Consider the following 461373-nt stretch of genomic DNA (forward strand, 5'->3'; position numbering starts at 1 on the left):
GCTGTTCTTCGCCTGCTACGGGCAGTTCGAGTCGGGGCTGGCGGCCTACGCGACCGAGGTCACCCGTATACCGCCGGCCGGCCTGGGCATCGCGCTCGCGGCCAATACGGCGGCGATCGTGGCGGCGCAGTTCGTGGTGCTCAAGCTGGTCGAGCGGCGGCGGCGCAGCCGGGTGATGGCGCTGGTCGGGGTGGTCTGGACGGTGGCGTGGATAGCCGCCGGGCTGTCCGGGCTGGTGCACGGCGCGCAGGTGGTGGCGACGACGCTGCTGATCTCGACGTATGCGCTGTTCGGTATCGGTGAGTCGATGCTGTCGCCGACGGTGGCTCCGCTGGTGGCCGATCTGGCGCCGGCTTCCCTGATCGGGCAGTACAACTCGGCGTTCGCGCTGGTCAAGCAGCTGGCGTTGGCGCTCGGTCCGGCCGTGGGCGCGCTGATGGTGGGGCACGGGATGTACGGGGCGTACATCGGGATGCTCGTGGTGTGTGCGCTGGGGATCACGGTGTTGTCGCTGTGGCTGGGGCGGATGCTGCGTCCGGCGCAGGACAATCCGCACCGGGCGGTGGCCTCTGTGCCCGCGGCGCGGGTGCCGGCCGAGGCGGAAGCCGTGGTCTGCGGCGCCTGAGCCCGGGCGTCCGTGCCGTAGGAGCGCCGCTGTTGTCTGCCGAAGGCCCCGGTCCGATCGGACCGGGGCCTTCGGCGTACGGCTATCCCCGTGGCAGCGCGAATTCGCACCAGACGGCCTTGCCGCCGCCCGGGGTGCGGCGGGAGCCCCAGGACGAGGCGATGGTGGCGACGATGGAGATGCCCCGGCCGGCCTCGTCGGCCGGTTCGGCGCGACGGCGGCGCGGGAGGTGGTCGTCGCCGTCGGTGACCTCGACGATCAGCCGGCGGTCCGTGCGGCGCAGGCGCAGGCGCATGGGCGGGGTGCCGTGCTGGAGGGAGTTGGCGACCAGTTCGCTGGCGGCCAGTACACCGAGGTCGTGCAGCTCGGGCGGGAAGCGCCAGGAGGCGAGGACCCCGGAGGCGAAGGCGCGGGCGCGCGGGGCCGCTTCGGTGCCGCCGAGGAGTTCGAGCGCGGCGTTGTGGAAGAGCTCGGCGTCGTGGCCGGTCCGTTCGGGGTGCTGCAGGACCAGGATGGCGACGTCGTCGTCGTGGCTGGCGGTGATTCCCAGGGAGCGCAGCAGGCGGTCGCAGACGATGTCCGGGTCGCCGGTGGCACCGGCGAAGGCGCGTTCCAGGGCTTCGACGCCGTGGTCGATGTCCTTGTCGCGGCGCTCGACCAGGCCGTCGGTGTAGAGGACGGCGCTGCTGCCGGGGCCCAGCGGGACGGATCCGGAGGTGTGCAGCCAGCCGCCGGTGCCCAGGGGCGGTCCGGTCGGTTCGGCGGCGCGGCGGACCGTGCCGTCCGGGTCGCGTACGAGGATGGGCAGATGGCCGGCGGAGGCGTAGACCAGCCGGCCCTCGTTCGGGTCGTGGACGGCGTAGACGCAGGTGGCGATCTGGCTGGCGTCGATCTCGGCGGCCAGGCCGTCCAGGAGCTGCAGGACCTCGTGGGGCGGGAGGTCGAGGCGGGCGTAGGCGCGGACGGCGGTGCGCAGCTGGCCCATGACCGCGGCGGCGCGCACCCCGCGGCCCATGACATCGCCGATGACCAGGGCCGTACGGCCGGCGCCGAGGGTGATGACGTCGTACCAGTCGCCGCCGACCGCGGCGTCGGTGCCGCCGGGCTGGTAGGTGGCGGCGACGCGGAGGTCGTCGGGCTGCTCCAGTTCCTGGGGCAGCAGGGAGCGCTGGAGGGTGACCGCGGCCTCGCGCTGGCGGGCCTCGCTGGCGCGCAGCCGCTCGGCGGACTCGATCTGGTCGGTGACCTCGGCGCCGAAGACCAGGACGCCCTTGTGCGGGGCGACGCAGGCGACCTCGGGGTCGGGTGCCGGGCCGCTGGCCGCGACCTCGATCGGGGTGCAGGTGAAGGTGTAGTAGCCGTCGCGGGTGCGGTCGCCGCCCGCGCCGCCGGGGACCTTGCGGGACTTGACCGTCCGCGGTTTGCCGCTGCGCAGCACCTGGTCCATCAGGGGGAGCAGGCCGAGTGTGCCGAGCTCGGGGAGGGCTTCGCGGGCGGTGTGGCCGGCCGGACGGGGGCCGAAGACGCCGGCGTAGGCGCCGTTGACGTAGGCGAGGCGGTGCTCGGGGCCGTAGACGACGGCGACGAGGGCGGGGATGGTGCCGAGGATGTCGTGGACGGACAGTGCGTCGACCGTGGGCGGCAGGGCCCCCTGGGTGGGTTCCCGGGTGGCCGTGGCTTCCGTGTGCTCGGCGCGGGCCGCGGGGACGGAGCCGGTGGTCGCGGCCGTCGGTGCGGCGGGCGTGCCGCCGTCCGTGGCGGGCACGGTGGACGGCGCCGGGGACGCCGTGGGCGGTGCGGCCGGCGTGCCGGACGCGGGGCGGGGCGCGGCGCGGTCGGACCGCGCGGCGGCACGCCGTTGAGTGCCGGGGAGTTTGGCGCTCCAGCGCGTGAAGATCACGGAGGGGTACCTCTTACTTCGCGTCGTCGCGCGGGATCGGGCCGTCGGCATGGCGGGACCTCCCGGCCGGCGGCCGGGGAAAGGTCGGCTGGGGACACTCTCGGCGCCCTTTTGCGGAATGCAGCAAACGTCCAGAATCCTCGTGATTGTCACTCTTTGCAGATACGAGCCCACCCATGGTCACACGTCCAGTGTGGCCGACCGGACGGACATCCGTCAGACGCCCGGGTGCCGGGAGGGAGTTCCGCGCTCCGGAACATCCCGCCGCCCCGGGGCTGCCGGCACATCACCTCTTCGGGGTACGGCGCGTCAACTGGCCTCGTTGTGGCGTCCGGTGCCCGCGGCGAGTTCGAACTCGGCGCGCGGGTTCTCCAGCGAGCCGAGCGAGACGATCTCGCGTTTGAACAGGCCGGCCAGCGTCCATTCGGCGAGCACCCGCGCCTTGCGGTTGAAGGTCGGCACCCGGCTGAGGTGGTAGGCGCGGTGCATGAACCACGCCGGGTAGCCCTTGAGCTTGCGCCCGTAGAGGTGCGCCACGCCCTTGTGCAGGCCGAGCGAGGCCACCGAGCCGACGTACTTGTGCGCGTAGTCGCGGACCGGGCCGCCGCGTACCGCCGCCGCGATGTTCTCGGCGAGCACCTTGGACTGGCGCACGGCGTGCTGCGCGTTGGGGGCGCACAGGGCGCGGGGCTCGTCGGGCTTGGCGGGCGGTGCGGCCGTCAGGTCGGGGACCGCGGCCGCGTCGCCGGCGGACCAGGCGTGCTCGACGCCGTCCACCTGGAGCGCGGGGGTGCACCTGAGGCGGCCGTGGGCGTTCAGCGGCAGCCCGGTCGCGGCCAGGATGGGGTGCGGTTTGACGCCCGCGGTCCACACCAGGGTCCGGGTCGGGAAGCGGGAGCCGTCGCTGAGCTGGGCGACCCGCTTCTCACAGGAGTCCAGCCGGGTCTCCATCCGGACGTCGATATTGCGGGCGCGCAGCTCGCGAACGGCGTAACGGCCCATGTCGGGGCCCACTTCGGGCAGGATCCGGTCGGTCGCCTCGACCAGGATCCACTTCATGTCCTCGGGCTGGATGTTGTGGTAGTAGCGGACGGCGTAGCGGGCCATGTCCTCCAGTTCGGCCAGCGCCTCCACGCCCGCGTAGCCGCCGCCGACGAAGACGAAGGTGAGGGCGGCGTCGCGGACCGCGGGGTCGCGGGTGGAGGAGGCGATGTCGAGCTGGGCGAGGACGTGGTTGCGCAGTCCGATGGCCTCTTCGACCGTCTTGAAGCCGATGCCGACATCGGCCAGCCCCGGGACGGGCAGGGCGCGCGAGACCGAGCCGGGCGCCAGGACCAGCTCGTCGTACTCCACCTCGATGGCGCCGTTGCCGGTCTCCTCCGCGGCCAGGGTGGTGATGGTGGCCCGGCGGTCGCCGTGGTCGAGGGCGGTGACCTCGCCGATGACGACCTTGCACCGCGGCAGCACCCGGCGCAGCGGTACGACGACATGGCGCGGGGAGATCGAACCGGCCGCGGCCTCGGGCAGGAAGGGCTGGTACGTCATATACGGCTCGGGGTCGACCACGATGATCTCGACGGTGCCCTGGTGCAGCTCCTGCTTCAGTTTCCGCTGCAGCCGCAGGGCGGTGTACATCCCCACATAGCCACCACCGACAACGAGAATGCGCGTCACGTCATTCGAGGACACAGTCTTCACAGAGGTTCTCCTCGCGGTGTCGGCCAGGCCCGGGCGGCACCGATCCGGCGGGCGGCCGGCGGCGCGGCCACCCTCGGGAGCTGCACCCCCGGGTCAAGCACAGCACTGTTCCATGACGCACTGCCGGAGCGGCTTTGTCCACAGGCCCGTCGAAATGTATGACCGGTCGCTGCCCTGGGGACGGAACGGCATATTCCGCGTGTGCGGGCAGAGGTTCCCTGGTCAGGGGGTGGGTGGCGGCGGAAGAACGGGGTCATGATCCGGGCGGATCGGCCCCCTTGGTCCGATCGGGGGGCGCATTGCGCGGAACGCCCCCTTCATTCTTGACGCGGGCTCAACTATGTTCGTATCTGTTGGGGTGGACCCTGTCATCGGTACGCCCTGACTGTCAGGGCGGGGAGTCTCCGGGGGGAGACGTCATTACCGGGGGATCACTATGCACATTCAGGGCTCTCATTGGCAGACCAACGTCGCTGTGGCGCATGCCGCCGACGACGCCGGGAGCGTGAAGGACAACAACGGCACCCACGGCACGGGCAACGGCGCCGGCGTGAGGAACGGTGCCCGTACGGGGACGGGGGGTCGGAGCACGCCGCTGCGGGTGGATGCCCAGCGCAATCTGGAACATGTGCTGCGTGCCGCGCGCGAGGTGTTCGGCGAGCTGGGGTACGGCGCGCCCATGGAGGACGTGGCACGGCGGGCCCGGGTCGGTGTCGGCACGGTCTACCGCCGTTTTCCGAGCAAGGACGTGCTGGTCCGCCGGATAGCCGAGGAGGAGACCTCCCGGCTGACGGACCAGGCGCGTACGGCGCTGGGCCAGGAGGACGACGCGTGGTCCGCGCTGTCCTGCTTCTTGCGGACCTCGGTCGCCTCGGGTGCCGGACGGCTGCTGCCGCCGGGCATTCTGCGGGTGAGCGCGGACGCCGACCGGGCCGCGGAGCCGGCGGCGGACAGCATGAGCGGCGCCGACGGCACGGACGGGCCACGGGTGCCGGACGGGCTGACGAACGGGCTGAGCGAAGCGCGGGTGCCGGAGGGCCTGAGCGAGGCGCGGGTGCCGCAGCAGCGGATGGCGCCCGGCACGGACGGGGTCCCGGTCGATCTCCGGCTGGTCGCCCCGCACGGCGCCGCGGAGGGCGAGCCGGCCACGGCGGGCGGGGCCACGTCGGCCACTGCCGGTGCCCATGCCGATGAGGGTGTCGATGCCGATGAGGGTGTCGATGCCGCTGCCGCCGCCGAGGAGATGGCGGGCGCCGGGGCGCTGCTGGAGGTCGTCGGGCGGCTCGTGGAGCGCGCCAGGACGGCGGGTGAGCTGCGCGCCGATGTGACGGTCGCCGACATTCTGTTAGTGATCGCCACGGGCGCGCCCACGCTGCCCGAACCCAGCCACCAACAGGCCGCCTCCACACGGCTGCTGGAGATTCTGCTGGAGGGGCTGCGTTCGCGCCCTGCTGAGTGAGGTCCGGCGGCCGGCGCCGTCCGGTGGGCCCGACCGCCGGGTCCACCCGGTGGGGCCGGCCGGCTGGACGGTGTCGGCCCGCGGTCGGTGTCCGCTCGCGGGCCGGTGCCGTATGCGATTGCGGAGCCCGTATGCGCCCTTGGGGGCGGGTACGGGCTCCGCGCGTGTGCGGGGCCCGGCCCGTAGGGGGCTGTACGGGAGCTGCCCGGGGGTTTCCAGGGGGTTTCCAGGGACGCGATGCCCCGTAAGGGTCCGCGGAGGGTACGGCCCGTATGCGCGGCATGGCTCGTACGGGTGAACGTCCGTGCGGTCGTCCGCGTGCGCACCCCGGATGAGTGGATGGCGGTCAGGACCGCCAACCGCGGGGGTCCGGTGTGGCACGCTGGCGCGGTATTCCGGTGTGACGGCAGCTTCGGGGGCCTCGAAGATGGACATTGGCGGGCGGCGCGACGGCGAGGCCGGGGTGGACGAGACCAAGGGCACGCCGTCCGGACAGATCCCAGGCCAGGCCAGGACGTCGGGGGCGGGCACCCCGGCCGGCGGGCCGGCGGAGCGGCACGACCGCGCCCTTCATCCGGCGGGCGAGGGGCCCAGTGTGCCGCCGCAGCGCGGGCGTTCCCACCGGGCGGGCCCGGAAGCCGCCCCCGAGGGGGGCGAAATCCCGCCGTCCGACGCCCAGTTGCTCGCCAATCTGCGGGCCGGGGACGACAGCGCGTACGAGGAGCTGTACCGCAGGCACGCCGAGGCGGTCCGGCGCTACGCCCGGAGCTGCTGCCGGGACGTGCACACCGCCGAGGATCTGACCGGTGAGGTCTTCGCGCGCACGCTGCAGGCGGTGCGCGGCGGCGCGGGGCCCGAATCCGCGGTGCGCGCCTATCTGCTGACCACCGTCCGCCGGGTCGCCGCCTCCTGGGCGAAGACGGCGCGGCGGGAACAACTGGTGGAGGACTTCGCGGTGTTCGCGGTGTCCTCGGCCGGGGTGCCGGGGGACAAGGAGACCCTGGACCCTGGCGCGGACGTGCGCGCTCTGCACGAGGCCGAGCAGTCGATGGCCGTACAGGCGTTCCGCAGCCTGCCCGAGCGCTACCAGACGGTGCTGTGGCACACCACGGTCGAGGAGGAGTCGCCCAGCGAGGTCGCCCCGCTGCTCGGGCTGACTGCGAACGCCACCGCCGTACTGGCGCACCGCGCCCGCGAGGGCCTTCGGCAGGCCTATCTGCAGGCGCATGTCAGCCAGTCGCTGACCGCGGGCGGCGACTGCGCGCGGTATGCCGACCGGCTCGGCGCCTTCGCCCGCGGTGGGCTGCGGATGCGGGCCGAGCGGGGGCTGCGCAAGCATCTGGAGGCGTGTGCCCGGTGCCGGCTGGCCGCGCTGGAGGTCGAGGACGTCAACCAGCGGATCGGGGCGCTGCTGCCGGTCGCGGTCATCGGCTGGTTCGCCGCGGGGTACGCCGTCAAGGCGGCGGCCGCGGCGGTGGGTGCCGCGGGAGCGGGCGCGGCGGCGGGAGCGGGCGCGGCAGCCGGTGCCGGTGCCGGTGCGGCGGCTGCGGGCGGTGGTGGTTCCGCGGCCACGGGGGGCGGTGGTACCGGTGCGGTGGGAAGCGCGGGTGGTTCCGGTGGTTCCGGTGGTGCGGCCGTGGGCAAGGGGCTGGGCGCGGCGGTGAAGGTCGGTCTCGGCGTGGGGGCGACGGTGGTGGCGGGCGCGGCGCTGGCGCTGGCGCTGACCGGCTTGCCGGGGCCGGCGCCGAAACCGCGGGCCGGATCCGCGCAGGCGGCCCCGGCCGCGCCGCAGCGGCCGTCGTCCGAGCCGTCGGGGTCGGCGCTGCCGCCGGCGTCCGGTGCCGCACCGGTCCCGAAGGACGGCGCGAAGCCGCGCCCGAAGGCGCCGCCGACGCATACGTCGCGCCCCGAGCCGGCGCCCGCCCCGCCGCGGACTCCGCAGCAGCCCACGCCCCGCCCGGCCCCGCCGTCGGCGCCGGCCCCCGGTCCCACGCCGCCGAAGGCCACGCCTCCGGAGCCCACACCACAGCCTCCGCTGCCCGCCCCGACCGCGTACCCGCTCCGTGCGCTCGACCACGACTTCACGGGCGACGGCAGCAAGCCGGAGATCCGCACCTTCGGCAGCAGCTGGCTGTGGCAGCGGGAGGCACCGACGATCGCCGGCACGACGTATGCGCAGGGTGCGAGCGTGCACGCGCGCTCCTCGGTGACCATCGACCTCAACCGCCGCTGCACCGCGTACGACGCCGTGGCGGGCATCGACGATCTCGGTCCGGTGCTGGGGGCGCTGCGCTTCTCCGTTTATGCGGACGGGGTACGGCTGTGGGGGTCGGCGGCGGTGCACGGCGGGCAGCGGGCGGTACCGGTGCATGTCCCGCTGACGGGCCGTAAGACGCTGCGGCTGGTGACCGAGCCGGCCTCGCACGACGCTGTGGTGGCGCTGGGGGATTGGGCGCAGGCGACGATCAGTTGTCGTTGAGGGACCACCGGCTCACCAGGAGCGTCGGGCCACCCGGCGCCCGCAACGCCCCCGGCCCCGGCAACGCCCCCGGCTCATGCCAGTCGCGCACGGGGAACGACCCCGCCCGCGACCGCCTTCTGGCGCGGCGCCCCCGCCCCCGTCCAACACGTCCCCCGCCGCGCCACCAACCGCCGCAGCCACAACTCCGTGGAGACCAGTTCGGCCAGCCCGTCCAAGGGCAGCGCCGCCCCCTCCGCCGCCGACCGCAGCGCCTTGCGGACCACCCGCGCCTCCACCAGCCCCGCATCGGCCAGCAGCGGCGTGTCGAAGAGCTGCACCAGGTCGCCTATGGCGCCGCGCAGCCCGGTGCGTACGGCGGCCGCCTGGGTCAGTTGTGAGGTCGCGCCCCAGCCGGGCGGCAGATCCCGTACGCCGGCCCCGGCCAGTACGGAGCGCAGTACGGCGGCCCGTGCCCCCGGCTGTACCCGCAGGGTGTCCGGCAGGGCGCGGCAGGCGAGCACCACCTGGTTGTCGAGGAAGGGGGCGTGCAGCCGCTGGTTGCGGATCTCGGCGGCTTGCTCGAAGACGCGGTGGTCCGCGGCCTGACGGGCCAGCGCGGCGCGGGCCCGCCGCTCCCCGGGGTGGCCGGCGGCGGGCGAACGGTGTGCCGCGTCGCTGAGACGAACCGATACTTCGGCCAGCGCCTCCCCCGTGAGCCAGCGCGCCGCGGGCCCGGGCCCGCACCAGGCGAGCGCGGCCAACGAGGCGTCCACGGCCCCGCCGGCCACCGGGTCGTCGGCGAACTGCCGCTCCAGGAGGCGCCGCGCCGTATCGGCGAGGCCGGACGGGTACGGCGTACGGGCGAGCCTGCGGGCGGCCCGGTAGACGGTGAAGGGGACGAGGACGGAGTGTGCGGAGGGGCCGTCGGCCTTGGCCAGCGCCGTGACCGGGCGCAGCAGATGGCGCCGGCGGCGGTCCATGAGCAGGTCGGCGAGGCGGGCCGGGTGCGCGTCGAGGACCTGACGGGCGCCGTGTCCGACGAAATGGTCCGCGCTGCCGGCCAGCAGGCGACGGCGGTGGCGGCTCGCGGTGGTGAGGGAGGGGCCCGGCTCGTCCGTGAGCGGGCCCGCGCCGAGGTCCGCATACGGAAGGGCCTCTTCGCCGGCCGCGACGACGACATGGTGCAGCCGCGGGTTGTCGGCGAGAGTGCGGGCGCGCTCCAACTCGGCCTCGTGGTGCGCCCCTTCGCCCGTGGTGGCGCGGTCGTTGAAGGTGACGGCCAGGAGGCGTTCACCGTGACCGCCCAGCCGTCCTGGACGGCCCGGGAGACCGGCGGCCAGGAGGGCGAGGGTTCCGGAAGCACTGCCTCCGGAGAGGTCGGCGCCGATGCCGGGGGCCGGTGCCCCACGCGCCGCGCGCCGCTCGGCGGGCCCCATGCCGGGCACCGGTCCGGGGTCGAGTCCGTCGGGCCCGTCCGGATCGGGGGCGTACCGGAGCCCGGCCAGCCGTACGCGGACGGCCTCGACCAGGGCGTCGCGGACCCCGTCCACGGCCTGTTCCGGGGCGAGTTGGGGAGCGGCGACGGCGAGCGAGGCGGTCGGCTCGAAGGAGGTGATGTCGCGGGCGCCGCCGCGCAGCACCAGGGCGTGGCCGGGCGGGGTCCGGCGGACGCCTTCGTACGGCGTGCCGGCGCCCAGCGCCTCGGGGATGTCCGGGCAGGCCAGCAGCGCGGCCAGGTGGCCGATGTCGAGGCCGGCCTCGACGAGGTCGGCGAGCGGGAGGGCGGCGGTGGCGTAGGCGGTGCCGCCGGCCCAGGGGGTGTGGAAGACGGGCCGGGCGCCGGCCAGGTCGCCGGTGACGGTGATCCGCCGCCCTACCTGGACGACGGCGGTGTAGCTGCCGGGCCAGGTGGTGAGGTGGCGCTGTGCGCCCCCGCGCGCCGCGAACAGGCCCACCCGCAGCTGGTCCTCGGTGGCTCCGCAGATGCCGAAGACCGCGAGCCGGGTCTCGGCGTCGGCCTGTACGACGCGGACCTCGTCCGGCCGCCAGTCGCCGACCGCCCAGAGGGGATCGGGGCCGCCCCACAGGAGTTGCGCGCCCACGGGGAGGACCGCGCGGCTCTCCTCGTCCGCCGTCGGCCCCGTGCCGGCCGGCCCCGTGGCGGCACTGCTCCACCCCACCAACCAGCGCATGGCCGCCTCCACCCGATTCCCCGTGCGCCGGGGCCAACGGCCGCCCCGTACAGCGGATTGCCCGGCTGTCGCCGAGCTGTTGTGGCGACCATGCTGCCATGACAGGGGCGCACAGGAGGCGCCGGAGCAGGCCTGTATACGGGCGGTTCGCGCCGCGTGCGCCGGTCGAGGGGCCGTCGGTGGGGTTCCGGGGGCGTCACGGGCTCGCGCGGACGGGCCCGCAGGAGCCTTGCGGGGACCCCGCAGGCGGGCCCCGGACGGCGGAGCGGACGGGCGCGGGGGCGGCGAGGCGGGGCGTGCGAGATGGCGCATGCGAGATGGGGCGCGCGAGCCGCGCGTACGAGCCGACCGTGCGAGCCGCCCCGCGGGTACGCCCCGCACCGGGCGCGAGCCCTCCGCCGCCTTGGCCCCCACGCCGGACGCGCGCACTCCAGCGCCTCGGCCCCGGGAGGCCCCCCGTGTGGCCCCCAGGGCGACCCCCGAGCGGACGGCGGCGTGAAATCATCACCCGTCGATTTTCGGCCAAAGTCCGTACCACACAGCCCAGTTGACGTATGCGGGCATGGCGTCAACCGGTGACACGGCCGGCCGCGACCGGCCGCCGACCGGTCTTCGCGACGGTCCGGGAGGCGGGCTGCGCCCCCCGGACCGGACCGCCACCCGCGGGGAATTGAGGTGACGGTATCCCCCAGCCCACTGGATCCAGTACAGCGGGCCGACCCACGCAGAAGACATGGAAGCGCTCCCGGAAACGGGCGGCCAGCGCGCACGAACGGGCGCACGGGCACACGTACCCGGAGCACATGCCAATTCCCGCACCCCTGTTTGAACACGAATCTCGCCATCCGGGACACCGGCACTTAACGGTCGGGATCCGGCGAACTACTCTGGGTGGACGCATGCCCCGGGGTACCGGGGCGGCCGTCGCTGTGTCGAGGGGTGCGCATGTCCAGGGATATACGCGGGCCGAACGAAAAGCTCGGCACTGTTCTCGCCCTCGCGGGTATCAGCAATGCCGGACTGGCACGCCGGGTCAACGACCTCGGTGCGCAGCGCGGACTGACGCTTCGCTATGACAAGACGTCGGTGGCGCGGTGGGTCTCCAAGGGCATGGTGCCGCAGGGCGCCGCGCCCCATCTGATCGCGTCCGCGATCGGCAGCAAGCTCGGCCGGCCGGTTCCGCTGCACGAGATCGGGCTGGCCGACGCGGACCCGGCGCCGGAGGTAGGCCTGGCATTTCCCCGCGATGTGGGCGCCGCGGTGCGCTCCGCGACCGAGCTGTACCGTCTCGATCTGGCCGGACGGCGGGCGGGCGGCGGCGGCATCTGGCAGAGCCTGGCCGGATCCTTCGCCGTCACCGCGTACGCCACCCCCGCCTCCCGTTGGCTGATATCCCCGGCCGACAGCTCGGTGGCGCGGGAGGCGGCCGAGGCGCGGGACAAGGACGCCGCGGCTGCCGGCGACGGCGGGATTCCGCAGCACGTCGGCCACAGCGACGTCAGCAAGCTGCGCGAGGCGGCGGAGGACGCGCGCCGCTGGGACTCCAAATACGGCGGTGGGGACTGGCGTTCCTCGATGGTCCCGGAATGCCTCCGGGTGGACGCGGCGCCATTACTTCTCGCCTCGTACAGCGACGAAGTGGGCCGGGCGCTCTTCGGGGCGACCTCCGAACTCACCCGGCTCGCGGGGTGGATGGCCTTCGACACGGGCCAGCAGGAGGCCGCGCAGCGGTACTACATCCAGGCGCTGCGGCTCGCCCGCGCGGCCGCCGACGTCCCTCTCGGCGGCTACGTCCTCGCCTCGATGTCGCTCCAGGCGACCTACCGGGGCTTCGCCGACGAGGGCGTCGACCTCGCCCAGGCCGCCCTGGAACGCAACCGCGGCCTGGCCACGGCCCGCACCATGAGCTTCTTCCGCCTGGTCGAGGCGCGGGCGCAGGCCAAGGCCGGTGAGGCGCGCGCCTGCGAGGTGGCGCTGAAGGCCTCCGAGGGCTGGCTGGAGCGCTCCCGCGGTGGCGACCCCGACCCCTCGTGGCTGGACTTCTACTCGTACGAACGCTTCGCCGCCGACGCCGCCGAGTGCTACCGCGATCTGCGGCTGCCCCGCCAGGTGCGCCGTTTCACCGAGCAGGCGCTGTCCCGTCCCACCGAGGAATTCGTCCGCTCGCACGGTCTGCGCCTGGTCGTCTCCGCTGTGGCCGAACTGGAGTCCGGCAATCTGGACGCGGCCTGCGCGGCGGGCACCCGAGCGGTCGAGGTGGCCGGACGGATCTCCTCCGCCCGCACCACCGAGTACGTCCGCGATCTGCTGCACCGCCTGGAGCCGTACGGCGATGAGCCCCGGGTGGTCGAGCTGCGGGAGCGGGCGAGACCACTGCTGGCGGCACCGGCTTAGGCGAGGGCGGTGGGGGGGCGGGCCGGGCGGAGGGCCGTATCGCGGGGTCGTACCGGCAGGCCGTACCGGGGGCTCGGCACGCCCGCTCCGCCCGAACCCCCGGCCCCTCCGGCCCTGCCCTGTCCGGACCCCGACCCGTCCGATCGGCATTGTCAGTGCCGGACGTCATGATGGGATACGTCGTCGGGCAATGATGCGGATGAGGCGCAGGTCCGCGGCGACGGGTGAGCCCGGTTCATGCGGTTGGGGAGGTGCAGTGGCGGCGTACGACTGCGATGTACTGGTGATCGGTGCCGGCATCGTCGGACTCTCTACGGCCTACGCGATCACGCGTGCCGCACCTGGCACACGCGTCGTGGTCCTGGAGAAGGAGCCGGGCCCGGCCCGTCACCAGACCGGGCGCAACAGCGGCGTGATCCACAGCGGCATCTACTACCCGCCCGGCTCCCTCAAGGCCCGCTTCGCCCTGCAGGGCTCGGCGGAGATGGTGAAGTTCTGTACCGAGAACGACATCCCGCACGAGGTCACCGGCAAGCTGATCGTCGCCACGGACCGCAGCGAGCTGCCGCGGCTGCACGGCCTGATCCAGCGCGGCCGCGAACACGGCCTGCCGGTGCGCGAACTGGGCCCCGCCCAGATAGCCGAGTACGAACCCGAGGTGGAAGGCCTGGCCGCCATCCATGTCGGCACGACCGGCGTCTGCGACTTCGCCGCGGTCGCCCGCAGGTTCGCCCGGCTCGCCGAGGACGCCGGCACCCGGATCGTCTACAGCACCGAGGTGACGACCATCGGCCGCCGCCCCGGCCGGGTGGCGGTCCGCGGCGCCGACGGCACGGTCCACCGTGCCCGTGCCCTGGTCAACTGCGCCGGCCTGCACTGCGACCGGATCGCCCGGCTGGCCGGCGATGCCCCGGGTATGCGGATCGTCCCGTTCCGCGGCGAGTACTTCACCCTCGCTCCGGAACGCGCCTCGCTCGTCCGCGGCCTGGTCTACCCGGTCCCCGACCCGGCCTTCCCGTTCCTCGGCGTCCATCTGACCCGCGGCATCGACGGCGCCGTCCACATCGGCCCGAACGCCGTCCCCGCCCTGGCCCGCGAGGGCTACGACTGGCGCACGGTCCGCCCCGCCGAGCTGGCGGGCACCCTCGCCTACCCCGGCTCCTGGCGGATAGCCCGCCGCCACTGGCGCTACGGCGCCGGCGAACTGCACCGCTCCCTGTCCCGATCCGCCTTCGCCGACGCGGTCCGCCGCCTGCTCCCGGCCGCCCGCGAGGAGGACCTGGTGCCGTCGCCGGCCGGCGTCCGCGCGCAGGCCGTCCTCCCCGACGGCACCCTCGTCGATGACTTCCTCTTCGCCGAATCCCCCGGCATGATCCACGTCCTCAACGCCCCGTCCCCGGCCGCCACGGCCTCGCTCCCCATCGGACGCGAGGTGGCACGCCGGGTGCTGGGGCTGCTGGGGCGGAGCCGCGCATGACAAGCACGCCGCCCGGACCTCCGCTCGCAAAGCACGCCGCCCGGGCCTCCGCTCGCGAACAATGCCGCCCGGGCCTCCGCTCGCGAACAATGCCGATCGGGCCTCCGCTCGCCAAGAACGCCGTTCGGGCCCGCCCTCGTAAAAACGCCTCTCGGCCCCTCCTCCCATGAGAGGCGGGGCCGAGAGGCGGCGGATCCGTGGCGGCGACGGCGTGGCTGCGTCCTGGAGACGTCAGGCGAACGGCACCTCGAAGGCCTGCACGCTCGGCCGGTTGTCGGTGAGCCGCTCGCTCTGGATGAAGAGCATGTTGTCCCGGTCCAAGCCCAGCGACATATCGCTGGGGGCCGGCAGGTTGTGCTCCTTTTCGTAGAGCGTGCCCTTCACCTTCTCCTTGCCGTCACGCAAGCCGACCGCGACCACCAGCTCCTTCACTGCGGAGGCGCCGCTGTCGGGTGAATCGGTCACCATCATCAGGCCTTGGTTGTTCACTCCGGCGATGGCCGCCGAGCCGCGCTTCTTCCACAGCAGCTTGCCCGTCTTCATGTCCATCGCCGCAAGCCCGTTGGTGGCGCCGTAACCGGTCACCAGGATCTGCTCGTCCTCGTCGACGTAGGTGTTGCGCGGCTCGAACTTCAGGTCCTTCAGCTCGCCCGAGAGCTGGAAGGTGTGGTCCGGCTTGGGCTTCTCCGTATAGGTCTGGATGTAGTGCACGGGATCGGCCGTGCTGCCGCTCTCCGTCAGCAGCGTCAGGGGCCGGTCCGAGAGGGTCTGCACGATCGCGTGGTCCTCACCCGTGACCGTCGAATGGATGCTGTCGTACTCCAGGTCCTGGAGCGACAGCTGCCTCTTCGGCTTGGCATCGGGGCAGTCGCTGGAGACCGCCAGGTACTGGGGGCTCAGCCCGACCGAGTTGGTGCACGCATGACCGCGTGCGGTCAGCTCCCAGACCTTCGCTCCACGGCCGACGGAGAAGCCGGCATAGGTCTGGCCGATCGTGACGGCGACGACCTTGCTGTTCACCACGACCCGCGGCTCGTGCTCCGCACCGTGACCGTCCTGAAGGTTCTTGGACCACAGCGTCCGGCCGGTGTCGGTGTCGACGACGGAGAGATAGGAGCAGTCGTCGCCACCCGCGTCGAAGACCACGGCGCCCACACCGTCGTCACTGGGCTCCGCGGACATCGCGCAGACCTCGCCCGCGCCCTTGGGCGTCTTGACGGTCCACTTCTTCTTGCCGGTCTTGCGGTTGTAGGCCCGTACACCCTCGCCGTCGCCGTAGATGATGTCGTCGTTGTTGAACCACATCGAGCGCAGCCCGTTGTCGTTCTGGCCCTCGCGCTCGGACACGGGCGACGCCGCCTCCCACTTCCGCGACAGGGCGTTCGCGGGCCGGGTGGCACCCGAGTCGGCGGAGTCCCCGGAGAAGAGGAAGTACCCGCCGACCCCGGCGGCCACCAGCAGGACCATCACGATCGTCAGGATGAGCGGCACGGGCACACCGCTGCGCCTGGGCCCACCCGGCCCGCCCTGGAACTGCGGCGGCATGGGTCCACCGGCGTACGGCACCTGTCCGGGCCCGTGCCCCGGCACCTGGCCTGGCATCGGCCCCTGATTCTGGGCGTACGGCGGGGGTGGCTGCTGGCCGCCCTGCGGTGCGGGGTACCCCTGCGGGGGCGGCCCCTGGGGCTGGCCCATGGGCGGCGGATACTGCGCGCCTCCCGGCCCGGGCTGAGCGGGCGGGGGGCCGTACGGGCCGGGAGGCACCTGCCCCGGAGCCGCCGACGGCTGTTCCGGAGGTCCGTACGCTCCCGCAGGCGGCGGGCCGGCCTGCCCCGGTGCCGGCGGGCCGGCGGGCGGCGCTCCCGGAGCTCCCTGGCCGGGCGGCTGCGGCCCCTGCGGATTCCCGGCGTACCCCTGGCCGCCCTGCGACACGATGAACCAACCCCCTGATTTGTTTTGCTCACGTCAGCGCCGCATCGTATGCATGCCGCTACACACCGCGCCAACCTCCCTTTTCATGAAGGTTCCGGCCCTCGCCTCAGCAGGCACCAAGCCCCTCGAAGGCTCCGGACGGGCTCCGAGCGGCACCCGGGCGAGCCCTGGGCTCCCCTCCCCCCGAACCCGCGCCCCGTAGAATCGACACACTGTGTCCGAGAACCTCACCACCCCCGCCGCCCCCGCCACTACTGCCGTGGGAGCAGCCGCTCCGGCAGCCGGCGCCCAGGCCTCCCCCACCCGGGAAGCCGCCCCGCAGCAGCCCGACGTGCAGCAATCCGGCGCCCGGGAGACCGGCGCGCAGAAGGCCGACGTGCAGAAGGCCGACGTGCAGAAGGCCGACGTGCAGAAGGCCGACGTGCAGGAAGCCGGCGTACAGCGAACCGGCCGGGAGAAGACCGGCCCGCAGAAGGCCGAGGCACCCGGCACCGCCGACGCGCACGAGGCCGACGCGCACCGGGCCAACACAGCACACGAGGCCAACGCAGCACATGAGGCCGACGGCCACGCACCCGACGCCCAGGAAGCCCGCGGCCTCGGCTCCACCGCCGTCTCCGCCGCCACCCCGCGCCGCGGTGCACCCATGTTCCCCGACGGAACCGGCCCCGCTGCCGACCCCGCGGGCTCACATCACGAGCGCCGGATCCGCTCCTTCCAGCCGCGCCGCAGCCGTGTCTCGCCCACCCAGGCGGATGCGCTGCGCCGCCTGTGGCCCACCTGGGGGCTGGACATCGACGGCCTCTCCCGTATCGATCTCGACGCCTTCTTCGACGGACTACCGGTCGTGCTGGAGATCGGCTTCGGCATGGGCGAGGCCACGGCACAGATGGCCGCCGCCGACCCGGACACCGGCATCCTCGGCTGCGACGTCCACACCCCGGGGCAGGGCAATCTGCTCGGTCTCGCGGAGCGGAACGGCCTGTCCAACATCCGGGTGGCCAACGGCGACGCCATCATCCTGCTGCGCGAGATGCTGGCCCCCGCCTCCCTCGCCGGCCTGCGCGTCTACTTCCCCGACCCCTGGCCGAAGAAGCGCCACCACAAGCGCCGCCTCGTCCAGCCGGAGTTCATCGCGCTGGCGGCCACCCGGCTCGCGCCCGGTGCCCTCGTGCACTGCGCGACCGACTGGGAGCCGTATGCCGAGCAGATGCTCGAAGTCCTCTCCGCCGAGCCGGCGCTCGAAAACCTCTACCCCGGCTATGCGCCGCGCCCGGACTTCCGCCCGCTCACCAAGTTCGAGGGCCAGGGCCTGGACAAGGGGCATGTCGTCCACGACCTCCTCTTCCGCCGCCGCGACGCGTAGGACGAACGCCGCTCGTTAGGGTCGACGGGTGTACCCGTCCCAGCCGCCCCCGCACCCGCCGACCGCGCCCGCCCCTCCCCCGTACACACCCCAGCCGCACGAGGACGCGGCCGCGCACCGCCGCCGGACGGCCCCCTGGAACAGCACCACCCTCCGCGCCGTCGCCCTGGTCTCGCTGCTCGCGCTCTCCGGCGTGATCATCATCGGCATGGTCCGCCAGGAGACCGGCACGGAAGGTTTCCTGGTCGGGCTCGGCCTGGCCGTCTTCCCCGTGCCGCTCCTCCTCGCGGCGTTCTGCTGGCTCGACCGCGTCGAGCCCGAGCCCTGGCGCAACCTCGCCTTCGCCTTCGCCTGGGGCGCCTGCGCCGCCGCCCTGGTGGCGCTGCTCGCCAATGGCTTCGCCACCGACTGGCTGGCCGCCAATATCGCCTCGGCCTCACCCTCCGAGGCCGAGGCCTGGGGCGCCACGGTCATCGCCCCGGTCGTCGAGGAGGTGGTCAAGGCCGCCGCGGTCCTCTTCCTCTACCGCTTCCGCCGCAACGACTTCGACGGCATCACGGACGGCATCGTCATCGCCGGGATCACCGCCACCGGTTTCGCCTTCACCGAGAACGTCCTCTACCTGGGCAACGCCTTCGGCGAGGACCAGTCGATGGGCCACACCGGTCTGGACTCCCTCACCGCCGGCGCCTTCTTCTTCCGCATCATCGTCTCCCCCTTCGCCCACCCGCTCTTCACGATCCTCACCGGCCTCGCGTTCGGCATCGCCGCCACCCGCTACCCCCGCCGCCGCGCCGCCCGCATCACGCTCGCCCTCCTCGGCCTGCTCACCGCCGTCCTCCTGCACGCCATCTGGAACGGCGCCTCCTCCCTCGGCGACCCCGGTTTCCTCATCGTCTACGGCCTCTTCATGGTCCCCGTCCTCCTCGCCCTCACCTGGCTGGCGATCTGGGCCCGCAACCAAGAACTCCTCTCCCTGCGCGACTACCTCGCCCCCTACATCACCGCCGGCTGGCTCACCCCCACCGAACCCGCCGCCCTCTCCTCCCTCAAAACCCGCGCCCTGGCCCGCGACATCGCCCGCACCACCCAGGGCCCCGCCGCCGCCCGCGCCGTCACCGAGTACGCCACCGTCGCCACCACCCTTTCGTTCCACCGACGGCGGGCTCATCTCTTGGGACCTGCACCCGACTTCTTCAGCCGGGAACAGCACTTGCTGCTGCATCTTCGGCACTACCAGCAGTGGGGGCGGGCGGCGTTGGTGGATGCGTGGGTGACCAGGGAGCAGTCATGCGGCTCCGGCGACTCGCCTTGCCGCAGCAGATGACGTCTGCTCTAGCCAGGCCCGACCACAACCGCTCCCCCAGGCCGATGCTCCGCTGTCCGCAACGACCCCTATCTCCCTCGACAGTGGTGTACGAACCATCTGTACTGGGCAACTAGCCCTGGTTTATGCATGGTCCACCCACACCTGAGATCGAGGGAAACACCAAGTTGTCCGAGCCCCAGCAGGAACGTGCTACTCGCTTCATGGAGGCGCTTGCCTCCCTGCCTCTCCATCGCCCGTCAGGTGAACCATCGAGGGATCAGCCCATCGCGCTCCTCTGGGCGATCAGCCGTGCGGCCGAAGGTGCAGACCGCCTCACCTCATGGAACAAGGCAAAGACAGACCTTCGGGCCATGCTTACCGAATACGACACCATAGATTCACACCCGACACCCGAGAGCACTTTTCTAGAGTTGCACCAATTCCCCTTCTGGGAGATTCTCGGCACGAATGACGAGGCACCAGACTCCAGGGATCCTGACGCAGTTACATGGCTTGCCGAGCAAACACCCGAGGCCGGGCTGGAGACCTCGCTGCACGAACAGCTCGCCTCAGATAAGGATCTGTGTCGGGATGCAGTAAAGCTGCTTCACGAACAATACTTCCAGGACCATCGCCTTGATCTGCTGCTTCTGGAAGCAGGGCTCCCGGCGAAGGAATTTGACGGATTCGGCGCCCCTCCCCACGTACGCGTCGGGGATACCTTCAAGAGGCGGCGGACACTGGCACGAGCAAGGGTCCACCGTCCCACCATGGCCGGAATCTGCGGAACGCGAGCGAGCGGCGCCGAGTCCATCGTCGTATCCGGAGGTTACGAAGACGATGAAGACTATGGCGACGAAATAATCTACACGGGGCAAGGGGGGCGAGACGAGAAAACGAAGAAGCAATGCAAAGATCAGGAACTGACCCTAGGAAATGCAGCGTTGGTCACCAGCTACTCCACTGGGGCACCTGTGCGCGTGATTCGCGGCTCGGGCGGTGACCGTCGACACTCGCCAGCTGCTGGACTCCGGTACGACGGCCTCTACCGAGTAGAGGAGTGCTGGTCCCAACGCGGCGAATCGAACTTCCTCGTATGGCGCTATCGACTCCGCGCCATCGGCTCCGTCGACAAACAGGCCGCCACGAACATCACGCGCTCCTTCCCGGCTGGCAATGCCACCCCCGGCCGCAAGGAAACCTCCACCCAGCGCATCATCCGAAGCACCAAGGTAGCCGACTACGTAAAGAAGATCCACGCATACGCTTGCCAAGTATGCGGACTGCGCATTGAAACCCCTACGGGCGCCTACGCTGAAGCTGCACACATTAAGCCACTCGGTCACCCGCACGACGGCCCCGATGAGATCGATAACGTTCTATGCCTGTGCCCAAACCACCACACGGCCTTCGACTTCGGAATGCTGATCATTAACGATGACCGTTCCGTTACGCAACGAGGCTCCGAACCTCGAACCTACCAACTACGCGAGATCCCCGGACATGTCATAAACGCCAAATACCTCGCGTATCACCGAGACCACCACGAAAACATAAACGTCCCGACCGAATAGCTTTCCATACCCCCTCCCTGGCATCCATTTGCGAGAGAGGGGGTACGCCCCCATCAGCGCCGCCCCGTCATCACCCCTAACCCGCGACGCCGCACTCACCCTCGAAGAACATTTGCGCATAGTCGAGAACCGTATCGGGATCACGCCCCTGCGCCTGTAGCCAACGAAGGACTTCAGCAATGAGACCGACAGCCGCCGCCTCCTGGGTAACGAAGTGCAGCGGCCGTCCTTGGGTTGCCCGACCCGGCATGCCCTGACTGGAGGACGGGGGTACTTCTGCTCCCGGAGATTGCGGGCCGTCCGCGCCTCGGACCTGAGCCGTGCACGATGCACTGATCTCACACCAGGTGGTTTTGCCGTGCGCGGCAGCCGTCACTCCCCAACGGTCCGCCATGGCCGCCACCAGGCCCAGCCCTCGCCCAGTTTCCGAGGTAGGCGCGACACCCAGGAGCCTTGGGAACCGACCACTCTCCGCATCCCGAACGGAAATGCGCAGATGCGCATCCCTCACCATGACCGACAGGACAGCGGCAGCCCCTTCACCTACATGGTTGATGACGTTGGTGGCCAGCTCGCTGACGCAGAGCTGCGCCGCATCAACCACTCCCGAAAGTCCCCACCGTTCGAGGTAGAGGCTCGTCAGACGGCGTAACTCGGCCACCCCTGCCGGCCTCGCGGTGAAGGGGTGGACCCACTCCGTACTCGACATGCGGTGGGTGGCATTCATCTGGCCCAGCTCCTTTGCTTGCCCACGACCCCGACGTCACGTCTGGCCATCAGGTGATGACTCTCAGTTCCTCTGGGTGCGATAGTGGCAGCGCGTATCCCTTCATGCAATGTGCACAGCGGGATTCGCTCTATCGAGTGATTGGCCCGTACCTGCTCTCGCAGCAAGAATGAACGCCCGCCAAAACAAGGAGAGTTGCCGTGGCCGGTTCGCCCACCGCTCGTCGTCGCCGACTTGCGATCGAGCTGAAGAAGCTCCGTGAGGACCACGGACTCACCTGCAACCAGGTGGGCGAGTCGCTGGACTGGAGCGGATCCAAGGTCAACCGCATGGAGACCGGCCAAGGGCGCGTCCAGCCGTCAGACATTGAGGCGCTGTGCCGCTTCTACAACACCACTGACGAGCTACGCGAACTCCTCAAGGACCTTGCCAAGCACTCCAAGATGCGGGGTTGGTGGCACGCGTACGGCAGCGCCGTACCCACCTGGTTCTCCGTATACGTCGGCCTTGAACAGGCAGCCTGCAGCTTGCGGACCTACGAGGCCGAGTTCGTGCCTGGGCTACTACAGACCGCGGATTACGCCAGGGAGCTCCACCACGCTACGGCCCAGCCAAGTCCAGACGACGTCGAGCAGATGATCGCCGTGCGCATGGAGCGACAGGCACTCCTCACCGCTCCTCAGGCACCAGATTTGTGGGCGATCCTGCACGAGAGCGTCTTGCGGCATGCGATCGGGAGCCGGGAGGTGATGCAGGCCCAGTTCGAACGCTTGCTGAAGATGGCGCAGTCGAAGAACGTCACGGTCCAGGTACTGCCGTTCAACTCGGGTAGCTACCCGGCAACAGGGGCGTACACGATGTTGGGGTTCCCTGAGCAAGAGGACCCGGACATCGTCTATCGCGATGGCCTGACAGATGCTGTCTATCTGGAGCAACCCAGCGACATCGCGCAGTATGCAAAGGCATTCGACAACTTGCGGGCACTGTCCTTGAGTCCGCAACAGTCCAGTGCCCTCATTACCGAAGCGATGCAAGGACTCACCTGATGACTCACACAGCGCCTCTCGTCTGGCACAAGAGCAGCTACAGCAACGGCTCTGGCGGCAACTGCATAGCGACGGCGACACCCGACGGATCCACCGTCCTGGTCCGAGACACGAAGGTTCCCGGCGGCCAGATACTCAACTTCACCTGCGGGGCATGGCAGGACTTCGTCGCCTGCGTGCAGCACCCGGACTGGAACGTCCGCGCCTAGCGCGGTGCATCACACAGAGCAACGTCCGAGTCCCATGGACTCTCCACGTAGGGTCGTCACAGTTGTCCCCTGATGTGGAGGTTTCCGTGATGGCCGGCGTACCGACGAGTGTGATCGCAGCAACCGGCCTGGTAGGCGGCTACGCCACCGCCCGCTGGACCAAGAAGCGGCCGCTTGGCGGGGTGGCGCTGGCTGTGGCCGGGGCGGTGGCGGCCAAGGGATGGCAGGAGAAGGCGGGGAACGCGACGGCGGCGGCGCTGAGTGGGGCGTACGTGGCGGCGTTTGCCGGGTCGCATCCGTTGGCCAAGAAGATCGGGGCCTGGCCTTCGGTGTTTGCGGTGGCGGGTGGGGTGGCGCTGGCGTCGTGGGTGGCGGTCGACCGCCGGAAGTAGAGCGGGAGCAGGGCGTGGGGAGGGGGCGGGCCCAGGGAGTGGCCCGCCTCCCCGGCCCGCCACTCCCTGGGCCCGCCCCCTCCCCGCCTCTCAGGTGGTTCAGGCAGAAGCCTCGTTCAGAAGCCTCAGTTCCGCCTCCGTGAGCGTCAGGTCGCCCACCGCCAGCAGCGCCGGCAGCTGCTCCACCGTCCGGGCGCTGGCGATGGGGGCCGCGACGGTGGGCTGGGCGGCGAGCCAGGCGAGGGCGACGGTGGCCGGCTCGGCCTCGTGGGCGGCGGAGACGGTGTCGAGGGCCTGGAGGACGCGCCGGCCCCGGTCGGTGCCGGCGTACTTGGCCGCGCCGCCGGAGCGAGCGCTGTCGACGGTGGTTCCCGGGCGGTACTTGCCGGTCAGAAAGCCGGAGGCGAGGGCGTAGTACGGGACCGCGGCGAGGCCGTGGCGGGCGGCTGCGTCGGCGAGTTCGCCCTCGTAGGTGTCGCGGGAGACCAGGTTGTAGTGCGGCTGGAGGGCGACGTAGCGGGCCAGGCCCTCGCGGGCGGAGAAGGCCAGGGACTCCTCCAGGCGCTTCGCCGAGATGTTGGACGCGGCGATCTCGCGGACCTTGCCGGCCCGGACGAGGTCGTCGAGGGCGGTAAGGAACTCCCCGACCTCGACCGATTCGTCGTCGTAGTGGGTGTAGTAGAGGTCGATGTAGTCGGTGCGCAGACGGGAGAGGGAGAGATCGACCGCGGACTTGATGGTGGCGGCGGACAGGCCCTTGAAGTCCGGGTGGGCACCGACCTTGGTGGCGATGACGACCTCGTCGCGGTTGCCGCGGGCGGCCAGCCAGTTGCCGAGGACGGTCTCGGATTCGCCGCCCTTGTTGCCGGGGACCCAGGCCGAGTAGACGTCGGCGGTGTCGATGAAGTTGCCGCCACCCGCGACGTAGGCATCGAGCACGGCGAAGGATTCGCTCTCGTCGGCCGTCCAGCCGAAGACGTTGCCGCCGAGCGACAGCGGGGAGACCGAGAGCGAGCCGAGGGACTGACGATTTCGGGGGGTGTGTGTCGCGGTCATGTGTGGTGGCAACGTCCGGGGGAGCGGAGTTATTCCTTCCGCTCCCCCGGACGCCTCCGGCGCCCCGCGACGCCCCCGGACGCCAACTTCCGTCCGGCATACGCCCGTTGGGGCCATGTGTCACACACCGGTGCCGTACCGCACACGCCGGTGGCGCGTCACACGCCGATGCCGTACCGCACACGCCGATGCCGTACCGCGCACGCCGGTGGCGCGTCACACGCCGATGCCCCGCGTCACACGCCGAAGACCATGCGTCACACGTCGATGCCGTGATCGCGCAGCCACGGCATGGGGTCTATCGGATCGCCGGCGTCGGGGCGCACCTCCAGGTGGAGGTGCGGGCCGGTGACATTGCCGGTGGCGCCGACGCGGCCGATGACATCGCCGGTGCTGACCTTGCCGGAGGTCTTCACCATCGAGGACAGATGGCAGAACCAGAGTTCGGTGCCGTCGTCGAGGGTGAGGACGATGCGGTAGCCGTACGAGCCGGCCCAGCCGGCCTGGGTGATGGTGCCGGAGTGCACGGCCTTGACGGGAGTGCCGGTCGGCGCGGCGAAGTCCTGCCCGGTGTGGTCCGCGGCCCAGCGGTCGCCGGCCTGGCCGAAGCTCGCGGTGAGCGTGAACGAGGAGACGGGAGCGATGAAGTTCTTCGCGAGCTTGGCGAGGCGGGCGGCCTCCGCCTTCTGACGGGCCGCTTCTTCGGCCTCGCGCTTGGCCTCCAACTCGGCCGCCTTCTTGGCTGCTGCGGCCTTTTCGGCCGACTTCTGGTGGGCGTCGGCTGCCTTCTCGGCTGTCTGGAAAGCGGCGTGCTCGGCGGCCTCACGGGCCTCCTGCTCGGCGGCGCCCTGCTGCGCGTCGGCCTGCTGGAGGATGCGGCTGCGCAGCGCCTCGCCGACGTCCGCGCCCGAGCCCGTCCGGGTGACCTGGGTGAAGGGCCCGGTGGCGGCCGGAGTGGCCGCCTCGTCCGTTCCGGCTCCCGGGGCCGCGTTGCCGGCCGCGGCGGAGTCCGGGCCCGAGGCCGCATCCGCGTCCGAGTCCGTGCCCGCGTCCGATATGAGGTCACCGACGCCGGGGAGCGACTTGGCGTCCGGCAGCTTGTCGGCGAGGTCGTCGGCCATTCCGCCGACGTCGGGCATCGAGATCGGAACCGGAGGGCGGCCCTCGGCCGTGGCCATTCCGCCGGCACCGACCGCCGCGATGACGCCGACGCCCAGGACCGTGCCACCGCGGGCGAGCCCGCCGCCACGCTGCTTGGCCACCCGGTGCTTGCCGCGGACCGAGCGGACGGAATCCTCGGTGGGATTCCATTCCTCCCACGGTCCGTCGTTGATGTTGTCCGCATCACCGGGGCCCGGGAAGGCGCCTCGGTCATCGAGGTCGTAGGCGGACGGACCCTCGGGGGCAGGCTTGTTGGACGCCACGGGGGCGCTCTCCTTTCCTTCCTTCTCGCCTACCGGGTTAGCTGACGGGTTCGGAGCAGGAAGGTCTCCTACGGGCGCCCGCTGGCGGAGAGCGTCCGATTCACCCCAAGGAAGTGGTTCCCCGGTTCCCTTGGTGCAGTTCGAGGTGCTGGAGGTGCGTGAAAAGCGCGTGCGGGATTCGGCGTCTGCGCACGGTGCCGCCTCTTGCGACGGCTGGGACGACCGCGCTGCGTTATCGGACAGTAATAGAGAACGCAGGCGAATTCCAAGCCTTCCCGGGATTTCGTAGCGGCTTCGCGGGAGCTCTGGTGGGGACTTTTTCGGCCAGCACGGCCACAAACCGGGCGAGTTGACCGCCCACCCCTAAACGATCTCGCGGCGATTGTGCACCAGTTGTTATGCGGAGGGGTGCCCCTCGGTTACGGAACGTGAGAGCAGTAACGTCGGATCATGGCCGTCAACGTCGGGAACACCGGAAACACCCGTCACGTCGCGCGCGCCGTTGCCGGCACCTGGGGGCTGGCGGAGCGGTACCGGGAGTTCTCCTGGCGTCAGGCGCGGGGGCGGTCCGCGGCGCACGAGGAGCTGAGCGCGCGGATCAGCCAGGATCCGGAGCTCTGCGATCTGCTGTCGGGGTCGCTGCCGGCCGGCGGCGCACAGCAGCCGGAGCTCGTGCTCGCCGCCGTCCGCTATCTCGACGGCCCGCACGCCGAACTGGGGCCGCGCGGCGAAACGGCGTACGGCCGCTGGCGCGAGTGGACGGTACGGCACTGGAACGAGGTGCGTGCGGTGATCATGCAGCGCTCGTCCCGGACCGATGAACCGGCCCACTGCGCGACGCTGCTGCCGCTGCTCGCCCGCCTGCCGCAGCCGCTGGCGCTGCTGGAGGTCGGCACGTCGGCGGGGCTGTGTCTGCATCCCGACCGCTATCGCTACCGCTACCTGTGCCGGTACGAGGACGACGGGGGACGCGGCACCCGTCTCCCCGAGGCAGCGCCGGAGGCAGCGCCAGAGGCAGCGCCAGAGGCAGAGGCAGTGGCAGAGGCGGGCGCGCCGGAGAGTCCGCTGGTGCTGGAGTGCCGCACGGGGTGGACGGCCGACGAGCTGCCCGGCCGGGACCGGATGCCTCGGATCGTCTGGCGGGCCGGTATCGGTCTCGACCCGCTCGACCCGGCCGCCGAACCGGACGATCTGCGCTGGCTGCAGGCGCTCGTATGGCCGGGCGACGGGGAGCGCGCCGCACGGCTGTCCGCGGCCGTCGAGGCGGTGCGGCCGGCGCCGCGGCCACGGATGGTGCGCGGCGATCTGCTCCACGAGCTGCCCGCGCTCGCCGCCGAGGCGCCGCCCGAGGCCACGCTGGTCATCTTCCACAGCGCCGCGCTGGCCGGCCTCGCGCCCGCTCGCCGCGAGGAGTTCGCGTATCTCGTACGGTCGCTGCTGCGCGGACGGCCCGGCGGCGGGCACTGGGTCTCCCACGAGCACCCCTCCGTCCTGCCCTGGATCCCCGCGCCGGCGCGCCGTTCGCCGCACCCGGACGACGCGCGGCTGCTGACCCTCGCCCTGGACGAGCGCCCGGTCGCGCTCACCGGCCCGCACGGTGAGAGCCTGCACCGGCTCCCGGGGACGGAGGGCGTGGCGTAGGGCCTGCCGTAGCAGCGGCCGTAGCAACGGCCGTACTAGCCGGCCGGTAGCAGCTGCTCCACGGCCTGCCGCAGGGCATGGCGAGCCGTGCCGGGGCTACGCCGCCTCATGTCCTCATCGGCCGCTGCACCGCCAACAGGGCCATATCGTCGGCCGGTGCGCCGCCCGTATGCCGTGCGACATCCTCGACGAGCGTGTCCAGGAGGGCGTCCGGGCCCGGGAAACGACGGCCGCGCAGCCTGCTCGCCGGCTGGTAGAAGCGGCCCAGCAGGTCCCTGGCCTCGGTCACCCCGTCGGTGAAGAAGAGCAGCAGGGCGCCGGCGGGGAAGAACGTTTCGTCCGACCGGTCCGGCCAGCTCGCCACCTCGCTCATGCCGAGCGGCAGCGCCGGCACCGCGGGCACCAGCTCACGCAGCCCGCCGTCCACGGTGAGCAGCAGCGGGGACGGATGGCCGCGGTTGAGCACGCGCAGCACGGACTGCCCGTTGGCGGGGATCTCGGCGAGGACGGCAGTGGTGAACCCCTCGAACTGGTCGAGCCCCGCGCGCCGTCCGCCCTCGCGTTGCAGCGCCCGCTCCAGCCGGCCCGCCACCGCCTCCAGCGTCGTCTCCTGCTCCGCCGCCTCGCGGAAGGCACCGATGACGATCACCGCGGCCTCCACCGCCTCCAGCCCCTTGCCCCGTACGTCGCCGACGATCAGCCGTACGCCGTGCGGGGTGTCCTGCACCGCATAGAGGTCGCCGCCGATCCGGGCATCCGCCAGCGCACCCACGTAGCGGGCGGCGACGCCGAGGCCGGCGAGCCGTTCGGGTGGCGTGGGCAGTACGGCGCGCTGGGCGGCCTCCGAGATGTCCCGTACGGAGGCCAGGTGGGCATCGCTCCTTCGGACGAACCGGTTGAGGCCGAGGGCCAGCAGGGCGACCACGAAGACCATGGCGCTCTCCGCCACGGACTCCTGGTAGTCCTCGATGGCGCCGCGATAGGTGACGGCCCAGATCTCGCCGAGCACCGCGGCCAGGGCCGTGAGGGCGGTACCGCGCAGGGACGAGAGCGACCCGGCGATCAGCGGGGCGGCGCAGAAGAAGGGGGCGGCCGTGTAGCCGGCCGGCGTGACGACACCGACGGCGAGGCCCCCGGCGATCAGGAGGGCGGGAAGCAGACGCACCAGGCGACGGCCGGACAGCTCCGGCCGCCGGCCGCGGCGCACCTGTCGCCCTCCGTCGTCCCTGGGGCGCGCTTCGTCCTGGAGCATCCGCACCGGCCTCTTCCCACTCCCGCCCGTCCGTACGAGCACCGTGGTGGCGGCCGCGTCGACGTCCCCAGCGTTTCCGCTACGGCGCCGGTCGGCGAATCGTCCGGGGCCGGACGGGTCACGGCGGGGCCCAGGTCGGCCCCGCAGCCCACCCCTGCGGTTGAACATGACGGGCGCGGTCACCGGATCCGAAGAGACCGTGTCGAGAGCTCGGGGCCTGACCTCAGGGGCTGTGGCCCCTCAGCGAACCTCCGGCCTTCTCACTCCGGCCAACGCCACACCTGTTCGGGGAACTCGCCGATGACGGCCGCGACGGTTTCGGCGAGGGACAGAAGGTCCTCGTAGGTTTTGCGTCCGTACGTCCACCCGATCATGCGGCTCCCCTCGATGCGCCAACCGAACCGGGCGTCGTGCATGACCCGCTCCAGGGCAGACGTGTGGATAAGAGCTGCGAAGCCGGAATCCTCCGAGCAGCACTCGACGAGGTGGGCGCCGATCTCTTTGAGGTCCCTGTGCCAGCCTGGTGTGCGCGGGAGTGCGGGCCGCTTCTGCCGCCCGGTCGGCACCAGTCGGTTGCTGGTGAAGGCGGTGGCCGGGAGAGCGCGGGGCAAGGAGAGCACGGCCACGGAGTACGTCACGGTGACGATCGCCCGGTTGCTGCCGCCTGTGCGATGTGATGCCAGGAGATGGAACAGGCTCACCTCCCGGCCGTGGAAGCTGCCCTGCAGCAGGTTGCGAGCGGACACGCCTTGCGGGCCGAGGCTGAACGGGTAACCGTCACCGTGGAACGTGGCCAGGTAGTCCCGTGCTCTCTTGCGGTAGGTCCACGCCGGGTCGTCCCGGAAACGCTTGATGCTCTTGCGGACTTCGAACACGGTCAGTCATCCGTTGTTTCCGTGTTGACGGCGTTACCGGCGCCGTAGATGACGCCGTCAACGGGAACTTGCTGCCAGCCGGGAAACCCTTCCCGGTCGGTAGCACGGTGCCTGCCGCCGCCGTTGTGGATCTCGTCCCCCACGTGGTTCGCACCACCGGCAGCGGCGCCGGCCGCACCGCTGAAGCCCACGTCCCGCCAGAAGTCCTTGTCCTGCCCTTCCCACATGTCCACCCCGTCTGCGGCGGCCTGTCCGCCCGCGCTGCTCGCCCCTCCCATGGCGATCTTGCCGGTCAGATTCCCGCTGTCGAGCGCCGTGCCGATGGCCGCTCCCGGGGCCCACACCTCTTCGGCAGCGCGCTTGCCGGAATTGCGTGACCAGTTGAGTACCTTCCCTCCGAGGCTGCCCGCACCTTCCGTGATGCCCGTGCCCACCAGCCCGGCCACGGCGGCATCCTGGAGGTCCTGACCGGTGGTCCTCCAGGTGACCTCCTGGCCGGTGACGAGCTTCCCGCCGACGTTGCCGATGAAGTTGGCGCCGGTGTTCTTGCCGAACTCGATGGCGAACTTGAGCAGCTTGCTGTCCGCCATCGCCTCCTTCACCGTCTCCATCGTCTTGGCAACCCTGATCAGGAGCTGTCCGAGCCGGGTGACCTCCGCCGTCGCCTCGGCGATCTCCGCTTCGGCCGCGCCCGCCGCGATGGCGTCGGAGAAGCCCGCGGTCAGTACCGACAGGCCGATGCCGATCGCCACCGTCGCAAGGACCTCCTCGACCACGCGGTGGACCTCGTCGTTGGCCTTCTGGATCGCATCAGCGGTGGTGTCCAGCTGATGGGCCACGGTTTCGAACTGCGGCAGCGCCTTCTCCACCTGGCTCCTGGTGTGTTTCCAGTGGGCGTGGAAGGCGTCGGCCGCGGCGCCGGTCCAGTTGTCGCCAAGCCGGGTGACCTCGTGATCCTGGGTCTCGACCGTGCTCTTCAGATCATGGGCCATGTGCCGCCACGCCTCGGCGCAGGCTCGCAGGACGGACGGATCCCCGCCAGGGTTGAACAGGTTGAAGCTCTTCTCGATCTTCGGCTGCTGCTCATGCTGCCGGTCGCCCATGTCACTTCCCCCCGAACCGCTGCGCCTGCGCGGAATCGGCTCCCTGATAGGAGGCAACGGTGTGCTCAAGACCCGCGGCGTAGTGCCGCAGCCCGGTACTCAGCTGCCGCAGGGACGTCACCGTGTCGCGGGTCATCTCCACGTACTGGGAAAGGACCTCGGTGGACTCGGCCATCACGCCGAAGGCGTCGTCCACGTTCTCCGCACGGGTGGCGAAGGTGCTGATGCGGCCGTCCAAGTGACCGGAAGAGGACGTGAAGTCCTTGGCCAAGGCCGTAACCGGCTCGGGATGTATCGAAAAATGCTCGTGTGCCATCGCAGTCCCCCATGGTGAAGCCGTACATGACCAGTGCGCCCGGCCAACGTAGGCAGCCCACGGCCACGGATGGCGTGCACCAGGCATCGATTTGACGGCCCATTGACGCGATCCAGGGATCCAGCGGACGAGTTCGTGGTGCAGATCAGTTGGTTCGAGTCCGGTCAGCGACGAGGGCCGGCAGGACGGCCGTCAGCTCCGCCCCTCCAAGTGATCGCCTCGCATGACCGCCTGCTTCTCGGGCCGGCAGCGGGCCGGCGCGATCCGCTTCAAGGCCCCGGGACAGACAGCGGCCCCGCCGCCTGGACACTCCGTTCCAGGTGGCGGGGCCTTCGTCTTTGTGGGCCATCAGGGGCTCGAACCCTGAACCAATGGATTAAAAGTCCACTGCTCTGCCAATTGAGCTAATGGCCCGCACCGAGCAGCATAGCCCGAGGATGTGCCGCAGCCCGAAGGCATGAGGGATCGGGCTGCCCGGCGGGGTGCCGCGGGGCCCGTCGGCGCACCGGACGGGGTGCCCCGCTCACCCCTCAACACGCAGGGCCCGTACGGCACTTGAGTGCGTACGGGCCCTGCGGATCAGCGGATGTGATCAGCCGTTGCGCTTCCAGCGCGGCTTGTCGTCGCGGCGGCCGCCGGAGCCGGTCGTGGCGCCACGGTGGTCGTCACGGCGGCCGTACGGACGGTCGCCGCCGGAGCGGTGGCCACCGGAGGCCGGACGGCCACCGGAACGGTCGTCACGGTTGAACGGACGGTCGCCGCCACCGGAGCGGTAGCCACCGGAGGCCGGACGGCCACCGGAGCGGTCGTCACGGTTGAACGGGCGGCTCGGACGGTCGCCGCGGTCGCGGTTGAAGCCACCACCGGAACGGTCGTCACGGCGGTCGAAGGACCGGCCGCCGGAACGGTCGTCACGGCGGTCGCGGTTGAAACCGCCACCCGAGCGGTCGTCACGACGGTCACGGTCGAAAGAACGGCCACCGGAACGGTCATCGCGGCGGTCGCGGTTGAAGCCACCACCCGAACGGTCATCGCGACGGTCACGGTCGCGGTTGAAACCGCCACCCGAGCGGTCGTCACGACGGTCACGGTCGAAAGAACGGCCACCGGAACGGTCGTCACGGCGGTCGCGGTTGAAGCCACCACCCGAACGGTCATCGCGACGGTCACGGTCGCGGTTGAAACCGCCACCCGAACGGTCGTCACGACGGTCGCGGCGGTCGAAGTTGCCCCGGTCGTCGCGGCGCTCGTCCGACGCTCCGGCCTGGGCCGGTACGGCGGCCTCGGCGGCGGCCTCGGCCTCGGCGGTGACGGCCGCGGCGGCAAGCGCCTCGGCCGGGTCCTCGCCCCGCTCACGGGCGGCGCGGGCGGTCAGCCGGTCGGCCTCCTCGCGCAGCTCGGTGGCGCGGCGCTGCAGACGCTCCAGCTCGCGGGTGACCTCGGCCACCTCGCGCTCGGCCTGCTTGGCGGAGTTGTTCGCACCGTCGGCCTGGACCTCGGTGAGCGAGCGCGCGCCGGTGATGCGGGCGACGTCCTCGTCGAAGGCACCGGAGCCGCCGACGATGTGGCGCGAGGCGTCCACGCCCGCGTCCTCCATCAGGCGGAAGATCTGCCGGCGCTGGTGCGGCAGCGACAGCGAGACGACGGTGCCGGACTGGCCGGCGCGGGCGGTACGGCCCGAGCGGTGCAGGTAGTCCTTGTGGTCACCGGCGGGGTCGACGTTCAGGACCAGGTCGATGCCGTCGACGTGGATACCGCGGGCGGCGACGTCGGTGGCGACCAGCGCGTTGACGTAGCCGTCCTTGAAGTCCGCGAGCACCCGGGTACGCGCGCCCTGCGTCATACCGCCGTGCAGCGCGTCGGCCTTCACACCGGACTCGACGAGCTGCTCGGCGATGCGGTCGGCGCCCAGCTGGGTGCGGACGAAGATGATGGTGCGGCCCTTGCGGGCGGCGATGGCGGCGGTGACCGGCGCCTTGTCCTTCGGCTTCACGACGAGGACGTGGTGGGTCATGGTCGTGACGTTGCCCTGGGCGCTGTCGACCTCGTGGGTGACCGGGTTGGTCAGGTAGCGCTTGACCAGGGTGCCGATCTCGTTCTCCATGGTGGCGGAGAAGAGCATCCGCTGGCCGCCGCCGGGGATCTGGTCGAGCAGCTCGGTGACCTCGGGCAGGAAGCCCAGGTCGGACATCTGGTCGGCCTCGTCGAGGACCGCGACCTGGACGTTCTCCAGGGAGCAGGCGCCACGGTTGATGATGTCGCGCAGCCGGCCCGGGGTGGCGACGAGGACGTCGACGCCGCGCTCCAGGGCGTAGATCTGGTTGCCCATGGACGTACCGCCGCAGACGACCTTCATCTTCAGGCCGAGCACGTCGCCGTACGGCTGGAGCGCGTCCGCGACCTGCATCGCGAGCTCACGGGTCGGGGTGAGGATGATCGCGCGGGGCTTCTTCTTCTCGGTGCTGCCGCCGGTGAGCTGGGCCAGGGTCGGCAGACCGAAGGAGAGCGTCTTGCCGGAGCCGGTGCGGCCGCGGCCGAGGATGTCCTTGCCGGCCAGCGCGTCCGGGATGGTCGCGGCCTGGATCGGGAAGGGGGTGGTGACGCCGTTCTGCGCGAGCTTGCGGACGACGCCCTCGGGCAGTCCGAGGTCGGCGAAGGTGACGGTGTCGGTGGCGGCTTCGGCCGCGTCGGTCTCGGGCGCCTCGTCGGCCGCCGTCACCTCGGAAACCGCCTGCTCGTCGAGTGCGGGCATGACGGACTGCTCAGTGGAAATGGACATGCGAAATGCGAAACCTTCCGGAGTCTCGGCACGCGCCCAAACTCCGTGTGTTTCACACGACCGCCTCTATGCGGTCAGCCACGGCAAGGGAGAGAACGCGCCACGCGGCGCGCTTCTGTTCTGGCGCCGGGCAAATGGGATCAAACGATCTACCACCATACGCACTCCGCCCCCCGGATGGCAAATGACCTTCCGGCCCCTGCCGTCCGCCCCCTGACACCCCCGGCCCGCGCCAGGCTGCGCACCCCCGCCGGCACCCCTCACGCCACGCCGACACGCGCCTTCCGCCCCCTACACACCTTCCGCCCCTCAGCTCCCCGTTCCCTCCTACGCCTCTTCGCTCCTACGCCTCTTCGCTCCTATGCCTCTTCCCCGTACGCATCCGACTGCGACTGTGACTGCGACGGAGACATCGGCGAGACGGGAGACGGTCCGGACGCCTGGGAGCTCGGCGGCGGAGGGTTGCTGGGCGGCGGGGTCGGCTGCGCGGTGGGCGTAACGGGCGGGGGCGAGGCCGGCGGGGTGGGGCGGTCGGGGCGGGACGGCGTGGGCTTCGGGTGCCCGGGGAGCCCGCCGTGACCGTCGGAGCCGCCGTGGACACCGCCCGCTCCCGGCTCGGGGCCCGACGGCTGCACGGGCTGGGACGGCTCACCGGGCCCGGACGGCGTCGGTTTCGCACTCCCCGGCTTCTTCTTCGCCTTGTCGTCGCCGGCCGGACGCCCGGCGCCGTGATGGCCCATCCGCCGCGGCCCGCCGCCACGGCCGTCCACGGTCACCCCGCCGGGGCCGGGCAGCCCGCCCTCCCCGTCGTGCCGCGCGGTACTGCCGGACGGTCTCGGTTTTTCCGGATCGCTCACGCTCATACAGCCCGCCAGCGACGCGGCCAGCGCGGAGACGGCCACGGCGGCGGCGACGGCACGGGAGTGCCTGCGGCGCGCCGGCGGACGCGATGAGGGGGCAGGGGCAGGGGGGACGGACGGCGACAGGGACGGTGTCGGCGTCAGGGACGAATGGCAGGGGCTCGGGCGCACGGCGGGACCTCCGGATCCGGAGCGCAGGGACAGCGGCACGGACTCCCTGCCCAACTCCCGCTCCCCGCCCGAGGACACGCACCCGGCCCGGCCGATCGCGCCGACCGGGCCCGGGGACGTCCCCGGCCGTACTAGCCGTAGCCGAGCGAGTGCAGCCGCTCGTCGTCGATTCCGAAGTGGTGCGCGATCTCGTGAACGACCGTCACCTCGGTCTCCGCGACCACGTCCTCACGTGTGTCGCACATCCGCAGCGTCGGCCCCCGGTAGACGGTGATCCGGTCCGGCAGCACCCCCGCGTACCACTCCCCGCGGTCGGTCAGCGGCGTCCCCTCGTACAGCCCGAGCAGGTCGGGATCGCCGGCCGGGGGCTCGTCCTCGACGAAGACCGCCACGTTGTCCATCAGCCGGGTCAGCTCCGGCGGAATCCGGTCCAGCGCCTCGGCGACCAGTTCCTCGAACTCCTCGCGCGTCATTTCCAGCACACCACCATTCTCCGCCACCCGGACCCACCACCGATCGTCGCGTCCCGCCCGCCACTCCGCACCCCAACCGGAAGCCACCGCTCCCCGCATAGCGGTGCCACCGGCCGGGCATACGGGACCAATGGCCCGCGCCGCGCGCTCCCGGACACCGCACCCGAACTCCCCGCGCAACCCGCCGCACCGGCTGCTGTTCACCTGGCTCCACGGCGTACCCGCACTGCCCGCAGCCGTCCGCCGCGCCTACCGCTCCCGCCGTACGGCGCCGGCCGCGCCCGTCCTCGGCCCGTCGCGCTCCTTAGCCCACCCGGCCTCCGCCACCCTGCCCGGCGCCGCCCCGCGCCGCCCCCTGCGCTCCGCCCTCGGCCTGATATCCGTGGCCGTCCTCGGCGCCTGGCTGGGGCTGGTCCTGATCGGCGGCGTCCACGCCCCCGTCGGCCCGATGGACACCAGCATGGCGCTGCGGCCCTCGCTGACCGGCGGCACCCGGATCGATGTCCCACCCCTCGGCGACCTGGAACTGAGCAGCCACTACGCACCCGTATCGCTCGATGTCGATGTCGACCGGCTGGACCCGGTCCGCTCCCGGGCGCTGGTCGACCACCCCGAGCGGTTCGCCGGCCTGCAGGACGAGGTCACCCATGACGTCACCCGCGGCGCCCTGGGGCTGGCGCTGCACTCCGCCGTCGCCGTGGCGTCCGGCGCGACCGCGCTGAGCCTGGCCGTCCACCGCCGCCCGCGCCGCGCGCTGGCCGCCGGAGGGCTGGCGCTCGCCCTGCTCGCCGCCTCCGCCGGCACCGCGTACGCCACCTGGAACCCCCGGTCCGTACTGGAGCCGAAGTTCTCCGGGCTGCTCTCCTCGGCCCCCTCCGTGGTCGGCAACGCGCGCAACATCGTCAGCGAATTCAACGTCTACCAAAAGGAGTTGGCGCGCCTGGTGACCAATGTGACCAAGCTCTACGACGCCACCTCGACGCTGCCGGTCTACCAGCCCGACCCCACCACCATCCGGGTGCTGCACGTCTCGGACATCCACCTCAACCCCGGCAGCTGGCGGATCATCGCCTCCCTGGTGAAGCAGTACCGGATCAACGTGATCATCGACACCGGCGACACCATGGACCACGGCTCGGCCGCCGAGAACCATTTCCTGGACCCGGTCTCCACCCTCGGCGCCCCGTACGTCTGGGTGCGCGGCAACCACGACTCGCGCGGCACGCAGAAGTACCTGACCGGCCGCCCCCACGTCACCGTCCTCGACCACGGCAGGGCCGTCCGTGTCGCCGGCGTACGTCTCGCGGGCGTCGGCGACCCGCAGTTCACCCCGGACCGCTCCGTGGTGGCGGCCGGCGAGCCCGCCGAGCGCACCGCCGGCGGCCGGCTCGCCGACTCGCTGCGCACCCAGCGGCTGGCCGGCACCCCCGTCGACATCGCGCTGGCCCACAACCCCACCGCCGTGACCGAGGCGGACGGCCTGGCCCCGCTGGCGCTGGCCGGCCACCTCCACCACCGCGAGATCACCACGCTCCCCCAGGGCACCCGGCTGATGGTCGAGGGCTCCACGGGCGGCGGCGGGCTGCGCGCGGTGCAGAACAAGAAGCCCGCACCGGTCGAGGCGTCGGTGCTCTACCTGGACCGGACGACGAAACGGCTGCAGGCGTGGGACGAGATCACCCTCGGCGGGCTGGGCCTGTCGCGGGCCGAGGTCAGCCGCCACCTCCCGCGCGAGAACCAACCCGGCGCCGCGCCCTCGCCGTCCGGCGCCCCTCACTCGTCCGGAGCCTCTTCCGGACCTTCTTCCGGGGCCTCTTCCGGACCCGCGTACGGCCCGCTTCCGCGCCCGGCCAGGAGCCCTTCCGGCGGCCCCCGGTAAACCGTTTTGGCGAACGGTCCTCCCATCCCATATGCTTCTCACGTCCCCGACGGCGCCGGTAACGACGCCAAGGTGGCCACCAGCCCTCATCGTCTAGTGGCCCAGGACGCCGCCCTTTCAAGGCGGTAGCACGGGTTCGAATCCCGTTGGGGGCACGCATCACCGTGTGCGAGACTGGTTCACGCCGCTTTCGCACAATGCAAGGTCCTGTGGAGCAGTTTGGAGTGCTCGCCACCCTGTCAAGGTGGAGGCCGCGGGTTCAAATCCCGTCAGGACCGCTGCGGCTGGGTAGCTCAGTTGGTACGAGCGATCGCCTGAAAAGCGATAGGTCGCCGGTTCGACCCCGGCCCCAGCCACACCCTTTGGGAGAAGGCCCCGATTCCAGGAATCGGGGCCTTCTTCGTGTCCCTCCATTCCCTCCATTCCGTCGATGCCGGTGACGGCTTTTCTTTTTCCCCGCCCGCAGCCCGGCACCCGTCACCCCACTGCCTCACGCGTCCGCGGCGGGCGCCATCGCCTCCTCGCGGCCACCCGGGTGGCGGTGCCGCCAGATCCAGAACACCGTGCACGAGAGCACCGCCCAGCCGGCCAGCACCAGGAAGGGGAAGGCGTGCTGGTGGCCGCCGAAGTAGACGGCGGTGTGCTGGGCGTTGACCGAGCCGCCCGGCGGCAGCCAGCGGCCGACGAGGCCGAGGGCGGACGGCAGCAGCGGCCAGGAGACCGCCCCGCCCGAGGAGGGGTTGCCCAGCAGCACCATCAGTCCCCACGTGGGGATCATCGCCCAGCGCCCCATGAGGGCGTTGAACATCGTGAAGACCATGCCGGACGTGAACATCGTCAGCGCCAGGATCAGCCAGGACTCCACGAACGGCAGCCGCAGCGCACCCAGCCACCAGTCGACCACCGCCGCGATGCAGAAGCCCCCCAGCAGTGCATAGACCGCGGTGCAGGCGATCCGCTCGGCCGGCTCCAGACCGCGGGCGTGCACGCTGAGCTGGATCGCGCCGACGAAGCCGATGATCACCGCGGCCAGCGAGATGTAGAACAGCGCCAGACCGCGCGGGTCGCCCTTCTGCAGCGGCTTGATGTCCCGGATCCGGACGTCCACGCCGATCGCCTTGCCGACCTTCGCGCCCGACTGGGTGAGCAGCTGCGCCACCGTGGCCCCCGAGGCGCCGGAGACGTCCAGCTCCACGCCCCGGCCGCGGGCGCGCAGGATCGCGAACTCCTCCTGCTCGTCGACGGCCCGCCGGGCCCGGCCGTACGTGCGGTACCCGGTCAGCACGAGCGAAGCGTTCAGCGCCTTCTCCATCCCCTGGGTGAAGGCCTTCACCGGTGGGGTGTCGGGCGAGCCGACCACGGCGGTCGGGACGGACCGCGGGGTCGGATTGGCCATGGCGTACGTGTACGAGCCGGCGAACAGGCCGGCCGCCGCGGCGACGATGAAGACCAGCACGGCCGCGGGGAAGTAGGGCGACGCCTTGAAGGCCGCCCACTTCTCCGCGCCGGTCCGCGGCCTGCCGTGCGCGCCGTGCGGAGCGGATCCGCCGGGCGGGCCGGAATCGCCGCGATGATCAGCCATAGGGACACGCTAAGGCAGCGACACGGGGCATACCCGGGCAGATGCCCCGTATGCGGCGGCCCGGGGGCCCGTGATCCGGTCGTACGGGCAAATGGTTCGCCAGTCGATTACGTGAGGTGAGATCCTGGGGGACGTATGTCCAGTCAGCCTGCCTCCGCCCTGCCCGACGGCGCTGTCTCCACCCCGCCCGGCACCCCCGCTCCCACCCTGACCGCTCTGCTGGAGCGGCTGCCCGAGCTGATGCTGCGCGACCAGCAGCGGCTGGGGCGCCGGCTCGACGGCGCGCGCCGGATCCGTAAGCCCGAGGCCCGGGCCGCCGTGCTCGCCGAGATCTCCGCCGGCCTCGACGAGGCGGAGCTGCGGGTCGCCCAGCGGCAGGCCGCGGTGCCCCAGATCACCTATCCGGAAGAGCTGCCGGTCAGCCAGAAGAAGGACGAGATCCTTGCCGCGATCCGCGACCACCAGGTCGTGATCGTCGCCGGTGAGACCGGTTCCGGAAAGACGACACAGATCCCCAAGATCTGTCTGGAGCTCGGCCGCGGCATCCGGGGCCTGATCGGGCACACCCAGCCCCGCCGGATCGCGGCCCGTACGGTCGCCGAGCGGGTGGCCGAGGAGCTGAAGACCCCGCTGGGCGAGGCGGTCGGCTGGAAGGTCCGCTTCACGGACCAGGTCGGCGGCGACACCCTCGTCAAGCTGATGACGGACGGCATCCTGCTCGCCGAGATCCAGACGGACCGCGAGCTGCGCCAGTACGACACGATCATCATCGACGAGGCACACGAGCGCAGCCTCAACATCGACTTCATCCTCGGCTACCTGGCACAGCTGCTGCCCCGCCGCCCGGACCTGAAGGTCGTGATCACGTCCGCGACCATCGACCCGGAGCGGTTCGCGCGGCACTTCGGTGCCTTCACCGCCGTGGATGCGGGGGACGGCCAGGGCGCCTCGGAGCCTTCGGGCCCCTCCGGCGACGGCGAGGCGAAGCCGAGCGCACCCATCGTGGAGGTCTCCGGCCGGACGTATCCGGTGGAGGTGCGCTATCGCCCGCTGCTGGTGGGGGCACCCCCAGCGGTAGCTGGGGGAGAAGGCGGCCAGGCAGCGAACAACCTGGAGGGCGACCGCGACCAGATCACCGCGATCTGCGACGCCGTGGACGAGCTGCAGGCCGAGGGCCCCGGCGACATCCTGGTCTTCCTCTCCGGCGAGCGGGAGATCCGCGACACCGCGGACGCGCTCAACAAGAAGGCCCTGCCGTTCACCGAGGTCCTTCCGCTCTACGCCCGGCTGTCGCACGCCGAGCAGCACCGCGTCTTCCAGCGGCACACGGGCCGGCGGATCGTGCTGGCCACGAACGTCGCCGAGACCTCGCTGACCGTCCCGGGCATCCGGTACGTCATCGATCCGGGCATGGCCCGTATCTCCCGCTACAGCTACCGCACCAAGGTCCAGCGGCTGCCCATCGAGCCGGTCTCGCAGGCCAGCGCCAACCAGCGCAAGGGCCGCTGCGGCCGTACCAGCGACGGCATCTGCATCCGGCTCTACTCCGAGGACGACTTCCTCTCCCGTCCCGAGTTCACGGACGCGGAGATCCTGCGGACGAACCTCGCCTCCGTCATCCTGCAGATGACCGCGGCCGGCCTCGGCGACATCGAGAAGTTCCCGTTCATCGACCCGCCGGACCGCCGCAACATCAAGGACGGCGTCGATCTGCTGCGCGAGCTCGGGGCGCTCGACACCGAGCAGAAGCCCTCCCGGCCGGGACAGAAGGGGCAGCGGCTGACCCCGCTCGGCCGCAAGCTCTCCCAGCTGCCGGTCGACCCGCGGCTGGCGCGGATGGTGCTGGAGGCGGACCGCAACGGCTGTGTCCGCGAGGTCATGGTCATCGCGGCGGCCCTGTCCATCCAGGACCCGCGCGAGCGGCCCGCCGACAAACAGCAGCAGGCCGACCAGCAGCACGCCCGCTTCAAGGACGAGACCTCCGACTTCCTCGCCTTCCTCAACCTGTGGCGGTACATCCGCGAGCAGCAGAGGGAGCTGTCCTCCTCCGCCTTCCGCCGGATGTGCCGCAGCGAATTCCTGAATTACCTGCGGATACGCGAGTGGCAGGACATCTACTCCCAGCTGCGTTCGGTCGCCAAGACCATGGGCATCCACCTCAGCGAGGAGGACGCGGCGCCGGACCATATCCACACCTCCCTGCTTTCCGGTCTGCTCTCGCACATCGGCCTCAAGGACACGGACGCCAAGAACGAATATCTGGGCGCCCGCAGCGCCAAGTTCGCGGTGTTCCCCGGCTCCGCGCTCTTCAAGAAGCCACCGCGCTGGGTGATGTCGGCCGAGCTGGTCGAGACGTCGCGCCTGTGGGCGCGGGTGAACGCGAAGATCGAGCCGGAGTGGATCGAACCGCTCGCCCAGCATCTGGTGAAGCGGACGTACAGCGAGCCGCACTGGGAACAGAAGATGGCCGCGGTGATGGCCTACGAGCGGGTCACGCTCTACGGCGTCCCGGTCGTCGCCCAGCGCAAGATCGCCTACGGCCGGATCGACCCGGAGACCTCGCGGGATCTGTTCATCCGCAACGCCCTGGTCGAGGGCGACTGGCGCACCCATCACCAGTTCTTCCATGACAACCGCAAACTTCTCGGCGAGGTCGAGGAGTTGGAGCACCGCGCCCGGCGCCGCGACATCCTCGTGGACGACGAAACCCTCTTCGACTTCTACGACCAGCGCATTCCGGCCGATGTGGTCTCCGGGGCGCATTTCGACGCCTGGTGGAAGAAGCAGCACCGCGAAGAGCCGGAGCTGCTGAACTTCGAGCACTCGATGCTCATCAATGAGTCCGCCGAGGCCGTCACCAAGGACGACTACCCGGATTCCTGGCGGCAGGGAAAGCTGAAGTTCAAGGTCACCTACCAGTTCGAGCCGGGCGCGGACGCGGACGGCGTGACCGTCCACATCCCCCTCCAGGTCCTCAACCAGGTCTCCTCCGAGGGCTTCGACTGGCAGATCCCCGGCCTGCGCGAGCAGTTGGTGACCGAGCTGATCCGGTCACTTCCCAAGCCGATCCGCCGTAACTACGTCCCGGCGCCGAACTTCGCGGCCCGCTTCCTGGACTCCACGGTCCCCCTGCAGGGCGCCCTGACGACCTCGCTGGCCGCGGGTCTGCAGCGGATGGTGGGCGTGCCCGTCGACGCCGCGGACTTCGACCCGGACAAGATCCCCGATCACCTCAAGATCACCTTCCGGGTGATCGACGAGCACCGCCGCAAGCTCGCCGAGGACAAGGACCTGGAAGCGCTGCGGCTGAAGCTCAAGCCGAAGACCAGGGCGGCCCTCTCCAAGGCCTTCGAGCAGGGCGCCGAGCGCCCCGCCGGGGACCGCAAGGGCGGCGCGGGCGACGGGCAGGCGCCGGCCGGCCCGGAGCAGCGGACGGGACTGACGTCCTGGACGATCGGCACCCTGCCGCGCACCTTCGAGACCCGGCGCGGGGGCCAGCCGCTCAAGGCCTACCCGGCACTGGTCGACGAGGGCAGCAGCGTCGCGGTCCGCCTCTTCGACACCGAGGCCGAACAGCTGACGGCGATGTGGGCGGGCACCCGCCGGCTCATCCTGCTCAACATCCCCTCCTCCCCGGCCAAGTTCGCCCAGGGCAAGCTGAGCAATCAGCAGAAGCTGGCGCTGTCCCGTAATCCGCACGGCTCGATCGGGGCGCTCTTCGACGACTGTGTCACCGCAGCGGCCGACCGGCTGATCGCGGCCCGGGGCGGCCCGGCGTGGGACGAGGAGTCCTTCCGCAAGCTCTTCGACGCGGTCCGCGCCGACCTGGTGGACGTCACGCTCAAGACCATCCAGCAGGTCCAGGAGGTGCTGGCCGCCTGGCAGGCCTGCGAGCGCCGGCTCAAGGAGACGTCGTTCCCGTCCCTGCTCCCGTCCCTCACGGACGTCAAGGAGCAGCTGGCGGCGCTGATCAAGCCTGGCTTCGTCACGGCGCACGGCGCCAAGCGGCTGCCGGACCTGATGCGCTATCTGGTGGCCGCCGACCGCCGGCTGCAGCAGCTGCCCACCCACGCCGAGCGGGACCGCACCCGGATGGCGAAGGTGAAGGAGATGCAGGACGAATACGCCTGGCTGCTGGAGCAGTTCCCGCAGGGCCGCCCGGTGCCCGCCGCGGCACGGGAGATCCGCTGGATGATCGAGGAGCTTCGGGTGAGCTACTTCGCCCATGCTCTGGGCACCGCGTACCCGGTCTCCGACAAGCGGATCGTGAAGGCGGTGGACGCCGCCGCGCCGTAGGCGGGGCCCTCGCCCGCCCCGGAACCGGGGCCGCCGGTAGCGAGTTCGACCACACCCCCTGACCTGCTGTACAGTCTTGTCTCGCAGCCCGCCGCAAGCGGAAAGCAAACGCAAGGTCCTGTGGAGCAGTTTGGAGTGCTCGCCACCCTGTCAAGGTGGAGGCCGCGGGTTCAAATCCCGTCAGGACCGCATTTTTACGGCCCGCATCCTTCTCGGATGCGGGCCGTTCTGCTGTCCGGGCCCGGCACGGCCACGCCGTTCCGCTGCCCGGAGCGGTCCGCGCCCCCTGTGCGCCGTCGCCGGATGCCGGGCACCGCACCCCCCGTCAGGACCCGCCCCTGCGGCCCGTATCGGGACCCCTTGCGGGCCGCCGGCCCCGGGTCGCGCCGCTGCCCGCCCCCGCCGCACGGCCGAATGCGGTGCGTAGCCGGTTTGCTGCCTGCCGTATTGACTGCGGCAGGTACCACCGGTACTCACTGAGGAAGGGCACGGGGGCCGGGGAGGTATGCGCAATGACGACTGCGGTACGGCACGAGACCAGGGCGCTGTTGCGGGCCCATCTGTCGGCGGCCACGGGCTATCGCCACCGGATGCGGCACTGCCCCATCTGCCATCAGCTACTACGGCTCGCCATGGAGCCGCACACGGCCCGCTCCGCGGCTCCGGCGCCCGCGGCCGCCCCCGCCCCGCCGCCGGCCGTCTGTGAGCCGCGGGCGGCCGAGGGCGAAAGTCCCGTGCCCGGATGACCAACGGCGCCTGCGCCGTCGCGCGCACGGTGGCAGGCTGGTGGGCGCGGCGGGAGATGTTCTCTACCGCAGCGGACGTATCGTCTTCAAGCGCCGCGTAGTGTGACGGGTGTCACCGAACTAGTTTGGTGCGATGCGGAACTTACACCCCGCATACAACCGGTCAATTTAATATGTGCAATTGCACCACCTGTGAACGGCTCAGTAACGAGCCCGCAGGGTCCGCGCACAGCGGCCCCTACAAGACGCGTGAAGGCGCCCTGACCGGCGTCCGGGGTGGCCTCGGCGCCGTGCCGACCCGGCCGCCCCGAAGGGCTCTGGAGCGGGCGCACACAAAAAGATCGCGCTGGACCCGGCGGAGTCCAGCGCGATCGATGACGTACCCAAGATGGGGCGGGTGTGGGGCCTGTTGGGGCAGGCGCCGCGTCATATGAAGCTGTCTAAAGCAAGGTGAAGCAGGTCGAGCTAGGGGTACAAAGCGGGCATTTTCGGGTTGGGGGCCCCGAAAACGACCTGGTTATGCGGTTGTTCAGGCCTCGCTGCGCTGCTGCGGAATGCCCGCGAGCAGTGCGCGGACCTCAGCCTCGCGGTAACGCCGATGTCCTCCGAGCGTGCGGATGGACGTGAGCTTGCCTGCTTTGGCCCAGCGGGTCACCGTCTTCGGGTCCACGCGGAACATCGTGGCGACCTCAGCAGGGGTAAGCAGCGGCTCGGCGTCAGGGGTGCGAGCGGTCATGAGCGGCCTCCTCGGGAGAACCGAACCATCACGGTTCTTTCCTCTAAATTCTGCACCTTGACCCACGTTGCCCGAAATGGCGGACGCGGGCCGAGTCGGTTATAGGACGAACGGCTTGTCCTCGGCACTACAACTACACCATCTGTCCAGCCACGTCGGCCAAACCGATGGAATTGCCCTCTCAGGTGTTCAACCTCGACGGAAGCCGATGGACCGTGCCATAACGGACAGTCACTCGTCCGTGACGATCAGTCACAACGTGAACAGACGCCACGAGACCCCTCAAGGAGCGCAATACCGATCTATCCGCCCTTAGTTGGACGGAAGGAGCCCACGTCGGGCTCCTTGTCCTATTTTGGCACGAGGGTATGGCTTGGGAGCAAGACCCGAAGTCAGTGCTTTAGGTCACGCTTGAGGCAATCGCCCGGATCAGGACCTACGTCCCTAACCGTGCGAACGCCGAAAAGCGAAAGCAATCATTCCGCACCATGATCCACGGCCCGCACCGGCCCTCAGCTGGAGAACTGACGTTCCCGCACCGCACGCCACCGCTGGGAAAGCTTCTCGTACGCGACCCCGGCCCGCTCGCCGTCCCCGTCGCGCAGCGCCGCCAGCCCCTCCGCCACCTCGGCGGCGGAACGGTCCTCGGCAAGCTGCTCCTCGGGCACCGCGTGCACCAGCCCTCCGTAGTCCAGCTCCACGAGCGAACGCGGATGGAACTCCTCGAGCCAGCGCCCCACATCTACCAGGCCGTCGATCAGCGGTCCCTCTTCCAGGGCGTCGCGCAGCGTGCGCAGCCCCCGGGCGACCCGCCGCCGTGCCTGCACCATGGGCGTCCGGTAACGCATCACCGGCGCCTGGTCACCCTTTGTGTACTCCCGATCGCCGTCGTCGAAGAGCACGAACCAGCGGACCGGGACGTGCCAGGTCGCCCCCCGGATCCAGGGCCGCGCGTCCGGGTTGCGCTCCCGCCACCGCTCGTAGTCGCCGGCCGCCTGCAGTCGCACCACCGGGGGCAGCGCCGTATCCAGCACCGACGCCGGCAGCAGCTCGTCCAGCGCCTCCAGGGCCTGCCAGCCGCGCAGCCGGGTGCGCCACGGGCAGACACACGTCACCTCGTTCACGACGGCGATGAAGGCGTCCGCGCTCTCATGGACCGGCACCGGCACCGGCGGGGTCGCCAGCAGGTCGGCCAGCGCCCGGCGCTGCTCGTCCTGGGCGGTGGGGGTGTCCTCCCGTTTGGCATAGCGCGCCCAATGGGAGCGCTCCGGCTCGGGGAACGCAGCCAGCGGCTCGTAGACCCGTAGATATGCCATGTACGGGACCTTCACCGACGACGCCAGGGCCACGCCCGCTCCTTCAAAGGGGAAGTCCGCCGCCGGAAGATCCCGAGGGCCCCCGCCGGCCTGCGATAGACCAGATCGTCCCATGCCCGTCCCCCGGGAGAGGGTGATCCTGGGCACCCGACGGATCAACCGGTCCCGCAGGTCTTACGCTCTTTTCAACCGGCCCTCCCCACCCGTCGGAGGGCACCCTTCGCGACTTATGGGAGTCACCACCGTGACTGACGTACGTCCGGCCCACGCCGGCACCGACGGCGGCGTTCTGCACACCCTGTTCCGATCGGAGCAGGGGGGCCATGAGCAGGTCGTTCTCTGCCAGGACCGTGCCAGCGGCCTCAAGGCCGTGATCGCCATCCACAGCACCGCCCTGGGTCCCGCCCTCGGCGGCACCCGCTTCCATGCCTACGCCTCCGAGGAGGAGGCCGTGCTGGACGCCCTCAACCTGTCGCGCGGCATGTCCTACAAGAACGCCCTCGCCGGGCTGGACCACGGCGGCGGCAAGGCCGTGATCATCGGTGACCCCGACCTGATCAAGACCGAGGAACTCCTGCTCGCCTACGGCCGGTTCGTGGCCTCCCTCGGCGGCCGCTACGTCACCGCCTGCGACGTCGGCACCTACGTCGCCGATATGGACGTGGTCTCCCGTACGAACAAGTGGACCACCGGCCGCTCCCCGGCAAACGGCGGCGCCGGTGACTCCTCCGTCCTGACCGCCTACGGCGTCTTCCAGGGCATGCGCGCCTCGGCCCAGCACGCCTGGGGCGACCCGACGCTGCGCGGCCGCACGGTGGGCATCGCGGGGGTCGGCAAGGTCGGCCACCTCCTCGTCGAGCACCTGCTCGAGGACGGCGCCGAGGTCGTGATCACGGACGTCCGCGCCGATTCGGTGGCGCGGGTGCGCGCCAAGTACCCGCAGGTCACGGCGGTTGCCGACACCGAAGCCTTGATCCGCACCGAGGGCCTGGACGTCTATGCCCCCTGTGCGCTGGGCGGTGCCCTGAGTGATACATCGCTGCCGGTGCTGACCGCGAAGGTGGTGTGCGGCGCGGCCAACAACCAGCTCGCCCACCCCGGCGTCGAGAAGGACCTCTCCGACCGCGGCATCCTCTACGCCCCCGACTACGTCGTGAACGCCGGCGGTGTCATCCAGGTGGCCGACGAGCTGCACGGCTTCGACTTCGACCGCTGCAAGACCAAGGCGGCGAAGATCTTCGACACCACGCTGGCGATATTCGCTCGCGCGAAGGCCGACGGCATTCCGCCCGCCGCGGCCGCCGACCGCCTGGCCGAGCAGCGCATGGCGGAGGCGCAGCGCCCCTGACCCAGGCCGGAAATGCGCCCTTGCGGGCCGGAAAGGCAGCTCTGCGGGACCCGTCACGGGCGGCCGGGGGAGACATCCCTCACCACCCGTCGGCGGGTCGCCGTACAAGACAGGTTAAAATCGCAGTTGACCAGCGGGGACGGGGCACCTTGCCGGTCGTGCCGAGCGGCGGGTGATGCGGGCGACGTACCGTATGGCCGCGGAAGCAGGTACCGTTAAAGCCCTACGGGCCGGTCTCTCTGTCGAGAGCCCGCTCTGATCCATGAACGCGTGTCAAGACTCTGGGGCCACCGAGCCCCGTCATTGAGGGGGTCGACCCATGGGGCGCGGCCGGGCCAAGGCCAAGCAGACAAAGGTCGCCCGCCAGCTGAAGTACAGCAGCGGTGGGACGGATCTCTCACGACTGGCCGACGAGCTGGGTGCATCACCGTCGAACCAGCAGCCTCCGAACGCCGAGCCGTTCGAGGAGGACGAGGACGACGACCCGTACGCACGGTACGCAGATCTGTACAACGGCGACGACGACGAAGAGGACGAGGGCGACCCGTCCCAGCAGCGTCGTCGCGCTTGACGCTCTGCGCGCTCGCGGCACCCATAACAGCATCACGGACCCGGTCCTGGGCATCGCCCGGACCGGGTTCTGTGCTGCCCGGATGACCGTAAGAGCGGTGGCCGCACCGACGGCCGCCGGGAAGAGGGGCGCCTGTCCTGGCCCGTGCGGGGCTGTGGCAGGCGCCCGTCCGCTCAGCGCGCGTAGTCACCGGTCAGGGTCACTGCCTCTGCGCGGTCACCGCGGTCGGTGATCTCGCCGCTGACCCAGGCGTCCACGCCGCGGTCGGCCAGCGTGGTCAGGGCGGCCTCCACCGAACCCTGCGGGACGACGGCGATCATGCCGACGCCCATGTTCAGGGTCTTCTCCAGCTCCCCGCGCTCGACCGAGCCGGCCGAGCCGACCAGGTCGAAGACCGGGCCCGGCGTCCAGGTGGCGCGGTCGACGGTGGCGTGCAGGCCGTCCGGGATCACCCGGGCGAGGTTGTTGGCCAGGCCGCCGCCGGTGATGTGCGAGAAGGCGTGCACCTCGGTCGTACGGGTCAGCGCCAGGCAGTCCAGCGAGTAGATCTTGGTGGGCTCCAGGAGCTCTTCGCCGAGCGTGCGGCCGAACTCCGGGATCTCCCGGTCCAGGGCCATTCCCGCACGGTCGAACAGCACATGGCGGACCAGCGAGTACCCGTTCGAGTGAAGCCCGGAGGACGCCATGGAGATCACCGCGTCGCCCGTACGGATACGATCCGCGCCCAGCACCCGGTCCGCCTCGACGACGCCGGTGCCGGCCCCCGCGACATCGAACTCGTCCGCGCCCAGCAGCCCCGGGTGTTCCGCGGTCTCGCCGCCGACCAGCGCACAGCCGGCCAGCACACAGCCCTCGGCGATGCCCTTGACGATCGCGGCGACCCGCTCGGGGTAGACCTTGCCGACGCAGATGTAGTCGGTCATGAACAGCGGCTCGGCGCCGCAGACGACCAGGTCGTCGACGACCATGCCGACGAGGTCGTGCCCGATGCTGTCGTAGACGCCCATCTTGCGGGCGATGTCGACCTTCGTGCCCACGCCGTCGGTCGCGGAGGCGAGCAGCGGGCGCTCGTACCGCTTGAGGGCGGAGGCGTCGAAGAGGCCGGCGAAGCCGCCGAGCCCGCCGACGACCTCGGGGCGGGTGGCCTTCTTCACCCACTCCTTCATCAGGTCCACGGCGCGGTCGCCGGCTTCGATGTCGACGCCCGCGCTCGCGTAGCTGGCACCAGTGGTCTCTGACATGACGGAGAACTTTCGTGTCGTGTGGGTACGAGCTCTACGGGCGACGCAGCGCGTCGGCCCCGCCGACCCCGGCGGTGAGCGTCTGGACGCCGTCCACGTCGGACGTGGTCCCGCTCGCGGTCTCCGACTCCAGGAGGTGCTTGCCCAGCAGCCCCGGGTCGGGCAGCTCCATCGGGTACTCGCCGTCGAAGCAGGCGCGGCACAGGTTCGGCTTGGCGATCGTGGTCGCCTCGGTCATGCCGTCGATGGAGATGTACGCGAGCGAATCGGCGCCCAGCGACTTGCCGATCTCCTCCACGCTCAGCCCGTTGGCGATCAGCTCCGCGCGGGTGGCGAAGTCGATGCCGAAGAAGCACGGCCACTTGATCGGCGGGGACGAGATCCGGATGTGGACCTCGAGAGCACCGGCCTCGCGCAGCATCCGGACCAGGGCGCGCTGGGTGTTGCCGCGGACGATCGAGTCGTCGACGACCACCAGGCGCTTGCCGCGGATGACTTCCTTGAGCGGGTTGAGCTTGAGCCGGATGCCGAGCTGGCGGATGGTCTGCGAGGGCTGGATGAAGGTCCGGCCGACGTAGGAGTTCTTGACCAGGCCGGAGCCGTAGGGGATGCCGCTGGCTTCGGCGTATCCCACGGCGGCGGGCGTGCCGGACTCCGGCGTCGCTATCACCAGGTCGGCATCGGCCGGCGCCTCGGCGGCCAGCTTGCGGCCCATCTCCACCCGGGAGAGGTACACATTGCGGCCGGCGATGTCGGTGTCCGGGCGGGCGAGGTAGACGTACTCGAAGACACAGCCCTTGGGGCGGGCCTCGGCGAAGCGGCTGCTGCGCAGACCGTTCTCGTCGATGGCGACCATCTCGCCGGGCTCGATCTCCCGGATGAAGCTGGCGCCGCAGATGTCGAGGGCCGCGGTCTCGGAGGCGACCACCCAGCCGCGCTCCAGGCGTCCGAGGACCAGCGGGCGGATGCCCTGCGGGTCGCGGGCGGCGTAGAGCGTGTGCTCGTCCATGAAGCAGAGCGAGAAGGCGCCCTTGACCTTCGGCAGGACGCGCGGGGCGGCCTCCTCGACGGTCAGCGGCTTGCCGTCCTCGTCGACCTGGCCGGCCAGCAGCGCCGTGACCAGGTCGGTGTCGTTGGTGGCCGCGACCTGGGTCGCCCGGCCGCCCTCACGGGGCAGCGCGGAGACCAGATCCGCCAGCTCGGCGGTGTTCACCAGGTTGCCGTTGTGGCCGAGCGCGATCGAGCCGTGCGCGGTCGCACGGAACGTCGGCTGGGCGTTCTCCCACACCGAGGCACCGGTGGTGGAGTAGCGGGCATGACCCACGGCGATATGGCCCTGGAGGGAGCCGAGCGAAGTCTCGTCGAAGACCTGGGAAACCAGGCCCATGTCCTTGAAAACGAGGATCTGGGAGCCGTTGCTCACCGCGATGCCCGCGGACTCCTGTCCACGGTGCTGCAGCGCATACAGCCCGAAATAGGTGAGTTTGGCGACCTCTTCACCCGGAGCCCAGACACCGAAGACGCCGCAAGCGTCCTGGGGGCCCTTCTCGCCGGGGAGCAGGTCGTGGTTGAGTCGTCCGTCACCACGTGGCACGACACCGAGTCTAGGGCAGGTCGCGCATTCATCCGAACCGGGGATGGCCTCGAAACTGGATGAGTGCATGAATGAGGGGCCGCGCGGCTTGGCGTGTTCACGCCCTGCAGGGGGCCGCTCATCGTCCCGGCATACCTCGGATCCCTTGGCTCACCTGGCGTACCGCCGGGTACGGGGTCCGCGGCGCGGACCGTGTGGATCTTGCGGTGCGGGGGCGCGTCCCGCCCCGTGTGAGATGCGCGACGCCGCTGCGGCCACCGTCGGTACGGGCGCCGGGGCGCCGCCCGCCTCCGGTACGGGTGCCGGGCCCGCCGCCGTCAGCTCAGCACCGGCAGATAGCCGCTGATATCGGCCCGCTCGCCGCCGGCGCTGACCGTCGCCGCGTCCAGCGCCCCGTCCCAGGACGTACGGCCGGTGGCCAGCCGGATCCAGGTCAGCGGGTCGGTCTCGACGACATTCGGCGGGGTGCCGCGGGTGTGCTTGGGGCCCGCCACGCACTGCACCACGGCGAACGGCGGAATCCGCAGCTCCACCGAACCGCCGGGGGCCCGGTCGGCCAGGACGTCGGCCAGCAGGCGGGTGGTGGCGGCCAGGGCCTGGCGGTCGAAGGGGATCTCCAGGCCGGTCGCCGCCGCGAGGTCGTCGGTGTGCACCACGAGTTCGAGACAGCGGGTGACGAGGAAGTCGGCCAGCGGCATCGCGCCGGGCAGGACCGGCAGCAGCCGGTCGTCCGGCTCCGGCGCGACGACCTCGGCGAACTCCGCGGCGATGCGTTCCAGCAGCTCCACGGGGTCGTGCGCGTCGGCCAGGGCGCGGGTGCGCTCGTCGACGTCAGCGGCGCGCGGCGCGGCCGCCGACGGCCACTCCAGCAGGGTGGCCTCCGCCCGCGCCGGCACCGGCCGCTCCAGGCTGCGCGCCACGCTCCCCACGGCCATGGACAGATGCGCCACCAGCTCGCGCACCGTCCAGTCACCGAGCCGGGTCGGCAGCGCCAACCGGCCCGGAGTCAGGGCGCGTACGGCCTCCTGGACGTGAGCGAGCTGGGCCGTGACGGCGCTGCGGGTCTTCTTCGGGTCGTACCGGCGGGGGCGCGGCTTCCGGGCGGCAGGAGGCATGTGCGTCAGCCTACGAGGCGCCACTGACAGGGGCCGCGGAATGCGCGGGGCGGGCGCGGGGCGGGCGCGGGGCGGCCGGGGCCGGCGGGTTCCCGGAGCTGCCGGGCCGTGTTCCCGGGGCGGCCGACGCTCAGTTCGCCGGTGCCGACCGCGGCGCCCCGGCCTCGAAGGTCTCGCCGTTGCGCGGGACGCCGACGCCCTGCCAGGTGAACGGGATGCCCTGGGCGGTGACCGGGTCGGCGGCATCCATCAGCTGGAAGTGGACGTGCGGCTCACTGCTGTTGCCGGAGTCGCCGCACTGGCCGAGGGTTTGCCCGGTCCGCACCCGGTCGCCCGTACGGACGGTGAGCGAACCGCGGCGGACATGGGCGTAGAGCGCGTGGACGCCGTTGCCCAGGTCGAGGATCACATGGTTGCCGAGCAGCGGGCGGGCGCCGCCGAGCGAGCGGGCCGGGCCCTCCAGGGCGAGCAGGTAGACGGCCGCGGGCCAGGACGTACGGCTGAGATGGTCGCGCCGGCCGTCCTCGGCACGGACGACGGTGGCATCGGCGACGGCGAGCAGCGGCGCACCGAAGGCCGGGAAGTCCTCGTTGCGGCGGACCAGGGGCCACCAGCCGAAGCCGGGCCTGGAGCCCGGCTCGGGTTCCGCCACGATGTCGATCGCGTACGCCTGCCCGTAGGCCCGTGTGCCATGGCTGGGGACCTTGTCGGCGGGGCTGTTGAGGGCCTTCCAGCGGCCGGTGACCGGAGCGGCGACCGCCACCGGCTCAGGGGCCGGGCCCGACGCGCCGTCCCCCTCCTCGCGGGCCGCCCGGCGGTTCACCCCGAATGCGATCAGTATCCAGAGGGCCAGGGGGACCCAGCCCCACCACGACGGGATGTCGGTGAAGAAGCTCGCGACGAAGATCACGAGGAAGGTCAGCAGGCAGGCACGCGCGGCGTTCCTGGCGAGCTTGCGTTCAGTGGTGGACTTCATTCCGTCTCCCCCGTGAGGTCGTGTGGCCGGGCGTCAGCACCCGGCGGCGGTCAGCATCACCAGCAGCGGTACGACGCGGCCGGCCGGAACCTCGTAGCGGCCGCGGGCGGCCGTCTGCAGCCAGCCGGCGGCGGTCAGCTGCCGCAGGTGGTGGTAGATCTGGCCGGTCGTGCCCGTGCCATCGAGTTCGGTGAGTTCGGCGGCGGTGCAGCGGCCGCCGAGGATTTCGCGCAGCAGCCGCAGCCGCAGGGGCTGGCCCAGTGCGGCGAACGACTCGGCGGCGGCCGCCCAGTCGTCGTCCAGCAGGGTGTCGGTGGCCAGGCCGTACTGCCACTCGTAGCGCAGCCCGGCCGGTGTCCGTACGGCCCCGGTGAAGAGCACTCCGCCGTTGTCGGCGCCGAGTTCGGCCCACTGCTCCTTGAGGCCGCGCAGCGCCCACAGCTCCTCGTCCGGCTCCCGCTCGGGCGCGGAAACCGTCGGGCCGGCGGCGGCACGCTCCAGCGCGGCCAGCCGGCGTTCCACCTCGGCCAGCCGCTGCTCCAGATCCATAATCAGAGATTACGTAATGACGTAATCCTTGGCAATGGCTGCGGTGCGGGAAGGCACGGGCAGGCGCGGGCAGGTGCCGGAAAGCGGCGACGGCCCGTCCCCATGGCGGGGACGGACCGTCGGACCGTCAGTGGCGCGGCACGGCGCCCGAGCTCCGTCTCAGGCGATCAGGCCCGGGATGGTCGCCTCGTGCGCGTCCTTCAGCTCGCTCAGCGGGATGCTGAACTGGCCCTGGACGTCGATCTCTTCGCCGTCGATGACACCGATCCGGGTGGCCGGCAGCCCCCGCGCACCGCACATGTCGGTGAAGCGAAGCTCCTCGCTGCGCGGCACGGCCACCACGGCCCGGCCCGCCGACTCGGAGAAGAGCAGCACGAACGGGTCGAGACCGTCGGGAACGACGAGGCGGGCACCCTTGCCACCGCGCAGGCAGGACTCCACCACGGCCTGGATCAGACCGCCGTCGGAGAGGTCGTGCGCGGCGTCGATCATGCCGTCGCGGGAGGCGGAGATCAGCACCTCGGCCAGCAGCCGCTCGCGCTCCAGGTCCACTGCCGGCGGCAGACCGCCGAGGTGGTCGTGCACCACCTGCGACCAGGCCGAACCGCCCAGCTCCTCGCGGGTGTCACCCAGGAGGTAGAGCAGCTGGCCCTCGTCCGCGAAGGCGATCGGGGTACGGCGGTTCACATCGTCGATCACGCCGAGCACCGCGACGACCGGGGTCGGGTGGATCGCCACCTCGCCGGTCTGGTTGTAGAGCGACACATTGCCGCCGGTGACCGGGGTGCCGAGGGTCTGGCAGGCGTCGGCGAGACCACGGGTGGCCTCGGCGAACTGCCACATCACCGCCGGGTCCTCGGGCGAACCGAAGTTGAGGCAGTCGGAGACCGCCAGCGGCTTGGCGCCGGACGCGGCGACATTGCGGTACGCCTCGGCCAGCGCCAGCTGCGCGCCGGTGTACGGGTCGAGCTTGGCGTAGCGCCCGTTGCCGTCCGTGGCGAGCGCGACACCGAGGTTGGTGTCCGCGTCGATCCGGACCATGCCGGCGTCCTCCGGCTGCGCGAGGACGGTGTTGCCCTGCACGAACCGGTCGTACTGGTCGGTGATCCACGCCTTCGAGGCCTGGTTGGGCGAGGCCACCAGCTGGAGGACCTGCGCACGCAGCTCGTCGGCGTTCGCCGGCCGGGCCAGCTTGGCCGCGTCGTCGGCCTGGAGGGCGTCCTGCCAGTCGGGGCGCGCGTAGGGGCGCTGGTAGACCGGGCCCTCGTGGGCGACGGTGCGCGGCGGGACGTCCACGATCTGCTCGCCGTGCCAGAAGATCTCCAGCTGCGAGCCCTCCGTCACCTCACCGATGACGGTGGCGATGACGTCCCACTTCTCGCAGATCTCCAGGAAGCGGTCGACCTTGCCCGGCTCGACGATCGCGCACATCCGCTCCTGCGACTCGCTCATGAGGATTTCCTCGGGCGAGAGGGAGGAGTCACGCAGCGGCACGGTGTCCAGCTCGACGCGCATTCCGCCGGAGCCGGCCGAGGCCAGCTCGCTGGTGGCGCAGGACAGCCCGGCGCCGCCGAGGTCCTGGATGCCGTCGACCAGGTCTTCCTTGAAGATCTCCAGGGTGCACTCGATGAGCAGCTTCTCCTGGAAGGGGTCGCCTACCTGGACGGCGGGGCGCTTGGTGGGCTTGGAGTCGTCGAAGGTCTCCGAGGCCAGCACGGAGACACCGCCGATGCCGTCGCCGCCGGTGCGGGCGCCGTAGAGGATGACCTTGTTGCCGGCGCCGGACGCCTTGGCGAGGTGGATGTCCTCGTGCTTCATGACGCCGATGCAGCCGGCGTTGACCAGCGGGTTGCCCTGGTAGCAGGCGTCGAAGACGACCTCGCCGCCGATGTTGGGCAGGCCCAGGCAGTTGCCGTAGCCGCCGATGCCCGACACCACGCCCGGCAGGACGCGCTTGGTGTCGGGGTGGTCGGCGGCGCCGAACCGCAGCGGGTCCACGACGGCAACCGGGCGGGCACCCATGGCCAGGATGTCGCGGACGATGCCGCCGACGCCGGTGGCCGCGCCCTGGTAGGGCTCGATGTACGAGGGGTGGTTGTGCGACTCCACCTTGAAGGTGACGGCGTAGCCCTGGCCGACGTCGACGACACCGGCGTTCTCGCCGATGCCGACGAGCAGCGCGTCGTTCTCCGGGGCCTTCTCGCCGAACTGCTTCAGATGGACCTTGCTGCTCTTGTAGGAGCAGTGCTCGGACCACATCACCGAGTACATGGCGAGTTCGGCGCCGGTGGGACGGCGGCCGAGAATCTCGCGGATGCGCTGGTACTCGTCCTGCTTCAGGCCGAGCTCGGCCCACGGCTGGTCGGTGTCCGGCGTCTCGGCGGCGTGCTTGACGGTGTCGAGGCTGTGCTTAATGGTGCCCTCGCTTCGCTCGGCCATCATGCGTTGACCAGCTTCTTCAGGATCGAGGTGAAGAATCCGAGGCCGTCGGTACGGCCCGTACCGATCAGCGGCTCCACGGCGTGCTCGGGGTGCGGCATGAGGCCGACGACATTGCCCGCCTCATTGGTGATGCCGGCGATGTCACGGAGCGAGCCGTTGGGGTTGCCGTCCAGGTAGCGGAAGGCGACCCGGCCCTCGGCCTCGAGCATGTCGAGCGTGCGCTCGTCGGCGACGTACCGGCCGTCGATGTTCTTCAGCGGGATGCTGATCTCCTGGCCGGACGTGTAGTCCGCGGTCCAGGAGGTCTCCGCGTTCTCCACCCGCAGCTTCTGGTCGCGGCAGATGAAGTGCAGATGGTTGTTGCGCAGCATGGCGCCGGGCAGCAGGTGGGTCTCGGTGAGCACCTGGAAGCCGTTGCAGATACCGAGGACCGGCATACCGGCCCTGGCCTGCTCGATCACGGTCTCCATCACCGGCGAGAACCGGGAAATGGCACCGGCCCGCAGATAGTCGCCGTACGAGAATCCGCCGGGCAGCACCACGGCGTCGACCTGCTTGAGGTCCTTGTCGCGGTGCCACAGCGGCACCGCTTCGGCACCGGCGACCCGGACCGCGCGCTGGGTGTCGCGGTCGTCGAGCGTGCCGGGGAAGGTAATGACTCCGATCCGCGAGGTCATGAGTCGACCCGCACGGTGAAGTCTTCGATGACGGTGTTGGCGAGGAAGGTCTCGGCCATCTCTTGGATGCGAGCGAGGGCGGCGTCGTCGACCGGACCCTCCACCTCAAGTTCGAAACGCTTGCCCTGACGGACGTCGGCGATCCCCTCGAAGCCCAGGCGTGGCAGTGCGCGCTGCACCGCCTGCCCCTGCGGGTCGAGGATCTCCGGCTTGAGCATGACGTCGACTACGACGCGTGCCACTGGCACTCCCGGTGGTGTGGTGCGTAAGGCGGTGTCCTCACAGTACCGTGTTCGAAAATCTACGCGCATAGATATGCGGGCGGCCCCATCACGGTCCGGTATCGGAAGGAGTGCAGCTCAGGAAAAATTCTCGAAAAGATCCGGGGTCCGGATTGCGGGAAGACACGCTGACGAAATTAACTGGGCTTCACAATGCAATGCCCATCGCTGTACAAATGAAAAAGCATTGATCCCAATCAGCCGGATCCGGAGCATCACCCCACGTCAACAAGGGGTCGCTCCACGAAAGGACCGATATCCGTGGCGCAGCGCGTAGTAGTAACGCTCTCCGATGACATCGACGGAGGAGAAGCCGCAGAGACGGTCGCCTTCGGATTGGACGGGAAGTCGTACGAGATCGACCTCAATCCAGCCAATGCGAAGAAACTGCGCGGCGCTCTCGCCCCGTTCGTGGAGGCCGGCCGCAAGCGGGCCAAGTCCGGCAAGACCTACCACCGGACCGCGGTGAACCCCGACCCCGCGGCCGTCCGCGCCTGGGCCCGTTCCCACCAGATGGACGTCCCTCCGCGCGGCCGGATCCCCAAGAAGGTCTACGAGGCCTTCAACGCCGCCAACCGCTAACCGACTTCAGCGCGCCCCTCGGCGCGGGCACAGCCGACTTGCACAGCACCCCTACTGATCAGCTAGAGTCTGGAACACGCCGAGGGGCGAGGCCGAAAGGCCGGGCCTCACGGAGTCACGCGGGTGTAGCTCAGTAGTAGAGCGCCCTCTTTCCAAGAGGGAGGCGCAGTGTGCAATCCCTGTCACCCGCTCTGACAGCTCGACCGGTCCCGGTCACGGGATCAGGTACAGTAGCTGTCGCGCCGCTCGGTGAAAGCCGAGTGGATGCGTGCGGACGTAGCTCAGTTGGTAGAGCGCAACCTTGCCAAGGTTGAGGTCGCGAGTTCGAGCCTCGTCGTCCGCTCGGAAAGAGAAGGCCCCGGTCATTGCGACCGGGGCCTTCTTCCTTTTCCGGCGATCATGTCGCGCCCTCCTCCTGTGCCCTCTTCCTTCACTCCCCCTTCCCTCTCTTCCGGCGTGGGCAACTGACATTTGTCATCGGCTGTGATGACAGGACGCACTGCCCGGAAACGTGATCCGGCGAAACGCTGGACTCATGAACATCGGGGAGAAAACCATCGCGGAGACCAGCCGCGGCGGCGCCGGGAGCACGAGCTCCGGCGTCGGTGTGATCGAAGTCACCGAACTCCGCAGGCGCTACGGCGGGGCCGGGCGGTTCGGTAAGGAGAAGGGCGAGCCGGGCGGGCGGAGCCGGTTCGGTGAGCGGAGCGGGTCGGGCGGGCGGAGCCGGTTCGGTGAGCGGAGCGGGTCGGGTGCGGAGAGCGGGCCGGGCGGACGCAGCCGGCCGGGTGGGCGGAGCCGGTCCGGCGCGGGGGAGAGCTATGAGGCCGTGAGGGGCATCGACTTCACGGTCGACCGCGGCGAGCTGTTCGCGCTGCTCGGCACCAATGGTGCGGGCAAGACCTCCACCCTCGAACTGCTGGAGGGCCTGGCCGCACCCACGGCCGGACGGGTCCGGGTCCTTGGTCATGATCCGTTCCGGGAGCGGGACAAGGTGCGGCCCCGTATCGGCGTCATGCTGCAGGAGGGCGGTTTCCCTGCCGAGCTGACGCCGGCGGAAACCCTGCGGATGTGGGCGGGGTGCACCAGCGGTGCACGCCCGGTCGGGGAAGCCCTCGACTCCGTGGGGCTGGACCGGCGCAAGGACGTCCGGGTCAAGCAGTTGTCGGGCGGCGAGCGCCGGCGGCTGGATCTCGCCCTCGCGCTGCTGGGGCGGCCCGAGGTGCTGTTCCTGGACGAGCCGACGACCGGGCTGGACACCGAGGCGCGTCATGCCACCTGGGAGCTGGTCCGCGAGCTGCGGGACTCCGGGACCACCATCGTGCTGACCACGCACTACCTCGAAGAAGCCGAGGAGCTGGCGGACCGGCTGGCGATTTTGCACGAAGGGCGGATAGCGACGGCGGGCTATGTCGCGGACGTGGTCGCCGCGCACCCCTCGCACCTCTCCTTCGAGCTGCCCGACGGATTCCATCTCGGCGATCTCCCGCCGCTGGGGGAACTGGGAGTCATCGGCCATGAGACGACCGGGCGCACGGTCCGGCTGCGGACCGACGAACTGCAGCGGACCGCGACCGGAGTGCTGGTCTGGGCGCAGGACAAGGGGATAGCGCTGCGCGGCCTGGACGTCAGATCGGCGTCCCTGGAAGAGGCATTTCTGCACATCGCAAAGGGGCTGGAGAACTCATGAGTGCAGGTACAAGCCAAGCTGTCGGCGAGGAGCGCGGGAGAATTCCTGCGGAAACCCGGGCTGCGGGCCGCCTGCGCGCCCTGGGGCGGGCCGAGTTGACGCTTCTCGGCCGCAACAAGTCCGCGCTGTATACGTCGTTGTTCCTCCCGATTGTCATGGCGATCGCCATGCGACAGGGGGTCCGTTCGATGAACCTGGCCGGCACGGGGTTGTCGGTCGGAACAGTGCTCCTGCCCGGCACTCTCGGTTGCGTTCTGATCTTTGCCGTCTACTCCAACGTCACCGGCGCCTATGTCGCCCGGCGCGAGGAGCTGGTGCTCAAGCGCCTGCGCACCGGAGAACTGCGGGATCTGGAAATACTCACCGGCACCGCGCTCCCTTCGGTGCTGATAGGGCTGGCGCAATGCGTGCTCCTTGCCGTCCTCGGCGCTCTGGCGCTGGGCACCGGCCTGCCCACCGCACCGCACCTCCTGATTGCGGGAGTGCTGCTGGGCATGGTCACGGTCGTCGGGTTCGCCGCGGCGACATCGGCCTTCGCCAGGTCGGCCGAGTCCGCCCAGCTGATCGTGATGCCCTTCATGCTGCTGTCGATGGCCGGGTCCGGGGTCATGGTCCCCTTGGACATCTTTCCGGAGAAGATTGCCGCGTTCCTCGAATTCCTGCCGCTGTCGCCGGCGATGGAGCTGATACGGGGCGGCTGGACCGGCGGCGGGGACCTCAAGGAGGTGCTGGGACAGCTGATTACCGGCTTGGCCTGGGCCGGGCTCGCGCTGTTTGCTGTGCAGCGGTGGTTCCGCTGGGAGCCGCGGCGTTAACGACGCAGGGACATCGGGACAACGGGGGCGGGCAGCGCATGATCGGGCGGCTTCGTGTGATGTGGCGGCGGCGGAGCCAGGTGGGCATGGTCGAGGCGTACTTCCGCTGGACGCTGTACGCCTTTCCCTGGCTTCCTGTGGTCGGCGGGGTGATGCCCGTCATCAGCCTCACGGGCGGCAGGCCATTGCTGGTCACCTTCGCCGTCGGCGCCAGTGGGCTGAACGTGGTTCAGGGCGCGCTGTCCCTGCCGCTGTTGAACCGGGCATTGAACCGCTATCTGAAAGTGGGGGCGACACCGCGCGGCCTGCTGCTCGTCTCGGGTGTGCTGACGCTCGCCGCCGAAGGCGCGTTGGTCGCGCTGGTCGCGGTCAACGGCATCGGCCACGACCACGGCTACGGCCCCGACAGCCTGGCCACGGTGGCCATCGCCGTCGGCGCCGGCCTCGTACCGTTCTTCATGGCGCACAGCCTGGTGGTGTCCAAGCGGAGTTTTCTGGCAGCGCTGGCCGCCGCCACGGCGGTGTTCATCCTGCTGTTCGGGGTGTTCACGGGCGCCTGGCTGGGAGCGCTGGCCGTATCGAGTCTGCTGGTCTTCGCCGGGCTGTGGAGCCTCGTGATAGCGCGGCCCACGGGCTGGCTGCTGGGTGTGTTCCGGAAGCTGGACGCGGCGCGCGGTACCGAGGCGCGGCTCGCGGTCGCCGAGGAACGGCTGCGGTTCGGCCGGGATCTGCATGACGTCATGGGCCGGAATCTGGCGGTGATCGCCCTGAAGAGCGAGCTGGCGGTCCAGCTCGCCCGGCGGGAGCAGCCGGAGGCCGTGGAGCAGATGGTGGAGGTGCAGCGGATCGCCCAGGAGTCCCAGCGCGAGGTACGGGAGGTGGTGCGCGGCTACCGCAAGGCCGATCTGCGGGCGGAGTTGGCCGGGGCCCGCTCCATCCTGCGGGCGGCCGGGGTGGACTGCCGTATCGAGGGCGAGGACGAGACACAGCTGCCGCCGGAGGTGGAGTCCGCGCTCGGCTGGGTCGTACGGGAAGGCACCACGAACGTCCTGCGGCACGCCGCCGAGGTGCGGCACTGTGCGGTGCGGACCCTGATCGACCCGCACCGCTCGATACTCGTGATGACCATGGAGAACGACGGTGTCACCACCCCCCGTCCGGTCACCACCGGGGCCGGCTCGCTGCCCGGCAGCGGCCTCAAGGGACTGCGGGAACGGCTGCAGCCCTTGGGCGGCACCCTGGCGTCGGGCCCGGTCCTGCAGGGCTCCTACCGTCTGACGGTCGAGCTGCCGATACCGGTGGGGGCGACGACGGGATAGGAGGGGTAGGGGGAGGGATGGGACGGAGGAGTGAGGGGACGGACTGCGCGGGCGCACGGCGTGGTGCGGGGGTTCGGCGCACGGGCGCGGCGCAGGGTGCGGGGTGCGGTGCGGGGATTTGGCACGGGGGTTCGGCACGGGGGTTCGGCACGGGGTTCGTGGTGGGCGGAGAGATGGAGCGGCGAGTGAGTGGCGGGGTGCGTGGCGAGGTGATCCGGGTGTTGCTTGCGGATGACGAGCATCTGATCCGGGGAGCACTGGCGGCGCTGCTGTCGCTGGAGGACGATCTGCTGGTGGTGGCCGAGGCTGCGTCGGGACCGGAGGCGCGGGCGATGGCCCGGGCGCACCGGCCGGATGTGGCGGTGCTGGATCTGCAGATGCCGGGGGCCGACGGTGTGGCAGTGGCCACATCTCTGCGGGCTGAGGTGCCGGGGTGCCGGTCCATGATCGTGACGAGTCACGGCCGACCGGGGCATCTGAAGCGGGCGCTGGAAGCCGGGGTGCGGGGGTTCATGCCGAAGACGGTGTCCGCGCAGCGGCTGGCGGAGATCATACGCGCGGTCCATGCCGGAAACCGTTATGTGGACCCGGAGTTGGCGGCGGATGCGATCAGTGCCGGGGAGTCTCCGTTGTCGGCCCGGGAGGCGGAGGTGCTGGAGTGCGCCGAGGACGGGGCACCGGTCGCGGAGATCGCGGAGCGGGCTTCGCTCTCGCCGGGGACGGTACGGAACTACCTCTCGTCGGCGACCGCGAAGCTGGGCGCGGAGAACCGTCATGCCGCGGCGCGCCTCGCCCGCGAGCGAGGTTGGCTATAGTGGTGCCCGCACCGCGCGGCGGCGACTGGTTTCAGGAGCTGTGCACGGCGCATGCGGACGTAGCTCAGTTGGTAGAGCGCAACCTTGCCAAGGTTGAGGTCGCGAGTTCGAACCTCGTCGTCCGCTCAGAAGGAGAAGGCCCCGGTCGGCAGTGATGTCGGACGGGGTCTTTTCCCTTTCGTGCGCCCGGGGTGCGAGGCGATGCCTCGCCACCCGTGTGCGGTGCGGTGCCGCCCGGAGTGTGGTGTCGACTGGCACCCCGATTGGGCACCCCGCCCGGGCACCCACAGGTTGCCCCGTCCCCTCCCGGCCCGGTTCCGGCCAGGCCCGGCAGGGAGCCGGCCCGGGTCGGAGCCCGGGCCGGAAAGGGGCGTACGCCCGAGGCTCACTCCCAGCTGAGACCCGTGAGGCGCTCGTAGGCCTCGACGTACTTGGCGCGGGTGCTCTCGACGATCTCGTGCGGGAGGGCGGGCGGCGGCAGCTCGCCCGTGCGGTCCCAGGCCGCGGCGGGCGAGGTCAGCCAGTCTCGGACGAACTGCTTGTCGAAGGACGGCTGGGCGCGGCCCGGCTGCCACAGGTCGGCCGGCCAGAAGCGCGAGGAGTCGGGCGTCAGGACCTCGTCGGCCAGGGTCAGCTGCTCACCGTCGAAGCCGAACTCGAACTTGGTGTCGGCCAGGATGACCCCCCGCTCGCGGGCGATGTCGCGGGCCCGGCTGTAGACGGCGAGGGTCGTCTGCCGGAGCTGGGCGGCCACCTCGGCACCGATCTGGTGGACGACCTCCTCGTAGGAGACGTTCTCGTCGTGGTCACCGACGGCGGCCTTGGTGGCCGGGGTGAAGATCGGCGCGGGGAGCTCCGAGCCGTCGACAAGGCCTTCGGGGAGGGCCAGGCCGCAGACCGTACGGGTCTGCCGGTATTCGGCAAGACCGGAGCCGGTGAGGTAGCCGCGGGCCACACACTCGACGGGGACCATCCGCAGCGACTTGCAGACCAGGGTGCGGCCCGCCCAGTCGGCGGGAGCGCCGGCCGGGACGTCGGTGGAGAGGACGTGGTGGGGGGCCAGGTCGGAGAGCTGGTCGAACCACCACAGGGACAGCTGGGTGAGGATGCGGCCCTTTTCGGGGATCTCGGTGGGCAGCACCCAGTCGTAGACGGAGGTGCGGTCGCTGGCGACCATGATCAGGTCGCCGGCGGCGTTCTGGTAGAGGTCGCGCACCTTGCCGGTGTGCAGGTGGGTGAGCCCGGGAACCTCCACCGGCTCAGGCTTTTCTACAAAACCGGGCACGCTTCCTCCGCGTAGGTTGATCCAGGAGTCCTACCGATTCTCCCTTACGCGGGCCGGTGGTGGCGGACGGGGGGCCGGTACGCCGGGGAGCCGGGCGTCGGGCGGTGCGAGCCGGGCGTCGGGCGGCGGGGGTCGGCATCAGGCGGTGGGGGCCGGCGACAGGCGGCGGGGGCTGGGCATCGTGCGGCCGAGGCCGGGCGTCATGCAGTCGAGACCGGGCGTCATGCAGTAGGGAGGGTGCCCCGGCGGTCGCCCCGGCGGGCGCCTGCACCGTCACCCCGACCGATACCCCGGCGGGCGATCAGCGCGAGGGTGGCTGCGGCCGGGACGACCGCCGCGAGCAGCACCGTGGCCGGGGTGAACAGGCCGGTGAGCAGCGTGATCGCGTACGGGGTGCAGAAGCCCAGGTAGCACAGGGCCCAGAAGCGGGCGGTCAGGCGGGCCAGCCGGGCCGGGGGCGCTAGGGCGGCGACCTCGGTGAGGCCGTACGCCACGCACAGCCCGTATCCGGCGCCGAGTACGGCGGCGGCGAGCAGCGCCGCGTCCGGCCGGACGCAGGCGGCCGCGAAGGCGGCGAGGAGCAGGCCGGCGATGACGGCGGCGAGTCCGGCCACGGCGGTGGCGATGCGGTGGCGGGTGGCGAGGCGTCGGGCGAGGGGCGCGACGAGCAGGCCGGCGCCGGGGGTGACGGCGGTGACGATCCCGGCGTACACGGTCTGCCAGCCGGTGAGCCCCGTATCGACGAGCCCGGGGAGGGTGGCGAGGGCGATGCTCGGGGCGACGAACACCCAGGGGGCGACGGGCGCGACCAGGCGGCGGAAGGCGGAGCCGGGGGTCGGGCCGGGCGCGGGGGACGGGGCCGGTGCGGGGTCGTGCGGCGCAAAGAGCGGTTCCGGCGCGGGGGCGTGCGACGCGGAAGACCGCTCTGCCGAAGCCCCGGACAGCGCGCAGGCCGGGGCCATCGCGGGAGCGTCGGGCGTGCGGGCCGCTCCCAGACCGCCGGTGCGGGCCGTTTCCGGGGTGCGGGATGCCAGGAGTGCGGCTGTCGCGGAGAGGGCGAGGTGGGGCAGGTATGCGGTGATCATGGGCGCCGGTGCCCACTGGGCTATCAGCGCCGCCGCCAGCCCGCCGGTGGCGAAGCCCGCGGAGAGGAAGAGTCCCGAACGGCGGGCCGCGGCGCCGGCCGTCGAGTGGGGGTCGTACGGAGGCGAGGACAGCTCCTTGATCCAGGCGCTGCCGGCGCTGAGCAGGGCGCCGGCCCCGATACCGGTCAGGAAACGGCCGGGCCACAGCAGGCCGGTGGCCACCGAACCCGCCATCAGCAGCACGGTCGCCAGCGCGGAGAGCGCGAGTGCGGCGAAGACGACGGGGCGGCGGCCGCGGCGGTCGGCGGCCGGACCGCCCAGGAACAGGCCGGGGATCAGGCCCAGGACATAGACGCCGAAGAGGGCGGTGGTCGTGGCCTCGGTCAGACCGAGATCCGAGTGGTAGGCGCCGAGGAGGGCGGAGAACTGATTGGCGCTCCAGCCCGAGGTGGTCATCACCCAGCCCGTGCGCAGCCAGTGGCGGTGACGGATCGGACGGCGGGTGGTCCGGGAGGTGGCAGGGGGTGCCGTGGTCGTCATGGAAGGCTTTGTACGGGTCGTGCGCACCGCGGCGCCTCCCCCGTTCAGGAAAACTGAACGGCCCCGGCGGCAGCGCGCGTCCGGAATTATCGTGGGCCGCATGGATCTGCGGCGGCTCTCCTCCTTTCTTGCCGTGGTCGAGGAAGGGCACTTCGGGCGGGCGGCGGCCCGGCTGTTTCTGTCTCCCGCGGCGGTGACCGGCCATGTACAGCAACTGGAGCGGGAGTTCGGCACCCTCCTGCTGGAGCGCAGCCCCGTGGCGCCGACCGCGGCGGGGCGGCGGCTGGTCTCCCACGCCCGTACGCTGCTCGCCGCCGCCAACGCCGCCATGGACGATGTGGCGGACGCGGCGCAGCGGACGGCACCGGCCCGGCCGCTGCGGGTCGGCGTCATGGGTCACGGGTCGGCCGAGGTGACCCCGGCCGCAATCAGCGCCTTCCGCCGGGCACGGCCCGACGTTCCGTTGTCGCTGGTGCAGCTGACCTTTACCGAGCACTGCAGTGCTCTGCGCGAGGACCGGGTGGATGTGGCGTTCGTCCGGCCCTTGGTCCGGAGTGCGGAGATCGAGACCGATGTGCTGACGACCGAGCAGCGGATCGTGGCGGTGCCGGCGGCGTCCTCGCTCGCGGACGCCGCGCACGAAGGGGTGCGGATGGCGGACGTCATCGACCTGCCGTATCTGCGGCTGCCCTCGCACACCCCGCAGCCCTTCACCGACTACCTGTACTTCACCGAGGGCCAACGGCGCGGCCTCGACTACGCGCTGACCCCGCAGGATGTGCTGACGAGCGTGGCGGCGGGGCGGGGCGCGGGCTCGGGGCTGAAGTCGTTCGCGCGCTACTACCCGTGGCCGGGGGCGGTGTTCGTACCGGTACTGGATGCGCCATGGGCGCAGAGCGTGCTCGCCACTCGCGCCGGGGACCCGAATCCGGAGGTGCGGATCTTCCGGGCGCTGACGGTCGCGCTGGCACGGGAGTTGGGACCGGCCGCTGCGCGATAGCCGTCCGGCGACCGTGCGGTAGCCAGGCGGCCGCCGCGCGGTAGCGGACGGGCCGCGGGTGGGGCGGGCAGCGGGTGGGGCGGGCAGCGGTCGCGGCGGGCCGCCGGCCGGCTCAGTCGCTTTTGCAGATGCGGTCGAGGAGGTTGGCGGTGGCGCGTTGGATGCGTTCGTCGACATGGCCGGGGCGGTCGAGGGCCGGGGACCAGGCGAAGGTGCCGGAGGCGAAAACCCAGGCGCCGCTGGGGGCGCGGTAGAGGGAGGTCTCCTGATGGCGGCGGGCGCCTTCGCTGTCGCGGTAAGGGGAGTGGGCGAGCAGGATGCGTTCGGTGTGCTCGGGGAGGTTGGTGCGCGGGAAGTAGCGGTCGGCCTCGCCGGCGACCAGACCGGGCAGCTCGTCGCCTTCGTGCGCGCCGGTGGCCTCCCACAGCCAGTGACTGCCGTTGCGGACGACCATGGGGGCCGGCTCGGGGACCCGGCCGGCGTACTGGATGCCCATCAGCCGCTGTTCGGGGTTGCCCAGCTCCCGCCAGAGCGCGGGGCGTCCGGGGCCCTGCCGCTTACGGCAGTGGAGCAGCGCCTCCGGGCCCGAGGGCGAGGGGGAGAGATCGACCTGCCAGTACATGGTGTTGGCAGAGAGGAAGACGAGGGAGGTGCCGGTGTCGCGGGCGTGCTCGACCGTGCGGCGCATGGGCACCGACCAGTACTCGTCGTGGCCGGGGAAGACCAGGCCGCGGTAGCGGGACGGGTCGACGCGGCCGGCGTGCAGATCGCGGGCGTCGGCGTAGGCGAGGTCGTAGCCGTAGCGTTCGGCCCAGCGGATGAAGTCGTAGGCATGGCCGACATGGAGGGGCAGTCCCGCGCCGGCGTACGGCCGGTCGAACGAGACGGTGGTGGCAGCGTCCCCCTCGCCGAGCAGCGCGCCCTCCTCGTCCCAGGCGTGGTAGAGGCTGGCGCCGGTCCGGCCGTCCTCCGGATAGAGGTTGTAGGCCTGCCACGTGATGTCGGGCAGCAGCAGGAGGAGATCGGCGGGCTGGTGGTCGCGGACCGTGAAGGGGATGTGGGAGCGGTAGCGGCCGTCGGCGGTGGTGAGCACGGCGACATAGGCGCCGAGCTGCCAGGACGTGGGGACCTGGAGGCGCCAGGAGAGCCACCAGTGGTGGCAGGAGGCCGTGCGGTCGGCGGTCAGCGGGGGCGGCTGGACGATGCCGGCCAGGCGGGGGCTGTTGGTGATCTTGGAGGCGCCGACGCCCGCGTAATGGCCGATGCGGTAGATGTCGATGTTGAACGGCTGGGGCGGGTCCACCGAGACGCGGAAGTCGATGGCCTCGCCTGGGGCCACCGCGCCGGGGCCGGCGAAGCCCTTGATCTGGCGGTGGACGTCATCGGCGGTACGCGGTCCGTTGTGCTTGCCGGGGTCGGGCACCGGCCGTGCGCCCGGGGCGACGGCGGGGTCGACGTACCAGGGAATGATGCGGCCGGAGTCGAAGTAGTTCTCGCTGCCGCGCAGCCAGGGCAGCGGGCCCTGTCCGAACGGGTCCGTGACCGCGTGGGCGAGCGCACCCGACTCCCAGCGCCTGATCTGATCCGTCGCCACCTTCACTCCCCTCCCACATCCCCCACCGGCCGCAGCCGATCGAGCCGCTACTGCGTCCGGCCGGGCGAACCCGGCCGGCCATCCCCCAGCACATCACATTACGCACTCACTTCGTCACCCTTCGTCGTGAATTTAGAGGGTGCAGCCCCCGAAATGCGAACTGGAAGGGAACATTCAGCCGGTGGTGCGGGAGGCCCGGGACGAGGCGCCCCGCACCCGCTCAGCGGATAAGTACGGCCTTGGGCGGTGCCTTGACCGCGGCCTTGAGCGCGGCCTTGCCTGCCGCCTCGCGTGCGGCTTTCCGGTCGTCCCGGTAGCTCTGGCCGTTCCGATCGTTCTGGTCGTTCCGATCGCTCCGGTCGTCGGCCCGGTTGCTCCGGCCGTTCCCATCGCTCCGGTTGCTCCGGTCATTCCGGATGTTCCTGTCATACCAGTCGGACCGGCTTCTCGGGGCGTACGCCGACCGTCGTCAGCCAGCCGCGGAGCGGCTCCGCGTCGCCGTCGTCGACCAGGCTGAGCACCGGGCGGCCGAGGTCGGCGCGGCGGGCGCCGTCGACCAGCAGCGCCGGGCCGTCGAGCCAGTCCAGGCCGGGGGCGGCACCCGCGGTGTCGACGGCGGCGCAGCAGACCATGGCGGTGACGTGGTCGGCAAGGAGCTCGCGGCCCGTACGGGGCGGCTGCAGCGGGAACAGCGGGAGGCCGCCCTCGGACACCATGCCGTCGCCCCAGGCCACACCGATGGTGGCGTCCTGCGCCGCGCCGCAGCGGGCGGCCTGGCGGGCCGCTTCCTCGCGCTCCTCGCGCTCGACCTCCGCACCCAGCCGGGCGGCGACCAGATCGCTCGCCCGCTCCCCCTGGGCGAGCCGGTCGATGACGCGGGCCAGGGTGGGGCCCGGGGCCGGGGCGGGCTGCGGGCCCTCGCGGCGGGCGGCGGACGACGGGCCGCCGGCGGGGCGGTCCGCCGGGTGGTGGCCGGCGGGCGGACGGGGGGAGGAGCGGGCGTACGAGAGAGGCGGGGCACAGGCGGGGTCCGGGGCCGCCGGCGTGGGCGGAGCCGACGGGAGCGCGGGCGCCGGGAGGTTGTCCAGAACGCGGTGGAGGCGGGCGGCCTCCAGGCGCCATTTCCGGTCCACGACCTCTTCCGGGTACTGATTCCAGCCGACCGGCGACCAGTCGGGCCCGGGCTCGGCCGGACCGCCGTGGAAGAGGCGGGCGGCCAGCAGGGAGGCGGCGCGGTCGATGGCGCCCGGCTCCTCGAGGAGGTCGCAGGCCGGGCGCTCGCCGAGACGGGAGGCGAAACCGTTGGCGAGGCGGTCGCGGCGGGAGAGTTCGGTGAGCGCGGAGACCACACCGGCGTCCAGCCGGGACGGCCAGCGGCCCATCCGCCAGGCGGGCAGCGCCACCCGGGTCAGCAGCCGGTCCCAGCCCGCATAAGCGAGACCGACCTGCTCCTGGGCGACGATCCGCAGGCCGTAGTCGACGGTCTGTGCGCGCTCGGAGGCGGCGGCGGCGACGGCGCGCTCCATGATCGTGGCGTGTTCGCGGCCGGCCCGCAGCAGCAGTCGTGCCACCCGGCCCACGAAGCGGAGCGGGAGGGCGCGCAGCGGGCCCCGGGCGCGGGCCGATACGGCGACGGCGGCGTCCAGGCCGCGGATGAAGCGGCGGGCGGCCGCTATGTCGGGGTGGGCGGACGGGCCGGTGCCGGCGACGACCGGGGCCAGCAGGGCGCGCAGCTCGGCGACCCGCATCCACCACAGGAAGGGTGAGCCGATGACCAGGACCGGCGCCTCGGCCGCCCGGCGCCCTTCGCGCGGTGCCGCTCCCCTGCCGCGGCGCGGCGGGCCGTGGGCACGGTGCGTACGGTCCTCCAGCCAGCTGTCGCAGTCCGGGGTGAGCGCTATGGCCGAGGGCGCGGGGACCTCCAGGCGGTCGGCGAGATCGCGGACGAGGCGGTAGAGATCGGGGGCCGACTTCTCGGAGATCGGCACGGACGGGCTGAGCGCGGGTCTGGCGCGCGCCACGACGGCCGTGACCAGCGCCGCCAGGAGCAGGCTGAGCACCGCGAGACCGCCGGCGATCCAGCGGGCCAGCTCCCAGCCGGTCCCCGCGCCGAGGTGGCCGGTCGCCCGGCCGGTGAACAGCACCACGGCCACGGCCGCCGGCAGCAGCGCGACGGCCAGCGCCGTGCTGCGGATCCGCAGCACGGCAAGGGCGCGGGCACGCGCCGCCAGGACGCCTGTTTCCGGACTTGCCACGAGCCTGTACACCCCCTGCTGTCCTGATGGAGCCGGACGGAGAGAACACGGGACGGACGTACGAGAATTGCGCGGTGACTGGAGCGAGGGCACTCCACCACCACTGTGGCACCGGCCACTGACATCGCAATGCCGGTGAGCCACTTGCCGGACGCCACCGCGGCAACCGTGCCGGATTCCGGCCCGGTGACCACAGGACGCTTGCGCCGCACCCTAGTTGGGGGTGCGGGCCTCGTCAGCCGTATACCTGGTGCGGTCACTCGATGGAATGGCTTTGGGCAAAGCCGGGAACCCGTGCCCGGCGGGTATGGGCCGTGGACGCTTCGGCCCGGTCTGCGCAGAGAGGACTGGGGCATATGTCACGGTATGTGGCATATGCCCCAGGAGAGATGTCACTCAAGAGGTCACCGCCGACGGCGCCGGACGCGGCACCGACCGGCGGCGCAGACCTGGGCGGGCCCCGGGCAAAGGCGCACGCTAGGCGCCCGCTGCCTCCGCCGCCGCGTCCGCGACCTTGGCGGCGATGTCCGTGCGGTGCTGCGAGCCGTCCAGGAAGATCCGGTCGACGGCGCGGTAGGCGCGCTGCCGGGCGGTGGTGAGGTCGGAGCCGGTGGCGGTGACGGACAGCACCCGGCCGCCCGCGCTGAGCACCGCGCCGCTCTCGTCACGCTTGGTGCCGGCGTGCAGGACGTACGCCTTGGGGCCGTCCTGCTCCGCGACCTCGGCGAGGCCGTCGATCGGGTCGCCGGTGCGCGGGGTGTCCGGGTAGTTGTGGGAGGCGATGACGACGGTGACCGCCGCGCCGTCGCTCCAGCGCAGCGGCGGGAGGGTGGCGAGGGTGCCGGTGGCCGCGGCGTGCAGCAGACCGGCGAGCGGGGTCTTGAGGCGGGCGAGGACGACCTGAGTCTCCGGGTCGCCGAAGCGCGCGTTGAACTCGATCACCCGCACCCCGCGGGAGGTGATCGCCAGGCCCGCGTAGAGCAGCCCGGAGAAGGGGGTGCCACGACGGCGCAGCTCGTCGACGGTGGGCTGCAGGACGGTGGCCATGACCTCGTCGACCAGCTTGGGGTCGGCCCAGGGCAGCGGGCTGTACGCGCCCATGCCGCCGGTGTTGGGGCCCTGGTCCCCGTCGTAGGCGCGCTTGAAGTCCTGGGCGGGCTGCAGCGGGACGACGGTGACGCCGTCGGTGACCGCGAAGAGGGAGACCTCGGGGCCGTCCAGGAACTCTTCGATGACCACGCGGTCGCAGGCCAGGGCGTGCGCACGGGCCGCCTCGACGTCGTCGGTGACCACGACGCCCTTGCCGGCGGCCAGGCCGTCGTCCTTGACGACGTACGGGGCACCGAAGGCGTCCAGGGCCTCGTCGATCTCTTCCCGGGTGGTGCACACATAGCTGCGGGCGGTGGGGACGGCCGCGGTGGCCATCACGTCCTTGGCGAAGGCCTTGGAGCCCTCCAGTTCGGCGGCCTGGGCCGAGGGGCCGAAGACCGGGATGCCGCGGTCGCGTACGGCGTCCGCGACGCCCGCCACCAAGGGGGCCTCGGGGCCGACGATGACCAGGTCGGCCTGCAGACCGGCGGCGAGTTCGGCGACGGCTGCGCCGTCGAGGGCGTTGACCCCGTGCAATTCGGCCACCTCGGCGATACCGGCGTTGCCGGGAGCGCAGTGCAGCGCGGTGACGTCGGGGTCGAGGGACAGAGAGCGGCACAGGGCGTGTTCGCGGGCGCCGCCGCCGATGACGAGGACCTTCACGGTGGCAGCCTAGACGAGAGCGCCGGCCGGCCGGACGTCGGCCGGGCGCGGGCGGCGAAGAGGCCAGGCGCGGCTGGAAGCGGCTGGAAACCGTGCGTCGCCGCGGCGGCAACTCTTTCGGGTGAGATGCCCGGCGGCCTTATATCCGATCCCGCCCCCCTTCCGGGCGGAAAGAGCGTGATCGTGGGGCCGACGCCAGCCGTTCGGCGGTAGGAAGGGGGCTGGGCGGCGCCACGGTCGTCTCGTACGTCATGGATGTATCGCGCGCATATGTCGCGTATATGTCACTCAGGCATTGCTCGTGTGCGTCACGCGGGCGTCGCGCGTATCCGTCCGGCGTATGTGTCACGCCGGCTTCGCGGGTGTCCGTCCGGCGTATGTGTCACGCGGGCTTCGCGCGCAGGCACCGCGTGTGTACCGCACGCACCGACGTGTCCGTGGAGAGCCGCAGAGGCTGTGGAGACAGAGAGGGAGTGCACGGGTGAGTCATCCGGAGATGCAGCCCGAGGGGCCCCCTCGGGAGGGCGGCAGCCCCACCCGGGAGAGCGGCAGCCGGGGCCGCGGCCGGAGGGATCTTGCGGGGCGGGCCTTTCCGCTCGGCGACTGGGGAGAGCCGGCCGACCGCCTGGATGCGCTCTATCTCTGGAGCGAGGAGGGCGCGCTGCGCAGCGCCGACTGGTATCTGCGCGGCCGGCGGGCCAAGCGCCGCGGTGCGCGGATACTGCGGGCGGGGGCCGCGGCCGGGGTGACGGCGGGCGGGGTGCTCCCGCTGCTGGATCTGGCCGGGACCTGGCAGGGCGGGGCGCCCTGGGGCGCTCTGTCGCTGCTGCTGGCGGCGGTATGCGTGGGCTGCGACCGGTATTTCGGCGTGACCGCCGGCTGGATGCGGGACCTGGCCACCGCCCAGGCGATTCACCGGCGGCTGGAGGCGCTGCAGTTCGACTGGGCAGTGGAGAGCGTGCGCGAGGTGCTCGGGCCGGCCGAGGGCACGGCGGGTGAGGCGGCCGAGCGCTGTCTGGGCGTGCTGCGGCGGTTCAACGAAGACCTCGGGGAGCTGGTACGGGCCGAGACGGCCGACTGGATGGCGGACTTCCGGGCCGATTCGCTGCGGTTTGCCGCGCCGCACGGGGGCGGCTTCGCCGCCGGGCAGGCGCGTCGGGAGGAGTCGGGGGCGGCGGCGCGGTTTGCGGTGCCGCAGCGGGCCCGGCCGAATATGCCGCGGCAGCGGCCGCCGGACGCGACGCGCTGAGCGCTTGCTTTAACTTCCCACGTTTTTGGCTTTCCCGCCGTGGGGGGGGTGCTCGCCGTTTGCCGCCCGCTGCGCGGTGCGCCCGCCGTTTCGCCTGCGGCGGGCCGGGGCCGCTGCGCGGGGCTGTGGGTGCGGTGACGGGCCTCCGGGGCCGGTGTGCGGGACTGCTTCGCTTTACGCTCCGCTGCGCTCCGCCTTTGCTCTTTCTTGGAGCCTTCGGAAGCAAAGCCCCGCACACCGGCCCCTCCGGCCCGTCCCCTCCCGTGGGTGGATAAGTGAACGGGGGTGGGGTCAGCTGAAGACGATCATGGAGCCTTGGCCCAGGCTTCGGGTGGCGGCTGCGTGCAGGCCTAGCCATACGTGCCGTTCGCGGGCGAACGGGCTCTCGTCCAGGGGGACCGCGTCCGCCCGCTCCTCCAGGGAGGTGGGGCCGGCCGGGGGTGCGGGGGCGGCCGGCGGATTGGCCGGATCGATACCGAGGGATGGCGCAACCAGTTCGAGGTCGCGCAGCAGACCGTGCGAGGAGCCCAGCGGGCCGCCGCCCTCCAGCAGTTCGTCGTTGGCGAGCGGGTGCGGGAAGTCGACCGGGACGTAGGCGCCGGCGTGGTCGTAATGCCACACGAGGTGGGACTGCTGCGCGGTGGTCTCGAACATCTCCAGCAACTGCTCGTAGTCACCGCCCAGTTCGTCGACCGGGGTCACCTCCAGGTTGCACAGTCGCAACAGGTAGGCGCGGCGCAGGAAGTGCAGTGCGTCGTAGTCGAAACCGGCGACGGGGGCGACGTCACCGGACAGGCCGGGCATATAGCTGAAGACCGGGACCGGTGGCAGACCCGCTTCCGTCAGGGCCTTGTCGTAGGCGGCGATCTCTTCGGAGAACGGGTTGTCGGGGCTGTGGCACAGCACATCGACGAGGGGTACCAGCCACAGGTCACATGCCACGAGTGAGGGCTCGCTTCCGGTCGGGGACGGGGACACCGGCGCACGTACAGGTACGGGTACGGCCCATGACGGCCGATGGTCGGGACAGCGTAGTGCTACCCGCGCGTTCCGACGAGAGCGAGGGAGTGCTCGTTGTACTCGGCGATCAGCCGCTGGGCCGCGGGCAGGTCGTGCTGGAGCAGGGCGTCGGCCAGCGCGCTGTGGCCCTGCCACAGATGCCCCTTGAGGTCGCCCTCGCGGCGCAGCAGCGGCACCGCGAACATCCAGGTCTGGACGCGGATCCGGTCCAGGAAGTCGCTGATGTAGGCGTTGTTCACGATGCTGCTCAGCTCGCGCCAGAACCGCAGGTCGTAGCCGATCAGGACGTCCAGGTCGCCGCACCGCGCGGCCCGTTCGGCCTCGTCGGCGCGGCGCCGGATGGAGATCAGCACCTCGGCGGGGGTATTCCGCAGGGCCCGGTCGGCGCCGCTGCGGAAGATGCCCTCGATGATCAGGGTGCGGGCCTCGACCATGGCGCGGAAGTCGTCGGCGGTGAAGGCGTGCACCTTGAAACCGCGGTGCTGTTCGACGTCGAGCAGGCCCTGGGCGCAGAGGTCGAGCAGTGCCTCGCGCACGGGGGTGGCGGAGACGCCGTACTGTTCGGCGATCTCCTTGACGGTGAAGGGGTGGCCGGACGGCAGCCGGCCTGCCAGGACCTCGTCGCGCAGCGCGTCGGCGATCTGCTGGCGCAGGGTGCTGCGTCGTATGACTGAGCTGTCTCCGCCGGCGGCCATCGTGTGCGTCTCCTTCGACGTCCCTGACCGCGCAGGTGGGAGCGGCCCCCGCCCACGATAGGCGAGGGCCGCACCTCGATGCCGCCCGAGGTTACCGTCGGTCCGCCGGACGGCACGTCCGTGACCTGCGGTTCCGCTCCCCCGGCGGCGTCGACCCGGAGGGCTCAGGCGGTGTGGGCGTCGGCCGCCGACAGGGCCTCGTCGAGGGCGGCAAGGCCCTCCTTGGCCTCGGCCTCGGTGATCGTGCAGGCCGGGACGACATGCGTCCGGTTCATGTTCACGAACGGCCACAGGCCGCCGCGCTTGCAGGCCGCGGCGAATTCGGCCATCGGGGCGTTGGCCGGGCCGGCGGCGTTGTACGGGACCAGCGGCTCGCGGGTCTCCTTGTTCTTGACCAGGTCCAGCGCCCAGAAGACGCCCATACCGCGGACCTCGCCAACGGACGGGTGCCGCGCGGCGATCTCGTGCAGCGCGGGGCCGATGACCCGCTCACCGATCTCGGCGGCGTTCTCCACGATCCGCTCCTCGGCCATCGCGTTCATGGTGGCGACGGCGGACGCGCAGGCCAGCGGGTGTCCGGAGTAGGTCAGACCGCCCGGGTAGGGGCGCTGGTCGAAGGTCGCGGCGATCTCGGCGCTGATCGCGACGCCGCCCAGCGGGACGTAGCCGGAGTTGACGCCCTTGGCGAAGGTCAGCAGGTCGGGGGTGACGCCGAAGTGGTCGGCGGCGAACCACTTGCCCGTACGGCCGAAGCCCGCCATGACCTCGTCGAGGATGAAGACGATGCCGTGGCGGTCGCAGATCTCCCGGACGCCGGCGAGGTAGCCGGCCGGCGGGACCATGATCCCGGCGGTGCCGGGGACGGTCTCCAGGATGATCGCCGCGATGGACTGCGGGCCCTCGAAGGCGATGGTCTGCTCCAGGTGCGCGAGGGCGCGCTCGCACTCCTGCGCCTCGTTCTCGGCATGGAAGGCCGAGCGGTAGAGGAACGGGCCCCAGAAGTGCACGACACCGGACGAGGCGGTGTCGGAGGGCCAGCGGCGGGGGTCGCCGGTCAGGTTGATCGCGGTGGCGGTGGCGCCGTGGTACGAGCGGTAGGCGGAGAGCACCTTGGCACGGCCGGTGTGCAGCCGGGCCATCCGGACCGCGTTCTCCACGGCCTCCGCGCCGCCGTTGGTGAAGAAGATCTTGTCGAGGTCGCCGGGGGTGCGCTCGGCGACCAGCCGGGCGGCCTCGGACCGGACGTCCACGGCGAAGCCGGGCGCGATGGTGCACAGCTTGGCGGCCTGTTCCTGGATCGCCGCGACGACCTTGGGGTGCTGGTGGCCGATGTTGGTGTTGACCAGCTGCGAGGAGAAGTCGAGGTAGCGGTTGCCGTCGTAGTCCCAGAAGTACGCGCCCTCGGCGCCGGCGATCGGCAGCGGGTCGATCAGGCCCTGCGCGGACCAGGAGTGGAAGACGTGCGCGCGGTCGGCGGCCTTGACTGCGGCACCGGCGGCGGGGTCGGCGGAGGCGGAGGGCGTCGTGGTCACGGTCAGTACCTCGGATCGGGTCGCTCGGGTCCGCCGTGGGACGGTCGCGGCGAACGCCCTCAGCGTAGGGATCACGGCCTGCCGGACGGTACCGACACTGTGTGTGACTCCACCCACGACTCGCGGACATTCTGTCCAGAATCGTGGGCTGCCTGCTGCGGTGACCCGTGGCACCGCGCAGGGTGGTCAGGCGGTCAGACGGTCAGGTGGTCAGGCCGTGGGAAAGGCGGTCCGTACCGCCTGCGCCTGGCGCCAGTGGCCGGCGGCCAGATCCGGGCGCAAGGCCGCGAGTCCGCCGCAGTAGCGGGTGAAGGCGGCGGGCCGGACGCCGTGGCCGTGCAGCAGGCGGTCCGCGTGGGTCAGCCAGGCAGCGTGGGTCAGCCGGTCCGCGTGGGTCACCAGGTCCGCGTCGGGCAGCCGGGCGGCGGTCCGGATCTCGACGAGGACCAGCCCGCCGTCGGCGCGTACCGTGCGGCCGGACTCCGGGTCCCGGCAGCGCAGCGCGGCGTCACAGGTGATGCGCAGGCCGTCCGCGACGAAGGTGGCGCGGGTGTAGTCGGTCTCCAGGGCGCCGTGGAGGTCGGCGGGGGCCGCGAGTCCGTAGGCGCGGTCCAATACGGCGGCGAGGAAGCCGCGTGGGGCCACGCCGAGCGCCGGGTCGCCCGGCAGCAGCGGCCGCCGGTGCTTGACCGTCTCGCCGCGCCGTCCCGTGAGCTTGACCTCGAACTGCCGCTCCCCGGTGTCCTCGTACCGCCGCTCGCGGATCGTGTAGCGCAGCGGCAGGCCTTGCCGGTGGTCGTGGAAGGAGCGCAGGCCGGGGGTGTCGTAGTGGAGGGAGCGGTAGCGGAACCAGCGGCGCCCGTTGATGCACAGCGCCGCGAACGGGCCGCCCGGCCTGCGGCGGTCGGTGAGTTCGGCCGCGAAGGCGGCGAAGACCTCGACCGGGACGAGATAGCGGCGGTCGAAACGGGCGAGGAGTTCGGCCCGCGCCTGGACGTCGGCGAGCGGCACGGGGCGCGCGGCCATGGCGGCGCGGGCGAGGGCGCGTACGGCGGGAATCACACGGTCTCCTTGGCGGTTGGGGAAAGGGAGAGGGGGCGTGCGGGGCCGGGAGGCGCTGTTCCGTGGGCGTGGTGCCGAGGTCGGTGGCGGGGTGGTCGCGGTACCCGCCGTGGGCGTCGGGGTACGCATACGACGAACCTCACCCGTCGGAAAGTTCCGGGACGCGGAAACAGACATCCGGCACCGTCACATCCCGGCCACGGCGGGGTGGTTGACGATGGCGCTGAAGGACCTCTCCGCGGCCCGGGAAGAGTTGGGCGGCCGCGCGGGAAGAGCGGGCCGGTGCCCCGGATACCGCCTGCTGCGGAGGTATGACGGCCTGCGGCCTGCCGGGGGCCGAGGCGCCCTGGATATCCTCACCGCGGAGGAGGGGCGCGGGCAGCCGTATGCACAGGCGGCCTGCACACTCGCCCGCGGGGCGGATTCGGGGGGAAAGGGCGGCAGATCGTGGAACGGCCAAGATATGCGGGGCAGCAGGGACTACAGGGGCTGCAGGCGCTGCAGGGGCGCGCGGGAGTGCCGGAGGGGGTGCTGCCGCTGGGTGCGCAGGATCCGCCGCGGATCGGGGACTACCGCCTGATCGGGCAGCTCGGCGAGGGCGGCATGGGACGGGTCTTCCTGGCCCGTTCGGACCGCGGCCGTACGGTCGCGGTCAAGCTGGTGCGTGCGGAGCTGGCCGGTGAGGAGGAGTTCCGGGCGCGCTTCCGGCGGGAGGTGCGGGCCGCGCAGCAGGTCGCCGGGGAGTGGACCGCGCCCGTACTGGACGCGGACACCGAGGCCGAGACCCCCTGGCTCGCCACGGGCTACATCGCGGGCCCTTCCCTGCAGCGGGTCGTCGGCGGCAGCGGCGCCCCGCTGCCCGAGCGGACGGTATGGATCCTGGCCGCCGGGCTGGCCCGCGCGCTGGGGTCGATCCATGCGGCCGGAATCATCCACCGCGACCTCAAGCCGTCCAACGTGCTGCTCACCATCGACGGGCCGCGGGTCATCGACTTCGGCATCGCGCGGGCCCTGGAGGCGGTGTCCGGCATGGGCGTGACGCATACCGGCGGGGCGATCGGTTCGCCGGGCTTCATGTCGCCGGAGCAGGTGCGCGGCGCGCCGCTGACCCCGGCCTGCGACGTCTTCAGCCTCGGTGCCGTGCTGGCGTACGCGGCCACCGGGCGGCAGCCGTTCGGGACGGCCGACAGCGTCGCGCACGCGGTGATGTTCCGTATCGCCCAGGAGGATCCCGACCTCTCCGCGGTGCCCGAGGGGCTGCGCGAGCTGATCGCCGGCGCTCTCGCCAAGGACCCCGGACAGCGGCCCACGCCCGCGCAGTTGGTGGCGCAGGCGGAGGGCGGCAGCGGTGTCGGGGCCGGGCCCCGTGCGGACGACGAGCCGTGGCTGCCGGCGGCGCTGACCGCCCGGCTGGGGCGGCACGCCGTGGAACTGCTGGCGGCGGAGAACCCACAGAGCCGGGACACCACCCGGGACGGGGAGCCGCCCACCGCCGTCGTGCCCACACCCTCCGCACCGGGCCGCGCCCCGGTCACGCCATCGCCGCCGCCCCGGGGCCCGGCAGCGTACTCACCCACCGCCACCGCACCGCACTCTGACGCGACGCCCTCTCCCGCCCCGGCCGGCAAGCCGCCGCGCCGCCGCGGTGCCGGTGCCGCGCTGGTCACCGCGGCCGCGCTGGTGCTCGCCGGGACCGGTGCGGTCGCCGCGTACGCCCTGATGAGCGCGGACGGCGGCGGCCTGCGCTCGACGGACGCCGGCGAAGCGGGCGGGAACGGCGCCCAGAGGACGGCGGGGTCCGCGAAGGGCAGGCTTCCCGCGAGCTACCTGGGCACGTGGGAGGCCACGCTGGGCGACTCCCACGACGAGGTCCGGCGCTTCACGCTCACGCAGGGCAAGGCCGGTGACATCGTGCTGACGATGACGGCGACCGGGGCGGAGTACCGCTGCGAGTTCGCCGCCGCCCTGGCCCATGCGGGGCCGCCGGTCCGCCTCGGCCCCTCCACCGTGGTCTCCGGGCCGGACGGCTGCTCTCCGGGCTCGCCGAGCACCCTGGAGATGGTGAACGGCAAGCTGCGCCGCACCTCCGACGACGGGAAGGCGCTGACGTACCGCAAGCTGCCGAGCGGCAAGGGGACCTGACGCACCGTAGAGCGGGAGGGGCTGACGGAACGGCGAAGCCGGCGGACCGGGGGAGCCGACGGAACGGAGAGATGGAAGGAGCCGACGGCCCCTTGGGGCGCGCTCGGCCGCGCTCCCCTTCCCCCGCGCCCCTCCCCGTGCTCCCCCTCCCGCGCCCCCGTCGCGCCCCTCGCTCCCGTCCGGGCGCCGATTGTTCTCCCGTCGTGACGATCTCTCGGCCCTGGCGCGATCCGCGGCCGCCTACGCTCGGAGCACGCCTGCTGCCGGAACGCGCCTCAGGCACGCAACGAGACGGGGGAGGGCGCCCGGATGGACGGCCTGCGGGAGCTGACGGCCGACGATCCGCAGTGGATCGGGGACTACCGGCTGCTCAGCGGTCTCGGCAGCGGCGGGATGGGGCGGGTCTACCTGGCCCGTTCCGAGGGCGGCAGGACCGTGGCCGTGAAGCTGGTGAAGGCCGAACTCGCCGCGGAGGAAGAGTTCCGGGACCGCTTCCGTGCCGAGGTCGCGGCCGCGCGGCGGGTCGGCGGGCGGTGGACCGCCCCGGTGCTGGACGCCGACACCGAGGCCGCGGTCCCGTGGGTCGCCACCGGATACATCGCGGGCCCCACCCTGAGCGGGGTCGTCGGCGGCACATACGGCCGCATCCGGAACCCGGGCCCCCTGCCGGAGTATTCGCTGCAGCGGCTGGCGTACGGGCTGGCCTGCGCGCTGCGCGACATCCACGGCGTCGGCCTGGTGCACCGCGACCTCAAGCCGTCCAATGTGCTGCTCACCATCGACGGGCCGCGGGTCATCGACTTCGGTATCGCGCGCGCCCTGGACGCGGTCGGGGACCGGACCGGGACCCGCACCGGCACGGTGCTCGGCTCGCCCAGCTTCATGTCGCCCGAGCAGGTACGGGGGCACCGCGCCGGCCCGCCCAGCGACGTCTTCTGCGTGGGGTCGGTGCTGGCGTACGCGGCGACCGGGCGGCAGCCGTTCGGCAGCCCGGCCTCGGGCTTCCACTCGGTGATGTTCAAGATCGCCAAGGAGGATCCCGAGCTGACCGGGGCGCCCGACGGCATCCGCGGTCTGATCCAGGACTGCCTGTCCAAGGACCCGGCCGCGCGGCCCACCCCCGGCGAGATCGCCGACCGCACCGGGCCGGTGCCCGGCGGCCCGTCCGCCGCCCCCTGGCTGCCGGCTGCGCTGATCGCAAGCCTGGGACAGCACGCCGTACGCCTCCTGGACACCGACACCCCGCCCGGGGGCCGGCCGCCGACGCTCACCTCCACCCGCCTCTCCCCCGCTCCGGCATCGCCGCCCCCGGCCGAGCCCGCCGCGGCGGCGCCCCAGACCGAGCCCTCCGTACCGGCGCCTCGCCGCCGCCCCCGCCGGCTCCCCCTCCTCCTGGCCACCACCAGTGCCGTCGCCGCGGCCGCCGCCACCGCCGTCGCGGTCCCGCTGCTGAGCGGCGGCGCGAGCCCCGACCAGAGCGCGTCCGACATCCCGGCACGCTTTGTCGGCACCTGGTCGGGCCCGGTGCTGCGGGACGGGGAGCCCACAGGGCAGCAGCGGCGGTTCGTGATCACCAACGGCACGGTCGGCGAGGTGGTCGCCAACAGCACCAGCCTCGGCGCGACCTATGAATGCCGCAGCGACGGCAAGCTGGTGTCCGTCACGGCTCACGACGGGCACCCGGCGCTCCGGCTGGACACCAAGGTCGTACGGTCCGTCCCCGCGGGCCGCTGCAGCGCGCTCGGCGAGCACACCCTCCGAGCGGGCACGGGCGGCACCCTGAACTGGGCGGCGGCCGGGCGCACCGCGACCCTGCACCGCACCGGCCCGGCGGAGACCGCCGTCCCGGCCGGCTTCCTCGGCACCTGGCAGCGGACGGACGCCGACGGCTACGGCAGCCGGCGCCTCACCCTCGCGCAGGCCCCGGCGGGCAGCAAGGTCCTCACCACCGTCGTCGCGGGCCCCGGCGGCCGCTGCACGACGCACGCCGACCTGTTCGCGGCGGAGGACGGCAGACTGACCCTCGGCCCGTCGGTCGTCGACCGGCCCGCGCCCGGCTGCGCCCCGGGCAACAGCTCCGTCCTCCGCCTGAACCGCGACGGCACGCTGCACGGCGAGTTCCTGGGCCACGACAAACAGCCGCGCACCTACTCCAGGGCGGAGTAGGCGCGCGGCTGCCGCAGTGCTGCGGTGTCCCCGGGGGACGCGCGGGGCGTCCCTACGACAGGAACGAGTTGATCTCGATCGTCTCGTCGCGGCCGGGGCCGACGCCGATCGCGGAGATCGGGGCGCCGGACATCTCCTCCAGCGCCTTGACGTACGCCTGGGCGTTCTTCGGCAGGTCGGAGAAGGACTTCGCCTTGGTGATGTCCTCGGACCAGCCCGGCAGCGTCTCGTAGACCGGCTTCGCGTGGTGGAAGTCGGACTGGCTGTAGGGCAGCTCCTCGACGCGCTTGCCGTCGATCTCGTAGGCCACGCAGACCGGGATCTGCTCCCAGCCGGTGAGCACGTCGAGCTTGGTGAGGAAGAAGTCGGTCAGGCCGTTGACGCGGGTCGCGTAGCGGGCGATGACCGCGTCGAACCAGCCGCAGCGGCGGTCGCGGCCGGTGGTGACACCGCGCTCGCCGCCGATCCGGCGCAGCGCCTCGCCGTCCTCGTCGAACAGCTCGGTCGGGAACGGACCGGCGCCGACGCGCGTCGTATAGGCCTTGAGGATGCCGATGACGCGGTTGATCTTCGTGGGGCCGACGCCGGCACCCGTGCAGGCGCCGCCCGCGGTCGGGTTCGAGGACGTGACGAAGGGGTACGTGCCGTGGTCGATGTCCAGGAGCGTGCCCTGGCCGCCCTCGAAGAGGACCACCTTGTCGTCGTCGAGCGCCTTGTTGAGGATCAGGGTGGTGTCGGCGACATAGCCCTTGATCTTGTCGGCGTAGCCCAGCAGCTCCTCGACGACCTGGCCGGCCTCGATGGCGCGGCGGTTGTAGAGCTTGGACAGGAGCTGGTTCTTGACCTCCAGGGCCGCCTCGACCTTCTGCATGAGGATCGACTCGTCGTAGAGGTCCTGCACCCGGATGCCCACGCGGTTGATCTTGTCGGCGTAGGTCGGGCCGATGCCGCGCCCGGTGGTGCCGATCTTCCGCTTGCCGAGGAACCGTTCCGTCACCTTGTCGACGGTGATGTTGTACGGCGTGATCAGATGCGCGTTACCGCTGAGCAGCAGCTTGGACGTGTCGACGCCACGCTCGTTGAGTCCGCTCAGCTCGGAGAGCAGGACCGCCGGGTCGACCACGACACCGTTGCCGATGACCGGGGTGCACCCCGGGGAGAGGATTCCGGAAGGGAGAAGGTGCAGCGCGTACTTCTGGTCGCCGACGACGACCGTGTGGCCGGCGTTGTTGCCGCCCTGGTAGCGCACCACATAGTCAACGGACCCACCGAGCAGGTCGGTGGCCTTTCCCTTGCCCTCATCACCCCACTGAGCACCGAGCAGCACAAGTGCGGGCACAGGCGTACACCCCTTCCGGGCGGGGCATGTCCAACGTGCGTGGATGGCGTCGGCGTGCGTGTTCACGCGTACGTCATCGCTGGAGACGTCGGACCGGTGCCCCGGAATAGACGAAGCCCCTGGCGCAATAGCGCAAGGGGCTCTTGCACCGAGATGCTACCTGAGGAAGGACCGAGGTGTCGGCGCAGCCTTCTGGGCACTTTCCCGTGGACTCCGTTCGGGGGCACCCCCTGCTCGTGGTCATCGACCCGGTCGCCCGCAGTACGGACGGCGAGTCCGTACGGATCGCGAAGGATGTCCTGTGTGCCGGCGCGGGGGCGAAAATCTGCCTTCCCGACGGCCCGGAGGAATTCGCGCGGATCCTGGCCCGGCGCGGCCACCGGCGGCCGGTGGTGATCGGTGACGACCGGGCGCTGCTGCGCGTGGTGGGCCTGCTGCACAAGGAGCGCGAGCTGGCCGCGGTGCCGCTGTCGATGGTCCCGGTGGGCGCACCGGCCGCCGTGGCGCTGAGCTGCGCGCTGGGCATCCCCACGGACACGGTGGCCGCCGCGCGTGCCGTCCTGGACGGCGGGGAGCGGCCGCGGGACCTGCTCACGGACGACAGCGACGGCATCGTGCTCGGCGGGCTGCGGATCCCCTGCGGGAGCCCGGCGGCCCGGCAGGGCGGCGGGGTGTACGTGCCGGTGGCGGCCCCCGCGGCTGCCCCGGCGGATCCACCGGAGGCCGTGGAGGCGCCGGACGGTCTGGCGGGCGGGCTCGACGGGCACCGGCCGTGGTGGCAGCCGGCCGCGCGGACCGCCCGTACGGCGCTGGCGCTGCTGGCGGCGCCGGCCGCCGGGCTGGGCGGGCGGCGCGCACGGGTGCCGGGCCAGCGGCTGCGGATCGAGGCGGACGGGGTGCTGCTGGCGGATCTGGACCGGCCGGTGCGCGGGGTGTCGGTGGTGCCCGGCGGACGGGCGGGGGCGGACGGGGCGCGGCCCGGGGCCGGTGACGCGCTGGCCGAGGTGGTGGTGCACTGGCCGGGCGGGGGCCGGCCGGTACGGACCCGGGCGCGGGCGGTGACGGTGTCCGGCGCGGACTTCCACTACCGGGCGGACGCGGTGGTCGGCGGGCCGGTCAGGACCCGTACCTGGACCCTGCAGCCGGGGGCCTGGCGGCTGCAGCTGCCCCGGGGGTGAGTGCAAGGCCGCCCCGGGGGTGAGTGCCGGGCCGTCCAGGGGGTGAGTGCCGGGCCGTCCAGGGGTGAGTGCCGGCCGGCGCCTCTGCGGGCGGTGTTCCCGGTGCCTCAGCGCGCGGCGTTGTCGTACTCGGCGCGCATCCGGTCGCGGTGCTCGCGCCAGCGCTGCAGCATCCCGGCGAGCTCTTCCTGCAGGAACTCGAAGAAGACCAGCGTCTCGCTCATCCGGCGGCCGGCCGGGGAGTCCTCGCCGAGGCTGTCGACGCCCTCGCGCAGGGTGCCCTCCCAGCGGGTGAGGACGTTGTCCCGGCGGGCCAGCGCCTCGTACCACTGATCGCTGTGCACGCGGTAGCGGTCGCGGCGGGAGCCCGGCTCCCGCTCCCTGCTGACCATGTCGACCTGGGAGAGGTAGCGGATCGCGCCGGAGACGGCGGCGGGGCTGACCTGAAGGCGCTCGCCGAGTTCGGCCGAGGTCAGCACGCCGGAGTCGGAGGCCAGCAGGCAGGCGAAGACGCGGGCGGACATCCGCTGCATACCGGCCTCGACGAGCTGGGCCGCGAACCGCTCGACGAACTGCGAGACCGCCTCGTCGTCGCGCTTGTCCCGGGCCGCTTCCCGGGCCGCTTCCCTGCCCGCGTCCTGGGCCGTTCGGCCGGTCCGGCCCCCGCCGTGCTGCCGCTGCTCGCTCATGTCCGCATCATCTCCCCTGATCAGAGCCACCCCACCAACTTTATACGTTTTCTTAACTTCACAAATTTGTGAAACTAGCGTAGCTTCCGAAGCATGACCAAGGCAATCTCTCCCGCCCCCGCGGTCCGGGTCGACGGTCTGTACAAGTCCTTCGGTCGCACCCGCGCCCTGGACGGCCTCGACCTGCACGTCGGGGCCGGTGAGGTACACGGCTTCCTCGGGCCCAACGGCGCCGGGAAGTCCACCACGATCCGCGTCCTGCTCGGCCTGCTGCGCGCCGACGGCGGCACGGCCCGCCTCCTGGGCAAGGACCCCTGGCAGGACGCCGTCGAGCTGCACCGCCGCCTCGCCTACGTGCCCGGCGATGTGACCCTGTGGCGCAATCTCTCCGGCGGCGAGGTCATCGACCTCTTCGGCCGGCTCCGCGGCGGCCTGGACCGCGCCCGGCGGGCCGAGCTCCTGGAGCGGTTCGAACTCGACCCCACCAAGAAGGGGCGGACGTACTCCAAGGGCAACCGGCAGAAGGTCGCCCTGGTCGCCGCCTTCGCCTCCGACGCCGACCTGCTCGTCCTCGACGAGCCCACCTCCGGGCTGGACCCGCTGATGGAGGAGGTCTTCCAGAGCTGTGTCGCCGAGGCGCGCGACCGCGGCCGTACGGTGCTGCTCTCCAGCCATGTGCTGTCGGAGGTCGAAGCGCTCTGCGACCGCATCAGCATCATCCGCAAGGGACGGACCGTCGAATCCGGCTCGCTGGGAGAGCTGCGGCATCTGACCCGCACCTCGGTCATCGCCGAACTCGCGGGACCGCCCGCGCAATTGGACTCCCTCCCCGGCGTCCACGGCCTGGCCGTCCAGCCGATCCGGGGAAGCCAGGGCCACCGTGTCGAGCTCCAGGCCGACACCGACAAGCTCGACGCCGTCCTGCGCTCGCTCACCGCCGCCGGCGTCCGCAGCCTGACCAGCACCCCGCCCACCCTGGAAGAGCTTTTTCTGCGCCACTACCAGGACGACACCCGCGACGCAGCGGCGGTCGCGCGATGACCGCCGTGGCCGCGGCCCTCCCCGCGCCCGCCGCCCGCTCCCGTCATCTGGCGGGCACCGGCACCCTGTTGCGCCTCGCGCTGCGCCGCGACCGGGTGATGATCCCGGCCTGGGTACTGTCCCTCGGGCTGGTCGTCGCCGCCACGGGCTCGTCCTTCGCGGCGGTGTACGGCACCGCCGCCGAGCGCGCCCGGCTGGCCGTCTCGATGAACGGCAACGGCTCGATGCGCGCGCTGTACGGGCCGGTCTTCAGCGACTCCCTCGGCGGCCTGGTCGCCTGGCGGATGGCCGGCTTCGGTGCCGTCCTCGCCGCGGTGATGAGCCTGCTGATCGTCGTCCGGCACACCCGCGAGGAGGAGGAGACGGGCCGCCAGGAGCTGCTTTCCGCCGCCATGGTCGGCCGCCGTGCACCCCTGACCGCGGCCCTGCTGGCGGCCCTGTGCGCCAACGCCGGGCTCACCGTGCTGATCGCGGGCGGCCTGACCGCCTCCGGCCTGCCGGGCGCCGGCTCCCTCGCGCTAGGCGCCGCCATCGGCTCCGCCGGCCTGCTCTTCGCCGGCCTGGCCGCCATCGCCGCCCAGCTGACCGAGAGCGCGCGCCTCGCCAAGGGCCTGACCGGCGCGGTCCTCGGCCTCGCCTTCGCGCTGCGCGCCGCGGGCGACGCCGCGGACCCCGCGGCCACGTCCCCGCTCACCTGGGTCTCACCGGTCGGCTGGTCGCAGAACCTCCGGCCGTACGCCGGCGAGCGCTGGTGGATCGTCGCGCTCTTCCTGGCCGCGGCCGCCCTGGCCGTCCTCGCCTCCTACGCACTGACCGCCCGGCGTGACCTCGGCATGAGCTTTCTGCCGGCCCGCCCCGGACCGGCCGTCGCGCCGCGCTCCCTGAGCGGCCCCTTCGGCCTGGCCTGGCGGCTCCAGCGCGCCACCCTGCTGGGCTGGAGCCTCGGCTTCCTGTGCGCCGGCGGGATCTTCGGCGGCATCGCCAAGGGCGCCTCCGATCTGGTCGGCGGCAACCGGCAGACCCGCGAGATCGTCGAGCGGATGGGCGGTCAGCAGGGCCTGACCGATGCCTTCCTGGCCACGATGACCGGCATGCTCGGGATGGTCGCGGCGCTCTACGCGGCCGGGGCGGTGCTGCGGCTGCGCGGTGAGGAGACCGGGGAGCGCGCTGAGCCGGTGCTGGCCGGCGCGGTGGGGCGGCTGCGCTGGGCGGCAGGACATCTTGCCTTCGCCTACGCGGGCACCGTCGTCATCCTGGCCGCCGGCGGCCTCGGCCTGGGCCTCGCCTACGGACTCTCGGCCGGCGACCTCGGCGGCGCACTCGGCCCGGTCCTGGCCGCCGCCCTCGCCCAGGCCCCGGCGGTCTGGACGCTCACCGGTCTGGCGGTCCTCGTCGTCGGCCTGCTCCCCGGAGCCACCGGCGCCGTCTGGGCCCTGGTCGGCGGCTGCCTGGCCCTCGGCTGGATCGGCCCCGCGCTCGACCTCCCCGGGTGGGCCATGGACCTCTCCCCGTACAGCCACCTCCCCAAGCTGCCCGGCGCGGAGGTCACCGCCGCCCCGTTCCTCTGGCTGCCGGCCCTCTCCGCCCTCCTCGCCCTGGTGGGCCTGGCGGGCCTGCGCCGGCGCGACATCGGCTGATCCCGCCCGGCGGCCGGCTCTTCCGCGCCGGGCCGCCCCGTATACGTGCGCCGCCGGAGCTGTAGCGGACTCCGGCGGCGCACTTGCGTCGTATGCCGTGATGCCGGGCGGGCGCGTTCTGCCGTCCGGCGCGGGTCGGCTTCCCGGTGTGCGAGCCCGGGTCGCCGTCCCGGTGCACGGCGCCGGGACGGCATCCCCGTGTATGGCGCCGGGGCGGCATCCCGCTACGGCGCAATTTTGTCCACAGGGTGTGGACGAAGCACAGAAGTCCGCCGACGGCCAGTCACTCTTCGCGATTTCACCTGCCCGCGCGTTAACCCGTAGTAACTCTGGAGCAATCAGTGACATTGCCGTTACTTTCCGCATGCACGGCCGTGACCACGGCCCGCGGCACCGGAGGGGTTCATGCCACGCATCACCACCAAGATCGGCATGCTGGCGGCGGCAGCACTGCTCGCCGTCGCGGCGGCCGGGCCCGCCCAGGGCAAGCAGCGGAGCGACGCCGCACACCGCACCGGGGCCGCCTCGGAGGCCTACTTCGTGATGACCGACGTCACGCGCGAGGAATTCGTCATCAAGCTCACCGACCCTCGCAAGATCCAGCACGCCCGGGACCTGCTGAGCGGCGCGTCCCACTCGGAGCCGCATGTCATCGGCCGGATCGAGAAGCGCCCCGCCCCGTACAACTGGCGCTGGAGCTTCCATCTCCGCCCGGAGACCATCGACTTCTTCGACTTCGCCATCGAGGTCTGTGACGCCACCACGCCCTATGTCGAAGAGCATCTGGACGAGGCCGGCGGGCCGTTCCTGCCCGGGCTGGTCTGGTGTCCCTGGACCTCCAGGCTGGTGCGGGAGGTCCCCCAGCCGTAAGGCCTGAGGCGGCGGGCCGCCGGCCCGCACCGTGCACCGGCGGCCCGCGCCGTACGCCCCGCCGGAAGCCGCGGCGTGGGCCTCAGCCCCCCGGTGTCACCAGCCGCGCCTCGTACGCGAACACCGCCGCCTGGGTGCGGTCGCGCAGCCCCAGCTTCACCAGTATCCGGCTGACGTGCGTCTTCACCGTCGATTCGGCCACCACCAGATGCTCGGCGATCTCGCCGTTGGAGAGGCCCTGGGCCACCAGCACCAGGACCTCGGTCTCGCGCTCGGTGAGATCGGCGATGCGCTCCTGGGCGGGGGCGCGCGGGGTGCCCAGCCGGGAGAACTCGGAGATCAGGCGCTTGGTGACGGTGGGGGCGAGCAGGGCCTCGCCGGAGGCGACGATGCGGACGCCATCGGCGAGTTGGCCGGCCGAGGCGTCCTTGAGGAGGAAGCCGCTGGCCCCGGAGCGCAGCGCTTGGTAGACGTACTCGTCCAGGTCGAAGGTGGTCAGCACCAGGACCTTGGCGTCCGCGTCGGCGGCCACGATCTCGCGGGTCGCCTCCAGGCCGTTCATCTCCGGCATCCGGATGTCCATCAGGACGACATCGGGCTTGAGGACCGCGACCTTGTGCACCGCCTGGCGGCCGTCCACCGCCTCCCCGACGACCTCGATGTCCGGCATGGCGTTGAGCAGGACGGAGAAGCCCTCACGGACCATCACCTGGTCATCGACGATCAGTACCCGGATCATGCCTTGCCCCCCACCGTGTTCTCGCCCGCCGTGCGCACCACCGGGAGGAACGCCGCGACCTCGAAGCCGCCGTCCTCGGTGGGCTCGGCCGTCATCTCGCCGCCCAGCATCTGTACCCGCTCCCGCATGCCCATCACCCCGTGGCCCGCGCCCGGCGAGGGCTTGGCGAGGCGGCTCGGCGGACCGTTGACGATCCGTACGCCCAGCCCGCCCAGCACATAGGAGATCTCCACCCGTGCGTCGGCGCCCGGCGAGTGCCGCAGCGCATTGCTCAGCGCCTCCTGCACGATCCGGTACGCGGACAGCTCCACGCCCTGCGGCAGCGCCCGGGGCGAGCCGGTGATCACGGACTCGACGGTCAGCCCGGTGCTGCGGAGGCTGTCGAACAGCGCGTCGAGACCGGCGAGCGTCGGCTGCGGGGCCTCCGGGTCGTGCTCGACGAAGGCGTCCGGGTCGGCGGAGCGGACCACACCGAGGATGCGGCGCAGCTCGGCGAGCGCGGCGACGGCATTCTCCCGGATCGTGGAGAAGGACGTGGCGAGCTCGGGCGGGGTGTCCTTGACGCGGTAGGGCGCCGCCTCGGCCTGGATGGCGATCACGGACATGTGGTGGGCGACCACATCGTGCAGCTCACGGGCGATGAGGGCGCGCTCCTCCAGGAGCGTGCGCCGGGAGCGCTCCTCCGCGGTGGCGGTCAGGGTCTCGACGACCTGCCGGCGCTCCTCACGCCAGGCGCGGACCGCGGCGGCGGAGATCAGCACCACACCGCAGAAGAAGGCGACCGGCGGCAGATCGCCCGGGTCCTTGCCGAGGACCGCCGTCAGCACGGCCGCCACGGCGAAGGTGACCAGCCACATCTCGACGGCCAGCCGGGGCCGGGTGCGCAGCACCACGAGGACCATCACGGCGAGGTGGGTGGGGAAGGCCCCCGCCCCGACGATGCTGGCGAACGGGGACGAGAGAGCCGCGTAGGTGACCGCCGACACGGCGAACGCACCCACCGACAGCCAGTAGGCGCCCACCGGGCGGAAGAGCGTGAGCAACGGCCCGGCGGCAACCAGCGCGCTGAAGCCGGCGACCACGATGCCGCGCAGCGCGCCGGGCCCGGAGCTGTCGGCGAAGGTCGCCAGGAAGACACACACCGAGAAGAAGCCGACGGTGAAGTGCGGCAGCCACCGCGCCCAGTGCCGCAGCCGCTTCGGCACGAACGGCAGCCACCGGGACACCTTGGCGTCCTCCAGCGGTGGCATCGGACGGAAGGCGAAGGCGCCGACGAACAGGTCCTGGCGCAGCCGGTGCAGGGCCCCATGGGCTATCCGGGCCTCGGAACGCAGGTCGCTCTGCGTCTGGGTGGTGTCGTTCACGCTGACAACGGTAAGCAACGACGGGCCCCCGGGCGTCCCCACCAGTGGGGATCTGCCGAGATCCGCCTCAAGTACTACAGGTTCGGTGCAGTTGGGCGACGAGTGTGTGACAGCTGGGGCTGCCGGGGGTGACGGGGCCGTAGTGGCCGACGCCGGGCAGCTCGCGCAGGTCCGTGGTGCCGGGGCTGCGGGCGGCGTAGCGGCGGGAGAGGTCGAGCGGGACGTCCGGGTCGTCGGTGCCGTGCAGGATCGTGACCGGGACGCCGGCGGGCGGGTGGCACGCCGGGTCGGCAGCGGCGATCCGTTCCGCGAGGCCGGGCCCCTCGCCGAGCAGTCCGGCGACCGCGCCGTTGCTCAGGCCCAGCGCATGGGCACGGGCGAGGTCGGCGACGGGTGAGACGGCGAGGACGCGGGAGACGCGGGTGCCGGGGCGGGCGGCGGCGAGCAGCGCGAGCTGGCCGCCCGCGGAGTGGCCGACCAGCACCAGGTCCCCGCCCCCCGGCAGCGCGCGTACCGCCGCCGCGAGGCCCGCCGTCACGTCGTCGAAGGTCTGCGGCGCCCCGCCGCCCGCACCGACCCTGCGGTACTCGGCGAGCGCGACCGGCAGTCCCCGCCCGGCCAGTGCGGCGGCGAGCGGCGACAGATGGCGGCGGTCGTAGGCGGCGCGCCAGAAGCCGCCGTGCAGGAGGACGACCAGCGAGGGCCCGGCCGCCTGCGCCCGCGCGCCCTCGGCCGACCGCGCGTCGTCCGCCGACCGCGCGCCCTCGGCCACCCGCTCGCCGCCGGTCACCCCCTCACCGCCGGCCACCCGCTCGCCGTCGGCCGCCCGCGGCAGATACAGGTCGACGATCTGGTCCGGATGCGGCCCGTACGCCACCGTCCGGTCCGGCGCCACCGGGGCCAGCCCCAGCAGCGCCGCCTCCTCGTCGGCCGCGCTCACCCGCCGGCCCCGGCCGCCCCGGACTCGACATCGGGCAGCGCCCTCAGCACCTCGCCGAGCACCCACGCCGCCCGCTCCGCGTCCGCGAAGGAGGTGTAGAGCGGGGTGAAGCCGAAGCGCAGCACGTCGGGCGGGCGGAAGTCGCCGACGACCCCGCGCCGGATCAGCTCCTCCATCACCTCTTCCGCCGCGGGGGAACACTCCAGCGACACCTGGCTGCCGCGCCGCCGGTGGTCGTAGGGCGTGACGGAGCGGGCCCGGCCCGGCGGTACGTAGGCGTTCACGCACTCCAGGAAGAAGTCGGTCAGGGCGAGGCTCTTGGTGCGTACGGCCTCGATGGACACCCCGTCCCAGACCTCCAGCGCCGCCTCCAGCGCCAGCAGCGACAGGATGTCGGGGGTGCCGACCCGGCCGCGCGTGATGCCCTCGGCGGGGACGTATGCGGGGTCCATGGCGAACGGATCACCGTGCGAGTTCCAGCCCGGCAGCGGCGATTCGAACCGCTCCTGGAGGCTTTCGCGGATATAGAGGTAGGCGGGCGCCCCCGGGCCGCCGTTGAGGTACTTGTAGGTGCAGCCCACGGCGAGGTCGACGTGGTGCGCATCGAGGCCGACCGGCAGCGCACCGGCGCTGTGGCACAGGTCCCAGACGGCGAGCGCGCCCGCGGAGTGCAGTGCGCGGGTGATGCCGGGCAGGTCGTTGAGCCGTCCGGTGCGGTAGTCGACGTGGTTGACCAGCGCCAGCGCGGTCCGCTCGGTGACCTCGTCGGCGATCCGCGCGGGCTCGACCGGGCGCACCGCGAGGCCGGTCATCCGGGCCGCGGACCGGGCGATATAGCCGTCGGTCGGGAAGGTCGTGGCATCGACCAGGATCTCCGTACAGCCCTTGCCGGCCATCCGGACGCCGCCCACCACGGCCTTGAAGAGGTTGACGCTGGTCGAGTCGCCGACCACCACCCGGCCCGGTGCCGCTCCGATCAGCGGCGCGATCTTGTCGCCGACCCGCTCGGGCGCGGTCCACCAGCCGGACTCGGTCCAGGACCGGATGCGCAGCTCGCCCCACTCGCGGGCGATGACATCGGCGATCCGGCCGGGCACCGTACGGGGCAGCGCGCCGAGGGAGTTGCCGTCCAGGTAGACCCCGGCATCGCCGGAGGCATGGTCGGGCGCGGCGTCGAGGACGAAGCGGTCGCGGATCGCGGCGAGCGGGTCGGCGGCGTCCTGCTCCGCGGCACGCGCGGCCTGTTCACGGGCGCCGGACGCCCCCTGGAGGCCGGTGTGGTCGGGGTATTCCGGGGTCTCAGACATGGCTGCGCGCCGTCCACAGCTCCGGGAAGACATTCTTGCGGGCCCGCTTCTCCAGCCAGGCCACCCCCGCGGAGCCACCGGTGCCCATCTTCGCTCCCATGGCCCGCCGGGTCGCGACCAGGTGGTCGTTGCGCCAGCGCCAGACCAGCTCGGCCACGTCGGTCAGCGCCTCGCCGAGCCGGACGAGGTCGGACTCCTGCGGCCCGGCGTAGATCCCGGCCCAGACGGCCTCGACGGCCGGGTCCGCCTCGTAGCGCAGCGCGGGATCCCGCCGCAGGACGGCCTCGGGCACGGCATGGCCGCGGCGGGCGAGCAGCCGCAGCACCTCGTCCCACAGGCTCGGCTCCTGCAGGGCCTTCTCCAGTTCGGCGTGCTCCCGCGAGGCGCCGCGGTGCGGCACCAGCATCGACGCGGACTTCTCACCGAGCAGGAACTCCATCCGCCGGTACATGGCGGACTGGAAGCCGGAACCCTCGCCGAGCGCGCTGCGGTAGGCGTTGAACTGCGCCGGGGTCAGCCGGGCGAGCGGCTTCCAGGCGGCGTTCAGCGCCTCCAGCTCGTAGGTGGAGCGGCGCAGCGCCTCCTCCGCCGTCGTCAGGTCGTCGCGGCGCAGCGCCTCGGCGGCGGTGCTCCACTCATGGACGATGACCGTGAACCACAGCTCCATGACCTGGGTGGTGACCAGGAAGACCATCTCGCCGGGGTCGTCGGAGAGCGGGTGCTGCAGGTGGGTGAGGACATCCGCCTGGACATAGTCCTCGTACGGGGTCGTACTGCTGCTGCCGATGCTGAGATCCGGGGCGAACGGCGGGTCGGCCTCGGCGGTGGCGGCCGGTGCGGGACCCGCTGCGGGTGCGGTCGACGCACTGTCCACGGGGTCGATGGGAGACGGCTGCGACATGAGGGACTCCTCAGGTGCGAACTACCGGGTAGCGGTCCGCCCCTTCCTCGTCGGCTCGGGAGCCCCGGTCCCCTCGGGCGCGGGATGACCCGGCCCACTGAAAATGATCCGTGCTGGGCAGCGACCGCGCAAGGGCCGACCGCGATCACGCGGCCGGCCCGTCGATCTTGCCCGGCGCTCCCCGGCAGAAGGGCCGCGGCCCTGCCTGCGGGGAGAACTGCCGGCAGTCCCTCAGCTGAGGGTTTCCGCCGCGGTCGGCGAGGAGTCCCGCAGGAAGCCCGAGCAGCGCTCGTACTCCTCCTGCTCACCGATCGTCTGGGCGGCGCGGGCGAGGGCGTGCAGCGCCCGCAGGAAGCCGCGGTTGGGCTCGTGCTCGAAGGGCACCGGGCCGTGGCCCTTCCAGCCGGCCCGGCGCAGCGCGTCCAGGCCGCGGTGGTAGCCGGTGCGGGCGTAGGCGTACGACTCCACGACCCGGCCTTGCTCGAAGGCGTCGTCCGCGAGCTGGGCCCAGGCCAGGGAGGAGGTCGGGTACTTCGCGGCGACATCGGACGGCGCCGTGCCCGAGGCGAGCAGTTCGCGCGGCTCCGGGTCGTCGGGCAGATGGGTCGGGGGCGGTCCCCCGAGCAGGTTCTCGTGAATGGCCATGGTTCCCAGTCTGCCTGGTCGCCGGGGCGGGGCGGGCGGCGGCCGGGATCTTGCGCCTTGGGTGGTACGGCGGGGCGGGGGCGGATACGGGCGGGCCGGCGGCCTGGCGGATAGCGGCGGACGGAGGCTTGGGCGGATCCGGGCGGCCGGCGGCCTTGGCGTACACGGGCCGGAGACCTGGCCCTCAGGAGGTGTCTCCCCCGGCCGGCCGGGGCGGCTGCCCCCCGGTGCCCGGCAGTCCCCCGCTGCCCGGCAGGCGCTCCGCGCCCCGGACCGTGGCCTCGCCCGGATCCAGCGGCGGTGCACTCACCCCGCAGTGGTAGGTCGTCTCCGCCCGGCAGGGCTCCTCTGCGCCCGCTGCGGCACGCAGCACGTTGGTGCGTACGGTCAGCACCGCGAGCAGCGCGCCGATCACCAGGATGCCCGCGCACAGCGGCATGGCCCGCTGGAAGGCCGCGCCGAAGGCGTCCGCCGAGCGGTAGGCCTCCGGGCCGATGCCCGCCAGCAGCGGCAGCGCGGCCACCGCCATCAGGCTCGCGGCCCGCGCCGCCGCGTTGTTGATACCGCTGGCCAGGCCCGCCCGGTCCACGTTCACCGACGCCAGCACGGTCGAGGTGAGCGGCGCGACCAGTGTCACCATCCCCGCGCCCAGCACCACCAGCGCGGGCAGCACATCGGTGAAGTACGAGGCCCCCCGGCCCACCCGCGTCATCAGCAGCATCCCCCCGGCGCACAGCAGCGGTCCGACGGTGAGCGGAATCCGCGGCCCGATGCGCTGCCCCAGCTGGCCCGAGCGGGCGGACAGCAGCAGCATCAGCACGGTGGTGGGCAGCAGCGCGGTACCGGCCTGCAGCGCCGAGTACCCCACCACGACCTGGAGCTGGAGCACGGAGAGGAAGAAGAAGCCGCCGAACGCGGCGTAGACGCACACCGTCACGGCGTTGACCGCCGAGAACAGCCGGATGCCGAAGATCGCCGGGGGCAGCATCGGATCCTTCCGCCGCCGCTCGACATGGACGAAGAGCACCCCGAGCAGCACCCCGGCCACCGCCGGAACGATCACGCCGGGCCCGGCGCCCCCGCCCGGGGCGGCGATCAGCGCATAGGTCACCCCGGCCAGCGCCAGCGCCCCCAGCACCGCGCCGGGCACATCGAAGCCACGGCGCTCGGCGGCGTCCCGCTCCCGGGTCTCGGGGACGTGCCGCAGCGCCACCGGTGCGCACACCGCAGCCAGCGGCACGTTCAGGAAGAACACCCAGCGCCAGCCCGCCCCGTCCACCAGCCAGCCGCCGATGAACGGGCCGACCGCCGCGGCCACGCCGCCGAGCCCCGACCAGGCGCCGACCGCCCGCGCCCGGTCATCGGGGTGGAAGACGGCCTGGATCAGGGCCAGCGAACCGGGGGTGAGCAGCGCCCCGCCGATGCCCTGCAGCGCCCGGGCCGCGACCAGCACCCCGGCGTCCGGCGCGAGCCCGCACAGCAGCGAGGCCGCGGCGAACCACACCACGCCGATCACGAACACCCGGCGCCGGCCGAAGCGGTCCCCGAGGGCGCCGCCCAGCAGGATCAGCGAGGAGAGGGTGAGCATGTAGGCGGTGACGGTCCACTGGAGGACCGCCAGATCCGCGTTGAGGTCCTCGCCGATCCTGGGCAGGGCGACATTGACGACGGTGCTGTCGAGCATCGCCATGCCGGACCCCAGCACGGCCGTCGCCAGCACCCACCGGCCCTGCGCCGAGGTCAGCCGGATCCCGCCGGGCGCACTCGGTTCGCTCATACCGCGAGCATGCCCGTATCCGCGCCCACTCGCCCGCTCGTCCGCTCGCCCGCTCGCCCTGAGCACGCGGCAGGCACGGGTCCAGGCGGACGGCAGGCGCGGGGGCCGGGCACGACGAAGGCACCGGGCCCTGGCACGCCAATGACACCCGGACACACCGAAGGCTCCGCATCACGGCGGATGCGGAGCCTTCGTGTGCAGCTGTGCGCAGCGGGACCGGCCGTGCGGCCGCCCGCGCTTACTTGATCTTGGTGCCCGTGGAGCGCAGGTTCTCGCAGGCCTGGGTGACGCGCTGGGCCATTCCGGCCTCGGCCAGCTTGCCCCAGCTGCGCGGGTCGTAGGCCTTCTTGTTGCCGACCTCGCCGTCGACCTTCAGCACACCGTCGTAGTTACGGAACATGTGGTCCGCGACCGGGCGGGAGAAGGCGTACTGGGTGTCGGTGTCCAGGTTCATCTTGACCACGCCGTTCTCCAGCGCGGTGGCGATCTCCTCCGGGGTGGAGCCGGAGCCGCCGTGGAAGACGAAGTCGAACGGGGCGGTCTTGCCGTACTTGGCGCCCACGCCCTCCTGCAGGTCCTTCAGCAGCTCGGGGCGGAGCACGACGTTGCCCGGCTTGTAGACACCGTGGACATTGCCGAACGAGGCGGCGAGCAGGTAGCGGCCCTTGTCGCCCAGGCCCAGCGCCTCGGCGGTGCGCAGCGCGTCGTCGACCGTGGTGTAGAGCTCGTCGTTGATCTCGTGGGTGACGCCGTCCTCCTCGCCACCGGTCGGGGTGATCTCGACCTCAAGGATGATCTTGGCGGCGGCGGCCTTGGCGAGCAGTTCCTGGCCGATGGCCAGGTTGTCGGCCAGGTTCTCGGCCGAGCCGTCCCACATGTGGGACTGGAACAGCGGGTTCTGGCCCTTGGCCACGCGCTCCGCGGAGATGTCCAGCAGCGGGCGGACATAGCCGTCGAGCTTGTCCTTGGGGCAGTGGTCGGTGTGCAGCGCGACGGTGACGTCGTACTTCTCGGCCACGACGTGGGCAAACTCGGCGAGCGCGACCGCGCCGGTCACCATGTCCTTGTTGTACTGGCCGCCCAGGAACTCCGCACCACCGGTGGAGATCTGGATGATGCCGTCGCTCTGCGCCTCGGCGAACCCACGCAGCGCGGCGTGCAGCGTCTGCGTCGAGGTGACATTGATGGCCGGGTAGGCGAACTTTCCTGCCTTCGCCCGGTCAAGCATCTCGTTGTAGACCTCGGGGGTTGCGATGGGCATCTGTCCGCTCCTTCAGGTATGCGGGTGTGCTTTCTTGGCCCTGACCAGGGGGCGAGGACTTCGCCGAGCACATCTTCCCAGACTCGGCGGATTGCTCCACATCCCGCGCCCGGCCGTCCCGCAGTGTGGGCGGCCGGTTTCACGTGAAACCAGCCGCCCCTCGCCAAAGCCGCAGTTCAGCGCGGTTTCGCTGGATTTCGCACGGCCCTCCGCCGAGGTCAGCTCAGGCCGAGGTCGCCGAGCTGGTAGCCGGTGATGTAGGGGAGCCCGGCCTCCGCGATCGCGGACTCGGCACCCCGGTCGACGATCGTTGCGACCGCAACGACCTCGGCGCCCGCCTCACGCGCCGCCTCGACGGCGGTCAGCGGGGAGCCGCCGGTGGTGGAGGTGTCCTCGACGACCAGAACCCGGCGGCCCTTGATGTCCGGACCCTCGATACGGCGCTGCATACCGTGCGCCTTCTGCGCCTTGCGGACCACGAACGCGTCCAGCCGGCCGCCGCGGGCGGCGGAGGCGTGCAGCATCGAGGTCGCGACCGGGTCGGCACCGAGCGTCAGCCCGCCGACGGCGTCGTAGTCGAGGTCGGCGGTGATCTCCAGCATCAGCTGTCCGACCAGCGGCGCGGCCTCGCCGTCCAGGGTGATCCGGCGCAGGTCGATGTAGTAGTCGGCCTCCTTGCCGGAGGAAAGCGTCACCTTGCCGTGCACCACGGCCTTGTCCTTGATCTGCTGCAGCAGCTCGCCGCGCACGTCGTCACTCATGCGCACGAGCTTAAGGGCTGCCCCGTCACCCCCGGCAGCCGCACACAGCCCCGCGGCAGGCACACGTGGCTGCCGCGGCAGGCGCACGACGACGGCCCTCAGGTCCTGCACCGGCCCTCAGGCGGTTGTCCTGGACCGGCCCTCGGACGGTGTCCTGCGCCGCCCCTCAGGCAGTGCCCTGCGACAGGCTCCGCCAGCGCCAGGTCGTGGAGATCTCCAGCGGGTCGATGGGCGTGACCAGGCGCGGCAGGGTGTTGAGGCCGTTCGGCGGGCCGGACTGCGGCTCGACGCAGACCGCCGCCTCCTGCTCGTCGTAGACCACGACCCACTCGCCACGGCCGCTGACCGTCAGCTCCAGCCGGTCCGGCCAGGTGAGGGTGGCCTCGACCCCTTGCGGCATCCCGAAGCAGTCGTCCCAGGGCCCCGGCTGCGGCGTGATCCGCCGGCCGGTCGGGAGGTGGTCCTCGCCCCGCTCCTCCTGCCATCCGGGCGTGAAGTCGAGCCGTGCGTCCGCACCGCCCTCGCCGAGGTTCCGCAGGAACCAGGGGTGCCATCCGGCCTGCGCGGGAAAGGAGTCGTCGGTCGCCTCGACGCACAGGGTGAGGGTGAGCGAGCCACCGTCCGCGGCCAGCTCGACGAGCTGGGTCACCCGTCCCGGATACGGCCAGGGCGCCGCCGGATCGGCCAGGTCGTAGGTGAAGACCGCTTCCGTGGCGCTCGCACGCGCGGTCCGCCAGCGGAGGTTGCGGCCGGTGCCGTGGATGGCGTGCGGCGCGGCGTTGAGGGGCATCTGGTGCAGCTCGCCCCCGTTGCGGAACTGCCCGTGCGCGATCCGGCCGCACCACGGAACCATCGGGAAACAGCCGTACTTGTCGCCCTGTCGCAGCAGCTCCGTACCGCCGACCCGCAGGCCGGCGATCCGGCAGCCGTTGTCCGGACGGACGGTCACTTCGGTGTCTCCGGCGGCCAGCCGTACGCCAGGTGACGCCTGCTCCGGCGCCGCGTTCTGCGTGGTGTTGTCGGTGCTCACGGGACCGACCCTAACGGTGCGTCGGCACCCGGCGCGGGACGCCGGGAGGGCGGGACGGCACGGCACGCCGGGGGGCGCTGCCGCCGGGACGGCGCGCGGGCAGTCGGGACGGCGCACGGTCAGCCGGAGGCACGGTCAGTCGGCGAACGACGGCGTCAGCGCCGTCGGCGCAGCACCCGGCCGACGACCACGGCGGACGCCAGCACCACGGCGGCGGCGGGCGCCGCCCAGCGCAGGGCCACCGAGGTGGCATGCGGCTCGGGCGCGGGCACCGGTGCGTACCGTCCGCGCGGCGGGGCGTGGTCGACCTCCTCCGCGCTGCGCCCGATCATCGTCCGGCGGGCATGCGCGGCCTCGGCGGGGGCGAGGCCGTCCGGATCATGGCCGTAGGCGTGCTCGGGGTGCCCGTCGCGCGCCGCGCGGAAGGCGTCCTCGGCGTCCCCCGTTTCGAGATCCCCGGCGTCCCCGGCCGCCTCGCCGAGGCCCGCCGCCTCCACGGCGTCCTCGTCGCTGCCCGGCTCCTCGTCACTGCCCGGATCCAGCGACGACGGCGGCACCTCGGTGCCGAACACCCCCGGTCCGACCGCGCCCCCGGCCGACGGGCCGTCGCCGGTCCGCCCCGCCACCGGACGCTGCCGCAGATCGGCGGCCAGGTTCTCCGCGAAGCGGTCCAGCAGCCGGCGGCCGGCGGTCCGGGCGGACTGGTCGGTGGCCTCGGCGAGCCGGCCGTCGCCGTGGACCGTGCCCGAACAGGCCAGCGTCGTCCCGGGGCCCGGTTCGGTGGCCGGGGAGAGCCGTACGGCCAGCGTCAGCGCGACCGACCCGTCACCCCGCGTCTCGGTGCCCTTCGCCTCGACGGTCACCACGGCGGCCGCACCGCCGTCGCCCGGCCCCTCGTCGCCCGTCGCGCCGTCGCCGGTCCCGCCGTCGTCCGTCCCGCCGTTGCCGGTCCCCTCGCCCTCGGCGGCGGCACTGACCGTCAGCGTGCCGCGATAGGTGATGGTGGAGCTTCCGATACGCAGCCGCAGCCTGCCCACCGGGTTCCGGGGGGCGGCATCGGCGTCGAGCTGGACTCCCGGGACACAGCGCGCCACCCGCTCCGGCTCGGTGAGCGCCTGCCGCACGGTCCCGACGGGAAACGGAACGTACACCTCATGCTCCATGACATGGGAGCCTACCCAGCACCCCCGCACCCCGTGCCGCCCGGAGCGAACTTTCTGCGCGGCGGCCCCGGCTCCCGCACCGCACCCGTCTCCGCCGCGCCCTCACCAGTTCCTCACCGGCCCCTCACTGGCCCCTCACCAGTCCCTCCCGCCCCGCACCGCCCCCGCCCGCTCAGTCGAGATACCGCGGGTGCATCAGCGTGGACGCCGGCAGCCCGGACATCCGGTCGTGGGCCTCGCCGCGCCGCCCGGCCTGCAGCTCCGCGCGGGTGAGCCCGGCCGGCGGCGGTGCATCGGGCGCCAGACCGAGCCGCGGCCGGTGCCGCGCGGCCAGCACAAAGCCCCAGTACTGGTCCGGGCCGCCCGACGGCGCGGCGGCGGGCACTTCCGTGTCCACCGACGCCACGGGGGCGGCCGTGCGGTCCGGGCCGCCGTAGAACGACGCGGGCCGGCCGGCCAGGCGGTACGGCACGGTCGCCAGGCCCACCGACCGGATCGTCGACTCCACCGTCCAGTACAGGCGCGCGCGCTCGACCGGCGGTCCGGCATGCACCACCAGCCGCCCGTCGGGTGCCAGCAGCCGCGCCGCGAGACCGTAGAACTCCTGTGAGTAGAGCTTGGTGCTCGCGGCGATCCCGGGGTCGGGCAGGTCGGAGACGATGACGTCGTACGGCGCCTGCCGCCGGCCGCGCAGGCCCTGCTGCCGCAGCCATTCGAAGGCATCGGCGGTCACCACCCGCACCCGCGGATCGCTGAGCGAGTGATGGTTGAGGCGGGAGAGGCCGGGGTCGCTGCGCGCGAGCCGCAGGACACCGGGGTCGAGTTCGACGACGGTGACCGAGCGGACCGAGCGGTGGCGAAGGATCTCGCGTACCGCGAGGCCGTCGCCGCCACCGAGGACCAGCACCCGGCGGTGCGGGCCGGCCGCCATCGCCGGGTGCACCAGCGCTTCGTGGTAGCGGTATTCGGTCTCCGCGCTGACCCGGAGCCGGCCGTCCAGATACAGCGCCAGCGGTCCGCCTAAACCTTTCCTCCCGCGCCCCGCACCGGCTCCGTCCCCCGTACCGCCGGTCATCACCACTTCCTGGATGCCGGTCTGCACCGCGACCCGCGCCGAGGAGCCGTACACCGCCTGCCGGGCGGCCCGCTCGAACGGCGTGGCCAGCAGCACGCCCGCGGCCAGCAGCGCGAGGACCAGGGCATTGGCGGCGAGCAGCATCCAGCGGGCGCGGGCGCTCAGATCGTCGCGGAAGAGCCACAGCACCAGGACGCCGCCGGCCACCGCGTTGATCCCACCGGTGAGCAGGGCGCCGGTCAGCTGGCCGAAGCCCGGCAGCAGCAGGAAGGGAAAGGCCAGGCCCCCGACGAGCGCACCGACGTAGTCCGCGGCGAAGAGGTCGGCGACCGCACCGCCCGCGTCCTGCCGGCGCACCCGCTGGATCAGCGTCATCAGCAGCGGTACCTCGGCGCCGATCAGGATGCCGATGGCCAGGGAGAAGCCGACGAGCGCGGAGCGGGACTGACCGCACCAGGCGTAGCAGGCGTAGAGCGCCATGGCGGAGCTGCCGCCGACCAGCGCCAGGCCGGCCTCGACCGCGCCGAAGCCGACCGCCGCCCGGCAGCGCAGCCGCTTGGCGAGCAGTGCGCCGACGCCCATCGCGAAGACCATGACGGACAGCACCACCGACGCCTGGGTGACGGAGTCGCCGACCAAGTACGTGGCCAGCGCGACCAGTTCGAGTTCGTAGACCAGGCCGCAGGCGGCGCAGACGAAGACGACGGCGAGGACGAGCAGCCGGCCGGGCCCGGCCGGCACGGGCAGTCGCGCCGGCGTCATGGCCTCCGGCGGCCCGGGGACGCCGGTGAGAACGGGCTCTGGCGGGTCGATCATAAGGTGAACGCTACGTGACGATTCCGTACCTCTCCGTCACTCACACGGGTGCAGTCTGCGGGCCACACCCGCCAGTTGGGGCGCAGTCCTCCCCTGGGGCGCGCGGCACCCTTCCGCACCACACCGGCCGACCGGACCGCGCGCCCGGCACCGCCCGCGCCCCTCCAGGCACCGACGCCCCCGGCGCGCAGCCCGTACGCCCGTCGCGCCACCCACGGCCGCACACCCGCCCGCCGACCGGACCGGCCCCTTTCGCCCACCCCTGCTAGACCGCCGCGACCGCCGCCCGTACGCCCACCCGGGTGCGCGTGGCCACCAAGCGGCCCTCCTGCGGATACGCGTGCCAGGTCCGCCAGCGCACCTGCCCCTGCTGGCACTGCGCCAGCATCGCCGTGAAGGCGTGCGGAGATCCCGGGAACGTCCCGGCGAGGCCGTGCGGATGCTCGGCCACCAGCGCGAGCAATTCCTGCGCACGCCCCGCGAACGAGCCGCGCGACAGCGTCTCCACATGGGCGGCGAATTCGTACTCCCAGTCCCCGAGCCGCTTCGCCACACCCAGCGGCAGCGGCGTGCTGCTGCCCGGCATACAGGCGACCGTTTCGGAACAGGTGCCGCGCTCCTCCTCGAGAAGCACCTGGTGAGAAGCGCCGAGCAGCCTCAACTGCAGCTGTGCGCCATGTAGTTGGAGATCGAGTACGGCGAGGGCCGGCAGGGGTTCCCTGCCCAGCGCCCAGGCCAGGTCGGAGGCACGGGTATCGGTGTACGCCGTCTGCAAAGTGGTGAGCATGGGTCGGCTCCGCAAGCACGCAGTGGAATGGTGGGCCGGCCCGCCCGTTGAAGGCAGGGAATATCCGCATGCCTGCCGGCTCGTGCCCACGTGGAAGCGGAGAACGTGGGGGATTCTCCAGGGAGAGGGAATCATGAAAGCCCTGTCGCCCACAGCGCTTTTACCCATCTTCTCCGGGTTTCCATCCGCCCGGGGGCCCTGCAGTTCACCTGTTCAACAACCAAGCGCCCGGCGGGCGTTGATGTCTTCATCAGCACCGGCCAGGCGCATATGCGGTAAGCAACAACCCTTTCGCGCAAGTGGAGTTGGAGAAATCGGGCATCCGGCTCAGAAGTGGCCGGACGCCGCCTCAGGAAGAACCGGCCGCCTCCTCAGGGGCCGCCGTCGACTCAGGAACCGCCGCCACCACCGCAGCCGCCACCGCCACCGCCGCCGCCACAGCCGCCACCGCCGCAGGAGGAACCACCGCCGCAGCCACCGTGGTGCCCGCCGCCGTGGTGCCCGCCGTGGTGTCCGCCACCCAGGCTCGACCCCCCGTCACTGCCGGCCCACCAGCTGCCGCCGCCCGCCGCGGACGAACCACCCCCGCGCCGTCCGCGCCGTGGTCCGTTGACGCTCCGCGAGACCAGGCCCAGCAGGCCGATCACCACCACGCAGACCACCAGGAAATACACGATCCCCATCTGCCTCACATTCCTTTCTTCCCCCCGAAGCGAGGCACCCGCTCCGTCCGGCGCCCGGTGCGCCGCTCCGGCGCCGTCCCGCGCCGGGGCCGTCCTCATCGACGGCCGTCACTGTCCTTCGTACGAGGCTGCTGCCCCGGCCCCCGCGATCTCAAAGCACTGTTGAGGAAATCAAGAGGTTCGACGGAGGATGGCGCCCATGGACCGACCGCTGCTGAACCGCCGCCTCGCCGAATTCGGCACCACGATCTTTGCCGAAATGTCGGCACTCGCCGTACGGACCGGCTCCATCAACCTCGGCCAGGGCTTCCCCGACGCCGACGGCCCGGAAGAAGTCAGGGAAGCGGCGGTGCGCGCCCTGCGCGACGGCCGTGGCAACCAGTACCCGCCCGGCCCCGGCATCCCCGAGCTGCGCGCCGCCGTCGCCGCCCACCAACAGCGCTTCTACGGCCACCTCGGCCTCTCCTGCGACCCCGACACCGAGGTCCTGGTCACCGCGGGTGCCACCGAAGCCATCGCCGCCTCGCTGCTGGCGCTGCTGGAGCCGGGCGACGAGGTCATCGCGCTGGAGCCGTACTACGACTCGTACGCGGCCGGCATCGCGCTGGCGGGCGGCCGCCGCGTCCCGGTCACCCTGCGCGCCGACCCGGAGTCCGGGACCTACCGCCTCGACCTCGACGAACTGCGCGACGCCATCACCGACCGCACCCGCCTGATCCTCCTCAACACCCCGCACAACCCCACCGGCACCGTGCTCTCCCGCGAGGAGCTTGCCGAGATCGCCCGCCTCGCCTGCGAGCGCGACCTCCTCGTCATCACCGACGAGGTCTACGAACACCTCGTGTTCGAGGGCGAGCACCTTCCCCTCGCCTCGTTCCCCGGGATGCGCGAACGCACCGTCACCATCGGCTCGGCCGGCAAGACCTTCTCCTTCACCGGCTGGAAGGTCGGCTGGGTCACCGCACCCCCGGAGCTGGTCAGCGCCGTCCGCTCGGCCAAGCAGTTCCTCACCTATGTCTCCGCCGGGCCCTTCCAGTACGCCGTCGCCGAGGCGCTGGCCCTCCCCGACAGCTACTTCACCGCCCTGCGCGACGATCTGCGCGCCAAGCGCGACATCCTGGCCACCGGCCTCGCGGAGGCGGGCTTCACGGTCTTCCGCCCCTCCGGCACCTACTTCATCACCACCGACATCCGCCCCCTCGGCCACGACGACGGCTTCGCCTTCTGCCGCGCCCTGCCCGAACGCGCCGGCGTCGTCGCCATCCCCAACGCCGTCTTCTACGACCACAAGGACCAGGGCGCCCCGTACGTCCGCTTCGCCTTCTGCAAGCAGGAGCCGGTCCTACGCGAGGCGGCGGACCGGCTGCAGAAGCTCTGAGGCCAGGTGCCGCCGGACGCTCTCAGGTCCCGTGGGTCCCGCCGTCACGTCCAGCACTTCCCGGGCGGCGGCACCTCCGGGCCGGGGCAACCGGCGGCCCGTCCCGGTCACCACGGAAAGAGTCGTCGCACGCTGCAGCATCCCCGCCCCGTGATATTGCACAGTTCTCCCCCCCCCGAATGCCGGACCGTGCGTCCGTGCGTCCGTGCGTCCGTGCGTCACTGAGGAGCGACCGGCATGGCCTCGAAGTCGTCGAACAGGTAGGCATAGACCTGCGCGAGATAAGCCCGCAGCTCCCGCTGGTCGGGGAATTGCACATAGGTCAGGTCGAACCACTGCTCCACCGTCAGCGGCTCGTTCGTCACCACATGCATGAGCCCCGTGCGAATCGTGTCCTGGTAATCGGGCCAGGCCACATCAAACGTCTCCCGGAGCATGCCGAGATCATCGACCGCCTCGACCCCGAGAATTCCGGCGCAGAAATGCACGAAACGACGGTCGACCCCGGGTACGTCCAGCCCCAGGTCGGCCAGCGGTACGGAGACCGGGTCGATTTCCCGGTAGCCGCCCGGGTACGGGTAGAGCGTGGTGTTCCAGAGATCAGCCCCGGTCGCCGGCCCGTCGTCGCCCGCTGCGTCCTCCGCCGGCTCGGCCGGGCGGTACACGCCGTACAGCAGGCCGCGCGTGGAGAAGTCCGCAGAGACGTAATTGACTTCCCCGTCGGAGTTGTAGGGCCGCCGCGGATCGATCGTGATCGCGGTGGCCTTCCCCAGGCAGCTCTCCCCCGCTCCGTAAACGGCCTCGAAGGGCAGAATCGGCGAGAGGTCGTGCGCGTTCAGGGCGGCCTCACGCAGGGCGTTGTCCGCCTGGACCATGGCCTCCTCGGAGTCGAAGCGGGTGGCCCACGGGCCGGTGCGGGGGGGCAGCTCGTCTCGGGTGGGCATGCGGGGCTCCGTACTGCGCGGTCGACGTGGTCAGGCCGATGGCCGGGGGAGTGGTCAAGAAAGTAGTGCGAGTTGATCGTACAGACGGTGACCTTCCCGAATATTCACCTCCATTCTGTCCAGAATTGATCCTGGTTGCCCGGTGGTGGGCGATCCGGATCGGGAGCCACCGGCGGGGCCGTTCTCTCGCCGTAGAAGTAGTCGTAAACATCGAGGAGAAATCCGTAGAGCTCACCCTCGGAAAAGAACTGGAAGCCCGTCAGGCCCAGCCAGTCCTTCGTTGAGGCAGGCTGCTGCTCCAGCAGATACTCCAAGCTCGCTCGGAGGTGCTGTGCGAATTCACTTCCGTCGGACGCATGCGGCTTGAATTCGCCGATCTCGTGGATCGTATCCACCCGGAAGCAGGACTCGTAGAACCTCCTGAGCCTTTCATTCTCTCCCCACCCGGGCACCTGTCGGAAACTCCAGCGAAGCGGAGGAATATTCACTTCACACCACCTCTCCAGACTCCACGAATCACAGCGATCCTTGGTGACGGCTAATATTTTCCTTCATGGCCGGCTGCGGGAACATCGTATGGAGGTTGAACCCACCCTTGCCGTCCGGCTTGTAGACCGCAACGATCCCGGTACCCTTGAAGTCCACATCCCGGTAGTTGACCTTGCCATTCGCCATCGGGTTATCAGGGTCGACATAGAAGCCGCGAAACTTCCCGTGATGACTTCCGGGGCCCCACGCGTCACCGGGTGAGAACTTGACCTCGTACGGCGGGCTGTCCGGAATTCGCTCGCGCGCATATCGTTCGGCATGCATGAATGACTCGTTGTCCTTGAATGCCGTTGAATACCTGTCGCACGTATGGTTCAGCGGGTTGCCGTCTGCGCCCCGCTTTTCCTTGTCATGGTAGAGCTGTGGCGGACCGAGGCGTTGCCGGGCGTCGGGCCCGTGCAACGGGTCGATCTTCTCGTTCGACCGGATGAACCCATACTCGTCCCTGGCCCACCGCGTTACGCGTTTCGGGGGTTGCTTCACCGGGAAGCCGCGGTCGTTGTAGACCGGCGGCTGCGGAACGTTCACCGTTTCCTCGATCGGGTGGCCGAGCCGGTCCTTCAGCTGCTGGTCCGACACCTTGAGGTGCCGGCCCACGCCGTGTCCCTGGAGTTCCAGCTCGTCGACCCGCTCGTCCACCCGCCGGTGGTACAGCTCACGCAGCGACTTCTTGTCCGGCATGGACTGGCCGGGCTGGAGGTCAATGCCCTCGGCCTTGAGGGACTTGTGGTGCTTCTTGAAACTTTCCTCGACTGCCTTCTCGGCATCGGCGATGTTCTTCCTGGTGATGTCCAGGCCCTGCCCGAGTGAGCGGTGCCCCTTGGCCATCGACTTCGACATATCGCCGATCATCGAATCGATGATCGGGCGGACTGCGTCCTGGACGATTTTGCCGAACTTACCCCGCCCGAGCACCTTTCCGCGTGTCCGCGAATCAAGGTTGCGCGAGTGGCTTTCCACCCGCACAGCGTGCTCGAGCTGCCGCCTGGACGCCCGGTCCAACGCATTGGTGTCGGCCTTGAAACCTTTGCTCATGCCGCACCCCCCGCAGCGCCCAGCGCAGCGTCAACGCCCTTGAAGACAAGGCCGGACAGGGCCTTTTCGATCTCGGCCTGGAAGGGCTCGATCGCCATGGAGACCAGTTCGGCGATGAGGACGTCCTCGATCTCCTGGATGATCTCCCTGACGATGCGTTTTCCGACCTCGATGGCTGCCGCCTCGGCGGCTGCGGCGATGCCGAGAGTCGCCACCGTCGCGGCAGCCGCGGCCGCCATCTCAACTGCGGTGATGACGAGTTGGGCGATGACCACACCCTTGGCCACCACCACGCCGGTGGCCGTCATCTCCAACGCCGTGGCCAGTACGTCGCAGCACGTGGTCAGGGTCGTCAGGTGCTCGCCGGATGCCTGGCCCCACCGGCTGAGCAAGGCGTCGTAGGACGCACCCTCATAGGCATCCGCGAGGCCCTTCAGAAGGGAGTCCGTGTCGTCGTGGGACTCCTTCAGCCCCTGCCCGAACTCCCGTACATGCCCGCCCCAGGCCCGCAGTTCGTCCTCGTCGATGTCGGGCCATTCCAGGCCCATCAACTCCATGATCCAGACGACTTCACCAGGCAGCTCGATGGACACCGCCGGCCTCCCCCCAGGTCCGCGTCCACTCCCCACTCTGTAGGGGCGGACGAACAATGCACGAGGCAGAGTTCCACAGGTGGCCAAAAATGTTAAGCCTGGCCGGATCGGCCCCCCTCGCGCTGCCGCTCCCTTCTCCGGAAACCGGCCGCCGCAGGCTCCGCCCCGGCGCAGACGGACGCGGGCCCCGGAGCCAGAAGCTCCGGGGCCCGCGCAGCCGGGGTGGGTGGGACGGGGCTCAGGCCTCGTCGTCGCCCGGCTTCTCGTCGGAGTCGCCGTCGATCTCGGCCTCCAGGCCGAGCTGCTCGACGATCCACTTGTCGAATTCGATCGAGGCGCGGACCCAGCTGACCGTGCTCGACACAAAGTGTTCGAGCGAGACACCGGTGCCGATCAGCATCGATGCTTCACCGATCAGACGGACCGTGCCGTCGTCATGGGTGTGGGTGTAGGCCTTGGGCCACAGCGTCCGGCGGTTCCAGTCGTCGATCGCCTCCAGCAGCTTCGACTTGTCGTCGAGGCCGTGGGCACGGTCGTAGAACGTACGGACGGAGAAGATCTGCTGCTCCTCCTCGCCCCGGAACATGAAGTACGTGCGGAACTGCTCCCACGGAGCGGCGAGGTCACCCTCCTCGTCGACGACGTACTTCAGCTCCATCTGGTCGAGGAGCTGCTTGACCAGGTCCTGGTCAGGCACGACGGGACCCTCAGGCCCCGAGGGCTCGGGTTCGGGCTGGCCCCCGAAATTCGGAATCGAGGACGGGTCGATGCTCACCGTGGAATTCCCTTCGTCTGGTCCCTGCCATCCTCCCCCACATCCGCCCCGTCCTGGCAACCGGGGACGGAGCGGATAGGGGCAGGATGCCGGTCAGGTGCCGGTCAAGGAAATGATCAGGGACCCGGCCGGGCGGCGCAGCCGTACCGGCGGATCGCGGCGCCGGTCAGGCCACGGCCCGCCCGGCGGGCTCCACCGAGAGCTGATCGCCGTCCACGTCCACCCGCACGGTGTCCCCGTCCAGCACCTCGCCCGCCAGGATGGCGCGGGCGAGCGGGTCGCCGATGGCCGTCTGGATCAGCCGGCGCAGCGGCCGGGCGCCGTAGGACAGGTCCGGCGCGGGGGCGTCGATGACCGGCTCTCCCCCTAGCCCTGGCGGGCTGGGAGGTGCCCCCAGCCCCAGCCAGGCGAGCCAGGTCAGGGCGCGGTCGGTGACGTCCAGGGTCAGCCGGCGGTCGCCGAGGCGGCGCTGCAGGTGGTCGAGCTGGATCCGGGCGATCCGCTGGAGCTGGTCGGTGCCGAGCGGGTGGAAGACCACCACGTCGTCGAGCCGGTTGAGGAATTCGGGCCGGAAGGCGGCCCGCACCGTCTCCAGCACCTTCTCCTTCTTCTGGTCCTCCTTGAGCAGGGGGTCCATCAGGAAGGCGGAGCCGAGGTTGGAGGTCAGGATGAGGATGGTGTTGCGGAAGTCGACCGTGCGGCCCTGGCCGTCGGTGAGCCGGCCGTCGTCGAGCACCTGCAGCAGGATGTCGAAGACGTCGTGGTGCGCCTTCTCGACCTCGTCCAGCAGGACGACGGAGTACGGGCGGCGGCGGACCGCCTCGGTGAGCTGGCCGCCCTCCTCGTAGCCGACGTAGCCGGGCGGCGCGCCGACCAGCCGCGCCACGCTGTGCTTCTCGCCGTACTCCGACATGTCGATCCGGACCATCGCCCGCTCGTCGTCGAAGAGGAAGTCCGCGAGCGCCTTGGCCAGCTCGGTCTTGCCGACACCGGTCGGGCCGAGGAAGAGGAAGGAGCCGGTGGGGCGGTCCGGGTCGGCGATGCCGGCGCGGGTGCGGCGGACGGCGTCGGAGACCGACCGTACGGCCTCGGTCTGGCCGATCAGGCGCTTGCCGAGCTCTTCCTCCATGCGCAGGAGCTTCTGGGTCTCGCCCTCCAGCAGCCGGCCGGCCGGGATGCCGGTCCAGGCGCCGACCACATCCGCGATGTCGTCGGGACCGACCTCCTCCTTGACCATGGACTCCTTGGACGCCTCCTGCTCGGCCTCGGCGGCGGCCGCCTCCTCCAGCTCCTGCTCGACGCCCGGGATCTCGCCGTAGAGCAGCTTGGAAGCGGTATCGAAGTCGCCGTCGCGCTGGGCACGCTCCGCCTGGCCGCGCAGCTCGTCGAGCTTTTCCTTGAGCGCACCGACCCGGTTGAGGCTTTCCTTCTCCTTCTCCCAGCGGGCGGTCAGACCGCGCAGCTCCTCCTCCTTGTCGGCGAGGTCCTTGCGCAGCTTCTCCAGCCGCTGGAGGGAGCCGGCGTCGGTCTCGTTGCGCAGCGCCAGCTCCTCCATCTTGAGACGGTCCACGGCGCGCTGGAGCTCGTCGATCTCCACCGGGGAGGAGTCGATCTCCATACGGAGCCGGGAGGCGGCCTCGTCGACCAGGTCGATGGCCTTGTCGGGCAGGAACCGGGAGGTGATGTAGCGGTCGGAGAGGGAGGCGGCGGCGACCAGCGCGGAGTCCGCGATCTGCACCTTGTGGTGGGCCTCGTAGCGGCCCTTGAGCCCGCGCAGGATGGCCACCGTGTCCTCGACGGTCGGCTCGGCGACCAGCACCTGCTGGAAGCGCCGCTCCAGCGCCGGGTCCTTCTCGATCCGCTCGCGGTACTCGTCCAGCGTCGTCGCGCCGACCATCCGCAGCTCGCCACGGGCCAGCATCGGCTTGAGCATGTTGCCGGCGTCCATCGCGGAGTCGCCGCCCGCGCCCGCGCCGACGACCGTGTGCAGCTCGTCGATGAAGGTGATGATCTGGCCCTCGCTGGACTTGATCTCCGCCAGGACGGTCTTCAGCCGCTCCTCGAACTCGCCGCGGTACTTGGCGCCCGCGACCATCGCCCCCAGGTCGAGCGCGACCAGCCGCTTGTTGCGCAGCGACTCTGGCACATCGCCCTTGACGATCCGCTGCGCCAGCCCCTCGACGACGGCGGTCTTGCCGACGCCCGGCTCGCCGATCAGCACGGGGTTGTTCTTGGTACGGCGGGAGAGCACCTGCACCACGCGCCGGATCTCGTGGTCCCGGCCGATGACCGGGTCGAGCTTGCCCTCGCGGGCGGCCGCCGTGAAGTCCGTGCCGAACTTCTCCAGCGCCTTGTACGTGCCCTCCGGGTCGGCGTTGGTCACCCGCTGCCCGCCCCGGCTCGCCTCGAAGGCGGCCAGCAGCTTCTTGGCGCTCGCGCCCTGGTCGGCCAGCAGCTCACCGGTGCGCCCGCCCTTGGCGGCGATCCCGATGAGCAGGTGCTCGGTGGAGACATAGGCGTCACCGAGCTCCTTGGCGCGCTGGGTGGCGTCGGCGATGGCGGAGAGCAGATCGCGGTCCGGCTGCGGCGGCGCGACCGTCGAGCCCTGCACGCTCGGCAGCCCGGCGAGCTGCCGCTCGGCGCCGTTGCGCAGCACGGCGGCGTCCGCCTCGACGGCGGACAGCAGGTCCATGATGTTCTCGTTGTCCTGCCCGGCCAGCAGCGCGAGCAGGAGATGCGCGGACGTCATGTCCGCATGCCCGGCGGTGACCGCCCGCTCATTGGCGGCGCTCAGCGCCTCCCGGCTCTTGTTGGTCAGCTCGGCGTCCACGTCCTCGCGATCCTCCTCGACTCGTCCTCAACAGCGTCTTCGCCCAGTCTGGCCCCGTCGGGGGCCGGGCTCCCGGGGAAATCCTGCTCATACCAACGTGCGATAAGTTGAGTCTAGTGCACTCAAGGTTGTTTCGGGAGCCGCCCACCTCGACTCTCGCTCACTCGTGCGAGGGAATCGTGGCCGATCGCGCCCGCCCGCCCCCGGCGCCCGGCGACGCTGGCCTTCGACCACAAGGAGGTGCAGCATGACGGCTATGGCACACGAGCCGATGCCCACGCAGGACGACATCCTCCTGGAAGGCTTTCTGGCGCTGGAGACCCCGACGGGTTTCCGGGCCGAGCTCATCGAGGGGGAGATCGCTGTGACATCGCCGCCGGATGGCGACCACGAGGACTACGTGAGCCTCGTCTTCGAACAGGTGATGCAATCGTCAGCGACGGCCATGCAGTTTTCGGGACACAAAGGACTCGTCCTCTCCCACGCGGCGGGCCAGCCCGCGGACCATGTGGTCCCCGACGCCACCATCGCCCCACGCGCGCTGCGTCTGTTCCGCGGCGCCCCTCCCTGGATGCCCAGCGACGGCGTTGCCATGGTCGTCGAGGTGACGTCGAGCAAGCCCCACAAGGACCGCGTCGCCAAGCGCCACGGCTACGCCCGCTCCGGCATTCCGCTCTATCTCCTGGTCGACCGCGACAAGTCGGCGGTCACCCTGTTCAGCGAGCCGGAGGGCGAGGACTACCTCACCACCCACATCGCCCCCTTCGGCAAACCCCTCCCCCTCCCCGCCCCCTTCTCCTTCGAGCTGGAAACCACCGACTTCCTCTGACCCCCGGGCCCCGGCCTACCCTTGCTCCCATGGCCCATGACCTCAGCTCCCTCAGCCCGGAGTACCTCGCCTTCTGGGGCGAGTACCTGATGCCGACGCTCACCACGCTGCGTACGGACGGGACGCCGCACGTCGTCCCGGTAGGCGTCACCTACGACGCCGGGCAGCGGATCGCGCGGATCATCACCCGCAAGGACAGCGCCAAGGTCAAGAACATCGTCGCCGCCGGAGCGGACGGCGCCACCGTCGCCGTGTGCCAGGTCGACAAGGGGCGCTGGGCGACCCTGGAGGGCATCGCCCGGGTGCGTACGGACGCCGAGTCGGTGGCCGACGCGGTGCGCCGGTACGCCGAGCGCTACGGCCGGACGCCGACACCCAACCCCGATCGCGTCATGATCGAGATCGCGGTGACCAAGGCGATGGGGCGCGCCTGAGCGCCGTCCCGCCGCCCTCTCCCGCCGGGTGCCCGCCCCCTGTCCTGCAGGGTTCACGTCGTCCTGCCGCACACCCGCCCCTGGCCGAAAACGGACCTTCCCGCTCCGCCGCCGGCCGTCCACCTGGTACTCAGGAGCGACGGGAACCGAACAGCTCCGTGCAATGACGGACGGCATCGGGCCTGCCCCAGGCAAAAGACGGCAGCTGGAGGCCGCATGGCGTCGGCAGTGCGCATCGTGACGACCGCTCCGGGCCGTGCGTCCCCCGGGCGTCCGTCCCCCACCCGGCCGCACCCGTACGCCGAGCTCTGCCCGCGCTGCGGCGGCCAACTGGCCGTCAGCCAGGACGGCTGGAAGATCTGCCACGCCTGCGGTTACGCTTCGCCGCCCGGTACAGCCCCTCCTCCACGGGCCGTCCGCGGGGGTATCGTCGCCCCCACAGTCGCCACGCCCCGGAGGGCACGATGAACTCGGTCCGAGTGACGGCGATCGCCTGCCTGATGCCGCTGTCCGAGCTGGACGAGGATCCGTTCCTGGTCGACGACCGCGGCCAGCACGACATGTGCACACAGTGGGCGGCAGCCCGTGACTACCACCTGACCTGCCGGCTCAGCCTGCACCACCTGCGCGCCGATCACGGCGCACTGTGGCGCGATGTCGAAGCGGGCCTGGTGGATGTGTTCGTGGCGCCCAACCGCCGGGCACTGGAGAACGCCATCGACGGCACCGCCGAGTTCACCGCACGGTGCGCCGAGGCCGGGGTGCGCCTGGAGACCACCGACCTCGACGAGCCCGTCTACACCCTGGCGATGAAGTCGCATGTGCACCGCCGGCTGTCGATGCCGACGGCGGGGTACAGCGGCTGCTGAGCGGACGCGGCCGTACGCGGGCGGCACACCACGACACCCCGCACACCACGTCGCCCCACACACCGCACACCGCGCGCAAAACGCGACAAGGGCCGGGTTTCCCCGGCCCTTTGCCACCTCATGCGCCGGGTGCCCGTGCCCCGGCCTGCCGGATCACTCCGGCCGCTTGGGCCGCCACACCACCAGCGCGCTGGTCTGCTGCACGTCGTGATACGGCACCAGATCCCGCCGGTAGGAGGCGTGCACCGCCGCTTCCCGCTGCTGCATCGCGCTGGCCGCGCCCTCCAGGGCGCCCTGCAGTTCGACGACCCGCTGCTGCAGGGCCGCGACCTGGTTCTCCAGCTCGATGATGCGCTTGATACCGGCGAGGTTGATGCCCTCGTCCTGGGACAACTGCTGCACCGTACGGAGCAGTTCGATGTCCCGGGCCGAATAGCGGCGGCCCCGCCCGGGCGTGCGGTCGGGCGAGACCAGTCCCAGCCGGTCGTACTGCCGAAGGGTCTGCGGATGCAGTCCGGAGAGCTGAGCCGCGACGGAGATGACATACACCGGCGACTCTTCGGTCAGTTCATACGGGTTACGACGCTGCCCGCCCCGGCTGTCCATCTCAAGCTCCCTTCGCGGCCTGGAACAGCTCTGCCCGCGGGTCCGGGCCCGCGGTCGCCTCGCGATAGGACTCCAGCGACTCCTTCGCCTTGCCGCTGAGGTCGCTCGGGACCAGCACCTCTATGGTGACCAGCAGATCACCCCGGGTGCCGTCCTTACGGGTCGCGCCCTTGCCCCGGGCACGCATGGTGCGTCCGTTGGGGGTGCCGGCCGGCAGCTTCAGTGTCACCGGCGGGCCGCCCAGCGTCGGCACCTTGACCTCACCACCGAGCGCGGCCTCCGGGAAGGTGACCGGCACCGTGACGGTGAGGTTGTCGCCCTTGCGGCCGAAGACCGGGTGGGCGTCGACATGCACGACCACATACAGATCGCCGGCCGGGCCGCCCTGCTCGCCCGGAGCGCCCTTGCCGCGCAGCCGGATGCGCTGACTGTCGGAGACGCCCGCGGGGATCCGGACCTGCATCGTGCGGGCACTGGTCGCCCGGCCGCTGCCCTTGCAGACCTCGCAGGGGTCCTGGGCGATCAGGCCCCGGCCCTTGCAGTCGGCGCACGGGTCGGTGAGCGAGAAGCCACCGCCCGCGCCCCGGCTGACCTGGCCGGTGCCGACACAGGTCGGACAGACCCGCGGCGTACCGTTCTTGTCGCCGGTGCCCGAACACGCCTTGCACGGCGCCTGACTGGACATCCGCAGCGGGACCGTGGCCCCGTCGACCGCCTCGGTGAAGCTGAGCGTCACCTCGGACTCGATGTCCTGGCCGCGGCGCGCGTGGGTACGCGTACCGGCGCCGCCGCGGTTGAACAGGCCGCCGAAGACGTCCCCGAGCCCGCCGCCGAAGCCGCCGCCCCCGCTCCCCTGACCGGGCGTGCCCCCGAAGAGGTCACCCAGGTCGAAGTTGAAGGAGCCGCCGCCGCCCGGACCCGGCCGGTAGCCGCCGTTGCCGAACAGCGTGCGCGCTTCGTCGTACTCCTTGCGGCGCTTGGTGTCGCCCAGGACGTCGTGGGCCTCGGAGATCTCCTTGAAGCGCTCCTCGGCCTTGGCGTCGCCCTTGTTGGCGTCCGGGTGGAACTCCCGGGCGAGCTTGCGGTACGCCTTCTTGATCTCCGCTTCGGTGGCGTCCTTCGGGACGCCGAGGACCTTGTAGTAGTCCTTCTCGACGAAGTCCTTGGTGCTCATCCCCGACGTCCCTCCTCCCGCACGGATTTACTCTCTGTCCTCACGTCAGCCCTCGTCCGGGCCACCGCTCTCCTCGTCCGAAGCCTTGGGGTCCTCGTCGGAGGCGGACTTGGCGCCCTGGGCACCCGGCTGCGGCTCGGCGACGGCGACCCGCGCGGGGCGGATCGTTCGTTCACCGATGCGATACCCGGGCTGCAGGATCGCCACGCACGTCGTCTCGGTGACATCCGGTGCGTACGAATGCATCAGTGCCTCGTGGATCGTCGGGTCGAAGGGCTCGCCCTCCTTGCCGAACTGCTGCAGACCCAGCTTGGCGACCACGGTCTCCATCGATTCGGCCACCGACTTGAAGCCGCCGACCAGTTCACCGTGCTCACGGGCACGGCCGATGTCGTCGAGGGTGGGAAGGAGCTCGGACAGGAGGTTCGCCGCGGCGATCTCCTTGACCGTGACCCGGTCCCGTTCCACCCGACGGCGGTAGTTCTGGTACTCCGCCTGGAGCCGCTGGAGGTCCGCCGTGCGCTCGTTGAGCGCCGTACGTACCTGGTCCAGCTGCGCCTGGAGCGCTACGTCCGTTACGTCCCCGGCCGGGGCCGAGCCCGCCTTGTCGGCGGACTCGGCCTGCGCCGCGTCTTCGGGAGCGGCGTCGGAAGGGACGTCGGGCTTCTCGTCGAAGCCCGGGGTCTCCTCCGTCACGCGGCACCGTCCTTCTTGGGCTTCTCGTCGTCGACGATCTCGGCGTCCACCACGTCGTCCTCGGCCTTGGCCTGCTCGGCGCCCTCGGCACCCGCGGCGCCCTCGGCACCGGCCGCACCCTGGGCGTCGGCGTACATGGCCTGGCCCAGCTTCTGGGAGACGGCCGCGACCTTCTCGGTGGCGGTGCGGATCTCGGCGGTGTCCTCGCCCTTGAGCTTTTCCTTCAGCTCGGTGAGGGCTTCCTCGACCTCGGTCTTGACCTCGCCGGGGACCTTCTCCTCGTTGTCCTTGAGGAACTTCTCGGTCTGGTAGACGAGCTGTTCGGCCTGGTTACGGGTCTCGGCGGCCTCGCGGCGCTTGGTGTCCTCGTCCGCGTACTGCTCGGCCTCCTGGCGCATCCGGTCGACCTCGTCCTTCGGCAGCGAGGAGCCGCCGGTGACGGTCATCTTCTGCTCCTTGCCCGTGCCCAGGTCCTTCGCGGTCACGTGCATGATGCCGTTGGCGTCGATGTCGAAGGAGACCTCGATCTGCGGGACGCCACGGGGCGCCGGCGGCAGACCGGTCAGCTCGAACATCCCGAGCTTCTTGTTGTACGCCGCGATCTCGCGCTCGCCCTGGTAGACCTGGATCTGCACGGACGGCTGGTTGTCCTCGGCCGTCGTGAAGATCTCGGACCGCTTGGTCGGGATCGTGGTGTTGCGCTCGATGAGCTTGGTCATGATGCCGCCCTTGGTCTCGATACCGAGGGACAGCGGGGTGACGTCCAGCAGGAGGACGTCCTTGACCTCACCCTTGAGCACACCGGCCTGGAGGGTGGCGCCGATGGCGACGACCTCGTCCGGGTTGACGCCCTTGTTGGCGTCCTTGCCGCCGGTCAGCTCCTTGACGAGCTCGGCGACGGCGGGCATACGGGTGGAGCCGCCGACCAGGACCACGTGGTCGATCTCGGACAGGTTGATACCCGCGTCCTTGATCACGTTGTGGAACGGCGTCTTGCAGCGGTCCAGGAGGTCCGAGGTGAGCTGCTGGAACTGCGAGCGCGTGAGCTTCTCGTCCAGGTGCAGCGGGCCCTCGGCGGAGGCGGTGATGTAGGGAAGGTTGATCGTCGTCTCGGTGGAGGACGACAGCTCGATCTTCGCCTTCTCGGCGGCCTCGCGCAGACGCTGCAGCGCCATCTTGTCCTTGGCCAGGTCGACGCCGTGGCCGTTCTGGAACTGCTTGACCAGGTAGTCGACGACGCGCTGGTCCCAGTCGTCACCACCGAGGTGGTTGTCACCGTTGGTGGCCTTCACCTCGACGACGCCGTCGCCGATCTCCAGGAGCGAGACGTCGAAGGTGCCGCCACCGAGGTCGAAGACCAGAATGGTCTGGTCGTCCTTCTCCAGGCCGTAGGCCAGGGCCGCCGCGGTGGGCTCGTTGACGATGCGCAGGACGTTGAGGCCCGCGATCTCACCGGCCTCCTTGGTGGCCTGGCGCTCGGAGTCGTTGAAGTAGGCCGGAACGGTGATGACCGCGTCGACGACCTTCTCTCCGAGGTACGACTCGGCGTCGCGCTTGAGCTTCTGCAGGATGAAGGCGCTCATCTGCTGCGGGTTGAAGCCCTTGCCGTCGATGTCGATCTTCCAGTCGGTGCCCATGTGACGCTTGACCGACCGGATGGTCCTGTCGACGTTGGTGACCGCCTGACGCTTGGCGACCTCGCCGACCAGCACCTCGCCGTTCTTGGCGAAGGCGACAACGGACGGCGTGGTCCTGGCGCCCTCGGCGTTGGTGATGACGGTGGGCTCACCGCCTTCGAGAACACTGACGACGGAGTTCGTCGTGCCCAGGTCGATGCCGACCGCACGTGCCATTTCAATTCCTCCAGCTGACTTGAGTGGAACAGGCTCAAGAGTGCAGTACCGAGGAAAACCTGTCAACAGACCTGAGTCTGGTGGACTCAAGTTTTATGTCGCTCTTATCGTCACCAGGCTTCGGGGCCCAAGACGCCGGGGGTGTACACAGGGTTGCCTTCGCGACGCAGATCACCGGCCGGGCGGCTTCATGGCGCGGGGGAGAATGGGTAACCTCAGCGGCAGACCAAAAAAGTTACCGCTTAGTAGTTACTCCGTTTCCGCTCTCGCAGGTACGAGGAGCCTCCCATGCAACTCGCCGCGATCATCGTGTCGCTGGTGCTCATCGCGGTCGCCGTGGCGCTGTTCGGCCGCGCCCTCCTGCAGATCTACCGCCAGATGCGACTGGGCCAGCCGGTGCCCGCAGGCACCCGCACCGACGCTCCCGTCCAGCGGACCGTGACGGTGGCCAGGGAGTTCGTCGGCCACACGCGTATGAACCGCTGGGGCGTCGTCGGTGTCGCGCACTGGTTCGTGGCGGTGGGCTTCCTCACCCTGCTGCTGACGATCGTCAACGCCATCGGCCAGCTCTTCCAGGCCGACTGGCTGATCCCGGTCATCGGCGACTGGCTGCCGTGGGAGATGTACGTCGAGGCGATGGGCACGCTGACGACCGTCGGCATCATCGTCCTGATCGTCATCCGCCAGCTGAGCCGCCCCGGCAACGCGGGCCGCAAGTCCCGCTTCGCGGGCTCCAACACCGGCCAGGCGTACTTCGTCGAGTCCGTCATCCTCATCGTCGGCATCTGCATCGTGACGCTGCACGCCCTGGAGGGCGCCCTGCACGGCGTCGACCACTACGAGCCGGCGTACTTCCTCTCGTACCCGCTGGTCGCGGCCTTCAAGGGGATGAGCCTCGGCACCCTGCAGAACCTCACCTACTTCTTCGCCGGCCTCAAGATCGCGACCTCCTTCATCTGGATGATCACGGTCTCGCTGAAGACGGACATGGGTGTCGCCTGGCACCGCTTCCTGGCCTTCCCCAACATCTGGTTCAAGCGCGAGGCGGACGGCGCCGTCGCGCTCGGCGCACTGCAGCCGATGACCAGCGCGGGCAAGCCGATCGACTTCGAGGACCCGGGCGAGGACGACCAGTTCGGCGTCTCCCAGGTCGAGCACTTCTCCTGGAAGGGCCTGCTCGACTTCTCCACCTGCACCGAGTGCGGCCGCTGCCAGTCGCAGTGCCCCGCCTGGAACACCGGCAAGCCGCTCTCCCCCAAGCTCCTGATCATGTCGCTGCGCGATCACGCGCACGCCAAGGCGCCGTACCTGCTCGCGGGCGGCGGCAAGGACGAAGAGGGCAACGAGAAGGCGACCGCCGAGCAGCTGGCCGGCGTGCCCGCGGCCGCGCTGGCCGAGGCCGAGCGCCCGCTGATCGGCACCGCCGAGGAGAACGGCGTCATCGACCCCGACGTCCTGTGGTCCTGCACCACCTGCGGCGCCTGTGTCGAGCAGTGCCCGGTCGACATCGAGCACATCGACCACATCGTCGACATGCGCCGCTACCAGGTCATGATCGAGTCCTCGTTCCCGTCCGAGGCGGGCACGATGCTCAAGAACCTGGAGAAGAAGGGCAACCCCTGGGGGCTGGCCAAGAAGCAGCGGCTGGCCTGGACCAAGGAGGTCGACTTCGAGATCCCGGTCGTCGGCCAGGACATCGAGGACCTGACCGAGGTCGAATACCTCTACTGGGTCGGCTGCGCCGGCGCCCTGGAGGACCGCGCCAAGAAGACCACCAAGGCCTTCGCGGAGCTGCTGCACATCGCGGGCGTGAAGTTCGCGATCATGGGCGGCGACGAGAAGTGCACCGGTGACTCCCCGCGCCGTCTGGGCAACGAATTCCTCTTCCAGCAGCTCGGCGCGGAGAACGTCGCGACGCTGAACGCGGCATTCGGTGAGGACGACGAGGACGAGTCGACCAAGAAGCCGAAGGCGTCGAAGAAGATCGTCGCGACCTGTCCGCACTGCTTCAACACCATCGCGAACGAGTACCCCCAGCTGGGCGGCGAGTACGAGGTCATCCACCACACCCAGCTGCTCCAGCACCTGGTGGACGAGGGCAAGCTCACCCCCGTCACCCCGGTCGAGGGTCTGATCACCTACCACGACCCCTGCTACCTGGGCCGCCACAACAAGGTCTACACCCCGCCGCGCGAGATCATCGCCAAGGTGCCGGGCCTGCGGAACGAGGAGATGCACCGCCACAAGGAGCGCGGCTTCTGCTGTGGCGCCGGCGGTGCCCGGATGTGGATGGAAGAGCGCATCGGCAAGCGCATCAACAACGAGCGCGTCGACGAGGCCCTGTCGCTCAACCCCGACATCGTCTCGACGGCCTGCCCGTTCTGCCTGGTCATGCTCACCGACTCGGTCAACGGCAAGAAGAACGACGGCAAGGCGAAGGAATCCATCCAGGTCGTCGACGTGGCCCAGCTGCTGCTGGACTCCGTCAAGACCCCCGTCGACCCGGCGGGCGACGAGGAGACCGAGGATGCGCCGGAGCCGGAACCGGTGAAGTAACCGCGCGCACCAGCGCGTTGACCGACGGCCGGCCCCCTGCTCTGCACGGGGCCGGCCGTCGGCGGTTCCGTACCGCGGGCGCGGACGGGCAGGGCAGGACGGCGGGCACCCCGGGTACACCGGGCCGCGGACGACGACACGGCACGGCACGGCACGGCACCACACGAAACAACAACAGCGGTACGGACGGGGTGGGGACGGAATGCGCAGACGGATCGCCACGGCAGCGGGGCTCGGGCTGGCCCTCCTTCTCGGCTCCTGCGGCCTGCTCTCCCCCTCCGGCGACACGCGCCGCGCCGCGCCCCACCGCGCCTCGTCGCTGCCGGCCGCGCGCCCCGTCCCGGCCGGCCGGGGCAGCAAGACCGCCGGCGACTTCAACGGCGACGGCCACCCCGATCTCGTCCTCGACAGCCTGCTCGCGGCCGCGGGCGGGCGCGACGACGACCCGGGCATCGGCATCCTCTACGGCTCCGCGCACGGACTCGCCCCGGCCACCAGGGAATTGCTGACCCCGGCCCGGAACGCCGCCCGCACCGGCACGGCCGTCCCCGCCGCCTTCGACGCCGAGGCCGTCTGCGACCTCGACCGGGACGGCTTCAGCGATCTCGTCGTCACCACCGACCCGCCCTACGACGGCGTGGGCCGCCCGCCCGTCCCCGTCCAGCTGCTCTTCGGCTCGCCCCGGGGCCTCGGCTCCGCCCGGGCGGTGAAGCTCCGCATCCCCGACCGGGCGCGGTTCGGCAACGAATGGCCCGACCAGCCGGTCTGCGGCGACTTCGACGGCGATGGCGCATCCGACCTGGCCGTCACCGCCTCCGGCTCCCGGATCAGCTACCTGAAGGGGCCGTTCACCCGCACCGGCGCCCCCGCGGCGGCCGGCGCCCCGCTCCCCGTCCCCGGCACCGCCCTGGCCGCCCCCGGGCCCCTCGCGCCGTCTCCCGACATCGACCACGACGGCGCCGACGACCTTCTCGTACGCTCCGCCGGCCCCGGCCGCCGCGCCCGCAGCCGCCTCGCCCTCGGCGGCCCCCGGGGCCCGCTCAGGGCCGGCCCGGCCGCCTACCCGCCCGGCTACGCCACGGCCTTCGGGCGCTTCGCCGGGGCCGGGCGGGGGGTGACCTCCGTCACCGTCGACACCGGCGGTGAGCTGTCCGTCGGCGGCCGCCCCGGCAAGATCCGTACGGGTACCGGCGGGGTTCCCACCCTCGCCGCCGCCGATGCGGACCACGACGGCCACCCGGATCTTGTGATCGGCGGCACCCGCCCCGCCCTGCTGAGCGGCACCGCGAACGGGCTCTCCGCCACCGCCCGCCGCCTCCCCGTGCCCCGCCTCCCCGGCACCGGGCGCCCGTACTCCACGGTTCTCGCCCTCACCGACTTCGACGGCGACCACCGCGCCGACCTCGTCCTGTTCACCCGGCGCGGCCGCACCCACGACAGGGTGACGGTCCTCCCCGGCGGCCCGTCAGGCCTCGCCGCGCGACCCGTCCTCTCCTTCACCACGGCGGACTTCACGGCTTCCTGACGCCCCGTCGGCAGATTGTGGTCCGTGGCTAATACACTTGCCCGGCGCCGGAACGCATCCGAGCATGACGCCATGAACACAGACACGGGCAGGGACACGGCTGACGATCCGGGCGCCCCGACGCGCTCCGCACCGGGAGAGACGCCGCCCGCCCCGCCCGTCACGGTCCGGCTCGCCCTCCCCACCGACGCCCCCGCGATCGCGGCCGTCCACCAGGCGTCACGGCAGGCCACCATGCCCTACCTGCCGCCCCAGCGCCGTACCCACGACGAGGTCACCCGCTGGATCCGGGAGATCGTGCTGCCGCAGTGTCACACCTTCGTCGCCACCCGTGGCCCCGAGCTCCTGGGCTACGCGGCCGTACAGGGCGACCTGCTCGACCAGCTCTACCTCCGTCCGGACGTCCGGCGGCGCGGCATCGGCACCCTCCTCCTCGCCGCGGCGCGGCGGCACCGCCCCGACGGCCTGCACCTGCACGTCTTCCAACTCAACACCGGAGCAAGGGCGTTCTACGCCCACCACGGTTTCCGGGTCGTGGCCGTCGACGACGGCAGCGGCAACATGGAGAACCTGCCGGACCTCACCCTCCGCTGGACCCCGGTCCCGGGCCCGCGGGTCCCTCGGGGAACCCCTTAGTGGATGCCGCCCGGGCCCACCGGAGACCAAGGAGACGCCCCCTAAGGGATGTCACAGGTCAGATGCAAACCGGCGCCCGATCCCCCTGCCCGGCCACCCCGCCCCCGCAGACCAGGTACTTTCGACTATGTGGCTGGATTCAGGATGGGTCGCGGACGGGACACCCGCCCCGCGCAGAACGGACAGCAGGGGCACCAGGGGCAGCAGGCGCCGTACGGGCAGCAAGCACCGTACGGGCAGCAGCCCCCGCCGCCGCACGGGCAGTGGCAGCAGCAGGCACCGCAGCAGTACGGCGGGCCGCAGGGGCAGCCACAACCGCACGGGCAGCACGGTGAGCCCGAGTACTTCGGCGACGGGGGCTACCCGCCCCCGCAGCAGGCCTACGCGCCGTACTCGAACGACAACAACCCCGGCCACACCCAGCAGTTCAGCGTCGGCGACACCCCGGACGCCTACGGCCCGCCCCCGGCCGGGTACGACAACGGCGCCGACGGTGCGTACGCGGACGGCGGCACCTACCGCGCCGGCCAGACCACCGCGCCGCCGTCCGGCCCCCGGCTGGACTGGAAGCAGCTGCTGTCCGGCATCGTGCTGCGCCCCGATCCCACGTTCTGGCAGATGCGTGACCACGCGGTGTGGGCCCCGGCACTGATCGTCGCCTTCGTCTACGGCCTGCTCGCGGTCTTCGGCTTCGACAAGGCCCGCGAGGATGTGCTGAACGCCACCCTCTCCAACAGCATCCCGTGGGTGGGGATCACCGCCGCGATGTTCATCATCGGCAGCCTGATCCTGGGCGCGGTCACCCACACCCTGGCCCGCCAGCTCGGCGGCGACGGCCCCTGGCAGCCGACCATCGGCCTGGCCATGCTGATCATGACGATCTCGGACGCGCCCCGGCTGCTCTTCGCGATGTTCCTCGGCGGCGACAGCACGCTGGTCCAGGTCCTGGGCTGGCTGACCTGGCTCGCCGGCGGCTACCTGCTGACCTCCATGGTGAGCAAGACGCACGATCTGCCGTGGCCCAAGGCCCTCGGCGCCTCGTCGATCCAGCTGGTCGCCCTGCTCGCCCTGCTGAAGCTCGGCACCCTGTAAACGCCGCACCGGCCACAGCAAGGGGCCCGCTCCGGAGCACCATTCTCCGGGGCGGGCCCCTTGCCGTACTACGGGCCGCACGGCGTACGACGGCCGCTCGCTGTGGACGACGGGCCGCTCGCCGTACTACGGGGGCCCCACTCGTCCCGCGGCCTCAGGCTCCCTCAGGCCCTCTCAGGCTCCCTGCGTGAACCGCTGCCCCGCCGACCCGTCACACCCCTGCAACCGCAGCGCATCCTTCGCCGCGCCCAGCGTCAGGCAGAGCGACGGCGCGGCGGCGGGCCGGATCGTGCCGCCGCCGTCCCGTACGAACTGCTGGTTGGCCGCGCCCGAGCAGTTCCACAGCACCAGGCCTGCGCCGACCCGGTACTGCGCGCCCGGCACGTCCAGGCACCGGTCCTGCGTCAGCCCCACGTGCACCGCCCGCTGCTCCTCGTCGTACCACCAGTCCTGGTTGCGCTGGCCGTGGCAGTCCCAGCCGCCGACCGCCGTCCCGTTACGGCTGGATGCGCCGGCCGCGTCCACGCAGCTGCCCGTACCGGCGTTCCGCAGCGGCCGGTACCTCTCGTCCCAGGCCCCCGCGTACAGCTTCGGCTGCCCGGTGCTCGCGGGATCGGCGCAGGAGGCCTCGCGCAGCCCCGTGTCGTACAGCTGGGTCAGACACGACGCGAACGCGCGGTGCCCGCGGGCGTTGGGATGGAACGACTGCCGCACCGAATTCGAGTCCGGCGGGATGGGGTTGGTGAGATTCACATACAGCCCACGGGCCCAGGTGTCCTCCATGCACACCTCGTGCCCGTGGAACAGCCGCGAGGCGTCGAGGTAGCTCGCCCCCGCCTCCCGTGCGGCCTTCCGCATCCCCTTCTCGAAGGCCGGCACGGCGGCATTGCGCCCCCAGCCCGCGTCGGAGGTGTAGCCCGTGCAGCCGCCCGGCAGCTTCCCCGGGTAGTGCGGGTTGTCCTCGACATCCGGCCCGATCGGACTCGGATACGACATCACCACGAGCCGGTAGTCCCCGTCCGCATAGCCCGCGTCCCGCATCACGGTCCGCAGATCGCCGACCGTCCGCTCGACCTTCGGCACCAGCCCGTCGACCCGCGCCTGCCAGCCCGGCTGGTATTTCGGCTCACAGGTGCCCTGCAGCGTGAACCAGCGCACCACGCAGTCCGTCATCACCGGCCCGAACTGCAGATCGTCATTGGCACCGGCGACCAGCAGCACCATCTTCAGCCGGGTGTTACGGGCCGCGATGGCGAGCGCGTCGCTCTGCACCGGTTCATCGGCGTACTGCTTGCTGCCGCCGATCACGATGTTGCCGGTGCCCGCGCCCGAGCAGGCCGCGTTGTACGTCACATCCGCCGCGATACCGGTCCGGTGGATCGCCGAGTCCGGCGACCGGTGACACCAGTTCGCCGGCCCGTCCGTGCCCGGCTCGTACGTCCCGACGCCCTCCCCCGAGATCTCACTGTCCCCCAGCGAGATCAACGAGGTCTTCCGCTCCCCGAGGGGCCGCACGGCCGGATCCCCGTAGAGGGTGGCCGCCTCCCGCGCCCGGATCTTCTCCAGCTCCGGCGCCAACGGCTTGGCGGCCGCGGCGCCGGTCCCGGCCGACGCCGGGCGTGCTGCCGTGCCGGTGCCGGTGGCGGCACTCGCCCCGCCCGCTGCCCCGCAGAACACCACGGCCAACGCCGCGACCGAGACCGTCACGCCGCCTCTCAGCCGTCGCCCGCGTAACGCCCACTGCCCGCGTAACGCCCACCGCCCACGTCTCGCACGCACCATGGGGCCTCCCCTCCGGTCTGCTGTTACCGCGGGTTGTACTCGCAGGTAGGACAGCAGCGGAACACCCGGAACGGGATTGGCCGAAACCAGCGCAGGGCAACGCACCCGGCCGACCGGGCACACCTGGCCCGCCCGACCGCCAACTCCCTTACCGGGGAGGGTAATCGGTGATCGCGCGATCGGCCCCGGGTCGAGCGGGTCGCCGGGGTCGAGCCGTCCGGAGCGCCCGGGCCGAATCGCCCGGGTCGCCCGAGTCGGGTCAACAGGCTCGGGTCAACGGGCTCAGGTCAACCGGGTCGAGCGGGTCGACCGGGTCGGGCCCGGCCCGGCGCCTCAGGCGTCGAGAACCTGCCCCTCACGCCGCACCACCGGCGGCTCGACGCTCCACGGGAAGTTGATCCACTCGTCCGTGCGCTTCCACACGTACTCGCACTTCACCAGCGACTGCGACTTCTCGTAGATCACCGCGCTGCGGACCTCCGCCACGGTCCCCTGGCAGAAGTCATGCACCAGCTTCAGCGTCTTACCGGTGTCGGCGACGTCATCGGCGATCAGCACCTTCTTCTCCGAGAAGTCGATCGCATTCGGCACCGGCGCCAGCATGACCGGCATCTCCAGAGTGGTCCCCACCCCGGTGTAGAACTCCACATTCACCAGGTGGATGTTCTTGCAGTCCAGCGCGTACGCCAGACCTCCCGCGACAAAGACCCCGCCACGGGCGATCGACAGCACGACATCGGGCTCGTACCCGTCATCGGCAATCGTCTGCGCCAGCTCGCGGATCGCCCCACCGAACCGCTCGTACGTCAGGTTCTCCCGCACGTCACTCACGTATCTCTCTCAGACCTTCCGTGTGCACACCCTCTGCCACGCGCCCGCCCTGTCGAGCGCGCCCCCCACACCGGAGCGGCTGTGTCATACCTGCGTCCGGTGAAAGTTCTTGAACGACCGGGACGGCGTAGGACCGCGCTGCCCCTGGTAGCGGGAGCCGTACTTCTCACTGCCGTACGGGTGCTCGGCCGGCGAGGTCAGCCGGAACATACACAGCTGCCCGATCTTCATCCCGGGCCACAGCTTGATCGGCAGCGTGGCGACATTGCTCAGCTCCAGCGTCACGTGCCCGCTGAACCCCGGGTCGATGAAGCCGGCGGTCGAATGCGTCAGCAGCCCCAGCCGCCCCAGCGAGCTCTTGCCCTCCAGCCGGGACGCCAGGTCGTCGGGCAGCGTGATGACCTCGTACGTCGAGGCCAGCACGAACTCACCCGGGTGCAGGATGAACGCCTCATCGCCCTCGGGCACGACCTCGCGCGTCAGGTCGGTCTGCTCGATGGCGGGGTCGATGTGCGGATAGCGGTGATTCTCGAACACCCGGAAATAGCGGTCCAGCCGCACGTCGATGCTGGACGGCTGCACCATCGACTCTTCATAGGGGTCGATGCGTACCCGACCAGCGTCGATCTCGGCCCGGATGTCCTTGTCTGAGAGAAGCACGCAGACGAGGATACGCGCCCGTCCGGCCACCCTCGCACGACGAGGGCCCGGCTCCCCACCTGGGAAGCCGGGCCCTGCCCACTCCTCGTCGCGCTTGCTCTGCCGCCGCCCCGCTCACGGGGCGGCGCAGCTCTTTCCTGTCTTCTTGATCGCTACCGCTTGGCGTGCTCGACGGGCACCGAGTGCCGCAGCCGAGCACAGCGCGGGCAGCGCAACAGCCGTCCGGGGCCGAGCCGGTCGGTGGTCTGCATCGGGAACGAAGCGGTGCTGAACACGTGGCCCTCGGCACAACGTACGACGGTGCGCTCCATCAAGTCCCTCTCCCAACTGCGTGGACAACAAAAGCCACATTAGGGGATGAACTGGGCGCCCTCACACGCGGCACTCCGAGGCCCCACCGTACGCCCCAACTCCCGCACCGGGCACCCGCATCCCACCCAGCAGGACACCCGCACCCCACCCAGGAAACACCCACACCCCACACCCGACACACCGCCCCCAACGCCCCCACACTCCACCCGGCGCACGCCCCCGCACACCACGCCCGGGCACGCCAAATGCACCGCGAGGCGGCAATGGGGTAGAGTGTGCGACGATGTTCCGCCCTCAAGCCGAGGCGGAATTGCGCGGGTGTAGTTTAATGGTAGAACATGAGCTTCCCAAGCTCAGAGCGCGGGTTCGATTCCCGTCACCCGCTCCATACGGAAGCCCCAGATCAATGGCCTGGGGCTTGTTTGTCGTCTAGACCATTTTTAGGCTGCGTGCCATTCGCGTGCCATAACGCACCGATTACCGCGCCGAATTGGCGCCCGCAACCCCCTCTGCAGCGACTTGATCGTCCGTCATCTCGAATCGCGAGACGCGATCTACGTGGCCTCCGTCACATACCGCTGGGTGGCCTGCAACGATGCACCTGCGAATAGCCACGGCCGAGACCGTTCTGCACCGTCTGCGGTTGAACGCATGCCATCGAGCGTCGAGCGCCCTCTGGTTGCGCGAGAACTGCGAAAGTCCAGGTGCGCTGTCAGTGCACGGCTCTAGCGTGCGGCCATGACCTTCACGTACGTGCCGCCGGTCCCTGCGGAGCAGATCCGCCAGCTGCCCACCAGAGACGTCGCGCTCCTCCTCCTGCAGCACCTCACGGACAGCAACAGCCGACATCTTCAGTTCGGCGGGCTGGTCAATTCGGCACGCCAGGCTTTCCAGAGCGAGCCCGATGAAGACGCACTACTGGACGGGCTTGCGGACGCTTGGACGTGGCTGGAGTCACGCGCCCTGCTGTCACGAGACCACACGCAGTCCGACGCCTTCCGACGAGTCTCTCGGGAGGGCAAGGAGCTGGCGGAGGACCCGGCCGGGATAGTTCAGTTCGAAGCTCGCGAACGGCTGTCGGGGCCGCTGCATCCCCACCTCGAAGGGACGGTTCGCACCACCTTCAACCTCGGAGACTACGAGCTGGCCTGCTTCGGCGCGATGAAGGCAGTGGAAGTGGCCGTGCGGGACGCCTCCGGTCTCGACAATTCCCTGGTCGGAGTGAAGCTGATGCGTGCCGCGTTCCAGCCACACCAGAACGGCAAGGCCGGTGGCGTGCTCGCTGATGCCGGAGCAGAGGGCGGCGAGCAGGAAGCAGCCTCGGCCCTGTTCGCCGGCGCCATGGGTGCGTATAAGAACCCCTCAAGCCATCGCACCATCGACTTTGACGACCCGATCGAGGCCGCCGAGATCATTCAGTTCGCGGACCTACTGCTACGACAGGTCGAGCGGGCCAAGCGTCGCCAATCCGGGAAATCCCAGTAGGCGCTGGCCCACAGGTCATTCAACTGTGCCTTCGGTGTCACAGAACAGAGGCGGGTGCGACAAGGGCCAGGCCGACGTGTCGTCAGCCCGGCGAAGATCCCGTCTACACCAGTACGGGGTCTCCCAGAATTCCGCGGAGGACCGTACCTGCGGATGGCGAGGCTTCGGCTACCTGCCTCAGCGCTTCGCCCTTGAGGTACCGGTAGCTCTGTGGCGGGTGGAAGGTCCCAGCGGCACGCAGAGCGCTGAGCGGCACTGGCTCCTCGAAGGGCTGCGGCTCTTCGAGAGTCAGTCCGCTGGCCTGAGTGGCACCGCTCATGTACTCGTCGAACTCCCTTCGACTGATGCCAGTTTGGCTCCGGTGCGCGCTCCACACCTCCCTCGGGGAGCCGACCTTGACCGCAGCGATGCGCGCCAACCCCACCAATGCCATCGTGGGGGCGGTGGCGTAGAGGACGACGGTGGTGCCGGGCGGTGCGGCGACGCGCTGTCGGCGCACCTCGACCGTCTTGCTGCCCGCCAGGATCGCAGTGGCGAAGCGGGGGTGTACGGACAGCAGCATCGCGCGGTCCAGATCGTTCACGTCCTTCGGTGTCCCTCTTCGTAGACCGCCTGGAACAGCCTGTTGCTGATCTTCGACAGCGACATCAGCGAAAACTGTAGTCCCAGGCCCTGAGCCAGTGACTTCAATCGCCGCAGCGGCACCGTCCTCGGAAAGATCTCGGTATCCGAAAACCTCAAGGCCATCGCACGGCCTGAAGCATCGCCGCGGGCGATTGCGCGCACCTGCTCCCGACCATATACGCCCAGGTGTTCGAATTTCGAGTGGAGGGCATCCGGTGCGTCGATCACGACCTCGTCCAACTGCGAGCATCCGATGACCATTTGACCCTCCTCGTAGGAGGAGCCCCTGCTGACGTACCAGAGCAGGCGCGCCGGGACGCTCTCGCCACGGCGCCCGGAGGAACGGTAGTAGACGTGTTCCCTGCTGATCCCCAGTTCATCGGGGCGTGGCAGCAGCGTCGCAGGGGTGTTGAACAGCTCGGTGGACCAGCGGGGTTCGATCGGCACCAGGAAGGACGGCATCAGGGAGTCCACGACCTTCGCCGGCCACCAGGCGCGCTCGACGAAGCCGGCCACCTCGGCTGGCAATCCGGCTTCGAGTGCCGCTTCCTCACGCCCCAGCTCACGGGCCGCCTCACCGGCGACGACTGCCACCTCTTGGGCGGTCCCGCAGACGTCGACCAGCAGGGACGCCAGCCTGCCATCGTGCTCGAAGAAGCCGTCATCACCCGCCGCCGTCTTGGTGGCGGGCGACGGGAAAGCATCGGTGACTCGTACAGCTTGGGCCCCGCACTCCCGCCCGAGACGTTTCATTGAGAACAGCAGCTGCCGCGCGAGAGTCTCTTCCAGGGGGTGCGCCGCGGTCCGCAGCACCGGCACACTCAGTGTGCGCCCATCCATCGCCCATGCGTAGAGCGCGACCGGGCGGCCTTGCCCGTCACGAAGCAGTTCGCGGTTCCACACGACCGTGTCCGCAGCCAAGGCTTGCAGCCGCTTGGCGAAGGCCGAGCCTCTGTCGTCCCCTGTCTGGTCGAAGAATGCGACGAGTTCGGCCTCTGCCCCGGGCGAGACCTTACTGGCGCGGAACTCCGTGCCCATGAGGTCGGCCGGCCGGTACATCTGCGCCTGTCGCAACTCGTCCACGTGCAGCGTCACCGCCGACGGTGCCACCACCTTGACCCTGGCGACGCTCCAGGCAACATCAGCCAGTTGCATCAGCAGTGGATCCCGGGTGACAAGAACTTGCAGGCCGGCGCACGAGGTCTCGGCCACGTACTGCAGGCGTGGCAGCAGCTCGGAGTCGGCGGGCAGGTCGTGAACCTTGGACGTCCGGGCCGCCTCCAGCAACTCGTGACAACGTGATGCCACCGCCTCGGCATCCGGGATGACCCGACGCAACCCGTGGGAGGCAGCCCTCTGATGCTTGCGCTCCGCCGTGTCGGCGATGGCCCGCAGATCGTGCAGAAGTTGCGGCGTGAAGGCGATTTCGATGAGGTCAGCCAACCAGCCGGCCTCAAGAGCCTGTGACTGTGCCGCTTCGCTCGCCGGTGACCGCCCCCGCAGATCGGCGAACACGCCGTGGTCCACGGTCACGACCAAGAGCGCTTCGCTTTCCACATCGGCGAAGAGGTCCGGGTGGCCGTGGTCGAGCCACCACCCGTCCAGGGTCTCCCCGTCCTGTCCGCGTCCACGCACCTCCCCTTGCGGAACGAAGCCCAGGCTCGTCCACATATCGCTGAGCCCGTAGTCACGGCGGCACTTCGCCTTGATCCCCAGCCGATCCGAATGCCTGCGCCGGATCTCCTCGACCAGCAGCCGTGCCGCGCCCTTCCCGCGGTGTTCCTTCGCGATGCACAAGTGGGCGAGCCGGACATGGGGGCTCCGCTTCGGGAGCCCGAAGAGCGCGTACCCGACCACCTCGCCCTCGTCGACCGCGACGAGCAGCCCGCCGTCGCTCGCGTGCTTGCGGTACGCGGGTGGCGTGAGCAACCCGAGCGTCTTGGTGTAGCGGTCGCCCAAGGCCACGGCTGCATCGATTAACTCGGCTTGTGTCTCCGTCACAGGCAGGATCTTGATCGCCATGAGTCCCCCTCCGAATGAACTTGCCACTGGCCAGTTCGGCTCTCGTGTCAGTACATACAGGGAAAGACACGCCAGCCCAAGACCGCCTTCGATCAAGGGCGGACGAGAAATGGGTACGGCAAAGGCCGGGCCGACTTCTCGTCGACCCGGCCCAGGCCACCGATCAGCCTCTTTACCGCTCGGCCAGCTCGGTCGACGCCTCTGGTGCCTCAGAGGTGCTGGTTCGAACGGCCAGGCGATGGACGGTCGCCAGCTCTCCCACCTGCTCCCCGCGCTCGGTCGCCTCCTGACGCTGACGGCGCACGTCGGCGTCCATGGTGGTGGCGATCTTGCGCTGATGCGTCTTCTTGGAGTGCTGGTAGATCAGCTGCGCCCGCTCACTGGACTGACCGGCGCGGACCATGAGGTCCTTCAGCTTGGCCCCGGTGTCCGCTGCCAGGGTGTTGCCGGTGTGCCGCAGGTCGTAGAAGCGGAAGTCGTCGGGCAGACCGACCTTCTTCCGCGCCTTACGGAACTTGCGCCCGAAGGTGGACCGGCGGAAAGGCGCCCCGCGCTCCCCGACGAAGACCAGACCCTCCGGCCCCGGCTCGGCGAACCAGTCCAGGTGCTGCCACAGATCGGTCAGCACGAATGGCGGCAGCACGATCTCCCGTTTGCCAGCACGGGACTTGGGATCGCCGATGACCCGTTTGCCCGTGGTCAGCTCCGGCGCGGCGCGCTTGACCCAGACCGATTCCTCGTCCAGGTCGACGTCCTTGCGACGCAGCTCCGCCAGCTCCTCCGGGCGCATCGAGGCGAAGGCGCCGAGGAGGACCATCAGCCTCCAGCGCAGCCCGATCATGTCGGCGAGGTCGAAGACCTCCCCTACGGTGGCGACCGGCCGTTCGTCGGCCTCCTCCCTGCCCGCGCCACGGATCCGGCACGGGTTCTTCTTGATCATGTCGTCGTCGACAGCAGTCTCCATGATCGCCTTCAGCAGGCGGTAGGACTTGGCGACAGTGGTTGCGCCCGTGGCCTTCAGGCGTTCGGCCCGCCAGGTCCTGACCTTCGCCGCGCTGATCTCGTTGACGTCCAGCTCGTCGAAGAAGGGTGCCAGGTGAAGGCGCAGCAGCCTGCGGTAGAGCTCGTCCGTGGTCTCGGCGAGTCCTCGCTCGTCGATCCACTTCGTGGCGTACTCATGGAAGTTGACGGCACCGCCGTACGGATCGACCCAGTCACCGCGCGTCTGGTCCGCCTCCGTCTGGCTGAGCCAGACCTCCGCGTCCATCTTCGTCTCGAACGTCTCCGGCGCTGCGCGCAGGTCTCCGTTGGTATCCGGGTAGCGGGCCTGCCAGCGTCCCGAGGGAAGCCGGCGCACGGATCCGTATCGCCGCCGCTGCGGCTTGCGCTTGCGGGCCATCAGGCCGCCAGCCTGTGGTGGGAGCGCGTACGGCGGGCGGGTTGCACGGTATTGGCCTCGATGTACGCGGCCAGTGCGGCCTCGGGTATGCGGACATGCCGCCCGACCTTGACGTACGTGATCCGGCGTTCCTGGATGAGGCGGCGGACGAAACGCACGCCTGTGCCGAGCCGCTCGGCAGCTTCGGGCACGGAAAGGAGACGGCCGTGCTGGTGGCTCATCTCCCTTGTGCCAGGCCGGTGGTGGATGCCAACGGAGGGCATGACGGGTTGGTGCAAGGAGGTTCCTCTTCTGGCGCGCGGGGGTCGGGTGTCCCGGCACGGCGCCTTGGGCGTGGGTTACGGACGGGGGAGATCGGCCCGGTGTTTCGAACCGGACTTGCGAGGCGTTCGCGCCTTGCAGGAGGGCGCGGGGCGGGACGCGGAGAGCGTCGGCGCCGGTGCCCAGGTCGACGACGCCGTGGCGGCGCTGGGCGTACTCAATGCGGGAGTGCGTCGTGTTGGACATCGGGCGGCCGAGGACGGCGATGCGCCCAGCTGACGCTAGGCGGGACCGCGTTCGGTGCGGAGAATTCCGATATTGCGGGCGGTCCGGATTCCTGCCAGACCGATTTCAAGGGGTCGCACTGCCATGGGCTCAGTTATAACTCGCGATCGCCGGTTTGGTTAACGGCCGATCGTCGTCTATGTTTCGCCCGGCGCGCGACCGGGAGTGACCTCCGAACTGGGTTCTGGGCGTCGGCGGATGTTGCTGCGCTGGCCATCAGAAAGCTCTCTGACGTGGGGTGTTGTGTTGTAGCTTGCTCCGCAGCGGGGGTCAACGGTTTCCCGATGTGATCCTTCTGGCTCGACCTGGTGCCTAACTGATTTCGGCAACGGCCAATCCGGGTCTATCGTTTTGGAACCGCCGCTCAGAATGCGTTCGCTGCCAGCTGCCCCATTCCCCAGCGGAATACTGGACTTGCGCGGCGTCGTTGTGGCTGTCTTGGATATCCGTCCCGGGCTGCCAGTTCAGGGCCATGAGAGATTCCGGCATGCCAATCCGGGAGCCGGCGAACCCACCTTCCTGCCTCCGCGGCCCTTCCCGGCACGTTCGGGCCGGAACCGTGTGCCGCCTCCTCCTGCGCTTCGCCCGAAGAGGGCTCGCCGTGCCTCCCCGCCCCCGACCAAGGAGCCATCACCGATGAGCTACGCCGCCCGCGAATGGGTGTGGGACCACAGCACCAGCAAGGGCACCGCCCGCATGGTCCTCACCCTGATCGCCGACCGCTGCGTAGACCGCGGCTGCGTCGCCTACGCGTCCCTGCCCGCCCTCATGAAGCGCGCGAACGCCTCCCGTACCGCCGTGCGCGACGCCCTGGCCAAGCTGGTCGCCACCGGCGAGCTGGAGCAGCTGACGGGCCGCAAGGGGCCCCGTGGAGAGACCTACTACCACCTCCCGGCCGCCGCCCGATTCCTCGCCGACCAAGCCATCGAGGAGGGCCGCAATCCGACCCTCCAGGGGGAACAGATTCCAACCCCCGAGGGGACGGAATCCGACCCTGCCGCCCCCTTCGAAGGGGGACCGGAATCTGACCCCGGGGAACGGAATCCCACCCCCGGGGGGCACGGAACCCAACCCTCAGGGGGCACGGATTCCGACCCCCAGAACAGTAGTGAACCGAAGGTGAACGGTAAGAGCAGCAGCTCTGCCCCACTCATCCCCGCCACCCAATGGCAGATCGACGAGGACACCCGGGCCTGGCTGCAGCACCAGGGGCACCTCGCCCGGCTCGGCGATCACGCCCTGCGCACCGCCGACGAGAAGTGGCGCTCCTACCGAGCGGTCGGGATACCGCGCACCGCCGCCGCGTGGGCCGCCGACTGGCGCGCCTGGATCGCCCGCGAACACACCCCCACCCCCGGGCACCCGCATCTGCGCGCCCTGCCCGGCGGCGCTCCCACCTCAACCTTGGCGGGCGGCATGACTCGCGCCGAAGCACACACCGCAGCCCTCCTCGCCGCCCTCGACGAGCCGGCGGAAACGGAGTAACCCGCCGTGCCTTGGAACGTCGCGCAGTCGCCTCCGTGGCCCAAGCGGCGCCGGAGCTGGCGTGGCGGCTGATCGCCCACCGGATGTCGGTGGCCATCGCGCGAGCATCCGTGGGCACCGGCCCGCAGCTGCGTCGCGGCTCGTGCAGTAGATGGTCGCGCGCCGCCCCAGCGCCGGCCACCACTGACATGTCTCTGCCCCGGGAGGCATGGCACGCGAGGAGGGAGAGCAGGGCAAGGTCCGCTTGACCGGCAGCCCGTCGGTCCCCGACCGGATGAACGCACAGGACCGCCTCAGCCGACGGCTCCACACGGTCCCCGGTCCCCAGCGGCAGCTCGACAGTCCGGTCCCGTCGGGGACCGTCCCGACGCGGTCCCCGACGGGAACCCGCGCGGGGACCGAGCTCACCGAAACCGGGGACCGGGGACCGTCGAAGATGGGACCGGGGAAGGAACCGTGACAGCACGGCCCCCAAGGCCAGCAGTGACGCGGACCCAGCACCGACACCCGCGAAACCCTGCTCAGCGCGCCACGGAACTGTCCCGATCTCCCGGGGACCGGGAGATCGGGGACCGTCCTCACTCGGTCCCCAACAACGGGGGACCAACCATCAGGGGACCGTCCCCGCCCGGTCCCCGAGTCCCCGACTCTCGCAATGTCAGACCGAGCTCGGGACGAGCAGCCTCGACCCGCGCTGCGAACCACGGCCGGAGGCCGAGCGCTGCATGGCTCCCTGCGCGTCCCCCACCGACCAGCGGACACGGACCATGCCGCCGCAACGCCCGCCCACACCGAACTCCCACACCCATGGAAAAGAACTCAGTGCACAACACGAACCACGAGGCCACCTCCCAAAACGACAGCCAGGAGGACCGCAACAGCACCACCAGCGGAGCAAGTTGTACCGGGAGCAATGCTCCCGGTTCTCCCGCCCCGGGGGTGGCGGGAGCGGACCGGCGCCAGGGGGCACCGGACCGGCAAGCTGCGGCCGAGGGCGGACCGCAGCCTGGAGAGGGACGGCAGGCCGAGACCCTCTCGCCGAAGCGTCAGCGCGCCCGTCAGCCGAAGCCGCTCAAGCGTCTGCGCCAGCCCAGCTGCCGCATGAACGAGCCCGAGTACGCGCGCTTCACCGCCGCAGCCGCCCACTGCAAGATGGCCAACGCCGCCTTCCTCGCCTACGCCGTCGACAAGGCTGCCCGCGACCTGACCCGCACCGCCGCCGAGATCGCCACCGAACGGGAAGTCATCGACGAGATCTTCGCCGCCCGCCGACACCTGGGCCGCATCCACGGCCTCTTCAACCAGGTCGCCAAGGCCCTCAATTCCGGCGCCGACACACCCCATCTCGACGCCACCGCACAGGCGGTCCACGACGCGGCCCGCCGCATGGAGGATGCCGCCGATGCCCTCCTCGCCCACCGCGACGGCGGCGAGTCGGCGTGATCCCCAGCATCCACAAGCGCGGCAGCGAGACGATCGGCCTGATCCGCTACCTCTACGGCCCCGGCACCCACGAGGAACACATCGACCCGCACCTGGTCACTGCCTTCGGCCCGCTCACCCCCGACCCCGGCCGCGACCCCCACGCCACCTACGAGCAGCTGCAGCGCCTGCTCGACCAACCCATCAACGCCCTGCCCAAAAACCGCCGCCCCAACAAGCACGTGTGGCACATCTCCGTACGGGCCAGCCCCGAGGACCCGATCCTGTCCGACGAAGACTGGGCCGCCATCGCCCACCGAACCGTCGCCGCTACCGGCATCGCGCCGGAAGGCGACGAAGCCGCGTGCCGGTGGGCGGCGGTGCGCCACGCTGACGACCACATCCACATCATCGCCACCCTCGTCCGCGACGACGGCCGCCGCCCACGCCTCCACAACGAAGCCCACCGCGCCCAGGCCGAGGCCCGCCGCATCGAGGCCGACTACGGCCTCCGCCGCATCGCGCCCGGGGACGGCACCGCCGCCAAGCGCCCCACCAGTGCCGAGCGCCACAAGGCCGAACGTCGCGGTCAGGACGCCACCTCACGTGACCTCCTTCGTGAACGCGTCCATCGGGCGCTGGCCGGGGCCATGGACGAGAGCGAGTTCTTCGACCGGCTCGCCGCCGAAGGCGTACGCGTCAAGAAGCGGATCGCGCCCTCCGGCGACGTGCTCGGCTACTCGGTCGCCATGGTCGGCGACCGCAACAAAGACAACGAGCCGGTCTGGTTCTCCGGCTCCAAGCTCGCCCCGGACCTGTCCCTGCCCAGGATCCGCAAGCGATTGGCGGCCACGACGGACATGCCCGAGCCTCCCGCAGTCTTGGAACGCAGCGCAGCCTCCGCGCCCGTCCGCGCCCGCCACTTCGCCGCCGAGGCCACTGGCTCCGCACTGGTGTCGATGTCGTCCGACGACGACAGCGCGACAGCGGCCCAGCTGATCGGAGTCGGCGAGGTCCTCGACGCCCTCGCCCAAACCTCGCTCGGCCCCACACAGGCAGAACTGCGAGATGCCGCTCGGTACTTCGAGCGCGCCGCTCGCTCCCACATCCGCGCCAAGAATGAGGAGATGTACGCCCTGCGTCGCGCGGCCAACCAGATCGTCCACTCTGGGACCGCGCTCGGCAGCGGTCAGGACGGTGCCGCCACCGCTCTGGTCCTCGACGTCATGATCCTGGCCGTCATCGGCGCTGCCCGCTGGCACGCTGCCCGCGGCCATGCCCAACAGGCCGAGGCCGCTCAACAGGCCGCAGACCGCCTGCGCGCCGCGTACCAGGCAACTGCCGCCGGTCCACTGGCCGCCATGCGCACCTACGGACAGCGACTGCCCGGCCCGGCCCGGGGGCGTCACGCCGCCACGATCCGCGCCGCGCTCCCCCACCTCGCCGACCGCCTCGAAGCTGAGCCTGGCCGGGACGCGCTGACTGCTGTTCTCGACCAGGCCAAGGGTGCCGGCCACGACGCCGTCGCCCTGCTGACTAAGGCCGCTCAGCAGCGTGAACTAGGCAGCGCCGAGTCGATCAGTGACGTCCTGGTCTGGCGACTGCACCACCTCGGGTACATCGCCCCGACCACGTCCGTACCCCGGCCGCAGCGTCCACGCAGCAGTCCCCCTGCTGCTCCTGCCGCAGCGACAGTCGTCCACCAGGAGGCGCCGCAGCCACGACTCCGGTGATCACGACCGCCCCGGCACCTTCGGGGCGAGCAGTTCCAGCGCTTCCTCCCACCGGAAGTGGTCGGCCCCGCCGCCGGCCTTGGGCCGGTGAGGCTCGTACCCACCGATCAGGACGCCCATCTCGCGCAGCCGGTCCAAGCTCTGCCGGTACGCGGGATGGGCGGCCTGGGCCGAGTTCAGATACGGCAAGACGGCGGTCGGAATACCGAAGCCGTACGCCTCGCACAGGATGCCCAGGGCCAAGGTGTCAGAGATCCCGGCCGCCCACTTGTTGATCGTGTTGAACGTGGCCGGGGCGACCGCGATGGCGTCGGCGGGCGGCAGGGGCCGGGGATCACCGGGTGAGCGCCAGGCCGAGCGGATGGGGTAGCCGGTCTGCGCTTCGACCGCCGTCGTGTCTATGAAGCCGAGGCCCTGTGGGGTGGCGACGACGCCCACGTCCCAGTTCGCCTCCTGCGCAGCTGTGATCAGCTTGCCGACGTCGTCGGCGATTCCGGACGCGCATACGACGACGTACAGGAACGGCTTCTTGGTCTGCTGGTCAGGCTGATCGCTCACGCGGGGACTCCCAGTCGACGGCTGAAGTGATGCAGTTCCGGCAGGGTACGACGGCGGTCGCGGGCGGCCATGTCGGCGACCAGCTCCCGGACGGCCGGGCGGCGGATGTCCTGGGCCGCGCAGCTCTCGGCGATGCGCAGAGCCTGGTAGCCGTCGGCGAGGCGGCCCTGCTGGCTGTAGGCGCGGGCGGATTCGACCCACAGGGCAGCACGGCGCTCGGGCACAGGGATGTGGCGACGCATGAGGGGTCGGGCGGTCTGCAAGGCGATTCCCGCGTCGCCGAAGGCAACGGCCGCACTGACCCCGTGCAGGGCAACGTTGGTCGGGCTGAAATTGGCCCAGGCATCGGGACGGTCCAGCGCGACATAGCGGGCGACTTCCTTCGCCTCGGTGAGGAAATCCTGGGTGGCGGAGCGGTCGTCGCCGGTGCTGGCAGCGGTGACGCCGCGCAGGAGCAGCAGGCCGAGCGCGGCGAGGTATTTCGGGGAGCGTTGGTCGTACGCACCTGTGAGCTGGTCGGCAGTGTGCCGGACGAGGGTGATGGCCTGGGCGGTGTGGCCGTCACGGGCGAGTACGTGGGCATGTACTCGGACACTGGACGCAAGTACCACCGGATCGCCGGAGCGCTCGGCCTCGGCCATGGCCCTGCCGACCGCGAGCCAGGCGTTGCCGTGATCACTCTGTTTGAGCAGCAGGCTTGCCGAGGTCTGGTAGGCCGTGGCCAGTAGTGCGGACAGGTCGGTCGAGCCGGGGGATTCGCCGATGGCTTGCCGGAGCTTCCCGATCAGTCCGGGCAGCGTGCGCTCCAGTTGCGTGTAGTGGCAGGTGCAGAAGAGGCGGCGTGCGGCGGCGACGTGATCTCGCATCTCCGGCAGGTCCGGTACGGGGTCTGTGGCCGCCGGGCTCGGGCCGGGGAGAAGGGACTGGATCAGGTCCTGGTGTGCGCCGGCGGGAGTGGTCGGGGCCGCAAGCGCGGCGACGCCCGCAGCGAGAAAGGTACGGCGGTGCATGTCTTCTGTCTCTGGGTTGGAGGGAGTGGCATCCGGAGCAGCAGCGAGACCGAGATGGTGCGGCGGGATGTCCAGCACCCGCGCGACCTCGCGCAGCATGTGGACGTCCTGGGCACCTCTGCCGGCTTCCAGGCGGCTCACTTTGGACTGGTGATACCCCAGTGCGGCAGCGACGTTCTTCTGCGAGCGCCGCTGTAACACGCGTGCCTGACGGATCACTTCACCGATCCGTCTCGCTTCGCTCTGTGCTTCGGCCATCTGTGCCACGGCTCCTCCCGCCGTCGCCGATCCTGCCTGCTCAACCGAGCGTAATGGAGAGGTACTTGGCTGTGATGCAGCTCGTGCATAAGTGATGCAGCCGCAGCACACGGACTGGTTCCGCTTGCTCCTGGAGCGGTTGCGTGGAGCAGCCGCACCCATCCAGGAGGCCACTCATGGAAGTGCACGACATCCGCTTGTCTGTCTTCGGGACACCCGCTGCCGCGGCGTCCGCGCGGCGTCGGCTCGTCGCCGCGATACGCGACTGGGGCCTGCCTGCCGGCAGCGATGCACTGCACGTCGCTGAGCTGATGGCCGGCGAACTGCTCTCGAACGCCGTGCAGCACGCAGGTCCCGGCGCAGTCACCGTGACTGCCCGCTGTGATGGCAACGCCATTCGGGTCGAGGTCAGCGACAGCAGTCGCGATCTGCCCCGGACCCGGTCGCCCAGCCAGGACGACGAGCACGGTCGGGGCCTGTCCATCGTCGCGGCCCTGGCCGACCGGTACGGCACCGAACCGACCGCGTCTGGCAAGCGGTGCTGGGCGGAGGTCGGCCTCCAAGCAGTTTCAAGTCCCGAAGTCGCACTACCCGTTCCACTTCCGAGGAGACGACCGTGACAACCGCTCGGACACCAGCCATTACCTCCGAGGTGATCGCCATCCGTCCCGGCCCGCCGCTTTCCGGGACCGTGACCGTCGACGGCTCCAAGAACGCCGCCCTGCCGCTCCTCGCTGCGGCAGCCGTCCTGCGCCGGCCCGTCCAGCTATCCAACGTCCCGGCCAACGACGATGTCCAGGCCATGCTCATGCTGCTCCAGCACGCCGGCCACGGCATCACCCACCCGGTCGGCAAGCCCGACACGGCCCTTGTACTGCCGAGCGACGGTGTGCACATCGCGCCGGACTTCCACGAAACCGCCGCTCGTATCCGGGCTTCGTACTACCTGGTTCCGGCTCTCCTCGCCGTTCACGGGCGGGCCGTGTTGCCGTGGCCGGGCGGCTGCCGGATCGGTGACCGCGGAATGGAGCAGCACTTCAAGGTGTACGAGGCGTTCGGCGACCGCACACTCGTCAACGACCACGGCTACAGCGTCGAAGCCGGTGAGAGCCGCACCGGCTCGGTGTCGGTGATGCTGCCGTTCCGCTCCCGCGGCGCGAGCATCGCGGCAATACTGCGCGCCGTCGTCGCCGGGCGACCGCTGCGGCTGGGCCAGCCCAACCTCTCGCCCGAAGTCATCAGCGTCCTGCAAGCACTCCAAGTGGCCGGTTGGGAGACCCGGGCCGACGAGCGCGTTCTCTCCTTGACTCCGCCCGCCTCCGCATCACAGGAACCGGTGGTCTGGGAAGTCCCCGGAGACAAGGTGGAAGCAGGCACCTTGGCCTGCGCCATCGCTGCCACCCGCGGAAACGGCCGCGTCGAGGGTGTACGCAGCAAGGACGTGGCGCCGATGGTGGCAGCATTGCGCTGGCTGGGCATTCCCGTCGACGCCCAGCAAGACGCCCTCAACGTCCGTGCCGAGGGCACTCGACCCACCCACCAGCCCCTGCGAGCCATCGCCTCACTCTCTCCCCGCGGGCTCGATGCCGACTTCGAACCTGCTCTGATGGCACTGGCGCTGGGAATGCACGGCACCCATCTGTTCGCCGACGCGATCAACCCCGGGCGTCACGGCAACTTGGTCCCCCAGCTCGCTCGCCTCGGTGCCGACATCCACCAGACCTCCCCCACCCAGTGTCGCCTGACCGGGCCCCAGCAGCTGATCGGCACGGGAGTGGAGGCCACCGACATCCGCACCGGGTCGGCCCTGCTCATCGCCGGCCTCACCGCCCGCGGCGTCACGACCCTCGGCGGCCTCGAACAGCTCCGCCGAGGCCACGCCGACCTCCCCACCAAGCTGCTCGCACTCGGCGCCGACATCTGCGAGGTCACCCCATGACCGGTCCACGCGCACTGCAACGGATCGCCGCCACCACCGATATCCACTCCTCGTTCGACAACGCCCTGCCGATGCTGACCCACCTGCACGCCATCCGGCGGGACACGCTGATCGTCGATTGCGGCGACTTCTTCGAAGGCAGCGGCTACTACCGCCTCGGCCACGGCCGTATCGAAACCGCAATCCTCCAGGGCCTCTACGACGTGATCGCACCCGGGAACCACGGATGGACCCACCACTTCGAACCCCCGGTCCGGGACATCACCGTGTGCGCTAACGCCGTAGACGCCGCTACCGGCGAACCGCTCTTCCGCCGCCTGCACACCGTCTGCATCAGCAACCGGCGCGTCGCCATCACTGCGGTCATCGGCGAGCAGGCGTTCCACTCCATCCCCGCCGAGCAGCGAGCTGGGCACCGAGTCACGGAACCGGCCCAGGCCCTGCGCGAAGTGATGCTGGCGCACCACCACGAGGTCGACGCCTGGGTCGTGCTGAGCCACAGCGGCTTCGACGAGGACCTCGAACTGGCCGCCGCCTGCCCCTTCCTCGACGTGATCTTCGCCGGCCACTGCCACAGCGACCAGTACGGCCCTATCCATGTGGGCGAGACCCTCGTCCTCAAGGGCCGCGAACTCGGCGTCGGCTACGCCCTCGCCGGACCGGCCCCCGCACGATGGACTGGGCACACCGCCCGCTTCCCCGACACGACCGGCACGGCAGCGCTACCGCCCCAACTCGCCTCCGTCCATGACCGGATCGAGGACCTCAGAGATCGCCTGGCCCTGCCGATCGGCGCCATCGCCAAGCCGTACCGAGGCAAGGCTCTCGATCGACGACGCCTCCTCTCCAGCCTCGCCACCCGACTCCACACCGCCCTCGGCGCCGAAGCCGTCGTCCTCAACGAGACCGCCCTGCGTTCCACTCAGCTCGACGACGTCCTCACCTTCGGCGACCTCCTCACCATCGAGCCCTTCAACAACCAGCTCGTCCACACCCGTGTCCCCGACGCCCTGAGAGACAACCCTGGCGCGCTGCTGGCGCACCTCACCAAGAGCGCCGGCCCCTTGATCACCGAACCGGCACCGTTGCCGCCGCACCTGCCGACCGTGCTGTCCACCGACTACCTCGCCGAGAGCTACCTCGACGGCCGCACCCACCAAGCCGGCCTCCGCCTCCGCCAGGCCCTCCAGCGGATCCTGACCGAAGGACCTCACCGATGATCCTCACCGGCCCCGAAATCACCGCAGCCGAGGTCGACGGCCGCCTGTGCATCACCCCCTTCGACGCCGCGCAGGTCAACCCCAACAGCTACAACGTCCGCCTGGGCCCGACCCTGCTCACCTACAAAGCCCCTGTCCTCGACGCCCACCGGTCCAACCCGACCCACCGCATCGAGATCGGCGCCGACGGCTACGTCCTCAAACCCGGCCAGCTCTACCTGGGCCACACCGTCGAGCAGGTCGGCTCCGACACCTTCGTCCCCCTCCTGTTCGGCCGCTCCTCCGTCGGTCGGCTCGGCTTGTTCGTCGAGATCACCGCCCCCATCGGCGACATCGGCTTCCATGGCCAATGGACCCTGATGCTCTCCCCCATCCGCCCCTTACGCGTCTACGCGGGCATGAAGATCGGGCAGATCATGTTCTTCGTCGCCGTCGGGCCCATCACCCCCTACTCGGGCAAGTACCAGGCAGCCAGCGGGCCCAAGCCCTCCGCCTACTGGCAAGACGTCGCCCCACTGGAAGCGGTGGCGCCGTGATCCTCACTGGCCCCGCCATCGCCGCAGCGCACGCCGCCGGCGAGATCACCATCGACCCGTACGACCCCGACAGGCTCTCCCCCAATGCCTACGACTGGCGCCTCGGCAACCACCTGCGCATCTGCGACGGAGACCTCGACGCCGCCACCCCAACCTCGTCCACCGAGATCTCCATCCCCCACACGGGATTCGTCCTGGAACCCGGTGTGCTCTACCTCGGCGTCACCCACGAGAAGACCGGTTCGGACACCTACGCACAGCTCCTCAACGGCGACCGCACCACCGGCGCCCTCGGGATCTGGGTCCACGTCTCCGCCCCGCTCGGCCACCAAGGCCACGCCATCCGCTGGACCCTGGAGATCCACGCCAGCCAGCCGGTCCGCATCTATCCCAGCATGACCTTCGGCAAGCTCGTCTTCCTACAGCCCCTCGGCGCTGCGGCCAGCTACCAACAGCACGGCCTCAAGTACACAGCCAGCCAAGGAATCGAGACCTCCCGCCTGTACGAGGAAATCCCTGGGGGCTGCCGACCATGAACGCCAAGGTAGCCACCGTCCTCGACCTCCCTTTTCCCAGCCCCGGCGGCAGCGTCGAGCTCTTCCTCGACCTCTACACCGGAGACAGGCCCCTCATTCCCGCACGAGCCTTCATGCTCGCCCCCGCCAGCCCCGGCCCCCAACTGCCGGCCGGGCTCGACCTGCTGCCAGTCGTCGGCAAGTGTCTCGAAGGCCCGGCCTTCCACCGCTACGTAGCAGCCCTCCAACGGTCCCTGGCCGAGGCAATCGACCCGGACCACATCGGCGTCCTTCACCTCCAGCACCTCACCTTCGGTGGCACCCCCGCGCTGATCAGGGCCCTGCGCGAGCACCCGCGGATCGCACTCGTGCATGGCATCGACCTGCTGTTCGCCGAAGCCCACCGCCACCAGCACAAAGTGCTGACCGAATCCGTGCGGCTCGCCGACGCCATCGTCGTGCCGACACCGGCCATGGCAGACCGGCTCCTGCGCATCGCGCCTACCACCGACCGCGCGAAGATCGCCCACATTCCCTGGGGCCTCCCCGACCGGCTCCTGGCCAACCCGCCGCACAGATCACCCCGTCCGCCAGGCAGTCCCTTCCGGCTGCTGTACGCCGGGCGGCTCACGCCGGAGAAGGGCGCCGAGAACCTGCTGCTGGCCCTGGCGGCCGTACAGGGCGTCGAGCTGAGCATCGCCGCCCCGCAAGACCAGTTCCGCACCCTCAGCCGCGTCGTACGGCAATCCGGCGTCAAGATCCGGTACCTCGGCTGGCTCCGCCGCCCACAGCTGTGGAGAACTTTCACCGACCACGACCTGCTCGTCATGCCCTCCACCACCCTCGAAGCCATGGGACTGGTCGCCCTCGAAGCCCAAGCCTGCGGCCTGCCCGTGCTCTACCAGCCCGTCCCCGGCCTGGCCGAAATGCTCGCCGCCTCCGGCACCGCGACCGACTTCACCCGCCCCGCAGCCGTTGCCCGAGACGTCGACCGCCTTCGTACGACCCCCGGGCTGCTCGCTGCCTTGCGGCAGGCCGGGCGAAGCAACGCCGCCCGCTACCCGCTCAGCGCCACCGCCAGGGCCCTGACCGAGCTCGGCCACCGGATCAGTTGACCGCCCCGCCACGTTCCCCGGCCGGGCCCGCCCGCGTCACTACGCTGACCGGCGGGCCCGCACCGCGACATCGGAGATGTTCATGGAAGACAGCACCGACCGGATCAAGCAGCTCGTGGCGGACGGCGTCCGCGACAAGGTCTACCCCGGCGCGGTGTGGGCCACCGGCAACGCCACAGGCATCAAGGCCAGAGGTACCGCCGGTGTCCTCGACCCCGCCGAGCCGGACATCCCCATGCGGCCGGACACGGTCTTCGACGTCGCCAGCCTGACCAAAATCCTGGCCGTCTGGTCCACAGTCGGCACCCTCTGGGAAGACGGCTCCCTCCCGCTCGACGAACCCCTCGGCACCTTCTGGCCCGAGGCCACAGGTCGCCCCCTCGGCCAGGTCACCGCCCGCCACCTGCTCACCCACACCGCCGGCGTACCACTGCGAGCCCAGCTGAAGAACCTCTACGGCACCGACCCGGCCGCCATCCGGGCTGGCGTCCTTCACGAAGCCCTGCACCGGCCGCCCGGCGAGGCCGTCGAATACACCGACCGGGCCGCTCTCATCCTCGGCTACCTCGCCGAACACCTCTCCGGCCGGTGCCTCGACCAACTCGCCCACACCCACATCTGGCAACCCCTGGGCATGACCCACACCCGCTTCGGCCCGTTGCTACCCGAACTGTCCGTCCGCTGTGCCCCGACCGAACTCGACGAGGACACCGGCCGCCACCTCAAGGGCACCGCCCACGACTTCTCCGCCCGCCTCCTCGGCGGCGTCTGCGGCATCGCCGGCACCTTCTCCGTCCTCGACGACCTCGCCCGCTTCCTGCGGTACATGCTCGACCCCACGACCGCCCCCACAGCGCCGGGATTCGGGCCGAGCTGGGTCGAGGAGTCGCTCAGCGTCCAGACCGGAACCCTGGAGCCCGTGCGCGGTCTCTTCTGGCACCCCGCCCCCGGCACCGACCCCGCCGACCGCACCTACGTGCACTACGGATTCACCGGCACTGGCGTGTGGCTCTCCCCCAAGCGGGGAACCTGGGCCGTCCTGCTGACGAACAAGCTCTACTACACCCGCGACCGCGGGCCATTGACGCGCATCCGCAATGCCTTCCGAAGCCTGATCTTCAGTTGAACAAGCTGCGCAGTCCGAACCCATCTCGTGCATGAGGGGCCTGGTGTACCGAGGCCATCAGAAGGCCGATCCGGGCCAGCCAACACGGGATGCCGAAGGACCGTTCCTTAAGGGAACAGGACAGCCGTTCCTCCAAGGAACAGACGGCTCGTTCCCTCGGGGAACGGCTGGGGGGCGTTGCTCGGTCGCCGCTGTCAGTCTCGATGCTCTGTCGCGACCCCTACGTGAGGCAGTGCCCACATCGTTCCCATGCGACACGCGCTGCATCGCCGTGCGTCGCTTGGAGCGGGTTTTCGCGGCTGATCCCCTCCCAGATCGCCTCATCTGGCTCCATCACCCATCCTCAGCCCGCCTCTCGGTGCTCTTGGAGAGGTGATGGTTGCACTTGCCGGGCAGGTGCGCCACGCCGTGGGGAGATATGAGAATCATGGCGTACGGGGGCGGTGCCGTTCTAAGGCGAACTCCCTCTTCGCCTCCAGCAGTTGCACCGTTGACAGACCTCGAAACACCCATGGCATTGCCGCGACGGAGGCGAGCATGACGAGGGCTGGGCCGACCGCGCATCGGCCCAGCCCTTGTCGCCGACCATGCGTCTCACCAGCCGCTTCGAGATGAGATCGGTGTGTCGGCTGACGATCCTCATGGGCAGAGCCTGCGGAGAAGCTTGCCGATCTTGTTCCTGATGAATTGCGGGAGCGTATAGCGCCGTTGGCGCCGTGCCCGACACGCGCACACCGACATCCCGGGCAGCTTGGGGTAGCGGATGGAGTCGCCGCCCGCAGGGTCCACGCCGCTGCGTGTGGGCCAGCGGTCTCCCAGGTGGGGGGTCGCGGCATGCCGGGAAGTTAGAGGTCGAGATCGCCGGAGGTGCTTGGCACTGCCTCGCCCAGCGCGGCATTGAGTCTTCCCAGTGCCGCGACCACCGCGTCGACGTCCGCGTCGGGTAGCGCGGGGAGCAGCTGCCGCAGAGTCGGCTCGGCGTCCCGGCTCCTGGCTTCCCGGGCCTGTGCGCGGGCATGCTCGGCGATCTTGGCGACGGTTCGGCGCCGGTCGGCCGGGTCGGCTGCCAGCTCGACCAAACCCCGCTTGTGCAGTGCCGCCACCACCGTGGATACCCGGCTCTGGGCGAAGCCGGTGCGCTGGGCGATGGCCCCCACCGGCTGCGGTCCGGTGGTGTACAGGCACTCCAGGACCAGCAGCTCGGTCGGCCCCAGGTCGGAGGTGTCCTTCATCGCCGAGGTTGCGGCAGCCGTGAGGCGCCTGCCGAGTTGGTGCAGGTCAGCGAGGTTCATGGGACTGGTCGGCGGTAGCACGCACACCCTCCTTGGGGAACATCTTGGATGATACATCTAAAGTAATGCATCTCAAGAGATGTATCTTGGGAGATGCATTCCTGAGAGGCGCTCCAGATGACAGCGCCAATACATTCCGAGGAGGAGACATGGTCCGGCCGATAGCCCGGGTGCTGCTGTTCCCGTTCGCGATGGCCGTCCTGCTGGTCGGCATCTACACCGCCGCGATGCACGCACCGACCCCGCACCACCTGAAGATCGCGGTCGCCGGACAACCGGCGCAGACCGGGCCGCTGGCCGCTTCCCTGAGGAGGGATCTGGGCGACGCGTACGACGTCAGCACCGTCGCCTCCGCCGAACGGGCCCGGCAGCTGGTGGCGCACCGGGCTGTGGCGGCCGCCTACGTCCCCGCGCCGACGCCCGGTGACCGCGACGCGGGCACACCCAGCACGACGTTCGCTCAACCGCCGCGCCCGAGCGGCCCGGTGCTCTATATCGCTTCAGCCGCTGGTGCCGCCCAAGTCAACCTGGCTGCCGTACCGTTCGAGAACGTCGCCGTCCAGCAGCACCAGTTCCTCCAGGTCCGCGACCTGGTCCCGCTCAGCGCCGACGACACCAGCGACACCAGCACCATGTACGCCGCGATCGGTCTGACCCTGGCGGGATACCTGTCGGCGGTCATGCTCTCCACCGTGTTCGGTACCGGACTCACCCGGCGGCGCACGGTGGCCGCGCTCTCCGCCTTCGGTGCCGTCGCCGCGATCACCGTCTGGCTCATCACCGGGCCGATCCTGGGCGCCATGCACGGCTTCGCTCCCGCCATCCTCGTCACCGGCTGGCTCACCGTGATGGCCGTCGGCATGGCCACCGTGTTCCTCTCCCGCTTCTGCGGGCGCATGACCGCGCTGCCCGCCGTCGGGATCTTCATGTTCCTGGGCATGCCCGCTTCCGGAGCGGCCCTGCCAATCGAGGCCATGCCCGCCCCCATCCGCGCCCTGCACGACCTGCTGCCGATGACCTCAACTTCCGGCAGCCTGCGCCAGATCATGTACTTCGACAGCGAAGGCATCGACCGCTACTGGCTCGCCCTCGCCCTGTGGGCCGTTGCCGGCCTCCTCCTGACCCTCGCCTACGACACCCTCAAGGCCCGCCGCACCGGCCACCGCAACGACACAGCCGCTCTGCCCCGGCAGACCGCCGACCCCGTCCCCTCCCGCTGATCGCGCTCCCGCGCACACCCACCCCGACACCGCAGAGCGAGGCCGAACCCGTGACCGAAGTACCACCGCCGTTCCGCCACCACGGTCACGACACCGGCCCGGCCGGCCCGCCGGGAGACCCGCTGACGCTGCTCGCCACCGAAACCGACCTGACCGGACTCGACTTCACCGGCCTGGACCTGCGCCCGGCACTGCGCCGTGATCCGCGCCCCCGGACGTTCACCCGCTGCACCTTCACCGAAGCCAACCTGCGCGGTGCCCACCTCGCCGAAGCCGTCTTCACCGACTGCACCGCTGCGGCAGCCGACTTCACCGGCGCCCTGCTCGATCAGGTCCGCTGGCAGGGTGGCAGCGCCGCCGGCGCCAACTTCACCGACGCCGACTGCGGCGACCTCGTCTGCGACGGCGCCGACCTGGCCAACACCAAGTGGGGCGGTGCCCTGCTCGCCGACGCCGCCTTCACCGGCTGCCGCATGATAGGAGCCCGCCTCACCGGCCACCGCGGCCTGGGCCTCCAGCTCGCCCGCTGCAACCTGGCCGTCGCCAACCTCAACGGCCTGAGCCTGCGTGGCGCCCACCTCGTCGGCATCCGCTTCACCGAAGCCGACCTCGGCGGCGCCGACCTCCGCGACGCCATCCTCGAAGACTGTCGACTCGCCGAAGCCAACCTACGGGCCGCCAACTTCACCGGCGCCGATCTACGCGGCGCCGACCTCGGCGAACTCACCATCGCCATCGCCACACAGCTCCGCGGCGCAGTCATCTCCCCGGACCAGGCCGCCCAAATCTGCACCGCCCTCGGCCTGAACGTCATCAGCTGAAGCCACACCGCCGCGCGGGGCGCGGGCCGCGGGGCCGCCAGGGTAGGCGGGCCGGCCACGCTGGTCGCCCTCGTGGTCGGCGCCGGCGGCCTCAGCGCCAGACCTACGCCGGTACGGGGTCTCCCAGGATTCCGCGCAGGACCGTACCCGCGGACGGCGAGGCTTCGGCTACCTGCCTCAGTTCCAGGTCGACGTCCTTGCGACGCAACTCCGCGAGTTCCTCGGGACGCATCGAGGCGAAGGCGCCAAGGAGGATCACCAGCCGCCAGTGCAGCCCGATCATGTCGGCTCCGCCATCTGTACAGTCCCGGAGGTGTCCGGGGCAGGTGGGCATGCGTCGGATGGTGAGCGTGCGGTCGGTCAGGTGATGGTGCAGAGCCGTTTGGTGGCCCGGGTGAGGGCGACGTAGAGGTCCCGCTCGCCGCAGGGACGGGCCGAAGCGATCTCCTCGGGGGCAGCGACGACGACGGTGTCGAACTCCAGGCCGCGTGCCTCGGAGGCGGGCACGAGGGTCGCCCACTCGGTGATCCCGGCGGCGGCCAGTTCCTCCATCCTGGGGTCGGCGCAGATCACTCCGCACAGGTCACCCGGGTTCGCCGCAGCCTGCGCCTTGAGTTCCCCGGCGATGGCGGTGGCGAGGGTGCGGGGATGGGCGGTGAGGCTGCGTGGCGCATCGCCGTGGCGGATCGAGGTACTGGGGCTCTGGTCGGGGGCGATCCGTGCGAGCAGGTCGCGGGTGGACGCCAGGATTTCCTGGGTGGTGCGGTAGCTGACGGTCAGGGTGTGCAGGGCGAATCGGGTGCCCAGGTGCGGGCCCAATGCCTCGGTCCAGTCGCGGGCGGTGGCAGCAGGGCCCGCCTGGGCGAAGTCGCCGACCAGGGTCATGGACCGAGCCGGGCAGCGGCGGACGACCATGCGCCACTGCATGGCACTCAGCTCCTGGGCCTCGTCGACCACGACATGTCCGAAGGTGCGCGCGGGCGGGCCGTCCACCAGGCTCGTGGCCTCGTCCAGCAGCGGCAGATCGGCGCCGGTCCACGGCGCGTCCACCCTACGCAGCAGACGTTCGTGCTCGTGGCCGGTCAGCGACGGCAGCCGTGCTGCCAGCACGTCCGCGTCGGTGAGCAGAGCGTTGACGACGGCCTCGGGCGTCAGCCACGGCCACAGCAGTCCGACGGCGCGGTCCACCTGGACGCTCTCTGCCAGCTCCGCTCGCACGGTGTCCCGGTCGAACTCGTCGGCCACGTGTGCGGCCGGGCCGTCGAATCCGAGGGTGCGCAGGTCGGCCTGGGTGGCCCGGTCGAGGTCCAGGCCGGTGCTCTGGGCGACCTCGGCATCGATGCGCTCCAGCGCGTCGACGGCGCCACGCTCCACCGCGTTGATGACCGCGTCGATGAGCTGTTCCTTGAACACCTCCCGCGCCCGGTTGTGCGCCAATCCGCCCCGGACGGCCTCGTCCCGGGCCTCTGCGACTTCCTGGCGGTCCAGGCGGATCCATTCCTGGCCGACCTGCACGGCGAAGTCGCCGCTGGGCGCCTGGAGGGCGCGCACCAGACCGGCCAGCGCCTGGGCCATGGGGACGTTGCCCTTGAGGCGTGCCACGTCGGCCGGGACGCCGGCGGTGGGTTGCGTCCCGGTCAGGTCCGCGGTGGTCGCCAGGACGACGTCGTTCTCGCCGAGTGAGGGCAGGACGTGGGCGATGTAGTCGAGGAAGCGGGTGTTCGGGCCGAGCACCAGGACGCCCTGCTCGGCGGCCCGGGGGAAGGCGTAGAGCACGTACGCCGCCCGGTGCAGGGCGACCACGGTCTTGCCGGTGCCGGGGCCGCCCTGCACCACGGTCACACCCCGGTGCGAGGAGCGCACGATCTCATCCTGCTCCACCTGGAGCGTCGACACCGCTGTGCCCATCCGTCCGGTGCGCTGCGCCTCCAGTGCCGCCACCAGCGGGCTGTCGCCGACGACGTCACCGGCGGTGGGTGCGGAGCCGTCGAGCACTTCATCCCTGACCTCGCCCACCGTGCGTTCTTCCAGGCGCAGGTGGCGGCGTCGGCGCAGTCCCAGCGGATGGACGGGGGTGGCCGTATAGAAGGGGCGTGCCGCATCCGCGCGCCAGTCCACCAGCAGGGGCAGCTCCCGGTCCTCGGTGTGCAGGCCGAGCCGCCCGATGTGCAGGACCGTGCCGTCGGCGTGGTCGATCCGGCCGAAGCACAGCCCCTCCTCGGCCTCTTCGAGACGGCCCAGCCGGCCGGTCAGGTACTCAACGGCGATATCGCGCGCATACACCTCGCCGGCGTTCTCGGCGGGTGCCTTCCGTACCCGCCTGAGCTCCTCGCGCACGTCGGTGAGCTGCTGGTCGAGCAGCTTGTACATGGCGGAGACATGGGCCTGTTCCGCCTCGGTCTGACCTGCGTACCCGGCGTCAACCTGCGACAAAGTGGGCCTCCTCGTGGTGCGGTGTGCGTGCGATCCCCCGGCGCTGTCCGGGCCGGATCAGGCCGTGACGGCGTCCTTCGCGGCCACGGCCTGCGCGGTGCCGCCCGCCTCAGTACTGGCGGGCGGGGCGGGGATCGCGGCGGCGACCGCGGCCGCGACGAGGGCGACGCCGCAGCCGATCAGCAGGCCGACACGGAAGCCGTTCTCCGAGGGGAGGGGGTAGCCGCCCATGGTGACGGTCATCTGCGAGAGCACGGCGGCCACGACCGCGGCCGACACGGAGGTGCCCAGCGAGCGCATGAGGGTGTTGAAGCTGTTGGCCGACGCAGTCTCGGACAGCGGGACACCGCTCATGATCAGCGCGGGCATCGCGCCGTAGGCCAGGCCCACCCCGGCGTTGGCGACCAGGGTCGCGGCCAGCACGCCCCAGGTGGATCCCATCAGCGCGATCGAGAGGCCGTAGCCGACGGCGATGGCCAACGATCCGGCGATGAGCGTGACCTTCGGGCCGCGCGCGGCCGAGAGCCGACCGCCCAGCGGGGACACGGCCATCATCATCAGACCGCCGGGCGCCAGCCACAGGCCCATCGCCAGCATCGACTGCCCCAGGCCGTAGCCGGTGGCCTCGGGCAGCTGCAACAGCTGCGGCATGATCAGCGCCTGGGCGTACATGCCGAAGCCCACCAGCACCGACGCACCATTGGTCAGCAGCACCCGCGGTCGGGCCGTCACCCGCAGGTCCACCAGCGGGTCCGCGCTGCGCAGCTCCCACCGCCCCCACAGCAGCAGGATGGCTGCGGCGACGGTGAACAGGCCGAGGGTCCGGGCGCTGCCCCAGCCCCAGTCGCCACCCTTGGAGACCGGCAGCAGCAGGCAGACCAGCCCCGCCCCAAGGCCCAGGGCGCCGACGAAGTCGAAGCGCCCCCCGGCCGCAGCGCGGGTGGCGGGGGCGGGCACCAGGGACCAGATCATCACGATGATGGCTACGGTCAGGACGCCGGCGCCCCAGAACAGCGCACGCCAGCTGGCGTAGTCGGCAACCGCCGCGGCGATGGGCAGGCCGAGGCCGCCGCCGATACCCATGGACGCGCTGACCAGCGCGATCGCGGAGCCCAGACGCTGGGGCGGCAGGACATCGCGCAGCAGGCTGATGCCCAGCGGCACCATGCCCATGCCCATGCCCTGCAGCGCCCGGCCGATGATCATCGGCACGACGGAGGAGGTCAGGGCGCACAGCACCGACCCGATCAGCAGCGGTATGCAGCAGGCCAGCAGCATGCGCCGCTTGCCCAGCAGGTCACCGAGGCGTCCGCTGATCGGCACGAACACGGCGGCCGAGAGCAGCGTCGCGGTGATGACCCAGGAGGCGTTGGCCGGGGAGGTGTGCAGCAACTGGGGCAGCTCGCTGATCAGCGGGGTCACCAAGGTCTGCATGATCGCGGCCACGGTGCCGGTGAAGGCGAGCGTGGCGACGATCCCGCCGGTGCGCGAAGTGGTCTGTTCGGGAGAGATGACAGGCTCCTCAGGGGTGCAGGGCCGACGACTTGATGTGCACCATACACATGGCGTGCATCACGCACAAAGGTTGCGAATCGCACACAATGTGTGCCGCGCATAACGTGTTCACGCGACACATCTCTGTCATTCTTGAGACCGGACCCACGGAACTCGCAGGTCACCGCAGTAATGGGAAGGACATTCGCCATGGGCGGCCCCACGCATCTGGTCGAGCTCGAATACCTCGTATTCGGTCGGCATCGGTACCTCAGCGATACCGACAGCCGTCCCGCGGGCAGCCAGATGGAACGCAGCGTCTACATCCTGCTCAGCCGCATCGCGGCCCAGGGCCCGATGTCCATCGGCGAGCTCAGCGACGCCTTCGGCCTCGACGTCTCCACCCTGAACCGTCGCACCGCCGCCATGAAAAGCGCCGGCCTCGTCGACCGGATCCCCGACCCCGAAGGCGGCATGGCCCGCAAGTTCCGTATCACCGAAGAAGGCACCCGCCGCCTCACCGAAGAGCGCGAGGCCCATATCCGCGCCCTGGACCTCGTCATGGCTGACTGGCCAGAGGGAGAGATCGCCGCTTTCGCCGGCTACCTCCGCCGGTTCAACACCAGTATCGAACGCATCGACGGACGCACCTGGCCGCGCCCCTCACACCCCGACGAGACCTGACCCCAAGAGGCACCGGGCCGTGGCGCCCCACCCGGCAAGCTCGCAGTCTCTTACGAGGCGACCGTCCTCGTAACAGCCATCAACGAGTGGCGGTGAACAGCACATTCGATACCGCATTAGGTGCACTGTCCCGGCGCATTGGCGGCTCGGCGCCGGTGACCCGACAGCATGCTCACGCCTTCCCCTCAGGGCGATCTCGTCGAGCAGTCCGCGAACGCGCTGCTCGATCCCGTCACGGGTGGCCGCCCGGCCTCGACACCCTGACCGGCGGGATCGGGCAACTGCCGGTCGAGGCGCCGCTTGCCGGGGAAGACGGGGCAGGCGTCGCCGCAGCCCATCCTGATGACGACTTCGGTCGCCTGCACGGCCTCGGGGGTGAGCACCTTGGGCACCTCGGCCGAGATATAGGCCGTCGGGGCCACCGCGTGAGCGCCGCGCCCGAGCACCAGTTGCGATCAGGCGGCCCCGGAGAAGGAGCTGGCGGGACGATGCGGAAGCCCCGGGAACTTTGCCCAGCGGTGCGTGCGCAATCTGACGGTACGGCGGACTCCTGGAAGCCACGTTTCCACACGGATCGGCGGCCAAAAGCACTACTCCACAAGCGTCGCGAACAACCGTGCCCCATCCATGCCCTTCAGCCCGGTCAACACCGGTCACGAGGGGCGCGACGGGACACCGCCGGACAATGAGGAAAGCATCATTTCCGCAGGTCAGAGCTGAACGATCGGCCCAGACCCCGTTGCTTCCCAAGCTCAGAGCGCGGGTTCGATTCCCGTCACCCGCTCCATAGTTGAGGCCCAGGTCGGAGACCTGGGCCTTGTTTTGTTGTCTGGACCAGTTCAGGCGTCCCGCACCAGATCCGCACCGGAAGGCTTCTGATCAGCCTTGCGGCGGGCGGGCCCGCACGAGGTCATGCAGCCCGCTCGCCACCTCATGCTGCCGCTCAAGATCCGAGTGCTGATAGATGAGCGCGGCCTTCTCCGACGGAAAGCACTCGCGCTCGGACGGTGATCAGGTTGCAAGGGGAAGGTCGCCAGTGGGTGCCCGACGGGACCCGGCGGATGATCTCCGACGCTCGTCCCAATGAATCGGGCCGAACCGCAACTCCCCTTGATACGCCGGCATTCACCGCCGCGCGGCGATGCACTGGCGCCACAAGCGCGAGACCGCCAGCAGGAGGCGGCAGCCCGGCGGACGAACACGTCCGTGCACGGTCTGCCAGGAGCCGAACGGCGCGACCACCGCCCACGCATCATCACAGATCTCAGGCTCATCCCTCACGACCGGAGCAACGACCCGGTGACCGGCAAGCCACTGCCGCCCCCAGGGGGGGTCCGCACGAGCGGTTCCAGGCCGCTTGTTTGTGTTGGCCGTGAGTTTGCTCCGCCGTCAAGGCGTGATGTCCACGCATGGTCCGTGGCAGCAGCGGCCCTGGGTAAGTGTTGCGCCATTCGAGCGACATTTGAGTCCTCCCTCTGTTCGGGGCCCGCCGGTGACGCCTTAAATAGCAATAGTGAGTCCGAAGGTCGCCCATCCCTCGCGGGACTCATGTTTTGCCGGTTGGCCGGTAGGGGCCAGCGGCATTGCCTGATGGGCGCTCCTTGGACGGCTGGTCAGTTGCCCCTCCCAGCTGTTGGCTGACTCCAGGTCAGTCTTTGAGGAGCCCTGAACTAGATCCATACAGACCTAGATCGCGAGGGCTCAACATGGGCAAGGGTTTTCAGCCGAAAAGGCATCAACTGCCGTAAGTCGTGGTGAGTGGAAATCAACTCACGCTGCCGAGTCCGCTGAATACGACCGTACCGGAATTGGCGGATCCCATCTCCAACTGGGCTCCACCGACCGCTAGCACGCCCAACTGACCGACTCGGGCGACAACTCCGCCGTTTCCAGGCTCCCCCAGTTCTCTCTCAGTCCTGGATGCCGGACACCCTCGGCGTCCGGCACAGGCGACGATCCGGCATCAGGCGACCTCCGGTGCGGCGCCACCAGGAGCACGCGGTACGAGCGCCGACGGCTGAGTGCGCTCAGGCAGCTGTGGCGAGTGCGCACACCACGCTCGGTCGAAGCCTTCATGTTCATCCGGCGCGCAGCACATGGCACCAGCTCACCCCGTGGCCAAGGCGCCGGTCGCAAGCGGTGCAAGCGCGCCGATCTCCCACAGTTCCAGGGCGGCATCAGGGCTGCCCCGGAAGCCTCAGGAAAGGAAATCCACGATGGCAACACTTGTACCTCTGGGTACCGCCGGCACCTACGGGGTGCTCGCCAACACGGCGATCACCAACACCGGCCTCACCGTGGTCTCCGGCGACCTCGGAGTGAGCCCCGCCGGCGCGGTGACCGGGTTCCCTCCTGGAACGGTCACCGGAACCATCCACGTGAACGACGCTGCCGCGGCGACGGCCCAGGCCGACCTGCTGACCGGGTACGCCAACGCGCTGGTACAGCCGGTCACGGCCACTGTCCCGACGGAACTCGGCGGGACCACCCTGACCCCCGGCGTGTACAACTCCGCCTCCGGCACGTTCGGCCTCAACGGGACATTGACCCTGGACGCTCAGGGCAACCCCAACGCGGTCTTCATCTTCAAGACGAACACCACGCTCATCTCGGGAGCCGCCGGCAACGTCAATCTCATCGGCCTCGCGCAGTCCAGCAACGTCTTCTGGCAGGTCGGCAGCTCCGCGACGCTCGGCGCCGGCTCCACCATCAGGGGCAGCATCCTCGCCTTCACCTCGATCACCGCCACGACGGGGGCCATCGTGGACGGCCGGCTGCTGGCTCTCGGTGCCGCCGTCACGCTGGACACGAACGCGGTCACTGTCCCGGCCCTGAATACCTGCCAGGTGGTGGTCCAGCCGGTGGTCGGACCGGTGGTCGTCGGCCAGCCGACCTCCGTGTCCGCTGTGGTGACCTGCAACGGCCTGCCGGTCTCAGGTGCCTCGGTGACCTTCAACGGTGGTGCAGTCCCGGTAGCCGTCACCACCAATGTGGCGGGTGTCGCCACCGGATCGCTGACCTTCAACACCGCCGGGACCGCCACCGTCACCGCCACCGTCACCGCGGCAGGCACCGCCTGCTCGTGCACCGGCGTCGTCTCCCCGCCCGTCACCGTCCCCGTCACTCCGCAGCCGTCCTGCCAGGTGGTGGTCCAGCCGGTGGTCGGACCGGTCGTCGTCGGCCAGCCGACCTCCGTGTCCGCTGTGGTGACCTGCAACGGCCTGCCGGTCTCAGGTGCCTCGGTGACCTTCAACGGTGGTGCAGTCCCGGTAGCCGTCACCACCAATGTGGCGGGTGTCGCCACCGGATCGCTGACCTTCAACACCGCCGGGACCGCCACCGTCACCGCCACCGTCACCGCGGCAGGCACCGCCTGCTCGTGCACCGGCGTCGTCTCCCCGCCCATCACCGTGCCCGTCACTCCGCAGACGAGCCCGCTGAGTGCGTCGCCCGCCTGCTGGCGGGTCAACCTGCCCTTCCCGATTCCGCACCTGTTCGTGGCGACGCTGAAGGCCACCCTCACGCCGGCGCAAGCGGGAGTCACGGTCACCTTCTACGTCTCCGGCCTGCCAGTGGGCACCGCGGTGACCAACGCCAGCGGTGTCGCCACCCTCAACAACGCCGGCCTGTCCATCCTGCAGATCAGCGCCAGCAGCTACACGGCGGTCGCCACCGTCGGAGGCACCACGGTCCAGGCGACCGGCTCCCTGGTGCCCTGCTTCCCGCCGGCGTAACCGGCCTGCGTCCGATGGGCCGGGGCCGCATGACGGGTCCTGCTGCGGTACTCGCGCACAGGTCTGGTCACGCAGTGCAGCCCCTGACCTGACGGCCTTCCGGTAGGCGGCCGCCCCCTCAAGGGGGGTGTCCGTCAAGGGCTGTCCCCCGTCGTGGAAGGACGGGGGACAGCCCGGCTCGAACTTACCGGTGAGCCATTCGGCACCACGCCCGTTGGCAGGACGGAGACGGGGAAGCGGACAGCCCCCCCGGTGCCGGTGGTACGTGGACGGCTCACCGGTGAGGACCGGGGCCGGTGTTTCCTCCGGCATCGGCCCCGGACATCCGAGCGGCTCTCACAGCCCCAAGGCCCCGCGTGGAGCTGCCAGGGCCCTCCATGGTTCCAGCTCCCGCGGCTGCCCTGAATCAGCAGTCCAGCGGCGCGGGGTCAGCACACTCAAGATCACCCGGGAGGACGAGGGCCCGTGCTCGCGGCCCCGGCAACCGTCTTCGCCCTAGCTGCCACGTCGAGAACTTCGACTCGTTCGAGACAGGCCGCCTCGGTCCTGCAAGGTGAATATCGGGCGCTGTGAGCCATGCCCGCCGGGATCGCCCGACGCTGCCTGAGGCAACCCCGGCGAACCTTTAAGCGGGGTGGTGAGCACGCTGGCCCTGCACACTTGCACCAGCAATGCCGCCGCCGGTATCCACATGCCCCTCTCTTCCACCTGCCCGCAAGGGAACCTTGACGGCAAGCAGTTGTCTCCCTACGACGCCCGTGCCCTCCGCATGCCCCAACGAGCGGTAAATCACGGTCAATACGGGTCCCCACCGACCCTCTTCACTCTGCACCACAGCCCACGTTTAAGCAGGTCAGACCCACAATGGCGCGTACACGCCCCATTGATTCCCAAGCTCAGAGCGCGGGTTCGATTCCCGTCACCCGCTCCATAGTTGAGGCCCAGGTCGGTGACCTGGGCCTTGACCGGCGCGTCAAGTGGGTGGGACGGCCTCGGTCGGGCCGCCTGGTGCCCTGGACGGCCGGACCACCGCTCCGGGCCCGACCTGTGGTGCAATGGTTGAGTGAAGTTTGAGCATGACAACATGGTCGGGGTCCGCCTTGCTGTGTCGCTGGTGAATCTTGAGTCGAGTGGTTCCTGGGGGGCTGAGGCTCTGGAACGGGCGTTGCAGGAGCATGCGATCCGGCGTTCGCGTGTCACCGGCTCGGCCGGTGAGGAGATCAGGGCGTGGTCGCGGCTTTTGCGGCCCGTTTTCGAGGCTGCCTCGCAGGGCGAACGGTGCGAGAGGATCAACGCTCTGCTTGCGGACGGCGCGGGAAGCGTGTACCTGACCACGCACGACGACTTGCGGCCGCATCTGCACTTCGCACCGGACGCCCAGGACGTCCAGAGCCGCGTGAAAGCCGTGACCGCGGGAGCTCTGGCCATCTTCACCATGGAGGCCGAGGGGGAACGGCTGGGCGTCTGCGCGCTGGACCCCTGCCGGACTGCCTTCGTCGACACCAGCCGCAACGGTCGCCGCGCCTACTGCTGCGCGCGCTGCGCCAACACCGATGCGGTCCGCCGCCACCGCATGACGCGGCGCTAGCGTTCCGCCCTGGCGCAGGTGCTATGCCGAGACCAGTGCCAGGACGAACGGGACGGCGGCGATGCCCAGAAGTGTCTGCGTCGCGGTGATGCCCGCCATCAGCGGCGCGTCGCCGCCGAGTTGTCTCGCCATGATGTACGAGGACGATGCCGTGGGCAGAGCCTGGAAGAGCACGGCGATGATCAGCGCGTGGGAGCCCAGGCCGGCCATCTGAGCCGCCAGGAAGGTCACGGCGGGCATGAGGGCGAACTTGACGGACGACGACGTGAGGATCGGTGCCGCCCACGAGCGTGCCGCACCGAAGCGCAGCGCGGCGCCGATGCACAGCAGCCCCAGCGGCATCGAGGCGGCTCCGAGTGCCTGAAGCGCCGGCTCGATGCCCGGCGGCAGGCGCAGATCGAGTGCCTGAAGGAGGATGCCTCCCACACAGGCGAGGATGAGCGGGTTGGTCACGAGCTGTTTGACGATGCCCGCAAGGCGCAGGCGTGCGCTCCCGAACCGCGCGAAGACCAGCACGCACAAGACGTTGACCGTGGGCACGATCACCGCGTTGCAGACCGCGGCGGTGGCGACGCCCTGGGTGCCGTACAGGCCGGCAGCGATCGTCACGCCGATGTAGTTGTTGAACCTGACGCTGCCCTGGAAGACGGAGGTGAAGCCGTCGTCCTTCAGTCGCATCATGGGCCTGAAGGCGATGACCAGCACGGCGACGATCACCGTGGAGGCGACCAGAGTGCCTGCCAGGGCCGCTACCGGCAGATCGTCGGTGTCGGCCGTCGCCAGGCTGTGCAGGAACAGAGCCGGGAGCAGCACGTGATAGCTCAGGCGCTCGGCTTCGGACCAGAAACGCTCGGCGGTGATCATCGATCGCTTGAGGGCGTAGCCCAGCGCGATCAGCAGGACGACCGGAATCAGCGCCTTGACGGTCAGTGCGATCACGCCGGAATCCCGTCCAGCGTGGCGACGATGATGCGGCAGCCCTCTTCCAGGGTGGCGAGGTCGGTGGCGAAGGAGAGCCGCAGGTGGCCTGGCGCGCCGAAGGCGCTGCCCGGGACGGTCGCGCATCCCGCTTCGAGGAGGGTGTCCGCTGCTGCGAGGTCGTCGCCGCTCGCAAGGCGCGGCAAGAGGTAGAACGCACCGTCTGGTTCGACCGTGTCCAGGTGCCGGCTCTGCCGCAGAATCGCCAGCGCCGCATCGCGCCGTCGACGGTATGTTCCACATCGTTCCGCCAGAATCCCCTGAGGCCCCTCCAGGGCGGCGGCCGCGGCGATCTGGCTCACGGTCGCCGTCTGCGTGCAGTTCTGTGTCTGTACGGCGGTGATACGACGGACAAGTTCGGCCGGCCCGAACCCCCAGCCGACCCGCCAGCCGGTCATCGCGTACGCCTTGGAGACGCCGTCCACGAGCAGGATCCGCTCGCGCAGGTCAGGCGCGACCTGCGCGACGCTGAAGTACTCGCCCTCGGCGTAGCCGATGTGGGCGTAGATCTCGTCCGAGAGGATCATCGCCGAGGGGTGCCGTCGCAGGACCTCGGCGAGACCGGTCAGGGTGTCATGGCTGTAGGTGGCGCCCGAGGGGTTTCCGGGAGCGTTGAGCACGACCCAGCGCGTGCGCGCGGTCAGGGCCGCTTCCAGGGCGTCGGGAGCGAGTCTGAACCCCGAGTCGGCCGAGCAGGGAACGATCACGGGCACGGCGCCGCACAGGCGCACCAGGTCCGGGTAACTTGCCCAGTAGGGCGCCGGGATGATCACCTCGTCGCCCGGGCCCAGGGTGGCGAAGAACGCGTTGAAGATGACCTGCTTGGCACCGCATCCCACGGCCACCTCGGCATCCGTGTAACTCAGGGCGCGGTCCCGTTCCACTGCGCGCCGTGCGGCACGGCGCAGTTCCGGTATCCCGTTGGCGGGGGCGTAGCCCAACGGGCGGGCAGCGGCTTCCTGGGCGGCACGAACCGCGTGCGCAGGCGGGGCGAAGTCGGGCTCGCCGAGCGTGAGGTCGATGATCCGACGGCCTTCCGCGCGATACTCGGCCGCGCGGCGGGCCATCTCCAGGATGGGTGAGCCGGAGGGAGTCACCGGGCAGCCGGTCACCGGTCAGCCCTCCCCAAGGCGAACGGAACCTCCGTGGAACCGGGGGCCGTTCTGTCTCGCTGGTGGGTGTGGGAAGAGTCAGTGCCCGGGGCACTGGGCGTCGAAGAGCGCATACCGACAGGCTGATGTAATACCCCAAGGCATGACAACCATTACAGGGATCCTGCGAGAGGACTCAGCAGGCCGGACTCCCCGACGCCACTGCGGCGGCCCGACGGAATACTGACCACGCAGGTCACCCTGTGGCAGAAGCGGTTCCGTACCGTAGCCGGAGGGCCCGTTCGGGCCCCGGCGCGACGGTGCGCCACGGCCGAGGTCAGCCGCTCCTCAAGCCCGCAGACACCCTGGACTCCTCGCCCCTCGACGCCCGAAGCCCGTCGGCGGTGAGGCGAGGTCGTCGATGCCATGTACGGCCGGCGCGACCTCCCGTAAGAGACCCGCAGTAAAGGACGATCGCGTGAACGATCACATAGCACCGCCCGCCCTGCGCCCGGTCCGGGGAGCGGCCGGCTGCGCCGTCGCCACCCTCGTCCTCGCCGGCGCGGCCTGGGCGGCCCGGGCCGTGTGGCAGATCCGGCTCACCGTGGCCGGACAGCCGCCATCCGGACCGCTGGACCAGGGCGGCGGCCGGCACCGCCCGCTGACCGCGCTGGAGAACGACTACCACCACCTCGTCATCAACCTGGGAGACGCGGCCATAGTGCTGTGCGCGGTCGCCTTCCTGCTCTGGCTTTGGCGCGTGCGGGACAACGCGGGCACACTCTCGGGACAGCGCCCGCGCTACGCCGGGCCATGGGTCCACGCCGGCTGGATCGTCCCCATCGCCAGCCTGTGGATCCCCCGCGGGATCATCGCGGACATCCACCGCGCCAGCGCGCCCGATAAGCGCTTGCCGCACGCCGTGAACTGGTGGTGGGGCCTGTGGCTGGTCGGTTTCCTGGGCGGGGCGGGCCTGTACGCCGGCACCACGAACACCGTCATCGCCCGCGCCTACACGGACACGCCCCTGCTGCTGGTGACCGACGCGGCCGTCATCGGCGCGGCCGTGGCCGCCATCCTCGTCGTCCGCGCCCTCACCGCGGTACAGCAGAACCACATACACCAGCACCCGCGGCGCGGCGCCGAACCAGCAGTGCACGTCGAGCCGGGGACGTGAACGCGGTCAGCCTTCAGGGGCAGATACCTTGCGATGGCAATGCCACTTCTCCCACCTCATAGGAGACGCGTCGCCATCGCGCCCAGCCAGGCCCAAGAGCAGCGCTGAGGCTGCACTGACCAGGCTCGTGCCCCAACCGTGCCCTCCAGCACGGTCAACAACGGTCGAGAACAGTACGTCAGTGCACCACCGAACAGTCAGGTAGAGCGGCGTTTCCCCTGGTCACGGGCCGAATCGAGCTCACTGGTCCCGTTGATTCCCAAGCTCAGAGCGCGGGTTCGATTCCCGTCACCCGCTCCAAAGACGAAGGCCCAGCTCAGGGAACTAACTCCCCGACTGGGCCTCTGTGTTGTCTAGACCGTGCTGAGCGCTTCGTGCCCGCTACGTGCCCGATCGATCCTGATCCGGTCCAGCCTCCGGCTTCTGCCGCGCAGCCCGCACCATGGCGTCCAGGCCACTGGCGACCTCCTTCTGCCGGTCCAGGTTCGAGTGCTGGTAGAACAGCGCGGCCTTCTCGGAGGACTGCCCCGCCCGCACCATCGTGTCCTTCAGCGTCGCACCCGATCGCGTGGTCAGCGTGTGGCCGGTGTGACGGAGATCGTAGAAGCGGAAGTCCTCCGGCAACCCGACAGCCGCCCTTGCCCTCCGCCACTTGCGCCCAAAGGAGGAACGGCGAAACGGCGCACCCTTCTCCCCCACGAACAGCAGCCCCTCGTCGCCTTCTTCCGCGTACCAGTCAAGGTGTCGCTGCAGGTCCGTGTGCAGGAAAGCGGGCAGGGCCAGGCGCCGCCTGCCTGCATCCGACTTCGTGTCCCCGAGGGCACGCCGGCCGGTAGTCAGCTCAGGCGCGGCCTGCCGAACCCGGAGCACCATCGTGTCGGTGTTCACGTCCCTGCGACGCAGCTCTGCCTGCTCCTCCGGCCGAAGCGGACCGTAGGCACCGAGGTAGACCATCAGGGCGGTGCGTTGTTGGGCGGCGCGGTAGTCGGCGCGGACCTGGCGCAGTGCGCCAAGGGTGGTGGAGTAGCGGCGGGACTTGGTGGAGAAGTGGCCGCGGAAGCCGAGCATGTGCGCCCACTGCCAGAGCCGCCGGTCGAGGTATAGCTCGTCGAGGTCCCAGCAGGCGCGGATGAGGCGTCGGGTGTGGTCGGGCAGGTCGGGGAGCTTGTCGAGTTCGGCGAGTTCGCCGATGCGGCGGTCGACGGTGCCCGTGGCTTCGGCGGCCTTGGTGGCGTACTTGGCGACGTAGGAGGCGACAGCCTGCTCTGTGAGGTCTTCGCCGTTGCCGAAGGCGCCGATGGGCTGGACATCGAGCTGGGTGCCCCAGCACAGGACGCGAGCGGGCTGGTCACCGGTGGGAGGCAGGGCGACTTCCGCACGGGCGGCGGCGGCGCGGAGGGCGTCGGTGAGCAGGTCGAGGGTGGCCCAGGCCGGGGGTTCGGTGTCGGGGCCGTCGGGTCCGTCGAAGCGGATGACGGCATGGAAGTGGATGGCGCCGCGCTTTTGGTACTCGGCGACCTTGCCGTAGGAGACGCGGAGCCGTTCCTTCAGGGCACGTTGGCTGATGCCCGCCCGCTTGGCCAGCTCCCGCGGCAGGTAGATCGTGACGTAGCGCCAGAGGTGACCGGCGTGGTTGTTCCACAGGACGGCGCCTGCGTAGTCGTAGGTGTCGGGGTTGAGGGCGGTGCCGAGTTCGGGGGCGCCGTCGGGGTGGTGGGTGCCGCAGCGGCAGCGCCCGGAGGTGGGGCGGTTGTGGACGGGGCCGAAGGAGGGGGCGGTGAGGGTGGCGAAGACGCGGGGGTGGTCGCGGACGGTTTCCGGGGTGTTCTTGGCCGGGTCGCCGGTCAGGCCCGCGCGGATGAGGTGGTACGTGTCGCCCGCGTAGGTCCAGGCGCAGGAGGGGCAGCGGGAGGCGCGGCGGTTGCCGCAGGCGAGGCGGAGCCGTCCGCCGGGCTCTTTGTCGGTGGTGTAGGTGTGCAGGACGGTGCCGGTGGCCGGGTCGAGGGTCTTGGTGGAGCCGGTGAGGTGGATCGGGTCGGAGCAGCCGCCGGTGCGGCGGATCTGGTCTTGCCAGCGGTCGAAGCCGGGGTCCCCGGCCACCCGGAGCAGATCGCCCAGGGTGGTCGGGTCCAGGCCCGCCAGGGTGGCGGGGTCGGTCATACCAGGACCTCCTGCCGGCAGGTCAGGAAGGCAGTGCCGAGGGCGAGCCGCCGTACCGACACCGTCACAGATGCAGGAGCGTGAGCGGACCGGACGCGGAGAGGTGGCTGAGGGGGAGCATCTGCTGCCGCGATGTGGCTCAGCCCGTCATGGGCGCTCCGCTCAGTTCGTCGCCGTCGTGAGCCTGTGCCAGGGCTGTCTCTGGGCCGTCCGTGAGCAGCACGGTTTTACGTGTTCTACGTGCCCCTCCCGCGCCCGATCCATCGGGGAATCACGGGGAACGCCGGACGGTCGCGGTGCGCGGGCAAGGCGAAGGCCCCTGACCGATCTCCCTGGTCAGGGGCCCTTTGTGCTGAGTTGCGGAGGCTGTGGGATGTGAACCCACGGTGAGGGGTTACCTCACGACAGTTTTCGTACCTCGTGTCGAAGCCGGCGGCAGGAATCCCCAGCCCGCACTTCTCGCCGTCCGCCCCTGTGACGAACATCTGACACGGACAGCCGCACCGAGCAGTACACGCAGGCCCATACTGGTGGCAATGACAAAGTCAGCTGCACCGAAGCGCTATCTGTCTACCAGCCCCTTCAAGGCCCCGGTCGCACCGGCCCCCAAGCGGTTTGCCGTGGGCGACCAGGTCACACACGACATGTACGGCCTCGGCCGGGTGATCAGTATCGAGGATGGAATCGCGGCACTCGTGGATTTCGGTTCGGCTCAGGAGCGGATCTTGAGCCCGTACGCCAAGATGAGCAAGCTGTAGAACTGCTGTGCCCGGTCACGGCACGCCAGGCACCTTCATGGCCCTCTAACCAATGGGAGACCTCTCATCGACCTGACCTCGCTGTTCTCCGCCCCGGAAGGGGCGCCCCGCTATGCCACTGGGGTATCGCCACCTCCGGCGACGAACCCCTTCCAGGCTCCGGACCTCGGGGAGAACGAGACCTTCCTGCTCGACGGTGCCCAGCATCTCTCTCACGCATCGAATCAGCTCAGCGCAGGGCAAGCTAGCTCCGAACAGTGACCGTGGCCTTGGCAGCCGACCACGGACCGTTTCGCTTCAGCCTCTGGATGGCCAGCAAGGAGCTACCGGCAGGGTGGACTCTTGTGTGGCCTTCCATGGCCGGCCCCTGCAGAGTCCCCGCAGGGCTACGGATCGGAAGGTCGCAGACCGGATCGGCGACATCTACGGCTGACATCAACGGCGGCGAACGGCAGGAGACCCGAGCGACTCGCGGCGGTGCCGGCGCGTTATGGCGCAGGGGCCCCGGCAGGTGGCGGGGTGAACTTACAAGGCAGTGGTCAGTAGGGACTACGTGACCGGTCGCAGCGCGTGCCCGGTACATGCCCGATCCACCGGGGAACAGCGGTGAACAACGGGTTCAGCAACGCGTTCGCCCGCTCCTCAATCGCGGCTGTCGTTGCAGGTCAGCAGTCGGATCGGTCCTAGATCACCCGTGATTCCCAAGCTCAGAGCGCGGGTTCGATTCCCGTCACCCGCTCCATAGTTGAGGCCCAGGTCAGCGACCTGCGTTGGGGAAGTGGCCGCGGGCCTTGACCGCCCGGCAGATGCGGGCGTTGACCGACTCGATGGCGTTGGTGGTGCAGACGATGCGGCGGATCTCGTGGTCGAAGCGGAGGAACGGGGTGAACTCCTCCCAGGCGTTCTCCCACAGCCCGAGGATCTCCCGCCGGCCCTCGGCCGTGACCGCCAGTGCCACGTAGACGGGCCGGTTGGCTACAGCGCCGTCGCACCGGAGATCAGGCGAGCTGGGGCCGAGCGCCGTGCCGCGGGACTTGTGTCCCGCGGTGCAGATGCGTGGGCTACTTACCGCAGCCTTCGCCACCGGCCACCGCACTCTCGCCCGCGGCCGGCGCCCTGGCCCTGGCCAGCGCCGTCCTGGTGCTCTGGCTGACCCGCACCCGCCGCTCCGAGCACCCCAATCTGCAGAAGACGCCGCGACGCCCCGCCAGCCGAAGCATTCGGCTGGCGGCTGCCGGCGATGACCGCACCACGCCCAGTGACTTCGCCTTCCTCGGCCTCGCCGCCGCGCTGTGCCGCACACGCCGCCTCAAGCCCATCGTGTGAGACACGGCCTAAACTGGCGAGTGGGCGACGGGCATGGGATCCGTGCTCCGCGCCCGGGAATCGACGGTGAAGGCCCCCACAACCTGGACCGAGTGGTTGGGTCCGCTCGGTCCATGTGAGCCGGACGCGCCACTGGAGGATCGCATCACCATGGGGCAACATCCCCCCGCATCGGCAGAGCCCGGTGATCCCGGCCCGTCGACGTCGGTGTCGCACGGGCATGGTCCGGTCGGCCGGTGGTGGCAGTTGCCGTGGCTGCCGTTCTGGTGGGAGAGCCGCCGGAGCATGCTGTTCGATGTCCTGGTCGCCCTCGGCTATACGGCGGCCGTTGTGCTGTTCACCGTACCCAGGGATCATCCCTTCGGAGTGCCGGAACCGGCCTTCTACGCGGTGGCGGTCCTTATGGGGCTGGCGCTGATCGGACGCCGGCGTCGGCCGGCGTCGCTGTGCGCGGCGGCGGTCCTGGCCACGCCCGTCCTGCTCCAGGTTTCGCCCCTCCCTTTCTTCCTGTACGCCTTGGCCGCCTACGGTCGCCGCCGCCACCTGGCCATGCTGACCGCGGCTGCGGTGCTCACCCTGGCCGCCATCTTCTTCCTCCCCGCCCGCACCGGGCTGCTTCCGTCCTACGCCCTGATCTTCTTCGTGGCCGGGCCGGTGCTGCTCGGCCTGTACGCCGGGGCGCGACGGGCGGTGGTGGAGAACCTGCGGGAACGCGCCGAGCGCCTGGAACGCGAACAGATCCTGCTCCGTCGGCAAGCGCGCACGGAGGAACGGACGCGGATCGCCCGGGAGATGCACGATGTGGTCGCCCACCGGGTCAGCCTCATGGTCATCCATTCCGGAGCCCTGGAAGTCGGCGCGGCGGACGGGGAACGTGCGGCCGAAGCAGGTCGGCTCATCGGTGACATCGGCAGACAGGCTCTCGACGAGCTGCGCGAGGTGCTCGGTGTGCTGCGGCTGGACGAAGACGAGGAGGCCGCCCCGCGTGCACCGCAGCCGACCGTGGACGATCTGACCACGCTGGTCGAGCAGTCGCGCTCCGCGGGCATGCGGATCGAGCTGGTCTGCTCCGGCCCCCGCCGACCGCTGGCCCAGGCCACCGGACACACGGTGTACCGGCTGGTCCAAGAGGCCCTGACCAATGTGCACAAGCATGCGGGCAACGCCGCAACCCGGATCGAACTGCGGTACGGGCCCGATGCCCTCCGTGTCGCCGTGGACAATGAGATGCCCGCAGGACCTGTGACCGTCGGGCTGCCCAGCGGGGGAAACGGCCTGGTCGGGCTCCGTGAGCGCATCACCCTTCAGGGCGGCGTCTTCGAAGCCGGTCCGCGGCCGGAGGGCGGATTCCGGGTTGCGGCAGAGCTACCCATGAAAGAAGAGGCTCCATGAGTATCCGCGTCCTCCTCGCCGACGACGAAGCCTTGGTCCGGTCCGGCCTGAGCATGATCCTTCAGGCCGCTCCCGACATCACCGTGGTGGCCGAGGCGGGCAACGGCGCGGAGGCAGTGGAGCTGGCTCGCGCGCACCGCCCTGACCTGGTGCTCATGGACATCCGTATGCCCGTCATGGACGGGCTGGCCGCCACCGTGGAGCTCACACGGCTGCCCGACCCCCCGAAGGTGGTCGTGCTCACCACCTTCGACCTGGATGAGTATGTGCATGCGGCCCTGCAGGCCGGAGCGATGGGCTTCCTCCTCAAGAACTCCCCGCCCCGGGACCTCGCCCATGCCGTCCGGACCGTCCACGCCGGCGAGGCCATGCTCGCCCCGTCGGTGACCCGTCGGCTGATCTCCAATTTCTCCGCCCGTGACAACTCCAGGGCCGCGGAGGCCCGCAGCCGGGTCGTGACGCTGACCGAACGGGAACGCGAGGTGCTGATCCTGGTCGCCGAGGGGTGCTCCAACGGCGAGATCGGAACGGCCCTGCACATGAGCGAGTCGACCGTGAAGACCCACGTGAGCCGATTGCTCGCCAAGCTGCAGTGCGCCAATCGCGTACAGGCGGCGATCCTGGCCCACGACGCGGGCCTCCTCGACGCGGCATAGCACTGCCGGGCGCGTTCTTGCGACGGGTCGCGGCACCGGCGGCGAGAGCGGGCAGCGGCTGACCGCAAGATCTGCCTGGCACTCATACCTCCGGCGTACGGAGTCGTCCATCGATCGTCGGACTCTGCGGGCGGCAACCCGGGACGATGGTCACGGAAGGTCTGACCGTGTGGGCGTCCCGCGCGTGGTGCCCGGATTTCTACGGTGATCGAGCAAGTGGAACACCGTCGGAGCCGCGCGGAAGGAGCACGCCTATGAGGGCAGGCACATTGGAGGCCCAGGGGCTGACCAAGCACTACGGGGAGAAGGCGGCCGTACACGATCTGTCGTTCACGGTCCGCCCCGGCCGGGTCACCGGATTCCTGGGGCCGAACGGGTCCGGCAAGTCCACGACGATGCGGATGTTCCTGGGCCTGGACCGCCCCGATTCGGGCAAGGCGCTGGTCGGCGGCCGCCCCTTTAACCAGCTGTGTCACCCGCTGCGCGAGGTCGGTGCCGTACTCGACGCCAAGGCCGTACATCCTGGCCGCACTGCGTACGGCCATCTCCTGAGTCTGGCGTACAGCAACGGCATCGGACGCGCGAGGGTGGCGGAGGTGCTGGATCTCGTCGGCCTCGCGGAGGTGGCGAACAAGCAGGTCGGCAGCTTCTCTCTGGGGATGACCCAGCGGCTGGGCATCGCCGCCGCGCTGCTCGGTGATCCGCAGGTGCTCCTCCTTGACGAGCCCCTCAACGGCCTCGACCCGGAGGGCGTCCGCTGGGTCCGCGACCTGATGAAGGAACTTGCCGCCGAGGGCCGCACGGTGTTCGTCTCCAGCCATCTGCTGAGTGAGATGGAGCTGACAGCGGACCACCTTGTCGTGATCGGGCGCGGCAGGCTGATCACCGAAGCCGGCGTGCGCGAGGTCATCAAGGCCGGCTCGCGCGGTGCGGTCAAGGTCCGTTCCCCACAGGCCATTCAGCTTGCCGGTCAGCTGCGCAACGCCGGCGCGCAGATCACCGCGGACGCCGAGGGGGCACTGCTCGTCACCGGCCTCGACTCCGCGCGGATCGCCACGATCGCCTCCCAATGCGGCGCGCTGTTGCACGAACTGGCCGTACAGCACGCCTCACTGGAAACCGCGTTCATGGAGCTCACCTCCGGCAGCACCGAGTACCGCGGCGAGGCAGCCGGACCTGCCTGACCCACCCGCGACGCTCCCGGCCCATTGCGCGAGCCCGCTCCAGACCACCACACCCGAACGACATCCCGGCAGGTACCTGCATGTCCCTCACTCTTCCCGCCCCCGCGCACCAGAGCGCCACGGCACCCCGCGCACCACGGTTCACCGACCTCCTCCGGTCCGAATGGGCCAAGCTGCGCACCGTCCGGACGACGGTGTGGTGCCTGGTGGCCACCGTGCTCCTGGTCGTCGGCGGAGCCGTCCTGGTTGCGGTGAAAGCCCGCACGCAGGGTCCCCAGGCCATCGATGTGACCGTGAATTTCAGCCGTGTCGGGCTCATGATCGGACAACTCGCCGTGATCGTCCTCGCCGTGACGGCCATCGGCAGCGAATACAGCACCGGGACGATCCGCGTATCCCTGACCGCCGCGCCCTGGCGTACGCGGTGGCTCGCGGCCAAGACCGTCACGGTGGCGGCGCTCGGCCTCGTCACCGGGACCGTCCTGAGCATCGTGTGCTTCGCCCTCGTGTACCTGTGCGCACCGGCCGTCTCCGGTTCCCTCATGACGCCCGGCGTGATCCGTGCGGTCCTCGGTGCGGGGCCCTACCTGTGTGTGCTGTCCGTGCTCTCGCTGGCGGTCGGCGCCGTCCTGCGCAGCACCGTCGGCGCCATCATCGCGATGTTCACGCTGGTCTACGTCGTACCGGGTGTCGTGGCCGGCTCACCGCTCCGTGAACTGGAACGATTCCTGCCCGCCGGAATCCTGCCGCCCAACGCCGGGTGGACGATCATGCAGGTCGACCCGGGCCGGCTGGGTGGCCTTCCGCCCTGGGCCGGGTTCGCAGTGCTCTGCACGTGGGCGGCCGTCGCGATGGCGGGGGCGGCCTGTCTCCTGCAAACACGCGACGCCTGACGCCCGCCCTTCAGACCCGCGCGCCGGCGGCCGACCCACCCCGTACGAATTCGCTTTCCCAAAGCGGGAGTTGACCACCAGGCCGAACGCGCCGACCACGACACCAGCGCCCTGCTGGCTGTAGGCGCGGGCGGATTCAACCCGGAAAACGCGCTACGAAATCATCATGGCTGCCATCGCGGAAGAACTCGAAGGCCGTTCGGTTGTTAAACCCATGACTGGCGAAAGGTGCTCTGAGGGTCACGTTGGCCTGCTGCGGCGACGGCGGGAGGGCAACGTGGCTGCCTGGTTCAGCTAGTCCTGAACCGTCCGGTCAGGCTGCGGGTGCCGGTGGCAGTGAGGGCTGCTGCCAGGAGGGCGATGATGCCCGCCTGCACGGCGGAGGCGGTGAGGAGAGAGCCGGGGGTGTGGTCTTGGACCTGGAACGCAAGGATGAGGGTCCGCTGTACGAGGATGGCGAGGCCGAGCGTGGCCAGCGCGAGGGGCAGTTCGGGGTCTGCCACGTGCTTCGGTGACCGGCGGCGGGCGACCAGACAAATGGTGGCCGCAGCGATGAACGCCGATCCGGCGGCCCATCCCACGTCGGCAACGCCGGGCCACACCACGCTCAACGCCCCCATGAGAACGCAGGTGCCCATGAGCGCCTGTCCGGGGGAGGCCAACGGGAGCCAGGCGCGCGGGGCGTCGCGGTGGAAGCCGCAGCACAGGGCGAGGACGGTCAGCCAGGCGAACGCAGCGGTCGTGAGCGAGAGGGCGACGGGGTGTTGGATGACTGAGGCAAGGTCAGGGAGGGCCGCGAGGACGGCGAAGGTGAAGGCGGTGCGTCGGTGGTCGCGTAGCAGGGCCAGGTAGGCCACCGTCCAGGCCAGCGGGAGCAGCCAGAGCGCCGCCTGGTACAGCCCCGGTGTGGCGCCGTGGCCGGAAGAGCCACCCGGGAACAGCTCCCGGCACCGGCCGGGGGCGCCTTTGAGCCAGGTGAGGAGGATGACCCGTTCGGTCAGTGCGGAGGCCGCGTGCAGCAACACGCTCAGCAGGGCGAAGAGGCGCACTGTCGCGCCGAGCGTGGCGTAGCGGGCCGGGGCGCCGGCGGCGCCCATCCGGGTGCGGAGGGCGAGGGCGGCGATGCCGGCCACCTCGCCCCAGGCGGGGCGCATTTCGTCCCGGTCGTGCTCGTCGATGCCGTGCAGGTAGGTCTCCACCATCTCCTCCTCCCGCTCTGCGCGGTAGTAGGAGGGCAGCAGGCGCAGGGCGGTGCGGTAGCGCTGTTCGAGCAGAGTCGTCATGCGGTGCCTCCGGCGGTTCCCGGGCGACGCACGGAGCGGCTCGTGGGAGGCGGTCCGGCGGTCGTGGGGCGGTAGGTGGCTGGGGTCTTGGCGTCGTGCTGGAGAGCGTTCGTGCGGGGCTCTCCGGCGGTCGCGTCAGTGGGCGGCACCGAGTTCGATGGTCAGGACACCGGCGACGATGAGGGCGATGCCGAGGCTCATGACCTTGGTGAGGGGTTCGTGGAACAGGATGCGGGAGGCGAGCACGGTCAGGGCCACGCCGGAGGCGGCCCAGATGCCGTAGGCGACGCCGAGGGCCAGTCCGCCGTCCAGGGCGAGGGTGAGCAGGGCGAAGGCGGCCAGGTATCCGGCGCCCAGGCCGATGAACCACTTCCGCTTGTCGTCGGCCTGCGCGGCCATGCGCAGGCACAGGGTGGCGGCGACCTCGGAAAGGATCGCGCCGGCCAGGAAGATCAAGGTCATGAGGCTATTCCTTCCTTACGGGCGGGCGCGGCCTGAGAGCCGAGTTCGACGCAGAGGGCGCCGCCGATGACCAGGGCGATCCCCAGGCCGGTGGTTGCGGTGAGCGGGTCGCCGAAGATGAGCGTCGCCAGGACGGCGGTGAGGGCGACGCCGGAGGCGCCCCAGATGCCGTAGGCGACGCCGAGGCCCATGCCTTGGCGCAGGGCAAGGGTCAGGGCGGCGAACGAACCTGTGTAGCCGATCGCCACGACGGCGAACCAGGCCGCGTGGTCGAGGGCCGCTCGCAGGGAGATGGTGGCGGTGGCTTCGAGCAGGATCGCTGCGAGGAGCAGCAGCCATTTCCTCATGAGGCGGTCTCGTCCTTCAGGAGTTGTTCGGCGACCGTCATCACCTGGGCGCGGTCCTGTGCCAAGGCGGGGAAGACGTCGGTTGCGGCGGCCATCCAATAGCCGTCGGCCAGCAGTCGTGCGGCCGTGAGCTTGCCGCGGGCCGCCGCCGGCAGGTCGTCGGGCAGGTCGAGCCATCCCTCGAAGCGGCGCACCCAGGCCGCGGTGAGGGCTTCGCGGTACAGGGCGTCGGAGTAGATCGCGAAGTCCGCGCGGTCGAACTGCGCGGTCAGTGCCACCTCTACGTAGGCGCGGATCCGCTGGTGCGGCGAGGCCGTCTCCAGCGGCTGTCCCAAGCGGTCGAGCAAAAGCTCCTCCCATCGGGCCGCGACATGGTCGACGACGCCGAGCATCAGAGCTTCCTTCGTCGGGAAGTGGTACATCAGCCCCGGCTTGGTCAGCCCTACCTGCTTGGCCGCGGTGGCCAGAGTGATCGCGCCACCCCCTTCCGTGCGCAGCAGATCGAGCGCACCGTCCAGAATCTGGCGTTTTGCGTTTCCCGTCATGGCCCTACTTTACCTTCCGGAAGGTAAAGTACAAGTGGCGACTACTCCCGCAGGGACTGACCCGGAAAGACACGCGAGGGAAGCCTCGGCCTCTGCATTGCCACTGCCGACGACCAACCGGCCTTCATGGCAAGCAAAGGCAGGAAGTTGATGAGCGCGCAGGCACGTCCCCGTGACCGCGACCCGCCGGGAGCCGCCCTCGGCTGGCTGTGGTTCTTGCTGACCGCGACCGGCCTGATCGGCACCGGTGTCCTCATCGGTGACGCCATGGACGACCACCAGCCTGGCGGCCTCTCCGCTCCGGATGCAGAGCCCGCCTCTTGAACACCCCGCTCCTCGGTTCAAGGACGACGCCACGGACTGGCGACACAACGAGTCCCGTGTCGGCGCCGCAACACCCAGGCGTTCATGCTTCAACGAGCTGAGGCCGGCGCGACGGAAGGGTGGATGGATGAGCGACTGGGAGTTCGTCAAGGACAGGACGGCCACGCAAGGCGCGGTATGGAAGTCCGTCGACGGCCATGGCGGACTCGGCCGTCATGACGATCGCCCAGAACGCCGCCAACCACATCGCCGCCCACGGACAGCATTTTCGTGAACACCGTGGCACCCGCCTGAAGTACGCCCTGCACGGACACCTCCCCTACGACCGCACCGCCGGCCTCCAAACGGTGTACCGGGCCTACCGAGCCACCGCCGCCACCCAGCGAACGTTTGAGACCTGGTTCCTCCAGCTCTTCTCCCTCAAGGAGAAGAGCCGGACCCACGCCGATCAGCTGGCTCCGCTCTTCAAACACTTCGTGCGCGCCCACATGGCCCGTCTCTCCGGCCCCGATCCGGCAAGGGTCACCGCCCTACGGCAGGCCGTCTCCGCGGGCCGCACCGGCTGGATCACCAGCAGGCCACTCCTGGCCACCGCCTTGGCCACACCCGGTTGGCGTGCCGACAGAAGCCGTTGAGCTAGCCAAAAACGAGCGCGCCACCCGGTAGCCACCCGCCACGGTGCTCCTGCTCACAACCCGGCGCCTGTCCGCCACCTGATACCACTGCATCGCGCCAGATCCAGCCCGGCTTCACTCCTGGGTGCAGTGGCTCCTTCGTCCACAGCTGTGGAGGGCCTTCGGCGACCACGACGTGCTCGTCATGCCGTCCACCACTCTGGAGGCCATGGGCCTGGTCGCCCTCGAAGCCCAAGCCTGCGGCCTGCCCGCCTCTACCAGCCTGTGCCCGGCTTGAACGAGTCCCTCGCCACCACCGGACTGGCCACCGACTTCACCAACCCCCGTCGCCCTCGCACGGATGCAAGGCCCCTCACCGGCCGCGACCGCGCCGGGTGGCGGCGAGGGTGGCGGCGAAGGTGGCGCAGATGGCCACCCGGACCGGCGTTCCCCCGCTCGTCAGCTGAAGGCTCCGGGGTTGGGTGCCCATCAGGGCGTCCGGCCCGGAGGGGCGCTGCCTGCCCGGGTCCCCGCACTCCCGGGGTGTGTTAAACAGGGCGTAATCAAAGGGGTACTTTGCAGCAGCTCAAGCTCGGAATCATGTCGCAGACCCGCAAAGAGAACGAGCACCGTCTGCCGATCCACCCAGCACACTTCGCACGCATCGACGCCGACCTCCGGACCGGCATCTATCTGCAGACCGGTTACGGGGAGCACTTCGGTGTCCCGGACAGTCAACTCGCACCGTTGGTCGCCGGTTTCCGCTCACGCCAGGAGTTGATCTCGGAGTGTGACGTCATCCTGCTGGCCAAACCGCTGCACGAGGATCTGGCGGAGCTGCGGGACGGGCAGGTGCTGTGGGGGTGGCCGCACTGCGTGCAGGACGACAAGGTCACGCAGGCCGCCATCGACCGCAGGCTCACCGTGATCGCCTTTGAAGCGATGCACCACTGGACCCGGAAGGGTTCGTTCAACCTGCATGTCTTCCACAAGAACAACGAGCTGGCCGGATACTCGTCGGTGCTGCATGCCATGCAGCTGACCGGTGCGACGGGTGACTACGGGCGCCGGCGGCGCGCGGTGGTGATCGGCTTCGGCGCCACCGCCCGCGGTGCGGTCACCGCGCTCAGCGCGCTGGGGGTTCACGACGTGGACGTGCTGACCGCCCGCGGCGTCACCGCCGTCAGCTCACCGATCCACTCGGCGCGGATCGTCCACTTCGACCACGACGTGGCCGACGACACCCTCGACCCGCGACGCAGCATCGCGCTCACTGACGACGGCCCGGAGCCGCTGGCGGATTTCCTCGCCGGGCACGACATCATCGTCAACTGCGTGCTCCAGGACACCGCGGCGCCGCTGATGTTCCTGATCAAGGAGGATCTGCCGAAGCTCGCGCCCGGCACTCTCGTCATCGACGTCTCCTGCGACGAGGGTATGGGCTTCGCCTGGGCCCGGCCGACCACCTTCAACGCCCCGATGTTCACCGTCGGCGACCACGTCCACCACTACGGCGTGGACCACAGTCCCTCCTACCTTTGGGACGCGGCCACCTGGGAGAACAGCGAGGCGCTGATCCCGTTCCTGCGGCCGGTCCTCGAAGGACCGGCCGGCTGGGACAGCGACCGCACGATCCACCGGGCGATCGAGATCCGCGACGGCATCGTCCAGAACCCCGCGGTCCTGGCCTTCCAGAATCGCGCCGAACAGTTCCCGCACGCGCTGCTCTGATCCGACGCCGCCTGGTCGGGATGCTAGGGACCTGAGTCGGGGAGTCGTCGGCAGTAGGCAGCGACTTTGCCGAGGATCTCGTCGGCGGTCTTGGTCCAGGTGCAGGGCCGGGGGGCGTGGTTCCAGTCTGCGAGCCAGTTGCGGATGTCGTGTTCGAGGGCTCACGCTCGTCGGTGTGAAGTGCAGGTGGAAGCGTGGGTGGGCCACCAACCTGGACGACTCAAACCGAACTACCGGCGAATCTCCGACTCAGGTCGCTAGCCGCGTACGGGTGGATGAAGCACCTCTCATCGAATGGCGTGAACCAGCGCTCAACAATTCACCGCCGTCACCGACCCCGACGGCAGCCAGGTCGTCTACTGCGTCACCGGCGAACTCTTCTTTCGCCTCCTCCAACGACCTGGTCACCCAGTTCAACTACGCCACCGACCCCGACAAGGTCGTCATCGACCTGAGCGCCGCACACATCTGGGAAGCCTCCTCCGTCGCAGCCCTGGACGCGATCGAGACCAAGTACGCCCAGCGCGGCAAGACCGTCGAGATCACCGGCCTCAACAAGGCAAGCGCCCAGATCCACGGGAACCTCAGCGGCGAACTCACCGGAAGCCACTGACCCGTCTTCCCCTGCCCGGCGGCCGCCCGGAAGCACAGGCTTCCTGGGCGGCCGTCGTGCTCCCCCCCCGCGCCCTGCTCGTCAGCTCGGAGCGCGGGTTCGATTCCCGTCAGTCGCTCCATAGTTGAGGCCCAGGTCGGAGACCTGGGCCTTGTTCGTTGTCCGGCGAAGCTGCTGCCAGGACAGGGCCACCGTGTCACGCCGCGGCCACTACTGCCGGCCCGGTCGCTGATCGCCCAGTAAGGGGGCGTTGACGGTAACCGGCAGTCCGTGGCGGGCCTCGGGTTCACCCTCGTGCAGCTCCTGCCGCACCACCTGCCGGTTCCGGTGAGCGTGGATGCAGAACGGCGTTCCCGCCGTGGCTACTGCTGCTTCCACTGCTCCTTGGTGATCTCGTACCGTACGCCTCCATGCTCGGAGCCCTCGACCGTCTCCATGTCGGGCGGAGTGGGGATGGTCTCCACGAGCGTCATTTCAAGCTTCTCCATGATGTTGCGCGAACCGCGGTTCACGGACATCGTCTCGGCCCAGACCATGCGCACACCGAGCTCCGAGAACGCCTTGCCCAGCAAGGCCCGCGAGCCCTCGGTGGCATAGCCCCTGCCCCAAGCCGCCTGCCGCAGCCGGTAGCCGAGTTCGACTTCGTCCAGCGGGCCCTCCGGCTCGGGACGCAGGATGAACCAGCCGATGAACGCGCCGGCGTCCTTCTCGTGCGCGGCGAACAGTCCGAGGTCGCCGCCCCACTTCTCGTAGCCCGCGAGGATTCTCGGCAGGTAGCGCTCGCGGACGACCTCAGGCGCGGTCGGCTTGCCGCCGGTCAGGTAGCGCATCACCGCCGGGTCGCTGTCCAGCTCGATCAGCAGGTCCGCGTCATCGGCAGTGAAGCGGCGCAGGGTCAGGCGCTCGGTCTCCAGGTAGGTGTCCACGAGCCGATCGTGCCGGAAGCACGTCGGGCAGCCCAACGGTTTTCCTCGGCACCTCGGGGGATTTGCCACGGTGTCGCAGGCTGCAGAGACGGGTGCACCCTGGTGCCGGCCCGTTCCCCATTGCCTCCAAGGACCGGTCGCTTCCCTGGCCAAGGCTCCGGGCCAGCGGCGGCACCACCACCACCAGCAGCAGCAGCAGCAGCAGGACAGGCTGCCTTACGTACGAGCGCGGAGGTCGTCTGCACGCCACGGCGTTATGCGTCATCGGTCCCGCGGCGACGAGGCCGGCGAGCAGGCCGAGGATCTGCGGTTGGCGGTCAGGTGGCAGTCGCTGAAGCCGTACGCTCCAGCCGTGGATCCGTGCCGAGGTATGGAATGCCGCCGGCCCAGTAGTACAGCTCATTGCGCACGCAACCGGCCCACGCTCAGCAGCAGTTACGCGAAGCGCCCCCGGGCGGCTCGGCCTCACCCGTTTGCGCGGTTTGTTTGCGGGACGTGAGTGAGGCGTTTCCAGGACGTCAGTGGGTCCGGGAAGAGTGGTGTTCACACCGCGGGAACGACGAAAAAGACTCCCGCACGAAAGCAGGGGGAACCCCGATCATGCGTACTTCCCGGATTCGTACCGCCACCCTGGCCGCCGTCACTGCCGCGCTGGCGCTGGGCCTGACCGCCTGCGGCGGCTCCGACAGCGGCTCGAAGGCGGCGGGCGGCGACAACGCTGCAGGTACCGCGCAGAGCCGGTCCGCTTCCGACGGGGGCGGCAAGGGCGGCGCGGAGCAGGCGAACGGCGGCGGTGACTCCAAGGAGAGTGCGCGCTCGACGACCGCCTCGGGCGGGACGGACGAGGTCGCGGGCAAGGGCACGACGGCCGGCGCCCAGCAGTGCCGCGGCGACGAGATGCTGCTCACCGCGGTGCACCGGTTCGCCGGGCAGCAGGGCGACCACCTGCTGATCACCGCGTCGAACAAGGGCACCAAGCCGTGCTGGGTCACCTCGTACCCGGACGTGAAGCTCGGCGACGTCGACAGCGCCGCGCTGCCGCACTCGAAGAAGGACAACCCCGGCGGCGGCAAGCAGATCACGCTCCAGCCCGGCGGCAAGGCCTACAGCGCGGTGAACCTCTTCGACTACGGCTCGAACAACCACACGGCGCAGTCGTTCTCCCTCGCGCTGCGCGGCGCGGACGGCAACGACGGCCCCTCCTACTCCGTCGACATCCAGGGCGAGAAGTCGCAGTTCAGCTGGAACGAGGCCGACGTGCTGAACTGGAGCACCACGAAGCCGTACAACTTCTGAGCCGACTTCTGACGGCCCCCGTCGGCCGGTGACACGTCACCAGCCGACCAGCACGGTACGTCACCCTGGCCGACGGGGCCGCACCGCGGCGTCGCAGCCGAGGGGCACCGTCCCCCAGCCTTCCCAGTCCGGAAAGGTCAGGGCAGGGCCGGTGAGGCTGGCTGCTGATGCTCGCTCTCACGACACGGTGCTTCGCCGACCTGCCGCGGTACACGGGTATCCTGCGGCAGATCGGTGAGTCTCCCGGTCGTCCGCCCGGCGGAGCAGGCGGACGACCTCCCGGAGACGCCGGCGGCCGGTGGCAAGCGCGCGGTGTTCGGTTGGGCGGGACTCCCCTGAGCGCACTGTGCGGCGCCCAGGACTGACGAGACGAGACACCCCATGACGCTCGCCTTCACCCGCCATCTCGACGGCAAGCGCTACGAACTGCACCCCCGGGGCTCCGCCCCCGCCCACGTCCGGCGTGGGAGCCCCGGCGACCGGCCCCTTCCCGAGGGATGCAAGCCACGCTTCGTCCTCGCCACTGGCCCTGCCGGTGGCTCGCCGCTCGCCGGATACGCGGTCTCGGTGGCGACCGGCAGGGCGGCGGCCTGTTCAAAGGTGAGGGCGTCGGGCTTGGCGACGAGGTTGTCGGCGTCGGCCAGGGCATGGGTGGCGAGGGCGTCGGGCTGGGCGGTGAGCCCCAGCACCGGCAGGCCGGTCTTCCACTGTGTGACGCCGGGGCCGAGGGCGTCGATGACACCGGCCATCTCCAGGCCCAGGGTCTGGGGTTCGGCGGGGGCCTCCTGGCCGGGGGCGAACAGGCCACGGCGCTTCTTGGAGTCCAGGGCGTTGACGCCGGCGGCGTGGACGCGGACGCGGACCTGGCCGGGGCCGGGTTCGGGCAGCGGCACTTCGGCCAGTTCCAGTACCTCGGGGCCGCCGTACGCGGCGTGCTGGAGTCTGCGGGCGGGGGTCGGGGTGGTCATGGCGGGTCCTTCGGCGGGGAGGAGTGGTGAGGGGGGAGCGGTGAGGGCGAGCCGTGAGGGGGAGGTTATTGGCGAGTGAGGCCGGGGCGCGGCTGGGCGGGCCCGGGGCGGGCCGCCGGTGTGGGCCGCCGGTGTGGGCGCGCCTGAGGCGGGCCGACGTGGGCGAGCGCGAGGCAGGCCGATGTGGGCGCCCTCGGGGCGGGCCGACGTGGGTGTGCCCGGGGCGGGCCGACGAGGGGTGTGCCCAGTGCGGGCCGACGTAGGCGAGCCCAGAGCGGGCCGACGTAGGCGAACCCGGTGCGGGTCGGTGTGCCGTGCCCCGGCCGGGTGTGGCGGCCCTGGTCACGACCAGGTGTGGTCGCCCTGGTCGCGGCCCGGCGTGGTCGCCCCGGTCGCGGCCGCTCAGGCAGGCAAGGCCGGGTAGTCGGTGTAGCCGCGCTCGTCGCCGCCGTAGAAGGTGGTGCGGTCGGGCTCGTTGTAGGGCCCGCCGGACGCCAGACGGCGCGGCAGGTCGGGGTTGGCCAGGAACAGCGCGCCGAAGGCGAGCACGTCCGCGGCGCCGCTCTCGATCAGGCCGAGGGAGTCGTGGCCGGTGGGCTCGGGGTGCGTGAACGGGTTGAGGACGAACGTGCCGGGCCAGTTCTTGCGCAGGCGCTGGGTCAGGCTCTGGTCGGGGCCTTCGAGCACGTGCAGATAGGCCAGGTCCAGGGGGGCGAGAGCGGCCACCAGGGCCGTGTAGGTCTCCTCCAGGTCCGCCGGGTCCGTCTCGGCGATGTCGTTGAAGGGGGTGCCGGGGGAGATGCGGATGCCGGTCCGGTGGGCTCCGATGGCCTCCGCGACGGCACGGGTGGCCTCGACGGCGAAGCGCACCCGGCCCGCGACGTCGCCTCCCCAGCCGTCGGTGCGCTGGTTGGCGTTGGGGGCGAGGAACTGGTGGATGAGGTAGCCGTTCGCCCCGTGGAGCTCCACCCCGTCGAATCCGGCGGCGATGGCGTTGCGCGCCGCGTCGGCGAAGTCGGCGATCGTCCGCACGATCTCGTCGTGCTCCAGCTCCTTCGGCGTGACGAAGTCCTGGGGGCCCTGGTGGGTGTAGACCTGGCCCTTCGCGGCGACGGCGGAGGGGCCCACCGGGATCAGGCCGTCGGGCAGCAGGCTCGGGTGGCCGACGCGGCCGGTGTGCATCAGCTGCGCGAAGATCACCCCGCCCTCGCGGTGGACCGCGTCGGTCACCTGCCGCCAGGCGGCGACCTGCTCGGCGGAGTGCAGGCCCGGGGTGTCGGGGTAGCCCTGGCCGACCACCGACGGCTGGACGCCCTCGGTGATGATCAGGCCGGCGCTTGCCCGCTGGGCGTAGTAGGCCGACATCAGTTCCGTCGCACCGGCCCCCGGCCCGTAGGCGCGGCTACGGGTCATCGGTGCCATCGCTATGCGGTTGGCCAGACGCTTGCCGCCCAGCTCGATCGGGTCGAAAGCGGTCGTCATGATCACTCCTTCGGTAGGGGCCGGAGGCCGCCCGAACGGGCGGGGCTCCCTTCGGCATGCGGTGCTCAGCAAAGCATTACTTGGCCGAACAAGTAAAACCCCGGAAAGCCATGCCGATCCCCTGCGTGAACTGCGTCACCCGTCGCCTCTCGCGCCCGGAAACAGGTCGTCGACGTGCGGCAACTACCCGTCGACCACTTGCCGAACCCGAGGGCACCACGGAGGGCAGAGGGTCGCTATCCTGACTGCGTCCGGCAAGCTGTGAGTCGGATTACTGTCCGGCAAAGTTCAGCCGGGAAGGGACTACGTTTGATGAGCCGGACAACCAATCGGGACGCGGCGGGCCGGCCGCAGGGCACGCCGAGTACGCCACAGAGCGACCCGAGCCGGCCGCAGAAGGCGACGCCGGCAAGCTCCTCGGTGCCGGTGCCCGCCGCCGCCCACGCGGGACCCGTCAGCCACGCGATCTTCCGCGTGGCCCGTCTGCACCGCATGATCGCCGGCCAGCTTCTGCGCCCCCTCGGCCTCCATGTCGGCCAGGAGCTGGTGATGATGCACCTGTGGGAGCTCGGCCCCCAGCGGCAGACCGACCTCGTGCGCCTGGTCGACTCCGATGCCGCCACGATGACCCGCAGCATCAAACGCCTGGAGAACGCCGGCTTCGTCCGCCGCCGCCCCTGCCCCGACGACAAGCGCGCCGTCATCATCGAACCGACCGCCGCCAGCCAGGCGCTGCGCCGCGAGGTCGAACGCATCTGGGCCGAGCTCGAGGCCGCCTCCACCGGCGACCTCACCTCTGACCAGCAAGCCGAAACACTGCGCGCCCTGCAGCGCATCGAGGACAACCTCGCCCGCACGGCCGCCGGATCCCCGGAAGACGCCCCGGCTGCGGATCCGACTCCGGGTGCGGCTCCGGCTCCGGCTCCGGCTCCGGATGCTGACACGACGACCGGCTGACGACCGGCTGGGGCGGAAGTCCCCCATGTGATGAGCACGCAGCCCGTCACCCGCCCCGCCGGTTCGAATTGCGGCACGACCCGGTTCGATCCGTGGCACGACGCCGGCGGTTCGCTCACGTCACCGGACAGGCTTGTGGGCAGCTGCCCCTTGCCACGCCGCTCCTTGACCTTGCACGCGAGAGGCAACGCGCTTGTACGCACGGTGTTTCCTGGCCTGCCGGTGTTGCTCATCGCGCCAACTCGGCGCGTCGGCCACGGCATCGGTCCATTCGGATGTGCCAGCCGTCTCTATCCGGCGTTGAACACCGCTCAGTGCGCGGGTGCGATTCCCGTCACCCGCCCCATAGTTGAGGCCCAGGTTGGCGACCTGGGCCTTGTTCGTTGTCCGGGCCGGTTCAGGGGTCCCGCTCTACCCGAAGCGTCCTCTCCGGTCTTCGCTGTCAGCCGGTGATGACGCTTCGGGCCGCTCGGTCTTCCCGCCTGCCCTTGTGAGAGCTCGCCGTCATTCCCCGCAACGGGCGAAAGCCTGCACCCTGCCGGATTGGTTCGACTCGTTCTGGAATCGGATCTTCCACTGTCTTTCGTTCACCGCACGGTTGCCCGTCACGTCGATGTCGGCGGAGGACACGAGCCAGCCACCGCTGAGGGCAAAGGTGCCCCGAGGGCAGGTGACCGTGACGACCTCGGTCTGGTTGGCCCCGATGGACCGGACCGGGCTCTCCGCGGTGACGACGCGGGGGTGGTCGTTCGTGTTCGCGGCGAGTGCGGGGGACGCCAGGCCGACGGCCAACGCGGGGGCGGCGGCCAGGGCGAGGAGCTTGGTGCGGGACATGCTGTGACCTCTCTTAGTGGCTCGTGTGTTCTCGATGAATCGAACGCACGGATCCAGGCTGGAATGGGCCGGACGGGACCGCCATCCGATGCGCACCGTTGGAGTGAGGGGGTGCCTTGCGTCGCCTGCTGATTGTGATGGCGCCGCCACCCGAGGGCCGACCTCCAACTGAGCTACGCACGCTGCCCTGTTGAGCAGATGCCTGGGACCGCCGCGCCCACGGTTCGCTTCGCGAGGGCGACAGCTCCCCTCGACGCCGTCCGCGTGCCGTGGAGGGGCACTCAAGGGCGGCCACCACCGCATGATGCCGAGGTCGGCGGGCAGCACCGCATGCCACTGGGGCGGGCGGGCAGCACCGCATGCCACTGGGGCGGGCGGGCAGCATGCCCCGCCGCGGGCGCGGAGCGGGACCGGTGTCGCGGAGGCGCATTAGCCCCCCGTTAGCAAAACACCAATCCGATCATGGAAAGTGATGATCGTTCAGAAGCAAGGCGAGAGAACAAAGCAACAGGAGTCATGATGAACGCCGCCACCACCAAGCGCTTCCGCGGTCGCGCCGGCCGCCGCATCGCCACCGCCCTCGTCGCCGCGGCGGCGCTGGGCCTGGGGGCCACGGCCTGCGGGGAGGGCACCGGGGCGGCTGGCGCCGCAGGGTCCTCGGACTCTTCGGCCGCGGCCGACGCGCAGCAGGCCGCACCCTCGGACCAGCCCACCGGCGGCTCCGCCTCGGAGCACTCCGGCTCGCAGGGCCGGAACGGCGGCACGTCCGCCACGGCCTCGTCCGCCGCCAAGACCGGCAGCGGGTCCGGTGCGGCCGGGGGTGGCGTCGCCCACGCGGGTAACCACCGCACGATCGTCGGCAAGCTGGAGTACCTTGCGCCCGGCAAGCTGATCGTCAAGCCCCAGGGCGGCGGCACGGACCAGGCGTTCTTCGTCGCCAACGCCACGACGGTCCTCGGCGCGGCCGCGATCTGCTCCGACGACGCGGGCAGCGTGTCCATCGGCAAGGACGGCTACGGCACCTCGAAGTGCACCGTGGAGCAGCTGGAGAAGGCTGCGAAGAGCGGCAGCGTGACCGTCCGCGTGACCATGGACACCAAGTCCGGCGCCGCCGAGACGGTCGAGGAGAAGTACCACCCGTAACCCCCGCTCCCCGCGCCATACGCGCCCCATAGACCGCTCACCGATCTACCGGTGGGGGACGTGCCCCCGGCCTCACTCTCCTCCCCTTGTGCGGTGCCGGGCGGCTGAGGCGGCTCCCGCAGACGTCTGCCGCGGGGATCTGTGCCACAGGGCGGTGCGCCACTTGATGGTGCACCGCCTTCTACTGCACCGCCCTCCGCCGCACCTCCTTGCACCGCACCTCCTTGCACCGCACCGCCTTCCACCGCGCCACCTCGCACCGCATCCCCTTGCACCCCTTGCACCCCTTGCACCCCACTACCTTGCACCGCACTAGCTTGCAGTGCACTAGCTTGCAGTGCACGACTCATGCTGTGTAAGGTACTGGCCATGGAGGAAGCATTCACCCCACGGGCCCAGTGGCTGCGAGGAGTGCTGGATATGTGCCTGCTGGCCTTGATGGCGGAGGCGCCGGTCTACGGCTACGAGATGACCGTCCGGCTCGCCAAGGCCGGGCTCGACGTCGCGGACGGCTCGATCTACCCGGCGCTGGCGCGCCTGCGTAAGCGCGAACTGGTCGAGGTCGAACGCCGCAGCGGGGACGGGGGCCCTGCCCGTACCTACTACCGCCCCAGCGAAGCGGGTCTGCAGGTGCTCCGGTCGTGGGGCAGCGACTGGAACGCATTCGCCACGAGCATCGGCTCCATCATCAGCCAGACAACGCGGGAGGAATCATGACGCTGACGGTCGAGGACGCGATATACAAAGCCACGGAGACGTGGCGCAACCTCGGAATCGAGCAGGACGCGGTCGACGAGATGGCCGAAGAGCTGGCAGCGGACCTGACCGCCGCCGCCTTCGACGGCCGGTCCGTCACCGACTACATCGGCGGCGACGTCGACGCCCTGGCCACCAGCTGGGCGGTGGAACGCGGTCTGCTGCCCACCCGCCCGTACCTGAAGGAGACCGCTGCCGCGGCGGCCAGGGGCGCCGCCGTGCCTGCCGTTGTCGCCATCGTCCTCTGGATGGCAGGAACACCCGGTGGCCTCCTCGACCGGAACAGCGAAACCATGACCACGCAGCTGCACGGACCGCCGGTGTGGGAGGTGCACCACTACCCCAATCCCGGCACTCCTTTGATGTGGGTGGGCTGGGCCGTGTGCCTGGTCGGTGCCTTCTTCCTGGTCCGGCGCGCCGTGGCCGCGAAGCTCCAGCGCCGGCACGACCCCGCACGCGACGTGACCATGCGGGCCATGACCAAGGCCATCCCCCTCGTTCTCCTGGCGGCGGCCCTGCTGGGCACCGCGGTCAACTTCCTGGGGGATTACGCGTTTCCGTACTTCCAGGCCGTCGTCACCGTCTTCGTCGCGCCAGTCGTCATGATCAGCGCCGTCGCCGCCGGCGCCGCCTGGGTCCGGGACCGCAGCTGCCCGCCCCTGAACGCTTCCCGGTTGAAGTACAGGCTGTCGCCTTCCTGAGCCGTGCCTCTTCGGCAGGGCGGTCCCGGCCCTGCCTGAAAGGCGGACAGCGCCCCTCCCGCCCGGCCTCGGAGCACGGCTTCGATTCCCCTCACCCACCCCCTACCTACTCAAGGCCCAGGTCAGCGACCTGGGCCTTATTCGTTGGCCGGACCGGGACCGGGCCGGCCAGGACACGGCCGGGCCAGGCCGGTTACCGGTCAGCGCGCCCCCTGCCGTCGGCGAGCGCGACGGCTGCACCGCACCCCCCGGCTTTCGTCACCGTTCCGCAACAGCCGTGAACCGCCCCGGAAGATGCCCCGTACAGCCCCGTGTGTGCGGCCTCCAGCGGCCGCGGCGATACGCAGCGAGGGAAGGAATCGATATGGCCGGCGGCAACATCCAGATCAGCCCGGACGAGATGCGGGAGGCGTCGACCTGGCTGCAGAACCAGAAGGAACTGATGCAGCAGAGCCTCCACGAGGCCAACACCAAGATGGACGAGATGGTCGAGGCGGCCTACGCGACGCCCGGCTCGGAGAGCAAGTTCCGCCCGTACTGGGAGGAGTACAAGAGCGGCACCGAGAAGGCCATCGAGGGTCTGCAGGGTGTCAGCGAGTTCATCAAGCAGGTCGCCGACGCGTTCGTCGACACCGACGACCAGACCGCCGGCTCCATCGGCTGAAGCGCCCCGCATCGTCCGGCCCCGCTCTCCCTGTGAGGGCGGGGCCGGGCGGCTGGGACGGGAGAGGAGACACCGATGGGGCGCATCAGCGTTCCCGTGCAGGACCTGAAGGACACCGTCAAGGAGCTCCAGAACATCGGGGACCTGATCGGGAACTCCGCGACGCTCTACAACGCCACCGGCGGCGCGGGGGACTTCAAGAGCCTGGCCGGCGACAGCACGCTCGCGGACGCCCTCGACGCGTTCGACAAGGCGTGGGTGGCGGGGCACGAGCGGGTTCACGACAACGTGAAGACGTTCGCCGACAACACGGACACGATCGCCGAGAACTTCACGCAGACGGACGACGAGACCGTCAAGTCGCTGGACAAAGACAAGCAGGACGCGTGACGGAAGTACGTCGCGCCGAAGGGAAAAGCGCCATGACGGAACCGACCACGGAGCAGCCGGAGGCGGCCGCGCCCGCGCCCGCGGAGTACAGCCTGAGGTTCCCCGATTCGTGGTGGCATCTCGACCTCGACCCGAACACCCGGGACGCGTCGATCCGCCGCCGCATCGAGGCGCAGGTGAAGAAGGCCCCGCAGCTGACCCGCGAGCAGTTGGACGGGTTGATCCGCAACACCCGGCGGATCGCCCGCGAGGCGTACGCGCAGGGTGCGCTGCGGGCCTCGGGAATGATCAGGATCCTGCGCGCGGGCAGCGGTCCTCTGGTGCTCAGCGCCACCACGGTGGTGCTCCGGATCTCCGTTCCGGAGGAGCAGTCGGAGGATCTGGCGGACCTCGTCATGGCCGCCGGCGTGCAGCTCGGCACCGAGGCGGAAGGCACTGGACTGCCGCCCGGCGAGGTGGAGTTGGTGGAACTGCCGCATGCCGGGGCGGCCGGGCGGATCTCCCGCGTCGAGGACGTGGACTACCAGGGGAAGCGGGTTCCCACCGCGGTGCGGCACACCCTCGTCCCGGTGCCCAACACCCACGACTACCTGGTGATCGCCAGCTCCACTCCCAACGTGGATCTGGCGGAGCAGTTCTACGAGGTCTTCGACGCGATCGCGGAGTCGCTCCGCTTCGACGGCCAGGCCGACACGACCGACGCAGCAAAGGGAAAGTGAGGTCGCGGCCATGGCGCGTCCAGCGGTGTCCGATTGGGAAGACGTCTTCGGGTTCTCGGACGACCCGACCCCGGGTGATGCGGACATGCTCGGGGATCTGGCCCGCCAGTACCGTTCTGTAGCGGACAACGCGGGCGATGCCCTGCCCCTCGTCTCCGGCCTGGAGGGCAACCAGGTCGGCGAGGGCAAGACGATGGACAAGCTCCGGGACAAGCTGGGCGACCTGGCCAACCAGGTGCGCAAGCTGCACAGTTCCTACGACCAGGCCGCCGGCGCCCTGGACACGTACGTGCACTCGCTGCGCGACCAGCAGCGCAACGCCGACAACGCCCTGGAGAAGGGCCGCGAGGCCAAGGACCGGCTCGAATCGGCCACCGACGTGGTCAAGGCGGCCGGCGCCGACATCAGCAAGCTCGACGGCGCCCAGCACCCGCCGGACGACAAGGAAGCCCGGGCCAGCACCCGCCGCGCCCTCGACGAGGCCCACAGCAAGCAGTCCTCGGCGCAGGCACACGCCGACGACGCCCAGGCCGACCTCGACGCCGCCCGCATGCTCGCCGAAGACGCCCGCCAGGTGCGCGAGGAGGACGCCGCCACCGCCGCCGGCAAACTGGACGACGCCCGCGACGAATCCGTCGCCGGCTACAGCCTCTGGGACAAGATCAAGAAGGCGTTCAGCAAGGCCCTCGCCATCATCAGCGCCGTCCTGGGCGTACTGGCACTGCTGATACCCGGCCTGCAGGGGCTCGGCATCGCCCTGACGATCGGTGCCGTCGTGGCCGGTGCGGCGTCACTGGGCATCAACATGTCGATCATGGCCGAGACAGGCGACTGGGACATCGGCGAGATCGTCCTCGGCTTCGTGGGACTGGTCGCGGGCGGCGGCGCGCTGCTCAAGGGCCTCGGAAGCGTCGGCTCGGCGCTCAAGGGCATCAAGCCCGGCGCGATGAAGAACATCGGGTCCGGCTCCGCCCGTTCCGTCAGCCGGGAGGCGGTCGGCAAGAAGTGCGCGACCGACCCGGTCGACGTGGCCACCGGCGAGATGCTGCTGATGCAGACCGACCTGGAACTGCCGGGCGCACTGCCGCTGGCTCTCGCGCGGACGCATCTGTCGACCTACCGCTACGGGCAGTTCTTCGGTCCCTCCTGGGCCTCCACGCTGGACGAACGCCTCGAGGTCGACGGCCGGGGCCGGGCGTGGTGGGCGCGGGAGGACGGGTCGATCCTGACCTACCCGCGGCTCCCCGAGGCCGGCTCGGTGGACGACCTGGTGTGGCCCGACGAAGGCCCCCGCCTGCCGCTGACGGCCGAGGAGACGGCCGAGGGCGAAATCGCCTACGTCGTCCGCGAGTCGCGCACCGGCATCGTCCACCGCTTCGCGGACCGCGCCACGGCCGGCGCCGACGACGACACCCGCGTGCACTGGCTGGTCCGCTGGCACGACCGCAACGACAACGAGGTGCGGATCGAGCGGGAGCCGGACGGCTCCCCGACGGCGATGGTCCACTCCGGCGGCTACCGCGTGGAGCTGAACTGCGTCGCCGGACTGCTGCTGGACGCCTCCGTGGTCACGCCCGAGGGCCCGGTGGAGGTGATGTCCTACCAGCGCGACGCGGACGGCAACCTCAGCCACATCGTCAACTCCTCCGGCAAGGCTCTGGTGTTCGGCTACGACGAGCACTCCCGCATCACCTCCTGGACCGACCGGAACAACTCCACCTACCGGTACGTCTACGACGAGCACCACCGCGTCACCGAGACCATCGGTCCCGACGGGCACCTGTCCTCGCAGTGGAGCTACGACCCGGCCGAGCAGCGCACCCACTACACCGACGCCTGCGGCGCCATCACCGTCTTCCAGCTCAACGACCTCCACCAGGTCATCGGCGAAACCGACCCCCTCGGCAACACCACCGTCTCCGAGTGGGACCGCTACGACCACCTCCTCGCCCACACCGACCCGCTGGGGCGCACGACCCGCTACGAGTGGAACGCAGGGGGCGACCTCACCGTCGTCGAGCACCCCGACGGCCGCCGTACCGAGGCCACCTACAACTCGCTGCACCAGCCCACCGAGATCGTGCTGCCGGGCGGGAAGACTTGGCGGCAGGAGTACGACGCCCGCGGCAACCGCACCGCCGTCACCGAACCCGACGACGCGGTCACCCGTTACACCTACGCTCCCACCGGTGCCGTCGCCACCCTCACCTGGCCGGACGGCACCGGGACCCGTGTCGACAGCGACCCCGCGGGTCTGCCGGTGCGCGTCGCGGGCCCTTCGCCCGCCTCCGACGAAGGGCAGCCCAGGGACGTCGGGACGACGTGTGTCCGGGACGCGTTCGGCCGTCCGGTCACGGTGACCGATGCCCTGGACGCGGTCACCAGGCTGGAGTGGACGGTCGAGGGCCTGCTGTCCCGGCGTACGGCCGCGGACGGCAGCGTCGAGGAGTGGCAGTGGGACGGGGAGGGCAACTGCCTCTCCCATACCGACCCGGCCGGCGGCACGACCGCCATGCGCTACACGCACTTCGACCTGCTGGCCGAGCGCACCACCCCCGACGGCGTCACGTACGCCTTCGCCTACGACGCCGAACTGCGCCTCACAAGCGTCACCAATCCTCAGGGGATGACCTGGGACTACACGCACGACAGCGCAGGGCGGGTCACCGCGGAGTCGGACTTCGACGACCGCTGCTTCGGCTACACCTACGACGCGGCCGGGCAGTTGACGGCCCATTCGACCCCGCTGGGTGAGGAGATCCGCCTCGAGCGGGACGTGCTGGGACAGGTCACCGCGAAGGACGCCGCCGGTGCCGTCACCCGTTACACCCACGACGCGGACGGAAACATGATCCGCGCCGAAGGCCCCGGGGCGACGCTGGAAATGACCTACGACGCCGGCGGCCGGCTGCTGTCGGAGACCGTCGACGGCCGCACCATGCACTACGGCTACGACCCCGCCGGACAGCTCGTCTCCCGCACCACTCCCACCGGCGCCACCTCCACCTACACCTACGACGCGGCCGGAAACACGACCGGCGTGTCCATCGACGGACACCAACTGACGTTCGTGCACGACGAGTTGGGACGGGAGACCGAACGGTTCTTCGGCGTGGACGTCCGGCTCTCCACCGCCTACGACTCCCTGGGCCGGCTCACCCGCCAGCACCTGACCTCAGGTCACGAGCTGCGCCGCGGCCGCTCCTACGGCTACCGCCCCGACAACCGCCTCACCGCGATCACCGAGGAGGTCACCGGCCGGACCCGCCGCATGGACCTCGACCCCGTGGGGCGTCCGCTCGCGTTGACGGCGGAAGGCTGGTCGGAGGCTTACGCCTACGACGCCGCCGGCAACCAGACCGCGGGCGACTGGCCCGGGCGGCGGGCCGATGACGACGGCGCGCGCGGCGAGCGCACCTACCAGGGCATGCGGCTCCTCTCCGCGGGCGGCATCCGCTACGAGCACGACGCCGCCGGGCGCATGACGCTGCGCCAGAAGACGCGGCTCTCGAAGAAGCCGGACACCTGGCGCTACGAGTGGGACGCCGAGGACCGGCTCACCGCGTGCACCACCCCCGACGGCACGCGCTGGACCTACACCTACGACCCGCTGGGCCGCCGCACGGCGAAGTACCGCAGGGGCGAGGACGGTGCGCCGGTCGAGGCGGTCTACTTCACCTGGGACGGCACCAGCCTGGCGGAGGAGTCCACCTCACGCACGGGCGTCACCGTGACCTGGGACTACGACGACCAGCGGCCGCTGACGCAGTACGAGCGCCGGCTGACCGCGGCCGACGGGCAGGCGCTGCCGCAGGACGAGGTCGACTCCCGCTTCTTCGCGATGGTCACCGACCTCGTCGGCACCCCCACCGAACTCGTCGACGAATCGGGTGAGATCGCCTGGCACACGCGGGCAACCGTATGGGGCTCCACGGCCTGGAATCGCGACGCCACCGCCTACACGCCGTTGCGCTTCCCCGGCCAGTACGCCGACTCCGAAACCGGTCTTCACTACAACGTTCACCGGCACTACGACGCAGACGTCGGGCGGTACATATCGCCTGACCCGCTGGGGCTCGTGCCGGACCCGAACCCCTACGGGTATGTGAACGATCCTTTCCAGGTATGCGACCCCCTCGGACTGGCTCCTTGCACCGTATTCAGGAACCTGAACAAATACGATGATCCCAGCGTAGGGCTGGTGGCGAAGAACCCGAACGCCAAATACAAGCCGGCGGGGCACGTCATCGCCGGAAGCAAGGAAACCTTCAAATCGCAGTTCATTTCCACGACGAACAGTATGGAAGTCCTCGATAAGTGGAAGGGCGCATATGGCCAGGTTAAAATCGACCTGACCAAGTTCGACGGAAAGGTCCACGACCTCACGACGGATGCGGGACGTAAGGCCGCTGGAATCAAGCCGCGGGGCAGGCCCATCGCTTACGCCAAGTCTTCGCAGGAAGTCCTGCTCGTGGGGCGCGTACCCCCGGAAGCAATAACGTGGATCAAGAAGCCAGGAGAATGATGACTGAATCTGGTCCGGCGGATGAGCTGACCGAAGCTCTTAACTCGCTCACGTTGCCTCTTCGGTCCAACGAGGGCCTTGACGAGGAAGCGCTGGAGAAAGTATTCAGCGTACTCCGGAAGTGCGAACAGGAATGGGACGGGTCTTCCCTGATTCCCAGAGATGCGCTGGCCGAACTCGTGGACGTGTACGCGGCGCTCGATGGGTTGTCTGAGGCGTATCCTGAGCCCGTACGCTCGGCTATCGACCGTGCGGCTCGCGAACTCCAGGGACTGGCGCTGTCGGCGGTGAAGAAGCAGCGAGTCGAGGACGAGGGGGACCTGCCGGACGAAGTGCTCTCACTGGCCGACAGGTGGGACAGCATTCTCCGTGAAACTCGGGATCTCCAGGAGGTTCCGGCGGGGAAGCTGTCCGAATTCCTCGGCGCGCTGGACGGCCTGGCCGAAGCATTTCAGGACCAGGATGAAATCCCTCGCACCCTCGCACGCACATTGATCAGCTCTTACCCTTCGATCGTCGAAATCTCCACCGAATTTGATTCTGCGGCGGAGCAGGAAGTGATGAATTCCGCATTCGAGATCCAAGAGCACGTCTGGGAATTCGTGAACGCGGACGTGGATGATTCCTGACGGAAGATCCACGAGCACGTGTGGCCGGATGCGTCCGGAACATACCCCCGTAGCCGACAAAGAGTGAGGTGACGTCCATGGCGCGTCCGCCGGCATCCGACTGGCAGGACGTCTTCGGGTTCTCCGACGACCCGGCCCCGGGCGACGCGGAGATGCTCGGCAGACTCGCGCGCAGCTATCGCTCGGTGGCCGACGACGCGGGGGACGCCCTGCCCCTGCTCTCCCGGCTGGAGGACAACCAGGTCGGCGAGGGCAAGTCCATGGACAAGCTCCGGGACAAGCTCGGTGATCTGACCGGGCAGGTCCGCAAGCTGCACAGCTCCTACGACCAGGCGGCCGGCGCGCTCGACACGTACGCGCGCTCGCTGCTCGACCTGCAGCACAAGGCCGACAAGGCGCTGGAGGACGGCCGGGAGGCCAAGGAGCGGCTGGAGTCGGCCATCGAGGCGGTGAAGGCCGCCGGCGCGGACATCGGCCGGCTGGACGCCGCGCACCCTCCGCCCGACGACCACGAGGCCCGCGCGAGCACCCGCCGCGCGCTGGACGAGGCGCGCAGCGAGCAGTCCTCGGCGCAGCGGCGGTCCGACGACGCGCAGGGGGACCTGGACGCCGCCCGGGCGCTCGCGGAGGACGCGCGGCAGGTGCGCGAGGAGGACGCCTCCGTCGCGGCCCGTGCGCTGGACGACGCAAGGGAGGAGTCCGTCGAGGGCTACAGCCTCTGGGAGCAGATCCGGAAGGTGTTCAGCTTCGTCCTGGGCATCATCAGCGGTGTGCTGGGCGTGCTGGCCATGCTGGTGCCCGGTCTGCAGGGCATCGGACTCGCCCTGTCCATCGCCAGCTTCGTGACCGGCGCGACGGCGTTCGGGATCAACATGTCCATGAGCGCGGAGAAGGGCGAGTTCAACGTCCTCGGCATCGTGCTGAGCAGCATCGGGCTGTTCCTCGGCGGCGGCGCCGTTCTCAAGGGCGTCGGTTCGATCGCCAAGTCGGTCACGTCCGCGGTCAAGGTGGGCGGGGCGAGCGGCGGCATCAGCAAGATCAGCAGCGGGTTCAACCAGTTCCGGGGCGAGTTCAAGAAGATTCCCGAGGCCGTGGGGAAGGTCCCCAGGAACATCTGGATCTCCGGCAAGGACTTCAAGAAGCTCCCCACCGACATCGTCAACGCGGTGAAGGGGATCGGATCCAAGATCGACGATCTCGCGTTCCTCGCCAAGGCGGCGCGGAACCCGACCGGTGCGGTGAGCTCGGTGCTGCAGAACGTCCTGGCGAACGGCTTCCGGTTCCCCGCGTCGTCCCTGAGGCTGCCGACCCTGGACGGCCTGCGGGGCCTCACCCACGCCTGGACCCGCACGGACGTGGCCGGCTTCGCCCTGGGCGTGGTCGGCCTGGGCTACGGGCCGCTGGCCTACACCGGTCACACCACCCCGCCGGTGCACGACGACAGCTACCTGCCCGGCACCCCCTGACCGGGACGCGTGCACGGGCGCCCGCACCCGCGCACCGGCCCGCACACAGCGCGAGGGCCTCGCACCGGCCGAAGCCGGTGCGAGGCCCTCGCGCATGCCGTCCCCGTCGGGTCAGCTGCCGGGCAGGACCGTCTCCGGGACCTGAACCGTCCGCAGCGTCCCGTCGCCCAGGTGCAGGATCGCCCGCCCGGGGCGGGTCGCGCCCAGGCGGCTGCGGGGGATCTTGACGCCGATCAGTTCGCCGTCGCTCATGTTCTGCGGCTTGAGCAGGAGCCCCGTCCGGTTGCGGCGGGCCTCGGTGTGCCAGCCGGAGAAGCCGGAGGAGAGCCGGTCGGTCTGCCCCGCGAGGATCAGGCCCCGGCCCGTCTCGGCGCCGGACTTGGCGATCGGCGTGAGGACCGACTCCGCCTTCGACTTCAGCAGCAGGTCGGCGTCGTCCAGGATCACCACGGCGCCCTTCGGCGCAGCGGCCAGCGCCTGTTCGAGGGCCGTGGGGTCGATGTCGGAGTCGTCGAACACCGCGAGGACCCCGGGCCGTCCGGCGAGCCGGCGCAGCGGCGACCTGGCGGGCGCGCCGATGACGAGGGGCGTCCTGACCGAGAGCAGCGACATGGCCAGCGTCGCCAGGACTGTGCTGCGTCCCGAACGGGCGGGCCCGGCGACGATGAAGGTCGGCGTGACGGAGAAGTCGGGGCCGAACGCCGTGAGTTCGTCGCCGCCGACACCGGACAGGGCCCACCGCGGCGACGGCAGCGGCCGCGGCACGTACTGGATCGCCTGCTCCCAGGTGAGCCGGTCCGGCAGCGTGTCGACGCGGAACGGCCGTGTGGTGGCCGGGAGGCCCGCCGCCCGCTCGCGGCACTGCTCCGCGATCTGCTGGAGCGCCCCGGCCTGCGCCTGGCCCTCCGGGTTCTGCGTGAGGAGCGCGATCTGCACCTCCGCCTTGTCGGCGGCGCGGAAGGCGCGGCCCGGCGGGATCTCGTCGGGCACGTTGCGCTGGGTGATGCCGATCTGCCCGTACTCGGACTTCTCGTTCAGCTTGAGGACGAGCTTGTCCTCGGTGGAGCCGTTGACGCGGCTGGAGAACAGCGCGCGGTCGCCGGTCATCAGCAGGTGGATGCCGACGCTCGCGCCGTCCCTGAGCAGGGTGAGGACGGAGTTCAGCAGGTTCCCGGAGTCGTACTCGCCGAGCTGCTTGTCGAACACCTCCCAGCGGTCGATGAACAGCACGATGTGCGGCGGCCGTTCGGCCTCCGGCAGGGCGCGGCGCAGCTCCGCCAGGTCGGCGCTGCCGCGCGCGGCGAGCATCTCCTGGCGTCGGCCCAGCTCGTCGGTGAGCCGGGCGAGCAGCCGGGCCACCCGGTCGGGCTGGGTGCGCTGGGTGATGGCGCCGCAGTGCGGCAGGCCCTCGATGGGCAGCAGCGCGCCGTTGCCGCAGTCGATGCCGTACATGTGCAGCTTGTCGGCGGAGTGGGCGAGGGCCAGGCTGCCGGCGATGGTGCGCAGCGTCTGCGACCTGCCGTGGCGGGGCGAGCCGATGATGTGCAGGTGCCCGAGGGTCGCCGGGTCGATCAGCAGGGCCTGCCGGGCCTGCTGTGCGGGCAGGTCCACGACGCCGTACGCGACGGGCGCCAGGTCGTAGTCCGAGGGCGGCGGCGGGGGCAGCTCGCCGGTGACGAGGATCTCGGGCAGCGGCGGGAGCCAGGGGCTGTGCTGGGCGGGGATGCCCATCTGCTGGTCCGCCTCGCGGATCGCCGTGACGAGTCCGGTGAGGTCGGTCTCCACGTCGGCGGGCGCGGCCGCGGCGCGAGGCCGGGCCGGGAGCGGCTCGCCGAGGCGTTCCCAGCCGACCGCCACGGCCCAGGGCGCGGGCAGCGAGGTCGCCGCCGCCCGGGGCGGCGGCCGCCGACGCGTCCGGACTGGAACGGCACGAGGGAGTTCTGGCCGAGGCGGACGTAGGCGCGGCCGGGGTTGCTCTGCGAGATCCCGGCGGCCTCACCGGAGTTGAGGACGTCCTGGCTCTCGCCGGAGTCCGTCACGCGCAGCGCGATGCGCAGGTTGGTGTTGGCGCGGATCTCCGAGGAGACGACGCCGCTGGGACGCTGGGTGGCGAGGATCAGGTGGATGCCGAGGCTGCGGCCCCGCTGGGCGATGTTGACCAGGCCCTTCACGAAGTCCGGCAGGTCGCGCACCATCGAGGCGAACTCGTCGATGACGATGAGGAGCCGGGGCATCGGGTCGCGGCCCGCGCCCGGTTCGCGCTCCAGGAGGTCGACGTAGTCCTCGATGTCCTTGGCGCCGGCCGCGGCGAGGATGTGCTCGCGGCGGGTGAGTTCCGCGGTGAGGGACACGAGGGCGCGCTCGACGAGGTGGGCGTCGAGGTCCGTGACCATGCCGACGGTGTGCGGCAGGTCGACGCAGTCCTTGAACGCGGAGCCGCCCTTGTAGTCGACGAGGACGAACGTCATGGCGTCCGGACGGTTCGCCACGGCGAGCGAGGCGACCAGCGTCTGGAGGAGTTCGGACTTGCCGGAGCCGGTGGTGCCGGCGACGAGGCCGTGCGGGCCGTCGCGCTTCAGGTCCAGGTGGAACGGGCCGTCGAGGGAGACGCCGACGGCGGCCCGGGTCGAGCGGCCCCCGGCCAGCCAGCGCGCCCGGATGCCCTCGGCCCGCGGCGGGTCGAGGGAGAGCACGTCGAGCAGTCGCGCGGAGCCGGGGAGCACCGCGGCCTCCTGGTCGCCGCTGCCCGAGTCCCGCAGCGGGCCCATGGCGCGGGCCAGCGAGCGGCAGTAGTCCATGGAGACGGTGTCGGGCCGGATGCCCCCGACGGTGCGCCTTCCGGAACGGCCCACGCGTACGGTGCCGCCGGGCTCCTCGGCGACGACGGCGAGGCACTCCTCGGGCAGCAGCCGCTCCTCGGCGTCCAGGCAGAGGGCGCGGATGCCGACGGCCGGTCCGTCGCGCAGGATCTGCGCGACGCCGGGCAGCGAACGCAGCCTGCGGGCGCCATCGAGGATGACGAGCACGTCGGGGCCCATGGCCCGGTTGCGCCCTTCGCCCTCCGCGGCGCGCTCGGCGATCATCGCGGTGAGTTCGGCGACGCGCCGGGCCGAGGTCTCCGTGCCGTAGCCGATGCTGGCCGGGGTGTCGCCGGACTTCTTGCGCACGTGCGGCAGCCAGCGCAGCCAGGACCAGCCGTCGCGGCCCTGTTCGCCGGTGGTCAGCAGGTGGATCTGGAGGTCGCGGGGGCTGTGCAGGACGGCGGCCTGGGCGACCGCCCAGCGGGCCACGGCGCGCGCGGCCGGGCCCTGTCCCGCGATGCCCATGACGTGGTGCTCGCGCAGCGGGACGGTCACCGGGACGTCGTACGCGGTCCACGGGTCCTGGCGACGGTGCTCGTCCTTGGTCGGGTCCGTCAGCACCACCTCGGAGGGCAGGTCGGCGGTCCCGATGCGCAGTTCCAGGAAGTCGGCGTCCGAGGTGCGGCGCTCCCACAGGCGGCGCCGGGGGCCGACGGCGGTCAGGACGACCTCGGCCGGGTCGGGGAAGCCACGGCGCCGGGCGGTGCGTTCGGCCGTCAGGGCCTGCTCCGCGTCGCCCTCGATGCGCGCCTTCTTCTCCTCGTAGGCGGCGACCGTCTCGGAGTGCGACTGGCGTCCGCTGCGCCGGCTCACCAGGTAGTTGCCGAGGATCACGACGGGGGAGAGCAGTCCGAAGAACAGCATCTGCATACGGCCGAAGGCCAGCGCCCCGACGCCCGCCATCACCAGCGGTGCGGCCGCGGTGATCCACGGGAGCGGACGGGCGGCGGGCGACCCGGGCGGGGAGGGCAGGGTGAAGTGGGTGGCGGTCTTGGCCGGCCGCAGCCGCGGCGGCCGGTTGTAGTCCCAGCCGGTGCCGTCCTCCGACAGCTGCACGGCCGCGTCCGGCCGCTGCGGGAGGGCGAGTTCGAGCAGGCAGCCGCCGACGAGGAGCTGTGCGCCGGCCGGCCAGGCGGTGGCCCCGGCAAGCTCCTCGCGGTCCAGTTGCGGGGCTGTGCCGTCCGGCGCGGCCGACGCGTCGGGCGCCACCCGGCAGCGTCCGCCGGGGCCCACCGTCAGGACGGCGCACGGCCGGTCCGATACGGCGCGCAGCACCTGGGCGGTCCCGTCGTGGGCCAGCCCGATCCGGTACTCGCCGATGTCGAGCCGGTGCACCGCGCCCGCCCCGGTCCCGCCGACCGCACGGATCTCCACCAGCCCGTCCGGCTCGGACGACGCGGTGCCCGCCGGGCGGCCCAGGCCGACGACGGCCGCGTGGCGCAGCGGCGAGTCCCGCAGCAGCAGGTCAGCGGGGAGCAGCCGGTCGCCGGCGTACAGGCCAAGGCCCTCCGGCGGCCGGTGGACGCCCCCCGCCCCGGCCAGCGCCTCCGCGACGGCCCCCACGGGCGTCTCGGGGTCGGCGTCGAGGTGGACGTCGAAGGCGTCACCGTCCCCCTCGACCACGGTCAACATCAACGACACGAAACGTCCTCCAGCCGGCGTGAATGGGGAGCCGCGGGAGCCCTCGCGAGGGCTCCCGTGCCACTGACGGGACCTACGGCCCCTGGCCCCGGATGGTTCACCGATATGTGCGTGGTGCGTCCGTGGCTCGTCCGTGGCCCGTCGTGGCTCGTCCGCCACCGGTCCGCCGATCGTCCGTGCGCCATCCACCGTCCGCGCACCATCCGTCGTGACCCATCCCCGTGAACCATCCGCGGGCGGGCTCCGTAGTGGCCTTCGGGTACAGGGCACCGCGACTCTGCCGTGGTGCCGCCCCCGCTTCCGCCCGTCCCGGCTCCGCCGCCGGGGCGTCCCGACAAGGAGTCAGAAGATGATCTGGTACGTCCTGGCCGTGGTGCTGGGGCTGGCGCTGATCGGGGCGGTGGCCGCGCTGATCGTCACCGAGCGGCGGCCCCGCCCGCCGAAGCCCGCCGAAGCCTCGGCCTCCGTCACGGGGCGGGAGGCGCTGGACGTGGTCAACGCCGGCCTGCGCCGGCTGACGGGCGAATGCCTGCGCTCCGGCCGGTCGCTGCCCGACCTGTACGCCGTCGTCTACTCCGAAGAACGCCTCGGACTGCTGCTGGCCGGCGCGGAGGAGACCGCCCCCGCGCCCTGGAACGCCGAGGCGGACGGCGAGCGCTGGACGATCTCGCCCGACGACCTGCACCGCCCCGGCCCGGAGGGCGAACCGGCCCTGCCGTACGCGCTGACCGTGACGGTGGGCCTGAACGGCGCCGACCGGGTACTGATCGACCTCTCCCGGGCGGGCGGACCCGTCTCCGTGACGGGTCCGGACGAGGAGGTGCGCAGCCTGGCGCGGGCCGTCGTCGCCGAGGCGCTGGCCGGCCCGGTGGGCGCGCTCGCCGAGGTCACCCTGGTGGGGTCCCTGGCCCGCGACGGCTTCATGCCCGGCGACGCGCCGCGGACCTCGCGGCTGCACACCGCGGCCAGCCTGGAGGAGGCGTTCGCCAGGGCGGCATCGGCGGCCCCGGGAGCGCCGGAGCCCGGAGCGTCCGACGTCACCCAGGTCTTCCGGCTGATCGAGGGCAGCAGCCGGATCGCCGTCCAGGGCGAGGCACCGCACCTGTTCGTCGTGGACGCCTCACAGCTCCCGCGGCGGGCCGGGGCGTTGGACGGCCTGCGGCGCGGGGACGCGCTGCTGGTGCTCGGCGACGCGCCCGCCGGGTGGCCGTGGCAGGCCCGTGCGGACGGCTCGCTCGACACCGGACCGCTCGGCCTGGAGATCACCCGGCACGCGGGGCGTTTCTGAGTCTTATCCGGCGGCCCGGTCACGGCCGCCCGCCTGCAGCCCGCGGCTGTGCAGCGCCTCCCGCAGGGCCCGGGCGGCGTAGTACGTCCGCGACTTGACCGTGCCCGGCGGCACACCGAGCACCCGGGCCGTCTGGTTGACGCTGCGCCCCAGGTAGTGCACGTGCAGCAGGACCTCGCGCTGCGGGGGCCGCAGGTCCCGCAGCGCCTCGATGAGCACCTGGGAGGTGAGGATGTGGTCCACGCCGTCGGAGACCGGGAGGTGGGCGAGTTCGGGGTCGCCGGCCTCGGGCGGTCTGGCCTGGCGGGCCCGGTGACCGTCGATGACGAGGTTGCGCAGCACGGTGAACAGCCACGGCCGCACCGAATCCGCGGTCGGGTCCAGGTCCCCGGCGTGGCGCCAGGCGCGTATGGCTACTTCCTGGAGGACGTCCTCGGCGCGGTGCCAGTCGCCCCCCAGCCGCCGCGCGGCGAACTGCAGCAGCGCGCTGCCGTGGAACTGGTAGAGGGCTCTGAGGAATTCGTCCGGGTGGAGATCGGCGGCGTGAGGACGGAACTCCGTGGCGTCGGGACGGAGTTCCGCGACCTCGGGACGGGACTCCGTGGCATGGGGGCGGAGTTCTGTGACGTCGGACGGGAGTCCCGTGTCGTCAGGACGGGACTCCGTAACGTCAGAACGGGACTCCGTGGTGTGGGGGTGGAGTTCCGTGGCGTCGGGGCGGGCTGTGCAGTCTTCGGTCGAAGCACTGGCCGACAAGGGCCTTTTCCTCTCCGGTTCGTCTGTGGGGGGAAGACGGATACCGCCGGCCGCGGGCAGGCCGACGGGCGCCGCCGCGAGCAGTCATGCGCTCCGTGCGGCGTGTCCGCCGGCCCGCGGCGGCGGTGAACCCGCCCCGGTACCGCCGTCAGTCCGGTTCGTGGGAGGAAAGCGACTTCACCTCACCGGGCGTCAGTTCCCGGTCGTAGAGGTGCACATCGGAGACAGCGCCCTTCCAGTGGTCGGCCGCCTTCCCGCCGAACTTGCCGCGTCCGACCACCACATCACCGGTGGGCTTCACGGTGCCGGCGGCCTCCCTTTCTCCCGCCGGCCGGCCGTCCACGTAGATCCGCATCCGGTGGTCCTTCTGGCGGTACGTACCGGTGAGGTGGTACCAGTGGCCGGCCTGCGGCTGCTCGGCCTTCTCCGCGACGGTACGGGCGCCGGTGAAACTGAAGGCGAAGTTCTGGTCCGGTCCGGAGTACTGGAGGTAGAACGTGCTGGCCTGGTCGCCGTCCTGGGACAGCACGGTGTGGAAGCCGTTCATGTCCTCGGGGGTGAGCCGCACCCGTGCGGCGACCGAGTAGTCCTTGCCGGCGGTGTCGAGCCGGGTACCGGTGTCCGCGTATGCGCTGGTGCCGTCCAGCCGCAGGGCGCCGCCCTCGGGGCTGTCGGTCCACTGCCCGCCGTCAGTGACGACGGCGTCGTGCTCACCCGCCTTCGCGGTACCCGACCGGTGCAGGGGCCACCACCCGATGCCACGCAGCGACTCGGCCCCGGAACTCGGCCCCGGCCCGGCCGGCTTCCCCCGGCCGGCTTCCCCCGGCCTGCTCCTTCCCGGCCTCCCCGGCCCCCTGCCCGCGCACCAGTTGGACGGCAACAAAGGCCAGCGCGACGGCCAGTACGGCAATCGTGGTGATGAGCGACCATCTGCGCGTCATGAATCTCCCCGGGACGTACGGCATACAGCTATAGGTGTCACTGGAGACCACGTGTCCGTTCCGGAAGTGGTTCAACGTGCACCCAAAGTCTGACAGGCGGGTGCGACCGCACAGGTGGGGCCCCTTAATGTGCTGACCTGCACCGGAACATGCGGCGAAACGGCGGAATGAGTGGTTCCGCAGGGTTCGTTGGGGTGGTTCGGCAGCGCGGAATCGTCGTCCGACGACCGTTCCGGTTGCGTTCGGGACCCTGCCTCCTACAACCGGCTGAGGTGCTGCCGCACACCGCCGGCCAGTTCGGCGTAGAACGGCACTCGCGGAGCGGCTTGCAGGATTTCCGTGCAGGCGGTCAGCTCCCCGATGCGGCCGGCCGGGCTGTCCAGTACACGGGCGAACTCCTTGCGGACCCGCTCGGCGACGTCCGGCACGGGCAGGGAGTGCAGGTAGAGGTGTGCGACGTCGTAGCCGAGGGGCGCCGCTTCCCAGCTTTCCCAGTCCAGAAGGGTCAGTTGCGGGCCGGTGAGGTTGGCCCAGTGGAGGTCGCCGTGGGCCGTGGCCCAGGTGATCCCGCCGGGGGTGACACCGGTGAACTCCGGGACCCGGCGCCGGATGTACTGCTCGCGCACCGCCTGACGGTCCGTGCGGACGCGCGCGAGGTGCGCCAGTGCCTGGTGGAGGCTCTGCCACCAGCTGTCCGGGAGGTCTGCGAGATGGTGGCGTGGGTGCAGTACCGGGCTCTTGGCCACCGGCGGACTCGTCACGAACTCGTAGTGCAGACCAGTCGCCCACACCGAGCAGCCTGGATCACGGCCAGGACCGGCCTGCTGAACGTCCACTCCTGGCCGCCGGCGCTGAACACGACGTGGCCGTCCTCGCCCACGCCGTACCAGGCTCCGGCAGCGGTGAGCCGGACGCTCAGGCTCCCGTCCGCGGGGATGCCGTCCACAAACGGCAGTGACGGCATCGGCCGGCCTGGATCCGTGCTCCCCCGTGCATTGATGAACTCCTCGATCACCCCCTCGTGCAGAGCGTCGGTGAACTCCTTGCGCAGGGCTTGGAGATACGTGGTCCGTTCGTCCGGCGGGGCGAAGTACGGCAGATTCGCGCGGACGGTGCTGGAGACCCGCAGCCGGTCCGAGAGCCACGACAGGAGATCAGCTCCGGTGGTGGGCTTGAGGCCGCAGGTCAGGTGGAGGGACCGGCCCTCAACGGCGGCGACGGCGTGCCCGATGAGGCCGAAGAGCATGTGCATCTGTTTTCGCTTCGCGCCAACCGGCCAAACCGTGTCGGTGCTGTCCTTGAGGTACTCGGCGAGCAGGCCGGGCCAGGGCATACGGACGGGCGCCGGAAGGGATGTGCCGGCCCTTGCGGCAAGTTCGGCGGCCCGAATGTTGGCGCTGGCTGAGTTGTTGCCGGAGGCCGCCGGATGGTCGACTCCGACGACACTGCGCGTCATTGTTCCTTCTTCGCCAGCTTCTTCCTGGCGAAGGGGTAGGCGAGAAGGTATCCCGCTGCCACACAGCCGCCGGCGCCGATGGCCCACCACAGGGTGGTCTCGGTGGTGGGCTGCGCGAAGAATCGGGCGAGGGAGGCAACGACGAGACCGGCTAAGACAGCGGCGAGCACGCAGGAGATCAGGTAGGCGCGTCGGCTCTTGACCTCGCTGGGGAGAAACTGGGAAAGGAACTGGGCTAAGACCATCACGTGAACGACTCCTCATTCTGATGCCGTGTCGGTGAGAGGGCCACTGAGGAGGAAGGCTGCGGCCCCGGGCCTGCGAGGCTATCGGCAGCCGATGGGCACAAGGGGAGCCTGGGGCCGGGACTGGCCTGCTGTTGTGACCGGCGGCGGCCAAGTCCGGAGCGCGGGTTCGGTGCCTGCCGCCGTCGCCCGGCCCCTACGGAAGCCCTGGCCAGTGGTCCGGTGCCGAGCCGCTCTGAGAAGCTTGGCCGGACCGGATGCCGAAGAATCCGCGCATGACTGAGGGGCGCAATTTCAGGGACGGGCTCGCGTCGCGCATCGCGGATTTTGACCGGGAGACAGCCGGGTGGGCCGCCGGCCGGGCCGAGAAGGAGCGGCAGCATGTGCTGGCGGAGTTTCCGCTGGAGAGCTGGGAAACGCTGTCGCTGGACCGGTACGCACTGGGGCCCGCGGGCCGTTAGGGCGGATACTCCTTCTGCTGGCTGATGGAGTACGGCACCGACCATTTCGGCAGCATCCGCGGCGGCAGCGCGGCCAAGCACATCGTGTACCAGCACAGGACGGGCGAGTGGCGGATCGTGCCCAGCGCGCTGCGCGGACTGGGCGAGCACGAGGCATGGGCGCAGGTCCGCACCGAGTTCGTGGCTGCCTTCGCCGCGGCGGCCAAGGGGGCGTACGAGCGCCTGGATGAGCTGGAGTCGCTGTCGTACGGCCAGGCACTGACCACGAGGTGCTTACAGCGCCCTCGTCATGAACGTACTGTTCCGGTCGGGCCGGTAGTCCGCGAACGGTGCGCACTCCCGGAACCCGAACTTCTCGTACAGCCGCCGCGCAGGCAGGAAGAACTCGCCCGCGCCGGTCTCCAGGCTCAGCCGGGTGAAGTGCATCCGCCGCGCCTCGGCGATGATGTGCTCCAGCAGCAGGGAGGCGACCCCGCTCCTCTGTCGCGCCGGCCGGGTCCGCATCGACTTCAGCTCGGCGTGCCCCGCGTCCAGCCTTTTGAGCGCGCCGCAGCCCACCGGACTGTCGCCGTCCGAGACCGACCAGAACGTGATGCCGGGCGCACGGAGGCTGTCGAGATCGAGGGCGTGCTTGCTCTCCAACGGCGTGAGGGACCGCATCTGCTCGACGTGCTCCTGGAGGAACCGGGCGATCTCAGGGCCGGAGAGGTCATCTACGACTATCTTCAACGTCTTCACCTTTCTTCGGAGCTGCCGTTGCTGCGGGTGCCATCCCTCAGCGCCTGATGTCCGGCCACGTCGTCACGGCCGCCGTCAGACGCCACACAGGACGCGGGGGCACCCCCGGCCTCGGAGAGCTTTCCGCGTGAACGCCCTGGCCACTCTCAGGCACGGCACCGGCTCACAGGTGTTGCAGCTTGTCCGGGTTGCGGATGATGTGGATCTCGGTGATGCGTGCGTCCACGACCTCCGCGCAGGCGACGGTGTCGGGGCGGCCCGCGACGGTGAGCAGCAGGCCCGGCCGGCCGTTGACGTTCACCGCATGGACCCGGGGGTCGTCCACCGGCTGGGTGACCACGGCGGCGAGGAAGCGGGCGACCTTGTCCGCGCCGCGCTGGGGGCGGACGGCGGCCTTCACCTTGCCGCCGCCGTCGCTCCACGCCGTCACGTCGGGGGCGAGCAATTCCATCATCCGGTTGAGGTCGCCGCCGAGACAGGCGGCCAGGAACTCATCGGTGACCTGTCGCTGCACCTCGGCCGGTGTGTCGTAGCGCGGCCGGCGGGCCCGGACGTGTGATCTGGCCCGGTGGCCGACCTGCCGTACGGAGGCCTCGCTGCGCTCCAGCATGGCGGCGATCTCCTTGAAGGAGTAGCCGAAGGCCTCCTTGAGCACGAAGACCGCTCGTTCCAGCGGCGAGAGGTGGTCGAGCACGACGAGCAGGGCGAGGGAGACCGACTCGGCCAGCTCCACCTCCTCGCCGGCGTCGGGCTGGGTGACCAGGGGTTCGGGCAGCCAGGGCCCGACGTACTGCTCGCGGGTTGCGGCGGCCGAGGTGAGCCGGTTGATCGCGAGGTTGGTGACCGTACGGGCCAGATAACCGGCCGGGTTATGCACAGGGGTGGACACCTGGCTGCACCGGAGCCAGGTGTCCTGCACCAGGTCCTCGGCGTCGGCGACACTGCCGAGCATGCGGTAGGCGATACCGAACAGCATGCGCCGGTGTTGTTCGAAGGCGGTCGCGTCGATCACTCTCGTGACGCTACCGCGCAGGCGTCCGAGAAGCCCTGGCTCGTCAGGCCGAAGGCCCGGTTCATCCGCGAGCGGTAGTTCTCCAGGGCGACCATGGCGGTGAGTTCGACGAAGGCGGCCTCACCGAGCCGTCCGGTCAGGGCGGCGGCGAGCTCGTCGGTGACCCGGGGTTCGGTCTCGGTCATGGCTTCGGCGTAGTCGAGGACGAGCAGTTCCAGCTCAGTGAAGGCGTCCTGGTTGTCGCGCCACTGCGGGACCTTGGTGACCTTGGTGACCATGTCCGCCGGGAGCCCGAGGGAGTCGGCCGCCCAGTGGCCGAAGTCCATGCACCACGAGCAGTTGATCCTGGCCGCCGCGGCCATGACCGCGAGGTGCTTGAGGCCGGGATCGAGGCTGTTCCACTTGGCGGCACCGCGCTCCTGCCGGACGTAGGTGAGCAGCACCCGCGCGTTGTGGCCGACGGCCAGGCCGGGGTCGAGCACCTTGCCGTAGGTGCGCCGGGAGTACCAGGCGCCCAGGCGGTTGAGCAGGGTGTGGGGCGGTGTGAGCGAGATGCGGGCCATGTCAGGTTCTCCATCGTGTCGTACCCGTGACTCGACGAGCGTCTGTCGAGCGGGGGTGAGCAGGGGTTCCCAGGACTTCCGGAGATGTGACAGGGCGGGCGGGGGGAGTGTGACATCGGCGCCGGGTGGGGGCGGCCGGTCGTCGGTCCGGGTGCGGTCGGTCGTCGGCCCGGTGCGGCTGGTCGGCGGCCCGGTGCGCGGTAGGCCGATCCCCCCCGCCCACAGATCCACATCCCTACGGCGCAACCCACCCGCCCCGGTGGAGCCCCTACGGCAGGATGGAGCGCACCGACTCCGGCGACCGGCCCACGACGGCGGTTGCTCGGTCGCCTTCGGCTCCTTCGGTTCCTCCGGCTCCTCCGGCTCCTTCGTCGGCCGTGATGATCGGACGCTGGATCAGGGTGGGGTGGGCGGCCAGCGCCTCGATCCAGCGGGGGCGGTCCGCGGCTTCACGCGGCCACGCCGCGAGGCCCAGTTCGGCTGCGGCCGGCTCGCCGAGGCGCGTGATGTCCCACGGCTCCAGTGCCAGGCGCTGCAGCACCACGCCGAGCTCCTGCACGGTCGGCGGGTCTTCCAGGTAGTACCGCACCGTGTACTGCGCCTCTTCCGCGTCGAGCAGCGTCAGCGCGGACTGGCACTTGGAGCAGGCGGGATTGATCCAGATTTCCATCGTGTCGGTCTTTCGGTTCCTTGTCGGGCGGAGCAACGCCCCGCAGGGTCGTGTCAGGTCGTGTCAGGTCAGGTCAGGTCAGGCGAGGTCAGATCAGGGCAGGTCAGGTGAGGCCGGCCAGGGCCAGGAACTCGGCACGTGAGCGGGCGTCGCTGCGCAGTGTCCCCAGGAGGGTGGAGGTGAGGGTGCTGGAGCCGGTGGCCTGGACACCGCGCAGGGTCATACAGGTGTGTTCCGCTTCGATGACGACCCCTACGCCCTTGGGCTCCAGCTGGGTCTGCAGCCAGTCGGCGATCTGCTTGGTGAGGCGTTCCTGGACCTGCGGGCGGCAGGCGAAGTGCTCGACGACACGGGCCAGTTTCGACAGACCGAGGATCCGCCCGCCCGGCAGGTAGCCGACGTGGGCGGTGCCGACGAACGGCAGCAGATGGTGCTCGCACACCGAGCGCACAGGAATGCTGCGGGCCAGGACGAGTTCGTCATAGCCCTCGTCGTTCGGGAAGGTGGTCAGGTCGAACGGCCGGGGGCTGAACAGCTCGGCGTAGGCGCGGGCCATGCGCCCCGGCGTCCCGCGCAGGCTCTCGGTCTCGGTGCTGATGCCGAGCGCGTGCAGGAACTGCCCGGCAGCGCGTTCGGCGGCGGCAAGGTCGGTGCCGCCGCTTTTGTGGACGACACGCAGCGCGGCCGGGGCGGGTATCGCTGCGTCCGGGTCGTCGGGGGCCCGGTGCAAGGCGGTGCGGGGATGCTGGGTCATGTCAGCTGCCACCGATGCCGAGGGCGGTGAGCAGTACCAGGACGACGGTGACGACGGCGAACAGCCCGTGCCCGGCCACCACCGGCACGGGGAAGTACCGCTCGGCGGGCCCGGACTGCTCCTCCGCGGCGGCCGGGGCGGCGGCCCGCGCCCGGTACACGGGGATCCACCGGGCCAGCATCGTGAAGCCGAGCAGGGCGACGGGCACCAGCAGGCCGAAGGCGGTCCAGGCCAGTACGTCCTTGTCGGTGATCACATAGCCGATCCAGACGACCAGACCGACCGCGGCGAGCGCGAAATGCCCGAAGACGACGGGGACGGGCAGCCGGCTGTTACCGGCCTTGGCGCCTGCGCGGGAGAGCCAGGTACCGAGCATGTAAAAGCCGCCGAGAGCGGTGATCACCCAGGTGATCAGTGCGGCGATGGCCATGAGGACTCCTCGTGGGTGGTTCATGGGTGAGGTGAGTGGCAACTGCGGCCACGGCTGGGACCGGGACCGGGACAAGGACTGGGACGGGGGCCACGACTGCGACTGGGACGGCGACTGGGCCTGGGCCTGGGACGGCGACTGCGCACGGCCACGCCGGGGAAAGTGGTCGGCCGGTGAGCCGATCAGCCGGTCCGCCGCTGAGCTGGCCCGCCGGCCCGCCCGTCAGCCGGCCCGCCCGTCAGCCGTACCGCCGTCCCGCCGTCCCGGGCCGCGGCGAGTGAGGACAAAGCCCTCGGCCTGAGTGGTCTCGTCGGCGACGCGCACTCCGTAGCGGTAGGCGAGCTTGCCGCCCAGGTAGCCCGAGACGCCCAGCACCACGAGGCTCACGGCGTTCAAGGCGAGCATGCCGCCCCCGACGCCGCCCTGCTGCGGCCCATGGTTCGCGTACCGCCACAGGAAGTTCCCTGCGTAGGCGGTGGTCACCAGCAGGTTCAGCGCCATGTGCAGCAGACCGACGCGGAACGCCCGGGTCCCGGGCGGGATCGCGAACAGGTCCAGGAAGCCGACCAGCGCCGCGGCCAGTGCGCCGACCACCCCGAGGGCGATGAGCCACTGCGCTCCGCGGGCCAGGAAATCCGGGTGGCGTACGAGGTGAGAGGCGACGTCGAAGACCAGGCTGCCCACCCATGCCCCGATCGGGACGGTCACCAGGAGCGGATGGAACGGGTGCCCGTACGGGCCGGCCGGCGCGGCGCTCACCGGTCGTTTGGCCCCCTCGTGTGACGGCTCCACCATGCCGACCACCCCTCTCTAGTTTCGCCAACAAGTATTGGTCTTATTCGGAGAGGGCGTCAAGAGACCCAGCCAGTCGCCGGTGCCGGACGAAGATTCGGTGGTTGCACCTATCGGTGTGCGCGTTACTGTGAAGAGGTGAGCTCCGATGCAACGCCGCAGCCTCCTACCGGTGACGCCGCGATCGACTCCGTCAGCGTCCTCGGCGAGGACTCCCGGCGGCAGATGTTCGCGTTCATCCGGCGTCAGCGCCGCCCCGTGACCCGGGACGAGGCGGCCGCCAGCGCGGGCATCTCGCGCAAGCTCGCCGCCTTCCACCTCGACAAGCTGGTGGATGCCGGCCTGCTGCGCGCCCGGTACGAATCACCCGGCGGAATCCGGAAGGTCGGCCGCCAGCCCAAGGTCTACGAACCCACCGACAGCGAGATCCGCGTCAGCATCCCCGACCGCCGCCACGAGCTGCTGGCCGACCTTCTGCTGGAGGCCGTCGTGACCGAGGGCGAGGGGGAGATGGCCACCGACGCCGCGGTGCGTACGGCCGGCCGGCGCGGCCGGGAACTGGGCGAGACCGAGCGGGAGCACACCCGTCCTGGCCGGCTCGGCGCGGAACGCGGCCTCAGTGTGTGCGAGCGGATGCTCGACCGGCACGGCTTCGAGCCGGTCCGCGAAACCCCCACCCAACTCCGGCTGCGCAACTGCCCCTTCCACCCCCTGGCAGCCAAGGCCCCGGACCTGGTGTGCGGCATGAACCACGCCTTCGTCGCCGGTTACCTGCAGGGCCTGGAGGTCAGCGGCGTAGAGGCCGTACTGGCACCCCGCCCCGGGGAATGCTGCGTCCAGCTCGGCCCCGCCAAGGGGTGAAGGCGGCCACGCCAGGGGACCCGTCAGTCACTCGCCCGCAGGAGGCATGGTTGTCTGCCCAGGAGACGTCCCAGGTGCTGGTGGCTCTCGACGCGTGTCTCGCCGCAGCACCCGAGGAACAGGGCGGCGCACTGTGGCGGCTGGCGCAGAGAAACCGGCAGCTCGACGCCAACCTGGTGCGGCTGCCTGCGGGCGCGTCCGTGGCCGGTCATGTCGAATCCGCACTGGATGTGTTGCTGCTCGTGGTCGAGGGCGACGGACAGCTCGACAACGGCGCAGGCGAAAGGGCCCAGCCGCTGGAACCCGGCGTCGTGGCATGGCTGCCGAAGTCTGCGCACCGTGCGCTGGTCGCGGGTCCGCGCGGGCTGGCCTACCTGACCGTCCACCGGCGGCGTCCCGGTCTGAGCATCGGCGGCCGCACCGCCGCGGAAGGCGGGGACAGCGGAGACGGCGGAGGCAGAGGGGACAGCGGGGACCGCAGGGACAGCGGGGACCGCAGGCAGAGCGGAGAAGACGGAGAACGCGGGGAGGCGCCCTGCGCTCCGGAAGCGGTGTGCCAGGCCTGCGGGCACCCGAGGACGGAAGCGGGAGCGCGTTTCTGCAGTTGGTGCGGTGAAGCGGTGCCGAGCACCCCTGATCCCTGAGCGTCACGAAAAACGCCGGGCCCCTGTCCCCCGCCCCGACCCCGGCTCCTGTCCCCCATCCCCGGACCCGGCTCCTGCCCCCCCCGTCCCCGGCCCCCGACTCCTGTCCCCGGTGCCGCTCACCCGCCTCCACAACGCAGGTCCGTACCACAAGGGTTGTTAGTGAGGCGTTAACGGTGCGCTAGCGATCTCCGCGAGAGTCATGGGCGTCCAAGGGTGTGGGTTGAGGGGGCCGCTGAGGCGTTCAGCTCTATGCCCCGCCCAGCGAACGGGGGAACGCCATGCAGAAGACGACGCCGGACAACGACGACCGCGCCGGGAACGCCCCGAAGCCAGAACAGGGGCTGGGGCTGGGACAGGGGCTGAGGCTGAGGCAGCCGCAGGGGCAGCAGCACGGGCTGCCGCGCGGCACGGCGCAAGCGGCGGCGACCTGCTCCTTCTCGGAGTTACCCCTCGCGTAGTTCACTGCGGAGTGCCGGGCCGCCTCTTGAGGCCCCTCCCACGGCTTCGGGCAATAAGTCGCCGGCGCCGTAATAAGAAGCCCGCGCCACTCCGTCGAGAATCCTCCTTCTCTATTTCTCGGGTCGAAGCGGAACCTCGGTAACCGCCTCCCCGTCTTTCCGGGCGCCCCATTTCTCCGGGCGTCCCCGTATCAGAACTTCGAACGAATGCGATGGGTACCGTTATGCGTGACATCAGCCGCCGGGGCATATGTGGACTCGGGGTCGGAGCGGCGGCCGCACTCTCCGTTGCCGGCTGCTCACCTTCCGGGTCGTCGGGTTCCGACAAGGTCGGATCCAAGCCCGGACAGACGGCGAAGGGCAAGCCGATAGGCGACGGCTCCACGGAGTACACCGGAAAGCAGCCGAACCAGCCGCCCGCACCGGAGAAGCTGGCACCGGGGCAGAAGCCACCGCAGTTCGTGGTCTTCTCCTGGGACGGGGCGGGCGAGGTGGGCAACGGCCTCTTCCCGCGGTTCCGGAAGCTCGCCAAGGACCACAACGCCTCGATGACCTTCTTCCTCTCCGGGCTGTATCTGCTGCCCGAATCGAAGAAGCGCCTCTACCGTCCGCCGAACAACCCCGTCGGCGCCTCCGACATCGGTTACCTCACCGATGAGCACATCAAGGCAACGCTGAAGAACGTGCGCGCGGCGTGGCTGGAGGGCCACGAAATAGGCACCCACTTCAACGGCCACTTCTGCGGAGGCAGGGGCACGGTCGCCCACTGGACCCCCGCCCAGTGGGACTCCGAGATAGAGCAGGCCGTGGACTTCGTCACCAAGTGGCGGACGAACACCGGCTTCACCGATGTCGAGGCGCTGCCGTTCGACTACAGCAAGGAACTCGTCGGCGGCCGTACGCCCTGCCTGCTCGGCCAGGCCAACCTGCTGCCCACGGCGCGCAAGCGCGGCTGGCGCTACGACGCCAGCTCCCCCGGCGGCCTCCAGGTCTGGCCCACCAAAAAGCAGGGCATCTGGGACTTCCCGCTCCAGTCGGTACCGTTCCCCGGGCACTCCGAGACCCTTTCGATGGACTTCAACCTGATGTACAACCAGTCCAAGAACTCCACCAAGGGTCCGCCGGCCAACTACCCGCGCTGGCGCAAGGAAGCCACCGACGCCTACATAGCCGGCTTCCAGCGGGCGTACGACACGAACCGGGCCCCGCTGTTCGTCGGCAACCACTTCGAGCGGTGGAACGGCGGCATCTACATGGACGCCGTCGAGGAAGCGATCAAGCACATCGCCGGCGGCAAGCACAAGGACGTCCGCCTGGTCTCCTTCCGCCAACTCTGCGACTGGCTCGACGCCCAGGACCCCAAGGTCCTCGCGGGCCTGCGCGGGCTCGGCGTCGGCCAGAAGTTCACCGGAGGCGGACGCGGCTGAGGGCATGGCGAGGGGTAGCGCCCCCACCTCACCCTGGGTGGGGAATCCGCCGGCCCCCTACGCCTCCCCCATGCCATACACGGATCATTCCGCAAAAACCCCTAGGGAATCGAAGCCCCTCGCTCATCCCCATTCATGACCGGCGGCACGCGCCCACCTGCCTACGCTGAAGCCAACTCCAGCCGCTCCAGCAGTAGATGAGGCCATCACCCATGTCGCATCGCAGAGCCATCGCCGTCTCCGTGCTTGTTTCCGCCGCTCTGCTTCTCCCCGCCGGCACTCCCGCTGTGGCGGCGGCGCGGGCATCCGGCGCCGGCGCCGATCGCACCACCCTCCAGCAGGCCCTCGACGCCACCGTCGCCGCCGGTGTACCCGGAGCCGTGGCCGAGGTGCGGGACGAGCGCGGGGTGTGGCGTGGCAGCAGTGGGACTGCCGATCTGAGCAGTGGGCGTACTTCCCACGCCGGGGACCGATTCCGGGCCGGGAGTGTGACCAAGAGTTTCGTGGCCACCGTCGTACTGCAGCTTGTCGCCGAGGGCAAGGTAGATATCGATGACGACATCGAGAGTCAGTTACCCGGTGTGGTCCCGCATGGCGAACACATCACCGTGCGGCAGCTGCTCCAGCACACCAGCGGCCTGGCCAACTACACGGACGTGCTGCTGAAGAAGCCCGACCCGGTGCGGGATGCGCAGAAGGCCACGTACACCCCGCGCCAGCTCATCGCGCTCGTCGCCGGCCTGCCGAACCGGCCCGCCCCCGGCACGACCTGGGAGTATTCCAACACCAACTACGTCGTCCTCGGGCTGCTCGTCGAGCATGTCACCGGGCGGTCGCTCGGACACGAGATCAACCACCGCCTCGTGCAGCCCCTGCGTCTGAAGGGCACGTCCTTCCCGACCACCCCAGCCATCGCGGGTCCGCAACTGCACGGCTACGAATGGCTCGACGGCAGGGGGCCGGGCACCCCGCCCACCGACCTCACCGAATTCAGCCCCGCCGCTTACTGGGCCGCCGGGACGCTCATCTCCACCACGCACGACCTGAACACCTTCTACAAGGCGCTCTTCGACGGCCGGCTGCTGCCGTCCCACCTGCTGAAGGAGATGCGCGACATGCACCCCATGAACCCGGAGCGACCCCACCGCTTCTACGGCCTGGGGCTGGAGAGCAACGGCAACACGTGCCCGTCCGACGGGCCGGTCGTCGGGCATACGGGAGAGGTCGTCGGATACCAGACCTTCAGCCTCACCTCGGCGGATGGCAAGCGGCAGGTCACCCTGTCGGTCAACACCGGTCTGACCCTGCCCGACGAGGCGGCAGCGGCCGCGACGAAGGTACTCTCCACCGCTCTGTGCCACGCCGAGTGACCCCTCAACGCCACGGCGACGGGCCGGGCCCGGGAAGCCGGCCGCAGGCCGACGCGGCGCTCGGCGGCCCGCCGGCGGGGTGGCTCAGCTGCGGGGCGGCTCAGCTGCGGGGCGGGGGACGGCTCGAACGACACAGTCCCCATGAGACCTGGCCGGTTTCTGCTGATCGTGATTCCCCGGCCAGGGCCCCGTCGTAGCGTTCCCGCATGATCACACTGCCCCGTACCGCGACAGCCGCCCTGCTCGTCCTCTCCCTTTCCCTGTCCCTGCCGGTCGCCTCATCCGGTACGGCGTTCGCCGCGCCGCCGTCCCCGCCCGCGCCGATATCCGCAGCGGACGCACCGGCCGTCCACCTCGAACTCCCCCGCCCCACCGGGCCTCATGCGGTGGGGCGCAGCATCGTGCACCTCGCCGACAAGAGCCGTCGTGATCCCTGGGTTCCCCGGTCGGGGGCGCGGGAGCTGATGCTCTCCCTGTATTACCCGGCGCACCGCGGGACCGGACGGCCCTCCGCCTACATGACCACGGACGAGGCCCGGTTACTGCTGGCGAGTCAGCACTTGGAGGACAAGGTGCCGGCCCAGGTGGTCAGCGCCACCCGCACCTCTGCGCGTACCGGTGCGCGGCCCGCGGCCGGCAGGTATCCGCTGGTGGTGCTCTCCCCCGGCTTTGGCCTGCCGCGCACCACGCTCACCCTTCTCGCCGAGGATCTGACCAGCCGCGGGTACGTCGTCGCGACGGTCGACCACGCCTACGAAGCCGCCGGCACCTCCTTTCCCGGCGGCCGTACGCTCACCTGCGTCGCCTGCGAAACCGTCAAGCCCGGCAGGGAGGGCATCGTCACCACGAACCGGGCCCGGGACCTGTCGTTCGTGCTCGACCAACTGACCGGCCGCCACCCGGCCTGGCAATACGGGCACATGATCGACCCGAAGCGCATCGGCATGGCCGGGCACTCCATCGGCGGGGACAGCACGGCGCACACCATGGCCTCCGACGGCCGGATACGAGCGGGCGTGAACATGGACGGGGTGTTCAACGTGCCCGTCCCGGCATCCGGGCTCCAGGGCAGGCCCTTCCTGCTGCTGGGCCATGCCGGTCACCAGCCCGGCCAGGAGCAGACATGGGACGAGGGATGGCCCCGTCTGAACGGATGGAAGCGCTGGCTGACCGTCTCCGGCACCAACCACCTCAGCTTCCTCGACCTGCCCGTCCTGGCCGCCCAACTCGGCGTGCACGACCCTTCCGCCCCGCTACCGGGACAACACGCCGCACAGCTCACGCGCAGCTACGTCGGCGCCTTCTTCGACCACCACCTGCGCGGCGACCAGGAACCACTGCTCGACGGCCCCTCGGCAGCCAACCCGGAGGTCCGGTTCGAACTGTCTTCGTCCGGCGGCTGAATCAGCGCGCCTTCTCTTCGGGTGGCAGCAGGGATTCGTGGATGGTGGAGAGAATGACGAGGGCGCAGCCGGCGAGCACGCCGGTGATCGCGGTTGCCCAGCGCCAGAAGCCGGGGATGTCGCACGTCAGCAGCGCTCCGCAGGCGACGGTCAGCGCGGCGAGAGCCGGCGCCGAGGGGCGCATGAAGAGTGGCCAGGCTGAGCGTGGGTCCCAGAGCCGGAGCGTTCTCGGCGCTTGTCCCTCGGCCGCGGCCGTTTCCGGGCCGGCCGTTTGCACGACGGCCGCTTCCACGACGGCCGCTTCCACCTCAGTCGTTTCCACGCCGGCCGTTTGCACGTGGGCCTTTTCCACGGGGATGCCCTCGTCGGCCAGCAGCCTGGCGTCCCGCGACTTGAGCATGCCGTGCATCACCCACCCGTCGTCGGAAACCAACGCCGCCGGGGTGCCTTTCGGCGAGAATCGCTTGCCGCCGGTTCCGCGGTCGGCGTCCCAACAGAGCCAGAGATACTGACCGTTCAGGGAGTCGGGGAGATCGCGGTCCGTGACGTTGATGAGGAAGTGTGCGACCCGGGATGACGGGGTGAGAATCCTCAGGCACCGCTGCTTGCTGGTCCCTTCCCGCCAGAAGTCGGTCCCCAGGAATCTCGCCCGTACGGCCTTGTCGGCGTGGCCCAGCCGGGAGAAGGAACGGAAGCCATAGAGCTCCGAAACGAAAGCCACGGACACGCCCATACCGAGGATCCAGGCGGCCATGAAGATCCAGGCGCCCCAGGTCATCATCGTGTCGCCGTGCAGTGCATCACCGAGACGTCGCTCGTCTCCCGCGATGGCACCCGCCTCGCCCTCGTAGGTGAGCCCTCCGCTGAACACGGGCGTTACCCGGTGGTGGCCCGTCGCTCACGCCACCAGTCCACCGTCGCCTTGATCTGCTCGTCGAGGGGCGTGGCCCGTACCGCGAATGCGGATTCGTAGGCGCTGGAATCGGCTATGAACGGGTGGTCGAACTGATAGCGGATCTCCTTCAGTTCGCGGAGCAGCGGGGAGACAAGAGAGCCGACACTCAGTACGGCGGGCGGCAGCCTGCGCACGGCGAGCGGTCCCGTCCCCGATTGAGCGGCAAGGCGGTCGACCATCTCCCGGACGGAGAGCGCGGGCCGTGTCGGAACGTGCCAGGCCCGTCCCCAGGCCCGTTCCTCGCCCGCGACCTCGACCAGGGCCCGGGCCACATCGGGGAGGTAGCTCCAGCTGTGCGGGGCGTCCGGATCTCCGAGCGTGGAGACCGGTTTGCCGCGCAGCAGGGCCGGCATGACCCGCCCTGCGAGGTGCCCGCCGTCGGTCACTCCGGGCCCGAAGAAGTCCGAGGCCCGCAGCTCGACCGCCTGGATACGGCCCTGCTCGTGCAGCTTCTGCGCCTGTTCCCACACGGCGGCGCGCACCCGTCCCTTGGGGCCGGTCGCCGCGAGCGGCAGGTCCTCGGTCAGGGGGCCGTCCACCGGACCGTAGCCGTAGAGGTTGCCCAGCATGACCAGGACGGCCCCGGTCGCCTCGGCCGCCGCGCAGACCGAGGCGGCCAGCGGCGGCCAGTCGCTCGCCCAGCGCGGGTACGGCGGCCCGGCGCAGTTGATGATCGCGGCCGCACCCTGCGCGGACTCGCTCAGTCGCTTGCTGTCCGTCGCGTCCAACGCGATGTGCTCGATGCCCGGCTCAGGACTTCGGCCCGACCTGGTGACGACCCGTACCGCGTGCCCCTCTTCGGCCAGCAGCCGAGCGGTGGCCGCCCCGGCGGGCCCGGATCCGATAACGACATAGAGACTCACGGGCGCACATTAGCGCGAGCGTGTGTTGCCTTTGTGGCGGGTGAGTTGGAGGTTGAGGTGGAGGGGGACCATGGGGAGCGGATGTCGATGGTTCCGGGTCGGGACCCGGTTGCGGTCCGGCCCGGGTTGCGGTTGCGGGTTCCCGTTCCGGTTGCCGTTCCCGTTCCGGTCCAGCCCAGGTTGCGGTTCCCGTTCCGGTTCCGTTCCGTCCGGCTTTGCGGTGCGGACCAACGGGCACCAACGGGCACCAGCCGGCCGCCAGTTACTTGTCCCGCAGGTACGCCAGTACCGCAAGCACCCGGCGGTTGCCGTCCTCGGGGGACAGTCCCAGCTTGGCGAAGATGTTGCCGATGTGTTTGGCCACCGCGCCGTCGCTGATGTGCAGCGCGTCCCGCACCATGGCGTTGGAGTAACCCTGGGCCATCAGGCCGAGCACTTCCTGTTCGCGGCCGGACAGCAGTTGGGACCGGTGGCGCCGGTCGCGCTCCATCAGCAGGTGCTGGACCACTTGGGGGTCGATCACCATGGCCCCCGCGGCAACCCGTTCGACGGCCTGGGCGAATTCGCCGAGTTCGCCGATCCGGTCCTTGAGCAGGTAACCGAGACCGGCGCGGCTCTGGCGGTGGGGCGCCCTGCCAGGGGTGAACAGCTCCTTGGCGTAAGCGTTCGCGACGTACTGGGAGAGCACCAGCACCGGCAGGTCCGGGTCGTGCCGGCGCAGCTGCACCGTGGCGCGCAGCCCGTCGTCACCGTGCCCCGGGGGCATTCGTACGTCGGTGATGACGATGTCCGGGGAACACTTCTGCACCGCCGTGATCAGGGAGTCGGCGTCGCCGACCGCGCCGACCACCCGGTGGCCGAACCGGTGCAGCAGCTCAACGATCCCTTCGCGGACGAGGGCCGAGTCCTCGGCTAAGACGATACGGAGTGACGGTGCCGGCACGGAATCTCCAGGCTGAGGGCGGTGGGACCACCGCAGGGGCTGGACAGCGTCAGTCTTCCATCGACCACCGCGACCCGGTCGGCCAAGCCCTGGAGCCCGCCGCCGTCGCGGAGTTCGGCGCCGCCGGTGCCGTCGTCGGTGACCGTGACGGACAGCCGTCCCTCGGCCAGCCGGCCGTGCACCGTGGCGGTGGCGGCCCCGCTGTGCTTGACGACGTTGGTCAGTGCCTCGCTGATGACGAAGTAGGCGGTGGCCTCGATCTGTGCGGGCAGCCGCCCGGCCAGCTCCACATCGACGTCCACCGGCACCCGGCAGCGGACCGCGACCTCGGACACCGCCGCGGCGATGCCGTGGTCGGTGAGGACCTGCGGGTGGATGCCGCGGATCAGGTCGCGCAGTTCGTCCAGCGCCTGCTTCGCCTCGCGCCGGGCCCGGGAGACCAGCTCGCCGCCCTTGCCGGCCGCGGGATCGGCGGCGCCGAGCTCCAGCTCGGCCAGGCCCAGCGTCATGACCAGCGCCACGAGGTGCTGCTGTGCCCCGTCGTGCAGATCGCGCTCGATACGGCGCCGCTCCGCCTCGAAGGCGTCGGCCATCCGGGCCCGCGAGCGGGTTAGCTCCAGGACGCGGTCGGACTGTCCGTCCTCCTTGGGGACCAGCATCAGCCGGACGAACCAAGCTTGCGCGGCCGCCGCCGCGCCCAGGACGTACGCGGCCACCGGCAGCCCGGCGATCCCGATGCCGGTGAGCACCAGCGCCTCGGGCTGCGCCGACGCGACGGCCACCTGGACCGGGGCGACGACCAGCGCGGCCAGCAGTCCGGTCAGGGTCAGCAGGGCCAGGTTCACGAAGGAGAGCAGCACCGCGAAGACCACGGCGTAGCTGAACTCCCGCCAGGTCGCGGGCTCCCGCAGCCGGGTGGTCAGCCAGGGCCACAGCCCCGGCCGGGCGACGGCATGGTGCGGACTGGCCGGCCGGTCCGTGTGCGGCCCTTCCAGCAGCCGCAGCCGGCGGCGCTCCAGCGCGGCCAGCGGGATGCCGAGGAGCACCGAGCCCGCCAGCAACACCAGCCCGATACCCAGCACCGACAGCAGCAGCCCGCACACCAGAACGCCGCCCAGCACGACCAGCGAGACAAGCCCGACGAGGGCGGAGGAGGCGAGGTAGCCGAGCGAACGCCAAGGCGCCGCTGAGGTAAGGAAGTTGACCGGGCTCCGGGTCATGGCCTGCCAGGTGGGAGAGGAGCTCACTCCGCCCACGGTAAGGCCCGCTGGGGGCTGCTGCGGGCGTGCCCGGCGGACCCGTACGGACTCGGGGGGAGGGAGAGGCACACCGGCCGGCCTGCCCAGCGGACTCGTACGGACTCGGCGGGAGGGAGAGGCACACCGCGGGCCTGCCGGCGCGCCCCTACGGTTTCGGGAGGGAGCGGGCGGCGTCGCCTCACCCCGCGCCCGTCGGCGCCAGAAACGGGGGCCACCTCACCCCACGCCCGTCGGCACCGGAAACGGGACGGGACCCGTCTCACCCCGCGCCCGTCGGCACCGGCCCCCGCGCGCCGGACACCCCGGCCTTCCCTTCCGTGCCCTCGGAGGAACGCAGTTGCAGAAGGGTCGGCACGAGGGCGGCCGACAGGGCGACCAGCAGGCAGCCGGCCAGTATTGCCCCCATCTCCTGCCAGGGCACGGGGAATTCGGCCGGTTCGCCGGACGCGGACAGCGCCCGGCTGGTGCCGAGCATCGTCACCCCGCCCGCGAGCAGGCCCAGCGTCCCGCCGATGGCCACCACGGTCAGCGTCTCCCACACGACGGTGCGCAGCACCTGCCCGCGGGTCGCGCCGATTCTGCGCAGCAGCGTGATGCCCTCGGCGCGCTCCCCGGCCGCCATGACCAGGGTGTTGGCGATGGCGATGCCGGTGTAGAGCAGCGACATGCCGAGCAGTACCAGGACCAGGATGCGGCCCTCCTCGTGCGTGGCCAGGGCGCGTTGCGCCAGCCAGTCGTCCCGGTCGTGCGCGGCCGCGCCGTATGCGTGCGCGATCTTTCCGGCGGCGGCCGTCACGGCGGCCCGGTCCGCGCCAGGCGCCAGTGACAGGTAGGCGGCGCTCGCCATCGTGCCGGGCGCGTGCCGGGCCAGCGCGTCCCGCGGGAAGAGCACCGCGGGCAGGCCCGCCGACGAGCCGGTCACCGCGGCGACCTTGACCCGCACCTTCGTGGCGTCGGCGAGGTAGACCTCGACGTCGTCGCCCGCCTTCCAGCCCAGCTGCCCGGCGACCAGCTTCGTCACCGCCACGGCGTCGCCCCGCAAGGCGCCCAGCGAACCTCCGGCCACGTCCAGCCGGAGGGCGCCGGACAGCCGCGCCGGGTCCACCGCGCCGATGCCGCTCGACATCACATAGCGGGAGCCGACGAGGAAGCCGCTGGTCTCGGCGACCGGCGAGACGGTCCGTACGCCGGGCACCGAGGACAGTTCGCGCAGCGCGGCGGCGGGCAGGCCGGTGCCCGTGCCCGTACCGCCGTCGGGGGCGGCCACCACCACATCGGCCCTCAGGTGCGCGCGGTCGTCGGCGACGGTGGTCGCCGCGCTCGCCCGGGTGACGCCGATGAGGGAGCCGGCGACGGCCACCGTGACCAGGATGGGGGCGGCGGCCGAGGCGGTGGTGCGCACCGCGGCGCGGGCGTTGTCACCGGCCAGCGCGCCGGTGATACGGGTGAGCGCGGCCGGCAGGAAGGCCGCCGGCCGCACCAGCGGCGGGACGAGTAGCGGCGCAAAGGCCACCATCCCCACGACCAGGATCTCGGTCAGCACCAGCGAGATCACCATGGCGCCGTCGCTGCCCGCCTGCGGCAGCATGATCAGCAGCAGCACGGCCACGGCCAGGAACAGCGACCCGGTGATCCATCGGCCCGTCGTCATCACCCGGGTCTCCACCGCGGCCTCCCGCAGGCTCTCGGCCGGGCGGACCCTGGCGGCCCGGCGCGAGGCGGCGAACACACCGAGCAGCGCCACGCCGAGTCCGGCGAGGAAGCTGATCAGCAGGACCGCGGGGGACACCGGGACCTCGAAGCCCTCGGGCGCCATACCGAAGGACGAGAGCACCGCGGCGAGCAGCCGCCCGCCGAAGATCCCGAGGCCGCAGCCCACGGCCGAGGCGACGACGCCCAGCAGCGCCGACTCCGCCATGATCATGCGGCGCACCTGGCGCGGGGTGGCCCCCACGGTGCGCAGCAGGGCCAGTTCCCTGCGGCGCCGGGCGATCGCGAAGGCGAAGGTGCCCGACACCACGAAGACCGCGACAAAGCCGGCGATCACCGCCATCACGGCGAGCAGCGTGGCGACGTCCCCGAGCGCCGCGGCGCGCGAGGAGGCGGCCGGGTGGCCGCCCTTGGCCGCGCCGGCAGCGGCCGTGAGGGACGCATCGGGCAGCGCGGCGTGGATCCGGTCGGCGAGGGCCGTGGCGGAGGTGCCGGGCGCGGCGAGGACCGCCACCGCGTCCGCCCGGTCCGGGTCGGCCGACAGCCGCTGGGCGGTGTCGTCGGCGAAGAAGACGGTGGCCTCGCCGGGCACCCCGTCCGTGCCGGGCGGCGCCGCGATACCGGCGACGGTCATCCGCTGCCGGCCTCGCGGGGTCACCACGGCGACCGTGTCGCCCACGGTGGCCCCGGCACGCTTGGCCGGCGCGGCGGCGAGCACCACCTGGTGGTCGCCGACGGGCGGGTGGCCCCGGGTGAGGCGGAAGGGCGTGAGCGACGCGCTCGACCAGCCGTGGCCGACCGGGGTGCCTGACGGGTCGGACGAGCCGGACGAGCCGGGTGAGCCGGACGAGCCAGACGAACTAGATGAACTAGATGAGCTGGACGAGCTGGATATGCCGGACGGGTCGGATGAGGCAGACGGGCCGGATAAGCCGGAAGGGGCAGACCGGCCAACGGCCTGACCGGTCACCACCCGTGCGGGCAGCGAACGGTCGATGACGGCCCGCCGCACACCGGGCACCGCACGGACCGCGTCGGCGATCCGGCGCGCGTCGCCCAGGCGGTGCGGGGAGGTGGCCGTCCGACGCTCTTCGTACGCGCCGTCCCCGCTGCCGAAGCCGACGGTGAACGACTGGCCGGCCCGCACCACCACGGCCGCGGCGTCGTAGCGCCCGGGACCGCCGGGCTTCGACGTGCCCCGGGTGGCATCGAGGACCTGTCCGGTAGCGGCGATCAGCGCGACGCCGAGCGAGAGCGCGAGGAAGGTCCCGGCGAACAGCGCCCACCGGGCGCGCAGGGTCGACAGAGCGAGGGAGATCATCGGTCAGCCGCTCAGCCGTGCCAGGTGCTCGCTCACCGCGGCCACCGTCGGGCCGGCCAGTTCGCCATGCACCGCCCCGTCGGACAGGAAGAGCACCCGGTCCGCCCAGGAGGCGGCGACCGGGTCGTGGGTGACCATGACCACCGTCTGCCCGGCGTGGTCCACCACGTTCCGCAGCAGGCCCAGCACCTCACGGCCGGTGTGGGTGTCCAGGGCGCCGGTCGGCTCGTCGGCGAAGAGCACTTCGGGCCGGCTGATCAGTGCGCGGGCGATGGCCACCCGCTGCTGCTGGCCGCCGGACAGCTCCGCCGGCCGGTGGCCGCCCCGGTCGCCCAGGCCCACCTGCCGGAGCGCGGCGTCCACCCGTGCGCGCCCTGGGTGCTGCCCGGCCAGCCGCATCGGCAGCGCCACATTCTTGCGCGCGTTCAGCGACGGCATGAGGTTGAAGGACTGGAAGACGAAACCGATCCGCTCCCGGCGCAGCTTGGTCAGCTCGGTCTCGGTCAGCGCACTGATGTCGGTGCCGCCGATGAACACCCGCCCCGAGGTGGGGCGGTCCAGGCCCGCCGCGCACTGGAGCAGAGTGCTCTTACCGGAGCCCGAGGGCCCCATCACCGCGGTGAACGACCCACGGGCGAAGGCGCAGTGCACACCACGCAGGGCAGATACCCGGCGCTCGCCGCGGCCGTACAGCCTGGCCACCGCACTGAGCGTCACCGCCTGCTCGACGCCGACTCCGGTGACGGACATTTCTCCCCCTGGACGCTTGACCCCGTGACTCGTAACCCGTGACCCATGACCCCGTGCACGGTCGCGTCCACGGCGGGCCTTCAGTCAAGCGGGGCGGGGCCGTACCGCGCACGGGCGCCACATCCCGTCTTCCGGGTGGAGAAAAGTCCACCTGGTGGCGCGGGGTGAGGGGGCCGGCGGGCAGGGACGGGGACGGCGCCATGGGCAGCCGGGCGGCAGAGCGGCAGGGCGGCAGGCAGGGCGGCCAGTCGGCCAGGCCGATCAATCCCCCTACCCCTCCAACTCCCGCTTCAGAGCGGCCATTTCGTTGTCGATGAGGGCACTCTGCTCGTCGAAGTAGGCATCGCTGAAGCCCGGCGGCTGGAAGAACGTGATGAGGAATTCACTGCCCTCGCCGTTGGGCACGACGCGGGCCGGCACGGTCCAGGACGCCTCGCGGTCGAGGTAGTCGTGGTCGAGCAGCCCCTCCTCCGCGTTGCCGCGGATGCGCAGGCGGGCCGCGCCGCGCGGGGTGTCCATCAGCCACCAGTCGGGATCGGCGGTCGGCTCGATGGCCTGGATGTTGACGACGGCCCACCGGGGCCAGTTGGCCGGGTCGGCGAGGAACGCAAAGACCTCGGCGGGTGGGCGGGCGATGGTGACGGTCTTGGTGACCGAGCGGGCGGTGTGGAGTTCTGTGCTCATTTTCCTGCCTTCCCAGGAGGCGCCGGCCGGGGGCCGGACCCGCCATCGGCGTCGACGAGCTCACGGATCCAGCTCTGCAGCCGGTCCCGCTGGGCGGGGTCCAGTGCGCCGAAGAAGTGGGCGTCGTTGCGATCGGCGATCTCCACCAGCCGGGGCACCAGGTCCCGGCCGGCGGGGGTGAGGACCAGGCGCAGGCTCCGGCGCGAGGCCGGGTCGGGTTCGCGGGCCATCAGGCCCTTGGCGACGAGGCGGTCCACCAGGCGGGAGACCGCTCCCGCATCGATGTTGATGTGGCGGGCCGCTTCCCGCGTCGTCGAGGCGTCACCGCGATGGACGGTGACGAGCACCGTCCATTGCGCCACGGTGACGTCGTGGCCGGCGAGCTCCCGCTCGAAGCGCCCGTGCACTTCGTCGGACAGACGTCGCAGCCAATAGCCGAGATGGTCGCGGAGACCGTTGGTTGAGGTCACCACTCCAGAATGATTGTCGCGACATCTGTTGTCAAGACATCAATTGCTTCGAAGCTCCTGACGCCGGCTGCGGCCCGTGTCCAGCGGCCCATCAAGGGATTCGTCGCCACATGTCCGGAGTGCCGAGGAAAACCAAGGGCCACCGGCGAGGTATCTGCACCGAAGCGTCACACGGCCTTCGCTTCGCCCTCGGGGGGTGCCGTTAGCGTTACAGCCCGCTCGATCCCGCGTGCGAACTTGATCAGGTCGCCGGCGTCCTTGGCGACGCAGTCAGCACAGAAAGATCGCAGATGGACTACTGCACGTCGTGCCGCCGAAATCTCAACGGGGCACTCGTCTGCCCGGGATGCGGAGATTACGCTCCGGACATCGCCCCGCCCAGCCAGCGCCAGCAGCGCGCGAAGGCCGCTGCCGCGATGTGGGAGGCATGGCGCGCGGAGGAAGCCGCCGGCCTCGACACCCCTCAGCGCAGTCGGCATCACGGCACTGAGCGGTCCGCAGCCACGCCCTCCGCGGCCGGCCCCTCCGCTGCCGCGCCGTCCGCTGCCACGCCGTTCGACACCGGCGCCCTCGACAGCGGCGCCTTGGGCAACAGCACCTTGGGCAGCGGTGCTCTGGGCAGCAGCCCACTGGGCAACCGTGCCTTCGACGGTGATGAGGCGCGGGCCGATGCGGCCGAGGGCGACGAGACCGACAGCACCGGACTCGCCGCTGCCACCGGACAGGGCCGCGCGGCCCGGCGTCGTCAGCTGGCGCGCTGGAAGAAGCACCGCCGCCGGGCCGCGGCCGCCACGGCCTTTGCCCTTGTCGGCGGCGGCCTGACCGCCTCGCTGCTGCAGAACAAGCCGTCCACCGGCCATGCGCAGGCGTCCTCGGCACCGGAGCCCGGGAGCGTGGGCACGCCCCGGACGGAATCCGCCGCCTCGTCGTCGGAGCAGCCGGACACCGAGGCGTCCCGGCACCCCGCTACGCACCCGCGCCATGCGACCGACCGGCACCAGAGCACCCCCGCCGCGCCGACCGCGGCCACGACGGTCCGCCAGCAGCACTCCGCCACCCCGGCGCACTCCCCCGCCACCCCGAGCGCGGCGCCGCACACCTCGGCGCCCACCGCGGCCGGCACGTCATCCTCCGGCCACTCCGGTGCCGCGGCACCGAGGACGACCGCCGCCCCCGCCCCCACCGGACACTCGGCCGGCGACGGCGCCGGCACCGCCCCGACGCACACGACGCCCCCGACGTCGACCACGCCCAGCAGCCCGACCACGCCCTCCGCCGAGCCGACATCACCGGCGCATGTGTGCCTGCTGGGACTCGTCTGCGTCAACTGACAGTCAGCTGATGGCTCCGCCGCGGGCATCGCAGCACCACCCTCCGTTCCGCGGACCGCACCGCGCATCCGATCTCCGACGAGGGTGATTTTCAGGGAGTGCCGGTGTGCCGGCGCAGGCCGTGCGGTTGTCGAGTGTTGTCGTGCGGTGTGGTGGCTGTACGGCGCGGTCGTGGTAGCCGGTCGGTGCGTGGCTGTGCGACGCGCCAGCCGGTCGGTGCGGTGGTTGTGCGGCGCGGCCGGAGGACGCCCGGCCGCGGTGACTTCCGCTACGCGTGGGTGTGCCGGTCTGCCGGCTTTCGTCGGCGGCGGTGGGCGGTGCGGGGGTGCTCCGGCGGCTTCGGGGCGTCTGGTGTGCCGGGTGGGGTGGCGAGGTGGCCGGCCGATGGCGGGCGGGTGCGGGACTTGAGGACCTGGGCGCCGATCGCGAGGGTGACGCCCAGGAGCAGGACGTAGAACACGCCGATCTTGCGGAGGTCGTCGAGGAAGAACCAGACGGCGGTCAGGGCGGTGAACCAGAAGGCCACGAGCGCGAATCCGCCGGCGCCTTCGTCTTTGTAGCCTGCCGCCAGGCACAGTGCGGCGACGAGGGCCAGTACCAGGGCGATGATGACGTAGCGGGTTTCCCAGCCGATGCTGCCGCGGGAGAGTTCGGACCAGGCGGCCACGGCTTCCGCCACCGGGCCCCAGGACACCGCGCAGGCGAGCCGCGCCGACCACAGCAGGAACACCGCCCCCGCGACGGCGGCGAGCAGGGCGACCCGGTTGAACTGGCCGGCCTCGATCATGTCGGTCCGGGATATCACCAGGGAGAGGAAGCAGCCGAGCAGGGCGACCCCGCCTTCGGCCGTCGGCCGGAAGACCACGCGGGCCGCCGGTCTGCGTCGGGTGGGATGCGGTGGGGACGCTTCCGGTCCGCTGCCGGATGGGGTGCGGGAGGGGGTGGGGAAGGCGGCGGCCGCCGGGGCGGGTTCCCCGGTGGTGTGGCCGGGTGCGGCGTGACCGGGTGCCGCGTGGCCGGGTGTGAGGTGGCCGGGTGCGGCCTGTCCCAGTGGAGCGTGACCGGGGGCGGCCGGGTCGAAGGCGGTGGGGGTGCGGACGGGGTTGTGGGCGGGGTTGTGGGCGGATGGAGACGGTGTGGTGGGCCGGGCGGCTTCGGCGAGTGAGTCGTGCATCGTGGAGGCGTTCGTGAAGCGGTCCTCCCGGCCCTTGTGCAGCGCGCGGACGATCACCGCGTCCACGGCGGGCGGCAGTTCGGGGCGGAGCCGGGAGGGCGGCACCGGCTCCGCGGACAGATGCTGGTGCATCACGGAGAACGGGGAATCCCCGGTATACGGGGGACGGCCCGTCAGCAGCTCGTAGAGCAGGCAGCCCACGGCGTAGAGGTCCGTACGGTGGTCGGTCTCGCCGCCGTTGATCTGCTCCGGGGCCAGATAGGCGGGGGTGCCGACCGCCACGCCCGTGCCGGTCAGGCGGGTGGCCGCCTCGCTGAGCGCCTTGGCGATGCCGAAGTCGACGACCTTGGCCTTGCCCGAGCTGGTGAGCATGACGTTCGCGGGCTTGATGTCCCGGTGCACGATGGCGTGCCGGTGGCTGTGCTCCAGGGCGTCCAGCACCTGGCCGGTGAGGTCGACCGCCTGTGCCACCGGCAGCGCGCCGTCCTTGAGAACCTGGCTGAGCGTTCTGCCCTCCACGTACTCCATGACCAGGTAGGGCTCGGCGGCACCGCCGCTCGCGTCCTCCCCCACGTCATGAACGGTGGCCACCCCCGGGTGGTTGAGCGCGGCGGCGGCGTGCGCCTCGCGCTGGAACCGGGTGAGGAATTCGGGCTGCAGCGCCAGCTCGGCGGAGAGGGTCTTCACGGCGACGGTACGGCGCAACCGATGGTCGACGGCCCGGTAGACCGTTCCCATCCCGCCGTGTCCGAGCTGCTCCACCAGCTCGTACCGCTGCCCCAACATCCTGTGCTCCACCGGGCTCCTCCAGGGACCTTCCACGCCAACACGTACGCGGAAAGACGTACAGGAGTGCGAGCGGGTTCCTCGGCCCGTATGGCAGACGCGGGCCTGCGGGGTCCCCCGGTGCGCGGCAGACGCGGCCCGGCGGGATCCCCCGGGGTGTGCGGCAGGCGGCCCGGCGGGGCTACCGCTCGTCCCAGGTGACCGGGAGCCGGTGCACCCCGTAGATGTTCATCCGGTGCCGCAGGGTGACTTCCTCTGGTGGGACGGCCAGCCGCAGCGTCGGGAAGCGGGTGACCAGTGCGGGGAGGGCGACCCGCATCTCGACGCGGGCCAGTTGCTGGCCCAGGCACTGGTGGATGCCGTGGCCGAAGGACAGATGCCCGGTGGCCTTGCGGTGCAGATCGAGGGTGTCGGGGTCGGGGAATCGTTCCGGGTCACGGTTGGCGGCCTGGATCGAGAGGGTGACCGTCTCACCGGCCTTGATGAGTTGGCCCTCCAGCTCGACGTCCTCCAGCGCCGACCGTGCTCCGGTGTGGGCGATGGTCAGGTAGCGCAACAGCTCCTCGACCGCCTGGTCGGCGAGGCCCGGATCGGCACGCAGGGCGGCGAGCTGATCCGGGTGGCACAGCAGCGCGAAGGTGCCGTGCGCGAGCATGTTGGCGGTGGTGTCGAGGCCGGCGGCGAGCAGGAAGCTCCCGATGCCGGCGAGTTCTTCATCGGTCAGGTCGGTGGTCGTGAGGTCGCTGAGCAGGTCATCGGTGGGTTCGGCGCGCTTGGCCGACACCAGCTGGGACAGGATGTCCTGGAGCGCGGCCATGGCGGCGGTCACCTCGTCCATGGTGGCGTTCTGGGTCATCACCGTCTCCGCATGACGCTGGAAGACCTCCCGCCCCTCGTAGGGGACACCGAGGAGTTCACAGATCATCAGCGCGGGGAGGGGCTTTGCGTACGCCTCGACCAGGTCCGCCGTCGGCCCGCGGCGCTCCATGGCGTCCAGGTGCTCGCCGGCGATCTCCTCGACGCGGGAGGTGAGTTGGCGCATCCGGCGGACGGTGAACTTCCCCATGAGCAGCCGTCGGTAGCGGGTGTGCTCGGGGGCATCGAGCCCGGTGAGGTCACCGACCGGTGCCGGGGGCAGTTCGCCGGTGTAGCCGCCCTCGAGCGGGTAGTGCATCAGCTCGTAGCGTGAGCTGAAGCGGGGGTCGGCGTGTATCGCACGGACCGCGGAGTAGCCGGTGGCCAGCCAGCCCATGTGCCCGTCGGGGTAGCGCATCCGGGTGAGCGGACGTTCCGTGCGCAGTGCCGCCAGTCCCGCGGGCGGATCGAAGGGGCAGCCCGCGGGACGGTCGGTCGGCAGCGTCACGGGCTCGGGGTGCTCGGGGAGTTCGGGGCGTCCGGGGAGTTCGGGGTGCAGGGGCATAGCTGTCCTCCGATGCGGAGTGCGGAGCACACCGTGGTGTGCGTGAAGGATGGGGTGAGAGGGAGGTGGAGAGGTGCCTGCCGGGCGCGGAGGCGACCCGGGCGCGCGGCGCGCTCAGCGCGTGGCGCCCCGCCGGAAGGCAGCCCGCGCCCACAGGTAGCCGACCAGGCTGAGCGCGATGCCCCATGCCAGGGCTATGACGCCGTTGGTGCCGATCTCCGTGCCCAGCAGGAGGCCGCGAAGCGTCTCGTTGATCGGGGTGAAGGGCTGGTATTCGGCGAACCAGCGCAGCCCGGCCGGCATGGTGTCGGGGGTGACGAAGGCGCTGCCGAGGAAGGGCAGGAAGGTGAGCGGCATGGGGGCGTTGCTCGCGGACTCGACGGTTTTGGCCACCATGCCCATCGCGGCCGCCAGCCAGGTGAGCGCGAAGGCGAGCAGGGCCAGGAGGCCGAGGGCGGCGAGCCATCTGACGGGAGTGGCGTCCGGCCGGAAGCCCACCGCCAGTGCGACGGCGATGACCAGGACGAGGCTGAGCATGGTCTGGATGACGCTGCCGACCACATGGCCCGTCAGCACGGAGGCGCGGGAGATCGCCATGGTGCGGAAGCGGTTGATGATGCCTTCGGTCATATCAAGGGAGACCGAAACGGCCGTCGAGAGGGCACCGGAGGTCACGGTCATCAGAATGATGCCCGGAACGACGTAGTTGACGTACGCACCGCGGCCGTTCACCGCATCCGGCAGCCCGATGCCGGTGCCGAGCGCGCCGCCGAAGACGTAGACGAAGAGCAGCAGCATCACGATCGGCATGGCGACGACCGAGAGCGTCAGGGACGGATAACGCCGTGCGCGCTTGAGGTTGCGGCGCAGCATCGTCATCGAGTCGCGCATCGCGTACGACACAGACACAGTGCTCATCGGGCGTTCCCCTCAACGGAGTTGGCTGCGGGTCCGGACTGCGGGGCCCGGCCGGTGAGGGTGAGGAAGACCTCGTCGAGGTCGGGGGTGTGCACGGTGAGCGCCTCGGCTTCCACGGACGCGCGGTCGAGGGTGTCGAGGACGGTGCGCAGGGCGGGGATGCTGCCGTCGCCGGGAATGTGCAGGGTGAGCGCTTCGTCGTCGCGGGTGGCCGAGGTGAAGAGGGCGGCAGCCGACGCCAGCCGGTCCGCGTCGGCGAGCTCGAGGCGGATATGGCTGCCGGGGATCTGCCGCTTCAGTTCGTCCGCGGTGCCTTCGGCGACCAGCTTGCCGTGGTCCAGGACAGCTATCCGGTCCGCGAGTTGGTCGGCCTCCTCCAGATACTGCGTCGTCAGGAAGACGGAGACGCCGTCCTCGGCGACCAGGTTGCGGATGATCTCCCACATGGTGCGCCGGCTGCGTGGATCGAGGCCGGTGGTCGGCTCGTCGAGGAAGATGAGGCGCGGATCGCCGACCAGGGTCATCGCGAGATCGAGCTTGCGCCGCATACCGCCCGAGAAGGTGGAAACGGGCCTGGTGGCCGACTCGGTCAGCTCGAAGCGCTGCAGGAGTTCGTCGGCGCGGCGGCGGCCTTCGCGGCGGCTTCGATGGTGCAGGTCCGCCATGAGGAGCAGGTTCTCCCGGGCGTTGAGCAGGTTGTCCACCGCTGAGAACTGGCCGGTGACGCCGATGGCGGCGCGTACGGCGTCGGCCTCGCGGACCAGGTCATGGCCCGCGACCTGGGCCTGGCCGGCGCTTGCCGGGATGAGGGTGGAGAGGATCTGGACGGTGGTGGTCTTGCCCGCGCCGTTGGGCCCGAGCAAGGCGAACACCGTGCCCTCGGGGATGTGCAGGTCGATGCCGTCGAGGACGGCCTTGTCGCCGTAGGACTTGGCTAATCCGCGTGCGGTGATCGCGGGTGGGCGGGGCTCCGGTGGACAGGGCTGGGGTGGGCGGGGCGCCTGCGCGCGGGGCAGGTTTTTCATGATCATGACAGTTCCTCTCCAGGGTTCCGAGTTCTGCGATGTGGCGGGCCGGCGGCGGTCTGTGGACGTTGGCCGGTGGCCAGGAGCGGCCGGCGGCCGGCGGTCAGGGCACGCGACGGCCGGCGCGGTGGTCAGGAGCGGCCGTGGCCAGTGGCCAGGAGCAGCCGGCGGCCGGTGGTCAGGCGCGGCGGATCACGATGTCGCCGAGGCTGGTGTGGGCGCGTACTTCGACGGTCTCGGCAGCGTCACCGGGGCCGTCGGACGGTCCGAGGGAGTTGCGTACCGTGCCGACGCCGGTGGCCACATCGAGCCAGGCGGCGGTGGACTTGCGGATCCCGACCTCCAGGTCGCCGGCCGCGGCCCGGAGGACGACCTTGCCGCGTGCCACGTCACCGAGCCGGATGGCGCCGTTGGCGGACTTGGCTTCGACCCCGGCGTGCGCGACGCCGACGGAGATCAGGCCGTTGGACGCGGTCGCCCGCAGGGCGCCGGTGACCTCGCCGATCGTGGTCGCGCCGTTGCCGTTCTTGACCAGCGCGGCGCCCGCGATCTCCCCGGCCTCGATCAGACCCGCGGCGATGAGCTCGGCGTCTCCCGTCACCCGCGCCAGCCGGATGTCGCCGTAGTCGGTCCGCAGGTTCACGGCCTCCGCCTCATCCAACTGGAGATCGCCGAGCGAGGTCTTGAACCGGCACTCACCGAGGCGGCCCGCACAGGTGAAGTCCGCCATCGGCGAGGTGCCCAGGACGTCCGAGCCGGCCGGCAGCTCGATGGTCACGTCGAGCGAGCCGCACTTGCCGAAGAGCGAGCGCTTCCTGGGCCCCTTGACCACCAGCTTGCCGCCGGAGCAGGTGACTTTGGTCTGCTGTGCGGCCCGTACGTCGGCCTCCGCGGTGGCGTCGCTCGGGCGCACCTCGACGACGGTGTCGGTGCGCTTTCCCGCGGTGATCCGGGCGGATCCCATGTCGAATTCGAGGGTGACGGAGATCGGTTCGGGGGTGGCGAAAGTAGGCATGGCTGTCCCGTCCTCATGGCTGTGGTGGGCATTCCCGCTGGTAGGGCGGGTGAGATGAGAAGTGACGCGGTGAGAAGCAGTGCGGTGAGCAGTGGCCGGTGGTGCGGTAACTGGTGAACAGTGGCGAGGAGCGCGGTGGCCGGTGGCGCCGTGGCCGGTGGTGTGGTGAGTAGTGAGCAGGGGCCGGTGGTGCGGTGAGCCGTGGTGCGATGCGCCGCCGGGGAAGGCGGCGCGCGGGTCTCTAGCGGACCCAGCCGGTGTAACCCTGCTGGCCCCGGTGGCGGCTGCGGCCGGTGGAGCGGGGGCTCTCGCCCGGTTCCAGGGCCGTGGCGACGGCCCGTACCAGCCAGGCGTTGACCGACAGGCCCTCGTGGCCCGCGGCTTCCTCGACCCGGGTCTTGAGGTGGGCGGGCAGGCGGAAGTTGATCCGGGCGGTACCGCCCTCGTCGCCGTCCGCGGGGACGGTGGGCACGGGTGCCCGCCCGCCGCCCGGCACGCCCTCGGACGCCTCGGCCTCTCCGTACGGCTCCTGGTCCGGCGCCGGCGAGGGTGTCACCACGAACTCGGGGTCGAGTCCGCGCAGCCGTACGTCGACCGAGCCCGGCGCCAGCTCGCGGGTGACCTCGGCCATGGCGGAGGACAGCGCGTTGAGCAGAATGAGCCGGGTGGCCGACTCCAGGGGCGTGGTGAGTCGTTCGGCCAGGGCACGGGCTTCGTCTCCGCCCGCGTCCGCGGCGACCGCGAGCTCGTGCCGGAGGTTGTCGACATACGGCGTGAGGTCCATAGCGCCATAGTGGCACCACGATGACGCCAATGCAAGCCTTTGTGGCGCCACGATGGCATCGGGTGCTGCCACCGTGGCGAAAGGTGGCGCCATCGCGCCGCCATTACGCCGCCACCGTGGCACCATCCGGTGCGGAGCCCGCAGCCGCCCGCAGCCCGGACCGGAACGGGACCGGAACGGGACCGGAACGGACCGGAACGGGACCGGAACGGGACCGGAACCCGGCAGGCAACCGCCCCGCCGCCGGCCCGTCCGAACGCGCGGCACCGCGGCGGCAGTTGCCGCACCTGCCCGGACGAGGCCGGTACGAGGCCCGGGCCGGCCACAAGTCCGCCCCCGCTGCCCCGGCCGCGCCGTGCCAAGATCCGGAGAACGCCGCCCTCACGGCTGCCCGACCGCTCGGGCTAAGGTGCTCCCGCAATCTGTTCAGCCGTGCGAAGGAGACGATCTCGCGGTGTCCGATCGGGGACGGCTCATAGCCGACCGGTACCGGCTCCTGGAGCGGGTCGGCCGCGGCGGTATGGGCACGGTATGGCGGGCCGAGGACGAATTGCTCGGCCGTCATGTCGCCGTGAAGAAGCTGTTCGTCCCGCCGCATCTGGACGACGACGAGATCCAGAGGCTTCACGAGCGCACCCGCCGCGAGGCCCGCACCGCCGCCCGGATCACCCACCCCCATGTGATCGTGGTGCACGACGTCGTCGACGACGAGGGTCTGCCGTGCATCGTCATGGAGTACATCCCCTCGGACACCCTGGGCGACCTCGTCAAACGGCACGGTGCGCTGGCGCCGGACCAGGCGGCCCGGATCGGCTGCGGTATGGCCGGCGCGCTGCGCGCCGCGCACGACGCCGGGGTGCTGCACCGGGACGTCAAGCCCGCCAATGTGCTGCTCGGGAAGGACGGGCGCATCGTCCTCACCGACTTCGGGATCGCGGTGCAGTCCGGCACGCCCTCACTGACCAGGACCGGCGAGCTGGTGGGGTCGATCCAGTACCTGGCGCCGGAACGCCTCCGGAGCACGATCGCCGAGCCGGGACCCGCCAGCGATCTGTGGTCCCTCGGCGCAACGCTGTACCAGGCGGTCGAGGGCCGGCCGCCGTTCCTCCGGGACACCGCGATCGAGACGGCGTACGCCATCGCCACGGACGAGTACGACGCCCCGCGCAACGCCGGGGAGCTGGCACCCGTGATCGAGAGCCTGCTCCGGAAGGACCCCGGGCAGCGCATGGACGCCCACGAGGCCGAACGCCTCCTGGGCGAGGCCGCCGAGGCCACGTCCCCCGGGACGCGCACCCCGGTCCAGGCCGCCGGAGCCACGTCCCCCGGGACGGGCGCCTTGGGTGACACCTCCGGCACACGCACCGCCCTCGACTCCCTGCCCACGCGGGCGCCGTCCGCCGTGGCCACGACAGCCCCGGGGCAAGGAGGCAACCGGAAGCGCCGTGCGGCGCTGCGGTTCACCGCGGGCGTGGCGGTCGCCGCCTCCGTGACCGGCGGGATCCTGGCGTGGCCGTGGGGCGGTGCCGATGCGTCGGGCAGCCGCCCGTCCGGTGCCGCGTCCGCCGGCCGCCCGGCGGAGCCCGGGCCCTCCCCGGCCCCCGCCGGATACCACCTCAAGAAGGAGGGCCAGGGCTTCTCCCTGCCCGTACGGGACGGCTGGACCCGCAAGGATCCGCCCGGCGGTGAAGTCGCCTATGTGGACCCCTCCGAGCTGGTGGGGCTGCGGATCAACATCGTCCAGTTCGCGGGGTCCGATCCGCTGCGGCACTGGCAGCAGACCGAAGAGGCCCAGACCCGCCGGGACAACCCGGGCTACGAGCGGGTGCGGATGGACCCCACGACCTTCCGCGGACGGCCCGCGGGGTACTGGGAGTTCACCTTCGAGGGCAGGAAACGGAAGTACCGGGCGGTGGAGCTGGCGTTCAGCGGCGCCGACGGCACCCAGTACGTGATCTACCTTTCCGCGCCGGACGCCCGGTGGAACACCTACCGGCCGGTCTTCGACACCGCCGTCAACGGGATCCATCTCGACGCCTAGGGGAGACCCCCTGGGCCCAGGCTCCGGACGCCCCGGACGGGGACGCCCCGACCTCGGGCGCCGTCGCCCCGGACGCCCTCGGCCCGGACGCCGCGGCCGAGAAGAGGGAGCGAGCGCGCCGCGAGCCCCGGAGCCGGCCCGTTGGCTTCCCGGTGACGGGCAGCAGCAGCGCGGCGAGGGTGAGTACGGCGCAGGCCGGATAGCCCCAGCCGAGTGCGGCGAGGTACCAGGGGCGGCCGAAGTGCCAGATGTCCGGCTGGACCAGTGCCAGCCAGTGGATGAGGAATCCGGCGAGGGCGAGGCACCAGGCGGTCAGGGCCGCGGTGTGGGCCCGGGTCCGGTGCGGCGCGTGGGTCAGCCACAGGACGGCCGCGACGGCCCAGACCCAGTGATGGCACCACGAGATGGGGCTGATCAGCAGGCCGAGGAGCTGGACGGCGAGCAGTGCACCGAGGGGATCGGTGCGGCGGACGGCGCGCACCACGGCCGTCAGCGCCAGCAGGGCCGCCGGGACGGCGCACGCCCACCAGGGGGCGGACCAGCCGGCGTCGTGGCCGAGGGTGCGGGACAGCGCCCCGCGCACCGACTGGTTGAGCACCGAGCCGACCGGGCCGACCCGTGCGGCGTCGCCGACCGCGTGCAGCCAGAAGCCGGCCGCTGACCGGGGCGCCGCCCACCACCCGGCCGCGACGGTGGCGGCGGCCGCCGCGGCCGACCAGCACGCCGCCGACCAGCGCCGGTGCACCAGGAAGTAGAGGCCGGTGACGGCCGGGACCAGCTTCACCCCGGCGGCGAGGCCCACGCCGAGCCCGGCCGCGGCCGCCGAGCGCCGCTCGACCGCGTACCCGACGCCCGCCGCCAGCAGCAGGTTGACCTGCCCGAGCGCGAGGGTGACCGCGACCGGCTCGGTCCACAGCAGGGCGGCGCTCCACAGCAGTACCCGCCGGCGGTGCCGCCCGGGCTCCGCCGCCGGGTCGGCCATCCGCAGGCAGCAGTGGACCAGGACGCAGAGCGCCAGGACCGAGGCCGCGGTCCAGACGGCACTCACCAGCGGCCACGGCGGCCAGGAGAGCGGGAGGAAGAGCAGCGCGGCGAAGGGCGGATAGGTGAACGGCAGCGGGAACAGGTCGGGGCCGGGCAGATCCAGGCGGAAGGCGTACAGATCGCCGCTGAGCAGGTGCGGGGCCGCGGTCCGGTAGACCCGTAGATCCACCATGCCGACGCGCAGGCAGGCCGGGATCCACACCAGCAGCAGCATCGCCGTGGCGGCGAGGAGCAGCACGGTGCCCGGGCGGTGAGCCAGGACGCGGCGCGCCGCCTCAATGCGTCGGCGGCCCGGCCGCGTTCCCGGAGGACCACCGTCGGGAGGACTGCCCGCAGAACCGCGGCCCACAGAGCCGCCGCCCGCAGGACCACCACCCGGAGGACCACCGTCCGGAGGCCCGGCCGCCGGGACGTGCGCCGCGGGGCTCACTCGCCCCGGCCCTGCTCCGCACCGGGGCTCAGGGTCCTCGGTTCGCCGGGCCGGGCGGCGGCCGGGGCCTCGTAGATGCTGACGGCGAACGGGCGGAAGGAATCCGGCTCCACCTGCTCGGCCACACAGCGGAACCCGGCGGCGGCCTCGAAGTACGCACAGAACCTGCGGGACTCCGGCCAGGGGTGCACCAGGACCAGCAGTCCACCGGGCGCCACCGCCCGGGTCAGATGGGCGCAGGCCCGCCGCAGATGCCGGTGCCGGCCCAGGTAGTACAGCAGCTCGGCGCAGAAGACGAGGTCGAAGCGGTCCTCCGGCGGCGCGGTGGTGAGGATGTTCAGCCGCTCGAACCGGGGAGGCCGCTCGAACCCGGGAGCGGGGACGGCGCTGCCAAGCGCGGGCGCGGGGCGGCCGGCCGCGGAGGCACGGAAGGCCGCGGAGGCACGGGCCCGGGCGAGCGCCCGCTCCGAGATGTCCACGCCGGTGATCTCCGCCTGCGGAAACGCCGCCGCGAGACGGTGGGTGAAGGCGCCCTCGCTGCACCCGACGTCCAGGATCCGCCGGTAAGGGCGCCGGGGGAGCTGCCGCAGGGTCGTGGCGTACTTGAACTGCTCGTAGTCGTCCACGGCCAGGCCCCACGGGTCAGGACGCCGGTGCCACCAGTCGAAGTACCAGTGCAGGACCCGTCCCTGGCCGCGGAGGCCGAGGAGGGAGAGCGCGGCGAAGAGGGCGCGGTGCGCGCGGTCGAGGAGGCGGTGCATGAGAACCTTCCGGCCGTTGCGGTGGCCACGCTTCCGGGAGGCCGCCGGACGTATGCGGTATGACGGGGCGTCAGCGGGTGACGTCGTCGTAGGCGTGGGCGAACGCTTCGGTGACCACGGGCCAGGTGCAGTGCACCGGCTCGGTCTCCCAGTTGTGGGCGGCCAGGGTGCGCCGTGCCCCGGGGGTACGGGCCAGCCACAGCACCTCGTCGGCCAGGGCGAAGGCCGAGTGGCCGCACAGGGCCCCCTCACGGTTGTGCCGCACGAAGTCGGCGACGCCGGTGTGCGCCCTGGCCAGGACCGGCAGGCCGCTGGTGCGCGCCTCCAGGGCCGCGATCCCGAAGGACTCCCGGCGGGAGGGGTTGACGAACAGATCCGCCCCGGCCAGCAACTCCCTTACCTCCCCGGGCTGCAGCCGGCCCGCGAGGCGGATCCAGCTGTCCATCCCGTTGCGGCGCAGATAGCGCTCTATCGGGCGCACGCTCGGCCCGGCGCCGGCGAACGTGGCACGCAGGGCGGTGCCCCGCCGGGACATCCGCGCATGGGCGGAGTGCAGCGCCGCCAGCAGCTCCATCGGCTCCTTGCGCGGGACGAGCCGGCCGACGGCGACGACATGCACCCGCCCGTCCTGGCGCTCGACCGCGGCTCCCGGGCTGCGCCACCACGCGGCGTCGATGCCGTTGGGGATGACCCGGGGACTGACGTCCGGAAGGGCCTGCCGGATCAGCCGGGCGGCCGACCTGCTCACGGTCGTCACCGCCACCGGAGCGGTGGGGCCGTGCCCGGTCCGGCTCAGCAGCCGGTACAGGGCGCGTACCACCGGGTCCCACATGCTGTGGACGGTGGCCACGGCGGGGATGCCCCGGCGGCGGGCGCAGGCCAGCGCGGCCCAGGCGAACGGGGAGGCCGCGCCGAGGTGCACATGCACCACCCGCGGGTGACGTGCCGTCAACAGCCGGTCGATGGCGTGTCCCGCTCTGGGGTGAACGGGCAGCTGACCGGGCAGCCGCGCGCTGATCCTGTGCACGGGGTACGGCCACGAGGCCGTATCCGCCCCCGGCCCGGCGGGCGTCGCGGTGACGACCTCGGCGGCCTGGCCCGCCCGGTGCTGCGCAGCGGCCAGCGCGGCGACCTGGATCTCGATACCTCCGGTCCGCGGCGCAAAGCAGTCTGAAATGTGAAGGATCATGGCTGCACTTCCGAAATGGGGCGTGAAGTCCCCCAGTATGGGGTGGTAAAGCATGGTTCGTGAGACATACGTGCTTGTTCTTTCATGCGCATCCGGACGACGAGGCGCTGCTGACCGCCGGCACCATGGCGCGCCTGGCCGGTGAAGGACACCGCGTGGTGCTGGTGCTGGCCACGGCGGGCGAGCGCGGCCTGGCACCCAAGTCCTTGCGGGACCGCGGCCTGGGCGAGGTCCGCCGCGAGGAGGCGCACGCCTCCGCCCGGATCCTGGGCTGCTCCCGGGTCGCCTTCCTCGGCTACGCCGACTCCGGGCACACGCCCGGCCCGGCCCCGGCCCGCGGCGGCGCCCGGCCGTTCGCGTCGGCGGAGGTCGAGGAGGCGGCCGGCCGGCTGGCCGCGCTGCTCACCGAGGAGCGCGCCGACCTGCTGACGGTCTACGACCCGGCCGGCGGCTACGGCCACCCGGATCACGTCCAGGTCCACCGGGTCGGCTACCGCGCCGCCCGCCTGGCGGGCACCCCGGTGGTGCTGGAGGCCACCGTCGACCGCACCCTCCTGCTGCGCGGACTGCGCGCGGCCTCCTGGGTCCACCGCTTCCCGCCGGAGTTCGACCGGGAATCCTTCCGGCAGGCCTACGGCGCACGCTCCGAGATCACCCACCGGGTACCGGTCAAACGGCACTGGCGGGCCAAGCGCGCCAGCATGTCCGCGCACCTCAGCCAGGCCAGGGGCGGCGACTCCGAACGCACCCTGGCCGCCCTGGGCCGCCTGCCGGGACCGGCCTTCCGCCAGGTGCTGGGGACCGAGTGGTTCATCCAGCGCGGGCTGCCCGCGGGCCCCGTACTGCGCGATCCGCTGGCCACGCTGCCGGGCGCCGCGGCTACGGCACGCGGCCGATGACAGCGCTCACCGCGCGGCTGCCGAAGTCCGCCCTGCGGCTGCTGGGCCTGCTCTCCTCCGCCACCGGCCTCGTCCTGCTGGCCCTGGCCGTGCCGAGGGCGGCGGGAACGGACTGGGCCGCCGTCCGGGGCCACCTCGGGCACATCAGCGGCCCGCAGGTGGCGCTGCTGTGCGCCCTGGCGGGTGCCGCGATGTGGAGCTACACCTACGTACTCGGCGCCGCGCTTCCAGGACTGACACTGCGCCAGGCCCTGCTGGTGCACTGCACCGGCAGCGCGGTGAGCAATCTGCTGCCGCTCGGCGGCGGTGCGGGCGTCGCGGTCACCTACGCCATGACGCGCCGCTGGGGGCATCCGCCGCACGCCGTGGCCGTGTGCGTCGCGCTCACCGGGGTGTGCAACGTGGCCGCGCGGCTGGTGCTGTCGGCGGTGGGCGCACTGCTGCTGGCCGGGACCCCCGTACCCGGCATCGGCTGGGCGGCGGCCGCGGGCGGCGTGGTCCTCGCCCTGCCGGTGGCCCTCGCGGCCGGGTGGCCGGTGCTGCGCCGCTGCCGCCGGGCACCCGCCGCCCGCCGGCGGGCGGCGCCGGGCGGAGCGCTGCGGCCCCTCGCCCTGCGCGCCCGGGAGCTCGCGGTGCGGCTGCGCGACGAGAGCCGGGACGTCGTCCGCCGCTCCTGGGCGCGGCTGGTGTGCGGCATGGCCGCCACCCTCGCGGCCCAGGGCGCGCTGTTCCTGGCCTGTCTGCAGGCGGCGGGCTCCCGTACGGGAGTGGGCGAGGCGCTGGCGGTGTTCGCGGCCAGCCGGCTGCTGACCCAGATCGCGGTCACCCCCGGCGGCATCGGCGTCACCGAGTGCGCCGCCGCCGTCGCGCTGGTCGCCCTCGGCGGCGTCCCCGCGGCCGTGGCCTCGGCCATGCTGCTGTTCGCCACTTTCACGCATCTGCTGGAGATTCCGCTCGGCGCGCTCACCGGCGCGTGGTGGCTGCTGCGCGGGGGACGACGGCGTCCGGCACCGGCACCGGCCGCGCCTTAGGCGCCCACCGCAGCACCGCCGCCAGGGCCACCGCTCCCCCGGCGGCGGCCGCGAGCCCGCTCGCCCAGCTGGGCCCCTGCCCCGAGGGCATCACCACCAGCGTCAGCCCCACCGTCGCCGCCCTGGCGCCGCGCCCCGCCAGCCGCCGCCAGGACACCGCCGCCAGCGGCACCACCGCCCACAGCGCGTACCAGGGCTGCACCACGGGAGCGGCGGCGACCAGCACCAACAGCGCCGCCCCCGTCGCCCGCTCGGCGCCGACGTTCGGGGCGCACCGCACCCAGTAGCCCACCGCCCCCAGGCCCACCAGCAGCCCGGCCAGCCGCGCGGCCGTCATCGCACCGGCCGCGGTGCCCCACCCCAGCCCCTGCGCGGCCCAGCCCAGCAGATGGCCGGTGTCCGTGCTCGGGGACAGCAGGGTGTGCACCTCGGCGGGCGTACGGAGGGTCCACAGCCACCCCCACCCCTGGCCGCACCCCGCCACTCCCGCCATCAGGGCGACCGCGGCCACCCCGGCGATCCCCGCCGTCCGCCGCGCCCGCCGCCACCCGCCGTCCCGCCCCGCCACGGTCACCGCCGCCGCGCACAGCAGGGCCACCACGGCGGGGGCCTTCACGAGCACCGCCGCGGTCAGGACGACGCTCCCCACGGCCCAGCGCCCCTGACGGAACGCCAGCAGCCCGGCCGCCATCAGCCCCAGCATCAGCGCCTCGTTGTGCGCCCCGCCGACCAGGTGGAGCAGCACCAGCGGGTTGAGCGCACCGGCCCACAGCGCGCCGGCCGCGCCCAGCGAACCGGCAGCACCTGCCGCACCTGCCGCACCTGCCGCACCCAGCGAACCCGCCGCACCTCCCACACCGGAGCCCGACGCCTCCGCCAACCGCCGCAGGGCCCACACCAGCAGGGCCAGCCCGGCCACCGCCACCAGCCGCAGCCCCAGGGCCGCGGCCACCACATGATGTTCCCCGGTGACTGCCACCACGGCCCGCGCCGCGGCGACGGACAGCGGTCCGTACGGGGCCGGGGTGTCGTGCCACATTCCGGGGACGTTCGCCGCGAGCGGCCCGCCGAGCGCCCCCGGGCCCAGCGCGTACACATCGCGTCCGCGGCCCGCCAGCGCGCCCTGGGCGAGGTAGCTGTAGGCGTCGCTGCTGCCCAGCAACGGTCCCGGCAGCAGCGGCAGCGCCCAGCACCACAGCGCCCTGCGCAGCGGCCGCCACCCGCAGGACGTCCCGTCCGCGACCCGCCGCCCCAGCCGCCACCACGCGACGAGCAGCAGCACCAGCCCCGCGTACGACACGGCGACGCCCACACACTGCAGCGGCGCGCCGGGCCGCCCCCACACCCCGTCAGGAACACCCCCCGGCAGCGCACCGGACCCCCATCCGCCGGCGCCCAGCAACACGGACCCCAGCGTGCCCAGGAGCACTTCTGCCCGGACGGTGCTCCCTGCCGCGCTCATCCGGCCAACCTAGACGCGGCACCGCCCGGCACGGCGCACGCCGGCAGCCATGTCGCCCGTCCGCGCCAGAGGTGTCTCCCCGGGGGTGTCTCTCAGGGGAGACACCCCCGGCACCGGCTCAGTCGGCGCAGTACGCATCCCGCTCCGGGCGCCGCCCCGTCGTCAGGAAGGCGGTGACCGCCCGGTCCCCGCAGGCGGTGCCGTTGCCCAGGTAGGCCTCGTGGCCGCCGTGGTCCAGGGTGACCATGCGGGCGCGGTCGCCCAGAGCCTGACGCAACTTCAGGGCACCGGCGTACGGGCTGTAGGGGTCCCGGCGGTTCTGCAGCATCAGGATGTTGGACGGGCCGTCGGCGGTGATCCGCGTGGGCTTCTGTACCGGCGCGTCCTTCCAGAAGGCGCAGGGCGTGACGTTCGCCGGCATCCCGGCCGTGAGCGGGTGCCGGGCGCGGTCGACGGCCGCCGCGCGCCGGTATGCAGCGACCGACGCCGGCCAGCGCACGTCGTTGCAGACGGTGGCCATCATCACCGCGGCCTGGTCGTCCGGCAGTGGCCCGGCGAGGGCATCGGGCAGCACCGGCCGGGCGGCCGGGTCCTGGGCCTGCCGGACGAGCCGCGCGAACGAGGGGAAGTGGTCATCGCTCTGCAGGGCGTTCTGCAGCGCCTGGCGCAGCAGGTTGCCGGTCAGCGGGATGCCCTTCGTGCCGGACTCCTTCGGCGCCCGGTCCAGCTTCGCCGCCAGCGCGAGCATTAACGGCCGCACGTCCCCGGGGTGTTCGGCCAGTCGCAGCCCCTCGCCCTCCCGGGCCGGGTCGGCCGCCCAGGCCGCGAAGTCGGGGAACCGGTCCTCCGCGCCCACGGCCATGTTCGCCAACCAGCCCCGCCCCACCCGGGACGGGTCGGGGTCGTCGTTGCTGTCCAGCACCCAGCGGTCGGTGTGCTGCGGATACTTCTGCGCGTACACCGCCCCGGCATAGGTCCCGTACGAGGCTCCCCAGGCCGACAGTTTCTCCTCGCCCAGGGCCCGGCGGAGGCGGTCGATATCGCGCACCTCGTTCGCGGTGGACATGCTGCTCAGCACGGCACCGCCGTGACGGGCGCACGCCTCGGCGATCCGCCGGGACCGGGCGATGTTCTCCGTGATCCCGCCGTCCGGGCCCGGCCAGGACCGCTGGGTGACCAGCTGCCGGTCGCCGGCGTCGAGTCCGCAGCCCGCCTTCGGACTGCCGCCCGTTCCTCGCGGATCGAAGCTGACGAGGTCGTAGGCCCCGGCCATCTCCTTCTCCAGCGCCTTCCCCTTCGCCACCAGCCGCGCCACCCCGGATCCGCCCGGCCCGCCGGGGATCACCAGCAGCGTGCCCCGGCGGGCCGCGGGCCGGTCGCTGCGCACCCGGGACACGGCGAGGGTGAGCTGCGGCCCGTCCGGGTCGCGGTAGTCGAGCGGTACGGGCAGTTCGGCGCACTCCTGCCGGGGAAGGCCGGGATCGGCGCACGGCCCCCAGGCGAGGGCGGGCCCCGAAGCGCCGGGGGCCTGGGCGCGGGCTGCCGGGGAGGCCGCGGCCAGGGTGCCGGCGACGGCTGCGGCGGAGAGCGTGAGCAGAAGGGTGCGGCGGGCGTAAGTCGTCATGGCGCAAGGCTCGTTGAGCGGCGGGCCGGTGCCCATCCGGCTGCCGGGAGCACCGTGCTGGGGTTATCCCGAGAGCGGGCCGTCGTACGCACCTCGGACGGGTTTCGCCGGTGCCGCCCCGGACCGATGGCGCCCCGGCCCGTCTCACTCCCCGATGGTGATCAGCGCCAGCGTGATGTTGTCGGGCCCGCCCGCCTCGATGGCGGCCTTCCACAGCTCGAAGGCGGCCCGGCCGCCGGAGTGGAGCCGCAGCAGGCCGCCGACGTCCTCCTCGGGGACCGGGTCGGTCAGCCCGTCGCTGCACACCAGATAGCGGTCGCCCACGGACAGCGGCACGGTCGTGAGGTGCGGGACGACGGCGCTGAACTCCCGGGCGCCGCCGAGCGCCTGGGTGACGAGCGAGGTGGTGCGCCGCCCTGGTGGCAGCGGTGGGCTGTCGTCCACGCTCACCTGGCGCAGGTCCTCGCCGGTCGCCTCGAACACCCGGCTGTCACCGACGTTGAACACCACCACGGACTCCTCCCCGACGACCGCGCCGGCGACGGTGGTGCCCATGGTGGTCAGTTCCGGGTCCCGCTCCGCGGCCCCGTACACCGCACGGTTGCAGAGGTCCAGGACGTCACGGACCGCGTCCTCGGTGTCCAGTGACGGTCCGAGCGCGGCCAGGTGCCGGACGACCAGGGCGCTGGCCACCTCACCGGCCGGCTGCCCGCCGATACCGTCGGCGACCGCGACGACCAGCGGGGTGCCGAGCGGGAACACCAGCGTCTGCGGGTTCTCGGTCACTGTGCCGCAGAGCGTCCAGGGGCCGGCCACCAGGCTGTCCTCGTTGTGCTCGCGGATCAGCCCGGTGTGGCTCAGGGCGGTCACGGTGAGGTAAGGCATGGGCGTGTCCCGGCTCGGGTGCTCCACTACGGCAGTTCCGTCGTCCCCCGTGGCGTGCCGTACCCCCATTGTGGCCACCGGCCGGGCGCCCGCGCCCGTTGACGGCATCAACACGGCATCGACGGCGGGCGGGGCGTCCGGTCAGCGGTCCGCTCAGCGTCCGGTCGCCGGTCTGTCAGCCCGTCTGTCCACCCGTCTGCCCGCCGGTCTCTCCACCCGTCTGTCCGCCGGGCCGCCTGCCGCTCAGGGTGGTGCGCTGCATCATCCGGGCGATGTCCTTCCCGGTGACGATCCCCACCAGGTGCCCGGCGTCCACGACGAGAAGGCGCGCGCCGGTACGCAGGCTGATTTTCTCCAGCGCGTCACTGAGCAGATCGTCCGGAGCGGCGACCGCGCACTGGGACAGCGGGGTCGCCGCCTCGCGTACCCGTACCGTCTCCCGGCTCGGTCCTGGCACCGCCGCGAGCCGGCGGATCTGCACGATGCCGCTGGGACGGCCGTCGAAGTCGAGCAGCGGCAGCACGGAATGGCGGGAGTGCACGACCACCTCGTCGATGAAGCGCTGGACGGTCAGCCAGTCCGCACCGGTCGCCACCGGACTGGTCATGGCCTCGGCGACCCGCATCCCCCGCAGCGCGGTGTGCAGGGCGGCGCGGCGCCGCTCCGCCCCGGCGACAACCATGACGAAGAGGCCGATGAAGACGATCCACAGCCCGCCCGGTGCCCCGCGCAACACGGAGATCCAGCCGGCGGCCACCAGCAGCAGCCCCATGATCTGGCCGCCCCGGGACGCCGCCAGATCCGCCCGGTCCCGGTCCCCGGTACGCCACCACAGCACCGCCTGCACCACCCGCCCGCCGTCCAGCGGCACCGCGGGCAGCAGATTGAACACGCCCAGGAAGAGGTTCGCCCAGCCCAGCCACGCCAGGACGACGGAGGGCACCGCCCAGCCGGACAGCCCGTGCAGCCCGAACCCGGCCCCGAGCGCGATGCCGCCGATGACCAGGCTGGTGAGCGGCCCGCTGACGGCCACCGCGAAGGCCGCCGCGGCGGACTGCGGCCGCCCCATCCGGGTCGTACCGCCCAGCGCCCACAGCGTCACGTCCTGGACGGAGATCTTCTTCCGCAGCGCGGTCGCCGCATGGGCCGTCTCGTGCAGCAGCAGGCTGCCCATGAGCAGTACGGCCCCGATGACACCGGCCAGGGCGTAGACGGCATCCGAACGGCCCGGCGTCCAGACGGGAAGGCCCTGGTGGCCGAGTCCGTACGCGAACAGGCCCACCAGCAGCGGCACGCTCCAGTGCATGCGCAGCGGCACCCCGACCACCTGTCCGACACGCACCGAACCGTTCATCGTCGTCTCCTGCCGGCCCGGCGCCCGGTCACCGGGAGCAGGCCGTGACGGCCCGCACTCCGTGAACCGGCCGATCCGGCGCCCACCACCATTGTCGCTCGCACCACCTGCTCAGGGGGTGCGAGCGAGGAGGTTCGCAGGAGGTACGCAAGCGGCACGAAAGGCCTGCCGGTCGCAGGGGTGGCACGCTGGTGGTACGGACCGATTCGCCGGAGGTGCGTCATGGGACACCGCCACCACTTCCACCTGGACCAGGGCGATCACTCGATCACCGTGAATGTCGGGCCCGGCCGGGCCGGGGAGATCGAGCTGCTGGTCGACGGCAAGGTGGTCGCGTACCAGAAGGACCACAGCGCCGGCATGAACGTGCTGACCGGCGAACTCCCCGAAGAGCCCGCCCACCCCTTCCGGATCCTGCTGCGCCAGCCGCACCTGGTCCCCTCCATGCCCCGCTGCACGCTGGAGCTGGACGGTGTGGAGCAGCCCATGCCGGAGCGGCTGGTGCTGTAGGGGGCCGACGGCACGGCCCTCGCCGGGCCCGCGCACATGCCTTCGCCTCACCGGAAACGCTCGTGAATTGTTGGGCCACCCGGCTGATTGTGGCCGACGAGCGTTTTGCTCCCCGCGGGTTGAACGAGGCTGCAGGACAGCAACGGCAGCACGATACGTCTGGCATCAGAAGGACGAATCGGCGAGGAGCGACGTGAGAAGAATTGTGCAGGCGGGAAGTATCGTCGGGGCGTGCGGGCTGGTGCTGTTCGGCAGCGGGATGGCCCATGCGCAGACCATTCCGGGCGAGTCCCTGCTCTCGGCCGTGGCAGGCGCCGATCTCGGCACCGTGACCGGCATGGTCTCCGGGGTGGTCTGCAACAACCGCCTCGCGGACTTCAACTACAAGTCCCCGGCGGTCAAGTCCCCGCACCCCTGCATCAACGGGCCGGTGCACAGCGGCAACAGCCTCAACAGCGGCAACTTCCTCAACCACGGCAACCCCAACAACAGCGGCAATATCCACAACACCAACGGGTCCACCAACAGCGCGAACTCCGCCACCGGTGCGTCGGCGGGCAGCAACAACAACATCCAGCGCATCCTCGGAGGCTTCCTGCACGGAGCGGGCCATCACTGAGCGAGCCATGACCTCCTGAGGACGACTGCGGCCACGGCCCGCGCGCCGTCCATCGATCGCCCGGCGGACCATCCGCCGGGCGATCGTCATGTCCGGGCCCGGCGCGGCGGCCCGGGAAGGGAGCGCCGCCGCACACATCTCCGTACGCACCACCGGACACACCGCCGTACAACCGCCGCACACACCTCCGGCCCCGGACGAGCCGGGGCCGGAGGGGCGGATCAGAGCCGGGTCAGGCTCGGGTCACAGCTGCTGGTGGCCGCCGCGGCCGATGTGCTGGATGTCGTTGCTGGTCTTGTTCTCGGCTCCGGTCGTGCCGCCGGCGTCGTCGTTGGTGTTGCCGTTGACGTTGGTCGGGCTGCCGCTGTTGCTGCTGTTGCCGGACAGGTGGACGTTCTGCGAGTTGCTGACGTTTCCGCTGTTCAGCGGGCCGTTGATGCAGACCCTTGCCCGGTTCCGGCAGCTGAAGCCGGCGTGGAAGCTCGCCACGGTGTCGCTGTTCCACACCCCGTCGAGGCCGTACGGCCCCCCGTCCCATGCCTGGGCGGGCGACGCCCCGGCCGCCAGGAGCAGACCGCAAGCTCCTGCGATCACGAAATTGATGCGTGCCATGTTCTTCACTGTGTGCTCCTGCACCTCGCGGTTGGGTACCCGCGGTCTTGCTATCGGGCCTTCTCCCATCCGCCAAGCCTGAGCAACGGCCCGTCCCGCGCATTCACTCTGACTGAGCAGTGGATTCACCGTGACGGCTCTCCCCGCGCCCCTCCCCCTTGCCTCTCTTCTCGCCTCTCCCTCGCCTCTCCCCTCACCGCGGCGACGGGCTGCATTGGCGGGGTGCGCGGACCGTCGTGGGCGGACCGTCGTGGGCGTGCCGTCGTGGGCGGACCGTCGTGGGCGTGCCGTCGTGGGCGTGCCGTCGTGGGCGGGCCGTTCCCCGAACCGTCCCCGGCGCGCCCGCGGCGCCGCTCTCACTTCCGCAGATGCAGCCGCTGCCCGGGGTAGATGTGGTCCGGGCCCTGGTCGAGCGCATGCTTGTTCAGGGCGTACAGGCCCTTGGTCCCGCCCCGGGTATGGGCGCGTTCGGCGATGACGGAGAGGCAGTCGCCGGGATGCACCACATAGGTACGGGCCTTGGTGGCGATGGCCGCCCGGTGGGCGCGCGGAGCGGGGGCCCGGTCGGCCGTGGGGGCCCGGTCGGCCGTGGCGGTCGGCCGGTCGGCGGAGGTCTGCCGGTCGGCGGAGGTCTGCCGGTCGGCGGGGGCGGAGCTGCCGGCGGAGCCGCTGGTGGAGCCGGCGCAGTTGGGCCAGGCGGACAGACCGCGGTCCCGGGCGATGCGCTCACCGACGGCGATCTGCTCGGCGCGGGTGGCGAGGTCGGGACGCGGGGCGTAGCGGAGGCCGCCGTAGGCACGCCAGGTGGCGCGATCGATCTGCAGACCACCGTGGTAGCCGTTGCCGGTGTTGATGTGCCAGCGGCCGTTGCTCTCACAGGAGGCGATGCGCTCCCAGTCGGGCCCCGGCGGGCCGAAGGACGGCCCGGCCGCCGCGGCGCCCGGGCCGGTGAGACCGGCCAGGCCCACGACGCCCAGCAGGACCAGCAGCACGGGCAGGAGTCTTTCGACGGACCGTTGGGCGAGGGGCGACGGCATGACGGGAATCCTCCGCTGTGCTCCGGCAACGCCGTGACGCGGTACTCGCCACGACCGGTGGGCACGCACCAACTAACCCGGCAATATGGTTTTCCGCGGGTCCGGGGAGTGCGACATGCGGGTGTTTCACCCGGGTGGGTGCAAAGCGAGTCCCCCGCCTCGCACGGCCCTTTGGCCCCGTGGCCGGGGATTCTTGGCCGCGCAATTCCTGCGCGGTCGCACTTCGTCAAGGCCTGTCAAGGCCGTCAAGACCCGTCAGTGCTCGTCAAGGCCCGAATTCAGGCCAGAGCCGGCCGCAGCAATTTCCGGTCCTGTGCCCTTGCCGCCGCCCCCGCGGAAACGGGCATTTACATGACCGAATAAGCGAAATACGGGGTCAGGGCGACGGGTTCCGGGGTGGCGACGGCGAACTCGTAGGAGGGGGCGAAGGCGAAGTTCCTTACCAGGACCGGCACTTCGAGGCCCTGCGGACCGGGGACGAGGACCGTGCCGCGGTCGGCGGGGAAACCGGCCTCGATACGTTCGGGGGCGAAGGACAGACCGCCGCCGACGGCCTGCAGCGCGGCATCCTTGCGGACCCAGAAACGGGTCACGAGGCGTTCCCGTTCGGCGGCCGGGCGCCCTGCGACGGTGCGGGACTCCTGGTCCGTCAGCACCTCGTACGGGGTGTACGGCAAGGACGCCCCGGAGCGCACGGACTCCACCGAGAAGCCCATCCGGCGCGCGTCCTCGCCACAGGCCACGATCAGCAGGCCGCGGGTTCCGTACAACTCCCAGTGGGTGGCGGCGGCCATCGCGGCGCTCACCCGGTCGGGGAGGCAGCCCAGCAGCCGGCTGCGGGCCGCGCCGCCGAGCGTGGACCGGGAGTGGCCGTTGAGGTCCGGGCAGCCGTCGGGGGACAGCCCTGTTCCCGGCTCGCGGGCAGGGGTGGATCCTACGGGGACGACAAAGAGCGGGACGGGTGTGGACAGGATGTCCGGGCGGTCGTGAGCAGGTGCGGGTGCGGCCGCGAGCGGTGCCGGGCGCGCCCGTCCCGGGTGCTGCCAGTGTTCCGGAACGCCCAGGTCAAGGGGCTCCGGACAGAGTTGGAGAAGAGCGGCGTTCGTTTCCACGTACTTTCCGTCCTCCACAGTTGAGCGGTGCCTGGGCCGTACTGGGTGAGTGACGGCCCGTCGTACGGTTCTTCCCTCTCCCTCTTTTCCGCCTACATCGATCGATACAGAGAGCCCAAGGTTTGCAGATCCTCCGGAACCTTCGAGTCATCCCTCCTGCTGATGTACGGCTACATACTTCGATGTACGAGAGGCGGACCCAAATTCGGGCGCCAGGGCCAGGAGAACGGGCAGCGCACGGAAGTACTGTCCTCGTGTGTGGTTACGTCTTTTCACCAGTACGCACGCGCGCCACCGCCCCGTACCGCTCCGTGACCTCAGATTGGCGGTGGGTTTCTTTGCCGGCTGTCTGATTCTGTATGTCGTGGGCGGCCCACAGGTGATGGGGGGCGATATCCCCGCTTGGCAGGCCGTCCTGCCCGTTCTCGTGCTGTGCGCCGCGACCGCTCTGCGCAGTGCCCGGCCGGCGGTCGCGGTCGCCGTCGGCACCTTCACGGTCACCGTGGAGACCACGTCCAGCGGTGGCCTGGGCCCGGTCCTCATCTATACCGATCTGCTCTATGCGGCCGCGCTGTACGGCGCCCCCCGGCTGTGCCGGCTGCTGCAGGCCGGGAGCGTCACGGCCACCCTCGTCACCACCGTGGTCCTCGTCCTCACCGGCGACCGCTCGGAGGGGGTGACGACCGGTGTCATCGTCGCGCTGCTGCTCATCTCCCCCGTGTGGACCGGGGTGTTGATACGCAACCACAAGGAGCGGGCGGACACCGAACGGCAGCGTGCCGCGCAGATCAACCGGCTGGCGGAGCTGGACCGCAAGACCGTGCTGCAGACCGAGCGCACCCGGATGGCCCGCGAGCTGCACGATCTGGTGGCCAACCACCTCAGCGCCATCGCCATTCACTCCAGCGCCGTGCTCTCCCTGGCCGGGACGAAGGGGGAGAAGGACGGCGCCGACGAGGAGGACCCGGTACTGCGGGCGCTCGCGGTGATCCGCGAGAACAGCGTGCAGGGGCTGGCCGAAATGCGGCGGATGGTGGTGCTGTTGCGCTCCGACCGGGGGGTGGACGACGACTGGGACCGGCCCCAGCTGAACGCGCTGGGGTCACTCGTCGAACAGGCCAGGCCGGCCGCGGACGCGGCGGCGCTGTCCCTGCACACCGAGTTCCCCGAGCGCTTCCCCGAAGTGTCCTCGGTGATCGAGGTGACGGCGTACCGCATCGTGCAGGAGGCACTGACCAATGTCCTCAAGCACGCCTCGGCGGGGCGGGTGCACATCCGCTGTGAGACCGGCGCCGGGCAGCTGACCCTCTCGGTCGACAGCCCGCTCACCCGCCCCGACGGCCGGGCCCGGCAGCGCCCCGTGGCGCAGTTGACCACCGGAGCGGGCGCCGGCCTCGCCGGGATGTCCGAACGGGCCGCGCTGGTCGGCGGCATCTTCGACGCGGGACCCGACCGCACCGCCCCGGGACGCTGGCGGGTGCGGGCCGTGCTCCCGCTGACACAGAACTCCTAGCGGACGAGAAAGGTGGAACAGCCAGTGAAGGAGTCGGTGGAGGGGTTGATGAAGGGGTTAGTGAAGGAGCCGGTGGACGGGTTGGCGGAGGGGCTGGTGAAGGAGTACGCGGCGGACGCGTGGCGGGCCGGCCCGGCGGACGAGCCGAGGGGCGGCCCCTCGGATGCGCCGGACCACGCCCCGTCCGGCAGGCCCGAGGCCATACGACCCGAGGACATACGGACCAACGGCATACGAGCCGAGGACATTCAGCCCGAAGACATTCGGCCCGAGGGCATCCGGGTGCTGGTGGCCGATGACCAGGCCGCGGTGCGCTCCGGACTGGTGCTGGTGCTGCAGACCGACCCGGGCATCACCGTGGTCGGCGAGGCCGGCGACGGCGCGGCGGCGGTCCGGATGGCCGCCGAACTCCGGCCCGATGTGGTCCTGATGGACGTCCAGATGCCACAGCTCAACGGGGTCGCCGCCACCCGCAGGATCGTGGAGCGCGGCCTCGCCGAAGTGCTGGTGCTGACCACCTTCGACCTCAACGAGTACATCTTCGGGGCGCTACGGGCCGGCGCCGGCGGCTTCATCCTCAAGAACGCGGAGCCGGCCGTACTGGTCAGCGCGGTACACGAGGTGGCACACGGGGACGGTTTCCTCACCCCGGCCATCGCCCGCCGGCTGATCACTGAATTCGCCGGCCGCCCGCCGGTAGCCGGCCCCACCCTCCCCGCGAGCGCCGCGCAGGCCCTCGACACGCTCACCAAACGGGAGTTGGAGGTCCTGGCCTGCATCGCCCGCGGACTGGCCAACAGCGCCATCGCCGAAACCCTCCACCTCGCGGAGGGCACCGTGAAAACCCACACCAGCCGGATCCTGTCGAAACTCAACCTCCGCAGCCGGGTACAGGCCGCAATCCTGGCCCAACAGCACGGGATCGCGCTGCGGGGGTGAGAAGCGGGGCCGGGCGGGGGTGCGGCCCCTGCCCCGCCCCCCGGGGCCCCGGGCCGGCGGTTCGCGCTCAGTCGTCGGCCAGCAGGTCGCGGGCGATCGCGTCGTTCTGGCGGAAGTAGACGGCGTTGGTGTGCGGGCGGGGGAACTGGGCCGGGCCGGCGATGGTCCGGTCGGGGTGCACGGTGCCGGTCGCGTCGACGGGGTGCAGGGCCGCGCCGGACAGCCGCAGCATGCCGCCCGCGCCGTCCTCGGGGCGCTCCTGGACCAGTTCGCCGCGGGACAGCAGGGCGCGCAGCAGGGGATCGGTCACGCGGTCGGGGTCGGGCGCCGCCAGCCGGGCGTCGAGGAGGATGTCCGCCTCGTGCACGGTGCCGGGGAGGGCGGGGCTGGTCGCGCGGAAGAGCGGGACCGGGCCGGCCGGGCCGCACGGGCCGCCCTGGGCACCCCGCAGGGGCTCGCTTCCGGGCGCGGCCGCCTCGCCGGGCATGGACCCATCGCCGGGCGCGGCCCCGTCTCCGGGTACGGGCCCGTCTCCGGGCACGGCCCCGTCAGGCACCGCCCCGTCTCCGGGCACCGCCCCGTCTCCCGGCACCGCCCCGTCTCCCGGCACCGCCCCGTCTCCCGGTACGAGCGACACCCGCATGCCGGGGCCCACGAATGTCACCACGCCCGCCTCGGCCAGTGCCAGCAGCTGTTCGGCGCGCAGCGGGGGCGGGCCCGAGCTGAGGTAGGTGCCGAGTGCGAAGTGGCGTAGGGCCTCCGTCAGTTGGCCGTCGGCCAGTTCGCCGGACCGCCACAGTTCCTCGATGACCGCGCCGGCCCGTTGCAAGCCGTCTACCAGGGCGGTGGCGATACCGCTCGCGGGGCCCGTGCGGCGGCGCAGCTCCTCGGCGAGCAGGCCGCGCAGCCGGCGCTGGAGGTCGTCGGCGTCGGCGAACCGCAGACCGGCCAGCGGGTCGGCCAGCCGGTCCAGGTCGAGGCGGTCGGCGGGGTCGGGCACGGCCTCACAGGCGAGTTTGGCCAGCCGGTCGGCGTCGGGGTGCAGCAGGGCGTACTGGGCGTCGAAGTCCGGCCAGCTCATACAGGTACGGGCGGGCTGCCCGGCGAAGAGGGCGCGGTAGTGGCACCAGCCCAGTTCGGCCACCACCAGCGGCCACACATCGCGGCCGAAGGAGGCGCCGGGCCGGGACAGCACGGCCCGGCAGGCGTCGACAGTGGCGAAGCGCGGGGCGGCAGGAGCTGCCAGAGGGGCTGCAGGGGCTGCCAGGAGAGCGGACGGGGCTGCCTGGGAGTCTGCGGGCGCTGCCGGAGGGGCGGCAGGAGCTGCCAGGGGAGCAGCGGGCGCTGCCAGGGAGGCGGCCGGTGGCGCATACGCCGGTTTGGGCGGCAGGGGGACGCCACGCCGGGAGCCCGCGTACAGCCGGGGCTCGCGCCCGGACGGCAGATAGCGCAGCGGACCGCCGGGGGCGGGGCGGACGAAGCGGCCGCCGCGGCCCTCCGTCAGCAGCGCCAGACAGTCGATGAAGACCAGGCCCAGGCCGCGGACCAGGACCCGCGCGCCGGGCGGGACGGCCGCCAGCGCCGCCGGGTCGGCGGGCCCGGGGCCGATCCGGGTCAGGCCGGCCGGTACGGGACCGGCGAGGGTGTCCGTATGGCCCTGGGCGAACACCACCCGGTCGGCGAGTACGGGCGGTTGGCCGGAGTCGAGGATCACCTGCTGGCGGCCCCGTCCGCCCGGTGCCGTCCCGGCGGGCGTGCGCCGCAGATCGACCACCCGCGCCCGGTGGACGTACAGCCGCACCGAGGCGGGCCGCTCGCGGGTGACGGTCTCGAAGAAGTGCCGCAGATAGCGGCCCTGGTCGCGGCGGGCGGCGTAGGCGCCGTCGTGCAGCGGGGCGTCGAGCCAGCCGGCGGTGGTGGGGCCGGGGCGCGGCGGGCCGGCGCACGCCACGCTCGCATCGGGGTACATCGTGACCTGCTCGGCCGCCGAGTTCATCCACAGCAGACCCGGCTGGTCGGTGCGCCAGGTGCGGCCGGCGCCCGGTGGGTACGGGTCGACGATGTGCAGGTCCAGCGGCCGGTCGCCGTACAGGGCGGGGACGTTGGCGAGGATCCGCTCGACGATCGAGGCGCCGCGCGGGCCGCAGCCGATGAGGCACAGGGAGCGGGCCGGGCCCACCGGGTCGTTCAACTGGCCTCCGTCCGACGGCCGTGTTCGTGGGGTGTGTCCATGGGTCGTGTCCATGGGGTGGTTCGGGAGCGCCGTGGTTCCCGGGCGCACGTAAAGCAGCGCAGGCGTCCGTCAAGCACAGGCGTCCGTCGCACGCAGACGCTCCGTCACACACAGGGGCCCGGCGGCCCGTGCCGTAGCAGGGGGGCCGCCGGGCGCCGTGTCAGCAGCCGCCGCTGATCGTGGAGCCGAGCGCCTGGGCGTCACGCTCGCCCGGCACCTCCAGGCCCTGAAGGTCCATGATGGTCATCTCGTCACCTCCCTTCCGCGGATCGGTGGACATGTGTACGGTGAGATACACGGCGCGTGGTGGAATACGCACACCGTGTGGCCGGCTGTGTCAGCAGCCGCCGCTGATGGTGGAGCCGAGCGCCTGGGCGTCACGCTCGCCCGGCACCTCCAGACCCTGAAGATCCATGATGGTCATCTACGACACCTCCTTCCGGGGACTTGTCGTGGTGCGGAATCACGGTGATGACGTGCCAGGTGCCGTTGCGGGACACCTGGAGCCGGTGGGCCGTGCATGACAGGTGCACGGTCCATCCGGCGTCGCGTCAGCAGCCGCCGGAGACGGTCGAGCCGAGCGCCTGGGCGTCACGCTCGCCCGGCACCTCCAGGCCCTGAAGGTCCATGATGGTCATCTGACGACACCTCCCTTCCGCGGTGCGCAGTGCCCGCTGCCCCGGACGGGGCGGTGGGGGTGGCGGCGCCGTGGGCGCCGCCGGCGCGTCCCGGGGCGGCCGGATGAACGGCCGCCGCGAGGCGCGAGTCGGTGAGGAACGGGAGCAGCGGAGTGCCCCGTTCGGTGGCGGAGAGCGCCAGCAGGACGCCGGCCCCGCCGTCGGCCAGGCCCATGGAGATCCGGGCGCGGCCGTCGCAGGGGAAGACCGTCGCTCCGTTCCACGTCATGGCGTGCTGGCCGAGCCGGGTCAGATGACGGCGCAGGTACCGGTCGACGGCTGCGCTGCCCGGCACGGGGCCGTCCGGCCGTTCCCCGTCGTCCGGGGCGAGCGGCACCCGGTCGCGGAGCACCGCCAGCGTGGCGAGCAGGCCCGCGCGTCCGCCCAGCAGCCCCGACTCGATGACGAAGTCGGCGGCGCAGGCGCGCAGCAGGGCGGGCAGCGCCGCGCGGATCCGGTCGTCGTCGCGCACCCGCAGCAGCTCGGCCGCCACCAGGGCGATACCGGCGCTGCCGTTGTCCAGGTAGGGCAGGAGCCGGAAGCCCTCGTCCACCTGGAGGGTGTCCTGCGGGCCCGGTGCGCACCGGTCGAGGTCGCGGTGGACGGCGTGTACCGCCTCGTCCAGCAACGCGGGGTCCCCGGTGGCCCGGTGGGCGGTCAGGAGGAAGAGCGCGGCGCCCGACCAGCCGTACATCAGGCCGGCGGCGTCCTTCGAGCCGCGCCGGCGGCGGCGCTCGACGGGTTCGGTGCGGGCGGCGGTCAGCCGCTCGGTGACGCGGTCGGCGAGGCCCAGGGCCTGCTGTCGCAAGGCGGCGCTGCCGAGCGCGTCGGCGAAGTGCAGCAGGTTCAGGCCGACGCCGGACAGACCCCGGTAGAGGCTGGGGCAGTGGCGTACGGCGAGCTTGTCCGCGGCCCGGTCCAGGGCCCGCAGGGCCGCCTCGTCGTCGCCCAACTGCCGTAAGACGTAGGCCATTCCGTGCAGGCCGTCGTAGAAGCCGATCCGCTCGGCGGGGACCCGGTCGACGGCGGCGCGCAGCCAGGCCGCGCCCTCCTCGTCGCGTTCCCCGAGGGCGGTGTGCCGGGCCCACAGGACGCCGGCCGCGCCGTGTCCGAAACCCGCGCCGCCCTCGACGAACTGCTCGAAGCCGCCGGGGTGGAGCCGGTCAAGGCGGTGCGGGGTGGCGCTGTCGCGCAGCCCGCGGGCGAGGGAGACCAGCACATCGGTGGGTGGGAAGGTGCCCGGTGCGGAACGGAGCGTGGCGGTCGTGTTGTCGTTGGGGGCCAGCTGCGGAGCCAGCCGGGCCACCAGCGCGTCCGGCAGCCCGAACCGCTCGGCCGCGGCGGCCAGCAGGGCGGGCGCCTTGTCCGGGGCGAGCCCGCCGAGGGCGGCCAGCGGCAGGAAGAGCCACAGTCCGATGGCGGCGAGCGCATAGTGGTCGCCGTCCGTGCCGGTCGCGTCGGCACGGTGGAAGCCGGGGGCGCCGAGGCTGCTGGGGGTGGCCAGGTCGAGCGCGTCGGCCACCTCGAAGTCGATGAGGACCGGTTCGTCACCGGGCCTGATGATGAGGTTGCCCGGGTGCAGGTCTCCGATCCGGATGCCGCGGCCGTGCACCGCGGCGACCAGCGCCTCGATCCGGCCGAACAGGGCCAGCGCGCGGTCGCGGTAACGCGCGACGGCCTGCTCGTCGGGGTCCGGGACGGTCAGCGGGTGGTGCGCGGCGAGCCAGGTCTGGAAGTCCTGTCCCGCGATGTCCTCCAGCACCAGGAAGAGGTGGTCGCGGACCTGGAAGGTGCCGAAGGTGCGCGGGATGCCGGGCATTCCCGCCAGCCGCTGCAGCATCCGGTGCTCGTGGGCGATCCGGCTGACCGCGTCGCGGCCGACGCCGTCGGTGCCGGAGTAGGGCCGGCCCTCCTTGAGGACGACACCGGTCTCCCCCGCGCCGAGGGCGTCGGCGCCGGTCGGGACGGCGCGGTAGACACCGCCGCCGTGGGAGAACTGCAGCGCCCCGGTGATCCGGTAGGGGAAGTCGTCCAGGGCCTGCCGGGCGGCCAGCGAGTCCTTGAGAATGTCCGGCACCTCGACCCAGTCGGGGGTGTGGAAGACCGGGGTGCGGCGGTCCGGCTCCGGGGTGCCGTCGGGGCGGTGGACGGCGGTGACCAGCTCGCCGTCGGTGTCCTCCATGTAGTGGGTGCGGAAGCCGCCGTAGCGTACGTGGAGCGGGCCCTGCCGGAAGCGCAGGTCGGTGAGGACGTACGGGCCGGGCCGGCCGCCGACGAGGGCGTCGAGTCCTTCGAGGGTGCGGGCGAACTCGGCGACGTCCACCGGGTAGACGGTCAGCAGCTTGCCGGCCGAGGAGCGCTGGGCGTACTTGCGGCTCAGGGCGCGCAGGACGTTTGTGCTCTTGAGGTACTTGAAGGCGATGCCGTGCCGGGTGCAGTAGCGGGCGACATCGGCGAGGGTGCGGCGGGCGTCGTCGGGTGCCGCGCTGACGTGGATCTTCCAGCCCTGGTCGGGGAGTTGGTCCTCGGGCGGGCGGCAGAAGGTCCAGGCCTCGTTGTCGTCGCGCCGCCAGCCGTCGGGCAGCGGCGGGGCGGGGAAGCGGGTGGCCTCCAGGTCCCAGTTGCCGGGCCAGTCGAAGAAGGTGCGGTCGGCCAGGGCGAAGCTCTCGGCGCCGTCTCTCATGCGGCACCCCCGATGGGGGCGGGCGCGCCGGCGGGGGCGGACGGGGCGACGGGGGCGGGCTCGCCTGCCTCGGCGGTGAGGCGTACGGCGGCGGTCCCGGTGGGCTCGGGGAGCTCGGCGGCGGGCTGTGCGGCCGGCGGGCCGGCCTCGGCGGCGACCGGTGCGGCCGGCCCCGCGGGCTCGGTGGCCCCGTCCAGGTAGGCGTCGAGGGCGGTGCGGTGGCCGCTCGCCAGATGCTCGGCGAGGACGGCGCGGGCCTGGGTCTTGTCGTCGTCGGAGAGGAAGTCGGGCAGGCCGACCGCCAGCACGCGGTTGTCCTCACTGGGCTTGAGCGAGGCGTAGTGCTCGTCGCGCAGCAGGCCCCAGACGATCGCGTCGTGGTACCGGCCGTCGAGGTAGCAGTGGTCGCGCAGGATGCCCTCGATCACGAACGGGGTCTTGGTCATCAGCCGGATGACGCCCTTGTTGTAGCCGGCGGTGGTGACCTGCACGCGGTGCGCGTCGAGCTGGTGGAAGAGGTAGTCGACGAGCAGGACGACGGCCTCCGCGCCGTAGCCGCGGCGCCACAGCTCGGGCGAGCCGATCGCGCCCCCGACGGTGAAGCCGCCGATCCGGCCGGAGCGCTGATAGCTGACGGTGCCGATGCGCTCGCCGTCCTTGCTGCGGATCACCAGGTGGTGGACCCGTCCCGAGCGGTTGGCCTGCTCGACCTCGGCGGCGCCCAGCAGCTCCCAGTCCCCGCTGAGCACGGCGGCCGGCGAGCCGGGCCGCAGCCAGGAGGCGATCGCCGCCCAGTCGTCGTCGCCGGGCCATTCCAAGGTCACCAGTCGTCCCTGCACGGTGCGTTTCCCTCCTCAGCGGGTGGTGTGACGGGTCGTCAGCGGGTGGCGCGGATCGTCAGCGGGTGTAGCGGGTCAGTACGAGGACGGCGTTGTGGCCGCCGAAGCCGAAGGAATTGCTCAGCACCACGTCGCCGTCCCAGTCGCGGGCGCCCTTGAGGACCAGGTCGAGGTCTTCTTCCGCGGGGTGGTCGCAGTTGCGGACCGGCGGGATCTTGCGGTCCCGGAGGGACAGCACCGCGGCGGCGGCCTCGGCGGCCCCGGAGGCGCCGAGCATGTGCCCGGTCATGCTCTTGACCGCGGTGACCGGCGTACGGCTCAGATGGTCGGGGCCGAGCACCTGGCGCAGCGCCGCCGCCTCGATGCGGTCGTTCAGGAGGGTGCCGGTGCCGTGGGCGCTGACCTGGCCGACGTCCTCGGGGGCGAGGCCGGCGTCGGCGAGCGCGCCGCGCATCGCGCGGACGGCTCCTGCGCCGGTCGGGTCGGGGGCGGTGGCGTGGTGGGCGTCGGTGGTGGCGGCGTAACCGGCCACCTCGGCAAGGATCTCCGCGCCGCGGCGTTCGGCGTGGCCGGCCTCCTCCAGCGTCAGGACACTGGCGCCGACGGCCATCACGAACCCGTCGCGGTCCCGGTCAAAGGGCCGGCTGGCGCCTTCGGGGTCGTCGTTGCGGCGGGAGAGCGCCTGGGCGTTGGCGGTGCCGGCCAGGTCGACGGCGGTGAGGGCGTCATCGGTGCCGCCGGCCAGGGCGATGTCGGCCCGGCCGCTGCGGATCAGCTCGGCCGCCTCGCCGAGGGCCACCGCGCCGGTGGCACAGGCCGCGGAGACCGCGCAACTGGGGCCGTTGATGCCGTACTTGATCGACAGCAGGCTCGCCGGGTGGTCGATGGCGGTGAGGACCGAGTGGTACGGGGAGACCCGGCGCGGGCCCTGCACCTTCAGGACGTCGTACTGCTGCTGGATCGCGTGGGCGGCGCCGTAGCCGGAGCCGATGACCGCGGCGAAGCGGTACGGGTCGGTGCCGGCCGGCTCTTCGAGGCCGGCGGCCCGCATCGCCTGCGCCGCGGCGACCACCGCGTACTGCGTGAAGCGGTCGCTGCGCCGGGCTTCCTGCGGGGTGAGGTAACCGGTCGTGTCGAAGCCGGTGACTTCGCCGCCGATACGGACCGGAAGGCCGGAGACGTCGAAGCGGGTCACGGGGCGGACGCCACTACGGCCGGCGAGAAGAGCGGCCCAGAAGTCCGCGGTGGTGTTTCCCACGGGGGACACCACGCCGCAGCCGGTGACGACCACGCGTCGCCGATCCGTGCGCAACTCCATGAAACCCGCCTCCTGATTTCCTGCCCCGTTGTCACGCTCGGGGCGTCCTCATGACCAGAAACATGACAGGTGAGTCATTGCACTGTCAACGGCTCGCACGGAAGAAGGTCGGTCAGCACCCTGCAGTCCGGGCCATGAACCGCCCCGGTACCAGCGAAAACGCCCCCGCACGGATGACTGACAGAGTCACTAAAATTGACTGCGGGAGACATGTGACCGCTGTTTGACAGGGGTGCCGGCGCCCCTGCGGCGGGGCGGGAGAACCCGGCCGGGCAGGAGCGCCTTCGGGGTCGCCACCCCACCACCCCTGCCGTCGGCCACCCCACGCCTGCCGCACGGAACCGGCGGCCCGCACCGCCCCGCACCGCCCCGCCGGTGGCCGCCCGAGGCTCCTCCGCCTCCCCCCGGCAGGGCCGGGAGTACATAGAAAGTGACAGGCGGCGGGACGGAAAGTGCCTACCTGCGGATGATCCGAATGCGCCGGCCGGGCGGGACGCTGGTCCGTACAACGCGCTCCGACACATCACAGGGAACGAGGGGAACTCATGAAGGGTATTGCCGTCGGCATTGTGCTGGCCATCGCGGGTCTGGTCCTCTGGCTGACCACAAAGGAAGTGGAGACCCCGATCATCTCGCTTCACAAGGCCGGGCTGATCCTGGCGATCATCGGCGGCGCGGAGGCCTTGTTCGCGCTCCTGGGATTGGGAAAGAAAGCTAATAAATAAACGCGCATTGCGCGCAAGAGTGGCATTGCGCCACAGCGGGACCTGGCCCCGGTGCCGTCAGTCCCGCTTTTCGAGGAGATCCGTCAGCCGTTCCCGGGCCCGCTCGGCGTGCCGGTACGCCTGGGCCCCCCGGAACAGTTCCGCGGAATACCGGAAGTGCCCGGCCGCCCTTTCCCGGTCCCCCACCCGCTCACATGCCGCCGCGATCTCACCGAGCGCGGCGGCCTTCTCATGGCTGCGGCCGGTATCGGGCAGCGCGGCCAGTCGCTCGCCCAGTGCAAAGAGGCGGTCGGTGTCACCGGCCGCCTCCGCACGGACCGCATCGGCGGCCGTGAGCCAGAGCGGGAACTCCGGTTCCTGCGCCACCGAGGCCACCACCAGTCCGCGCTCGACGATGCTGCGGGCCTCTTCCGTCTCGCCCCGGTGCAGCAACAGCAGGGCGTACCGGCCGTTGATCTTCTCCCAGAGCGGGAAGCCGGCGGCCGGGGTCACCCGGCGCGCACACTCCCCCAGCAGGTCGGCGGCGCGCTCGGCCTCGCCCCGGTCGCTCAGGTCGAGCGCCCGGTGCAGAGCGATGGCGGCGCGCGGCCCGGGGAGCACACCGTCCGCCGGGGTCCTGGCCTGATCGCCACCGGGAGCCCAGTCCGGGCAGCCGCTCCAATACGCGCAGCGGGTGAGCACTTCGAGGACCAGCAGCGAGTGGAACCCGGTCCCGGGGGGCCGGCCTTCGCATTCGAGGTAGCCGGTGAGCGCGTGGCGCAGCCCGTCCTGGACCCGGCCGGCCGATTCCAGCAGATCGGCCAGCGCGATCAGCGCGCGCAGCCGGGGCTCGGCGTACGGCACGGGAGCCGGCGCCTCCAGCAACCGCAGCAGGACCTGTGCGCCCTCCTCGGCGCGGCCGAGCGTGCCCAGTATTTCGGCAATGGCGAGCTGCGCCTCGGTAAATACGTCATCCTGCCGGCCGGCCGGTTCCCGCTCGGCCAGTGCGCGGAATTCCGACAGCGCGCCCTCGGCGTCGCCGCCGTCCCATTGCCTGCGCGCCGCCACCAATCGCCCGACGAGGTCGAGCCTGCGGACCCGGTCGGTGGTTTCACCCTGCCCGGCGGTACCGGATATTTCCTCCACACCCACGCCGAGGCGTTCCGCCAGGATCCTGATCGCCCGGCCGCTGGGAATACGCTTCCCGCGTTCCACCAACGAGATGTAGCTGGACGACATGTCGGGCCCGGCAAGGTCGTGCTGTGTCATACCGGCGCCGACCCGGAGCTCTTTGATTCTCCTCCCGGTGTCCGCCAGCTCAGGCATTCGACAAACCCTCCGGATTTCGGACGACGGATGATCCCGGCCGGCTGCATCAAATCGCCGAGTCACAATGAGTGGTCGGCACTTTACCAAGCAGTCAAGAAGAAGTCGACCAATATTCGGATTCCTCCACCGGCCTTCACCGAAGCCACCGAGATCATTTCGATGCCCTCGGTGCATTGCGCAACGGCGCCCCGCCGAGAGGCCGGTGCGCACACCGAAAACCGGCTGCCGAGTACACCGAACTGTGTGCCGCGGCGCCGTGGGTCAACCTTTCGATGTACTACCGCACGGCGATGCACACCCGGAGGCGACGTGGTCGGATGAGGCAGCAGACGCCCCACCACCGCCGGACTCCGCGGAGGCACCACCCATGACGCAGCCCTCACGCCCGGATCTGCAGAAGGATCCGGCGCCCCCTTCCCCCTCGTCGCCCACGGTGCTGGCCTCCGACGCCGAGCGCGAGAACATGGTCGAACGCCTCAGAGAGGCCGCCGTGGAAGGCCGGTTAACCCTGGAGGAGCTGGCCGAACGGTCCGAGGCGGCCTATCTGGCCCGTACCCGCACGGAGTTGATGTCCGTCGGCCAGGATCTGCCGCAGGTGACACCCCCGGCACCGCAGGGCCCGCCGGGTACGACGGGAGCGCGCACCTTCCGCGCCACCTTCGGCGACCTCGTCCACCGCAGCCCCGTGCTGGAACACGGCATCGAGGCGACCGCGGTCTTCGGGGACCTGACCCTGGACCTCTGCGCCTCCCCGGCACCGTCCACCGGCGAACTGACCATCGCGGCCCGTGCGATCGTCGGGGATGTCCATCTGCTGCTCCCGGAGGGCGTCCGGGTCGAGATGAGCTGCAGTCAGGTCCTCGGTGATGTACGCGATCTGACCCGGGCGCACGCCGGCCCGGAAGCCATCACCCCGCTCGTGCGCATCACCGGCGCCGCCGTCCTCGGTGACATCATCGTCGCCCACCCCGACAGCGACCGGCGCACGTACTGGCAGAAGTGGCTCGACGAGCGCCGCACCCGGGCCTGACCGGAGGAGCAACCGTGGCACCCGCTCAGACCCTGCCCCGCTCCGCACCGTCCGCGCCCGTGCCCGACGAGGGCCGGATCGGACCGCGGGCGAGCGCGCGGCACATCGGCGCGCTGGTCCGCCGCAACCTCCTGCAGATCCGGCAGAACCCGACGGCGATGTCCGACGCGCTGCTGATGCCGGTCGTGCTGACCGTACTGTTCGTCTTCGTCCTGGGCGGCTCGATCGACCCCGGCGGCAACCGGGTGCGGTACACCGCCTTCCTGGTGCCGGGGCTGATGGTGATCCTCGGCCTGACCATCGCCATGGCCGTGGGCGTCGGCGTCAACGACGACTTCCGTACGGGCGTGATGGACCGCTTCCGTACGATGCCCATCGGCCGCTCCTCGGTGCTGGTGGCCAAGCTGGTGGTGGAGACCGGCCGGATGCTGGTGGCCATCACGGTGCTCCTGATCGTCGGGGCGGTGCTCGGCTTCGACGTCGCCGGACACTGGCCGGGCCTGCTGGCCGCGACCGCCCTGACCGCCGTGTTCGGCACCTCGCTGGTGTGGACCTTCATGCTGCTGGGCCTGACCCTGCGCACCGCACAGGCCATCCAGGGGCTCTCGGTCCTGGTGCTGACCCCGCTGGAGTTCGGCTCCTCGATCTTCGTGCCGCCCTCGACCATGCCGGACTGGCTGTACACCTTCACCCGCTTCAACCCCCTGACCCACATGGCCGACGCGGCCCGCGGACTCGCCCTGGGCGAGGGCCCGGTGGCCGGCCCGGTGTTCTGGACACTGGTGTGGTCGGTGGGGCTGACCGCCCTCACCGCCCCGGTGGCCGTCGCCAAGTTCCGCACCAAGACCTGACACCGATCCGTACGGAGCCGAGCGCCTCCCCTGGCACGCCCTCGGCGTGGCTCCCTCCGTACGAAGAAGTCGTGCCCGGCTTCCTCCGGCACCCCCGGGCCGGAGGAAGCCGGGCACGCGCACTTCCCGTCGTGGCCGCACGTTCCTCGTGCCGGCCACGGGCCACCGGCCGGTGGCCACCGATCACCCGGCCACCGGCCCGGGCCGCCGGCCCCTGATGGCTCTGATGGCTCTGATGGCTCCAAGGGCCCCAACGGCCCCAAGGACACCAACGGCCCTCAGGGACCTAATGCCCCTCCCGCTCCGGGAAGTCCCCCGCGGAGGCCGTCATCCCGGGCGGGGTGTCGGCGAGCGCGGCCGCCACCTCCACCACGGCGGTGGTCCCGGCCGCGACCTGCCGCCAGGCGTCGGCCAGTGCCCCGGGCAGCTCGTCGGCGTCCGTCACCCGCCGGTAGCCCAGGCCGTAGGCGGCGGCCAGGCCCTCGGTGCCGGTCGGGCGGGGCCGGGTGAAGGCGAAGCGCGAGCCGGCCGGAGAGACCCGGTCGAGATTGGACTGCAGCCAGCCGTAACCGCCGTTGTCGAGGACGACGTAGAGAACGGCAACGCCCGCGTCGGCGACGGTGGGCAGCTCGCCGCGGAAGAGGTTGAAGGCGCCGTCGCCGACCACCGCGACCACCGGCCGCCCGGCAGGTTCGGCCAGCCGTACGCCCACCGCGGCGGCCGCGCCGAAGCCGAGCGGGGTCTGCTCGCTGGGCACCACCGAACCACCGCCGGACCCCAGCGACCAGTGCGGGAAGAAGTACGACCACATGTCCTGCAGGCCGTTCTCCTGGACCAGGACGCGGTCCGCGGGGAGCGCGCGGTCGAGGGCGGCCAGCACCCGGGCGACCGGTACGGCCCCCTCGGTCACCGTCTTGGCGGCCTCCTCGGCACGGTCCGCGGCGCGCCGCTCCAGCGCGGCCCGCACCGTACGGACCCGCGCCGGCCAGGCGTCCGCGGGCCGGTGACCGGACAGCAGCTCCGCCCAGCCGTCGACGATCCGTCCGGCGTCCCCGAGCACATGGGCGCCGGGCCGCTCCATGACCAGGTTTTCCTCCCCCAGCACCGCCTGGACCACCGGGAGTTGCGCCGCCTCCTCCGGCCAGCCGAAGGTGGCGGTCTCCTCCAGGCGGCTGCCCAGCGCGATGACCAGGTCCGCCTCGCGCCACAGCGCGTCCATCGGGGCGACCGTGTAGAGGCCGCTGACGCCGCAGTGGAGCGGGTGGTCCTCGGCGACCGTGCCACGGCCGGAGGCGGTGCTGAAGAGCCCGGCGCCGAGCAGTTCGGCGAAGCGCTCGATACGGCGGCCGGTGTTGCGGTGCCGGGCGCCGCCGCCGACCAGCAGCAACGGCCGCTCGGCCGCGGCGATCCGGGCGGCGGTGGCGGCCAGCGCCTGAGGGTCGGGGGCGGGCCGCTGCGGCGTGGCCGGGCGCCACGGCCCGCTGCGGGTGACCGGTTCGGCGGCGATCTGCTCGGCGAGCTCCAGGTAGACCGGGCCCGGGGCACCGTTGACGGCGAGCGCGGCGGCCTTCTCCAGGGCGCCGGGCAGCCGTGCGGCATGGTCGACGCGGGTCGCCCACTTCACATACGGGCGGACCGCGGTCAGCTGGTCCAGTTCCTGGAAGGCGCCGGTGCCGAGCCGGTCGAGCCGGGTGCCGTCGGCGATGAGGAGCAGCGGCACGGCGGCGGAGCGGGCCTCCAGCACGCCGGTGAGCGCATTGGTCAGCGCCGGGCCCTTGCCGATCACACAGACGCCGGGGCGGCCGGCGGCGAGCGCGTAACCGGTCGCCATGAACAGGGCGTTGCGCTGATCGCGGCAGAGCACCACCTCGGTGTCGGACCGCTCCAGCTCGCCGAGCAGCGCCATGTCGTCGCCGGGCAGCCCGAACACCACCTCGGTGCCCAGGTGGTGGAGGTGGTCGGCGATCGCGGCCCAGGCGGTGGGGTGGGTCGTGGGGTGGCTGGTGGGGTGGGGCGTGAGGGTCATCGGCCGGCTCCCGGACCGTAGGCGGCGACGGCCTGGGAGATCAGTACGGGTTCGGCCCGCACGTCCTCGCCGTCGGCGATGTAGTTGGCCATCCGGCCGTAGCCGCCGAACGGGGCGTTGCCGTTGTCGATGGAGAGCAAGGTGGTGTCGAGGGTGACGGTGGTGCGCCGGCGCAGCGCCTCGACGAGGCCGGGGGCGTGGCCGTAGACGCTGGAGCCCAGGGCGCGTTCGGTGAACATGCCGGTGGTGAGGGTCGCGGCCAGCGCGTCCTCGTCGCGGTAGCCGGCGATGTTGAAGATCGGGGCGAAGAACTCCGGTACGTGGGTGCGCGGGGTGACTTCCGGACCGACGACGACGGTGGGGTCGAGCCGCCGGCCGCGGAAGTCGACATGCCCGCCGTGCACGATGCCGCCGTGGTTGCGGGCGAGGAACTGCGCACCGTCCTCCAGCGCGCTCTCGTAGAAGATCGGCCCGAAGTCGGCGTCCGGGTCGGAGTAGGGGCCGTAGCGCAGCCCCTTCAGCTCGCTGACCAGGGTGTCGACGAACGGGTCGAGCAGCGACTCGTGGACGCTGAACAGGTCGGGGCCCAGGCAGTCCTGGCCGGTGTTGAGGACCCGGATGGCGATCGCGTCGCGGACCGCCTGCTCGACATCGGCGCCGGGGGCGACGACGAACGGGTTGACGCCCGAGCCGAGGAAGAGGAAGAGCTGTCCGGGGGAGAGCCGGTCGCGGATCTGTTCGGCGTTGGCGTAGGCGCCGGTGAAGACGACGACATCGGCGGGGCGGACATGCTCCTGCAGGAACTCCCGCTGGCTGGCGCCGGTGAGGGTGATCGGCAGGCCGTGCCGCTCGGCGAGCAGGGTGTGCAGCCGCTGCATCTGGTCCTTGACCCGGCTGGAGGGACGGAAGACCAGCCGGTCGGTGTAGAGCGCCGGGACCAGGAGGTAGAGGGCGTAGGAGTAGAGGATGACGTTCGACGGCATGAAGGCGGCCAGGCGGGGGACCCGGCCGGGCCGGTGGGCGGCCACCTCGTCCAGGGCCCCGTCGAGGGTGGCGATGGTCGACTCGATCTCGTAGCGCGCGGCGCGGTGGGTGGAGATCTCGCACAGCAGCTCGTGCACGGTACCGGCGTCGTTCACCAGGAAGTCCCGGACCCGGTGCACGGCCGCCGCACGCCGGCTGTCGGTGCTGACCTCCTCCGGCTCGGCGGCCACGGTCGGCCATGCGGGAGCGGAGCTCATATGTCCCTCCTCGGGGCGTAGTCCATGGAGGGTCAGCGTCAGCCAACTGTCATTTATTGTCAAGTAAAGTCATTACACTCGACTGCCTCATATGACAAGCGGCCGCGCTCCCGGCCGGTCCGCGGGGCCCCCCACTCTCCCGCCCGCCGCGGCGCGAAACCCCCGAGGCGGCCGCTCATCTGTCGTAACACCCCCGCCCTGCCCACGGGAATGCCGGGCTCCGAAAGTGACAAAAAATGACTCCGGCCCGCCGTCCGGTCGTCCACAAGCGCCCCTGAGCAGGCCTGCGACGAGTAGACTCGCGGTCATTGCGTTCCGTCTGTCCGCAGGGTCCGAGCCCCGTCACCGTCCGTCCGCCCCACTCAACTGCGAGCGATTTTCTTGACGATTGAGCAGCCTGCTTTCGGTAAGCGAGTGCGGGAGGTCCGGCGCTCCCAGGGTCTGTCCCAGGGGGACCTCGCCGGGGACGATCTCTCCCCCAGCTACGTCTCGCTGGTCGAGAACGGCCGCAGAGTCCCCGGTGCCAAGATCGCCCGGTCCCTGGCCCAGCGCCTCGGCACGACGGTCGAGGTACTGTGCGCCACCGACGAGCCCGGTGACCGGCTGACCCGACGCCTGGGCCTGGTCGGCCAGTTGGTGGCCGCCCGCTCCAGCCGGCTGGCCGGTGACTGGCCGGGCGCCCGGCGGCAGCTGGAGTCCGTGGTGGAGCAGGCCGGCAGCGGTCACGACGAGGTGCGCTGGGAGGCGCGCTGGGAACTGGCCACCGTCCTCGGGCTGCTCGACGACCCGGCCCGCCACGAAGCGGCGCTGCGCCACCTCCTCGACGACCCGCTCACCCGCTCCGCGCCGGTGCTGCACGCCCGCGTCGCCATCGAACTCGCCCAGCTGCTGCGGGCCGCGGGCCGCCTCGCGGACGGGCTCCGCTTCGCCGAGGAGGCCGTCCGGGTCACCGGCGAGCTGGAGCCCGGCCGCCCGGAGCGGGCGCAGGCCCGGGTGGCGCTGCTGTCGCTGTCCGTCGACAGCGGGGAATGGAGCCGCGCCGGGCAGCTCGGGGCGGAGCTGCAGGCGGAGGCCGCCCCCCTGCCGGCCGGTGAACTGCGGGCCGGCGCGCTGTGGGCGGTGGCCGGCGCGCAGTATCTCGGCGGGCATCCGGAGCGGGCGCTGGAACTGCTGGCCGAGGCGGAGCAGTTGCTCGCCACGACCGACGGGATGCGGCTGCGGCTGCAACTGGCCCGCGCCCGTACGCTGCTGGCCCTCGCCGCGGGCCCGTCCGACGAGGCCGACGCCCTGCTGGAGCGGGCCCGGCAGACCGCCGCGCTGGTCGACACCCCGTCCGCCAGGACCTGGCACGCCGTCCTGGAGACGGCCGCGGCGCTGCGCCACCATCGGCCGGCGGCGGCCGCGGAGCACGCCGCCGCGATCGATCCCGACGCCGCCGGGCTGACACCCCTCGACCGTGCCCGCGCTCTGCTCCACCTCGCCCGCGCCCACCGCGCGGACGGCGGCGTGGAGGCCGCGGAGGACGACTTCAAGGAGGCCGCCGAGGGCTACGAGCACGCCGGCGCCTTCCGGCTGGCACTGGAGAGCTGGCGAGAGCTGAGCGCCGGCGGCCGGGCCGGCGAGGGACCGGATCCGCACGCGGTGCTCATGCCGTAGAGCGGGGGCCTGGGCCTGGGGGAATCTCCCTGCAGGCGTCCCCTCTAGACGTCCCCACCAGGCGTCCCTTCCAGGCGCCCCCTCCAGGCGCTGCCCGCCTCGGCTGCCGTGTCGTCGTGTGTACCGGCGGGCTCGCGCGGCGGGTTCGTCCGCCAGATCCGGACTCCGGGTGCCGGGGCCGGGGTCGCCGCGCAGGCCACGGTCTGCGGTCCCGCGGGGAGTTCGCGGACGTACGCCGTACCGCCGGGGCCCGCTGCGGAACCGGGGATCACGATCTTGCCCTCCCGCGCGCCGCTGAGCGCGTCGATCGCGTCGGCGGTGGCCAGCTCGCCGCGGCCGGTCAGCCGCAGCGCCGCTTCCTTGCGGGTCCACAGCTGCGCCAGGCGCCGGCCCCGCCGGCCCGCCGGGGCCTCCTGGACGTAGCCGCGCTCCAACGGGGTGAAGGGGAGCAGCAGTTCGCCGACCGGCCCACGGGGCACGGTGTGTACGGACAGCGCCACCGGAAGGTCCCTGATCAGAGCCAGGAACCGCCGGCCCGTGTCCGCACCGGCGTCGAGGCACAGGCGGGTGCCGGGTCGCCGGCCGGTAGCGGCGGGAGGTTCGGCGCACACCGGCCGTCCGAAGCCGTCCCGGGTCACCCGAATATCGCTCGCGGAACAATGCAGCAGCCGGCCCAGAAATGCCTTTAAACAGTCGGGCTGTCGAATGTCAACGGGGACGTTCGAGAATATATGTAAAAAGCCGTCGGCTAATGCGGATGAGCGGGACGGGTCCCAACACTCCTCCTCTTGGGGCCTGTTGGCCGTTCCGCCGTCATGGTTGAGCGAATGCGCGCCACAGGAAGGCTGGTCCCCCCGCATAGATCCCCTCGCACCATGTCTCCTTTCCGGACGGTCACATCCGAGAAAGCAGTGCACCGAGTCGATTTGATTTACACTCCGGAGATCTTCAAGGTATCCGTGGTCTATGCCTGCGTCAACAAGCGACGACCGAAAATCAACTTCGCTTTACCCAGGGGCATTACCATTTCGCCACCGTGCGACCCGGCATGACGCGGTGAACCCCGAGTGATCGCAAGTCGGGGGCAGGTTCATCTGCAGTTTGTGTGCTGCCTGACTACTATTCACCTTCCTTGTGCGGGTACTCCCTTGCGCGGGCACTCCCTTGTACGGGTGCGCTTCTGCCGGTGTGTGGCCCGGGCGGTGCGGCCCGGGCGGTGCGGCCCGGGCGGTGCGGCCCGGGCGGTGCGGCCCGGGCCGCAGAAGCGCACCGTTCGGCGGCGGCCCTCAGGACGCCGACTGCTTCTCCACCCGGATCACTATGTCCAAAACCGTGCGCATGTCCTTCATCTCCTCCTCGGGCAGCGCGACCCCGAAGCGCTCCTCCGCCACGACGATGACCTCGGCCATCGCGAGCGAGTCCACATCCAACTCCTCGACCAGGGACTTCTCTTCGGTCACCTCGGCCGGCACCACGCCGGCCACCTCGTGCAGGATCTCGGCGAGCTGGGCAACGATCTCTTCGCGGGTCGGGACGGTCATGACGATCACCTCTCTGTGGAATGCGGGGTGGCGCATGGGAAAGGGCGGCCCGGAGGCCACGGGGAGCGGTTGCGGCCCGGCCTGCGGCCTGCCGCGGGGCGGGGCCGGCGCGCCGGCCGTCCGACGCGGCGTCCCGGCGCGGGGGCATCACCGGGAAGTCCTGCGCGGCAGCGCGGCGGCGCGACGTCCGCGCCTCCATGACACCGGAGTCATTCTTTTGACTACACTTGACTGTTCCAGTCAACTGGAGGTCCGATAGGTTGTCAATGACGACCTTTCAAGACCAAGCCAGGACAATGCTTCTGAGTTGTCTTCAGTGACTCCGAAGTCCGGAATGAGTCAGACGGAGGACCCGCATGAGCGGTCTGCTCGACGGAAAGCAGCTGGTCATCACGGGTGTGATCACCGAGAGCTCGATCGCCTACGCGGTGGCACGCCTCGCCCAGGAAGAGGGCGCCAAGATCGTCCTCACCGCCTACGGACGGCCGAGTCTGGTCGCCCGGCTCGCCCGGCGGCTGCCGGAAGAGCCCCCCGTCGTGGAGCTGGACGTCACGGACGAAGGGCAGCTCAGCACCCTCGCCGACCGCGTCGGCGAACACCTCGACGGCCTCGACGGCGTGCTGCACTCCGTAGCCAACGCCCCCGCCGGCTGCCTGGACGGCGGCTTCCTGACCGCACCGTGGCGCGATGTGTCCGCCGCCCTGCACACCTCGACGTACTCCCTGGTGGCGCTGGCCATGGCCTGCCGGCCGCTGCTCCGTCCCGGGTCCTGTGTCGTCGGCGTCGACTTCGACGCCTCCCGCGCCTGGCCCGGCTACGACTGGATGGGCGTCGCCAAGGCGGGGCTCGAGGCCTGCTCCCGCTATCTGGCGCGCGACCTCGGGGGCCAGGGCATACGGGCCAACCTCGTTGCGGCCGGCCCCCTGCGCACCCTGGCCGCGCGCGGTATCGGCGGTGACGGCCCGTCCTTCGAGAAGAGCTGGGCGGCCCGCGCCCCGCTCGGCTGGGATCCGCAGGACGCCGAACCGGTCGCCCGTACGTGTGTGGCGCTGCTCTCGGACTGGCTGCCCGCCACCACCGGCGAGATCGTGCACGCGGACGGCGGCCACCACATGATCGGCGACTGAGCGGCGATGACGGGGAGAGCGGCGACGCCGGACGGAGCGACGCCGGACGGAGCGGCGGCGGACGAAACGGCAGCGGACGGAGCGGCGGCGCCCACCACGTTGCGCTGCGGCCCGTACGTCATCGAGCGGCTGCGGATCGCCGCCTTCGCCGCCGCGCTCGGCGACCCCCACCCCGCGTACACGGACCCGGCCGCCGCCCGCGCCCTCGGCCACCCGGACATCATCGCCCCGCCCACCTACCTGGCCACCCTCGCCGGCCACGCCGAGGACCAACTCCTCAGCCTGCAACCGGCTTTCTCCGCCACCGAGGGCACCGTCCACCGCGCGCAGACGCTGCGCCATGCCCGCCCCGCACACGCCGGCGACACCCTGCACGCGACCGTGTGCCTGGCCGCCGCCACCACCCTCGCCGGCCGCCCCCTCCTCACCCTCGACTGCGAGTTCCGGGACGAGGGCGGCGTCTGGGTGGCCACCACCACGTCCTCGCTGCTGTGCCCGGCCACCGCACCGCGGCCCGCCCGGCACCCGCTCGACACCACGGAATCGGACCACCCATGACCGACACCATCGCCCCTCCGGTCGCCGCCGCCCGGCTCGTCGACGGCACCGCGGCCCCGCTCGACGGCACCGGCCGCCTCGACGGCCCGACGCTCGGCCGCCGGATATCCACCACCGCACACGCCTTACGGCAGCTCGGCATCCGCACCGGCGACCGGGTCCTGGTGCAGGGCGACAACAGCGTCGACTATGTCGTCACCCTGCTGGCCCTGATGCAGCTGGACACCTCACTCATCCCGCTCGACCACCGGCTTTCCGGCGCCGACGCCGCCGCGGCCGGCCGCCAGGCCCGGGCCCGCTGGCTGGTCACCGCCGCGGACCACGCCACCGGCTTCCCCGGCATCCCCGACCGGCGCGTCATCCACTACCCGCGGCCGGCCGCCGACGCCCCGACGCCCCCGCCGGGCGCCGTCGCTCTGACGCCCTGGTTCCGCCGCCCCGACGCCCTCGTCCTGTGGTCCTCGGGCACCACAGGACGGCCCAAGGGCATCATCAAGCCCGGCCGGGCCGTCCTCGACAACTCGCTGCGCACCATCCAGGCCATGGGCTACCGGGAGGACGACGTCCTCGCGCCCCTGCTGCCCTTCTCGCACCAGTACGGGCTCTCCGTCATCCTGCTGTGGTGGCTGGCCCGCTGCACCCTGCTGGTCACCCCCTACCAGCGGCTCGACGCGGCCGTCGGCCAGGCCGCGGCCCATGGCGCCACCGCCGTGGACGCCGCCCCGTCCACGTACCACTCACTCCTCGGCGTGGTGCGCCGCCGCCCGGAGGCACGCGCGGGGCTCGCCGGCGTACGGCTCTGGGGCGTGGGCGGCGCACCGCTGCCCGCTCCCTTGGCGGAGGCCTTCCACACGGCAATGGGCCGCCCACTCCTGGACGGCTACGGTCTGACGGAACTCGGCAATGTCGCGCTGGCCACCCCCGAAGCACCGCACGGCTGCGGGCGCCCGTTGCCCGGCGTACGGCTGCGCGTCATACGCCCCGACGGCACCGCTGCCGGCCCCGGCGAGCTCGGCGGCATCGAGGTGCGCTCGCCCGGGCTGATGGCCGGCTATCTCCAGGAGGACGGCTCGCTCACACCGGTCGACCCGGACGCGTGGTACCCGACGGCCGACCTGGGCAGTGTCGACGCCGAGGGCACCGTGCGGGTGGTGGGCCGCAATCAGGCCGTGCACCGGCTGGGCTTCACGCTCTACCCCGAGAGCCTGGAACGCCGTGCCGAGGCCTGTGGCCGGCCGGTGAAGGTACTGGCGGTCGAGGACCAACGCCGTGGCAGTGCACTGCACTTCGTGGTCGCCGACCCCGACGGGGAGGCTCCGCTCACCTGGCGCCGACGCCTCGCCGAACACCTCGCGGAGTATGAACAGCCCAATGCGGTCCATGTCGTCGACCACTTCCCGCTCACGGCCAACGGAAAGCCCGACACGCGTGCGCTGCGTGCGGAGCTCGGGCTGGAGCTGGGAGGGGGTCCGGGGACCGACGCCCCGGTCGGGGGCTGAGCCGGACAACTCCGGGTGGATGGCGGGTGGTTCAGGTCTGCGGGATCCCCGGGAAGTCCGGGTGGTTCACGACTGCGGGTGGTTCACGACTGCGGGTGGGTTGTTCGTGCCTGCGGATGGTTCGCGTCTGCGGCGGATGGCTGACGTCTGCGGATGAGTCTTTTCGGCTGTTGTTTCACGTGGAACATGTCGGCCCGTGCTGCCTCGTCGACACGACGTCCTCGTCGGCATCGCTCCTCGTCGGCATCGCTTCCTCGCCTATAACGCTTCCTCGCCGGCGTCCGTGTCAGCGTGGGCTCGGCGTGAGCGTGGGTTCGGCTTGGGCATGGGTTCGGCTTGGGCGTCCGGCCTTCTGGACGCGGAGCTGTCACGCGTCGTTGCGCCCTTTTCAGGGCCGGGTACCGGCGTCAGAACGGCTGCCGCCCGGTTCAGACGGCGCGAGCGGTGTGCGCATGGCGGCGGGCAGCCGGAATGGCTGCGGGGCGGGCCGCCGGAATGGCCACGGGTCGGGCGGCCGCCTCGGCGCCGGCGTCCGGCCCGGTAGCGGCATCCGGTCCGGTACCGGCATCCGGTCCGGTACCGGCCGGGGCAGCGAACTCGTCGGCCGACGGCTCGGTGCGGGAGCGAAGGCGGGTGCGCAGCCCGGGCGAGGTGCCATGTGCCTCGGCGCTGATCCGCTGCTTGATCGTCGGCGGCAGCTCGGGCCGGGCGAACATCCGCCGGGCCGGGCCGGCTTGGCAGTACAGCGGCAGCGGTACGGCGCGCGGAGCGGGCACGGCAGGGGTTCCCGTGCCTGGACCTCGATCCGGTGCGGCGCAGCTCACCGCCTCCGGGGCCTCGGCATCGGGGGCGTCGGTGCCCGCGTTTCCGTTGCCCAGGGTCCGCTCGTACAGTGCGGCATCCCGGCGCGCGGCCGAGGCCGCCGCGGAGACACCCAGTGCTGCCAGCAGCTTGCCCAGCATGGCAAGGCACACCGCCCAGAACTTCATGACCTTGGTCGCAGCCATGGCCCCTCACTTTCGGTCAGGATCTCCCCGAGAGATCCACTGCGTCTGCTTCGTTGTGCTTTCTCAGTTGCTTCGCTTCGTTGCTTCGCTTCAGTTGCGCCGCTTCCGGTGCACCGCTTGGATGGCGTCGCTTCTGTTGCGTTTTCTTATGATGAGTACGCAATGGGAGGATTCACGGACCGACGCCCCCGGATCGGCGCTCTTCCGATGAACACCACCCGTACGCAGTAGCCACAGCCGTCGGACGGCAGGCCTGGGGCGGGTCGCAGCCTCCGGTCAACCGATCGGTTGATGCCGTTCCGAGCGGGACGGTCGATGTGCCACCGGGTGCGCCGGGCGGATTCTCGGGTTATGGCAATCATCGAAGTCACCGGGCTGCGCAAGGTCTACGGGGGCCGGGCCGTGGTCAACGAGGTCTCCTTCGCCGTGGAAGAGGGAGAGATCTTCGGCGTCCTCGGCCCGAACGGCGCCGGCAAGACGACGACCGTCGAATGCATCGAGGGTGAGCTCGCCGTCCGCCTTGACCCCGATGTGGTCCTGATGGATCTGCGGATGCCGGGCGGCGGCGGGGTCGCGGCCATCACCGAGCTGGCGCGCCGGGCACCGCGCTGCCAGGTGCTGGTGCTCACGACCTACGACACCGACTCCGACACCCTCCCGGCGATCGAGGCCGGTGCCACCGGCTATCTCCTCAAGGACACCCCTCGCGAGGAACTGTTCACGGCCGTCCGTGCGGCGGCCGAGGGCCGTACGGTGCTCTCGCCCGCGGTCGCCTCCCGTCTGGTCTCACGGGTCAGGTCACCGGGCAAGGAACCGCTCAGCGCCCGCGAGCGCGAGGTCCTGGGGCTGGTCGCCAAGGGCACCTCGAACCGTGAGATCGCCGCCGTGCTGTTCATCAGCGAGGCGACGGTCAAGACCCATCTGACGCATATCTACGGCAAGTTGGGTGTCAAGGACCGGGCCGCAGCGGTGGCCGTGGCGTATGACCGGGGGATTCTCGGCTAGCGGCGCCCCGGCGCGGCCTCGGTATCGGGTGGTGCGGTGCCGGCCTCGGGCGTAGGCCTCGCCCTCGGGCGCAGCGGTCGTTTCACGTGAAACGGCCGCAGCCGACTGTCCGTTGACTCCCCCGAGTCGCCCCGTTCAGACCGGTGTCAGCTCCCCCGTGCGTGCCATCTCCGCCATCATGCGAACGGCCTCCGGCTCGGGGGTGCCGGGCGGGATGATCAGCAGGTCCCAGCGGCCGTGACCGGGGGAGACCAGGCAGATGGTGTCGGGGCCGGGACGGCCGGTGGTTCTGCGCAGGCGGACGACATGGCCTTCGACGAGGGTATGGGCGGGGAGAGCGGACCAGGGCGCGCCGTTCACCGTGGCGTGGGTGATCCGGGGCCAGTCGAAGGGGAGCGCGGCCAGCAGCTCGGGGAGTTCGGCCAGCAGGTCGGCCGAGTGGGGCCACCAGACGCCGTCGATGCACCGCACCGTATCGGTGTGCGGGGCGATGGTCAGTCGGGCGACGAGGGGCGGCGCGTGATGCGCATGGTGCAGGGGAGGGGCTGAATGGGGATCCCCGGCGGTGGTCATACGGTGCTCCTGACGCGGCGGTCCGCCACCCGTGCCGGGTCGGGCCAACGCACGTCCCGGACCCAGCCGAGACGTTCGAAGAGCCGGATGACGGCGGCGGACACATCGAGCTGACCGCGGTCGACGCCGTGCCGGGCGCAGGTCGGGTCGGCGTGGTGCAGGTTGTGCCAGCTCTCACCGAACGACAGCAGGGCCAGGGGCCACAGGTTGGTCGCCCGGTCGTGGCGCCGGGTGCGGAACGGCCGCTCCCCGATCACGTGGCAGAGCGAATTGACGCTCCAGGTGACGTGGTGCAGCAGCGCGATCCGGATGAACCCGGCCCACAGCAGGGCGGTCAGCGCGGTGACCCAGGAGCCGCCGAGCGCCCAGCCCAGCCCGAACGGCAGGGCGAGGGTGAGCAGACACAGCAGCGGGAACGCCCGGTCGACCGCGCGGATCCCGGGGTCGGCGAGCAGATCGGGCGCAAAGCGCCGGTGCGAGGTGGGGTCGTTGCCGAACAGCCAGCCGACGTGCGAGTGCACCAGTCCGCGCAGCTGACCGCGCAGGCTGGTGCCGTAGCGGTAGGGGGAGTGCGGATCGCCGGGCCGGTCGGTGTAGGCGTGGTGGCGACGGTGGGTGGCGACCCAGTCGATGACATCGCCTTGGAAGCTGAGCGAGCCCGCGAGGGCGAGCGCGACACGCAGTGCGGGGGTGGCGGTATAGCTGCCGTGGGTGAGGCCGCGGTGGAAGCCGACGGTGACGCCCAGGCCGCTGATGACGTAGAAGACGGCCAGCAGAACGAGGTCGGTGAGGTGGACGGCGCTGCCCCAGAGGAGCGGGATGGCGACGGCCAGGCCGACGAAGGGGGCGATGACGATGAGGGCGGTCACCGTGACGTACATCCGGCGGCCGGGGGTCGGCGGGGGCTCGGTGCCGCTGTCGGGGAACGGGGAGGTCCCGTCGTAGTTCCTTGCCGACGGGTCGCCTCGGGCCGTGGACGTCACGGGTCGCCACCTGCCTTGTCCGGTGGCGCCGGCGGTCCGGCCTGCGGCGGTTCGGCCACCTGCGGTCCGGCAACCGGCGGCCCGGCCACTGGCGGTCCGGCCACTGGCGGTCCGGCAACCTCTGGTCCGGGGTGGGCCTCGTCGTGCGGCTGCTTGTGCTTCCGGTCCCGCAGCGACTGCTTCCAGTCCGCGTAACGGTGGGGGGCCATCCGTCCGATTCCCTGGGCATTGACCCGGGCGATCAACAGCGCCCCCAGCGCGACCAGCGCCAGCAGCACGATCACGGTCCACAGAGTCTGCATGGTGCTCACCTCACCGAATGCGCGCTTCCCCGGGCTCCCTGGGCGTCCCCAGGCGCCCTCGGCGCCCTCGGCGCCCTCGGCATCCTTCGGCGTTGCGGTGCTTCCAAGGTACCCCGCGGAGGCCCGGTACCTCCCGTTGTGCGGGGTTATGGGTGGGAGGGAGTGCGGCGACGGAGAGGAGGGAGGAGGGGAGAGAGTCGGGGAGAGGTGAGGCGAGGCGGCGGGCCTGCCGTGCCCCGGGTGGCGCCACCCGGGGCGAGGGCCAGAACCAGGGCCAGGGCGAAGGGCGAGGGCGAACTCCACAAAGCAATAGATCTCGCAGCCCGCCGCTCCCGTCCCGGACCTCCCCCGGCAGCGAAGTCAGCGGCTCAGACGTTGACGCCGAAGTCCGCCGCGATGCCCGCCAGGCCGGATGCGTACCCCTGGCCCACGGCGCGGAATTTCCACTCCGCGCCGCTCCGGTAGAGCTCACCGAAGACCATCGCGGTCTCGGTCGACGCGTCCTCGCTCAGGTCGTAGCGGGCCAGCTCCGCCCCGTCCGCCTGGTTGACGACGCGGATGAAGGCGTTGCGGACCTGGCCGAAACTCTGTCCCCGGCTCTCGGCGTCGTGGATGGAGACCGGGAAGACGATCTTTGCGACCTCGGCGGGCACCGTGGACAGCGTGACCTCGACGGACTCGTCGTCCCCCTCGCCCTCGCCGGTCAGGTTGTCACCGGTGTGCCGCACCGAGCCATCGGGGCTGGTGAGGTTGTTGTAGAAGACGAAGTGGGCGTCGGAGACGACCTTGCCCGCCTCGGTGCACAGCAGCGCGCTGGCATCCAGGTCGTAGTCCGCGCCCGTCGTCGTCCGCACGTCCCAGCCGAGGCCGACCGTGACCGCGGTCAGTCCGGGCGCTTCCTTCGACAGCGAGACGTTGCCGCCCTTGGCCAGCGAGACTCCCATGGCTTCCCTCCAGGTGTTGCCTGCATTCCGGGTGAGCCTCAAAATCTACAGGAGTGTAGAAGTAAGCGGCCGGAATCCGTGGCGTCCGGCGACGGTACGAGCGGGCCACCGCCCGGATCCGGCCGCTCAGTAAGATGCCCCGACGTCCCGGCCAGCGGGACACCCGGAGCGACGGGAGGCGACGGCATGGGCGGCAAGGCCTTTGGCAACTTCGGCGGCGCCGGACGGGAGCGCGCCCGCAGGCGGGGGCAGGGCCAGCTGGAGGCCCAGGTGCTGGCCGCGCTGCACCACGCGCCGGGGCCGGCCACCGCCGCCTGGGTACAGGAACGGCTCGGCGACGACCTCGCCTATACGACCGTGATGACGATCCTCTCCCGGCTGCACGCCAAGCAGGCCGTCACCCGCGAGCGGTCCGGCCGTGCCTACCTCTGGACCCCGGCCGCCGACGAGGCCGGGCTCGCCGCACTGCGGATGCGCCGCGTCCTGGACGGCGAACCGGACCGGGACGCCGTACTGACCAGCTTTGTCTCCGCGCTCTCCACCCACGACGAGCAATTGCTGCGCACCCTCCTCGACCGCGACGCGGCCGACGGCCCCACGACAACCGATGGCCCCACGCGGACCGATGGCCCCACGCGGACCGATGGCCTCGCGGCGACCAGCACCCCCACGACAGCCGACAGCCCCGCGACGACCGATGGCCCCACGAGGACCGGCACCCCCACCACCGCCGGCAGCCCCCCACCCGCCAACGGCCCGGCCCCCGCCGAGGAGCCCGGCGCGGCCCCGTCCCCGCCGCTGGCCCCGCCCATGCCCCCGGCCCCCGGCCGGCACCACCCCTCGGACGAAGCGCGCGGAGGCTGACCGGTGGGCGTCTTCGTGTTCCTGCCGCTCGTCCTGCCGCTCACCGCCCTGCCGATCGCCCGGCTCGCGGAGCAGCACCTCCACCCCCGCGCCACCACCCGCCTGCTGACCCTGCTCGCCGCGGTCCTCGGCCTCTGCAGCACGCTGTGCCTGGCCCTGCTGGTGGTCGTCGGCACCGCCCAACTCCGTGGCAATCCGCTGCCCGACGGCTGGTCGGACCCGCAGGTGCGGGCCGCGGTCCCGTTCGCCGAGGTCGCGGGCGTCGCCGCGATGCCCCTGCTGGCCGCCGCGCTCACCGTGTGCGGCGCGGCGCTGCGCCGGCACCGCCGTATCCGGGCCCGTACCCACCGTGCGCTGGACGGACTGCCGGTTGGTGCCGATCCCGCGGTGCTGCCGGACGACGAGCCCTATGCCTACGCCGTGCCCGGCACCCCGGCCCGCCCCGGACGGCCCGCCCGGCCCGGCCGGGTCGCGGTCTCCCGCGGGATGCTGCGCAGCCTGGACGGCGACGAGCGGCGGGCCCTGTTCGCCCATGAGCACGCCCATCTGCGCTGCCGCCACCACCGCTATCTGCTCGCCGTACGCCTGGCCGGCTGCGTCAACCCGCTGCTGCTGCCGCTGCGTTCCGCGGTCGCCTTCGCCACCGAGCGCTGGGCGGACGAGGAGGCGGCGCAGGTGGTCGGCGACCGGCGGCTGACCGCGCGTGCGGTGGGCAAGGCGGCGCTGGTCACCCGGTCCGCACCGGAACCGGGGCTGGCGCACTTCGCGGCGCCCGAACCGGGGCCGGTGCCGCGCCGGGTGGTGGCGCTGCTCGGGCCCGTGCCGCCGGCCCGCCACTGGCCGCCGGCGCTGACCCCGGCCGGTCTGGCGGCCCTGGTTGCCGCGGCGGGCACGGCCGCCTCCGCCGTCTCCGCGCTCAACGCCGCGGTAGCGCTGTTCGTTGTTCTGAAGGCGGCAACGCCCCTCTAGGGGCACACTGACCCTTGACCCTCACGGGGCCCGCACGGCGCACCCGCGCTGCGCGGATCCCGTACCGGTAACTTCTACAACGCTGTAGACCTTCCCGGTAGAGTGGCGCGCACCATGCGCAACAGGCGCGGCCGGAGGGGGAGATGGCAACGAGGTGCGGACTCCTGACCTGGGACTGCCCGCCTCCAGAGGCGGAGGTGCGATGGGTTTATCAGCCGGTGGAGGTCCAATACCCGGACGGCAAATGGACATTGGGCCGGATCAACGCCTGGTGGACGGACGGCGCGGGCGAGTTGTGGTGCCGGCTGCGCACCCTGCCCGGCAGCGCAAGCGCGTGTCCGCAGTGGCTGCGGTACGACCCCGAGTCCATACTGCTGCTGCCCAGCACCGGCACCTGACCCGTCCTCACCTGCCGCCACGGCCGACGCTGACGGCACTTTCGGCGCTGACGGCACCTTCAGCACTGCCGACGCAGCCAGCGCTGCCGAAACCATCGCCACTGCCGACACCGTTGGCGCTGTCGGCACAGCGGCCCCTGACGCCACAGCCGGCCCCCTCGGCCGCCGCTGCCGCGCCCTCTCCCCTAGAGCACCGCTCGCCTCACCAGTATCAGAAGGACCAGAAGGGCCATCGGCGTGCATGACAGGCAGACGCACCAGCAGACGGCCCGGCGGGGCACCGGCGGCGCATCCGGAACGTCCCGTGGCACCGGCGGAACGTCGCGTACCAGCGGCGGAAACACGCGTACCACCAGCAGACGGTCCCGTACCAGCGGCGACGGCTCCGGTTCCGCGGGCGGTACGGGCAAGCTGCGGATGACCCGCCGCGGCCGCATCCTCGCCTGGACCGGTGGCGTGCTCGGCGTGCTGCTGCTCGGCACGGCCGGCGTCGGCGCGTGGGTCTACCAGCACCTGGACGGCAATATCCACGGTGTGGACATCGGCGTCGACGGCGCCCGGCCGGTCAACCTCAGCCCCGGCTCCAAGAACATCCTGGTCGTCGGCTCCGACAGCCGCGCGGGTGCCAACGCCAAGTACGGCAAGAACCTCACCACCATGCAGTCGGACACGCTGATGGTGCTGCACATCGCCGCCGACCGTAAGTGGGCCACCGCGCTGTCCTTCCCCCGGGACTCCTGGGTGCAGATCCCCGCCTGTACCCGGGGCAACGGTTCGAAGTCGTCCCCGCACCACTTCAAGATCAACGAGGCGTTCTCGATCGGCGGCGACTCCGGCGACATCCGCAAGGCCGCGGCCTGCACCATCAAGACCGTCGAGAAGAACACCGGACTGCGCATCGACCACTTCACCTCGGTCGACTTCCAGGGCTTCAAGGGCATGGTCAACGCGCTGGGCGGCATAGAGGTCTGCCCCAAGCACGCCATCCACGACAAGAAGGCCCATCTCGACATGGGGGCGGGCTGCCAGAACGTCCGGGACGAGAAGGCGCTCGGCTACGTCCGCACCCGCTACAGCGTCGGCGACGGCTCCGACCTCGGCCGCATCGGCCGCCAGCAGGAATTCATGAAGGCCCTGGGCGCCAAGGCCCAGTCCAAGCTCACCAGCCCCGGCGAGCTCTACGACTTCCTGAACTCGGCCACCAAGTCCCTGACCACCGACAACGACCTGGCCGGTATCAAGCCGCTCTACGACCTGGCCGCGACCGTCAAGGACATCCCCACCGACCGCCTCACCTTCCTGACCGTCCCCAACTACTACCGCGAGGCCGACGTCCCCACCGACAAGGCCAATGTCGTCTGGCAGTACCCGCAGGCCGGCCGGCTCTTCAGCGACCTGGCGCACGACCGCGAGATCGGTGCCGCCGGAAAACAGAAGCTCGCCGAGGCCGCAAAGAACCCGGTGACCGCCCACGCCGTGCAGGTCCGCGTCCTCAACGGCACCGGCGCACCCGGCCGGGCCGCCTCCGCCGCCGACCAGCTGCGCAAGCTCGGCTTCACGGTCGTCGGCACCGGCAACGCCCCGGCGACGGACAAGACCACCGTCAGCTACCCGGCCGCGCTCAAGACACAGAGCGAGGTGCTGTCCTCCCGCCTCCCCGGCACCAAGGCCACGGAGTCGGCCGGGGCGGCACCGGGCGCGGTGACGCTGACGATCGGGCCGGACTTCCCGGCGGAGATGCCCTGAGATCAGCGCTCGTCGCGCCGGAGATGCCCTGAGATCAGCGTTCGTCGCGCGCGGGATTCAGGCGCGCAGGCGTTCCACCGGCCGGGCCGTGTGCACCTCGATGTCGTGCGCGGCGCGCTGCAGCAGCTGATGGCTGAGGTCCGACATCGCCCGTGACACCGCCAGCTCGTCCCCGATGGCCGGGACGTTCTCGTCGGCGGGGTTACAGCGGGCCTCCCCCTGGCCGACCATCTGCCCGCCCTCCTTGCCCCGCAGCCTGGCTTCGGCCCGGACCTCGTTGTCGGTCTCGCTGATGCTGATCTCGGCGTTCCATGTCTTCGTGCCGGTCACCGGAAGCCTCCTCGTCGGCCCGGGGGCAGCGCAGCCACCGCCCCCACAAAAATCCTCGCACCGGCGTCCGCGGGCCGCACCCGGGGCGGAGCGTCACCGTGAGGCCGGGGACAGCACCGTGGAGCCGGGAGACAGCACCGCCGGGCGGTGAGCCGGCGCACCACGAAGGCGGAGCGGAGAGCCGGCACCACGAAGCCCGCCTGATACCGCAGCATCAGACGGGCCCGGGCAGTGCGGCGGCGCCCCCGCGCCGCGTCCGTCAGTCCTCCCCCTCCAGCTCCCCCTCGGTCTCCAGGAACGCCTGCCGCAGCGCCGCCAGCGTCTCGGCGTCCGGCTTCTCCCACATGCCGCGGGACTCCGCCTCCAGGAGGCGTTCGGCGATGCCGTGCAGGGCCCAGGGGTTGGCTTCCTGGAGGAAGTCGCGGTTCTCGGGGTCGAGGACGTAGGTCTGGGCGAGCTTGTCGTACATCCAGTCGGCGACCACGCCCGTGGTGGCGTCGTAGCCGAACAAGTAGTCCACGGTCGCGGCGAGTTCGAAGGCGCCCTTGTAGCCGTGGCGGCGCATCGCCTCGATCCAGCGGGGGTTGACCACCCGGGCGCGGAAGACCCGGGAGGTCTCCTCGACCAGGGTGCGGGTGCGGACCGTCTCGGGACGGGTGGAGTCACCGATGTATGCCTCGGGGGCCTTGCCCTTGAGCGCCTTGACGGTGGCGACCATGCCGCCGTGGTACTGGAAGTAGTCGTCGGAGTCCGCGATGTCGTGCTCGCGGGTGTCGGTGTTCTTGGCGGCGACCGCGATGCGCTTGTAGGCGGTCTCCATCTCGTCCCGGGCCGGGCGGCCTTCGAGACCGCGGCCGTACGCGTAACCGCCCCAGACGGTGTAGACCTCGGCGAGGTCGGCGTCGGTGCGCCAGTCGCGGGAGTCGATCAGCTGGAGCAGGCCCGCGCCGTACGTCCCCGGGCGGGAGCCGAAGATGCGGGTGGTGGCGCGCCGCTCGTCACCGTGCTCGGCCAGGTCGGCCTGGGCGTGGGCGCGGACGAAGTTGGACTCCGCGGGCTCGTCCAGCCCGGCGACCAGCCGTACGGCGTCGTCTAGCAGGCCGATGACGTGCGGGAACGCATCACGGAAGAAGCCGGAGATGCGCAGGGTGACATCGATGCGGGGACGGCCGAGCTCGGCGAGGCCGACCGGCTCCAGGCCGTTGACCCGGCGCGAGGCGTCGTCCCATACGGGGCGGACCCCCAGCAGGGCCAGGGCCTCGGCCACATCGTCGCCGCTGGTCCGCATCGCGCTGGTGCCCCACAGCGACAGGCCGACCGACTGCGGCCAGTCGCCGTTGTCGTCGCGGTAGCGCTCCAGCAGGGAGTCGGCGAGGGCCTGGCCGGTCTCCCAGGCGAGACGGGAGGGGACGGCCTTGGGGTCGACGGAGTAGAAGTTCCGGCCCGTCGGCAGGACGTTGACCAGGCCGCGCAGCGGGGATCCCGAAGGCCCGGCCGGGACGAAACCGCCGTTGAGGGCGTGCACCGCGTGGTCGATCTCGTCGGTGGTGGCGGCGAGGCGCGGGACGACCTGGCGGGCGGCGAAGTCGAGGATGTCGGCGACCGCGGACGGGTGGCCTTCGGCGACGCCGGGCACCGCCGCCGGGTCCCAGTCCGCGTCCTCCATCGCCTGGACCAGACCGCGGGCGGTCTCCTCGGCCGCGTCGGCGGTCGTCCGGGTGGCCGCCGACTCGTCGAGGCCGAGCGCCTCCCGCAGACCGGGCAGGGCGGAGGTGCCGCCCCAGATCTGGCGGGCGCGGAGGATGGAGAGGACGAGGTTGACGCGTGCCTCACCGGCCGGGGCGCCGCCCAGGACGTGCAGCCCGTCGCGGATCTGGGCGTCCTTGACCTCGCACAGCCAGCCGTCGACGTGCAGCAGGAAGTCGTCGAAGCCGTCGTCGTCGGGGCGGGCCTCCAGGCCCAGGTCGTGGTCGAGCTTGGCGGCCTGGATCAGCGTCCAGATCTGGGCGCGGATCGCGGGCAGCTTGGCCGGGTCCATGGCGGAGATCGCCGCGTACTCGTCGAGCAGCTGCTCCAGGCGCGCGATGTCGCCGTACGACTCGGCGCGGGCCATCGGCGGGACGAGGTGGTCGACGAGGGTGGCGTGGACCCGGCGCTTGGCCTGGGTGCCCTCGCCGGGGTCGTTGACCAGGAACGGGTAGACGAGCGGGAGGTCGCCGAGGGCGGCGTCCGGGCCGCAGGCCGCGGACAGTCCGGCGTTCTTGCCGGGCAGCCACTCCAGGTTGCCGTGCTTGCCCAGGTGGACCATGGCGTCCGCGCCGAACCCGCCGTCGTCGGCCGAGGCCGCGATCCAGCGGTACGCCGCCAAGTAGTGGTGCGAGGGCGGCAGATCGGGGTCGTGGTAGATCGCGATCGGGTTCTCGCCGAAGCCGCGCGGCGGCTGGATGAGGATGAGGAGGTTGCCGCGGAGCAGGGCGGCCAGCACGATGTCGCCGTCGGGGTTGCGGCTCCGGTCGACGAACATCTCGCCGGGCGGCGGCCCCCAGTGCTCCTCGACCGAGTCCCGGAGTTCCTGCGGGAGCGTGGCGTACCAGCGCTTGTAGTCGGCGGCCGGGATGCGGACGGGGTTGCGGGCGAGCTGTTCCTCGGTGAGCCATTCCTGGTCGTGGCCGCCGGCCTCGATGAGGGCGTAGATCAGCTCGTCGCCGTCGCCGGAGGCGAGACCGGGCACCTCTTCGGTGCCGAAGTCGTAGCCGTCCGCCCGCAGGCGGCGCAGCAGGGCCACGGCGCTGGCCGGGGTGTCCAGGCCGACCGCGTTGCCGATCCGGGAGTGCTTGGTCGGGTACGCCGACAGCACCAGGGCCAGGCGCTTGTCCGCGGCCGGGATGTGGCGCAGCCGGGCGTGCCGGACGGCGATCCCGGCGACCCGGGCGGCGCGCTCGGGGTCGGCGACGTACACCGGCAGGCCGTCCTCGTCGACCTCCTTGAAGGAGAACGGGACGGTGATCAGCCGGCCGTCGAACTCGGGGACGGCGATCTGCGAGGCGGCGTCCAGCGGCGACAGGCCCTCGTCGTTCTCCTCCCAGACGCTGCGCGGCCCGGTCAGGCACAGGGCCTGCAGGATCGGTACGTCGAGCGCGGCCAGCGCGCCCGCGTCCCACGACTCGTCGTCGCCCCCGGCGGACGCCTCGGCGGGCTTGCTGCCACCCGCCGCGAGGACCGTGGTGACCAGGGCGTCGGCGGTCCGCAGCTCCTCGATCAGCTCCGGCTCGGGGGCGCGGAGGGAGGCGACGAACAGCGGGCGGGCCCGGCCGCCCGCCGCCTCGATCTGCTCGCACAGGGTCCGTACGAAGCCGGTGTTCCCGCTCATGTGGTGCGCGCGGTAGTAGAGCACGGCGATCAGCGGGCCGGTCTCGTTGCGGGCCTCCCACGGCAGCGGGCCCCAGGACGGGGCGGGCTCCGGCGGCTCGAAGCCGTGGCCGGTCAGCAGCACCGTGTCGGACAGGAAGCGGGCGAGCTGGTCGAGGTTGGCGGGCCCGCCGTGCGCGAGGTAGGCGTGCGCCTCGGCCGCGATGCCGACCGGGACCGTCGACTGCTCCATGAGCTGGGCGTCAGGGGCCTGTTCGCCGGTGAGGACGACGACCGGCCGGTGCTGGTCCTCGGCGAGCAGCACCTCCAGGCCCTCCTCCCAGGCGCGGATGCCGCCGAGGAGGCGCACGACGACGAGGTCACAGCCCTCCAGCAGGGCGGGCAGCTCGGCGACGTCGAGACGGGCGGGGTTGGCGAGCCGGTACGGCACGGGGCCCGTGGCCGCGCGGGCACTGAGCAGGTCGGTGTCGGAGGTCGACAGCAGCAGAAGCATGCGAGCGCAGGCCTTCCTCGGGGTGTCCGCGCCCCGGGTGGTCGTAAGGACGGCGGGAGTTCCTGGCTCGCCCGGCAGCTGCCGGGTTCACAGTGGCGGGACCGCGCCGGATTCTCACCGGGCTTCCTCCCCGGGGCCGCAGCCCCTGCGCCGTCGCTGGCGTCCGGCGGGTCAGCCGACCCACCGACCTGAATGGTAAAGGCTGTGGCCGTGCCAGGTAAGCGGGCCTGGGAACGGGCTGCGGCGGGACCAAGGCGCGGGCCCGCTGCGGGACGGGGGACGGGCGTGCGGCGGACGGGGCGACGGGCAGGCGACGGACCGGCGGACGGGCACACGGAGGGACGGCGGACTGGCACACGGCGGGCCGGGGGGACGGGCACGCGCGGGCACGGGGACGGGCACGCGGCGGACCGGCCGACGGGCAGGCAGCAGGCCGGGTGCCCGGCCGGATCCGGGCCGGATCGGCGCCCACCCTCGTGGGTATGCTCGCCGCCATGCCGCCCTCCCCCTCGACACGGTCCCAGGCCGCCGCACCGCCGCTGCGCGACCGCGGTGACGCCTGCCCGGGAGCGCTGCGACTGCACCAGGCCGCCGACGGTCACCTCGCCCGCATCCGGCTGCCCGCCGGAGATTTGACGGTGCGTCAGGCAACTGCCCTGGCCGACGCCGCTGACTCACTCGGTGACGGTCATCTCTCCCTCACCTCCCGCGGCAACGCCGAGCTCCGCGGCCTTGCGGAGGACTGCGGCGGCCGCCTCGCCGCGCTGCTGCGCGACGCCGGTCTGCTGCCCTCCGAACGCCATGAACGCATCCGCAACATCCTCGCCTCGCCGCTGGCCGGACTGGACCGGCACACCCCTTCCGACGTGCGACGGTGGGCCCGTGAGCTGGACACGCTGCTCTGCGCGAGCGAGCCCGCGACCGCCCTCTCGGGCCGTTTCCTGTTCGTTCTGGACGACGGACGGGGCGATGTGGCGGCGCTCGGCGGGGATGTGAGCTTGCTCGCAGAACCGGACGGGAACGGCACCGGCCCGACGGCCGGCGCCCTGCTGCGGATCGGCGACGATCCGGCGGCGCTGCGGATCGCCGGCCCGGACGCACCGCGCGCCGCGCTCGCCGCCGCCGAGGCCTTCCTGACCGCCGCCGCGGCGAGCGGCAGCGGCGCCTGGCGGGTCCGCGAACTCCCGGACGGGCACGCGCTGCGGGCCCGGGACGTCGCCGAGGCCCTGCGGTCGGCGGGCATCGAGGCCGCGTACATGGCGGAAGCGCCCGCATCCGCCACCCGCACCTCCCCGCCGTACGCTCCGGCGAACGACCTGCCGTCCTTTGCCCCGCCGTACGCGGACTCCGCCGCCCCCGGCATCGTCGAAGGCGCCGACGGCAACCGGGCGCTCTCCGTCCTGGCGCCGCTGGGCCGGCTGTCGGTGGCGCAGTGGCGGCTGCTGACCGCGATCGCCGACGGCGACGGCTCCGGCGCACTGCGCCTCACCCCATGGCGCGGCATCGTTCTGCCCGGACTGCCGGCCGCCGCGGCACCCCGCCGCCTGGCGGAGCTCACCGCCGCCGGTCTGACCACCGACCCGGCCTCCCCCTGGCACCGCCTCGGCGCCTGTACGGGCCGCCCCGGCTGCGCCAAGTCCCGTACCGACGTACGCGCCGACGCCACGGCCGCCGTCGCCGCCGGCACGACCGTCCCGGACGAAGCGCCCACCGGCTCCCCGCCCTCGGGCGTCCCCGTCTACTGGTCCGGCTGCGAACGCCGCTGCGGTCACCCGCACGGCACCTGGGTCGACGTACTGGCCACGGCGGAGGGCTACCGGGTAGCACTGGTGGAGCCGGATGCCGCCGCACCGACCGCCGTACCGACAGCCACACGGACCGCGACGTCCCCGCCCCCGGCCCCATGAGTCACCCCGAAGCCCCGCACCACCCAAAAGCCCCGCAGAACCCCGAAGCCCTGCAGCACCCCAAATCCCCTGCTCCACCCCGAAGTCCCGTGAACTGCCCCGAAGCCGTATGAACTGCCCGAGCCCTCCCGCACCCGACACCCCCGAGGCCAGAGTGACCGCGTTCGACTACGAGAAGGACGGGGCGACGATCTACCGCCAGTCCTTCGCCACCATCCGCGCCGAGGCGGACCTCGCCGGCCTGCCCGCCGACGTCAGCCAGGTCACGGTCCGCATGATCCACGCCTGCGGCATGGTCGACCTGGTACGCGATCTGGCCTTCACCCCCGAGGTGGTGGCCCGTGGCCGCGCGGCACTGCGCGCCGGTGCGCCGATCCTCTGCGACGCCAATATGGTCGCCAGCGGCGTCACCCGTAAGCGGCTGCCGGCGAACAACGACGTGCTGTGCACGCTCACCGACCCCGCGGTCCCCGAGCTGGCCGCCCGTACGGGGACCACCCGCAGCGCCGCGGCCCTGGAACTGTGGCGGGACCGGATGGAAGGCGCCGTGGTCGCGTTCGGCAACGCCCCCACCGCCCTCTTCCGGTTCCTCGAAATGATCGAGGAAGGCGCGCCCCGCCCGGCCGCCGTCATCGGCATACCCGTGGGCTTCATCGGCGCCGCCGAGTCCAAGGACGCGCTGATCGCCCACCCGTCGAAGCTGGACCACCTCGTGGTGCGCGGACGCCGTGGCGGCAGCGCCATGGCCGCGGCCGCGATCAACGCCATGGCAAGCGAGGAAGAGTGAGCGTGAGCGAGCAGCAGGCAACCGGTGACGGCAGCGTCGCGGCGACGGCCGGCCCGGGCCGGCTCTACGGGGTCGGCCTCGGTCCCGGCGACCCGTCCCTCATGACGGTCCGGGCGGTCGAGGTCATCGCCGGCGCCGACGTCATCGCGTACCACAGCGCCCGGCACGGACGCTCGATCGCGCGCTCCATCGCCGCCGCGCACCTTCGCCCCGACCACATCGAGGAGGCGCTGGTCTACCCGGTCACCACCGAGTCGACCGACCACCCCGGCGGCTACCGGGGCGCGCTGGACGAGTTCTACGAGTCGGCGGCGGCCCGCCTCGCCGCCCACCTCGACGCCGGCCGCACCGTCGCCGTCATCTCCGAGGGCGACCCGCTCTTCTACGGCTCCTACCAGCACATGCACAAGCGGCTGGCGCACCGCTACCCGACCGAGGTCATCCCCGGCGTCACCTCCATCAGCGCCGCCGCGGCCCGCCTGGGCAAGCCGCTCGCCGAGGCCGACGAGGTCCTGACGATCCTCCCCGGCACGCTTCCGGAAGAGGAGCTGACCGCCCGCCTGGCCTCGACCGACACCGCCGTCGTCATGAAGCTGGGCCGCACCTTCCCCACCGTCCGCCGCGCCATGGAACGCTCCGGCCGTCTTCCCGAGGCCCAGTACGTCGAACGCGCCACGATGTCCGGCGAGCGCACCGGCACGCTCGCCGGCATCGACACCGACACCGTCCCCTACTTCTCCGTCGCGGTCGTCCCCAGCCGCATCGCCGAGCAGTCCTACAGCGCGCCCGGTGCGGAGGCCGACGAGGCCGCCGCGCCTTCCGGTCCGGGCGAAGTGGTGGTCGTCGGCACCGGCCCGGCCGGCCCCCTCTGGCTGACCCCCGAGTCCCGCGGCGCCCTCGCCGCCGCCGAAGACCTCGTCGGCTACACCACCTACCTGAACCGTGTCCCGCTGCGCCCCGGCCAGCGCCGCCACGCCTCCGACAACAAGGTCGAGTCCGAACGCGCCGAACTCGCCCTCGACCTGGCCCGGCGCGGCCGCCGGGTGGCCGTGGTCTCCGGCGGCGACCCCGGCGTCTTCGCCATGGCCACCGCCGTCCTGGAGGTCGCCTCCCAGGACCCGTACCGCGCGATCCCCGTACGGGTCCTCCCGGGCGTCACCGCCGCCAACGCCGCCGCCGCCCGCGCCGGCGCCCCGCTGGGCCACGACTACGCGGTCATCTCCCTCTCCGACCGCCTCAAGCCCTGGGAAGTCATCGCCGAACGCCTCCACGCGGCGGCCTCCGCCGACCTGGCCCTCGCCCTCTACAACCCCGGCTCCCGCAGCCGCACCTGGCAGGTCGGCAAGGCCCGCGAACTCCTCCTGGAACACCGCGCCCCCGACACCCCGGTCATCCTCGCCCGCGACATCGGCGGCCCCGAGGAGTCCGTCCGCACGGTGCGCTTGGCCGACCTCGACCCGCACCAGGTCGACATGCGCACCCTCCTGATCGTCGGCTCGTCCCAGACCCAGGCGGTACGGCGCGACGACGGCACGGAGGTCGTGTGGACGCCGCGGAGGTATCCGGAGGGGTGAGGCGGGAGTGCCGGGGCCTTGTGGCAGGGGCCCCGGTCGACCATGCCCTCGCTAGGACGCGGTCAGGCGTTGAGGTCCAGGACGCGGACCGGTTCGCTCTGCCATCGCTTCGGGGCGGTGGTGGCGACAATCGCTCCATCGGGACGGTCGGCCGTGGGCTGGGCCGCGTACTGGCTGTGGGCCGCGGCCCACGTCTCCTGTCCCGCTATGGCCAAGGCGGTGGGCAGGTCCAGGTCCAGGACGGTGATGCCAGGCAAGGCGGCAAGGTGTTCCGCCGTGCCGGGCCGTGCGCGGTCGGCTTCGACAAGCGCGCACGTCGGCGCGTAGAGGTACCAGCCGGGTTCGGCGTGGGCACGGTGGATGAGGCGGGAGGCAAGGATGTTGCCCTGGCCTGCCGCAGTCATCGCGGTGTCGTCCAGGACGATGTGCAAAGGATCGCTCACCGGCCGGTCACCTGCGCCAGCCGCCGGTCGAGCTCATTGTCCAAATCCTGCTGCTGTGCCGCGGTCGGGGCATACCCGTTCCACTTCTCCAGTGCAGCAAGGGCCTTCTCCGCACGCTCGGCACGCTCGGCCGGGGTCAGCATGGTCTCCGCCAAGCGCGCCAGATAAGCCCGCAGCGACAGCCCCTCGGCAGCCGCGATCGCGGCGAGCCGGTCCTTGGCCTCCTCGGGGATACGGACATTGGCATCGGACATCGTTGTGCTCCTTCCCATGCCACTAGGGTACGGGTACGTACCCGTACCCTAGTGCTCCGTCGGCCGAACGGTCGACGGTACGGCGCGATGCATGGCCTTTCGGGCAGCCCACCTGGCGCCTATGGCGGCCGTATCGGCTCTCTCCGCAGCGTTGCGGCCCTGCACTGCCTCCCTGGGCAGCCCCGACTCGACCCCTACCTCGATGTCCTCGATTGCGACACCGAGCATGGCAGCGATGGCTTCACGGGCCGCCTCCTCCGCCTTGTCGAGGCGTGTGACCTGGCTGAACACCCCCGGGAGGTCAGGGACCTCCAAGGCCCACCATTCACCCGCGCGGCGCGCTGTGACCCGGTAGGCAGTCATCGCAATCGCCTCTCTGAGAGCTCCGGTTCGAGCGTCTTACAGATTCCCTGGCGATCACTCAGCCGAGCCGACCGCACTTCACAGTGACTATGAAGGCCGACCAAACGGCGGCCGGGAAGAGCAGCACGCCACCGGTCGGGTTCTTGCTGTCACGGACCGGCACGGCACCGGGAAACCCGTCGGAGACCTCAACGCAGTTGTCTTCGCCTCCGTCGCTGTAGCTGCTCTTGCGCCATGCAGCACCGGCCAGGTTGGGGATCATCTTCATGGTCTGCTGTCCTCCACCAACTGCTGGATGAATACGGATGACTCACGCGGCGGCAACGCCGCGTCTCGCAGGCGATCGTAGGACAGTCGGTATCGCTCGATTTCTGCCGACTCTTCGATCAACTCACCTGACCTGTTGCCCTCCAGGTAGGCAACAGCACTGCCGTCCGCCATCCAGAGGAGCGAGAGCGGACCACCGGTGAGGCCCTGCACCCCAGCAGATAGAGGAAGCACCTGGATCGTCATGGTCGGGGCTTGGGCAGCGTCCTCGATCCGGGCCAGTTGGTCATGCCAGACCTTGGGATCGGGCGCCGGACGCCGCAGAACCGCCTCGTCGAGAATGATCCGGACACTGGGAGGTGGGGTGCGACGCAACAGTTCCTGCCTACCGATGCGAGCGGCGACGTCGTCTTCAAGCTCATTCGGACTGACGGCAGTTGGCGACAGCGACAGCACGAACCGGGCGAAGTCCTCGGTCTGCAAGAGGCCAGGGACGAACACCGCGTACTTGTGAATAATCGTCGCCTTCGCCTCAAGCTTCATGAACTCCCGGTACTTGTCCTTGAACGCTTCCAGCCGCGCCAGCCCCCACAGCCGCACCAGCAGCCCACCCGTGCCGTAGACCCGGTCCAGGGCCTCCATGACCGGGAGCTTGGAGAGGCGTTCGCCGGTCTCCAGGCGGTGCAGGTAGGTGCGGTCGTAGTTGGTCTCTTCGGAGAGCTGGGCCAGTGATTTCCCGGACGCTTCCCTTAACCGCTGGAGTTCGCAGGCGAGGACCCAGCGGGCCGAGCCCTCGTACTCCTCGGAATTCCTTTCGACCATTCCCCCATCCCCTCGTTGTCCCGTTCCGACGGCAACGCCAACTCCCTGTTGGGCGTGGCCAGTTATGACGACTCTAGGACCGTGAAAGGGCTGTCGCAGCCCAGTCAGGACTCGAACTGAGAAGAGGAAAGAGGAAATGGGAATGGGAATGGGAATGGCGGAGCGCGGTCCGGCGGCCGGGAAGCTCAGGGACGCGGAGCAGGCGTGCGGCGAGCTGCGGACGGCGCTGAAAGGGGCGGGGATCACCCTTCCGTCCCTGGCCGTGGACGCGGTCTCGCTGGCGGATCACTTTCCGCGGCCGCTCGTGGAGCTGGGCCGGTGTACCCCGGAGGTGGCGCGGCGGCTCGCGGACGCGGTGCGGGCGTCCGCCCCGTGAGCGGGGAGGCGGGCGACTCCGGGACCGCAGGTTCCCGCGACCCCGGCCTTGATGACACGGACGCCCGCCGGGATGACGAGCCCGCGGAATCGGCAAAGCGCCGCGAGGAATTAGCGAAAAGGGTCCGCGAGGCCAATCACTTCAGTGTGAATTGGCCTCGCTGAAAAGGCGCCGGAGCCAGTGCACGGCCTCGTCCGGATCCGCCGCCACCGGCACGCCTTCCGGCGGCGGCGGGCGCCGTACGACCACCACAGGCACCCCGGCCTCCCGCGCCGCCGTCAGCTTGGCGGCGGTCGCGGCCGCCCCGCTGTCCTTCGTGACGACGACGTCGATCCGGTGGTCCCGGAGGAGCTGCCGTTCGCCCTCCAGCGTGAACGGGCCGCGGTCCAGGAGCGTCGTCATCCGGGGCGGGTGCGGCGGCTCGGGGGCGTCGACGGAGCGGACGAGGAACCAGAGGCCGGTGAGGTGGGCGAAGTGGGCCAGGCCCATGCGGCCCGTGGTGAGGAAGATGCGGGTGCCGAGGGCGGGGAGGGCGGCGGCGGCCTCGTCCAGGGAGGTGACCTGGTGCCAGGAGTCGCCAGGTCCCGGCACCCAGCCGGGCCTGCGGAGGGCGAGCAGGGGAACATAGGCGGTGGCGGCGGCCAGGGCCGCGTTGTGACTGATCGTGTCGGCGAAAGGATGGGTGGCGTCGATGAGCGCGTCCACCGCGTGCTCCCGCAGCCAGCGGGCTTGGCCCTCGGGGCCGCCGAATCCGCCGATGCGGACCTCCCCGGCGGGCAGCCGCGGCGCGGCGACCCGGCCGGCGAGCGAGGTCGTCACGCGCAGGGCCGGCTCCGCGGCCAGGGCCGCGGCCAGGCAGCGGGCCTCCGTCGTGCCGCCGAGGATCAGTACGTGGCGCGGCGGGCGGGCTGCGTCGGGCATGGGATGTGGGTTCCTCCGTGGCTGAAGCGCAACCGCAGGGTACGGGGCATACGGGTACGGGGCATACCGGACCGCAGGGTACGGGCAAGGCCGCGGGCGGGCGCAGCGCGCAGCTCGCGCACACCGGGCTGCGGCACGGCTGGACGACCGGGGCCTGTGCGACCGCGGCGAGCACGGCCGCGTACACGGCGCTGCTGAGCGGCGAGTTCCCCGACCCGGTGACGATCACCCTGCCGAAGAGGCAGACGCCGTCCTTCGCGCTGGCGGTGGAGGAGCTGGTGGTGGAGGGGCCGACGGCGGAGGGGCTGTCGGTGGAGGAGCCGACGGCGGAAGGGCTGACGCCGGGGCGGACCGTCGCCATGGCGGGGGTGGTGAAGGATGCGGGCGACGATCCCGACGTGACGCACGGGGCGCTCGTGCGGGCCACCGTGCGGGCGCTGCCGGCCGGGTCGGGGGTCGTGTTCAAGGCCGGGCCCGGGGTCGGGACCGTGACCCGGCCCGGGCTGCCGCTGGACGTGGGCGAGCCGGCGGTCAACCCCGTACCGCGGCAGATGATGCGGGAGCACCTGGCCGAGGTCGCGGCGCGGTACGGCGGCGGTCCGGGGGCGGCGGCCGACGTCGAGGTGGAGATCTCCGTCGATCACGGGGAGGAGATCGCCCGCAGCACCTGGAATCCGCGGCTGGGGATCCTGGGCGGGCTGTCGATCCTGGGGACCACCGGGATCGTGGTGCCGTACTCCTGCTCGGCCTGGATCGACTCCATCCGGCGCGGCGTGGACGTGGCACGGGCGGCGGGGCGGCGGCATGTGGCCGGGTGTACGGGATCGACGTCGGAGAAGGCCGCCGTCGCGCTGCACCACCTGCCCGAGGACGCGCTGCTGGACATGGGGGACTTCGCGGGGGCGGTGCTCAAGTACGTCCGGCGCCACCCCGTGGAGCGGCTGACCATCTGCGGCGGGTTCGCCAAGCTGTCCAAGCTGGCGGCCGGGCATCTGGATCTGCACTCCGCGCGGTCCCAGGTCGACAAGGGGTTCCTGGCGGAGCTGGCCCGGCGGGGCGGGGCGGACGAGTCGCTGGCGCAGGCGGTGGCCGAGGCCAACACGGGCCTGGCGGCGCTGCAGTTGTGCGCCGCGGCGGATGTCCCGCTGGGGGATCTGGTGGCGGCGACGGCCCGGGACGAGTCGCTGGCCGTGCTGCGGGGGGCGCCCGTCGCGGTCGACGTCATCTGCATCGACCGGGCGGGCATGGTGGTGGGGCGGGCGGAGCCGCGGGGGCCGGGGGACGCCCGTCCGGGAGGCCGTCCGGGAGGCCCGGTCCGGTGAAGGGCTCCCCCCGCCTCCGCACCTGTCAGGTGGTCAGGTACGCAGCCCGTACCGGCTGGCCACGCAGTCGCTGCCGCGGCCGGTGAGCCTGCCCAGCGTCGTGCCGAGGGCACACGTGGTCAGCTGCAGCGGGTTGTCGCGGAACCGCCCGTTGCTGTCGAAGCCGGCTTGCCCGCGGTCGTAGCGCCCTGCCGGACGGGTGTTCAGGCGGAGCGGCCGGTCGTTCACCCTGGCCGGGGTGTTGTGCATCCACGGCGAGCTGTCGTGCGTCTGTGCGGGGGTGTCCGCCGCCGTCGCCTGCGTGGTGTGGTCCCTGCCGTCGGCGCCGGCGACGTTGCCGCCGAAGAGCGTCAGCAGGACGGCGGCGCCGACCGCGCCGGCGGCCAGTCTGGTACGCATCGTGGCGCACTCCTTTGCTCGGCCCCCCTTGGGTGTCGCAGCTTCCTTACCGGCCCCCGGTAGCCGAGTAACGGACATTCACCCCTATGCGGTCGTATGGTCAGCCGGACGGGCCCGGGGAGGCCGGGTCTGACGGGGCCGGGCTCGGGTCCGGGGACAGGGTGGGCGCGCAGCAGGCGGGCTCCCGTAAACGGATGTGCCGCCTTTCGGTGCGGAACCTTCACCGAAAACTCAAAAATGAGAAAAGCGGAAGCCGGAAACCGGGAAACTGAAAGTGCGACCGCGACACGTGACCGCGCCCGCTCCGCCGCCCACGGGGGACGTTGTACGCGCCCGGCGACCCAAAGGGCGTTTCAGGGTTTCGGCGTAAATTCATAACCCGTATGACCCCCAGCGCGACAACCCGCACCACACCCCTCGTTGCGCGGAAAATGCAGACATCTCACGCCATCCAACCCGGCGAAGACGCCACGAAGCCCATCAGGCGAGAACCGGGCAAAGCCGCACGTCAGGACAGTCGCGTCGCCGCATTCCAGGCCCATGAAAAATCGGCCGGGAAGTTGCCGCGCAGCCCCTCATCGTGATTGCATTTCATGCACACACGGACGCCATTATGCGTGTCATTTTCCGGTCCCGGTTCCGGTTTCGGTGTCCGGTGCCAGGCGACCGTTTTGCGGACGGATTGCTTCACAATTCTGCCTGCATGGGTTCAGAATCCACAGCACTGACGAAAAGGGCACACCATGCGCAACGACTTCACCCCCGCCGCCACGGAGATCTCCGACAGCGAGCTCGAGAACATCGCCGGTGGTCTCGTCGCCGGCGGCGCCAACACCGGTGCCGAGATCGCCGGGCACGGCGTCTCCGCGAACGTCGGCGGCTTCCTCGGCGCCGGCGCGTCGGTCTCCCCCGAGGGTGCCTCTGCGCAGGTCTCCGGCTCCGTCATGGGCGCGGTGCACACCACCAGCCTCTGAGGCCCGCACGTCACGCATCAGCTGGACGCACCGGAGCCCCGGGACTTTCCGTCCCGGGGCTCCGGTGCGTCTGCGTCTGCCCAGGCTCAGGCTCAGGCTCAGGGAGTGTCGGCAGCAGCGGGCGCGGAGTCCTGTGCACCGCCGCCTGCGCCGGCCTCGCCTGCCCCGCACCCGCCGTGCGGCCGCTCACGGTCCGCCGAGTAGAGATGGCTGTCGCGGAACTGCTCGGCGCCCAGGGTGCGGCCGACCATGATGACGGCCGTACGGACCACGCCCGCGGCCTTCACCTGGCCGGCGATGTCGGCGAGGGTGCCGCGCAGGACCAGTTCATCGGGGCGGGAGGCCATGGCGACGACGGCGGCCGGGCAGTCGGCGCCGTAGTGCGGCAGGAGTTCGTCGACGACCCGGTCGACGTACATCGCGGCCAGGTGGAGGACCAGCAGCGCACCGCTGCGGCCGAGGGTGGCAAGGTCCTCGCCCTCGGGCATGGGGGTGGCGCGCTGGGCGACGCGGGTGAGGATGACGGTCTGGCCGACGGTGGGGACGGTCAGCTCGCGCCCCAGGGCGGCGGCGGCCGCGGCGAACGCGGGCACGCCCGGCACCACGTCGTACGGCACCCCGGCCGCGTCCAGCCTGCGCATCTGCTCGGCGACCGCGCTGAAGACGGACGGGTCGCCGGAGTGCAGCCGGGCGACGTCGTGGCCCTCCTCGTGGGCGCGGACCATCTCGGCGGTGATCGTGTCGAGGTCCAGCTGAGCGGTGTCGATGAGCCGGGCGCCGGGCGGGCACTCGGCAAGCAGCTCGCGCGGCACCAGGCTGCCCGCGTAGAGGCAGACCCCGCAGGAGGCGAGCGTACGGGCGCCGCGCACGGTGATCAGGTCGGCGGCGCCGGGACCCGCGCCGATGAAGTGGACGGTCATGGTTGCTCGGTCTCCTGGGGGCCGGACGACGGGGACGAGGACGGGGACGGAGGCGGTGACGGGGAGGCGGCCGGCGACGGGGAGGTGGCCGGCGGCTTCACGGCCGACCACTGGGTGACCGGCATCGCCTGCCGCCAGCCCGTGAAGCCGCCGACCGGCACCGCATGGGCGACCGCGAGCCGGATCAGTTCGCCGCCGTACTGCCGGTAGCAGTCGGCGAGCAGCGCCTCGGACTCCAGCGTCACGGTGTTCGCGACGATCCGGCCCCCCGCGGGCAGCGCCTCCCAGCACGCGGCCAGCAGGCCGGGGGCGGTCAGCCCGCCGCCGATGAACACCGCGTCCGGCACCGGCAGTCCGGCCAGGGCGGCGGGCGCACAACCGTGGACGACGCGCAGCGCCGGCACGCCGAGCGAGCGCGCGTTGCGGCCGATCCGCTCGGCCCGTACGGCGTCGCGCTCGACGCCGATGGCGCGGCAGGTGCGGTGCGCGCGGAGCCATTCGATGGCGATGGAGCCGGAGCCGCCGCCGATGTCCCACAGGAGTTCGCCGGGGGCGGGCGCCAGCGCGGCGAGGGTGGCGGCGCGGACATGGCGCTTGGTGAGCTGGCCGTCGTGTTCGTAGGCGGCGTCGGGGAGGCCGGGGACGGTGGACAGCGGCGGGGTGCCGGGCGCGCGGCGGCAGTCGAGGGCGATGACATTGAGGGGGTCGGCGGGCGGGGCGTCCCAGCCGTCGGCGGTGCCCTCGGCCGTCCGTTCACGGGGGCCGCCGAGTTGCTCCAGTACGCGCATGCGGGTCGGGCCGAAGCCGTGGGCGCGCAGCAGGGCGGCGACCTCGGCGGGGGTGCCGGCACCGGCGGACAGCACCAGCAGGCGGTGGCCGTCGTACAGCGCACGGGCCAGATTCTCGGTGGGCCGCCCGACGAGCGTGATGACCTCGGTGTCCTCCAGCGGCCAGCCGAGGCGGGCGCAGGCGTAGGAGACGGAGGAAGGGTGGGGGAAGATCCGGAGCCGGGGCGGGTGCTCCGCGTCGCCTTCCCCGGCCGCGTCGCCTTCCCCGGCCGCGTCCTCTTGCGCTGCCGATTTCCCTGCCGCTGCTGATCCCCCGTCCGCTGCCGTTTCCGCCAGCACCTCGGTCAGGGTCCGCCCGATCCCGTAGAACATCGGATCGCCGCTGGCCAGCACGCACACCCGGCGCCCGGCGTGCGCCGCGAGCAGCCCGGGGACGGCGGGGCGCAGGGGGGAGGGCCACGGGACGCGCTCACCGGCGCACTCGTCGGGCAGCAGCGCGAGCTGGCGGGGGCCGCCGATCAGCACCTCGGCCCTCCGCAGCGCCTGCCGGGAGGCGTCGGGCAGTCCGTCCCAGCCATCGGCCCCGATGCCGACGACGGACACGGGTTCAGGAGCGGCCGGGGCGGGTGGTGCGGGGCTCACTGCCGGATACCTCAGACGTCGGGAGGGGCCGGAGCCGGGGAACCCGTCGACGATGACGACGAAGGGGTACCGGTCCGGGGGACGGGAGCCGAACTTTACTGACCGGTCGCCTCACGCGGTCCCGCTGCCCCCGTCAACCGGCGCGACGGCCCAGCTGCCGCCCGGTCAACCCGCGCGACGACCCCGCTGCCGCCCCCGGTCAACCGGCCTCGCAGCCCCGTCCCCTCACCCCAGCACCACGAGCAGGAACTGCCACGCGAACAGGAACGCCGCGCAGAAACCCACCCCGGCCGGCAGCCACTGCCAGATGCCGCGCGGGGAGTCGAAGCAGACCAAGTAGCCGAGCACGGCAACGACGCCGGTCAGGGCACCCAGCCAGAAGGGGAGGCCGTCGTGGTACCCGTACAGGATCGCGACGGCGGCCAGCAGGCCGAGCACCGCCAGGACCTGGCCCTTGCCGGGTGCGGGCCGCACGCTCTCGCCCGTAGCGCTCATAGCGCCGGATGCTACCGGGGCACAAAGGCCTCGGCGGCTTCCCACGCCAGCCGCGATCGGACATCCGAATTCCGTTTGCGGCCCCCGCTCCCTTTCCCGTCCGCACCGCTCTGACCAGGTGCGATAGGCCGTTCGACGGTAATGACAACGGTCACCGATGCAGCCTTTGGATCTTTTGCTGAAGTGCGGTTTGCTTCGCAGCAAGGAGCCAGGAAGGAGCGCGCCCATGACCGAGCACGCCCACAGCCACGGGCACAGCCACAGCCACGCCCACGGGGTCTCACCGGACGCCGACCGGCGCTGGCTGCGCAGCGCGCTCCTGCTGCTCACCGCCTACATGGCGGTCGAGGTCGTGATCGGTGTCGTGGCGCAGTCCCTGGCACTGATCTCGGACGCCGCCCATATGCTCACCGACGCGGTCTCGATCGTGCTGGCCCTGGTCGCGATGCGGCTGGCCGCGCGGCCCGCGCGCGGTGGGTACACCTACGGGCTCAAGCGCGCCGAAATCCTCTCCGCGCAGGCCAACGGCATCACCTTGCTGCTGCTGTCGGTCTGGCTGGCGTACGAGGCGGTCCAGCGGCTGATCTCGCCGCCCGCGGTCACCGGCGGGCTGGTGCTGGTCACCGCGCTGTCCGGGATCGTGGTGAATCTGATCTGCACCTGGCTGCTGTCCCGCGCCAACCGCTCCAGCCTGAACGTCGAGGGCGCCTACCAGCACATCCTCACCGACCTGTTCGGCTTCGTCGCCACCGCTCTCGCCGGTCTGATCGTGCTGACGACGGGGTTCGAGCGGGCGGATTCGATTGCCTCGCTGGTGGTCGTCGCGCTGATGCTGCGGGCCGGTACGGGGCTGGTGCGCGAATCCGGGCGGATCTTCATGGAGGCCGCACCGGCCGGGGTCGACCCGGACGCGCTGGGCGAGCGTCTGGTCGCCACGGACGAGGTCGTCGAGGTGCACGATCTGCACATCTGGCAGATCACCTCCGGGCAGCCGGCGCTCTCCGCGCACATCCTGGTGGCGCCGGGCGGCGACTGCCACAAGGTCCGCCGCGGTCTGCAGGAGCTGCTGAGCGGCGAGTACGGCATCAGCCACGCCACCCTCCAGGTCGACCACGTCGGCGAACAGGGCTCGCCCGATGACGTACTGACGCTGGGCCCGCGGCCCGGCACCGAGGCGGAGGAGCAGGCCGGTCACTGCGAGGACTCCCACGGTCCGGTGCACCGGTCGGGGCCGCAGCGCCGGCGTTGACGGTCCGGTGCAGCGGTCGGGCCGCAACGGCGTTGACGGTCGGGTGCACCGGTCGGGGCCGCAACGGCGTTGACGATCGGATGCACCGGTCGGGGCGGCACCGGCGTCGAGCGGCGGCCACCGCCCCTCACTCGGGTGAACCCGGCCCGGGAGAAGGCCGCCTGCCGCCGGTGACGGGGGCCGCGATGCTCGGATGACGGCATGAGAACCGCCGTTGTCTGCGCGCTGCTGTGCGCCGCCACGCTCCCCGGACCGCCCGCCGCCGCGCACGCCCCGCAGGCACCGCCCGTCGGCGCGTATACCCCGCGGGCACTGCCTCTCGCCGCGCACGTCCGGCAGCAACTGTCCGCCGCCGCGTACGTCCCGCAGGCATCGCCCGCCGCCGCGTACGCCCCGGCTCCTCCCGCCGTCTCGGTCACGGTGGCGGTGACCGACGGCCGGGACGACGCCGAGGCCGGCAAACGGCTCGACTACCGCATCACCGTGCACAACCTGGGCCCCACCGCCGTCCACGGGGCCCGTATCGAGCAGGAGATGCCGGCCACCACGACCTCCGCCACCGCGCCCGGCGCCACCGTCGAAGGGCGCGGCGTGGGCAAGCAGAAGGCGGTCTGGCGCTCCGATCTGCCCGCACACGACATCCAGGTGTTCACCGCCTCGGCCGTGCTCGGCGACCGGGTCGACCGCGCCGGCAGCGCGGCCCCCGGCACTCTGCGTGCCGCCGCCACGGTCTGTGTCTACGTGGATGAATCCTTCGCCCCCACGGCCTGCTCCGGCGACCTGGACGACCTGCCGGAGACCCGCGCGGACGCCGGGGCCGGCGGCGGCTGGGGGTGGTGGGCTGCGGCCGCCGGGGCCGCCGCGCTGCTCGGTCCGGGAGTGGTGCGGGCGGTACGACGGCGGCGCGGCGCCACGCCGCGCTGAGGCCAACGCCGCGCTGAGGCAACCGCCGCGCTGAGGCCCCGGATCGGTCCGAGCCCACGGGCCGCCCGCCGGGTCCCCCGGGCCGGGCCGGCGCCGCCCGCCGGGTCACCCGTTGGCACCGGCCCCGCTCGCGGGCGGCGGGGGTTCGCACTTGCCTGGAAGCAGGCCGTGGGGCGCATTGCGGGGGACTTCCCGGGCCCGGCCGGTCCGTGGGCTCGCCGGCAGGAACTGCCGGCCCGGCACCGAGGTCTTCCCGGGCCCGGCCGGTCCACGGGACGCGCCCTTGTCCGCCCGCCGGGCAGGAAGGACCAGACGCGATGTCAGCGAACGCTCCCATACCTCCGGGCAGGCGGGTGACGGAGCGGGAGCGGTCGCCGTGGCGGCGCGGGCGGGCGGTGGCCGGTGGGGTGCTGCTGCTGATGGGGGCGTTGCTGCTGCCGCTGAGTCTGGCGGCTACCTGGGCGCGGGCCGAGCTGACCGAGACCGACAGCTATGTGGCGGCGGTGGCACCGCTGGCCGGGAACCCTGCCGTGCAGAACGCGGTCGTCGACGATGTGACGGACGGGGTGATGGCGCATGTCAGGCTCGACGGGCTGCTGGACGCCGTACCGCGCCCCGAGCGCCCCGCGCTGCGCAAGCACTTCACCCGCGGCCTGCGCCAGTTCGTGGACAAGCAGGTACGGCAGGTCGTCACCGGGCGCGGTTTCCCCTCGGTGTGGAACGGGGTGCACCGGACCGCCCACCAGAGCCTGGACGGCAGTCTGACCGCGTCCGGCCGCTCCGCGGTCACCCTCGATCTCACACCGGTCGTGGAGCGGGTCAAGCGTCAGCTGTCGCACAACGGCATGGGGCTCGACCTCCTCCGCAGGGTGCCGCGGGCCGGGGTGGAGATCGTGCTGCTGAAGGCACCGGACGTACCGCGGATCCGGGCCGTTTACCGGGTCGTGCACACCGGGGCGCTGCTGTTGCCGCCCGCCGCGGCGCTGTGCCTGACCGGCGGGCTGCTGCTGGCGCGGCAGCGGCGGCGGGCGCTGATCTGTACGGGACTGGGCTGCGCGGCGGCAGCCGCCCTGCTGACCGCCGCGCTCGCGCTGGTCCGCGGCCGGGCCCTGGACGCGCTGCCCGCTGTGATCTCCCGGCCCGCCGCGGGCGCCTACGCCGATGCGCTCACCGGTCCGTTGCTCACCGGCGTCTGGCTGGTCGTCGGTGCCGGCGCCCTGACCGCGGCGCTGGCCGCGGCGGGACCGCCGGCGGCCCGGACGCTGCGGGCGCGCCGCCTCGCCCGCGCCGCCGCGGGTCCCTGAGCTCCGCTCAGATCGCCAGGACCGTCTTGCCCTGCGCCCGGCCGCTGCGGCTGGCTTCCAAGGCCTCCGGCGCCTCCTCCAGCGAGACCTCGCGTCCCACGAGGACCGTCAGACGGCCCGCGTCGACCTGACCGGCGAGGATTTCCAGCAACTGCTGGGAGGGGCGGTTGACGAAGTTGAAGCCGCGCAGGTTGTTCTCGGTCAGCTCGTCGGCGTCGGCCGAGCCGAGGAGCGAGACGGCCGTGCCGCCGTCGCGTACGGTCCGGGTCAGCTCGCCGAACTCGGCGGGCCCGCTGATCATGTCGATCAGCACGTCGACGCCGTCCGGATGGGCCGCGAGGACCTGGTCGGCGAGCGGGCCCGCGGCGTGGTCGACGGTCTCCGCGGCGCCCAGTGTCCGCATCAGCTCCGCCTTGGCCGGGCGCGCGGTGGCGATCACCTCGGCGCCGCGTCCGGCGGCGAGCTGGGTGACGAAGGTGCCGACGCCGCCGGTCGCGCCGGCGATCAGCACCCGGGTGCCCTCGGTGACCCGGGTCTCCTCGACCAGGTTGTACGCGGTCATGCCGGCCGTCGGCAGCCCCGCGGACGTGGCGTAGGTGACGCTCCGGGCGGCGTGCGCGAGGCGGCTCTCGTCGGCGACGGCGAGCTCGCAGTAGGAACCGCCGCCCTGCTCCGGCCGCTGAAACTGGCCGAACACCGCGTCGCCGACGGTGAATCGCCGTACGCCGCTCCCGATCGCAAGTACTTCGCCCGCCCCGTCCGACCCCAGGACGAGGGGGAAGGCCGCCGGCACGGCATCGCCGAACATGCCGTCGGCGATCTTCCAGTCGACGGGGTTGAGTCCGGCGGCGGACAGCCGCACCAGAACCTCACCGGGCCCTGGCTCGGGTTGGGGCAGATCCATGAGCTGCGGCTTTTCACCGAATGCGCTGACTGCTACGGCTCTCATCGTGGCGTTCCCTTCCACCCTTCCGAACGGTGGCCGAAGGGGATCGTAAGCACGCCGGTGGGGCCGGACGCGGCAGGAGGAGAGGCGGTGCGGCGGAAGCAACTCGTACGGCCCCGCGCACCGGGGTTGTACGGCCCGCCGTTCGACGGGACACGGTCTTACGGGCCGTCGGTCCGGCCCGTATCCCCCCGGCCCCGGCGGCCACCCGATTGCCCGTGTGGCGGGTCCGTTCGCGCGCCGCGGGATTCAATGGCGCAATGATCCGGTTCGAGTCCGTCACCAAGCGCTACCCCGACGGGACCACCGCTGTCGACGACCTCTCCTTCGAGGTCGGCGAGGGTGAACTGGTGACGCTGGTCGGACCGTCCGGCTGCGGCAAGACGACGACCATGATGATGGTCAACAGGCTCATCGACCCCACCCGCGGCCAGATCTATGTCGACGGTTCGGACGTCGCCGGTGTCGACCCGGTCGCACTGCGCCGCCGGATCGGCTATGTCATCCAGCAGACCGGTCTCTTCCCCCATCGCACCGTCCTCGACAACACCGCCACCGTGCCCTTCCTGACCGGCTGGAAGAAGAGCAGGGCCCGCGAGCGGGCCGCCGAACTCCTGGACCTGGTGGGCCTGGACCCTGCGGTCCACGGCTCGCGCTACCCCGACCAGCTCTCCGGTGGCCAGCGTCAGCGGGTCGGGGTGGCCCGTGCGCTCGCCGCCGACCCGCCGGTGCTGCTGATGGACGAGCCGTTCGGTGCGGTCGACCCGGTCGTCCGCGACCGGCTGCAGAAGGAGTTTCTGCGGCTGCAGGCCACCATGCACAAGACGGTGCTGCTGGTCACCCATGACATCGAGGAGGCCATCCGGCTCGGCGACCGGATCGCGGTCTACGGGGAGGGCCGGATCGAGCAGTACGACACCCCCGCGAGCGTCCTCGGCGCCCCCGCCACCCCCTACGTCGCCGAATTCGTCGGCACCGACCGCGCATTGAAGCAGCTCTCGGTCACCGGGATCGACCGCGGCGACCTCGAACGCCCTCCGCTCGTCCGGCTCGGCGAACCCGCCACGGACGCCGGAAGACGGCTGCGGGCCGAGGGCGCCCGCTGGGCGGTGGTGCTTGACGAGGAGGGCGCACTGCACGGCTGGGCAGGCACGGAGGAGTTGGCCGGAGTGGCGGGCACGGTCGCCGGGCACGCCCGCCGGATGGAGGCCTGGGTGCCGGTGACCGGCACTCTCAAAGCAGCCTTCAGCGAGATGCTCAAACACGATGCCGGCTGGATCGCGGTCCTGGACGGCCACCGCTTCCTGGGCGTCCTCACCCCGACCAAGCTCCATGAGGCGTTGCGCCGCACCATCGACTCCGACGAGCGAGGGGTGCCGCGCGAGCGGGCCGAGGTGGATTCCGTTCCCACGGAGTGAGGGCGCAGGGCGGAGGCAGAGTGGCCTGTTTCACGTGAAACGCCTGCTCTGCCTGCCGGACGGCCTCCTGCCCGTCTGGCTGCCTGCCCGTCTGTCCGTGGGCCAGTTGGCCCGCCTGGAGTTTCACGTGAAACACCCCGCCGTCCCGCCGTCCCGCCGTCCCGCCGTCCCGCACCGCGCACACCTCCCCGGCGGACGTCACCCCTTGGGCAACAGCCCTTTGGACCGGAGGTAGTTGTGGGCCACATCCGCCGGCAGCCGCCGCCAGCTGTCCACCTCCTCATTGAGGTGCGCCAGGTCGGCGGTGGTCAGGACCTTGTTGAGTTGGTTGAGTGCGGCGGCCGCCCGTGCGCTGCCCGCACGGGCTCGGTTGACGACGGGGACGACGTAGTCGGCGTTCTGGAGCTTCTTGTCGTCGGCGAGCAGCACCAGGCCGAACTGGTCGAGGGTGGCATCGGTGCTGGTGGTCAGCACCATCTGGTCCTGGCCGTTCTGGACGGCCTGCTTGGCGGGCGTGGTGCCGACGCCCTTCGGGTCGATGGCGGTGATGTTGATCCCGTACGTCTTCTTCAGCCCCGGTGCGCAGAACGGCCGCTGGACGCACTCATCGCCCGCCGCCAGACGCACCGGCAGCTTGGCGCGACCCAGGTCGCTGAGGGTCTTGAGGTGGTGTGTGCGGGCGTAGGCGGCGCTCACCGCGAAGGCGTTCTGGTCGACGGCCCGGCCGGCCGGGAGCACGGTCAGTCCGCGGGGGCCGGCGAGGCGGCGCAGCGCGGCCATGGTCGTGCTCAGGTCCGGCGAGGCGACAGGAGCCGCCTTGGATCCCTTGCTCTTGGCGTTGAGCCAGTCCGCGAAGGTTGCGGCGTACTCGGGGACGACATCGATCTGCCCGGCCTCCAGGGCCGGTTCGTACAGCTCACGGTTGCCGACCGTCAGGACGTGGGTGCGGTAGCCGGCACGCTGGAGCAGGGCCGCGTACATCTGGGCAAGCAGCTCGCTCTCCGTGAAGCCCGCCGAGCCGATGGCCAGATCGTGGCTGTCACCGGGGGAGGCGGTGATCGCGGAGCGGTTCTCCAGGGAGGGGCCGCCGGCGCAGGCCGAGAGCCCGAGGGCGGTGAGGACCGCAATTGCCGCACCGGCCGCCCTCATCGGGCCCTCCCCCGTGCCCAGCCCGGCGCGCACCGCTGTGCCAGCTCGAAGGCGGCCTCCATCAGCAGCGCGAACACCGCGACCAGGACTGCGCCGGCGACCACCTGAGGGGTGCTGGCCAGGTTGAACCCCGCGGTGATGATCCGGCCGAGGCCACCGCCGCCGACCAGCGCGGCGAGCGTGGCGGTGGCCACCAGCTGGACCGCGGCGATCCGGATGCCCGTCAGGACGAGCGGGAAGGCGAGCGGCACCTCGACCCGCCACACCAGCTGCGTCCCGGTCATCCCCATGCCCCGCGCGGCCCGCACCACGTCCCGGTCCACCTCGCGCATCCCGACATACGCATTGGTCAGCAGCGGCGGGATGGCGAACAGCACCAGCGCAATGATCGTCGGCCACTGCCCGTGCCGTCCGAGGGGAGTCAGCAGAAGCAGGACGAGGACGGCGAAGGTCGGCACCGCGCGGCCGATGTTGGCGAGATTGACGGCCAGCGCACCGCCCCGGCCGAGGTGCCCGAGGGTCAGCGCGACCGGCAGAGCGATCAGGGCGCTGATGACCAGGCAGGCGAAGGTGAGCACGAGATGCTGTTCGAGGCGGTGCCAGACACCGTTCTCACCGGACCAGTTGGCGACGGTGGTCAGCCAGGTCCAGACCGCGGAGAGGGTGTTCATGTCCGCCGCCCGGCAGCTGTGACCAGCCGCTTCACTCCCTCGCCGGCCCGGGTCCGCCGCCGTGCCCGATGCCCGGCCCGGCGCCAGGGAGTGAGCAGCCGTTCCGCGCCGAGCAGCAGCAGATCGAAGGCGATCGCGGTGATCACGCACAGCACGGACGCGGTGAGCACCTGCGCCTTGAAGAAGGAGTTCATACCGGAGTAGATGAGGTTCCCCAGCCCGCCGTACCCGACGATCGCCCCGACGGTGGTGAGCGCGACCGCCGAGACGGTGGCGATCCGCAGCCCGGCCATCGCGGCCGGTACGGCCAGCGGCAGCTCGATGGCCAGCAGTTGGCGCGTCGGCCCGTACCCCATGCCGCGGGCCGCTTCCTTGGCCTCGGCGGGGACACCGTCCAGCCCCGCCAGGATGTTCCGTACGAGCAGGGTGAGGGAGTACAGCGCGAGGCCGACCACCACGAGGGTGGCGGACAGCCCGTAGACCGGCAGCAGCAGCGAGAACATCGCCAGCGACGGGATGGTGTAGAGGACCGTGGTGATGCCGAGCACCGGCCCGACCGTCCAGCGCCTGCGGCGGGCCAGCAGCGCCAGCGGGACCGCGATCACCAGCCCGAGCGCCACCGAGATCACCGTCAGCTGGATGTGCTGGACGACCGCGTCGAGCAGGATCTGCCGACGGGTGCTCAGGTAGTCGCCGCAGATCCAGTCGTTACGGGCCAGACAGTCGTCCGGCGAGGGTGCGGTCACGGTACGAGTCCACCCCGGTGGGGGCGGGGTGTCGCGGCGGACGCGTCTGATCGGGGTGGGCGCGGACGGCCGCCCCGACGGCCGCAGCGCCCCCCGCTCCCTTTCCCCGCCTCACCTGCGCAGTCCACCTACACACCCCACGTATACACATGGTGTGTACCCCCTATGTATAGTCACTTTCGGTTGGGCCCCTGAGACCGAAGGGCGGCGCGAGGCGGTGATGCCGCCGTACGCGTCGGCTTTGCCATGCGCAAAAGCGCAGGTCATGGGCCCGTTGTTGCCCGTACCTGCCCGAAGAGAGGCCCGCATGCCGAAGCAGATGTCCACGGCCCGCCGTACGTCCATAGCCGGGCTGCTGGCGGCCACCACCCTGACCCTGGCCCTCAGCGGCTGCGCCACCTACGACGTCACCGCCCCGGCCGACGCCCGCGCCGACGCACCGGCCTCCGACGTCAAGGCGAAGGACGCCCGGCTCGCCGCGGCCAAGGACGCCAAGAACGCAGACGGCCAGGGCGGCAGCGGCGGCGACGTCGACTGCCGCAAGGCGAAGTGCGTCGCGCTCACCTTTGACGCGGGCCCCAGCGAGCACACCAACCGCCTGCTGGACATCCTCAAAAAGGAGAAGGTGCACGCGACCTTCTTCATGCTCGGCCAGAACCATGTCGACAAGCGCCCCGCCGAGGTGAAGCGGATCGACGCCGAGGGCCATGAGCTGGCCAACCACACCTGGTCGCACCAGATCCTGACCGACATCAAGCCCGAAGAGGCCACCCGCGAGCTGTCCCGCGTCCAGGACGCGGTCCGCAAGATCACCGGCAAGGCGCCGAAACTGATGCGCCCGCCGCAGGGCAGGACCGACGAAGACGTATCCGAGATCAGCAAGCGACTCGGTCTGGCGCAGGTCCTGTGGAGCGTGACCGCCAAGGACTACCAGACCAACGACTCGGCCCTGATCACCAAGCGGGTGCTCGAGCAGACCGAGCGCGACGGCATCATCCTGCTGCACGACATCTACAAGGGGACCGTGCCGGCCGTCCCCGGCATCCTCAAGGAACTGAAGAAGCGCGGCTACACGGTCGTCACGGTCTCCCAGCTGCTGTCCCCGGCGAAGCCGGAGCCGGGGATGGTCTACCGCCCGTAGTACCCGGCACGGGGCGGACGCCACCGAACGGCCGGGACGGGCCGGACGTGCCGGACGTGCCAGACGTGCCGGACGGATCGGATGTGCCGGACGGGCCGGACGTGCCAGATGTGCCAGATGTGCCGGACGTGCCGGACGTGCCGGACGGATCGGATGTGCCGGACGGGCCGGACGGCCCTACGGAGCGGGCGCCTTGGAGGCCGTGGGCGGCTGCTGCCCCACCGCCGCCCCCTTCCCGCTGAGCCGGTGCCACCAGTGCCTGCGCCGCGGATGCACCGCGCGGCCCAGCCGGCGCCCCAGCAACAGATAGCCGATCAGCGCGCCGGCGCAGTTGAGGATCACATCATCGATGTCGAACGCCCGGCCGGTGATCAGTGCCCCCTGCACCAGCTCCACCAGCAGCATCACCAACGCCGTCGCCACACCGACCCGGAGCAGCCCGCGCGCCCGGGGCAGCAGCACCGGCAGCAGCACCCCGAACGGCGCCCCCAACAGGACGTTGCCACCGAGCTGCTTGACCGTATCGGCCAGGTGCGGTTGCGCCAGATAGCTCCGGATCGAGTCGCCGGGGCGGAGGTTGGGGTGGGTCAGCGGCACCGAGGCCGCCGACGGGGTCAGCGTGACCCGGGCCAGCGCCACCGCGAAGGCCACCATCGCGGCGAACGCCAGCACCAGCAGAAGGATCCGGACGGCCAGCGGGGCCCGCGCGGCCACGGGGGACCACGCCGCCTCGTCGCCCTGTTGCGTACGCGCCATGAGGTCACTCCCGGGGGTACGAGGTGCGCTGTGCGCCGATGGGACATCCAGTTACCCGGGGCCCGGCGAATCATGTGACCGGGGACGGACGGCCGCCCCACGCGGCGAACAGGTCACATCCCCATCACGCGCGACAGGGGCGCCGGATACCTCCGACGCCCCTGCTCTCCGTTCAACTGCGGCTCACCCCCGGGGGCGCTCCGCCTCCACCCGTCGGCGCCCCTTGTCGTCGGACGCCGTCGGCGCCTTGGACGGTCCGGCCTGCTGGTCGGCGCCCGGAGCGCCGCCCTTCCCCGGAGCGCCGCCCTTACCCGCTGCGCCCGCCCCCGGCTTCTGCGACGGGGAGGCAGCCTCGGTGTCCTGCGGGAACGTCAGCTGCTGGCTCTGCCACTCCAGGGCGGGCACGACCTCGCGCCGCCAGGTCGCGAACTGGTGGCTGCCCTGCGGCAGGATGATGGAGTCGACCGACATCGGTGACTTTGCGGCATGGATGAACTTCATGGTCTCGCCGTAATCCGCCTCGCCCTTACGGCTGCTGGCGACCAGCGCGGAGATCTGCGGCGCGGGCATGTTCTTCAGCCGCCACAGCAGATCATGCTCACGCTCCCGCTGAGCGCCCTCGGGGCCGGGGCCGAAGAGGCTGCCGGTGGTCAGATCGTCCTTGATCGCGTAGTCGCCCGAGAGCGAAACCGCCGAGGTGTAGGCATGCGGGTTGCGCATCGCCAGCTGCAGCGAGCAGCTACCACCGGACGAGTACCCGAACGCGCCCCAGGCACTGGGATCGTGGCCCACCCGGTAGGCCGACTTCATGGCGTCCGGCAGGTCCTTGGTGAAGAACGTCTCGGCCTGCGGCCCGCCCGGCACATCCACACACTCGGTGTCCCGCGGCGGCGCGATCGTCGGCCGGACCATCACGATCACCGTCGGCTGCATCTTGCCCTGCGCGATCAGCCGGCCGGCGTTCTGCGGCACCTGGAGATGCTGCGCGAGGTTCATGATCCCGCCGGGGTAGCCGCTGATGACGACCATGACAGGGAACCGCTGACGGCGGAACTGCTGCTGGAAGTACTGCGGCGGCAGGTAGACGAAGCCGGGGTTGATGGCCCGGGTACGGCGGCCGACGATCCGTACGGACTCGACCTTGCCCACCTTGTCCTCGGGCCCCTTGGGCAGTCCGGTCACCCGGTCGAGGCCCTGCGAACCGGCCGGCTGGACCAGCCCGCCCTTCATGTTGCCGACCGAGGCGTACTGCCCGCCCCCCTGGCTCACGGACACCGGGGCCTTGTCGTTGTTGCCCAGCAGCTCGTCCCAGTTGCCGTAGAACTCGAAGTTCGTGTTCACGGCGAGGGCGAGCGCACACACGATGGACACCTGGGTGACCATGATGGCGCCCAGTCTGCCCAGAACGGGGCCCACCCCGCGCCGCGACAGCCGGGGCCAGAGCCACACCGTGGCGGCGACGCAGGCCACCGCCAGCACGATCACCGTGTATTCGAGCGACTGACTGGTCAGCCCCATGCGCCCACATCTCCCGTCACCCTCGATAAGGGTTCTTGCCTTCTTCCGGCCGCCTAAGGCACAACGGGCGGCTCTGGACAATGGTCACCGGAGAAGACGGGCACACCTGCCCATCGGATACGTGAGCGACTCACTTCTTACCCAGCTCTTGCCACATCGTTTCCGTGGCGTGATGTGGGCGGGCCGGAACCGGTGCCGTGGGCGGGCCCGGAGAGCGGTGCCGTGGCCGGGCGGCACCAACGCGCCTACCCCGTCCGTCCCTTGCGACGCAGGCCGCTCCGCACGGCCTGGTGCCCTGAGCGGCGGAACGGGGCGAGTCGGGAGCCGCCTGTGCGGATCCGGGCGGGCGAGGCGAGGCGGGGCGGGAGCCGGTGCGCGGATCCGGGCGGGCGGTGCGTACCGTCGGGCAGCGAGTACGGACATGTCGAGCTGGTGAGTACGGACCGTCGGGGCAGTCGGTGCGCGGCCGTCGGGCGGTGGGTACGTCCCGGCAGGGCGGCTCGTACGGACTGCGGGGAGGTTTTGTGGACGGCCGAGGAGAAGGTGCGGACGACCGGACCACCTCGTACGCAGGGCGAACGCTCCCGGGCCGCGCCGGCTGAAACCATCGGCCTCCGCAACACCCCCGGATGGCCCACCGCACAAGGCGCGGGGTCCCACGATGAGGCCGGTGTCGGCGGCTACCCTTACGTATCCGTCCTGGTCAGGGACATGTCCGCGCTTCACGGACATACGCCGCACCCACCACACGCAAGAGAGGTTCGCCGATGGGCATTCGGAGTCTGCTGCGCAACGCTTTCGGTCGCTCCAAGGCGACCCGTGAAGAAACCGGCGCGGCCCCGAGCGGCGCCGACAAGCCGGAGTCCGCGACCATCCCGGAGGCTCGCGAAGAGTCCACCCCGGCCGCCGCCCCCGAAGCCGAGGTCCCGGCCGCACGGACCGCCCCCACGGAGAGCCCCGACACGGACCCGGCTCCGGCTCCGGCGCCGACGACCGCGACGCTGCCGGCACAGGGCGGCCGCGCGGACCGGGGAGACCGGGCGGACCGGGGAGACCGGGCAGCGGAGATCTCCGCGGTGCGGGAGGACAAGGCTGGTGCCGACGTCGAGCCGCAGGCCGACGCCAATGGCGATGCCGATACGGATGCGGACGCCGATGCCGGTGCACCCGCGACGACCGAGCCGTCCACCGCGGAAGCGGCCCCGGCTGCCACCCCGACCGCTTCCGACCCGGTCTCCGACCTGGTGAGCCAGGCCTTCGACAAGCCGGAGCCCGTGGCGGAGACCGAGCCTGCAGTTGCCGAGACCGAGGCCGAGCCGACGGCCGAGCCTGCGGTGGCGGCCGAGCCGACGGGCGAGCCGGCGGTGAAGGTCGTCGTGGAGCCTGCGGACAAGGCAGTTGCCGAGACTGCAGTTGCCGACACCGTGTCAGAGGCCGAGACAGAGACCGAGCCGCCCGTGGCAGAGGTGGCGGCAGCGCCGGAGGCCACGCCCGAGCCGGAAGAGAAGCCTGAGGAGAAGGTGGAGGCAACGGCCGACGCCGAGCCCAAGGCTGACGCCGAGGCAAAGGCCGACACCGAGGCCAAGGTCGCCGACCAGCCGGAAGCCACCCCCGAGGCCGAGCCGACGACCGACCCGGCGCCCGAAGCCGAGGTGAAGGCCGCCGGGCTGCAGGCAGCCGAGGCGAAGACAGCCGACGTGAAGGCCGCCGAGGACAAGGCCGCAGCAGCCGAGCCGACGGCCGTGGCGGCGACCGAGCCGGCCGCCGAGCCCAAGCCGAAGGCCGACGACCGGCCCGAGGCCCCGGCCTCCCTCGCCACCACGGCCCCCGCGCTCCTCAGCCTCTACAAGTCCGCGGCCGCCACCCTGGACAAGCACGGCCTCGCCACCCAGCGCGCCGCCGTCTACCTGGTCGTCGACCGCTCCGGCTCGATGCGCAACTACTACAAGGACGGCACCGTCCAGAACCTCGCCGAGCAGGCCCTCGGCCTCTCCGCCCACTTCGACGACGACGCCACCGTCCCCGTCGTCTTCTTCTCCACCGACATCGACGGCACCGCCGACATCGACCTCACCAACTACGAGGGCCGCATCGCGGAACTGCACGCCGGCCTCGGCCACATGGGCCGTACGAATTACCACTGGGCCATCAACGCCGTCGTCGAGCACTACAAGAAGTCCGGCTCCACCGCCCCGGCCTTCGTCATCTTCCAGACCGACGGCGCCCCGACCTCCAAGCCGGCCGCCGAAAAGGCGCTCTGCGAGGCGGCCGGGCTCCCCATCTTCTGGCAGTTCATCGGCTTCGGGGACCCGGACGCCAAGGGCTTCGACTTCCTCCGCAAGCTCGACGACCTGGCCGTCCCGGAGAAGCGCGTCGTCGACAATGCCGGCTTCTTCCACGCCGGCCGCGACCCGCGCGGCCTCTCCCACGACGAGCTCTACCAGCAGCTGATGGTCGAGTTCCCCGAGTGGCTCGCCGAGGCCCGCACCGCGGGCATCATCAAGGACAACTGACCGCTCTTGAGCTGATCACTCTCAAGCTGACCGCTTGTGAGCTGACCACTCTTCCGCTCCCTGACGACACCTCACCGGCCGCGGCCGGGCCCCGGGCCCGCCGCGGCCGTCCCCTTTCGTGCCCGGCCATACGGGGCCCCGCCCGCGGGAGAAAGAAAAAGAACCTCAGGGACGGTTATCCGCCGGACACCGCCCATGGCGTTACCGATCCCGTATGACAGAGTGTTCCTCGAAATCAACGACCGCGCATACTCCAGGGTGCCGCGCCACGACACCCGCCCATGACGCAAATGACGGACGGAATTCGACACGGGAAAGCATTCATCCATGAATGGCGAACAATCCCGCAAATGTCGAAGAGTCCGTCAATCCGGAACGAGGGGGAATAAATGAATACGCCGCAGCAGCCGCAACCGGGGTCCGGGAATGCGCCCGGATACGGTTTCCCGCCCGGCGCGCCACCACCCGGACAGCCGGGCGGCTGGATACCCGCGGCGCCGGCTCCGGGGCCGTACGGACAGCCAGGCCCCTACGGACAGCCAGGGCCCCACGCGCAGCCAGGCCCCTACGGTGTCCCGCAGCAGACCCCGTACGGGTACGGCGGGCCGGGGATGCCGCCGCCCTTCCCGCCCAGGAAAAGCGCCGGGAAGAAATGGGCGATCGCCGGCGCGACCATCGGCGGCCTGGCGCTCCTGGGGGCGGTCTCCTCCGCGGCACTGCACAGCGGCCAGAGCTCCGGTGGCAGCTCCGGCGACGACGGAGGCCCCAAGTACCGGATCACGGTTCCGCAGACGCTGGCCGGCGGGAAGTACAAGCTCGTCAAGGACATCTCCCAGCAGGCCGATGCGTCGGTGCCGCACGAGGGGGCCTACGCGCACGGGCTGAAGACCGCGGGCGGGCAGTACTCGCACGACACCACGTCGCTGGTGATGATGGGCATTTACGGCACCATCGACGACCCTGCGACAGCCCTGGATCACACCTTGCAGGGAATGACGAGCGACGGAAACACGGACGTCGTGGTGCCGGACCGGAAAATCACCCCGAGCGGCGGCGAAGACCCGCTGACCTGCGGTGTGGATGTGCGCCGGCAGTCGGGTCAGAAGATCACCCTGTCGTATTGCGTCTGGGCCGATTCCCGCACGAACGCGAGTGTCGCCACGGCCGACGGCGCGGATCTGGCGCAGGACCCGCGGTCCGTCGACCTCCAGGCCCTCGCCGACGAGGCGGCCAAGATCCGCACTGAGGTCCGGAAACCCATGAACTGAGGCCGAAAGCCCATGGGCCACGTTCCGGAGGCCCTGGACCGCGGCCCGCAGACACCCGGACCGAGGTCCACAGGCCCTGGACGAGGCGCCCCGGTACGCCACGGTGCGCCGGCCGCGAGCCGTGCGGCCGCCCCTCGCCCCGCCCCGGCACAGCAGGCGCCACCTCTCCCCACTGCCTACGCTGAATGGGGGAAATGCCCTGCTTTCTCCCTGCCGCTCATGTGCTGGCCGACGGGGCGTACCGGGGCGGCCGTACCAGCGAGCGAGGTGGGTCGATGGGTGAGGCGAGCCGAGAGGGGGGTGGCGAGCCGCCACCGGCGCCGCGCCGGCCCAGCGTTCCCTCCTGGGCCACCGCGGCCGAGCCCGATCCACGGCGCTGGTGGGCGCTGGTGGTGATCGCGATTGCACAGTTGATGGTGGTGCTGGACGCGACCATCGTGAATATCGCGCTGCCGTCGGCCCAGCGGGACCTGGGGATGTCGGATGCGAACCGCCAGTGGGTGATCACCGCGTACACGCTCGCTTTCGGCGGGCTGCTGCTGCTCGGCGGGCGGATCGCCGACCTGGTGGGACGGAAGAAAACCTTCATGATCGGGCTGGTCGGCTTCGCCGTCGCGTCCGGGCTGGGCGGCGCGGCCACCGGGTCCGGGCTGCTGTTCGGGGCGCGGGCACTGCAGGGCGCCTTCGCCGCGCTGCTGGCGCCCTCCGCGCTGTCCTTGCTGACCACCACCTTCACCATCGGGAAGGAACGCAGCAAGGCCTTCGGGATCTACGGGGCGATCGCGGGCGGAGGCGCGGCCATCGGACTGATCGCCGGCGGGCTGCTGACCGAATATCTGGACTGGCGCTGGTGCCTGTACGTGAACGTCCCGATCGCCGTGATCGCCCTCACCGGCGCCGCAGTCTTTCTGCGCGACCGGTCCGAGCGGGGGCGCGTCTCGCTGGACGCTCCGGGTGTGGTGCTGGGCTGCAGCGGTCTGGTCGCGATCGTTTACGGGTGCAGCGAAGCGGAGCCGCGGGGCTGGGGGGACGGGCTGGTCCTCGGGCTGCTGGTGGGGGGTGTGGCGCTGCTGGGCGTCTTCGCGTGGTGGCAGACGAGGGCACGTCACCCCCTGCTGCCGTTGCACATCGTCCGCAACCGGAATCGTGGCGGCGCCTTCCTGACGATGGCGCTGGCGGTCATCGGGCTGTTCGGAATGTTCCTGTTCATGACCTATTACCTGCAGACCGTGCTCGGATATTCACCGGTCAGGACCGGAGTGGCCTTCCTGCCGATGGTGGCGGCGATCGTCGTCGGGTCGACGCAGATCTCGGCGAGGCTGCTGCACCGGATCCCGCCCCGGTTCCTGATGGTCCCGGGGGCGCTCCTCGCCTCCGCGGGGCTCTTCACCCTGACGTTCCTGACGGCCGAGCCCGCGTATGTCTCCCATGTGCTTCCGGCCATGCTGCTCGTCGGCCTCGGCATGGGCCTGACCTTTATGCCGGTGCTGGCGACGGCCACATCCGGGGTGGCTCCGCACGACTCCGGTGTCACGTCCGCGACGGTCAACACGGCGCAGCAGGTGGGCGGTTCGATCGGTACGGCGCTGCTGAACACGATCGCGACCTCGACGAGTGCGGCGTATGTCGCGGATCACCTGGCGGCCGCGGCCCGCAGCAGCGGGGCCCTCGGGCTCACCCCGGCGGTGCGGGAGGGGATCGTGAAGAGCGGTGTGGTGCACGGGTTTACCGTGGCCATCGGGGTGGGTTCGGCGATCATGCTGCTGGCCGCGCTCATCGCCGGGCTGATGGTCAACGGCCGGCCCGCGAGGCAGGGCCGGGCCCCGGCGGCGGACAGCGCGGAGTCGGCGGACGCGGCGGCGTGAGGCCCCGAAAAGGCCGCGCGGGCACCCCCACCCCGTCCAGTACGATATTGACGTTCCGTAAAGCAAATCCTCACTCACCGTAGCGACTTGGGAGCAGCCGGCAATGGCTCGACACCTCATCACCAGCGCCCTTCCGTATATCAACGGGATCAAGCACCTGGGCAACATGGTGGGGTCCATGCTCCCGGCGGATGTGTACGCCCGCTATATGCGGCAGCGCGGGCACGACGTGCTCTACATCTGCGCGACGGACGAGCACGGGACCCCCGCCGAGCTGGCGGCGAAGGACGCGGGCCAGTCGGTCGGCACGTTCTGCGCGGAGCAGCACGACAAGCAGAAGGCGATCTACGAGGGCTTCAGCCTCGCCTTCGACTACTTCGGCCGGAGCTCGTCGCGGGAGAACGTGGAGCTGACGCAGCACTTCGCGCGCAAGCTCCACGAGAACGGCTTCATCGAGGAGCGGGCGATCCGCCAGGTCTTCTCGGTCGCCGACGACCGCTTCCTGCCGGACCGCTACATCGTCGGCACGTGTCCGCACTGCGGCTACGACAAGGCGCGCGGCGACCAGTGCGAGAACTGCACCCGGGTGCTCGACCCGACGGACCTGATCGATGCCCGCTCGGCGATCAGTGGCAGCGGTGAGCTGGAGGTGCGCGAGACCAAGCACCTCTTCCTGCTCCAGTCGAAGCTGCAGCACGAGGTCGAGGGCTGGCTGGACGGCAACGGCAGCAAGGACTGGCCGACGCTGGCCTCGTCCATCGCGCACAAGTGGCTGACCGAGGGCCTTCAGGACCGGGCGATCACCCGTGACCTGGACTGGGGCGTTCCGGTGCCGGCCGATGTGTGGCCGGAGCTGGCGGCCGAGGGCAAGGTCTTCTACGTCTGGTTCGACGCCCCGATCGAGTACATCGGGTCGACCAAGGAGTGGGCGGACGCCGTCTCCGACGGAAGCCGCGACTGGAAGTCGTGGTGGTACGAGGCCGATGACGTCCGGTACACGGAGTTCATGGCCAAGGACAACGTGCCGTTCCACTCCGTGATGTTCCCGGCGACGCAGCTGGGCACCCGCGAGCCGTGGAAGAAGGTCGACTTCCTCAAGGCCTTCAACTGGCTCAACTACTACGGCGGGAAGTTCTCCACCTCCCAGCGGCGCGGCATCTTCACGGACGCGGCGCTGGAGCTGCTGCCCGCCGACTACTGGCGCTACTTCCTGATCGCCAACGCCCCGGAGTCGGACGACACCTCCTTCACCTGGGAGCTGTTCTCGGCGTCGGTCAACAAGGACCTGGCGGACACCCTCGGCAACTTCGTCAACCGGGTGCTGTCGTTCTCGCGCAAGCGGTTCGGTGACGAGGTGCCCGCGGGCGCCGAAGCCGGGCCCGCGGAGCAGAAGCTCGGCGAGGAGATCGCCGGGCTGCTCTCGGAGTACGAGGGCCACATGGAGGCGCTGCAGTTCCGTAAGGCCTCGGCCTCGCTGCGCGCCCTGTGGAGCGCGGGCAACTCCTACCTGGAGGAGAAGGCCCCGTGGCTGGAGATCAAGACCGACAAGGACGCGGCGGCGCTGACGCTGCGTACGGCGATGAACCTCATCCACCTGTACGCGATCGTCTCCGAGCCGTTCATCCCGTCGTCGGCCAAGGCGATGCGGGGGGCCTTCGCCCTGGAGAACGACACCGCGGTGTGGGTCTCATCGGAGGAGGCGAAGGCGCTGGACTCGGTGCCCGCCGGGACGCCCTTCACCGTGCCGCCGGTGCTCTTCGCGAAGATCACCGAAGAGGACCTGGAGTCCTACCGCGAGCGCTTCGGCGGCGCGGAGCAGTAGGCCAGGACCGCCTTCTCAGCACCACACGCGCGCCCGTCCGGCCCCTCCGGGTCGGACGGGCGCCGTGCGTCCGGGAACCGCCCGGACCCGGGTCGGGACGTCGCTCAGCGCCTGCGCGGTGCGGACACATAGGCGGCCAGCCGTCCGAAGTCCGGCACCGGCGACAGGGTGACCCGCCGCCAGCCACGGGCGTAGGCCGGCGGCCGCTGACCGCCGGCCACCACGACGGCAACCGGACGGCGCGCGCCCAGCCGGGCCAGGCCCGCGGGGGTGATGCTGGCGTCATGGCCGTGGGGCTGGCGGGACGCACAGCCCGCCCGGTACGCCAGCCGCACCGCCTCCTCGCCGCTCACCACGCAGGGCGGCCGCACCCCTGCCGCACGCAGCGACGCGGTGATCCGCTCGATACCGGCCTGCGAACGTGCCGTGTTCCGCACCATCTTGTGCCACACCGTCAGCTGGATAGCCTCGTGGCTCATCAGCACGAGGACGAGCACGGCCACCGCCCAGGCGTGCCGATGGCGCGGCAGGAGGGTCAGCCAGTACAGGAACCAGGCGGCCGGCATCATCAGCAGGGCATAGGCGGGCAGCAGAAAACGCGGGGCGGCGTAGTCCACCGTCAGAAGGTAGGGGGCGGCGAGGCAGAGGCCGACCACAGCCGGGAGGACGACCGGAGCAGCGCCGTACCGGTGCAGCGGGCCGCGGGGGTCGCTCAGGCGCACCAGCGGCCAGGCGGGACCGCGCCCGTGCCGCCCGCCGCCGAATGCGGCATCGCACGCCGGGTCCGGGCCGAGGCTGCCGGGCCGGATGGGCGCCAGCCCGAGCGGGTGCCGGGCCCCGCTGCGGTCCGCCGGCCCGTAGCCGTGCAGTCCGCCACGGGGCTCGCGGGCGCGCAGCGCCGCCCACACCGCTCCGGCGACCGCCAGGGGCAGCACCAGCCACCACACCGCCGTCACCGGGTGATCCCAGGTCAGATGGCAGGGGCGGCACAGCGTCTTGCCCTGGAGTGCCCGGGCGTGGTCGTCGAAGGTCAGATGCCAGCCGAGACCGCCCTGAATCTGCGCGGCCCTGTGCAGCCGTGCCAGGAGCCCGCCGTAGGACAGATACGCCTCCACGACCCAGGGGGCACACCCCAGGGCCAGGCCGGCCGGCAGCGCGAGCAGCACGGCGGGGCGCCGCCAGGACGGGACGCACAGCGCGACGGCGCCGAGCGGCACGGCCAGCCAGATGGCGTCGGTCGGACGCATCAGCGCGGCCACGGCGACCGCGACGCCGAGGCCGGCCGCGGCGCCCCGGTCGCGGCGCGGGGCCAGTTGACGGGGCGGCTGCCGAACGGCCCGCAGGAAGCAGCCGGTGGCGGCGAGCGCGGCGTAGCCGACCCACAGGTTGGGCATCGCCTGCCCGCCGTAGAAGAGCGTGATCCACAACCCGGCGAACAGCGCGCCGCCCAGGGCCGGTACGGGGGCGGGCAGCACCCGGCGCCAGATGCACAGGGTGAGCAGGAACGCGGCGCCGGAGAGCACCGCGAGGTAGCAGTGCAGCACGGTCGCCGAGGTCGTCAGAGCCGCCACCGGGGCGAGCAGGAAGGTGACACCGCGGGCGCGCGGGGCGCTGAAGAACGCAGCCGGCGTATGGGGGTCGACCTGGCTGACGTACACCGTCTCGTCCCACCCCAGGCCGGGGGCGGCGACGGCGGAGGCGAGCAGACAGGCGGTGAAGACGACGGCCACGACGGTGAGCCACCGCAGGTCGCCGGCCGGGACGGGGCGGGTCACCCGAGCCGGCGGCCCCAGGGCGGACCTGGCGGTGAGGAGACTTGCTTGCTGCATGGGCACCACAGTGCGTGCCCTGCCGGGGCCCTGCCACACGGATGGAGCGGTCGGGGCACGCGGCCGGATCCGGAGCCGTCCCCGGGGGCATGCCGCTGCCGGCCGCCGACGCCCGCCCGAGGGGCACACGCTGCCGACGCCCGCCCGACGGCACACGGTGCCGGAAACGGGCCGGGGCGGCGTTTCACGTGAAACGCCGCCCCTCAGCCCGTTCGAGGCTTCTCGCCCCAGGCGATGCCGCCTACTTCGCCTGCGGCTTGCGCAGCGAGAGGTGCAGCTCCTTGAGACGCGCCTCCTCGACCTCGCTCGGGGCGCCCATCAGCAGGTCCTGGGCATTGCCGTTGAGCGGGAAGGCGATGGTCTCGCGGATGTTGGGCTCGTCGGCCAGCAGCATGACGATGCGGTCGACGCCGGGGGCGATGCCACCGTGCGGCGGGGCGCCGAACTTGAAGGCACGGAGCATGCCGCCGAACTCCGCCTCGACCGTCTCCTTGTCGTAGCCGGCGATCGCGAAGGCCTTGTACATGACCTCGGGCTCGTGGTTACGGATGGCGCCGGAGGACAGCTCGGTGCCGTTGCAGACGATGTCGTACTGCCAGGCCAGGATGTCCAGCGGGTCCTTGGTCTCCAGCGCCTCCAGGCCGCCCTGCGGCATGGAGAAGGGGTTGTGCGAGAACTCGATCTTGCCGGTGTCCTCGTCCTTCTCGAACATCGGGAAGTCGACGATCCAGCAGAAGCGGAACTCGTCCTCGACGAAGCGGCCGACGCGCTTGGCGGCCTCGACGCGGACCGCGCCCATGATCTTGGAGACCTCGTCGAACTCACCGGCGCCGAAGAAGACGGCGTGGCCGGGCTTGAGGTCCAGGGCGGCGACCAGCGCCTTGATGTCGTCCTCGGTGAGGAACTTGGCGATCGGGCCGGTCAGCGCGTTCTCCTCACCGACCCGGACCCAGGCCAGGCCCTTGGCGCCCTGCTGGACGGCGAAGTCACCCAGCTGGTCGAAGAACTTGCGCGACTGGTCGGCGGTGTCCGGCACGGCCAGGGCGCGGACGTGCTTGTCGGCGAAGGCCTTGAAGCCGGAGCCCGCGAAGACGTCCGAGACATCGACCAGTTCCAGCTCGGCGCGCAGGTCCGGCTTGTCGGAGCCGTACTTGAGCATCGCCTCGCGGAACGGGATGCGCGGGAAGGGGGAGGTGACCGTACGGCCGTTGCCGAACTCGGTGAACAGCTCGGTCATCAGCTTCTCGACGGGCCGGAAGACATCTTCCTGCTCGACGAAGCTCATCTCGATGTCGAGCTGGTAGAACTCGCCCGGCGAGCGGTCCGCGCGGGCGTCCTCGTCGCGGAAGCAGGGCGCGATCTGGAAGTAGCGGTCGAAGCCGGCGATCATCAGCAGCTGCTTGAACTGCTGCGGGGCCTGCGGCAGCGCATAGAACTTGCCGGCGTGCAGACGCGAGGGGACCAGGAAGTCGCGGGCGCCCTCGGGGGAGGTCGCGGACAGGATCGGGGTCGCCATCTCGTTGAAGCCGAGGGTCACCATCTTGTGACGGATGGCGGAGATGACGGCGGTGCGCAGCATGATGTTGCGGTGCATCCGCTCGCGGCGCAGGTCGAGGAAGCGGTACTCCAGGCGCCGCTCCTCGTTGACGCCGTCGTCCGCGTTGATCGTGAACGGAATCTGGTCGGCGGCGCCGAGCACCTCGACGTCGGAGACCTCGATCTCGATCTCGCCCGTCGGCAGGTCGGGGTTGACGTTGTCGGCGCCGCGCGCGCTGACCTTGCCGTCGATACGGACGACGGTCTCCTTGGTCAGGGAGCCGAGGGCCTCGTTGGCGGGGGTGCCGGGGCGGGCGACGAGCTGAACGAGACCGTAGTGGTCGCGCAGATCGATGAAGAGGATGCCGCCCAGGTCACGTCGATTGTGCAGCCAGCCGCTGAGGCGGACGTCGGTGTCGACGTCCGCGGCTCGGAGCTCGCCGCAGTTGTGGGACCGGTACCGATGCATCGCTCATCCAAGTCGTCGCGAGGTCGAGGTGAGGAGTTGTCGGGAGAGGGAGAGGAAAAGGAGTACGGGCGCGGATGCCCGGTCACTCTCCCCGTGGATCACCCGAAAGGCCACCCCAGGATTGACATAACCGCTCCAGGTTACCGTCCCGGCCCGCACGCCTTCGTTGACATATACGCATCAGGGGAGCGGGGCGTCCCCACTGGGACGAGGGTCACGTCCGGATCGCTGGTCCAGTCCCGCTAAACACACATAAAGTGAGGCAATGCGCACCGAGGATCTCCTGGCCGCCATCGCGACCGGCCTGTGGCGCTGGGACAACGCGGCGGGACGGGTGACCCTCGACTCCGAAGCGGCCCGGCTGCTCGGGCTGCCCGCCGCCCCGGCGGAGCTGACCGAGGCCGCGGTGCGCTCCCGATTTCATCCCGTCGACTTCGCCGAGATCAACGGGATCGTGCAGCTCGCGCTCGCCGAGAAGACGCTTGCCGAGGCCCGGCTGCGCATCGTGGACGAGCGCGGGCGGGTGCAGCGCATCGTCCGCTCCCGCTCGCGCCCCCGCATCGTCGACGGCGGCTTCGAACTGGTCGGCACCCTGCAGGAGGTGCCCGAGCCGCAGCCGGGGACCTCCGCCGCGCACACCCCGATCACCGGCGACTGGCGCCGGTCGCGCGAGGCGTTCCTGCTGGACGCGGGCCGGGGGCTGGCCGAGGCGCGGTCCACCGCCGAGGTGCTGCGGGTCGCGGCCGGACTGTCCATGCCCGGGTTCATGCCGGACGGGCTCGCGGTCTTCGGCATCGAGGGCGACCGGCTGTCGGTCATCGGCCACCACGGCCACCACGGCGACGACGAGCGGCCGTTCGTCGCCATGACGCTGGAGACCGACTATCCGGCCGCCGAGGTCATCCGTAACGGCCGGGCCATCTATCTGCCCACGCCCGAGGAGTACAGCCGCCGTTATCCCGGCACCTGGCCGCTGGCCGCCCGCTTCCGCCGGACGTCCTGGGCCTTCCTGCCGCTGGTGAACGCGGGCCGGACGATCGGCGCCTGGATGGCGGCGTTCGCCCAGCCGGTGGCGTTCACGCCCGACGAGCGCTCGGTGCTGACCACCGTCGCCCGGATGCTGGCACAGGCACTGGCCAGGGCCGGTATGCAGGAGGAGCAGCAGGAACTGGCACTGGGGCTGCAGCGCAGCATGATGCCCACGGTGCAGCCGGACATCCCGGGGATGACGGTCGCGGCCCGCTATGTCCCGACCGGCGGCGGGCTGGCGGTCGGCGGCGACTGGTACGACATGATCCCGCTGCCCTCCGGCCGGATCGCGCTGGTCATCGGGGATGTCCAGGGGCACGACGTACGGGCGGCGGGCCTGATGGGGCAGCTGCGGATCGCGCTGCGGGCCTACGCCTCCGAGGGGCACCACCCCGATGCGGTGCTCTCCCGTGCCTCGCGGTTCCTGGCCGGGATCAACGAGACCGAACTCCGCGGCCACGGCGAGGACCAGCGCTTTGCGACCTGCCTCTACATCGAGGTGGACCCGGCGACGGGGCTGCTGGACATCGCACGGGCCGGCCACCCCGACCCGGCCATCCGGATGAGCGACGGCACGGTGCTGGTCCGGCCCACCGCGGGCGGGCTGCCGCTGGGCATCGTCCCGGACACCGACTACCCGACCACCCGGCTCGTCCTGGAGCCCGGCGAGACCATGATGGTGTGCACCGACGGGCTGATCGAGACCGGCGGCCACGATCTGGAGACCGGCTGGGCACGGCTGCGCGACATCATCGAGGCGCACCGGCCCGGCGGGGACGGCGAGAGCCTGGAGCGGCTGGCCGACGCCCTGGTCCAGGCCGTGCACGGACCGCCCTCGCACCACACCACCGGACCGCTGGTGGACCGCCGCGAGGACGACATCGCCGTGCTGCTGCTGAGCCGCGAGGCCGCCGGCTGCGGGGTCGGGACCGGCGGCCTGCTCGCGCCGCAGCCCATACGGCGCACCGTGCTCTCCGTCGCGCAGGCCGAACCGGAGCGGATAGCCGAGGCGCGCCGTCAGGTCCGTGACGTGCTGCACGACTGGGCCGACCCGGACCAGGTGGACTCGGCGGTGCTGATGGTCTCCGAGATGGTCACCAACGTCCTGGTGCACACCGACGGAGAGGCGCTGCTGGTCGCCGAGATCACCGGCGAGCGGGGCGCCCGGCGCATCCGCGTCGATGTCGCCGACAGCAGCGATGAGCTGCCGCACCGCCGCTCCCCCGGCGAACTGGCCTCGTCGGGGCGCGGTCTGATGCTGCTGGAGCTGCTGGCCGGGGCGTGGGGTGTGGACCCGCGCGGGGACGGCAAGTCGACGTGGTTCGAACTCTACGAGGACGCGGGGGGCGCGGCGGATCCGGTGTCACCGGAGTCCGGGCCCGCGGCGTAGTACTCCCGCAGCTCGTGGAGGATGCCGGTGACGGCGGCGGTCAGCGGTACGGACAGCAGCATGCCGAGGATTCCGGCGACGCTGGCGCCCGCGGTGATCGCCAGCAGCACCGTCGCCGGATGCATCTTGACCGTCCGGCTCTGGATCATCGGCTGCAGTACATGCCCCTCCAGCACCTGCACGGCCAGGACGACACCGAGCGCCCAGAGCGCGATCACGAAGCCGCGGTCGGCCAGCGCCACCAGGATCGCCACGGCGCCGGAGATGAAGGCGCCGAGGTAGGGGATATAGGCGCCGACGAAGACCAGCGCGCCCAGCCCGACGGCGCCCGGTACCCGGAGGATCAGCAGTCCGACGGTGATGCAGAGGGCGTCGATCAGGGCGATGAAGGTGGTGCCCCGCATAAAGCCTTCGATGGACTGGAAGCCGCGGCGGGCCATCCGCTCCAGCTGCGGTGCGGAGCTGCCGGGGGCCCAGTGGTTCAACGTGCGTACGGCCTTGTCCGCGTCACGCAGGAAGAAGAAGGTCAGCAGCAGGGCGAGGACCGAGGCGGCGAGGAACTGGCCGACCGCGCTCACCCCGGTCAGCAGCCCCGAGGCCGCGGTGCCGCCGAACTTGGTCACCAGCCCCTTGGACCGGGAGGCGAGATCGTCCAGCGAGGTACCGGCCGCACCGAAGTGCTGGGAGAGGTCCTTGGCGGCTTGCCTGACCGAGGAGATGATCTGGTCACCGGTGTCGACCAGCGCGCTGACGACGATGTATCCGGCGCCGCCGACCACCACCAGAAGGACCGCACAGGTCAGCCCGGCGGCCAGTGAGCGGTTGAGCTTCATCGCCACCAGCCGCCGGTAGAGCGGTCCGAGCAGCCCGCTGCCGAGCAGCGCCAGCAGTACGGGCGTGACCGCCGCGCTCAGTTCGATGCACAGCCACACCACGAGGGCCACCACGGCCGCGAGCAGCAGCCCCACCAGACACCAGGCCGCGGCACGGCGGGCCTGGACCGGCACCAACGGCGGTGAGGACCGCGGCCGTTCACGCCCGGCGCCGGGCCCGTTTTCCTCCGAGTTGTTTTGCACCCGGACAGTCCACCATGGCCGGGGGCCCGGACCCGGGCCCCGAAACAGGTCAGGGGCGGCGTTTCACGTGAAACGCCGCCCCTGCTGCCGACCGGGCGTCAGTGCCCGTCGGCGGGGATCGTCCCGAGCCGGCCGGCCTGGAAGTCCTCGAAGGCCTGCGCCAGTTCGGCGTGGGTGTTCATCACGAACGGGCCGTAATGCATCATCGGCTCGCGGATCGGCAGCCCCCCGAGCAGCACCACCTCGAAGTTCGGGCTGCGCGACTCCTGGGACTCGTCCGCCCGGATCGTGATCGAGTCCCCGGCACCGAACACGACCGACTGACCCATGTGGAAGGGCCGTCCCTCCGCACCGGCCGCGCCGCTTCCGGCCAGGGCGTAGGCAAGGGCGTTGAAGTCCTTGCGCCAGGGGAGGGTCAGCTCCGCGCCCGGGTTCACCGTCACATGCGTCATCGTGATCGGCGTGTGCGTGATGCCCGGACCGTTGTGGCCGTCGAGGTCACCGGCGATCAGCCGCAGCAGGGCTCCGCCGTCACCCGAGGTCAGCAGCTTGACCTGGCCGCCGCCGATGTCCTGGTAGCGAGGAGCCATCATCTTGTCGCTCTTCGGCAGGTTCACCCACAGCTGGAGGCCGTGGAAGAGGCCGCCGGACATCACCAGCGACTCCGGCGGCGCCTCGATGTGCAGCAGACCCGAACCGGCCGTCATCCACTGGGTGTCGCCGTCGTTGATGACGCCGCCGCCACCGTGCGAGTCACGGTGCACAAAGGTGCCGTCGAGCAGATACGTCACCGTCTCGAAGCCGCGGTGCGGATGCCAGGGCGTGCCCTTGGCCTCTCCGGGCGCGTACTCCACCTCGCCCATCTGGTCCATCATGATGAACGGGTCGAGGTGCTTGTAGTCGATGCCGGCGAACGCCCGGCGCACCGGGAAGCCCTCGCCCTCGAAGCCGCTGGGAGCGGTGGCAACGGCCAGCACAGGACGGGCGTGCGCCGCGACGGGCGCCGCCACACGCGGCAGGGTCAGCGGGTTCTCTACGGTCACAGCGGGCATGACGGCCTCCTCGGTCGTTCGCTCAACTTAGTTGAATGGTGAACAACCCGCAAGGCGTGCGGCATTCCCCTCCCTGTTTCCGCAGGTCAAAGGGGTGTCAAAGGGGTCACTCCGGTCGAGCTCACCCCCGGACCGAGACACAAATCGAGCCGGCCCCCTTCCGGGACCGGCCCCCGATGCCGCCGCAAGGGCGGCCCTCAGCCCTCTGCGCCCTCTGCGCAGCAGGGGCGGTCAGCCGTACATGCGCCGCATCGCGAAGTCGACCATCTGCTCCACGGCCTTCGCGTCGAAGACCATCCGGTGGTCACCCTCCATATCGAGGACGAACCCGTAGCCGGTCGGCAGCAGGTCCAGCACCTCGGCACCGGTGATCACGAAGTACTTCGACTCCTTGCCCGCATACCGCCGCAGCTCCTTGAGGGAGGTGAACATCGGGATCACCGGCTGCTGGGTGTTGTGCAGCGCCAGGAAGCCGGGGTTGTCACCGCGCGGACAGTAGATCTTGGACGTGGAGAAGATGCCCTGGAAGTCCTCGGCCGACATCGAGCCGGTGGTGAAGGCACGCACCGCATCGGCGAGCGAGGGCGGGGACGGCTCTGGATACAGCGGCGCCTCGCCGTAGCCCCCGGGGGGCGATTGCTGCGGCGGGGGCGGCGGCGCTCCGTACTGCTGCTGCCCGGCACCCGCGTTCTGGTCGTAGCCGTACATGCGCCACAGCGTACTGAGTCGGCGATTCGCCGGGGGACGCTCGTCACAGATGGGCGGTAGGGGTTGATTCTTATTACCGGTGGGTAGCATCATCGTAGGCACTTGCTACTTGCTGGTATTTGCGTTTGAGGTCCTCCCTCCCGAACCCTTACGGAGCCGTATCCATGGGGCACTACAAGTCGAATCTCCGCGACATCGAGTTCAACCTCTTCGAGGTGCTCGGCCGTGACAGCGTGTACGGCACCGGACCGTTCGCGGAGATGGATGTCGACACCGCCAAGAGCGTGCTGTCCGAGATCGCCCGGCTGTCGGAGAACGAACTGGCGGAGTCGTTCGCCGACGCCGACCGCAACCCGCCGGTCTTCGACCCGGACACCAACACCGCGCCGGTTCCTGACACCTTCAAGAAGAGCTACCAGGCCTTCATGGACGCCGAGTGGTGGCGGCTGGGCATCCCGGAGGAGCTCGGCGGCACCACCGCGCCGCGCTCCCTCCTCTGGGGCTTCGCCGAGACGATCCTGGGCGCCAACCCGGCCGTGTGGATGTACGCGTCCGGCCCCGCCTTCGCCGGCGTCCTCCACGAGGAGGGCACCGAGGAGCAGCACCGCATAGCCCAGCTGATGGTGGACAAGCAGTGGGGCTCCACCATGGTGCTCACCGAGCCGGACGCCGGTTCGGACGTCGGCGCCGGCCGCACGAAGGCCGTGCAGCAGGAGGACGGCACCTGGCACATCGAGGGCGTCAAGCGCTTCATCACCTCCGGTGAGCACGACATGTCCGAGAACATCGTGCACTTCGTCCTCGCCCGCCCCGAAGGTGCCGGTCCGGGCACCAAGGGCCTGTCGCTCTTCATCGTGCCGAAGTACGACTTCGACTGGGAGACCGGCGAGCTGGGCGAGCGCAACGGCGCCTACGCCACCAACGTCGAGCACAAGATGGGCCTGAAGGCCTCCAACACCTGCGAGATGACCTTCGGCGCCAACCACCCGGCCAAGGGCTGGCTGCTCGGCGAGAAGCACGACGGCATCCGCCAGATGTTCAAGATCATCGAGTTCGCCCGGATGATGGTCGGCACGAAGGCCATCGCCACCCTCTCCACCGGCTACCTCAACGCGCTGGAGTACGCCAAGGAGCGCGTGCAGGGCCCGGACCTCGCCGCCTTCACCGACAAGACCGCGCCGCGCGTCACGATCACCCACCACCCCGACGTGCGCCGCTCGCTGATGACGCAGAAGGCGTACACCGAAGGCATGCGCGCCCTGGTGCTCTACACCGCCACGGTCCAGGACGAGATCATCGTCAAGGAGGCCGCGGGCGAGGACGCGAGCGCCGCGATCCGCCTCAACGACCTGCTGCTGCCGATCGTCAAGGGATACGGCTCGGAGAAGTCCTACGAGCAGCTGGCGCAGTCGCTGCAGACCTTCGGCGGCTCCGGGTACCTGCAGGAGTACCCGATCGAGCAGTACATCCGGGACGCCAAGATCGACACCCTCTACGAGGGCACCACCGCGATCCAGGGCCAGGACTTCTTCTTCCGGAAGATCGTCCGCGACCAGGGCCAGGCGCTCACCGCCCTCTCCGACGAGATCAAGAAGTTCCTCGCGGACAACACCGGCGGCGAGGAGCTGGAGCAGGCCCGCGGCGAGCTGGCCAAGGCGGCCGCCGACCTGGAGGCGATCGTCGGCGCCATGCTGACCGACCTCGCGGCGACCGAGAAGGACGTCAAGTCCATCTACAAGGTCGGCCTGAACACCACCCGCGTGCTGATGGCCTCCGGTGACGTCGTCATCGGCTACCTCCTGCTCAAGGGTGCCTCCGTGGCCGCCGAGAAGCTGGCCGGCGCCTCGGCGAAGGACAAGCCCTTCTACACCGGCAAGATCGCCGCGGCGAAGTTCTTCGCGCACAACGTCCTGCCGGGCGTCGGCGTCCAGCGCGGTCTGGCCGAGTCCGTCGACCAGTCGCTGATGGAGCTCGACGAGGCCGCGTTCTAGGAGCGCCTTCCGCGGCCCTGGGCGGGTCTCTCAGGAAACTCTCAGACGGGCCGTCCAGACTGATGGTGCCCGCCTCTCTTCCCCCGGAGAGGCGGGCTTCGTCATGTCCGGCAGGCAGCGGGGCCGGCCGCCGGGACCGCTGCGGGACGCGCGGGCAGGGGCGGCCGCACGGGCAGGGCGCATGCGAGGGTGGGGGCGATGTGCGGGCGGGGCGCCTTGCGGACGGCACGAAGAAGGCACGGAGAATGCAGACGGCACGGAGGGCGCGGCGGCACGGAGGGCACGGGCAGCGCGGACCACGCGCGGCGTACGCCGGGTCACCACCCCGGAGGAAACCCGGAATCCCCCGCTCCGGAGGGCTATCGGTCCCGAATACTGAAATCCTGGCCGGAAGGGAGCGGAGTCACCATGCATGGGCACGGGGAATGCGGCCTCCGGCTCCTTATGCTGAATCCATGACCAACTCCGCCCGCTTCGATCGCGGCCACACCGACGACCTGATGTCCTTCCTCGCCGCCAGCCCTTCGCCCTACCACGCAGTGGCGAACGCGGCGGAGCGGCTGGAGAAGGCCGGGTTCCGGCAGGTCGCCGAGGTCGATGAATGGGACGGCGGAACCGGCGGGAAGTTTGTGCTGCGCGGCGGCGCGATCATCGCCTGGTACGTGCCCGAGGGCGCAAGCGCCTCGACTTCGTACCGAATTGTCGGTGCTCACACAGACTCTCCCAATTTGCGCGTCAAACCGATTCCGGACACCGGCGCACGCGGCTGGCGGCAGATCGCCGTCGAGGTCTACGGCGGCACGCTGCTCAACACCTGGCTCGACCGCGACCTGGGGCTGAGCGGCCGGGTGACGCTCGCGGACGGCAGCCACCGCCTCGTCCATGTCGACCGCGCGCTGCTGAGAGTGCCCCAGCTGGCCGTGCACCTCGACCGCTCGGTGAACGCCGACGGCCTGAAGCTCGACAAGCAACGCCATATGACACCGATCTGGGGCCTGGGCGAGGTCGCCGAGGGCGATCTGATCACCTTTGTCGCCGAGGAAACCGGCATACCGGCCGACGACATCAAGGGCTGGGACCTGATGGTGCACAGCATCGAGGCGCCCGCCTACCTGGGCCGCGACCGCGAGCTGGTGGCCGGGCCGCGGATGGACAACCTGCTGTCGGTACACGCCGGTACGGCCGCCCTCACCGCGGCGGCGGCCGCCGGCAGCAAGCTGACCGGCATTCCGGTGCTGGCCGCCTTCGACCACGAGGAGAACGGCAGCCAGTCCGACACCGGCGCGGACGGACCGCTGCTCGGCACGGTCCTGGAGCGCTCGGTGTTCGCCCGCGGCGGCTCGTACGAGGACCGGGCGCGGGCCTTCGCCGGCACCGTCTGCCTGTCGTCCGACACCGGGCACGCCGTCCACCCCAACTACAGCGAGCGGCATGAGCCCGGGCACCACCCGATGCCCAACGGCGGGCCGATCCTCAAGGTCAACGTCAACCAGCGCTATGCGACGGACGGCAGCGGACGGGCCGTCTTCGCGGCGGCCTGCGAGCGGGCCGGTGTGCCGTGGCAGAGTTTTGTGTCCAACAACTCGATGCCGTGCGGCACCACCATCGGGCCGATCACCGCGGCCCGGCACGGCATCGCCACCGTCGACATCGGAGTGGCGATCCTGTCCATGCACTCGGCGCGTGAACTGTGCGGCTCCGAGGACCCGTACCTGCTGGCGAACGCCCTGACAGCCTTCCTGGAGGGCTGAGTTGGAATTCTCACTGCTCGGTCCGATCGCCGTGACGACCGGCTCCGCGGAGCTGTCGCTCGGGCCCGCCAAACGGCGCAGTGTGCTGGCACTGCTGTTGCTGCAGCCCAACACCACCGTCCCACTGGAGCAGTTGATCGACTCCTTGTGGGAGGACGAGCCCCCCGAACACTCCCGTACCGTCGTCCAGGGGCATGTCTCGCGGCTGCGCGCCACGCTCGCCGAGGGCGGCGCGGAGGCGTACGGCATCGAGCTGACCACCCATGGCTCCGCCTATCTGCTGCGCCTGCCGGAGGAGTTGATCGACGCCCACCGCTTCGGTGAGCTGGTGGCTCTGGCGCGCCCCGAGGCGGCGCCGGGCGATGCCGTACCGCTGCTGCGGGAGGCGCTGGGGCTGTGGCGCGGGCCCGCGCTGACCGGCACGGTCACCAGCCCGCCGTTCGCGGCCGCCGCGCATGCGCTGGAGGAGCGCCGGCTGACGGCCGTGGAGGCGCTGGGGCGGGCGCACGGCGCCCTCGGCGAGCACGAACAGGCCGCCGCCATCCTCTACTCCGCCGCTGTCAACCACCCCTTGCGGGAGGGCCTGATCGCCGGGCTGATGCGGGCGCTGTTCCATACGGGGCGGCAGTCCGATGCGCTGGAGTGGTTCCACCGCACCCGACGGCTGCTCAACGAGGAGCTGGGGGTCGATCCCGGCGAGCGGCTGCGCCACGCGTACGAGGAGATTCTGCGTGCGGAGGCGGCCGGCGGGAACCGGCAGGGTGCGGCGAAGCCCGGGGCACCCGGCGGGGGCTCCGTTTCGGGCGGGGCGCCGTCCGGAGGGGCTGGTTCCGGGGAGGCTTCCGGAGGCGGCCGTACCGGTGCTCAGACAGCGGACAGCTCCACAACGGGTGCCGGGGCGCGGCCCGTTGGCAGTGCGGGGCAGACGCCCGCCCAGGGGGTCGCCGGCCCGGATGCGGCGGGTACCGGCCGGACGCAGCCCGGCGCGACGGCCGGCGGGCGTGACGGGTCCGGCTCCGGGCGGGGAGGTGCGGCACCGCGGCTGCTGCCCCGTCCGCCCGCCCGCTTCCTGGGCCGGGAGGACCAGCTCTCCGCACTCACCGCGGTGCTGACAGACCGTACGACGGGCGAGAGCCCGCTCGCGGTGGTGGCGGGGCCGGCCGGTGTCGGCAAGACCGCCTGCGCCGTGCAGTGGGCGCATCTGCATGCCGGAGCCTTCCCCGACGGGCAGCTCTTCGCCGATCTGCGCGGCTTCGGCGAGGGCGACGAGGCGCCCCCGGCCGAGATTCTGCGCGACTTCCTGCTGGCGCTCGGCACTCCGCCGGAGCGGGTGCCCGGCTCGGCGCAGGCCGCATCGGCGCTGTTCAGGTCGCTGGTCGCGGAGCGCAGGATGCTGGTCGTCCTCGACAACGCCAGCAGCTCGGCGCAGGTACGGCCGCTGCTGCCCGGCGGCCCGCACTGCGCCACGGTCGTCACCAGCCGCAGCCGTCTCGACGGTCTGGTCGCCACCGACTGGGCCCGTCCGGTCGGTCTCCAGACGCTCGGTCACGAGGAGGGCGCGGCGTTGCTCGGCGCCATGCTCGGCCCGGAGCGGGTCGCCGAGGACCCGGCCGCCGCGCGGGAACTGGTCGATCTGTGCGACGGTCTGCCGCTGGCGCTGCGGGCCGCGGCCGCCCAGCTGACCGCCCGGCCGCGCTGGCGGCTGGCCCGGCTGGCGGCGGCGCTGCGCGACGAACGGCGGCGGCTGGCGCTGCTGTCGGCGGAGGACACCGGCATCGCGGCGGCGCTGCGGATGTCCGTCGCCCGGCTGTCGGCGGACGATGCACGGCTGCTCAGCGCACTGGCGACCAGCGCGGACGGCCACCTCAACGCCTCGTTGGCGGCAGCGCTCGCCGGGTACGACCCGGAGCGCACCCAGGACGGTCTGGACCGGCTCGCGGAGATGCATCTGGTGGACGAAGAGGCCACCGATGTCTACACGATCAGCACGCTGACGCAGCTGTTCGCGCGGGACGATCGCGGCGAAGGCGGCGAGGGGGGCACGAGCGGAACGGGTGACGGGGGCAAGCGGGAGTGACGGGAGCAAGGAGGAGCGGCGGCCGCGGCTGAACTGTGGCCGTCGCTCCGCCGCCCTGGGGCGGGCCCCGGCACGGGACGGCTGAGGCGGCTGAGACTGCGCGGATGCCGGCGGTTGGGGCAGGCCCGGCGGTTGGGGCAGCTGGGGCGGTCGGGACAGCCCGGGCGGCCGGAACGGCCTGGACGTTCGGGACGGCCCCGACGATCGGCACAGCCCGAACGCGGAAACGTTAGGCGCACGTTAGTGGCACGGCAGCGGTGGGCGGCAACCTGGTGTTCAGGCCGCAGGACAGAGTCGGCCGGACCGCAGGACGTACCGCCGGGGCGGTGCGGACCACCGACCGGGGGAGACCGGACATGCCGCGCAGCCACGCCCGATCCGAAGCCGCCGTCGAGAGCGGCGCCCTGACGGTCACCGTCGCCCCTCGTGGGTCCCGTACGGTCCGCCGCCGTACGCTGCGGATCGCCGCGGCCGGGCTGACCGCCGCCGCCGCGCTCACCCTCACCGCCTGCGGTGGTCAGGACAACCCGCTCAAGACGAGCGCGGCCAAGCCGTACAACCCGTCGCCGCAGGTCGCCCAGGACCCGGCGCAGGGCGAGGAGCCCGGGCAGGGCGGCACCCGGACCGAGGGCGTCCGGACCGACGGCGGCCGGACGGAGCAGGCTTACGTGGAGCGGGGCGGCAACGGCACCGGAAGGGATGCGGGGACGCAGTCCTCCGGGACGGGCGCGCGCCGCACGGCCACGTCAGGCAGCGCCTCCGGCCACACCTCCGGCATCCGGCACACCGCGTGCGACGCCGCGAAGATCCGTATCGTGGCCCAGCGGCTGAACCGGCCGGTCAACCACCTTCTTCTGAAGGCCACCAACACCTCCAGTGCCGTCTGCGACCTCTACTTCGCCCCCTACCTGCGGTTCGACCAGGCACAGTCCCCGCTTGCCGATCTGCCGGCCAGCAGGCCGCAGTCCGTGGTCACGCTCGCCCCCGGCGAGTCCGGCTACGCCGGCGTGCTGACCTCGTCCGCCGACGGCTCCGGCCGCGACGGCCGCACCGTGACCTCGCTGTCGGTCAGCCTCCCCGGCCGCGACGGCAAGGGCAGCATCGGCGGCTCGGCGGCGGTGGCGCTCCCCGGAGGCTCGGTGCACCTCGACGACAGCGCGTGGGTGACGTACTGGCAGTCGGACGCGAGCGAGGCAGCCGCCTGGTGAAACGGGTCCGCTGACCCGGGCCGCGCGACGCGGCCGACGAAGATCCCCCTGAACCAGGGCGCCCGCATCCCCCAGCGGGCGCCCTTTGTCTTGCCCGGCGGGGCGGGCAAGTCTCTTGCCCGGCGGGCGGGCAGGTCTCCGACGACCGCTCCGGAGCGGTCTCGCCCCCCAAAAAACTGATCTTCACCCCTGCCACGGGCGGATCTCCGCTGCGTACGAACCATCTGACCCGCTTTGATGCCACATCGGCCACGGGCCCGGCGAACCCACCCTGGCGCATCCGGCGGCAATGGATATCGTGGCCGTGCCATGACAGCCACACCTCGCTGATTGCAGCACTCCACTGGGGGAACCACCCATGACCGCACGCCGCTCCCGCAGCCGTTCCGCCGCGTACGCCGCACTGGCCCTCGGACTGGCCGGCTCCCTCGCCCTGACCGGCTGCAACAGCCACTCCTCGAAGAAGTCGAAGAAGTCCTCCTTCTCGTCCTCGTCTTCCAAGACGTCCAAGACTTCCAAGACGTCCAAGACCAAGAAGCGCAGGATCATCGGCGGGAGTGCGGCCGCGGGCGGCGCAGCGGGGACGGCGTCCCGGCGGGTGTCCGACTGCTACCCCAGCACGTACAAGGTCACGTTCTCGCAGCAGACCGGCCCGAAGAGCCATGTGGCGGTGAAGTTCAAGAACTCCACCAGCCGCGACTGCAAGCTCTACAACGCGCCGCTGCTGCGCTTCAACAACGCCAAGGCCCCGCTGCCCCTGCTGCAGGGCACGCCCGGCCACCTCGACGGCACCCGCATCACCGTGCCCGCCCACGGCTACGCCTACGCGGTCATCCCGACCAACACCGCGGCCGCCAAGGGCACCGAGCAGAAGTCGGTGACCATCGACTTCATGGGCATCTCGGCGAGCTCGGTCACGCACGGCCCGGTCACCGTCAACTTCGCGGAGAAGCGGCTCCACATCTCCGTCGGCAAGAGCAAGGTCACCAACTGGAGCTCCAGCCTGCACGGGGCACAGCTGGCGGGCGGCGTCGGAAACTGATCCGCCGACGCACCGGGCCGCCCACCGGTCCGACCACGTCCCGGGCCCGGCCGACGGGCCCGGGATGCCGTTCCTACCCGGCGTCCAGCCCGGCCAGGACGAGCCCCAGCCGGGCCACCCCGCCCTCGGCGATCTCGACCGGGACGCCCCAGTCCTGCTGGTGCACATGGCAGGCGGGGTACTCGACGTCCGGGGCGTCGTCGCAGGACGCGGCCATCGCCGAGACATGCAGCACCCCCTCGGTCACCCCGTCCGCGAGCACCAGATCCCGCGCGAGGTCGGTGCCCGCGCCCGCACCGTCCGCGAGGAGTTCCGGCGGCGTCGCGCTGACCAGCAGCCGCGTCGAGGGGCCGTAACGGGTGTCTAGCTTCTGACCGGCCGGGGCCTGGAAGACCACCTCCAGCCGCAGCGCGCCCGGGGCGACCTCGGTGGCCGCGCGCTGGGTGCGGTGCGCCACCGATTCGACGCGGACGGCCTCCTCGGGCAGCCGCAGCCGGGTCAGCCGGTGCCGCGCCGACTCCACCACCACGATGTCGTCGTCGACGAGCACCGCGGCGGACGGCTCGCGCAGATCCGTCGCCAGTGTCGTCACCTCGCCGGTCGCGGGATCGAAGCGGCGCAGTGCGTGGTTGTAGGTGTCCGCGATGGCGACCGAGCCGTCGGGCAGGGCGGTCACACCCAGCGGGTGCTGGAGCAGCGCCTGGTCCGCGGCGCCGTCGCGGTGACCGAAGTCGAAGAGGCCGGTGCCGACGGCCGTACGGATGGCATAGCCGTCCCCTGTTGCGGAGGGCTCCACCCAGCGGACCGCGCTGGTCTCCGAGTCCGCGATCCACAGCCGGTCGCCGGCCGCGGCGAGGCCGGACGGCTGGGCGAACCACGCCTCCGCGGCGGGGCCGTCCACCAGGCCCTCATTGGTCGTACCGGCCGCGACCCCGACCGTGCCGGCGGCCGGGTCCCAGGTCCACAGCTGATGCACCCCGGCCATCGCGATCCACAGCCGGTCCTGCCACCAGGCGAGGTCCCACGGTGAGGAGAGATCCACCGCACGCGCAGGGCCGGAGGTCGGCGAGCCCTGCCACCACTGCTTGCCGGTGCCGGCCACGGTCTCCAGCACACCGGTCTCCGGGTCGAAGACGCGGATGGCGTGGTTGACGGTGTCCGCGACGGCCACCCGTCCGTCGGGCAGCAGTGCCAGACCCTGCGGTTCGTTGAAGGAGTCCGGCGTCAGACCGCGCTCACCGGTGCCGATCCGCCGCAGCACCTGCTCGCCGTCCGCGGCCAACTCCACCAGCTGATGCCGGGTGGTGTCCGAGACGAGGAAGCTGCCCGCGGGCAGCCGGACCGCCTTGCCGGGGAAGCGCAGATCGGTGGCGACCGGCTCCGGCGGTACGTAGGGGCCGTCGCCTCGGCGCAGGGTGCCCTTCGCCCCGTGCTCGGCCTCCAGCTCCTCGACAAGCTTCTCGATGGCGTGCGCATGGCCCTCGCCGGCGTGCTGGGCGACGACATACCCCTCGGGGTCGATCACCACGAGCGTCGGCCAGGCCCGTACCGCGTACTGCTTCCACGTGGCGAGCTCCGGGTCGTCGAGGACCGGGTGCTCGACGCCATAGCGCTCCACGGCATCCACGACCGCCTGGTGCTCGGCCTCGTGCACAAATTTCGGGGAGTGGACACCGATGATCACGACGGTGTCGCGGTGCCGCTCCTCCAGCTCCCGCAGTTCGTCCAGGACATGCAGACAATTCACACAGCAAAAAGTCCAGAAATCCAGGACGACAATGCGTCCCCGCAGGTCAGAGAGGGTTAGATCCTTGTTACCGGTATTCAGCCAGCCGCCCTTGCCGATCAGCTCGGGGGCGCGGACGCGTGCACGTGAAGCCATGTGCACATTCAACGTCACTCCGGTGCGTGCGCATTCCGCAGGTCCCGGCGGGAACACGTCAGCCATGCAGCAATCCCCCGGGGGGCCACCCCCGCACACGGGCACGTACATGGTGCGCGACCGCATCTTCGGCATTGGCGACGACTACTGGATCGACGACGAGCACGGGCGGCACGTCTTCCTCGTGGACGGGAAGGCGCTGCGGCTGCGGGAGACCTTCGAGCTGAAGGACACCGAGCGGCGGGTGCTGATCACCATCCGCAAGAAGATGCTCAGCCTGCGCGACACCATGACCATCGAGCGGGACGACCAGCCGCTGGCCACGATCAAGCGCAAGCGCCTCTCGCTGCTGCGCAACCACTACCGCGTCGAGCTGGTGGACGGCACCGAGCTGGACGTCAGCGGAAAGATCCTGGACCGGGAGTTCGCGATCGAGTACGAGGGCGAACTGCTGGCGGAGATCTCACGGCGCTGGCTGACCCTGCGCGACACCTATGCGGTCAATGTCGTACGGGAGGACGCGGATCCGCCGCTGCTGATCGCCGTCGCGGTGTGTGTGATCCGGCTGGCGGAGCGGGAGCACGGAGACGACTGAGGAGCCGGGTTCCCGGCCGTACGGCCCTCTGCGGCTTGGCAACATCGGCCTACGATGGTCACCCGAAAGCACTGCCGGGGTGCCCGTGCGCAGCGTAACTTAACTGCACAGACAGCAGCCCGCGTACGAACCGTCCGAGGGGTCCCGTGACCGTCCATCCCAGCCTTCAATCCTCCATCGATGCCTGGACTCACTCCATAGAAGCGATAACCGAGCTGGTCACTCCGCTCGTCGAAGGCGAGTGGAACGGGGCGACGGGCCTCCCAGGATGGTCCGTTCGCGATGTGGTCTCCCATGTCATCGGCCTGGAATGCGAAATGCTGGGTGACCCGCGGCCGATCCATACGCTGCCGCGCGATCTCTACCACGTGCGCAGCGAGTCGGCGCGACGCATGGAGGTGCAGGTCGACGTCCGTCGGCACCACACCGCGCCGGAGATGCTGAGCGAGCTCGAATACACCGTCATCCGCCGCTCCCGGCAGCTGCGCAACGAGTCCCGGCAGCCGGACGCCGTGGTCCGCAGCCCGCTCGGTGAGGACCGTACGCTGGAATTCGTGCTGCAGCAGCGGGCGTTCGACGTCTGGGTCCATGAGCAGGACCTGCGCCGGACCCTCAAGAAGCCCGGCAATCTCGACTCCCCCGGCGCGCATGTGACTCGCGATCTGCTGGTGAAGGCGCTGCCCGGCATCGTGGCCAAGAGGGCCCAGGCGCCCGCCGATTCGGCGGTGGTCTTCGATGTCAGCGGGCCGCTGGAATTCCTGCGCACGGTCCGCCTCGACGCCGAGGGCAATGCCACGATCGATGGCAGTGTCTCGCTCGGCCCGACCGTGACGCTCGCCCTGGACTGGGACACCTTCCACCAGCTGGCCTGCGGCCGGGTCCGCCCGGCGGCCGTCGCCGAACAGATCAAGATCGACGGCGACGAGGAGCTGGCCCAGGCGATCCTGGGCAACTTCGCCATCACGCCGTAGCGGGGCAGGGCCGGTGGGGCCCCTCACTCGATGCCCTGACCGTCGGCCGGCCACGAGCAGTGGGCCCCGGAGCGAGCCGTTTCACGTGAAACAGCCCTGTCCGTTCCACGTGAAACGGACCCGGCCGCCGACCAATCGACCGGCAGGCCTCATGCGGGCACGTGGACCGCTTCCACCCGGCTGACCACCAGCCGTTCGCGCTCGCGCCGTGCCGCGCGCCGCCGCAGCCGCAGGATCTGGGAGGCCCCGGTCGCTTCCAGGACGAAGATCGAGGCAAAGGCGATCCGGTAGTTGTCGCCGGTCGCGTCCAGCAGGACACCAATGGCGAGCAGAGTCGTCATCGAGGCCGTGAAGCCGCCCATGTTGACGATGCCGGAGGCGGTGCCCTGACGCTCCGGCGGGTTGGCGGGCCGCGCGAAGTCGAAGCCGATCATCGAGGCAGGGCCACAGGCGCCCATCACCGCACAGAGCACGATCAGCAGCCCCATCGGCGCATGATCGGCCGGCCAGCACAGGACCGTCGCCCACATCAGGGCCGTGGCGCCGGCGGTGCCCAGTGCCAGAGGCATCCGGGCGGCGTGGTGGCGGGCGATGAGCTGGCCGTAGATCAGGCCCACCGCCATGTTGGAGAGCACCACGAGGGTGAGCAGTTCACCGGCGGTACCGCGCGACAGACCCTGCGCCTCGACGAGGAACGGCAGCCCCCAGAGCAGCAGGAACACCATGGCAGGGAACTGGGTGGTGAAGTGCACCCACATGCCCAGCCGGGTGCCGGGCTCCCGCCAGGCATCCATGATCTGCCGGCGCACGAACCCCGTGCCGGTGTGCTCGGCGGAGGCGGGCGGCGGCTCGAAGCCCTTGGGGTGGTCCGTGAGGAAGAGCAGCAGCACGATCAGCACGACGATGCCGCCGACGGCGCTGGAGGCGAAGGTCGGGGTCCAGCCGAAGGTGTGCAGGAAACGGGCGAGGACGAGCGTGGAGATCAGATTTCCCGCCATACCCACGAGCGCGGCGATCTGCGCGATCATCGGGCCGCGGCGGGCCGGGAACCACCGCGAGCCCAGCCGCAGCACGCTGATAAAGGTCAGCGCGTCCCCGCAGCCGAGCAGCGCACGGGAGCCGAGGGCCATGGCGTACGACGAGGAGAGCGCAAAGCCGAACTGGCCGACGGTGTAGAGCACCACGCCGAGGGTCAGCACCTTCTTGGCACCGAGCCGGTCGACCATCAGACCGACGGGGATCTGCATCCCCGCATACACCAGCAACTGCAGGATGGAGAACGTCGACAACGCCGAGGCGTTGATGTGGAAGCGCTCGGCGGCATCCAGGCCCGCCACGCCGAGGCTGGTGCGGTAGGTGATGGCAACGAAGTAGACCGCAACGCCGATGCCCCAGACGGCCATGGCCTTACGGCCGCCGGGCGGGTCGGCAGGCAGCAGCCGGGCGGGGCCGCCGCCTATACCGGCGCTGCCGGATCCGCCGGAGCAGGCGGCACTTTCGGAACCACCGCTCATCGCACGTCCCCCTGCGCGAGGTGGCGGACCCAGCTGACGTGCCGCTGTACGACGTCGGTCGCGGCATCCGCATCCCCTGCGCGCAGGGCCTCAAGGATCTCCGCATGCTCGGTGATGTTCTTGGCGATCCGGTCCGGGTGGGCATGCATCACGGCGACGCCCATCCGCAACTGGCGGTCGCGCAGCTGCTCGTAGAGCCGGTCCAGGATCTGATTGCCGGCGCTGCGCACAATGGCGGCGTGGAAGGCGCGGTCGGTGACGGAGACGGCAGCCAGATCACCGGACGCGGCTTGCTCCCGCATCGTCTCCAGCAGCTCGGTCAGCTCGCCGACCAGCGCCTCGCTCACGGGCACCGCCTTGGCCGCGGCATGCTTCTCCACCAGCAGCCGGGTCTCGACGACATCGGCGATCTCCTGCGCGGAGACCGGCAGCACCAGCGCACCCTTCTTCGGGTAGAGCTTGATCAGCCCCTCGACCTCCAGCCGCAGCAGCGCCTCACGCACCGGCGTCCGCGACACCCCCACCGCGTCGGCCAGCTCGCCCTCGGTGAGGAGCATCCCGCCCTCGTAGTGGCGGTCCAGGACGGCGTCCTTGATGTGCGCATAGACCCGCTCGGCGGCGGGCGGCTGCTTGGCGGCGGGCTCCCTGGCAGGGGCGGTGGGCGTGGCAGCGGAGGGCATGCACACAGGATAGATACAACAGGTATGCGTCCGATACTTCATTCCGCGATGCGGACAGGGTGGGGTGGGGCGCGCGGGGTGGGGCGGAATGTCCGGGTGGGGGCGCTGCCGGAGTCGCGGCCACCTCGGAGGGGCGGCCGGGCGGCGGGCGCCCCGGCCCGGCCCGGCCACCCACGGTCCCGGCCACCCCGGCAGCCCCAGCCGCCGCGTCCTCAGCCCGGCATCCGCCCCTGGGCGATCAGCCGGTTCACCACCTGCGAATGGGCGGGGGCACAGCGCTCCCGCGCCTCCTGGCGGTCGAACCAGGCGAACTCGGCGATCTCCCGGCCGGGGACCGGCGCGATGTCATGGGGCCCGCCGGTGAAGCAGGTCATCCGCAGCCGGCGCCCGTTCTTGCCATGGGCCACGTCATGGATGACGAACGCCTCCGCAAGGTCCTCCACCGGCACCACCAGGCCGAGCTCTTCGCGGAGCTCACGTGACAAGGCCTCCCGCGCGGTCTCTCCGGGCTCGTACTTGCCACCGGGGAGATAGAACGTGTCATTCCCCCGCGTCCGCACGCTCAGCAGCCGCCCGTCGCGCACATGCAGCCAGCCCACCGACTTCAGCGGCGCCTCACGCTCCAGGGCGATCAGCGGATGGCCAGTCTGCTCGTCCGTCCGCCGTCCCTGCTCCGTGAAGCCCAGGTGTGTGAAGAAGCCCCGGGCCGTGCCGTTGCCCTCGAAGACCTCCAGGGCCAGCGCACCGTGCAGCGACGCCGCATGCTCCAGCAACTCCCGCCCGACGCCGCCCCCTTGGGCTTCCGGGGCCACCACCAGCCCGCCGACCCCGGCCCCGGGACCTGCCCCGGGACCGTCACCGCTGCCGTCCCCGGGCCCGCCGGGCAGCAGTCCGAGCAGACCGACGACGCTGCCCTCGCGTTCGGCCACCCAGTTCTCCGCCCGGACGAGGTCCACCTCACGGAGGATCCGGGCCCGTTCGCCCCGGTCCTCCCCGTCGAGAAAGGAATGCGCCCGCTGCACGGCCCGGTCCCACAGATCGGTGACCACGTCCTGGTCAGATGCCCGGTAACGCCTGATGATCATTTCGCTGCTCATTTCGCCGACCGTAGGCAGCACGGCCGACGGCCGCAAACCCTTTCCCGCAACGGGCCCGGCGTCTGCCGAAAGGGGTACCGGAAAGCCAGGCCGGGTCCGCCTCAAGGCTGACAAGAGTCCATACCTGCCGCGTACGGTCCGGCACGGATTCCATGGGTGAATAGAGGCAGGGAGCCGGGGAGGCTCCGACACCCAAGGGGAGTTGACCATGCAGCCCAGGACGAACGCCGGCCGCCGTACGCGGAACACCGTCGTGCTGGCATTGATCGTCGCCGGCCTGTGGGCGGGCGTCGCACTGACCCGCGGCGCCACGCACCCGGATGAATCCGCCCCGGTCGGGCCGGTGGCTCACTTCAGCCGCGCCGTGGAGCTCATCCGCGGCTGACGGGCGCCCGGTGCGCCGCGGCGCCCGCCAGGGGTGTCTCATCCGGCCTGACCGGGGAGATGCCCCCTACGCCTTCCGCGCCTCACCGCGATAGGTACCGAACGACCAGCGGTTGCCTTCGGGGTCCCGGGCGCCGAAGCCCCGCGACCCGTACCCGGTGTCGGTCAGCTCATCGGTGATCTCCGCACCGGCCGCTCGTGCGCGGGCACACAGCTCGTCGGGGTGCTCGGTGACCACGTAGGCACCGAACGTCCCCGGCCGCAGCGGCCAGCGGTCGTCGTCCGGGTCCTTGACGGAGCCGAGCATGATGCCGCCGCCTTCCGGCCAGGAGAGCTGGGCGTGCGCGACACGCTCGCCCTCGCCGTGGACCACGGTCTCCTCAAAGCCGAAGGCCTCCACCAGGAAACGGATCAGCCCCCGGGCGTCGTGGGCCCGCAGCGTCGGCCATACCTGGGGTGCGGGCGTGGTGTCGGACAGGTTCTCGGACATGGCCGCCGGACCTCCTGGATCGTTGTGCGCCCCTGACAGGCGCTGACCTCAGCATTCCTCGATGGTGTCCCGCATGAGCGGCTCGTCAAAGGTGAAGATCAGAGGAAGCCGCGGCGAGGGAAGTCCGCGGTGCCGGGCCGGTGGGAGTCCGGCCGGCCGGTATCCGGTGTACGCGCTGACGTACGGCCGGAGCGGGGACGCGGGGCGGGCGAGCGGAGGCTCGTCCACGGGGCCGGGGCGGCCCCGAGACGGCGTTTCACGTGAAACACCGCTCCGAACCGCCCGGTCCCGCATCCCGGCTCATCCCCAGGTGATCAGACGCTTGGGCCGTTCCAGCACGGCCGCGACGTCTGCGAGCAGCTTGGAGCCCAACTCGCCGTCGATGAGCCGGTGGTCGAAGGACAGCGCGAGGGTGGTGACCTGGCGCGCCTTCACCTTGCCCTTGTGGACCCACGGCTGGAGCTTGACCGCGCCGAAGGCGAGGATCGCCGACTCCCCCGGGTTGAGGATCGGCGTCCCGGTGTCGACGCCGAAGACGCCGACGTTGGTGATGGTGACCGTACCGCCGGTCATCGCCGCCGGGGACGTCTTGCCCTCGCGGGCGGTGGCGACCAGATCGCCCAGTTCCGCGGCGAGTTGGGGCAGTGTCTTGACCCCGGCGTCCTTGATGTTCGGGACGATCAGACCGCGCGGGGTGGCCGCCGCGATCCCGAGGTTCACGTAGTCCTTGAAGACGATCTCCTGACGCGCCTCGTCCCAGGCGGCATTGACCTCCGGATGACGCTTGATGGCCACGAGGAAGGCCCTGGCGACGAGCAGCAGCGGGTTGACCCGCAGCCCCGCCATGTCCGGGTCCTGCTTGAGTTCCTGGACCAGCTTCATCGTGCGGGTCACATCGACGGTGATGAACTCCGTGACATGCGGCGCGGTGAAGGCGCTGGTGACCATCGCCTGCGCGGTGGCCTTGCGCACGCCCTTGACCGGCACCCGCCGCTCGCGGGCGGCGGCATCGACGAGGCCGGGCTCGGCCGGAGCGGCCGCCGGGGCGGGGGAAACCGTCCCGGGAGCCTCGGTCACGGACAGCCCCGCTGCCGGGGTGGCGGCCGCATGGACGTCCTCGCGGGTGATCACGCCGTCCGGGCCGGTCGGGACGATCGCCGCCAGGTCGATACCGAGGTCCTTGGCGAGCTTGCGCACCGGCGGCTTGGCCAGCGGCCGGCCGGCATGCCCCGCACCCGCGCCGTTCGCGGCCGGAGCCACGGGAGCGGCCGCGGTGGCGGCGGGAGCGGCCGCGGTGGCGGCGGGAGCGGCCACCGGGGCGGCGGCCGGGGCGGCTGCGGCCCGTCCGTTCAGCTCCGCCTGGAGCGCGGCACGCGCGGGCTCCGGCTGGGCCGGCACCCCTGCCTGGGGCTTGCGCGCCCGGCGCTTGGTCGAGGACGGCGCGGCGCCGTAGCCGACCAGCACCGCCTGCCGACCCTGGGGCTCGGCGTCCTCCTCGGGGGGCTCGGCGGCCTGCTGCGCGGCCGGCGCCGCTGCGGGCCCGGCGCCGGGGTCGGTGTCCACGGAGATGATGACGGTGCCGACGTCGACGGTGACGCCCTCGCCGAAGTTCAGCTCATGCACCACCCCGTCGTAGGGAATGGGAAGTTCCACGGCGGCCTTGGCGGTCTCGACCTCACAGACGACCTGGCCATCGGTGACAGTTTCACCCGGCTGGACGTACCACTTGAGGATCTCGGCCTCGGTGAGGCCCTCGCCCACGTCGGGCATCTTGAACTCGCGGAAGCGCTGGGCGCGGGCGGTACTTGCAGTCATGGTTACGAACTCTCCTCAAACCCTCAGTACGCCAACGCACGGTCGACGGCGTCGAGCACCCGGTCCAGTCCCGGAAGGTACTCGTCCTCCAGACGGGAGGGCGGATACGGGGAATGGAACCCGCCGACCCGCAGGACGGGGGCCTCCAGGTGGTAGAAGCACCGCTCGGTGATCCGGGCGGCGATCTCCGCACCCGCACCGAAGAAGACCGGGGCCTCGTGGACCACGACCAGCCGTCCCGTCTTCTCCACCGAAGACTGCACGGTGTCGAAGTCGATCGGGGAGAGCGAGCGCAGGTCGACGACCTCGATCGACTTGCCCTCCTCGGCCGCGACATTGGCGACGTCCTGGCAGACCTTCACCATCGGGCCGTAGGCGGCCAGGGTGAGGTCGGAGCCGGTCCGGGCGACCCGGGCCTTGTGCAGGGGGTCGGGGATCGACTCGGTGTCCAGCCGCGACTTGTCGTGGTAGCGGCGCTTGGGCTCGAAGTAGATGACCGGGTCGTCGCCCGCGATGGCCTGCTGGAGCATCCAGTAGGCATCGGAGGAGTTCGAGGGAGAGACGATCTTGAGCCCGGCGACATGCGCGAACAGCGCCTCGGGGGACTCGGAGTGGTGCTCGACCGCACCGATGCCACCCGCGTACGGGATGCGGATGACGACCGGCACCTTGACCTTGCCCAGCGCACGGGCGTGCATCTTCGCCAGCTGGGTGACGATCTGGTCGTAGGCCGGGAAGACGAAGCCGTCGAACTGGATCTCGACGACCGGGCGGTAGCCGCGCAGCGCCATACCGATCGCGGTGCCGACGATGCCGGACTCGGCCAGCGGGGTGTCGATCACCCGCTCCTCGCCGAAGTCCTTCTGCAGCCCGTCGGTGACCCGGAAGACGCCGCCGAGCTTGCCGACGTCCTCGCCCATGACGAGGACCTTGGGGTCCGCCTCCATGGAGGCACGCAGCGACTCGTTGATCGCCTTGGCAATGGTGATCTTCTCGAAGACGGCCATGGTCAGTTCTCCTCCGCGGCGGCATCGGCGTCGGCGAACGACGCCTGGTACGCGGCGAACTGCGCGCGCTCCTCATCGACGAGCGCATGCCCGTCGGCATAGACATTCTCGAAGATCGCCATGTCGTCCGGGTCGGGCATGGCACGGACGGCGTCGCGGACCCGCTTGCCCAGGGCCTCGCTCTCCTCGTCGATCGAGGCGAGGTACGCCTCGTCGACCAGGCCCTCGGCCTCCAGATACGTCCGCAGCCGCAGGATCGGGTCCTTGGCCTCCCAGGCCGCCCGCTCCTCGTCCTCCCGGTACTTCGTCGGGTCGTCGGAGGTGGTGTGCGCACCCATGCGGTAGGTGAACGCCTCGATGAGCATCGGGCCCTGGCCGGTGCGCGCCCGCTCCAGCGCCGCCTTGGTCACCGCAAGACAGGCCAGTACGTCATTGCCGTCGACCCGTACGCCGGGGAATCCGTAACCGCTGGCGCGCTGGTAGAGCGGTACCCGGGTCTGCTTCTCGGTGGGTTCGGAAATCGCCCATTGGTTGTTCTGGCAGAAGAACACGACCGGGGCGTTGTAGACCGCGGAGAAGGTGAAGGATTCCGCGACATCTCCCTGGCTGGAGGCACCGTCACCGAAATAGGCGATGACCGCGGAATCCGTGCCGTCCTTCTGCACACCCATCGCATAGCCGGTCGCATGCAGCGTCTGCGAACCGATGACAATGGTGTAGAGGTGGAAGTTGTTGCTGTTGGGGTCCCAGCCGCCGTGATTGACACCGCGGAACATGCCCAGCAGGTTCGTCGGGTCGACGCCACGGCACCACGCCACACCGTGCTCGCGGTAGGTCGGGAAGACATAGTCGTCGTCGCGCAGCGCCCGGCCGGAGCCGATCTGAGCGGCCTCCTGACCCAGCAGCGAGGCCCACAGACCCAGTTCGCCCTGGCGCTGGAGGGTGGTCGCCTCGGCGTCGAACTTCCGCGTGAGGACCATGTCGCGGTAGAGCCCGCGCAGCTCGTCGGCGGAGAGATCGATCGAGTAATCCGGGTGCTCGACCCGCTTCCCCTCGGGGGTCAGCAGCTGTACGAGCTGGTCCTGCTCCGCCTGCTCGGGCCGACCGGATTTCCGGGTCTTGGCCGGGGACGCCTTCTTCGCCGACGTCGCCTTTTTGGCGGTGGTGCGCTTGCTGCTGCCGCGGGCGTTTCCCCGCTGCGCAGTGCCTTCCACGGTCACGTGCTGCTCCTCCGTCTGTCCGGCCCCCGGGGTCCGCCGGTGGCCGTATTGCGGCTCACCCGGTATCCGATACGGCGCACGGGGTGTGTGCGAACGCGGCCCGGATCCGGGTGGAACAAAGCTCCCGGAAGGTGGCCTGCTCATTGCACGTTACCCATTGTCAAAGCCGAAGTGGAAACGGCGCTGACCTGCGATTTTGCTTGGATTTCCAAGTAAACCGCGGAGGCTTGGAACAACTCCTGGTCACAGCGTTGCAGGCCGCCGGGACAACGGCACGTTATATCGCTGACCTGGAGCACGGGAAGGGTTGATGTGTGAGACTGGTGTGGTGCGCGAAGACGGAAAAATCACGGTATTCCTGCTCGATGATCACGAAGTTGTCCGGCGTGGCGTCCACGAAATGCTGTCGGTCGAGGACGACATCGAGGTGGTCGGCGAAGCGGGTACCGCCGCAGATGCCCTGGTCAGGATCCCGGCGACGCGTCCGGACGTGGCGGTGCTCGATGTCCGGCTGCCGGACGGGAGCGGTGTCGAGGTCTGCCGTGAGATCCGTTCGCAGGACGAGGACATCAAATGCCTGATGCTCACCTCGTTCGCGGACGACGAGGCCCTTTTCGATGCGATTCTTGCCGGTGCAGCCGGTTATGTCCTCAAGGCCATCCGGGGCAACGAACTGCTCTCCGCGGTACGCGAGGTGGCGGCCGGGAAGTCCCTTCTCGATCCCGTGGCCACCGCCCGGGTGCTGGAGCGGCTGCGCGACGGCAATACCGCGAAGGGTGACGACCGGCTGGCGAGCCTCACCGACCAGGAGCGCAGGATTCTCGATCTGATCGGCGAGGGGCTGACCAACCGCGCCATCGGTGAGCGACTTCACCTCGCCGAGAAAACGATCAAGAATTACGTCTCCAGCCTGCTGTCCAAGCTCGGCATGGAGCGCCGCTCGCAGGCCGCCGCGTACGTCGCGCGACGGCAGGCGGAGCGGCACTGAAACAGCCGGGCGCCGCCATGCCCGGCTCATGGCGATTCAGGACCATCGTCCCGGTCCGCCGGGGCTGCCGGTCCCTACTTGCCGACCGGACCCGCCCGGCAAGGTGGTGACATGCCCACCGACAACTACCGTGCCATCGACCTGCTGAGCCGCACGCCCTACGGGCGCGTCTCGGCCAGTCGGCGGGCGCTGCCCTTCACCACCGTCACCCGCCATCTCGTCCTCGACGGGCGGCTGGTCCTGCGGCTGCACCGCGGCTACGGCTACCACCAGGCCCTGGACGGCAGTGTGGTCGCCTACGAGGCCGACAACGTCAACAGCGGTGAGCCCGACACATGGTCGGTGCAGTTCACCGGCACCGCCCGGGTCATCGAGCCGACCCCCGCCGTGCGCGAGCTCTTCGGCCGCACTCCGCTGCTCGCCGACGGCGCCCCCTTCGACCCGGTCTTCCTGCGCATCGAGCCGGAGTTCGTGACCATGCACTGCCTCACCGATGTGCCGGTCTTCCGCTATGCGCACTCTGCGTAAGGCTTTCCGTCACACCCACTCCGACGGGCGCAGTTGATCTAACATCTGGCGCGTGCTGCGCTCATCTGTAGTCCGGACGGCGGCAACGCCCGACAAAGACACCCTCGGATCCCTGCTCCGCCACTACGCCGGCGCCGGTGCGCCGCTGTCGTGCGAACCCGTCGCCGAGGGCCTGCTCAACCACGGCTACTTCCTCGCCACCACCCGCGGCCGCTACTTCCTCAAACACCATCTCGACGGCGACCGCGCGGCCCTCACCCGCCAGCACCGCGCCACCCGCCGGCTGGCCGCGCTCGGCCTGCCGGTCGCCCCGCCCGTCGCCGACGAGGACGGCCGGACCGTCACCGTCCTCGACGGCCGCTGCTACGCCCTGCACCCCTGGGTCGAAGGCCGGCACCTGGGCGGCGCCGCACTGACCCGCGGCCAGTCCTGGCAGCTCGGCGCCCTGCTCGGGCTCGTCCACACCGCGCTGGAACAGGTCATGGCCGACGAGCCGCACCCGCCACGGCCGCCCTGCGCGGACGCCGGCGCCGACCCCGAGCGCACCTTCGAGACGATCGACGAGCTGCTGGCCCTGGCCCGCGGCGCCCGGCCGCGCACCAGCTTCGACGAGCTCGCCGAACACCGTCTGCTGGAGCGCCGGGCCCTGCTGGCGCGGCTGGCGCAGCACCGTCCGCCCCCCGGCGCGGAACCTCCGGCCGGCTGGGTGCACGGGGACTTCCATCCGCTGAATGTGCTCTACCGCGGCACGGAGCCGACCGCGATCGTCGACTGGGACCGGCTGGGAGTCCAGCCCCGTGCTGAGGAGGCGGTGCGCGCCGCCGCGATCTTCTTCGTCCGCCCGTGCGGCACGCTGGACCTGGCGAAGGTGGCGGCGTACGCGGGCGCCTACCGCAGCACCTGCAAGGCCGGCGCCGATGAGCTCGCGGCGGCCGTCCACCGGGTGTGGTGGGAGCGGCTGAACGACTTCTGGATGCTCACCTGGCGTTACCAGCTGGGCGACCGCCGCACCGATCCACAGTTCCCGGCGGCGGCCGCACTGGCCGTGTGGTGGACCCGCGAATACCGGGCCGTACGGGACGCCTTCACCGGCTGAACCGGGAAGGGCGCCGTTCAGCCGGTCGGACCGAGCGTGGTGTTGCCGTCCGCGCCGTTGCCTGCGGCGGCCCCGCCGTCCGCGCCGGCATTCGCGCCGCCATCGGCGGTACCGCCGTCCGCGGCGCCCCCGTCAGCGGTGCCGTCCGTGGGGCCGCCGTCGGACGTCCCGCCGGTGTCCGTGGGCGGCTCCGACGTCGGCGGCTGGGACGTGGGCGGCTGGGACGTCGGCGGCTGGGAGCTCGGCGACGTGCTGGGCTGCTCGGGCGGCGGCTCGCTGTACGTGCTGTCGTCCTCACCCGTGTTGCCGGGGTCGACGTCCGGGGTGCTCGGTTCCTCCGAAGGCTGCTTGCTGGCCTTGTCGTCCTTGGTCGGCTTCGGCGACTGCGTCGTGGGGGTCTCGTGCTTCTTGCCCTGACCACCGGTGTTCTGCATCGCGAAGGCCACACCCATGGCGATGGCGATCACCGCGAGTGCCGCGATCAGCCAGATCTTGCCGCGGCCGCCCTTGGCGGGCCGGGGCCCGCCGTCGAAGCCGCCGTCGTCGTCCCGCATACCGGAGGTCAGAATCGGCTGCGCCGTGGTCTGCCCGGCGTTGGAGTGCGGCAGCGCGGTGGTGGCCGCGGCCCCCAGGGAGGAGGTGTGACCGCCCTCGTACGCCGCGACCGGACCGGTGCTCCAGGTGCCGGTGTGACCGCCCTGCTCGTGCAGCATCTGCAGCGAGTACTGGACCAGGCCGCGCATCTCCTCGGCGGACTGGAACCGGTCGTCGGGGTCCTTCGCCAGCGACCGCATGACCAGGCCGTCCAGCTCCGGGGGCACCACGTCGGCGACCTCGGACGGCGCCACCGGCATGTCCTGAACGTGCTGGTAGACGACCGACAGCGGGGTCTCACCGGTGAACGGCGGCCGCAGGGTGAGGAGTTCGTAGAGCAGACAGCCGGTGGCGTAGAGGTCGGAGCGGGTGTCGACGGTCTTGCCGAGCGCCTGCTCCGGGGAGAGGTACTGAGGGGTGCCCATGACCATGCCGGTCTGGGTCATGGTGGAGGCGGCGCCGTGCAGGGCACGGGCGATACCGAAGTCCATGACCTTGACGGCGCCGCTGTTCGTGATGATCACGTTCGCGGGCTTGATGTCACGGTGCACGATGCCGTGCTGGTGGCTGTAGGCCAGCGCCTCCAGCACACCGGAGACAATGATCAGCGCCTGGTCCGCCGGCGGGGCGTCGGCGTTGAGCAGCAGATCGCGGATGGTGTGGCCCTCGACCAGCTCCATCACGATGTACGGCACGGTGTTGCCGCCGACCAGGTCCTCGCCGGAGTCGTAGACCGCCACCACCGCGTGGTGGTTCAGCCCGGCCACGGACTGCGCCTCACGTGTGAAGCGGGCCTTGGAGACCGGGTCCTCGGCGAGGTCGGCGCGCAGCAGCTTCACGGCGACGGTCCGGCCGAGACGTACGTCCTCGGCCGCGAACACCTCCGCCATTCCGCCGCGGCCGAGCCGTCGCGTGAGCCGGTAGCGGCCATCGCCGACCAGCCCGCCGTTGCCCCACATCTCCGGTGCGTCGGGGATATTGGAGCCGGTGGCGTCAGGATCGGACGGGCCCTGGGGGCTCTGCGTCGGTGCCATCGGTCCTCGCCGTCGAATCAATCCGCATGAGAGCGGTAAGGTCATCGGTCTTCGCTAGAGCACGCTACAGGCTCCGCGGCACTCACCGGTCCGTCGTGGACCGGCCAGGAAACCTGCCGGGCGCCACGTGCCGCAAGTTCACCTGGGGTAATGAGGCACGGAACACTCTCCTGGCCGTGACGGGATCTTGCACATCTGGTCACGGAACGGGCACACAGCTTGACGTGTCCGAGGCCTGGGGCAGACTTGGCTGCGGAATTCCAGATTTTGATCGCTATACATGTGCGTATAGCGCCTAGGGGGAAGCGGAACGATGAGCCAGGACGGCGCTCAGGGCCAATTCGAGGGCCGTTCGGTCGGCGGAGGACGTTACCAGCTTCGTGATCTTCTGGGCGCCGGTGGCATGGCCTCCGTGCACCTCGCTTACGACAGCGTGCTGGATCGCGAGGTCGCGATCAAGACACTGCACACCGAGCTCGGCCGTGAGCAGGCCTTCCGCGAGCGCTTCCGGCGTGAGGCCCAGTCCGTGGCGAAACTCACGCACACCAATATCGTCTCGGTCTACGACTCCGGCGAGGACGAGCTCGACGGCGGCATGGTGCCGTACATCGTCATGGAGTACGTCGCGGGCCAGCCGCTGCGCTCCGATCTGGACAACGACATCGCCCAGCATGGCGCGATGCCGACGGACAAGGCCTTGAAGATCACGGCCGATGTGCTGGCCGCGCTCGAGGTCAGCCATGAAATGAGCCTGGTCCACCGGGACATCAAGCCCGGCAACGTCATGCTGAACAAGCGTGGCGTGGTCAAGGTCATGGACTTCGGCATCGCCCGCGCCATGCAGTCCGGCGTGACGTCCATGACCCAGACCGGCATGGTCGTCGGCACTCCGCAGTACCTGTCGCCCGAGCAGGCGCTCGGCCGGGCCGTGGACGCCCGCTCCGACCTCTACTCCGTCGGCATCATGCTCTTCGAGCTGCTGACCGGCCAGCTGCCGTTCGACGCGGACTCCCCGCTCGCCATCGCCTACGCCCATGTCCAGGAAGAGCCCCCGGTCCCGTCGAGCATCAACAGCTCGCTGCCGCCGGCCGTGGACGCGCTGGTGGCCCGCGCGCTGAAGAAGAACCCCAACGAGCGGTTCCCCACCTCCGAGGCGATGCGGGACGAGTGCCTGCGGATCGTCGGATCCGGGCAGTCCGGCGCGACGCCACTGATCATCGGCGAGGGCCCGCGGGCGCGCACCAGCGGCGCGTCGGTCTCCTCCGCGGTGTTCCCCGCCGCCTCCGGCAACCCGCATACCCCGGCCCCGCCGAACGTGCAGCAGCCGTATCAGCCGACGCAGGCGGTCGGCTTCGGCCCGTCGACGCCCGCGCCGCCGAACAACACCTACCCGACGCCCCCGCCGCCGAACAACGGCTACCAGACGCCCGGGCCGGGTCCCGTTCCGGGGCCGGCGCCCTTCAACTCGGGTGGCTTCCAGCCGCCGCCGTACAGCCCGCCGCCCGTGACGGCCTCGATGCCGCCGGCCCCCGCCCGGCGCAAGAACAACAGCGCGGTGATCGTCGTCTCGGCGATAATCGGCGTGATCGTGGTCACCGCGATCGCGATCGGCATCGGTCTGAGCGCCGGCTCGAGCGAGACCACCGGCGGTGGCGTCGGCCCGTCCTCGGCCTACTCCGACGACAACGACCTCACGACGGCCCCGCCGACCCAGATCGTCAAGCCCGAAGACAAGTCCTTGACGATCCTGATGTCCGAGTGCACCAACCCGAGCAAGAGCTACAGCGAGAAGGGCAAGATTCTCGTCCCTTCGTTCCGCTTCAAGAACCTGGGCTCGGTGAAGAAGTGCATCGAGGCCGCGGGCTGGAAGTACAAGATCGTCGCGCACGAGGACAGCGCGCTCTGGGGTAAGAACACCGTCACCAGTCAGACGCCTACCGCCTACAGCTACTGGCTCCCGAGCAAGACCGACCCCATCGAGCTGACCGTCTCCACCGGCCGCAGCGGCTGACGGCGGTCGCAGACGGCGACGGCCCGCCGGGGCCTCCCGTGGACAGCAAAGGGGCCGGCACGCGCACAGCGTGCCGGCCCCTTCTGTCGGTTCCGCGCGTGGTGCACCGGCTCCGGCGTGGCGGTCCTGGGACAGCGTGAGAAGTACAGCCCGAGTGATGAGCAGTCGGGCAGGGGATCAGAAGTACGGCCCGAGTCAGAGGTACGGGCCCGAGCGGGCACCGCCCTGGCCGGGCTTGCCCTCCTCGCCGTCCATCGGAACGGCACCGGGCGGCAGTGCACGACGCATCGACTCCAGCTGGGCGCGGGCAGCCATCTGCTGGGCGAACAGTGCGGTCTGAATACCGTGGAAAAGACCCTCCAGCCAGCCCACCAGCTGAGCCTGGGCGATCCGCAGCTCCGCATCCGTCGGCACCGATTCATCGGTGAACGGCAGCGACAGCCGCTCCAGCTCCTCGACCAGCTCGGGCGCCAGCCCGTCCTCCAGCTCCTTGACCGAGCTGGCGTGGATCTCCTTGAGCCGGACCCGGCTCGCCTCGTCCAGAGGCGCGGACTTCACCTCCTCCAGCAACTGCTTGATCATGCTGCCGATGCGCATGACCTTCGCAGGCTGTTCAACCATGTCCGTCACAGGGGTCTCACGGGGCTCGTCACCTTCGCCCCCGCCACCGGAGCTGCCAAGTGCCATGCCGTCCGGGCCGACGACCAGGACGTGCGGATTTTCCTGCGACCGTTCATTCATCGGCATATCCATGCCGCCATTCTCTCGCACAAGGGGTCATGAAGGGTGGTGCCCCTGAGAGAAGGTGATCCACCCTTCCGGGCGGGCTCGGCTGCCGTTGTTTCACGTGAAACAACGGATTCCCACCGTTTCACGTGAAACCACCGGCAAAGCCACGGACAGGACCGCCAACCGAGCGGCCGGCATCAGCTCCGGCGCAGACGAAGGGCGAAGAAGGCCAGACCCAGGCCCGTGAGCGCGAGGCCGGCGCCCAGCGGAAGGACCCGCTCGACCGGTGCGTCCGGGGATTCCAAGGCGTAAGGGTTCGCCGTTGCGGCCGCTTCATCCTGCGCGCGTTCCGGTACCGAGCGCGCCTCCTCCGGGGCGGTAGGGGACGGGAGCGGCGGCAATGCCTCGTAGGGGCGCTGAATGAGCCGGTCGGCGACATCGAAGCGACGCGAGGGCGACGGCCGTACCGGGGTGCTCTTTGCCGCATGGGAGTCGGATGCCGCGGCCTTGGGGTGCTTCGGCACCGGGGTGCGCGGAGCGGGCCGGCGGTGTGCGCGGTCGGCGTCCGGAGCGTTCGCGCCGGCGGTCGGCCCGTGATGACCCGCCCCCCGGAAGCCCGCACCGTCGTAGTCAGGTCCTGGGAAGGGGTACGACGGACCGTCCGGCCCGATGAAGGCAGGGCTGAACGGGTGATGCGGGCGGTGGTGCCACCGTCCGGGCTCGCGCGGCCCGCCGAAGTGGCGGTGCGACGGCCGGTGGGGGAAGCGCGGGAAGGCGTCCGGCATCCCGGGGAAGCGAGGCGACAGCTCCGGGAGGCGCGCAGGCGCCCCGGGACGGCCGGGGTGACCATGGTGGCCCCGGCCAGCTCCGTCACGGCGGCCGTCGAACGGACGACGGTCGGCAGCGAAGTAGTCGGGCTCGTAGTCGTCGGGCCCGTAGTCGTCGGCTCCGGTTTCGTCCTGCGCATAGTCGTCGGGCTGATCGCCCGGGCGGGCGAGGTGCGGGGGGTGGTCGACCGGTGTGACCCGGCGGTCCGCAGCCGCCGCCGAGGTGGCTCCTATCGGAACGGGCAGGACGACGGCGGCCACCAGCAGACCGGTGGCAATGCGCGAACGGAAACCTGGAGCGACCACATGCCCCTCCCGTGCCGAGCCGTCGGGTGACCTCCTCAGAGTCACATGTGATGAGATTCACGGCATCTCGGACATATCAGGCGGGTTACCTGACGGACGCAGAAGGGGCAGGCCCAGGCAGCGAGGGTGACGGGAGGGGGTGGCCGGATCGGCTCAGAGCGTCAGCACGACCTTGCCGACGTGCGCACTCTCCTCCACGATGCGGTGCGCCTCGGCGGCCTCGGGCATCGGGAGCGCACGGTCCACGATCGGCCGCACCTGCCCGTTACCGATCAGCGGCCAGACATGCTCCCGGACGGCAGCGACAATGGCCGCCTTCTCGTTCAGCGGGCGGGCACGCAGCCCGGCGCCGGTGATCGCGGCGCGCTTCGCCATCAGAGCAGCGAGGTTCAGCTCCGCCTTCACCCCGCCCTGCAGCCCGATGACTGCCAGCCGTCCGCTGACCGCCAGCGCCTTGATGTTCCGCTGCAGATATTTCGCACCGATGATGTCGAGGATGACGTCCGCGCCCGTGCCATCGGTGGCCTTGCGGATCTCCTGGACGAAGTCCTGCTCGCGGTAGTCGATGAGGATGTCCGCGCCCAACTCGGCGCAGCGGGCCAGCTTCTCGGGGCCGCCGGCGGTGACCGCGACCCGCGCGCCGACCGCCTTGGCGAGCTGGATCGCCATGGTGCCGATGCCGCTCGCGCCACCGTGGACCAGCAGCGTCTCACCGGGCCGCAGATGCGCGATCATGAAGACGTTCGACCAGACCGTGCAGGTCACCTCGGGCAGCGCGGCGGCCGAGACCAGATCCAGGCCGTTCGGCACGGGCAGCAGCTGCCCGCCCGGGACGGCGACCTTCTCCGCGTATCCGCCGCCCGCCAGCAGCGCGCACACCTCGTCGCCGACGGCCCAGCCGTGCACGCCCGGACCGAGCCCGATGATCCGCCCGGCACACTCCAGCCCCGGATACGGGGAGGATCCCGGCGGCGGGTCGTAGAAGCCCTGGCGCTGGAGCAGGTCGGCGCGGTTCACGGCACTGGCCACGACCTCGATCAGGACCTCGCCCTCCGCGGGCTGCGGATCGGGCACCTCCGCCCAGACGAGTGCTTCGGGTCCACCGGGCTCCGGGATAGTGATCGCTCGCATGGGCGCGAGGCTACTCGCCGTCCGCGCACAGGGCGACGGTGCGGGGGCCCACGACTACCGCCGGGTCGGCCACCGGCGCCCGGATGACGTGCGGTTATTCCGCCGTCCGGGGCACCGGGGCAGCGCCTGGGCGGGGGCGGCGGGGGCTTGGGTGGGGCGGTGGTGCTGGGCGTGCTCGGGGGGGGCGATGCCGGGCCCTGTGCCGCGCGGGGTGCCGGGCCGTGGTGAGCCGCGCTTGGGCCCCGGCTGCCTTCTCCCGGTACGACTTGCCACTCCACCGGGTGAGCGCCCCGGCATCACCCCACACCCGCCCCGCTGCCGGCGATATCAACGCTCCGTGATCACCACCACAGCTCACCACAACTCGCGCCTTCGCCGGTGCGGCGGAGTTCTGCCGCCGGTTGCCGACTCCCGCCGCGGCCAGGCACGCAGGGTGCCCGGATCGAGGAGCATGGGAGGCATGTCTCCTTCGCAGACCGTCTCAGCCCAGACCGCTCCGGGAGCGCCGGCCGGATGAGCGACGAGCAGCAACCGCGCCGCGGGACCGGCAGTTCCTCCGTCCTCCGCTCCCTCTGGTCCCGCACCCGGACCGAGGCCAAGGACGACACCGAGGCCGGCCGCTCCATCGTGATGCCCGCCCAAGGCATGGCGCCGCCCCTTCAACAGGTCCTGCGGCGGCTGGTGATGGCGCTCGGCGTACTGGCCCTCACGACGCTGCTCGTATGGCTCGACCGCGACGGATACCGCGACAGCGCCCACCAGAACGTCGATTTCCTCGGCGCGGCCTACTACGCGACGGTCACCCTCTCGACCACCGGTTACGGCGACATCACCCCGGTCAGCGATGGCGCACGGCTGACCAACATCCTGGTCATCACCCCGCTCCGCGTGCTGTTCCTGATCATCTTGGTCGGCACCACGCTCGAAGTCCTCACCGCGCGCACCCGGCACCAGGTACGCATTCACCGTTGGAGGTCCCGCATGCGAGATCACGTCGTCGTCATCGGGTACGGGACAAAGGGCCGCCACACCATCGAGACGCTGATCGGTCAGGGCGTCCCGAAAGAGCAGATCGTCGTCGTCGACCCGCAGAAGACCGTCGTGGACGCCGCCAGCAGTGACGGCTTCGTGAGCGTTCACGGGGACGCGACCCGCTCCGACACGCTGACCAGAGCCGAGTTGCAGCGCGCCGCGCGCGTGGTCGTGGCCACCCAGCGCGACGACACCGCGGCCCTCGTGACGCTGACGGCACGGCAGCTCAACACGCACGCCTCGATCGTGGTGGCGGTCCGGGAGGACGAGAACGTACCGCTGCTGAAGCAGAGCGGCGCCGACATGGTCATCACGAGTTCCAGCGCGGCGGGGCGGCTGCTCGGTATGTCCATGGCCAGCCCGTACGTCGGCACGGTCCTGGAGGATCTGCTGACCTACGGGAGCGGGCTGGACCTCGACGAGCGACCGGTGACCAAGAGCGAGGCGGGCCGCTCGCCCCGGGAGCTCGGTGACCTGGTGGTGGCGGTCGTACGGGGACACCGGGTGCTGAGCTTCAGCGATCCGCAGGCCGCGACACTCGAACTCACGGATCGCGTGATCACCATCCGGCAGGCGGTGCCGAGCAGCTGACGTATGCGCGGCACGGGTGCGCGGTAGAGGGCGCGCGGCAGGGGGTGTGCGTGGCAGAGGGCGCGCGGCAGGGGGTGTGTGAAGGGGGCGGAGGGGAACGGGGCCGCCAGGCCGAGCGGGGAGGCCGGGCACGCCGGGTGGCCGGGCTCCGCGGATGGCCGGGCCCGCCCCACGGCCAGCGACGTGACGGCAGAGCGGAACAGACGGCAGGGCCCAACGGACGGCGAGCGACGTGACGGCCGGCGGAACCAGCGGTCGGCCCGGTGCCCGTTCCCTACCCGTCCCCCAGGGCGGTCCAGCCCGTCGATGAGCCCGGGGACCAGCCCGCGGACGACCCGGCCGACCAGGGAAGTTCCAGGAGTTCGAGCTCGGTGCCGCGCTCCGCGCCACCGGGCGGGACGACGGCCAGTGCATCTGCGGCGGCGATTCCCCGCAGCATGGCAGGGCCGTGGAAGTGCAGCGGCACCGCCATCAGGCCCTGCCGTTCGTCCTCGCGGTAGGCCACCGGAACGAGCCGGGTGTCCCGCGGATGCCCGTGGACCGGGGCGGCCAGCGGCGTCTGGTACGGCGCGGCAGGAAGGCGGGCGGCGAGCGTACGGAGCAGCGGTTCGGCGAGCGTGACCAGTCCGGAGACGGCGGCGAGGGGATTGCCAGGCAGGCCGACGAGATGCCGGTGCGGGGCGAGGCGGGCGAGCAGCATGGGGTGCCCGGGGCGTACCGCGACGCCGTCGACCAGCACCTCGGCGCCCAGCCGGCGCAGGGTGGGGTGCACATGGTCGCGGGGGCCCGATGCGGTGCCGCCGGTGGTGATCACCACGTCGGCGGTGGACTCCGCAATGGCGGCGTACAGGGCGTCGGCGTCATCGGCGAGATGGCGTGGCGCGGCCGCTTCGACGCCCAGGGCATGCAGCCACGGCGCGAGCATCGGGCCGAGCGCATCCCGGATCCGTCCTTCCTGCGGCAGTCCGTGGTCCAGCAACTCATCGCCCAGCACGAGGACTTCGGCGCGCGGCCGGCGGTACGCGGTCAGCTCGTCGTAACCGGCCGCGGCGGCCAGACCGAGCACGGCAGGGGTCACCAGGGCACCGGCGGGCAGCAGTTGGTCGCCTCGGCGGCACTCCTGACCCCGCGGACGGATGTCCTGACCGGGTGGCGCGGGCCGCGGTGCGTACAGCCGCCGACCGCCGTCACTCAGCTCACGGACCTCGCCGTGCTCGCTGCGCAGCACGGCGGTGGCACCGGACGGCACGCGCGCACCGGTGGCGATCGGGATCGCATGTCCGTCGCGGAGCGCCTGAGTGGGTGCCTGGCCTGCGAGGATGCCGGGAGGGGGACCGGCCTCGGATGCGCCGGCGGGGTGGTCGAGACGCCAGGGGCCGGGGCCGGACACCGCCCAGCCGTCCATCGCCGAGGTGTCGAACGACGGCAGATCGGTGAGCGCGGTGAGGGGCGCGGCGAGCGTACGGCCGAGCGCGTCGCCGAGCGCCGAGGTCGCGGGCTCGGGTGGACCGGCCGCGGCGCGCTCGGCGATGTGCCGGGCGGTGTCCCATGGGACGGCGACCGGAGCGGGACGGGAGCGGTGGCCGGCGGGAGGCGGGGGATCCACGGGGGCTGCGGGGTCTACGGGGTCTACGGGGTTTTCGAGGCCGTTGGGTCCGATGGGGTCAGAGGTGCGAGAGGGGCCAGGGGCGCAGGAGGGCTTGGAGGAGCGGGAGCGCCCTGAGGCGCGGGAGGGCTCCGAGGCAAGGGAGGGCTCCGAGGCGCGGGAGGCGCTGCCAGAGGAGCGGGAGCGCCCGGCGGAGCGTGAGGCGCCGTTCCCGGCGGCCATGGGGTCGTCGAGGGAGAAAGGATCGTCCGGTGTGTAGGGGATGTCGTTGCTGCCCCCGGTAGCCGAGGAGTTGGCTGCCGCGGCCTCGCGGGGGGCATACGGCGCCCTGCCGGTCGTGGCCCCGGCCCCGCCGCCCTCGGCACCGGGCGGTACGCGCAGCGGCACCGTCGCGTTGGCCAGCGCAAGCGCCTCTTCGAACGGGTCGCCACGCCCCTCGTCCGCCGCCGCGCCCCGTCCCCTGCCCACCGTGCCGCCGGGCTCGCCGCCGAAACCCCAGCCGAAATCGCCCTCGAAGTCCGCGTCGAAGGCCTTGCCGAACTCCCTGTCGGTCATTCCGCGGGCTTCGTTTCGGCACCCGTGCCGCCGCCGGCCTCAGCCGAACCAGCGGACTCCTCGGCCTCCGCCGCCCAGCGGTTGGCCAACGCGGTGGCCCGTTCGGTCAGCTCCTGCACGTCCCGGCCCTGTTGACCCGCCGCGTAACCGATCAGGAAGGTCGTCAGCGGTGCGGCCGGCCGGGCCACACCGTGCGCCGCGTCCCGCGCGAGATCGAGAAGCGCCGCCGTGTCGACATCGAGCTCGATGCCCAGTTCGGCCTTGACTGCGGTGATCCATTCGTCCAACACGTTTCCATGCTCCCTGATACGGGCGCGTGCCGCGCTCAGGTCTTCCCAGGTGTCGCAGTCGAAGGACGCCGCGGCCGTGGCGTCCGGGACCCGTTCGAGCCGCAACCCGTTCACCAGGGCACGCAGCGGCAGCCCGGCCAGAGTGCCGTGTCCGGCCCGTACCCGCGCCAGCTCACGGCGCAGCGACGCGGCCCGGTACGCGGCCACCAGCGGCTGGTCCCGTCCCGAGGCGTCCTGGAGCATCGCCCCGTCGCCGTAGGACGGGGCACCGCTGCCCTGCCCTACGGTTCCGCTGTCCGGCACGGCGTCGCCGTTGTCCAGTACGGCGGCACTGCTGTCCGGCCCGGCGTCGCCACTGTCCGACACGGCGGCGCTGCTGCCCGGCCCTACGGCACCGCTGCCCGCCCGAGCGGCACCGGGCGTTCCCGTCGCCGCTGCCAACAGCCCCTGCACGGTCGCGGCGGTCAGGAACGGGAGATCGGCGGAGAGGACGAGCACCGTCGGGGCGGTGGTGTGCCGCAGACCGGCGTCCAGCGCGGCGAGCGGACCGCCGCCCGGCGGGTCCTCGAGGGCCCGGACGACGGCGCGGGCGGTCGGGCGGTGCGGGCCGACGACGACGGTGATCGCGGCATCGGGGCAGGCGGCGAGCACCCGGTCCAGGAGGGGGCGAGCGCCGACGGACAGGGCGGGTTTGTCCGCCCCGCCGAGCCGTCGGGCCGCGCCTCCGGCCAGCACGATGGTGTCGTAGTCGGTAGGGGCGTTCACCCCTTGAGTATCGCCGGGGGCGAGCGGATCACACCGGTGCCGGCTCTGTGGCAGATGTCAGCTCTGCCACAGCGTCCGCGACGGCCGCCCCCGGAGGTCACCGACCGAACCAGGGTCACCACCACACCGAGCTCACCGACCACAGTCAGGTGGCCACACCGAGCTCACCGACCACACCGAGCTCACAGCCTCCGTAGCAACAGCGCGGGCTGTTCCACGCAGTCCGCCACATGGCGCAGGAAGCCTCCGGCGGTGCCGCCGTCGCACACCCGGTGGTCGAAGGTGAGGGAGAGCTGGACGACCTGCCGGACGGCCAGCTCGCCTTCGTGCACCCAGGGTTTGGCGGCTATCCGGCCGACGCCGAGCATCGCCGCTTCGGGGTGGTTGATGATCGGCGTGGAGCCGTCGACGCCGAAGACGCCGTAGTTGTTGAGAGTGAAGGTGCCATGTGTCAGCTCGGCCAGGGAGAGCCCGCCGCTCCTGGCGGTTTCGGTGAGCCGGGTGATCTCGGCGGACAGCCCCTCGACCGTACGGGCATGAGCGTCCCGTACGACCGGCACGACCAGGCCGCGGTCGGTCTGCGCCGCAAAGCCCAAGTGGACGGCGGGCAGCCGGACGATCTCCTGGGTTTTGGTGTCGACGGTGGCGTTGAGCTCGGGGAATCGTGCGAGCGCCGCGGTGGTGATCCGGGCCAGCAGCGCGAGCAGCGACACCTTGGGGGCGCCCGCCGCATTCATCGCCCTGCGGGCGGCGAGGAGTTCGGTGGCATCGGCGTCCACCCAGCAGGTCGCCTCCGGGATCTCCCGACGGCTGCGGCTGAACTTCTCGGCAGCCGCACCGAGCATCCCCCTCAGCGGGATCCGCTCCTCGCCCGCCGCGGCGTCGGCTCCCGCGGTTCCCAGGACCGTCATGGCTCCGGCGGCGGACGCGGCCCCCACCACGCCTGTCGCACCGGCACCGACGACTCCTGCGGCACCGTTCGTCGCCCTGGCACCCACCGAGGTGACCGCCCCGGCCATCGCCGACGGCTCCGTCTCCTGCCGCGCCCGGATCGCGCACTCGACATCCGTACGGAGAATCAGCCCATCACGCCCGGACCCCGTCAACTCCCGTAGATCCAGGCCGTTCTCCCGCGCCATCCGACGCACCAGCGGAGAAATGACGGCCACCGTACGACTGTCGGCATCCACCACACCGGCCCCGGCCACCCCAGCAGCCCCAGCTGCCCTGTCCGCCTCAGCCGTACCGGCCGGACCGCCCTCTCCGGTGGTGCCGTTGATCCCGGTGACCCCGGCGGCCCTGGTAGCCCCGGTGACGCCGCCTGCCCCCGCAGCCGCCGCCCCGGCACCAGCCGCCCCTGAGCCACCGGCCGCACCATCGGCCACTCCGGCTCCGGCCGAGCCGTCCGTCGCGCCTCCGGGCGTCCGCGGCACGCCCGCCATAGGACTCGCCCCGCCCCCCGGCCGGATCCGGCGCCGCCGCGCGGCCGCCGCGCTCGTGCCGTACCCGACGAGCACATTCCCGGACCCGGCATCCGCCGTGCCCTCCTCGGCCGGAGCGGCGGCCCCGGCGGAAGACGGCGCCGGAGCCCCCGTATCAGGCGCACCGCCCGCCGCACCCGCACCGGCACCCGGCCCCTCCCCAGGGCCCATCCCCGCCAGATCATCGGGCACGGCCCCCACCGCGACCGTCACCAGCGGCGCCCCCACCGGGACTTCCTCCCCCTCCGCGCCGAAGCGGGCGGTCACCACGCCCCCGTACGGGCACGGCACCTCCACCATCGCCTTGGCGGTCTCGACCTCCACCACCGGCTGGTCGATGGCCACCACTTCGCCGACCTCGACCATCCAGTGCACGATCGTCGCCTCGGTGAGGCCTTCCCCCAGGTCGGGCAGGGTGAATTCGCGGACCACGGCCATCACGCACCACGTCCCTCGGTCCAGTCCGACTCCCACTGGAGGCGGGCGATGGTGTCCAGGATCCGGTCCACGCCGGGCAGATGGTGCCGCTCCAGCATGGGTGGCGGATAGGGGATGTCGAACCCGGCGACGCGCAGGACCGGCGCCTCCAGGTGGTGGAAGCAGCGCTCGGTGATCCGTGCGGCGATCTCCCCTCCGGGACCGCCGAACCCGTTGGACTCATGGACGACCACGGCCCGTCCGGTGCGTCGCACCGAGGCGCAGACCGTGTCGTCGTCGAACGGCATCAGCGAGCGCAGATCCACCACTTCCAGGTCCCAGCCCTCGGCACCGGCCGCCTCGGCGGCCTCCATGCAGACGGGCAGCGAGGGACCGTAGGTGATCAGGGTGGCGCTGCTGCCGCGGCGCCGGACCGCGGCACGGCCCAGCGGCGCGACCTCGGCCGGCGCATCGGGCGACCAGTCGGCCTTGGACCAGTACAGGCGCTTGGGCTCCAGGAAGACGACCGGGTCGTCGGAGGCGATGGCGGCGCGCAGCAGCCCGTAGGCGTCCTCGACGGTCGCCGGCGTGACGACCTGGAGCCCTGGAGTAGCGAGGTAGTACGCCTCGGAGGAGTCGCTGTGGTGCTCGACCCCGCCGATGCCGCCGCCGTACGGGATGCGGATGGTCAGCGGCATCGTCAGCGCGCCGCGGGTGCGGTTGCGCATCCGGGCGACATGGCTGATCAGCTGCTCGAACGCGGGGTAGGCGAAGGCGTCGAACTGCATCTCCACGACCGGTCGCAGCCCGTACATCGCCATGCCGACGGCGGTGCCCAGGATGCCGGCCTCGGCGAGCGCGGTGTCGGTGCAGCGGTCCTCGCCGAACTCCTTGGCGAGGCCGTCGGTCACCCGGAAGACGCCGCCGAGGGTGCCGACGTCCTCGCCCATGACATGGACGGACGGGTCGTCGGCCATGGCGTCACGCAGCGCGCGGGTCAGTGCCTGCGCCATGGTGGCGGGCTTGCGCGCAGTAGCCGGCGCGGCGGTGGTTGTCATGGCCTGGCCTCCTCGGCGGAGCCGTCGGCGCCCGCGGTGTCCTCGGTGTATCCGTTGGCCTCGGCGTCCAGCTCGGCACGCAACAGCGCTGCCTGGGCGCGCAGTTGGCCGGTCTGCTCGGCGAAAACGTGGGTGAACAGGTCCATCGGGTCCAGCTCCGGGTCGGCGTTCATCCGCTCCCGGAGGCCGGCCGCCAGCTGCTCGGCGCCGTCCCGGGTGGCGGCGACGAACTCATCGGTGAGCAGATCGCGGGCCGTCAGCTCGTGCTCCAGAAGGGCTATCGGGTCGTGCGACCGCCAGGTCTCGACCTCGGTATCGCTGCGGTAGCGGGTGGCGTCGTCGGCGTTGGTGTGCGCCTCGATGCGGTAGGTGACGGCCTCGACCAGCGTGGGACCGCCGCCCCTGCGGGCCCGCTGCACTGCTTCGGTGAGCACCTCGTGCATGGCGGGCGCGTCATTGCCGTCGACCAGGCGGCCCGGCATGCCGTATCCGACCGCCTTGTGGGCCAGGGACGGCGCGGCGGTCTGCTTGGCGAGCGGCACCGAGATCGCGAAGCCGTTGTTCTGGACGAGGAAGACCACCGGCGCCTGCCAGACCGCCGCGAAATTCAGCGCCTCGTGGAAGTCGCCCTCGCTCGTGCCGCCGTCACCCACCATGGCCAGCGCCACCACTTCGTCGCCCTTGAGGCGGGCCGCGTGCGCCAGGCCCACGGCATGCGGGAGCTGGGTGGCGAGCGGGGTGCACAGGGGGGCGATGCGGTGTTCGTGCGGGTCGTATCCGTTGTGCCAGTCGCCGCGCAGCAGGGTGAGCGCCTGTACGGGGTCGAGGCCGCGGGCCACGGCGGCGAGGGTGTCGCGGTAGCTGGGGAAGAGCCAGTCCCGGTCTTCGAGCGCCAGCGCCGCGGCGACCTCGCAGGCCTCCTGCCCCGTGGAGGACGGGTAGACCGCCAGACGTCCCTGCCGGGTCAGGGCAGTGGCCTGGGCGTTGTACCGGCGGCCGCGCACCAGCTGGACGTAGAGCCGGGTCAGCAGTCCGGAATCGAGCCGCGCCGCGGCGTCCGTACCCAGGAGGCGGTACGGCTCCTCATCGGGCAGGAGGGGCGCGGGATCGACGCGCGGACGCCAGGCGGGCGGGGGGCCGGCCAGGCTGCTCTTCTTCCTGCTGCTGCCGGGCTGCTCAAGGACCGTCATGCCGAGCACCTCCTCGGATCGAAGGGGGTGGCGCGATGCGCCTCATGTGGGTGGTGGGCGAACGGCGGGTGGGCAGGATGGAATCGGCCAGGGCGGGTACGCCCTGCCCTACCGATTGTTCGGTCGTTGATGCATTTTGGCTACAGGCGCACTCAGCCTGTGGACAAACGGTTCTCCACAGCTTGAGATGAAGACAGGGCGTCCACAAAGGGGAGGCGGGACCATATGCCGGGCGAACAGATGGCCAATTCCGACGGGCAGCCGCCCGCACCACCCGCCGCCGGCCCGCCGGCACCCGCACCACCGGCGTCACCCGCCCCGGCACCGACCCCGGCACCGGCGCCAGCCCCGGCCGCACGCCCGCTGGACACCATCGACCGTTCCATCCTGCGCATGCTGCAGACCGACGGCAGGGCCTCGATACGCTCCGTGGCCGAGCGGGTGCACGTCTCGCGCGCCAACGCCTACGCCCGGATCAACCGGCTGATCGACGACGGCGTGATCCGCGGCTTCAGCGCCCTCATCGACCAGGAACGCGCAGGTCAGGGCGCTTCCGCATATATCACACTAAAGATCGTGCAGAACTCCTGGCGGACCGTGCGCAAGCAGCTCACGGCGCTGCCGGGGGCCACCCACATCGCGCTGGTCAGCGGCGATTTCGATGTGCTGCTGCTCGTCCACACCAAGGACAACCGCGAGCTGCGGGAGCTGGTCCTCACCCGTATCCAGTCGATACCGGAAGTGCTCAGCACCCGCACCCTGCTGGTCTTCGAGGAGACCAACCTGGGGCCCGAGGAAGACTGACCCACCCCGGGCGCCAGGCACCGGCGCAGAGCAGGGATCCCGCAGCGCAGGGCTTGCGCAGAGCAGGGACCCCGCAGAAGCAGGACTTCCGCAGGTCAGGCCTGCCTTGCGCAGATCAGGCCTTGCGCAGCCCCGCGAACGCCGTCCGCACCACGGCCTCGGCGACCTCGTCACGGCTCACCGCGCCGCCCCGCCCCGGCCGGTACCACTCCACAATCGAGTTGATCATGCCGAAGAGCAGCCGGGTGGCCAGCCGGATGTCCACGTCGTCCCGGAGGTCACCGTCGGCGGCGGCCTGCTTGAGCAGGTCGGAGACCTCGTGGTCGAACTCTCTGCGGCGCTCCATGGCCCACCGCTCGGCTTCCGTATTTCCGCGCACCCGCAACAGCAGCGTCACGTAAGGCAGTTCGTCCATCAGCACCTCGGCCACGCGCCGGGTGACATGCTCCAGCCGCTCGATCGCCCGCCCCCGGAGGGCGCCCGGCTCCTCCAGCACACCGAACAGCCCGTCCAGGGCGCGGCTTATGGCGCGGCGCAGCAGCTCTTCCTTGCTGCGGACATGGTGGTAGATCGAGGACTTCGAGATGCCTGCCGCTTGGGAAAGGTGCTCCATGGACGTGCCGTCGTAGCCGCGCTCGATGAACACCTCGACGGCGACCGCGAGCAGCGAATCGGGCGTATAGGTGTCGCGCTTGGCCATGGTCATGATTAGAGCACCTATTCCTCGAGGTCCGCACGGCGCCGTAGCGCCCAGGACGGTACATAGCGTCCGCTGGCGTGCCGGTGGTGCATCGAGTCCAGCAGATCCCACACCCACCGGGCACCGAGCCGTTCGACCCACTCCATGGGGCCGCCGGGGTAGTTCACGCCCAGCCGCATGGCCGTGTCGATGTCCTCGGGACTCGCGACCCCGCGTGCCGCCGCATCCACGGCGAAATCGATGATCATCGCGATCGTCCTGGCGACGATCATCCCCGGTACGTCCTCGATGACGCTGACCTGCTTGCCGAGGGCCTGGAACAGCCCGACCGCCTCGGCGAGGTCCGCCTCGGAGACCGCCGCCGAGGCCGCCAGGGCAATACGGGGGGCGGCGCGGTAGTCCAGGGAGAGGTCGAAGCGGATGTCCTTCCCGTGGGCGTTCGACGTGGCCGGACAGCCGTTGGTCAGCGCCAGGCAGGCCCCGCCGGGCAGCCGCAGGAAGCCCTCCGGCTCCCCCGGTGTCCGGTCCCGGGTGACCTTGATGCCCGCCTCCTCGATGAGCTCGCGCAGCACCACCGCGGGGCCGGGCAGCGTCCCGTGCAGGCCCACGGACGCCGGCGCCGGGCAGGGCTCCGCGGTCCGCGGTTCGGGCCGGCGGGCACCCTCGGAGTAGTCGAACCATCCCCGGCCCGCCTTGCGGCCGTGCAGCCCGGACTCGACCAGCCGGCGCTGCGCCAGGGAGGGGGTGAACTTCGGGTCCTGGAAGAAGGCCTGCCACACGGAGTGGGTGACCGCCTCGTTCACGTCCTGCCCGATGAGGTCGGTCAGTTCGAAGGGCCCCATCGCGAAGCCGGTGCCGTCGCGCAGCACCGCATCGATGGTGGCCGGGTCGGCGGCTCGCTCCTCGTAGGCACGCAGGGCTTCGGCGTAGAAGGGGCGGGCGATGCGGTTGACCACGAAACCGGGGGTGTCCGTACAGCGCACCGGCTTCTTGCCCCAGGCCGCGGCGGTGTCGTACGCGGTGGTGGTGGCGGCCTCGTCGGTGGCGAAGCCGCTGATCACCTCGACCAGGGGGAGCAGCGGCGCGGGGTTGAAGAAGTGCATGCCCACACAGCGGCCGGGGTGGCGCAGCCGGCCCGCGACCGCGGTCACGGACAGCGAGGAGGTGTTGGTGGCCAGCAGGCAGCCGGCCGCCACGATGTCCTCCAGGGCGGCGAAGAGCTCCTGCTTGGCGGGCAGTTGTTCCAGGATCGCCTCGATGACCAGTGCGGCGTCGGCCAGCTCCGGAAGGGCGGTGGCGGCGGCGAGGCGCCCGCGGGCGGCATCCCGCTCGTCCGCCGTGATCCGGCCCTTTTCGACCAGCCGGTCCAGCCGTCCCACGATCGCCTCAGCGGCTTGTCCGGCCCGCCCGGGGGCGGTGTCATAGAGGCGTACGCGATGGCCGGCGACCAGCGCCACCTGCGCGATGCCCTGCCCCATGGTGCCGGTGCCCACCACTGCCACGGTGCTGCTGGTTGCGAGAGCCGTCATGCCAGCTGATTCCTCCCCGACCGACTTTTCCACAGGCCGGCCGAGCCCTCTTGCCCCGACCGATCGTTCGGTTACTCTAACTCCGTTGCCCTGTCCGCTCCCAGCCCCTATCCGCTTTCCGCCCAGCTCGACGAGGAGTTGGTCATCGATGGCCGCCGAAATGACCGCAGCGCAGTTGATCGAGAAGCACCGCCCGACCCTCGACCAGGCGCTGGAGGCGATCCGCACCCGCGCGTACTGGTCCCCGCACCCCGAGCACCCGAAGGCGTACGGCGAGAGCGCCGCACCTGACGGGCTGGCCGCCTTCGAGGCCCTGCGCGGCCGCCGGTTCGAGCTCGACCAGCCCGGCACGGACGACTGGACCGGTGAGGAAGTCTCGCCGTACGGCCTGAAGTTGGACATCAGCTATCCGCACCCCGATGTGGACGTGCTGCTGCCGGCCATGCGTGCCGCGCTCCCCGCCTGGCGGGATGCAGGACCCGAGACGCGCGCGGCGGTGTGTCTGGAGATCCTGGCCCGGATCAGCGCCCGGACCCATGAGTTCGCGCAGGCGGTGATGCACACCAGCGGCCAGGCCTTCATGATGGCGTTCCAGGCGGGCGGCCCGCATGCCCAGGACCGCGGTCTGGAAGCGGTGGCCTATGCCTACGCCGAGCAGGCCCGCATCCCGGAGCAGGCGCCGTGGTCCAAGCCGCAGGGCAAGCGCGACCCGCTCGAGCTGTCCAAGAGCTTCACGGCCGTGCCGCGCGGCGTCGCCCTGATGATCGGCTGCAACACCTTCCCGACGTGGAACGGCTATCCGGGCCTGTTCGCCTCCCTGGCGACCGGCAACCCGGTGCTGGTCAAGCCGCATCCGCGCGCCGTGCTGCCGCTGGCCCTGACCGTCAAGGTGGCCCGCGAGGTGCTCACCGAGGCCGGCTTCCCCGCCGACCTGGTCTGCCTGGCCGTGGACAGGCCGGACGAGGGTCTGGCCAAGACGCTGGCCGTCCGCCCCGAGGTCCGCATCATCGACTACACCGGCTCGACCGCCTTCGGCGACTGGCTGGAGACGCACGCCCGGCAGGCGCAGGTCTTCACGGAGAAGGCCGGCGTCAACACCGTCGTCATCGAATCCACCGATGACTACAAGGGCATGCTCGGCAACCTCGCCTTCTCGCTGTCGCTCTACAGCGGCCAGATGTGCACCACTCCGCAGAATCTGCTGATCCCGCGCGACGGCATCACCACGGACGCCGGCCAAAAGTCGTACGACGAGGTGGTCAGCGACCTCGCGGGCGCGGTGAGCGGCCTGCTGGGCGACGACGCACGGGCCAACGCCCTACTGGGCGCCATCGTCAATCCGCAGGTCAAGGAGCGGGTCGACGCGGCGGCCGGGCTCGGCGAGGTGGCCCTGGCCTCCCGTGAGGTGCCCAACACCGAGTTCCCCGGCGCCACGGTCCGCACGCCGGTGATCGTCAAGCTGGACGGCGCCAAGCCGGACTCCGAGGCGGCCTATCTTTCGGAGTGCTTCGGCCCGGTGTCCTTCGCGGTGGCCGTCGATTCCGCGGCCGGCGCGGTGGATCTGCTGCGGCGCACGGTCCGTGAGAAGGGCGCCATGACGGTCGGCGCGTACACCACCTCCGCCGAGGTCGAGCAGCTGGTGGAGGAGGCCTGCCTGGAGGAGTGCGCCCAGCTGTCACTGAATCTGACCGGCGGGGTCTATGTGAACCAGACCGCGGCGTTCTCGGACTTCCACGGCTCGGGCGGCAATCCGGCGGCCAATGCGGCGCTGTGTGACGGCGCCTTCGTGGCCAACCGCTTCCGGACGGTGGAGGTGCGACGGCCGGCATGACGGGTGCGGGTTCTTCCGGGTCCCGCGCCCTGGTGCGGGGCCCGGAACCCGGGATGTTCTCCCAGGCCCCGCGCCGGACACCCGGCGGTGCCCGGGGGGCCGTCAGCCGCCGTCCGGCCCCTCGATCCGCGCATGACGGCCGATCCAGGCGTGCATCGCGATGGCGGCCGCGGCCCCCGCATTGATCGAGCGCGTCGAGCCGAACTGCGCGATCGAGCAGACCAGCGAAGCATGCCGGCGCGCCTCCTCGGTCAGCCCCGGCCCCTCCTGGCCGAACAGCAGCACACAGCGCCGCGGCAGCACGGTCGTCTCCAGCGGCACGGAACCGGGGAGATTGTCGATCCCGATGATCGGCAGCTCCTCGGCCGCCGCCCAGGCGGTGAGGTCCGCGGTGTCCGGGTGGTGGCGGACGTGCTGGTAGCGGTCGGTCACCATCGCGCCGCGGCGGTTCCAGCGCCGCTGCCCGACGATATGGATCTCCTTGGCCAGGAACGCGTTCGCGGTCCGTACGACCGAGCCGATGTTGAAGTCGTGGCCCCAGTTCTCGACCGCCACATGGAAGTCATGGCGGCGGGTGTCGAGGTCGGCGACGATCGCCTCGCGCCTCCAGTAGCGGTAGTGGTCGACCACATTGCGGCGGTCACCGTGCGCAAGCAGCTCGGGGTCCAGGCGGTCGTCCTGGGGCCAGGGCTCCGGATGCGGTCCGACGCCGATCGGGGTCCCGTACCCCTCGTCGTACTGAAGGGGCTCGTCGGGGGCGGTTTTCTCGCTGCTCACCCTACGAGCGTATGGCCACCGCCGCCGTGCCCCGTACGGGCCTCCGGCTCGCCGCCCCCGGTCCCGTCGGCCGGCCGGGCCGCACCGCCGCGCGAAAAGAGCCGTTCGCGCAGGCCGGAGAGGCGCGCGGAGACCCAGTTCAGGAAGTTCGTCGGCAGAAAGACCGCGTCCGCGGTGATCATCGCGAGCGAGAAGAACGGCAGTCCGAGCAGGAACGCGATCGAAAGGTGCTCGCAGATCATCGCGACCAGCAGCACATTCTTCAGCCGGCGGTTGAAGACCGTGAACGGGAAGGCGACCTGCACCATCACCGTCCCGTAGGTGATCAGCATGACCATCACGCCGTTGCTGCCCAGCAGCTCGGACAGGGCCGGCCAGGGGGAGAAGTAGTCCAGGTGCATCGGGTAGTAGACCGCGGTGCCGTCCTGCCAGCGTGAGCCCTGGATCTTGTACCAGCCGGCCGTGGCGTAGATCAGGCAGACCTCGACCATGATCACGAGCAGTGCGCCGTTGTGGGCGAGTTTGGTGAGGGTGTCCAGGACGGTGCGCGGCTCGCCGGGCGCGTAGCGCTGTACCGCCCACCACAGACCATGGGCCAGCCACAGGCCCCACAGCACCGGGCTCCAGCCGATGTGCGGGAACGGGCCGCCCTCGGTCCAGCCGAGGCCGTAGCTGCCGTTGAGCTGGGCGAGGGCCAGACCGAGGCCGAGCACGGCCCACAGGATGACGCCGGGCAGATCGCGGGAGGCTGCAGGTGCGCGCCCGGCTTCCTCCCCGCCGGAGGCGTACGCGGCGGCCGCTGCCCGCTTGGCACGGCGTGCGTCCAGCGACCAGACCTGCCCGCACCGGGTCAGCACGAGATACATCGACATCAGGTGGATGACGTTGTCGCCGCCGTCGCCTATGAAGACGCTGCGGTTCTGCAGCGATATCACGCCCACCATGAACAGCACGGACATGGTGCGGGTGCGCCAGCCGAGCATCAGCAGCGCGGCGGCCACGACGGCGGCGAGGTAGACGCACTCGAACCAGCCGCGGCTGTCGGACCAGGGGAGTACCGAGAAGGCGTGGTTGCTGTCCAGGAGCCGGCGGGCCATGTCCAGGCTCCAGGGGCTGTCGGGCCCGTAGAGCACCGCGCGGTGCGGCCACTCCCGCAGCAGGAACAGCAGCCACGTCGCCGAGAAGCCGATCCGTATCACTGCGGTCTGGTACGGGGCCAGTGCACGGCTGGTGACCAGCCCGAAGCCGCGTCCGATGGCGCGCTCGATACGGGTCTCCTGGTAGGTGTCGGGCTCCGGGGGCGTCTGTGGTGCCTGGGCTTGCCGCGGTATGTCGGCCGGCTCCGTGGTGTGCGGGGCCTGCTGTTCGCTCGGCTTCTGCTGAGGCTGGTGGGGCGTAGGTGACGTCACTGGCTGTTCGCTCCCTCGGGCAGGTCGTCTGCGGTGACCTGCCACCAGGGCAGCACGCGGTACACGGGCTTCACGCTGACCTTCTCGGAGCTCCATGGCGGCGGGCGGACCGCCGTCGTCTGCGAGCGGACCTGGACCTGTTCGACCCGGCCGCCGCCCTTGGTCCACTCGCCGTCCATCCGGAGCAGCACGATCCGCCGGATATAGCGCTCGGACAGCTCTCCGCGCAGGCCGACGGGGCGGCTCTGGGCGTTGTGGGTATTGAGGAAGAGCTCCCAGCCGCGGCGCAGTTGGTTCTGCTGGGTGTGGCTGGGCAGCGGGTTGTGGAGGATGCCCTGGCCGTCGCGTGCGGTCAGATCGGTCCAGCCGGTGGTCCGCGGGGCGCCTTCCTCGGTGCGCAGCCGGGCACGGACCTGTACCGCGATGTTCTGCTGCAGCGGATTGGGGGCGAACAGCTTCCAGTTCTGTTCGTACTCGGGGTAGACGTAGTCGCTGATCAGTGCGCCCTGCTGTTTGCTGAGCGTGTTCGACGGCGCCACGTGCAAGAACATCATGGCGAGATGAATCGCGACGATGACCGCGAGCGCGCAGGCCGCCACCCCTATGACGATCCGCGAGGGCAGCGAGAGCGCGGACAATGGCCGCGTTTCGTCCCCGTATGACTGCATTCCCGCCCCGTTCCCAGAATCCATGCGGTCGACTCCGCTTCGGAACCGTACCTACGCAGCCTCGCGGGGCACACCCTTCCCCGGTTATCCACAGGCTTGACACCCGCGGTCCGCCCGCTCACCATTGAACCGAACGATCGGTCGGTCGGGAGCGAGGGGGCACCACATGACGACGATCGCGCCGGAAGAGACAGCGGCCCGCGAGGCCGTATTCGACGCCACCGTGGCCGCGGACGAACGCATCGAACCGCGGGACTGGATGCCGGACGCCTACCGCTCGACACTCGTGCGCCAGATCGCACAGCACGCCCACTCCGAGATCATCGGCATGCAGCCGGAGGGCAACTGGATCACCCGGGCGCCGTCCCTGCGGCGCAAGGCGATCCTGATGGCGAAGGTGCAGGACGAAGCCGGCCACGGCCTGTATCTGTACAGCGCCGCCGAGACCCTGGGCACCGGCCGCGACGAACTGCTCGACAAGCTGCACTCCGGCCGCCAGAAGTACTCCTCGATCTTCAACTACCCGACCCTGGCCTGGGCCGACGTCGGAGCCGTCGGCTGGCTGGTGGACGGCGCGGCGATCACCAATCAAGTCCCGCTCTGCCGCTGTTCGTACGGCCCCTACGCCCGCGCGATGGTCCGTATCTGCAAGGAGGAGTCCTTCCACCAGCGACAGGGCTACGAGCTCCTGCTGACCCTCAGCCGCGGCACCGAAGCCCAGCACGCCATGGCGCAGGACGCGGTGAACCGCTGGTGGTGGCCGTCACTGATGATGTTCGGCCCGCCGGACGACGAGTCGTCGCACTCCGCGCAGTCCATGGCCTGGAAGATCAAGCGGCACTCCAACGACGAGCTGCGCCAGCGCTTCGTGGACATCTGCGTCCCGCAGGCCGAAGCCCTCGGGCTCACCCTCCCCGACCCGGATCTGACGTGGAACGACGAGCGCGGCCACTGGGACTTCGGCCCGATCGACTGGGCCGAGTTCCGCGAGGTCCTCAAGGGCAACGGCCCCTGCAACGAACAGCGGATAAGCTGCCGGCGGCAGGCTCACGAGGACGGCGCCTGGGTGCGCGAGGCAGCCGCCGCACACGCGGCCAAGCACGGGGAGGTCACCCGATGACGACACCACGCCCTGCCGAAGCCCCCACGGCCACCGCGACGCCGGCCGCCCGGCCCGCCGACTGGCCCCTGTGGGAGGTCTTCGTCCGCAGCCGCCGCGGGCTCTCCCACACCCACGCCGGCAGCCTGCACGCACCGGACGCCGAGATGGCGCTGCGCAACGCCCGCGACCTCTACACCCGCCGCTCGGAAGGCGTCTCCCTCTGGGTGGTGCCCTCCGCGCAGGTCACCGCCTCCTCGCCGGACGAGAAGGACAGCTTCTTCGAGCCGGCCGGTGACAAGCCCTACCGCCACCCGACCTTCTACGAGATCCCGGACGGGGTGCATCACCTTTGATGAACGTCACCGCCACCCCGGCCCTGCCGCTCGGGGACGACGCCCTGATCCTCTCCCACCGCCTGGGCGAGTGGGCCGGGCACGCCCCGGTCCTGGAGGAGGAGGTCGCACTGGCCAATATCGCCCTGGACCTGCTCGGCCAGGCCCGTGTGCTGCTCTCCCTCACCGGCGATGAAGACGAACTGGCCTATCTGCGCGAGGAGCGGCAATTCCGCAACCTCCAGCTCGTCGAGCAGCCCAACGGCGACTTCGCCCACACCATCGCCCGCCAGCTCTACTTCTCCACCTACCAGGAGCTGCTGTTCGACCATCTCGCGACCACCGAGAGCGAGTTGGCACCGCTGGCCGCGAAAGCCGTCAAGGAGGTCGCCTACCACCGCGACCACGCCCATCAGTGGACGCTGCGCCTGGGCGACGGCACCGACGAGAGCCACCTCCGGATGCAACGTGCCCTGGACGCCCTCTGGCGCTTCACCGGCGAACTGTTCGAGCCGGTGGACGGATTGGAAACGGTGCCCTGGCAGGCCCTGCACGACAGCTGGACCGCACGCATCACCGCCGGCCTGGAGCAAGCCACCCTCACCGTCCCCGAAGGCCCCCGGCACGGCGCCTGGACGGCCGGCGCGGGCCGCCAGGGCCTGCACACCGAATCGTTCGGACGCATGCTCGCCGAGATGCAGCACCTCCACCGCAGCCACCCGGGGGCGGCATGGTGACCACCACCGCCCTCGAAGAGGAACTGCTTGCCCTGGCCGGCTCCGTTCCCGACCCCGAGCTGCCGGTGCTCACCCTCGCCGAACTGGGCGTGCTGCGCGGAGTCCAGCTGACCGGCCCCGGCCGGGCCGAGGTGCGGCTCACCCCCACCTACACCGGCTGCCCCGCCATCGAGACGATGGCGGCCGACATCGAGCGAGTGCTGCACGACCACGGGATACCCGAGGTCGAGGTCCGCACGGTCCTCAGCCCGCCGTGGACCACGGACGCGATCACCGCCGAGGGCCGCCGCAAGCTCAACGAATTCGGTATCGCACCCCCGCGCCCCACCAGGGAGGCCGGCGGCCCGGTCGCCGTCGACCTCACCCTTCGCTGCCCGCACTGCGGATCGACCGACACCACCCTGCTGAGCCGGTTCTCCTCCACCGCATGCAAGGCGCTGCGACGCTGTGAGTCCTGCCGCGAACCCTTCGACCACTTCAAGGAGTTGTGATGTTCCACCCGCTCCAGGTCCGGGAGATCGAGCGGCTCACGGACGACGCGGTGGCCGTCACCTTCGCGGTCCCGCCCGAGCTGCGCACGACCTTCCGGCACACTCCCGGACAGCACATCGCCCTGCGCAGAACGGTCGACGGCCAGGAGATCCGCCGTACGTACTCCATCTGCACCCCGGCCACCGGCCGGACCGACCTCCGCGTAGGCATCCGCCTCGTCGAGGACGGCATCTTCTCGACCTACGCGCTCAAGGAACTCACCGTCGGCGACACGGTGGAGGTGATGGCCCCGGCCGGCCGGTTCACCCTCGAACCACGCCCCGGACATTTCGTCGCCATCGTCGGCGGCAGTGGCATCACCCCCGTGCTGTCCATCGCCTCCACCCTGCTCGAGCGGCAGCCGGACGCCCACTTCTGCCTCATCCGCAGCGACCGCACGGCGGCATCGACGATGTTCCTGGAGGAGGTGGCCGACCTCAAGGACCGCTATCCCCAGCGCTTCCAGCTCATCCACACCCTCTCGCGCGAGGAGCAACAAGCCGGCCTGCCCTCCGGCCGCCTGGACGAGGCCCGGCTCCGCTCCCTCCTGCCCGCGCTCCTGAAGACCGACTCCGTCGACGGCTGGTACCTCTGCGGCCCCTACGGCCTGGTCCAGGGAGCCGAACGCGCCCTCCACGCCCTCCACGTGCCCCGCACCCGCATCCATGAAGAAATCTTCCACGTCGACAACGGCGCCCCGTCCGCCCCGGCCGCCGCCACCCCCGCGCACAGCGCCGTGACCGCCACCCTCGACGGCCGCTCCGGCACCTGGCCGGTCCACGACGGCGAGTCGCTGCTCGAGGCAGTCCTGCGCAACCGCGGCGACGCGCCGTACGCGTGCAAGGGCGGCGTCTGCGGCACCTGCCGCGCCTTCCTGGTCTCGGGCGAGATCCGCATGGACCGCAACTTCGCCCTGGAATCCGACGAGGTCGACACGGGGTACGTCCTCGCCTGCCAGTCCCACCCGGTCACGGAGAAGGTCGAGCTGGACTTCGACCGATGAACCTGATGGCTCCGATGACCTCGATGAGCGCGGCCCGGGCGGGCGCGACCACATAGCGCTCGGCAGCCGCCCTGCCCCCGCCCCCTCGCCCGTCCACCGCCGCCATCCCTTCCACCGGCTCCAACACTTCCAACGGACCTGCCCCTTCCAGTCCTTCCCGCCCTTCCAGTGGTTCCGCCATTCCCAATTCCTGGAACATGTTCTACCTTGACGCATCGTCAGTTCGAGGCGGCGCGTGGGAGGACAGTGCAATGGACTTCACCTTCACCGAGGAGCAGCAGGCCGCCGTCGAAGCGGCCAGGGCCGTCTTCGCGGGGGTCGCTCCGGACGGCGTGCCCAGCCCGGCGCTCACCCCCGGTGCGGTCGCCGACGACTTCGACCGCGCCCTGTGGCGCAAGCTCGCCGACGCCGACCTGCTGAGCCTGCCGATCGCCCCCGAGCACGGCGGCGCAGGCCTCGACCCCATCGCGCTCTGCCTCGTACTCCGCGAGTCGGCCAAGGCGCTGGCGCGAGTGCCGCTGCTGGAGGCCGGCGCCGCCGCGCTCACCCTCCAGCGTTACGCGGCCGACGAGTTGGGTGCGCAAGTGCTGCCCCGGATGGCTGCCGGGGGCCTCGTCGTGACCGTCGCCGGGAGCGGGCGCACCGGGCACGAACCGGCCGAACTTGCCGTCGACGCCCGCCAGGAGGGTGCCGACTGGGTCTTCGACGGGGTCCAGACAGCTGTTCCCTGGGCCCAGACCGCGGACCGGATTCTGCTCCCCGCCCACACCCCCGAAGGGCACGCCGTACTCGCCCTCGTCCCCCGCACCCACCCGGGCGTCTCACTCGACGCCCAGATATCCACCACCGGAGAGCGCCTGGCCGAGGTCCGGCTGGATTCCGTACGCCTCAGCGACCAAGAAACGATCACTGACCCGAACGCCTGGGAGTTGCTGCGCAACGTCCTGACCACCGGTACCTGTGCGCTCGCCCTGGGCCTGGGCGAGTGCGTCCTCGCCATGACCGGCGACTACACGAGCAAGCGTGAGCAGTTCGGATTCCCGGTGGCCACCTTCCAGGCCGTCGCCGTCCAGGCCGCCGACCGTTACATCGACCTGCGCGCCATGGAGGCCACCCTCTGGCAGGCCGCCTGGCGCATCACCACCGACGCGGCCGGCCCGCTCCCGCCCGCCGGGGATGTCGCGGTCGCCAAGATCTGGGCCTCGGAGGGCGTACGCCGCGTCGTCCAGACCGCCCAGCACCTTCATGGCGGCTTCGGCGCCGACACCGACTACTCGCTGCACCGCTACCACGCCTGGGCCAAACAGCTGGAGCTCTCCCTCGGCCCCGCCGCCGCCCACGAGGAGGCCCTCGGCGACCTGCTCGCAGCACATATGTTGAGCTGAGGCGGGAGAAGGGAGGGCGGGCGGAAGGGCGGCAGGCACAGCGAGTGTCCGCGGCGCTGCGCTGAGTTTCAGCTCCCGCTCGGCGTCCGTCTTACAGCCCGACCGCGGACGGCCGCCCGATAAAGCCTCCGACACCGAGCAGCCCAAACGCGGCCGCAGGCCGTCCGGCTCCCGGCTCCCGGCTCCCGGCTCCCGGCTCCCGGCTAGATAACCGCCCCGGCGCCGCCCTTGCCATCCGACACGGGGCGGCCGGCGGCCTCCCAGGCCTGCATGCCGCCCGCGACATTCACCGCGTCGACGCCCTGCTGGACCAGATACTGCGTCACCTGCGCCGAGCGCCCGCCGACCCGGCACAGCACGTACACCTTGCCGTCCGCGGGGGCCGCTTCGGTCAACTCTCCGTAGCGAGCGACGAATTCACTCATCGGGATGTGCAGCGCGCCCTCGGCGTGCCCCGCCTCCCACTCGTCGTTCTCACGCACGTCGAGGAGGAAGTCCTCCGGCGTGAGAGCGTCGACATCGACCGTGGGCACAGAACCAAATTGCATGGTCCCGACGCTACCCGACCAGCTGCGCGAGGTACGTCTCGCGTTCCGCGACATCGGCGAGCAGCTTCTCGGCGATCTCGTCCAGGAGCGCGTCCGGGTCCTCCGGCGCCATCTTGATCATCGCCCCGATCGCGCTCTCCTCCAGCTCGGAGGCCGCGGCAGCCAGCAGCTCCTTACGCTCGGCCAGCCACTCCAGCCGGGCGTACAGCTCCTCACTCTCGCTGAGCCGTTCCTCGGCCGGCGCGGGACCCGCCTCCCATTCCTGCGCCAGCTTCCTCAGCAGAGCCTCGTTACCCTGCCCGTACGCTGCGTTGACCCGCGCGATGAACTCGTCGCGCCGTGCCCGCTCGGCATCGTCCCGCGCCAGGTCCGGATGGGCCTTGCGCACCAGGTCGCGGTAGACCTTGCGGGCCTCCTCGCTGGGCCGCACCTTCTGCGGCGGCTGCACCGACTGCTCGGTGAGCATCGCCTGCGCCTCGGAGAACAGCCCGTCCGAGCCCATCCAGCCGTGGAACAGCTCCTCGACTTCCGGCATCGGCAGCACCGACGCACGCGCCTCCTGCGCCTTACGGACATCCTCGGGAGCCCCCGTACGCGCTGCCACAGCCTCGGCGATCTGCGCATCGAGCTCGTCCAGCCGCGCGTACATGGGGCCGAGCCGCTGGTGGTGCAGGCGGGAGAAGTTCTCCACTTCCACCCGGAAGGTCTCCACCGCGATCTCGAACTCGATCAGCGCCTGCTCCGCGGCCAGGACCGCCTTCGCCAGCCGCCGGGTCGCCTCGTCCTGGGCCGCGCCGTCCTGAGCAGCCTCGTCCTGGGCGGCCTGCTCATCCGGCCCGCCGCCCGGCTCGGCCCCCGCCCCGCCCTGAGCGGTAGGCGAATCACCCTGAGCTTCTTGGACGGCGTCCACCTCCTGGGGGGCACCGGTCCGGTCTCCCGAGCCGCCGTCCTGCCCGGCCTCGGCTCTCTGACCGCCGCCGCGGGCGTCCGGTGCCTGCGGCACGGCCGTGGCGTCCGGGGTACCCGGTACGTCCGGTCGGTGCTGACCGTCCTGCGTGTTCTCCGCGTGCGAGTTCGTCACCCGGTCAGCGTACGGCCCAAGCCGGGCCCGGCCCTCCACGGCCATTCACTCGTTTCCTACCGGGGCCCTTCCCCCCCCATCCCACCCACCCCCTCAGCCGCCCGGCTCCTCAGCAGACCCCTCCGTCGACAGTCCCAGCAGCCCTCGACAGCCCCCGGCAGACCCCAGCTGCCCTGGCTGCTCTGGCTGCCCCAGCTGCCCTGGCTGCCCCAATACTCCGGGCAGGCCCGAGCAGGCCCAGGAACCCCAGCAAGCCCAGGAGCCCGGGCAGAGCTCCTGCCCTTCCCGCTACTCCGACCCGAACCCGGCAACAGTGCCCCAAGCGCCCGCACCGACCTCCCGACCCGGCCGGGAGCCCGAACGTCTCCTCCCTCACACCCCCGTCTCTGCCGCGATCCGACCGTTCTTCACCGCTGTGGCCAGCTCCGCATGGTCTGCTTCCGTGCGGTCCGCGTACGTGACCGCGAAGTTCGCGATCGCCTCGTCCAGCTCCTCGTTCTTGCCGCAGTAGCCGGCCAGAAGGCGAGGGTCGGCGCTGTGCGCATGGGCCCGGGCCAGGAGAGCGCCGGTCATACGGGCGTAGTCATCCATCTGGTCGCCTGACAGCTGCGCCGGGTCCACGCTGCCCTTGCGGTTCCTGAACTGGCGGACCTGGAAGGCCGTTCCGTCCCGCCGGCCGTTCCCCGCGCTCGCGCCACCGCCCGGCGACGCCGCTGCCTCGACCGTCGTCCAGCCCAGCAGAATGTCGCTGACCACCTGCATCCGGCGTTGCCCGAGCACCACCCGGCGTCCCTCGTGCACCACCTGCGGCACCGGGAAGCCGACCTTCGCCACGAACGGCACCAGCACCGAGGCACGGGCCTCCTTCACCTGCAGGACAAGCGGCTCGCCCCGGTGATCCAACAGCAGCACCACATACGACCGCAGCCCCACGCTGCCCGTGCCGACCACACGGAACGCCACGTCGTGTATCGCGTGCCGCGCCATCAGGGGCAGCAGGTCCTCAGGGAGCGTCTCCAGATAGCCGGTGAGAGATGCGGCCACGGCGGCCGCTTCCGCATCAGGCACCCGCCGCAACACCGGCTGAGCGTCCACGAACCGGCGGCCACCGTCCGGTGTCTCCTCCGTCGCCTTTGCCGCGAACCGCGCGCTGGTGTTCTTGCGCGCCTTGTCCGCCACCCGCTCCAGCGTCCCCACGAGATCCTTTGCGTCGGCGTGCGAGACCAGCGCCTCATCGGCGATGGCGTTCCACGCCTCGGTCACCGGCAGCTTCGCCAGCAACCGCATCGTGCGCCGGTACGCGCCCGCCGCGTCCTGCGCCGCCTTGCGGCAGTCGCCCTCGCCGGCACCCGCCTCCCGGCCCGCCAGCACCATCGACGTCGCAAGCCGCTTCACATCCCACTCCCACGGCCCGTACAGGGTCTCGTCGAAGTCGTTGAGATCGATGACCAGCTGACCGCGGGCGTCGCCGTAGAGTCCGAAGTTGGCGGCGTGGGCGTCCCCGCAGATCTGCGCGCCGATGCCGGTCACGGGGCTGCCCGTCAGGTCGTACGCCATCAGGCCCGCAGAGCCGCGGAGGAAGGCGAAGGGGCTCGCGGCCATCCGGCCGACCCGTATCGGTGTCAGGTCGGGCAGTCGGCCGGCATTGGACTGCTCAACCGCCGCGACCGCATCCGGCCGCCCCGCCGTGAACGACAGCGCGGCCTGCTCGGCTCGCGGAACGCTCTCCCGCAGAGCCCGCCCGGCGGCCTTGGGCGACGCCCCCTGCTTCTCCGCCTTCGCAAACCCCGGTACGTACGGCACACGCGGCATAGCGGGCCACCTCCCCCTTCACGACCTGCGTTCTTGTGTCCTTGTCCGCTGCGTCCATCAGCCCGCCGAGCGAACCCGGCCTGCCGACGAGCAATGACGTTACCGAGATCCGGTCACACACTGCAGAGCCTGTGGATAACTCTCCGGATCCCCGAACCACGGAATCTCCGAGCAACGGCTCACCAGCCTTCGCCCTCGGGCCCCACCCCGAATCAACCGCTAAACCCCCACCGCCTCCTCCATCTCCGTCTCCACATCCAGATCCACATCCAGATCCGCCTCCGCAGCTGCAGCCGCAGCCGTATCCGCGGCCCCAGCGCCCGCTTCCGGCCCGGCTCCCCCTGCCGACCGCACCGTCCGACCTCCCCGCTTCCGCGTCGGCTCCGGCTCCGGCTCCGGCACAGTTGCCGCCACCGCGGCCGCCGCCACCGCCGCGGCATTGGCCGCGGCTTCTGCCTCCGCGGTACGCCGCCGCTTCTCGGCCAGCGCCGCCGCTCCGACCATGAGCAGGCCGGCGACCAGCCACCCCGCCAGCGTCCAGATGTGCCCCGGCAGGCCGTAATCGTCGAAGTAGACGTGGCTGCGGGTGCCCTCCACGAAGCCCGCGCCGTTCCAGAACGAGTGCAGCGCCGCGAAGAAGCCGTTCTGCATCTCCGGACGGAAGATCCCGCCGGAGGAGGTGAAGTTGAGCATGACGAAGAGAGCCATCACGCCGAGCGTGGTCCAGCGCTTGAGGAAGGTGTGCAGTCCGGTGCCGATCAGCAGAATGCCGGCGGAGTAGAGCCAGGCCATGCCCCACAGGCCCCTGAGACCGTGATCGACGAGGTGGAAGACCGGGCCGGCGAACGCCGCCCCGATGAGGCTGACGACGAAGGACGTACCGATCGCCAGCGCCGCCCGCAACCGGACCGGCAGCACGGCCCCGGCACCGCCGATCACCGCGACCGAGGCGTACGAGCCGATGCTGATCGCGACCAGCAGGAAGAAGATGCCCTGGCCGGTCGGGTCGTTCTCGGCCGTCGGCGCCACGTCCGTGACCTTCAAGGGAGCGCCTTGCCGCGCCGCGATCGGGGTGAAGACCTTCTGCACGACGGAAGCGCTGGTGTCGGATCCGGCGGTCGCCACCAACAGCTCGGGCGCCGCCTTCGCCGAAGCCGCCGCCGTCCCGCCGGAACCGGCCCCTCCGGATGCCCCCTTCGCCGGCGCCTTCTCCGTCCCCTTCGCCGAAGTCTTCGTCGCATCCTTCGCCACACCCTGCGCGTGGATCACATACGCACCGAAGATCTCCTGGTGCTTGAGCCGGTCGACCGCCGCAGCCCGGTCAGCAACGGTCCACACCTCCAGGTCACCGTCCGCCTTGTCGTTGATCGACTGGGCGAGCAGCTGCGCGCTCCGGCCCTGCCCGACGACCGCGACGGGCAGGTGATGCGGTGCCGGGTTCGCGAAGGCGCCCAGGTACGCCAGACCCATCCCGATGCACATCAGCAGCGGGGTGATCAGGTGCGTCAGCACATGACGCAGCCCGGCGGAGTGGGGGGAGCGCGCGGAACGGTGGCTGCCGTGCTGCTCGCTTCGATGGTCGGGGCGTCGGACCGTACTCATGGACAGGCCTTCTCAGCTCGTCGGCTCAGCTGTCGCCACACCTACCGGTGATCAGTAGTTGGCAAATACAACTCTCAATATGCGTTGTACTATACAACTACCTCTGCGAAAGGCAACTCGTGACTCACCGCGACGACTCCGTCGAGACCATCCAGCAGGAGATGACCGCGTTCGCCCGCCGGGCCCGTGCGACCGCCGCCCGGATGCACCCCGAGCTGTCACTGGTCTCCTACACCCTGCTGGCGCACCTCGATGACCAGCACGGATGCCGCGCCACGGACCTCGCAGCGCACTATCTCCTGGACAAGTCCACGGTCAGCCGGCAGATCGCCGCACTGGAGAAGCTCGACTTCGTCGAACGCCGCGTCGACCCGGAGGACCACCGGGTCCAGGTGCTGCACCCCACCGAGAAGGGTGCCCAGGTCCTCGCCAACGTCACCGCGAGCCGCCGCAAGGCGTTCCAGGAGCGGCTGGCCGACTGGGACGAGGGTGATCTCGACCGCTTCGCCACCTACCTGCTGCGCTACAACGCCGCCCAGGAACGACTGGGATAAGGGAACCAACGGTCGGGTCAACGACGGGGCCACCGGCCGGAACGCGGCAACTACGGACGCGACCACCCGCGCCCCACTCCAGCCCTACCCGGAAGCACCTACCCGCAGACCAAGCTCAGCGCCACAGACCAGCTCAGCACAGACCCGCTCAGCACAGACCCGCGCACCCGCAGGCCCTCTCGCCGGCTCACCCCTGGAACCGCCCTCCGGAACCACCCCTGGAAACCGGCCCCCTGAAACCGCCCGCTTCCGGGGCCGCTCACTTCCGGAAGCGCTCCGGGCACTGCCCGCCATCCGCGAGATAGGTCTCCGCCCAGCGCCCCAGTTCCTTGAGCGCGGGTTCCATCGCGAGACCGGCCTCCGTCAGCCGGTAGGAGACGCGCAGCGGCGGGCCCGGATCCACCTCGCGCACGAGCAGGCCGGCCGCCGCCAGTTCCACGAGGCGGTCGGAGAGCATCCGCTCACTGATGCCGGGGATGGCCCGCCGCAGGTCGGCGAAGTGCACCGGCGCCGGCATCAGGGTGGCGACGATCAGCCCCGTCCAGCGCTTCCCCAACAGCTCGAAGACGCGTGTCACACCGTCGTCGACCTGCCTGCACACCGCGTCGCCATGATCCGCCATACAGCCAGGGTACCGCCTTCCCGTTGGCTACTGCAGAAAAGTAAGTTCCTGTGTTATTAATAGGGACGTACGGAATTCAACCTGTGGTCGCGCATCGCCCGGCCGCCTACCGAAGGACCGATCCCCATGGCCACGCTTCTGCTCATCGACTCCTCCCTCTTCCCCGAGGGCGGCTCCGCCTCCCGCTCGGTCACCGCGGCCTTCCGCAAGGCCTGGGAGGAGCAGCACCCCGACGGCACCGTGATCCACCGCGACCTGGCCGCCGACCCGCTGCCGCACCTCGACGGCACCGGCGCCTCCGCCGGCTTCTCCGACCCGGCCGGCCACACCCCCGAGCAGCAGGCGGCCTTCGCGCTGCGCGTGAAGCTGGCCGAGGAGCTGGAGCAGGCCGACGCGATCGTCATCGGCGCTCCGATGTACAACTTCACGATTCCTTCCACGCTCAAGGCGTGGCTCGACCAGGTGATCATCATGGGCCGCACCGCGGGCGAACAGCCGTCGGCCAAGGGCACCCCGGTCACCGTCGTCGCCAGCCGCGGCGGCTCGTACGCGCCGGGCACGCCCCGCGAGCCCTTCGAATACGTCCAGAACTACCTGGAGGCCGTGCTCAACGGCGGACTTGGGCTCGAAGTCGACTTCATCGTCCCCGAGCTGACCATGGCCCCCAACAACCCGGCGATGGCCGAGCTCATCCCGCTGTACGAGACCTCCCGCGACAAGGCCCACGAGGACGCGGCAGCCAAGGCCAAGACCCTCGTCGCCCGCTTCGCCGCCTGAGACCTCCCGAGAGCCGCCCCTTCCGACCTTCCGGCTCCCGAGGAGAGCCGCTGACGCTGCCTCATACGGCCTTAGCTGCCGCATGCAGGCTTGTACGACCCCACAGCAGCCTCCACGGCCTCCCGGCAGCCTCACGCGGACCCGCCGCGACTCCGCCCGGCCCCATCGCCACACGGCCCCACCGCCGCACGACCTCACTGCCCCACGCAGGCGGGCGCCCCCACCACGGCGCCCGCCTCGCGGCGTAACCCCGCCCCCACTCCCCGACTCGCGACTCCCCGACCCCGACTCCCCGGCCCACTCGGCTCGTTGGCCCGCACTCCCCGTACGACCACGCCGGAGGTCACGGACCGGAAGGCGCGGACCGGAGGCTGAGGGCCGGAGGCTGAGGACCGGAAGCCGAGGAAAGAACCACGCGCCCACCACGAAACGTGACCCCTGCACCACAAACGGACACAGAAGTCACCCCCAAAGCCCCCACCAGCCCCGCATGTGACGCACCCCTCAAGCTGCCCCCGGAGTCACCCCAGGACACCCCCAAGCCACCTCGAGCCGCCAGTCCCCAGCCCGACCTCACCCCGCCGCACCCTCCCCCGTGACGCACGCAACACAGTGACGAACACAACGAAAGACCCCCGGGTCTCCGGATTTCTCCGGAGACCCGGGGGTCTCATCTGTGCGCGAGGGGGGAGTTGAACCCCCACGCCCTTTCGGGCACTGGAACCTGAATCCAGCGCGTCTGCCTATTCCGCCACCCGCGCATGGGTGCTGCCGTTTGATGTTCTCACATGATCCGGGTTGTTCCGTCCGGGTCTTGTGCGAGCGCCTTTCGACATCGAGAACACTAGCACGGTGACGGGGGTGCCTTCACACGCCTTTTCGCCGGTCCCCGCCCTGCGGGGCCCCCGGGCCGCACCCCGCCGTGCCTCGAACATTCGCCGAGCACTGCCCCGAGGGTTCACACTCGCGGTAGCCGCAACAGGAGCGGGGGCCACCCGGCCCGCCTCCGGCCGGCCGGAGGCGGGTCGGCGCATGCGTCACGTCCGACTCCGGCACCCGCCCGGCGGGAGTGCCCGGCGGTTGCGGGACACTGTCAGCGGGGCACATCTACGATCGCAGTGCACGAGCAGTGGGCAAGGAGCAAGCAAGCACCGGGCAACCCTGTGAGGGGCGACACTCGTCCTCAAGGCGGGAAAGGGGAACCAGCCGATTTCCCTACGCGTGGATACGATCAGTAAGCAGTATCAGGACGACTCGATCAGGACGACCCCGACGAAGACTGAGGAAGGAGGTGCCCCGTGGGAGTGCTGAAGCGTTTCGAGCAGCGTCTCGAAGGTCTCGTCAACGGCACCTTCGCCAAGGTGTTCAAGTCCGAGGTGCAGCCCGTTGAGATCGCCGGCGCGCTGCAGCGCGAGTGCGACAACAACGCCACCATCTGGAACCGCGACCGCACGGTCGTCCCCAACGACTTCATCGTCGAGCTGAGCACCCCGGACTACGAGCGGCTGAGCCCCTACAGCGGGCAGCTCGGCGACGAGCTCTCCAGCATGGTCCGCGACTACGCCAAGCAGCAGCGCTACACCTTCATGGGCTCGATCAAGGTCCATCTGGAGAAGGCCGACGATCTCGACACCGGCCTGTACCGCGTCCGCAGCCGTACGCTCGCCTCCAGCTCGTCCCAGGACCAGCCGGGCCCGGCCGGCGCGCAGCGCCCCGCGGCACCCCGCGGCGGCCGTCCCGGCGGCGGCCACGTGAGCCCGCCCCCCATGCCTTCGTCCCCGCCTCCCGGCGGCGCACAGCCCGCACCCCGTGCGGCACCGCCCGGTGCAGGACCGCAGCCCCACGCGCAGACCAGGCGCTGGATCGAGATCAACGGCACCCGCCACCAGATCTCGCGCCCGACGCTCGTGATGGGCCGCAGCACCGACGCTGACGTACGGATCGACGACCCGGGTGTCTCCCGGCGTCATTGTGAGATCCGGGTCGGAACGCCCCCCACGATCCAGGATCTGGGCTCCACGAACGGCATCGTGGTAGACGGGCAGCACACCACTCACGCTAATCTCCGCGACGGCTCGCGGATTGTCGTGGGCAGTACCACCATCGTTTACCGGCAAGCCGAAGGGTGAAGCGGGGGCAATGTCAGAGCTGACCCTCACGGTCATGCGGTTGGGTTTCCTCGCCGTACTGTGGCTGTTCGTCATCGTGGCCGTTCAGGTCATCCGCAGCGATCTGTTCGGCACGCGCGTCACACAGCGCGGTGCCGCCCGGCGCGGCGGGCAAGAAGCGCGTACGCAGCGGCAGGCCGCTGCGCCACCGCAGCAGCAGCGCCGCCAGGAAGGCGGTCGCGGCAACAACCGTCAGCGCCGCGGAGCACCCACCAAGCTGGTGGTCTCCGAGGGCTCGCTGACCGGCACCACCGTCGCCCTCCAGGGCCAGACCATCTCTCTGGGCCGTGCGCACGACTCCACCATCGTGCTGGACGACGACTACGCGTCCAGCAGGCATGCCAGGATCTACCCGGACCGTGACGGCCAGTGGATCGTCGAGGATCTGGGTTCCACCAACGGCACGTACCTGGACCGGACCCGACTGACGACCCCGACACCGATTCCGCTGGGAGCCCCGATCCGCATCGGCAAGACCGTCATCGAGCTGCGGAAGTAGTACGACAATGAGCGAGCGGAGCGAGCGAGCCGCGACGGTCCACTCGGCGGACCCGGGCGTGCTCCCGACCGGAGGGTGGGCAGTGTGGCTCGACGAGACCGGCTGTACCCCGAGCCGACGGGTGAGGTGCACATGAGCTTGTCTCTGCGCTTCGCCGCCGGATCGCACAAGGGCATGATCCGCGAGGGCAACGAGGACTCCGGCTATGCCGGTCCACGGCTGCTCGCCATCGCCGACGGCATGGGCGGTCAGGCCGCCGGTGAGGTCGCCTCCTCCGAGGTGATCTCCACGCTCGTCCAGCTCGACGACGACGTCCCCGGCTCCGACCTCCTCACCTCGCTGGGCACGGCCGTCACGCGCGCCAATGACCAGCTGCGGGTGATGGTCGAGGAGGACCCCCAGCTGGAGGGCATGGGCACGACCCTGACCGCCCTGCTGTGGACCGGACAGCGGCTCGGCCTCGTCCACGTCGGTGACTCGCGGGCGTATCTGCTGCGCGACGGCGTGCTGACCCAGATCACCCAGGACCACACCTGGGTGCAGCGGCTGGTCGACGAGGGCCGGATCACCGAAGAGGAAGCCACCACCCATCCGCAGCGGTCGCTGCTGATGCGGGCGCTGGGCAGCGGCGATCATGTCGAGCCCGATCTGTCGATCCGCGAGGTGCGGGCCGGCGACCGGTATCTGATCTGCTCGGACGGACTGTCCGGGGTCGTCAGCCACCAGACGCTGGAGGAGACCCTCGCCAGCTACCACGGGCCGCACGAGACCGTGCAGGAGCTGATCCAGCTCGCCCTGCGCGGTGGCGGACCCGACAACATCACCTGCATCGTCGCCGACGTCCTGGACGTGGACGGCAACGACGCGATGGCCGCCCAGCTCAACGACACCCCGGTCATCGTCGGCGCCGTCGCGGAGAACCAGCACCAGCTCAGCGACCCGAGCACGCTGCAGACCCCCGCGGCGCGGGCCGCCGAGCTCGGCCGGCCGGGCGGGCAGCCGTCCGGCCCCGGGGGTGCCTTCGGGCCGCCCGGCAGCGGTGAGCACGAGGTCGGCGGCCCGCCGCAGGGCTCGTTCGGCGCGTTCATCGACGAGGACTTCGTCAAGCCGCGCCGGCGTGGGCGGTGGCTGAAGCGGTCGCTGTTCATCGCGCTGGTGCTGGGCCTCGTGGGCGGCGGGTGCTACGCGGGCTACAACTGGACGCAGACCCAGTACTTCGTCGGAGCCAAGGACGACCACGTCGCGCTCTACCGGGGCATCAGCCAGGACCTCGCGTGGATAAAGCTCAACGACGTGGACGAGGACCATCCCGAGATCGAACTCAAGTACCTGCCGCTGTACCAGCGCAACCAGGTCAAGGAGACGATCGCGGTCGACAGCCGCACCCAGGCCGGCGAAAAAGTCACCGAACTGAACAGCCAGGCCAATGCCTGCCGTAATAAGGAGCAGCGGGAGGCGGCCGAGCGCGAGGCGGCACGGCACCCGGCCAACAAGGGAAAGGCCGGCACGCCGTCGAAGCCCGGCAGCCCGTCCCGGTCCGGTTCGCCGAGCGCCAAGCCCGGTTCCACCGGCAAGGCGGGCAACGACAGCGGCACCGGCACGGCCGGCACGCTGGCGGCGAGCACGACTCCGAAACCCACACCCAGCACCAGCCAGGCCGCGCCCTCCGAGGAGCAGAAGCAGCTGGAAAAAAATTGCAGCACCCAGCAGTGAGGGCCTAGGGGGCCGTAGATCTCATGAGCAGCAGCACCACCAACACCACCACCATCGGCACCATCGGAGCCCCGAGCCGCCGCAACACCGAGCTGGCGATGCTCGTCTTCGCGGTGCTGATTCCGGTGTTCGCGTACATCAACGTCGGTCTGGCCAAGGAGGGTTCGGTCCCCGCCGGCGTGCTGGGCTACAGCCTGGGCCTGGGCCTGCTGGCGGGCGTCGCGCATCTCGTCGTCCGCAAGTGGGCCCCGTACGCGGACCCGCTGATGCTGCCCATCGGCACCCTGCTCAACGGGATGGGCCTGATCTTCATCTGGCGGCTGGACCAGGAGCCCTCGCTGGGCAAGGCGATGGCGCCCAACCAGCTGATGTGGTCGACGCTCGGCGTCGCCTTCTTCCTGGCCATCCTGATCTTCCTCAAGGACCACCGCGTCCTGCAGCGCTACACCTACATCTCGATGGTGGTGGCGCTGGTCCTGCTGGTCGCGCCGGTGTTCTTCCCGGGCGTGAACGGCGCGAAGATCTGGATCACGATTCCGGGTCTCGGCTCGCTGCAGCCCGGCGAGTTCGCGAAGATCATCATCGCGATCTTCTTCGCCGGCTACCTGATGGTGAAGCGGGATGCGCTGGCGCTGGCCAGCCGCCGCTTCATGGGGCTCTACCTCCCGCGCGGCCGTGACCTCGGCCCCATTCTCGTCATCTGGGCGCTCAGCCTGATGATCCTGGTCTTCGAGACCGACCTGGGCACCTCGCTGCTGTTCTTCGGCCTGTTCGTCGTGATGCTGTACGTGGCCACCGAGCGCACCAGCTGGATCGTGTTCGGTCTGCTGCTCAGCGCCGGCGGCGCGGTCGCGGTGGCGACGTTCGAGTCGCACGTCCAGACGCGTGTCCACAACTGGCTCAACCCGCTGGAGCTGGCCAACGGCGGTGTCACCGAGACCGCCCAGGCGATGTACTCCTTCGGCTCCGGCGGCATCCTCGGCTCCGGTCTGGGACAGGGCTACTCCCGCCTCATCCTGGGTATCGCGCCGAAGAGTGACTACATTCTCGCCACGGTCGGCGAGGAGGTCGGGCTCGCCGGGCTGATGGCGATCCTGCTGCTGTACGGCCTGCTGATCGAGCGCGGTATCCGTACGGCGCTGGCCGCCCGCGACCCGTTCGGCAAGCTGCTGTCGATCGGCCTGTCCGGCGCCTTCGCGCTGCAGGTCTTCGTCGTCGCCGGTGGTGTGACGGGCCTGATCCCCCTGACGGGTATGACGATGCCGTTCCTCGCCCAGGGTGGCTCGTCCGTGATCGCCAACTGGGCACTGATCGCGATCCTGCTCCGGATCAGCGACACCGCGCGCCGTCCGGCGCCGGCCCCCGCCCCGTCCACCGACGCCGAAATGACCCAGGTGGTCCGCCCGTGAACAAGCCCCTGCGCCGGGTCGCGATCTTCTGCGGCCTGCTCGTCCTCGCTCTGCTCGTCCGCGTCAACTGGGTGCAGTTCGTCCAGGGTGACGCGCTCAAGAACGACCCGCACAACCGCCGGGTCGCCATCGAGCGCTACAGCACACCGCGCGGCAACATCATCGTCGACGGCAAGGCCATCACCGGCTCCACGACCACCGACAGCGGCGACTTCAAGTACAAGCGCACGTACAAGAACGGCAAGATGTGGGCGCCGGTCACCGGCTACGCCTCGCAGGCCTTCGACGCCAACCAGCTCGAGAAGCTGAACGACGAAATCCTCAGCGGCACCGACGACAGGCTCTTCTTCAGCCGCACGGTCGACATGTTCACCGGCGGCAAGCAGAAGGGCGGCAATGTGGTGACCACCCTCGACGCCAAGGCCCAGAAGGCCGCCTACGACGGCCTGGGCAAGCAGAAGGGCGCGGTCGCCGCGATCAACCCGGAGACCGGGGCGATCCTGGCCCTGGCCAGCACCCCGTCGTACGACCCGTCCACCTTCGCGGGGATGAGCAACAAGGACGCCGAGGCGTACAGCGCGCTGCAGAAGAAGAGCGACGCCGACGAGCCGATGCTCAACCGGGCGCTGCGCCAGACCTACCCGCCCGGCTCCACCTTCAAGGTCGTCACGGCCTCGGCAGCGCTGCAGAACGGCCTCTACAACAACGTCGACGCCCACACCGACTCGCCGCTGCCCTACACGCTCCCCGACACCTCGGGCCTCCCGCTGAAGAACGAGGGCAACATCCCGTGCAAGGACGCTTCCCTGCGTGAGGCGCTGCGCTGGTCCTGCAACACGGTGTTCGGCAAGATCAGCGCGGACCTCGGCAACAAGAAGATGAAGGCCGAGGCGGAGAAGTTCGGCTTCAACGACCCGGGGATCAACACTCCGGTCCGCGCCGCGGAGAGCATCTACCCCGAGGACAACCGGCCGCAGAACGCCATGGCGGGCATCGGCCAGGCCTCCAACCGCGCCACGCCGCTGCAGATGGCCATGGTCGCCTCGGCGGTCGCCAACGGCGGCAAGCTGATGAAGCCGTACATGGTCGACCAGCTGGTCGCGCCGAACCTCAATGTGGTCCAGCAGCACACGCCGCAGGAGATGAGCCGGCCGCTGAGCGCGGAGAACGCCCAGAAGGTCCAGAGCATCATGGAGACCGTGGTCAAGCAGGGCACGGGAACCAGCGCCCAGATCCCGGGCGTCACAGTCGGCGGAAAGACCGGTACCGCCCAGCACGGCGAGAACAACAAGGACAATCCGTACGCCTGGTTCATCTCCTACGCGAAAACCGACAAGGGCACCCCCGTCGCGGTCGCGGTCGTCATTGAGGGATCCGACACTCTTCGCGACGACATCGCCGGCGGAAAGCTTGCAGCTCCGGTCGCGAAGCGCGTCATGCAGGCGGTACTCGAAGGCGAGAAGTGACCCGGGTCATGCCCATACCGGTCACGTATCAGGTTGCGGCTCCGGCCCGGTCCGCTACGGCGTGCCGGGTACGGTATGCCCGGACAGCACACCGCCGGACCACACACCGGTGCGGTCGGGACTGACGGAGAGGGCTGGAGAAGCTTATGGAAGAGCCGCGTCGCCTCGGCGGCCGGTACGAGCTGGGCTCGGTGCTCGGCCGCGGTGGCATGGCCGAGGTGTACCTCGCGCATGACACCCGCCTGGGCCGCACCGTAGCTGTGAAGACGCTGCGGGTGGACCTCGCCCGTGACCCGTCCTTCCAGGCCCGGTTCCGCCGTGAGGCCCAGTCGGCCGCCTCGCTGAACCATCCGTCGATCGTCGCGGTCTACGACACCGGCGAGGACTACGTCGACGGTGTCTCGATCCCGTACATCGTCATGGAGTACGTCGACGGCTCCACACTGCGTGAGCTTCTGCACTCCGGAAGAAAGCTGCTGCCCGAGCGGTCGCTGGAGATGACCACCGGTGTCCTCCAGGCGCTGGAGTACTCCCACCGGGCCGGCATCGTCCACCGCGACATCAAGCCGGCCAACGTCATGCTGACGCGCACCGGCCAGGTCAAGGTCATGGACTTCGGCATCGCCCGGGCCATGGGCGATGCCGGTATGACGATGACGCAGACCGCGGCGGTCATCGGCACCGCGCAGTACCTCTCTCCCGAGCAGGCCAAGGGTGAGCAGGTCGACGCCCGCTCCGACCTGTACTCCACCGGCTGTCTGCTCTACGAGCTGCTGACCGTCCGGCCGCCGTTCGTCGGTGACTCACCGGTCGCGGTGGCCTATCAGCATGTCCGCGAGGAGCCCCAGAAGCCGAGCAACTTCGATCCCGAGATCACGCCGGAGATGGACGCCATCGTCCTGAAGGCGCTGGTCAAGGACCCGGACTACCGCTATCAGTCGGCGGACGAGATGCGCGCCGACATCGAGGCGGCGCTGGACGGACAGCCGGTGGCGGCGAGCTCCGGCATGGGCGCGGGCGGCTACGAGCAGGACCAGCCGACCACCATGCTGCGGCCGCAGGACCCGGCCGGCCAGACCTCCATGCTGCCGCCGATGAACCCGGACGACGGGGGCTACGGCTACGACGACCGCGGCGACCGGCGCCGTGGTGGCGGCCAGAAGAAGAGCAACACCTCGACGATCCTGCTGGTGCTGGCGGCCGTCCTCGTCCTGGTCGGTGCGATCTTCATCGGCAAGGCGATGTTCACCGGCAAAAACGTGAGTGGCACCACACCGGCGCCCAACCTCGTCGGCAAGACCCTCAAGGAAGCCAAGTCGTTCGGCAGGAACGGCAGCTTCAAGGTCGTCGAGGGGGGTCGCAAGGCCTGCGACAACGTCAAGAAGGGCCAGGTCACCGAGCAGAGTCCGAAGCCCGGCGGAGAGCTCGCCAAGGACGACACCATCAAGGTCACGCTGTGCACGGGCCAGGAGAAGATCACGGTGCCCAGCGTCACGGGCCTGACCGAGGACCAGGCGCGAAACGACCTCAAGGAAAAGGGCTTCACCGACGTCAACAGCGAGCCCCAGGTCTCCGACCGGCCCGCCGGCACCGTGGTGGAGCAGGATCCGAAGCCGAACTCGCAGCGGACCAAGGACGCCAAGATCACGCTGTCCATCGCCACGCCGAGCCCGAAGAAGCAGGTCCCTGACGTCAAGGGCCAGGACTTCGCCGCGGCCCAGAAGCAGCTGAAGGACCTGGGCTTCGAGGTCACCAAGAACGAGACGGACGTCACCGACCCCAACCAGGTCGGCAAGGTGATCGACCAGAGCCCGGCGGGCAACACCGAGGCCAAGGTGAACTCCACCGTGACCCTCACGGTCGGCAAGGCGGGCGCTCAGACACCGGTTCCGGGTGTGATCGGTCAGCCCCTGAAGGATGCGAAGAAGGCGCTCCAGCAGGCCGGCTTCACCAACATCCAGCTCGCCGGCGGCAGTCCGCAGGACGACAACGCCCGTGTCGCCACCCAGGACCCGCAGCCCAACACCCCGTCCGATCCCAAGACCACCACCGTGACGCTGACCACCATCGGCGGTGGCGGCAACGGCAACGGTGGCAATGACGGCGGTGGCGGCATCTTCGGCGGAGCGTTCGGAGGCAACCACTAGCGGTCCCTGCGACGAGAAGCACGGAGCCCCGGCACCTGGGAAGGGTGCCGGGGCTTCTGCGTTGTCCGTGTCTCGGGTGTGCGTGCCTCGGGGTGCGTTCCTCGGGGCGCCTGGGGCCTGTCCTGTCCCGTCCCGTCCGGCTAGCGGAGTTCCTTCGGGGGTGTGCGGTCCGCGTCGACCTTCTCGGTGCGTTCCAGCTCGCCCCAGACGATGAAGCGGTAGTTCGAGGTGTAGACCGGGGTGCAGGTCGTGAGGGTGATGAAGCGCCCCGCCTTGTGCTTGCCGGATTCCTTCGGGATGTCGTCGAGGACGTCCACGTTGTACTTCGAGGTCTCGGGCAGCGTCGCGAACACCTTGTAGACGTACCAGGTGTCCTTCGTCTCGAAGACGATCGGGTCGCCGTCCTTGAGTTTGTCGATGTTGTGGAACTTCGCGCCGTGGCCGTCACGGTGCGCGGCGAGGGTGAAGTTGCCCTTCTTGTCCTCCGGCAGCTCCGACTTGACCGGCTTGGTGTAGTAACCGGCCACGCCCTCGTTGAGGATCTCGGAGTCGGTGCCCTTCTTGACCAGGACCTCGCCGTTGTCCATCGCCGGTACGTGCAGAAAGCCGATGCCGTCCTTGGTGTCCAGCTTCCCCGGGCCCTTGGGGCCGCTGCTCGCCCAGTGCTGGCGGACCTGGTCGCCCTGCTGGTGCGCGGCACGGTCGGCGAGGACGTTGGTCCACCACAGCGAGTAGGCGACGAACAGGCCCAGGATCACCCCGGCCGTGATCAGCAGCTCACCGATAAGGCTGATGACGGCGGCGATGGCCCTGCGCACCCGGCGCGGCTCGGGCGGCGGCGCGGACCGGTCGCATTCCTCGTCGGTTCCGGTTGCAGTCACCGCGCAGCACCCCTCTTATGTTCACTCAGCCGGCGAGCGCATCCGGTTTGCCCTTGCTCCGCGGCCGCTCGTCGACCATCTTGCCCCAGACGATCATCCGATAGGTACTGGTGAACTCCGGGGTACAGGTCGTCAGGGTGATGTAGCGGCCGGGTCCGGTGAATCCCGACCCGGGCGGCACGGGGCCGATCACGCTGGTGTTGCTCGGAGACGTCTGCGGGAGGATGCTCACCATCTCGTAGGTGTAGTACGAGCTCTTCGTCTCGACGATGATCTTGTCGCCCTTGGTGAGCCTGTTGACGTAGCGGAACGGCTCGCCGTGTGTGTTGCGATGCGCCGCCACCGCGAAGTTGCCCTTCTTGTCCCAGGGCATCGCCGTCTTGGTCCCGCTGTTCTTGTCGTAGTGGCCGATCATGCCGTGGTCCAGCACACGGTGCTTGTCGATGCCCTCGGCTATCGGCGCCTTCACATCGAGCTTCGGGATGTACATGATCCCGAAGCGCTCACCGTCCGCGAGGTTCTTCTTCTCGCCGCCGCCCTTGTCCCACTCGTGCTGCAGGTTGCTGGCGGCGCCGCCCGCCTCCTGCTCGGCCATCACATTGGTCCACCAGAGCTGATAGGTGACGAACAGCAGCATCAGCACGCCGAGGGTGATGAACACTTCGCCCAGCGCGCGGCTGGCGATCAGGCTGGGGCTGTCTTTGGCTGCGCGCGCGGCCTGCCGGGCCTCCAGCCGGGACAGCGGGGCGGGCGCCGCTTCAGAGGCGGTCGCAGCGGCTGTTGTGGCGGCGGCCGTGCCGCTGTGGCGCCCGCGCCGCCCTCCTCGCTTGGCAGCCTCCTGGGCGGCCTTCCGCCGGGCCGCGCGGCCGCCGGACGACGGGGTGGATGCCGAGGTCTCGGTTTCACGTGAAACCGAGGTATCCGTTTCACGTGAAACGGACACGTCGTCGGGCTTCTCCGCCTGACGCAGCGCCATGGTCTCGTTGTCGCCCTGCCATGGTGTGGCGGCGGCAGGCGCGGCCGGTGCGGGGCCCGCGGCAGGCGTGGAGGCGGCGGTCGGCGCGGGGCGCCCGGCCGGTGCGGGGGCGGGCGGTACCGACGCCTCCGGTGCCCCCGGTGACTGCGGTGCCTCCGGTGTGGCATATGGCCGGGATATCGAGTCGGGCGCCGCGGGGCGGGGGGCGTAGCCGGGGCCGGGGCCCTGGCCGTGGGGGGACGTCTCGGCGCCGTACGACTGCCCGTCCGGCCGGGACGGCCTTTCCGGCTCCAGATGCGGGCGGAACCACGGTGAGCCCTGGCTCCCGCCCTCCTGAGCCGCCTTGCCCCGCCGTCGCCCCCGGCCCGGCTGCCCGTACGGAGCGGGCGCGGGCGCGGGCGCCGATGATGCCGCCTGGCCCGGCAGCGGATCGTTCAGCGGGTCGTCCAGCTGCTCCACCGCCGCCTCGAACGCATCGGGGTACCCGTACGGATCCGGTGATCCCTGCGGTTCCTGCGGCCCGTACGACTGCTGCGGCCCGTTGGACCGCTGCGAACCGTCCGGCTCGTAGGGTCTCCCTTCACGCCCGGGGCGCAGGTCGGTCACGCGCCGGCCTTGCCGACCACCGGGGCCAGCCCCGTGGAGCGCGCCACCGCCCCCTTGTCACCGCATTCGACGAGCCAGTTGGCCAGCATCCGGTGCCCCCACTCCGTCAGCACCGATTCGGGGTGGAACTGCACCCCCTCGACCGGCAGTTCACGGTGCCGCAGACCCATCACGATCCGCCCGCCGGGGACGTCCTCGGCCTCCGTCCAGGAGGTGACGACCAGTTCGTCGGGGACCGTGTCCGGTTCGACGGCCAGGGAGTGGTAGCGGGTGGCGGTGAACGGGGAGGGCAGGCCGGCGAACACCCCGGCGCCCTCGTGGAGGACGGGCGAGGTCTTGCCGTGCAGCAGCTCGGGCGCCCGGTCCACCACACCGCCGTACGCGACCGCCATCGACTGCATGCCCAGGCACACACCGAAGACCGGGACACCGGTGTCCGCGCAGTGCCGGACCATGTCGACGCAGACGCCGGCCTGCTCGGGGGTGCCGGGACCGGGCGACAGCAGCACGCCGTCGAAGCCGTCCCGCGCATGGCGCGGCTCGACCTCGTCGTTGCGCAGCACCTCGCATTCGGCACCCAGTTGGTAGAGGTACTGGACGAGGTTGAAGACGAAGCTGTCGTAGTTGTCGACGACGAGAATCCGTGCGGTCATCGGACGGCTGCCATCCCTTGGTCGACAGTGACGTCATTGAAGGGGAGCAGCGGCTCCGCCCACGGAAAGACGTACTGGAAGAGTACGAAGACGACCGCCAGCGCGAGCACCAGGGAAATCAGTGCCTTCACCCAGGTGTTGCCCGGCAGATGCCGCCAGATCCAGCCGTACATGCTGTCGCTGTCCCCTTGCCGATGCCGATGACGATGACGATTGCGACACCAGAGTAAGGGGCGAGGGCGGGCACAGGTGGGTCAGCCGGTCAAAGCCGATGGCCTTCCCTGTGCCACGGGTTGGGTGGAATCGAGGTGTCCCCAGGCGATCAGCCGGTGGCTGTGGCCCCATTCCGGCTCGCAGGTCGTGAGCGTGAGATAGCGGCCGGGGCCGTGGAATCCGGACTTCGGCGGTACGGGGTCGATCACCCCGATGTCGCCGGGCAGCGTCGTATAGGGCCTGCGGTCGATGCGGTAGGTGTACCAGGTCGCGCCGTCGGTCAGGACCACGGCATCGCCGGGGCGCAGCCGCGGGAAGTCCTTGAAAGGGTCGCCGTACGTGCGGCGGTGACCGGCGACGGAGAAGTTGCCGGTCTCCCCGGGGTGCGCGGTGCGGTCGTAGTGGCCCAGGCCGCGCTTGAGGACGTCGGTCGCGGTGCCTTCGAGCACGGGCTTGGCCCAGTCGGCGCCCAGGCGCGGGATGTACATCACGGCGAAGGAGGCGCCCGGTGCGTAGCGGCGGGGCCGCGCGTCGGGGGCGCCTGTCCGGCCGGGGTCCGGCTTCCCGCCGGGAGCCGGTGTGCCGCCGGGTCCGGTGACCGGGTCCGTGGACCACTGCTGCCGGAGCTTGCCGATCTCGCTGTCCATGGCGCTGTCGGCCCGTACCCCGGTCCAGAAGAGGACGTAGACCACGAACAGCACGATCAGCGCGCCGGCGGTGACACAGATTTCGCTGAGCGTCCACACGATCCACCGCACCGCCGTCCGGCCCCGCAGCGTCATCCGGCCCCCGCCCCTCCCGCCGCCCCGCGGCGTGCGGGCTACGGCTTCACAGGCTGTGCGTAGTGCAGATCCACTGTGCCGGAGTAGCCGGGAAGAGTCACCGCCTCGTGCTGGTCGACTTTCCAGCCCAGGCCGTAGGCGTTCACGTACTGGAGGTAGTTCTGGATGGCGGGGGAGGCGGTCAGCGCGTTGGTGAGGGCTTCGCGGTTGCCGACGGCGGTGACCTTGTACGGCGGGGAGTAGACCCGGCCCTGGAGGATCAGGGTGTTGCCGACGCAGCGCACCGCGCTGGTGGAGATCAGCCGCTGGTCCATGACCTTGATGCCCTTGGCGCCGCCGTGCCACAGGGCGTTCACCACGGCCTGCAGGTCCTGCTGGTGGATGACCAGGTCGTTGGGCTGCGGCTGCGGCACGCCGGGGATCTTGGCGGTGGCGTTCGGCGGGGCGTCGGTCAGGGTGACCGTTACGCCCTGGCCCTTCAGCGGCTTGGTGCCGGCGTTCTTCTCCAGCGCCTTGACCTTGGCTTCCTCTGCCTTGGAGCTGCCGTTGTCGCGCCGTGCGAGGGCGTCGACCTCCGCGCGCAGGGTGGCGTTGCGGTCGTCCTGGGCGCCGTTCTTGTGGCTGCGCTCCTGGATGAGGTCGGAGAGCCGCAGCATCGAGTCGTCCGAGCGCAGATTCGTGCCGCGGGCGGTGTCGAAGCTCAGCCAGAACAGCAGTCCGGCGAGCGCGAACACCAGCAGGGTGAGAAACCGCACGGGCCGCAGGCGGGAGCGAGGGGGGCGGTGGGGGGAGTCAGCGGAATTGCTCAACGTACCCTTACTCCTTACGGCGCCGCGGAAGCACTACGCTAACGGACGCCCGGGAAAAGGAATCCGCTCCCCACCGCGTCCGTGCCCCGGCGCACCCCTCGTACCCTCCCCCGCGGATGGGGGCACCGCCCTGGCGCCCAGCAGAGAGCGGGGGAGCAGCGCATCGACAGGAGAGTTCCTCGTGCCGAAGTCACGGATCCGCAAGAAGAAGGACGATTTCACGCCGCCGCCGGCGAAGACCACCAACCTGAAGATGAACTCAGGGCGCGGTTGGGTGGCGCCACTGATGCTGGCGATGTTCCTCATCGGGCTGGTGTGGATCGTGATGTTCTACGTGTCCGAGGGCGATCTGCCGATCGCCGCCATGGGCAACTGGAACATCGTGTGCGGCTTCGGTTTCATCGCGGTGGGCTTCGGCGTATCCACGCAGTGGAAGTAGCGCAAGCCCTGCCCAAGGCCATCCACACGGTTATCCACAGCCGGGGAAAACTTCAGAAGATCTGTGGATAACCCTCCGGAGGTTGACGCCGGTGTGATCGGCGGCACCCTCCCCCGGTCTGCGTCTCCCCGCATCCTTACTGGGGAAACGCAGGTCAGGCGGGCCGGAATACGGGTTTCGCACAGCATGCACAAGATCGGCCACGCACTGTGGACAACGTGACGGGGCGGGCGCTTCAGCCCAGCAGCTGAAGGGTCCGTACCCACACCACCGCGACGATCACGAGCAGGGCGGCCACACAGGTCGCGGTGTGCACCAGGGTCCGGCGGTTCCGCGGCGCATGCACCATCCCGAACGCCACCGCGGCACCCACCACCAGGCCGCCGACATGGGCCTGCCAGGCGATGTTCGGCCAGAGGAACGTGAAGACCAGGTTGAGGCCGAGCAGGATCAGCACCGGCTTCATGTCGTAATTCAGCCGCCGCAGCAGTACCGCGGTCGCACCGAGCAGCCCGAAGATCGCGCCGGACGCACCCAGCGAGGGCTGGTTCTGCGCGGCGAGGAGATACGACAGGGCGCTGCCGCCCAGGCCGGCGAGCAGATAGAGCGCGGTGAACCGCAGCCGCCCGAGGGCCGCCTCCAGCGGGGGCCCCAGCCACCACAGCGAGAGCATGTTGAACGCGATGTGGGCGATCTGCTGGTGCAGGAACATCGCGGTCAGCAGGCGGTACCACTGGCCCTCCGCGACTCCGACCAGCTGGAACTGCCCCGGGTCGGCGGCGAGCCCCACCAGGTCGAGACTGCCGACCAGCGAGCCGTTCGCGTAGACGGCGAGGAAGACCGCGACGTTCAGGCCCAGCAGGATCTTGGTGATCAGGCGCGGATCGGCCGCGATGGTGCTGCCGGAGAGGGTGCGCGGAGCCGTGGCGCCCGGCGGGTGGCCGGTGCCGCTGCCGCCGCGGACACAGGCCGGGCACTGGAAGCCGACCGAGGCACTGACCATGCACTCCGGGCATATCGGCTGGTCACAGCGGGTGCAGCGGACGCCGGTCGGGCGGTCGGGGTGGCGGGAGCAGCCGGGCAGGCCGCCGTCGCCCTGCGCGTCCTGCGGCGTGTGCGGGCTGCCTGGCACCTGGGTCATCCGTCCCTCGTCCTCTTCTGCGTCCGGGCGCATCCGCGCTTCACCCCGCCCGGACCCGTCCCGGACGAGCCGCGCGCCCCGCCTGATGTACGACCGGGCGGGGCGCAATGGTTCCCCGGAACCGGCCGGGGCGCACGACGCGGCTCAGCGGGTCTCGACGACCACCGACTCGATGACGACGTCCTTGACGGGACGGTCGGTGCTCGGGTTGGTCTGGGTGCCGGCGATGGCGTCGACGACCTTCTTGCCCGCCTCGTTGCTGACCTCACCGAAGATGGTGTGCTTGCCGGTCAGCCACGCCGTCGAGCCGACGGTGATGAAGAACTGCGAGCCGTTGGTGCCCGGACCGGCGTTGGCCATGGCCAGCAGGTACGGCTTGTTGAAGGCCAGGTCGGGGTGGAACTCGTCCCCGAACTCGTAACCGGGGCCACCGGTGCCGTTGCCCAGCGGGTCGCCGCCCTGGATCATGAAACCGCTGATCACCCGGTGGAAGACGGTGCCGTCGTACAGCCGGTCCGTGGACTTCTTGCCGGTCGCCGGGTGGGTCCACTCCCGCTCGCCCTTGGCGAGTTCGACGAAGTTCTTGACCGTTTTGGGGGCATGGTTCGGCAGGAGCCGAATCTCGATGTCGCCCTGGTTGGTCTTCAGGGTGGCGTAGAGCTGCTCAGCCACGATCTACCTTCCATAAGTCTTCGCTGACGGTTCCCGATCCTCCCATGGACCGGCCCTCCCAGGGCTGGAGCGCGGCCGCTCACCGCGCTGCGCGCCGCGGTGCGCCACCGCCCGGGCGCGGCCCCTCCAACGGCCCCCTCGCCGCACCGTGCGTGCCGTCCGGCCGTCGCCGCTGACGCTCTTCGTGCGGATTTCCTGCGCCCGGCGGGGAAATTCGTGGCATTGTCGTCCACAAGGCTCCGGAAGGTCTGCAATGACCCGGATGCCCGCTCGCACATGCCGTACGACGCATGAGCGGGCATGATCTTCAAACGGGTGGACAGGCGATACAGCAGACACGGGGGACCAGCCCCCAAGCCCCGGATACGCCACCGAGGAGGAGGATCCCGTGACCCGCAAGGACAGCGTGCGCGCCGCGACCGGTACGGCCAAGGACAGCGTGCGGCACGCCGCGGAGGTGGTAGCTCCTTATGCCGGTACGGCCAAGGACGCCGCCGTGCACTTCGCTCACGAGGCCCGGACGCGAGCGGCTCCCAAGGTGGCCGAGGCCGCCCACCAGGCACGTACGCAGTACGACGCCCATCTGCACCCGCGTATCGAGCACGCCCGTGGCACCCTGCCGCCCAAGGTGGACGCGGCGGCCACCCGGGCGGCCTGCCGGACCCGCAAGGCGGCCCGCCAGGCGGCCGATTACACCGCGCCGCGGCTGGAGAACGCCGTGACCCACGCGCGTGCCGCGGCCGAACCGGTGCGCGACGAAGCCCTCGCCCGTGGCACCGCCGCGCTCGCCGCCCTCCGCGGCCAGGTGACGGCCGCCGAGATCGCCAAGCTCCAGAAGAAGCACAGCCGGCGGGCCAAGTGCGGCAAGCTCGCCAAGCGCCTGACCGTGCTGGGCATCCTGGCCGGCGGCGCGGTCGCCGCCTGGAAGTGGTGGGACAAGCAGGCCAACCCGGACTGGCTGGTCGAGCCGCCGGCCCCCACCGAGGTCAGCGACCGCGAACGGCTGAGCTCGGTCGACGGCAGCGAGGGCTCCTCGCTCGACCCGGAGATCCAGGCCAAGCAGGCCGAGGCCGACGAACACGGCGGCGGCGACACGGCCTGACCCACCGGTCCTCACCACCGGCCTGCCCTGACCCACCGGCCCGGCCACCCCGGCCCGACCACCCCGGCCACGGGCACCTCACCGGGCCGTGTCCTGCCCCGTACGAGGCGGCGGACACGGCCCGTTGGCGTACGGCCCGTTCGCGTACACCGTGCAGGAGCCCCGGCCCGGCCCCGGCCGTCAGGTCAGGTCGCGCATCCGCCGGATGGGGCTGCTCCACAAGGCCAGCGGCGCCAGGAAGGCCAGCGCGCACATCACCCAGACGGCGCCTCGGTTGCCCAGTGCGGTGGCCGCCGCGCCGGCGACCAGGGCGCCGACCGGGATGGCTCCCCAGGAGATGAAGCGCACGGTGGCCATGACACGGGGCAGCAGTTCGATGGGGGTCACCGTCTGCCGGTGGGTACGGGTCAGGATGCTCATGATCACTGCCGCGGCCCCGAAGCCCATGCTGCCCAGGGCGAAGAGGAGCAGCCCCCATCCCGTCTGCGCCAGCGGCATCAGCAGGGCGCACGCCGCCCCGGCGAACGTGCCGCAGACCAGGGTGCGGGCACTGCCGAGCCGGTTCGCGAGGCGGGTGGTGAGCGTCGCCCCGATCAGGCTGCCCAGGCCCTCGGCGGCTATCAGCAGGCCGACGAGGCTCGCGGGGGCGTGCAGGGTCCGCATGAGGAAGACGGGTGTGAGCGCCATGAGGCCGCCGAGGATGAAGTTGGTCAGGGTCGCGGCCGCCGCACAGGGACGGATCACCGTGTGGTGGGCCACGAAACGCCAGCCCTCCTTGATCAGCGCCACGGTCGACTCGCGCTCCGCCGGCGCCTCCGGAGGGGCGGCCCTGGGCAGGCTCCACAACAGAAGGGCCGAGACCAGGTAGCTGACGGCGTCGACGACGAGGCTCAGGGCCGCGCCGCAGAACTGCACGAGCACGCCGCCGAGCGAGGGGCCACCGAGCTGGGTCGCCGAAGTGGAGGCGGAGGAGAGGGAGTTACGCGCGGTCAGCTCGTCCTTGCTGACGATGGTGGGGAGGAACGTCGAGTTGCCGACGTCGAAGACCACCGTCGCCAGGCCGATGACCAGCGCGACGACCACGAGCTGTGCCAGGTGCAGGACGCCCAGCGCGTAGGCCACCGGCACCGAGACGATGGCGGCCGCCCGCAGGAGGTCCATCACCACCTGGGTGCCGCGCAGCGGGAGGCGCTGCACGATGACGCCGGCCGGCAGGCCGATCGCGATCCAGGCGGCGTACTGGGCGGCCGGCAGCAGGCTCACCTCGAACGCCGAGGCCTGCAGCGCCCCCACGGCCAGCAGCGGCAGGGCGACGGTGGTGACCGCGTCACCGGCCTGGCTGACCGTGGACGCGGTCCAGTAGCGCCAGAAGACGGAAAGGCCCCTGCGGCGGGGGGCGGGCGCCACGGTGGAAGCGGACCGGGCCGCCTCGTCCGTCGCGGCGTCCGTCCCGGCGTCCTCGTGCTGCGCCGTCATCGGATACCCGCTTCCGTGGCGGGGGCCTTGCGGCGCGGTTCGCCGGCCTCGTTCGCGCTCATTCCTTCTGCCTCCTGAGGGGGAACGTCCGTGATCTGCTGAACGGGACGGACTGCTGACGGGCTAACGGGCTAGGGCTAGGGGCTGACGGGACCAGCGTTCGGTCTCGCCGAAGAAGTCGGGGATCTCCCCTGCTGAAGAGGATTCCTTCGCGGAGGTGTACACATGCATGCCGACCGCGAGATCGAGAACCCCGAGGCCGAAGGGCGAGAAGATCCTGGGCCTGTCGTGGCCGAGGCGCACCTCGCCGGTCGGCACACCGGCGAGCGTGCCGTCAGACCAGGCCCGCTGACGCGAAGGCCTCCTCGGCTCCGGGCATCTCCAGCACGCCCACCGATTCGAAGAGCCGGACGGTGTGCCGGGCCGAGTGGCGGATCTGCTCGCGGACCTGCCCGGGCGCGAACGCATCGGCGACGACCTGCTCCACACCGTCCTTGTCCAGACCCGCGAGGCGCAGCGAGTCGCGCACCGGCGCCAGGTCCGGGGCCAGGCTGCGCAGGACCAGTTCCGGCAGACAGCGGGCGGAGCGCTCGCGCAGCCCCGGGTCCAGGTCGGTCCACAACTCCTTGAAGAACCCGGAGAAGCAGGCGTGGTGCCTGCCCTCGTCCTCGGCGTGATCGCGCACCACGTCCCGCACGGTGGTCACGACCCGGGGGTCCTTGGGGACGTCCTTGAGGATGGAGGTGACCAGCGTTTCGAAGACGACGACCTGCAGCAGCTGGGTCAGCAGCGGCTCGCCCGGCATGACCTGTGCGCCGATGCCGTCCAGTTGGCTCAGGAAGGGGCTGAAGTCATAGGCGGGCACGTCGATGCCGGTGGCGCCGCGCACCTGGTCGATGATGTCGAGGCTGTACAGGGCGTGGTACGCCTCGTCGCAGTAGATCTTGTATGCGTCCAGCCGCATCCCGGTCGTCACCCCCAGGCCCGAGGTGCCGTTGGCGATGCGCTCGGTGGCACGGTTCACCACGCTCGTCTCGAAGTGCATGGTGAAGTGGAGGTACTGGTAGAGGTGCCGGGCGACGATGCGGAAGCGCTCGTCGGGCCCCAGTGCCCGCACCAGCGGATGGTCCACGTACGGGATCATCGCCTCCGGGAAGAGCGTCTTTCCCGATTCCAGGTCCTGGCCGATGACGCGCCGCGGGTCTCTTCGGACCCCTGCCTTCTCGTACCACTGGTTCAGCGGGGACTTCATGGACATTCCTCTCGTGCCTGTCAGGTCGTTCCTGTCCTGTCAGGTCGTTCCTGTCCTGTCAGGTCGTTCCTGTCCTGTCAGGTCGTTCCTGTCCTGTCAGGTCGTTCCTGTCAGGGGTGGTGCCGCGCCGGGCGGGGGCAGCAGGCCCGGGGCTGCTGCGGTACTAGGCCACGGCCGAGACCACCAGCCAGGTGCCGATGGCGCACAGGGCCCCGCCGCCCACGGTCTCCAGCACGCGGCGCCAGCCGTCCCGCTTGAAGATGTTTCCGAGCCGCAGCACCAACAGGGCATAGCCGCACAGGCACAGGAAGCTGAGGGCGACGTGGATACCGGCCAGGGTGAGGGAGACGGGCAGGGAACCGTTTCCGGCCGGGATGAACTGCGGCAGGAACGAGGTGTAGAAGACGCCGACCTTGGGGTTGCCCAGGCTGGTGACCGCCCCTTGACGCCAGTTCAGCTGGGTGGGTGTGTCCACGTCGCCGAGCGGTCTGCGGGCTGCGAGGAGGGCACGGATGCCCAGGAAGACCAGGTAGGCGGCCCCGGCGATCTTGATGGCGGTGAAGAGGGCGGGCGAGGCGGCCAGCACGGCCGAGAGCCCCGCCACCGAGGCCACCGCCCAGGCGACCAGCCCGGTGCACACCCCCGCGGCGGTCTGCACGGCGGCCCTGGCGCCGCCGTGCAGTGCGTTTCTGATGACCACCAGAGTGTCCGCGCCGGGGGACACCACGATCAGCCCGGCGACGGCGATGTATCCGATGAAGTTGGTCATCTGGGGCGTTTTTCCTGTTCTCTGCGCTCTGTTCTCTGTGTTCTGTGCTCAGGTGCTGTGGTGCTCGGGGCGGCCGGCGCCGGGCGGCAGGCCTCGCGCCGGGCGGCCGGCGCCGGTCAGAGCCGGCCGGCCAGCCATTCCAGCGTGGACATGGCGCTGGTGAGCTTCATCCGGGCCTGTCCCCAGGCCACGGACCGGTCGCCGTCGAGCACGCTGCCGGCCACCTCCTCGCCGCGGTGGGCGGGCAGGTCGTGCAGGAACCGGGCCTGCGGCCAGCGGTCCATCAGGGCGTCGTCGACGTAGAACGGCAGGAATTTCTCCCGCCAGTCGGCGTCCGGCTTGGCGGTTCCGGTGGTCTGCCAGCGGGTGGTGTAGACGAAGTCGGCCTCGTGGGGGAGTTCGCGGGTCGAGTGCACCTGGGTGAGCGTGGTGCCGAGCTCGGCCGCCCGCTTGGCGGCGGACTCCAGGGCAGCGGCCGGCAGGCCGTACCCCTCGGGGGTGGCGAAGGTGACCTGGCAGCCGGAGAAATGGGCGATGCCCTGCGCGAGGGCGGTGGCGGTGTTGTTGCCCTCGCCGAGGTAGACGATGCGTGCGCCGTCCACCCCGCCGCGGCACATGCTGATCGTCGCCAGGTCGCAGATCCCCTGCGTCGGGTGCTCCTCCGCCGCCATCGCGTTGACCACCGGTATGCCGCCGTGCCGGGAGAGCTCGCGCAGCTCGTCCAGCGGGCCTGCCGTCCTGGCGACCAGCAGGTCCAGCATGCTGCCCAGGATGCGGCCGGTGTCGGTGATCGACTCGCCGGTGTTCGTCTGCAGGTCGTGGGGGCCGAAGGTGACAGGGGAGGCGCCCAGGCGGATGGCGGCGGTGGTGAACGCCGTACGGGTGCGGGTGGAGGTCTTGGTGAAGAGGATGCCGGCCACCCGGCCGCTCAGCGGGCTGCGGTGCGCGCCGATGTCCCGGTAGAAGTCGGCGCTCCGGCGGACCAGTTGGCGCACCTCGCTCCGGGACAGCTCGCCCAGGGAGAACACACCCTGCTCCGGCGTCACGGGCGGCAGCCCCGTCATGAGTTCGGTCATCGGTGCTCTTCCTTCGGGTGGTCGGGTCCGGCGGGACCGGGGCGTTGCCCCGGTGCAGCGGTGCGGGGTGCGGCTTCAGGGGCGCGGGGTGCGGCTCAGGAGCGCGGGGTGCCGCTCAGGGGCGCGGCGTACGCCAGAAGTTCCTCGACGTCCTCGGCGCAGTCCCCGCAGCCCGTGTTGGCCGAGGTCTCCTCGCGCACGGCCGCCAGGTCGCGGCAGCCGCGGGCGGCCGCGGCGAGGATTTCGCTCTCCCTGACATGGGCGCACATACAGATCAGGGGGTCAAAGTCGTCGCTCATGGCGCGCCGTTCCCCGGGCCGTCCGCGGTCTCCCGGTCCAGCGCGCCGAAGGCCAGACCGAGGATTTCGGCGAGCAGGTCGAGCTCGGCCCCGCCGGTCACCAGCGGCGGGTGGATGTTGAGGACGTCCGGTGCCATGCCGGTTGAGGCCACGAGCAGGCCGTAATCGGGGTGGACCTGGGCACCCAACTCCCTGATGCGGGCGGCGTGGTGGCCGCTCAGCACGATCCGCGCGGTGGCTCCCATGGCATCGGTCCGGCTGATGAGCCGGGGGTACCGGTCCGCGAGCTGCCGCAGCCGGGTGCGCAGACCGTCCTCCAGGGCGAGGACGTCCTTGTCCACGTCCTTCCACGCCTCCCAGCGGTCCAGCACGGTCTCCGTGACGGCGAGCGCGTGCGGGATCCCGACGAAGGTGGAGGAGTGGCTGCCCGGCCGGTAGTGCTCGGGGTCGGCCAGCGGTTCGCGCGCCCACACGGCGCTGAGCGCGGCCGCGCCGTTGGTGAGCGCCTTGCTCGTCACGATGACGTCCGGGCTGACGCCCGCGCGCTGGAAGCCCCAGCGGGGGCCGACCCGGTGCATGCCCGTGAAGATCTCGTCGGCGATGACCACGGCGCCCTGGGCACGGGCGTGGTCGACGGCCGCGCGCAGCAGCGCGGGGTCGGGCGTCACCATGCCGCCCACGTTCTGCACCGATTCGAAGATGAAGGCGGAGACCTTGCGGCCGTGGTGGCGGCCGCCGACCCCGCTGAGCTCCGAGCCCCAGCGGGCGACGGCCTGTGTGCAGCCGCCGGAGCAGCCGCCGGCGGGCCGGGCGTGCGGGCAGCGCAGACAGTCGGGGCTGGGCAGCCGTACGACCTCCAGGCCCCAGGCGGCGAGCAGTTCGCGGTAGCGCGGGCTGCTGCTGAGCATGCTCGTCACCCCGGAGCGGCCGTGGAAGGCGCCCTCGAAGACCACGACCGTGCCGGGCCCGTTGTTGCTGAAGGCGATGCGCAGCGCGGTCTCCATGCCCTGGGCGCCGCCCAGGTCCAGCTCGACCCGGCCGGGCGCCCCCACGGCCTCGGAGCACAGCCGCTCGATGCGCTCCAGGACGGCCAGCCGCAGCTCCGACTCGCAGAACGACGGGAGGGCCGGCAGCTCCATGCAGCGGTTCAGCGCCTCGCGCAGGATCTCGCTGTCGTACCCCCAGGAGAGGGTGCCGTTGGCGGCCTCGGCGTCCAGATACCGCCGCCCGTCGGCCGCCTGGAGGAAACAGCCCTCGCCGCCGACGAAGCGGGGGACGTGCGCGGACCGGTAGATCAGGTTGCCCGCGCCCGCGAAGGGCGGTATCTGCGTGTGCTGCGCGCCGGTGTTCAGGACAGGCACCGTTCGGTCTCCTTCGCGGTCGGGTTCCCGCCGGGTGCGGCGGGCTGCCAGGCGGCGGCCGACGAGGTGGGCAGCAGGGGCGCCACGCCCGGTTCGTTGCAGTCGATCCAGCCGGTGACCACCGACAGCACATCCCAGCGGGCGCTGCCGTACGGGAGCGGGGTACGGGCCAGTTCCGCCAGCCAGGCGCCGATGTGCTCGGGGGCGGCGGCGGTCGCGGCCAGGTGGGCCCAGGCGTCGGTGCCGCGCTCCAGGCGGCGCAGGGACAGGGCCAGGTCCAGGTCGTGCTGGGGGATGGCGGCCTCCAGCTCGGGCAGCAGGTCGTGCGCGGGGCCGCTGCCCGGTGCGGGCGGCTGCCCGGGGCCCTCGCAGGTCAGCGCCTGGCGGCACCACTGCCAGCCGGTCTGGTAGGAGAACAGCTGCAGCTCGCGGACCACGTCGGCCGGGTCGTCCGCGGTGTGCATGAAGTTGAACAGGCCGTTCACCCGGCCGATCCGGGTCCGCAGATCCCGGCCGCGCGCGGCCTCGGGGTCCGCGCTGCCCTTGGCGGCCGTCAGCCGGACGCTGGCGGGCATCCACGCGGGGCGCCGGGCGTCGCCCAGCAGCACCAGGAGGGAGGGGCCCGAGCCGAGCAGGTGGTCGACGACGGCGATGCGCTGCTGCGAGGCGGCGTTGAACTGGTAGCGCCACAGCTCCCGGGTCAGCAGCGGATCGAAGCGCACCGTGGTCGCCGCCAGCGGGAACCAGCCCTCCTCGTACAGCACGTTCAGGAGCTGACGGCAGCGCCGCCCGGCGACCGCGTCGGGCTTGAGCGCGACGAACGTCACGCCCCGGGAGCGCTCCAGCGCCCCCATCGCGGCGAAGGAGTCCAGTCCCTCGCGGGCGTAGGTGTCGTAGCGGTACAGCTCGCGCTTGTCGGGGTCGGCCGTCAGTGCGTCGAGCGCGTCGGCCGCGACCGCCGAGCGGCATGCCGCGTCAGTCGTCAGTGTCATCGAGTCTCTTTCCTCCGAGCGGGGTGACCTCCCCGTCGACCAGCACCACCCGGCTGCCGTCGGCGTGGCATGCGCCGTCCACGGCCAGGCGCCCGGCGGCGAAGGCGCGCACCGTCCACTCCAGGCAGGGGCGGTCGCTCCGTTCCTTCTGGAGCAGTTCCTGCTGCCAGGCGTCCTCGGTGGTGGGGCGGCGGTCGCCGACCGGCACCGGGGGGCCCATGCACAGCACGGCGCCGCCGTCGTGGGTCCCGTCGACGAGGAAGCAGGACGTCCGGGTCGCGCGGTGTCCCCGGCTCATGGCGAGCCGGACCGGGTCCTTGCCGGTCAGCGCCCGGCTGCCGTCGTCCGCCAGCACGCTCAGGTCGCCCGGATGCTGGTTGATCATCCGGTGGGCGTAGCGGTCCAGCAGCGCCCCCTCGATCCAGCGGTGGTAGGCCAGGACCACCAGGTCCAGGGGGCCGTTGTCCGCTTCCCAGGACGCCATACGGGAGTTGAGCCCGTCGTGCCAGGAGCGGGCCCGCTCGCGGTAGCGGCGTACGGCGTCCGGACCATCGGCGGCCGCCTGCGACGCCGGGCCGCAGTGCGCGTCGAAGTCGCCGGTCCACGCCTCCACGCCCGCCTCGCGCGCCACGTCCAGCGCGGTGACCCGCTGCCCGTGCGAGGCGACCAGGCAGACCTGGAAGCGGTCCGGCGCGGTGTGCTGCAGCGCCAGCAGCGTGCGCAGGTTCCCGCCGGTCGCCGAGGCCAGCACGCCGATCCGCAGCGGGCGCCCGGGCCCGGACGGGCCGAGCACCCGCGCCCGGCGCGCCGTCCGGGTCATGACGCGCTCCCCTCGGCGGCCGCCGGGTCACCGGCCAGCAGCGCCAGTACCGCGGCGCAGCCGTCCCGCTCCGGATTGACCAGGTGCATATGGCGGGCGCCGGGAACGGTGCGGTGGTCCACGGCGAGCCCGCCGCCTTGCCACTGCTCGATCTGGTACTTCGTCAGCTCGGTGGGCACCGCCTGGTCGCCGGCCGCCTCGACGACGGTCAGCGACGCCAGATCGGCCCGCGAGGGCCGGGGCGTCGCCTCGTCGGCGGTGCCGCCGGCCGCCAGATGACCGGCGAGGAAGTGCCCGACGGCCGGCCCGCCGGTACCGGTCGCAACGGCCTGCGCCAGGTCGACGACCGGTGCCAGCAACACCGCACGCCGGCCCTCGCCCCGCCCGGCGACGGCGGCCAGCGCCAGGTGCGCCCCGGCGGAGTGCCCCACCAGCGTCGCCTCCCGCCACGGCGCACCCGCGGCATCCAGCCGCGCCAGTGCCTCGGCGGCGTCCTCGGCGGCCGCAGGCCACTGCCCGCCGTCCCAGGCCGGGCGGTACTCCACCGCGGCGGTGGCGCACCCGCGCCGCACCAGCGCGACGGCCAGCGGCTCCAGGTCGCGGGCGATGCGGTCGTGCCGCCAGAACCCGCCGTGGAAGATCACGGCCGCACAGCGGACCGGACCCCGCACGGGGGTGTACAGATCGATCCGCTGCCACGGCGAGTCGCCGTAGCGCAGAACCCCTTCCTGGACCGTCACAGGACGCCCATCGTCCTCAGGCGCCCGGCCCAGTGCTCGAACCGCTCATCGGACATACGGACCTCACGGCGCCGCTCCGCGCTCTCCTCCGCGGCACCCAGCCGGTACCACACCTGGCCGTCGGACCGGCGGATCATGAACGCCCGGTCCTTGCGCGCCGGACTCTGGATCATCAGCGAGATCGTCTCGGGCTCGGTGATCGTGGTGTGCAGCTGCTCGTGATCGAGCGTGATGCAGCGGCCCTCGGCCTCCTCGCGCACGAAGTACGGCCAGAAGCGGTCGACGTCGGCCCTCTCGTCCAGCGGCTGGTCGGTGGCGTAGAGGGTGTGCCGGTAGGCGCCGCGCAGGATGTAGGCGGTGAAGCTGTAGCGGTGGTTGTGCACCCGCTCGTACTGGTCGGTGTTGGCCAGCCGCAGCCTGATACGCAGGCCCTTCTCCTGGTCGTCCCACAGGACGATCTTGTCGTCCAGGGCGTGGCACTCACACTTCTCCCGCAGCGCCGGTGTGCGCCGGACCCGCTCCAGGAGGGTGCCCAGCAGCTCGGGGTCGTCACCGAGACGGCGGGCGATCCGCTCGGTGACCTCGGCCGCGGACTCGATGTCGTCCCAGCGCACCGTCGGCAGGGATTCCATCAGGGAGACCGCGGCCTGGGTGCGGTCGGCTGTCGCGCTGGTCATCACAGGACCTCCATTCCCCGCAGCCGCGCGGTGAGTTCGTCGTAGTACGCCTTGCTGATGCGCTTGCTGCCCTTGCGGGCCGCCTTCTCCTTGTCCTCACCGAAGCGCCACCACACCCGGCCGGTCTCCCGCTCGGTGATCAGCGAGCGCTCCTTCTCCGCGGGGCCGCGCAGGAAGAGGGAGACGGTGTTGGGGGTGGTGTAGGTGGTGTGGATCTCGGAGTGGTGCAGCGTGTAGCAGTTGCCGGCGACCTCGTTGGTCACGAACCGGGGGATCACCCGCAGGTCGGAGTCCTGGGCGTCGAAGTCGTCCTGGGCATCCTCCGGGACCCCCTCGGGGCGCCCCACCAGCTGGTGGCGGACGTGGCGGTAGTGACCGCGCAGGATGAGGGAGGTGAAGGTGAAGCGGTGGTCGTGCGGACGGTCCCGGTGATCCTCGGTCGAGACGTGCACCCGGATACGGAACCCGCGGTCCAGTGCGTCGTAGACCACCAGCTTGTCCAGCAGCCGGTGGTGCTCGCACTTGTCGAAAAGGTCCTCCTCCTCACGAGCCCGCTCCAGCAGATGCGTCATCGCCTGCTTGTCCTCGGCCAGGGCCGTGAGGATCTCGTTCGTCTGGGCCCGCGCCTTGTGCAGGTCCGACCAGTCGACGGTCAACCGGTCCAGTTCATCAAGCATCGCTTTCTCCTGTGTTCGCCGTGAGGGTGCTGTGCCAAGGAAGCGCCGGCGCCCGGGCGGGTAGGGCGCTCACTGCTGCGCGGACAGGGCGGCGGGCCGCAGCCCCGGGCCGTCCGCCTGGGTTCCGAAGGCGCGGTGCGCCGTGCCGCCGACCAGTTGCCACAGCGGGTCGGCAGCCACGCCCTGCCCCTGGGCGTTGCGGGTCTGCCGGGCCAGGGGCTGCGAGCCGGCCGCGACGATGCCGCCGTCCTGGTACCAGAGGCCGTTGTCATCGGTCTGGTGCAGGGCCTGCCCGCCGATCCGCGCGGAGTCGCAGCGGTCGGTCATCAGCATGGTGTTGGCGTGGCCCATCAGCTCGGCGGCGCGGGCGGCGATGGCCAGGTCGACATGTTCGCCGTCGAAGTTGATGCAGGCCGCGATCCGTCCGGCGGCCGCCTCGTTCATGATCGCGGCAGGCACCGGACCGGCGATCTGGTCCATGTCGGCCAGCGTCCAGTTCGGCAGGTCGTACGCGGTCAGGGTGCTCTCCCGCCTGGCCCGCGCGGCGGAGGTGCGGAAGGCGTGCTTGATGTTCAGCGGCATGTCGTTGAACAGGTGGTCGGTGATCACCCGGGCACCGCTGCCCGTCCACTCGCTCTGCCAGGCGATGTCGACGATGTCCCGGACGAGCTCGGCGCTCGCGGCGGGGTCCTGCCGGGTGAAGTGCCCCAGCGCGGGCCGCACCCCGTGGGCCAGCAGCTGCGGGACGATCCAGTCGAGGCGCGGGTGGCGGTCGTCGAGGTTGTCGTACAGGCCCGAGGCGGTGGTGAACGCGTCGGGCGACATCACGGTGTAGACCAGCCCGAGGTCGCCGAGCCTGGCCAGGCGCTCCCACTCGTGGCGGGTGGGGGCCCAGACGGTCGCCTCGGGGGTGCCGCCGTGGCTGGCGAGCAGCGGCCCCTCCAGCGCGATGCCGGGGATGTGCGGCAGCTTGCCGTTGCGGCGCAGGTCGGCGTAGCGCTGCATGAACCACTCGAACTTCTCGAGCGCGGACCGGTGGAGATAGAGCGTGGGGATGCACACCACGCCTTCCTCGGCTGATCTGCGATCGAGCAGGACGAGATCCAAATTGGCGAACTCCGAGAAGTCCACCTCGCCAAATCCGTGGCAATGCACCTCGACCGGGAGGGCTGGCGTCTCATTCATGGGCTGTGAAATCTCTCTTTCATTTCCTGATCCCGTGGACGTGCAGTTCCTCGAGGGCTCGCGCGTCGTCGAATGCGCCGAGGGACTCGAAGTAGCGCACGGTCTGCCGGGACATGGCGGCAAGGTGCTGGCTGAGGATCTCCGGCGGGTAGGTCTCCGCCACGACGCAGTGCGCGTCGTCCTCGCCCAGCCCGTAGCGGATCAGTTCCTCCCGGATCGCGGGCAGGTCCGGGTGGAGGAACGTCGTGATGAGCCGGGGCACCAGCCGTGCCGCGGCACGCCGCTCCGCCGGCGAGAGCTGGCCCCACATTTGCCGCAGGAACATGGCGAAGTACGCGTGGTGGCGCCCCTCGTCACCGGCGTGGTCGCGTACGGTCCCGGAGACCGCGGCCACCACCTCGGAGCTGTCGGGGACCTCGGCGAGGCTCGCGGAGATCAGGGTCTCCGACACCACCACGAAAAGGAGCTCGGCCAGCGCGCCGTCTGCGGGCGGGAGTTCGTCGAGGAGCCGGTGGAGCCGGTCCAGGAAGAACGGCTGGCGCGGCAGCCGCGGCGCGATCCCGGTCCGCTGCTCCACCTGTCGCGCCAGGTCGATGGAGAACAGCGTGTGGTACGCCTCGTCGCAATAGATCTTGTACGCGTCGAAGCGCATCTCTTCCGGGAGTTGCACGCCGACGGTGTTCTGCGCGATGGACAGGACCGTGCGGTTGACCACCAGGGACTCCAGCCGTGCCGTGAAGTCCAGGTAGCGGTAGAGGTGTTGGACCAGTAATTCCTCGTGCACCGCCGCGGGCAGCTCCTTCACCAGCGGGTGCTGGGTGATGGGGACGAGCTCCGGCGGGAAGTAGTGGCGGCCGGACTCGTCCTCGCGCAGGGTCCGGCGCGGTGCCTGCCGTACGGCGGCGCGCTCGTACCAATTGCGGAACGGGCTGCGGTAGTCACCGGGAGTCGAGGGCGGCTCGGGGGCGTCGTCGGCGGCCACCCGGTGCAGCAGCAGCTGCTTGGGGCACTGGGTCAGCGCCGCGCAGCCCACGAACATGCCCGCGGTTCCGCACATATGAGATCTCCCTTCGCCACTACGGTCCGGACCTACGCACACCCGGCACGGCACCGGTCCTGACCGGTGACGGTCACGGCGCGGTCGCTTCCACCACGCCGCTGCCGGCCAGGTCGGCGAGCAGTTCGCCGATGTCCTCGGCGGCCACCTGCACGGAGACGTCGTACTCGGCGGCCAGCTGCTCGGCGATGCCCTGGACGCTGGTCGAGCCGTCGACCCGCTTGAACACGAACGTCCCGATCTCGTCGAGCTCGACGGCGTGCGGGCCGTTGGCGACGATGAGCTTGCCGCGGAACTTGCGCATCCGGGCGGTCATGCTGCGCCGCGGCACCGCTTCGGGGCCGAAGGGATGAGGTGCTGTCATCAGATCTCCACCTCCAGGGACAGGTCCTTGCAGAACCCGACGGTCCGGCGCACCCAGTCCTCGGGGTGCTGCGGGTCGAAGTCGGCCATGGTCTCCAGGGCCCAGTACCGCTCGAAGGGCAGGACGTCGAGACCGGCGTCCCGCACCCGGCGGGCCCGCCACTTGGGCGTGTGGGTGCCGTAGACGCCGTGGCTGTCCAGGAGGGCGTCGGTGGCCTGCTGGAAGGCGACCTTGGCGGCGAGAACGGCGCTGTGGGTGTCGCCGCTCTCCAGCATGCCGAGCGCCTGCTCGACCTTGCCGTCCGCCTCGGAGAGGGAGCGGGTCGCGACGAACGCCCGGTAGGCGGAGTCGTGCAGCTGCTCCGCGCGCCGCTTGAGCCAGTCCGCGCCGGTCAGTGCCACCCCGCCGGACAGGCGCTCCAGGAACAGTTCCTCGTTCGAGGTGAGGATGCGCAGCGAGGACTCATCGGAGTCGAAGGCGTCCCAGGTGACCTTGTCCAGCATCTGGCCGACCTGGGCGTCGGTCCAGTAGGTGACCTCGTACCGCCGGCCGCCGTCGGTGAAGTCCACCGAGGTGACGGTGTCCGGGGTGAGCGGCACCGCCACCGTCCGGGCGCCCGGCATCCGGCAGGGGGCGCCGGTGAGGACGTAGAGGTCGAAGTCGCTCGCGGCGTGTGCCCAGCCCCGGGTGACCGAGCCGACCACCACGACGGCGACCGGGTCGTCGGGGGCCAGGTCCTTGCGCCTGAGTGCGTCCAGGCACCCGTCCAAGTCCGGTTTCACGACCAGCTCCTGTCCTCGTTCTCGCGCTGTAGTTCGATGACGATCTGAGGGATGTTGTTGACGAGGTGGGCGAGCAGGGCCGGGTAGACCGACTGCGAGGCCAGGGTCAGTGCGAGCAGCGCCACGGCCCCGGCGATCTCCACCGCGGTGGAGCGGACCGTGCCGCGCCGGTTGGCGCCCGGCTGGATGTGGTGCTGCGCCACGAAGGCCGTCGCCGCCAGCAGCCCCAGCAGCGCCGGGTCCGCCACCATCAGCACGGGAGCGCGGAAAAGGATCTCCTCCCCGACGGCGCCCACCGCGCCCGCGAAGGCGCGGGCGCTGCCGTGGGAGCGCGGAGTGGGCCCCAGCACGAAGGCGAGTTCACCGGTGAACAGCCCGGCCGGACGCAGCCCGCTCAGCACGACCAGCCCGGCGCCGACGGCGAGCGCCACGGCGAACCACCACCACTCCCCGGTCCGGGTGAGCCACTGGGGAGCCGTGTACGCGGTGAGCGCCAGCGCGCCCAGCGGGGCCACCAGTCCGGCCAGCGTCTCCGCCCAGATGCTCGCGCCGCTGCGCCCGCCCCGCGGCACCCGCCACGGCAGGCCCATCAGCACGGCTTCGGCCACCAGCAGGACGGCCACCACCCGCAGGGCACCCGAGCCCACGGTCCACAGCCCAACGGCAAAGGCCGCCACCGTGGCGGCGGCCATCAGTTGCCGGGGCTCGGGCCGCCAGCCGACCGGTGTGAAGGTGGAGACGGAGCGGCGTTGCCGGCTCCCGTCGGGCACCGCCCGGCCGGCAGCCGTGGTCATGGCGCCGCCTCCACGGTCACCACGATCCCCAGGTCGATGGCGTCGGCGAGCTCTTCGTGCACGGTCTCCAGGCTGTGCCCGAGCCCGTCGAGGACCTCGCCGATCGTGCGCTCACCGTCCAGCGCCCGCAGCACGGCGGACCACTCGGGCAGCTCGTCCTCGTCCAGGACGTACTCGATCTCGCCGTCGATGATCACGTACCACACCGACGGTTCGGCGGGGTCCTTGAGCAGCAGCACGTTCTCCGCGACCGCCGCGCGGGTCCGCGGGTCGACGGGAGGCCGCCGTACGACCTCCGCCTCGATCTTCTCCGCGTCGGTGTCCCAGTCGCCCACCGGCACCGACTGCGGCACGGGCGCCTTGGCCACCTGGACGTGCGGGGCGGGCAGCGAGGCGGCCATCTGCTCCAACAGGCCGAGGTTGACCGCCGAGAGCAGGAACTCCACGTGCCCGGAGGAGGGATTGGCCTGCAGCTGACGCAGCGTGGCCCGCAGGTTGTCCGCGTCCAGGAACTCCCGGGCGCCGGGTCCGCTCAGCGCCTCCTCCAGCAGCCGGCCGCCGTCCTGGGCGAGCATGGCGCCGAACGCGCGGTAGGTGTGCCGGACGCCCTCCCCGTAGAAGAAGGGGCCCTTGGGGCGGTGCACCAGCTCGTCGGGAAGGTGGCCGACCAGGGAACGCCGCAGAATCTGCTTGTCCCAGATCAGGCGGGGGCGCAGCGCCCGGGGCACCGCGGCCACCAGCTCGATGAGGCGGTGGTCCAGGAACGGCACCCGGGCCTCGATGCCGTTGCCGGCCGCCGACCGGTCCTCGTGCCAGCAGTTGTACTGCTGCACATCGCGGTACTTCCAGCGGAACAGCGCCTCGTACGGCTCGTGGGCCGGGCGGCCGGCGGCGTCGCGCAGCACCGAGGACTTGACCAGCGGCAGGCCGGGGACGTCCCACCAGGCACCCAGTTCGGGGCTGCGGTACTGGTCCCGGCGGACCGCCATACGGTCCAGGTTGTCCAGGAAATCGGGCCATTCACCGCCGCCCGCGATGCCCTTGGAGTAACCGCCGTTGAATTCATCGGCCCCGCCGCCCAGCAGCATGGCTTTGATATGCGGCGTCCGGTCACGGACGTAGCGATACATCTCGTGCTTGTAGAACGCCTCGGGACCGGCCAGCGGCGTCTGCATCAGCCACAGGAACCGCTTCCACTCCTCCGCACCGGGGACGGAATCGGTGCGGAAAAGGATCTGATGATTCGTCAGTCCCAGAATCCCGGCCGTGCGGTGCCCCCATTCGGAGTCGCCGTTGGCGAGGGTGCTGCCGTTCAGCGCGGTGAAGGTCTGGGGCTTGCCGGAGGCCAGTGCGGCCACCGCGGCGGAGTCGATTCCGCCGCTGAGGAAGAGGCCGATCTCGACGTCGGCCATCTCGCAGTCGGCCACCGCGGAGGACAGCAGCTCGCCGTAGCGGCGCACCAGCTCTTCCTCGGACGCGCCGCCGGTGGAGTCGAATTCGGGGAACGACCAGTAGCGGTGGGTCGAGCGCTCGCCGGAACGCAGGTCGAAGGAGACCACACAGCCGGCCGGGGCGAGCTCGATGTCCTTGAACCAGGAGTGGGCCGGGCTCTCGTCGAACGCCGGCGCACGCGTCATGGCCTGGTCGCGCAGCGCGCGCCCCCAGTCCAGCTCACGGGGGCAGGCGGGGTCCTCGAAGAGCGCCTTGACCTCCGAGCCGAAGACGACCCGCTCGGCGTTCTGGTGGTAGAAGACGGGCTTGATGCCGAACCGGTCGCGGGCCAGCAGCAGCCGGCCCCGGGTGCGGTCGTAGAGGGCGAGGGAGAACATCCCGCGCACCTTGTCCAGGAAGCGCAGCCCGTCACGGCGGTAGAGGTGGAGCAGCACCTCGCAGTCCGAGCGGGTCCGCAGCCGCGTGCCGCTCGGGAGCGTGGCGGCCAGTTCCTCGTGGTTGTAGATCTCGCCGTTGGCGATCAGAACCAGGTCGTCGTCCTCGGTCCGCAGCGGCTGGTCACCGCCGGCCACGTCGACCAACGACAACCGTACGAAGCCGAATCCGACCGGGCCCGAACGGTAGGAGGCCTCACCGTCGGGGCCGCGGTGCGCTATGGCCTGAACCATTCGCTGGAGCTGGGAGTCCGCGGCGCCGGTCAGCGCCCTTCCGTCCACGCGAGCGATTCCGCTCAGCCCACACATCGTTACCTCGCTCGTTTCATGTGCTGGTTCCTCCGCCACAAGGCGGAAACGCCGTGCAAAGCGGCGCGACTCCCACGGAAGTGAAGGAGAAAGACGGTCGGCACCGGGAAGGGGCCACACCTCAAGGCACAACCTTGAGGTGTGGCGCCTTTGCGGTTCAGACCGCCGTGGTTCAGACCACGGAGCCCAGAACGGTGCCCTGGTTGACCTTCTTGGCCTCCGGCTTGGTGTACTTACGCATGGTGATTCACCCCCCCTTTGGGATCTTGCGGATATCCCCGGAATCCAGTGATCCAGAATTGCCCTTGCGGACCAACGCGGTGCCCGAAAGCACCACGCCTTTGCCCTTACGGGCTGAAGTCCCCCCGGACAACATCAGTTTTGAAAACCGGATGGATTCCCGACTTCCGGTGTTGGCTCGAATAGAACAGCGGATCTTGCTTGGATATGTCAATCACCGGTGATTGTGACGCACGCCACACAGCATTTCTTTCCCAAAACCGGATACTCTGTCTTGAGTTAGCGACATCAACTGCCCGGAGTTCCTTGCGGCTTCACACCCGCGAACAGGGGCGGTGACTGTCCCCAACGGCCGCGCGAACGGCCTCCGTTCGCGCGTCCCGATGCCGGGGGCCGCTGCACGGGGGGATCCATTGGGAGGCTGTAATTCCGCTTTTCCGCGGGAATCTTTGATTCCACTTTCCTCACGCTGCGCGTGGTGGCTTGATTTCGGCCATCACTGGCTGTCCCATGCTCGAAAACCGGTAGAGCGCCACCTCGGAACGGCACCACATGGAGGAATTTTGGCCAGCAACCCGGCTCTTTCGGCCGCTTTTCCGCTGCCCATCGAGCTCGAAGCGATCGTATTCGACTGCGACGGGCTTCTTTTGGACACGGAAACCTGCTGGTCACGCGCGGAGGGCGCGCTCTTCCGTGCGCACGGGCGCGAATTCGGCCTGGCCGAAAAGCAACTTGTCATCGGCAAGACCGTGGAGGGCGTCGGCGAGGTGATGGCCGATTACTTCGGGCGTCCCGGCGAGGGTGAGCTGCTCTCCGCCGAGCTGCTGGAGGGCGTGCGCCGGGAGCTGGCCGACGGGGTGGCCGCGCTGCCCGGGGCCGCTGACCTGGTACGGGCCTGTGCCGAGCGGCTGCCCGTCGCCGTCGCCAGCAATAGCCCCCGGTCGCTGCTGGAGACCGCGCTGGGGAGCTCCGGCCTGGCCGATCTGCTGCCGCTCTCGTTCGCGGCCGACGAGGTGGCGGCTCCCAAACCCGCCCCCGACCTCTATCTCACCGCCTGCCGGGCGCTCGGCGCCGACCCCGCCTCCTGTGTCGCCTTCGAGGACTCCCACACGGGCATCCGCGCGGCCCGCGCCGCGGGGCTCCACCTGGTCACCGTGCCCTCGCTGGCCGGCCAGGAGCTGGACCACGACTGGCTGCTGGACTCCCTGGCCGACCCCCAACTCCAGGCGTGGGCCCGTGCCCTGCGACCGGCGGTCGCCCCCGCCGCCCACCGACCATCCTGACCACCTGCCCCGTGACCACCTGACCACCTGCTCCGTGACCAGCTGACCGCTCGTCACCACCCGTCCGTCCACGCCGAGAAGCGCTGCCCGGACGAAGCACCGGGCCGCGCTCGCCCACCCACACCGAGCACCGCCCACGAACACCGAACCCGGCCCACCCACAAGGACTCCCTCCTCCTCACAAAGGAGCACGTCATGCCGATCGGCACCCAGGGATTCACCGTCTTCGATCTGCCCGCCGTCCCCACGGAACTCCTGGACAGCTACGACGACCTTCCGGTCGACGACTACATGGGCAACGGCACACGCTTCAAACGGTTCTCGCAGTACCGGCTGTCCCCCGCCGAGGGCGACGCCTGGAACTTCGCGCTGCTGCCGCACCGGGACTACACGGCGCTCAAGAAGTTCAACAAGGCCGCCGGCGGCATCCGCCGGACCTATGAGCCCGTCAAGGCCGACTTCACCGGCCTGATCTCCCGGGGCATCGCCGGTATCGGCCTCGACCGCGGCGAGGACTGGCAGATCAATGTGCACCAGAACCGCACCCGGGCCGAGGCCGGCCGCCCCGGGCCGCTGACGCCCGAGGGCGTGCACCACGACGGCCACGAGTTCGTGATGATCGCCGTACTGCGCCGGCAGGACGTGGGCGGCGGCGAGACCCGGCTGTGGAAGCCCGGCGCCGACGAGCCCTTCTGGAGCGGGACGCTCGAGGCGGGCCAGGCCGTACTCCTCGACGACAAGGCCATCGCCCACGACGTGACCGACGTCGTGGCGGCCGGTGACCGGCCCGGACACCGGGACATCGTGATCGTCGCGTTCTCGCGCTGGCAGCACAAGTGGTACGGCGACGAGCACGACTCCGTCGCGCTGTCCGAGGACGCCGGCTGAGCCCGGCCGCCGCCTCCCCTCACCACCCATACCTAGAAGATTGTGCTGATTCCCCATGCCTGAGAACTGGAAAGCCCGGCTCGCCGAGGGTCCGCTGTCCGCGGTGCGCGCCCTGGAGTCCTGTACCGCCGGCGAACTGACCCTGCTCACCGAGAACTACGCCTTCCGCGGCGCGCTGGCCGCCGCCTGCAAGGAGCTCACCGGGCGCGCCTACGCCGGCAAGGACCGCGCCGCGCTCGCCGACATGCACGAACTCCTCGCCCTCATCTACGACCGGGACTTCTCCGGCGTGGTCATCGCCGAGGTCGACCACGAACGCACGCCCCTTCTGCGCGATGTCGCCGCGATCCTGGAAGCGGCCATGCTGGGTGAGGAAACCGCCCGCATCGACGAGGAGACCGTCACCGGCTACCCGCGGTCCGGCACGGACTACGTCCGCTGGCTGAAGAACCTCGTCAACGACCACCCGGCCGGCCGGCACCCGCTCTACCACGAGCACATCGAGCAGCGGGGCTCGCGGGAGGACCTGCGGCTGCTGCTCGCCCAGGAGACCAGCCTCGACCCGCGCTTCGACGACATCCTCGCCTCGATGCAGATGGGCCGGACCGGCGGCGAGAAGATGGAGATAGCCGCCAACTACTGGGACGAGATGGGTAACGGCGACGCCGAGCAGGTCCACACCAGCCTCTTCTCCCAGGCCCTGGACTCCATCGGCGCCGACCCGGCCTTCATCCGGGACAGCTTCATGCTGGAGGCCGGGATCTGCGGAAACCTCTCCGCCTGCCTCGGTCTCGCCCGCCGGCACTACTTCAAGGCCGTGGGCTACTTCGGCGTGACGGAGTACCTGGCGCCCCGCCGCTTCCGCTGCGTGGTCGACACCTGGCGCAGACTGGGCCTGCACGAGGTCGGCATCACCTACCACGACCTGCACATCGGCATCGACGCCGGGCACGCCTCCGGCTGGTTCAAGAACGTCGTGGCGCCGCTGGTGGACGGCGACGCCCTGATCGGCCGGGACATCGCCCTGGGTGCCATGATCAGGCTCAACACCTCACAGGACTACCTCGACGAACTGCTGCGGCGGATGCAGGACCGGTCCCCCGTCGCGGTCGGCGCCAAAGCCTGAGGGGGAGGACGTGCCACCACCCCTTCCGCCCCCTCGCCGCGACATGGCGGACGGCCATGACTTCGTGAAGTACGAGGCCCTGGGCAACGACTACTTGGTGATCGCGCCGGCCGCCGGCCAGGTGGCGCCGACACCGGAGAACATCCGGCTGATCTGCGACCGCCACTACGGTCCCGGTGCCGACGGAGTCCTCTACGGCCCGCTCCCCGAGGAGCACGGTTTCGGGCTGCGCACCTTCAACTCCGACGGCACCGAATGCGAGCAGAGCGGCAACGGGCTGCGCATTTTCGGCCGTTACCTCCACGACCACGGCTGGACCGGGGAACCGGAGTTCACCGTCCGCACCCCGGCCGGGCCGGTCACCGTGCAACTGGTGGACCAGGCCCCGGGCCCGGACGCACCGGCCGCCGCCTCCTCCGGCCCGGACCACACCGCAGGCGGTGCCCCCGTACGCGTCTCCATGGGGCGGGCGTCGCTGGACAGCGAGCTGATCGGTGCCACCGGTCCGCGCCGGGAGATGCTGCGCGAAACCCTCCCGGCGGCGGGCCGCGAGTGGACGGCCACCTGTGTCTTCCTGGGCAACCCGCACTGCGTCCTCCCGCTGGACGGCACCGAGGTGACCGAGGAGCTGGCCCGGCACGTGGGCCCCGTGCTCGCCGGCCACGACCGCTTCCCCGGGCGCATCAACGTCCAGCTCATGGAGGTAGGCGCCGCCGACCGCATCCGCATCGAGACCTACGAGCGGGGCGCCGGCTACACGCTCGCCTCGGGCAGCAGCGCCTGTGCGGCGGCCGTCGCCGCCCACACCCTCGGGCTGACCGGCCCCGAGGTCACCGTCGAGATGCCCGGCGGCCGGCTCGCCGTCGGCATCTCCGACGCCGGCGAGGTCACCCTCACCGGTCCGGCCCGGCCCGTCGTGGCCGGCCGGTGGACCCCGGCATTCCGCAGGCGGCTGGCCTCATGACCACGATCACCATGCGCCAGTGGTACTTCGACGAGGCCCACGGCCACTACGACATCGACCTCGGCGACAGCTATGTGGGCGGCAGCCGCCTGTCCGACCACGCCCTGCCCGCCGACTGCCTCCTCGACTACGGCAACAACCGGGGGACCGCCCCGCTGCGCCACCTCGTGGCCGGCCTCTACGGCCGCGACGTGTCCCACATAGGCATCACCCACGGCGGGCAGGAAGCCCTCTACCTCCTCTACCGCACCCTGCTGTCCGCAGGCGACCACGCCGTGATCTTCACCCCCGGCTGGCAGCAGGCGGAGCCGGTGCTGACCCGCGCCGGATGCCGGGTGGACGCCGTCGGCACCACCGCCGACGGCCGCCCGGACATCGCCGCGGCGCTGCGCAGGATCGGCCCCCGCACGAGGGCCGTGGTGCTCAACTCGCCCTGCAATCCGACCGGCCGGAAGGTCACCGCCGACGGCATCAAGGAGTTGGCCGAGGCGCTGCGGGGGCACGGCGGCCATCTGATCCTCGACGAGGAGTACGTCGCCGATCTCGGCGCCGACTCCTGGGTCGGGGCGTACGAACACGCCGTCTCCGTGTCCAGCGTCTCCAAGGTCTACGGGGTCCCGGGCCTGCGCGTCGGCTGGATGTGCGGCCCGCCCGAGGTCGTGGACGCGGCCATGCAGTACAAGCACTTCACCACCGTCACCAACTCGGTGGTCCTGGAGCAGCTGGCCACCGGGATCCTGGAGCGCCGCGAGGAGCATGTGCGGCGCTACCGGCAGCTGATCACCGATGGCCAACAGATGCTGGAGCGCTGGGCCGCCCGGCACCGCGGCACGCTGCGGATGTGGCAGCCGGAGGGCACCCCGTACGCCTGGCTGCACACCCCCGGCCTGCCGTCCTCGCTGGAGTTCTGCCGCGAGGTGCTGCGCCGGGAGCGCGTGCTGCTGATGCCGGCCGAGGTGTTCGGCACCGAGCACGGCCTCCGCCTCACCTTCGCCCGGCAGCCGGACGTCCTGGCCGAGGGCCTGCGGCGCATCGACGCCGTACTGGCCGGCCACCCCACCGCCGCCGGGAGCGGCACCCACACCGAGAGCAGGGAGCAACAATGACGGCACCGCTCGAGGAGATGCCCACCGACTGGTCGCGCGGACTGGCGCTGGTGGCACACCCCGACGACATCGAATACGCCATGGGTCCGGCGGTGATCACCTGGACCGGCAGCGGCAAGGAGATCGCCTACGTCCTGGCCAGCCGCGGCGAGGCCGGCATCGACGGCTGCGACCCGGAGAAGGCCAGGCCGCTGCGGGAACGGGAGCAGCGCGCGAGCTCGGCGGTCGCCGGGGTGACCTCGGTCGACTTCCTGGACCACCCGGACGGGCTGATCACGGACTCGGTGGCGCTGCGCCGGGAGTTCGCCACCGCCATCCGCCGCCACCGGCCCGAAGTGGTGCTCACGGTCAACCACCACGAGCACTGGCGCGGCGTCTCCTGGAACACCTCGGACCACCGGGTCGTCGGCCGGGCCGCGCTGGACGCCGTCGTCGACGCCGGCAACCGCTATGTCTTCACCGAGGACGGCCTCGACCCCTGGGAAGGCGTGCGGTGGATGGCCGTCGCCGGCTCCCCGTACCCCACGCACGCCGTGGAGGTCGCGGGCGCCGAGGACCGCGCCGTCGAGGCGGTGCTCCAGCACCGGGCCTATCTGGAAGCGCTCACCGACGAGGACCCGGAGAGCTACGCCCGGGGGCTCCTGCGGCGCAACATGGCCAGGGCGGGCGCGCTCTTCCACGACCGTGACGCGGTCGCGTTCCAGCTCTTCGAGCGCGACGCCTACCGCGTCAAGGACGGAGTCACCCACTACCGCTGACCGCCCGCGCCCCTCGCCCCTACAGCCCCACCGGGAATGGCATGCACCTGGCCTTCGTCGACTCCAACCCCCCTGCCCTGCAAGCCATCAGGCTGGCCAAGAGCGCGGGACACCGGGTCACCTATCTGCAGTCCGCACACACCCAGTACCCGCTCACCGACGCCAACCTGGCCCTGGTCTCGTCCGTGGACCGGCTCGTCGACGGGCTGGTCACCACCGATCACGAGGTGGTGACCGCGGCGCTGGCCGAATGCCACGCCGCACACCCCATCGACTTCGTCACCACGCAGCACGAGATGTCCGCCGAGGCGGTGGCGGCGGCCTGCCGCGCACTGGGGCTGCGGGGCACCTCACCACAGGCAGTGCTCATCGCCCGGCGCAAGGACCGCACCCGGGCGGCGCTGCAGGCCGCGGGCCTGGCCTCGGCACACTTCGCGACCGCCACCGACGAGGCGGCGGCGCTGGCCGCGGCGGAGCGGATCGGCTACCCCGTGGTGTTCAAGCCACCGTCCGGGGCGGCCGGGCTGCTCGCCTGTGTGGTCCACGACGCGGCGGAGGCCAGGTCGGCCTGGCAGCGGCTGCAGCGCGGCCTCGATGCGGTGCCCGAGGACTGGCGCGGCCAGTTCCGGCGCGGCGTCCTCATCGAGGAGTTCCTGGTGGGGGAGCTGGTGTCGGTGGAGATCGGCGCCCGCGACGGCCGGTTCTTCCCGCTGTGCATCAGCGGCCGCTACCGCTGGGCGGGCGACGGGGTCACCGCCCTGGGGTCCTTCATCCCGGCCGGCCTGGAAGCGCAGCAGGCCACCGCGTGCTGGGAGTACGCCCGCCGGGTCTGCGGGGCGATCGGTGCCGACATCGGCGTCTTCCACCTGGAGATCATGGTCACCCCGCGGGGGCCCGTCCTGGTCGAGTTCAACCCCCGGGTGATGGGCGGCGGCCTGCCCGCCGCCTACCGCCACGCCACCGGGCAGGAGGTCTACGCCGCGCTGCTGGACGTCCTCGCCGGGGCCGACGACGTCGCCGCGCCGCCCTTCCGGGCCGGCTGCACCGCGGTCCGCGTCGTCATCCCCCGCGAGGCCGGCCGGCTCGGCCCCGACGCGACCCTGGCGCCCCTGGACGGGCACCCCGCTGTCAAGGAGGTCATCGGCTTCGGCGAGTACCGCACCGGCCCCGGCAGCGAGGTGGCCAGAGGCCAGGCGCTGGCCCGGTTCATCGTCCAGGATGACGACCCGGCGGCCGTCGAGCGGACCTCCGAGCTCCTGCTCAGCCGCCTGGAACCGCTGCTCGGCGTCCCCCTGATGACCGGCAGCTACCATCCCGGCAGCCCGGAGCGCCCGGGGAGCGCACGGTGAGCCGGCCCGGAGGACCCCGCACCGCCGACCCGCAACACACCGCGGACCGCCCGGCCGCACCGCCCGGCCGCCGTGCCCTCGTCTTCGCCCTGATGATGGCGATGGCGCTGGCGGCCCTGGACAGCGCGGTGGTGGCCACGGCCGTTCCGCAGATCGTCGGCGACCTCGGCGGGTTCTCGTACTTCTCCTGGCTCTTCTCCGGGTATCTGCTCGCCGGCACGGTGTCCCTGCCGGTCTACGGCAAGCTCAGCGACACCCTGGGGCGCAAGCCGGTCCTGCTGTTCGGCATCGGCCTCTTCCTGGCGGGCTCCGCGCTGTGCGCGGCCTCCTGGAACATGGCCGCGCTGATCGTCTTCCGCATCGTCCAGGGCTTCGGCGGAGGCGCGATCCAGAGCACCGTCCAGACCCTCGCCGCCGACCTGTACCCCCTGAAGGAACGCCCGCGGATCCAGGCCGCCATCTCCTCCGTGTGGGCCGGCTCCGCCGTTCTCGGCCCCGCCGTCGGCGGCCTGATCACCACCTGGGCCGACTGGCGCCTCATCTTCCTGCTCAACGTCCCGCTCGGGCTGGTCTCGCTCGTCCTGCTGGCCCGCCGCCTGAGCGAGCCGCACCGAGAGCGCGCCGCCGGGCGCCTGCGGGTCGACTGGGCCGGCGCGCTGGCCCTCTTCCTCACCGGCTGCGCCCTGCTGACCGCCATCATCCAGGGCGGACACGCCTGGCCCTGGCTCTCCGCGCCGTCCCTCGGCCTCTTCGGCACCGGCGCCGTCCTGCTGGCCCTCACGGTCGTGGTGGAGCGGCGCGCGGCAGATCCCATCCTCCCGGGCTGGGTATGGCGCCGCCGCACCATCGCCGCCGCCAATCTGGCCATGGGGGCGCTCGGCGTGATGACCATCGCCCCGACCGTCTTCCTCCCCACCTACGCCCAGTCCGTGCTCGGCCTCGATCCGCTGCGGGCGGGCTTCGTGCTGGCCGTCATGTCGGTGGCCTGGCCCCTCTCGGCGGCCTTCAGCCAGCACGTCTACCGGCGCATCGGATTCCGCCAGTCGGCGATGACCGGTATGGCCGTCGCCTGCCCCGTCCTGCTGGCCTTCCCCGCCCTCTCCGGCACCCACAGCCCCTGGTACCCCGCCCTCATCTCGCTGGCCCTCGGCGCCTGCCTCGGCATCACCCAGCTGCCCCTGCTCGTCGGGGTCCAGTCGACGGTGACCGTCTCGGAACGCGGTACGGCGACGGCCTCGCTCCTCTTCTGCCGCCAGCTCGGCTCCAGCATCGGCGCCGCCGTCTTCGGCGCCCTGGCCAATGCGATCCTCAACTCCCGTCTGCAGGGCACCTCTTCCGCCCTCCCGTCCACCGGGGGCAGCATCCTCGACTCGCTCTCCTCCGGCGCCACCTCCGGCGCCGCCGCGGGCCCGCTGCGCGACGCCCTCGCCACGGCGGTCGACTGGGTCTACGTCGGCGCCGCAACGGCCGCCGCCCTCGCCGTCCTCGCCCTCTTCCTGGCCCCGCGCCGCTTTCCGGTGCTCGATTGAGGCACGAAGGCACGAAAAAGCACCCCCTCCGACTACGTTTCCGCAGGTCGGAGGGGGTGCAAAGAGTGGAGCCTAGGGGAGTCGAACCCCTGACATCTGCCATGCAAAGACAGCGCTCTACCAACTGAGCTAAGGCCCCTTCGCGCACCAGGGTACCTGGTGTCCGGCCGCTTTCCCGACCGGGTATCGCCGCGCACCGTCGCTCTCCGTAGGATGCTTCGCGAGATTCGCGGCAGCGAAGCGACCGGGGAGACAGGGGAGACGGTATGGACACAGCACAGCAGGAAGCCACCGCACGGGCCCGGGAACTTCAGCGCAGTTGGTACGGGGAGCCGCTGGGGGCGCTGTTCCGTCGTCTCATCGACGATCTCGGCCTCAACCAGGCCCGGCTCGCCGCGGTGCTCGGTCTGTCGGCGCCGATGCTGTCCCAGCTGATGAGCGGGCAGCGCGCGAAGATAGGCAACCCGGCCGTGGTGCAGCGGGTGCAGGCGCTGCAGGATCTGGCCGGCCAGGTCGCCGACGGCAGCGTCAGCGCCGCCGAGGCCACCGACCGCATGGAAGAGATCAAGAAGACGGCAGGGGGTTCAGTGCTCAACAACACCGCACAGCAGACGTCGTCGACGGGGGCGACCACCGTCCGGCGCGTGGTGCGGGAGATCCAGTCGCTGCTGCGGTCGGTCTCCGACGCCGGGGACATCATCGATGCGGCGAACACCCTCGCCCCCGCTCACCCCGAACTGGCAGAGTTCCTGCGGGTCTACGGTGCCGGTCGTACCGCGGACGCGGTCGCCCACTACGAGGCGCACCAGAGTTAGCCACAGCCACTGGGGACATGGCGAGTTCAGAAGCGGACGGGGCGGGCAATGGGTGAGGTCTTCGCCGGTCGGTATGAGCTGATCGACCCGATCGGGCGGGGCGGGGTGGGCGCGGTCTGGCGCGCCTGGGACGCCCGGCGCCGCCGCTACGTTGCCGCCAAGGTGTTGCAGCAGAGCGACGCACACACCCTGCTGCGCTTCGTCCGCGAACAGGCACTGCGGATCGACCATCCGCATGTGCTGGCCCCGGCGAGCTGGGCCGCGGACGACGACAAGGTCCTGTTCACCATGGACCTGGTGAACGGCGGCTCGCTGGCACATCTGATCGGCGATTACGGCCCGCTGCCACCGCGGTACGTCTGCCTGCTCCTGGACCAGTTGCTGGCCGGGCTGACCGCGGTGCACGCGGAGGGGGTGGTGCACCGTGACATCAAGCCGGCGAACATCCTGCTGGAGGCCACCGGCACCGGCCGCCCGCATCTGCGGCTGTCGGACTTCGGCATCGCGATGCGCAAGGGCGAGCCGCGGCTGACCGAGGCCAACCTCGTGGTGGGGACGCCCGGATACTTCGCCCCGGAGCAACTGCAGGGCGCCGAACCGGACTTCCCCGCCGATCTGTTCGCGGTCGGTCTGGTCGCGCTCTATCTGATCACCGGCACCAAGCCGGACGCCGACGCCCTGGTCGGGCACTTCGGCCGGCACGGCATCCCGAACGCGCCCGAGGGGGTGCCGGAGCCGCTGTGGCAGGTGCTGGCGTCCTTGGTGCACCCCGACCCGGAATCGCGGTTCAGGACGGCCACGGGGGCACGCAAGGCGATCATCTCGACGGTGGAGCTGCTGCCCGACGCGGCGCTCGAGGAAGAGGTCGTCGAAGTCTTCGACCACATCGGCCCGCTCCCGGCAGGTTTCGGGGCGGAGGGGCCGCTGCGGACCAGGGAGGCCGACGGGCCCGCGACGGCCGGTGCCACCGCGGGCACCACCGCCGCCGGCCAGGTGTCCATGTCGGACACCGGAAGCTTCCATATCGCCCCGCCGGGGCCGAGCGCCCCGCAGACGCCAACGCCGACGCCCACGCCGATGCCGGGCGGCCCGCCTACGGGGCACGGTGAGAGGCCTACGGGGCACGGTGAGAGGCCTACGGGGCGCGGTGAGAGGCCCACGGGTCACGGTGAGACGTCCACCGGGCAGGGCATGACGTCCACCGGGCACGGAACTACGTCGACCGGCCAGAGCGCTGCGCCCATGGGGCACGGCGGTCCTGCTACCGGCCACACCCCTGCCCCCGCAGGCCATGGTGTTCCGACCGGCCAGGGCGTCCCGACCGGGCCCGGCACGGTCTCGGGCGGCCTGCCCCTGACGCCGTCCGCGCCGCCGGCACCCGCGTACCGGCCCACGGCCGCCGTCCACCACGCACACTCCGCGACCCGCCCCTATACGGCGGGCCCGCATCCGGTCCCCGGTCGGCACCGGGCCGGTACCCCCGTCGCCGGCCCGGTCACCGCGCCTGCCGTCCCGTACCGGAAGCCGGGACCGCCCCCGAAGGTCGCGATCCCGGTGCTGGTCGTGGCGCTGCTGTGCATCGCGGTCGGCGTCTGGGCTCTGCTGGCCGCCTGAGGCCACGCCGCGGGCCGGTGCCCGGCCGGGCCCGCCGGTCCTCTGGAACCCCCGCTACCAGCCCTGTGGAGGCCTGAACTGCGTATTCTGCCGCGCCTGTTGGGTCGATTGCGTCGGCTGCCCCGGCTGTCCTGGTGGTGACGGCTGTGACGGCTGCCCCGGCAGTGACGGCTGCTCTCCAGGGCCACCAGGACTACCAGGTCCACCCGAGCCGCCCGGGCCGCCACGGCCCACCGCCACGGCCGGTGCACCGGCCTGGGACCGCCTCGCCACCAGCGTCCACGCGCCCAATCCCACCAGCAGCACCACCCCCGTGCCGATCCCCGCGTAGGCCACCGTCATCAGGGTGCCGCTCTTCGCCGCCTGCTGTGCGGTCTGCCCCTTCCGCGCCGACTCCCGGTCCCCGGACGTGACGGAGAAGGTGTCGGTCGGCTCGGCGTAGCCGGGCCCGGCCGTGGCGGTGCCGCGGACATCCACCCGGAGAGTGAGTTCCGCGCCCTTGGGGAAGTACCGCGCGGCATCGGGGTGGAGGCTGACCTCGAGGTAGTACCAGCCGGCGAACCGCATCGCGCTGACCGCGCGGGTCGGCTGGAAGCGGTTGCCGTACGCCACCGGCGCGGTGAACTCCTTCGCAGCGGCCGGCTTGCCGGTGTACGCGACGAAGGAGAGGTCGTCGACCGCGCCGCGCGCCGGGTTGTAGACCCCCAGCCCGAGCATCCGGGCGAGGAAACCGGAGGTGCCGGAGGGCGCATTCGGCAGCTCCGCGCTCAGGTTGAGCCGCTGTCCCCAGTCCACCGGTACGCGGTAGAAGCGGGTCTCGCCCGGCGTGATCCGGTCCTTCCACACACCCGAGTCGACCGAGCCCGCGTCGTTGAAGCCGGTGCCTCCCTTGGCGCTGCGCTTGGTGGTGTCCGTGCGCGGTGCGGGCGTGACGGTGCTCCAGCTGCCCAGGCCCGGCCGGGCGGGGGTGGTGCCCTTGAGCGGCGGCTCGTCGAGGTAGTCCAGTTCGAGCGGCCAGGTGTCGGAGCCGGAGGCCGCCGAACCCTCGCGGGTGATCACCAGGTAGTACGGGCCGGCCTTCTGGCACCCCGTGCGGTCGGCGCCGATCCGGCGGGTGGCGTAGTCGGCGACCGGATAGGCCATACCGCCGCCGTGGAAGGACGGATGCGCGCCCGCGTCGCAGGTCGTGCCGTCGCTGTCCTGGACCGTGACGGTCAGCTTGTCGCCGTAGTCCGCGACCTTGGTCCCGGGCCGGGGCGCGGCGACGGCCGAGAAATACGCGCTGGTCCTGTCATCCAGGGTGACGGCGTAGTACTTCTGCTCACCGCGCTTGATGGAGTCGGTGTGCAGTCCGGGCTTGAGCTGCGGGGCATCCGTGGTGCTGGTGCTGCCCTTGACCGCCGTGGCGCCGTCCCCCGTCCGGTAGCCGGGAACGGTGTCGGCCGAGGCCACGCCCACCGCCCCCGGCAGGATCACCACCACGGCGAGCGCCGCCAGCACGGCTATGCCCCTGTTCGTCGTGCGCCCCGTCACCACGAGCCACCCCTCATCGGATCGGAATTCCCCGGCGCCGGCCCGCGGCTTCCTGCGGGCCCGTCCACAGGCCGCCGCGAGTCCGGCCGGCGGCAGCACGCCCACGCGCCGACGGCCACCACACGTCCTGTGGGCCATCTTCCACCGCCGCCCCGCGCGCCGTCCGCCGAGGCGGGGGAATCGCCCCGGCAGCATCGGTCCGGCTCCGACCGCGCCGGCGTGACGCCCTTCTTCAGCGGATACTCCACGTGCTTCAGCGGATGTTCCACGTGAAACATCCGCTTCCCCGGCCACCGTGCGGCATCCGATCCCTGGACGGCCTTGCACTCGACGACCAGCCGGTACGCCCGGCGCGCTCCCAGTCCTGCCCCCTCCAAGCGGTAACCACCCACGGAGAGTTGGCCGACCCGCCGGAGCGGGCCGGCAAGCCCCCTCACCACCCCACCACCCTCGGCAGCCGACGCCCGCCCGCCGAAGCCCGCACACTTTGCTTCTGCAAGCAAATGCTGTGCTATAGCAAACCCAAAGGAGAGCCCCGCCGCGGCCTGGCAACGACATCCAGCCACCGCCCGACAGCCACCACCCCCACCACAGACCGCCCCACCTGCCACACGCACCCCAGCCGCCCCAAGACGCACGAAACCCCGATCACCCAGGGGCAATCGGGGTCCGTACGAACGTGTGGTGCTGTGCTGTGGGGGTCTCAGACACCCGAACCTGCGGGCACGGAGTCGGTCGCCTCCGTCCACAGATCCTGCTCGGCGCGATCCGCCTGGATCTGGCGGTACACGAGGAGCCCGCCGATGGCGGCCAGTGCGACCAGGAGAAGCTTCTTCACCGCGCGACCTCGTCTTTCGTTGACGTAGGGGACCTATGTCGGCCGATGATACACACCGGCCGATACCGATTGGTTACCTAGCCCGCGGTCGGCAACACCTCGTCCGAGGCCGCCGCCGCGAGCCAACTTCGGCCTCCGTACAACGAATCGGCCCGGCCGGGGAGTTCCCCGGCCGGGCCGATCGGTGCGGTGCGGCTACCAGGACTTGAACCTGGGGCCTCTTCCTTATCAGGGAAGCGCTCTAACCGTCTGAGCTATAGCCGCGCGTTCGCTGCACCGAAAGATTAGCGCACTTCAGAGGCGTTCCCAAAATCGGTTCCGGGAGCCTCCCGAACGCCCTCCCATGAGGGGGTCACTCATCCTCGGCGAGGGTGAGCTCCACCCCGCCGACGAAGCCCGCCGACAGGTTGTAGATGAACGCGCCGAGCGTGGCCAGCGCGGTCGCCAGGACCACGTCGATCACCGCGATGACCGACGTGAACAGCAGCACCCGCGGCAGCGACAGGAACGACTGCAGATCGAAGCCGGCGCCGTCGCTGGAGCCGGTGGCCTCGCTGATCGTCCCGCCGACCGTGGAGAAGACGCCCATCGCGTTCATGACCATCCACAGCACGGCGGCGGCCACGACCGTGCAGATGCCCAGCGCGATGGAGAGCAGAAAGCTGACCTTCATGACCGACCACGGATCGGCGCGCGCCACCCGCAGCCGGGCCTTGCGGGTGCGCGGGACCGTGCCGGCGCCCGTACGCGGCCGGCGCACCGCCTGTCCAGCGCCCTGGCCGCCGCCGGTGGGGTACGCCTGAGGCGGCTGATACGGCTGCTGGGAGCCGCCCTCAGGAGCATCCCCCTGGGGCTTCGGCTGCGGCTGACGGGTATCGGTCACGGGTCCCCCCTGGTGTGAGCCCTCGTCGCGGGGGCCGGTGTCAGAAACGGCAGAGCCACGGGCGCTGTCCTCCGTCACGGTTGCGGGTCCGGACGGGGAGTCCTTCTTCGCTCCCGATCCACCCGCCGCAGCGCCCGTGGCTCCACTCACGACCTACTCCTCGTGCTACTCCGCCGCGGGCTGCTCGCCCTCGGCCGCCGTGGCCACGGTCTCCTCGGCCGCGTCGGCCTCGTCGGGCGCCTCGCCCCCGTCGACCTCTTCGGCTTCACGACCGGCCTCGGCGTTCCATGCGATACCGACGACGGCATCACGCTTGCCCAGGTTGATCAGTTGGACGCCCATGGTGTCACGGCCGGTCTCCCGGACTCCGCTGACCCGCGTACGGATCACGCCACCGCCGAGCGTCACCGCAAGGATCTCGTCGCTCTCCTCGACGACCAGCGCTCCGACCAGCGAACCCCGGTCCTCCACGATCTTGGCGGCCTTGATCCCCAGGCCGCCGCGGCCCTGGACGCGGTACTCGTCGACCGCGGTGCGCTTGGCGTAGCCGCCGTCCGTGGCGGTGAAGACGAACGTACCCGCGCGGACCACGTTCATCGAGAGCAGTTCGTCGTCCTCGCGGAAGCTCATGCCCTTCACACCGGAGGTGGCCCGGCCCATCGGGCGCAGCGCCTCGTCCGTCGCGGTGAACCGGATCGACTGCGCCTTCTTGCTGATCAGCAGCAGGTCGTCGTGCTCCGAGACCAGCTCGGCGCCGATCAGCTCGTCGTCCGTGCCGTCCTCCTGCTCGCGCAGGTTGATCGCGATGACACCGCCGGAGCGCGGCGAGTCGTAGTCCTTGAGCGGCGTCTTCTTCACCAGGCCGGCCTTGGTGGCGAGCACCAGATACGGCGCGGCCTCGTAGTCGCGGATCGCCAGGATCTGCGCGATCTGCTCGTCCGGCTGGAAGGCGAGGAGATTGGCCACATGCTGCCCGCGCGCGTCCCGCCCGGCGTCGGGGAGCTCGTAGGCCTTGGCGCGGTAGACCCGGCCCTTGTTCGTGAAGAACAGCAGCCAGTGGTGGGTGGTGGAGACGAAGAAGTGGTCGACGATGTCGTCTTCCTTGAGCTTCGTGCCCCGCACGCCCTTGCCGCCGCGCTTCTGCGAGCGGTAGTCGTCGGTCTTCGTCCGCTTCACATAGCCGCCACGGCTGATCGTGACGACGATGTCCTCCTCGGCGATCAGGTCCTCGATGGACATGTCGCCCTCGAAGGGCACCAGCTTGGAGCGCCGGTCGTCGCCGAACTTGTCGACGATCGCGGCCAGTTCCTCGCTGATGATCTGGCGCTGCCGCTCCGGGGAGGCCAGGATCGCGTTGTACTCGCTGATCTTGCGCTGCAGCTCGTCGTGCTCGGCGGTGATCTTCTGGCGCTCCAGGGCGGCCAGCCGGCGCAGCTGCATCTCCAGGATCGCGTTCGCCTGGATCTCGTCGATGGTCAGCAGGCCCATCAGGCCCTCGCGCGCCTCCTCGACCGTCTCACTGCGCCGGATCAGCGCGATGACCTCGTCGATCGCGTCCAGCGCCTTGAGCAGACCGCGCAGGATGTGCGCCCGCTCCTCGGCCTTGCGCAGCCGGAACTTCGTCCGGCGGACGATGACCTCGACCTGGTGCGTCACCCAGTTGCGGATGAACGCGTCCAGCGAGAGCGTGCGCGGCACGCCGTCGACCAGCGCCAGCATGTTCGCGCCGAAGTTGGTCTGCAGATCGGTGTGCTTGTAGAGGTTGTTGAGGACGACCTTGGCGACCGCGTCCCGCTTGAGGACAATGACCAGGCGCTGGCCCGTACGCGAGGAGGTCTCGTCGCGGACGTCCGCGATGCCGCCGATCTTGCCGTCCTTCACCAGGTCGGCGATCTTCTGCGCGAGGTTGTCCGGGTTGGTCTGGTAGGGCAGCTCGGTGACGACCAGGCACTGGCGGTTCTGGATCTCCTCGACCGCCACCACGGCACGCATGGTGATCGAACCGCGGCCCGTGCGGTAGGCCTCCTCGATGCCCTTGCGGCCCACGACCAGTGCGCCGGTGGGGAAGTCGGGACCCTTGATGCGCTCGATCAGCGCGTCCAGCAGTTCCTCGCTGGAGGCCTCGGGGTGCTCCAGCGCCCACTGGGCGCCGGCCGCGACCTCGCGCAGGTTGTGCGGCGGGATGTTCGTCGCCATACCGACCGCGATACCGGCCGAGCCGTTGATCAGCAGGTTGGGGAAGCGCGCCGGCAGGACCGTCGGCTCCTGGTTACGGCCGTCGTAGTTGTCCTGGAAATCGACGGTCTCCTCGTCGATGTCCCGCAGCATCTCCATGGAGAGCTGCTTCATCTTGCACTCGGTGTACCGCATGGCCGCGGCCGGGTCGTTGCCCGGGGAGCCGAAGTTGCCGTTGGAGTCCACCAGCGGCATCCGCATCGACCACGGCTGCGCCAGACGCACCAGGGCGTCGTAGATCGAGGAGTCGCCGTGCGGGTGGTACGTACCCATGACGTCGCCCACGACGCGGGCGCACTTGTAGAAGCCCTTCTCGGGGCGGTAGCCGCCGTCGTACATCGCGTACAGCACGCGGCGGTGCACCGGCTTGAGGCCGTCCCGCACATCGGGCAGCGCACGCGAGACGATGACGGACATCGCGTAGTCGAGGTAGGAGCGCTGCATCTCCGTCTCGAGCCCGACGGGCTCGACACGCATCCCGACGCCTTCGATGGCGGCGGGCGCGCCCTCGGCGGTCACGCCGTCCGGGGTCACAGGGGGGTTCTCGTCGGCCATGGTGGTTCAAAATCCTTTCGAGCTGCGGCTGTTGTTCGGGCCGACAGGGCTCAGATGTCGAGGAAGCGGACGTCCTTGGCGTTGCGCTGGATGAACGAGCGGCGCGCCTCGACGTCCTCGCCCATCAGCACGGAGAACAGGTCGTCCGCACGGGCCGCGTCGTCCAGCGAGACCTGACCGAGGACCCGGTGGTCGGTGTCCATGGTCGTGATGCGCAGCTCCTCGGCGTTCATCTCACCGAGACCCTTGAACCGCTGGATCGAGTCCTCACGGATCCGCTTGCCGTTCTGCTTGCCGATCTCGATCAGCGCGTCCCGCTCCACGTCGGAGTACGCGTACTCGAAGTCGTCCCGGCCCCACTTGATCTTGTACAGCGGCGGGCGGGAGAGGTAGACGTGCCCCGCCTCGACCAGCGGCCGCATGAAGCGGAAGAGGAAAGTGAGCAGCAGGGTGTTGATGTGCTGGCCGTCGACGTCGGCGTCCGCCATCAGGATGATCTTGTGATAGCGGAGCTTGTCGATGTCGAAGTCCTCGTGCACACCCGTGCCGAACGCCGAGATCAGCGCCTGGACCTCGTTGTTCTGCAGGATCTTGTCGACCCTGGCCTTCTCGACGTTCAGGATCTTGCCCCGGATCGGCAGGATCGCCTGGTACTCCGGGTTACGGCCGGACTTGGCCGAGCCGCCGGCGGAGTCACCCTCGACGATGAAGATCTCGCACTTCTCGGGGTCGTTGGACTGGCAGTCGCTCAGCTTGCCCGGCAGCGACGCCGTCTCCAGCAGGCCCTTGCGGCGGGTCAGATCGCGCGCCTTGCGAGCGGCCACGCGCGCGGTCGCGGCCTGGATGCCCTTGCGGATGATGTCCGCGGCCTCGTTGGGGTTGCGGTCCAGCCAGTCGTTGAGGTGTTCGTGGACCACCTTCTGGACGAAGGTCTTCACCTCGGTGTTGCCCAGCTTGGTCTTCGTCTGGCCCTCGAACTGCGGCTCGGCGAGCTTGACCGAGATGATCGCCGTCAGACCCTCGCGGATGTCCTCACCCGTGAGGTTGTCGTCCTTCTCGCGCAGCAGCTTCTTGTCGCGCGCGTAACGGTTGATCAGACCGGTCAGCGCGGCGCGGAAGCCCTCTTCGTGGGTGCCGCCCTCGTGGGTGTGGATGATGTTCGCGAAGCTGTAGACACCCTCGCTGTACTGGGTGTTCCACTGCATCGCCAGCTCGACCGCGAGCTGGCGCTCCTTGTCCTCGGCGTCCACCGAGATCACCGTCGGATGCACCAGCTCGCCCTTGCGCGAGTTGAGGTACGTCACGAAGTCGACGATGCCGCCCTCGTAGTGGTACCGCACCGAGAGCGGCTTGCCCTCCTCGTCCACATGGTCCGGGCGCTCGTCGGTCAGCGCGATCGTCAGACCCTTGTTGAGGAACGCCATCTCCTGGAAGCGCCGCGACAGCGTTTCGAAGCTGTACGTGGTGGTCTCGAAGATGTCGCCGTCGGCCCAGAAGGTCACCGAGGTGCCGGACTCGTCCGTCGCCTCGTGCTGGGCGAGCGGCGCGGTCGGCACACCGAGCTTGTACTCCTGCGTCCAGCGGTAGCCGTCCGTGCGGACCTCGACCGCCACCCGCTGCGACAGCGCGTTCACGACGGAGACACCCACGCCGTGCAGACCACCGGAGACCGCGTAGCCGCCGCCGCCGAACTTGCCGCCGGCGTGCAGCACCGTCATCACGACCTCGACGGCCGGCTTGTTCTCGGACGGCACGATGCCGACCGGGATACCGCGGCCGTTGTCGACGACGCGGACGCCGCCGTCGGCCAGGATCGTGACCTCGATGGTGTCGGCGTGCCCCGCCAGCGCCTCGTCGACGGAGTTGTCGACGACCTCCTGCACGAGGTGGTGCAGACCGCGCTCGCCCGTCGAGCCGATGTACATGCCGGGACGCTTACGGACCGCGTCCAGGCCTTCGAGGACGGTGATCGCACTGGCGTCGTACGACTTCTCCACCGGGGAGTCGCCCATGGCGCCGGCAGGAACCCCCTCTTCAGTAGAAACCGTGTTGTTCTCGTTGAGGTCGCCGGAGTCGGCCACGAAGCGCCCTTTCTGGCACAGCACGAGCCCTTCCGCGCCTGTGGGATTCACCCCTGGGAAGACAGGCGGGAGCGGCTGCGTCGTTCGACATGTTCCGCAAGTGGGCGGGATTGGCATCAGTCTACCGGTAGCGCTGACACTCATGGGGGTTTGCTGGTACCTGAGTCGTCATGTGCCGCCCTGAACTGGCGTCCGCCGACTCCCCATATCCGAGAAGGGGCCCCAGGACGCTCACACGGGCACTCAGCGCTTCGGACTGTCAACCGGCCGCTACCGTGAGCGGAGTCTCATCCGCCTCACCCGTAGAGGGGGGTCTCAGGGGTCAGCCGTAGGTGTCGCCGGGACCCTTGCTTCCCGGTGCCCGCAGCGATCCGTACCGGCGCGCGGGGCCCCCGGGACCCAGCACCTTGATCACCTTTACGGTGCCGTGGCCCAGGTCCTCGTTGAGGCGGGCCACCAGCGTCGGGGCCAGCAGCCGCAGCTGCGTCGCCCAGGCCGTCGAATCGCACTGGACGGTCAGGACCCGGGCGTCCTCGTCGTACTTCTGCGGCTCGCAGTGCTGCGCCACCTCGGGCCCGACCAGCTGCGGCCAGCGCCCCATCACCCCGCCGACCGCGGCCGGGGTCTCCCAGCCGCGTTCGGTGATCAGCCGGTTGATCGCCGCACCGAGCGGCAGCGGGTCGCGCCCGTCCGCCCGCGCGCCGGAGCGCAGCCCCCCGCGCCGGGCCTGCTTCTTCTGCTGCGCGGCCGCGCCCCGCGCACGCGCCTGCTCCTTGGCGGCGACCAGCGCCTGCCGGGCCAGATCCACACCGGAGAGCTCAGGGGAAGGCTTGGGCGGGCCGGGCTGCTCCTCGCTCACGGGGTCACCTTCTCCGCGGCGCCGCCGGACACCGCATAGCGCGCCCCGGCCAGGGCACCCGGAACGTCGTCGTCCACCGCGGCCGTCACCAGCACCTGCTCGCCCGGGGCCACCAGCTCCGCCAGCCGCTCGCGGCGGCGCGCGTCCAGCTCGGCGAAGACGTCGTCGAGCACGAGCACCGGCTCGTTGCCCTCGGCCCGCAGCAGGTCGTACGAGGCCAGCCGCAGCGCCAGCGCATACGACCAGGACTCGCCATGGCTGGCGTAGCCCTTCGCCGGGAGCTGCCCCAGCTTGAGCACCAGATCGTCGCGGTGCGGGCCGACCAGCGTCACCCCGCGCTCGATCTCCCCCTTACGGGCCTCGCCGAGCGCCGCCAGCAGCACGCCGTACAGCTCCTCGCGGGTCGCGGCGTCGGCCATCGCCTCGCCCGCCGAGCCGCGGTACTCCAGGGCCAGCGGCCCGCCGCCCGGCGCCAGCTGCTCATAGGCCTTGTCCGCGAGCGGCTGCAGCGCGGCGATCAGATCGAGCCGCTGGGCCAGCAGCTCGGCGCCCGCGCGGGCCAGATGCTGGTCCCACACGTCCAGCGTCGACAGATCCATCTGCCGCCCGCCGTGCCGGCGCGCCAGGGCCGCGGTCTTCAACAGGGTGTTGCGCTGCTTGAGGACACGGTCGTAGTCCGAGCGCACCCCGGCCATCCGCGGCGACCGCGCGGTGATCAGCTCGTCCAGGAACCGCCGCCGCTCGCCCGGATCGCCCTTGACCAGTGCCAGGTCCTCCGGCGCGAACAGCACCGTCCGGACGATCCCCAGCGCATCCCGCGGCTTGACCTGCGACGACCTGTTGATCCTGGCGCGGTTGGCCTTGCCCGGGTTGAGCTCCAGCTCGACCAGCTGCTGCCGCTCGCCCTGGGTCACCGCGGCCCGGATGACCGCCCGCTCGGCGCCCATCCGCACCAGCGGGGCGTCCGAGGAGACCCGGTGGCTGCCGAGCGTGGCCAGATAGCCGACCGCCTCGACCAGGTTGGTCTTGCCCTGGCCGTTGGGGCCCACGAAAGCCGTGACGCCCGGGTCGAGCGGAACCTCGACCCGGGCGTACGAGCGGAAGTCGGCGAGGGACAGATGCGTGATGTGCATGGCTGGGCGCCGACCTCCCCCGGCGGTTGCTACCGGTTACTGCGGTGGTTGCTGCTTCTTGCTACTTCTTGTTCTCGACCGCGTGGCCACCGAACTGGTTGCGCAGCGCGGCGATCATCTTCATCTGCGGGGAGTCGTCCTGACGTGAGGAGAAGCGCGCGAAGAGCGAGGCCGTGATCGCATGCAGCGGCACGGCGTTGTCGATCGCGGCCTCGACCGTCCAGCGGCCCTCACCGGAGTCGGCGGCGTAGCCCTGCAGCTCGTCGAGGTGCTCGTCGCCGTCGAGGGCGTTGACGGCCAGGTCGAGCAGCCAGGAACGGATGACTGTGCCCTCCTGCCAGGAGCGGAAGACCGCGCGCACGTCGGTGACGGAGTCGACCTTCTCCAGCAGCTCCCAGCCCTCGGCGTAGGCCTGCATCATGGCGTACTCGATGCCGTTGTGGACCATCTTCGCGAAGTGGCCCGCGCCAACCTTGCCGGCGTGCACCGAGCCGAACTCACCCTCGGGCTTGAGGGCGTCGAAGACCGGCTGCACCTTGGCGACATCGTCCTTGTCGCCGCCGTACATCAACGCATAGCCGTTCTCCAGGCCCCAGACACCGCCGGAGACGCCGCAGTCGACGAAGCCGATGCCCTTGGCCTTCAGCTCCTCGGCGTGCTTCTCGTCGTCGGTCCAGCGGGAGTTGCCGCCGTCCACGACGATGTCGCCCGGCGACAGCAGTTCGGCCAGCTCGTCGATCGTGGACTGGGTGGCGGCACCGGCCGGCACCATGACCCAGACCACCCGCGGACCCTTGAGCTTGTCCACAAGCCCCTGAAGGCTGTTGACATCCGCCACGTCGGGGTTGCGGTCGTATCCGATGACGGTGTGACCGGCGCGGCGGATGCGCTCGCGCATATTGCCGCCCATCTTGCCGAGACCGACGAGACCGAGCTCCATCACAGACCCTCTTTGCACGTAGTCGTTGCTGTTCGTACCCGGGTCCGAGCCTACGCCCGCAGGTCCGCGCACACCTGTGGGCTCAGCCGCTCATCAGGGGCCCTTCAGCCGGTCGCCGCAAGGTGCGTGGCCAAGGCGCCGTCCGGTGTCCGCCGGACGGCCGCCACCCCTGCCGTCGCGCCGTCAGCCCGAGAGCCGCACCGGCATGATCAGGTACTTGTACGCGTCGTCCGCCTCGGCGTCCTTGGCGGGCCGGCCGCTCAGCAGCGCGGGCTTGGTCGAGGTCGTGAAGGACAGCTGCGCCACCGGGGAGTCGATGGCCGACAGGCCCTCCAGGAGGAAGCCGGGGTTGAAGGCGATCGAGATGTCGTCGCCGTCCAGGTCGGCGTCCACCCGCTCCACAGCCTGTGCATCGTCGCTGGAGCCGGCCTCCAGGATCAGCACGCCCTGCTCGAAGCTCAGCCGGACCGGGGTGTTCCGCTCGGCCACCAGCGCCACACGCTTGACGGCCTCGACGAACGGGGCGGTCTCGATCACGGCGACCGAATTGAACTCGGTCGGGAAGAGGGTGCGGTACTTCGGCAGGTCGCCTTCCAGCAGACGGGTCGTCGTCCGGCGCCCGGCGCCCTCGAAACCGATCAGCCCCTCGCCCTGGCCGGAGCCGGACAGCGCGAGCGTCACGGTGTCGCCGCTGCTCAGGGACTTGGCGGTGTCCAGCAGCGTCTTGGCGGGGACCAGCGCGACCGCGGAGGCGTCCGGGCTCTCCGGCTTCCACAGGAACTCGCGCACCGCGAAGCGGTAGCGGTCGGTGGAGGCCAGGGTGACGGTGTCGCCCTCGATCTCGATCCGTACGCCGGTGAGCACCGGAAGGGTGTCGTCACGGCCGGCGGCGATGGCGACCTGGGCGGCGGCCGCGGCGAAGACCTCACCGGGGACGGTGCCGGTGGCGGTGGGCATCGTCGGCAGGGACGGGTACTCCTCCACAGGAAGGGTGTGGAGGGTGAAGCGCGAGGAGCCACAGACGACGGTCACGCGTACACCGTCGGTGGAGATCTCCACCGGGCGGTTGGGGAGCGCACGGCAGATGTCGGCGAGCAGCCGGCCGGAGACGAGGACCGTGCCCTCCTCTTCCACCTCTGCTTCCACCGAGACCCGGGCGGAGACCTCGTAGTCGAAGCCGGAGAGGCTCAGCGCGCCCTCCTCCGCCTTCAGCAGCAGGCCCGCGAGGACGGGCACCGGCGGACGGGCCGGGAGGCTCTTGGCCGCCCAGGCCACTGCCTCCGCGAGTACATCGCGCTCCACCCGGATCTTCACCGGAAACCGCCTCCTGCTGTTGCTGGCTCTCGCCCTGCTGGCCTTCGTCGTCGGCTGGGTTGCCGGAGACCAGTCTGACGCACGCCACCGACACTCGGTGCGGCTCGGGGTCAAGTCGGCTCGACCGGTGCCGGACGCCCGGCGGCCAACTTGTGCACAGGCCCCGTTTCCGAACGAGTTCCCCGGTAGATATCCGTGGTCGTAGTAGTAGGGGCTGTGGAAACCGTGGACAACTGCTTTTGCGCAGGTCAACACGGATTTTTTGTCCACTGCCCCTGTGGGTGGCGGTCGTGGAAAAGCCGGTGGTTCTGTGGACCGCCGGAAGTTCTGCACACCCGATGCACAGGGGACGGGTACTTCTCCCCAGCGCCGTCCCCAGCTTTACCCCCGTTCCCCACAGCCCAATCCATCACCTTGGTGTGACGGCTTTCACTCGGCCCGGTGAGGGCGGGTGTTGTGTTGCCGAACAGTGGACAGCGGTGTGGAGAAGCCGGTGATCGTTGGGGACAACAGCGCCTTGCCTGTGGGCGGACGGTGGACAAGACGCGGGCTCCCCTGTGGACGAATCCGCTGTCCACACCCTGTGGAGGAAGGTTGGCCACAAATCCACACGCGGTTGACCTCCTCCGATGCCCCGTCAGAACACCGGCCTGTGGATCCCACAGGGATAACTTTCCCCTCCCCAGGATGTGGACGGAAGATTCTTGCCCAATCTGTGGAGAGAAGCCGTGACCGGCCGCGGAATCGAACACCGCAGGCGCGCTCCACAGGTTTGGGACGGCGGCGGGGCGGATCGGGGGAGGCGTCACAGGGCCCGGGAAGCGTCGTCGGAAGGCCTCGGGAGCGGCGCGTGACGCGTTCAGGAGCACTCGGAAGCCTCGCTCGAGGGCGCGCACAGCGCACGGGAAACGGTCGGGTGGAGGGAGACGCGGGCGCTTGGCCATTGGGGAGGCGCGGGAGCCTGGTCTCCGGGGAGACGCGGGCTTCGCCGAACGGCCGGCCCCGTACGGCGAAGGGCCGGTAAGGGGAAGCGGCCCCGTACGGCGAAGGGCGCCGCCGGAACGGATCCGGAGCGCCCTTGGACGTCCTGCGGTGGCCGGTGCAGCAGCGGTGGCCGGCCTCAGCCGTTCTTGATGCGATTGGTCAGCTCGGTGACCTGGTTGTAGATCGAGCGCCGCTCGGCCATCAGCGCGCGGATCTTGCGGTCGGCGTGCATCACGGTCGTGTGGTCGCGGCCGCCGAACTGCGCGCCGATCTTCGGCAGCGAGAGATCGGTGAGCTCGCGGCACAGGTACATGGCGATCTGGCGGGCGGTCACCAGCACCCGGCTGCGCGAGGAGCCGCAGAGGTCGTCGATGGTCAGCCCGAAGTAGTCGGCGGTCGAGGCCATGATCGCGGTCGCGGTGATCTCCGGCGCGGCGTCCTCGCCACCGGGGATCAGGTCCTTCAGCACGATCTCGGTCAGTCCCAGGTCCACCGGCTGCCGGTTGAGCGAGGCGAACGCCGTGACCCGGATCAGCGCGCCCTCCAGCTCACGGATGTTGCGCGAGATCCGGGACGCGATGAACTCCAGCACCTCCGGCGGCGCGTTCAGCTGCTCCTGGACCGCCTTCTTGCGCAGGATCGCGATCCGGGTCTCCAGCTCGGGCGGCTGGACGTCGGTGATCAGGCCCCACTCGAAGCGGTTGCGCAGCCGGTCCTCCAGGGTGACCAGCTGCTTGGGCGGCCGGTCACTGGAGAGCACGATCTGCTTGTTCGCGTTGTGCAGCGTATTGAAGGTGTGGAAGAACTCCTCCTGCGTCGACTCCTTGCTCGCCAGGAACTGGATGTCGTCGACCAGCAGGATGTCCATGTCGCGGTAGCGCTTGCGGAACGCGTCCGCCTTGCCGTCGCGGATGGAGTTGATGAACTCGTTGGTGAACTCCTCCGAGCTCACGTACCGCACCCGGGTGCCGGGGTACAGGCTGCGCGCGTAGTGCCCGATCGCATGCAGCAGGTGGGTCTTGCCGAGACCGGACTCCCCGTAGATGAACAGCGGGTTGTACGCCTTGGCCGGCGCCTCGGCGACGGCGACCGCGGCGGCGTGCGCAAAGCGGTTCGAGGCACCGATGACGAAGGTGTCGAAGAGGTACTTCGGGTTCAGCCGCGCGGTCGGCTCACCGGGGCCGGTCGCCGGTGCGGGCTGCGCGGCGAGCGGGCTGGGCGCACCGCTGGGCGCGGGAAGCACGGCGCCGGGGCCGGAGCCGGGAACGCCCGAGCGCCCGTTGTGCCCGCCGGGCTGATGCTCGGAGAGGTCGCGGCGCGGCTGGTCGTAGGGGGAGCGGCCGTCGGAGTGCTGCGGCGGCCCGTTGCGGTCGGGCGCCTGCCCCCGGTAGTCGCTCTGCCGCTGCTGATGCGGCGCTCCATGGGACGAGGGGGAGGCGTAGGGGTCGCGCTCGGGGTAGCCGCCGAGGTGCTGCTGCTGCCAGCCGTAGTCGTCGCGCGGGCCTGGGCTGCCGGCCATACCGGAGGAGTGCTGCGGCCAGCCGCCGGGCTCGTGCCGGGGCTGCTGGTAGTCCGGATAGGCGGGGCGCACGCCAGGCAGGTCCTCGCCCTGTCCTCGGTGCCCGTAGCCCTGCCGGCCGTCATGCCGGTTGTCGTGCCGGCTCTCGTGGCGGTTGTCGTGCCGTGCTTCGTAGCCGTCGTAGGCATCGTGTTGCTGCTGTGCCTGATGTGACTGCTGAGGGTGCGGGGTGTGCTGCTGAGGCGACGACTGGTGCTGGGGGGACTGGTGCGGGGGCGCGGGCGGTGTCGGGGGCTCCTCGGCGGAGTCGTCAACGGTGATCGCGATCCGGATCGGGCGGCCGCACTCATGGCTCAGCGCCTCCCCGATCAGCGGCGCAAGACGGCCTTCCAGCACGCCCTTGGCGAACTCGTTGGGGACGGCGAGCAGCGCGGTGTCGGCGACCAGCGCCAGCGGCTGGGTGCGCTTGAGCCAGTCCTGGTCCTTGGGCTTGAGCCCGTCGGCCTCCGCGCGAAGAAGATGGTCGAGCACGCGCGGCCACACTGCGGCAAGATCGGCAGGTACATCAGCCACGGGGCACGCTCTCTCAGCAGTCCCACGAATGTGTGATTCTCAGGACGGGCGGGAAGGAATCGGGGTTCAGCCACGGTAGTCAGGGCGGGCCTGGGGATTCAAGTTGTTGTCCACAGCCTGTGCATAGTGTGTCCTGACAAGAGGCCGGTAGGTGCCGCCGAGGAGCCGGTTTGACCGGATGGCGTAGCCGCGCGTACCGTGACCAGGTCGAGTTGTCGATGGCTGCTGCCGCCTGCCTCCGATGGGCAAAGATCACGCTCGAGTGATCGTGTAGCGGTGCACTTAGGCGTTGCGAGCTACTCGTGGGCGCACGGTGACAGCCAGTCGACGCCCCACATCTGTCTCTCCTGAGACAACAAGCATTCCTGGAGCCCCCGAGTGAGCAAGCGCACCTTCCAGCCGAACAACCGCCGCCGCGCGAAGACCCACGGCTTCCGCCTGCGCATGCGGACCCGCGCCGGCCGCGCGATTCTCGCGTCCCGCCGTGGCAAGGGTCGCGCCCGCCTGTCGGCCTGAGCAGCCTGAAGCCAGGTCCATGACGTGCTGCCTACCGAGAATCGGCTGAGGCGGCGCGAGGACTTTGCGACCGCGGTACGCCGGGGACGCAGGGCCGGGCGCCCGCTCCTTGTCGTTCATTTCCGCAGCGGTGCAACGGACCCGCACGGGTCGGGGGAAAGTGTTCCCCCGGCACGTGCGGGTTTCGTCGTGAGCAAGGCAGTGGGCAACGCTGTCGTGCGCAACAAGGTCCAGCGCAGGCTTCGGCATCTGATGCGCGACCGGCTGGACCGGCTGCCCGCCGGTAGCCTGGTTGTCGTACGGGCCCTGCCCTGCGCGGGTAATGCGGAATACGACCAGCTGGCCCGCGACCTGGATGCCGCTCTTGAGCGGCTGCTGGGAGGGGTGCCGAGAGGCTGCCATCCCCCGGGGGCTGTGACCGGCGGCAGCTCCGCCGCGGGCCCCCGGAACCCCGGACGGGACCCGGGAGGGAGCGCACAGTGAAGTACCCGCTGCTGCTTTTGATCAAGATCTACCAGTGGACCATCAGCCCCTTGCTGGGACCGGTCTGCAAGTACTACCCGTCGTGCTCGCACTATGGCTATACGGCCATCGACCGGCACGGTGCGGTGAAAGGGACTGCGCTGACAGCCTGGCGCATCCTGCGATGCAATCCGTGGTCGCTCGGTGGCGTCGACCACGTCCCTCCCCGGAAGCGTCCGGTTTGGCATCAGCGGCTGAGGAGCCGCCTGGGCGGGCCCACCGTCCCTGAGCCTGTCGCCCAGCCCGAGACTCAGCCCAACGCCCAAGGAGCCTGATTCGTGGACACGATCCTCGGTCCCCTCTATATCGCTGTTTCCTGGATCATCGTCCAGTTCCACTCGTTCTACAGCCTCATCTTTGACAAGGACAGTGGCGCGGCGTGGGGTCTGTCCATCGTCTCGCTGGTGGTGCTGATCCGTATCTGCCTGATCCCGCTCTTTGTGAAGCAGATCAAGTCGACGCGGAACATGCAGGCGCTTCAGCCGAAGATGAAGGCGATCCAGGAGCGCTACAAGAGCGACAAGCAGCGCCAGTCCGAAGAGATGATGAAGCTCTACAAGGAGACGGGCACCAACCCGCTCTCGAGCTGTCTCCCGATTCTGGCCCAGTCGCCGTTCTTCATCTCGCTGTATCAGGTTCTGAGCCACATCGCGAAGAACACGACGGTCGGCGTCATCGACCAGCCGCTGTTGCAGAGCGCGCAGAAGGCGCACATCTTCGGTGCGCCGCTGGCGGCGAAGTTCATGGACAGCGCGGCGAAGATCCAGAGCCTCGGCGCTTCGGTGATCGACGTCCGCGTGGTCACGATCATCATGATCGTCCTGATGTCGGCGTCGCAGTTCTACACGCAGCGCCAGCTGATGACCAAGAACGTCGACCTCACGGTGAAGACGCCGTTCATGCAGCAGCAGAAGATGCTGATGTACGTCTTCCCCCTCATGTTCGCCGTCTTCGGTATCAACTTCCCCGTCGGTGTTCTCGTCTACTGGCTGACCACCAACGTGTGGACCATGGGCCAGCAGATGTTCGTCATCCGTCGTAACCCGACCCCGGGCAGCAAGGCCTTCGCGGAGCGCCAGGAGCGGCTGCGGGCCGCCGGCAAGGTCGTCGAGGACCCGGCCGTCGTCGAGGCGAAGCAGGCCGCCGAGGAGGCGCGCCAGCACCGCCAGCAGCCCAAGCGTCAGTCGAAGTCCCAGCGGCAGACCGGTGGCGCGGTACCGGCCGGCGGTGCGCAGAACCGTACGCGCGCCGGATCCGCGCCGGATGACACGGGCGCCGGACAGGGTGCTGCGAAGAAGCAGTCGCTGGAGAAGAAGGACGCGCCGGAGGGCAAGGAGAAGGGCGGCGCCTCCGGGTCCCGCACCACCAAGTCCGGTCAGCGCAAGGGCCAGCAGCGCCCCAAGCACCCGTCCAAGAAGTAAGAAGGAGTCCTTTCGTGACGGACACGACCCCTGCCACCAAGGGCACCGACACCCTGACCCGCCTGGAGCAGGAAGGCGAGATCGCGGCCGACTACCTCGAAGGTCTGCTGGACATCGCCGACCTCGACGGTGACATCGACATGGATGTCGAGGCCGACCGTGCCGCTGTGTCGATCATCAGTGACTCGACCAGCCGTGACCTGCAGAAGCTGGTGGGCCGCGACGGTGAGGTGCTGGAGGCCCTGCAGGAGCTGACCCGGCTGGCCGTGCACCGTGAAACCGGTGACCGCAGCCGTCTGATGCTGGACATCGCCGGCTTCCGGGCGCGTAAGCGCGAGGAGCTTGCGGAGATCGGCGCGAAGGCCGCGGAAGAGGTCAAGGGCACCGGTGAGCCGGTGAAGCTCGACCCCATGACGCCGTTCGAGCGCAAGGTCGTCCACGACGCGGTGGCGGCGGCCGGACTCCAGAGCGAGTCCGAGGGCGAGGAGCCGCAGCGCCGAGTGGTTGTTCTCCCGGCCTGACCACTCAGCGCTCCCGTTTTTCTTTGGCCCCGTCTGCTCGCAGGCGGGGCCAAAAGTTGTCAGCGTTCTGTGTTATCCCGGGGGGCGTAACCCGGGTTCCCGGCAGGAAAAGCAGTCCAAAGGAAGGGCGGTTCCCGTGACGGAGGCAGCAGCGGAGCTCCCTCCTGCGCCGAAGGTGGCGGAGGAGGTTTTCGGCGAGCGCTTTCCGGAGGCCGTGCGGTACGGCGAACTGCTCGCCGACGCCGGGGTGAAGCGTGGGCTCATCGGCCCGCGTGAGGTGCCGCGGCTGTGGGAGCGGCATCTGTTGAACTGCGCGGTGCTCTCCGAGGTGGTGCCCGAGGGCGTCTCGGTCTGCGATGTGGGTTCGGGGGCCGGGCTGCCCGGTATCCCGCTGGCTCTGGTGCGCCCGGATTTGAAGATCACGCTGCTGGAGCCACTGCTGCGGCGTACGAACTTCCTTCAGGAAGTCGTCGAGCTGCTGGGCCTGGACCATGTCACGGTCGTGCGCGGGCGGGCCGAAGAAGTGATGGGGAAGCTGCCCCAGGTGCATGTGGTGACGGCGCGTGCCGTTGCCCCGCTCGACCGGCTGGCCGGCTGGGGGGTTCCGCTGCTGCGTCCGTACGGCGAGATGCTGGCGCTCAAGGGCGATGCCGCGGAGGAGGAGCTCAAGGGAGCCCGGGCGGCGCTGAGCAAGCTCGGCGTCGTGGAGACCTCGGTGGTGCATGTGGGCGGGGGCATCGTGGATCCGCCCTCGACCGTCGTGCGGGTCGAGGTGGGCGAGAGCCCCGGCGGTGTGCGCTTCGCCGCCAAGCGGGCCAAGGCGGCTCGGGTGGGCCGTGCGTCGAGGGGCCGCCGGCGCTGATGCCCTGGTGCCGGACCGCTACAGCTCGGCAGGGGCGTCAGGGTGCACCACTCCGGGAAAAACGGCAAAAGTGCCCAATGTCATCAAAACGACACAAGGCGGAGTGTCGCGGCTGATTCAGTCGCGACGCTGGCATCGTGTTTCACGTGAAACGTCGTTCTCTACTGCAAGGGATCATCGACCGTGGTCGTGCGGCCGCCGCGCCCCGCGACCGTAGACCCACAAGGGTCAGCGAAGTATCCACAGAAGTGGATTCGTCCACAGGAGAACGGACCTCACTGGTTCGCGACACCGAAAGCATGGCAGGCTCTGAACATTGCGAGCCTGATGTCGAGGAGAGTGAATCCTTGCGGTCCGACGCCAACATCGCGGGACCGATGACCGACCCGGTCCCCGGTCCCCGTAGCGAGTCGTTCGGGGACGACGTTTCACGTGAAACGCCGCCCCCGATGGACGACACCCCGATCGGTCGTGCAGCTCAGCTGGCGGTGGAGGCACTCGGCCGCGCGGGTGAGGGGCTGCCCCGGCCTGAACAGACTCGGGTCATGGTGGTTGCCAACCAGAAGGGCGGGGTCGGCAAGACCACGACCACGGTGAACCTGGCGGCCGCCTTGGCCTTGCACGGTGCCCGGGTTCTGGTGATCGACCTCGACCCCCAGGGCAATGCGTCAACGGCGCTGGGCATCGACCACCACTCCGAAGTGCCCTCCATCTACGACGTACTGGTGGAGAGCAAGCCACTCTCCGATGTCGTACAGCCGGTCGTGGATGTGGAGGGCTTGTTCTGTGCGCCCGCCACAATCGATCTGGCCGGTGCGGAGATCGAGCTGGTCTCGCTGGTGGCCCGTGAGAGCCGGCTGGACCGGGCCATCAAGGCGTATGAACAGCCGCTGGACTACATCTTCATCGACTGCCCGCCCTCGCTCGGCCTGCTGACGGTCAACGCGCTGGTGGCCGGCGCCGAGGTACTGATCCCGATTCAGTGCGAGTACTACGCACTGGAGGGGCTGGGCCAGCTGCTCCGGAACGTTGATCTGGTGCGGGGGCATCTCAACCCCAAGCTCCACGTCTCGACGATCTTGCTCACCATGTACGACGGCCGCACCCGGCTGGCCTCTCAGGTCGCCGACGAGGTGCGCAGTCACTTCGGCCACGAGGTGCTCCGTACGAGCATTCCCCGCTCGGTGCGCATCTCCGAGGCACCCAGCTATGGGCAGACGGTGCTCACCTATGACCCGGGATCCAGTGGCTCGCTTTCGTATCTCGAGGCAGCCCGAGAGATCGCTTTGCGTGGGGTCCCGCAGACCGGAGGCCAGGGCCTCAGCGTCAACTATGAAGCACAGCACAGCATCTCGGAGGGGAATCAGTGAGCGAACGACGTAGAGGCCTGGGCCGTGGGCTCGGTGCGCTGATCCCCGCGGCACCGCAGAGCACGGACCATACCGGGCCTACGGGGCAGGGAGCGGCGTCATCGTCGTCCGCACCGGTCTTGGCCCCGGAGCGAGGAGTGGCGGCCGCCAAGGTGACGTCGCTGCCGACGCACGGTGTTTCACGTGAAACGGAGACACCGGCAGGGTCGGAGGCATCGTCGGCGGGCGTCTCGGAAGTAGCAGGCGCGCACTTCGCGGAAGTGCCACTGGACGCGATCAAGCCGAACCCGCGCCAGCCGCGCGAGGTCTTCGACGAGGACGCCCTTGCCGAGCTGGTCACCTCCATCAAGGAGGTGGGCCTGCTCCAGCCGGTGGTGGTCCGTCAGACGGGACCGGGGCGGTATGAGCTCATCATGGGCGAGCGCCGCTGGCGGGCTTGCCGTGAGGCCGGCCTGGAGAAAATTCCCGCGATCGTGCGGGCCACGGACGATGAGAAGCTGCTGCTCGATGCGCTTCTGGAAAATCTCCACCGGGCACAGCTCAACCCGCTGGAAGAGGCAGCCGCTTATGACCAGCTGCTGAAGGACTTCAAGTGCACGCATGACGAGCTGGCCGACCGGATCGGTCGTTCGCGTCCGCAGGTCTCCAACACGCTGCGGCTGCTGAAGCTCTCGCCGTCCGTGCAGAAGCGGCTCGCCGCAGGTGTGCTCTCCGCAGGACATGCCCGCGCTCTGCTGTCCGTGGAGGACTCGGAGGAGCAGGACCACCTCGCGCGCCGCATCGTGGCGGAGGGGCTGTCGGTCCGTTCCGTCGAGGAGATTGTGACGCTGATGGGGTCGACCCCCACGAGCGCGAGCAAGGCCAAGGGACCCCGTGCGGGCACCCGGGTGTCCCCCGCGCTGACGGGGCTGGCCTCCCGGCTGTCCGATCGCTTCGAGACCCGGGTGAAGGTCGACCTGGGGCAGAAGAAGGGAAAGATCGTCGTCGAGTTCGCCTCGATGGACGATCTGGAGCGCATCCTCGGCACGCTCGCCCCTGGCGAGGGGCGCGTCCTGGGCCAGTCGCTGGCCGAGGAGAACGACGGCGAAGAGTGAGCTGATGCTCTCGGCTCCCGGGCGGGCCGTGTTCCGGAGTTCATACCGGGACACGGCCCGCCCTTTGCTCTCTTGCGGTACCCGTGCCCGTAAAGGGTGGATACGATGCGTTCGGGTATGGCACGCATCCATGTGGAGAGACCTCACACCGAGGAGAGGGCCATGCAATCGGTGAGCCGCACCGGACTGTTGGCAGCGGGGTTCGGCCTCGCAGCTGTCGGAGGATTCGTCGGTGGTCTGATCAGAGAGCAGACGGCGCTTCGTGGTGCGGCAGGCGAGGGAAGCGAGGACCTGGTTCCATGGGCCGTCGGCTCGTACCGCTCACGTTGGACAACCTTCCGGACCTTCCCAAGCGCTGCCGCTCCTGTGTCTTCTGGGAGCTCGACCCCGTCAGCGGCGAGGCAGCGGTAAAGGCGGGACGCCCGGAGCTCGAGAAGGAAGCCTGGATCTCGGCAGTACTGCTGGAGTGGGGGTCCTGCGGGCGGGTGGTCTATGTCGACGAGGTGCCCGTCGGGTTCGTGATGTACGCCCCGCCGGCGTATGTGCCGCGTTCCACGGCCTTCCCCACCAGCCCGGTCTCGCCGGACGCGGTGCAGTTGCTGACGGCGTGGCTGATCCCTGGGTACCAAGGTCAGGGGCTGGGGCGGGTGATGGTCCAGACGGTCGCCAAGGACCTCATCCAGCGCGGCTTCAAAGCCATCGAGGCCTTTGGCGATGCCCGCTGGAGCGAGCCGGCATGTGTGCTGCCCGCCCATCACCTCCTTGCGGTCGGCTTCAAGACCGTACGGCCCCATCCCCGCTTCCCTCGGCTGCGCCTGGAGCTGCGGACCACGATCTCGTGGAAGGAAGATGTCGAGCTGGCTCTCGACCGCCTGCTGGGGGCCGTGCAGAAGGAACCGGCCCTGCGACCGTTGTAGGGCGTGCGGTTTCACGTGAAACAGAGAACGGGCCCGCCCTTTCGTGGGGCAGGCCCGTTTCCCGTGAAACGGAGTGGCGCGACTCAGGCGAGGTAGTCCGACAGGTCGCGCTCGATCGCCGCCTTCGGCTTGGCACCGACGATGGTCTTCACGACCTCGCCGCCCTGGTAGACGTTCATGGTCGGGATCGACATGACGCCGTACTTGGCGGTGGTGGCCGGGTTCTCGTCGGTGTTCAGCTTGGCGATGACGATCTCGTCGTGCTCGGCGGCAATTGCCTCCAGGGACGGGGCGACCTGGCGGCACGGGCCGCACCAGGTGGCCCAGAAGTCCACAAGGACAGGCTTGTCGCTCTTGAGGACGACCTCTTCGAAGTTGTCGTCCGTGACGGTCACCGTGGCGCCGGCCATGGCAATCTCCTTACTGGGTGGGTGGTGGGAAAGCTGGGTGCGCGGATCAGACGGAGGCGGTCTTGTCCGGCTCGGCCGCCTCGCTGTCCGACAGCGCGGCGAGGAACCGCTCGGCGTCGAGGGCGGCGGAACAGCCCGTACCGGCGGCGGTGATTGCCTGGCGGTAGGTGTGGTCGACGACATCGCCGGCACCGAAGACGCCCGTCAGGTTGGTCCGCGTGCTGGGCGCATCGACCTTGAGGTAGCCCTCGTCGTCGAGCTTCAGCTGCCCCTTGAACAGCTCGGTCCGCGGGTCGTGGCCGATCGCGATGAAGAGGCCGGTGACGGGGAGCTCGGAGGTCTCGCCGGTCTTGCGGTTGCGCAGCGTCAGACCTGAGAGCTTGCTCTCACCGTGGATCTCGGCGACGTCGCTGTCCCAGACGAACTTGATCTTCGGGTCCGCGAAGGCACGCTCCTGCATTGCCTTGCTGGCCCGCAGGGTGTCGCGGCGGTGGACGACCGTGACCGACTTGGCGAAGCGGGAGAGGAAGGTGGCCTCCTCCATCGCGGTGTCGCCTCCACCGATGACGGCGATGTCCTGGTTCTTGAAGAAGAACCCGTCGCAGGTGGCGCACCAGGAGACGCCACGGCCGGACAGCTCGTCCTCACGGGGAAGACCGAGCTTGCGGTGCTGGGAGCCGGTGCTGACGATCACGGTCTTCGCGCGGTGCACGTTGCCGGCGGTGTCCGTGACGGTCTTGATCTCCTCGGAGAGGTCGACCGAGACGATGTCGTCCGGCACCAGCTCGGCGCCGAAGCGCTCCGCCTGGGCGCGCATGTTGTCCATCAGGTCCGGCCCCATGATGCCGTCGCGGAAACCGGGGAAGTTCTCCACGTCAGTGGTGTTCATCAGCGCGCCTCCGGCGGTGACGGCACCTTCGAAGACCAGCGGCTTCAGGGACGCGCGGGCGGTGTAGAGCGCTGCGGTGTAGCCCGCGGGCCCGGAGCCAATGATGATCACGTTGCGGACGTCGCTCACGGGTGTCTTCCTTGTCTCTGCCGACTGCTTGCTGGGGCTCTCGGAACTCTCACCCCACCCAACGGATCCTACGGGGCGAGCATTCCCGGAGTGTCACAGCGCACTGCTCGTCGCTCAGTCTCGCTGGTACGAGTGAGACAGCAGAATCTTTCCGGGAGCCGGTGGTGTGGCAGAGACGCAGGAAGAGCTGATGACAAAGGCTGAGACGCGCTGTGCATCGGCCGGATCCGGCAGCACCACGAGGTAGACGTCCTTGCCCTGGTACCGGGTGTGGCCGGACGCAAGCGGTGCTTCCGTCCGCCCGGTGCCCAGGCGGACACACGAGGGAACGGTGTCGGCGCCGCCGCGCAGCGTCGATTCGGGAGAAGTGCGCGTCCCGATGTCCGGGGACTTGTGCGAGCCCTTTGACGCCAGCAGATCGTGTACATGCGAACCAAGAGTGTCGGCGGTCAGGCCGGCTGCCTCTGTGGACTTCTCGGGGGTGGCGGTGGCCCGGCCATGGGGGCCTGCCTGGGAGCCGTCGACAGCGGCGTTCTGGATGAGCAGGCCGCCGAAGCTGAAGACGGCCGCGGCGGCTGCGGTGCCGAGCAGAATCCGGGGCCAGCGCCGCGAGCGGGACGAACGGCCGCCGGGCGACTGCCGACCCGGCCCGGAGGCCCCCCGAGGCCGTCCGGCAGGCCGGGTGGCCGGCCCGGCACGGTGGGGAGGCTCGTCGTCGGTTTCACGTGAAACCGCGACGGGGGCGGTGGCTGTTTCACGTGAAACATGAGCACCGGTGGTGGGAGTGGTGGCGTCCAGCAGCGCCTCGGCCGCGAGGGCGGCATCGATGCGTCCGGCCACGTCGGCCGGCATGCGGAGGGGGCCGGGAAGGGTGCCGAGCAGTGCCCGGATCTCTTCCAAGGACGCATAGACGTCATCGCACAACGGGCAGTCGGCGAGATGATGGCGTACATCTGCACTGCGTGAGGGGGACAGCAGCCCGTCCGTGAGGTCTGAGAGCTCGGAGACTTCCGGGTGCTCACCTGTGGGGTGCTCATCCGTGCCGGTCATCGACGTCACGCTCGCCCACCTCCGCCCTTCACGGCACCTGTGTCGTTCGGCCCTGCCGTCGGTGGGACGGATGTCCCCTGCGCCCGGTTCCTTCCCCCGCTCGTGGGTTTGCTATCCCCGTTGTCGGCGCGCAGATGGGTGACCAAGGGGAGAAGTCGGGCGCGGCCTCGCGCACAGCGGCTTTTCACGGTGCCGGTGGGGATGTCGAGGATCGCCGCGGCTTCCGCGACGGGGTAGCCCTGCATATCGACGAGGACGAGCGCAGCACGCTGTTCCTCGGGGAGAGTGCGCAGGGCACCGAGCAGCTCACGATGCAGGTCCTGGCGCTCGGCGGGTGCCGCAGCCGATTCCTGGGGTTCGAGAAGCTGCTCCAGCCGCTCGGTCTCGGCAACGGGCGAGGTACGCCGCGAGGCGGCCTTACGCGCCCGGTCGAGGCAGGCATTGACCGTGATGCGGTGCAGCCAGGTCGTCACGGCGGACTGCCCGCGGAAGGTGTGGGCCGCGCGGTAGGCGGAGACCAGGGCGTCCTGCACGGCATCGGCGGCCTCTTCGCGGTCACCGAGGGTGCGCAGTGCCACCGCCCAGAGCCGGTCGCGATGGCGGCGGACTATCTCCCCGAAGGCGTCGGGGTCGCCCTTCACATGCAGGGCAAGGAGATCGGCGTCGCTTGGTATCGAAGCCTTGTCGCTCTCGGTGGACACGGGCCCCCCGGCCGTAGCTGCCTGATCTCGGTCCAATTGAAGCCCGCCAGGTCAGGAATGTAAATGCTGTCGAAAGGCAGCGGTGTGCAGGTGGGTGGCCGATTTGCGCCGTTCTCACGTGGAGGGTCCGCGCGGAGCAGCGCCCAAGGGTGTGGGGCTCCGGCCGGAAATACCGGACCGGAGCCCCACACAGTGTCCTGGACAGCGGTGCCGTCCTTCACTCCGCTCAGCTGGTGAAGGACACCTCGGTCACACCTTGCCGGTACCCGGCGCTGCTGTACCCGTCACCTGGCGCATACGGCATCGCGGTGATCCACACCACGACGTAGCGCGCCTTCGCCCGCTGCTTCAGCTGGACCTTGGCGGACGAGCCCGATGTCGTACTCGTGCCGAGCCGGTGCATGGAGCTGAGGGGCTGCGAAGAAGAGAGCGAATCGGCGGCGTAGAGCGTCACGGTCGTGTGACTGCCGGTGAAGTGAAGGCCGATCGATGCGCCGCTTATCTGCTGTTTCGAGCCCAGGTCATAGACGAGACCGACGCCCTTCTTGAAGGCCGGATTCAGCTCGGGGCCTTCGTGATAGCCCCTGGTGCCCCAGTAGGTGCTGGGATTTCCGTCGATCGTGTCCCGCGCCTGATTTGCGTGCTGCGGCTGACCGTCGGGGTAGTACTCCCCCGCCTCCACGATCTTGATCGGCTTGCCCTGGGGCTTTTTGACCCCGCCACTGCTCGGCTGCGAGTTGGCCGGATCGTCCCGGTCCTTCTCGCGCTTCAACAGGGTGTCCGCCAGCTGCCAGCTGCCCAGCCCCAGCGCCGCGATCAGCAGCGCGGAGACGGACCACTTCAGTGCCCGGCCGGTGCGGCTCTGCAGCGGAGGCGGCGGAGTGGCGACCGGCTGGGTCGCATGGCTCGCCTGAGCGGGGCGAGCCGACGACTGCCGGTAGTTGCCCTGCTGGTATCCCGTGCGCTGATACGGCGGAGGCGTGGCGAAGGAGGTCTCCGGAGGCCGGATACGCGGCATGGCCGCCACGGCCTTGGCCAGTTCCTCCGGGGTGGTACACGGCTGCTCCTGGCGGGAAGCCGTGGCCCCATCGTTGATCAAAGCGCGCATGGCGAGCTCGGAGAGCCCGCGGTGCACACCGGCGCGCACCTGGTCGGGAGCGATCAGGCCGACGCCCTTGGGCAGGCCGGTGAGGCCGTGGGCGTCGTTCTCGTACGGCCAGCGCTGGGTCAGCGCGGAGTAGAGCAGCGCACCGATCGCCTCGGTGTCCGTGCGCTGCGGGTGCTCGCAGGTGATGCCGCGCAGCGCCGCCATGACGGCCAGACCGCGGATGCGGTACTGCCCGGACTCCGTGCGCAGCACCGAGCCGGGGGTGATCCGCAGATGGGACAGGCCCTCGCGGTGCGCGGCGGCCATGGCCTGGGCGACCTGGCTGACGAGCTGGTAGGCGTCGTGCGGCTCCAGCGGCCCGTTGGCAAGCACCGTGGTGAGCTCGGTGGCGTCCGGCAGCCACTCATGGACCACATAGACGAGGTCGTTCTCCTCGACCGCGTCCAGGACCTGGACGAACCGGGGGTCACCCAGCAGCGCCGAGGAACGGGCGGCGGACAGCACCGGCCGGGCCCGGGGATGGTCAGCCGGCAGGATGTGCACGCCGACGGCGCGGCGCAGCTTCTCGTCGACCGCACGCCAGCTGCTGAATCCGTCCAGACGGGTGACGCACTCCTCGAGGCGGTAGCGTCTGGCAAGCTTGTGGCCGCTGTGCAGTTCCGGTGGCTGGGCTTCGATCGCCGCGGCACACTCCTCGTCGGTGCCCTCGGCGTCTTTTTCCCTGCCGGATACCTTCTCGGCCTTAGCACCGTCGTCCGTGGCCTTACCCGCCTTGGCGGTCAGCGGTTCCTCACCGCTCGTGTCAGCCACGTCGACGGCAGCCGTGCTCCGTTCCGCCACCGTCGTTCCTGCCTCCCCATCCGTTGCAGGCTCAATGAGCCAAGACAATTGTGCCCACAGTCCGCCACTATGCACGACACACGGTGGCAGTCGATGGTTGTGCTCAATCAACGCCCAAGCTTCGACCGGACCATGCCGACCAGGGCGTTCAGTTCCTGGATGCGCATTTTGCGTGCGGCCACGTAGAACACGGCCAGAAGTGCGGCGGCACCGGCGATCAGAGCGGCCAGCGACCCGAGGACACCGGTTCCGAGCGCCTGCATGATCCCGTACACCGCGGCTCCCGAGATGATCGTGGCCGGGATGCTGGCGCCCGCCAGTCGTGCGTAGGTCCGCACGACATGAGCGGTGTCGAGATCACCGTTCATGCGCTTGCTCAGACGGCGCCAGGCCACGCCCACGCCGATGATGTATGCCAGGCCGTAGGAGGCCGCCATGCCGACCACGGCCCAGCGGGCGGGCAGGACCAGGAAGCACAGGCCGGAGGCCGCGGCGTTGACGGCCGCGACGATCACCGTGTTGTAGAAGGGCGTGCGGGTGTCCTCGTACGCGTAGAAGGCGCGCAGGACGACGTACTGCACCGAGAACGGGATCAGGCCCACACCGAAGGCCATCAGCATGTAGCCCATCGGAATGCCGGCGCCGGACGAGCCGTAGACCAGCGTGCACAGCGGGATACCGAGGGAGAGGAAGCCGAAGGAGATCGGGACGATCGCGACGGCGGAGGTGCGCAGGCCCTGCGAGATGTCGTCCCGGACTGCGCCGGTGTCACCGTCGTGCGCGGACCGGGCCAGCCGCGGCAGCAGCGCCGCCATGACGGAGACGGTGATGATCGCCTGAGGCATGTTCCAGATCAGCTGTGCGCTGGCGTACGAGATGAAGCCGGTGCCCGGATGCCCCTGGTCGTTGGCGGTATTGCCGGCCCAGGTGGAGAGCTGGGTGACGACGAGGACGCCCGCCTGGTTGGCGAGCACGAACAGCACGGTCCATTTGGCGAGCTTGGCGGCCTTGCCCAGGCCGTGGCCGCGCCAGTCGAAGCGCAGCCGGAGCTTGAATTCGGCGTCGCGCAGGTAGGGGATCATCGCCAGGGCCTGGACGACGAGCCCCAGGAGGGTGCCGATGCCCAGGAGCCGGATGCCCTCGTCGGGAATGGTGGTGACGCCGATGTGCGAGGTCTTCGCCGTGCCGTAGACCCAGATGAACAGGCCGAAGGTGGCGATCATGACGATGTTGTTGAGGACGGGGGTCCACATCATCGCGCCGAAGCGGCCGCGGGCGTTGAGGATCTGTCCCATCACGACGTGCAGACCCATGAAGAAGATCGTGGGTACGCAGTAGCGGGTGAACGCGACGGCGACTTCGTTGGCGGCCGGATCACGGGAGATATCGAAGGAGACCAGTTTCACCAGCAGTGGCGCCGCCACCACCGCCAGGACCGTGAGCACGCCGAGCACCACGATGACCAGCGTCAGCAGCCGGTTGGCGTAGGCCTCGCCGCCGTCCTTGTCCTCCTTCATCGCGCGCACCAGCTGCGGGACGAAGACGGAGTTGAGACCGCCACCGATGGTCAGGATGAAGATCATCGTCGGAAGCTGGTACGCGACCTGCCAGGAGTCACCGAGCACCGCACCACCGAGGGCCGCGACGATCAGTGCCGAGCGGACGAAGCCGGTGAGACGCGACACCATCGTGCCGGCGGCCATCACTGCGCTGGACTTGAACAGCCCGCCGGCGCGTCCGCCGGAGGGCTTGCCGGCCGCCGCCACAGGGGCCGGCTCCGGCTCCGGTGCGGACTGCTGCGGCACGGCCTCCGGTCCGGGCCTCGCGGGCGCCGGGGGGCCGGCCGTCGTGGGAGCGGGGTGCTGGGGCTCGTAGGACTGCTGGTCCCGGTAGAGATGGGCGAAGGCGTCGGGTTCCGGACGCTGGTCGGCGGCCTGGGTGATCAGGTCGTCCACACCCACGAACTGCGTCGTCGCCGCGGCATCGCCGTACGGCAGATTCCGGGTCGGTCCCTGCGGCTCGGGCGGCGGGGGCGATGCCCACAGCTGTGGGTCGGGCGGGTGGCTGCCGGCGGCAGGCTGCTGGTAGAGCGGATGCGCGGGCTGCCCGGGCGGCGGCGGAGGGTGCGCGGCGCGGTCGTAGAGCGCCTCGGTCACCGGATCCTGTGCCGTCGGGTCCTGGGCGCGGTGCGGGTCGTTGCGGTAGGCGTCCTGGACATAGGGATCCTGGGCGTACGGATCCCGGGCGTACGGGTCCTGATCCGCTGGCGGCGGGGGCGTCGGAGGGACCGGTCCCGTGGGGTCGCCGTTGGCGCCCCGGCCCCGGTCACCGTCGTACGGCGCATTCATCGCTGCCCCACCTCATCCGTCGCCGGCCATCCGGCCCCGCCATCTATCAACGGTCCACTTTCTCACCTGAGCCGGACGGGTCGGAGCTTTCCGATCCGGTGTCCGGCGTGGGGTCACTCGGCTGCTCCGGCTCGTCGCCGTCGGTGCCACCGTTGTCGCCGTCCGTACCTGTGTCGTCATCGGGTCCGTCGCCGTCGGACCCGTCCTCGGCCCGCCGGGCGGCCGCCTGCTTGCGCTGGAGGTAGATCCGCACACCGGCGAGGACGAGCAGCAGCACGCCGCCCGCGATGACGAGCATCACCGTTGCGGTGATCTCCGTGACGTTCACCTGGAACATCATGGGGTCACCGTAGGGCTTTCCGTCCGCCGTGTAGAGCTGGGCGGTGACCCATGCCCGGCCATTGGCGTTCGCCGTCGTGTCGAACTTGAACGACTGGCTGTGCCCGCCGTCCACCGTGATCTGCTGTGACTTCCCCGCGTCCAGACGGTTGGGCTGGGACGAGGTCAGCTTCAGCGTCATGTCCTTGACGCCCTGGACCAGGTTGTTCTGCACCGTCACCGGAATC

402 protein-coding genes, 12 tRNA genes, 9 pseudogenes and 2 riboswitches (2 of these 425 cut by a window edge) are annotated in these 461373 nt (G+C 71.1%); of the genes and pseudogenes, 180 read left to right on the top strand and 243 right to left on the bottom strand.

The features are described from left to right. On the top strand, positions 1–625 hold the 3' end of the coding sequence (locus tag ABR737_RS21475) for an MFS transporter (RefSeq protein WP_350256876.1). It extends 674 nt beyond the left edge of the window; only the last 625 of its 1299 coding nucleotides appear in the window; its start codon lies beyond the left edge, outside the window; the stop codon is at positions 623–625. A gap of 82 nt (positions 626–707) precedes the next feature. Here ABR737_RS21475 and ABR737_RS21480 read toward each other — a convergent pair whose 3' ends face one another. Continuing rightward, on the bottom strand, positions 708–2525 hold the full coding sequence (locus tag ABR737_RS21480) for an ATP-binding SpoIIE family protein phosphatase (protein ID WP_350251750.1): 1818 nt from the start codon (positions 2523–2525) through the stop codon (positions 708–710). Between the two features lie 309 nt (positions 2526–2834). Further along, complete coding sequence (locus tag ABR737_RS21485; protein WP_350256877.1) at positions 2835–4214, bottom strand: NAD(P)/FAD-dependent oxidoreductase; 1380 nt, start codon at positions 4212–4214, stop codon at positions 2835–2837. Positions 4215–4659: 445 nt separating this feature from the next. Between ABR737_RS21485 and ABR737_RS21490 the strand changes: the two genes are divergently transcribed. Both ABR737_RS21490 and ABR737_RS21495 read left to right on the top strand, forming a co-directional pair. Further along, the gene (locus tag ABR737_RS21490) at positions 4660–5682 is read left to right on the top strand and encodes a TetR/AcrR family transcriptional regulator (RefSeq protein ID WP_350251751.1); all 1023 of its coding nucleotides are present in this window, start codon (positions 4660–4662) and stop codon (positions 5680–5682) included. Positions 5683–6109: 427 nt separating this feature from the next. Beyond that, positions 6110–8161, top strand: coding sequence for a sigma-70 family RNA polymerase sigma factor (locus tag ABR737_RS21495; protein WP_350256878.1), 2052 nt, complete (start codon positions 6110–6112; stop codon positions 8159–8161). A 74-nt stretch (positions 8162–8235) separates the two neighbouring features. Here the strand turns inward: ABR737_RS21495 and ABR737_RS21500 are convergent, their stop codons facing one another. Next, on the bottom strand, positions 8236–10335 hold the full coding sequence (locus ABR737_RS21500; RefSeq protein ID WP_350251752.1) for an asparagine synthase-related protein: 2100 nt from the start codon (positions 10333–10335) through the stop codon (positions 8236–8238). Positions 10336–11280: 945 nt separating this feature from the next. Between ABR737_RS21500 and ABR737_RS21505 the strand changes: the two genes are divergently transcribed. Both ABR737_RS21505 and lhgD read left to right on the top strand, forming a co-directional pair. Next, positions 11281–12729: an NsdA family TPR-like regulatory protein gene (locus tag ABR737_RS21505; protein ID WP_159481635.1), complete on the top strand. Its 1449-nt coding sequence runs from the start codon at positions 11281–11283 to the stop codon at positions 12727–12729. 256 nt (positions 12730–12985) lie between these two features. Then, the gene (lhgD, locus tag ABR737_RS21510) at positions 12986–14206 is read left to right on the top strand and encodes an L-2-hydroxyglutarate dehydrogenase (RefSeq protein WP_350251753.1); all 1221 of its coding nucleotides are present in this window, start codon (positions 12986–12988) and stop codon (positions 14204–14206) included. Between the two features lie 231 nt (positions 14207–14437). Here lhgD and ABR737_RS21515 read toward each other — a convergent pair whose 3' ends face one another. Then, positions 14438–15703 (bottom strand): outer membrane protein assembly factor BamB family protein, encoded by a 1266-nt coding sequence (locus tag ABR737_RS21515; protein ID WP_350251754.1) that lies wholly within the window; start codon positions 15701–15703, stop codon positions 14438–14440. A gap of 856 nt (positions 15704–16559) precedes the next feature. Between ABR737_RS21515 and trmB the strand changes: the two genes are divergently transcribed. From trmB to ABR737_RS21530, 3 genes are all read left to right on the top strand, one after another. Further along, on the top strand, positions 16560–17504 hold the full coding sequence (gene trmB / locus ABR737_RS21520; protein WP_502964492.1) for a tRNA (guanosine(46)-N7)-methyltransferase TrmB: 945 nt from the start codon (positions 16560–16562) through the stop codon (positions 17502–17504). Between the two features lie 28 nt (positions 17505–17532). Continuing rightward, on the top strand, positions 17533–18831 hold the full coding sequence (locus ABR737_RS21525; RefSeq protein WP_350251755.1) for a PrsW family intramembrane metalloprotease: 1299 nt from the start codon (positions 17533–17535) through the stop codon (positions 18829–18831). A 167-nt stretch (positions 18832–18998) separates the two neighbouring features. Further along, a complete protein-coding gene (locus tag ABR737_RS21530; RefSeq protein ID WP_328385997.1) occupies positions 18999–20387 on the top strand; it encodes a YDG/SRA domain-containing protein in 1389 nt (462 codons plus the stop codon). A 76-nt stretch (positions 20388–20463) separates the two neighbouring features. On the opposite strand, the gene ABR737_RS21535 is transcribed toward ABR737_RS21530, so the two are convergent. After that, complete coding sequence (locus ABR737_RS21535) at positions 20464–21114, bottom strand: ATP-binding protein (protein WP_328385996.1); 651 nt, start codon at positions 21112–21114, stop codon at positions 20464–20466. Between the two features lie 200 nt (positions 21115–21314). Here ABR737_RS21535 and ABR737_RS21540 point away from each other — a divergent pair, with 200 nt between their 5' ends. The 3 genes from ABR737_RS21540 (at position 21315) to ABR737_RS21550 (ending at position 22761) form a co-directional block, all read left to right on the top strand. Then, complete coding sequence (locus ABR737_RS21540; protein ID WP_328385995.1) at positions 21315–22160, top strand: helix-turn-helix domain-containing protein; 846 nt, start codon at positions 21315–21317, stop codon at positions 22158–22160. Continuing rightward, positions 22160–22369 carry a DUF397 domain-containing protein gene (locus tag ABR737_RS21545; protein WP_328385994.1) on the top strand — a complete coding sequence of 70 codons (210 nt, stop codon included), beginning with the start codon at positions 22160–22162 and terminating at the stop codon, positions 22367–22369. Before ABR737_RS21540 ends, ABR737_RS21545 begins: the two co-directional genes overlap by 1 nt. Positions 22370–22458: 89 nt before the next feature. Then, positions 22459–22761, top strand: coding sequence for a hypothetical protein (locus tag ABR737_RS21550; protein WP_350256880.1), 303 nt, complete (start codon positions 22459–22461; stop codon positions 22759–22761). A gap of 99 nt (positions 22762–22860) precedes the next feature. On the opposite strand, the gene ABR737_RS21555 is transcribed toward ABR737_RS21550, so the two are convergent. Together ABR737_RS21555 and ABR737_RS21560 are read right to left on the bottom strand one after the other, a co-directional pair. Then, positions 22861–23817, bottom strand: a complete 957-nt coding sequence (locus tag ABR737_RS21555) for an aldo/keto reductase (protein ID WP_328385993.1) — start codon at positions 23815–23817, stop codon at positions 22861–22863. Between the two features lie 257 nt (positions 23818–24074). Then, positions 24075–25241, bottom strand: a complete 1167-nt coding sequence (locus ABR737_RS21560; RefSeq protein WP_350251756.1) for a M23 family metallopeptidase — start codon at positions 25239–25241, stop codon at positions 24075–24077. Positions 25242–25252: 11 nt separating this feature from the next. Then, a riboswitch (cyclic di-AMP (ydaO/yuaA leader) is annotated at positions 25253–25399 on the bottom strand. 292 nt (positions 25400–25691) lie between these two features. Here ABR737_RS21560 and ABR737_RS21565 point away from each other — a divergent pair. Then, positions 25692–26882, top strand: coding sequence for a DUF2332 family protein (locus ABR737_RS21565; RefSeq protein ID WP_350251757.1), 1191 nt, complete (start codon positions 25692–25694; stop codon positions 26880–26882). A gap of 106 nt (positions 26883–26988) precedes the next feature. Here the strand turns inward: ABR737_RS21565 and ABR737_RS21570 are convergent, their stop codons facing one another. From ABR737_RS21570 to ABR737_RS21605, 8 genes are all read right to left on the bottom strand, one after another. Continuing rightward, positions 26989–28134: a PP2C family protein-serine/threonine phosphatase gene (locus ABR737_RS21570; protein ID WP_350251758.1), complete on the bottom strand. Its 1146-nt coding sequence runs from the start codon at positions 28132–28134 to the stop codon at positions 26989–26991. 260 nt (positions 28135–28394) lie between these two features. Continuing rightward, complete coding sequence (locus ABR737_RS21575; RefSeq protein WP_350251759.1) at positions 28395–29009, bottom strand: hypothetical protein; 615 nt, start codon at positions 29007–29009, stop codon at positions 28395–28397. A gap of 2 nt (positions 29010–29011) precedes the next feature. After that, positions 29012–30112 carry a WXG100 family type VII secretion target gene (locus ABR737_RS21580; protein ID WP_350251760.1) on the bottom strand — a complete coding sequence of 367 codons (1101 nt, stop codon included), beginning with the start codon at positions 30110–30112 and terminating at the stop codon, positions 29012–29014. Position 30113: 1 nt separating this feature from the next. Next, entirely contained in the window at positions 30114–30428 is a 315-nt protein-coding gene (locus ABR737_RS21585) for a WXG100 family type VII secretion target (RefSeq protein ID WP_350251761.1), read from the bottom strand. Between the two features lie 341 nt (positions 30429–30769). Continuing rightward, positions 30770–30842, bottom strand: a tRNA-Lys gene (locus tag ABR737_RS21590). Between the two features lie 178 nt (positions 30843–31020). After that, entirely contained in the window at positions 31021–33207 is a 2187-nt protein-coding gene (locus ABR737_RS21595; protein ID WP_350251762.1) for a DEAD/DEAH box helicase, read from the bottom strand. Between the two features lie 359 nt (positions 33208–33566). Then, on the bottom strand, positions 33567–34109 hold the full coding sequence (locus ABR737_RS21600; protein WP_350251763.1) for a hypothetical protein: 543 nt from the start codon (positions 34107–34109) through the stop codon (positions 33567–33569). A 260-nt stretch (positions 34110–34369) separates the two neighbouring features. Continuing rightward, complete coding sequence (locus ABR737_RS21605; RefSeq protein WP_350251764.1) at positions 34370–34720, bottom strand: metallopeptidase family protein; 351 nt, start codon at positions 34718–34720, stop codon at positions 34370–34372. Positions 34721–34841: 121 nt separating this feature from the next. On the opposite strand from ABR737_RS21605, the gene ABR737_RS21610 reads away from it, so the two are divergent. The 4 genes from ABR737_RS21610 (at position 34842) to ABR737_RS21625 (ending at position 36946) form a co-directional block, all read left to right on the top strand. Continuing rightward, a complete protein-coding gene (locus ABR737_RS21610) occupies positions 34842–36590 on the top strand; it encodes a metallophosphoesterase family protein (protein WP_350251765.1) in 1749 nt (582 codons plus the stop codon). An 82-nt stretch (positions 36591–36672) separates the two neighbouring features. Then, a tRNA-Glu gene (locus ABR737_RS21615) sits at positions 36673–36745 on the top strand. A 48-nt stretch (positions 36746–36793) separates the two neighbouring features. Beyond that, positions 36794–36868: transfer RNA gene (locus ABR737_RS21620), tRNA-Asp, on the top strand. 4 nt (positions 36869–36872) lie between these two features. Then, positions 36873–36946, top strand: a tRNA-Phe gene (locus tag ABR737_RS21625). A gap of 134 nt (positions 36947–37080) precedes the next feature. Here the strand turns inward: ABR737_RS21625 and ABR737_RS21630 are convergent. Beyond that, positions 37081–38172: an ABC-2 transporter permease gene (locus tag ABR737_RS21630; protein ID WP_350251766.1), complete on the bottom strand. Its 1092-nt coding sequence runs from the start codon at positions 38170–38172 to the stop codon at positions 37081–37083. Between the two features lie 135 nt (positions 38173–38307). Here ABR737_RS21630 and hrpA point away from each other — a divergent pair, with 135 nt between their 5' ends. The 3 genes from hrpA to ABR737_RS21645 all read left to right on the top strand — a co-directional run bounded on the left by hrpA (position 38308) and on the right by ABR737_RS21645 (position 43214). Further along, positions 38308–42468 carry an ATP-dependent RNA helicase HrpA gene (gene hrpA / locus ABR737_RS21635; RefSeq protein WP_350251767.1) on the top strand — a complete coding sequence of 1387 codons (4161 nt, stop codon included), beginning with the start codon at positions 38308–38310 and terminating at the stop codon, positions 42466–42468. 114 nt (positions 42469–42582) lie between these two features. After that, positions 42583–42657: transfer RNA gene (locus ABR737_RS21640), tRNA-Asp, on the top strand. 323 nt (positions 42658–42980) lie between these two features. Continuing rightward, positions 42981–43214, top strand: coding sequence for a DUF6274 family protein (locus ABR737_RS21645; RefSeq protein WP_350251768.1), 234 nt, complete (start codon positions 42981–42983; stop codon positions 43212–43214). A gap of 529 nt (positions 43215–43743) precedes the next feature. Here ABR737_RS21645 and bldC read toward each other — a convergent pair. Then, positions 43744–43950: a developmental transcriptional regulator BldC gene (gene bldC / locus ABR737_RS21650; RefSeq protein WP_003949541.1), complete on the bottom strand. Its 207-nt coding sequence runs from the start codon at positions 43948–43950 to the stop codon at positions 43744–43746. A 512-nt stretch (positions 43951–44462) separates the two neighbouring features. Next, positions 44463–45299: a DUF8083 family protein gene (locus tag ABR737_RS21655; protein WP_350251769.1), complete on the bottom strand. Its 837-nt coding sequence runs from the start codon at positions 45297–45299 to the stop codon at positions 44463–44465. 196 nt (positions 45300–45495) lie between these two features. Here ABR737_RS21655 and ABR737_RS21660 point away from each other — a divergent pair, with 196 nt between their 5' ends. Together ABR737_RS21660 and ABR737_RS21665 are read left to right on the top strand one after the other, a co-directional pair. Then, the gene (locus tag ABR737_RS21660) at positions 45496–46614 is read left to right on the top strand and encodes a Leu/Phe/Val dehydrogenase (RefSeq protein WP_350251770.1); all 1119 of its coding nucleotides are present in this window, start codon (positions 45496–45498) and stop codon (positions 46612–46614) included. A gap of 319 nt (positions 46615–46933) precedes the next feature. After that, entirely contained in the window at positions 46934–47185 is a 252-nt protein-coding gene (locus tag ABR737_RS21665) for a DUF3073 domain-containing protein (protein ID WP_350251771.1), read from the top strand. Positions 47186–47358: 173 nt separating this feature from the next. Here ABR737_RS21665 and purM read toward each other — a convergent pair whose 3' ends face one another. The 8 genes from purM to purS form a co-directional block, all read right to left on the bottom strand. Then, positions 47359–48426, bottom strand: a complete 1068-nt coding sequence (gene purM / locus ABR737_RS21670; protein WP_350251772.1) for a phosphoribosylformylglycinamidine cyclo-ligase — start codon at positions 48424–48426, stop codon at positions 47359–47361. A gap of 34 nt (positions 48427–48460) precedes the next feature. Beyond that, a complete protein-coding gene (gene purF, locus ABR737_RS21675; RefSeq protein ID WP_350251773.1) occupies positions 48461–50020 on the bottom strand; it encodes an amidophosphoribosyltransferase in 1560 nt (519 codons plus the stop codon). A gap of 317 nt (positions 50021–50337) precedes the next feature. Beyond that, on the bottom strand, positions 50338–51135 hold the full coding sequence (locus tag ABR737_RS21680) for a maleylpyruvate isomerase family mycothiol-dependent enzyme (protein WP_350251774.1): 798 nt from the start codon (positions 51133–51135) through the stop codon (positions 50338–50340). A gap of 130 nt (positions 51136–51265) precedes the next feature. Further along, entirely contained in the window at positions 51266–52111 is an 846-nt protein-coding gene (locus ABR737_RS21685) for a murein hydrolase activator EnvC family protein (RefSeq protein ID WP_350251775.1), read from the bottom strand. A gap of 33 nt (positions 52112–52144) precedes the next feature. Next, positions 52145–52660, bottom strand: a complete 516-nt coding sequence (locus ABR737_RS21690; protein WP_350251776.1) for an ArsR family transcriptional regulator — start codon at positions 52658–52660, stop codon at positions 52145–52147. A 159-nt stretch (positions 52661–52819) separates the two neighbouring features. Continuing rightward, on the bottom strand, positions 52820–55099 hold the full coding sequence (gene purL, locus ABR737_RS21695; protein WP_350256881.1) for a phosphoribosylformylglycinamidine synthase subunit PurL: 2280 nt from the start codon (positions 55097–55099) through the stop codon (positions 52820–52822). Beyond that, positions 55099–55779, bottom strand: a complete 681-nt coding sequence (gene purQ, locus ABR737_RS21700; RefSeq protein ID WP_350251777.1) for a phosphoribosylformylglycinamidine synthase subunit PurQ — start codon at positions 55777–55779, stop codon at positions 55099–55101. The genes purL and purQ overlap by 1 nt, the downstream gene beginning before the upstream one ends. Beyond that, complete coding sequence (purS, locus tag ABR737_RS21705) at positions 55776–56021, bottom strand: phosphoribosylformylglycinamidine synthase subunit PurS (protein WP_030086196.1); 246 nt, start codon at positions 56019–56021, stop codon at positions 55776–55778. Before purS ends, purQ begins: the two co-directional genes overlap by 4 nt. A gap of 300 nt (positions 56022–56321) precedes the next feature. Between purS and ABR737_RS21710 the strand changes: the two genes are divergently transcribed. The 8 genes from ABR737_RS21710 (at position 56322) to ABR737_RS21745 (ending at position 61407) form a co-directional block, all read left to right on the top strand. Next, complete coding sequence (locus ABR737_RS21710; protein ID WP_350251778.1) at positions 56322–56642, top strand: histone-like nucleoid-structuring protein Lsr2; 321 nt, start codon at positions 56322–56324, stop codon at positions 56640–56642. 119 nt (positions 56643–56761) lie between these two features. After that, positions 56762–56833 (top strand) — tRNA-Gly (locus tag ABR737_RS21715). Between the two features lie 79 nt (positions 56834–56912). Beyond that, positions 56913–56985, top strand: a tRNA-Gly gene (locus ABR737_RS21720). 192 nt (positions 56986–57177) lie between these two features. Further along, positions 57178–58332, top strand: coding sequence for an ABC transporter ATP-binding protein (locus ABR737_RS21725; RefSeq protein ID WP_350251779.1), 1155 nt, complete (start codon positions 57178–57180; stop codon positions 58330–58332). Then, the gene (locus ABR737_RS21730) at positions 58329–59147 is read left to right on the top strand and encodes an ABC transporter permease (protein WP_350251780.1); all 819 of its coding nucleotides are present in this window, start codon (positions 58329–58331) and stop codon (positions 59145–59147) included. Before ABR737_RS21725 ends, ABR737_RS21730 begins: the two co-directional genes overlap by 4 nt. Before the next feature lie 38 nt (positions 59148–59185). Next, complete coding sequence (locus ABR737_RS21735) at positions 59186–60466, top strand: sensor histidine kinase (RefSeq protein ID WP_350251781.1); 1281 nt, start codon at positions 59186–59188, stop codon at positions 60464–60466. A gap of 173 nt (positions 60467–60639) precedes the next feature. Further along, positions 60640–61281, top strand: a complete 642-nt coding sequence (locus tag ABR737_RS21740; RefSeq protein WP_350251782.1) for a response regulator transcription factor — start codon at positions 60640–60642, stop codon at positions 61279–61281. A gap of 53 nt (positions 61282–61334) precedes the next feature. Next, positions 61335–61407, top strand: a tRNA-Gly gene (locus ABR737_RS21745). 259 nt (positions 61408–61666) lie between these two features. Here ABR737_RS21745 and ABR737_RS21750 read toward each other — a convergent pair. Continuing rightward, positions 61667–62566 carry a phosphoribosylaminoimidazolesuccinocarboxamide synthase gene (locus ABR737_RS21750; protein ID WP_350251783.1) on the bottom strand — a complete coding sequence of 300 codons (900 nt, stop codon included), beginning with the start codon at positions 62564–62566 and terminating at the stop codon, positions 61667–61669. A 221-nt stretch (positions 62567–62787) separates the two neighbouring features. After that, the gene (locus ABR737_RS21755; protein WP_350251784.1) at positions 62788–64191 is read right to left on the bottom strand and encodes an MFS transporter; all 1404 of its coding nucleotides are present in this window, start codon (positions 64189–64191) and stop codon (positions 62788–62790) included. Positions 64192–64291: 100 nt separating this feature from the next. On the opposite strand from ABR737_RS21755, the gene ABR737_RS21760 reads away from it, so the two are divergent. Further along, positions 64292–65191: a LysR family transcriptional regulator gene (locus ABR737_RS21760; RefSeq protein WP_350251785.1), complete on the top strand. Its 900-nt coding sequence runs from the start codon at positions 64292–64294 to the stop codon at positions 65189–65191. 112 nt (positions 65192–65303) lie between these two features. On the opposite strand, the gene ABR737_RS21765 is transcribed toward ABR737_RS21760, so the two are convergent. The 3 genes from ABR737_RS21765 to purD form a co-directional block, all read right to left on the bottom strand. Further along, positions 65304–66785, bottom strand: a complete 1482-nt coding sequence (locus tag ABR737_RS21765; protein ID WP_350251786.1) for a N,N-dimethylformamidase beta subunit family domain-containing protein — start codon at positions 66783–66785, stop codon at positions 65304–65306. A 425-nt stretch (positions 66786–67210) separates the two neighbouring features. Then, positions 67211–69040 carry a hypothetical protein gene (locus tag ABR737_RS21770; RefSeq protein WP_350251787.1) on the bottom strand — a complete coding sequence of 610 codons (1830 nt, stop codon included), beginning with the start codon at positions 69038–69040 and terminating at the stop codon, positions 67211–67213. A gap of 477 nt (positions 69041–69517) precedes the next feature. Beyond that, positions 69518–70792 carry a phosphoribosylamine--glycine ligase gene (gene purD / locus ABR737_RS21775; RefSeq protein WP_350251788.1) on the bottom strand — a complete coding sequence of 425 codons (1275 nt, stop codon included), beginning with the start codon at positions 70790–70792 and terminating at the stop codon, positions 69518–69520. A gap of 481 nt (positions 70793–71273) precedes the next feature. Between purD and ABR737_RS21780 the strand changes: the two genes are divergently transcribed. Beyond that, positions 71274–72041 carry an SLATT domain-containing protein gene (locus tag ABR737_RS21780; RefSeq protein ID WP_350251789.1) on the top strand — a complete coding sequence of 256 codons (768 nt, stop codon included), beginning with the start codon at positions 71274–71276 and terminating at the stop codon, positions 72039–72041. 291 nt (positions 72042–72332) lie between these two features. On the opposite strand, the gene ABR737_RS21785 is transcribed toward ABR737_RS21780, so the two are convergent. The 4 genes from ABR737_RS21785 to ABR737_RS21800 all read right to left on the bottom strand — a co-directional run bounded on the left by ABR737_RS21785 (position 72333) and on the right by ABR737_RS21800 (position 76350). Beyond that, on the bottom strand, positions 72333–72983 hold the full coding sequence (locus ABR737_RS21785; RefSeq protein ID WP_350251790.1) for a putative DNA-mimic protein: 651 nt from the start codon (positions 72981–72983) through the stop codon (positions 72333–72335). 95 nt (positions 72984–73078) lie between these two features. After that, positions 73079–73756: a GntR family transcriptional regulator gene (locus ABR737_RS21790; protein ID WP_350251791.1), complete on the bottom strand. Its 678-nt coding sequence runs from the start codon at positions 73754–73756 to the stop codon at positions 73079–73081. Between the two features lie 164 nt (positions 73757–73920). Further along, entirely contained in the window at positions 73921–75288 is a 1368-nt protein-coding gene (locus tag ABR737_RS21795; protein WP_350251792.1) for an aspartate aminotransferase family protein, read from the bottom strand. Between the two features lie 210 nt (positions 75289–75498). Then, a complete protein-coding gene (locus tag ABR737_RS21800) occupies positions 75499–76350 on the bottom strand; it encodes a polyphosphate polymerase domain-containing protein (RefSeq protein WP_350251793.1) in 852 nt (283 codons plus the stop codon). Between the two features lie 447 nt (positions 76351–76797). Here ABR737_RS21800 and ABR737_RS21805 point away from each other — a divergent pair, with 447 nt between their 5' ends. Further along, positions 76798–78492, top strand: a complete 1695-nt coding sequence (locus ABR737_RS21805; protein ID WP_502964352.1) for a serine/threonine-protein kinase — start codon at positions 76798–76800, stop codon at positions 78490–78492. Positions 78493–78801: 309 nt separating this feature from the next. Beyond that, complete coding sequence (locus tag ABR737_RS21810) at positions 78802–80658, top strand: serine/threonine-protein kinase (protein ID WP_350251794.1); 1857 nt, start codon at positions 78802–78804, stop codon at positions 80656–80658. 52 nt (positions 80659–80710) lie between these two features. On the opposite strand, the gene ABR737_RS21815 is transcribed toward ABR737_RS21810, so the two are convergent. After that, the gene (locus ABR737_RS21815) at positions 80711–81997 is read right to left on the bottom strand and encodes an adenylosuccinate synthase (RefSeq protein ID WP_086717212.1); all 1287 of its coding nucleotides are present in this window, start codon (positions 81995–81997) and stop codon (positions 80711–80713) included. Between the two features lie 206 nt (positions 81998–82203). Here ABR737_RS21815 and ABR737_RS21820 point away from each other — a divergent pair, with 206 nt between their 5' ends. Next, positions 82204–83175, top strand: a complete 972-nt coding sequence (locus tag ABR737_RS21820; RefSeq protein WP_350251795.1) for a diacylglycerol kinase catalytic domain-containing protein — start codon at positions 82204–82206, stop codon at positions 83173–83175. A 107-nt stretch (positions 83176–83282) separates the two neighbouring features. Here ABR737_RS21820 and ABR737_RS21825 read toward each other — a convergent pair whose 3' ends face one another. Next, on the bottom strand, positions 83283–83864 hold the full coding sequence (locus tag ABR737_RS21825) for a GbsR/MarR family transcriptional regulator (protein WP_350251796.1): 582 nt from the start codon (positions 83862–83864) through the stop codon (positions 83283–83285). Between the two features lie 93 nt (positions 83865–83957). Here ABR737_RS21825 and ABR737_RS21830 point away from each other — a divergent pair, with 93 nt between their 5' ends. The 3 genes from ABR737_RS21830 to ABR737_RS21840 all read left to right on the top strand — a co-directional run bounded on the left by ABR737_RS21830 (position 83958) and on the right by ABR737_RS21840 (position 87412). Further along, positions 83958–84905 carry an ABC transporter ATP-binding protein gene (locus tag ABR737_RS21830; protein ID WP_350251797.1) on the top strand — a complete coding sequence of 316 codons (948 nt, stop codon included), beginning with the start codon at positions 83958–83960 and terminating at the stop codon, positions 84903–84905. Beyond that, positions 84902–86542 (top strand): ABC transporter permease, encoded by a 1641-nt coding sequence (locus ABR737_RS21835; RefSeq protein WP_350251798.1) that lies wholly within the window; start codon positions 84902–84904, stop codon positions 86540–86542. The genes ABR737_RS21830 and ABR737_RS21835 overlap by 4 nt, the downstream gene beginning before the upstream one ends. 405 nt (positions 86543–86947) lie before the next feature. Next, positions 86948–87412 (top strand): BP74-related protein, encoded by a 465-nt coding sequence (locus ABR737_RS21840; protein WP_350251799.1) that lies wholly within the window; start codon positions 86948–86950, stop codon positions 87410–87412. 82 nt (positions 87413–87494) lie between these two features. On the opposite strand, the gene ABR737_RS21845 is transcribed toward ABR737_RS21840, so the two are convergent. The 14 genes from ABR737_RS21845 to ABR737_RS21910 all read right to left on the bottom strand — a co-directional run bounded on the left by ABR737_RS21845 (position 87495) and on the right by ABR737_RS21910 (position 102661). After that, positions 87495–88151, bottom strand: coding sequence for a response regulator (locus tag ABR737_RS21845; RefSeq protein ID WP_088798580.1), 657 nt, complete (start codon positions 88149–88151; stop codon positions 87495–87497). Continuing rightward, the gene (locus tag ABR737_RS21850; RefSeq protein WP_350251800.1) at positions 88148–89515 is read right to left on the bottom strand and encodes a sensor histidine kinase; all 1368 of its coding nucleotides are present in this window, start codon (positions 89513–89515) and stop codon (positions 88148–88150) included. The genes ABR737_RS21845 and ABR737_RS21850 overlap by 4 nt, the downstream gene beginning before the upstream one ends. A 67-nt stretch (positions 89516–89582) precedes the next feature. Then, on the bottom strand, positions 89583–90455 hold the full coding sequence (locus ABR737_RS21855; protein ID WP_350251801.1) for an alpha/beta hydrolase family protein: 873 nt from the start codon (positions 90453–90455) through the stop codon (positions 89583–89585). Further along, positions 90452–91762: a kynureninase gene (gene kynU, locus ABR737_RS21860; protein ID WP_350251802.1), complete on the bottom strand. Its 1311-nt coding sequence runs from the start codon at positions 91760–91762 to the stop codon at positions 90452–90454. The genes ABR737_RS21855 and kynU overlap by 4 nt, the downstream gene beginning before the upstream one ends. Further along, positions 91755–92663 (bottom strand): tryptophan 2,3-dioxygenase family protein, encoded by a 909-nt coding sequence (locus tag ABR737_RS21865; protein WP_350251803.1) that lies wholly within the window; start codon positions 92661–92663, stop codon positions 91755–91757. Before ABR737_RS21865 ends, kynU begins: the two co-directional genes overlap by 8 nt. 231 nt (positions 92664–92894) lie before the next feature. Further along, entirely contained in the window at positions 92895–93308 is a 414-nt protein-coding gene (locus ABR737_RS21870; RefSeq protein WP_350251804.1) for a DUF3151 domain-containing protein, read from the bottom strand. A gap of 184 nt (positions 93309–93492) precedes the next feature. Next, entirely contained in the window at positions 93493–95085 is a 1593-nt protein-coding gene (locus tag ABR737_RS21875; protein WP_350251805.1) for an MFS transporter, read from the bottom strand. 238 nt (positions 95086–95323) lie between these two features. Beyond that, on the bottom strand, positions 95324–96346 hold the full coding sequence (gene fbaA, locus ABR737_RS21880) for a class II fructose-bisphosphate aldolase (protein WP_350251806.1): 1023 nt from the start codon (positions 96344–96346) through the stop codon (positions 95324–95326). Between the two features lie 218 nt (positions 96347–96564). Beyond that, positions 96565–97107, bottom strand: coding sequence for an orotate phosphoribosyltransferase (pyrE, locus tag ABR737_RS21885; RefSeq protein ID WP_350251807.1), 543 nt, complete (start codon positions 97105–97107; stop codon positions 96565–96567). A gap of 166 nt (positions 97108–97273) precedes the next feature. Next, positions 97274–98137, bottom strand: coding sequence for an aldose epimerase family protein (locus ABR737_RS21890; protein ID WP_350251808.1), 864 nt, complete (start codon positions 98135–98137; stop codon positions 97274–97276). 155 nt (positions 98138–98292) lie between these two features. Further along, complete coding sequence (locus ABR737_RS21895) at positions 98293–99300, bottom strand: SRPBCC family protein (protein ID WP_350251809.1); 1008 nt, start codon at positions 99298–99300, stop codon at positions 98293–98295. A gap of 172 nt (positions 99301–99472) precedes the next feature. Then, positions 99473–101191: a polyamine aminopropyltransferase gene (locus ABR737_RS21900; protein ID WP_350251810.1), complete on the bottom strand. Its 1719-nt coding sequence runs from the start codon at positions 101189–101191 to the stop codon at positions 99473–99475. A gap of 265 nt (positions 101192–101456) precedes the next feature. Then, the gene (locus tag ABR737_RS21905; RefSeq protein ID WP_129295538.1) at positions 101457–101978 is read right to left on the bottom strand and encodes a DUF2617 family protein; all 522 of its coding nucleotides are present in this window, start codon (positions 101976–101978) and stop codon (positions 101457–101459) included. A gap of 389 nt (positions 101979–102367) precedes the next feature. Then, positions 102368–102661, bottom strand: a complete 294-nt coding sequence (locus ABR737_RS21910; RefSeq protein ID WP_350251811.1) for a hypothetical protein — start codon at positions 102659–102661, stop codon at positions 102368–102370. A 199-nt stretch (positions 102662–102860) separates the two neighbouring features. On the opposite strand from ABR737_RS21910, the gene ABR737_RS21915 reads away from it, so the two are divergent. Then, complete coding sequence (locus ABR737_RS21915) at positions 102861–104039, top strand: pyridoxal phosphate-dependent aminotransferase (RefSeq protein WP_350251812.1); 1179 nt, start codon at positions 102861–102863, stop codon at positions 104037–104039. A gap of 218 nt (positions 104040–104257) precedes the next feature. Here ABR737_RS21915 and ABR737_RS21920 read toward each other — a convergent pair whose 3' ends face one another. The 6 genes from ABR737_RS21920 to clpB all read right to left on the bottom strand — a co-directional run bounded on the left by ABR737_RS21920 (position 104258) and on the right by clpB (position 110765). After that, on the bottom strand, positions 104258–104983 hold the full coding sequence (locus ABR737_RS21920; protein WP_350251813.1) for a hypothetical protein: 726 nt from the start codon (positions 104981–104983) through the stop codon (positions 104258–104260). Between the two features lie 104 nt (positions 104984–105087). Then, entirely contained in the window at positions 105088–105378 is a 291-nt protein-coding gene (locus tag ABR737_RS21925) for a hypothetical protein (protein ID WP_350251814.1), read from the bottom strand. Positions 105379–105499: 121 nt separating this feature from the next. After that, on the bottom strand, positions 105500–106567 hold the full coding sequence (locus ABR737_RS21930) for a hypothetical protein (RefSeq protein WP_350251815.1): 1068 nt from the start codon (positions 106565–106567) through the stop codon (positions 105500–105502). After that, on the bottom strand, positions 106564–107160 hold the full coding sequence (locus ABR737_RS21935) for a WXG100 family type VII secretion target (protein WP_350251816.1): 597 nt from the start codon (positions 107158–107160) through the stop codon (positions 106564–106566). Before ABR737_RS21935 ends, ABR737_RS21930 begins: the two co-directional genes overlap by 4 nt. A 238-nt stretch (positions 107161–107398) precedes the next feature. Next, positions 107399–107935: a YbjN domain-containing protein gene (locus ABR737_RS21940; RefSeq protein WP_350251817.1), complete on the bottom strand. Its 537-nt coding sequence runs from the start codon at positions 107933–107935 to the stop codon at positions 107399–107401. Positions 107936–108101: 166 nt separating this feature from the next. Beyond that, the gene (gene clpB, locus ABR737_RS21945; RefSeq protein ID WP_350251818.1) at positions 108102–110765 is read right to left on the bottom strand and encodes an ATP-dependent chaperone ClpB; all 2664 of its coding nucleotides are present in this window, start codon (positions 110763–110765) and stop codon (positions 108102–108104) included. A 256-nt stretch (positions 110766–111021) separates the two neighbouring features. Here clpB and ABR737_RS21950 point away from each other — a divergent pair, with 256 nt between their 5' ends. The 3 genes from ABR737_RS21950 to ABR737_RS21960 all read left to right on the top strand — a co-directional run bounded on the left by ABR737_RS21950 (position 111022) and on the right by ABR737_RS21960 (position 112897). Then, entirely contained in the window at positions 111022–111594 is a 573-nt protein-coding gene (locus ABR737_RS21950) for a Uma2 family endonuclease (RefSeq protein WP_350256883.1), read from the top strand. Between the two features lie 29 nt (positions 111595–111623). Beyond that, complete coding sequence (locus ABR737_RS21955) at positions 111624–112028, top strand: pyridoxamine 5'-phosphate oxidase family protein (protein WP_350251819.1); 405 nt, start codon at positions 111624–111626, stop codon at positions 112026–112028. Between the two features lie 464 nt (positions 112029–112492). Continuing rightward, positions 112493–112897, top strand: coding sequence for a hypothetical protein (locus ABR737_RS21960; RefSeq protein ID WP_350251820.1), 405 nt, complete (start codon positions 112493–112495; stop codon positions 112895–112897). A gap of 153 nt (positions 112898–113050) precedes the next feature. Here the strand turns inward: ABR737_RS21960 and ABR737_RS21965 are convergent, their stop codons facing one another. Genes ABR737_RS21965 through dnaK form a run of 4 tightly spaced genes read right to left on the bottom strand, consistent with a single transcriptional unit; the run spans position 113051 to position 117226 of the window. Next, a complete protein-coding gene (locus tag ABR737_RS21965) occupies positions 113051–113503 on the bottom strand; it encodes a heat shock protein transcriptional repressor HspR (RefSeq protein ID WP_088798603.1) in 453 nt (150 codons plus the stop codon). Position 113504: 1 nt separating this feature from the next. Next, entirely contained in the window at positions 113505–114677 is a 1173-nt protein-coding gene (gene dnaJ, locus ABR737_RS21970) for a molecular chaperone DnaJ (protein ID WP_350251821.1), read from the bottom strand. 45 nt (positions 114678–114722) lie between these two features. Next, positions 114723–115373 (bottom strand): nucleotide exchange factor GrpE, encoded by a 651-nt coding sequence (gene grpE, locus ABR737_RS21975; protein ID WP_311626398.1) that lies wholly within the window; start codon positions 115371–115373, stop codon positions 114723–114725. Beyond that, positions 115370–117226, bottom strand: coding sequence for a molecular chaperone DnaK (gene dnaK, locus ABR737_RS21980; RefSeq protein ID WP_159744689.1), 1857 nt, complete (start codon positions 117224–117226; stop codon positions 115370–115372). Before dnaK ends, grpE begins: the two co-directional genes overlap by 4 nt. A 288-nt stretch (positions 117227–117514) precedes the next feature. On the opposite strand from dnaK, the gene ABR737_RS21985 reads away from it, so the two are divergent. The 4 genes from ABR737_RS21985 (at position 117515) to ABR737_RS22000 (ending at position 123035) form a co-directional block, all read left to right on the top strand. After that, entirely contained in the window at positions 117515–119782 is a 2268-nt protein-coding gene (locus ABR737_RS21985) for a heterodisulfide reductase-related iron-sulfur binding cluster (protein WP_350251822.1), read from the top strand. A 202-nt stretch (positions 119783–119984) separates the two neighbouring features. Further along, positions 119985–121307: an FG-GAP repeat domain-containing protein gene (locus tag ABR737_RS21990; protein ID WP_350251823.1), complete on the top strand. Its 1323-nt coding sequence runs from the start codon at positions 119985–119987 to the stop codon at positions 121305–121307. Between the two features lie 72 nt (positions 121308–121379). Further along, entirely contained in the window at positions 121380–121943 is a 564-nt protein-coding gene (locus tag ABR737_RS21995; RefSeq protein ID WP_350251824.1) for a GNAT family N-acetyltransferase, read from the top strand. A gap of 144 nt (positions 121944–122087) precedes the next feature. Beyond that, positions 122088–123035: a Yip1 family protein gene (locus ABR737_RS22000; protein WP_350256884.1), complete on the top strand. Its 948-nt coding sequence runs from the start codon at positions 122088–122090 to the stop codon at positions 123033–123035. A gap of 174 nt (positions 123036–123209) precedes the next feature. Here the strand turns inward: ABR737_RS22000 and ABR737_RS22005 are convergent, their stop codons facing one another. From ABR737_RS22005 to ABR737_RS22020, 4 genes are all read right to left on the bottom strand, one after another. Next, positions 123210–124817, bottom strand: a complete 1608-nt coding sequence (locus tag ABR737_RS22005) for a ricin-type beta-trefoil lectin domain protein (protein WP_502964353.1) — start codon at positions 124815–124817, stop codon at positions 123210–123212. 333 nt (positions 124818–125150) lie between these two features. Then, positions 125151–125648 (bottom strand): phosphoribosyltransferase, encoded by a 498-nt coding sequence (locus ABR737_RS22010; protein WP_328385929.1) that lies wholly within the window; start codon positions 125646–125648, stop codon positions 125151–125153. 84 nt (positions 125649–125732) lie between these two features. Beyond that, on the bottom strand, positions 125733–126308 hold the full coding sequence (dcd, locus tag ABR737_RS22015; RefSeq protein WP_129295524.1) for a dCTP deaminase: 576 nt from the start codon (positions 126306–126308) through the stop codon (positions 125733–125735). 152 nt (positions 126309–126460) lie between these two features. Next, complete coding sequence (locus ABR737_RS22020; protein WP_016573140.1) at positions 126461–126619, bottom strand: hypothetical protein; 159 nt, start codon at positions 126617–126619, stop codon at positions 126461–126463. Between the two features lie 315 nt (positions 126620–126934). Here ABR737_RS22020 and ABR737_RS22025 point away from each other — a divergent pair. Then, a tRNA-Gly gene (locus ABR737_RS22025) sits at positions 126935–127008 on the top strand. Positions 127009–127358: 350 nt separating this feature from the next. Then, entirely contained in the window at positions 127359–128105 is a 747-nt protein-coding gene (locus tag ABR737_RS22030; RefSeq protein WP_329128292.1) for a TIGR02391 family protein, read from the top strand. Positions 128106–128208: 103 nt separating this feature from the next. On the opposite strand, the gene ABR737_RS22035 is transcribed toward ABR737_RS22030, so the two are convergent. The 4 genes from ABR737_RS22035 to ABR737_RS22050 form a co-directional block, all read right to left on the bottom strand. Next, on the bottom strand, positions 128209–128688 hold the full coding sequence (locus ABR737_RS22035) for an ASCH domain-containing protein (RefSeq protein WP_350251826.1): 480 nt from the start codon (positions 128686–128688) through the stop codon (positions 128209–128211). Further along, positions 128685–130751 (bottom strand): GNAT family N-acetyltransferase, encoded by a 2067-nt coding sequence (locus tag ABR737_RS22040; RefSeq protein WP_350251827.1) that lies wholly within the window; start codon positions 130749–130751, stop codon positions 128685–128687. Before ABR737_RS22040 ends, ABR737_RS22035 begins: the two co-directional genes overlap by 4 nt. 172 nt (positions 130752–130923) lie before the next feature. Beyond that, positions 130924–132150 (bottom strand): tyrosine-type recombinase/integrase, encoded by a 1227-nt coding sequence (locus tag ABR737_RS22045; protein WP_350251828.1) that lies wholly within the window; start codon positions 132148–132150, stop codon positions 130924–130926. Then, positions 132150–132371, bottom strand: a complete 222-nt coding sequence (locus ABR737_RS22050; RefSeq protein ID WP_350251829.1) for a helix-turn-helix domain-containing protein — start codon at positions 132369–132371, stop codon at positions 132150–132152. Before ABR737_RS22050 ends, ABR737_RS22045 begins: the two co-directional genes overlap by 1 nt. 175 nt (positions 132372–132546) lie before the next feature. Here ABR737_RS22050 and ABR737_RS22055 point away from each other — a divergent pair, with 175 nt between their 5' ends. The 4 genes from ABR737_RS22055 to ABR737_RS22070 all read left to right on the top strand — a co-directional run bounded on the left by ABR737_RS22055 (position 132547) and on the right by ABR737_RS22070 (position 137336). Then, positions 132547–132690 (top strand): hypothetical protein, encoded by a 144-nt coding sequence (locus ABR737_RS22055; RefSeq protein WP_350251830.1) that lies wholly within the window; start codon positions 132547–132549, stop codon positions 132688–132690. A gap of 642 nt (positions 132691–133332) precedes the next feature. Continuing rightward, on the top strand, positions 133333–134181 hold the full coding sequence (locus tag ABR737_RS22060) for a helix-turn-helix domain-containing protein (RefSeq protein ID WP_350251831.1): 849 nt from the start codon (positions 133333–133335) through the stop codon (positions 134179–134181). A 1101-nt stretch (positions 134182–135282) separates the two neighbouring features. Beyond that, on the top strand, positions 135283–135624 hold the full coding sequence (locus ABR737_RS22065) for a plasmid mobilization relaxosome protein MobC (protein ID WP_350256885.1): 342 nt from the start codon (positions 135283–135285) through the stop codon (positions 135622–135624). Next, positions 135621–137336: a relaxase/mobilization nuclease domain-containing protein gene (locus tag ABR737_RS22070; RefSeq protein ID WP_350251832.1), complete on the top strand. Its 1716-nt coding sequence runs from the start codon at positions 135621–135623 to the stop codon at positions 137334–137336. Before ABR737_RS22065 ends, ABR737_RS22070 begins: the two co-directional genes overlap by 4 nt. Here ABR737_RS22070 and ABR737_RS22075 read toward each other — a convergent pair whose 3' ends face one another. Further along, positions 137337–137894 (bottom strand): flavoprotein, encoded by a 558-nt coding sequence (locus ABR737_RS22075; protein WP_350251833.1) that lies wholly within the window; start codon positions 137892–137894, stop codon positions 137337–137339. Next, positions 137891–139162, bottom strand: a complete 1272-nt coding sequence (locus tag ABR737_RS22080; protein WP_350251834.1) for a helix-turn-helix domain-containing protein — start codon at positions 139160–139162, stop codon at positions 137891–137893. Before ABR737_RS22080 ends, ABR737_RS22075 begins: the two co-directional genes overlap by 4 nt. 176 nt (positions 139163–139338) lie before the next feature. Here ABR737_RS22080 and ABR737_RS22085 point away from each other — a divergent pair, with 176 nt between their 5' ends. From ABR737_RS22085 to ABR737_RS22115, 7 genes are all read left to right on the top strand, one after another. Further along, complete coding sequence (locus ABR737_RS22085) at positions 139339–139782, top strand: ATP-binding protein (RefSeq protein WP_350251835.1); 444 nt, start codon at positions 139339–139341, stop codon at positions 139780–139782. Beyond that, complete coding sequence (locus ABR737_RS22090) at positions 139779–141101, top strand: carboxyvinyltransferase (RefSeq protein ID WP_350251836.1); 1323 nt, start codon at positions 139779–139781, stop codon at positions 141099–141101. The genes ABR737_RS22085 and ABR737_RS22090 overlap by 4 nt, the downstream gene beginning before the upstream one ends. Further along, positions 141098–142321 carry a metallophosphoesterase gene (locus ABR737_RS22095; RefSeq protein WP_350251837.1) on the top strand — a complete coding sequence of 408 codons (1224 nt, stop codon included), beginning with the start codon at positions 141098–141100 and terminating at the stop codon, positions 142319–142321. The genes ABR737_RS22090 and ABR737_RS22095 overlap by 4 nt, the downstream gene beginning before the upstream one ends. Continuing rightward, positions 142318–142857, top strand: a complete 540-nt coding sequence (dcd, locus tag ABR737_RS22100; RefSeq protein ID WP_350251838.1) for a dCTP deaminase — start codon at positions 142318–142320, stop codon at positions 142855–142857. Before ABR737_RS22095 ends, dcd (ABR737_RS22100) begins: the two co-directional genes overlap by 4 nt. Further along, on the top strand, positions 142854–143393 hold the full coding sequence (locus tag ABR737_RS22105; protein ID WP_350251839.1) for a dCTP deaminase: 540 nt from the start codon (positions 142854–142856) through the stop codon (positions 143391–143393). Before dcd (ABR737_RS22100) ends, ABR737_RS22105 begins: the two co-directional genes overlap by 4 nt. Next, on the top strand, positions 143390–144487 hold the full coding sequence (locus ABR737_RS22110; protein ID WP_350251840.1) for a glycosyltransferase family 4 protein: 1098 nt from the start codon (positions 143390–143392) through the stop codon (positions 144485–144487). The genes ABR737_RS22105 and ABR737_RS22110 overlap by 4 nt, the downstream gene beginning before the upstream one ends. An 82-nt stretch (positions 144488–144569) precedes the next feature. Next, on the top strand, positions 144570–145613 hold the full coding sequence (locus tag ABR737_RS22115) for a serine hydrolase domain-containing protein (RefSeq protein WP_350251841.1): 1044 nt from the start codon (positions 144570–144572) through the stop codon (positions 145611–145613). 845 nt (positions 145614–146458) lie between these two features. Here ABR737_RS22115 and ABR737_RS22125 read toward each other — a convergent pair. Continuing rightward, positions 146459–146905 carry a MarR family winged helix-turn-helix transcriptional regulator gene (locus tag ABR737_RS22125; RefSeq protein WP_350251842.1) on the bottom strand — a complete coding sequence of 149 codons (447 nt, stop codon included), beginning with the start codon at positions 146903–146905 and terminating at the stop codon, positions 146459–146461. A 149-nt stretch (positions 146906–147054) separates the two neighbouring features. Between ABR737_RS22125 and ABR737_RS22130 the strand changes: the two genes are divergently transcribed. Together ABR737_RS22130 and ABR737_RS22135 are read left to right on the top strand one after the other, a co-directional pair. Beyond that, on the top strand, positions 147055–148125 hold the full coding sequence (locus ABR737_RS22130; protein WP_350251843.1) for an ABC transporter permease: 1071 nt from the start codon (positions 147055–147057) through the stop codon (positions 148123–148125). A gap of 50 nt (positions 148126–148175) precedes the next feature. Further along, positions 148176–148946, top strand: a complete 771-nt coding sequence (locus ABR737_RS22135; RefSeq protein WP_350251844.1) for a pentapeptide repeat-containing protein — start codon at positions 148176–148178, stop codon at positions 148944–148946. 103 nt (positions 148947–149049) lie between these two features. On the opposite strand, the gene ABR737_RS22140 is transcribed toward ABR737_RS22135, so the two are convergent. The 3 genes from ABR737_RS22140 to ABR737_RS22150 all read right to left on the bottom strand — a co-directional run bounded on the left by ABR737_RS22140 (position 149050) and on the right by ABR737_RS22150 (position 152891). Next, positions 149050–149229, bottom strand: coding sequence for a site-specific integrase (locus ABR737_RS22140; RefSeq protein WP_350257162.1), 180 nt, complete (start codon positions 149227–149229; stop codon positions 149050–149052). 77 nt (positions 149230–149306) lie between these two features. Continuing rightward, positions 149307–151379, bottom strand: coding sequence for a HelD family protein (locus ABR737_RS22145; RefSeq protein WP_497139355.1), 2073 nt, complete (start codon positions 151377–151379; stop codon positions 149307–149309). Positions 151380–151436: 57 nt separating this feature from the next. Further along, positions 151437–152891, bottom strand: a complete 1455-nt coding sequence (locus tag ABR737_RS22150) for an MFS transporter (RefSeq protein WP_350256887.1) — start codon at positions 152889–152891, stop codon at positions 151437–151439. Positions 152892–153083: 192 nt separating this feature from the next. Between ABR737_RS22150 and ABR737_RS22155 the strand changes: the two genes are divergently transcribed. Further along, entirely contained in the window at positions 153084–153557 is a 474-nt protein-coding gene (locus ABR737_RS22155; RefSeq protein WP_350251845.1) for a MarR family winged helix-turn-helix transcriptional regulator, read from the top strand. 189 nt (positions 153558–153746) lie between these two features. Here the strand turns inward: ABR737_RS22155 and ABR737_RS22160 are convergent. Then, positions 153747–153961, bottom strand: a pseudogene (locus tag ABR737_RS22160) (low molecular weight phosphatase family protein); the annotation flags it as partial. Between the two features lie 435 nt (positions 153962–154396). Next, positions 154397–154541 (bottom strand): annotated as a pseudogene (locus ABR737_RS43935) (tyrosine-type recombinase/integrase); the annotation flags it as partial. Positions 154542–155773: 1232 nt separating this feature from the next. On the opposite strand from ABR737_RS43935, the gene ABR737_RS22165 reads away from it, so the two are divergent. Then, positions 155774–157291 (top strand): ice-binding family protein, encoded by a 1518-nt coding sequence (locus ABR737_RS22165; RefSeq protein ID WP_350251846.1) that lies wholly within the window; start codon positions 155774–155776, stop codon positions 157289–157291. Positions 157292–158375: 1084 nt separating this feature from the next. Next, positions 158376–158879: a CGNR zinc finger domain-containing protein gene (locus ABR737_RS22170; RefSeq protein WP_350251847.1), complete on the top strand. Its 504-nt coding sequence runs from the start codon at positions 158376–158378 to the stop codon at positions 158877–158879. Between the two features lie 21 nt (positions 158880–158900). Here ABR737_RS22170 and ABR737_RS22175 read toward each other — a convergent pair whose 3' ends face one another. Next, positions 158901–159818, bottom strand: a complete 918-nt coding sequence (locus ABR737_RS22175) for an AEC family transporter (protein WP_350251848.1) — start codon at positions 159816–159818, stop codon at positions 158901–158903. Further along, positions 159815–160969, bottom strand: a complete 1155-nt coding sequence (locus tag ABR737_RS22180) for a pyridoxal phosphate-dependent aminotransferase (protein WP_350251849.1) — start codon at positions 160967–160969, stop codon at positions 159815–159817. The genes ABR737_RS22175 and ABR737_RS22180 overlap by 4 nt, the downstream gene beginning before the upstream one ends. 457 nt (positions 160970–161426) lie before the next feature. On the opposite strand from ABR737_RS22180, the gene ABR737_RS22185 reads away from it, so the two are divergent. Then, the gene (locus ABR737_RS22185; RefSeq protein ID WP_350251850.1) at positions 161427–162125 is read left to right on the top strand and encodes a DUF4328 domain-containing protein; all 699 of its coding nucleotides are present in this window, start codon (positions 161427–161429) and stop codon (positions 162123–162125) included. 381 nt (positions 162126–162506) lie between these two features. Here the strand turns inward: ABR737_RS22185 and repSA are convergent, their stop codons facing one another. Further along, entirely contained in the window at positions 162507–164285 is a 1779-nt protein-coding gene (gene repSA / locus ABR737_RS22190; RefSeq protein ID WP_350251851.1) for a replication initiator protein RepSA, read from the bottom strand. Between the two features lie 536 nt (positions 164286–164821). Here repSA and ABR737_RS22195 point away from each other — a divergent pair. After that, a complete protein-coding gene (locus ABR737_RS22195; RefSeq protein ID WP_350251852.1) occupies positions 164822–165043 on the top strand; it encodes a hypothetical protein in 222 nt (73 codons plus the stop codon). 772 nt (positions 165044–165815) lie between these two features. Here ABR737_RS22195 and ABR737_RS43940 read toward each other — a convergent pair. Next, positions 165816–166139, bottom strand: a pseudogene (locus tag ABR737_RS43940) (transposase); the annotation flags it as partial. Between ABR737_RS43940 and ABR737_RS22205 the strand changes: the two are divergent. From ABR737_RS22205 to ABR737_RS22225, 5 genes are all read left to right on the top strand, one after another. Further along, positions 166100–166369, top strand: coding sequence for a hypothetical protein (locus ABR737_RS22205; protein WP_350251853.1), 270 nt, complete (start codon positions 166100–166102; stop codon positions 166367–166369). The pseudogene ABR737_RS43940 and the gene ABR737_RS22205 sit on opposite strands and share 40 nt — an antisense overlap. A gap of 150 nt (positions 166370–166519) precedes the next feature. Further along, the gene (locus tag ABR737_RS22210; protein ID WP_350251854.1) at positions 166520–167761 is read left to right on the top strand and encodes a sensor histidine kinase; all 1242 of its coding nucleotides are present in this window, start codon (positions 166520–166522) and stop codon (positions 167759–167761) included. Further along, a complete protein-coding gene (locus ABR737_RS22215; RefSeq protein WP_350251855.1) occupies positions 167758–168417 on the top strand; it encodes a response regulator in 660 nt (219 codons plus the stop codon). The genes ABR737_RS22210 and ABR737_RS22215 overlap by 4 nt, the downstream gene beginning before the upstream one ends. 254 nt (positions 168418–168671) lie before the next feature. Continuing rightward, positions 168672–169601, top strand: a complete 930-nt coding sequence (locus ABR737_RS22220; protein WP_350251856.1) for an ABC transporter ATP-binding protein — start codon at positions 168672–168674, stop codon at positions 169599–169601. 80 nt (positions 169602–169681) lie between these two features. Next, positions 169682–170494: a DUF2705 family protein gene (locus tag ABR737_RS22225; RefSeq protein WP_350251857.1), complete on the top strand. Its 813-nt coding sequence runs from the start codon at positions 169682–169684 to the stop codon at positions 170492–170494. A 290-nt stretch (positions 170495–170784) separates the two neighbouring features. On the opposite strand, the gene ABR737_RS22230 is transcribed toward ABR737_RS22225, so the two are convergent. The 4 genes from ABR737_RS22230 to ABR737_RS22245 all read right to left on the bottom strand — a co-directional run bounded on the left by ABR737_RS22230 (position 170785) and on the right by ABR737_RS22245 (position 173131). Beyond that, positions 170785–171777, bottom strand: coding sequence for a hypothetical protein (locus tag ABR737_RS22230; protein ID WP_350251858.1), 993 nt, complete (start codon positions 171775–171777; stop codon positions 170785–170787). Between the two features lie 135 nt (positions 171778–171912). Further along, a complete protein-coding gene (locus tag ABR737_RS22235; RefSeq protein ID WP_350251859.1) occupies positions 171913–172239 on the bottom strand; it encodes a DMT family transporter in 327 nt (108 codons plus the stop codon). Continuing rightward, positions 172236–172586: a DMT family transporter gene (locus ABR737_RS22240; RefSeq protein WP_350251860.1), complete on the bottom strand. Its 351-nt coding sequence runs from the start codon at positions 172584–172586 to the stop codon at positions 172236–172238. The genes ABR737_RS22235 and ABR737_RS22240 overlap by 4 nt, the downstream gene beginning before the upstream one ends. Beyond that, entirely contained in the window at positions 172583–173131 is a 549-nt protein-coding gene (locus ABR737_RS22245; RefSeq protein ID WP_350251861.1) for a TetR/AcrR family transcriptional regulator, read from the bottom strand. The genes ABR737_RS22240 and ABR737_RS22245 overlap by 4 nt, the downstream gene beginning before the upstream one ends. Before the next feature lie 150 nt (positions 173132–173281). Between ABR737_RS22245 and ABR737_RS22250 the strand changes: the two genes are divergently transcribed. The 3 genes and pseudogenes from ABR737_RS22250 to ABR737_RS22260 all read left to right on the top strand — a co-directional run. Beyond that, on the top strand, positions 173282–173455 hold the full coding sequence (locus ABR737_RS22250) for a hypothetical protein (RefSeq protein ID WP_350251862.1): 174 nt from the start codon (positions 173282–173284) through the stop codon (positions 173453–173455). A 197-nt stretch (positions 173456–173652) separates the two neighbouring features. Continuing rightward, positions 173653–174090: a hypothetical protein gene (locus ABR737_RS22255; RefSeq protein WP_350251863.1), complete on the top strand. Its 438-nt coding sequence runs from the start codon at positions 173653–173655 to the stop codon at positions 174088–174090. Positions 174091–174220: 130 nt separating this feature from the next. Further along, a pseudogene (locus tag ABR737_RS22260) lies at positions 174221–174411 on the top strand (glycosyltransferase); the annotation flags it as partial. Positions 174412–174442: 31 nt separating this feature from the next. Here the strand turns inward: ABR737_RS22260 and ABR737_RS43945 are convergent. After that, positions 174443–174559: a zinc finger domain-containing protein gene (locus ABR737_RS43945; protein WP_502964542.1), complete on the bottom strand. Its 117-nt coding sequence runs from the start codon at positions 174557–174559 to the stop codon at positions 174443–174445. Positions 174560–174645: 86 nt separating this feature from the next. On the opposite strand from ABR737_RS43945, the gene ABR737_RS22265 reads away from it, so the two are divergent. Then, complete coding sequence (locus tag ABR737_RS22265; protein ID WP_350251864.1) at positions 174646–175800, top strand: N(5)-(carboxyethyl)ornithine synthase; 1155 nt, start codon at positions 174646–174648, stop codon at positions 175798–175800. Positions 175801–175823: 23 nt separating this feature from the next. Here the strand turns inward: ABR737_RS22265 and ABR737_RS22270 are convergent. Continuing rightward, positions 175824–176010 (bottom strand): annotated as a pseudogene (locus tag ABR737_RS22270) (IS630 family transposase); the annotation flags it as partial. A gap of 111 nt (positions 176011–176121) precedes the next feature. On the opposite strand from ABR737_RS22270, the pseudogene ABR737_RS22275 reads away from it, so the two are divergent. Then, positions 176122–176413: pseudogene (locus tag ABR737_RS22275) on the top strand (STAS domain-containing protein); the annotation flags it as partial. A gap of 210 nt (positions 176414–176623) precedes the next feature. On the opposite strand, the gene ABR737_RS22280 reads toward ABR737_RS22275, so the two are convergent. Beyond that, positions 176624–176791: a hypothetical protein gene (locus ABR737_RS22280; protein WP_350257163.1), complete on the bottom strand. Its 168-nt coding sequence runs from the start codon at positions 176789–176791 to the stop codon at positions 176624–176626. After that, a complete protein-coding gene (locus tag ABR737_RS22285) occupies positions 176776–177339 on the bottom strand; it encodes a GNAT family N-acetyltransferase (protein ID WP_350251865.1) in 564 nt (187 codons plus the stop codon). Before ABR737_RS22285 ends, ABR737_RS22280 begins: the two co-directional genes overlap by 16 nt. Positions 177340–177939: 600 nt before the next feature. On the opposite strand from ABR737_RS22285, the gene ABR737_RS22290 reads away from it, so the two are divergent. Beyond that, positions 177940–178635, top strand: a complete 696-nt coding sequence (locus ABR737_RS22290; RefSeq protein WP_350251866.1) for a DUF4232 domain-containing protein — start codon at positions 177940–177942, stop codon at positions 178633–178635. A 419-nt stretch (positions 178636–179054) separates the two neighbouring features. On the opposite strand, the gene ABR737_RS22295 is transcribed toward ABR737_RS22290, so the two are convergent. Together ABR737_RS22295 and ABR737_RS22300 are read right to left on the bottom strand one after the other, a co-directional pair. Then, positions 179055–179603 carry a quinone oxidoreductase family protein gene (locus tag ABR737_RS22295; RefSeq protein ID WP_350251867.1) on the bottom strand — a complete coding sequence of 183 codons (549 nt, stop codon included), beginning with the start codon at positions 179601–179603 and terminating at the stop codon, positions 179055–179057. Positions 179604–180005: 402 nt separating this feature from the next. Further along, positions 180006–181085 carry an alkene reductase gene (locus tag ABR737_RS22300; protein ID WP_350251868.1) on the bottom strand — a complete coding sequence of 360 codons (1080 nt, stop codon included), beginning with the start codon at positions 181083–181085 and terminating at the stop codon, positions 180006–180008. Positions 181086–181397: 312 nt separating this feature from the next. On the opposite strand from ABR737_RS22300, the gene ABR737_RS22305 reads away from it, so the two are divergent. Beyond that, positions 181398–182042 carry a MarR family winged helix-turn-helix transcriptional regulator gene (locus tag ABR737_RS22305; protein WP_502964354.1) on the top strand — a complete coding sequence of 215 codons (645 nt, stop codon included), beginning with the start codon at positions 181398–181400 and terminating at the stop codon, positions 182040–182042. A gap of 504 nt (positions 182043–182546) precedes the next feature. Here the strand turns inward: ABR737_RS22305 and ABR737_RS22310 are convergent. Then, the gene (locus tag ABR737_RS22310; protein ID WP_350251869.1) at positions 182547–182876 is read right to left on the bottom strand and encodes a hypothetical protein; all 330 of its coding nucleotides are present in this window, start codon (positions 182874–182876) and stop codon (positions 182547–182549) included. A gap of 519 nt (positions 182877–183395) precedes the next feature. Here ABR737_RS22310 and ABR737_RS22315 point away from each other — a divergent pair. The 9 genes from ABR737_RS22315 (at position 183396) to ABR737_RS22355 (ending at position 193869) form a co-directional block, all read left to right on the top strand. Then, entirely contained in the window at positions 183396–184019 is a 624-nt protein-coding gene (locus ABR737_RS22315; protein ID WP_350251870.1) for a hypothetical protein, read from the top strand. 369 nt (positions 184020–184388) lie between these two features. Then, positions 184389–184736 (top strand): PadR family transcriptional regulator, encoded by a 348-nt coding sequence (locus ABR737_RS22320; RefSeq protein WP_350251871.1) that lies wholly within the window; start codon positions 184389–184391, stop codon positions 184734–184736. Next, positions 184733–185476 (top strand): hypothetical protein, encoded by a 744-nt coding sequence (locus tag ABR737_RS22325; protein ID WP_350251872.1) that lies wholly within the window; start codon positions 184733–184735, stop codon positions 185474–185476. Before ABR737_RS22320 ends, ABR737_RS22325 begins: the two co-directional genes overlap by 4 nt. A 364-nt stretch (positions 185477–185840) precedes the next feature. After that, the gene (locus ABR737_RS22330) at positions 185841–186140 is read left to right on the top strand and encodes a WXG100 family type VII secretion target (RefSeq protein ID WP_350251873.1); all 300 of its coding nucleotides are present in this window, start codon (positions 185841–185843) and stop codon (positions 186138–186140) included. A gap of 75 nt (positions 186141–186215) precedes the next feature. Next, positions 186216–186530, top strand: coding sequence for a hypothetical protein (locus ABR737_RS22335; RefSeq protein WP_350251874.1), 315 nt, complete (start codon positions 186216–186218; stop codon positions 186528–186530). A gap of 32 nt (positions 186531–186562) precedes the next feature. Further along, the gene (locus tag ABR737_RS22340) at positions 186563–187249 is read left to right on the top strand and encodes a hypothetical protein (protein ID WP_350251875.1); all 687 of its coding nucleotides are present in this window, start codon (positions 186563–186565) and stop codon (positions 187247–187249) included. A 25-nt stretch (positions 187250–187274) separates the two neighbouring features. Then, positions 187275–191774, top strand: coding sequence for a DUF6531 domain-containing protein (locus ABR737_RS22345; protein WP_350251876.1), 4500 nt, complete (start codon positions 187275–187277; stop codon positions 191772–191774). Next, positions 191771–192403 (top strand): hypothetical protein, encoded by a 633-nt coding sequence (locus ABR737_RS22350; protein ID WP_350251877.1) that lies wholly within the window; start codon positions 191771–191773, stop codon positions 192401–192403. Before ABR737_RS22345 ends, ABR737_RS22350 begins: the two co-directional genes overlap by 4 nt. A gap of 77 nt (positions 192404–192480) precedes the next feature. Then, positions 192481–193869 (top strand): hypothetical protein, encoded by a 1389-nt coding sequence (locus ABR737_RS22355; RefSeq protein ID WP_350251878.1) that lies wholly within the window; start codon positions 192481–192483, stop codon positions 193867–193869. A 111-nt stretch (positions 193870–193980) separates the two neighbouring features. On the opposite strand, the gene ABR737_RS43950 is transcribed toward ABR737_RS22355, so the two are convergent. After that, positions 193981–195480, bottom strand: a complete 1500-nt coding sequence (locus tag ABR737_RS43950) for an FtsK/SpoIIIE domain-containing protein (protein WP_502964493.1) — start codon at positions 195478–195480, stop codon at positions 193981–193983. After that, complete coding sequence (locus ABR737_RS43955) at positions 195441–198362, bottom strand: FtsK/SpoIIIE domain-containing protein (protein ID WP_502964494.1); 2922 nt, start codon at positions 198360–198362, stop codon at positions 195441–195443. Before ABR737_RS43955 ends, ABR737_RS43950 begins: the two co-directional genes overlap by 40 nt. Before the next feature lie 358 nt (positions 198363–198720). Here ABR737_RS43955 and ABR737_RS22365 point away from each other — a divergent pair, with 358 nt between their 5' ends. Then, positions 198721–199659, top strand: a complete 939-nt coding sequence (locus tag ABR737_RS22365; protein WP_350251879.1) for a hypothetical protein — start codon at positions 198721–198723, stop codon at positions 199657–199659. A 3-nt stretch (positions 199660–199662) separates the two neighbouring features. Here ABR737_RS22365 and ABR737_RS22370 read toward each other — a convergent pair. The 5 genes and pseudogenes from ABR737_RS22370 to ABR737_RS22390 form a co-directional block, all read right to left on the bottom strand. Next, positions 199663–200208: pseudogene (locus ABR737_RS22370) on the bottom strand (sigma-70 family RNA polymerase sigma factor); the annotation flags it as partial. A 355-nt stretch (positions 200209–200563) separates the two neighbouring features. Continuing rightward, positions 200564–201295, bottom strand: a complete 732-nt coding sequence (locus ABR737_RS22375) for a LamG domain-containing protein (protein WP_350251881.1) — start codon at positions 201293–201295, stop codon at positions 200564–200566. Positions 201296–201613: 318 nt separating this feature from the next. Then, a complete protein-coding gene (locus ABR737_RS22380; RefSeq protein WP_350251882.1) occupies positions 201614–202117 on the bottom strand; it encodes a hypothetical protein in 504 nt (167 codons plus the stop codon). Further along, positions 202114–202812 (bottom strand): hypothetical protein, encoded by a 699-nt coding sequence (locus ABR737_RS22385; RefSeq protein WP_350251883.1) that lies wholly within the window; start codon positions 202810–202812, stop codon positions 202114–202116. Before ABR737_RS22385 ends, ABR737_RS22380 begins: the two co-directional genes overlap by 4 nt. After that, positions 202809–203060 (bottom strand): hypothetical protein, encoded by a 252-nt coding sequence (locus ABR737_RS22390; RefSeq protein ID WP_350251884.1) that lies wholly within the window; start codon positions 203058–203060, stop codon positions 202809–202811. The genes ABR737_RS22385 and ABR737_RS22390 overlap by 4 nt, the downstream gene beginning before the upstream one ends. 272 nt (positions 203061–203332) lie before the next feature. Between ABR737_RS22390 and ABR737_RS22395 the strand changes: the two genes are divergently transcribed. After that, positions 203333–203518, top strand: coding sequence for a hypothetical protein (locus ABR737_RS22395; RefSeq protein ID WP_350251885.1), 186 nt, complete (start codon positions 203333–203335; stop codon positions 203516–203518). On the opposite strand, the gene ABR737_RS22400 is transcribed toward ABR737_RS22395, so the two are convergent. The 8 genes from ABR737_RS22400 to ABR737_RS22435 all read right to left on the bottom strand — a co-directional run bounded on the left by ABR737_RS22400 (position 203515) and on the right by ABR737_RS22435 (position 208480). Continuing rightward, complete coding sequence (locus ABR737_RS22400) at positions 203515–203784, bottom strand: hypothetical protein (protein WP_350251886.1); 270 nt, start codon at positions 203782–203784, stop codon at positions 203515–203517. The two genes, ABR737_RS22395 and ABR737_RS22400, sit on opposite strands and share 4 nt — an antisense overlap. Positions 203785–203791: 7 nt before the next feature. Further along, positions 203792–204247 carry a GNAT family N-acetyltransferase gene (locus ABR737_RS22405; protein WP_350251887.1) on the bottom strand — a complete coding sequence of 152 codons (456 nt, stop codon included), beginning with the start codon at positions 204245–204247 and terminating at the stop codon, positions 203792–203794. 172 nt (positions 204248–204419) lie between these two features. Further along, positions 204420–205268 carry an RNA polymerase sigma-70 factor gene (locus tag ABR737_RS22410; RefSeq protein ID WP_350251888.1) on the bottom strand — a complete coding sequence of 283 codons (849 nt, stop codon included), beginning with the start codon at positions 205266–205268 and terminating at the stop codon, positions 204420–204422. After that, a complete protein-coding gene (locus ABR737_RS22415) occupies positions 205265–205831 on the bottom strand; it encodes a carboxymuconolactone decarboxylase family protein (protein ID WP_350251889.1) in 567 nt (188 codons plus the stop codon). Before ABR737_RS22415 ends, ABR737_RS22410 begins: the two co-directional genes overlap by 4 nt. 268 nt (positions 205832–206099) lie before the next feature. After that, positions 206100–206501, bottom strand: a complete 402-nt coding sequence (locus tag ABR737_RS22420; protein WP_350251890.1) for an ArsC/Spx/MgsR family protein — start codon at positions 206499–206501, stop codon at positions 206100–206102. A gap of 103 nt (positions 206502–206604) precedes the next feature. Further along, on the bottom strand, positions 206605–207255 hold the full coding sequence (gene folE / locus ABR737_RS22425) for a GTP cyclohydrolase I FolE (protein WP_350251891.1): 651 nt from the start codon (positions 207253–207255) through the stop codon (positions 206605–206607). Between the two features lies 1 nt (position 207256). After that, a complete protein-coding gene (locus ABR737_RS22430) occupies positions 207257–207685 on the bottom strand; it encodes a hypothetical protein (protein ID WP_350251892.1) in 429 nt (142 codons plus the stop codon). Positions 207686–207907: 222 nt separating this feature from the next. Then, positions 207908–208480 (bottom strand): DUF2231 domain-containing protein, encoded by a 573-nt coding sequence (locus ABR737_RS22435; RefSeq protein ID WP_350251893.1) that lies wholly within the window; start codon positions 208478–208480, stop codon positions 207908–207910. Between the two features lie 135 nt (positions 208481–208615). Here ABR737_RS22435 and ABR737_RS22440 point away from each other — a divergent pair, with 135 nt between their 5' ends. The 6 genes from ABR737_RS22440 to ABR737_RS22465 all read left to right on the top strand — a co-directional run bounded on the left by ABR737_RS22440 (position 208616) and on the right by ABR737_RS22465 (position 214643). After that, the gene (locus tag ABR737_RS22440; protein WP_350251894.1) at positions 208616–209338 is read left to right on the top strand and encodes a helix-turn-helix transcriptional regulator; all 723 of its coding nucleotides are present in this window, start codon (positions 208616–208618) and stop codon (positions 209336–209338) included. A 50-nt stretch (positions 209339–209388) separates the two neighbouring features. Next, positions 209389–209982, top strand: coding sequence for a zinc ribbon domain-containing protein (locus ABR737_RS22445; protein ID WP_350251895.1), 594 nt, complete (start codon positions 209389–209391; stop codon positions 209980–209982). 281 nt (positions 209983–210263) lie between these two features. Next, positions 210264–210443, top strand: a complete 180-nt coding sequence (locus tag ABR737_RS22450) for a hypothetical protein (RefSeq protein ID WP_350251896.1) — start codon at positions 210264–210266, stop codon at positions 210441–210443. Positions 210444–210667: 224 nt separating this feature from the next. Further along, a complete protein-coding gene (locus ABR737_RS22455; protein WP_350251897.1) occupies positions 210668–211870 on the top strand; it encodes a polysaccharide deacetylase family protein in 1203 nt (400 codons plus the stop codon). 212 nt (positions 211871–212082) lie between these two features. Continuing rightward, positions 212083–213240, top strand: coding sequence for a serine hydrolase domain-containing protein (locus ABR737_RS22460; protein ID WP_350251898.1), 1158 nt, complete (start codon positions 212083–212085; stop codon positions 213238–213240). Positions 213241–213446: 206 nt separating this feature from the next. Next, the gene (locus tag ABR737_RS22465) at positions 213447–214643 is read left to right on the top strand and encodes an alpha/beta hydrolase family protein (protein ID WP_350251899.1); all 1197 of its coding nucleotides are present in this window, start codon (positions 213447–213449) and stop codon (positions 214641–214643) included. A gap of 1 nt (position 214644) precedes the next feature. Here the strand turns inward: ABR737_RS22465 and ABR737_RS22470 are convergent, their stop codons facing one another. The 8 genes from ABR737_RS22470 to ABR737_RS22505 form a co-directional block, all read right to left on the bottom strand. Further along, on the bottom strand, positions 214645–215514 hold the full coding sequence (locus ABR737_RS22470) for a hypothetical protein (RefSeq protein ID WP_350251900.1): 870 nt from the start codon (positions 215512–215514) through the stop codon (positions 214645–214647). A 5-nt stretch (positions 215515–215519) separates the two neighbouring features. Next, entirely contained in the window at positions 215520–216461 is a 942-nt protein-coding gene (locus ABR737_RS22475) for an NAD-dependent epimerase/dehydratase family protein (RefSeq protein ID WP_350251901.1), read from the bottom strand. A 262-nt stretch (positions 216462–216723) separates the two neighbouring features. Further along, the gene (locus ABR737_RS22480) at positions 216724–217404 is read right to left on the bottom strand and encodes a response regulator transcription factor (protein ID WP_350251902.1); all 681 of its coding nucleotides are present in this window, start codon (positions 217402–217404) and stop codon (positions 216724–216726) included. Beyond that, a complete protein-coding gene (locus tag ABR737_RS22485) occupies positions 217374–218624 on the bottom strand; it encodes a sensor histidine kinase (RefSeq protein WP_350256889.1) in 1251 nt (416 codons plus the stop codon). The genes ABR737_RS22480 and ABR737_RS22485 overlap by 31 nt, the downstream gene beginning before the upstream one ends. 298 nt (positions 218625–218922) lie before the next feature. Beyond that, on the bottom strand, positions 218923–221694 hold the full coding sequence (locus tag ABR737_RS22490; protein ID WP_350251903.1) for an ABC transporter permease: 2772 nt from the start codon (positions 221692–221694) through the stop codon (positions 218923–218925). A gap of 3 nt (positions 221695–221697) precedes the next feature. Further along, positions 221698–222444, bottom strand: a complete 747-nt coding sequence (locus ABR737_RS22495) for an ABC transporter ATP-binding protein (protein ID WP_350251904.1) — start codon at positions 222442–222444, stop codon at positions 221698–221700. 270 nt (positions 222445–222714) lie between these two features. Next, positions 222715–223128, bottom strand: a complete 414-nt coding sequence (locus tag ABR737_RS22500; protein WP_350251905.1) for an SRPBCC family protein — start codon at positions 223126–223128, stop codon at positions 222715–222717. Then, positions 223125–223598 (bottom strand): MarR family winged helix-turn-helix transcriptional regulator, encoded by a 474-nt coding sequence (locus ABR737_RS22505; protein ID WP_350251906.1) that lies wholly within the window; start codon positions 223596–223598, stop codon positions 223125–223127. Before ABR737_RS22505 ends, ABR737_RS22500 begins: the two co-directional genes overlap by 4 nt. Before the next feature lie 290 nt (positions 223599–223888). On the opposite strand from ABR737_RS22505, the gene ABR737_RS22510 reads away from it, so the two are divergent. Further along, on the top strand, positions 223889–224929 hold the full coding sequence (locus ABR737_RS22510) for an SCO2400 family protein (RefSeq protein WP_350251907.1): 1041 nt from the start codon (positions 223889–223891) through the stop codon (positions 224927–224929). Positions 224930–225197: 268 nt separating this feature from the next. Here the strand turns inward: ABR737_RS22510 and ABR737_RS22515 are convergent, their stop codons facing one another. From ABR737_RS22515 to ABR737_RS22540, 6 genes are all read right to left on the bottom strand, one after another. Then, a complete protein-coding gene (locus tag ABR737_RS22515; RefSeq protein ID WP_350251908.1) occupies positions 225198–226901 on the bottom strand; it encodes a protein kinase domain-containing protein in 1704 nt (567 codons plus the stop codon). A gap of 169 nt (positions 226902–227070) precedes the next feature. Next, a complete protein-coding gene (locus ABR737_RS22520) occupies positions 227071–228309 on the bottom strand; it encodes a cytochrome P450 (protein ID WP_350251909.1) in 1239 nt (412 codons plus the stop codon). 114 nt (positions 228310–228423) lie between these two features. Continuing rightward, positions 228424–229227: an ABC transporter permease gene (locus ABR737_RS22525; RefSeq protein WP_350251910.1), complete on the bottom strand. Its 804-nt coding sequence runs from the start codon at positions 229225–229227 to the stop codon at positions 228424–228426. Continuing rightward, entirely contained in the window at positions 229224–230252 is a 1029-nt protein-coding gene (locus ABR737_RS22530; protein ID WP_350256890.1) for an ATP-binding cassette domain-containing protein, read from the bottom strand. Before ABR737_RS22530 ends, ABR737_RS22525 begins: the two co-directional genes overlap by 4 nt. A gap of 178 nt (positions 230253–230430) precedes the next feature. Further along, a complete protein-coding gene (locus ABR737_RS22535) occupies positions 230431–231267 on the bottom strand; it encodes a DUF4097 family beta strand repeat-containing protein (RefSeq protein WP_350251911.1) in 837 nt (278 codons plus the stop codon). A gap of 241 nt (positions 231268–231508) precedes the next feature. Then, positions 231509–232051 carry a hypothetical protein gene (locus ABR737_RS22540; protein ID WP_350251912.1) on the bottom strand — a complete coding sequence of 181 codons (543 nt, stop codon included), beginning with the start codon at positions 232049–232051 and terminating at the stop codon, positions 231509–231511. A gap of 454 nt (positions 232052–232505) precedes the next feature. On the opposite strand from ABR737_RS22540, the gene ABR737_RS22545 reads away from it, so the two are divergent. Further along, the gene (locus ABR737_RS22545) at positions 232506–234092 is read left to right on the top strand and encodes a serine/threonine-protein kinase (protein WP_350251913.1); all 1587 of its coding nucleotides are present in this window, start codon (positions 232506–232508) and stop codon (positions 234090–234092) included. Here ABR737_RS22545 and ABR737_RS22550 read toward each other — a convergent pair. From ABR737_RS22550 to ABR737_RS22560, 3 genes are all read right to left on the bottom strand, one after another. Then, complete coding sequence (locus ABR737_RS22550; protein WP_350251914.1) at positions 234067–235374, bottom strand: glycosyltransferase 87 family protein; 1308 nt, start codon at positions 235372–235374, stop codon at positions 234067–234069. The two genes, ABR737_RS22545 and ABR737_RS22550, sit on opposite strands and share 26 nt — an antisense overlap. 188 nt (positions 235375–235562) lie before the next feature. Beyond that, a complete protein-coding gene (locus tag ABR737_RS22555) occupies positions 235563–236327 on the bottom strand; it encodes a class I SAM-dependent methyltransferase (protein WP_350251915.1) in 765 nt (254 codons plus the stop codon). A 70-nt stretch (positions 236328–236397) separates the two neighbouring features. Beyond that, complete coding sequence (locus tag ABR737_RS22560; protein ID WP_350251916.1) at positions 236398–237516, bottom strand: glycosyltransferase family 4 protein; 1119 nt, start codon at positions 237514–237516, stop codon at positions 236398–236400. A 74-nt stretch (positions 237517–237590) separates the two neighbouring features. On the opposite strand from ABR737_RS22560, the gene ABR737_RS22565 reads away from it, so the two are divergent. Together ABR737_RS22565 and ABR737_RS22570 are read left to right on the top strand one after the other, a co-directional pair. Beyond that, positions 237591–238415: a PIG-L deacetylase family protein gene (locus tag ABR737_RS22565; RefSeq protein ID WP_350251917.1), complete on the top strand. Its 825-nt coding sequence runs from the start codon at positions 237591–237593 to the stop codon at positions 238413–238415. After that, positions 238412–239446 (top strand): lysylphosphatidylglycerol synthase domain-containing protein, encoded by a 1035-nt coding sequence (locus ABR737_RS22570; RefSeq protein ID WP_350251918.1) that lies wholly within the window; start codon positions 238412–238414, stop codon positions 239444–239446. The genes ABR737_RS22565 and ABR737_RS22570 overlap by 4 nt, the downstream gene beginning before the upstream one ends. On the opposite strand, the gene mptB is transcribed toward ABR737_RS22570, so the two are convergent. The 4 genes from mptB to ABR737_RS22590 all read right to left on the bottom strand — a co-directional run bounded on the left by mptB (position 239379) and on the right by ABR737_RS22590 (position 244771). Next, positions 239379–240908: a polyprenol phosphomannose-dependent alpha 1,6 mannosyltransferase MptB gene (gene mptB, locus ABR737_RS22575; protein WP_350251919.1), complete on the bottom strand. Its 1530-nt coding sequence runs from the start codon at positions 240906–240908 to the stop codon at positions 239379–239381. The genes ABR737_RS22570 and mptB overlap by 68 nt on opposite strands. A gap of 118 nt (positions 240909–241026) precedes the next feature. Next, positions 241027–242532 (bottom strand): alpha/beta hydrolase, encoded by a 1506-nt coding sequence (locus tag ABR737_RS22580; protein ID WP_350251920.1) that lies wholly within the window; start codon positions 242530–242532, stop codon positions 241027–241029. 144 nt (positions 242533–242676) lie between these two features. Then, positions 242677–243417, bottom strand: coding sequence for a PP2C family protein-serine/threonine phosphatase (locus ABR737_RS22585; protein WP_350251921.1), 741 nt, complete (start codon positions 243415–243417; stop codon positions 242677–242679). A gap of 175 nt (positions 243418–243592) precedes the next feature. After that, a complete protein-coding gene (locus ABR737_RS22590) occupies positions 243593–244771 on the bottom strand; it encodes a site-2 protease family protein (RefSeq protein WP_350251922.1) in 1179 nt (392 codons plus the stop codon). A 222-nt stretch (positions 244772–244993) separates the two neighbouring features. Between ABR737_RS22590 and ABR737_RS22595 the strand changes: the two genes are divergently transcribed. After that, positions 244994–245281 carry a hypothetical protein gene (locus ABR737_RS22595; RefSeq protein WP_350251923.1) on the top strand — a complete coding sequence of 96 codons (288 nt, stop codon included), beginning with the start codon at positions 244994–244996 and terminating at the stop codon, positions 245279–245281. Positions 245282–245486: 205 nt separating this feature from the next. Next, the gene (locus ABR737_RS22600) at positions 245487–245900 is read left to right on the top strand and encodes a hypothetical protein (RefSeq protein ID WP_350256891.1); all 414 of its coding nucleotides are present in this window, start codon (positions 245487–245489) and stop codon (positions 245898–245900) included. 243 nt (positions 245901–246143) lie between these two features. On the opposite strand, the gene ABR737_RS22605 is transcribed toward ABR737_RS22600, so the two are convergent. The 3 genes from ABR737_RS22605 to ABR737_RS22615 form a co-directional block, all read right to left on the bottom strand. After that, entirely contained in the window at positions 246144–246521 is a 378-nt protein-coding gene (locus tag ABR737_RS22605) for a hypothetical protein (RefSeq protein WP_350251924.1), read from the bottom strand. A gap of 347 nt (positions 246522–246868) precedes the next feature. Further along, positions 246869–247549, bottom strand: coding sequence for a transglycosylase family protein (locus ABR737_RS22610; RefSeq protein WP_350251925.1), 681 nt, complete (start codon positions 247547–247549; stop codon positions 246869–246871). Positions 247550–247896: 347 nt separating this feature from the next. After that, positions 247897–248661, bottom strand: a complete 765-nt coding sequence (locus ABR737_RS22615) for a 4'-phosphopantetheinyl transferase family protein (protein ID WP_350251926.1) — start codon at positions 248659–248661, stop codon at positions 247897–247899. 364 nt (positions 248662–249025) lie between these two features. Here ABR737_RS22615 and ABR737_RS22620 point away from each other — a divergent pair, with 364 nt between their 5' ends. Together ABR737_RS22620 and ABR737_RS22625 are read left to right on the top strand one after the other, a co-directional pair. Continuing rightward, positions 249026–250174 (top strand): sensor histidine kinase, encoded by a 1149-nt coding sequence (locus ABR737_RS22620; protein WP_350251927.1) that lies wholly within the window; start codon positions 249026–249028, stop codon positions 250172–250174. Between the two features lie 276 nt (positions 250175–250450). Continuing rightward, entirely contained in the window at positions 250451–251113 is a 663-nt protein-coding gene (locus tag ABR737_RS22625; protein ID WP_350256892.1) for a response regulator, read from the top strand. A 67-nt stretch (positions 251114–251180) separates the two neighbouring features. On the opposite strand, the gene ABR737_RS22630 is transcribed toward ABR737_RS22625, so the two are convergent. The 6 genes from ABR737_RS22630 to ABR737_RS22655 form a co-directional block, all read right to left on the bottom strand. After that, the gene (locus tag ABR737_RS22630) at positions 251181–253304 is read right to left on the bottom strand and encodes an FAD/NAD(P)-binding protein (protein ID WP_350251928.1); all 2124 of its coding nucleotides are present in this window, start codon (positions 253302–253304) and stop codon (positions 251181–251183) included. 202 nt (positions 253305–253506) lie between these two features. After that, positions 253507–253626, bottom strand: coding sequence for a class III lanthipeptide (locus tag ABR737_RS22635; protein ID WP_206739719.1), 120 nt, complete (start codon positions 253624–253626; stop codon positions 253507–253509). Between the two features lie 57 nt (positions 253627–253683). Beyond that, a complete protein-coding gene (locus ABR737_RS22640) occupies positions 253684–253770 on the bottom strand; it encodes a class III lanthipeptide (RefSeq protein ID WP_218039239.1) in 87 nt (28 codons plus the stop codon). A 167-nt stretch (positions 253771–253937) separates the two neighbouring features. After that, positions 253938–256706, bottom strand: coding sequence for a class III lanthionine synthetase LanKC (gene lanKC, locus ABR737_RS22645; RefSeq protein ID WP_350251929.1), 2769 nt, complete (start codon positions 256704–256706; stop codon positions 253938–253940). Beyond that, on the bottom strand, positions 256703–257545 hold the full coding sequence (locus ABR737_RS22650; RefSeq protein ID WP_350251930.1) for a GNAT family N-acetyltransferase: 843 nt from the start codon (positions 257543–257545) through the stop codon (positions 256703–256705). Before ABR737_RS22650 ends, lanKC begins: the two co-directional genes overlap by 4 nt. A 58-nt stretch (positions 257546–257603) precedes the next feature. Beyond that, positions 257604–258863, bottom strand: a complete 1260-nt coding sequence (locus tag ABR737_RS22655) for a beta-ketoacyl-[acyl-carrier-protein] synthase family protein (protein ID WP_350251931.1) — start codon at positions 258861–258863, stop codon at positions 257604–257606. A 545-nt stretch (positions 258864–259408) separates the two neighbouring features. Between ABR737_RS22655 and ABR737_RS22660 the strand changes: the two genes are divergently transcribed. Beyond that, positions 259409–259588 carry a DUF5708 family protein gene (locus ABR737_RS22660; RefSeq protein WP_350251932.1) on the top strand — a complete coding sequence of 60 codons (180 nt, stop codon included), beginning with the start codon at positions 259409–259411 and terminating at the stop codon, positions 259586–259588. Positions 259589–259645: 57 nt separating this feature from the next. On the opposite strand, the gene ABR737_RS22665 is transcribed toward ABR737_RS22660, so the two are convergent. Further along, entirely contained in the window at positions 259646–260893 is a 1248-nt protein-coding gene (locus tag ABR737_RS22665) for a helix-turn-helix domain-containing protein (protein ID WP_350251933.1), read from the bottom strand. Between the two features lie 370 nt (positions 260894–261263). On the opposite strand from ABR737_RS22665, the gene ABR737_RS22670 reads away from it, so the two are divergent. After that, the gene (locus ABR737_RS22670; protein WP_350251934.1) at positions 261264–261926 is read left to right on the top strand and encodes a DUF1707 SHOCT-like domain-containing protein; all 663 of its coding nucleotides are present in this window, start codon (positions 261264–261266) and stop codon (positions 261924–261926) included. A 14-nt stretch (positions 261927–261940) separates the two neighbouring features. Then, complete coding sequence (locus tag ABR737_RS22675) at positions 261941–262777, top strand: ABC transporter permease (RefSeq protein WP_350251935.1); 837 nt, start codon at positions 261941–261943, stop codon at positions 262775–262777. Positions 262778–263063: 286 nt separating this feature from the next. Here ABR737_RS22675 and ABR737_RS22680 read toward each other — a convergent pair whose 3' ends face one another. Then, positions 263064–264803, bottom strand: coding sequence for a thiamine pyrophosphate-binding protein (locus ABR737_RS22680; protein ID WP_350251936.1), 1740 nt, complete (start codon positions 264801–264803; stop codon positions 263064–263066). After that, on the bottom strand, positions 264800–266044 hold the full coding sequence (locus ABR737_RS22685; RefSeq protein WP_350251937.1) for an aldehyde dehydrogenase family protein: 1245 nt from the start codon (positions 266042–266044) through the stop codon (positions 264800–264802). Before ABR737_RS22685 ends, ABR737_RS22680 begins: the two co-directional genes overlap by 4 nt. A 414-nt stretch (positions 266045–266458) precedes the next feature. Between ABR737_RS22685 and ABR737_RS22690 the strand changes: the two genes are divergently transcribed. Beyond that, positions 266459–267700: a helix-turn-helix domain-containing protein gene (locus tag ABR737_RS22690; protein WP_350251938.1), complete on the top strand. Its 1242-nt coding sequence runs from the start codon at positions 266459–266461 to the stop codon at positions 267698–267700. Positions 267701–267744: 44 nt separating this feature from the next. Here the strand turns inward: ABR737_RS22690 and ABR737_RS22695 are convergent, their stop codons facing one another. Both ABR737_RS22695 and ABR737_RS22700 read right to left on the bottom strand, forming a co-directional pair. Continuing rightward, positions 267745–268338 carry a 4'-phosphopantetheinyl transferase family protein gene (locus tag ABR737_RS22695; protein ID WP_350251939.1) on the bottom strand — a complete coding sequence of 198 codons (594 nt, stop codon included), beginning with the start codon at positions 268336–268338 and terminating at the stop codon, positions 267745–267747. A gap of 648 nt (positions 268339–268986) precedes the next feature. Further along, complete coding sequence (locus ABR737_RS22700; RefSeq protein ID WP_350251940.1) at positions 268987–269241, bottom strand: acyl carrier protein; 255 nt, start codon at positions 269239–269241, stop codon at positions 268987–268989. 356 nt (positions 269242–269597) lie between these two features. On the opposite strand from ABR737_RS22700, the gene fabI reads away from it, so the two are divergent. The 3 genes from fabI to ABR737_RS22715 are packed head-to-tail and all read left to right on the top strand — an operon-like array spanning position 269598 to position 272425. After that, positions 269598–270368 (top strand): enoyl-ACP reductase FabI, encoded by a 771-nt coding sequence (fabI, locus tag ABR737_RS22705; RefSeq protein WP_350251941.1) that lies wholly within the window; start codon positions 269598–269600, stop codon positions 270366–270368. A 6-nt stretch (positions 270369–270374) separates the two neighbouring features. Then, positions 270375–270926, top strand: a complete 552-nt coding sequence (locus ABR737_RS22710; RefSeq protein WP_350251942.1) for a MaoC family dehydratase — start codon at positions 270375–270377, stop codon at positions 270924–270926. Further along, the gene (locus tag ABR737_RS22715; RefSeq protein WP_350251943.1) at positions 270923–272425 is read left to right on the top strand and encodes a class I adenylate-forming enzyme family protein; all 1503 of its coding nucleotides are present in this window, start codon (positions 270923–270925) and stop codon (positions 272423–272425) included. Before ABR737_RS22710 ends, ABR737_RS22715 begins: the two co-directional genes overlap by 4 nt. Before the next feature lie 428 nt (positions 272426–272853). Here ABR737_RS22715 and ABR737_RS22720 read toward each other — a convergent pair whose 3' ends face one another. Further along, a complete protein-coding gene (locus ABR737_RS22720) occupies positions 272854–273432 on the bottom strand; it encodes a DUF6344 domain-containing protein (protein ID WP_350251944.1) in 579 nt (192 codons plus the stop codon). A gap of 351 nt (positions 273433–273783) precedes the next feature. On the opposite strand from ABR737_RS22720, the gene ABR737_RS22725 reads away from it, so the two are divergent. Then, positions 273784–274437, top strand: coding sequence for a LuxR C-terminal-related transcriptional regulator (locus tag ABR737_RS22725; RefSeq protein ID WP_350251945.1), 654 nt, complete (start codon positions 273784–273786; stop codon positions 274435–274437). 135 nt (positions 274438–274572) lie between these two features. On the opposite strand, the gene ABR737_RS22730 is transcribed toward ABR737_RS22725, so the two are convergent. The 4 genes from ABR737_RS22730 to ABR737_RS22745 all read right to left on the bottom strand — a co-directional run bounded on the left by ABR737_RS22730 (position 274573) and on the right by ABR737_RS22745 (position 277239). Continuing rightward, positions 274573–275010 (bottom strand): DUF5994 family protein, encoded by a 438-nt coding sequence (locus ABR737_RS22730; RefSeq protein WP_350251946.1) that lies wholly within the window; start codon positions 275008–275010, stop codon positions 274573–274575. Continuing rightward, positions 275007–275993 carry an acyl-CoA desaturase gene (locus tag ABR737_RS22735; protein ID WP_350251947.1) on the bottom strand — a complete coding sequence of 329 codons (987 nt, stop codon included), beginning with the start codon at positions 275991–275993 and terminating at the stop codon, positions 275007–275009. The genes ABR737_RS22730 and ABR737_RS22735 overlap by 4 nt, the downstream gene beginning before the upstream one ends. After that, positions 275990–276295 (bottom strand): hypothetical protein, encoded by a 306-nt coding sequence (locus tag ABR737_RS22740; RefSeq protein WP_350251948.1) that lies wholly within the window; start codon positions 276293–276295, stop codon positions 275990–275992. The genes ABR737_RS22735 and ABR737_RS22740 overlap by 4 nt, the downstream gene beginning before the upstream one ends. Positions 276296–276663: 368 nt before the next feature. Beyond that, a complete protein-coding gene (locus ABR737_RS22745; RefSeq protein WP_350251949.1) occupies positions 276664–277239 on the bottom strand; it encodes a TerD family protein in 576 nt (191 codons plus the stop codon). A gap of 186 nt (positions 277240–277425) precedes the next feature. On the opposite strand from ABR737_RS22745, the pseudogene ABR737_RS22750 reads away from it, so the two are divergent. From ABR737_RS22750 to ABR737_RS22765, 4 genes and pseudogenes are all read left to right on the top strand, one after another. Beyond that, positions 277426–277830, top strand: a pseudogene (locus ABR737_RS22750) (BlaI/MecI/CopY family transcriptional regulator); the annotation flags it as partial. Between the two features lie 276 nt (positions 277831–278106). Then, entirely contained in the window at positions 278107–279072 is a 966-nt protein-coding gene (locus ABR737_RS22755) for a M56 family metallopeptidase (RefSeq protein ID WP_350251950.1), read from the top strand. A gap of 218 nt (positions 279073–279290) precedes the next feature. After that, complete coding sequence (locus ABR737_RS22760) at positions 279291–279470, top strand: hypothetical protein (protein ID WP_350251951.1); 180 nt, start codon at positions 279291–279293, stop codon at positions 279468–279470. 417 nt (positions 279471–279887) lie between these two features. Then, entirely contained in the window at positions 279888–281216 is a 1329-nt protein-coding gene (locus tag ABR737_RS22765) for an LCP family protein (protein WP_350256893.1), read from the top strand. A 57-nt stretch (positions 281217–281273) separates the two neighbouring features. Here the strand turns inward: ABR737_RS22765 and ABR737_RS22770 are convergent, their stop codons facing one another. After that, positions 281274–281546, bottom strand: a complete 273-nt coding sequence (locus ABR737_RS22770; RefSeq protein WP_350251952.1) for a DUF1876 domain-containing protein — start codon at positions 281544–281546, stop codon at positions 281274–281276. Positions 281547–281805: 259 nt separating this feature from the next. Beyond that, positions 281806–285408, bottom strand: a complete 3603-nt coding sequence (gene cobN, locus ABR737_RS22775; RefSeq protein ID WP_350251953.1) for a cobaltochelatase subunit CobN — start codon at positions 285406–285408, stop codon at positions 281806–281808. A gap of 37 nt (positions 285409–285445) precedes the next feature. Further along, positions 285446–285608, bottom strand: a riboswitch (cobalamin riboswitch). A 282-nt stretch (positions 285609–285890) separates the two neighbouring features. Here cobN and cobG point away from each other — a divergent pair. From cobG to ABR737_RS22790, 3 genes are all read left to right on the top strand, one after another. Then, a complete protein-coding gene (gene cobG, locus ABR737_RS22780) occupies positions 285891–287315 on the top strand; it encodes a precorrin-3B synthase (RefSeq protein ID WP_350251954.1) in 1425 nt (474 codons plus the stop codon). A gap of 109 nt (positions 287316–287424) precedes the next feature. Further along, on the top strand, positions 287425–288102 hold the full coding sequence (locus ABR737_RS22785; protein WP_350251955.1) for a precorrin-8X methylmutase: 678 nt from the start codon (positions 287425–287427) through the stop codon (positions 288100–288102). Beyond that, a complete protein-coding gene (locus ABR737_RS22790; RefSeq protein WP_350251956.1) occupies positions 288099–289676 on the top strand; it encodes a precorrin-2 C(20)-methyltransferase in 1578 nt (525 codons plus the stop codon). Before ABR737_RS22785 ends, ABR737_RS22790 begins: the two co-directional genes overlap by 4 nt. Before the next feature lie 62 nt (positions 289677–289738). On the opposite strand, the gene ABR737_RS22795 is transcribed toward ABR737_RS22790, so the two are convergent. From ABR737_RS22795 to ABR737_RS22815, 5 genes are read right to left on the bottom strand one after another with little or no spacing between them, the layout of a single operon-like run. After that, the gene (locus tag ABR737_RS22795; RefSeq protein WP_350251957.1) at positions 289739–290119 is read right to left on the bottom strand and encodes a PIN domain-containing protein; all 381 of its coding nucleotides are present in this window, start codon (positions 290117–290119) and stop codon (positions 289739–289741) included. After that, entirely contained in the window at positions 290116–290373 is a 258-nt protein-coding gene (locus ABR737_RS22800) for a hypothetical protein (protein ID WP_350251958.1), read from the bottom strand. The genes ABR737_RS22795 and ABR737_RS22800 overlap by 4 nt, the downstream gene beginning before the upstream one ends. A gap of 48 nt (positions 290374–290421) precedes the next feature. Next, positions 290422–290736: a type II toxin-antitoxin system HicB family antitoxin gene (locus ABR737_RS22805; RefSeq protein ID WP_350251959.1), complete on the bottom strand. Its 315-nt coding sequence runs from the start codon at positions 290734–290736 to the stop codon at positions 290422–290424. Between the two features lie 58 nt (positions 290737–290794). Further along, positions 290795–291004, bottom strand: coding sequence for a DUF397 domain-containing protein (locus ABR737_RS22810; RefSeq protein WP_350251960.1), 210 nt, complete (start codon positions 291002–291004; stop codon positions 290795–290797). Then, positions 291001–291825: a helix-turn-helix domain-containing protein gene (locus tag ABR737_RS22815; RefSeq protein WP_350251961.1), complete on the bottom strand. Its 825-nt coding sequence runs from the start codon at positions 291823–291825 to the stop codon at positions 291001–291003. Before ABR737_RS22815 ends, ABR737_RS22810 begins: the two co-directional genes overlap by 4 nt. 142 nt (positions 291826–291967) lie before the next feature. Between ABR737_RS22815 and ABR737_RS22820 the strand changes: the two genes are divergently transcribed. After that, entirely contained in the window at positions 291968–292201 is a 234-nt protein-coding gene (locus tag ABR737_RS22820) for a hypothetical protein (RefSeq protein ID WP_502964355.1), read from the top strand. Positions 292202–292342: 141 nt separating this feature from the next. Here the strand turns inward: ABR737_RS22820 and ABR737_RS22825 are convergent, their stop codons facing one another. Beyond that, positions 292343–293122: a cobalt-precorrin-6A reductase gene (locus ABR737_RS22825; RefSeq protein WP_350251962.1), complete on the bottom strand. Its 780-nt coding sequence runs from the start codon at positions 293120–293122 to the stop codon at positions 292343–292345. Between the two features lie 17 nt (positions 293123–293139). Here ABR737_RS22825 and ABR737_RS22830 point away from each other — a divergent pair, with 17 nt between their 5' ends. Beyond that, the gene (locus ABR737_RS22830; RefSeq protein ID WP_350251963.1) at positions 293140–294444 is read left to right on the top strand and encodes a cobalt-precorrin-5B (C(1))-methyltransferase; all 1305 of its coding nucleotides are present in this window, start codon (positions 293140–293142) and stop codon (positions 294442–294444) included. A gap of 33 nt (positions 294445–294477) precedes the next feature. Here the strand turns inward: ABR737_RS22830 and ABR737_RS22835 are convergent, their stop codons facing one another. Continuing rightward, on the bottom strand, positions 294478–294843 hold the full coding sequence (locus ABR737_RS22835) for a hypothetical protein (RefSeq protein ID WP_350251964.1): 366 nt from the start codon (positions 294841–294843) through the stop codon (positions 294478–294480). A gap of 743 nt (positions 294844–295586) precedes the next feature. On the opposite strand from ABR737_RS22835, the gene ABR737_RS22840 reads away from it, so the two are divergent. Continuing rightward, positions 295587–295817, top strand: a complete 231-nt coding sequence (locus tag ABR737_RS22840) for a hypothetical protein (protein WP_350251965.1) — start codon at positions 295587–295589, stop codon at positions 295815–295817. Positions 295818–295915: 98 nt separating this feature from the next. Here ABR737_RS22840 and cobM read toward each other — a convergent pair whose 3' ends face one another. The 3 genes from cobM to ABR737_RS22855 form a co-directional block, all read right to left on the bottom strand. Next, positions 295916–296737 (bottom strand): precorrin-4 C(11)-methyltransferase, encoded by an 822-nt coding sequence (gene cobM / locus ABR737_RS22845; RefSeq protein WP_350251966.1) that lies wholly within the window; start codon positions 296735–296737, stop codon positions 295916–295918. Then, positions 296734–298167, bottom strand: coding sequence for a precorrin-6Y C5,15-methyltransferase (decarboxylating) subunit CbiT (cbiT, locus tag ABR737_RS22850; protein WP_350251967.1), 1434 nt, complete (start codon positions 298165–298167; stop codon positions 296734–296736). The genes cobM and cbiT overlap by 4 nt, the downstream gene beginning before the upstream one ends. A 225-nt stretch (positions 298168–298392) precedes the next feature. Then, positions 298393–298662: a hypothetical protein gene (locus tag ABR737_RS22855; protein ID WP_350251968.1), complete on the bottom strand. Its 270-nt coding sequence runs from the start codon at positions 298660–298662 to the stop codon at positions 298393–298395. A 226-nt stretch (positions 298663–298888) separates the two neighbouring features. On the opposite strand from ABR737_RS22855, the gene ABR737_RS22860 reads away from it, so the two are divergent. From ABR737_RS22860 to ABR737_RS22870, 3 genes are all read left to right on the top strand, one after another. After that, positions 298889–299911, top strand: coding sequence for a cation diffusion facilitator family transporter (locus ABR737_RS22860; RefSeq protein ID WP_350251969.1), 1023 nt, complete (start codon positions 298889–298891; stop codon positions 299909–299911). 201 nt (positions 299912–300112) lie between these two features. Beyond that, entirely contained in the window at positions 300113–300835 is a 723-nt protein-coding gene (locus tag ABR737_RS22865; protein WP_350251970.1) for a hypothetical protein, read from the top strand. A gap of 317 nt (positions 300836–301152) precedes the next feature. Continuing rightward, positions 301153–302139: a hypothetical protein gene (locus ABR737_RS22870; protein ID WP_350251971.1), complete on the top strand. Its 987-nt coding sequence runs from the start codon at positions 301153–301155 to the stop codon at positions 302137–302139. A 7-nt stretch (positions 302140–302146) separates the two neighbouring features. Here the strand turns inward: ABR737_RS22870 and ABR737_RS22875 are convergent, their stop codons facing one another. Continuing rightward, on the bottom strand, positions 302147–303088 hold the full coding sequence (locus tag ABR737_RS22875) for an NADP-dependent oxidoreductase (protein ID WP_350251972.1): 942 nt from the start codon (positions 303086–303088) through the stop codon (positions 302147–302149). Positions 303089–303345: 257 nt separating this feature from the next. Between ABR737_RS22875 and ABR737_RS22880 the strand changes: the two genes are divergently transcribed. Then, on the top strand, positions 303346–304503 hold the full coding sequence (locus tag ABR737_RS22880; RefSeq protein ID WP_350251973.1) for an ABC transporter ATP-binding protein: 1158 nt from the start codon (positions 303346–303348) through the stop codon (positions 304501–304503). A 198-nt stretch (positions 304504–304701) separates the two neighbouring features. Here the strand turns inward: ABR737_RS22880 and ABR737_RS22885 are convergent, their stop codons facing one another. The 3 genes from ABR737_RS22885 to ABR737_RS22895 are packed head-to-tail and all read right to left on the bottom strand — an operon-like array spanning position 304702 to position 307069. After that, positions 304702–305652 carry an ABC transporter substrate-binding protein gene (locus tag ABR737_RS22885; protein WP_350251974.1) on the bottom strand — a complete coding sequence of 317 codons (951 nt, stop codon included), beginning with the start codon at positions 305650–305652 and terminating at the stop codon, positions 304702–304704. Continuing rightward, positions 305649–306323, bottom strand: coding sequence for an ABC transporter permease (locus tag ABR737_RS22890; RefSeq protein ID WP_350251975.1), 675 nt, complete (start codon positions 306321–306323; stop codon positions 305649–305651). Before ABR737_RS22890 ends, ABR737_RS22885 begins: the two co-directional genes overlap by 4 nt. Beyond that, positions 306320–307069 (bottom strand): ABC transporter permease, encoded by a 750-nt coding sequence (locus ABR737_RS22895; protein WP_350251976.1) that lies wholly within the window; start codon positions 307067–307069, stop codon positions 306320–306322. Before ABR737_RS22895 ends, ABR737_RS22890 begins: the two co-directional genes overlap by 4 nt. A 307-nt stretch (positions 307070–307376) precedes the next feature. On the opposite strand from ABR737_RS22895, the gene ABR737_RS22900 reads away from it, so the two are divergent. Further along, a complete protein-coding gene (locus ABR737_RS22900) occupies positions 307377–308210 on the top strand; it encodes a polysaccharide deacetylase family protein (RefSeq protein WP_350251977.1) in 834 nt (277 codons plus the stop codon). 177 nt (positions 308211–308387) lie between these two features. On the opposite strand, the gene ABR737_RS22905 is transcribed toward ABR737_RS22900, so the two are convergent. Beyond that, positions 308388–308966, bottom strand: a complete 579-nt coding sequence (locus ABR737_RS22905) for a VanZ family protein (protein WP_350251978.1) — start codon at positions 308964–308966, stop codon at positions 308388–308390. 183 nt (positions 308967–309149) lie between these two features. After that, entirely contained in the window at positions 309150–310484 is a 1335-nt protein-coding gene (locus tag ABR737_RS22910; RefSeq protein WP_350251979.1) for an alpha/beta hydrolase, read from the bottom strand. 767 nt (positions 310485–311251) lie between these two features. Here ABR737_RS22910 and ABR737_RS22915 point away from each other — a divergent pair. From ABR737_RS22915 to metG, 4 genes are all read left to right on the top strand, one after another. Further along, complete coding sequence (locus tag ABR737_RS22915; RefSeq protein ID WP_350251980.1) at positions 311252–312997, top strand: vWA domain-containing protein; 1746 nt, start codon at positions 311252–311254, stop codon at positions 312995–312997. Positions 312998–313608: 611 nt separating this feature from the next. Beyond that, on the top strand, positions 313609–314265 hold the full coding sequence (locus tag ABR737_RS22920; RefSeq protein WP_350251981.1) for a hypothetical protein: 657 nt from the start codon (positions 313609–313611) through the stop codon (positions 314263–314265). 275 nt (positions 314266–314540) lie between these two features. Continuing rightward, entirely contained in the window at positions 314541–316130 is a 1590-nt protein-coding gene (locus ABR737_RS22925; protein ID WP_350251982.1) for an MFS transporter, read from the top strand. Between the two features lie 103 nt (positions 316131–316233). Further along, positions 316234–317952, top strand: coding sequence for a methionine--tRNA ligase (gene metG / locus ABR737_RS22930; RefSeq protein ID WP_350251983.1), 1719 nt, complete (start codon positions 316234–316236; stop codon positions 317950–317952). 104 nt (positions 317953–318056) lie between these two features. Here the strand turns inward: metG and ABR737_RS22935 are convergent, their stop codons facing one another. Both ABR737_RS22935 and aspS read right to left on the bottom strand, forming a co-directional pair. After that, positions 318057–319781: a hypothetical protein gene (locus tag ABR737_RS22935; RefSeq protein WP_350251984.1), complete on the bottom strand. Its 1725-nt coding sequence runs from the start codon at positions 319779–319781 to the stop codon at positions 318057–318059. A 241-nt stretch (positions 319782–320022) separates the two neighbouring features. Then, entirely contained in the window at positions 320023–321786 is a 1764-nt protein-coding gene (aspS, locus tag ABR737_RS22940) for an aspartate--tRNA ligase (protein WP_350251985.1), read from the bottom strand. A gap of 265 nt (positions 321787–322051) precedes the next feature. Between aspS and ABR737_RS22945 the strand changes: the two genes are divergently transcribed. Next, positions 322052–324205 (top strand): ATP-binding SpoIIE family protein phosphatase, encoded by a 2154-nt coding sequence (locus tag ABR737_RS22945; protein ID WP_350251986.1) that lies wholly within the window; start codon positions 322052–322054, stop codon positions 324203–324205. Here the strand turns inward: ABR737_RS22945 and ABR737_RS22950 are convergent. From ABR737_RS22950 to ABR737_RS22960, 3 genes are all read right to left on the bottom strand, one after another. Then, a complete protein-coding gene (locus tag ABR737_RS22950) occupies positions 324145–325281 on the bottom strand; it encodes an AI-2E family transporter (RefSeq protein ID WP_350251987.1) in 1137 nt (378 codons plus the stop codon). The genes ABR737_RS22945 and ABR737_RS22950 overlap by 61 nt on opposite strands. A 98-nt stretch (positions 325282–325379) precedes the next feature. Further along, entirely contained in the window at positions 325380–326333 is a 954-nt protein-coding gene (locus ABR737_RS22955) for a pirin family protein (protein ID WP_350251988.1), read from the bottom strand. A gap of 231 nt (positions 326334–326564) precedes the next feature. Continuing rightward, positions 326565–327041 carry an SseB family protein gene (locus tag ABR737_RS22960; RefSeq protein WP_129295388.1) on the bottom strand — a complete coding sequence of 159 codons (477 nt, stop codon included), beginning with the start codon at positions 327039–327041 and terminating at the stop codon, positions 326565–326567. A 164-nt stretch (positions 327042–327205) separates the two neighbouring features. Between ABR737_RS22960 and ABR737_RS22965 the strand changes: the two genes are divergently transcribed. The 5 genes from ABR737_RS22965 to ABR737_RS22985 all read left to right on the top strand — a co-directional run bounded on the left by ABR737_RS22965 (position 327206) and on the right by ABR737_RS22985 (position 335110). Beyond that, positions 327206–329032 carry an acyl-CoA dehydrogenase gene (locus ABR737_RS22965; RefSeq protein ID WP_350251989.1) on the top strand — a complete coding sequence of 609 codons (1827 nt, stop codon included), beginning with the start codon at positions 327206–327208 and terminating at the stop codon, positions 329030–329032. A gap of 455 nt (positions 329033–329487) precedes the next feature. Then, positions 329488–330783, top strand: coding sequence for a M18 family aminopeptidase (locus ABR737_RS22970; protein ID WP_350251990.1), 1296 nt, complete (start codon positions 329488–329490; stop codon positions 330781–330783). A gap of 1 nt (position 330784) precedes the next feature. Further along, positions 330785–332860, top strand: coding sequence for an AfsR/SARP family transcriptional regulator (locus ABR737_RS22975; protein WP_350251991.1), 2076 nt, complete (start codon positions 330785–330787; stop codon positions 332858–332860). Positions 332861–333216: 356 nt separating this feature from the next. Further along, positions 333217–334068: a DUF4232 domain-containing protein gene (locus ABR737_RS22980; RefSeq protein WP_350251992.1), complete on the top strand. Its 852-nt coding sequence runs from the start codon at positions 333217–333219 to the stop codon at positions 334066–334068. 358 nt (positions 334069–334426) lie between these two features. Next, positions 334427–335110 (top strand): DUF4232 domain-containing protein, encoded by a 684-nt coding sequence (locus ABR737_RS22985; protein ID WP_350251993.1) that lies wholly within the window; start codon positions 334427–334429, stop codon positions 335108–335110. Between the two features lie 73 nt (positions 335111–335183). On the opposite strand, the gene ABR737_RS22990 is transcribed toward ABR737_RS22985, so the two are convergent. Next, positions 335184–336992 carry an NHL domain-containing thioredoxin family protein gene (locus tag ABR737_RS22990; protein WP_350251994.1) on the bottom strand — a complete coding sequence of 603 codons (1809 nt, stop codon included), beginning with the start codon at positions 336990–336992 and terminating at the stop codon, positions 335184–335186. 109 nt (positions 336993–337101) lie between these two features. Here ABR737_RS22990 and ABR737_RS22995 point away from each other — a divergent pair, with 109 nt between their 5' ends. Together ABR737_RS22995 and ABR737_RS23000 are read left to right on the top strand one after the other, a co-directional pair. Next, complete coding sequence (locus ABR737_RS22995) at positions 337102–337587, top strand: LURP-one-related/scramblase family protein (protein WP_350251995.1); 486 nt, start codon at positions 337102–337104, stop codon at positions 337585–337587. 146 nt (positions 337588–337733) lie between these two features. Then, complete coding sequence (locus ABR737_RS23000; RefSeq protein ID WP_350251996.1) at positions 337734–338558, top strand: maleylpyruvate isomerase family mycothiol-dependent enzyme; 825 nt, start codon at positions 337734–337736, stop codon at positions 338556–338558. A gap of 149 nt (positions 338559–338707) precedes the next feature. On the opposite strand, the gene ABR737_RS23005 is transcribed toward ABR737_RS23000, so the two are convergent. The 3 genes from ABR737_RS23005 to ABR737_RS23015 all read right to left on the bottom strand — a co-directional run bounded on the left by ABR737_RS23005 (position 338708) and on the right by ABR737_RS23015 (position 341849). Next, positions 338708–339961, bottom strand: coding sequence for an MFS transporter (locus ABR737_RS23005; RefSeq protein WP_350256895.1), 1254 nt, complete (start codon positions 339959–339961; stop codon positions 338708–338710). Positions 339962–340068: 107 nt separating this feature from the next. After that, positions 340069–340752 (bottom strand): GntR family transcriptional regulator, encoded by a 684-nt coding sequence (locus ABR737_RS23010; RefSeq protein ID WP_350251997.1) that lies wholly within the window; start codon positions 340750–340752, stop codon positions 340069–340071. 212 nt (positions 340753–340964) lie between these two features. Then, positions 340965–341849 (bottom strand): GNAT family N-acetyltransferase, encoded by an 885-nt coding sequence (locus tag ABR737_RS23015; RefSeq protein ID WP_350251998.1) that lies wholly within the window; start codon positions 341847–341849, stop codon positions 340965–340967. Positions 341850–342057: 208 nt separating this feature from the next. Here ABR737_RS23015 and ABR737_RS23020 point away from each other — a divergent pair, with 208 nt between their 5' ends. Then, a complete protein-coding gene (locus ABR737_RS23020) occupies positions 342058–342234 on the top strand; it encodes a hypothetical protein (RefSeq protein ID WP_164993005.1) in 177 nt (58 codons plus the stop codon). Positions 342235–342300: 66 nt separating this feature from the next. Here ABR737_RS23020 and ABR737_RS23025 read toward each other — a convergent pair whose 3' ends face one another. The 4 genes from ABR737_RS23025 to pdhA (ABR737_RS23040) all read right to left on the bottom strand — a co-directional run bounded on the left by ABR737_RS23025 (position 342301) and on the right by pdhA (ABR737_RS23040) (position 346765). Continuing rightward, positions 342301–342723 carry a VOC family protein gene (locus ABR737_RS23025; protein WP_350251999.1) on the bottom strand — a complete coding sequence of 141 codons (423 nt, stop codon included), beginning with the start codon at positions 342721–342723 and terminating at the stop codon, positions 342301–342303. A gap of 300 nt (positions 342724–343023) precedes the next feature. After that, a complete protein-coding gene (locus ABR737_RS23030) occupies positions 343024–344538 on the bottom strand; it encodes a dihydrolipoamide acetyltransferase family protein (RefSeq protein WP_350252000.1) in 1515 nt (504 codons plus the stop codon). 23 nt (positions 344539–344561) lie between these two features. Beyond that, a complete protein-coding gene (locus tag ABR737_RS23035) occupies positions 344562–345545 on the bottom strand; it encodes an alpha-ketoacid dehydrogenase subunit beta (protein WP_350252001.1) in 984 nt (327 codons plus the stop codon). A gap of 2 nt (positions 345546–345547) precedes the next feature. Next, on the bottom strand, positions 345548–346765 hold the full coding sequence (gene pdhA, locus ABR737_RS23040) for a pyruvate dehydrogenase (acetyl-transferring) E1 component subunit alpha (protein WP_350252002.1): 1218 nt from the start codon (positions 346763–346765) through the stop codon (positions 345548–345550). Positions 346766–347093: 328 nt separating this feature from the next. Here pdhA (ABR737_RS23040) and ABR737_RS23045 point away from each other — a divergent pair, with 328 nt between their 5' ends. The 3 genes from ABR737_RS23045 (at position 347094) to ABR737_RS23055 (ending at position 349377) form a co-directional block, all read left to right on the top strand. Then, the gene (locus ABR737_RS23045) at positions 347094–347753 is read left to right on the top strand and encodes a response regulator (RefSeq protein ID WP_129295375.1); all 660 of its coding nucleotides are present in this window, start codon (positions 347094–347096) and stop codon (positions 347751–347753) included. A 111-nt stretch (positions 347754–347864) separates the two neighbouring features. Further along, on the top strand, positions 347865–348281 hold the full coding sequence (locus tag ABR737_RS23050; protein ID WP_350252003.1) for a pyridoxamine 5'-phosphate oxidase family protein: 417 nt from the start codon (positions 347865–347867) through the stop codon (positions 348279–348281). Positions 348282–348333: 52 nt separating this feature from the next. Next, a complete protein-coding gene (locus ABR737_RS23055; protein WP_350252004.1) occupies positions 348334–349377 on the top strand; it encodes a phosphotransferase in 1044 nt (347 codons plus the stop codon). A gap of 17 nt (positions 349378–349394) precedes the next feature. Here ABR737_RS23055 and ABR737_RS23060 read toward each other — a convergent pair whose 3' ends face one another. Further along, positions 349395–351005 carry a protein kinase domain-containing protein gene (locus ABR737_RS23060; RefSeq protein ID WP_350252005.1) on the bottom strand — a complete coding sequence of 537 codons (1611 nt, stop codon included), beginning with the start codon at positions 351003–351005 and terminating at the stop codon, positions 349395–349397. 313 nt (positions 351006–351318) lie between these two features. On the opposite strand from ABR737_RS23060, the gene ABR737_RS23065 reads away from it, so the two are divergent. Next, on the top strand, positions 351319–353016 hold the full coding sequence (locus ABR737_RS23065; protein ID WP_350252006.1) for a protein kinase domain-containing protein: 1698 nt from the start codon (positions 351319–351321) through the stop codon (positions 353014–353016). 195 nt (positions 353017–353211) lie between these two features. Here the strand turns inward: ABR737_RS23065 and ABR737_RS23070 are convergent, their stop codons facing one another. The 3 genes from ABR737_RS23070 to ABR737_RS23080 form a co-directional block, all read right to left on the bottom strand. Next, positions 353212–353769 carry a bacterial proteasome activator family protein gene (locus tag ABR737_RS23070; protein WP_328385773.1) on the bottom strand — a complete coding sequence of 186 codons (558 nt, stop codon included), beginning with the start codon at positions 353767–353769 and terminating at the stop codon, positions 353212–353214. Positions 353770–353942: 173 nt separating this feature from the next. Beyond that, positions 353943–354878, bottom strand: a complete 936-nt coding sequence (locus ABR737_RS23075; RefSeq protein WP_350252007.1) for a hypothetical protein — start codon at positions 354876–354878, stop codon at positions 353943–353945. A gap of 153 nt (positions 354879–355031) precedes the next feature. Continuing rightward, positions 355032–356009 (bottom strand): NAD(P)H-quinone oxidoreductase, encoded by a 978-nt coding sequence (locus ABR737_RS23080; protein ID WP_350252008.1) that lies wholly within the window; start codon positions 356007–356009, stop codon positions 355032–355034. Positions 356010–356522: 513 nt separating this feature from the next. On the opposite strand from ABR737_RS23080, the gene ABR737_RS23085 reads away from it, so the two are divergent. Beyond that, positions 356523–357632: a potassium channel family protein gene (locus ABR737_RS23085; RefSeq protein ID WP_350252009.1), complete on the top strand. Its 1110-nt coding sequence runs from the start codon at positions 356523–356525 to the stop codon at positions 357630–357632. Positions 357633–357906: 274 nt separating this feature from the next. Here ABR737_RS23085 and ABR737_RS23090 read toward each other — a convergent pair whose 3' ends face one another. From ABR737_RS23090 to pdhA (ABR737_RS23110), 5 genes are all read right to left on the bottom strand, one after another. After that, positions 357907–359793, bottom strand: a complete 1887-nt coding sequence (locus tag ABR737_RS23090; protein WP_502964356.1) for a molybdopterin molybdotransferase MoeA — start codon at positions 359791–359793, stop codon at positions 357907–357909. Continuing rightward, entirely contained in the window at positions 359790–360848 is a 1059-nt protein-coding gene (locus ABR737_RS23095; protein WP_350252010.1) for a DUF6457 domain-containing protein, read from the bottom strand. The genes ABR737_RS23090 and ABR737_RS23095 overlap by 4 nt, the downstream gene beginning before the upstream one ends. A gap of 182 nt (positions 360849–361030) precedes the next feature. Then, on the bottom strand, positions 361031–362767 hold the full coding sequence (locus ABR737_RS23100) for a dihydrolipoamide acetyltransferase family protein (protein ID WP_350252011.1): 1737 nt from the start codon (positions 362765–362767) through the stop codon (positions 361031–361033). After that, positions 362767–363804 carry an alpha-ketoacid dehydrogenase subunit beta gene (locus ABR737_RS23105; RefSeq protein ID WP_350252012.1) on the bottom strand — a complete coding sequence of 346 codons (1038 nt, stop codon included), beginning with the start codon at positions 363802–363804 and terminating at the stop codon, positions 362767–362769. Before ABR737_RS23105 ends, ABR737_RS23100 begins: the two co-directional genes overlap by 1 nt. Continuing rightward, positions 363801–364994, bottom strand: a complete 1194-nt coding sequence (gene pdhA / locus ABR737_RS23110) for a pyruvate dehydrogenase (acetyl-transferring) E1 component subunit alpha (RefSeq protein WP_350252013.1) — start codon at positions 364992–364994, stop codon at positions 363801–363803. The genes ABR737_RS23105 and pdhA (ABR737_RS23110) overlap by 4 nt, the downstream gene beginning before the upstream one ends. Before the next feature lie 225 nt (positions 364995–365219). Between pdhA (ABR737_RS23110) and ABR737_RS23115 the strand changes: the two genes are divergently transcribed. Further along, positions 365220–365798: an Lrp/AsnC family transcriptional regulator gene (locus ABR737_RS23115; RefSeq protein WP_350252014.1), complete on the top strand. Its 579-nt coding sequence runs from the start codon at positions 365220–365222 to the stop codon at positions 365796–365798. A 115-nt stretch (positions 365799–365913) separates the two neighbouring features. Here the strand turns inward: ABR737_RS23115 and ABR737_RS23120 are convergent, their stop codons facing one another. Both ABR737_RS23120 and ABR737_RS23125 read right to left on the bottom strand, forming a co-directional pair. After that, positions 365914–366504, bottom strand: coding sequence for a TetR/AcrR family transcriptional regulator (locus ABR737_RS23120; protein ID WP_350252015.1), 591 nt, complete (start codon positions 366502–366504; stop codon positions 365914–365916). 11 nt (positions 366505–366515) lie between these two features. Next, the gene (locus tag ABR737_RS23125) at positions 366516–368027 is read right to left on the bottom strand and encodes a 3-hydroxyacyl-CoA dehydrogenase (protein WP_350252016.1); all 1512 of its coding nucleotides are present in this window, start codon (positions 368025–368027) and stop codon (positions 366516–366518) included. Between the two features lie 148 nt (positions 368028–368175). On the opposite strand from ABR737_RS23125, the gene paaN reads away from it, so the two are divergent. Continuing rightward, the gene (paaN, locus tag ABR737_RS23130) at positions 368176–369858 is read left to right on the top strand and encodes a phenylacetic acid degradation protein PaaN (RefSeq protein WP_350252017.1); all 1683 of its coding nucleotides are present in this window, start codon (positions 368176–368178) and stop codon (positions 369856–369858) included. Positions 369859–369960: 102 nt separating this feature from the next. On the opposite strand, the gene ABR737_RS23135 is transcribed toward paaN, so the two are convergent. Genes ABR737_RS23135 through ABR737_RS23145 form a run of 3 tightly spaced genes read right to left on the bottom strand, consistent with a single transcriptional unit; the run spans position 369961 to position 372712 of the window. After that, positions 369961–370635 carry a TrmH family RNA methyltransferase gene (locus ABR737_RS23135; RefSeq protein ID WP_350252018.1) on the bottom strand — a complete coding sequence of 225 codons (675 nt, stop codon included), beginning with the start codon at positions 370633–370635 and terminating at the stop codon, positions 369961–369963. Continuing rightward, positions 370632–372044 (bottom strand): HTTM domain-containing protein, encoded by a 1413-nt coding sequence (locus ABR737_RS23140; protein ID WP_502964357.1) that lies wholly within the window; start codon positions 372042–372044, stop codon positions 370632–370634. Before ABR737_RS23140 ends, ABR737_RS23135 begins: the two co-directional genes overlap by 4 nt. Further along, positions 372041–372712 carry a DUF5819 family protein gene (locus ABR737_RS23145; RefSeq protein ID WP_350256898.1) on the bottom strand — a complete coding sequence of 224 codons (672 nt, stop codon included), beginning with the start codon at positions 372710–372712 and terminating at the stop codon, positions 372041–372043. Before ABR737_RS23145 ends, ABR737_RS23140 begins: the two co-directional genes overlap by 4 nt. A gap of 166 nt (positions 372713–372878) precedes the next feature. Between ABR737_RS23145 and paaA the strand changes: the two genes are divergently transcribed. From paaA to ABR737_RS23175, 6 genes are all read left to right on the top strand, one after another. Beyond that, the gene (gene paaA, locus ABR737_RS23150; RefSeq protein WP_350252019.1) at positions 372879–373832 is read left to right on the top strand and encodes a 1,2-phenylacetyl-CoA epoxidase subunit PaaA; all 954 of its coding nucleotides are present in this window, start codon (positions 372879–372881) and stop codon (positions 373830–373832) included. Further along, positions 373829–374167 carry a 1,2-phenylacetyl-CoA epoxidase subunit PaaB gene (paaB, locus tag ABR737_RS23155; RefSeq protein ID WP_350252020.1) on the top strand — a complete coding sequence of 113 codons (339 nt, stop codon included), beginning with the start codon at positions 373829–373831 and terminating at the stop codon, positions 374165–374167. The genes paaA and paaB overlap by 4 nt, the downstream gene beginning before the upstream one ends. Beyond that, positions 374167–374883: a 1,2-phenylacetyl-CoA epoxidase subunit PaaC gene (gene paaC, locus ABR737_RS23160; RefSeq protein ID WP_350252021.1), complete on the top strand. Its 717-nt coding sequence runs from the start codon at positions 374167–374169 to the stop codon at positions 374881–374883. The genes paaB and paaC overlap by 1 nt, the downstream gene beginning before the upstream one ends. Continuing rightward, entirely contained in the window at positions 374877–375374 is a 498-nt protein-coding gene (gene paaD / locus ABR737_RS23165; RefSeq protein WP_350252022.1) for a 1,2-phenylacetyl-CoA epoxidase subunit PaaD, read from the top strand. Before paaC ends, paaD begins: the two co-directional genes overlap by 7 nt. After that, positions 375374–376417 carry a 2Fe-2S iron-sulfur cluster-binding protein gene (locus tag ABR737_RS23170; RefSeq protein ID WP_350252023.1) on the top strand — a complete coding sequence of 348 codons (1044 nt, stop codon included), beginning with the start codon at positions 375374–375376 and terminating at the stop codon, positions 376415–376417. The genes paaD and ABR737_RS23170 overlap by 1 nt, the downstream gene beginning before the upstream one ends. 251 nt (positions 376418–376668) lie before the next feature. Beyond that, positions 376669–377802: an acyl-CoA dehydrogenase family protein gene (locus tag ABR737_RS23175; protein ID WP_350252024.1), complete on the top strand. Its 1134-nt coding sequence runs from the start codon at positions 376669–376671 to the stop codon at positions 377800–377802. A gap of 203 nt (positions 377803–378005) precedes the next feature. Here the strand turns inward: ABR737_RS23175 and ABR737_RS23180 are convergent, their stop codons facing one another. The 4 genes from ABR737_RS23180 to ABR737_RS23195 all read right to left on the bottom strand — a co-directional run bounded on the left by ABR737_RS23180 (position 378006) and on the right by ABR737_RS23195 (position 382845). After that, complete coding sequence (locus ABR737_RS23180) at positions 378006–378350, bottom strand: rhodanese-like domain-containing protein (protein ID WP_350252025.1); 345 nt, start codon at positions 378348–378350, stop codon at positions 378006–378008. A gap of 10 nt (positions 378351–378360) precedes the next feature. Further along, positions 378361–379431, bottom strand: a complete 1071-nt coding sequence (locus ABR737_RS23185) for a J domain-containing protein (RefSeq protein WP_350252026.1) — start codon at positions 379429–379431, stop codon at positions 378361–378363. A gap of 372 nt (positions 379432–379803) precedes the next feature. Then, positions 379804–381243, bottom strand: a complete 1440-nt coding sequence (locus tag ABR737_RS23190; protein WP_350252027.1) for a DUF2252 domain-containing protein — start codon at positions 381241–381243, stop codon at positions 379804–379806. A 219-nt stretch (positions 381244–381462) separates the two neighbouring features. Beyond that, complete coding sequence (locus ABR737_RS23195; RefSeq protein ID WP_350252028.1) at positions 381463–382845, bottom strand: ABC transporter permease; 1383 nt, start codon at positions 382843–382845, stop codon at positions 381463–381465. A gap of 119 nt (positions 382846–382964) precedes the next feature. Here ABR737_RS23195 and ABR737_RS23200 point away from each other — a divergent pair, with 119 nt between their 5' ends. Further along, entirely contained in the window at positions 382965–383399 is a 435-nt protein-coding gene (locus ABR737_RS23200; RefSeq protein ID WP_350252029.1) for a MarR family winged helix-turn-helix transcriptional regulator, read from the top strand. Between the two features lie 259 nt (positions 383400–383658). On the opposite strand, the gene ABR737_RS23205 is transcribed toward ABR737_RS23200, so the two are convergent. Next, on the bottom strand, positions 383659–384021 hold the full coding sequence (locus ABR737_RS23205) for a winged helix-turn-helix transcriptional regulator (RefSeq protein WP_350252030.1): 363 nt from the start codon (positions 384019–384021) through the stop codon (positions 383659–383661). Positions 384022–384147: 126 nt separating this feature from the next. Here ABR737_RS23205 and ABR737_RS23210 point away from each other — a divergent pair, with 126 nt between their 5' ends. Continuing rightward, positions 384148–384798 carry an FMN-dependent NADH-azoreductase gene (locus ABR737_RS23210; protein WP_350252031.1) on the top strand — a complete coding sequence of 217 codons (651 nt, stop codon included), beginning with the start codon at positions 384148–384150 and terminating at the stop codon, positions 384796–384798. Between the two features lie 677 nt (positions 384799–385475). Here the strand turns inward: ABR737_RS23210 and ABR737_RS23215 are convergent. Then, positions 385476–385559: transfer RNA gene (locus ABR737_RS23215), tRNA-Leu, on the bottom strand. Between the two features lie 537 nt (positions 385560–386096). Between ABR737_RS23215 and ABR737_RS23220 the strand changes: the two genes are divergently transcribed. From ABR737_RS23220 to pknB, 6 genes are all read left to right on the top strand, one after another. Continuing rightward, entirely contained in the window at positions 386097–386927 is an 831-nt protein-coding gene (locus ABR737_RS23220) for an FHA domain-containing protein (RefSeq protein WP_350252032.1), read from the top strand. Positions 386928–386937: 10 nt separating this feature from the next. Continuing rightward, on the top strand, positions 386938–387465 hold the full coding sequence (locus tag ABR737_RS23225; protein WP_350252033.1) for an FHA domain-containing protein FhaB/FipA: 528 nt from the start codon (positions 386938–386940) through the stop codon (positions 387463–387465). A gap of 132 nt (positions 387466–387597) precedes the next feature. Then, positions 387598–389178, top strand: a complete 1581-nt coding sequence (locus ABR737_RS23230) for a PP2C family protein-serine/threonine phosphatase (protein ID WP_350252034.1) — start codon at positions 387598–387600, stop codon at positions 389176–389178. Positions 389179–389201: 23 nt separating this feature from the next. Further along, positions 389202–390587, top strand: coding sequence for an FtsW/RodA/SpoVE family cell cycle protein (locus tag ABR737_RS23235; RefSeq protein ID WP_350252035.1), 1386 nt, complete (start codon positions 389202–389204; stop codon positions 390585–390587). Continuing rightward, positions 390584–392053 carry a peptidoglycan D,D-transpeptidase FtsI family protein gene (locus ABR737_RS23240; protein ID WP_350252036.1) on the top strand — a complete coding sequence of 490 codons (1470 nt, stop codon included), beginning with the start codon at positions 390584–390586 and terminating at the stop codon, positions 392051–392053. The genes ABR737_RS23235 and ABR737_RS23240 overlap by 4 nt, the downstream gene beginning before the upstream one ends. A gap of 146 nt (positions 392054–392199) precedes the next feature. Then, on the top strand, positions 392200–394200 hold the full coding sequence (gene pknB / locus ABR737_RS23245) for a Stk1 family PASTA domain-containing Ser/Thr kinase (RefSeq protein ID WP_350252037.1): 2001 nt from the start codon (positions 392200–392202) through the stop codon (positions 394198–394200). Between the two features lie 140 nt (positions 394201–394340). Here the strand turns inward: pknB and ABR737_RS23250 are convergent, their stop codons facing one another. The 6 genes from ABR737_RS23250 to ABR737_RS23275 form a co-directional block, all read right to left on the bottom strand. Then, a complete protein-coding gene (locus ABR737_RS23250) occupies positions 394341–395081 on the bottom strand; it encodes a class E sortase (protein WP_350252038.1) in 741 nt (246 codons plus the stop codon). Between the two features lie 25 nt (positions 395082–395106). After that, positions 395107–396663 (bottom strand): class E sortase, encoded by a 1557-nt coding sequence (locus ABR737_RS23255; protein WP_350252039.1) that lies wholly within the window; start codon positions 396661–396663, stop codon positions 395107–395109. Beyond that, on the bottom strand, positions 396660–397316 hold the full coding sequence (locus tag ABR737_RS23260; protein WP_350252040.1) for an aminodeoxychorismate/anthranilate synthase component II: 657 nt from the start codon (positions 397314–397316) through the stop codon (positions 396660–396662). The genes ABR737_RS23255 and ABR737_RS23260 overlap by 4 nt, the downstream gene beginning before the upstream one ends. Continuing rightward, positions 397313–397489 (bottom strand): hypothetical protein, encoded by a 177-nt coding sequence (locus ABR737_RS23265; protein ID WP_006604449.1) that lies wholly within the window; start codon positions 397487–397489, stop codon positions 397313–397315. Before ABR737_RS23265 ends, ABR737_RS23260 begins: the two co-directional genes overlap by 4 nt. Before the next feature lie 81 nt (positions 397490–397570). Then, the gene (locus ABR737_RS23270) at positions 397571–398311 is read right to left on the bottom strand and encodes a class E sortase (protein ID WP_350252041.1); all 741 of its coding nucleotides are present in this window, start codon (positions 398309–398311) and stop codon (positions 397571–397573) included. A gap of 38 nt (positions 398312–398349) precedes the next feature. After that, positions 398350–399120 (bottom strand): DUF881 domain-containing protein, encoded by a 771-nt coding sequence (locus ABR737_RS23275; protein ID WP_350252042.1) that lies wholly within the window; start codon positions 399118–399120, stop codon positions 398350–398352. Between the two features lie 181 nt (positions 399121–399301). Here ABR737_RS23275 and crgA point away from each other — a divergent pair, with 181 nt between their 5' ends. Further along, positions 399302–399559 carry a cell division protein CrgA gene (crgA, locus tag ABR737_RS23280; protein ID WP_350252043.1) on the top strand — a complete coding sequence of 86 codons (258 nt, stop codon included), beginning with the start codon at positions 399302–399304 and terminating at the stop codon, positions 399557–399559. Positions 399560–399794: 235 nt separating this feature from the next. On the opposite strand, the gene ABR737_RS23285 is transcribed toward crgA, so the two are convergent. Together ABR737_RS23285 and ABR737_RS23290 are read right to left on the bottom strand one after the other, a co-directional pair. After that, entirely contained in the window at positions 399795–400700 is a 906-nt protein-coding gene (locus tag ABR737_RS23285; protein WP_350252044.1) for a rhomboid family intramembrane serine protease, read from the bottom strand. Positions 400701–400844: 144 nt separating this feature from the next. Beyond that, positions 400845–401372, bottom strand: a complete 528-nt coding sequence (locus tag ABR737_RS23290; protein ID WP_350252045.1) for a peptidylprolyl isomerase — start codon at positions 401370–401372, stop codon at positions 400845–400847. A gap of 388 nt (positions 401373–401760) precedes the next feature. Between ABR737_RS23290 and ABR737_RS23295 the strand changes: the two genes are divergently transcribed. Then, positions 401761–402474 (top strand): DUF5324 family protein, encoded by a 714-nt coding sequence (locus ABR737_RS23295; RefSeq protein ID WP_350252046.1) that lies wholly within the window; start codon positions 401761–401763, stop codon positions 402472–402474. 180 nt (positions 402475–402654) lie between these two features. Here ABR737_RS23295 and ABR737_RS23300 read toward each other — a convergent pair whose 3' ends face one another. The 18 genes from ABR737_RS23300 to asnB form a co-directional block, all read right to left on the bottom strand. Then, entirely contained in the window at positions 402655–403950 is a 1296-nt protein-coding gene (locus tag ABR737_RS23300) for an MFS transporter (protein ID WP_350252047.1), read from the bottom strand. Between the two features lie 123 nt (positions 403951–404073). After that, complete coding sequence (locus ABR737_RS23305) at positions 404074–404268, bottom strand: hypothetical protein (RefSeq protein ID WP_350252048.1); 195 nt, start codon at positions 404266–404268, stop codon at positions 404074–404076. A 16-nt stretch (positions 404269–404284) separates the two neighbouring features. Then, a complete protein-coding gene (locus ABR737_RS23310) occupies positions 404285–405202 on the bottom strand; it encodes a diiron oxygenase (RefSeq protein WP_350252049.1) in 918 nt (305 codons plus the stop codon). 163 nt (positions 405203–405365) lie between these two features. After that, positions 405366–405971 carry a LysE family translocator gene (locus ABR737_RS23315; protein ID WP_350252050.1) on the bottom strand — a complete coding sequence of 202 codons (606 nt, stop codon included), beginning with the start codon at positions 405969–405971 and terminating at the stop codon, positions 405366–405368. Between the two features lie 116 nt (positions 405972–406087). After that, positions 406088–407047, bottom strand: a complete 960-nt coding sequence (locus ABR737_RS23320; protein ID WP_350252051.1) for an ornithine carbamoyltransferase — start codon at positions 407045–407047, stop codon at positions 406088–406090. A 95-nt stretch (positions 407048–407142) separates the two neighbouring features. Continuing rightward, entirely contained in the window at positions 407143–407346 is a 204-nt protein-coding gene (locus ABR737_RS23325) for a (2Fe-2S)-binding protein (protein WP_350252052.1), read from the bottom strand. Then, on the bottom strand, positions 407343–408707 hold the full coding sequence (locus ABR737_RS23330; RefSeq protein ID WP_350252053.1) for an aminotransferase class III-fold pyridoxal phosphate-dependent enzyme: 1365 nt from the start codon (positions 408705–408707) through the stop codon (positions 407343–407345). The genes ABR737_RS23325 and ABR737_RS23330 overlap by 4 nt, the downstream gene beginning before the upstream one ends. After that, positions 408695–409699, bottom strand: coding sequence for a nucleoside-diphosphate kinase (locus tag ABR737_RS23335; RefSeq protein ID WP_350252054.1), 1005 nt, complete (start codon positions 409697–409699; stop codon positions 408695–408697). Before ABR737_RS23335 ends, ABR737_RS23330 begins: the two co-directional genes overlap by 13 nt. Continuing rightward, complete coding sequence (locus tag ABR737_RS23340; protein ID WP_350252055.1) at positions 409683–410519, bottom strand: hypothetical protein; 837 nt, start codon at positions 410517–410519, stop codon at positions 409683–409685. The genes ABR737_RS23335 and ABR737_RS23340 overlap by 17 nt, the downstream gene beginning before the upstream one ends. Next, positions 410516–411259, bottom strand: coding sequence for an alpha/beta hydrolase (locus tag ABR737_RS23345; protein ID WP_350252056.1), 744 nt, complete (start codon positions 411257–411259; stop codon positions 410516–410518). Before ABR737_RS23345 ends, ABR737_RS23340 begins: the two co-directional genes overlap by 4 nt. Further along, on the bottom strand, positions 411256–411936 hold the full coding sequence (locus ABR737_RS23350) for a hypothetical protein (RefSeq protein ID WP_350252057.1): 681 nt from the start codon (positions 411934–411936) through the stop codon (positions 411256–411258). Before ABR737_RS23350 ends, ABR737_RS23345 begins: the two co-directional genes overlap by 4 nt. Beyond that, positions 411936–412613 (bottom strand): hypothetical protein, encoded by a 678-nt coding sequence (locus ABR737_RS23355; RefSeq protein WP_350252058.1) that lies wholly within the window; start codon positions 412611–412613, stop codon positions 411936–411938. Before ABR737_RS23355 ends, ABR737_RS23350 begins: the two co-directional genes overlap by 1 nt. A 69-nt stretch (positions 412614–412682) precedes the next feature. Continuing rightward, a complete protein-coding gene (locus ABR737_RS23360) occupies positions 412683–413798 on the bottom strand; it encodes a hypothetical protein (protein WP_350252059.1) in 1116 nt (371 codons plus the stop codon). Between the two features lie 19 nt (positions 413799–413817). After that, complete coding sequence (locus tag ABR737_RS23365) at positions 413818–414855, bottom strand: diiron oxygenase (protein WP_350252060.1); 1038 nt, start codon at positions 414853–414855, stop codon at positions 413818–413820. Positions 414856–414928: 73 nt separating this feature from the next. Continuing rightward, positions 414929–415219, bottom strand: a complete 291-nt coding sequence (locus tag ABR737_RS23370) for a PqqD family protein (RefSeq protein WP_350252061.1) — start codon at positions 415217–415219, stop codon at positions 414929–414931. Next, complete coding sequence (locus tag ABR737_RS23375) at positions 415219–416001, bottom strand: hypothetical protein (protein ID WP_350252062.1); 783 nt, start codon at positions 415999–416001, stop codon at positions 415219–415221. The genes ABR737_RS23370 and ABR737_RS23375 overlap by 1 nt, the downstream gene beginning before the upstream one ends. Next, positions 415998–416795 (bottom strand): CPBP family glutamic-type intramembrane protease, encoded by a 798-nt coding sequence (locus tag ABR737_RS23380; protein ID WP_350252063.1) that lies wholly within the window; start codon positions 416793–416795, stop codon positions 415998–416000. Before ABR737_RS23380 ends, ABR737_RS23375 begins: the two co-directional genes overlap by 4 nt. Continuing rightward, positions 416792–418990 (bottom strand): asparagine synthase (glutamine-hydrolyzing), encoded by a 2199-nt coding sequence (asnB, locus tag ABR737_RS23385; RefSeq protein WP_350252064.1) that lies wholly within the window; start codon positions 418988–418990, stop codon positions 416792–416794. The genes ABR737_RS23380 and asnB overlap by 4 nt, the downstream gene beginning before the upstream one ends. Before the next feature lie 803 nt (positions 418991–419793). Between asnB and ABR737_RS23390 the strand changes: the two genes are divergently transcribed. The 8 genes from ABR737_RS23390 to ABR737_RS23425 all read left to right on the top strand — a co-directional run bounded on the left by ABR737_RS23390 (position 419794) and on the right by ABR737_RS23425 (position 428233). Continuing rightward, entirely contained in the window at positions 419794–420513 is a 720-nt protein-coding gene (locus ABR737_RS23390; RefSeq protein WP_350252065.1) for an HAD family hydrolase, read from the top strand. 195 nt (positions 420514–420708) lie between these two features. Further along, entirely contained in the window at positions 420709–421401 is a 693-nt protein-coding gene (locus tag ABR737_RS23395) for a 2OG-Fe dioxygenase family protein (protein ID WP_350252066.1), read from the top strand. Positions 421402–421456: 55 nt separating this feature from the next. Next, positions 421457–422527, top strand: a complete 1071-nt coding sequence (locus ABR737_RS23400; protein WP_350252067.1) for an iron-containing redox enzyme family protein — start codon at positions 421457–421459, stop codon at positions 422525–422527. Between the two features lie 10 nt (positions 422528–422537). Further along, on the top strand, positions 422538–423491 hold the full coding sequence (gene dapF / locus ABR737_RS23405; protein ID WP_350252068.1) for a diaminopimelate epimerase: 954 nt from the start codon (positions 422538–422540) through the stop codon (positions 423489–423491). After that, complete coding sequence (locus ABR737_RS23410; RefSeq protein ID WP_350252069.1) at positions 423488–424597, top strand: pyridoxal phosphate-dependent aminotransferase; 1110 nt, start codon at positions 423488–423490, stop codon at positions 424595–424597. The genes dapF and ABR737_RS23410 overlap by 4 nt, the downstream gene beginning before the upstream one ends. After that, a complete protein-coding gene (locus tag ABR737_RS23415; protein ID WP_350252070.1) occupies positions 424594–425355 on the top strand; it encodes a PIG-L deacetylase family protein in 762 nt (253 codons plus the stop codon). The genes ABR737_RS23410 and ABR737_RS23415 overlap by 4 nt, the downstream gene beginning before the upstream one ends. Before the next feature lie 41 nt (positions 425356–425396). Then, positions 425397–426704 (top strand): ATP-grasp domain-containing protein, encoded by a 1308-nt coding sequence (locus tag ABR737_RS23420; RefSeq protein ID WP_350252071.1) that lies wholly within the window; start codon positions 425397–425399, stop codon positions 426702–426704. Beyond that, on the top strand, positions 426701–428233 hold the full coding sequence (locus ABR737_RS23425; RefSeq protein WP_350252072.1) for an MFS transporter: 1533 nt from the start codon (positions 426701–426703) through the stop codon (positions 428231–428233). The genes ABR737_RS23420 and ABR737_RS23425 overlap by 4 nt, the downstream gene beginning before the upstream one ends. A gap of 66 nt (positions 428234–428299) precedes the next feature. Here ABR737_RS23425 and ABR737_RS23430 read toward each other — a convergent pair. Continuing rightward, a tRNA-Ala gene (locus ABR737_RS23430) sits at positions 428300–428372 on the bottom strand. A gap of 127 nt (positions 428373–428499) precedes the next feature. On the opposite strand from ABR737_RS23430, the gene ABR737_RS23435 reads away from it, so the two are divergent. Together ABR737_RS23435 and ABR737_RS23440 are read left to right on the top strand one after the other, a co-directional pair. Beyond that, positions 428500–429048: a helix-turn-helix domain-containing protein gene (locus ABR737_RS23435; protein WP_086718572.1), complete on the top strand. Its 549-nt coding sequence runs from the start codon at positions 428500–428502 to the stop codon at positions 429046–429048. A 48-nt stretch (positions 429049–429096) separates the two neighbouring features. Then, entirely contained in the window at positions 429097–430662 is a 1566-nt protein-coding gene (locus ABR737_RS23440) for a serine/threonine-protein kinase (RefSeq protein WP_350252073.1), read from the top strand. Between the two features lie 54 nt (positions 430663–430716). Here the strand turns inward: ABR737_RS23440 and ABR737_RS23445 are convergent, their stop codons facing one another. The 11 genes from ABR737_RS23445 to dnaA form a co-directional block, all read right to left on the bottom strand. Next, positions 430717–432198, bottom strand: a complete 1482-nt coding sequence (locus ABR737_RS23445; RefSeq protein ID WP_350252074.1) for a hypothetical protein — start codon at positions 432196–432198, stop codon at positions 430717–430719. Positions 432199–432898: 700 nt separating this feature from the next. Then, the gene (locus ABR737_RS23450; RefSeq protein ID WP_003958712.1) at positions 432899–433033 is read right to left on the bottom strand and encodes a DLW-39 family protein; all 135 of its coding nucleotides are present in this window, start codon (positions 433031–433033) and stop codon (positions 432899–432901) included. Between the two features lie 190 nt (positions 433034–433223). Beyond that, positions 433224–433297 (bottom strand) — tRNA-Ile (locus tag ABR737_RS23455). Positions 433298–433385: 88 nt separating this feature from the next. Further along, positions 433386–434066, bottom strand: coding sequence for a DUF3566 domain-containing protein (locus tag ABR737_RS23460; protein WP_350252075.1), 681 nt, complete (start codon positions 434064–434066; stop codon positions 433386–433388). Positions 434067–434081: 15 nt separating this feature from the next. Then, positions 434082–436706, bottom strand: a complete 2625-nt coding sequence (gyrA, locus tag ABR737_RS23465; RefSeq protein ID WP_350252076.1) for a DNA gyrase subunit A — start codon at positions 436704–436706, stop codon at positions 434082–434084. A gap of 50 nt (positions 436707–436756) precedes the next feature. Next, positions 436757–438787: a DNA topoisomerase (ATP-hydrolyzing) subunit B gene (gyrB, locus tag ABR737_RS23470; protein ID WP_502964358.1), complete on the bottom strand. Its 2031-nt coding sequence runs from the start codon at positions 438785–438787 to the stop codon at positions 436757–436759. Between the two features lie 322 nt (positions 438788–439109). After that, entirely contained in the window at positions 439110–439646 is a 537-nt protein-coding gene (locus tag ABR737_RS23475) for a DciA family protein (protein WP_350252078.1), read from the bottom strand. After that, positions 439643–440779 (bottom strand): DNA replication/repair protein RecF, encoded by a 1137-nt coding sequence (gene recF, locus ABR737_RS23480; protein ID WP_350252079.1) that lies wholly within the window; start codon positions 440777–440779, stop codon positions 439643–439645. The genes ABR737_RS23475 and recF overlap by 4 nt, the downstream gene beginning before the upstream one ends. Positions 440780–440840: 61 nt before the next feature. Continuing rightward, positions 440841–441719, bottom strand: coding sequence for a phosphogluconate dehydrogenase (NAD(+)-dependent, decarboxylating) (gene gnd, locus ABR737_RS23485; protein WP_350252080.1), 879 nt, complete (start codon positions 441717–441719; stop codon positions 440841–440843). 183 nt (positions 441720–441902) lie between these two features. Continuing rightward, positions 441903–443033, bottom strand: a complete 1131-nt coding sequence (gene dnaN / locus ABR737_RS23490) for a DNA polymerase III subunit beta (RefSeq protein ID WP_328385706.1) — start codon at positions 443031–443033, stop codon at positions 441903–441905. 1120 nt (positions 443034–444153) lie between these two features. Beyond that, complete coding sequence (gene dnaA, locus ABR737_RS23495; RefSeq protein ID WP_350252081.1) at positions 444154–446109, bottom strand: chromosomal replication initiator protein DnaA; 1956 nt, start codon at positions 446107–446109, stop codon at positions 444154–444156. Positions 446110–446487: 378 nt separating this feature from the next. Between dnaA and rpmH the strand changes: the two genes are divergently transcribed. The 9 genes and pseudogenes from rpmH (at position 446488) to ABR737_RS23540 (ending at position 453332) form a co-directional block, all read left to right on the top strand. Beyond that, a complete protein-coding gene (gene rpmH, locus ABR737_RS23500) occupies positions 446488–446625 on the top strand; it encodes a 50S ribosomal protein L34 (RefSeq protein ID WP_003949374.1) in 138 nt (45 codons plus the stop codon). Positions 446626–446649: 24 nt separating this feature from the next. Further along, positions 446650–447018, top strand: a pseudogene (gene rnpA, locus ABR737_RS23505) (ribonuclease P protein component); the annotation flags it as partial. Between the two features lie 86 nt (positions 447019–447104). Further along, positions 447105–447422, top strand: coding sequence for a membrane protein insertion efficiency factor YidD (yidD, locus tag ABR737_RS23510; RefSeq protein WP_006604423.1), 318 nt, complete (start codon positions 447105–447107; stop codon positions 447420–447422). A 3-nt stretch (positions 447423–447425) separates the two neighbouring features. Then, on the top strand, positions 447426–448568 hold the full coding sequence (gene yidC / locus ABR737_RS23515) for a membrane protein insertase YidC (protein WP_350252083.1): 1143 nt from the start codon (positions 447426–447428) through the stop codon (positions 448566–448568). A 14-nt stretch (positions 448569–448582) separates the two neighbouring features. Beyond that, entirely contained in the window at positions 448583–449089 is a 507-nt protein-coding gene (locus ABR737_RS23520) for a Jag family protein (protein ID WP_350252084.1), read from the top strand. Positions 449090–449225: 136 nt separating this feature from the next. Next, on the top strand, positions 449226–449951 hold the full coding sequence (rsmG, locus tag ABR737_RS23525; protein ID WP_350252085.1) for a 16S rRNA (guanine(527)-N(7))-methyltransferase RsmG: 726 nt from the start codon (positions 449226–449228) through the stop codon (positions 449949–449951). 299 nt (positions 449952–450250) lie between these two features. Beyond that, a complete protein-coding gene (locus ABR737_RS23530) occupies positions 450251–451321 on the top strand; it encodes a ParA family protein (protein WP_350252086.1) in 1071 nt (356 codons plus the stop codon). Continuing rightward, positions 451318–452415, top strand: coding sequence for a ParB/RepB/Spo0J family partition protein (locus ABR737_RS23535; RefSeq protein ID WP_350252087.1), 1098 nt, complete (start codon positions 451318–451320; stop codon positions 452413–452415). The genes ABR737_RS23530 and ABR737_RS23535 overlap by 4 nt, the downstream gene beginning before the upstream one ends. Positions 452416–452714: 299 nt before the next feature. Beyond that, a complete protein-coding gene (locus ABR737_RS23540) occupies positions 452715–453332 on the top strand; it encodes a GNAT family N-acetyltransferase (protein ID WP_129295315.1) in 618 nt (205 codons plus the stop codon). Between the two features lie 83 nt (positions 453333–453415). On the opposite strand, the gene trxA is transcribed toward ABR737_RS23540, so the two are convergent. The 7 genes from trxA to ABR737_RS23575 form a co-directional block, all read right to left on the bottom strand. Then, positions 453416–453742, bottom strand: a complete 327-nt coding sequence (gene trxA, locus ABR737_RS23545; RefSeq protein ID WP_030075727.1) for a thioredoxin — start codon at positions 453740–453742, stop codon at positions 453416–453418. Between the two features lie 46 nt (positions 453743–453788). Then, positions 453789–454760: a thioredoxin-disulfide reductase gene (trxB, locus tag ABR737_RS23550; RefSeq protein WP_350252088.1), complete on the bottom strand. Its 972-nt coding sequence runs from the start codon at positions 454758–454760 to the stop codon at positions 453789–453791. A gap of 114 nt (positions 454761–454874) precedes the next feature. After that, a complete protein-coding gene (locus tag ABR737_RS23555; RefSeq protein WP_502964359.1) occupies positions 454875–455819 on the bottom strand; it encodes an anti-sigma factor family protein in 945 nt (314 codons plus the stop codon). Continuing rightward, entirely contained in the window at positions 455816–456511 is a 696-nt protein-coding gene (gene sigM, locus ABR737_RS23560) for an RNA polymerase sigma factor SigM (protein ID WP_350252089.1), read from the bottom strand. The genes ABR737_RS23555 and sigM overlap by 4 nt, the downstream gene beginning before the upstream one ends. Positions 456512–456737: 226 nt before the next feature. Next, positions 456738–458459 (bottom strand): serine/threonine protein kinase, encoded by a 1722-nt coding sequence (locus ABR737_RS23565; protein WP_350252090.1) that lies wholly within the window; start codon positions 458457–458459, stop codon positions 456738–456740. A 107-nt stretch (positions 458460–458566) separates the two neighbouring features. Beyond that, entirely contained in the window at positions 458567–460807 is a 2241-nt protein-coding gene (murJ, locus tag ABR737_RS23570; RefSeq protein ID WP_350252091.1) for a murein biosynthesis integral membrane protein MurJ, read from the bottom strand. Positions 460808–460853: 46 nt separating this feature from the next. Beyond that, positions 460854–461373 carry the 3' end of a DUF6049 family protein gene (locus ABR737_RS23575; protein WP_350252092.1) on the bottom strand. Its footprint extends 1736 nt past the window's final position, so 520 of the gene's 2256 nt are visible here — the last part of the coding sequence; the start codon falls outside the window, past its right edge; its stop codon occupies positions 460854–460856.

Source organism: Streptomyces sp. Edi2 (assembly GCF_040253635.1).
GTDB lineage: Bacteria > Actinomycetota > Actinomycetes > Streptomycetales > Streptomycetaceae > Streptomyces.

Coding starts and splice junctions, on each gene's coding strand:
- ABR737_RS21490 (WP_350251751.1), top strand. CDS start 4,660: ATGCACATTCAGGGCTCTCATTGGCAGACCAACGTCGCTGTGGCGCAT.
- ABR737_RS21495 (WP_350256878.1), top strand. CDS start 6,110: ATGGACATTGGCGGGCGGCGCGACGGCGAGGCCGGGGTGGACGAGACC.
- ABR737_RS21500 (WP_350251752.1), bottom strand. CDS start 10,335: ATGCGCTGGTTGGTGGGGTGGAGCAGTGCCGCCACGGGGCCGGCCGGC.
- ABR737_RS21505 (WP_159481635.1), top strand. CDS start 11,281: ATGTCCAGGGATATACGCGGGCCGAACGAAAAGCTCGGCACTGTTCTC.
- ABR737_RS21535 (WP_328385996.1), bottom strand. CDS start 21,114: ATGAATGCCACCCACCGCATGTCGAGTACGGAGTGGGTCCACCCCTTC.
- ABR737_RS21545 (WP_328385994.1), top strand. CDS start 22,160: ATGACTCACACAGCGCCTCTCGTCTGGCACAAGAGCAGCTACAGCAAC.
- ABR737_RS21550 (WP_350256880.1), top strand. CDS start 22,459: ATGGCCGGCGTACCGACGAGTGTGATCGCAGCAACCGGCCTGGTAGGC.
- ABR737_RS21555 (WP_328385993.1), bottom strand. CDS start 23,817: ATGACCGCGACACACACCCCCCGAAATCGTCAGTCCCTCGGCTCGCTC.
- ABR737_RS21565 (WP_350251757.1), top strand. CDS start 25,692: ATGGCCGTCAACGTCGGGAACACCGGAAACACCCGTCACGTCGCGCGC.
- ABR737_RS21570 (WP_350251758.1), bottom strand. CDS start 28,134: ATGCTCCAGGACGAAGCGCGCCCCAGGGACGACGGAGGGCGACAGGTG.
- ABR737_RS21580 (WP_350251760.1), bottom strand. CDS start 30,112: ATGGGCGACCGGCAGCATGAGCAGCAGCCGAAGATCGAGAAGAGCTTC.
- ABR737_RS21585 (WP_350251761.1), bottom strand. CDS start 30,428: ATGGCACACGAGCATTTTTCGATACATCCCGAGCCGGTTACGGCCTTG.
- ABR737_RS21595 (WP_350251762.1), bottom strand. CDS start 33,207: ATGTCCATTTCCACTGAGCAGTCCGTCATGCCCGCACTCGACGAGCAG.
- ABR737_RS21610 (WP_350251765.1), top strand. CDS start 34,842: ATGGCCCGCGCCGCGCGCTCCCGGACACCGCACCCGAACTCCCCGCGC.
- ABR737_RS21630 (WP_350251766.1), bottom strand. CDS start 38,172: ATGGCTGATCATCGCGGCGATTCCGGCCCGCCCGGCGGATCCGCTCCG.
- hrpA (WP_350251767.1), top strand. CDS start 38,308: ATGTCCAGTCAGCCTGCCTCCGCCCTGCCCGACGGCGCTGTCTCCACC.
- ABR737_RS21645 (WP_350251768.1), top strand. CDS start 42,981: ATGACGACTGCGGTACGGCACGAGACCAGGGCGCTGTTGCGGGCCCAT.
- bldC (WP_003949541.1), bottom strand. CDS start 43,950: ATGACCGCTCGCACCCCTGACGCCGAGCCGCTGCTTACCCCTGCTGAG.
- ABR737_RS21660 (WP_350251770.1), top strand. CDS start 45,496: ATGGGAGTCACCACCGTGACTGACGTACGTCCGGCCCACGCCGGCACC.
- ABR737_RS21665 (WP_350251771.1), top strand. CDS start 46,934: ATGGGGCGCGGCCGGGCCAAGGCCAAGCAGACAAAGGTCGCCCGCCAG.
- purM (WP_350251772.1), bottom strand. CDS start 48,426: ATGTCAGAGACCACTGGTGCCAGCTACGCGAGCGCGGGCGTCGACATC.
- ABR737_RS21680 (WP_350251774.1), bottom strand. CDS start 51,135: ATGCCTCCTGCCGCCCGGAAGCCGCGCCCCCGCCGGTACGACCCGAAG.
- ABR737_RS21685 (WP_350251775.1), bottom strand. CDS start 52,111: ATGAAGTCCACCACTGAACGCAAGCTCGCCAGGAACGCCGCGCGTGCC.
- ABR737_RS21690 (WP_350251776.1), bottom strand. CDS start 52,660: ATGGATCTGGAGCAGCGGCTGGCCGAGGTGGAACGCCGGCTGGCCGCG.
- purL (WP_350256881.1), bottom strand. CDS start 55,099: ATGGCCGAGCGAAGCGAGGGCACCATTAAGCACAGCCTCGACACCGTC.
- purQ (WP_350251777.1), bottom strand. CDS start 55,779: ATGACCTCGCGGATCGGAGTCATTACCTTCCCCGGCACGCTCGACGAC.
- ABR737_RS21725 (WP_350251779.1), top strand. CDS start 57,178: ATGAACATCGGGGAGAAAACCATCGCGGAGACCAGCCGCGGCGGCGCC.
- ABR737_RS21730 (WP_350251780.1), top strand. CDS start 58,329: ATGAGTGCAGGTACAAGCCAAGCTGTCGGCGAGGAGCGCGGGAGAATT.
- ABR737_RS21735 (WP_350251781.1), top strand. CDS start 59,186: ATGATCGGGCGGCTTCGTGTGATGTGGCGGCGGCGGAGCCAGGTGGGC.
- ABR737_RS21740 (WP_350251782.1), top strand. CDS start 60,640: ATGGAGCGGCGAGTGAGTGGCGGGGTGCGTGGCGAGGTGATCCGGGTG.
- ABR737_RS21755 (WP_350251784.1), bottom strand. CDS start 64,191: ATGACGACCACGGCACCCCCTGCCACCTCCCGGACCACCCGCCGTCCG.
- ABR737_RS21760 (WP_350251785.1), top strand. CDS start 64,292: ATGGATCTGCGGCGGCTCTCCTCCTTTCTTGCCGTGGTCGAGGAAGGG.
- ABR737_RS21790 (WP_350251791.1), bottom strand. CDS start 73,756: ATGGCCGCCGGCGGAGACAGCTCAGTCATACGACGCAGCACCCTGCGC.
- ABR737_RS21810 (WP_350251794.1), top strand. CDS start 78,802: ATGGACGGCCTGCGGGAGCTGACGGCCGACGATCCGCAGTGGATCGGG.
- ABR737_RS21825 (WP_350251796.1), bottom strand. CDS start 83,864: ATGAGCGAGCAGCGGCAGCACGGCGGGGGCCGGACCGGCCGAACGGCC.
- ABR737_RS21830 (WP_350251797.1), top strand. CDS start 83,958: ATGACCAAGGCAATCTCTCCCGCCCCCGCGGTCCGGGTCGACGGTCTG.
- ABR737_RS21835 (WP_350251798.1), top strand. CDS start 84,902: ATGACCGCCGTGGCCGCGGCCCTCCCCGCGCCCGCCGCCCGCTCCCGT.
- ABR737_RS21840 (WP_350251799.1), top strand. CDS start 86,948: ATGCCACGCATCACCACCAAGATCGGCATGCTGGCGGCGGCAGCACTG.
- ABR737_RS21845 (WP_088798580.1), bottom strand. CDS start 88,151: ATGATCCGGGTACTGATCGTCGATGACCAGGTGATGGTCCGTGAGGGC.
- kynU (WP_350251802.1), bottom strand. CDS start 91,762: ATGTCTGAGACCCCGGAATACCCCGACCACACCGGCCTCCAGGGGGCG.
- ABR737_RS21865 (WP_350251803.1), bottom strand. CDS start 92,663: ATGTCGCAGCCGTCTCCCATCGACCCCGTGGACAGTGCGTCGACCGCA.
- ABR737_RS21870 (WP_350251804.1), bottom strand. CDS start 93,308: ATGGCCATTCACGAGAACCTGCTCGGGGGACCGCCCCCGACCCATCTG.
- ABR737_RS21875 (WP_350251805.1), bottom strand. CDS start 95,085: ATGAGCGAACCGAGTGCGCCCGGCGGGATCCGGCTGACCTCGGCGCAG.
- fbaA (WP_350251806.1), bottom strand. CDS start 96,346: ATGCCCATCGCAACCCCCGAGGTCTACAACGAGATGCTTGACCGGGCG.
- pyrE (WP_350251807.1), bottom strand. CDS start 97,107: ATGAGTGACGACGTGCGCGGCGAGCTGCTGCAGCAGATCAAGGACAAG.
- ABR737_RS21895 (WP_350251809.1), bottom strand. CDS start 99,300: ATGGAGCATGAGGTGTACGTTCCGTTTCCCGTCGGGACCGTGCGGCAG.
- ABR737_RS21900 (WP_350251810.1), bottom strand. CDS start 101,191: ATGATCGACCCGCCAGAGCCCGTTCTCACCGGCGTCCCCGGGCCGCCG.
- ABR737_RS21905 (WP_129295538.1), bottom strand. CDS start 101,978: ATGCTCACCACTTTGCAGACGGCGTACACCGATACCCGTGCCTCCGAC.
- ABR737_RS21910 (WP_350251811.1), bottom strand. CDS start 102,661: ATGGGGATCGTGTATTTCCTGGTGGTCTGCGTGGTGGTGATCGGCCTG.
- ABR737_RS21915 (WP_350251812.1), top strand. CDS start 102,861: ATGGACCGACCGCTGCTGAACCGCCGCCTCGCCGAATTCGGCACCACG.
- ABR737_RS21920 (WP_350251813.1), bottom strand. CDS start 104,983: ATGCCCACCCGAGACGAGCTGCCCCCCCGCACCGGCCCGTGGGCCACC.
- ABR737_RS21930 (WP_350251815.1), bottom strand. CDS start 106,567: ATGAGCAAAGGTTTCAAGGCCGACACCAATGCGTTGGACCGGGCGTCC.
- ABR737_RS21950 (WP_350256883.1), top strand. CDS start 111,022: ATGGCACACGAGCCGATGCCCACGCAGGACGACATCCTCCTGGAAGGC.
- ABR737_RS21955 (WP_350251819.1), top strand. CDS start 111,624: ATGGCCCATGACCTCAGCTCCCTCAGCCCGGAGTACCTCGCCTTCTGG.
- ABR737_RS21960 (WP_350251820.1), top strand. CDS start 112,493: ATGAACTCGGTCCGAGTGACGGCGATCGCCTGCCTGATGCCGCTGTCC.
- ABR737_RS21965 (WP_088798603.1), bottom strand. CDS start 113,503: ATGGACAGCCGGGGCGGGCAGCGTCGTAACCCGTATGAACTGACCGAA.
- dnaJ (WP_350251821.1), bottom strand. CDS start 114,677: ATGAGCACCAAGGACTTCGTCGAGAAGGACTACTACAAGGTCCTCGGC.
- dnaK (WP_159744689.1), bottom strand. CDS start 117,226: ATGGCACGTGCGGTCGGCATCGACCTGGGCACGACGAACTCCGTCGTC.
- ABR737_RS21985 (WP_350251822.1), top strand. CDS start 117,515: ATGCAACTCGCCGCGATCATCGTGTCGCTGGTGCTCATCGCGGTCGCC.
- ABR737_RS21990 (WP_350251823.1), top strand. CDS start 119,985: ATGCGCAGACGGATCGCCACGGCAGCGGGGCTCGGGCTGGCCCTCCTT.
- ABR737_RS21995 (WP_350251824.1), top strand. CDS start 121,380: ATGAACACAGACACGGGCAGGGACACGGCTGACGATCCGGGCGCCCCG.
- ABR737_RS22000 (WP_350256884.1), top strand. CDS start 122,088: ATGGGTCGCGGACGGGACACCCGCCCCGCGCAGAACGGACAGCAGGGG.
- ABR737_RS22005 (WP_502964353.1), bottom strand. CDS start 124,817: ATGGTGCGTGCGAGACGTGGGCGGTGGGCGTTACGCGGGCAGTGGGCG.
- ABR737_RS22020 (WP_016573140.1), bottom strand. CDS start 126,619: ATGGAGCGCACCGTCGTACGTTGTGCCGAGGGCCACGTGTTCAGCACC.
- ABR737_RS22030 (WP_329128292.1), top strand. CDS start 127,359: ATGACCTTCACGTACGTGCCGCCGGTCCCTGCGGAGCAGATCCGCCAG.
- ABR737_RS22040 (WP_350251827.1), bottom strand. CDS start 130,751: ATGGCGATCAAGATCCTGCCTGTGACGGAGACACAAGCCGAGTTAATC.
- ABR737_RS22045 (WP_350251828.1), bottom strand. CDS start 132,150: ATGGCCCGCAAGCGCAAGCCGCAGCGGCGGCGATACGGATCCGTGCGC.
- ABR737_RS22050 (WP_350251829.1), bottom strand. CDS start 132,371: ATGAGCCACCAGCACGGCCGTCTCCTTTCCGTGCCCGAAGCTGCCGAG.
- ABR737_RS22060 (WP_350251831.1), top strand. CDS start 133,333: ATGAGCTACGCCGCCCGCGAATGGGTGTGGGACCACAGCACCAGCAAG.
- ABR737_RS22065 (WP_350256885.1), top strand. CDS start 135,283: ATGAACGAGCCCGAGTACGCGCGCTTCACCGCCGCAGCCGCCCACTGC.
- ABR737_RS22080 (WP_350251834.1), bottom strand. CDS start 139,162: ATGGCCGAAGCACAGAGCGAAGCGAGACGGATCGGTGAAGTGATCCGT.
- ABR737_RS22085 (WP_350251835.1), top strand. CDS start 139,339: ATGGAAGTGCACGACATCCGCTTGTCTGTCTTCGGGACACCCGCTGCC.
- ABR737_RS22095 (WP_350251837.1), top strand. CDS start 141,098: ATGACCGGTCCACGCGCACTGCAACGGATCGCCGCCACCACCGATATC.
- dcd (WP_350251838.1), top strand. CDS start 142,318: ATGATCCTCACCGGCCCCGAAATCACCGCAGCCGAGGTCGACGGCCGC.
- ABR737_RS22110 (WP_350251840.1), top strand. CDS start 143,390: ATGAACGCCAAGGTAGCCACCGTCCTCGACCTCCCTTTTCCCAGCCCC.
- ABR737_RS22115 (WP_350251841.1), top strand. CDS start 144,570: ATGGAAGACAGCACCGACCGGATCAAGCAGCTCGTGGCGGACGGCGTC.
- ABR737_RS22125 (WP_350251842.1), bottom strand. CDS start 146,905: ATGAACCTCGCTGACCTGCACCAACTCGGCAGGCGCCTCACGGCTGCC.
- ABR737_RS22130 (WP_350251843.1), top strand. CDS start 147,055: ATGGTCCGGCCGATAGCCCGGGTGCTGCTGTTCCCGTTCGCGATGGCC.
- ABR737_RS22140 (WP_350257162.1), bottom strand. CDS start 149,229: ATGATCGGGCTGCACTGGCGGCTGGTGATCCTCCTTGGCGCCTTCGCC.
- ABR737_RS22155 (WP_350251845.1), top strand. CDS start 153,084: ATGGGCGGCCCCACGCATCTGGTCGAGCTCGAATACCTCGTATTCGGT.
- ABR737_RS22165 (WP_350251846.1), top strand. CDS start 155,774: ATGGCAACACTTGTACCTCTGGGTACCGCCGGCACCTACGGGGTGCTC.
- ABR737_RS22170 (WP_350251847.1), top strand. CDS start 158,376: ATGGTCGGGGTCCGCCTTGCTGTGTCGCTGGTGAATCTTGAGTCGAGT.
- repSA (WP_350251851.1), bottom strand. CDS start 164,285: ATGACCGACCCCGCCACCCTGGCGGGCCTGGACCCGACCACCCTGGGC.
- ABR737_RS22195 (WP_350251852.1), top strand. CDS start 164,822: ATGACAAAGTCAGCTGCACCGAAGCGCTATCTGTCTACCAGCCCCTTC.
- ABR737_RS22210 (WP_350251854.1), top strand. CDS start 166,520: ATGGGGCAACATCCCCCCGCATCGGCAGAGCCCGGTGATCCCGGCCCG.
- ABR737_RS22215 (WP_350251855.1), top strand. CDS start 167,758: ATGAGTATCCGCGTCCTCCTCGCCGACGACGAAGCCTTGGTCCGGTCC.
- ABR737_RS22220 (WP_350251856.1), top strand. CDS start 168,672: ATGAGGGCAGGCACATTGGAGGCCCAGGGGCTGACCAAGCACTACGGG.
- ABR737_RS22225 (WP_350251857.1), top strand. CDS start 169,682: ATGTCCCTCACTCTTCCCGCCCCCGCGCACCAGAGCGCCACGGCACCC.
- ABR737_RS22230 (WP_350251858.1), bottom strand. CDS start 171,777: ATGACGACTCTGCTCGAACAGCGCTACCGCACCGCCCTGCGCCTGCTG.
- ABR737_RS22235 (WP_350251859.1), bottom strand. CDS start 172,239: ATGACCTTGATCTTCCTGGCCGGCGCGATCCTTTCCGAGGTCGCCGCC.
- ABR737_RS22240 (WP_350251860.1), bottom strand. CDS start 172,586: ATGAGGAAATGGCTGCTGCTCCTCGCAGCGATCCTGCTCGAAGCCACC.
- ABR737_RS22245 (WP_350251861.1), bottom strand. CDS start 173,131: ATGACGGGAAACGCAAAACGCCAGATTCTGGACGGTGCGCTCGATCTG.
- ABR737_RS22250 (WP_350251862.1), top strand. CDS start 173,282: ATGAGCGCGCAGGCACGTCCCCGTGACCGCGACCCGCCGGGAGCCGCC.
- ABR737_RS22255 (WP_350251863.1), top strand. CDS start 173,653: ATGGCGGACTCGGCCGTCATGACGATCGCCCAGAACGCCGCCAACCAC.
- ABR737_RS43945 (WP_502964542.1), bottom strand. CDS start 174,559: ATGGGCACCCAACCCCGGAGCCTTCAGCTGACGAGCGGGGGAACGCCG.
- ABR737_RS22290 (WP_350251866.1), top strand. CDS start 177,940: ATGCGTACTTCCCGGATTCGTACCGCCACCCTGGCCGCCGTCACTGCC.
- ABR737_RS22295 (WP_350251867.1), bottom strand. CDS start 179,603: ATGACCACCCCGACCCCCGCCCGCAGACTCCAGCACGCCGCGTACGGC.
- ABR737_RS22300 (WP_350251868.1), bottom strand. CDS start 181,085: ATGACGACCGCTTTCGACCCGATCGAGCTGGGCGGCAAGCGTCTGGCC.
- ABR737_RS22305 (WP_502964354.1), top strand. CDS start 181,398: ATGAGCCGGACAACCAATCGGGACGCGGCGGGCCGGCCGCAGGGCACG.
- ABR737_RS22310 (WP_350251869.1), bottom strand. CDS start 182,876: ATGTCCCGCACCAAGCTCCTCGCCCTGGCCGCCGCCCCCGCGTTGGCC.
- ABR737_RS22315 (WP_350251870.1), top strand. CDS start 183,396: ATGAACGCCGCCACCACCAAGCGCTTCCGCGGTCGCGCCGGCCGCCGC.
- ABR737_RS22320 (WP_350251871.1), top strand. CDS start 184,389: ATGGAGGAAGCATTCACCCCACGGGCCCAGTGGCTGCGAGGAGTGCTG.
- ABR737_RS22325 (WP_350251872.1), top strand. CDS start 184,733: ATGACGCTGACGGTCGAGGACGCGATATACAAAGCCACGGAGACGTGG.
- ABR737_RS22330 (WP_350251873.1), top strand. CDS start 185,841: ATGGCCGGCGGCAACATCCAGATCAGCCCGGACGAGATGCGGGAGGCG.
- ABR737_RS22335 (WP_350251874.1), top strand. CDS start 186,216: ATGGGGCGCATCAGCGTTCCCGTGCAGGACCTGAAGGACACCGTCAAG.
- ABR737_RS22340 (WP_350251875.1), top strand. CDS start 186,563: ATGACGGAACCGACCACGGAGCAGCCGGAGGCGGCCGCGCCCGCGCCC.
- ABR737_RS22350 (WP_350251877.1), top strand. CDS start 191,771: ATGATGACTGAATCTGGTCCGGCGGATGAGCTGACCGAAGCTCTTAAC.
- ABR737_RS22355 (WP_350251878.1), top strand. CDS start 192,481: ATGGCGCGTCCGCCGGCATCCGACTGGCAGGACGTCTTCGGGTTCTCC.
- ABR737_RS43955 (WP_502964494.1), bottom strand. CDS start 198,362: ATGTTGACCGTGGTCGAGGGGGACGGTGACGCCTTCGACGTCCACCTC.
- ABR737_RS22365 (WP_350251879.1), top strand. CDS start 198,721: ATGATCTGGTACGTCCTGGCCGTGGTGCTGGGGCTGGCGCTGATCGGG.
- ABR737_RS22385 (WP_350251883.1), bottom strand. CDS start 202,812: ATGACGCGCAGTGTCGTCGGAGTCGACCATCCGGCGGCCTCCGGCAAC.
- ABR737_RS22395 (WP_350251885.1), top strand. CDS start 203,333: ATGACTGAGGGGCGCAATTTCAGGGACGGGCTCGCGTCGCGCATCGCG.
- ABR737_RS22415 (WP_350251889.1), bottom strand. CDS start 205,831: ATGGCCCGCATCTCGCTCACACCGCCCCACACCCTGCTCAACCGCCTG.
- ABR737_RS22420 (WP_350251890.1), bottom strand. CDS start 206,501: ATGGAAATCTGGATCAATCCCGCCTGCTCCAAGTGCCAGTCCGCGCTG.
- folE (WP_350251891.1), bottom strand. CDS start 207,255: ATGACCCAGCATCCCCGCACCGCCTTGCACCGGGCCCCCGACGACCCG.
- ABR737_RS22430 (WP_350251892.1), bottom strand. CDS start 207,685: ATGGCCATCGCCGCACTGATCACCTGGGTGATCACCGCTCTCGGCGGC.
- ABR737_RS22435 (WP_350251893.1), bottom strand. CDS start 208,480: ATGGTGGAGCCGTCACACGAGGGGGCCAAACGACCGGTGAGCGCCGCG.
- ABR737_RS22450 (WP_350251896.1), top strand. CDS start 210,264: ATGCAGAAGACGACGCCGGACAACGACGACCGCGCCGGGAACGCCCCG.
- ABR737_RS22455 (WP_350251897.1), top strand. CDS start 210,668: ATGCGTGACATCAGCCGCCGGGGCATATGTGGACTCGGGGTCGGAGCG.
- ABR737_RS22460 (WP_350251898.1), top strand. CDS start 212,083: ATGTCGCATCGCAGAGCCATCGCCGTCTCCGTGCTTGTTTCCGCCGCT.
- ABR737_RS22465 (WP_350251899.1), top strand. CDS start 213,447: ATGATCACACTGCCCCGTACCGCGACAGCCGCCCTGCTCGTCCTCTCC.
- ABR737_RS22485 (WP_350256889.1), bottom strand. CDS start 218,624: ATGACCCGGAGCCCGGTCAACTTCCTTACCTCAGCGGCGCCTTGGCGT.
- ABR737_RS22490 (WP_350251903.1), bottom strand. CDS start 221,694: ATGATCTCCCTCGCTCTGTCGACCCTGCGCGCCCGGTGGGCGCTGTTC.
- ABR737_RS22495 (WP_350251904.1), bottom strand. CDS start 222,444: ATGTCCGTCACCGGAGTCGGCGTCGAGCAGGCGGTGACGCTCAGTGCG.
- ABR737_RS22500 (WP_350251905.1), bottom strand. CDS start 223,128: ATGAGCACAGAACTCCACACCGCCCGCTCGGTCACCAAGACCGTCACC.
- ABR737_RS22510 (WP_350251907.1), top strand. CDS start 223,889: ATGGACTACTGCACGTCGTGCCGCCGAAATCTCAACGGGGCACTCGTC.
- ABR737_RS22520 (WP_350251909.1), bottom strand. CDS start 228,309: ATGCCCCTGCACCCCGAACTCCCCGGACGCCCCGAACTCCCCGAGCAC.
- ABR737_RS22525 (WP_350251910.1), bottom strand. CDS start 229,227: ATGAGCACTGTGTCTGTGTCGTACGCGATGCGCGACTCGATGACGATG.
- ABR737_RS22530 (WP_350256890.1), bottom strand. CDS start 230,252: ATGAAAAACCTGCCCCGCGCGCAGGCGCCCCGCCCACCCCAGCCCTGT.
- ABR737_RS22535 (WP_350251911.1), bottom strand. CDS start 231,267: ATGCCTACTTTCGCCACCCCCGAACCGATCTCCGTCACCCTCGAATTC.
- ABR737_RS22540 (WP_350251912.1), bottom strand. CDS start 232,051: ATGGACCTCACGCCGTATGTCGACAACCTCCGGCACGAGCTCGCGGTC.
- ABR737_RS22555 (WP_350251915.1), bottom strand. CDS start 236,327: ATGCACCGCCTCCTCGACCGCGCGCACCGCGCCCTCTTCGCCGCGCTC.
- ABR737_RS22560 (WP_350251916.1), bottom strand. CDS start 237,516: ATGATCCTTCACATTTCAGACTGCTTTGCGCCGCGGACCGGAGGTATC.
- ABR737_RS22570 (WP_350251918.1), top strand. CDS start 238,412: ATGACAGCGCTCACCGCGCGGCTGCCGAAGTCCGCCCTGCGGCTGCTG.
- mptB (WP_350251919.1), bottom strand. CDS start 240,908: ATGAGCGCGGCAGGGAGCACCGTCCGGGCAGAAGTGCTCCTGGGCACG.
- ABR737_RS22580 (WP_350251920.1), bottom strand. CDS start 242,532: ATGACGACTTACGCCCGCCGCACCCTTCTGCTCACGCTCTCCGCCGCA.
- ABR737_RS22585 (WP_350251921.1), bottom strand. CDS start 243,417: ATGCCTTACCTCACCGTGACCGCCCTGAGCCACACCGGGCTGATCCGC.
- ABR737_RS22590 (WP_350251922.1), bottom strand. CDS start 244,771: ATGAACGGTTCGGTGCGTGTCGGACAGGTGGTCGGGGTGCCGCTGCGC.
- ABR737_RS22595 (WP_350251923.1), top strand. CDS start 244,994: ATGGGACACCGCCACCACTTCCACCTGGACCAGGGCGATCACTCGATC.
- ABR737_RS22610 (WP_350251925.1), bottom strand. CDS start 247,549: ATGCCGTCGCCCCTCGCCCAACGGTCCGTCGAAAGACTCCTGCCCGTG.
- ABR737_RS22635 (WP_206739719.1), bottom strand. CDS start 253,626: ATGTCCACCGATCCGCGGAAGGGAGGTGACGAGATGACCATCATGGAC.
- ABR737_RS22640 (WP_218039239.1), bottom strand. CDS start 253,770: ATGACCATCATGGATCTTCAGGGTCTGGAGGTGCCGGGCGAGCGTGAC.
- lanKC (WP_350251929.1), bottom strand. CDS start 256,706: ATGAGAGACGGCGCCGAGAGCTTCGCCCTGGCCGACCGCACCTTCTTC.
- ABR737_RS22655 (WP_350251931.1), bottom strand. CDS start 258,863: ATGGAGTTGCGCACGGATCGGCGACGCGTGGTCGTCACCGGCTGCGGC.
- ABR737_RS22660 (WP_350251932.1), top strand. CDS start 259,409: ATGAAGGGTATTGCCGTCGGCATTGTGCTGGCCATCGCGGGTCTGGTC.
- ABR737_RS22665 (WP_350251933.1), bottom strand. CDS start 260,893: ATGCCTGAGCTGGCGGACACCGGGAGGAGAATCAAAGAGCTCCGGGTC.
- ABR737_RS22670 (WP_350251934.1), top strand. CDS start 261,264: ATGACGCAGCCCTCACGCCCGGATCTGCAGAAGGATCCGGCGCCCCCT.
- ABR737_RS22680 (WP_350251936.1), bottom strand. CDS start 264,803: ATGACCCTCACGCCCCACCCCACCAGCCACCCCACGACCCACCCCACC.
- ABR737_RS22685 (WP_350251937.1), bottom strand. CDS start 266,044: ATGAGCTCCGCTCCCGCATGGCCGACCGTGGCCGCCGAGCCGGAGGAG.
- ABR737_RS22700 (WP_350251940.1), bottom strand. CDS start 269,241: ATGACCGTCCCGACCCGCGAAGAGATCGTTGCCCAGCTCGCCGAGATC.
- fabI (WP_350251941.1), top strand. CDS start 269,598: ATGAGCGGTCTGCTCGACGGAAAGCAGCTGGTCATCACGGGTGTGATC.
- ABR737_RS22710 (WP_350251942.1), top strand. CDS start 270,375: ATGACGGGGAGAGCGGCGACGCCGGACGGAGCGACGCCGGACGGAGCG.
- ABR737_RS22715 (WP_350251943.1), top strand. CDS start 270,923: ATGACCGACACCATCGCCCCTCCGGTCGCCGCCGCCCGGCTCGTCGAC.
- ABR737_RS22720 (WP_350251944.1), bottom strand. CDS start 273,432: ATGGCTGCGACCAAGGTCATGAAGTTCTGGGCGGTGTGCCTTGCCATG.
- ABR737_RS22725 (WP_350251945.1), top strand. CDS start 273,784: ATGGCAATCATCGAAGTCACCGGGCTGCGCAAGGTCTACGGGGGCCGG.
- ABR737_RS22730 (WP_350251946.1), bottom strand. CDS start 275,010: ATGACCACCGCCGGGGATCCCCATTCAGCCCCTCCCCTGCACCATGCG.
- ABR737_RS22740 (WP_350251948.1), bottom strand. CDS start 276,295: ATGCAGACTCTGTGGACCGTGATCGTGCTGCTGGCGCTGGTCGCGCTG.
- ABR737_RS22745 (WP_350251949.1), bottom strand. CDS start 277,239: ATGGGAGTCTCGCTGGCCAAGGGCGGCAACGTCTCGCTGTCGAAGGAA.
- ABR737_RS22765 (WP_350256893.1), top strand. CDS start 279,888: ATGACCCGCCGCGGCCGCATCCTCGCCTGGACCGGTGGCGTGCTCGGC.
- cobN (WP_350251953.1), bottom strand. CDS start 285,408: ATGCTTCTGCTGCTGTCGACCTCCGACACCGACCTGCTCAGTGCCCGC.
- cobG (WP_350251954.1), top strand. CDS start 285,891: ATGCTCGCCGCCATGCCGCCCTCCCCCTCGACACGGTCCCAGGCCGCC.
- ABR737_RS22785 (WP_350251955.1), top strand. CDS start 287,425: ATGAACTGCCCGAGCCCTCCCGCACCCGACACCCCCGAGGCCAGAGTG.
- ABR737_RS22800 (WP_350251958.1), bottom strand. CDS start 290,373: ATGTCCGATGCCAATGTCCGTATCCCCGAGGAGGCCAAGGACCGGCTC.
- ABR737_RS22805 (WP_350251959.1), bottom strand. CDS start 290,736: ATGACTGCCTACCGGGTCACAGCGCGCCGCGCGGGTGAATGGTGGGCC.
- ABR737_RS22810 (WP_350251960.1), bottom strand. CDS start 291,004: ATGAAGATGATCCCCAACCTGGCCGGTGCTGCATGGCGCAAGAGCAGC.
- ABR737_RS22815 (WP_350251961.1), bottom strand. CDS start 291,825: ATGGTCGAAAGGAATTCCGAGGAGTACGAGGGCTCGGCCCGCTGGGTC.
- ABR737_RS22820 (WP_502964355.1), top strand. CDS start 291,968: ATGGGAATGGGAATGGCGGAGCGCGGTCCGGCGGCCGGGAAGCTCAGG.
- ABR737_RS22825 (WP_350251962.1), bottom strand. CDS start 293,122: ATGCCCGACGCAGCCCGCCCGCCGCGCCACGTACTGATCCTCGGCGGC.
- ABR737_RS22835 (WP_350251964.1), bottom strand. CDS start 294,843: ATGCGTACCAGACTGGCCGCCGGCGCGGTCGGCGCCGCCGTCCTGCTG.
- ABR737_RS22840 (WP_350251965.1), top strand. CDS start 295,587: ATGCGCAACGACTTCACCCCCGCCGCCACGGAGATCTCCGACAGCGAG.
- cobM (WP_350251966.1), bottom strand. CDS start 296,737: ATGACCGTCCACTTCATCGGCGCGGGTCCCGGCGCCGCCGACCTGATC.
- ABR737_RS22855 (WP_350251968.1), bottom strand. CDS start 298,662: ATGAGCGCTACGGGCGAGAGCGTGCGGCCCGCACCCGGCAAGGGCCAG.
- ABR737_RS22860 (WP_350251969.1), top strand. CDS start 298,889: ATGACCGAGCACGCCCACAGCCACGGGCACAGCCACAGCCACGCCCAC.
- ABR737_RS22865 (WP_350251970.1), top strand. CDS start 300,113: ATGAGAACCGCCGTTGTCTGCGCGCTGCTGTGCGCCGCCACGCTCCCC.
- ABR737_RS22870 (WP_350251971.1), top strand. CDS start 301,153: ATGTCAGCGAACGCTCCCATACCTCCGGGCAGGCGGGTGACGGAGCGG.
- ABR737_RS22875 (WP_350251972.1), bottom strand. CDS start 303,088: ATGAGAGCCGTAGCAGTCAGCGCATTCGGTGAAAAGCCGCAGCTCATG.
- ABR737_RS22880 (WP_350251973.1), top strand. CDS start 303,346: ATGATCCGGTTCGAGTCCGTCACCAAGCGCTACCCCGACGGGACCACC.
- ABR737_RS22885 (WP_350251974.1), bottom strand. CDS start 305,652: ATGAGGGCGGCCGGTGCGGCAATTGCGGTCCTCACCGCCCTCGGGCTC.
- ABR737_RS22890 (WP_350251975.1), bottom strand. CDS start 306,323: ATGAACACCCTCTCCGCGGTCTGGACCTGGCTGACCACCGTCGCCAAC.
- ABR737_RS22900 (WP_350251977.1), top strand. CDS start 307,377: ATGCCGAAGCAGATGTCCACGGCCCGCCGTACGTCCATAGCCGGGCTG.
- ABR737_RS22905 (WP_350251978.1), bottom strand. CDS start 308,966: ATGGCGCGTACGCAACAGGGCGACGAGGCGGCGTGGTCCCCCGTGGCC.
- ABR737_RS22910 (WP_350251979.1), bottom strand. CDS start 310,484: ATGGGGCTGACCAGTCAGTCGCTCGAATACACGGTGATCGTGCTGGCG.
- ABR737_RS22915 (WP_350251980.1), top strand. CDS start 311,252: ATGGGCATTCGGAGTCTGCTGCGCAACGCTTTCGGTCGCTCCAAGGCG.
- ABR737_RS22920 (WP_350251981.1), top strand. CDS start 313,609: ATGCCGCCGCCCTTCCCGCCCAGGAAAAGCGCCGGGAAGAAATGGGCG.
- ABR737_RS22925 (WP_350251982.1), top strand. CDS start 314,541: ATGGGTGAGGCGAGCCGAGAGGGGGGTGGCGAGCCGCCACCGGCGCCG.
- metG (WP_350251983.1), top strand. CDS start 316,234: ATGGCTCGACACCTCATCACCAGCGCCCTTCCGTATATCAACGGGATC.
- ABR737_RS22935 (WP_350251984.1), bottom strand. CDS start 319,781: ATGCAGCAAGCAAGTCTCCTCACCGCCAGGTCCGCCCTGGGGCCGCCG.
- aspS (WP_350251985.1), bottom strand. CDS start 321,786: ATGCATCGGTACCGGTCCCACAACTGCGGCGAGCTCCGAGCCGCGGAC.
- ABR737_RS22945 (WP_350251986.1), top strand. CDS start 322,052: ATGCGCACCGAGGATCTCCTGGCCGCCATCGCGACCGGCCTGTGGCGC.
- ABR737_RS22955 (WP_350251988.1), bottom strand. CDS start 326,333: ATGCCCGCTGTGACCGTAGAGAACCCGCTGACCCTGCCGCGTGTGGCG.
- ABR737_RS22960 (WP_129295388.1), bottom strand. CDS start 327,041: ATGTACGGCTACGACCAGAACGCGGGTGCCGGGCAGCAGCAGTACGGA.
- ABR737_RS22965 (WP_350251989.1), top strand. CDS start 327,206: ATGGGGCACTACAAGTCGAATCTCCGCGACATCGAGTTCAACCTCTTC.
- ABR737_RS22970 (WP_350251990.1), top strand. CDS start 329,488: ATGACCAACTCCGCCCGCTTCGATCGCGGCCACACCGACGACCTGATG.
- ABR737_RS22980 (WP_350251992.1), top strand. CDS start 333,217: ATGCCGCGCAGCCACGCCCGATCCGAAGCCGCCGTCGAGAGCGGCGCC.
- ABR737_RS22985 (WP_350251993.1), top strand. CDS start 334,427: ATGACCGCACGCCGCTCCCGCAGCCGTTCCGCCGCGTACGCCGCACTG.
- ABR737_RS22990 (WP_350251994.1), bottom strand. CDS start 336,992: ATGGCTTCACGTGCACGCGTCCGCGCCCCCGAGCTGATCGGCAAGGGC.
- ABR737_RS22995 (WP_350251995.1), top strand. CDS start 337,102: ATGGTGCGCGACCGCATCTTCGGCATTGGCGACGACTACTGGATCGAC.
- ABR737_RS23005 (WP_350256895.1), bottom strand. CDS start 339,961: ATGGCCGTCTGGGGCATCGGCGTTGCGGTCTACTTCGTTGCCATCACC.
- ABR737_RS23010 (WP_350251997.1), bottom strand. CDS start 340,752: ATGCCCTCCGCTGCCACGCCCACCGCCCCTGCCAGGGAGCCCGCCGCC.
- ABR737_RS23015 (WP_350251998.1), bottom strand. CDS start 341,849: ATGAGCAGCGAAATGATCATCAGGCGTTACCGGGCATCTGACCAGGAC.
- ABR737_RS23020 (WP_164993005.1), top strand. CDS start 342,058: ATGCAGCCCAGGACGAACGCCGGCCGCCGTACGCGGAACACCGTCGTG.
- ABR737_RS23025 (WP_350251999.1), bottom strand. CDS start 342,723: ATGTCCGAGAACCTGTCCGACACCACGCCCGCACCCCAGGTATGGCCG.
- ABR737_RS23030 (WP_350252000.1), bottom strand. CDS start 344,538: ATGACTGCAAGTACCGCCCGCGCCCAGCGCTTCCGCGAGTTCAAGATG.
- ABR737_RS23035 (WP_350252001.1), bottom strand. CDS start 345,545: ATGGCCGTCTTCGAGAAGATCACCATTGCCAAGGCGATCAACGAGTCG.
- ABR737_RS23050 (WP_350252003.1), top strand. CDS start 347,865: ATGCCCACCGACAACTACCGTGCCATCGACCTGCTGAGCCGCACGCCC.
- ABR737_RS23060 (WP_350252005.1), bottom strand. CDS start 351,005: ATGGCACCGACGCAGAGCCCCCAGGGCCCGTCCGATCCTGACGCCACC.
- ABR737_RS23065 (WP_350252006.1), top strand. CDS start 351,319: ATGAGCCAGGACGGCGCTCAGGGCCAATTCGAGGGCCGTTCGGTCGGC.
- ABR737_RS23070 (WP_328385773.1), bottom strand. CDS start 353,769: ATGGATATGCCGATGAATGAACGGTCGCAGGAAAATCCGCACGTCCTG.
- ABR737_RS23080 (WP_350252008.1), bottom strand. CDS start 356,009: ATGCGAGCGATCACTATCCCGGAGCCCGGTGGACCCGAAGCACTCGTC.
- ABR737_RS23085 (WP_350252009.1), top strand. CDS start 356,523: ATGAGCGACGAGCAGCAACCGCGCCGCGGGACCGGCAGTTCCTCCGTC.
- ABR737_RS23090 (WP_502964356.1), bottom strand. CDS start 359,793: ATGACCGACAGGGAGTTCGGCAAGGCCTTCGACGCGGACTTCGAGGGC.
- ABR737_RS23100 (WP_350252011.1), bottom strand. CDS start 362,767: ATGGCCGTGGTCCGCGAATTCACCCTGCCCGACCTGGGGGAAGGCCTC.
- ABR737_RS23105 (WP_350252012.1), bottom strand. CDS start 363,804: ATGACAACCACCGCCGCGCCGGCTACTGCGCGCAAGCCCGCCACCATG.
- pdhA (WP_350252013.1), bottom strand. CDS start 364,994: ATGACGGTCCTTGAGCAGCCCGGCAGCAGCAGGAAGAAGAGCAGCCTG.
- ABR737_RS23115 (WP_350252014.1), top strand. CDS start 365,220: ATGCCGGGCGAACAGATGGCCAATTCCGACGGGCAGCCGCCCGCACCA.
- ABR737_RS23120 (WP_350252015.1), bottom strand. CDS start 366,504: ATGACCATGGCCAAGCGCGACACCTATACGCCCGATTCGCTGCTCGCG.
- ABR737_RS23125 (WP_350252016.1), bottom strand. CDS start 368,027: ATGACGGCTCTCGCAACCAGCAGCACCGTGGCAGTGGTGGGCACCGGC.
- paaN (WP_350252017.1), top strand. CDS start 368,176: ATGGCCGCCGAAATGACCGCAGCGCAGTTGATCGAGAAGCACCGCCCG.
- ABR737_RS23145 (WP_350256898.1), bottom strand. CDS start 372,712: ATGCAGTCATACGGGGACGAAACGCGGCCATTGTCCGCGCTCTCGCTG.
- paaA (WP_350252019.1), top strand. CDS start 372,879: ATGACGACGATCGCGCCGGAAGAGACAGCGGCCCGCGAGGCCGTATTC.
- paaB (WP_350252020.1), top strand. CDS start 373,829: ATGACGACACCACGCCCTGCCGAAGCCCCCACGGCCACCGCGACGCCG.
- paaC (WP_350252021.1), top strand. CDS start 374,167: ATGAACGTCACCGCCACCCCGGCCCTGCCGCTCGGGGACGACGCCCTG.
- paaD (WP_350252022.1), top strand. CDS start 374,877: ATGGTGACCACCACCGCCCTCGAAGAGGAACTGCTTGCCCTGGCCGGC.
- ABR737_RS23170 (WP_350252023.1), top strand. CDS start 375,374: ATGTTCCACCCGCTCCAGGTCCGGGAGATCGAGCGGCTCACGGACGAC.
- ABR737_RS23175 (WP_350252024.1), top strand. CDS start 376,669: ATGGACTTCACCTTCACCGAGGAGCAGCAGGCCGCCGTCGAAGCGGCC.
- ABR737_RS23180 (WP_350252025.1), bottom strand. CDS start 378,350: ATGCAATTTGGTTCTGTGCCCACGGTCGATGTCGACGCTCTCACGCCG.
- ABR737_RS23190 (WP_350252027.1), bottom strand. CDS start 381,243: ATGCCGCGTGTGCCGTACGTACCGGGGTTTGCGAAGGCGGAGAAGCAG.
- ABR737_RS23195 (WP_350252028.1), bottom strand. CDS start 382,845: ATGAGTACGGTCCGACGCCCCGACCATCGAAGCGAGCAGCACGGCAGC.
- ABR737_RS23205 (WP_350252030.1), bottom strand. CDS start 384,021: ATGGCGGATCATGGCGACGCGGTGTGCAGGCAGGTCGACGACGGTGTG.
- ABR737_RS23210 (WP_350252031.1), top strand. CDS start 384,148: ATGGCCACGCTTCTGCTCATCGACTCCTCCCTCTTCCCCGAGGGCGGC.
- ABR737_RS23225 (WP_350252033.1), top strand. CDS start 386,938: ATGTCAGAGCTGACCCTCACGGTCATGCGGTTGGGTTTCCTCGCCGTA.
- ABR737_RS23230 (WP_350252034.1), top strand. CDS start 387,598: ATGAGCTTGTCTCTGCGCTTCGCCGCCGGATCGCACAAGGGCATGATC.
- ABR737_RS23235 (WP_350252035.1), top strand. CDS start 389,202: ATGAGCAGCAGCACCACCAACACCACCACCATCGGCACCATCGGAGCC.
- pknB (WP_350252037.1), top strand. CDS start 392,200: ATGGAAGAGCCGCGTCGCCTCGGCGGCCGGTACGAGCTGGGCTCGGTG.
- ABR737_RS23260 (WP_350252040.1), bottom strand. CDS start 397,316: ATGACCGCACGGATTCTCGTCGTCGACAACTACGACAGCTTCGTCTTC.
- ABR737_RS23265 (WP_006604449.1), bottom strand. CDS start 397,489: ATGTACGGCTGGATCTGGCGGCATCTGCCGGGCAACACCTGGGTGAAG.
- ABR737_RS23270 (WP_350252041.1), bottom strand. CDS start 398,311: ATGACGCTGCGGGGCCGGACGGCGGTGCGGTGGATCGTGTGGACGCTC.
- ABR737_RS23285 (WP_350252044.1), bottom strand. CDS start 400,700: ATGACCCAGGTGCCAGGCAGCCCGCACACGCCGCAGGACGCGCAGGGC.
- ABR737_RS23300 (WP_350252047.1), bottom strand. CDS start 403,950: ATGACGGCGCAGCACGAGGACGCCGGGACGGACGCCGCGACGGACGAG.
- ABR737_RS23310 (WP_350252049.1), bottom strand. CDS start 405,202: ATGAAGTCCCCGCTGAACCAGTGGTACGAGAAGGCAGGGGTCCGAAGA.
- ABR737_RS23315 (WP_350252050.1), bottom strand. CDS start 405,971: ATGACCAACTTCATCGGATACATCGCCGTCGCCGGGCTGATCGTGGTG.
- ABR737_RS23320 (WP_350252051.1), bottom strand. CDS start 407,047: ATGACCGAACTCATGACGGGGCTGCCGCCCGTGACGCCGGAGCAGGGT.
- ABR737_RS23325 (WP_350252052.1), bottom strand. CDS start 407,346: ATGAGCGACGACTTTGACCCCCTGATCTGTATGTGCGCCCATGTCAGG.
- ABR737_RS23335 (WP_350252054.1), bottom strand. CDS start 409,699: ATGACACTGACGACTGACGCGGCATGCCGCTCGGCGGTCGCGGCCGAC.
- ABR737_RS23340 (WP_350252055.1), bottom strand. CDS start 410,519: ATGACCCGGACGGCGCGCCGGGCGCGGGTGCTCGGCCCGTCCGGGCCC.
- ABR737_RS23350 (WP_350252057.1), bottom strand. CDS start 411,936: ATGACCAGCGCGACAGCCGACCGCACCCAGGCCGCGGTCTCCCTGATG.
- ABR737_RS23355 (WP_350252058.1), bottom strand. CDS start 412,613: ATGCTTGATGAACTGGACCGGTTGACCGTCGACTGGTCGGACCTGCAC.
- ABR737_RS23360 (WP_350252059.1), bottom strand. CDS start 413,798: ATGAATGAGACGCCAGCCCTCCCGGTCGAGGTGCATTGCCACGGATTT.
- ABR737_RS23365 (WP_350252060.1), bottom strand. CDS start 414,855: ATGTGCGGAACCGCGGGCATGTTCGTGGGCTGCGCGGCGCTGACCCAG.
- ABR737_RS23370 (WP_350252061.1), bottom strand. CDS start 415,219: ATGACAGCACCTCATCCCTTCGGCCCCGAAGCGGTGCCGCGGCGCAGC.
- ABR737_RS23380 (WP_350252063.1), bottom strand. CDS start 416,795: ATGACCACGGCTGCCGGCCGGGCGGTGCCCGACGGGAGCCGGCAACGC.
- asnB (WP_350252064.1), bottom strand. CDS start 418,990: ATGTGTGGGCTGAGCGGAATCGCTCGCGTGGACGGAAGGGCGCTGACC.
- ABR737_RS23395 (WP_350252066.1), top strand. CDS start 420,709: ATGCCGATCGGCACCCAGGGATTCACCGTCTTCGATCTGCCCGCCGTC.
- ABR737_RS23400 (WP_350252067.1), top strand. CDS start 421,457: ATGCCTGAGAACTGGAAAGCCCGGCTCGCCGAGGGTCCGCTGTCCGCG.
- ABR737_RS23410 (WP_350252069.1), top strand. CDS start 423,488: ATGACCACGATCACCATGCGCCAGTGGTACTTCGACGAGGCCCACGGC.
- ABR737_RS23415 (WP_350252070.1), top strand. CDS start 424,594: ATGACGGCACCGCTCGAGGAGATGCCCACCGACTGGTCGCGCGGACTG.
- ABR737_RS23420 (WP_350252071.1), top strand. CDS start 425,397: ATGCACCTGGCCTTCGTCGACTCCAACCCCCCTGCCCTGCAAGCCATC.
- ABR737_RS23435 (WP_086718572.1), top strand. CDS start 428,500: ATGGACACAGCACAGCAGGAAGCCACCGCACGGGCCCGGGAACTTCAG.
- ABR737_RS23440 (WP_350252073.1), top strand. CDS start 429,097: ATGGGTGAGGTCTTCGCCGGTCGGTATGAGCTGATCGACCCGATCGGG.
- gyrA (WP_350252076.1), bottom strand. CDS start 436,706: ATGGCCGACGAGAACCCCCCTGTGACCCCGGACGGCGTGACCGCCGAG.
- recF (WP_350252079.1), bottom strand. CDS start 440,779: ATGCACATCACGCATCTGTCCCTCGCCGACTTCCGCTCGTACGCCCGG.
- gnd (WP_350252080.1), bottom strand. CDS start 441,719: ATGGAGCTCGGTCTCGTCGGTCTCGGCAAGATGGGCGGCAATATGCGC.
- ABR737_RS23530 (WP_350252086.1), top strand. CDS start 450,251: ATGGCAGGCTCTGAACATTGCGAGCCTGATGTCGAGGAGAGTGAATCC.
- ABR737_RS23540 (WP_129295315.1), top strand. CDS start 452,715: ATGGGCCGTCGGCTCGTACCGCTCACGTTGGACAACCTTCCGGACCTT.
- trxA (WP_030075727.1), bottom strand. CDS start 453,742: ATGGCCGGCGCCACGGTGACCGTCACGGACGACAACTTCGAAGAGGTC.
- murJ (WP_350252091.1), bottom strand. CDS start 460,807: ATGAATGCGCCGTACGACGGTGACCGGGGCCGGGGCGCCAACGGCGAC.